This window comes from Alcaligenes sp. SDU_A2 (assembly GCF_038237375.1).
Classification (GTDB): Bacteria; Pseudomonadota; Gammaproteobacteria; order Burkholderiales; family Burkholderiaceae_B; genus Alcaligenes.
Genome location: NZ_CP151273.1, coordinates 171,535 through 632,907 on the forward strand (window position 1 = coordinate 171,535; position 461,373 = coordinate 632,907).

The window sequence follows — 461,373 nt, forward strand, 5'->3', positions numbered from 1 at the left end:
GCAACTCGTGCTCTTGCACCTCGCCCGACCACAACGCGACCTGCCATTGCAGTGCCTGTGTCTCGATCCGGCTGTCCTGTGGAGTGGCCGCCCAGGCACGGCTCACAGCGGCAACTCCACATCGCCAAGCCCATCGGCCATCACCGCAAAGCAGGCCTGTGCCCCTTGCAACATGTACTTGCGCACCGTCGCCACGGCAATACCCTGACGCTGTGCAATGACCGAATAGGTCAGGCCATCAAAACGGGACAGCAAAAACACCTCCCGGACACGGGACGGCAAACCATCGAGCGCAGCACAAATGCGCAGCAACAGCTCCAGCGTGATGGCCTGTTCTTCGGGAGAGGCCACACATGGCTCGGGCAACTGCGCCAGAGCGTGCAGATACGCCTGTTCAACCTGCTGACGACGATACCGGTCAATGACCAGCCCCTTGGCGATTTGCATCAAATGCGGACGCGCCCGCTCGGGCATGGGAATCCGCCCCGACACAATGACGCGCACATACGCATCCTGCACCAGATCGGCGGCATGATGCGAACAGCCCAGCCGGCGGCGCAGCCAATCGTGCAGCCAGGCACGATGATCGCAATACAGAACATGCAGCTTTTGCTGCATGTCGGACGCCGACAGCACGTCCCCGGAAGAATGGTCGTTCACGGAAGGCTGGCCATAGAGACTTAAATAATAATGAGTCTCATTATATATCAAGCCGCTTTCTGACCTCGCAAAAGATAGACATGAATAGGGATGAATTCGTCCAGACGGGCCACCAGGCAGACCCCGCGCTACGACGAATAGGCAGGACTCAAAACAGGCTGTCCAGCGTCAATTGACGCGGCTGCTGGGCGGGTAATTCGTCGATAGGCAGCAGGGCGCTGGCCTTGACCCCCAATAAACGCAAACGCCGATCCAGCACCGCGCGCTTCAGGTTCTGACGCGCGGCGGCCAAAATCGCGTCGGCCTGCAACACCGGCACCGGCAAGGACACATCGCGGGTCACGATCTGGAAATCCTCGAACTTGAGCTTGATGCCTATGGTCTGCGCGCACATGCCACACTTGCGCAGATCCTGCTCCAACTGTTCGCACAAGGACTGCAATACCGCCGACAGACGGGCACGATCCTGACGCACATGCAGGTCGCGCTCAAACGTCGTTTCGCGGCTGGTGGATTTGGGCGTGCGCTCGGTAGACAGGGGCCTGTCGTCCTGTCCACGGGAAACCGCCATCAACCATTGGGCATAGCGCAGCCCGAAATGCTCCTGCAGCAATTCGGCCGGAGCCGCCGCCAGTTCGCCAATCAAATGGATGCCCAGACCCGCCAGCTTCTGGAAGGACTTGGGGCCTATACCGTTGATCTTGCCCACCGATAAAGGCCAGATGCGCGCTGGCACATCGTCCATGGTCAGCACGCAGGCACCATTGGGCTTGTTCAGCTCCGAGGCGATCTTGGATAACAATTTGTTAGGGGTAATGCCGACCGAACAGCTCAAGCCAGTGGCCTGCCTGACGGCGCTGCGTATCTGCTCGGCCAGCATCAGGCTGTCTTGGGTACAGTGGCTAAGATCAACATAGATCTCATCGATGCCACGGTCTTCGATATGCTCGGACACCGTGGCCACGGCCTGCTTGAACAAGCGCGAATAATGCCGATAGGCCTGGAAATCGGCGGGCAGCAAAATGGCCTGGGGCGCCAGCTGGGCGGCTTTCATCAGGCCCATCGCCGAAAACACCCCCAATTGACGCGCCTCGTAGGTGGATGTGGTCGCCACCCCGCGCCCCACATAGTCGGCCAGCCGCGCCAGTTGCCAGCTGCCATCCGGCAATTGGCGTGGTGCCTGCGTGCTGCGCCCACCGATCACCACCGGCAGGCCGCGCAAGTGCGGATAGCGCAGCAGTTCCACGGACGCGTAGAACGCGTCCATATCCACATGCGCAATGCGTCGCTCTGTCCCGTGCTGCACGGCTGTTGTCGCCCCGTTACTGTATATATAAACACTATTGTAGCGCTGCCGCCGTCTTGCTTGGGCACTTGCATGCGGCGCACATCAAACCCGGGGATGATATACATCACTCAAATGCCAATCACTGACGAGAGGCTGAAAGTACTTATTGAGGCCGCTTACAGCGCTCATGTACTATGCAGCCACCCATCAGCGATACCAAACATCCCAACAGGAGGTTTTCATGAAAAAAACGTTGTTGGCCGCCACCCTGGCGGCCCTGGTCGCCGTGCCATTGGCCGGCCATGCCAAAACGCTGAAATGGTCCAGTCAAGGCGACTTCATGACCATGGACCCGCACGCACAGAACGAAAACCTCATCATTACCGCCAGTTCATACGTCTATGAACCTCTGGTGGATTACGACAAAGACTTCAAGATCGTGCCTTCGCTGGCCACCGCCTGGGAGCAACGCGAACCCACCGTCTGGCGCTTTACCCTGCGTGACGGCGTGAAATTCCACAATGGCGAACCCTTTACCGCCGACGACGTGGTGTTCTCCATCCAACGTGCCCTGGCCCCGACCTCCAACTTCAAAGCCTATGTCAATGGCGTAGAAAAAGCCGTGAAGGTGGACGAGAAAACGGTGGACATCATCACCAGCGCCCCCAACCCTGTGCTGCTGCGCCAGCTGACCAATGTGTTCATCATGAACAAAGACTGGTCGGAAAAAAACAAGGCCACCCAGCCGCAGGACTTCAACAAAAACGAAGAAACCTACTCCTCGCGCAATACCAACGGCACCGGCCCCTACAAGCTGAAGTCTCGTGAGGTGGACGTGCGCACCGTGTTCGTGGAAAACGAGCAGTGGTGGAACAAGGACAAGAAAATCGGCAACGTCACCGAAGTGATCTACACCCCCATCAAGCAAAACGCCACCCGCACGGCGGCCCTGCTGTCGGGCGAAGTCGATCTGGTGCTGGACCCGCCCGCCCAGGATCTACAGCGCCTGCGCCAGCAAGCCAAGATCGTGGAAGGCAACGAATACCGCACCATCTTCCTGGGCCTGGACCAGAAAAGCCCCGAACTGAAATACAGCAGCATCAAGGGCAAAAACCCCTTTGCCGATCAGCGCGTGCGCGAAGCCCTGTACCTGGCCATCGACACCGAAGCCATCAAAAAAGCCGTGATGCGCGGGTCGTCCGCCCCCACCGGCACCATGATTGCCCCTCAGGTACACGGCTGGACCCAGGCACTGGCCCAACGCGTCCCTTACGATCTGAACAAGTCCAAGCAATTGCTGAAAGACGCGGGCTACGAAAACTCCCTGTCCTTTACGCTGGATTGCCCGAACAACCGCTACATCAACGATGAGGCCATCTGCCAGGCCATCGTGGGCATGTGGGCCAAGGCCGGCGTCAAGGCGACGTTAAACGCCATGCCGCGCGCCACGTACTTTCCGAAAGTGCAGAACTACGATACCAGCGCCTATATGTTCGGCTGGGGCGTGCCCACCTTCGATGCGCTGTACACACTGCAAAGCCTGATGCACAGCAAGGGCCAGGGTGCCGACGGCTCCTTTAACTTCGGCAACTACAACAATGCCGAAGTGGATACGCTGATCGACCAGATCAAGACCGAGACCGACACCGCCAAGCGCGATGCCGCCATCCACAAGGTTCTGGAAATCCATGCCAAGGAATTTGGCCACATTCCCCTGCATGACCAGATCATTCCCTGGGCCATGGCCAAGAATGTCGACGTGATCCATCGCGCCGACAACCGCATGGCCGCCCAGTGGGTGACTGTCAAGTAAGCCCGCTGGCACGCCGCCCCGGACATGTCCGGGGCGGCGTGCCTGTCTTTTCAATACAGAAAATCATGGTCCAGCCAACTGGTCATGGACAAACCCAAACAATAAGGACGACACTGGTCGCGAGTGATCCTCGCGCTTAACCAGGAGCATTCCTATGCTTGTATTCATTATCCGCCGCCTGATCCAGGCGGTGCTTGTCATGCTGACGGTCAGCCTGCTGGCTTTCGTACTGTTTCGCTACATAGGCGATCCGGTCACCATCATGCTGGGCCAGGACGCCACCGAGCAAGATCGCGTCCAACTGCGCGCCAGTCTTGGCCTGGACCAACCCGCACCCGTCCAATTTACGCGCTTTGTCGGCCAGGCCGTGCAGGGCGAATTCGGCCTGTCGCTGCGCCAGGCCCAACCTGTATCCACGCTGCTCAAGGAACGCCTGCCGGCCACGGTAGAGCTATCGGTGGTGGCGGCCTGTCTGGCGCTGCTTGTCGGCCTGCCGCTGGGCGTCTACACCGCACTGAAACGCAATGGCTTCCTGGCCCAGAGCGTGCTGGCTTTTTCCCTGCTCGGCATTTCGCTGCCCACCTTCCTGATCGGTATCCTGCTGATCCTGATCTTCTCGGTGCAATTGGGCTGGCTGCCCAGCTACGGGCGCGGCGAAGTCGTGCGTCTGGGCTGGTGGAGCACGGGCCTGCTGACCTGGGACGGCATCAAGCACCTGATCCTGCCCGCCATCACCCTTTGCCTGTTCCAGCTCACCCTGATCCTGCGTCTGGTGCGCTCGGAAATGCTGGAAGTGCTGCGCGCCGACTACATCAAATTTGCCCGTGCCCGCGGCCTGTCGCGGCGCGCCATCCACTTTGGCCACGCCTTGAAAAACACCATGGTGCCGGTCATCACCATCACCGGCCTGCAACTGGGCGGCATCATTGCCTTTGCCATCGTGACCGAAACCGTGTTCCAGTGGCCGGGCATGGGCCTGCTGTTCATCCAGGCCGTGCAATTTGCCGACATTCCTGTCATGGCAGCCTATCTGTGCCTGATCGCCCTGGTATTTGTCGTCATCAACTTGCTGGTCGACCTGCTGTACTTCCTGGTCGATCCACGTCTGCGCTCCCAATTGTCGGGCGCCAAGGGGCACTGACATGAGCGCAAGCCTGAAACGCGCCTGGAACAGCGACCTGGTCTGGTCGTGGCGTCATTCCCCCGTGGCCATCATCGCCACTGTTCTTGCACTGCTGCTGTTCATCGGTGCCTTGGGTGCTCGTTGGGTAGCCCCATTCGACCCCTTCGACCTGGCCTCCATCGACCTGCTGGACGCCTTGAAGCCACCCGCCTGGTCTGCCGACGGCGATGCCCGCTACCTGCTGGGCACCGACAGCCAGGGCCGCGATCTGTACTCGGCCCTGCTGTACGGCACGCGCACGTCTTTGCTGATCGGTCTGGCTTCCGTTGTGCTGTCCATGGTGGTCGGTATCGTACTGGGCCTGATGGCCGGTTATGCCGGCGGACGTGTGGATGCCTTCATCATGCGTGTGGCCGATGTGCAACTGTCCTTTCCCGCCATCCTGATCGCCCTGCTGATCGACGGCGTGGCACGCGCGGTTTTCCCGCTGGACATGCACGACACCGTCGCCTTTCCGGTGCTGATCGGTGCCATCGCCTTGGCAGGCTGGCCGCAATACGCACGCACCGTGCGCGGCTCCACGCTAGTGGAAAAAAACCGCGAATACGTGCAGGCCGCCCGCGTGATCGGCGTGTCGGCACCGCGCATCATGTTCAGCCACGTGTTGCCCAACGTGATGGGTCCGGTCCTGGTGCTGGCTACCGTACACCTGGCCACCGCCATCATCACCGAAGCCACCCTGTCCTTTCTGGGCGTGGGCGTGCCGGCCACCTCGCCGTCTCTTGGCACGCTGATCCGCATCGGCAACGACTTCCTGTTCTCGGGCGAATGGTGGATCACCATCTTCCCCGGTGCCATGCTGGTGCTGCTGGTGCTGTCGGTCAACCTGCTGGGCGACTGGCTGCGCGATGCCCTGAACCCCAAACTGAACTGAACCATGACTGCCTTATTAACTGTCCAAGACCTGTGTGTCGAGTTTCCGACCCGGCATGGCGTGCTGCATGCGCTCGATCATGTGTCGTTCTCCATTGCCGCCGGCGAAGTGCTGGGCGTGGTGGGGGAATCGGGTGCCGGCAAATCCCTGACCGGTTCGTCCATCATCGGCCTGCTCGATGCGCCCGGGCGCATCAGCGGCGGGCAAATCCTGCTCGATGGCCAGCGCATCGACAATCTGGACGAAGACCAGATGCGCAAAGTGCGCGGCCGTCAGATCGGTGCCATCTTTCAGGACCCGCTGACCTCGCTCAACCCGCTGTACACCGTCGGCCAGCAACTGGCCGAAACCATCGTGACGCACCTGTCGCTGTCCTGGAAACAGGCGCGCGAACGCGCCATCGAACTGCTGGAGGCCACCGGCATTCCGGCCGCGCGCGAACGCATCGACCATTACCCGCATCAGTTCTCCGGCGGCATGCGCCAACGGGTGGTCATCGCCCTGGCCTTGGCGGCCGAGCCCAAGCTGATCGTGGCCGACGAGCCCACCACCGCGCTGGATGTCTCCATCCAGGCGCAGATCATCGACCTGCTCAAAACGCTGTGCCGCTCGCAAGGCACGGCCGTCATGCTGATCACCCACGATATGGGCGTGATTGCGGAAACAGCGGATCGCGTGGCCGTCATGTATGCCGGACGCATCATCGAGATCGGCCCGGTGCAGGACGTCATCCAGCATCCCAGCCACCCTTACACAACCGGTCTGATGCGCTCCATCCCCAGTCTGCACGCCGGGTTGGAACGCCTGGAACAAATCCCCGGCAGCATGCCGCGCCTGAACGCCATCCCGCCGGGCTGTGCCTTTAACCCGCGTTGCAGCCAGCGCATGGACCGCTGCCTGAGCCAGCGTCCCGAACTGATGCCCGTTCCCCCCAAGACGCTGGCAGCCTGTTGGCTGCATGAACAGGAGGCCGTATGAGCTCCGCCACCACTACACCCCTGGTTCAGGTCCAGGACGCTGCCTGTTGGTTCGATGTTTCGCCGCCGCTGCTCGAACGGTTGGTCTATCGCAAGCCCAAGGTCAATCTGCGCGCCGTGGACGGTGTCAGCTTCACCCTGAACAAAGGCGAAACCCTGGCTCTGGTGGGCGAGTCCGGCTGCGGCAAATCCACCGTCGCCCGCCTGCTGACCGGACTGTATTCGCTGACACGCGGCGACATCGTATTTGATGGTCAATCCATCCAATCCATGAGCAAGGCCGAACAACAGGCCATGCGCAAGCGCCGTCAAATGATTTTCCAGGACCCCTACGCCAGCCTGAACCCGCGCTGGCGCGTAGGACGCATCATTGCCGAACCGCTGGTTACGCACACCAGTCTGAGCGCCGCCGAACAGACTCAAAAAGTAGGCGAACTGCTGACCCAGGTCGGCCTGAATCCGACTGACGCCCAGCGCTACCCGCATCAGTTCTCGGGCGGCCAGCGCCAGCGCATCTCGATTGCGCGCGCCCTGGCCATGCAACCCGAGTTCATCGTCTGCGACGAACCGACCTCGGCATTGGATGTGTCCGTGCAGGCCCAGGTTCTGAACCTGATGAAAGACCTGCAGCGCGAACTGGGTCTGACCTATCTGTTCATCTCGCACAATCTGGCCGTCGTCCACCATGTGGCTGACCGCGTGGGCGTCATGTACCTGGGTCGCATCGTCGAAATCGCGGGCCGCGACCCGCTGTTCGCGCAGCCCCGCCACCCCTACACGCGCATGCTGCTGGGGGCCATTCCCGATATGAGCGGAGCCGGCAAAAGCCGCACTCCCGTCGCCGGCGAAGTACCCAACCCGCTCAATCCGCCATCGGGCTGCACCTTCCACCCCCGCTGCCCTCTGGCTAACGAGCGTTGCCGCAACGAAGCTCCGGCACTGCTGGAGACGGCAGGCCATCAGGTCGCCTGCCACGCGGTGCAGGAAGGCCGCGACCAGGCCTAAGTCCTTCTGCACCTGCCCGGCTCCCAAAAAGCCGGGCAGGCCCGCTTTGAAACACGCTACGCCTGCCTGATAAACACTATAAGCGGCACGCTGCGCCAAATCCCGCGATCCCCCCTACAATCTGTCCCGCTTCAATCCCGCAAGGGCCGGCATCACGGCGTCTTGCGCCTCTCTCCGTCTATTCGACTTTCAGGAAGTTCATCATGTTGGTTATCGCTTTTCTAGCGTTCGCAGGCCTGTGCCTGTTCGTCAACGGTGTCCGGCTGTATTACTCGCAAGGCCATGCGCCTACCCGCATCGTGGACGCCAAAGACGCCGCGATCGTGAACCTGTTCACGGCGGCGCTGGGGCTGATCTGCATGGCGCATATCCTGAATCCGGCCAACAGCGCCACGTACTCGCCCCTGTCGGCGATTTACCTGGGTTTGTTCGCCTTAACCTACTTCTGGGTCGGCATCAGCGCCTTCACGGGCAGCGATGGCCGCGCCCTGGGCTGGTACTCGCTGCTCGTGGCCTGCATTGCCGTGCCTGCCGCCATCACCAGCCTGCTGACCGCCCGCACGGTCTTTGACTATTGGCAAGTAGTCAGCTGGCTGTCCTGGGCTGTCCTGTGGTTTATGTTTTTTCTGCTGCTGGTGCTGGACAAGCCCATTGCGCGGGTAACGGGCCTGGTATCCGCCGTCCAGGGTGTGCTGACGGCACTGCTGCCCGCGCTACTGTATTTCTGGGGCCTGATTTAAACCCTGCCTGCACTGCCAAAAAAAATGGCCGGCATCAAACGTGATGCCAGCCATTTTCCATGCGGATCGCAATCAGTCCTGACGAGCAGGCGCAAAATCGGCCAGATGGCACGACAAAATATCGGCAATGGCTCTGTCGTCCAGCCCACGCTGACGCAGATCGGCCGACAGGGCGGCCACGTCCACACGGGCCAGTTCGCGTTCGTCGCCGCGCGGGCGAGCATCGCGCACCACGCGAAAATCAAAATCGCGCTGCGCGGTCTTGCGCACTTCGTAGTGCATGACCTCGTCGATCTCGTTCTCGGGCGTAAAGGTCAGCACGGTCGGGCGCATGTTGTACAGATCCGCCGTCTGTACGTATTCGGATGCGCAAATAATGACCGTATCGCCTTTCTGACAGGTACGGGCGGCCGCGCCGTTCAGCACCACGCAACGCGAACCAGGCTCGCCAAAAATCACATAGGTGGAAATGCGGGCACCGCTGTCCTTGTTCCAGATCTCGACGAACTCCATCGGCAAAATGCCGGCCTGTTCGCAGATTTCCGGGTCCAACGTAATGGACCCATGGTAGTTCAAGTCGGCACCGGTGACCTTGATGCCATGCAGCTTCGCACGGACCACTTTTTTCATGACAACACTCTCTAGAATCGGTTCCGCAAAAGCGGACATATGCACAGGCGCAAGCACTGGTGGCGCAAGCCCGGCAGCCCCGTCAGGGTTGGGAGGGAGACTGCATCATAAACCCAGAAGCCCCGCAAAATACGTATATATCCACAAATGTTTACGGGAAAACCACAACCCCGATGATTTTCCTGGGGCGCACTCTGTGATGTAATCCCCACTGCCGCACATCGCGTGCAACCGCTTTTTTCATTTTCGACAAATTACACTCTCCATGCCCAACCTGCTCATCGAAAACATTCACAAACGCTACGGTTCCCTGGAAGTGCTCAAGGGAGTCTCGCTGAGCGCCGAGCCTGGAGACGTCATCAGCCTGATCGGCTCCAGCGGTTCAGGCAAAAGCACCTTTCTGCGCTGCATCAACTTTCTGGAAACACCCAGCTCGGGACGCATCATCATCAAAGGTGAAGAGCTCAAGACCCGACTGGACCCCAAAACCGGCGAACTGGCCGTGCAAGACAAACAACAGCTGATGCGCCTGCGCACCAGTCTGGCAATGGTGTTCCAACACTTCAATCTGTGGTCGCACATGACCGTGCTGGAAAACATCATTGCCACGCCCGTCTATGTACAAGGCGTAAACAAAGCCCAAGCCATCGCCAAGGCCGAACATTATCTGGACAAAGTAGGCCTGTCGCGCGATCTGGCCAAGCAGTACCCCGCCTTTCTGTCCGGCGGTCAACAACAACGCGTAGCGATTGCCCGCGCCCTGGCGCTGGAGCCGGAAGTCATGCTGTTTGACGAACCCACCTCCGCCCTGGACCCGGAACGGGTGGGCGAAGTGCTGCGAGTCATGCAGGATCTGGCCGAAGAAGGGCGCACCATGGTGGTGGTCACCCACGAGATGAGCTTTGCGCGCAATGTATCGACCAAAGTCGTCTATCTGCACGAAGGCATCGTCGAGGAAGAGGGCGCGCCCGAGCAGGTGCTGGTCGCGCCGCGCAGCCCCCGCCTGGCCCAATTTCTGGCGGCCGGCGGACACTCGCGCTAAAACAGGCTTATTTAGGCCGACGCATATCGAACAGTGTCGTGTCCGAAACCTCGAAGTAATCGCCGGGGCCGCCACCGCGCAGGATAGGACGCGGCAGGGCGGTCTGGTAGATGCCGTCCACAATGCACTCGGGCGACACATGCACGCCCACCACCTCGCCCAAAACCATCCAGGTATCCAGGTCCTGACCCTGGGCATCCTGCAGGCGGAAATGATGCGTGACTTTGCATTCCAGCGAGGCCGGGCTCTCGCCCACGCGCGGAGCATTTACAAAACGGGATTCCACCGGCGTCAGGCCCGCAAGTTCGAACTCGCGCACATCCTGCTCCAGGCTGGTCTGATTCATGCGTTCGGCCAAATCGCGCGTAGCCAGATTCCAGGTAAACACCCCGGTCTCGATGGCATTGCGCACGCTGTCCTTATAGCCCACGCTGGAAAACGCAATAACAGGCGGACGATAGTTGAACACATTGCAGAAACTGTAAGGGGCCAGGTTCAGTACCCCTTGCTCGCTTTTGGTGCCTATCCAGCCTATGACGCGCGGACCGACGATGGAGCTGATGGGATCATGACGCAATCCATGGCCTTGCGTTGGCTCGTAGAAATGATAATTTTCCTGCACGGTTCTCTCTGCTGTTCAACAAGAAACACACCTCGGGAAATCCCGATAGCCCACGATATACTTTACAACTAAAATATAGCTGCTGCAAACTGTTGAAACTCAAGGCTTTGCCCGTTTAGTCCGGCCTTTCAGAAGCATTCAGGTGCACGAACCATGCAAAACACTGTCACGCAATGGGCCCGTTTCGCATCCGGCAATCTGGAGCAAGTGCGCAACTCGGTCAGCGACAAGATCAAATCGCATCAGCTCAGCCAACTGCGCGCCGACCAGACGCTGCAGACCCGGCTACGCCACGTACAGTTCGGTCAGGTCGCGCTGAGCCGCCTGGGCTACGGCGCGGACGTGCATATCCAGCCCGAGCACCTGGCCGGATTCTATCTGATCCAGATGCCCCAATACGGCACTGCCCGCGTACGCTGTGGCGGGCAGACCGTCGAGTCGTGCCCCGATACCGCCACCATCCTCAACCCCAACGAGGACGTGGATATGGTTTGGCACGCCAACAATGAACAACTGATGCTCAAGGTCGACCGCAGCCTGGTCGAGCAGGCCGCGCGCGGCATGGGCATGACGGTCAACCCTCAAGGCCTGGTCTTTCCCGTGCGCCTGCGGGCGCATACCCAACCATCCTGGCAGATTATGCTGCGCTACGTGCTGGACTGCGCCCGCAATTCGCAAGATATTCTGCGTTCGCCGCTGCTCATCAGCCAACTGGAACAGTTAACGGTCACCACCCTGTTAGGCCTGCACCCGCCCGCCCAGGCACAACACCTGACACCCGGACATGTGCTGCCCCGCCATCTGAAAAAAGTGGCAAGCTATGTGCAGGACCATGCCCACCAGCCCGTTACCGTGGACGAACTGGGTGCAGTGGCCGGTGTCAGCACGCGCACCTTGCAGCAGGCTTTTCGCGATCACTATGGCCTGACACCCATGCAGTACCTGCGCCAGGTGCGCCTGGACCGACTGCGCCACGAACTGATCCATTCGGACACACACAACCTGTCGCTGGCCGATCTGGCCATACGCTGGGGATTTGCCCATCAAGGCCGCTTCAGCGCCGAATACCGCAACCGCTTTGGCGAAACCCCCAGCGCGACGCTGCTGCGCGTGCGCGGCCAGCAGCACTAGCCTTTCAAAATGCGCTGCGCCGCCAGATAACCCGACTGCCCGCCCAGACCAGGGCCAGGATGGACCGACGCGCCGATATGGTGCAGATTGCGCCAGGGCGTCACGCCGCTGCGTGCGTTCTTGTGGCCGGCAAAAGGCCGCATGAAAAAGAACTGATCCGGCGAACACACACCGCTATAGGGATCGCCCCCGACCAGATTCATATTCAGCGCTTCCAGATCGGCAGGGCAGAAACTGCGCCGCCCCAAAATCTTGCGCGACAGCCCGGGCATCACCGTTTCCAGGCGAGCCTGCACGCGGTCGGCCATTGCTTCGCGCACCTGTTCATTCCAGCGCCCATCGTCAGGTACCGCAATCTGGCCCGCCTCGTCGCCTTTGATGCGTGTGGGCAGCTCCTGCATCTGCACCCACAAAATCCAATGGCCATCGGGCGCGCGGGTCACATCCACCGCCACCGGCTGGCCAACGGCCAGAGTAGGGCGGGCGGGCAGCCAACCGTTATTGGCCGCCACTACCGATGCGCAGACCTGCTCCATGCTTTCGGTCACATGCACCATCGGCACCCGGGTCAGTTCAGGATCAATCCAGTCGGGCGGCGAACTCAAGGCAAAATGGATCTGCATGCCTCCCCGTCCATAGTGATAGTCGCGTGCCGACTGCTGCAAGGCCGGCTCGACCTCGGGCAGTAAATCGCCATACAACTGACCGGGCGTTACATTGCAGACGACAGCGCGACGCGCTGAGTAGACCTGCGTGCCCACCGCCACGCCCGTCGCCTTATTCCCTTGCACCAGCACCCGATCCACATGGCTATTGGTCAACACGGCCCCACCGGCCTGTTCGATGATGCGGGTAAAAGCCTGCACGATGCGGGCGCTACCACCCTTGACCATAGGCATGCCGCCGCTGACCACGGCGCTGAAAGTCAGCTTTCCGATCAGAGCGGAGCTGGCCTCGTCCGGCCCCAGACCGCTGTGCAATACCCAGGGTGCAATCATGGCGCGCGCCAGGTCCGTGCGCAGATCGCGCATGGCCCAGCGCCGGAAGCTTTCCAGCGCCTGCGAGCCAAATGCCATCAAACCATCCATCCCGCGTTCGCGCCAGGCTCCGAACAGCAGCTTGGCCATGGGCCAGCGGTACGGTTCGCCACCCAACAAGCCAAACACCAGCCCGGCATCGGGACCGAACATGCGCGCCGCCATCGCGCCAAGGGCATCGCCTTCGCCCGGAGCCACGCTGTTGAAACGGCGCACCGTATCGTCCATATTTTGGCGCAACGCCAAAGAAGGGCCCCCCGGCACGGCCAGGCCGGTGCTGTATTCCCCTTGCACAAACTCCAGTCCGGCCGCCGCCAGCGGGCCGGACAACGCGGCATACGATGCGCCTCCCATGAACAGCGGGTACCAACTGGACAGCACATCGTGCGTAAAGCCGGGAAACAACTCTTCGGTGCGAATACAGCCTCCGGCCACGGCGTTGCGCTCCAGCACCGTCACCGTCAACCCCTGCACGGCCAACAAAGCCGCGCAGGTCAGGGAGTTCATGCCGCTGCCGACAATGACCACATCGGCGCTGTGCGCATCGCTCATGTCAGCGGTCTCCTTGGGGGGTAATCAGGTTAGCAAAGCGCCCCCGGTGAAACACCGCCGGTTCGTGCTCGGTCAAGGTGCTATGGCGCACCACACGGCCGATAAACAAAGTGTGATCCCCGCCTTCGTGCTGACGGTAGTTTTCGCACACAAATGTTGCCACACAATCATCGATCAACGGCACGCCTTCCTCGCCATCCACATGCGAAACCAACGCAAATTTGTCCTTGACCTGCGAGTTCGCAAACCCCATTGCCATGGGGATCTGCTCCTGACTGATCACATTGATGGCAAAGTGCGTGCAATGTTGAAAGATATCCAGGCTGGGCGAATGATTCACCAGGCTCCACATCACCAGTGGCGGCTCCAGCGACAAAGACGTAAACGAGTTAATGGTCAGACCCACTGCCCGGCCATCCGGACAGCGGGTGGTGACAATGGCCACGCCGGTCGGAAAGTGACCCAGTGCCTGGCGGAACGCGCGGCTGTCGATCACATTCACGCTGTGGGCAGGCGTATTGCCCGCCGCGCAGGACGCGGCAGCCACAGGCATGGGGGTGGATTCAACCGAAGAACCTTGCAAGGTAGCGGTAGCGGTCATGATGCATCTCCTCGTTAATCAGGCGGCCACACTCTGGCTGGCGCTCTGATCGATCAATTTCTGCGCAGCGGCCATATCGTCCCAGGCCGGGAACAGCACGGGCGGGTGGTTAAAGGCATTGGCCAGGAAATGCGCCAGACGCGGATGCTGCTGCGCGCCGGTCAGCAAAGCAAAGGACTGCTCGGTAGGCGGCACCAGCATGGAATTGGTCCAGCGCACCACCAGATTGGCATAATCCCAGTAGCGTTCGAAAGTAGCCTGCATCCAGTCACGGTCAAAAGCACCTTCACCACGTTCCAGAATGCTGTCCAGATAGACCTGGGCTGCCTTGGCGGCATTGTTGGAACCCTGGCCGGTAATCGGATCGTTGACCACTACGGCGTCGCCCAGGCCCAACACCATGCGCCCCGAAGGCAGCGTCAGCACAGGCTTGCGCACAGTGGGGGGGAAAGCACCGGACAGATAGCCCTGCTCGTCGGTCAGCTCCACATTGCGGGCGCGGTCCGCTTCCCACGGCAGGAAATCACGCAAGAAGGACAAGCTCTGTTCCAGGTGCGCCTCGGGCGTCTTGGCATCGCGAAAACGATCCAACGGGCCACCGGGCACGCCCTCGAACACCATGATGTCGCAAGGACCAGACAAGGTCAGGGACGGGAATACAAAGTATTCGCCCACGCCGGGGATGAAATTAAAGGACACGCGCGAGTATTCGGGCGTAGGCTCCAGGCCATGCACATAGGTCAGGGCCAGGGCGCGCTGGGGCTTGTCGTAGGGGGAACGATCCGCATCGCGCTCGAACAGCTTGACCACTTCGCCTTTGCCGGCGGCCAGCATGGTCAGGTCGTACTCCTGGGTGATGCGTTCCAGCTCGGCCACGCCCACATCTTCCATGATCAGCTTGCCGCCACGCTGCTCGAACAACTCCAGCCAATGCGGCATCTTGACGCGCTGGTCGGTCGCCTGCGCCTCGCGGTCCAGACGGCCGCTCCAGTCCACCGCCTTGGTGTCGGGCTGATCGGGATTGGGCAGGGCAAAGCCGATACCCTGCACAGGCGGGCACTCTTCGTCCCAGAAGTTCAGACCCAGGCGACGCTCCACATCCAGGGCTTCCGCAAACATGCATTGGCTGGACATCACGCGGCCACGACGCACATCGTCCGGGCTGCGGTTGGTGAACACGGCCACATCATAGCCTTTGGCCAGCAGGCCGAACGCCACGGGCATGCCGGCCTGACCGGCACCTACGATAGCAACTTTACGCATCATGATTTTCCTTCTAGAAAGTTGGGTAGACGCCCCGCGCCTGCGCCCTGTATTTCACCGCCATCGAACGTGGGGGGCATTTTTTTGCCGCCGGACCACGCACAGGCGCAGCGTGGGGGCATTTCCTATTCAGCCAGCTTGGGAATCGCCGGCACGCATTGTTCTGGCCCCATCGCCGAATAGCCGCCGTCCACCGCATAATCGGCACCCGTCACAAAGCTGGCGGCATCGGACAGCAGAAAAGCCACGACCTCGCCCACTTCCTGCGGGTCACCCACGCGACCGAGCAAGTGAAAGGCGGCGGCCACGCGGTCGGTCTTGGCACGATCGCCACCCGTCAGCTCATCCATGACGCGCGACCAGATCCAGCCGGGCGAGACGGAGTTGACACGAATGCCATCGGGCGCAAAGTCCATGGCCATGCTGCGCGTCAACTGCAAAAGCGCCGCCTTGGACACGGGATACAGCCAACGCCCCGTCTGGGCAATAGACGAAGAAATAGACGTGAAATTGACGATGGCGCTGCCGCGCGGCAACAAGGGGCGCACTGCCTTGGCGGCCTGCACGGCGCTGACAAGATTGATATCCAGGGCCTTGAGCCAATCGGCGCGGCTGGATGCCGCACCTTCATCCAGATACGAACAGGCCAGGTTTACCAGACCATCGACACGGCCAAAATAGGTTTTCACCTGCTGCACAGCGGCATCCAGGCGGGCATCATCGGTAATGTCCACTTCCCAGAATTTGGCCCGCGCCGCATCCGTACCCACCGCAGCCTGACCGCCTGCCACATCAATATCGAACACCGCCACGCGCGCGCCGTACCCCAGCAACACCTCGACCACGCCGGCACCGATACGAGTTGCCCCACCGGTCACCACAATTACTTTGTCCTTGAGTCCTTTCATGTCACTCTCCTGCCGCAGGCCGTCAGAACGGCACCGCCACTTTCACAAAAAACTGTTTACCTTCGGGACGGCCGCGTACACCCAGGTCCTGCTGATACTTGGCCGTAATCAGCAAACCCTTGTCATTGGCATAACGCAGGCTGGGGCCAATGGCAAAAGCACGGGCGCGGCTATCGCCAGCCATAGGGCCACGATCGCTTTGCACTTGTTGGTAGGCATAACCGCCCACGCCCAGCACAAAACCATTACCCAGCCCCCAACCGACCGCATAGTCGGCATGGATGGCATGGCCGGTACGGGTATCCGTGTCGCGATTGCGCATATTGAAGTCAACCATCACCTTCAAATCCACGTTCAGGCCACTGGGCTGGATATAGCTCAGCGCAGCAGCAGGCTGAATGGCCCAATAATTGCGGCCTAGATTGGCGCTGTCCTTCACATCGTATCGACCCGTCGGAGCCACAAAATCCACACCCAGGATGTAGTGCAGTTTCTCGCTGGGGTGAAAGCCCAGGGCCGGGCCAAACACCACATCGCCCAGGCCACTGCGGCGCTGCGACTGACCGGCGGCCTGCGCCTTGACGGTCAGCAGCGGAGCCAAGGCATGAAACGCCAATTGCCCACCCAGCACCTGCTGCCCCGTTACCCACACCAGACGCGGCGCAATCACGCCCACATCCACCTTGAAATCCGGTATCGGCAACTTGTCGCCATGGCGATCGCGCACCGAGTCATAACGCATGGCCCCGCCATAGATCAGGGCATGTACCCCTGGCGGCGGCAACGCACCGCTCATGTAGTTCTCCAGGCCATCCGGGTAGATCGGCAGACCATTGCCCTCAATCGCCCAGGCCGAACCCGCACCCAATGTGCCGGCTGCCAGGGCCGCCGCCACCACTGTTTTTTTTATGTCCCCCATGTCTTCGCTCCATTTATTTTTCGGTTTGACTACGAAGCTCATGGTAGGAGCGCGCCCCATACCGGTATATCCACTTTGCGCAGCGCCTGGCCAAAAAACGCAGCAAGCCGCAAAAGCAGGGAAAACCCCGATTTGGTTTAAACCTAAATAAACATGTGCTTGCACGCATCTGGACTGCCTGATGCTTAAACGCTCGTAGGCGACACTCTGCGGCTTTACGCCCTGGACTTAAGCGGTATTTCACGAAAAAACGACGACACCAGGCGGAAGATTCAAACCCACAAAGCCTGGCACAACAGGCCTCCTTGAACATGGACCCCTCATGACAAGCGCCGCCTCCCCTTCCACCCTGACCGGCCCACCGCGACGCATCGGTGTGGCCATCCCAGTGATCTTGTCCGTATGGATACTGGTCAGCATCTGGCTGCTGAACTGGCTCACCCCCATGACCTCGGATGACTTCAGCTACGCCAGCAAAGGCGTATCCTGGGAGGCCATCTGGCGGCATTACAGCAGTTGGAGCGGTCGCCTGGTCTCGGACACGCTCGCGAGCTGGTTGCTGAACCTGCAAGCGCCCTGGATAGCCAGCACACTCAATACACTGGCCTTGCTCGGCCTGGTCACCATCCTGGCCGCACTGGGTGCGCGCCTGGCCGGACAGGCATTCAAGCCATCTGTCGCACTGCTGATTTTTCTTCTGTATTGGCTGTGCAATCCCGACTTGGGACAAACCACGTTCTGGACCGTGGGCGCGGCCAATTACCTGTGGCCCAACGTCTTTAATTTCGGCTTTGCGCTGGCCTATTTGTGGCGTCTGGAAACAAGCCGCGCGCCAGCCTGGAGCACAGCGGCTTTGATCGCGCTGGCCTTGCTGGCTGGCTGTTCCAATGAAAATACCGGTATCGTCACCGCAGGCCTGTTGGCCTGGGTCACCTATCGACACCGCCGACAACATGCCCTGGGCGTCTGGCCCCTGGTCTGGCTGGCGTGCATGGCTGCCGGCATTGCCATCCTGATCCTGGCCCCAGGCAACCAACTACGCGCCGAGGCCTTCGCCCATTGGTACGAACAACCCGCCCTATGGCGCTTATGGGACCACTTCAGCCGCCGCTTTCCCGATGCCATGCTGCGCTACGCCGGTATTTTCCTGGTCCTGCTTGCATGGCGTCTATATGCCGGTCCGCCCGCCCCACGCGCACGGCGCGCCATACTGGTGCTGATGGCTGCCGCCTGCCTGGCCAACGCCATTCTGGCATTGGCACCCAACATTCCGAAACGCGCCCTGAACGGCGGCATGATGTACCTGTTATTGGCCGTATCGCTCTACAGCCACGATTTGTTCAGCCGCACACGGACAAACAAACACTGGCCCGGCTGCCTGACACGCACATTGAGCATCGCCATCCTACTCTGGCTACTATCAAGCACACTGATGCTGCGTGCCTATCACGGCACCTGGCAGCAGGATCACGTCCGTCGATCCATCCTGGCCGATGGGATGCAACGCGGACTGAGCCGCATCGAGATCCCCCAATACCACTTTCTGCGCACGTTACGTTCGCGCGATCGCTTCGACACTTTCTTCGACGCCCAGGCCTTATCTAACTACTACAACAATCCGGCCACCATCGTCGAATATCCGGTGCAAGGGCATTACGACCTGCGCACACAGCCCCAACGTCGCGCGCCTTAAACGCACACACCCCGCGCCCTTACGGGAAACGGGGTGTGTGCATGTCCGGATAAACGCTGTTTTATTGCTTGGCGGCGCTCAGCTCTTTGATCTGCTCACGAAAATAAGCCAGGGCGGCAGGGCCGTCGACCTTCTTCTTTTCGGCGGCCTTCAACCAGTCCTGCTCCACAAAGGCCAGACGCTGCTTGAGCTGCTCTAAGGCTTCGCCTTCGATACGCACCGTCTTCAGGCCGGCAGCGGTCTGCTTTTCAATCGCTTTCTGTTCGGCCGCCTGCCACTTGGACCCGAAGTCCTTGGCAATCCACTCGCCCGACACTTTCTCGATGGCCGCGCGGTCCTGCTCGGACAGGCTCTTCCACTTGCGCTCATTCATGAACAGGTACTGGCTGGATTTACCAAAACCGCCGGGCACAGACACCGTGGTCTTGATCAGCTTGTCCAGCTTCCAATTTTCGAGCTGGTCGTACTGAAAGTACATGCCATCGATCACACCGCGCGACAGCATTTCGTAGCTGTCCGAGGCCGGGGCATTGACCGTAACGATACCCAGGGCCTTGCCAATGGCATCGAACAGCGGACTGGGCGAACGCAGCTTCAAGCCCTTCAGATCGTCGATGGAATTCACCTCTTCGCGGCTGGTGAAGATCACCGTGGCCGGGCTGGTCCACATGCCCATGAGCTTGACACCTTTATGCTCGCCGGCATCCATCATGAACTTTTCGTAGGTGCGCCAGTAGGCCACCGAGTTCACGCCACCGTCATCCGTCGTAAAAGGCAGTTCGGCAAATTCGATCAAAGGAAAACGGTTGGCGGTATAGCTGTGCACCGACATGCCCAGATCGGCCACACCGTTGCGTACCAGATCCAAATGCGCCTGGGGCTTGCCCAGGGCATTGATGAACTCCACCTTCACACGGCCTTCAGTGACCTTTTCTACTTCTTTGGCCCAAGGCTCGAACATCTCGGTCACGATGTAGTGGCCCGGCGGCAACCACTGGGAAAAACGCAAGGTAGTGACCTCGGCCGCCACCGACGGCAGCGTGGGCGCCAGAGCGGCAGCCGCCAAGCCCAGACTCAAACCCAGTTTCTTGAAAATACGCATAATGACTCCTCGTTAGTTATGTCTTGCCACTTCGGGCATTCAACAGGCGACTGCCTGGCAGCGTGGGGGCTGTTTTACCGCCGGGCCGCCCCAAGGTAAAATGCACCCCCTCGGGGGCACAGCAAGCAGGCGACAGCCTGTGCAGCGTGGGGGCTTTATTCACATGCTGTTGGGAATGACCAGAACAATCCAGGGCACAAAAATCAACAACAGCAAACGCACAATGTCGGTGATCACAAAAGGCGTCACGCCGCGGATGATGGTGCCCAGGGACACATCCGGCATCACATTCTTGATCATGAAAATGTTCAGGCCCAACGGCGGGGTAATCAGACTGATTTCGGCCGCCACCACCACGATGATGCCGAACCACACCAAGTCAAAACCCAAGGACGCCACGATGGGATAAAAGATGGGCACGGTCAGCATGACCATGGACATGGTTTCCAGAAAGCACCCCAGCACCAGATAGATGGCACAGATGATCAGGATCACCACAATGGGCGACACATCGATGCCTTCTATAAAACCCAGCAACTGATTAGGCAGACCCGCCACGGACAGGAAATTGGTGAACACCAGTGCGCCGATCACCAGCGCAAACATGATGGCTGTGGTCTGCGCCGCCTCGATCAGCACCGTCAGGTACAGACGCGGCTTCCAGCCGCGACGCTTGAGCGTCATCACGAACGTCGCAGCCGCGCCGATGCCAGCCGCTTCCGTAGGGGTGAACACCCCCCCATAAATACCGCCCATGATGACCACGAACAAAATCGTAATGGCCAGCACGCCCTTGGTGGCATGCAGACGCTCGCGCCAACTGGCGCGTTCGCCAGGACGGCCCAGGCCGGGATTGATCGCGGTGATCACCGTTACGGTCAACAAATACATCAGCATGGCCACCATGCCGGGCAAAAAACCCGCTGCAAACAGCTTGCCGATGTCGGTTTCAGTCAAAATGCCGTACACCACCATCATCACACTGGGCGGAATCAGAATGCCCAGCGTGCCACCAGCGGCGATACTGCCGGTCGCCAGCCTGTCGTCGTAGTTGTACTTGCGCATATTGGGCATGGCCACCCGGCCCATGGCGGCCGTGGTCGCCATGCTGGAGCCGCACAAGGCACTGAACGCGCCACAGGCTACGATGGTCGCCATCGCCAGACCGCCGCGCAAATGCCCGATGAAGGCATTAGCGGCCTTGTACAAATCCTTGGACAGTCCTGACGCATTGACCAGATTGCCCATCAGAATAAACAAAGGCAGCACGGTAAAGCTGTAGCTCATGGCCGTGTCAAAACTGGTCTGGGCCGCCATCGTCAAGGCCGCTTCCATGCCCGTAAAGTACGCAAAACCCACCGTGCCCACCAGCAGCATGCCCCAGGCAATGGGCAAGCCCATGAAAAGGCTGGCCAACAGGACGACCAGTCCGATAATAGAAATCAACATGGAAATACTCCGTCTTTATCGGCGGTGCGAACTAAAGACCAGGATCAAGGCGGCCAGCATGGCGATCCCGGTCATGATGGCGATGGCATAGGCAAACGGCGCGATAGGCACTTGCAAGGCATTGCTCATGTCCCCGTACTCGGCCAATTGATTGGCATGCCCCCACAGATACACAGTCAAGACCGCCAGCATAAGGGCGGAGACGGCATGGATCAGGCATTGCTGCACGCGGCGCGCGAACGGCCCGAGCCAGGCATCGATCAGACTGACCGCCAGGTGCTGGCGATGCCAGGTCACGCGCGGCAAGGCGGCAAAAATCAATACGCCCAGCAATAATTCGCTGGCTTCATAAGCGCCCGCAAGAGGGGAATGAAACAGATACCGACCCACCACATCCACCGTGGTGATGCCGGTCATGAGGATCAGGATAACCACACAGACGGCATCCAGAATTGCTTCTACAACTCCAGCCACTCCACCTGAACGTACCAGTTCCATCCCTGGCAGATCGTCGTTCATTACAGCTCCACTTATCTTGGCCCAGGTCTGGGCTGGTTGCTTCAACGAGCACACGGCAGATGCACGCCGCTCTTATATTTCTGTTCTAAATATTTTATAGATCAACAAATCCACGTACATAGAAAAAAACCCTTATTTCCATCCGAAGTCATAGATTCACATGCACCTTTTCATACACAGGAGTGAAGGGCATAAAAAACCCCCTGGAAAACCAGGGGGATTCGGTAGCAAGTGCGTGCCTACGATCAGATCGTCAAGGTTCCCACACTGGCACCGCCGCAGACATACAGCGTCTGGCCGGTGATGAAGCTGTTTTCCGGGTCCGCGAAGAACAGGGTGGCGCGGCTGATGTCATCCGCACGGCCCAGGCGTTTCACAGGGATCGCGGCAGCCAGCTTGGCTTCGCGTTCGCTACCGGCCTGAACCACGTCGTAAAACATATTGGTGGTAATGGGACCGGGAGCAATCACGTTAACGGTAATGCCTTGGTCGGCCAACTCCAGCGCCCAGGTGCGGGCCATGCCCAGCATGCCAGCCTTGGTAGCGGCGTAGGCAGTACGGGTTTGCAAACCCAACGCGCCGCGCGAGGACATCAGCACGATGCGGCCAAAGTGGCGTTCGCGCATGCCGGGCACCACGGCCTGGGTAATCTGCAAAGCAGCGCCCAGATGAATCTGGGTCAGGCCCTGCAAGTCCTCTAACTTAACGTCGTCCAGCAAGGCCGGCCAGATCACGCCTGCGTTGTGAATGAAGTGAGTCACCTCAAAGCGTTCGGCAATGTCTTTAGCCGCTTTCTCGGTTGCCTTGGCATCCAGCAAATCCACCTGCACGCAGTGCAGGCGCTCGTGCGTCCAAGGCAACACATTGCGCGCCATGCTGATCACCGTATAACCCTGATCCAGCATCTTGCGGCAAATGTCCTCACCAATGCCGGTACTACCACCCGTCACAATGGCGGTGTATTGAGCTTGTGTCATGTCTTGTTCTCCAGGCAAATTCAGGGCGCGGGACGGGCCACGAGCACGGCCACCCCGCCGTCATCCAGTTCCAGGCTCAATCGCACCGCCTCGTCCGCCTGTCCGCCTTCGGGCAGGTGAACAATGGCAAAAGGGCCGCAATCGAGCTGCACCGTGCCGATGCGCCAGGGCAAGCGAGCGCGGAAGTACGCCTCGTTACTATGATGCAAGGTGGTGGTGGCGCGCAGCACGCCGGTATCGGCGACAGGCCGCCAGTTCAGAGTGGTATGCAGGCAATGACCGCAGACATCGCGCACCGGGTACTGGACCGTGCCGCAGGACGGACACACCTGCAGGGCGAATTCACCACGCTGCGCCGCGTCGGTCAGGCCGGCGGCCGAGGCGCTGCGCGCGCCGGGCGGCAGCACACCATTCAAAGCTTCGGAAATTGTCATGGCTGGCCTCGTTCAAGCAATGCCGCCGCCGTGCAAATGCCACGGTCGTAATTGATCATGCCAAAACCGGACACCAGCCCGATGCGCGCATCGCGCACCTGGGTATCCCCGGCTGTGTCCGTCAGTTGGCGCAAAGCCTGCACCAGCCCCAGATAGCCGCCTGCTGCGCCCGCCTGGCCCACCGACAACTGGCCGCCGCTGGTATTGAAGGGGAAACTGCCGTCAACCGTAAAGCTATGCTCGCGGATGAAAGCCGGCCCCTGTCCCTTGGCGCAAAAACCCAGGTCCTCGAATTGCAGCACATTGATGACCGGATAATCGTCGTAGGTTTCCAGAAAATCCACGTCGGCCGGGCTCACGCCTGCATGTTCGTAAAACGCATCCTTATCCATCGCCCAGCCGCCGCGAAACTGCACCGGGTCTTGGGGAAACGCATTGTGACGCTCGATGGTGGAACGGATGCGCACATACGGCAAACCCAAGGCTTGGGCCTGTTCGCGGCGCATCACCAAAAAGCCTTCGGCACCCGCGCAAGGCATGACGCAATCGAACAGATGAATAGGGTCGGCAATGACACGCGCGTCCAGATACTGCTCCAGCGTCAGCGGCTTTTTCATCAAGGCGTGCGGATTGCGCAGCGCATTATCACGCTGGGCCACGCACAGCTTGCCGAAGTCCTCGCGGGTCGCGCCAAAGTGGCGCATGTAATAGTCCGTCAACAAGGCAAAGCTGGCATTAGGGCCGCCCGCCCCATAGGGGTAGACGGCATCCTGCGAAAAGCGCGAAAAGCCCGCCACCGTGTTCTTGAAGGACTCCAACTGATTCGTATCACCCGCAATGCACGCAACGATAGAAGCATCGCCGCACTGCACGGCCCGCGCCGCGCGGCGCAAGGCCACGACCCCGCTGGCCCCGCCCATAGGGATATGGTCCAACCATCGCGGGCTCATCTGAAAATGCTGCATCAGGCCCACAGCCGTGTCCGTGCCCAAGGTAAAGCTGGACACGCACACGCCATCCACATCGTTCTTGTGCAGGCCAGCCTCGCGTATGGTCTGGCCCAGGGCGGCTCCCAGCCACCAGTGCGCCGTCTGTTCAGAATGGCGTTGGTAGGGAATGGTGACCGGCGTGGTCAGCACCACATCGTCGTAAGCCAGCCGGGCTTTAGGCGTCAGGGCCATGCTCAGGCCTCCTGGCGCTTTTTCAGGTGATTGGTGTTGATGCAGTCCGGATTGGCAACCGCCGCCAGCGCCACCGTTTTCAATTCGCCCCGCTGGATCTTGTTGGTGGATGTCAACGGCAAGGCATCCACGAACAGCACATAGCCGGGCACCTTGAAATAGGCCAACTGCGTCAGGCCCCATTTGACCAGCTCCACCGCCGCCTTTTCCTTGTCCTCGCGGCTAGCCAGCGGTGTGTGCGGAACTACCAACGCCATCACCTCGTCGCCCCGGATATCGTCGGGCACAGCAGCGACGGCAATGGCGCGCACCAGCGGATTCTGCTGCAAGATGTTTTCCACTTCCACGGCGGCAATGTTCTCGCCGCTACGCCGGATCACGTTCTTCTTGCGGTCCACAAAGTGCAGATAGCCGTCCTGGTCGCGGCGCACAATATCGCCCGTGTGGAACCAGCCATCTTTCCAGGCCTCGTCCGTGGCGGCGGGGTCTTTCCAATAACCGGAAAAAAAACCGTAACGTGGGTTCTCGCCTGCTGCGCGCACCAGCAGCTCGCCATTTTCGTTGGCGGCGGCAGGCTTGCCTTCGTCGGTCATCAACAACACTTCTACCACCGGCATCTCCTTGCCAAAGCACGACGTGCCGATATGACGCGGCTCGTGGTTGGCAATAATGCTGGCACCTGCACCGGTCTCGGTCATGGCCCAGGCTTCCAACAAGGGAAAACCGAACTGTTCTTCAAATAAGGGATGCAGGCCGCGGTCCACGCCGGCGCCAAAGCCAAAGCGCACCTGGTGGTTGCGGTCCTGCTCGGACGGCTCGGCCTTCATCAGAATAGCCGGCATCACGCCCAGGTAATGCACCACGGTCGCGCCGGACTCGCGCACCGATTGCCACCAACTGCGGGGGTGGAAACGGTCCAAGGAAATCAGGCAGCCACCGGTCTTGACCATCGCCATCGTCGAACAAGCCATGGCGTTCATGTGAAACAGCGGCAAAGGTGTCAGCATGCGCTCCTGGCCGGGCTGCAATTGCGCCAGGCCGCCGATATCCCGATACCACTCGCCTGCGTAGTGGAAATACTGATTGGACAGCATGCAACCCTTGGGGCGGCCGGTCGTGCCAGAGGTATAGAGCAGGGCGCACTCGCTATGCTCGCCGGGAATATCGCAGGAACGGGCGGCCGCGCGCGTCACGCCAGGCGGCATGCCGCCGTCAGCCATCACGGCAAAAGGTTGACCGGCACGCTGCGCCGCTTCCATCAAATCTTGATGGCGATTGGGCAAGGCAATGGCCATAATCATCTCGGAATGACCGATCAGGTATTCCAGTTCGGCAGCGCGCAGATCCGGGTTGATGGGCACAATGGACACGCCCAGACTGTTCAGCGCGAACCAGTGCAGAAAGAAGGCAGGGCGGTTTTCCAGCAAAATGCCTACGCGATGACCATGGCCATAACCGGCCGCCGCATAGTCGGCGCGCAGCGCATCGATGCGCTCCAGGGCCTGGCCATAGCTTAGCTCGCCGGCGGCAATGCCATAGATCTCGGCAGTTTCGGGCAGGGTGCATACAAACGGCTTGTCGCCCCAACGCTCGGCGGTGTCGCGAAAAGCCTGATAGACCGTTGTATTGGCCATTGATGTGTTCTCCTGTCCTGTCACATGAATAACTGAATATTGCCGAAAGGGGCGTCGCAATTGAGCAAGTCCACCCGTTTCAGGCGCATCTTCAGCGCGCCATCCTGGCGCACCAGGGTGTACGTGCTCCAGCCCACATAGATTTCCTGCCGATCGCCGCGCGTCTCGGTGTAGTGGAAAGCACAACGCACGCTGTATTCGCCCTTGTCGTGATCCATGCTTTCCACAGTCGGCTGCTGCAGCAAATGATGGCTGCGGCTCTTGGGCTGCTGGGAAAACGTGCGCCGACCTGCCAGACGCTCCACACGGATACGCAGCAGCAGCTTGTCCTCGTGCATCAACGACGCATGCAGGCGGGCGTCCTGCTGGTCATGCACCAGCGGCATCCAGTAATAGCCGTCCTCGGTAAACAGGTCTAGCCATTGCTCGAAACGCTGTTCGTCGAGCATGCGGGCTTCTGCATAGACAAAATCGATAAGTGCCTCGCGGCTGATCTCGCTCATGATCGTTCCTTTCCTTTCTTAGGCCTGCTGCTCGGGCAGCATGTACTTGAGCCAGGCGCGGAACTGCGCGCGCATCTGCATCTCGCTGGTGCCGTTGATCACCACGTTCTTTTGCTGGGCCTCGTCCTTCTCGACCAGACGCGCCAGATTCATCCAGTCGCGGCCACGCGATTGCAGGCCCTGCTGAGCGCGTTCGTACATTTCCAGATCGTCGTGACCCACCATCGAGGTCGGCGCGTTGATCAGGCGGTTGTACATCAGGGTACGCTCCAGAAGCGTGTCGGGCGCACCCACCAGGCTGAAAGTCCAGGACTCCACCAGGGTTTTATCCGCGGCAATGGGCTTGAACAAACGCAAGGTCTGGATCGGGCCCTTGACCATGATGTTGGGGAAGTAACACGTATTGTGGCGCGTATCGCCCAAAATGGCTTTGGCGCGTTCTTCGCCATACGCCTGGACCATCTGATCCCAGTAGCCGGGGATTTCGGAGTAGTCGGCATGGATGGAGTTGCTCACGCCGGTATGGCCGTGGCCGTTCTCCCATACGCGTATGCCCATGCCTTCGTAAAACTCGTACGGCGACATGAAAGGGGCGAACAGCTCCACCGCCATCGGCTTGGGCGTGCCTTCGGGCGCTTCTTGCCAGGCTTTGACCGCCGTGCCGGCCGAGGACTCGTGCGCCACCATGGGGTGGCAGGTGTCCGTCTGGTTGTCGACCAGCATCTTCCAGTTGCAGTTGTGCATGTAGCGCATGACGCCGCCGGCCACTTCCAGACGGCCTTCAGGCGAACGGTCCACCATATTGTCGATCGTGCTGAGCGACTGGCCAAAGAAGTCCTCGAAACTTTCGCCTTGCTCGCTCAGGCGACAGAAAACAAAGTCGCGGTAGACCTGCACGTTCTTGACGGCGGCCATCCCATGGCTGCCTTCCGTGCATTCAAAGCCCGTATTTTCGTAGCCTTTCTTGAGCGGAATGGACAGCAGCGAGCCGTCGGTCTTGAAGGTCCAGGCATGGTAGGGACAACGGAAGAACTTGCCCGTATTGCCACAGGGTTCGCCAGCCACCTGCACGCCTTTGTGCGGGCAGCGGTTGTAGAGCACACGGATGCTGTCATCGGTATGACGCACCATGATCACCGACTCGTTGCCCACCGTCGTCGTCACGAAGTCGCCCTTGTTAGGCACCTGGCTGGCATGCCCCACATACACCCAGGTGTTGGCGAACAAGCGCTCCATCTCCAGCTCGAACAGCTCCTGGCTGATGTACAAATCCTTGTGCACCTCGGCCTCGCGCACCAGTTCGCGGATGGCCTGGGGGTTATCGCGGTATTTTTCCATGTCGTTCTCCGTCGCCCTTGGGCGTTACAGATCCAGCACCAGACGCGGGGTCTTGGCACGGGAAATACAGATCTGGATGACTTTATTGCTGGCTTTTTCCGCGTCGCTCAGGAAATAGTCGCGGTGGTCAACCTCGCCTTCGATCACATCGCAGGTACAGACGCCGCACTCGCCGCGCTTGCAGTCGATCATGGGGTCCAGACCCTGCTCTTCCATCACATCCACAATGGTCTTGTCAGCCGGAATTTGCAGGGTCACGCCGCTTTGGCGCAGCTCCACTTCAAAGGGCTGGTCACCCGCCTGAGGGGCGGCCGTCACAAACAGCTCGAAATGCACATGGTCGCCAGGCCAGCCACGCTGCTTGCAGCCTTCAATGACCGCGTCGATCAGCCCCTTGGGACCACAGACATAGACATGCTGATCCTTGGACAAGCCGTCCAGCAACGTATCCAACGAAAAGCGCGTGTCCGTGTCATCCGCATAGTGGCGCACAGCCGTGCCGGCCAGTTGCTGCAGCTCGTCCAGGTATGCCAATTGCTGCAGGGTGCGGCCTGCGTAATGCAGCTGGTAAGGGCGTCCCTGATGGTGCAGAGCGGCGGCCATGCTGGCGATAGGCGTAATGCCGATACCGCCGGCAATCAGCACCGTCTCGGTCTCTGCGGGGGTGGCCGCATGCAGCGGAAAATCGTTTTTAGGACCGGATACCGTCAACGTATCGCCCACTTTCAGATCGTGCATATAGCGCGACCCGCCGGCGCTGTTCTCTTCCAGGCGCACGCCCAGCCGATAGCGATCCGGACACTGACCATTGGCGCAATGAGGCTCCAGCGAAATCAGCGAATAACAACGATGATCGTTCAGTGCGGGAATATGCACTTTCAGGTGCGAGCCCGGCGCAAACGCGGGCAGAGTGCCGGCCTGGACAGGCTCCAGCGTGAAACTGCGGATCAGCGGGGATGCATTCTGGATATCCCGGATGACGAGTTCAAAAGTTTCCATTGTGTGCCTACCATTGAGCGTGACAACAACTATTACCCAGCCAGGGCGGGGCCTGTGTCATGATGCACCGGTCAGCGGCGGTCCGATGGTGCCTGCCCCGCAGGGGTGGCGGTATCCTCGTCTACTGTCTCCGCCCAGACCGTGTGCAGAGCATCAAGGCAGGCTGCACGGCTGGATCACTATTCATTATTCTGAATTTTATTTTATTGATGAATAGTTTACGGATCAATATATTCCGGCGAATATAATGGAAAACCACTATGTGAGAATCCAGCACGGAAGGCGTGACACCCTATCCGTGCCGGACCGTTCAAACGCAGCTTACTGAGCGACCAGGGCCACGACACGCAGCGGACTGCCCGAACCGCCTTCGATCTTCAGCGGAGCGGACATGATCAGCGCGCCCTGAGGAGGCAACTGATCCAGATTGCACAGGCACTGCAGGCCATAGCGGTTGGCACCGTGCATCAGCGTGTGGCACGGGTAGGCCACGGGCCAGGAATACGACTGGCCGGCGTCGGTATTAATGGTTTCCACGCCAAAGCCGTGCACCTTGCGCTCGTGAATCATCCATTCCACCGCGGCCTGGGACGGACCGGGCGTGTGGGCACCATCTTCACGCATGTTCAAGAAGGCGTCGGCATCGTTGACGCGTTTAGACCAGTCGGTGCGAAACAGCACCCAGGCCCCTTCGGGAATGCGGCCATGCTGGCTTTCCCAGGCCTGCAGAAACTCGGGCGTCAACACAAAGTCTTCGTTCTGGGCCACGTCGGCGCTGGCATCCACCACCACGGCAGGGCGCAGGAAGTTGTCCACGGGGATCGTATCCACGCTGTTGTTAGGGTGATCCTTGCCCGTAATCCAATGCACCGGCGCATCAAAGTGCGTGCCCGTGTGTTCGCCACAGGTAAAATTATTCCAGTACCAGCCCGGACCAGCCTCGTCGTACTGGCTGATGCGCTGCACGGAAAAACCGACCGTCTGACCGAACTGCGGCGGCAGCTGCAGGGCAGGAAAGCTGGAATTAAGGGTTTGAGTCAGGTCCACGAAGCGGACCTTCTTGCTGTCCAGCGCCTGGGTCAGGGCAGCCAATGGGTGCATCTCGGTCATGTCATCTCCTATCGATCTTCTTGAATCGTTATCAGTGTCAGTCTGCATGGCGGTCTGTGCGCCGCATGGCAGCGTCGGACAGGCGGGCGTTGCCACGCCCGACCGGCTCCGACAGGCCGGTAGCGGCCTACCGCTCAGGAGATCGGCAGGCCGCCGGTTGTTTTCCACCGCGCCTCTTGCGGCGGAAAACGCACTCAAGGGGCGGCTAACTGAAACGCCGCCCTGAACGTGTTGCCCCGGCCAGTTGCCCGTCCGGGGCAAGGACTTTACAAAGAAGCGTCCTTGTCTTCGATGGCGGAAAACTCGGCCGGATTCAGATCCGGTTGAGGCTGGTCGCCTTCGTAAAAACGCGCTGGCGTCATGGCCTTGCGGTTCACGCGCAGGTCAAACACGTCAAAGCGGTTGTAGTGCCCCGTGATGTCGTGCATCTGGCGTGGCTGGATGCACTTGGACAGATCGATATCCGCATAGGCAATGCCTTCGCGGTCGATCAGCGGTTCGCCAATCACGCGGCCATCGGGGCCGATGATGCCGGAGAAGGCGCTGTTCGGACGGGCCAGCAGCTCGCGGGCTTCTGGATGCGAGGCCGACATGGCCTCGACGATTTCGTCCGACACGGTCGAGCAGGCCACCACTGTGAACACCTTGCCCTCGAAGCAGTGGGCAGCGGCACGCAGACGGATGGCTTCAGCCATGTCGTAGTCCTTAGGCGCGACCGGCAGCGAGATGTAACTGGCCACATGCACCAGTTCGCCTTGCGACAACAGGCTGAAGCGGGCGAGCGTGTTGGTGTTTTCACCGCAGGCCAGGGCCCCCAATGGGCCGATGGTCGTGTCGTGCACGCGCAGCGAAGACGCATCGCCATTGGCCCAGGTCAGCTTCTCGGCCCAGGTCGGCACCAGCTTGCGGTGTCGGCCCAGAATGCGGCCGTCCGAACCAATGGTCACCAAGGTGTTGTAGATGGTGGCCACGCCGGTGGGACTGCGCTCGTTCACGCCCAGCACCACATTGACTTTGCGCTGGCGCGCCACCTGCGCCACCTTCTGCACTTCGGGACCGGGCACTTCGATGGCCGACTTGCACAGGCGCTCGAACCAGGGGCTGCCCTCGATCGGGTTCATCACCCAGCTCCAGTACGGATAGCCGGAGACAAAGACTTCGGGGAAGGCAATCAGCTCGGCCCCGTTATCCGCCGCTTCGTGAATCAGGCGGCACACCTTGTCGATGGTCGCATTCGTGTCCAGGAACACGGGAGCCGCCTGGACTGCCGCGGCCTTGAACTGGCGCAATTCCAACATCACGCTCTCCTTTGCTTAGTTTTGGGGGGTCACGTCCACGATGGGGTGACGCAGCTCGCCGATGCCTTCAACCACGGCGTGAACCACATCGCCTGGCCACATCCATTCTTGCGGAGTGCGGCCAGCACCCACGCCTTCCGGGGTGCCGGTGGCGATGATGTCGCCCGGCTCCAGCGTAATGCCGGCGCTGATGTCGGCGATCAGATCGTTGACGTTGAACAGCATGTGCTTGGTGTTCGAGCTCTGCTTGGTCACGCCATTCAGGGTCAGGCTCAGGTTCAGGTTGTGCGGATCGGTCAGCTCGTCGGCGGTCACGATAACGGGGCCGAAAGGCGCGTAGGTGTCCTGACCTTTGGAGTAGATCCACTGGCCGGCGCGGCGGCAGTCACGGGCGCTGACGTCGATCATCACGGAGTAGCCGAACACGTAGTTCAGTGCGTCTTCCTTGGCCACGCGCTGGGCGCGGGTGCCCATGATCACGGCCAGTTCTACTTCCCAGTCCATCTGCTGCGTGATGTTCTTGTTGTGCTCGATGGCATCGCCAGGGCCCACGACGGTGGTTGGCGGCTTGGAGAAAATCACAGGCTGCTTGGGCAGCTCTTTGGAGGTGTCCAAGGTGCGGCTGGATTCGGCCACGTGTTCAACGTAGTTCAGGCCGATACCGAAGATGTTCTTGCGTGGGCGCGGGATAGGAGCCAGCAGCTTGACGTTGGCCAGGGGCAGGGCCACGCCGAACGGCATGTCGTCGGCGTAGGTTTCCAGCAGGCGGGCCGTGGATTTGACGGCGGCTGGACCCAGATCGATGAAATCGAGCATGTTGTCGGGCAACATGTGGCCGGTGGCGTCACCCAGATAACCCAGGTCGACAACCAGATCGCCGACGATGGCACCCAGGCGGCCGGCAGCAGCAACTTCACTACGGTACGTTACAAGACGCATTTCTATCTCCAGATTAGGCCATCTATGCAGATGGCTTGAATAACAAGGCAGGAGGCCCGCCACGGCAGGCCGTCCGATTAAACATAAAAGATCAGTCTTCCAGGATGCGCTGGTAGCCGCCGTTTTCGGCCAAAGCCTGTTCACGGTACAGATTCAGGGCGCGCATCACGGGCAGATCATGGAAAGAGAACAAGCACGCATCGTCCGAGGACGAGGCGTTGACGTGTTCGTGGAACATCCAGGACGGTACGCAAAAAATATCGCGCTCGCGCCAGTCAAAGCGCTTGCCGTTGATGATGGAATAGCCTTCGCCCTTGGCGCATTGATAAATAATGCTGCCGGTGTGACGGTGGGCCTTGGTATGTTCGCCAGGGCGCAGCATCTGCATGCTGGCACCGATGGTCGACATGACCGGACCGCCGGTCAGCGGGTTGATGTAGTCCATGATCACGCCGTCGAACGGGCTGCCATCGGTCACTTTTGCATAATTCGACAGGGCTTCGTACGTCGGTGCCCACTCGTACTTGAGCAGGGGCGAATACGGCTTTTGCCAATCGTGCAGCGTCGGCTTCAGACCGCGGCCGCCCCAGATACCCACTGCATCATTGACCGGATGAGTCACTGCCTGGGACAGATCAGGATGCACTTGGTAAAAACCCGCTTCCAGCGCATTGACCAGCGGAATGTCCAGGCCGTCCTGCCAGATGCAGGGCGTGCCGTCGGCTTCCACGCCGTGCTCGTGCCAGCAGCCGTTAGGCGTCAGCACGAAATCGTTGGCACCCAGCGTCATCTTATGGCCGTCCACGATGGTGTAGGCACCGCGCCCTTCCATAATGAAACGCAGGGCCGAGGACGAATGGGCATGGGCCGAGGCGGCTTCGCCCGGATTCATGACCTGCAGGCCCGAATACAGCCAGCCCACAGCGGCCGATACGTCCTGACGACCAGGGTTGTTCAGGTAAATCACGCGACGGCCGGCCTTTTCAGGCGTGACCAGATCCACCGAGCGCAACACATAGTCGCGCAGATCCCGGTAGCGCCAGACCACGGGCACGGAATCGGACTTGGGTTCCCAAGGCTCGATCTTGTTGGCCACGGTCCACAGGGCACCCGCCTCGAACTGAGTCAGGTCCTGGTAGTACTTCACCAGTTCGGGCGTGTCTTGTACATCTGCACGACCGAGTACGCTTTCGCGATAGGTGTCAAAACGTTCTTCCGACATGATGCAGTCTCCTTCTGTTCTTTAGTGGATGGCGGGGCCTTCCGAAGCGGACGAAGCACGCTTGGTCAGGCGATGCAGCCAATCCTTGCCCAATTCGTACTGAACCGGCCATTGCACACCGTCATACCCCAACAAGGCGGCTTCGCGCTGTGGCCAATTGGCATCGGCCATGAAACCGCGCGACAAGGCGCACAGATCAGCACGGCCAGCGGCAATAATGCTGTTGGCGTGATCCGCTTCCATGATAGAACCGACCGCCATCGTCGCGATACCGGCCTCGTTGCGAATGCGGTCCGCAAACGGCGTCTGGTACATGCGGCCATAGACAGGTTTCTGATCCGGCACCACTTCGCCCGAGGACACATCGATAAGATCCGCACCGGCCTGCTTGAACAAACGGGCGATTTCCACACCGTCGTCCGCCGTGGTGCCGCCTTCGGCCCAGTCGGTGGCAGAAATACGCACCAGTATGGGCTTGCCTTGCGGCCAGACAGCACGCACCGCCTTGAACACTTCCAGCGGGTAGGCCATGCGGTTTTCCAGACTGCCGCCAAACTCGTCGCTACGCTGATTGGTCAGCGGCGAAATGAAACTGGACAGCAAATAGCCATGACCGGCCTGCAGCTCGATGCAGTCAAAACCAGCCTGATCGGCACGACGCGCGGCGGCAACGAAGGCGTCGCGGATCTCGTCCATCTGGGCGCGGGTAATTTCCGCAGGCACGGCGGACACGCCGGGCTGGTAAGCCAAGGCCGATGCCGAGACCAGCGGCCAGTTGCCATCGGTTAGCGGCTGGTTGGGCGTTTCCCAACCTAGTTGCGTGGACCCGCGGCGGCCCGCATGACCCAGTTGCACACCGATCTTGGCACCCTGTTCATGGGCGAACTGCACCACGGGAGCCCAGGCAGCGGCCTGTTCATCGTTCCACAGGCCCGTGCAGGCAGGGGTCACGCGGCCTTCCGGCGTCACGGCCGTCATTTCGGCCATAATCAGACCGGCACCGCCCATGGCGCGACTGCCATAGTGAACCTGGTGCGTAGCACCCGGCACGCCATTGACGGCGCTGTACAGCAGCGTAGGCGACAGGACAATACGGTTCTTGAGCTGCATGTCGCGCAGCGTAAACGGAGTAAACATCGGCGGCGGCGCTTTTTCGCCCTGAGCCAGCTTCAGGCCCGATTCAGTCGCCAGCCAGTGCTCGTACTGGTCGATCCAGGCGGCATCGCGCAGACGCAGATTCTCGTGCGAGATGCGCTGCGAGCGGGTCAGCATGGAGTAGGTGAACTGCTCGGGCTTCATATTGGCGTAGCGGGCCACGTTCTCGAACCACTCGGTCGAGTTGCGGGCGGCGTTCTGAATACGCAGCACATCCACGCTGCGGGCCGCTTCGTAGTCTTTCAAGGCCTCTTCCAGCGACTCGTGGTCCATGTGCTGAGCCAGAGTGATCGCATCTTCCAGCGCCAGCTTGGTGCCCGAGCCAATGGAGAAGTGAGCTGTGTGGGCGGCATCGCCCATCAACACCACTGGAACCTTCTTGCCCGTGCCGTAATCTTGCCAGTGTACCCACTTGTTACAAATAACACGCGGGAAGCGAATCCAGATGGCCGAACCACGCAGATGGGTCGCATTGCTGATCAACTTATTGCCATCCAGATGATCGGCAAACAGCTTTTCGCAGTACGCAATGGCCTCTTCCTGCGACATCTCGCCGATGCCGGCCTTCTGCCAGGTTTCTTCGGGCGTTTCCACAATGAATGTGGACAGACCGTCCTGGAAACGATAGGCGTGTGCCTGGAACCAGCCGTGCTCGGTTTCGACAAAGATAAAGTTAAAAGCGTCGAACACTTTTTCCGTGCCCAGCCACACGAAGCGGCAGTTGCGCGTATCAATGTCGGGTTGGTACGTATCTTGGTAGCGGGTACGGATGGCGCTGTTGATGCCGTCCGAGGCAATCAGCAGGTCAGCGTTGTACTTGCGGGCAATCTCGGCCTCGTCGGCAACGACGGTCTCGAACACCAGATGTACGCCAACTTCTTCGCAGCGCGCCTGCAGGATGTTGAGCAGTTTCTTGCGGCCGATGCCGATGAAGCCGTGGCCGCTGGAGCGCACCGCGCTGCCCTTGAAATGGGTCTCGATGTCGTCCCAGTGGTTGAACGCGTCACCGATGGTCTGCGCGGACACAGGGTCGGCCTCGCGCAGATTCTCCATGGTGGCGTCCGAGAACACCACGCCCCATCCAAAGGTGTCGTACGGTCGGTTGCGCTCGACCACATAGACCTCGTTCTGAGGGTTCTGCAGCTTCATCAGCAAACCAAAATACAACCCGGCTGGGCCTCCGCCAATACATACGATATTCATAATATGTCCGTATGGTCTAAATACCGCTCATGTGCCTGAGCATAGTATATTTATTAATAAATATTATACAAGTCAACTATTCAGGTCAAAAAAAACAGGATAGTCCAACCCGCACAATACCTGCCGCTTCATCAAAAAAATCTTCAGGCGCTGGCCTGTTCCTGCGTCGCAATGACATAGTCCTGCATGGGCATGCGCAAAAAATCCGGAATCGGAATGCCCAGATGGGTTTCCAGCGATGTGGTCACCACCGTCTGACGCACCTGCATGCGCAGCACGCCGTCCTTACCCGTGCAGCGCAGCAGCAGCTTGAGCGAACTGTTACCGATGCGCTCGATGCCCAGGCTCATCACCACATCATCACCCATACGGCTGATGGCTTTGAAATCGGCCTCCAGATGCACCGAAGGCATGCCCACGCGCTTGCTGGCGATCATGTTGTGAAACCCCTCGGGCAGCATGGAGTCGATCCACGCTTCCAGCAGGTCGTTGAACAGCACAAAATATTGCGGGTAAAAAACGATGCCCGCCGGATCGCATTCCGAAAAACGGATGCGATGCTCTTGTTCGTACAGCTTGGAACCCATGTTGTAGACACCTTTTTAGCAAGTGTTTTATACGCGCCTTGTGGGGCGCTCCCAGCGTCCTGTCCAGATTTTCCGCCTGGCAGGACAGATCCAGTGCTAGCCGGCCGCGCTTTGCAAATGAACGCGCAGAAAACCCAGATGCTGATGAATCTGCACGACCTGGTCCGTGCCCAGGCCCTCGAACATTTCCGCAATCCAGTCGCTGTGCGCTTTGGCCATGGCCTCGAAACTACTTTTCCCTTTAGGCGTCAGACGCAACACCCAGGCTCGTCTATCGGTCGGACTGCTCTCGCGCGACACCATGCCTTCGCGGGCCAGTTCGTCGGTCAATCCGGTGATATTGCCGCCGGTTACCATCAGATAGCGGGACAGTTCCCCCATCTTGAGCCCCTGCGGATAACGATAGAGCTGGGCCATGTAGTCGAACCGGGCCAACGAAATATCAAAATTCTGACGCAGGCGACGACGAATTTCGTCCTCGATCTGCTTGGTGCATGTGAGCATGCGCAACCACAATTTCAGGCTGGCAGGGTCCTTGGGGCCTACCCGACCTTCGTAGCCGGCTTCGGCCGGCTCCGGTACAAATTGAAGTGCTGCTTCGCTCTGGTTCATATGTTCTGTTCCCCCAAACTTCGACTATTTCAGGTTGGCCCGCAGGCTGCCTATTCTTGCTGGACTTCCTGCCGCGCAAACCGGCCTGAAGCCAGTCGGGACGCGGTCGCCCGCACGGATCACCTTAATTTATATTCTACTATGAATATTTTAGAAATAAAGTATTTATGGGGACTACTGCCGCCATTCCAGGGTTTTCACCAAGGCCGCCCAAGGGCGGCCTTGGAACGCCTTAGACCAAGGCGTGCTGACGCAGAGCCGCTTCCAGCTTCTGGCCGTGTTCATCGGCCAGCGCGGCATCGCGCAGCGTGCCCAGCAAAGCGGGCGACATGGTGGCCTGATTACGACTCAAGGCATCCATGACCGTCTGAAAATTGCGCAAGCCACGCGCATGCGTGTCGCCATAACCTTTGACCAGGCGCTGACACTGCGCAATTTCCAACGCCAACGCAGGGTGCGCATCGGCCGTATCCTGAATGCGCTTGAGCCAGGCCTCGATACGTTGCTGTTCGGCCTGATAGCGCAAGGTGCGACGACGCCAACGCTTGAAACCGGACAGCACATACAAAGGAATAAAACCACGCACCGAACTGGTCTGAATGACGCGACCCGACTTGGTCTGTGACTTAACCAGCTTGTTGCCCCAGGTCGGACGCATCAGCCAGCGGCCCACGCCCGCAAAGGGCAGTATCTCGCTGATTTCTTCCACCCGCGGGTGCATGTATTCGTTGATAGCCACGATCTGGCCGTCGGCAGCGCGCACTTCCTTGCGAACGCGATCAAACCGCGTGGCGCGGGTCTTGAGCTCGGCCACGCGGATGGCGTCCTCGTAGGACATCCACAGCGCCAGATAACGACCGGTTTCGCGGATCAGCGCCACATCGTCGGGACGGGCGTACTGGCGGATCTGCTTCAGGCGATCCAGGTACAGATTGGCGTAGGCCACGTCCTGATAGTCCAGCGTGCGGCGCACGCCTTCCACCACGATCTGCTGGGCACCTTCAGGGATCTCGGCGCTGACGCGCTGAACCAGCTTGGCCACGGCGGCATCGCGAGGCTTTAACTGGGACACAGGCACGGCAGGTTCGGCCTGCTCGTCCTTGCCGGCATCGCCTTCGGCCACGCGGGCATAAGCGGCGGCAAATGCCTTCAGGCTAGGCTTGACGCCCACGCCGCCGCGCTCGATCGTCTGCTCGAACTGCGAGCGGCTGAACGGCAGCACGCCAGTGGAAGCCAGGGCACCGAACATGACCGCGCTGATCACGCTGCCCGAATCCTCGGCAGCTTTTTCCATATTGAAATGCACAAACCGCTTGGCAGCCTGGGTCGCATGCGCAATCAAGGCGTCATTGTCCACGCGGCCATCGCCCATCGCCGATTTTTCGGCAATCGAGTACACCCGGTGCGTGGAGGAGATCAGCGTCGTGCGCTCGTCAGTCACCAGACCGCGCTGCACCGCGCGACCGGCTTCCATCAATTCGGAGGCCAGCACCACGTCCACATCGCCGGGCATAGGCATCAGAGCCAACACTGGCGTCTTGCCGGCCGGGGCCAAGGACTGCGGGAACAGTTCCACGTAGTAAATGGTCGCGCCGGTACGCTGGGCCACGCCAGGCACCGACGTCGTCTGCGCAAAATAGCCGTTATGCTCGCCCAGATTGACGATCCAGTCGGCCAGCACGCCGCCGCCTTCGCCACCCATGGCGAGAATTGCAATTTTGATTGGTTTGATCTGCATGATAGTGCTCGCTTGGGGTGATCAGAATGCCAGACGGTCACGACGGGCAGCGTCGCGACGCTGCAGCCAGCCGATAAAGCCACGACGGGTCTTTTCACGGAACTTGTCCCAGCCCGTAGGGTTGCTGACCACCTGGGCGCGATAAAAGGACGGGCACAGAATGGCGGCGTGCGAAACTTCACCGCACAGACCACAGCCCACACAGCTATTCATGACATTAGCCACCGGATCGGTGCGCAAGGTGTCGGGATTGGGCCGAATCGACAAGGACGGGCAGCCAGACAGACGGATGCAGGAGTGATCGCCCGTGCAGGTGTCCGGGTCCACGCCAAAGCGCTCGCGCACAACGCGCTCGCCAGCCGCCACGGCCTTGCGAACCTGACCTTTTTCACGGCGCTGGCGATTCAACATACATTCGCTTTGCGCCACCAACACCTTGGGACCCTTTTCCTTCGTGGTCAGCGCCTCGCGCAGCGTGGCCGTCATGGTCTTCAAGTCATAAGTGCGGCGAATGGTGCGCAACCATTCCACCCCCACGCCACGCGCGGCCTTTTCAATGATATGGCCGGTGCTGCGCGTTGCATTCTTGGCCCGCGACGACAGAATGTCCTGACCGCCGGTCGCTGCCGTATAGTTATTGTCGATAACAATGGTCAGGTTATCGCTACGGTTAAACACCGCATTGGCAATGCCGCTGGTCAGGCCGTTGTGCCAGAAACCACCATCGCCCATGACCGAGATGGCGCGCTTGTCGGATTCGACATTCAGCGCAGACGAACCGGCACCGCCCAGGCCATAGCCCATGGTGGTATTGCCCAGGTTGAACGGCGGCAGAATAGAGAACAGATGACAACCGATGTCGGCGGACACGTGGTGCTCGCCCAGTTCGCGCTCGACCAGCTTCAGCGCCGTAAAGATCGGACGCTCCGGACAGCCCGTGCAAAATCCCGGCGGACGCGCATGCACGTTCTCGTCCAGACTACCCAACGGCTTGACCTCGGCGGCCAGCACGTCGCCCTGTGCGTCGGCCTTGGGACGCGCGGCCGTTTCCACTTTCATGGGGATCACGCGCGGCTTGGGCGCAGGCAGCGGCTCGACGCGGCCGTATTTTTCCATGAAGGCGCGCATGCCCTTGAGCATCGTGGCCGTGTTGTATTCGCCGGCCATCGGCAACAGGTCCTTGCCATGCAAGGTCACGTCGCACTCGTGGCGACGCACAATGTCCGAAATGTTCTGCTCGACAAAGTTGGGCTGGCCTTCTTCCAGCACCAGCACCGCACGCTTGCCTTGGCAGAAACGCACGATTTCGGTTTCGATCAGCGGGTAGGCCACGTTCATGACATACATGGGCACCTTGGACTCACCGAACACATCGGCCAAACCCAAATGCTCCAAAGCACGGATGGCAGTGTTATAACCGCCGCCCTGCACGATCAGACCGATATCGTCGGTACCATCAGCGAAAAACTCATTGAGCTGACGCTCCTCAATGAACTTGACCGCATTGGGCCAGCGCTGCTCGATCTTTTCTTTTTCATGCAGGAAGCTGGCGGGCGGCAGCACGATGCGATTGATATCGCGCGTAGGCTGCTCCATAGCCTCTTTGATGGTGAACTTGGCGCGGCGGTTGTCCGAAGCCACGAACTGGCCATGCACGTGACAGGCACGGATGCGCAATTGCAGCATCACCGGCGTATTGGACGCTTCGGACAGATCAAAGCCGTCCTTGACCGCCTGCACGATACAGGGCAGGTTGGGGCGCGGGTCCAGCATCCACATCTGCGACTTCATGGCAAAGGCGTGACTGCGCTCCTGCATGATCGACGAGCCTTCACCGTAATCCTCGCCCACGATGATCAGCGCGCCGCCTTTCACGCCACCCGAAGCCAGATTGGCCAGCGCGTCGGAGGCCACGTTGGTGCCCACCGTGGCTTTAAAGGTAATAGCCCCGCGCAGCGGATAGTTAACGGATGCCGCCAACGTCGCAGCAGCCGTGGCTTCGCTGGCGCTGTTTTCAAAACGGATGCCGTTTTCCTGCAAAATGTCCTGGGCATCGGCCAGCACGTCCATCAGGTGCGAAATAGGCGCACCCTGGTAACCGGCCACGTACGACACGCCGGACTCCAGCAGCGCCTTGGTCACGGCCAGGATACCCTCGCCGCTGAATACGTCTCCATCGCCCAATCGCAGCTTCTTGACTTCTTCGACAAAAGATCGCTCAGCCATATTCTTTCCTCAGTAACCGCTTATTGTGATCATGGTATTTATTTTCATCGGAATATGTTTATATCTCAACATATCCATTCTCATGGTTTTCCCTAGTAAAGGGATTCCAGTCATTTGCGACACGCGCAGGTCGGGGTTCGGTATAGTGAGCGCTGCCGCCCCAAGAGGCATGGCAACTGCGGCCACAGCGGACCACAACTGCAACCCGCAATCCTGCTGTTCTTATAGCCTGTAACGATCACAACGCATCATGAGTCCCACCGAACACGATACGGCCTTCGTCGAAAATTACCTGCCAGCCCTGCTGGCCCAGGCCAGCCAGCTGATTTCCGCCGAATTCCACCAAGTTGTCCTGAGCAACGGCTTGTCCATCTCCGAATGGCGCGTGCTCTCGACCCTGTCCGGAGCCGGCGAAGTCAGCATCGGCCATCTGGCGCGCATCGCGACCACCAAACAGCCCACCGTCACGCGCCTGCTGGACCGGCTGGAAAATCAGGGCCTGCTGCGCCGCGTCGCCCACGACATAGACCGGCGCATCACACTGGTACAAATTACCGACGAAGGCCAGACCCTGATCTCGGGCCTGATCGCCAAAGCCCGCCTGCACGAAGAAGAAGTCGTGCGCCGCCTACAGCCGCTGGACGTCGGTGCCCTAAAGACCACCTTGCGCAGACTCATCTCCGAACAGCACGACTACAACGAGCAGTAAACCCCAGGTCGCAAGCTGACTATCCCGCCGAAATCAAGCCCTGCGCCACGGCGCAAAACCTACCGCTGCACAAAAAAAACCGCGCCCTTTTCAGGCACGGTTTTTCACTCATATAAGACCACCACCTTATTCTGGCTGTATCCCCAAGGTCGGGATCAGCTCGGAATAGGTCTTGGAATCGTTTTGCACGCGCTCCAATGTCTGGGCGGGCGTGGTGTAGAACTGAGCCAAGCCGCGGCTCTTGAACGCGGCCTGCATCTCTGGCGTGCGCAGGGCAGCATCTACCTTTTCCTGGATTTCCTTGACGGTCTCGTCCGGCGTCGTGCCGGGCGCAAACAGGGCAAATGTCGTGGTCGGGATGCTGTTGGCATGACCGCCAGCCTCCTGCACCGTGGGCACATCAGGCAGCAGTGCCGTGCGCTTGTCGGCACCCACGGCCAACACCCGTATCTTGCCGCCCTGAGCATGTTGGGAGGCCAAGATGCCGCCGACCAGCATGGCGTCCGTCTCGCCCCCCAAAATGGCATTGGTGGCCGGGGCCATGCCCTTGTAAGGAACATAGGTAAACTTCAAACCTTCTTCACGGGCCAGCAAGCCCATACCCAGATGGGTAACGTGACCACGTCCGCCCGTCCCTACGTTGGTGTCGCCATCAGCTTTCTTGGCCGCCGCCACAAATTCCTTGTAATCCTTGGCCGGGTAATCGTTGCGCACCAGCAAATATAGATTGACGCCCGCAACCGTGGTCACAGGTTTAAGGTCTTTTTCCCATTTGTAGGGCAGATTCTTGTACAGCAAGGGATTGGTAGACACCGCCAGGCTGTCCACCATCAGCAAGGCAGAGCCATCACCCTTGGCTTTGGCAATATTGTCGGTGCCTATGATGGAGTTGGCCCCTGGACGGTTCTCGATCACAAAGACCTTGCCCGTGGCCTTGTTCAAATGCACGCCCAGATCGCGGGCCAGGATATCAGGCTCGGTGCCGGGCGGGTAAGGCACCACAATCCGGACTTGCTCGGTCGTAGGCCAAGCGGCCTGCGCCATCATAGGGGCCAGCGCCCCCACGCCTGCCAGCAACAAAGCCAATGTCGTGTTCTTTAGCTGCTTCATTGTCATCCACTCCTTGTGTTTTTATGGATATGCCGCGTCCCCACGGCGATTCAACAAGCCATTACCACCGGCCAATCAGAATATTCATCATGCGCTCATGCGCATTGGTTCGGTCTTCCACATCCGGCCAGCTTTCGCTGGCACGCCCCTTGAGCCCGTCCTTCCAGTCAAACAGTGCGTCCTTCATGCGACGGCGTACCGTCTCCAGACCCGGATCGGCACCCAGATCATGCAGTTCGTCCGGGTCCTGGCGCAGGTCAAACAATTGCGGCCTGTAGCCTTGCCAATGAATGTATTTGTAGTCTGCATCGCGCAGCATCAGGCCATGACACTCGTTCACACCCCGGCCCAGAAACTGCCGGGCCTCGCGATAGGCGTAATCCAGACTAGCCACAGTAAAGTCGCGCACCCAGTCGCTATCGCCATGCAGCAGCGGCAACAGCGAGCACCCCTCGATGCGATGCGGGCGAGCCGGCAGGCCTAATGCATCCAGTATGGTCGGGGTGACGTCCACGCAGTCCACAAAGGCTGCGCTGGACTGCCCCCGCGTGGTATTGGCCTGCGCGCGCGGGTCCACCACAATCAAGGGGACACGCACGGCGTTTTCGAAGAAGTATTCTTTTTCACCCAGCCAATGGTCGCCCTGCAAGTCGCCATGATCGGAGCTGAAGACAATCAGTGTGTCATCCAGCCGCCCCTGTTGCTCCAGCATTTCCAGCAAGCGGCCGATCTCATCATCGATCTGCTTGACCAGCCCCATATAGACCGGCTTGACGGTGCGCCAGACCTCGTCCTGGGCAAACGACAAGGACTCTTCGTGCTGCTGATAAGCCGCATGCACAGGATGCGTGCGCTCGCGCTCGTGCTGGGCGCGCAGCGGGGCCGTTGCGTCTTCCGGGCCAAACATATCGTTATAGGGCGCAGGTGCCTTGTACGGCCAATGCGGCTTGATGAACGACAAATGCAAAACCCAAGGCTCATCGCCTTTGTCGGCAATAAAATCCATGGCCCGCTGCGTAAAGTAGGCCGTCTCCGAATCCTGCGCCAGGACACGCGCGGCCAGCGGCGCATTACGCATATACCAACCCGAAGCTGGCTGACCCTGCGCATCCAGACTGCCGATCACGTAATCTTCCCAGGGCCGGTCGCTGTCGTAACCGCGCGCCTGCAAATACTCCCGATACTCGCTCTCTTTGCCCATCTCGAAATGGCCGTCATAGCGCTCGATGGGCGTAAACCCGCCTTGCCAGAAACGGTCCGCACCTTCGGTCTGAATCTGGAAACGGCGCGCATTGGCCCCGGCCGGGTCCGGCACATGGTGTGTCTTTCCCAGCAGCCAGCACCCCAAACCGGCCTGGGCCAGATAGTCGCCTAAATACTGCTCATCAATAGGGTGCGGCACGCGATTCCAGGTAACGCGGTGCGACAGGGGATAGCGTCCTGTGTAGTAGGACGCCCGCGAAGGGCCGCAGACAGCGGAATTGACATAGGCACGGTCAAAGCGCACCCCCATGCGCGCCAGCCTGTCGATATGCGGCGTGCGCAACACACTGCCGGGCGCATAACAGGACAGGTGATCGGCGCGCAGCTGATCACACATGATGAAAAGCACATTTCTGACGGCTTTAGGTGCCGTGTTCCATCCTGCCTCGTCCATATCCACCTCGGCGGCGGCCTGCCTGGCAGCAAGCTCGCCTGACTGCATTGTGATGATTGTCGGATGCTGCGCGCACGCTCTTAGGGCGGCGTTATGATGCTAATTATTACCGCAGTCTGAGAATTACTGCTTAATAAGTTTAATGTTTAGGTGTAAACCATTAGAGCAATAGGGTCTCTTCACCGCCACGCCTCAACAAGCCAAGCCGTGGTTAGAATAGGGCGACCATTACCCTGTTGCCCCGAGGGATCATGAACAGTCTCAGACGCATGCTGCAGATTCTCGACCTGTATGGACCGGACACGCCCGTGCTGGATGTGGACACCATAGGTCAGCGCCTGGATTACCCGCCCGCTACCATCTACCGCTATCTGAAGGAGTTATGCGCCTGCGGGCTGCTGATCCGTTCACCCGGCGGTTATGCGCCGGGGCCACGCTTTATCGAAATGGATCTGCTGATCCGCGAGTTCGATCCATTGATCACGCGCTGTCGGCCCTTGCTGCGTTCGCTGGTGGAACAGACCGGCCTGGATGTGCTGATCGGCCAGTTATACGGCGATCGCATCCTGAGCACGCACCAGGAAACCGGGCCGGACCGTTTTGACCTGATGTTCGGACGGGGCCGCACTATGGATATGTTTCGTAGCGCTACGGCTCGCGTCGTTACCGCACACCTGCCTACCCGACAATTACGCCGGCTATACGACACCCATCAGCATCTGGACTACGTGCAGCGCCTGGGCGCGCAATGGCCGCAATTTTCGGCCCATATGCAGGACATCCGGCGCGCCGGATACTGCGTCTCGCAAGAGCAGATCAACCCAGGCATTGCGGGCATTTCAGCGCCAATCTTTGACGATGCCAAACGTATTTTCGGCAGTCTGACGCTGCTAGGCAGCCTGGAGCGCTTTCATGCCCTGAACCAGACAGCATTGGCAACCCTGATCCAGCCGGCAGCGCGTGCCGTCAGCCAAGCCTTGCTGTGGGAACCGCGTCACCCAGACGTATCGTTAACGACACCAAATGGAATGTGAACCGAAGGCAAAGACTGCGCGGTAGGAATCAAGTGCGTAGTCTGGTCATCAAAGAAAATATGCGGCTGCAAGACTTCCAGCACACGTCGCTTTTCGATGCCGCCCAAAAAAAATGCCTCGTTGACCTCGATACCCCAATTGCGCATGGTGTAGATGACGCGCTCGTGCGCAGGCGCATTGCGCGCCGTGACGATAGAAATCTTCAGGCGCGGCACATAGGAAGCGTCGTCCCGGTGCCGCGCCTGTTCCAAAGATTGGATATGGGCCAGTTTCAATAAAAAGGCCTGCAAAAGACCTGGCTTGTGCGGCGTCTGCACCAGGCGGGTTTCATGCTCGAAAAAGGCCGGCAAGCCACCTTCCTGCTGGTAGACGCGCTCGGACTCATCGTCGGCGATGACTCCATCGAAATCAAACGCGACCCGGATCGGCTGATCGTCAAAGGCATCCTCGTACGCGCTGTTCAGCACGCGACCGGCCGGGTAGCCCTGCTGCACCGCCCGATGCACATCGTCTTCGTTGGCCGACAGAAACAGGCTGATGGACAAAGGCTGTATATAGCGGCTCGGATCGCCCCCCTGCAAAAACACGGCACGGCTGATGTCCAACGCATGATGACGAATGGAATTCATCACCCGCAAACCCGTATTGGGATCGTTGCGCGATAGCAGCACCACCTCTACCAATGGGTCCTGCGGCGACAAATCGTTCAACGCCAGCAAACGCTTGATAAACGAAAAAGCCACGCCCGGGCGCAAGGGCTGCTGCTCTCGCGCCAGTTGGTGCTCCCGGTACGCTGCCTCGCCCTGGTCCATAAACACCTGATGCGATTCGCTCAGATCAAACAAGGCGCTGGCGGCCAGGCCAATCACCAAACGCGTGTCCAGATCGTACGCCATTGACTTTCTCCATCATGATGCAGGACAACAGCATACCAACGGCACAGGAACTCTGACACTACCCAATCCGCGCAAAGCCCACTAAAGTGACACAGATTCCTTCTACTCTGAACCCGGACCCCTCCATGAACGCCGCAGCCGGCTATACCCTTATCCTGGCCAATCCGCATTATTCATCCTGGTCGCTGCGCCCCTGGCTACTGATGACCCAGCAAGGCATCGACTTCCAGGCGCAGTGGTTCAATTTCGGCCCTCCGTTCAGCAGTCTGGCGTTTCATACGGCAGCTCCAGCCGGCATGGTGCCCGTCCTGCATCACGATGGCGACATCATCTGGGACAGCCTGGGCATCGTAGAGTACCTGGCCGAACGTCACCCCGGCATCTGGCCCATCCAGCCCCGTGCCCGCGCCTGGGCACGCTGCGCCAGCGCAGAAATGCATTCCAACTTCTGCGCGCTGCGCACCCTGTGCCCATTCGGTGTCGCGATACGCGCACAGCCACGCCAACAAGATACGCGCCTGCAAGGCGAACTGGAGCGTCTGCAAGCGATCTGGCAGGAAGGGCTGGAACGCTTCGGGGGGCCCTTCCTGGCGGGCCCCCATTTCAGCGCGGTGGATGCCTTCTACGCCCCCATTGCCTTCCGTGTTCAGACCTACGGCCTGACCCTGAATGCGGATTCCCAAGCTTATGTGCAACGAATGCTGGCCTTACCGGCCATGCAGCAATGGCACGACATGGCCTGCCGCGACCCCTGGCGCGATCCCGACCACGATGCCGAAGTCCTGCGCGTCGCCGACATCAATCAGGATCTTCGGCCAGCATCCTAAGCCCCGGGGTGTAGAGTCAGAAACGAAAGAGTATCCTTGATGGTCTGCTTGCTTATCATCATCAAGGAATCCTTCGCATGGGCGATACGCCTGCTCGAAAACCCAATCAATGGCAGCCCTATCTATGGGTCTGTCTGGCCATGTGCGTGGGTGTCATGGGTACTGCCCTGGCCAGTCCGCTGTATCCCCTGTACCAAGCGCACTGGGATCTGAACGACAGCCACATCACCCAGTTATATGTGGCCTACATGAGCGCAGCCTTGCTGGGCTTGCTGTTTCTGGGCCGTTTAAGCGACCGCAAAGGTTTCATGCCCGTACTGCGCGCGGGCCTGATCGTCGTCACCGGCGGGGTGGCATTGTCCGCCTTTGCCTGGGACGTCTACAGCTTTCTGTTCAGCCGGATCATGATAGGTCTAGCATCGAGCATGATCGTCACCTCGGCCTCCATCGGACTGACCCAACTGAACCGCGGCGGCGACCTGCAACGCGCCGCTGCCACGACATCGCTGATGCTGGCCTTCGGCTTTGGCCTGGGGCCGGTTGTCGGTGGCCTGATCGCGCAATGGGCACCCACACCACTGCTAACAAGCTACATTCCCTCGATTTTGCTGGGCATCCTGGCCATCTACGCCCTGTTCCAGATCACGCCACCCGTCGGCAGTCAACCACTGCCCGGCAAACATACCAACTGGCGTGCCTGGCTGCCACGCATCATGATGCCGGCTAAACAGCTTCGACGCCCGTATCTGCTGGGCTGCCTATCGGCCTGCTGCGCCTTTGCCATGTTCAGCCTGTTCGCCTCGCTGGCTCCCAGCTTCATGGCGCAAATGGTGCCTTGGCACGGCCCGGCCACCAGTGGCCTGTCCATCGGTATCATTCTGTTCTTATCGTCGGGCTTTCAACTGGTGGTGCGCCGCTGGCCGGCCAGACGCAGCGTCCTGATAGGCCTGATCGCATTCGCGCTCGCCAATCTGGCCTTGCTGGCTAATCTATGGACCGCCTCGTCGCTACTGTTCGTGCTCTGCGTACTGATCACCGCATTCGGCCACGGTCTGTGCATGGTGGGCGGCATGTCCGTCGTCAACAAGGTCTCGCCCCCGCATCAACGGGCCGCCATGACCTCCACCTACCTGGTCATTGCCTACCTGGGAGCCATTTTGCCCATATTGGGTCTGGGTGCCCTGGCCGACCTTCTAGGACTGACGCAAGGACTGATGATTTACTGCGGCACCATGATGATGGCCACCCTGACATTGGCTGCCACCGTATGGCGAACCCGCCCCATTACCTGATGCACTGGCGGGCAGATCGCACTATTCACGCATATTCGAGCATGCAGAGGGTTTAATCGAACAGCACTCTCCAGCCTGTGCCTGGAGATACGGCACCATCACGGCGATCAAACCACTACGAGGTCTCCTTTTCCTGCCATTTCCTGACCATCCGAATTTTCAATGACCATCGATCTGCACGAAGCCAACCGCTTGTCCTGGAACGCCGCCACCATTGCGCACAACAGCCACAAAGGCGACCAAGCCGCTTTTTTCCGCAGCGGCGGCACCACACTGTTTCCGGAAGAACTGGATCTGCTAGGCGACATTGCAGGCAAAGAACTGCTACATCTGCAATGCAATGCAGGCCAGGACAGTCTTAGCCTGGCGCAGCGGGGAGCACGGGTCACGGGGGTCGATATCTCCGACGAAGCCATCGACTTTGCCAAACGCCTGTCGGCTGAGGCCCTTATTCCAGCGCAATTCGAGCGCGCCGACCTGTTCACCTGGTTCGAGCAGGCCCGGCAGCAGCACAGAACTTTTGATCGGGTCTTTGCCTCCTACGGCACCATTTGCTGGCTCTCCGACATCGATACCTGGGCACGAGGCATCGCCTCGGTGCTCAAACCCGGTGGCCAATTTTCCTTTATCGAATTTCATCCCTTCGCCCTGGTGTTTGACGAAGAGTGGAAGCCCCGCTACGGATACTTCAAAGACGGCCCCATCATAGAATCCGGAGTCGGCGATTATGTTGCCCAGTCCGGCGACACTCTGGCCGTCGATACCTACCACACCGGCACCGAAAACTTCACCAACCCGCACCCCTCGTATGAGTTCAGCTGGGGGATCGGAGAAGTCGTATCGGCTTTAGTACGCGCAGGTCTGACCCTGGACCGGCTGGTCGAATACCCATACATGAATGGGTGGCGTGCGTTCGAGCCTATGCGCGAACTTGATGGCGACCGGCTGGCCCCCCCTGAAACCATGCCGAACCTGCCACTGATGTACGGAATTGCCGCCCACAAATAACACGACGGCCCTTGCCCGGGCATATCCCTACGCAGTCACTGCTGCGCTTGCCGCTCCCGCTGCAGTGCCAGCAAGGCCTGGAACGACGCATCCCCCTGCAACGTCTGCAAGGCCCAGAATTCATCCAGCCACTGGGCCTGGCCCTCCCAGCCGCCGTCGATCAGCAGCCCGATGTTACGCAGGGCCCCCTCTCTGTCGCCGATCAAGGCCCGTGCGCCCGCCGCATAAAAATAGCACCACGGGATATGCCCGCCAGCCTGCTCGAAATGGTGCGCCAATTCCAGGCAACGGGCAGGCTCCAGATCACCGGCATTCTCTGCAGGCAAACGGCAGCTATATGCCGTGTACTGCTGCTGCTCAACCAGACCAATCGAACGCGCAATCGCCCGCGATCCTTTATTCGAGGTATGGCAATGCCATTCAATTTCCTGCAGACCACGACGCATACATTGTTCAACGGTTGCCCAAGCCAGGTACCGTCCAAGCCCCAAACCTCTAAATGCCGGGTCGGTAGACACGCCCACCTCGCAACGCTGCCCAACGACGCTGTCTGTTAGGCAATGGCTGACGATCTGTCCGCCGCGCACGGCGCAAAAACCAATCGCCGCGTCAAAAAACGTCTCCTCTGAGCGCCAGCTCTCGATGGATTCGTGCAAAACATCCAGATTGTCCAACGGCCGGGCCAACAGGGCGCGATCAATAGGCGCTATCTCGACCCCTGCAGGCAGCGCCGGGGGAACTGACAACGCTGCCACCGACGGCAGCCCAAAACGAACCCGCGGATGCGGTATCGCAAAAGGGTTGGACCAGATCTGCGGCAAACGCTGCCCCCAGGGTTCCTGAACGTACACATAAGCCCAGTCCGGGATCAGATCCCGGACTGCCTGCGCCGCATCGCCATCCACATGGCAGGCCACATAAAAGGTATCACCACTGGAAACAACAGCGAACTGTGGCCTGTCCTGACGGTCAACCCAAACATCTCCATCAATCGTTCCATCCAAAATCCCAGCAAGCTCAATATGGTCGGCGGCAAGTTCCGCCAAAACAGGCTGGGCCGACCCGTATTCCGGGTACTCGATATTCAGCATGCAAAGACTCCTGTACCAAGGTCGATACACCTTATCGGCCCCATCGAAAAATCGGCGTGAGGCCTGCAAACAGGTGTATTCCCCTACGCCATTTAGCCTCCGTCCTAGGGTTAGACCTGAAAAGAAACAGGCGGTAACACTGTAAAATACCGTACACACGACACAGCTTGGCAACACCCGGCCACCGGGAATACCGCCCCTGGCCACATCACCAAAAAGCAATCCTTATCAAGGAGACATCATGACTGTTGCAGTCAAGAAGCTGGTACTGGGCCTGACCACGGCTCTAGCGAGCATGGGCGTCGCGCAGGCGGCCACCTTCCCCGAGCATTCCATCAATATGGTCGTACCTTTTGCGGCCGGCGGCCCTACCGACAACGTGGCCCGCGCACTGGGTGAAGCCATGCGTCCAGCGCTTGGGCAGCCTATCGTCATCGAGAACAAAGGCGGCGCGGGCGGGTCCATCGGCACGGCACAAGTGGCGCGCGCCAAGCCGGACGGCTACAACATCCTATTGATGCACATCGGCTTTTCGACTGCTCCTTCGCTGTACAAAAAACCGGGCTATGACGCCATCAATGGCATGGCCCCTATCGGTCTGGTCGTCGATGTCCCCATGACCATCATCGCCCGCGAAGACTTCCCGCCCAACAATATCCAGGAATTGGTTCAGTACCTGAAAGAACATAAAGATTCAGTCTCGCTGGCCAATGCCGGGATCGGAGCCGCCAGCCATCTGTGCGGCACAATGCTGACCCAAGCTCTGGGCGTGGATTTGCTGACTGTGCCCTACAAAGGCACAGCACCCGCGATTGCCGATCTGATGGGCAAACAGGTTGATGTCATGTGCGACCAAACCACCAATACCACCCAGCAAATCAAATCCGGCAAGGTCAAGGTATACGCCGTCACCAGCAAGCAGCGCGTACCCACGCTGCCCGATGTGCCCACCATGCAGGAATCGGGTTTCAAAGACTTTGAAGTCGGTATCTGGCACGGTATGTGGGCCCCCAAAGGCACACCCCAGCCCGTGGTCGACACGCTGGTCAAAGCCCTGCAGGCCGGCCTGGCCAATGACGAGTTTCAGAAACGCATGGCCACGCTGGGGGCGACCGTCTTGACCCAGGATGCCAACCCCGCTGCTTTGCAAGCAAAAGTCGAACAACAAGTGCCGCAATGGGGGGCATTGTTCAAGAAAGTGGGCGTAGAGCCCCAATAACCATCCTGCCGTAAGGCCTTGGACAGGGACGCTGCGGCGTCCCTTTTTTTATCCAGCAGACCGCACAGCGGGGTCCAGCTCACCCAAGCGGTCCCAGATGCTCTGGCGGGGCAAGCCACGCGTAATCACCACCAAACGGCCTTGCCGGTCTGCCCAAGGCCATTGCGGCAAAACCTGCCACGGATAAACACGATGCTGCACAGCATGCACCACCTGCGGTTGAACACAGCCCTGCACATTCACGACCCCTTTCAGGCGCAACAATCGTTCCCCTGCCCAGTCGCCAAATGCCGCCAGCCACGACCGCAATTGCTGCTCGGACAGCGGACTGGGCAAAACCACACTTAGCGCCTGTATGTCGCGACCATGACGGCTCACGTCCAGCTCATGGTCGTGGTCGTGGTCGTGGTCGTGGTCGTGGTCGTGGTCGTGGTCGTGGTCGTGGTCGTGGTCGCCATCATGATGCTGGCCGTCAAGAGCCTGCTCAAGCCAGGCACGCCACTGCCCCTGCTGCCCACCCAAACCCAGCAGCCACGGTGCCAGCGCCTGACCCGCAGACAACACATGGCGCTGCGCCCAAGGGTTCATCTGGTCCAGACGCGCACGCACGGCCCGTTCCTGCTCGGCCGATACACAATCACGCTTACTCAGCAGCAACAGGTCCGCCACCGCCACCTGCCGACGCGCTTCATCATGCTTGTCCAACGTGCTCAAGGCATGTTCCAGATCCACTACCGTGACCAAACCGTCCAATTGATACTTGCCGGCCAACTGCGGCTCGCCCAGCAAGGTATGGATAATAGGGGCAGGGTTCGCCAAGCCAGTCGTCTCGATCAGGACGCGCTTGAACTGACGCTGACCCTGACGCGAAAACCGCCAGGTAATATCGCGCAGCGTCTGCGTCAGATCGCGCCGCATCGTGCAACACAGGCAACCATTACCCATTTCCTGAACAATGTTTTCCTGACTGTGCGCCACCAAAAAATGGTCCAGCGCCGTCTGGCCAAATTCATTAATAATGACCAGCGTATCGGCCATCGCCGCTTCCTGCAGGCAGCGATTGAGCAGCGTCGTCTTGCCACTGCCCAGAAAGCCGGTCAATACCGTGACCGGAATGGATAAAGTCGAAACAACGGAAGGCATTGAGCAATCGTCCATAAAGCACGGCCCAGCCATTATACGAAGGGCGCGGTCAACGCTGACGCGTCAACCATTGATGCAACCAGCCGTAGGTACTGACCAAGGTGATGCCGCATAAAACCAGAATCGCCCCCATCACAAAGCGGGGCTCTATGGCTTCCTGCAACAGAAATGCCCCTAACAACACGCCAAACAGCGGTGTGGCGAAAGAAAACACCCCCAGGCGTGACGCCTGATAGTGGCGCAACAACCAAAACCAGACCAAAAAACTCAGAAAAGCCACGATCACCGACTGAAACAACAAGCTGGCAGCCAGCGCCCCCGTCCAGCGCACCTGCGCCTGACCCATCAAAAAGGCAGCAGATACCAACAGCACAAAAGCACTCAGCAATTGGTACAGCAAGGCCTCGGAAGGGGGAGTCACGGACAATCGGGTGCAACGGATCACCACAGTGGTCAGGCCCCATAAGGCCCCCGCGCCCAGAGCCATCATATCGCCCAACAACATACGGCTCACGTCGTCCCCGGCCGATTCGCCAGGCCGCAGAAAGGCCACGGCAATGCCGGCGGCCGCCAAGCCTATGCCCAGCCACTGCCCCCATGCCAGCCGTTCGGCAGGCAATAACAGGTGCAAGCCCAAAGCGGCAAAAACCGGAGCGGTATACAGAAATACCACCACGTGGGCCGCCGAAGTCAGGCGCAAGCTCTCACCAACCAGCAAGTATTCGGCAGCAAACAACAGTCCGGCCAGCAAACCGGGTTTCCAGGCACCCGCAGAGATCGCCAAACGACGCGAACGCAGCAACACCATCAGGGTCACCAAAACTGCCGCCGCACCAGAACGCAACCCGATCTGCAGAACAGGGGCCATATCACCGCTTGTCGCCTTGAGCACAATCTGCTGCAGACTCCAGATCAAGCACAAGATCAACATGGCCCCCACGGCCAGCGCGTCCAAAGGCTTACGTTCGTCGTTCATGATTACCCAATAAAAAGAGGCCCGCGCAAGCAGGCAAGCTCAGTGCATTATCCGCGAAATCCAACCCATGCCACAGCATACAGGCACTGCCAGAACACCCCAGGGAAGCATCAATTGATATATCAATAACCCCTACCTAAAATATTTTCATACTTGAAAACATGGCGCGTCGCAGGAGACAGGCATGGCACTGAGCAATACCGACCGGGTCCGGGTTGAACTGGAACACCGCATCGCCAACGGCGATCTGCCCCCGGGCAGCGCCATTGACGAAGCATTGCTGTGCACCTTCTTTCGCGTCTCGCGCACGCCGGTACGGGAAGCCTTGCTGCAATTGGCGGCGACCGGCCAGGTACGCATCGCGCCGCGCGCCGGCATCTTCGTCACCCAGCACACCATTGCCGAACTGGAAGAAATGCTGGAGACATTGGCCCTGCTGGAAGGGGCATGCACGCAATTGGCGGCCTATCGCATCAGCAATGCCCAGATACGCGAACTGGGCCGACTGCAAAAACGCGGCGCGGCTGCTCTGCACAAGCAGGATCTGCCCGACTACGCCACTTACAACGCCGAGCTGCATGCCTTGGTGCATAGCATCGCCGGCAACAGCTTCATGGTGCAGCAGATCGAACACCTGCGCCGCCTGACCAACCCCTACCGGCACCGCCACCTGGATCAGGAAAACCGCATGGAACAGTCCTGGCACGAACATCAGGCGCTGACCCAGGCCTTGGCCGAACGCGATGGCCAGGCCGCCATGCAAGCGGCAGCCGGACACGTACTCTCGGGTGCCGAGTCCCTGCGCCGGGTCGCCCAGGCGCATCCCGAAAAATGGGAATTCGACAAACGCGAACGCTACAGCTGGCTGAACGCGCATCTCAACCCGCTATCGGCCTTATTCATGCGGCACTAAACACCACAACAAACCACAACAAGGAGACTTTTATGACAACACGCCGTTTCACACGGCGGGTGCTGGCTGCGCTCGCCCTGACCATTGCCCCTCTGACTCTACAGGCAGCCGAACCCTTGCGCCTGGTCGTCGGCTTTGCGCCCGGTGGCGGGGTAGATACGCTGGCACGAGTCACCGCGCAAGCGCTGGGCAAGGAGCTGAACCGCACGGTCATCGTCGAGAACAAATCCGGCGCGGGCGGCACCATTGCCGCCGACTATGTCGCCAAGGCTCAACCCGATGGCAATACCGTGCTGTTTGCCGACACCTCGCTCCTGGTCGCGCCCTACATCTATCCGGCGCTGCGCTACGATCTGCAGCGCGATTTCACCACGGCAGGCATGGTAGGGCAGTCCGACCTAGCCCTGGCCGTACCCGGCAACAGCCCGGTCAAAACAGTGGCCGAACTGGTCCAGGCCATACGCAAGGCTCCCCCACAAACCGAAACATTTGCGTCCGTGGGCGTGGGTTCATTGCACCACCTGGGCGGCGAGCTGTTCGCCCTTAAAACCCAGACCGAGCTGGTACACGTACCCTATCGCGGCGGCGCACCCGCCAGCCAGGCCCTGGCCGCCGGCGAAGTCTCCATGTCATTTGCCAGCCTGGCCTCGTCCATTGGTCTGGCCAACTCGGGGCGCATCCGCCTGTTGGCCACCTTGTCCGAACGCCGCTTTCCCGGCATGCCTGATCTGCCCGCCGTCTCCGAAACCATCCCCGGCTACAGCGTCACCCCTTCGCTGTTCTTGCTGGCCCCCAAAAACGTAGACCCGGCATTCATCCAGACTTTAAGTGCAGCACTGGAAAAAAGCATGGCCGCCAAAGACGTACAAGACGCCTTTTTGGCGCAGGGCTCGGTCGCTGGCTACCAAAGTCCACAAGCCACGCAACAATGGCTGGGCGAGGAAGCCGCCCGCTGGGCCAACGTCATCAAAGACGCCAAGCTGACTTTCAAACAATGAACCACGATCACGGAATCATGAACACACGCAACACGCCAAACGAACGCCCTCTGCTGGGCTTGATCGTCCCCCCGGCCGCCGGACTGGTGCCCCCCGAGGGCCCACAGATGTACCCACAGGTGGACTTCATCGCCCAGGGCCTGGCCCTGGCCTCGGTCGACAAAGAAGGCTATGACGGGGTCATCGACCAGGTCGTGGAAGCCGCCCGCAAACTGGCAGGGCGGGGCGCGCAAGCGATCTCGCTGATGGGCACCTCGCTCAGCTTTTATCGCGGCTCGGCCTTTAACGACAGTCTGGTCGAGCATCTGCGCCAGGCGACCGGGCTGCCTTGCACCACCATGAGTCACGCCATCTTGCGCGGCCTGCGCACCAGCGGCATTACCCGCGTGGCAGTGGCCTCGTCCTACATTGCCGATGTCAACCAGCGGCTGGTGCGTTTTCTGGCCGAAAACCAGATCGACGCCGTCTGCGACCATGGCCTGGGCGTCACCGAGGTCAGCGCCATGGCGCAGATCAGCACCCAGGAATTGGTGGACCTGTGCCTGAAAACCTGGGACATGGCACAAGGACAGGCACAAGGTCTGCTGCTATCTTGCGGCGGCCTGGTGTCGTTGGATGCCGTGCGTCGTGTCGAAGACAAGCTGGGCGTTACCGTCGTCTCCAGCTCGCCCGCCGGGTTCTGGGATCTGGTGGCCACTGCCGGCCTGGACCTGCATCCCCAGGAAGCAGGGCGTCTGGCACGCGAACGGCAGACGGTCTAAAGTCGCGTCACAATCGCTGCCCGACACTCCAGCACTCGCGCAGCAATGCCCATGCATTAAGAACAGCATGGGCATTGCTGCGTTTACAGTAGGCATAGGCAAGGAGAATCATGTTGATTCCGACACAAACAAGCCACTGCGCACTCGCCTGAATCGCACAGGCCCAAGCAATACCCAATCACACAACAAATCTTGCTGTGTAGCGCTTGCCAGTCGATCAACGTGGTTGCACTTTACAGTATCTAGTTTGTAAACTATAAATACAGCTTGTACACAGTAAAATACATACTGTATTGCGTATTTCAGATTTACAAACTAGACTATGTAAATCAAGAATACAGTCTGGAATTTGTATGGCCGATTTCACTGTGCGCACCGCGGAGCAACTTCCGCTACTGCTCCAAGCGTTTCGCAAACAAGCAGGTCTAACCCAGGCCGCTGTGGCACTACGCCTGGGTATTACCCAACAGACGCTCTCTGCCTTAGAGCGCAACGCCGACAAAGTCAGTGCTGACCGCCTCTTGGCCCTGTTAAGCATCTTGGGCGTAGAGCTGGTACTGCGTCAGACCAGCGACTCCCCCGCAGCACCACCGTCCACGGGTCCGAACTGGTAAGCCACCGCCACGAGGCCAAAGCAGCGAAACGGTACGTACAACATCGCGGCGCAACCGCTGCCCGCAATATTCTGCCCAGCAGCTATTACATACAAACAGACAACAGGACAAACATCCGAGCCATCGAATCAGGGGCCATCGGCAAGATCGGGTAGCGCGTTAACTTTGCGCCGCCAACTCTTGCACTTCAGCCGGGGTCAAATAACGTGACTCGCCTGGCTCCAGGCTATCGTCCAGAACCAGAGAACCAATGCGTTCGCGATGCAAGGTCAGAACCCGATTCCCTAAATAGGCAAACATGCGTTTGACCTGATGGTATTTCCCTTCCTGAATGGTTAACCGCGCCGTGCGCTCATCCACCCGCTCCAGCATCGCCGGCAAGGTCGGTTTGTCTTCGCCATGCAACAAGATGCCTGCTTGAAAGACGGCTTCTGCATTCGCGGGCAGGGGCTCTGCCAAGGTCGCCACATAGACCTTATCGCACTGATGGCGGGGAGAAATAATGCGATGCGTCCATTGGCCGTCATCGGTAATCAAGATCAAGCCCGTGGTATCCACATCCAGTCGACCAACAGTATGCAGACGCTCGCGCTTATCGACATCAAGCAGCATCATGACCGACGGATAAGCGCTGTTTTTAAGGCTGCATTCGTAACCGGCCGGCTTATTCAGCATGATGTAGCGCAAGCCGATCAGAGCCAAAGGCTCATCGTCCCAGCGCACGACATCACCTTCTTGCACGACGTAGGTGCCCTTATCAACAACCTCTCCATTGACCGTGATTTCGCCACTCTTAAGCACTTTACGTGCCTCGGTACGACTCAGGTCAGTGCTTTCACCAAGAAACTTGTCCAGACGCATTCTATTTCCACACAAAGAATTGTTTAAGTAATTTTCTACTTTTTTCAGCCGTATCTATTTTTCCAATACATGAACCCAAGCCAGGACAAAAAGAAAAAGTAGTGAACTGCCCACGCCGCAATAAGCACATCCCCCACCCACGTCCCAACGCGTTCAAACGCCCCAGGACGACGATCGATCAAACACTGGATCTGTGCAGACGCCCAACTGCAATGGCACAGAAATGGTGATACAAAAAAATCGGCATTTAGAACCGGGGGATAAATAAAAATCCCAGACCGCCCAAATTAAAAAACCAACAAACCAAACATTCTTTTTGTTCAAAAACCATGATTTAATGCCAAACAAACAAAAAGAAACAAAAACAATTATTCAAGAAAAATCACTACTGGCCGCTGCATCTACTTATTCTGTCTTTCCATCAACATCACTATTTAAACGCTTATTATGGGAATTATTGGCCTTCTCGGGGGCATCATCGTGCTGGGCTGCTTCAGCATCATGTCCAAAACAAGCCGTATCGTTCTTGGCCTGCTGCTCGCAGGCAGTCTTTACTACTGGTATTCAATCTCAGCCGTTTTTCAAGGTGGCAATGGTCCCAGTATGAGCGAACTGCAGATCGCCATGATGCTATTAAGCGCCAATATCGGAGGCCTTATACTGGCTGCCATTCTTGGCGCATTTCAAAGAAGCAGTACCAGCGAACTTCATTATGCCCAACGCAGAAAAGCACTTTTTCTGGTGTTAGCAAAATGGGGAGGCATTTATGTGCTCTACAATTTCATCGGCAGCAAACTGATTGATCTGGTGATGGGCGAGGAGGACGTCGGTTGGATTTCCATGCGCATCTGGGGACAGTACGGATTCATTCTTTTAGTAGCCCTATGGTTCTTCCATAAGAAGAAAAAGAAAGTGTAAAAATCAAAAAGGGTGGCATATTGCCACCCTTTAATCTGGATTGACGAACGCAAAATCTCGTGTTGGTTTCCACATAACTTGGCTAAGGGACTCATTGACCCACAAGCATTTTACCCAGTGTGTGCGAAAAATAGTTGGACAGTATGTACGGATAACTTGGCCACCCCTTTCCCAGAACTCGAGCAAAGACACCGTGCCTGGCATCCACAGATGCATGGGACATAAAAAAGCCCTCGCCTAGAGCGAGGGCCTTATGTGCCAAGAGCAGCGTTTACGCAAAAGCCTAGTCCGGAGATAACTCTCGTCCTACTGAAGGCATTTCCTCCCAGCCCTCAACACGAGGTACTTCATCCGGCATCTCAGCGAGTAGTGAGCCGCCCCGGGTTTCGTAGAGGCTCCTACATCTGAGAAAATGGAGCTATGAAGAAACAGAACAAGTTTTCACCCGAGGTACGTGAGCGTGCTGTGCGCATGGTGCAGGAGCACCGTGGTGAGTATCCGTCGTTGTGGGCAACCATCGAATCGATTGCCCCCAAGATTGGCTGTGTGCCACAAACCTTGAACGAATGGGTGCGCAAGCACGAGATTGATTCCGGTGTGCGTGATGGGGTGACCGGTGCCGAGCGGGAACGTCTCAAGGAACTCGAACGCGAGAACAAGGAGCTGCGCAAGGCCAATGAGATTCTGAAGCTGGCGAGCGCTTTTTTCGCCCAGGCGGAGCTCGACCGCCGATTGAGGTAATCCGGCGGTTTATTGACGAGCATCGGGAAACGTACGGGGTCGAGCCGCTTTGCAAGGTCTTGCAGATTGCCCCGTCGGGTTATCGACGTTATGCCGCACAACAACGGAATCCGCAACTGCTGTGTGCTCGCGCCAAGCGAGACGCATTGCTGACGCCCCAGATTTACCGCGTCTGGGAGCAGAACATGAAGGTCTACGGTGCTGACAAGGTCTGGCGTCAGCTTCACCGCGAGCAGCAAGAGGGGGCACGTTGTACGGTCGAACGACTGATGCGACGCCTTGGTATCCAGGGTGCCCGTCGCGGCAAATCGGTACGCACCACCGTACCCGACACGTCAGCGCCATGCCCACTGGACCACGTGAATCGGCAGTTCAAGGCCGACCGGCCCAATCAGTTGTGGGTGTCGGACTTCACGTACGTGTCGACCTGGCAAGGCTGGTTGTATGTGGCCTTCGTAATTGACGTATTTGCCCGTCGTATCGTGGGCTGGCGCGTCAGCAGTTCCATGCAGACCGACTTCGTGCTCGATGCCTTGGAGCAGGCGCTGTATGAGCGTCAGCCAGAGCAAACCGACGGCTTGGTCCACCACAGCGACCGGGGAGCTCAATACGTCTCTATCCGCTACACAGAGCGCCTCGCCGAAGCCGGCATTGAGCCCTCTGTGGGCAGTCGTGGAGACAGCTATGACAATGCCTTAGCGGAAACCCTCAACGGGCTATACAAGGCCGAGGTCATTCACCGTCGAGATCCCTGGAAAACCAAGGCATCGGTGGAACTGGCCACGCTGGAATGGGTATCCTGGTTTAATCATCACCGCCTGTTGGCACCCATCGGGTATATTCCCCCTGCGGAAGCCGAAGAAAATTAGTATCGGCAACTGACTGAAAAGGTCGTCATCGAGGTCTAACTTAAACCAACCAGCCTCCACGGAACCCGGGGCGGTTCAAACCAAGACTTTATCCAAGATTTAAGCAGTCGAAAGATTACTACTAAATAAACTCTGCTCAAATATCTATCAGGTCGTCCGGCCCAATGTACTCCAAGTGAATGCTGCCCGGCTCCGCCGTTGAAACAGCGATAGTCAATCCAACAGCGTTCTTGTTGAAAGAATAGGTTGCTTCACCTACTTTCTCATAATCCTCTGTGTACAACAAACTTTCCTTCCCTGGACCTCCTCCGATAAGCAACGGCAGGCCGGGAGGAACAGGCTCAGCATCCCACTTTACAGGAGCTGAGTACGTCTTATGCGACCAAGTTTGAACTTGGTTGTCGTCTATATGGGGCTGTATAAACTCAAGCCATAACTCGTGTGACTCAGAGGTAGGCCAGTTAGGGTTCCGCTGCAACACCTGTACAGCATCCAAACTAAGCCAGGACATCATGCCTCTCAACGAACCGAACGAAGCATTTGTGTCGTTCACAGCCTTAATAGCACCAAGACGTGACGAAAACCCAGCTTTAATGAGAGTTGCGGCAGCAACAGACATTGTCCCTGTTTCTACCGCTCCAACTGCACGACCTCCCTCGTAACTTGCTAATGTTATGTCTGTAGATAAGATATCTTGATGCGCTTCGGCACGTACTCGTACAGCCTCCATAGCCCATGGAAGGTTATACACAAACGCATGCTCGATAACAGAAAGTACTTCATTAGGGTCATCTGCTTCAATATTAGGAACAGGGTCTCCAAGTAACCATTGCTGAAGAATAACTCTCCAATTATTTGGCAGGCTTCTGGGTATAAATGGTGAAATTTTGAACACAATTTCTGCAAAACCAACAATTGCAATTATCGCTTCAGATGGCTCATTACAATCTATTGCTACATCGGCACGAAGCAATAACTCCTCCAGAAGCTCCGCCTTTTCATCGAGCTCCCTGCCAGCCGTCAACCCCACGCCAGCAAGAAAGTAGCCACGTCGCTGAGCAGGTGATGAGTTCGACCAAATGAAATTTGCACGAGCCTTCAACCCACCAACAAGAACTTTACGAACCCCATCTTGGCGATGCATAAGCCTACGCAAGAATAGGGAAGATGCCAGGACTTCATCCAGTTTTGACTCAACATCATTGTCTGCCACTGCAGTGTCGCTAAGCAAACTAAAGATTGCTGTGTCCAAGTACACTAAATGATTGGCCCAATCGTTTATCGCAGCTTCGGCCAAACTTGCTTTTTCTCCCTCTATAACAGGGAAATCCCACGCTCCTTGCCCCGCTACATATTCTAGAATTTCGGCGACACTCTCAGTTTGTAACTTCTTAGCTATCCGCTGCATCAGCGCTAACATGAGTCGGAGCAGTCCACTCTCCATTTCTCGACCAGCAGCGTTCGTAATTAAACCACTCCATGCCTTACGTCGTATCTGATGTTCATCAAACATGGGATAGAGTACGAGGCCCTCGATGTCCACGAACGCGCGGCCAGCACGGCCAACGACATTTCGGAACTCAGAGACATCTATCGTTTTTCCGCTTCGAAAATGGCCATGAAATACGAGACTGGTCGCTGACAGATTAAGACCTTGAGCTAGGGTAGGAGAAGAAATTGTCAGTCGCAAAACACCATCGCGAAGCAGCTTTTCAATTTCTTTTCTAAAAGGGGTTGGTAACTCTCCGTGATGTACAGCGACGCCAAGCCGCAGACATTTCAAAATCACATGGTCAGGGCCAAACCACTCAGCCCCAACAGATAGAGCAGTCGATATGGCCGACAGAGGCTGCTCAAGTACGGCGCCAATGAGCCCATCTTTGTTCAACTCAACAATCCGCCTGGCAAACGGAATGACCGACGCACGAAGTGGACAAAACACCAAAACCGACTGCCCCTCGTCCATTAATCGCCATGCGGTAAAAATGCATAGTTCAGTTTGAGTGGATGGATAAACTTTTGCGTTTTTTCGTTCAGTTAACGTTTTGCCGACCACAAATTTCTGAACGAAGGGGCGTTCATCCCCAACAATAATGTCCAGCCGAGCCGCCTTAGCTTCTTTGCTCCAATTAACTTCTCCATATCTAAGACGTGTCGGGCGCCAGTCGTTCTTAATGAGGCCCTCTGCAGCATCTGAAGTTAGCCAGGCCGTAAAATCTTCCAACTGACTACCATCTGGCAGAATGGCAGAAAGACAGACAATTCGACGTGAGGCAGCATCAGTCCGTCGCAATAATCGCTGAATTTGCGCCTCATAGCGAACCTCACGCTCGCCAAGGCCAATCATATGTCCCTCGTCAAGCACAACCAACCCAATATCGTCCAGAAGGTCTGGGTCACTGCGAAGCGCAAAATCCAGCTTCTCAGGCGTTGACACCACTATATGCTGCGTTCGCAGCACATCGACGTCTGCTCCGCTAGCTCCTATGCTGCCATATAGGCTGGATACGGTCTTACCGAGCGGAGCAAAAGTGCGACGAAGGGTTACTTCTGTCTGCGCCGAAAGAGCTCGTAGTGGCGTAACAAATATGACACGCTTCCCACGTGCAAGACAGGCTAGTATGCAAAGCTCAGCGATACGAGTCTTACCTGCACTGGTGGGCAGCGATACTACAAAACTCATATCGAAATTGAGTACGCGTCGCGCTGCATCAAGCTGAGAGGGCCATAACTCGACCTCCGCTCGTCGACGTCGGACTAATGAAGCAATGAAAAATTTTCTTAATTCGTTCCAATTACCAATCTCCGCATCAGGTGGCCCAACCGTCGGCAAAAGAACGTGAAAGCTTGTCTTCCATAGACCATCAATGATGTGAACTGCCAACCGATACACCCACCACTGATTAACTAAATTAAGCTCTCCAGCAACCCCAAGCCCTTTCCTCAGCCGTACTTTCGACCTTTGTACCAAAGCATCGTCCCCACGCTCAAGCGCAAGCAGTATTTGGGACATAGCGGCCATAAAGCTGCCATCCAGCGCAAGGGCCATCACCTCAACAACACTATCATCATTTGCATCCTCCTCTGCATCAGAGTTTGGATGGCTTAGCAACTCGAAAAGTGCCTCGTCTGTCCCCACACCTGTTCCGTGCCATTCAACAACCTCATACAAAACTCCATCGAGGTCCCGAAGCATCAACTTGGCAAGACAGCGCTCTATGGTCGAAAAATTCGAGTCCTCTAGGCCTGAATGCAAAAGTGAATATGCACGAGCAGAGTATCGGCCTAGATGATAAGATGCGGCCGCGACTAACCTATGAAAATCACGCTCCACGGTCATCTCTCCACGTGCGACTACAGCTTCAATCGCTTCAGCGGCAACCTCGAAGGCACGTCGCGCTACGCTCTCGTCTCCACCTAGGTCTAGATAACGAAGACCATGCAATAACAACGAGTATCCGAAAGATAACAGTTGGTCCGATAACCCCACACTAAATTTGGGACAATCCTCTGGCAGTACCCCCTCCCGCCAAATCATGCCTCGAGCTTGTCCCTTAACTAATAATTGGTCTCTAAAGTCCGCGGTAGTCGCCTCATCAATATTCGCTCTAAGCTCCTCCAGTGTTGCAGCCATCAGACCTCCACCGCATCAAAGACTTCATTGATAAAAGCCTTATGGTCTGACACCTGAATGCCAACATAATGCTGCTGCACTTTTCCCGTATACCCCTCTAAATTACGACTTAGCATATTTGAAGGATTAGTACCCGAAAAAGTAAACAACATATGGGTAACCTGAGATTTTTTAAATCCTCTCTTTAACTGAACATCATCTAAAGCGTCCTGCAGAGACTGATTACCTGTTTCACCTAAACGGTCTGCCACAAAACTAATCGCATGTGCAGACGGCAGCTCGCGAAAACCTGATAGGGCTTCACGAGCTTCATTAACTACTGAAGTCTTCAAAGATGCTCGGCTTTTCACTTCCGCCTTGAGAACTTTTAGGCTCTTGCCATTTTCCCCAAGGCTAAAGCCGAGTAAGTCTTCGCCTCGCATCGACATATTGCGATGGTCTTTCCAGCGTAGACGCTTAATCCCAAGAGTAAACTCCGTTGTTTCGGAAACGAAAGATGAACAGAGAATCTCACCTAAGTCGCCAGACTTTATAGGAAGTGAAATTGGGAGTTTTTCTGCTAAATACTTTGCCGCACTTTCTCGTCCGAGACGCCGCAACAAATCTGCGATTCGACTATAAGACGCATAGTGCTCAGGCACAGAACCAGCGACAAGCCCTACCGCGTGAGCTCTTTTCAAGGGCTCAGCAGTCAAAATCTCTAATTTATGCTTCGACAAAGGTAGTTTTTTACAGTCACACCATTCTGAAAATCGCGTCATCAGTCACCTCTCCGCTTAAACTCCGTCAACTCTTGTAACATACAAACAATTACTAATACTACTTTGCCTAAAAAACCAAACGTTTGATAACTCATTCAAAGCTGCTTCGGCTACACAAATAGCCTAGTATGAGACTCTTAAATAGCAGAACAGGTTGTTTAAGCTCTAAAAAAAACGGCTACCTTAGGTAGCCGTTTCTTCAATTTAGCGCGAGTGGCCAACTTATCTCACGACAATTGGCCAACTATTCTCAAAACCAACACTCGATCAAATATCCAGATTCCCCGCCTGCAAGGCATGGGTCTCGATAAAGGCGCGGCGCGGTTCGACGTTGTCACCCATCAGGGTAGTAAAGACTTCGTCGGCATGCATGGCGTCGGCAATCTGTACGCGCAGCAGGCGGCGCACGGTGGGGTCCATCGTCGTTTCCCATAACTGCGACGGATTCATTTCGCCCAGGCCTTTGTAGCGCTGTTTGCTCAGGCCACGTTCGGCTTCGGACAGCAGCCACTGCATGACTTCGCGGAAATCATCCACTTGCGATTCGCGTCGCTTGTCGCCTTCGCCACGGGCAATGGTCGCTCCGTCGCCGATCAGGCCGGCGAAGGTTTCGCCGGCGCGCGCCAGAATATGGTGGTCGCCACCGCGTACAAAATTGCGGTCAAAAACCGTCACGCGAATATTGCCATGATGCAGGCGCTGCACGATAACGCGCCAAGCCTCGCTGGTCTCGTCAAACGCCGCAAACACCTTGACCACATGCGGGGCCGCCTCGTCAAACAGAGCCTGTTGCAGATCCTGCGCGCTTTGCTCGGCCTGCTCCTGGCTGTCCAGGTTCAGCTTTACGCCCTCGGCCAAGGCCGACAAGGCGTCGCCGTCCATGTGCCGGGACAGGCGCTCCATGACACCCTTGGCCTTGACGTAGCGGTGCGCATATTCGGACAACGGTTCGCCGCTGATCGGTTGCGCACCCGCAGACGGCGTCAGCACGGCATCGCGCAGGGCCAGTTTCAACATGAACTCCGATTCCTCGGCATCGTCCTTCAGATACATTTCCTCGCGGCCGACCTTGACCTTGTACAACGGCGGCTGAGCAATATAGACATAGCCGCGTTCGATCAGCTCGGGCATCTGGCGATACAGCAAGGTCAGCAACAAAGTACGAATGTGCGCGCCGTCCACGTCCGCATCGGTCATGATGATGATGCGGTGATAACGCAACTTCTCGATGTCGAAATCCGGACCGATACTGGTGCCCAGTGCCGTGATCAGAGTGGTGATCTGTTCGCTGGAGATCAAACGGTCGAAACGCGCTTTTTCTACGTTCAGCACCTTACCGCGCAGCGGCAAAATAGCCTGGAACTTACGGTCCCGGCCTTGCTTGGCCGAGCCACCGGCGGAGTCACCCTCCACAATGTACAGTTCGCACAGCGCCGGATCTTTTTCCTGGCAGTCGGCCAATTTGCCGGGCAGGCCGGCACCTTCCAACACGCTCTTGCGACGCGTCATCTCGCGGGCTTTACGGGCCGCTTCGCGGGCACGGGCCGCTTCGATGATCTTGCCGCACAAAGCCTTGGCATCGTTTGGATTTTCCAGCAACCAGGTTTCCAGGGTGCGGGCCACCGCCTCTTCGACGGCCGGACGCACTTCGCTGGACACCAGCTTGTCTTTGGTCTGGCTGCTGAACTTGGGTTCAGGCACTTTGACCGACAGCACGCAAACCAGACCCTCGCGCATATCGTCGCCCGATGTATCCACCTTGGCCTTCTTGGCCAGTTCGTTATCGGCAATGTATTTGTTGATGACCCGCGTCATGGCCGCGCGCAGGCCGGTCAGGTGCGTGCCGCCGTCGCGCTGCGGAATATTGTTGGTAAAGCACAATACAGTTTCCGCGTAACTGTCGTTCCATTGCATGGCCACTTCGACCGTGACCGGCGTGCCGCCTGCATTCGATTCGGTGGTGACATTAAAGACGTTGGGATGCAGCGCGGTCTTGTTGCGGTTGATGTATTCGACAAAACCCTTGACCCCGCCCAGAAAAGCGAAGTCCTCTTCCTTGCCCTGAATTTCATCAACCAGGCGAATCTTGACGCCATTATTCAAGAAAGACAGTTCGCGCAACCGCTTGGCCAGAATGTCGTGGTGATACTCTATCTGCGTAAAAATCTGCTCGTCGGCCAGATAACGCACGCAGGTCCCGGTACGTTCACCGGCCTCGCCGGTCACACCCAGAGGAGCCGTGCGTTCGCCGCGACGGAACTCCAGTTCGTGGACCTTGCCGTTGCGCCAGATGGTCAGACGCAACCATTCGGACAGGGCGTTCACGCAGGATACGCCCACGCCGTGCAAACCGCCGGACACCTTGTAGGAGTTCTGGTCGAACTTGCCGCCGGCGTGCAATTCGGTCATGACGATCTCGGCGGCGCTGCGCTGATGCTCGTCGTCTTTGTGGATGTCGGTCGGGATGCCCCGGCCGTTATCGCACACCGAAATACTGTTGTCCGCGTGAATAGTGACCACGATATCGTCACAATGGCCCGCCAGGGCCTCGTCGATCGCGTTGTCCACCACCTCGAACACCATATGATGCAGACCTGTGCCATCGGACGTATCGCCGATGTACATGCCTGGTCGCTTGCGCACGGCCTCCAGGCCTTTGAGCATTTTGATGGAGTCGGCACCGTAATCGGCCGGCTGGGTGGTCGTGGTTTGATCGGTCATAGCGTAAAACCTTGTAGTTGCCTGTCTGCTTCAAGCCGGCACGGCCCGACGGGCCGCGCCTGTGTGGACGCACGCATCAAATGCGCATCGGCATGACCACGTATTTGAAGGCTTCTTCTTCGGGCAGCATCATCAACACCGAGGCATTGGCGTCGGGCTGCACCGCCCAGCGGACAGTCTCGTCTTTGATATTACTGAGCACATCCAGCAAATAACTGACGTTAAAGCCCACATCCAGACTTTCGTGCTCGTAATCGATATCCAATTCTTCGACGGCTTCTTCCTGCTCGGCATTGGAGGCCGAGATCTTGAGCTGATTCTGGGACAACTGCAGGCGCACGCCGCGCAGCTTGTCGGTGGTCAGAATGGCGGCGCGTTGCAAGCTGCCCTGCAAAAGATCGCGGCTGACATCGAAATGACGTGTGTAATTGGAAGGAATCACACGCGCAAAATCAGGGAATTTGCCCTCGACCAGTTTGGAGATCAGTTCGACATCGCCGAAACGGAAACGGATCTGACCGCTGGCCACATCGATCTGCACAGGGTCATCGGTTTCGGCCAGCAGACGCTGCATCTCCAGCACGGTCTTGCGCGGCACGATGACATCGTGGCGTGCTTCTATACCCTCGATGGCAGTGGCGTTATGGGCCAGGCGGTGGCCGTCGGTGGTAACGGTACGCACAAAACCGGGCTCGAACACAAACAGCATACCGTTCAGGTAATAGCGGATGTCCTGCTGAGCCATCGCAAAATGCACCGTATTGAACAGGTGCTTGAGCGTGCGCTGTGGCAGGCTCAGGGACACGTCCCATTGCTCGGGCTGGTTCAGGGTAGGGAAGTCAGCGGCCTCCAGTGTCTGCAACTGGAAACGGCTCTTGCCGGACTGAATGGTCAGCTTGCCGCTGTCCAGACCCAGCTTGACTTCGCCGAAGTCGGGCAGGGCCTTGAGGATATCCAACAGCTTGCGCGCGGCCACCGTTGTGGCGGCCGTATCCGCGCCCACGCCAAAATCGGCACTGGTGGTAATCTGCACTTCCAGGTCGGTTGCCAGGAAGGAGACGTCCGGGCCGTTCTTGCGCAACAGAATATTGGCCAGAATGGGCAGGGTATGGCGGCGCTCCACAATGCCGACAACAGTGGACAAGGGCTTGATCAATGCGTCACGGGTCGCTTGAACGAGTTGCATGGTCATCCTTTGAGAGTTTGTTCCAGTACGTGTAATGCGTGATTCAGTTCGGCCTGCTTGGTGCGCGCATCAGAAATCTTGCGCACGGCGTGCAGCACCGTTGTGTGGTCCCGACCGCCAAACAAGTCGCCGATCTCGGGCAGGCTCTTTTGGGTCAGTTCCTTGGCCAGATACATCGCTACCTGACGCGGCATGGCGATATTGGCCGGCCGACGCTTGGAATACATATCGGCGACCTTGATCTTGTAGAAGTCGGCCACGGTCTTTTGTATGTTTTCTACCGTGATCTGGCCGTTGGAGACCGACAACAGATCCTTCAGGGCGTCCTTGCAGACCTCGACCGTCAACACTTCGCGGCCATGGAAACGCGCGTAGGCAGACACTTTGCGCAGCGCGCCTTCCAGTTCGCGCACATTGCTGCGCAAGTGCTTGGCGATAAAGAAAGCGACCTCTTCGGGCATGGTAATGCCTTCGGTCTGGGCCTTGCGCAGCAAAATGGCTACCCGCATTTCCAGCTCCGGCGGCTCGATTGCCACCGTCAGGCCGGAATCAAAGCGCGAGATCAGGCGGCTGTCGATATTGGCCAATTCCTTCGGATAGGTATCCGAAGTGATGATGATCTGCTTGCGCTGCGCCACCATCGCCTCGAAGGCATAGAAAAACTCTTCCTGGGTGCGATTCTTGCCGGCGAAAAACTGAATATCGTCGATCAGCAGCAAGTCCAGCGAATGGTAGTAACGCTTGAACTCGTCGAAGGCCTTGCGCTGATAGGCTTTGACCACGTCGGACACATATTGGTCCGCATGGACATACCGCACCCGAACGCCGTTGCCATTGGCCACCAGCGCATTGCCGATGGCATGGATCAAGTGCGTCTTGCCCAGTCCCACGCCGCCATAAAGGAACAGCGGGTTATAAGACACGCCGGGATTTTCGGCGACCTGCAGCGCCGCGGCGCGCGCCAGCTGGTTGGCTTTACCCGTGACGAAATTGTCGAAGGTCAAGTCGGCATTCAGACGAGAGCGGTCCTGCACCGCTTCGGCTGCCGCCGCCAAGGCCGGATGGGCAGAAACCGGGGCCGGTGTCGCTGTCGGGGCCGACTGGCCTGGCTCGGGCACGGGTGCCGTGCGATCGGCCAGGGCACGACGCGGCACCGCGCTGGCCGAGGGCAGCTCGAACTGCACGGTAACGGGACATTCGTAGAAATCCGAGGCCAGCTCTTCGATACGTGTGGCGAAATTCTTGCGGACCCAGTCCAGTTTGAAACGGTTGGGAGCAGAAACGCGCAACACCCCGGCTTCGTGATCGAAGTCGAGCGGGACCAGTGGACGTATCCACGCGCTTATCTGTTGGGGGGGAAGCTCCTGCTCCAGTTTCTGGACGCAGGACTGCCAGAATTCATTCATCGGTCTTCACTTCAGTAAACCTCGATTCTACCCTGTCCGGCCACAAGTTATCCACAGGCCATGCAAATATGTTTGGGGGTACATCGCTAAACAATTGACATGACACAAAAAATTTGCTGAAATGGTGGGCTTAACACGATTTTCTGTTGCCAGATCCCTAAAGATTCTGCTTTGGGGGTGGAAAAATTTCTGCGATTTCTGGCGGCTCTTTTTCTTTGGACACACCATGAAACGCACCTACCAACCCTCTGTTACCCGTCGCAAGCGTACCCACGGTTTTCGCGTTCGCATGAAAACTCGCGGTGGCCGCGCTGTTCTGAACGCACGTCGCGCCAAGGGTCGCAAGCGCCTGGCTGTATAAGCCATATCGGGATGCGTGGCTAGCGTCCCGTTACCGCATTGCACATCATGCGTGCCTCTTTTCCAGCCACGGCTCGCTTACATAGCCCCACCGAATACGCTCAGTCCCTCAAAGGGCAACGCGTAGGTCGCGGGGCTTTGTTCGTGGTTACCCGGTCGCGCAACGATACGCTCGAACATCGTGCCGACGGCGCACGCCTGGGGCTCATCATCCCCAAACGCTTTGCCAATCGCGCCGTTACCCGTAACACCATCAAACGCATCATCCGCGAGACCTTTCGCCACAAGCGCCTGCTTTTGCCCGATGCCGACTACGTCTTTCGGCTGCACGGCAAAGTGCCGCCCGTCTCATTGACAGCCTTAAAGCTGTTGGTAAGGGATGAAGCCGACAAACTGCTTTCCCGAGCACGGCCATGATGCGTAAACTGGTGTCGGCTCCGATCCGGTTCTACCAGTTCTTCCTGAGCCCGTGGATAGGCAGGAACTGCCGCTTCACCCCCAGCTGTTCCAATTACACCTTGCAAGCCATCGACACCCACGGTCCCATAAAAGGGCTCTGGCTGGGCGGGCGACGCATCTGCCGCTGCAATCCCTGGTGCCGGGGCGGCCACGATCCCGTGCCGCCACGCACCCCGGACCCGCGTGACACACCCTGACCCGTCCTGGCCGACGCCTTGTCTTAACGGACAAATCCCCTGTTTGCCGGCCAGCTACGTTAAACTGCTAAGCTTTTGCTCAGCTTTATAAATGTGATACAGGCGCTATGGATATCCGACGCACCATCCTTTGGATGATCTTCTCGTTTTCACTGCTGCTGCTGTGGAACAACTGGCAGGAATACAACGGCAAACCGTCGCTGTTCGCCTCTACGCCGGCCACTTCGCAAACGCAGGCAGCCCCCGAGCCCGCCGCCAATGGCAGCGTTCCTGCCGGACAGCAGCCCAGCGCCCCTGCCGCGCTGCCGACCAGCAGCGGCGTCGTGTCTCCTTCAGCCCAGACGGTGGAAATTACCACGGACGTCTATAAGCTCGGCTTCAGCACCGAAGGCGCGCAACTGGTCAAGGCCGAACTGCTCAAATACGGCTCGCCCGAAGCACCGGACCAGCCCATGTTGTTGCTGGACAATTCCGCCAGCTCCATCTATTTGGCCCAATCAGGCATGGTCGGTATCGCAGGCCAGAACCTGCCCAACCACCTGACGCCTTTTACGTTGGTATCGACCGAACGCGCCCTGACCGGCGACACGCTGAACGTCGTATTCGAAGCCACCTCTGACAACGTCAAGGTCACCAAGACCTATACGCTGCACAAAGGTCGCTACGACATCCAGGTACGCCACGACATCCAGAACCAGAGCGGTGCGGCCATTACGCCCTCGCTCTACCTGCAACTGACTCGCGACGGCAACAACCCGCCGGACTCCTCGCGTCTGTACAGCACGTTCACCGGGCCTGTGGTCTACTCCAGCACCGATAAGTTCCAGAAAATCACCTTCTCGGACATCGACAAGAACAAAGCCACCTATGCCCACAATGTCGACAACGGCTGGATCGGCATGGTGCAGCATTACTTCGCCACCGCCTGGGTGCCCGCCCAGAGCGTCAAACGCAGCAACGAAGTCCTGAAACTGGGCAACAACCTGTACGCTGTGCGCACGCTGGAACCCGTGGGCACGATCGAAGCCGGCCAGAGCAAGGCTGTGGACGCCGCCCTGTGGGTCGGTCCGCAAGACCAGAAAGCCATGGCGCAATTGGCGACCGGCTTGGATCTGGTGGTGGACTACGGTTGGCTGACCATTATTTCCAAGCCTCTGTTCAAGCTGCTGACCTGGTTGCATGCCCTGCTGGGTAACTGGGGTTGGGCCATTGTCGCCCTGACCGTGCTGATCAAACTGGTGTTCTTCCCACTGTCGGCCGCCAGCTACCGCTCCATGGCCAAAATGAAGCACTTTGCGCCGCGCATGCAAGCCCTGCGCGAAAAGTTCGGCGACGACAAGGCCAAGCTGAACGCCGCCATGATGGAAATGTACCGCACGGAAAAGATCAACCCACTGGGCGGCTGCTTGCCCATGCTGGTACAGATTCCGGTGTTCATTGCCCTGTACTGGGTGCTGTTGGGCAGCGTGGAAATGCGTGGAGCCCCGTGGATTCTGTGGATTCACGACTTGGCTGCGCGCGATCCGTGGATGATTCTGCCTGCCATCATGATGGGTACCATGTTCCTGCAAATCAAGCTTAACCCCACCCCACCCGATCCGATGCAGGCCAAGGTCATGATGCTGATGCCTCTGGTCTTTGGCGGCATGATGTTCTTCTTCCCGGCCGGCCTGGTGCTGTACTGGTGCGTGAACAACATCCTGTCCATTGCCCAACAGCGTTACATCATGGTCCAAATCGATAAGCAAAACGCCAAAGCGGCCAATAGCTGATCGCTCGCCCGCCTAGCAAAACCCGCCGCACATCGGCGGGTTTTTTTTGCGCCTGCACCGCTAGCAACCGGACACTGTCCGGCTCGTCGACATCAGCCATGCCCAGGCAGCGCCACGACGCGCCACCACACCAGCCAATGGGCAATCGACCTGGCGCACACAGCAACACCGTCGACCTACACCACGTCTCGGTTTCAAAACCTTTTTTACACATTGGACATTTTGTCTGGCTATGATCAATAGGTAAACCCGCCCTGATAGCAAAAAGCTATTCTTTCGCTAAGATCATTCAATTTAACTATTTAAGGCAAGACGCGTAGACTGGTTCCAACTTCTTAAAAACGACCTGCCCTTAGGGACGGGTCAGCTTCCACGGAGAATCGCCATGAGCAACAAGACACTGACGACCGCAGCCGGACGACCGGTCGAGGAAAACCAGAACTCCATGACGGCCGGGCCACGCGGGCCTGTCCTGATGCAAGACTTCTGGCTGTTGGAGAAACTGGCTCACTTCGACCGCGAACGCATTCCCGAACGGGTGGTACACGCCAAAGGCTCAGGTGCCTTCGGTACTTTTACCGTCACACACGATATCAGCCAATACAGCATGGCCAAGGTGTTCAAGCCTGGTAGCAGCACCCCCGTTTTTGTCCGATTTTCCACCGTAGCCGGTGAAGCAGGAGCCGCAGATGCAGAACGCGACGTACGAGGATTCTCCATCAAGTTCTATACCGAAGAAGGAAACTGGGACCTGGTGGGCAATAACACTCCTATCTTCTTTATACGTGATCCACTGAAATTTCCCGATTTCATCCACACCCAAAAGCGTGATCCGCGTACCCATCTGCGCAGCGCCACAGCCGCCTGGGACTTCTGGTCGCTGTCGCCCGAATCCCTGCACCAGGTCACCATCCTGATGAGCGACCGCGGCCTGCCGCGCAATCTGCGCCAGATGCACGGTTTTGGTTCGCACACCTACAGCCTGATCAATGACAAGGGCGAGCGTCACTGGGTCAAGTTCCACTTTAAATCACAGCAAGGCATTGCCAACTACACCAACGCTGAAGCGGCCCAAGTGGTTGGCCAGGACCGCGAAAGCTCGCAGCGCGACCTGTACGAAAACATCGAACAGGGCAACTTTCCGCGTTGGGCGCTGCGCATCCAGGTCATGACCGAAGAGCAGGCCCGCAACTATCACATCAATCCTTTCGATCTGACCAAGGTCTGGCCACATGGCGACTTCCCTCTGATCGACGTGGGCATGCTGGAGTTGAACGAAAACCCCAGCAACTACTTCGCGCAAGTGGAACAGGCTGCTTTTACGCCCGCCAACCTGGTGCCGGGCATCGGCCACTCGCCCGACCGCATGCTGCAAGGGCGTATCTTCTCCTACGGCGATACCCAGCGTTACCGCCTGGGCGTCAACCACGGCCTGCTGCCCGTAAATGCACCACGATGTCCGTTCCACAACAGCTACCATCGTGACGGCGCAATGCGAGCCGACGACAACCAGGGCGGCACGATCAACTACGAGCCCAACAGCCAAGGCCAATGGCAGCAAGCACCACGCACCGAACCACCGCTGGCGCTGGACGGACAGGCCGCCGACCACTGGGACCATCGGGTAGACGACGATTACTACACGCAGCCCGGCAACTTGTTTCGCCTATTCAACGATCAGGAAAAGCAACGCCTGTTCAGCAATATCGCCGATGCGATGGACGGGGTGCCCAACGAGATCATCGAACGTCAACTCGGACACTTCCGCAAAGCCGATCCCGCCTATGCAGACGGCGTCTATGCGGAGCTAAAAAAGCGTGGTAAGTTTTAAAAACAGTTTTAGCGAATAGATTCGCAAAGGTGCTCCCCTCAGCCGCAAGGCTGGGGGGTTCTATTTTTTTAAAGCCGGCAATACCGTCGACCGACCCGCCTCTTCCCGGAGCAGATCCGCATGAAATTCGGCTACACCATCATCTACGTTCCCGACGTCGGCCAGACACTGGACTACTTCAATCGTGCCTTTGGTCTACCCATCAAAATGCGGCACGAATCCGGCCTGTACGGCGAACTCGATACCGGCCAGACAACACTGGCGTTTGCCGCCGAAATGTTGGCCTACATGAACTACCCCAAAGGCCATCTGTCCACGCATGCCAGCGACGTTCCGTTGGGTATAGAAGTAGCCTTGGTGTGCGACGACGTCGCCGCCGCCCATGCCCAGGCCCTGGCTGCCGGCGGCACAGAACTGGCTCCTCCCCAGGACAAGCCCTGGGGACAGATCGTCTCTTACGTACAAAGCCCCGAACGCATTGTGGTGGAACTGTGTACGCCAATCGCCGGCTGACACACTGAACGCATCCGGTCTAAATGAACTGCCCCCCGACGATTGGATCAATGTCCAACTTTTGGGGGCAGTTCATGTTGGTGTCGGGATTTTTATGTCTTACTCAAGCACTGCGCATCACTGCTGCAGATAGCCCGATTCCTTGATGATAGGACCCCAGGTATCCAGGTCTGCCTGGACTGTACGCGCCAACTCCTGGCCATCACCCGAAGAAGGGCGGAAACCGATAGGCACAATAGCCTTTTCAATCTTGGGGTTCTTAGCCACTTCGTTAAATGCGTCCTGGAACTGCTTGACCATGGCCGGGTCCATGCCTACAGGCGCGAAGATACCCATCCAGCCCGAGGCCTCCAGATTGCCATAGCCCATTTCCACGAACGTAGGCACATCCTTCAGAATATCCAGCCGTTTGGGACCCGTAATACCCAACACACGCACGGTTCCGGCAGCCACATGCTCGGTAATCAGACCGACCGCATCCACCCCAGCGGGAATATGGTCGCCCAACAAATCGTTGATCAGCGGCGCGCCCCCCTTGTAGGGCACAGGCGTCATCTGAATATCGTTTTTCTTGGCAATGCTGTAACCCAGAAACTGCGGTGCACTGCCAGGGGCAGGAATGCCGTAATGGCCGTACTTTTCTGGCTCCTTGCGCACCAATTCTACATATTCGGCCAAGGTATTGGCCGGCGTGGTCTTGCCCACGACGAAGATGTGTTCAAACTTGGCAATAACGGCCACAGGCTGGAAGTCTTTGACCGGGTCATAGGTCACGGTCTTTACCGTCAAGGGCAGGGTGGTCATCATGTGGTTGTTGGCAACCAGCAGCACCGAGCCATCCACCGGAGAGCGCAAGAAACCTTGCGCCGCAACCTGACCACCGGCACCAGCGCGATTGTCCACCACAACATTCACACCCAGCTTTTCGCGCAACTCTTCCGCATAGACGCGCGCCACCGCATCCGCCGTGCCGCCAGCCGGATACCCCACCACCAGACGCACCGTATCAGGCAACTTGGCCGCACCGGCCATGCCCGCCGCCAGGGCCAAGGCAGCCCCCACCGCAACCTGTGTCCACTTCCTCTTCATCGCTCAGCTCCCCGGCGTCTTTCCGACGCTTTTAAAGTTCAACCAAACGTCCATGTCCTTCCCGAACATGGCGATTCAACAAAGCGGCGGCCGTCAGAACATCCTCGAAGGCCAGCCCCAACGACTTGAAGATCGTAATTTCTTCACTATCCAGACGCCCGGGGGACTGCCCCAGCACCACAGCACCCAATTCCGTCAACTCGGCGTCCGTGGAAAGCCAGCCTTCCCGGCACGCATCCAGAAACTCTCCGGACTCCGAACGGGTAGACTGCGCTCGATCCACAAACAAACGCCCAACAGCCATCGTTGGCCCATCCAGCTCTCGGCTGGCCGGCGTGCTGGAGCCCATCGCGGTTACATGGGTACCCGGGCGCAGCCAATCGTGCTGCAATACCGGTGTGGCCGAGCTGGTGGCGGTCACGATCAGATCCGATTGTGCCACGGCCTGGGCGGCCGTTACATCCACGTGCAGCGCACAATTCAAATAAGGTTGCGCTTCATACACAAACTGACGAGCCGACTCCGGGGAGCGCGTCACGACAAAGACTTTGCTCAAGGGCCGTACCTGCGCCACGGCGCGTAGCTGCCACAAAGCCTGATGACCGCCGCCAAATAAGGTCAGCACACTGGCATCAGGCCGGGCCAAGAGATCGGTCGCCAGCCCAGTCACGGCCGCCGTGCGCAGAGCCGTCACGCTGCTGGCGTCCAGAATGGCACGGGTCTCGCCCGTATGGGCGCTCATCAACAGAACGCAACCCTGATGGGGGTCTTTGCCAAGACGTACATTGCCCGGAAACAACGTCCCCATCTTGGCCCCGTACAACGGCTCGGGATAGATCTCGGGCAAGTCGATGCAGGCCGGCATCATCCCCAGAAAGCCGCTGGCCAACGGGCTGCGCACGATAGTGCGCAATGGTTGATCGATGCGGCCCTGCTGCAAAGCCGCAAAGCCCTGACGCATTAATTCAATCGCCGCGCCCAGCTCCAATCCGCCAAACACCTCGTCGGCGTTGGCTACATACACGGAATGCTCCATACCTTACCCCTGTGCCAGAGGCGTAGTGATATGGCGCACGTAGGTATCCGTATCGGTGTTAGAGCCGCAAAACAACACGCCCACGCGCTGGCCGGCCAACCTGTCGCGTAAGGGATACATCAAGGCGGCAGTCGCTACGGCACATGCCGGTTCGGTCGCCATCTTGAATTCCTCGAACAAGAAATGCATGGCGGACCGGATCTGATCCTCGGTCACCGTTTCCAGAGCATCGATATTGTCCTGGCAAATTCGGAAACTGAACTCGTCCGTATGCGGTGCCATCAGGCTGTCGGCAATAGACTGCATGGCACCAATCTTCTGTGGCTGTCCGGCCGCGCGGCTCAGCGCCATCACATTGGCACCTTTCGGTTCAATACCATAGACCACGCAGTCCGGCTGCCACAGCTTGACCGCCGCCGATACCCCGGCCGCCAGGCCGCCACCGCCGATAGGCACGATGACGGCGTCCAGCTTGCCGGCCTGTTGCAGCCATTCGTAGCCCAAGGTAGCCGTGCCCATTACCGTCGGGTAGGAGCTGAATGGGTGAATAAACGTCATCTGCTCGTCGCGTTCAATCTGTCGCACCCGCTCGAAGGCTTGTTCGCCATTGTCGGCAAAGATGATGTCGGCACCGAACTGTCGACACAAGGCCACACGCGCAGGGCTGGCCGTGCTGATCATGACGGTCTTAGCCTTGACGCCCATTTCATGGGCCGCATAGGCCACGGCCACGGCATGGTTGCCGGCCGACACGCAAGTCACGCCCTGGCGACGCTGCTCGTCGGACAGACTCAGCAGGTTATTGAAGGCACCGCGCACCTTGAAAGTGCCCGAACGCTGCAGATGCTCGAACTTGAAATTGACGGAACTATCCAGACGCCGGCTATCGTAATCAAACACCGGCGTCTGGCGCACATACGTGCGCAGGCGTTCATGCGCCTGCGCTACATTTTCCTGGGTAACTTTTTCTTGTGTCATCTCTGTCTCTGAAACCAGCCTCTGCGGACTGTCAGGCCTGGATAGCCTGGGTGCGGATCAAGGCCCGCAGGAACTGCTCACACTGCTCAATCTGGGCCAGTTCTACATATTCGTCCGGGCGATGCGCCTGTTCGATATTGCCCGGACCACAAATAATGGACGGCACACCGGCACGCTGGAACAACCCGGCTTCGGTGCCATAAGCCACTTTGCGCACGGTCTCATCCCGTGTCAGTTCGCGCACCAGCTTGGTAATGGCGGCCTGTTCATCGGGATTCAGCCCGGGGGCGCTGGCCAACTTTTCCAGCTCTACCGCCGCATTGGGGTGCTCGCGACGCATGGCTGGCAAAACCTGGCTTTCGATGAACTCGCGGATTTCATCCAGAATGGGTTCCGGGTCCACACCGGGCAGGTTGCGATACTCGAATTCAAACTCGCACAGATCAGGCACCGTATTCAAAGCGATGCCGCCACGTATCATGCTGGTCTGCAAGGTAGTGAATGGCACATCAAAGTCCTGGTCGTAAGGCCCCAGACTCTTGTAGTCGTCCGCCAATTCGCGGATGGCGGTAATGATACGAGCCGCATATTCAATAGCATTGAGCCCCTTGGGCGTCAGCGAAGAATGCGCCGCATGACCATGTACCCGGCAGCGATAGGCATTGATCCCTTTATGCGCCACGATGGTGCGCATACTGGTCGGTTCCCCAACCACGCAGCCATCGGGATTGACGCCGCGTCGTACCAGCTCGTCGATCATGACGGGCGCGCCCACGCAGCCGACTTCCTCGTCATAGGAGTACGCCAGGTGAATGGGATGCGCCAGGGGAGTGGACAATATCTCAGGCACCAGTTGCAGGGTCACCCCCACAAACCCTTTCATGTCGCAGGCACCGCGCCCATACAGACGGCCATCACGCACTTCGGGCTTGAACGGATCACTGGTCCAGTTCTGACCATCGACCGGCACCACATCGGTATGGCCCGACAGCACAATTCCCCCCGTACGGCGACCGTCGGCGGCTGGAATAGTGGCAAAAAGATTGGCCTTGCGCCCACTTTCATCGTGCGTCAGCACGGTTTCCAGACCCTGCAAATGCAAATAGGTCTGCACGTCATGAATCAGCCCGAGATTAGATTCCCGGCTTGTCGTATCATAAGCAATCAGCTTTTTGATCCAATCGACCGAGTTAGAGGGATAAACAGTAGGATCAAACAACGCAGTCATGCCAAATATCTCCAGACGTTAAGCGCATATCTTACATACGATAGGACAGAGTTTTCGTATAAGAAAATTAATAATATCTATAAAACAACAACTCTTTATTCTTTTAGGTTATGACAAAAGATCCGGCAAACATCGCAAGCAACTTGTTGAGCAAATCCGCGATGGGCGCGCGCATCCGCGATGAACGCAAACGACAGGGATTGACCCTGCTGATGCTGGCCCGCCTATCCAATGTCTCCTTGTCTACCTTGTCGAAAGCTGAACGCGGGCTGATCGGACTGAGTTACGAGAAATTCCTGGCCGTCAGCCGCGCCTTGAAAATGGATCTGTCCGATCTGTTCAAAACGCCGCGCGACCCCAAAGAGTCCGGTATGGATATCCTGGTGGGGCGCGCTTCACGCACCATCACCTATCAAGCCCATCGGTACGAGTATGGCATGCTGGCGTCCGAGTGGATCAACAAGAAAATGACCCCCATGCATGGTCGGGTATTGGCTGGCCAACCCCGTGACGCCGCCGATTTCAGCCGGCATCAGGGCGAAGAATTTATCTTCGTACTAACCGGACAATTGACCATGCAGTTCCAGGACGGTCGCCGCCACGTGCTGCATGCGCGCGACAGCATTTATTTCAACAGCAATCTGGGCCATATCTATCTGTGTGAACACGGGGAAAGCGTGGAAATCCTGGTGGTCTGCGTCAACGATAATTGACGGCCGGTCTGTCTGTAAGGTTCTGACTACGGACATCCTTTCCGCGGGTCCTTCGTGCTGACAGCCGTGCGCCGGCCAGCACAACGGCACCCATTCATGACGAGCGAGACCGTGCCGCATGGCGACCGTCGGACTTGCGCTTGTCCGCCTCTATTACAATAGATGCATCCTGCCATTTTCGTTTTCACCCCATGTCCAGCTCATCTCCCATCGTGGCTATAGCCACCGCCCCCGGCCGCGGCGGCATCGGTGTCGTACGTGTCTCCGGCAAAGAACTTGCCCCCGTGATGCAAGCCCTGTTCGGCCGCGAACTGCAGCCACGCCATGCCCACTTTCTGCCGTTCAAGGATGACCAAGGCGAGATCATCGACGAAGGTATCGCCCTGTTTTTCAAAGGTCCACACTCCTATACGGGCGAAGACGTGCTGGAACTGCAAGGCCACGGCGGCCCGGCCGTACTGCGCCGAGTATTGGACCGCTGCCTGCAAGCCGGTAGAAATCAGGGGCTACGCTTGGCCGAACCCGGCGAGTTCACCCAACGCGCCTTTCTGAACGATCGCATGGACCTGGCCCAGGCCGAAGCCGTTGCCGACCTGATCGACGCGTCCTCGGAAGCCGCCGCACGCAGCGCCGTAGCGTCATTGTCGGGCGTGTTTTCCGACAATATCAATGCGCTGGCTGATCGCATCATCCACCTGCGCATGCTGGTGGAAGCTACCTTGGACTTCCCGGAAGAAGAAATCGACTTCCTGGAAAAATACCAGGCCGCCCAGACCCTGGCAGGCATACAGGACGAGCTGGATCACATTCTGCAGCAATCGCGCCAAGGTGCCATTTTGCGCGAAGGCCTGCACGTGGTGCTGGCCGGCCAGCCCAACGTGGGCAAATCCAGCCTGCTCAACGCCCTGGCCGGCGAAGACGTCGCCATCGTTACCGACATTGCCGGCACCACGCGCGACCGTGTGATGCAACTGATCCATATCGAAGGCATCCCGCTGCACATCGTGGACACGGCGGGCCTGCGCGACACCGACGACACCGTGGAGCGCATCGGCATCGCCCGCACCTGGGACGAAATCGCCAAGGCCAATGTCATCGTGCATCTGCTGGACGCCCGCCAGCCCCAGGACAGCCTGGACAGCGCCATTACCGAGCGTCTGCCCGCGCACGTGCCCGTGCTGCGCGTCTACAACAAGATCGACTTGCTCAGCCCCGAACAGCAAGCCGCGCTGCCGGCCCAGGAAAGCGGTGCCACTATGCTGCCCATCTCCGCCCGGCGCAAACAGGGCCTGGACGAACTGCGCCGCACACTGCTGGACATCGCGGGCTGGAACCCCGGCAGCGAATCCCCTTGGCTGGCGCGCGAGCGCCACCTGCGCGCCCTGGAGCGCGCCGACCACCACCTGACCCTGGCCGCCGAACACGCCACCCACAGCGACCAGGTCCTGGACCTGTTCGCCGAAGAACTGCGCCTGGCTCATCTGGACCTGTGCTCCATCACCGGGGAGTTCAGCAGCGACGATTTGCTGGGAGAGATCTTTTCGAGTTTTTGTATTGGGAAGTAGAACGCCTACACCACATGATCCATCTCTACGCCACACGTAAGTTATTGGCGCACTTGCCACTTGACGAGCAACATCAGCTTGCGCCAACCCCGCGCACGCAATGGTTGTTCGAGCGAGCGCCTCTGGAGAACAATCCGCTCAGCGGCTGGCATGGGCATGTGTTGACTTTGCAACGGCGCAACACCTTGCTACTGATCCACAATGCCACCCGTTTTCCCTTGGTCGTGCCTGGACTGAAAAAGTCAGACTGGGCCCAATTAAACGATTATTTTGCCGATGCATTGCTCAATACCTTGCTTAAATGCGGTGCGCACGACAAACAGATGGATATCGCTCAGCAGTATTTACGGCCATTGCAGGCGAACGCCCCATACGATCGTTCTGTCTTGGGCACGCTCAATCACGCCAAAGCAGACCTTGAGCATTTGCTTTGGTATGACTCGGTCCAGATTGCCGATTTAAATAGATATCGTTTGGGAGCCTGGTTGGCAGACCGGCCGTGCAGCAGCAAAGGTCATAAAGTGTTGTGGCCACAACAGGCCATGCTGGAACTGCTCGACTCCTTGTCTTAGCCAAAAAAGAAACAGCCCATTAAAGATCATATTTATTTCTACACGGACGCCGAATTTCTTTCCGCCAGGAGCGCTAATAGTATTTAAACGCATTCAGCGCTATGCTGAAGCCTCCATGCCCTCTCAGCGGAGAACGCCATGTTGCGATTACGTGAAGGGATTATGTTGGCAGTTTTGTCCATAGCAGCGATACCGATCGCCGCGCAAGACGCGCAAACCATTCGGCAGCCGATTGAACAGCGTTCGTTTTCAGCTTTATCGGTTGCCCAGTGCCTGGATGCGGTGCAACGCACCGCCAGCCGCCAAGGGTATATCCAGCACACCGACCAACACGACCCTGGACAGTGGGGTCTGTACATCGGAGGGGCCCCTTTGATCGGTGGTTCGCTGGTGGTGTATTGCATCGGCATGGAGCAATCCACGGCCTATATCATCCAGGCACACGCCACTCACCCATCTATTCTGGCAACACCCGAAGGCTTAAGCCAGGAAATCACTCAGGCATTGCATACTGCAACACTGCCGTAGCGTCACAAAACCGATCTGAAGCAGGGCGGCCCACTATCCGACCAGCGGCTTACGTGCTGCGCCCTCGCAAATCGGCCACCCAAGCACCCGTATCGCTTGCACGAACCGGCCTTAGTCGTTCTTATTTAATCAACAATTCGCTGACCTGCATACGCGCATCGCTATCGAGCCGCGCATCCTCCATTGCTTTCAACAACATGGCGCTGGCCTTGGTCAACGCCCCATTCAAGATGGAAAGTTCGCTTTGCGCCCGTTCTAAAGCGTATTTGCGCCGTGGCTCGGATAACTGCATGTCAGCCTGGATGCGCTGCAATTCAGCCATTTTCTTCTGGATCTGTGCTTTCAGATCGCGGATGCGTTTCAGCAGCTCTTTGATGCCGTCCGGCAAAGAACTGTTATCAATATCGGCATCACGATAGTTTTCGTCAGCCTGCTTACTGGTCAAAAACAGCCCTTTGCCAGCCGATGAAAGAGTCACGGGATCGTTCCCATTACCTGGCTGGCCCACCACATTCTCAGGCACTACACCCGGCTTGGACTCCTGGGGCCGGGCAACACCCGCAGACACAGACACGCTGGTATTAAACGCGTTATCAATACTATCCAGAGACATGGCTGTGCTCCACAAAGAAAACATGGTTACGTCCTCTTAGCGTGTTTTCTTTAATGCATATTTAAAACACTGATTTGTTGCGTCTTGCCCTCAAGTTTTCAATTCAGAAAAAAATACCTGGCAAAAAAAGATACTTTTCATTACTTTTGCAAAGCAAGACCTTTAGCCAATCGTCAATTAACGGACTGCCCCCTATGGTTTTCAAACACAAAGCTCTGCTCAGTTGGATTCTTCTCGCCCTCTCCCCCACTGCTGCGCATGCTATTGATATCGAGACCATTTACAACAAACGGGGCGAAGCCGCATTTACCGTGCGCCTGTTCAACCCGGGTGATGGCATTTACGATGTGACCGGCCCGGACTATCGTCAGTCCACCTTTAGGCTGGATGACAATGGCCGAAAAAAAATACGGGCAGCGGTGGAGCGATGGGCAGAAATCCTGAGTCTACCCGACGGGTATTCCCCAGCCATCATCAATGTGGGGACGATGAATGACTTCAATGCCAATGCCGGCAGCCCTATCCTGACCAACCCGGACGATCCGGGTGGTATCGGCCTCAGCGCTTTCCAGGGCATGCTCATGAATGTCCTGCCGGACACACTGCGCTCTGAAGCACATGCGGTCATCGGCATCGGCACGCTGCCCCTGGACACCGGCCCGATTACCCCCAGCCAATTACCGCTGACCCCCGATATTGACTACAACGCGGTGGTATTTCACGAACTGGGACATGCGTTGGGGATCACCAACCTGGCCTTTGACAAAAACGGCCCCAACACGCGCACGCCGGTTTTTTCATCGGTGCTGTCTACCTGGGGCGATGGCTTGCGTGACGACAATGGCAATCCGGCACGTCCGAATCAAGCTATTCTGTGCATCCCTTGCCAGAACCCCTACGATGCCAACGCCTTCGATTTGCGCAAAGACAATGGCTACTTTACGGGCGAAGAGGTCACTGAAGTGCTCAACGGTGCCATGCCTGGCATTCCGGTCAGCTTGCTACGCAATCATGACAACCCCTACGAAGGCGTCGATACAGACTACCTAAGCCATTCAGAGTTGCGCAACAGCCTGATGAGCCATCAGTCCTACCGGAACTACACCAACCTGATGGAAGTCGAATTGGCCGCGCTGCAAGATATGGGGCTGACCATAGATCGACGCAATTTCTTTGGCTACTCCGTCTACGGCGACGATGTCACGCAAACCAATACCAACGGTTTTTTTGCGCGCAATGCCGACGGCACAGCCTACTTACCCGGTCAATACAATTTGGCTACCCAGGGCCTGGGCCTGCATATTTATGGGGAACGCAACACCATTACCCAGGCGGCCGACCTGCTCAGCGCCGGCCCAGGCGGGGTAGGGGTGCGTGTGGACGGCAGCGAAAACACCGTGATCGTCCCGCAGGGCACCCGCATCCATGCTCAAGGCTGGTATGGCCGCGGGCTGCAGTTCAGCTATGGCCGCCATCACACTATCGTGCAACAAGGCGAAGTGCGTGCCGATGGTGCTGAAGGGGTAGGAGCGCTATTTGACTTCGGCAATAACGCCATGGGCAATACCGGCGTATGGGGCGATTACCGGGGTTCCTGGTTGCATGTCGTCAAAGGAAACACCTATCTGACACCGCCAGAAATCCTGCAAGGCGCGCTGATCAGCAACTACAACCTGTCCGGCCCGCTGTCGGGCAAAAAAGCCGCTATTCAAATAGCCGACAATGCCTGGGTGCAGAACATCAACATCATGCAAGGTGCGCGCATCCAGGGCGACATCCTGTCCAACTACTCCAGGCTCGATCCTAATGGCGAACAACTGCTGACCCGCATCAGCTTTGGCCAGAAGGCCGATGTGCAAGGACACGCCACCCCGCATGCCGATCCGGATTTTCGCCTGCGCTACGATGGCAATATTCAGGGTGCAGACAATCTGGCCGTCGTCATTGCGGGCGGTATTACGTCATTGAACGGCCAGCATAATTTGTACGGCCTGCGGGTCGACGCCGGTGCCACTTTGGGCGGCAACAGCACCTACACCATCAACCCACAAGACCGCTTCAGCAATTACGGTACTCTCAGCCCTGGCAACTCTGTGGGCCGGATGACCATCAAAGGCGATTTTGTCCAAGGCCCGCAAGGCCGCATCCTGATCGAGGCCAATGCGACACAACACGACCGGATCGACATCCAAGGCGCGGCCCAACTGGCCGGCGAACTGAATGTACAGCTATTACCGGACTGGTATGCCGATGGTTGGTCTTTGAGCCAAGACAGTGTGTTCCACGCGTCCCAGACACAAGGCAAATTCGAGGTGCTGAGCGCCAGTTTGAGCTCCCCCACACTGGGTATCCAAACCGGCAATGGCCTGTGGACCGTCAAGCGCAACACTGCAGCTTATTCGCAGTATGCTGCCAATCCCAACGCCGCTGCTGTCGGCCGTAGCCTGGAACAAGCGTCCAGTACCGGACAGCGCCCCCTGGCCGCCGTGTACCAGGCCATGGACTTTTCCAATGCCAATGGCAGCGACATTACTGATGCCTTAAACCAACTTAGCGCCGGTGCTTATGGCGCGCAATTGGCAGCCAGCCTGCGTCGCGAACAACTGGTCTCGGAACAACTGCGACAACGCCACGGCCAGGGCAAGGACGGTTGGCAAACCTTCATCCAGGCCTTTGGCGGTAGCTATCGCTGGCAATTGGGAAGCAATGATGTGGACCATCGCAGTCATACCTATGGTGTCCTGTTTGGTGCCGAACACCGCAACCCAGGCAGCGACTGGAGCCTGGGCCTGCACGCTACAGCCAACGAGCAACGTCTTAACATCGACGCCCCGTACCAAGGCAAAAGCAAGCTGACCGGCCTAGGAGCAGGTGTCCACGCACTGTACCGTGCCGATGCGCGCCAAGGCTGGAGCGGGGTAGCCCAGATTCGCGCAGGACTGGAGCAGGGCAAACTGAATCGCCGAATTGGCTTTGCCGGGTACCAAGCCAATCCCAAATCCGATTGGACAGGCCACACTATGGCGGCTGGCATCCAGGCGGCCTACAACTGGCCGCTAGGCCAGGCCGGCAGCATCGGCCCTGTAGTGGCGTTGGATTATCTACACTACAGCCGCCCAGGCGTAAACGAAGAAGGGGACGCAGGCAGCCGTTTGCGCCTGGATTCAACACGCGCGCATGCTCTGCAAGCCTCTTTAGGCCTGGCTGTTCGCCAAAACTGGGAATTGGCTCAGGGCCGCAACGTACAGGCGGAACTGACCGCAGCGTGGGAACAGTCCCTGTTGGGACGCCATCAGACACAGCACGCGCGCTTTGATGCGTCGCCCCAGGTCGGTTTTGACGGCCGCTATGCGCGAGTCGATACGCATGCCTTGGCCGTGCGCGCCGGCCTGACGGTACAAGCGTCCGAACGGCTGCGCCTAGGAGTCTCGGCGGGTACCCGGTTGCTTGCCAACAGTCGTGCCGATATCAATGGCAATCTATCGCTGAACTGGGCTTTCTAAATCCAAAAAAGGAGGCCGACAATCAGTCGGCCTCGGGCGGGGGCGCGGGGGCGGGTTGAACCCGCCTCATGCCGGCCCAACGGTCTACATCCACATGCTGACCGGGCATCAAGACACGAACCTGGCGACGCCACCAGGAACCACCCGCAACTTCTACCGAACCTTCTTGCACTTGCACGCGCGTCGTTTTATCGGACACATTTACACGAAACTGTGCCTTGTGCGTATGGGCTTGCGCAAAGCCCGTATCGACTTCAACACTTTGCTTATCTTGGTGATCCACGCTAAGCGCAACGGCACCCCGCATCAAAATCACCTCTAAAGACTCGGCGTAGCGTTTGACCCGAACCTCCGAATCAGGCTCCAACAACACGATCGTTCCATCTGGAAAATGGCGCTCCAACATGGACGATGTAGCCTGTATGTATTCTTCCTGGAGTATCGGCTCTGGCCAAAACCATGCCCCAACCGCTACCGTTACCAACACCAACACGCCGACCCAAAGTCGACGGGGGCGCACAACGATTGCATCGTCTGTAGATGTGCCCAAACGCGGCAAGAGGCGCTTTAGCTCTTGCTCGGATGCATCCAGGCTGGCATCACAAAAATAACAGATATAGCGGTAACAACGCTCGTGCTCTGGATTGGCACGACGCCAATCCTCGAACTCACGCAGCTCGGCCGCGGTGGCCTCGCCCGAGTTCAGGCGAGTGAACCAGTACGCAGCCTGTGCTTGCGTCTGATCCAGGAACTCCCCTTGATGTGTACCCATGACAGCAACCAACCTCGTTCAATGAGGTCCTGCAGTTGAAGAATCTTGATAGAGAGTGCGCATACGCAAGTCGCATTGTAACCAAACGATACTTACTATGCGATGCTCACGCCCGTATATGGCTCATCATTTTTTACTGCGTATAACACGCTTATGCAGCTGCTTCAAACAATCACATTAACTCAAATTCGGAACGACCAGAACCAATCTGACCCATTTATTTACACCAAATCCATAATGAAACGACAATAAACGGTGAAAGCGCAACATCGAAAACTAAACGCCACCCTATGGCAAGGTTGGCAACAGTTGACCTGTCAATAAGTCATGTGCTCGTAAAGCATCTACTGCGCTTTGCGGCTCCCGCATCAGCAACGCCAAGGGCCAATCAGGATGCACGCGATAATTGGGAGTGGCCACTTCTGTTCCGGCCCTATATACATGCCCTCCCAGCTCCACCGGACTGGCCAATCGGGCATGGGCCAGATAAAGAATTCGCCGGTCGGCATCAACCGCAAAATACGCGCGTTCAAGCTCCAGCCCCCATGCATGTACTTGTATTCCATCGCCTTCTACGCGCACAGTCCAACGGTCTTGATCATAGGTGCCATCGGTATAGGCCGTCCCTTGCGGAACTGCCATCACGGTGACTCCTTGGGGCAGCTCAATATTCATAGGCGGCGCATGCTGAACATTGACGCCTGTTGCCAAAGGACTCCAGGCAGTCAGCGCCTGTCCTTGGGCCAAATGACATCGATGCAAAGCAAAACCATCGTCCGGATCAAACTGTATTTCCACGGTTTCCCCGGCAGAGCATACCCAGCCATCGATACGGGTATCCGACGCTACACGAGTAAACCAAGAAGCGTCGGATACATCAGGTCGCGGGCGCTCAAAAGAAACAACAGGGGCCTGGCCCAGCCACACCGGTTCGGGAAAGTCTGCCCAGGCAACACTGTCGGGGTCACCCCATGTATTTAATTCCAAACGCGTACCTGCCGGCATGGCTATACCTGCCAAACGACTCGCTTGAAGCAAGGTATGACGTCGGCTGGCTTGTTCCGCCCGCATAGCTTGATCGTATCGATAAGTGGCCAGATAAAAAACACCATACGCGCCCCCCAAGGCCAGCAAAATCGCTAGCCACACACTGCGCCTCCAAGGTTTTTGTTTAAAGCGCAAACGTCGTTGTGGCTGAAAAATCAACAGCAGCAGCCACAACAATAAGCACAACAACGCCAACGGTCCAAGCACAAGGATCAGCAACGTCAACAAGGAAAAAGGGGCTACTGGAATCATGATGCAAGAACAAGCAAAATCGATGTGCTCAGAGTAGCAGACGCAACGACAGGCCCCCAGGCATTAATTCATCTGCTGGACACGAACAGCACATAATACAGATTCGAAATAAAGCCAACTTATAATAAGGATAGTTGACTATCTGCATGCCTACCTTGCGACAGCTTCATTGCCTTAACGCCATCGCTGAACCGAGCTCCCCCTTTTGAATTTCTACCAATTGCATTGGCGCATCGCCATCGGCACCGCTTTGGCGTTCTTGATTTTTACAGGACTGAACCACCTGATCTTTCAGGCTTTTGAACATGTACGCGGCATAGACTGGGTGTACCTGCCTGCCGGAATACGTCTACTGTGTACCTTGCTGTTTGGTTTGACCGGCGCTATCGGTTTGTTCCTGGGATCGTGCGTGGTCACATTCTTTTATTACTTTCCCGATGATCCCGCACGCGCCATGGTCGGCAGTCTAGTATCGGCGCTAGGTCCATATATTGCGTATTTGTTGGCTCAAAAAACCATGCGGCTGCGCCCAACATTAAGCAATCTGACCGCCGCCAAGCTACTGGCCTGTGCCTGGTTATATGCCATGTGCAACGCCACTTTGCATTTAATCAGTTTTCAGTTTTTTGGCAAACCAGGAACCGACCCGTGGCATTCGACCCTCATCATGTTTTTAGGGGACTTATCCGGGACATTGATTATTGTGTATCTATCCAAACACATCCTGTCCGCCTCGCGTCGTTACCGCCGTATCCGCAGACGAGTTCACCATCATCAATCCAGAACCTGGCGATAATTACACCATAATGCTGCCTTCCAGATAAAACACAGCTTGCCCCCGTAACTGGACCCGTTCCCCTAGCAGGTGGCATTCCAACACGCCGCCACGCGCCGACGCCTGATAAGCCAGAAAACGCTCCTTGCCTAAACGATGTGCCCAAAATGGCACCAATGCACAATGCGCCGACCCGGTCACCGGATCTTCATCGACACCATGCCCAGGCGCAAAAAAACGACTGACAAAATCAAAACCATCCGTGCCCGCAGCGGTGACAATACAAGCGTCCCAGCCACTGCATGCCAATGCGCGCAAATCAGGACGTAACTCCCGAACCTGCTGCTCGGTTTCCAAGACTGCCAGACACGCAGCTTCGTTCGCCCATAATTCCAGTGGACGCGCCCCCAGGATTTTTTCCAGTGCAGGATCATCAGCCCGCTGTTGCACGGGACGTGCAGGTAAATCCAGACTGTAATATTGACCGTCGCGCCGGACGGTCAGCGGACCGCTCAAGGTATGAAACACAAGCTGATCAAGCTGTGGGCGAAGACGCTCCATCACCACCGCCGCGCTGGCCAACGTCGCATGACCGCATAAAGGCACCTCCAACAAAGGCGTGAACCAACGTAATTGGTAATCGTCTCCCTGGGGAACCAGATAAGCGGTTTCTGCCAGATTGTTTTCTTGGGCAATAGCCAGCAAGACATCATCTGCCGGATAGTCTTGCATCAGCACCACCGCCGCCGGATTGCCACCAAAAAGCGTATCAGTAAAAGCATCGACTTGGTAAATCGGTAAACGCATGCCGCCCCCTGTGCAGATTAGCCCCCCAAACAAGCAGTATAGAAAAGAAAACCGCCCTCGGAAGGGCGGTTAGGTGCCATCTACGCAGCTTTGATGCAATGCATCAGAACATATCGACCCATTACTTCAATTCGGCTTTAAGCACATCCAACGCAGCAACCGCGCACGCCTCGTCCAGATGGCCACCTGGGGCACCGCCGACACCAATAGCGCCAATGGTATCGTTGCCAACCTTAACCGGGACACCGCCACCCAACAGCAAAAAGCCCTGGATATTGCCCAAGTTGGCTGCACCGGCATTTTTCTGCGAGCCTTCCAGCATGGCGCTGGTCAGATTGCGAGCCGAGGCCGACGTGTATGCTTTATCGATACTGGCATTGACAGTATGAGGGCCTGCCTGGTCAGCACGTTGAAACGCACGCAGCACACCGGCGCGATCCACCACGGCAGCCGACACGTTATATCCTTTGGCTGAACATTGTTTGACCGTCTCGGTCGCCAGACGGCTTGCCAGATCCAAAGAGATGTTTTTCTCGCTCAGCACACCTTGAGCTTGAGCCGCGCCAGCCACAAACAGCAAAGTCATCAGCAGGGAAGAACGCAACATAGCAGAAATCTCCATTTGTCGTTTCCGACACCGTTGTCGGCATGAAGAAACTATACGGCTCACCCTGATATCCCGACTATTCGGGCACCTACCCAAAAACCTCCGTAGTTTTACGGAGCCGTTTCGACAAGACTGGCGTAATGACGGATCAAATGGGCCAACGTATCCACCTGCAGCTTGGCAAATAAATTGGCCCGATGCGTCTCCACCGTACGCGGCGATACCGACAACGCACGGCCAATTTCCTTATTGGTCAAACCTTCTACGATCAATCCCAAGACGTCTCGTTCACGATCAGACAGGCTGGCATAACGCTCTCGTGCCCATTGATCGGCAGCCAGACGTTCCCTTCGTCGCACATGCTGACGCACAGCTTGTTGGACGGTATCCAACAAAATGTCATCACTGACGGGCTTTTCAAGAAACTCCGCCGCCCCCGCTTTGAAAGCTCGTCTGCACATATCCACGGTACCGTGCCCTGTCAACAGGATGATAGGCTGATCCACCCCTTGAGCAATCAACGTATCGAGCAAGGTCAAACCACTGATACCCGGCATACGCACATCCAGAATCAATGCCCCGATTGCTTGTCGATCAAAGGACTCCAGAAACTGCTGCGAATCCGACCAGGTCTGTACACGCAGCCCCACGGTGCTGATCAATAAAGACAAACTTTGCCGTACTGCGGCATCGTCATCCAAAAGATGGATCAAAGGGGATAGTCCGGCTTCGAGCGGATTCATGTAGATTCTTCTTCAACACGTTGTAAGTCCAAAGCAAATACCGCTCCTCCCATCGGGTCGTTGAACGCCGTCAATCCACCGCCCATCGCTTGCGCCAGCGATTCGCTTAAACTTAGCCCTAGCCCCAAGCCATCGGAGCGCGTCGTAAAGAAAGGTTCAAACAAACGGCTAAGGTGGTGAGGATCAATACCTGGCCCATTGTCACGTACCGTCAAGACCACCCGTCCTTGACGAGGCAAGACCTCCAACCAGATGCGCCGATCAGTTTGATCATCGCTGCTCAACGCTGCCAGTGCATTGTTAAGTAAATTATGAATAATTTGCCCCAATGCCACCGGTTCGCCTAACACGTCTACCTCGTGCGGCGGCAATCGTTTCTCCAAGGTAATGCCATGTCGCTCCAGTTCGGGCATCAATAAATGCACAGACTCTTGCACGATTTGCGTTAACGACACAGGATGGCATTGATCCGCCAAGCCGTTTTCCCTAAGACTATGACGCAAACGCGTCAATACACTGGCTGCCCGTTTGATCTGTTCAACCGAATGCGCCATTGCTTCACGAGCCGGCTCCAGATCCGGCGGGTCTTCTTGTAATAAACGCAGACTGGCCTGGGTATTAGCCAATACAGAGGTTAGAGGCTGATTTAGCTCGTGAGCCAAGCCGGCCGCCATCTCTCCCAATGAATTCAGACGCGCTACTTGCCCAATGCGCAACAATTCCTGGGCACGCAAAGTTTGCTCCCGCTGTTTGCGGACATATAGCACCACAAACACCAGCAAAGCACTGAACAACGACCATAACAAAGCCTGCCCCCAGGGCAGATCAGCGTAAGTGACAACGCGTCGGGTATGCAACTGAAAAGGTTGGCTATTCGAGGCCAGGGTTTTGCCGGACTGAAAAACAACCGGCCCGGCCTCATCCAACCCTGGGCTGATCACCCATTGCTGGTCCTGCCATTCCAGCACTACCCGAACTGGACTGCCATTGCGACGAAACGGCCATTCATCCCAGGCTATGGCCGCATTCAAATCCAGCGTTACCGCGAAACTGGCCGGATGAGCCGCTACCAACAACACATATCGTCCTTGCGACAGATGCACATCGGTCAGTACGGCACGTTCCACTTTCAATGATTGTTGCTGTGCCTGTTCCCACAGTGGATTCGCCCAGGGCGTGCCGTTTTCTTCCCGATAAATGGCCATAACCTGCGGAAACATGGCCTCCAGTGTTCCAAGACGCTCAATACGTTGTACAGGCGGCTGAAGCAAAACCAGCATTTGCAAGATCGCATCATGCTGTGCCAATCGTTGTCCCAGCAGACGATACGCAATATTGCTTTGCACCGTAAAAGCATCCTGCTGACGCGCTAGCTCGACGCGCGTCAGCATGGCTGCGCCGGCCATCGAAAGCCCGAGCCAGATCAGAACACCGTACAAGAGGGAACGATGGTGCGATTTCATGACGACATTGTGGGTATGGAAAACAACATGGTAAATAGGCCAACTGGGCAATAAAACCAGCTTTTGCTATATTAATCAACGTCGTCAATACACGATATTCAAAGTCTCGAGGAACGGCCTCGCCAATTGTTGGACATAATGCCCGGGACGGCCCGGCCCTTAACACGGAGGGTCGCCATGGCTTGGCTCCTGCTTGTTCTCGCTGGTTTTTTTGAAATTATCTGGGCATACGCCATGAAGCAATCAGACGGTTTTTCGCGTCTGGTCCCATCCGTGGTCACCATCGTGACCATGATCATCAGCTTTGCCCTATTGTCGGTTTCAATGCGTTCGCTCCCGCTTGGCACTGCCTACACCATCTGGACAGGTATCGGTGCCGTCGGGGCATTTGTAGTCGGTATCTTGGTATTGAACGAGGCCGCTAACCCTATGCGTATTGCAGCGGCAGTTCTGATTGTCAGCGGCATCATCCTGATGAAGCTTTCCAGCTGATAGGATGGATTGACTCTTGGGCACGTGCTTGGCAAACGCATGTGCCCAGTCCCGTAGAAGGGACATACTCACAAAGCCTCTTCCTGCCCAAGGCAGCCTAAGCGTTGGCAGCTTCCAACAAGCAGGCTGACAGACGATCAAAATGCAGCAAAGCCGCCTGGCTAAGATCCACTTGTTTGCGTCGGGTATCTTCGGTATCGCTCAATACAATCCAACCTTTTTCACGCATGGACTTTAATCGCGTATGTATGGTTGCAGGCGACCCAAGCCGTTCCTGTGCCATGACGTCACGCACGGATAAGCGCAATGACTCGCGCGAAGCCTTAGCGACAAGCGTCAATATCCTCTCCTCCAAAGGGTCTAAAGCGGGCAGGGAGGGTAATTTATGCAGCGCATCGGCAAGTTGCAGAAAGCGCATGTAGATATCAGCAGGTCTGGTAGCAAATTTCATAACAAAATCTATATTCCTTTGAAGTCGCTACAACAGAGACATTTCTAGAAATAAGTTCTGATTATTATTGTTTTTATTTCTTACTGCCAAAGCAGAAAACAAGCCCCCTTTTAGGTCAGACGGGCAAGGATTCATTTGGCAAAAACTCAAAAAGAACAATTAAACGCCACGGCCGGAGCAAAATCCCTGTACAGACAAAAGGGCTTGACTCCGGCCGTCTCCTTGCGATTCTATCAGAACCAATCCAAGATGGCCTGGTACGCCAGATACTGGTTCACTTTAAATTGTAAGGGAACTTAATAATTAAGTACGTCACCTTACCATCGTTTATTAAACGCCTGAGACACCACTACACACAGAGAGGACAAGACCCAAAAATTGCTGCAAGGCAGCAATCATCAAACGCGCTGTTCCATACCCCAAGCAAACCGCTTTCCTACGACTTCAACCGACAGTCATCGCCTGTTTACAGCAGATGCCGACACGACATCCGTCAACTGCTTAAAATACAGATCAAGGCACAAAGCAGCGCCTTAGCCCACCTTCAGATCAATATAAAATCTGGAACAATAAAATGATACTCCATCTTGACACACCGCTCCTGTACTCCCATGCACTCAGCGAACAGCTCAATAAGCAGCTCTGGCTGAAAATGGACGCCCTGCAACCGAGCGGCTCATTCAAAATACGAGGCATTGGCTACGCCTGCCAACATTACGCGCAACAAGGAAAAACACGTTTTGTCAGCTCTTCCGGAGGCAACGCCGGCATTGCTGTCGCCTATGCGGGGCGCAGACTGAACATACCTACCTTGGTCGTCGTACCAGAAACCACCAGCGAGCACGCTCGACGCCTAATACAACGCGAAAAAGCCGAGTTACTCGTTGTCGGCCGCAACTGGAACGAAGCAAACGACCATGCCCAGGCTTTATTGCAAGAGAACGACGCTTTTATTCATCCCTTTGATGACCCTTTGCTCTGGAAAGGACATGCCAGCCTGATTGCCGAAGTAGCGGCCCAGGGCATTCGACCCGATGCCATATTGCTGTCAGTGGGTGGGGGAGGCTTATTAAGCGGTATTGCACAAGGCATGCAAGACCATGGCTGGCAGGACACGCCCATCATCGCTGTAGAAACCCACGGAACAGCATCATTGGGCGAATCAGTCCGACAACGCAAGCATGTCACTTTGGACTCCGTGCAAGGCATTGCAACCACGTTGGCCGCACGCCAAGTCTGCACACAAGCCTATTCCTTAAGCCAAACACGGCCCATTCATTGCGCCCAAGTCAGCGACGCACAGGCTGTCAGTGCCTGTCTGCGCTTTTTGACAGATCATCGTGTATTGGTGGAACCCGCTTGCGGGGCCATGTTAGCCACAGCTTACCTGGATCACGAGGTGCTGGCTCCCTACCAAAATATTCTGGCTATTGTCTGCGGCGGCTCAACCAGCACCTTGGCACAACTGGTTCAATGGAAAGGTTAACGCTAAAAAAACAGCCCCTTAGCCTCCGAAACCTAATATTCACGGCAAGTACCATTGCATTCAAAAAAATCTTGAATCAGCCCTCAAAAAAGAGCCACTGCAATTAATTTTCTTTTAAAAAAATTAAAGTTTTTGATATGATTTTTATATCGATCACGTGAAACAGGTGTTTCACGTGAAACATACATAACAACTTACCTGCTTACCACAGGAACATCACGCCGGATCACACGGGAAAAATCCTCTCCCTCGCGCTGGCCCAAGGCACGCTCATTGACATGCCCCAAACGCTGTATCGCTTCCAGCGAATAACCTGGTGCCAACGCCCCCAAGGCATAAACATACTCAGGCAGATAACCCGACGCCAAGACACGCCAATCCCATACCAAACCACCCACAATACGGGAAACCATGTCGTACACAATCGTCGTGCAGTTCGCCGTCAACGTATTGTAAAACCGCGGATGGCCATGCAAATCGTTACCCTGTTGAACGTAAGACAAAAACAAGGCTTGCATGGCAGGCTTAGAAAGAGCAACGCTATACATATAGACATCTTCCCCACGAATATTAGTACGGGTACGGATAATGTCACTCTCTTGTGCAGCAATTAAAGTCATTTCGAACTGCTTAAAAAACCCACCGATGGCAGAAAACGCTTCATTTTCTTCCTTTCGGATTTCCACCGAGAACACTACTTGCTGACCGTCAGAGAACCCAAACGATACCAAAGTGTGGGCAATGGACGGTCCCATCCAATACGACAAGAACATATCCACCGACGATAGTCTCTCCAGGTCGTATTGACGGGTCTGCCACCGCTCATCAAAGTCATTTTCGCTACGCCAAACAAAATCACGTACATTGTGCATAGTCACAATCGTCCCCTGTACTTGTCCGTAGCTGACCCGCTCAACTTCTGGTGCCCAGCGTCTCCCATTACTGGGTTCGATACTATTCCACCACACGCCCAGAACAAGGCTCCCCACCAAGTAGGGAAGGGCAAACCATGCCGTACCCAAGAAAATCGCGTACAAACCAAGCAGTGCCAAGCCTACCCACAGCAACATAAGGGCAAAACGCAGCGCAAGATCTGATACCTGAAACTGCAAAGCAAAAATGCCCCAAACCGTCAATCCGACAAGGACTAAGGCTCCACATAGTTTAAGAAATAAAAAAAGCAGTATCTTCATTGCAGCTTCCTAACAATGCCTAACTCCAGCATAACGACTTACCAACACCCGAAGCAAAAAAAAACCTGTGTCCGTATGGACGCAGGTTTTTCAGACAAATAGATGCACTCAATCAGCGTAAATAGCCCATTGCCTGTCCTTGTCGAATCACGCCTTGTGCTTGCCATCCAGAATCAAAACAATACCCACTATCCTTGGGAAACAGCAAAACCACGGTAGAACCAAGCAGAAAACGCCCCATTTCCTGGCCTTTGGCTAAAGAAATATCTTGGTCCATATAAGTCCACTCTCGGATCTGCCCGTCGCGCGACGCATTGACAACACCGTGCCACACCGTTGCCATGCTGCCGACAACAGTCGCCCCTACCAACACCAGGACGAAAGGACCTTGTTCGGACTCAAACAAACACACCACTCGTTCGTTGCGTGCAAACAGTCCAGGCACTCCTCGAGCCGTGGTTGGATTAACGGAAAATAAATCACCTGGCACATGGATCATGCGGGTCAAACGTCCAGCACAAGGCATATGCACTCGATGGTAATCCTTAGGGCTTAGATACAAGGTAGCGAACAAGCCGTCTTGAAAACGCTCGGCCAACGCCCCATCTCCCCCCAGCAAAGCCGTCGTCGAATAACTATGGCCTTTTGCCTGAAACACCTCTGCACCGCGTATGGCACCCAACTGACTGATCGCCCCGTCCACAGGACTGACCAACGCACTTTGGGCAATCGGCCTGACGCCGCTGCGCAAAGCACGTCCAAAGAACTCGTTAAAGGTTGCATAGCTGGCCGGATCAGGGTTCTCGGCTTCACTCATATCGACCTGGTAGCGCTGAATAAAACGCTTAATAAACCAAGTAGTCTTGCCCCCAAGAGGCTTGGACGCAAAACCACCCAGAAACTCGGTCAATGCCTGTTTGGGCAGAAGATACTGTGGAAGTACAGCAAAACGGGATTGCATAGGATCAGCTCACTGGCAAAAGGACAGCTTCAGAAACACGTCTGAAACCAAGTCGCCAAGGATTTAGAGATATCTGCGGCGATGAAGCATAGCGCTCAATCCACCGTTGTTACGCAGAAAAAGCGTGCGCAAAGATACGCACAAAGAATACGCTCTTTTAGCATAGGTTGCCGCCATACGACACAGAAGCCCACAAAATGCTGAGCAATGCCGCTAGACAAACACAACGCGGTCGCGTCCTTCTTCCTTGGCCTGATACAAGGCACGGTCGACACGCCGCAACGTGCGTTCGTAATCGGGGTGGCCATCGTACAAAGCGATGCCGACACTGGCGGTAATTCCCAGTGTTTGACCATCGGAAACCCTGAATGTTTCAGCATGAATACGCAAACGCAAATTACGTGCGGCGCGCATTGCCCCTTCAGCGTCAACATCGACCAGCAACAACAAGAACTCTTCGCCCCCCAACCTAAAGACATAATCGCCGGCGCGCGCGCTATTGCTTAGCAATTCAGCAAACTGCTGTAAAACCCGGTCTCCGGCATCGTGCCCATAGGTATCGTTGACACGTTTGAAGTAATCGATATCCACGCCCAGCAAAGCAAATCGTGATCCCCGCTGTTGGGCATAAGCGACTTCGCGGCTTAACACCACCGGCAAATACTTACGGCTCAGCAAACGCGTCAACACATCACGTCCGGACTCAAGCTCGTTCTGCTGCTCAAACAAGCGTTCCAGATGCAAACCTATCGCACGGGTCTTGGCACGCAACTCATGCAGCTGACGAACTTGTCCTTGTGGATCAAGCGGATCGAACTCGGGCATCAACTCCGTGTCGATCAAGCGCATCAAGGCAAGAATTTCTCGGCTCTCGACTGTCCCTTGAAAAGCATGTGCCCCCTTATGCTTGAACCAGACCCCAAAGTCCGAATCTCCGATCCGCGGCAAAGGAGACTGATTACCGTTGACGGCCATGGCAAACATCAGTTGATTTTCCCAATCCAACAAAGCAGCCCGCTGCCGCCCTCGTTCGGCCGCCGCGTTTTGCACAATGGCAAACAAGCGATAAGACTCTTCGGCACGAGATTTGCGCTCTCGGGAATTTGCATACGCGTGGCTCATGATTTCCATGGCCAGATCAATAAAATCCTGAACGTAGTTATAGCAATCCCAAGCCTGGTCAGCACCGATCTCCGGTGATTCAAACAAGTAGCGGGCATAGCGCCCCTTGAGCAATCGTGCGCCACGCAATACCAGGTAAACCGGCAACCCAACCCGGGCATGCACTTCACCCACCTGATTCTGCAACTTCACCTGTTCTTGCATATCGCTGTCGATATCGACCGAAAACAACTGCACAAGCCAATTACGCAACGAACGATGCAACCGGGTCTGAACCTGTTCATGCGACAGGTACACCTGGGCAGCCGGATGGGTCAGCATATGGGTATAAAAGTGCGTAGCCAATTCATCCTGGTGATCCAGGGTGATAGCCAACACCTGGGCGCGAACGGCCAGCGGCACCTGCTGCAGCAAGGCATGCCAATCCTGGGCAGATTCTTCGATATTCGGTTGTGGCATGAAATACAGGGGGAAGGATAGTCGCTAAGGCGTCAACAATGAATACAGCATATCCCAGGCACATGACATTCAGAACCCAGACTCAAGCCTCTGAAGCAATCTGCAAGAATAAGTGCCTTCATGCCGAACCTTCGCAGTTTATCTCAAAAAACACAGTGAACTGAATGGTACAGGCCTGGCACCACCTAGGACAGCAACACGGCTAGCCGCCTGTCCATTGGCTTGCCATATATCAGACAATGTACCAATTTCATTTTATATGCCAGCTAATTATTAATATATCAAGTACAAACTTCTCTCTATGGCGGCCTTGATACATCCCAGTAGACTGAATCCCTGCCTCCATTTTCAGCCTGAAAACAGCCGTCCACCGCCACTATGTTCCCCAGAAAATACATGCATGACAGGGTGTCGAAGCACGCCAACACGCGCTACCATCACCAAAAAGGCTGCCCTGTGCCCGCACAAGACACCCAATACTCGGGCATATACAGGGGCACCTTTGCCAGTTTCTACTTGGCTGTCCCACCCCACATCCTGCGCCAAGAAACATCACATCGGCCTATAACCCGATTGCCCAGCGCTTATTTTTCAGTACAAGGCCGTCTCTGTATCTGGAGAACATCATGAAACACCACTATCTACAACTAGCCCTCGACCAAGCCCGACTTTCTGTTGCCCAGGGCGGCATGCCATTTGGTGCTGTACTGGTGGTGGATGGAGTCATTGCATCCCAAGCGCATAACCGGCAGCTACAAGACCAGAATTATTTTGCCCATGCAGAAATCAATTGCTTGCAGCAATACATGCAGCAGCCATTTCGTCCAGAACAAGACGTACTCTTGGTCAGCACGGAAGCCCCTTGTCCCATGTGCGCCGGCGCGCTCCAAATAGCGGGCATACGCCGCTTACTAGTAGGCGAAACTCACCATTATCAAGGAGCCCTGGACTGGTTGCAAAAAGCTGGTATGCACATTGAAATCATGAATGATCAAGGCTGTATCGATCTGGTCACCAAATTTCGTCATCAATACCCGGAGCGTTGGAACACATTTAGTGCGGGTTAATTATTATTTATTAAAAAAGCCATTGCAAATTAGCAGTGGCTTTTTTTTATTCATTAAAAAAAACCCTTAAGTAATAAAAATTTATATTTTTTTCTAAAAATAATTATTAATTAAAAAATAGAGATTAAATAATATTTTGATGATTTAAAGTATGTGAAACAGAATATCTATTGAATTTTTGGATAAACATAGAGAATAAAATCTGTTCAAACTAAAATTCATGAAAAACAAACCATGCGCAATGAATGACAAAACCCAGGGTTTGTTAACGAAGAAAATATCACATACGCAATAAAACTAAAAAGAAAACTTATCCACAATAAATAAGAAAACAGTAATCCACAAACTTATTAACAGATTAGTTTATTCCAGATATGGAAATATGCGTTTTTTGAAAAAAAAGATTGTATAAAAAAGTGGATAATTTGTGGAAAGTATAGCAGCAAAATACTAATAAACCAGTGCCATATTTTCCATATAAAGAAAACACGTATCTGGCGCTGATGGCACTGGCTGTGCAACTAGAAATCCGCGCTGATCTTGCCGCTCAAACCCCTTTTGAGCTTAGCGATGCTCTGTGGACAAGCCCTAGAAGACGGGCTTGTGCACCACATGTGGATAGAACGGGGATAAGTGCGCTATCTTGTCATCAGGCTGATTTTGTCCAGTTTTGATCCACTGCTAAATTTGCCGTCATGCACATCAGTCAATCAGGCTTAAGTTCATGATAAACAAGGTATAAATAGAATTGCTCTACTTATCCACAGACACCCATTATCCATTATTAGTTTTATATATAGTTATTGTTAAACAAAGAGTACAGTCATGGCTACCCATCTTGTACAGACCCTGCCTTCAGCACCTTTAGACATTATTGGAGACGTACACGGAGAACTGCAGGCATTGCATCGATTACTAAAAAATCTTGGTTATCAAGAAGATGGAAGCCATAAAGACTCCCGCATTCTTGTCTTTGTCGGTGATTATTGTGATCGAGGACCTGATAGCCCTGGCACAATAGAATATGTTAAGTACTTGATAAATAACAATAAAGCGTTTGGAATACTCGGAAATCACGAGATCAATCTGCTGATTAATGATGCTAAAGACGGTTCCGGATGGTTTTTTGACCAACGTTTTGAGACAGATCTACCGTTTTACGCACCTTTTCAACGTATAGATCCAGACAAAAAAGAAAATATACGCCTATTTTTATCAACATTACCTTTGGTTTTAGAAAACAGAGAACTTCGTATCGTGCATGCAGCGTGGAATACAGAAGCTATCAATAGAATAAGAAAGGTAGAAACAAAAAATATGCTGGACTTTTTCTTTGATTGCGATAAAAAAGCAAATATATTCGCAAAAGAAACCGGAATATTGAGCAAATATCTGGAAGAAAAACAAATATGGAAAGAAAAAATAGAAGACCCAAATGCAGATGTTCCTTTATTACAGGCATATGCGAACTACGATTTAGTTCAAAGTCAGTTTAATCCGATTCGTTTATTAACATCAGGAACGGAAGAAACAGCGAAAGAGCCATTTTTTGCAGGAAACCGTTGGCGATTTTCAGATAGAACCGCTTGGTGGAATCATTATCAAGAATCTATTCCCGTTATTTTTGGGCATTATTGGCGACAGCTAAACACTTATGGAACGCAGAATCTATCTAAATATTCCTTATTATTCAAAGAGATAGATCCATTCGAGTGGCATGGTGCCGGCCGGAATGTATTTTGTGTCGATTTTTCGGTTGGTGCTCGATGGCGAGAAAGGCGACAAGATCTGATGCTAGATTCCACTCGTTTTCATCTCGCAGCGTTCCGATGGCCAGAGCAGATACTGTTCACGGACACAGGGTTGCAGCAAAAAATTCGCTGATATTCATCCTTCTGCATGCTGTTACAATTTTTTTATCTGTGGATAAGCTCTAGGACGAGGATTGTGAACAGTGTGTGGATTGAATAGGCACAAGTCAGTACTACAGAGAAGTCCCTAAAAGTTGTACCTGCTTCATCCACGTACAATCCGCTAAGCTATCCCCTTACATTTTCAACGCTAACAGATTGTTTTATATAGAAAAATAAGGGTTATTCCACTTATCAACAAGCCTCCATCCACTAATTCTAATAAAAGATTTAAGTGCTTGTTATAAAAGATAAGTTAGCTCCAAGCGCAGAGTAGATCCCACCCTTTGCATGCCAAATGTTCTGGACTAAGATGCTCAACATTGCTCGAACAGGTCTTGATCTGCCCAAGCTGTTTTATGCGGTTTTTGCATGAGGCATTTAACGCTCACAGTGGCTGAAAATATTTTTTCACCAGTGCCTGCCGCTCAAGACGGGGTTAAGCAGGGAAGTTGGCTTTGATGCTGACGCACTGATGCAGCCATTTTATTTTTTACGGACCAAGCATGAGTAAATCTCAAGTTATGGATTGAGAAGTGTTAGCTGATGGCCTGCCTATGTTCCGGCAGTAAAAACCTGGTGCTTCTTGATAAAGCACATCGCTCGAATTGAAGAAGCTGTCCCCCGGCTTTTGATATTGATCTGTCGACTTGTCCACAAACAGAAGCGGTCTGTTGTTTCCAGGCACTTGTCAAGCTTCTCTTGCGCGCTGGTAGCTTGATCACTGTGTTTTACAACAGATCTGGTTGATTGATTACTTTGCTATTTTTTTTGTAAGTTGCTGTTTTTACTTTGTTTTTTATTTTTCTTTGAGTGTATGAATACGCCTTAAAGGCCTGTTTTATGGCCAGCAAAAGCATGAGATTGTTGTACACGTAAGTGGATGCTTTTCTATGGAAAGAGCGGCCTACTGGTAAAAAAATCAGGGTTGCCCCCAAAGTTATCAACAGGGAAGGAATGCGATAGGGGGAATCGCAGCTCGACACAGGGCCTGTTTTGTTTGCTGGTTGCTGTGGTTTGTGGTGCAAAGGGCAGGGTTTGTGGTGCGCAGAAAGGAGAGTGTCGTGTTGTTGTGTCCTTGCTGTTTGACTCGAGAGTGCTCGTCAGAGCCTGCCTGGTCGATTTATCCACAATTTTTGAGCCACTACCTCAGGTCGAAAAAAAACCGCCCTAAGGCGGTTTGCTAAGCGCTACAGCGGATCAAACATTGGCTAGACGTTGTAAAGCTTCATCCAACGTGTTTTTTTGCTTGGCAAAGCAGAGTCGAATCAATTTGTGATTGGATGCGGGATGCTCGGGGTTCTGATAGAAGGCGGAAACAGGAATCGTGCCAACACCGTGAGCACGCGTCAGCCATTTAGAAAACTCCAGTTCTGACTCGTTGGAAATGCCGTCATAACTGGCGAGAAGGAAAAAAGTGCCTTCGCTGGGCAAAGGCGTAAAACGTGTGTGTTTCAAGCCTTGCAGCAGGTAGTCGCGTTTTTCCTGATAAAAGGCAGGCAGCGTCTCCCAGGTAGAGGGATCTTGCATGTAGGTGGCTAGACCTGCTTGCAAAGGGGTGGGAACGGTAAACACCATGTATTGATGGATTTTTCGGATTTCAGTCATCAATACAGCGGGTGCGCAACAGTAGCCAACTTTCCATCCTGTGGCATGGAATGTTTTGCCAAACGAAGACACGATAATGGCCCGTTCTACCAGGGAAGGACGGGTTGCCAGGCTCAAGTGCGCTTGTTGATCGAATGTCAGATGTTCGTAGACTTCATCGGACAAAATCAAAAGAGGGTATTTGGCGATCAGCTGTTCCAAAGCATCCAAGTCTTGAGGGCGTAAGTTGGAGCAGGTTGGATTGTGAGGAAAATTGATAACCAGCATGCGGGTTCGGGACGTAATACTTGCCTCTACCAGGTCCCAATCTACTCGATAGTATGGATGGTTTTGGGTTGGTGGCGTCATTGGAACCGGAACAGCTTTTCCTCCGGCCAGCTCAATAGCTGGAACATAAAGATCGTAGAACGGCTCGATCACAATGACTTCATCGCCTGCATGGACAAAGGCGAGAAAGCTGGCCATCAAGGCTTCGCTGGCACCACTGCTGACGGTAATTTCGGTATCGCAATTGTAGTGATGGCCATAGCGTTGCAGAGTCTTGCTTGCAATGCGCTCTCGTAACGCGGCATGGCCTGGCATGGGGGGGTATTGATTCAAGCCTTGCAGCATCGCTTGATGTACAGCCTCTATCAGCTTTGGGTCTGGATTAAAGTCGGGAAAACCTTGTCCTAGATTGATGGCATTGTGCTCTGATGCCAGTTTGCTCATTACCGTAAATATCGTAGTGCCGACAGCGGGTAGCTTGGATTGGATCTGCATGAATATTAACGCTTGAATAAAATAAAATTGGCACCGGCCCTTTTAGGTCAGTAGGGCTGGAGGCGATGATTGCAACGTGTTTTTCTGATGGAAAAAGTACCATACAACTCAGAACTTTAAGTTGTTAAGGCCATGCCTTTCTGATGTGTGTTCATCAGGCGCAGTAAATAGCTGGTATACCTCTAGCTGGCTGTTTTTCGCTACGTTCACTGACTACTTTGTATATTCATCGTGGTTATGACCAGGTTCTTTGTGTATTTTTTGTTTTTTCAGGATTCAGTCAAACTATGGTTCAAACAGGTAAAGTCAAATGGTTCAATGCCGAGAAAGGTTTTGGTTTTATTGTTCCTGACTCCGGTTCAAGCGATATATTTGTGCATTTTTCTGCGATAGAAGGACGTGGCTTCCGGTCCTTGAACGAAGGACAGCTTGTCGAGTTTGAGCTTAAGGAAGGCCCCAAAGGGATGCAGGCAGCCAATATTCGACCTGTGTAATATCGTATAGTTATTCGTAAATTGCGTTTTTAAGCCGGCTGTGCCGGCTTTTTTGTTGCTGTCTTTCTGTCCGACTACGCGTTAAGGAAAGTGTCGTCGGGGTCTAAAAAAAGATCGTCAGCTTGTCGTCGTTCCTTGTCGGCAAGGCCTAGGAGCTAAAGAGGCAATCATTCCCCAGTGCGCTGTTATCCACAATTTTTCGTCCTCTAGGATTCAGCGCTTTAATGTTGTGGACTGATACGGTACAGAACACCGAAGTACGTTGGTTTTAGTGTCTCTGCCGCTATTTTTCTGGTTCATGCGGTCTTGCCTGATGTCAGACCCGAAGTCAGTCTTGAGTGCCTCCCCCAGAAACTTCGGCCTGATTGCAGGCCATCGAGCCTGTATTCTCCACAAAGTTATCCACAGATATTTTTTGGGTGGATGTTTTGTTCCACGTGGAACAAATCGAGATTCAATTTTGTTTCACGTGGAACATGCCGGTTTCGTGGTCGTATAATTGACGGTATGCAGCTTGTGCAGAGCATTGTGCTGCAAAGAATACGGCTCACCCGGTCAGAATCCCTTTACTTTATCGCTGGTTAGACATGAATTATCCCGAGAAATTTGACGTTATCGTCATAGGCGGCGGACATGCTGGTACCGAAGCAGCGCTAGCGGCTGCTCGAACCGGGGTGTCAACCTTGTTGCTCACACATAATATGGACACACTGGGCCAGATGTCCTGCAATCCGTCTATAGGAGGGATTGGAAAAGGGCACTTGGTTAAAGAGGTAGACGCTTTGGGTGGAGCCATGGCATTGGCGACGGATGAGGCGGGGATTCAGTTCCGAACTTTAAACAGTTCCAAAGGGCCGGCCGTGCGAGCGACTCGAGCACAGGCTGATCGCTCTTTATATCGCAAAGCCATACGCCACCGTTTACAACATCAGAAGAATTTGATGGTTTTCCAGCAATCCGTGGAAGATTTGATTCTGGATGGGGATCAGGTCGTTGGTGCCGTGACAAAAATAGGATTGGAGTTTCGGGCTAAAGCGGTGGTGTTGACGGCAGGAACTTTTTTAAATGGTCTGGTTCATGTCGGGCTGAATAACTATTCGGCCGGTAGGGCAGGGGACCCCCCTTCAATCAGTCTGGCCCATCGGCTCCGGGAGCTAAAGCTTCCCCAAGGCCGTTTGAAAACAGGTACACCACCCCGTATCGATGCCAATACGATTGATTTTTCGCGCTTAGAGGTTCAGCCTGGAGATACAGATCCTATTCCCGTGTTTTCCTATATGGGAAATGCAGGCATGCATCCAGCGCAACTGCCATGTTGGATTACCCATACCAACGAGCGCACGCATGAAATTATTCGATCCGGTTTGGATCGTTCGCCCATGTATAGCGATCAGGGCACAATCGAGGGTATAGGTCCGCGTTATTGTCCTTCTATCGAAGACAAGATCCATCGTTTTGCGGATAAGGCCAGCCACCAAGTGTTTCTGGAACCGGAAGGTTTAAGCACGACGGAAATTTATCCGAATGGAGTCTCTACCAGTTTGCCATTCGATATTCAGCTGGCCATGGTTCGCAGTTTGCCTGGTTTGGAGAACGCCCGCATCATGCGGCCAGGCTATGCGATTGAGTACGATTATTTTGATCCACGAGCGCTGCATCCTACGTTAGAAACTAAGCAGATCCGAGGCTTGTTTTTTGCCGGTCAAATTAATGGCACTACCGGCTATGAAGAGGCTGCTGCACAAGGGCTTCTGGCCGGTGCGAATGCTGCTTTGCAGGCCCAAGGCAAAGAGCAATGGTATCCCCGTCGTAATGAGGCTTATCTTGGCGTGCTGGTTGACGATTTGATTACACGCGGGGTTACTGAGCCTTATCGCATGTTTACGTCGCGGGCAGAGTATCGCTTGAGTTTGCGAGAAGACAATGCAGATCGGCGTCTAACAGAAGTTGGTCGTGAACTTGGCTTGGTGGACGATGCGCGATGGGATCACTTCAATCGAAAACGCGACGCAGTTGCGCGTGAGATTGAACGATTGAAAAGTACATGGGTCAATCCACGGATTTTTTCGGCTGAACAGTCCTACGCATTGCTTGGTAAAGCAATCGAGCGAGAGTATTCCTTTTATGATTTGCTGAAGCGTCCAGAGGTCCATTATGGAAACCTGATGCAAGTGCAGAACGATAAAGGGGATCTGATTGCCGGTCCAGGCTTAGAAGACCCTGTATATGTGGAACAAGTCGAAATTCAAGTGAAGTATGCGGGCTATGTCGCTCGACAACAAGACGAAGTCGAACGCCAGGCTGCGTTGGAAGAGCAGAGCATTCCGGTGGATTTAGACTACGACGATATCAAAGGACTGTCTATCGAAGTTCGTCAACGATTGAAGGCGTCACGGCCGGCAACGATAGGACAGGCAGGGCGAGTGCAGGGCGTTACTCCAGCAGCTGTTTCTTTATTACTGGTTTATCTTAAACGTAAGAACAAAAATCGAAATACGGCATGAGTACAGATTTTTCTTTGCGGCTGAGTCAAGCCATGCAAGAACAAGGCTTAATTGCAGAGCCCGAAACCATACGCAAGTTGTTGACCTATATTCAGCAATTGCAACGATGGAATCGAACCTATAACCTAACGGCCCTGCGTGACCCCGATCAAATGCTGGTGCAGCACGTGTTTGATAGCTTATCGGTTGTACGACCGTTTCAAGATTTTCTAGGCAAAGAAAGGATGGATGCGGAAACGATCCGCATTGTCGATGTGGGTTCAGGGGCGGGTCTTCCTGGAGTGGTGTTGGCCACGGCATGTTCCACGTGGAACATTACTTGCATCGATGCCGTAGAAAAAAAAATGGCATTTGTACGACAAATGACGGGCGTATTGGATTTACCCAATTTGCGCGCCATGCATGTGCGGGTAGAGAGTGAACCTCCTTTACAAGCAGATATTGTGGTTTCTCGCGCCTTTTCTTCTTTGCTTGATTTTGTTAACTTGGCGGGCAGACATGTTGGTGAAGGTGGTCGCATCGCTGCCATGAAGGGAAAAGTGCCCGACGAAGAAATTGCGATGTTGCATACTCAGAGTGATTGGAAGGTCGAGCGAATTGAATCATTAACCGTACCGGAGCTAGAGGCGCAGCGTTGCCTAGTGTGGTTGGTGCAGCAAGGAAAATCATGAGTAAAACAAACGAAAAGTCGTCCGGTGCTTACATTTTTTGTATCGCTAACCAAAAAGGTGGAGTCGGAAAAACAACCACCGCTATCAACTTGGCGGCGGCTTTGGCCTTGTTGAAAAAAAAGGTATTACTAATCGACTTGGACCCTCAGGGTAACGCCACTATGGGTAGTGGTATCGATAAAAACAGCCTTTCTGGTAACTTGTATCAAGTACTGATTGGTCAAGAAACTATTTCGAACGTGAAGGTTCGTTCCGAAACAGGATGTTACGATGTATTACCGTCGAATCGGGAGCTGTCCGGTGCTGAAATAGATCTGATTCAGATGGAAGAACGAGAACAACAGCTCAAGCAAGCGCTTAGCCAGGTCGTCGCCGATTACGACTTTGTGCTGATAGACTGCCCGCCCACCTTGTCACTGTTGACGCTCAATGGACTGGCTAGCGCGCACGGGGTCATCATCCCTATGCAGTGCGAGTATTTTGCTTTGGAAGGGCTGTCCGACTTGGTCAATACCGTTAAGCGTGTCTATCGCAATATCAATACTGACCTGCAGCTTATCGGGCTGCTGCGAGTTATGTTTGATAGCCGTGTCACCTTACAGCAGCAAGTATCCGGTCAGATCGAGACCCATTTTGGCGACAAGGTGTTCAAAACCGTCATTCCGCGCAACGTACGTTTGGCCGAAGCGCCGAGCCACGGTATGCCAGGCATCGTGTACGACAAAAATTCGCGTGGAGCCAAAGCCTATTTGGACTTTGGTAAAGAGCTGCTCAAGCGGCTCAAGAAAGACTCCCGTACCGACAAGGCATAACGCATACAAGAATCAATAGGAAGGTAAGCATGGCTACTAGAAAACCCAAAGGTCTAGGTCGTGGACTGGATGCGCTGCTGGGCGCCGATGCCGGAGCGATTGCAACGATTGGGAAAGCAGCAGCGGCAGAAGAAAAAGATAAGTTGCCGTCAACGCTGTCGGTCAAGCAGCTCAAGGCGGGTGTTTACCAGCCGCGTACGCGAATGGATGAAGGCGCATTGAATGAGCTGGCCGAGTCCATCCGCACACAAGGAGTGATGCAGCCCATTTTGGTGCGGCCTTTGAGCGGCAAAGAGAAGGGCAAGTACGAAATCATTGCCGGCGAACGACGTTTTCGGGCTTCGCAGATAGCTGGGCTGACGGAAGTGCCGGTACTGGTGCGTGAAGTCGGTGATGAAAATGCGGCCATTATGGCCTTGATCGAGAATATTCAACGCGAAGATCTCAATCCTTTGGAGGAAGCGCAAGGGGTCAAGCGATTGCTTGACGAGTTCGGTTTGACGCACGAGCAGGCGGCTCAGGCAATTGGACGATCTCGATCGGCCACCAGCAATCTGCTGCGCCTGATCAACCTGGCCGAACCCGTGCAAATCATGTTGTTGGCCGGGGATATAGATATGGGGCATGCTCGCGCTTTGCTGGCGGTTGATGCCGCCCGGCAGATCATGCTGGCCAATGAAGTGATTGCACGACGTCTTTCGGTTCGTGAAACTGAAAAATTGGTTGCCAAGGCCTTGCACGAGGATGATGCTCCCGCTGCCAAACAGGCGACTCGTCCGGCGGCCGCCAGCGGCGATGTACAACGCTTCGAAAAAATCCTGTCGGACCATCTGGGAACCAAAGTAACGCTGAAGGTCGGGGCGAAGGACCGAGGGCAACTGCAAATTGCCTTTCATGGCTGGGAACATTTGAATGCATTGCTGGAAAAGCAGGGTTTGTCGGCTTTGCTAGACCATCCCGATGAGTGATTGGGGTGTTTGGTGAGCGATGGCCGGCTATGTAGCCGGCCTTTTTTATAGAAAAATAGAAATAATGCAGTTTTTTCCCGAAAAGGCTTGACGAAGTTAAAAAATACGTACATAATTCGATTTTCGCTTCGGGTGGGATGTCCGAGTGGTTAAAGGAGGCAGACTGTAAATCTGTTGGCCCTGCGCCTACGCTGGTTCGAATCCAGCTCCCACCACCAGTACTAATCTAAGGCAAGCTGGCACAGCTGCTTTAGGGCAGGGTGAAGAAAGTAATGCTGCGGGTGTAGCTCAATGGTAGAGCAGAAGCCTTCCAAGCTTAAGACGAGGGTTCGATCCCCTTCACCCGCTCCAGTTTTTATGTGTTTGGCGGTTCTCAGTCAAATGCAAATGCCCATGTGGCTCAGTGGTAGAGCACTCCCTTGGTAAGGGAGAGGTCACGCGTTCGATCCGCGTCATGGGCACCACATCTCTTTTATCTCATATCGCTTTATCCCTTCAGGAGTCTGCCATGGCTAAAGGCAAGTTTGAACGGACCAAACCGCACGTCAACGTCGGCACCATCGGTCACGTTGACCACGGTAAAACCACGCTGACCGCTGCAATCTGCACGGTTCTGGCCAAAGCATACGGCGGCGAAGCACGCGATTACTCGCAGATCGACAACGCCCCTGAAGAAAAAGCACGCGGCATCACCATCAGCACCTCGCACGTCGAGTACGAGACGCCTGCTCGCCACTACGCACACGTTGACTGCCCCGGCCACGCCGACTACGTCAAGAACATGATTACTGGTGCTGCTCAGATGGACGGCGCCATTCTGGTATGTTCCGCTGCTGACGGCCCAATGCCCCAGACGCGCGAGCACATCCTGCTGAGCCGTCAGGTTGGCGTTCCTTACATCATCGTGTTCCTGAACAAGGCCGACATGGTGGACGACGAAGAGCTGATCGAACTGGTGGAAATGGAAGTTCGCGAGCTCCTGTCCAAGTACGACTTCCCCGGCGACGATACCCCGATCATCAAGGGTTCGGCCAAGCTGGCACTGGAAGGCGACGAAGGCCCACTGGGCAGCCAAGCTGTTCTGAAGCTGGCCGAAGCGCTGGACACCTACATTCCTACGCAGCGCGCTGTTGACGGCACGTTCCTGATGCCTGTTGAAGACGTGTTCTCGATCTCGGGTCGCGGTACTGTGGTGACCGGTCGTATCGAGCGCGGCATCATCAAGGTCGGCGAAGAAATCGAAATCGTGGGCATCAAAGACACGGTCAAGACCATTTGTACCGGCGTTGAAATGTTCCGCAAGCTGCTGGATCAGGGCGAAGCTGGCGATAACGTCGGTCTGCTGCTGCGCGGCACCAAGCGTGAAGACGTCGAGCGTGGTCAGGTTCTGGCCAAGCCCGGTTCGATCAAGCCACACACCGACTTCGACGCCGAAGTGTACATTCTGTCCAAGGAAGAAGGCGGCCGTCACACTCCTTTCTTCAAGGGCTACCGTCCTCAGTTCTACTTCCGTACGACGGACGTAACCGGTACGATCGAGCTGCCAGAAGACAAGGAAATGGTTCTGCCTGGCGATAACATCTCGATGAAAGTGTCGCTGATCGCTCCTATCGCCATGGAAGAAGGTCTGCGCTTCGCTATCCGCGAAGGCGGCCGTACCGTTGGCGCTGGCGTTGTTGCCAAGATTCTGAAGTAATTGCAGTAAAAAAGTAGTAGTAATTTCAGGCGAAAAGGGTTAACATCCTTTTTTGCCTGAAAGCCAAACATAGCAAGTCTTCAAGCGCTATGCTTGTCACGGTATAGGGGTATAGCTCAATTGGCAGAGCGTCGGTCTCCAAAACCGAAGGTTGAGGGTTCGATTCCTTCTGCCCCTGCCACACACAGTCACTCGCCACCATCACGCGTGGCGTCACTTGCCGGAATATGTCGAATACCAACGTAGAAACCGTCAACCGAGGCTCCGAACGCATCAAGCTGGGCCTTGCGGTATTAGTCGTCGTCGCCGGTATCGTTGGCTACTCCGTGCTGGATGGTCAACCTGTCCTGGCTCGTGCCGGTGTATTTGTGGCCAGCCTTCTGGTGGCCGCGCTCATCGTCTGGTTCAGTGATACCGGTCGTCGACTGGTCGCTTTTGCGCGCGATTCTTACACGGAAGTGCGTCGCGTCCACTGGCCGTCCCGTAAAGAAGCAACCCAAATGACGGGAATCGTCTTTGCGTTCGTTGCTGTTATGGCGATTTTGCTGTGGCTGATCGACAAAGGGCTGGGCTGGATCATTTATGGCCTGTTGCTGGGCTGGAAATAAAGGGCGCACATGAGCAAACGCTGGTATGTGGTTCACGTTTATTCCGGCATGGAAAAAAGCGTGCACAAGGCTCTGGTGGAGCGCATCGAGCGCGCCGAACTTCAAGAAGCGTTTGGTCGCATTCTGGTTCCATCAGAAGAAGTCGTTGAAGTCAAAAACGGCAAAAAATCAATTACTGAACGGCGTATCTACCCCGGTTACGTTCTGGTCGAAATGGCCCTGACGGACGAAACCTGGCATTTGGTAAAAAGTACGCCGCGGGTCACGGGCTTTTTGGGTGGTTCCGGTAACCGTCCGGCTCCCATCTCCGAACGCGAAGTGGAAAAAATCCTGTCGCAGATGGAAGAGGGTGTGGAAAAACCCCGTCCCAAAGTTCTGTTCGAAGTGGGCGAACTGGTGCGTGTCAAAGATGGTCCGTTTGCGGATTTCAATGGCAACGTCGAAGAAGTCAACTACGAAAAAAGCAAAGTTCGCGTTACGGTCACCATTTTTGGTCGTGCCACCCCCGTCGAACTCGATTTCGATCAGGTCGAAAAGACTTGATAAATTCAACCCCCGGGAAGCCTGCTGTGTTGTGCATCAGGCGTTATCACCCGTAAGGAGCTAAGCATGGCGAAGAAAATCGTCGGCTTTATCAAGCTGCAAGTCCCAGCTGGTAAGGCAAATCCATCCCCTCCAATCGGTCCAGCGCTGGGTCAGCGCGGTCTGAACATCATGGAATTCTGCAAGGCCTTCAACGCCCAGACTCAAGGCGTCGAACCCGGTCTGCCAATTCCTGTGGTGATCACCGCCTATGCCGACAAGAGCTTCACGTTCATCATGAAGACTCCTCCGGCAACCATTCTGATCAAGAAGGCTGCTGGCATCAAATCCGGTTCCGCTCGTCCTAACGTCGACAAGGTCGGCACCCTGACACGCGCTCAAGCCGAAGAAATCGCCAAGACCAAGCAACCCGACCTGACCGCCGCTGATCTGGACGCCGCTGTGCGTACCATTGCCGGCAGCGCTCGCAGCATGGGTATCAATGTGGAAGGGGTGGTGTAAGTCATGGCCAAAATAAGCAAACGCGCAGCCGCTATTGCTGCCAAGATCGACCGCAACAAGCTGTACCCTGTGTCCGAAGCTCTGGCTCTGGTCAAGGATACCGCTACTGCCAAGTTCGACGAATCCATCGATATCGCCGTTCAACTGGGCATCGATCCTCGTAAGTCCGACCAACTGGTCCGTGGCTCCGTGGTTCTGCCTGCCGGTACTGGTAAAACGGTCCGTGTGGCTGTGTTCGCTCAAGGCGAAAAGGCCGAGGCCGCTCGTGCCGCTGGTGCTGATATCGTTGGCCTGGATGATCTGGCCGAACAGATCAAAGCCGGTCAAATGGATTTCGACGTTGTGATCGCCTCGCCCGACACCATGCGCGTGGTCGGTACGCTGGGTCAGATCCTGGGTCCTCGCGGCCTGATGCCCAACCCCAAGGTTGGTACCGTGACGCCTGACGTCGTTACTGCAGTCAAGAACGCCAAGGCCGGTCAAGTTCAGTACCGCACCGACAAGGCCGGTATCATCCACAGCACCATTGGCCGTGCTTCGTTCAATGTTGAACAGTTGCAGACCAACTTGCTGGCTCTGGTCGATGCCTTGAACAAGGCCCGTCCTGCTGCTGCCAAGGGCGTGTACCTGCGCAAGGTCGCCATCTCCTCCACCATGGGTGGCGGTGCTCGTGTTGAAATTGCATCCCTGAGCGCTTAATACAAGCGTTCATACAAAAGAACTTTGGGCTGTGATCGTGCTTATGCATGATCGCTGCTGTCAAAGACCGCTGGAGTGGTGATCGATACGTTCACCTGCTTAATACGGACCCTGTTCCGATCCAGCGTAGACGGCGCCCGTGGAAGAATTCGTCATAGAACTCGTCCAGGTGCGCCGCATTCGGTTGATGTCGGGAAGCCTTCCCGACATCGTTTGAAGGAGTGTTCACACCGTGAGTCTCAATCGTGAAGAGAAAGCGGTAGTCATCGAGGAAGTCTCTGTCCAAGTGGCAAAGGCGCAATCGATCATTATCGCCGAGTACCGTGGTCTGGACGTCGCTTCTGCTACCGTATTGCGCAAAAAAGCGCGTGAGTCTGGCGTCTACCTGCGTGTTCTGAAGAACACGTTGGTTCGTCGTTCGCTGGAAGGCTCTTCGTTCGAAGAACTGTCCAGCCAGCTCGTGGGTCCCCTGATGTACGCCATCAGCGACGATCCCGTGACTGCGGCGAAAGTGGTTGCTGATTTCGCAAAGACCAACGATAAGCTGGTCATCAAGGGCGGTTCGCTGCCCAATAGCGTTCTGAACGCCGATGGTGTCAAGGCCCTGGCCACGATGCCTTCCCGCGACGAACTGCTGGCGAAACTGCTCGGCACCATGCAAGCACCAATCGCTACTTTTGTGCGTACGCTTAACGAAGTTCCCACCAAGTTCGTTCGCGGCCTGGCGGCTGTGCGCGATCAGAAGGAAGCTGCGTAAGCAGTTTTCCTTCAGGAATCTTCGTCGTTGCGAACGACATCCAAACCTGGCATTTACCTAATATCTGGAGTTCTTAAAAATGGCTACTAAAGCTGAAATCCTTGACGCCATCGGCGCAATGTCCGTGCTCGAACTGTCCGAGCTGATCAAAGAAATGGAAGAAAAATTCGGCGTGTCGGCTGCTGCCGCTGCTGTTGCCGTGGCTGCTCCTGCCGCTGCCGGCGCTGCTGCTGCTGAAGAGCAGACCGAATTCACCGTTGTTCTGGCCGACGTCGGCGCGAACAAGGTCAGCGTGATCAAGGTCGTGCGCGAAATCACCGGTCTGGGCCTGAAAGAAGCCAAGGATCTGGTTGACGGCGCTCCTAAGCCAGTCAAAGAAGGTCTGTCCAAAGCTGACGCTGAAGACGCCAAGAAAAAGCTGGAAGAAGCTGGCGCCAAGATCGAGCTCAAGTAAGAGTATCGATTTATGCCCGGGAATGCGTTTTAAGCCTTCCCGGGCTTTTGCGTTTCCAGAAAACCCCTGATTTTTGTTGTAAAAAAGCAAGAGTCGGGTTTTTTAGAGTCGTAAACCAGGGTCGTGGTTGACGACCCGTGTAACCCTTGAGTCGGAGTGCTCATGCCTTATTCGTACACCGAAAAAAAGCGCATACGCAAGAGCTTCGCCAAACGTGAAGACGTACAGCAGGTTCCTTACCTGTTGGCTACCCAGCTGCATTCGTTCAGAACATTCTTGCAGAAGGATACGCTTCCTTCCCAACGCAAGGTGGAAGGTCTGCAGGAAGCTTTTAATTCTATTTTTCCAATAGTAAGCCATAACCAAATGGCGCGGCTAGAGTTCGTGAGCTATACGCTCGGCGAACCGGTGTTCGACGTCAAAGAGTGTCAGCTGCGCGGTCTGACCTATGCTTCCCCCCTGCGTGCCAAGGTACGTCTGGTCCTGATGGACCGCGAGGTGAGCAAGCCTACCGTCAAGGAAGTCAAAGAGCAAGAAGTCTACATGGGCGAAATGCCCTTGATGACGGAAAACGGCTCCTTTGTCATCAATGGTACCGAACGTGTCATTGTGTCCCAGCTGCACCGCTCTCCTGGCGTGTTTTTCGAACATGACCGCGGCAAGACACATAGCTCGGGCAAGTTGTTGTTCTCGGCCCGTGTCATTCCCTACCGTGGCTCCTGGCTGGACTTCGAGTTCGATCCTAAGGACGTTCTGTTCTTCCGTATCGACCGTCGTCGTAAAATGCCCGTCACCATCTTGCTCAAGGCCATTGGCCTGACGCCCGAGCAGATTCTGGCCCACTTCTTCGAGTTCGATCACATCGAGCTGCACCAGGAAGGCGGCAAGCTGCAATTCGTGCCCGAGCACTGGAAGGGCGAAGTTGCCCGTTTCGACATCACCGACCGCGACGGTCGTGTGCTGGTCGAAAAAGACAAGCGCATCAATGCCAAGCATTTGCGTGATCTGGGCGCTGCCAAGATCGAGTACATTTCTATTCCGGAAGATTTTCTTCTGGGTCGCGTGCTGGCCAAGAACATCATCAATGCCGAAACCGGCGAGGTGATTGCCAACGCCAACGACGAGATTACCGAGTCCATTCTGGCCGAAATGCGCGCAGCCAATGTGCGTGATTTCGAGACCCTGTACGTCAACGAGCTGGATCAGGGCGGCTTTATTTCCCAGACCCTGCGCGCCGACGAAACAGCGGACTCCAATGCTGCCCGCATCGCGATTTATCGCATGATGCGCCCCGGCGAGCCACCAACCGAAGAAGCCGTCGAAGCGTTGTTCCAGCGCCTGTTCTACAGCGAAGAGTCCTACGACTTGTCGCGTGTAGGCCGCATGAAGGTCAATAGCCGTCTGGGCCGTGGCGACACCATCGAAGGTCCGATGACGTTGACCGACGAAGATATCCTGGACACCATCAAGCTGTTGGTGAACCTGCGTAACGGCATTGGTCAAATCGACGACATCGATCACCTGGGCAACCGTCGCGTGCGTTGCGTGGGCGAACTGGCCGAAAACCAGTTCCGCGCCGGTCTGGTGCGTGTGGAACGTGCTGTCAAGGAACGTCTGGGCCAAGCCGAGACCGAAAACCTGATGCCGCATGATCTGATCAACTCCAAGCCCATCTCTGCGGCTGTTAAAGAGTTTTTCGGTTCTAGCCAGCTGTCGCAGTTTATGGACCAGACCAACCCCTTGTCCGAAATCACGCACAAGCGTCGTGTGTCGGCACTGGGTCCTGGCGGTCTGACTCGTGAACGTGCGGGCTTTGAGGTGCGCGACGTGCACCCCACCCACTACGGTCGCGTGTGCCCGATTGAAACGCCTGAAGGTCCGAACATCGGCCTGATCAACTCCATGGCGCTGTACGCTCGTCTGAACGAGTACGGCTTCCTGGAAACGCCGTACCGCAAGATTGTGGACGGCAAGGTCAGCGAGCAGATCGATTACCTGTCGGCCATCGAAGAAAGCAATTATGTGATCGCCCAGGCCAACGCCGAGCTGACCGAAGACGGTGCCTTTGCCGACGATCTGGTGGCTTGCCGCGAAGCCGGTGAAACCATGATGACGTCGCCCGAGAACGTGCATTACATGGACGTGGCACCTTCGCAGATTGTGTCTGTGGCTGCGTCGCTGATTCCGTTCCTGGAGCACGATGACGCCAACCGAGCATTGATGGGCGCCAACATGCAGCGTCAGGCCGTTCCTTGCCTGCGCCCTGAGAAGCCTTTGGTCGGTACCGGTATTGAACGTACTGTGGCTGTCGACTCGGGTACTACCGTGCAGGCCCGTCGTGGCGGCGTGGTTGTAGACGTTGACGCGCAGCGCGTCGTTATTCGCGTGAATGACGACGAGAACGTGGCTGGCGAGGTCGGTGTAGATATCTACAACATGACCAAGTACACCCGCTCCAACCAGAACACCAATATCAACCAGCGTCCTATCGTCAAGCGCGGCGATATCGTGGCTCGTGGTGATGTTCTGGCTGACGGCGCATCGACCGACCTGGGCGAATTGGCGCTGGGTCAGAACATGCTGATCGCCTTCATGCCCTGGAACGGCTACAACTTCGAGGACTCGATTCTGATCTCCGAGAAGGTCGTGGCTGATGACCGCTATACGTCGATCCACATCGAGGAACTGACGGTCGTCGCCCGCGATACCAAGCTGGGACCCGAGGATATTACCCGCGACATCAGCAATCTGTCCGAAGTGCAGTTGAACCGTCTGGACGATTCCGGCATTGTGTACATCGGTGCCGAAGTGCGTGCCGACGACGTGCTGGTCGGTAAAGTGACGCCTAAGGGCGAGACTCAGCTGACTCCCGAAGAAAAGCTGCTGCGCGCCATTTTTGGTGAAAAAGCCTCTGACGTTAAAGATACGTCCTTGCGCGTGCCTTCGGGCATGGTCGGCACGGTGATCGACGTTCAGGTCTTTACCCGTGAAGGCATCGAGCGTGACAAGCGTGCTCAGTCCATCATCGATGATGAGCTGCGTCGCTACCGCCAGGACCTGAACGACCAGCTGCAAATCGTTGAAGACGATGCCTTTGACCGTGCCTTGAAATTCCTGGTCGGCAAAACCGTTAACGGTGGTCCACGCAAGCTGCCCAAGGGCACCGAGCTGACCGCTGAATACCTGAACGACCTGGATCGTTGGCAGTGGTTTGATATCCGTCTGGCCAACGAACAGCATGCCGTGGTGTTGGAACATACCAAGGAATCCTTGGAGCAGAAGCGCCACCAGTTCGATCTGGCTTTTGAAGAAAAGCGCAAGAAACTCACTCAGGGCGATGAGCTGCCTCCTGGCGTGCTGAAAATGGTCAAGGTTTACCTGGCTGTTAAGCGTCGTCTGCAGCCTGGTGACAAGATGGCCGGTCGTCACGGTAACAAGGGTGTGGTTTCCCGCATCGTTCCTGTGGAAGACATGCCGCACATGGCCGACGGTACTCCCGTGGACATCGTTCTGAACCCGCTGGGCGTGCCTTCGCGCATGAACGTGGGTCAGGTTCTGGAAGTTCACCTGGGCTGGGCTGCCAAGGGCATTGGCCACCGCATCAATGACATGATGCAGGAAGAAAAGAACGTGCAGGTTTCCGAACTGCGCGCGTATCTGGACAAGGTTTACAACTCCGCCGGCAAGCAGACACGCATTGATGCACTGACTGACGATGAAATTGTGAACCTGGCCACCAATTTGCAGAAAGGTCTGCCATTGGCGACGCCTGTGTTCGACGGTGCCACCGAGCAGGAAATCGACCAGATGCTGCGTCTGGCCTATCCCGACGATATCGCCGAACATCTGCAACTGGCACCGCATCGCACGCAGGTTCGCCTGTTTGACGGTCGTACCGGCGAGGCGTTCGAGCGCATGGTCACGGTCGGCTACATGCACTACCTGAAGCTGCATCACCTGGTCGATGACAAGATGCACGCTCGTTCCACCGGCCCGTACTCGCTGGTGACTCAGCAGCCGCTGGGTGGTAAGGCGCAGTTCGGTGGTCAGCGTTTCGGGGAGATGGAAGTTTGGGCGCTGGAAGCGTATGGCGCCGCCTACACCCTGCAGGAAATGCTCACGGTCAAGTCCGACGACATCGCCGGCCGTACCAAGGTCTACGAGAACATTGTCAAGGGTGACCACGTGATCGACGCCGGTATGCCGGAGTCCTTTAACGTTCTGGTCAAGGAAATCCGTTCCTTGTCCCTGGACATGGATTTGGAGCGTAAATAATGAAAGCGCTACTCGATCTCTTTAAACAAGTCACTCAGGACGAGCAGTTCGATGCCATCAAGATCGGCATCGCCTCGCCCGAGAAAATCCGGTCCTGGTCTTTCGGTGAAGTCCGCAAGCCAGAGACCATCAACTATCGCACGTTCAAACCCGAGCGCGATGGTCTGTTTTGCGCCAAGATTTTTGGTCCTATCAAGGACTACGAATGTCTGTGCGGCAAGTACAAGCGCCTGAAGCATCGTGGCGTCATCTGCGAGAAGTGTGGCGTTGAAGTCACCGTCTCCAAGGTGCGTCGCGAGCGCATGGGTCACATCGAACTGGCCTGCCCGGTTGCGCACATCTGGTTCTTGAAGAGCCTGCCATCCCGTCTGGGCATGGTGCTGGACATGACCCTGCGTGACATCGAGCGCGTTCTGTACTTTGAAGCATGGTGCGTGATCGAACCTGGCATGACCCCGCTCAAGCGCGGTCAGATCATGTCCGATGACGATTTCCTGGCCAAGACCGAAGAATACGGCGACGACTTCCACGCCCTGATGGGCGCGGAAGCCGTGCGTGAACTGCTGCGTACGATCGATATCGATCGCGAAGTCGAGCGCCTGCGTGCCGAACTGAAAGCCACTGGCTCGGATGCCAAGATCAAGAAGATCTCCAAGCGTCTGAAAGTGCTGGAAGGCTTCCAGAAATCCGGCATCAAGCCAGACTGGATGATCATGGAAGTGCTGCCCGTGCTGCCACCGGACCTGCGTCCGCTGGTGCCACTGGACGGCGGCCGCTTCGCGACCTCCGATCTGAACGATCTGTACCGCCGCGTTATCAACCGCAACAACCGCCTGAAGCGTCTGTTGGAACTGAAGGCTCCGGACATCATCCTGCGCAACGAAAAGCGCATGCTGCAAGAGTCCGTGGACTCCTTGCTGGATAACGGTCGTCGCGGTAAAGCCATGACCGGTGCCAACAAGCGTCAGCTCAAGTCCTTGGCCGACATGATCAAGGGCAAGAGCGGTCGTTTCCGTCAGAACCTGCTGGGCAAGCGCGTGGACTACTCCGGTCGTTCCGTGATTGTGGTGGGTCCTCAGTTGAAGCTGCACCAGTGCGGTCTGCCCAAGCTGATGGCGCTGGAACTGTTCAAGCCTTTCATCTTCAACCGTCTGGAATTGATGGGTCTGGCTACGACCATCAAGGCAGCCAAGAAGCTGGTGGAAAGCCAGGAACCGGTGGTGTGGGACATCCTCGAAGAGGTGATCCGCGAGCATCCCGTGATGCTGAACCGTGCGCCTACGCTGCACCGTCTGGGTATTCAGGCTTTTGAACCGGTCCTGATCGAAGGTAAGGCGATTCAGCTGCACCCCCTGGTGTGTGCCGCCTTTAACGCTGACTTTGACGGTGACCAGATGGCCGTTCACGTGCCGCTGTCGCTGGAAGCCCAGTTGGAAGCGCGCACCCTGATGCTGGCCTCCAACAACGTGCTGTTCCCCGCCAACGGTGAACCGTCGATTGTTCCTTCCCAGGATATCGTGTTGGGTCTGTATTACGCGACCCGCGAACTGATCAACGGCAAGGGCGAAGGTCTGTTCATGACCGACGTGGCCGAAGTGCAGCGCGCTTACGACAACAAGGAAGTCGAACTGCAGACACGCCTGACCGTCCGTATCGAAGAATTCGAGAAGGGCGAGGACGGTGAGTGGGTCAAGACCATCAAGCGTTACGAAACGACGGCTGGCCGCGCCTTGCTGTCCGAAATTCTGCCCAAGGGCATGCCTTTCACTGCACTGAACCGTGCGCTGAAGAAGAAAGAAATTTCGCGTCTGATCAACCAGTCCTTCCGTCGCTGCGGCCTGCGTGCCACCGTGATTTTTGCCGACAAGTTGATGCAGTCCGGTTTCCGTCTGGCAACCCGTGGCGGTATTTCGATTGCCATGAATGACATGGTCATTCCATTGGTCAAGGAAGATATTCTGTCCCAGGCCAGCAACGAGGTCAAAGAGATCGACAAGCAGTACTCGTCGGGTCTGGTGACGGCTCAGGAACGCTACAACAACGTGGTGGACATCTGGGGCAAGGCCGGCGACCGTGTGGGCAAGGCCATGATGGAGCACCTGGCGACCGAGCCAGTGACCAACCGCTTTGGCGAAGAAGTACGCCAGGAGTCCTTCAACTCCATTTACATGATGGCGGACTCCGGTGCTCGTGGTTCGGCTGCACAGATTCGTCAGCTGGCTGGTATGCGTGGTCTGATGGCCAAGCCGGATGGCTCCATTATCGAAACGCCTATTACCGCGAACTTCCGTGAAGGTCTGAACGTACTTCAGTACTTTATTTCGACTCACGGTGCTCGTAAGGGTCTGGCCGATACGGCCTTGAAGACGGCTAACTCCGGGTACCTGACCCGTCGTCTGGTCGACGTGACGCAAGATCTGGTCATTACCGAAGACGATTGCGGCACCAAGGGTGGCTACACCATGAAAGCCATCCTGGATGGCGGCGAGGTGATCGAGCCCTTGCGCGACCTGATTCTGGGCCGCGTGGCAGCCTCGGACATCGTCAATCCCGACAACCAGGAACTGGTCATTCCCGCCGGCACGCTGCTGAACGAGGATCTGGTCGACCTGATCGACAATCTGGGCATCGACGAAGTCAAGATCCGCACGCCGCTGACTTGCGAAACGCGCCATGGTCTGTGCGCACACTGCTATGGTCGCGACCTGGGTCGTGGCGTGCTGGTCAACCGTGGCGAAGCCGTGGGTGTGATCGCTGCCCAGTCCATCGGTGAACCCGGCACGCAGCTGACTATGCGTACGTTCCACATTGGTGGTGCGGCATCGCGTGCTGCATTGGCCAGCTCGGTGGAAACCAAGACCGCCGGTACGGTGGGCTTTGAAATCGGTCTGCGTTATGTGACCAATGCCAAGGGCGAACGCGTGGCCATTTCCCGCTCTGGCGAAATCGTCATTTTCGACGACAACCGCCGCGAACGCGAACGTCACAAAGTGCCATACGGCGCCACCATTACGGTGGGCGACGGCGAGGTCATCAAGGCCGGTCAGCGTCTGGCCAGCTGGGACCCACTGACTCGTCCTATCGTGTCCGAGTACACCGGTACCGTCCGCTTCGAGAACATTGAAGAAGGCGTGACCGTGGCTCGTCAGGTGGACGAAGTTACTGGCTTGTCCACACTGGTTGTCATTACGCCCAAGACCCGTGGTGGCAAGATCACCATGCGTCCGCAGATCAAGCTGCTGAACGAACAGGGCCAGGAAATCAAGATCGCCGGTACGGATCACTTTGTGAACATTTCCTTCCCGGTCGGTGCTCTGATTACCGTGCGCGACGGTCAGCAAGTGTCCGTGGGTGAGATTCTGGCGCGTATTCCTCAGGAATCGCAAAAGACTCGCGACATTACCGGTGGTCTGCCGCGCGTGGCCGAGCTGTTTGAAGCCCGTTCGCCCAAGGATGCCGGTCTGCTGGCTGAAATCACCGGTACGGTTTCTTTCGGTAAGGACACCAAGGGCAAGCAGCGTCTGGTCATTACCGATCTGGACGGCGTCAGCCACGAGTTCCTGATTCCGAAAGAAAAGCAGGTCCTGGTGCACGACGGCCAAGTGGTGAACAAGGGCGAAATGATTGTGGACGGCCCGGCCGATCCGCACGACATTTTGCGCTTGAAGGGTATCGAGAAGCTGGCCAACTACATTGTTAACGAAGTGCAGGACGTGTACCGTCTGCAGGGCGTGAAGATCAACGACAAGCACATTGAAGTGATTGTTCGTCAGATGCTGCGCCGCGTGAACATTGTGGATGCCGGTGATACCAACTTCATCACGGGTGAACAGGTTGAACGCTCCGAACTGCTGAACGAGAACGATCGCGTTCTGGCCGAAAACGGTATTCCAGCGACGTACGAAAACGTGCTGCTGGGTATTACCAAGGCCTCGCTGTCGACCGACTCCTTCATCTCGGCGGCTTCCTTCCAGGAAACCACTCGCGTGCTGACTGAAGCGGCCATCATGGGTAAAACCGATGATCTGCGTGGTCTGAAAGAAAACGTGATCGTGGGTCGTCTGATTCCTGCTGGTACCGGCATGGCCTTCCATGCCGCCCGCAAGGATAAGGAAGCATTTGAAGTGGCCGAACGCAAGGCTGCCCGCGAACTGGAAAACCCGTTTGCATCGGCACCCGAGCCTTCGGACGATCCTGTGTTCGTGGCTGGTACCCCCGAACCCGAACAGCCCGAATCGCCTGCAAGCGATACGGAATAAGCGGTTCGTGCTTCTATCGCCCTGGAAACAGGGCGGTGGGATCGATCAAATCCCTACGCTGTTTTGCGGCGTAGGGATTTTTTTTGTCCATCACCGATTGACGCAGGCTTGTGACGTATTCTGGCCAAGTGCAGCCCTGCTGCATCACCATGTCCCTGCAAGTGGCTTGTTATGCCTACCCTATGTCTTGGTCGCGCAGGATCGTGTTTTGTTGTTGTCGGTCATTCAGATCGTGCGCGACAGGGCTTATGTTTACAAACTTAGCTGCCTAGTCCGAGCTTGCCGGTCATGACTGCCCAGTGGCCGGGGAAAGAGCAGAAGAATGCGTAGTCTTCACCAGCTTGTAGTTTGGCGACATCGAAGGTGACGGATGTGCTTTCGCCGCCGCCGATGACATCGGTATGTGCAATGACGCGGGAGTCGTTGGGTTTGACATAGTTGTTGTCCAGGCCGGCAGTCATGCCATCGGTAGCCACGGCTTTTTCGTCGGCTTTTTTGGAGATCACGACATTGTGGCCCATCGCGGTCTTGGGAATCTTGCCCGTGTGTTTGAGATGGATCGTGAATTGCTTGCATGTCTTGTCGACAACAATCTGCTTTTGGTTGAACTGCATGGCATCGTTACCTTCGATGGTAACTTCGCATGCGGCAAGAGCTGGCAGGCTGACCAGACCGAGAGTGGCGGTTAACGCAAGTTTGGCAAACATTGGATGTACTCCATGAAAACAGTCTTGAACAAGGCGCAGGATCACACATCCTGCTCCGGATTCTTAGCATAGACCTGGAGACTAGGTCAGGTACCTAAAGACTTGTTCGAGTAATGTTTTGTTCGCGGGAGTATCACCAGTGTGATAAGGTGAATGATTGCTCTTCTTGTTTGCGGGGCCAAACAGATCGTCCGTGCTGGGACAGAGATTCAGTACTGATCGGGCGCTTGTATGGCGGGCAGGGTGACGGTAAAGGTGCTGCCTTCCCCTGGCACGCTATGCAGCGTTATGACTCCGGCATGTTTGTTGACCACTATCTTTACAAAGGCCAGGCCTAAGCCGCTGCCTGCGGGGGTGTTGGTGTGCGCTTCGTGCGCGCGACGATACGGTTCAAACACGTCGGTTTGAAGTTCCTCTGGAATCCCCCAGCCGTGATCACGTACGTTAATGTGTATATTTGCCGCGTGCCGTTTCATCGTAATTTCGATGCGGTTACCGTCAGGACCGTATTTAATGGCATTCTGGATCAAATTGGCAAAGACGCGGCGCAGCATGGCGGCATTACCCAAGACCCAGGCTTGTTCGGTGTCGTCTTGAATGAGTTCGATATTGCGCTTGCTTGCGCTGGCCCAGGCGTCGTCCAGACAATCGGCCAGCAGGTCTGGAAGATTCAGGGGAGACAGCACCATTTCCATGGCTTCCGCACGGGCCAGACTGATGAAATTGTCAACCAGCTCCAGTGTCTGACTGGCATAGCCTTCCATTTTGTACAGCAGCTCGTCGGAAGACAGGCGGTGGTTGGTTTGGCGTTGCAGCGATGCCAGGGCCAGGATGGAGTTTTGGGGCGCGCGCATATCATGCGAAATAAATCGCAGGGTCTCTTCGCGCTTGGTCTGTGCCAGACGCAGTAATTCGATTGAACGGTGTAGCTGAGTCAGCCTGTGGGGTAGGTTGTGGGAATTTAGGCCGGATTGTGGTTGGCTGAGCGCAACGCGGATATCGGGATGATCCAGTTCTAGCGTGCGCAATTCTTGCATGACCTGTCGCAAGGCGGCTTCCTGGCTGCGCCAGTGCCAGAGCGGGTAGGCCAACATGATGGTAATCAAGCTGGCCATTGGAGGAACCCAAAGATCGAAGATGTGCATGGCGACCCAGTTCACCAGCAGAATGCTGATCAGTAGCCCCAACAGGCTGAGCAATGTGGATCGAGGGGATTGAGAGAGCAGTACCCGGCAGGCCAACAGGACGGGCAGACAGCAGGCCAGCGCAATCAGCCAGTTCGGTGGAATCAGTATCCAACGATCTTCGCGGGCGGACTGCAGCGTATTGGCCAGGATTTCCACTCCTGACATGGTCGCCATGTCGGCATTGGACATGGGCGTAGGAAAGACATCGCCCAACCCGCTTCCCCAGGCTCCGATCAAGACGTATTTATTCTGAAAAAAAGTGGGTGCAATCGCACCGCGCAGCACATCAATGTATGGCACGGTGTTGAAATGTCCCGGCCGTCCCGCGTAAGGGATGAAGTGAGTATTTTGATGCCGGGGCTTCAAGGCATGCATTGCCTGGGATACATCGCCGCCGGCCAGCAGCATGGCCACGGAAAAATGCGGCAGGACACGGCCCGACTGTGTGGTCTGCTGCAAAGAAACCTGTCGCACAACGCCGTCCGGGTCTGGCTCTATATTGATGTAGCCGGTCGCCTTGGCCGCGTCGTTCAGAATCGGCAGCGGCGTGTTGATTGCATCCCGACCGGCGTCGTAGACCAGCGGCAGTACGACGCGTCCGTGTTTGTGCATGGCGCGTGCAAAGTGCTCGTCGTCTTGGGGGTAGGCCGGATTGGGCTCCTGGAAAACGATGTCTATGCCCACCGCCCGCGCTTGGACGAGCTGTTCTAGGATCTGTGCGTGAACCTTGCGCCGCCAGGGCCAGTAGCCCAGGGCAGCGATGCTGTCGTCATCAATTGCAATGATGACAACGTCCGGTGCGGGCGTCCGGGGCAGGGCCGCAGACATGGTGAAGTCGTAGATCAAGTTGTTCAGCCGCCCTAGGGCAAAATCATCGCGCAGGGAGCTGAACAGCAAGGTCAGCAGCAACAGTAATATGGAGACCAGACGCCATTCTTTTCGTATCCGGTCGGACAGCAGATTGCTGTTCGATGTGCTTAGGGCGGACATGAGGCGTCGGGTCTTTGCTGATTAGAACTGGCTTAGCAGGATCGGATCACCGAAGCTGCTGACTACGGGTGTGCCATCGGAACTGGAGAGCGCGGCCGCGCCCTCGAAGCTGTGCAGCGTGTCGGGCCCCATCAGTCCGTGGCTGTCGATTGCGCGCACCATGACATAGTATGTCCCTGGACGTGGAGCACTGAATTGGATAGTGGTGTCGGTGACCAGTCGGCGGGATAACAGCATGGCACCGCGCGGGTCCAACGCGGTCTGCACCAGATAGGCCTGGGCTCCCGGAACCGGGTCTATGTTGCTGCTCCAGCGTCCGCCTTGGCGTTGTGGAACAGATACTTGTGGTGCGGGCAACAGCGGGGCAACGGCGACGATACGGCCGTCTGTGGTCACGGCAGCACCTTGGTTTTGTCTCAGCGCGGTGGGGGCTGTCTGTTGTTGGGTGCCCAGTGCGGCCTGTCCTGCCAGCACTTCGCTATGGGCGTGGCCGTCGCGCGTGCGCACGCGCAGTTCGGTGCCACGCACCCCGGTAATGCTGACAGGAGTGCGTACCTCGAAGCGTCCTACTCCTTGTTGATCGGGAGCGACCCGGGATTCGATATCACCGTCTTCGAGGGCGACGATTGAATCGATCAGGCCTGTGCCTTCAAAGGCGCGCATGCGCGCAACACGCAGGGACGCCGATGCCGGCACGCTGAGCTGGCTGCCATCGAGCAATTCCAGGGTCAGGTAGCCGTCCTGGCCGGTACGCACCTGGTCGCCTTCTTTCAGATGTGTGTGTCCCTCCGACAGGGTCTGGCCATTGACCTGAATCTGCCCGGCCTGGTGAACGATACGCGCCGGTGCCTCTACTTCGGGAATCATCTTAAAGGGAATGCGCAGCTCTTTGCCGATGGGCAGACGCGCTGGATCGGCAACGGTATTGAGTCGCTGGATGTGAGCCCAGTTGCGATCCTGGCGAGTGTAGGTGCCCGAAATGCCCAGCAGCGTATCGCCAGCCCTGACTTTGTAGATGAAGTCGTCGCCCTGTGCGCCAGAAGGCTGGGCCAGGGCGGTGCTGCCCCACAACAGGCCGCAGACAAGGGGGGCGGCATAGTGCAGTTTGATCATAGAGTTCAGGTATTGTCGGACAGAAGCTCCAGGCGATAGCCTAAAGCATAGGAGGCGGTCAGGCGCACGCCGTTCTCGGGACGCAATTGCAATTTGCGCCGGATATTGGACAGGTGGGTGTCCAGGGTGCGCGAGGTCGCCGGAATTTCCCGGTTCCAGACCGCAGAACTGAGTACGTCCCGGGAGAAGAGCCGGCCGGGGTTGCGAAACAAGAGTAAGGCCAGTTCGAACTCTTTCGGGGCCAGCGTGATGGCGGTACCGTCCAAGGAGATCTGTCCTTGTTCGGGGTGAATATCGTATCCGCCGAACGTGAAACGGCTGTCCTGCACGGGGGCGGTCAGGCTCAAGCGTCGGCTGATGGCGTTGACCCGTGCAATCAGTTCGCCTGTGCGCAAAGGTTTCTGGATATAGTCGTCTGCGCCGGCTTGCAAGCCGGTGACCAGGTCTTCTTCCTGGGTGCGGCTGGTCAGGAAAATAACGGGCAGGGCATAGCCCAGGTTGGCGCGTACCCAGCGCAACACGTCCAGTCCGCTGACATCGGGCAGCTCCCAGTCCAGGAGCAGCAGGTCGAAATGGTGAGGTTTGGCCAATGCGGCCAGTAGGCTTTTGCCCTGATTGTAGGACTGGCACTCGTGACCGGCTTCGGTTAGTGTCCTGGCAATCAGTTCAGCCTGGATGAGGTCGTCTTCCAGGGAAGCGATGATCATGGGGCATTGTCCTTGTCGCAGAGGTGCAATAGTCCAGAAGTATAACTACTGGGGCAGGGTTATTGACCAAGTGCGCCGCTTCGTGCGGCTCCACAACGGGAATGGCAGCAGAGTACACCCAAATCGTTGACCTATAAGGGTTTACCGTGGTAAATTTCAGAGCTTACTTAAGGATCCTTTGCCGGTACTCCTTGTAGTAATTTGTTCGCAGCTGCCGGGTTTGCAGCAGCAAGCGCCCCTAAGGGGCGCATTCAGTCAAGCCCAAGCCAGTGCAAGACCGCTCTTTTTCGTGTTTTATGGGGAGCGGCATTGCGCAATGCCGCTCCGGTAGCAGGAAGTCTATCCTGCCATTGGAATGGCGTTTTTCCAAAAACAATACGTCAACCAGTACGTAAAATACGTTATAGGATACGTAAAGGTCATGCCAACCATTAGCCAACTCGTGCGCAAGCCGCGCGAAGTCAGTCGCGAAAGCAGCAAGAGCCCCGCGCTCGAGAACTGCCCACAGCGTCGCGGTGTCTGCACGCGTGTCTACACCACGACCCCCAAGAAGCCTAACTCCGCTCTGCGTAAAGTCGCCAAAGTGCGTCTGACCAACGGCTTCGAAGTCATTTCTTACATCGGCGGCGAAGGCCACAACCTGCAAGAGCACTCGGTCGTTCTGGTCCGTGGTGGTCGTGTCAAGGACTTGCCCGGTGTTCGTTACCACATCGTCCGCGGTGCCCTGGATCTGCAAGGCGTCAAAGACCGTAAGCAAGCTCGCTCCAAGTACGGCGCCAAGCGTCCCAAGTAATCCATGTGTCCATCGATCAGTATCACTGATCCGGACCCGTGCAACCGTGGCCTTGCGCCATGGTAGGTAAGTGGTCATTTGTCATGAATGACCGAGACCGCGAAAAGCGGTTCAACTGAATAGTCACAAGGAAATTAAAATGCCTCGCCGTCGCGAAGTACCCAAACGTGAAATCCTACCTGACCCGAAATTCGGCAGCGTCGAGCTGGCCAAATTCATGAACGTGGTCATGCTGTCCGGCAAGAAAGCTGTTGCCGAACGTATTGTTTATGGCGCGCTGGAACAAATTGCGCAGAAGACCGGCAAAGATCCGCTCGAAGTGTTTAACGCTGCCATCAACAATGTCAAACCAGTTGTTGAAGTGAAAAGCCGCCGTGTTGGTGGCGCGAACTACCAGGTTCCTGTCGAAGTGCGTCCCGTCCGCCGTTTGGCTTTGGCCATGCGCTGGATGCGTGAAGCCGCCAAGAAGCGTGGCGAAAAGTCGATGGATCTGCGCCTGGCCGGCGAATTGACCGATGCGGCTGAAGGTCGTGGCGGCGCAATGAAAAAGCGCGAAGACACGCACAAGATGGCCGATGCCAACAAGGCATTCAGCCATTTCCGTTGGTAATCTGAGGACATATAATCATGGCCCGCAAAACCCCTATCCAGCGCTACCGCAATATCGGTATCTCGGCCCACATCGACGCCGGGAAAACGACGACTACCGAGCGCATCCTGTTCTACACCGGTGTGAATCACAAACTGGGCGAAACCCACGAGGGTTCGGCCACGATGGACTGGATGGAGCAAGAGCAAGAGCGCGGGATCACCATTACCTCGGCTGCTACGACCGCTTTCTGGCGTGGTATGGCGGGCAATTACCCCGAGCACCGTATCAACATCATTGATACCCCCGGCCACGTTGACTTCACCATCGAAGTCGAGCGCTCCATGCGCGTGCTGGACGGTGCCTGCATGGTGTACTGCGCTGTGGGTGGTGTTCAGCCCCAGTCCGAAACCGTGTGGCGTCAGGCCAACAAGTACGGCGTACCTCGTCTGGCCTTCATCAACAAGATGGACCGTACCGGTGCCAACTTCTTCAAGGTCTACGACCAGCTCAAGCTGCGTCTGAAAGCCCATCCTGTGCCTGTCGTTATCCCGATCGGCGCTGAAGAAGATTTCCAAGGCGTGGTTGACCTGATCAAGATGAAAGCCATCATCTGGGATCAAGCCAGCAACGGCGTGAAGTTCGACTACACCGACATTCCTGCCGAGCTGCAAGCTTCGGCCGAAGAATGGCGCGAAAAGATGGTCGAATCGGCCGCTGAAGCCAGCGAAGAGCTGATGAACAAGTACCTGGAAAACGGTGACCTCTCCGAAGAGGACATCAATCTGGGTCTGCGTACACGCACCATTGCTTGCGAAATTCAGCCCATGCTGTGCGGCACCGCCTTCAAGAACAAGGGCGTGCAGCGCATGCTGGACGCGGTCATCGACTACCTGCCATCGCCTGTGGACATTCCACCGGTCGAAGGTTCGGACGATGACGGCAATGTCATTCATCGTAAAGCCAGCGACGAAGAGCCTATGTCGGCTCTGGCGTTCAAGCTGATGACCGACCCTTTTGTTGGTCAGCTGACTTTCGTGCGCGTTTACTCGGGTGTTCTGCGTTCGGGCGATACCGTCTATAACCCTATCAAGGGCAAGAAAGAGCGTATCGGCCGTATTTTGCAGATGCACGCCAACAACCGTGCCGAACTGAAAGAGCTGGTCGCCGGCGACATCGCTTCGGTGGTGGGCCTGAAAGACGTGACCACGGGCGAAACCCTGTGCGATGCTTCCGCTCACATCGTTCTGGAGCGCATGGAGTTCCCCGAGCCCGTGATTTCGCAGGCCGTCGAACCCAAGACCAAGTCCGACCAGGAAAAGATGGGCGTGGCTCTGTCGCGTCTGGCTCAGGAAGATCCTTCTTTCCGTGTCAGCAGCGACGAAGAATCCGGCCAGACCATCATCTCCGGTATGGGCGAGCTGCACCTGGAAGTGCTGGTCGATCGCATGCGCCGTGAGTTCGGCGTGGAAGCCAACGTGGGCAAACCTCAGGTTGCTTACCGCGAAACCATCCGCAAGACCTGCGAAGAAGTCGAAGGCAAGTTCGTCAAGCAATCCGGCGGTCGTGGTCAGTACGGTCACGTGGTGCTCAAGCTCGAGCCCCTGGAAGCCGGCGGCGGTTACGAATTCGTCGACGCCATCAAGGGCGGTGTGGTTCCTCGCGAATACATCCCTGCGGTGGACAAGGGCATCCAGGAAACCCTGCACGCGGGTGTCGTGGCCGGTTACCCTGTGGTCGACGTCAAGGCAACGCTGTTCTTCGGTTCCTACCACGATGTGGACTCGAACGAAAACGCGTTCCGCATGGCTGCTTCCATGGCCTTCAAGGAAGGTATGCGCAAAGCATCCCCAGTGCTGCTTGAGCCTACCATGGCTGTTGAAGTCGAAACGCCTGAAGAATACGCTGGTACGGTGATGGGTGACTTGTCTTCCCGTCGCGGTATGGTTCAGGGTATGGACGATATGGTCGGTGGCGGCAAAGTCATCAAGGCCGAAGTTCCTCTGGCCGAGATGTTCGGTTACTCGACCAGCCTGCGTTCGCAAACGCAAGGTCGCGCTACGTACACGATGGAATTCAAGCAATATGCTGAAGCTCCAAAGAACGTGGCCGACGAAGTCATCAGCGCTCGCGGCAAGTAATAGCAACAACAGCCCGCTTTAAGCGGGCTGCTCAACATTTTTTTGTTTTCCTGTAAAACATAGATTGGGATAAATCATGGCAAAAGGTAAGTTTGAACGGACCAAACCGCACGTCAACGTCGGCACCATCGGTCACGTTGACCACGGTAAAACCACGCTGACCGCTGCAATCTGCACGGTTCTGGCCAAAGCATACGGCGGCGAAGCACGCGATTACTCGCAGATCGACAACGCCCCTGAAGAAAAAGCACGCGGCATCACCATCAGCACCTCGCACGTCGAGTACGAGACGCCTGCTCGCCACTACGCACACGTTGACTGCCCCGGCCACGCCGACTACGTCAAGAACATGATTACTGGTGCTGCTCAGATGGACGGCGCCATTCTGGTATGTTCCGCTGCTGACGGCCCAATGCCCCAGACGCGCGAGCACATCCTGCTGAGCCGTCAGGTTGGCGTTCCTTACATCATCGTGTTCCTGAACAAGGCCGACATGGTGGACGACGAAGAGCTGATCGAACTGGTGGAAATGGAAGTTCGCGAGCTCCTGTCCAAGTACGACTTCCCCGGCGACGATACCCCGATCATCAAGGGTTCGGCCAAGCTGGCACTGGAAGGCGACGAAGGCCCACTGGGCAGCCAAGCTGTTCTGAAGCTGGCCGAAGCGCTGGACACCTACATTCCTACGCCAGAGCGCGCTGTTGACGGCACGTTCCTGATGCCTGTTGAAGACGTGTTCTCGATCTCGGGTCGCGGTACTGTGGTGACCGGTCGTATCGAGCGCGGCATCATCAAGGTCGGCGAAGAAATCGAAATCGTGGGCATCAAAGACACGGTCAAGACCATTTGTACCGGCGTTGAAATGTTCCGCAAGCTGCTGGATCAGGGCGAAGCTGGCGATAACGTCGGTCTGCTGCTGCGCGGCACCAAGCGTGAAGACGTCGAGCGTGGTCAGGTTCTGGCCAAGCCCGGTTCGATCAAGCCACACACCGACTTCGACGCCGAAGTGTACATTCTGTCCAAGGAAGAAGGCGGCCGTCACACTCCTTTCTTCAAGGGCTACCGTCCTCAGTTCTACTTCCGTACGACGGACGTAACCGGTACGATCGAGCTGCCAGAAGACAAGGAAATGGTTCTGCCTGGCGATAACATCTCGATGAAAGTGTCGCTGATCGCTCCTATCGCCATGGAAGAAGGTCTGCGCTTCGCTATCCGCGAAGGCGGCCGTACCGTTGGCGCTGGCGTTGTTGCCAAGATCATCAAGTAATAGGCCACGGCCTGGGCGGGAGCGTCATGCTCCCGCTTATTTCGTTCTTTAGGACTACACATGAAAAACCAGAAAATCCGCATCCGTCTGAAGGCCTATGATTACAAGCTGATCGATCAATCGGCAGCCGAAATCGTAGAAACCGCCAAGCGCACCGGTGCTGTTGTTCGTGGCCCCGTGCCACTGCCAACCCGCATCCGTCGTTACGACATCCTGCGTTCGCCTCACGTGAACAAGACGTCGCGCGATCAGTTCGAAATGCGCACTCACCAGCGTCTGATGGACATTGTCGATCCTACCGACAAGACCGTCGATGCGCTGATGCGTCTGGATTTGCCAGCAGGTGTAGACGTCGAAATCGCTCTGCAGTAATTCTGCCGACGAATTCGTCATACATCGAAGAACGCCATGCTTTATGCATGGCGTTTTTTTTTTGGTTCTTTGAAGAATTTCAGGAGCCAATCTACCCAGCCGATGACAAATTGGTTTTTAAAGACGCCATTCAAGACGCAGTACGCTCGGACAGGGCTGATGGTTTGCCGGCGCTGCGCGCCGGTGCCCTGGTCGGGGCGCATGGCCGGGCGCATCGTTAACTCCGGCGGGTTGCTTGTCCGCCGGACAAGCAACAAGCGCCGCCGTCAAACAGAACGACGCTTGCCCCCCGTCCCCACGCCCCGCCTGCGGCAAGCCATCCGATCCGCCCCGTCCGAGCGTACTGCGCCGTGAATGGCTCAAAACACCGATGACATCGCTCCGGCTATACATAGCCATACCCAACAGGCCATTGAGCGTATAGCTGAAATCTTGTGCGGCGTACGTGGACGTCCTGCCATGTGGGCCAAACACATCGGTGCTGTTCTCGCCAGGCCGACCCTAGCGGGCCGGTGGGCGAGTCAGGGCCTTCGCCGCAGGCGGGATACTGGGGCGGGAGGCAAGGGGCGTGCTGTTCGAGCAGGACGCTTGTGATTCGTCCGGTGGACGAATCACCCTGCGAGTTCATGCTCCGCCCGCCCCTGTATCCTGACCAGGGAACCTGCGCGCAGCGCGGGCGAAGGACCCAGCCACGCCGGCTTGCTAGGGTCGGCCTGGCGAGAACCCAAGGTTCTCTGCGCTTAACCTAAACGGCCCACCCAATACGAAAAAATCCCCGGTATTTAACGAAGAACTTTTTTGGTTTCGCGCCTTGCTTTCAAAGGGGCAGATGCCGCATCTCTGGCCCGATCAGATTGCGTGCTAGTTGAAGCGGCGATATTAGTGCAAGTGTGCCGAACCCGGCATCGGCCATCAGTCTTGAGACCTTATAGACACGCCGAGCCGGCGCAAGGCGAGCCAACACACACAAGCCAAGATCGCTGACGAGTTGCGGATCTTGTTGCCATCAAGCGCAGTACACACGATCGTTGCTGTTTCGTACCGGCGCGGGCATCGCAGTTCAACGAGCGTGCTGCTGGAAAAAAATATCCGTGTTGTTGTGGAAATTATGGATATGCATAAGCCCGTGTTTTTATAAGCCAATTTGCATCGGAGTTTTGGTTTGTTAATTTAATATGTAATCGTTTTGTGGCTAATTTATTGAATGGGTTTTAGTGTATTTTTTGGATCTTGAGCAAGTTGATTTTTATAATCTTATTTGTTTCAGTTTTTAAAATTAAATTTTGTGCACGGTAATATATAATTAATTTATCGTTTAATTTTAAGTGTTTTTTAGGCTTAAAATTAATGCGTGATTTTACAATCCGATCGGTTCAAAGAGCCCATTAAATTTAGTGGTAAATTGTTTGCTTCGTTTATTTTTTGGGTGCCTTGCAAGTCCTTTTTTGAGTCACAGAAAAAACTCCAGGTGTGGCGCAGCTCCGGAGTAAGCTGTGCTGTGTCTGGCGAAAGTTGCAAAACCGAACGAATGCTACGGAGGGTCGGGGGCTTTACGAGTCTTCCGGTCCCGACCTGCTGGGTGGGCGGCATGGTAGTTGCGGTCGACAGGGATTTGTAAAACATGCTCAGGTTTCTATTCCTATTCATCGCTACGTCAAACAGCGTGTGAGGCCTAGCCTAAACCAAAATTTTTTCAAGCCAATCCATGACCACATCGCAGTTTCATTACCTTAATGGCGTGCTTCACGCTGAAGCGATCCCTGTTACGGACTTGATCGCCGAGTATGGGAGTCCGTTGTATGTTTATTCCGCCACTCAGCTGCTGCAAAACTACCGCGCAATTCGCGCCGCATTTGCACCTATCGACCCTCTGATCTGTTATTCGGTAAAGAGTTGCGGGAACGTCGGCGTGCTCAAAGTGCTTGCCAACGAAGGTGCAGGTATGGACATCGTGAGCGCAGGTGAATTGCAACGTGCTCTGGCTGCCGGTGTCTCTCCTGACCGCATCGTGTTTGCTGGTGTAGGGAAGTCTCGCGAAGAGATGAAACAGGCGCTGGCTGCAGGCATCTTCATGTTTAATGTAGAGTCCACACAGGAGCTCGATAGGCTTCAGGCCGTCGCTGCCGCCGCCGGCAAGAAAGCGCGCGTAGCCTTGCGCGTCAACATCGACGTCTCCGACCCAGGCACACACGCAAAAACGGCAACTGGCGGGCGTCACACCAAGTTCGGTATTCCTCTTCAGCAAGCTCAAGAGTTGTACCTTAGTACAGACCGTTCTGCGCTCGAGATTACCGGTCTGCACATTCATCTTGGTTCACCAATCCCTTCGCCACAGACCTACACCGCCGCATTGGATAAGGTCATCGAGGTGATAGCGCAACTGCGAGAGAGCGGCCATGACATTACGATGGTAAACATCGGGGGAGGATATCCCGTCTCCTACCGAGACCCGAACGGCACTGACGTGCCATCGATTGGCGAAATCGGCGCGCGTATTTGTGAAAAGCTACATGCTTTGTACGATCAGGGTGTTAAGTTCGCGATCGAGCCAGGCCGAGTTATTTCTGCTAATGCCGGCCTGCTTCTCGGTTCAGTCGAATACGTCAAGCAGGGCTGGGACAGGAAGATTGTGATCCTCGACACGGGCATGAACTCGCTGATTCGTCCGACGCTCTATGGTGCCCATCACCCGATATGGCCGGTGCGCTACGAGGACTATTCAGGCTCATGGGGTGTCTATTCGACAGCAACCGCTGGAACTGAAGAAATGGACGTTGTCGGCCCGATTTGTGAAACCGGCGACTTCTTCGCATTGCAGCGGCACCTGCCGCCTTTGGCGCAAGGCGATGTCATGGCGGTTTTCTGCGCAGGGGCGTACGGGATGAGTCAAGCCAGCCAGTACAACTCGCGCCCGAGGCCGGCGGAAATTCTCGTAGAAGGAGCGCGCGCGAGCGTCGTACGTCGTCGCGAAAGCTATAAAGACCTTCTGGAGCATGAGGTCGATAGTCTTTGATGTCGCGCTAAGCCGTCGAGCCTGCGCTCAAGCGGCGTGAGGCCACCGCTGGCATGGCTCTGGGCAATGCCAGCGGGCGCGGTCATCGTTCCAGTTGTGCCGCCTCTACTTCAACTTGCAAGCCTTTCTGCCGAACCCCTTTCCCGGACAGGCCGGGTGGACGGTGCGCTGCCGATTGCAGTACCCTGAATCACGACAATCCACGACCGAGTATCTTGCTGTTAGGGCAAGGAGGACGAGCATGGACAGAAGGGGGATGGCGTCGCTTGCGGCGTGGAGCTGGCTGTTGTTGGTGATCTGCCTGGTGTGGCCCGCAGTGCGCGCCCATGCCTGTACGGTTAGCGCGCCTGTGCGGCTGGCTGATTTAAGCTGGGAAAGCGCGGCCTTCAGCACACAGTTGTATCAGGAAATTCTGGAAAAGGCCTACGATTGCCGCACTGAGCGTGTGCCCGGTTCTTCGGCTGCGTTGGAGACGGCTCTGGCACAAAACGATATCCAGCTGATTGGCGAGATATGGTCAGGTCGTACCGAGATCATAGAAAAAGCCATTGCGGCCGGGCAGGTACAGATCATAGGCAATACTTTGGCCGGCGGAGCAGAGCAAGGTTGGTATGTGCCGGATTATGTGGTGGACGGTGATCCACAGCGAAACGTGAAGGCCGTGGCTCCCGAGTTGCGACGCATTCAGGATTTGGGGCAGTACGCACAGGTCTTCAGTGACCCGGAGCAACCGGGGCGTGGTCGTTTTTACAACTGCCCGTCCGGTTGGGTGTGCGAGACCTTTAATAGCCGTTTGTTCGAGCTGTACGGTTTGGATAAGGCTTATCAGAATTTCCGGCCCGGCACAGGAGCGGCGCTCGATGCGGCTATTAGTGCCGCGTATGATCGACGGCAGCCGATTTTGTTTTATTACTGGCAGCCGGCCGGCCTGATGGCCAAGTATTCGTTCCGCAAACTGACCAGCGCCCCTTTTGATAAGGCATGCTGGGACGCCGCGGTGTCGGGTAAAGGGCATACATGCCCGACGGATTTTATTGTGGCCAGGATAGCGGTGGCGGCCTCTACGCCGTTTGTGCAAGCGCATCCTGAGCTGGTGGATGTGTTCGAGAAGATCCAACTGCGTCCCGAGCAGATGAATGCCATTATCCTGGGCATGACCGAGGGCGGCCAGAATGCCGCTACACAGGTGCAGCGTTTCCTGAAAGAAAATCCCGAGCAGTGGCGCACCTGGATGCCCGTGGCTCAGGCCGATCGTTTGCAAGCGGCACTCGCGGCGGACAGGGTCGATGCCGGGCAGGATGCGCAGGGCGGCTTTTTTCCTAGCTGGTCGGCGGCAGATTGGATCAACCGCCAACTGCTGTCGGCTGTGCGCGAATGGGGCACGGGGTTTCGCAGTGTGAGTGCCTGGATTTTGCAGGGCGTCATTTTGCCTGTGGAGCGCGTTCTGCAATCCGTGCCGGCTTGGGTGGTGCTGGCCCTGACCGGGGCGCTGGCCGCATGGAGCCAGCGTCGCTATCTGCCACCTTTGCTCTACGTGGCGGGCCTGTACCTGATCGGTGCTATGGGGCTGTGGGACAAGCTGATGCAGACCTTTGCCTTGGTTCTGGTCGCGACGTTCTTTTCTGTGTTGATCGGCATTCCGGTGGGTGTGTTGGCGGCGCGCAGTCGCGTGTTGCGGCGTGTCCTGACGCCTGTGCTCGATGTCATGCAGACTATGCCCAGTTTTGTCTATCTGATTCCGGTGTTGATGCTGTTTGGCCTGGGCAAAGTGCCGGCGGTGCTGGCGACGGTGGTTTATGCGCTTCCTCCTTTGATCCGCTTGACCAGTCTTGGGTTGCGTCAGGTAGACCCTAATGTCATGGAAGCAGCACAGGCGTATGGCGTTACCCGCTGGCAGATGTTGACCAAGGTAACACTGCCGTTGGCTCGTCCCAGCATCATGGCCGGTATCAATCAGACCACGATGATGGCCTTGTCCATGGTGGTGGTGGCTTCCATGATCGGTGCACAGGGACTGGGCGAAGATGTGCTGGCCGGCATTCAGACCTTGGACATAGGTCGGGGCTTGCAGGCCGGCATTGCCATTGTGATTCTGGCGATTGTGATGGACAGGATTTCCCAGTCGTATGGGCGATCGCAGCGTCGCCGCAGCAAGGACAGGAAGCAGCTATGAGTAACAACACGCACGTGGATCAGGATTGCAAAGTCGAGCTGCGCGATGTCTACAAGGTGTTTGGCGCGCGTGCGCAACAGGCGGTAGGCTTGTTAAGGCAGGGCCAGGATAAGTTGAGCGTGCAGCAACAGACTGGCTGTATTGTGGGCTTGGCTGGCGTCAATGCCTGTTTTCCGGCGCGGCAGATTTCTTGCGTGATGGGTTTGTCGGGGTCCGGGAAATCCACTTTGGTGCGTCACATCAACCGGCTGATCGATCCGACGGCCGGTCAGATACTGGTAGATGGGCAGGATATCCTGGCGCTGGATATGGGGCGGCTGCGGCAGTTGCGACGTCACGGCATCAGCATGGTGTTTCAGGCTTTTGGTCTGTTGCCGCACCTGATGGTGCTGGATAATGTTGCGTTTGGGCTGGAAGTGCGCGGCGACGGTCGTCGTCAGGCGCGTTCGCAAGCCATGCATTGGCTGGAGCGAGTCGGCTTGCAGGACTACGCGCGTAACTACCCCGATGAACTGTCGGGGGGTATGCAGCAGCGTGTGGGGCTGGCACGCGCCTTGGCCGTGGATGCCGACATTTTGTTGATGGACGAGGCGTTTTCAGCCTTGGACCCGCTGATTCGCTACGAGATGCAGGATGAGTTGTTGCGGCTTCAGCAGAGCCTGCAAAAGACCATTATCTTCATTACGCACGATATCGATGAGGCTTTGCGCCTTGGTCAGCATATCGTCGTGCTGCGCGAGGGGCGGGTCGAGCAGAGCGGTACGCCCCAGCAGATCCGTACCGAGCCTGCCAATGACTATGTCGCGCGGTTTGTACATAAGCCGGGGGGGGCTAAGTCCTGACTTTGCCGTGCTGCAGATACTGACGCCTGGCCGGCCTGTGCCGGGGTTTTAAAAAACTGTTGTGTATCAAGCAGTTTGAGGAAATATTTTGCTTGGGTAATTGCTCCACTTTACACGCGCGTGGTATATTGTCCAGCTTAGCCAAAAAGTTTTGGTTAAAAACGCTAGCGCAAAGATTTTTTTGCGTGCACTCTCAGTTAGCCCCGACCAATCGTAGTCGGGAATGGAGAAAACGATGTCGAACTCGACACCTACGCCTGCCGCGTGGCGGCTGGGCCTTGTTGGGCGTAAAGTCGGCATGACCCGTGTGTTCACAGAGGAAGGCGAGTCCATCCCTGTGACCGTACTGGACGTGTCCAACAACCGCATCACCCAGGTCAAGACGCCCGCAGTTGACGGTTACGCCGCTGTACAGGTTGCCTACGGCACCCGTCGTGCATCGCGCGTTGCCAAGCCCCAGGCAGGGCATTACGCAAAAGCCGGCGTTGAAGCCGGCAGCATCCTGAAAGAATTCCGTCTCGATCCCGCCGCTATCGCCGACCTGACGGCCGGTTCCGTCGTGGCCGTGGAAAGCATTTTCGAAGCGGGTCAGAAGGTTGACGTCACAGGCACCACGATCGGTAAAGGCTTTGCCGGTACCATCAAGCGCCACCACTTCGGTGCTCAGCGCAACAGCCACGGTAACTCGCGTTCTCACCGCGTGCCCGGTTCCATTGGTCAAGCCCAGGACCCAGGCCGAGTCTTCAAAGGTAAGAAAATGTCGGGTCACATGGGTGACGTTACCCGTACGGTTCAAAATCTTGACGTGATCCGCGTCGACGCCGAACGTGGCTTGTTGCTGGTCAAGGGCGCTGTCCCCGGCCACAAGAACGCCAATATCGTTGTGCGTCCCGCTGTGAAAGGAGCCTAATCCATGGAACTGAAGCTCCTGAACGAACAAGGTCAAGCCGCTTCCACCGTGGAAGCCAAAGACACCGTTTTTGGCCGCGAATTCAACGAAGCCCTGGTTCACCAGATCGTTGTTGCTTACCAAGCCAATGCTCGCAGCGGCAACAGCAAGCAAAAGACCCGCGCCGAAGTCAACCACAGCACCAAGAAGCCATGGCGCCAGAAAGGCACCGGCCGCGCTCGTGCTGGTATGACGTCCTCGCCCGTGTGGCGTGGAGGCGGTCGTGCATTCCCCAACACCGGTGAAGAGAACTACTCGCACAAGGTCAACAAGAAGATGTACCGCGCCGGTATCAGCGCGATTCTGTCTCAGTTGGTCCGTGACGAGCGTCTGCTGGTCGTTGATTCCTTCGCACTGGAAGCTCCCAAGACCCGTCTGGCAGCTAACAAGCTGAAAGACCTGGGCCTGGAATCCGTGCTGATCATCACCGACGTGTTGGACGAAAACGTGTACCTGGCTACGCGTAACCTGCCTCACGTTGCCGTGATTGAACCACGCTACGCCGACCCGCTGTCCTTGATCCACTACAAGAAAGTGCTGATCACCAAGGCAGCTGTCGCTCAGCTCGAGGAGATGTTGGGATGAACGCCGAACGTCTGTTGCAAGTCATTCTGGCTCCCATCGTGACCGAAAAGGCCACGTTCGTAGCCGAGAAAAATCAGCAAATCGCTTTCCGCGTTGCCGCTGACGCCACCAAGCCCGAAATCAAAGCCGCCGTCGAACTGCTGTTCAAGGTGGAAGTGGAATCGGTGCAGGTGCTGAATCAGTACGGCAAGGAAAAGCGTTTTGGCCGTTTCATGGGTCGCCGCCGCAATGTGCGCAAGGCATATGTCTCGCTCAAGCCCGGCCAGGAACTCGACTTTTCAGAGGTGAACTAATATGGCACTCGTAAAAGTCAAGCCTACGTCGCCTGGTCGCCGTGGCATGATCAAAGTGGTTCACAGCGAACTGCATAAAGGCGCTCCTCACGCGGCTCTGCTGGAAAAGAAATCCCGTACCGCCGGCCGTAACAACAACGGTCACATCACGGTTCGTCACCGTGGGGGTGGTCACAAGCAGCATTACCGTATTGTCGACTTCCGTCGCAACAAGGACGGTATTCCTGCGAAAGTAGAACGTCTGGAATACGACCCCAACCGCAGCGCGCACATCGCTTTGTTGTGCTACGCCGACGGCGAGCGTCGTTACATCATCGCCCCTCGTGGTCTGGAAGTGGGTGCAACGGTGTTCTCTGGCGCGGAAGCTCCTATCCGCGCCGGCAACACGCTGCCTATCCGCAACATTCCTGTGGGTCAGACTATTCACTGCATCGAGATGCTGCCTGGCAAGGGCGCTCAGATCGCACGTTCGGCTGGTGGTTCGGCTGTGTTGCTGGCTCGCGAAGGCACGTACGCTCAAGTGCGTCTGCGTTCGGGCGAAGTCCGTCGCATTCACATCGACTGCCGCGCCACGATCGGCGAAGTGGGCAACCAGGATCACAGCCTGCGTCAGATCGGTAAAGCTGGTGCTGTGCGCTGGCGTGGTGTTCGTCCAACCGTTCGCGGTGTGGCGATGAACCCAGTCGATCACCCACACGGTGGTGGTGAAGGTCGTACGGGTGAAGGCCGTGAGCCAGTCAGCCCATGGGGTACGCCTGCCAAGGGCTACCGCACCCGTCGTAACAAGCGCACAGACAATATGATTGTCTCGCGCCGTAAGCGCAAGTAAGGGGCGAACACTATGTCACGTTCGATCAAAAAAGGCCCATTTGTCGACGCTCACCTGATCAAAAAGGTGGATGCAGCCGTCACGGGTAACGATAAGAAGCCGATCAAAACTTGGTCGCGCCGTTCTACCATTCTGCCCGAGTTCATTGGGCTGACGATTGCCGTTCACAATGGCCGTCAACATATTCCCGTTTACATCAACGAGAACATGGTTGGCCACAAGCTCGGTGAGTTCGCCTTGACCCGTACGTTCAAGGGTCACGCTGCGGACAAAAAGGCCCGGAGATAAGTGATGCAAACTACAGCAACTATTCGTGGAGTCCGTATTTCGGCTCAGAAAGCACGTCTGGTCGCGGACCTGATCCGCGGCAAGTCCGTTGCTCACGCCCTGAATACGCTGACTTTCACTCCCAAGAAAGCCGCTGGCATCATCAAGAAAGCTCTGGAATCGGCCATTGCCAATGCTGAGCACAATGACGGCGCCGACATCGACGAACTGAAAGTCACGACCATTTACGTGGACAAGGCCCAGTCGTTGAAGCGTTTTTCTGCACGAGCCAAAGGCCGCGGTAACCGTATTGAGAAGCAGACTTGCCACATTGTGGTCAAAGTCGGCGCTTAAGGAGTCACAATGGGACAGAAAATCCACCCAATTGGGTTCCGCCTGGCTGTCAACCGTAACTGGAGTTCCCGTTGGTACGCCGACGGTGCCGAGTTCGGTACGATGTTGGCTGACGACATCCGTGTGCGTGAATACCTGAAACGCAAGCTGAAAAGCGCGTCCGTTGGCCGTGTGGTCATCGAGCGTCCCGCCAAAAATGCACGCATCACCATTTACTCGGCTCGTCCCGGTGTGGTGATCGGCAAGCGCGGCGAAGACATCGAAAGCCTGAAGGCCGACCTGCAGCGTCTGCTGGGCGTGCCTGTGCACGTCAATATCGAAGAAATCCGCAAGCCTGAAACCGACGCTCAACTGATCGCCGACTCCATTGCTCAGCAACTGGAAAAGCGCATCATGTTCCGTCGCGCCATGAAGCGTTCCATGCAGAACGCCATGCGTCTGGGTGCCCAGGGCATCAAGATCATGAGCTCGGGTCGTCTGAACGGCATCGAAATCGCTCGTACCGAATGGTACCGCGAAGGCCGTGTGCCTCTGCACACCCTGCGCGCCAACATCGATTACGGTACGTCCGAAGCACACACGACGTACGGGATCATCGGTATCAAGGTCTGGGTCTACAAGGGCGACATGTTGCCTAACGGCGAAATGCCTGTTGACACCGTAGCCCCTGAAGAGCGCCGTCCACGTCGTCCACGTGGCGATCGTCCTGAAGGTCGTCGCCCAGGCCGTGGTCGCGGTCCTCGTAAAGACGCTGCTCCTGCTGCGTCCGAAGGAGAATAAAACATGCTGCAACCTTCTCGCAGAAAGTATCGCAAAGAGCACAAAGGCCGTAACACCGGCCTGGCTACTCGCGGTGCTCAAGTTTCGTTCGGCGAATTTGGCCTGAAAGCCACGGATCGTGGTCGTCTGACCGCTCGCCAGATCGAAGCTGCGCGTCGTGCGATCAACCGTCACATCAAACGTGGTGGCCGTATCTGGATTCGTATCTTCCCCGACAAGCCGATTTCGCAGAAACCTGCTGAAGTCCGTATGGGTAACGGTAAAGGTAATCCAGAGTTCTGGGTCGCTGAGATTCAACCAGGTAAGGTCCTGTACGAAATGGAAGGTGTCAGCGAAGAGCTGGCACGCGAAGCATTCCGTCTGGCCGCCGCCAAGCTGCCAATTTCGACGACGTTCGTAACGCGTCATATTGGTGCTTAAGGAGACGTCATGAAAGCCAGCGAACTCCGCACCAAAGATGCCGCCGAGCTGCAGAAAGAGCTCGAGAGCCTGTTGAAAGCACAATTTAACCTGCGCATGCAGCGTGCTACGCAACAGCTTTCCAACACCAGCCAACTGGGCAAAGTACGTCGCGATATCGCTCGCGTTCGTACCGTCATGGCTGAGACCGCAGGAAAGTAAGATGAGCGAAACTCAAACTCCAGCAAAACGCCAACGCACCCTGATTGGTCAAGTTGTCAGCAACAAGATGGACAAGACTGTCGTCGTTCTGGTTGAACGCCGCGTCAAGCACCCTCTGTACGGCAAGATCATCATCCGCTCCAATAAGTACAAGGCGCACGATGAGAACAATCAGTACAACGAAGGCGATACCGTTGAGATCTCCGAAGGCCGTCCTATCAGCCGCAGCAAGTCCTGGACTGTTGTGCGTCTGATCGAAGCAGCCCGCGTGATCTAAACGCTTGCTATGGCGTTCGGCTTCGGCCCGGCGCTACGCAGTATAAAAAACCCCGACCTGTTTACAGGCCGGGGTTTTTTTTGCGTCTTTGCTAAATACCGGAGATTCCTTCGTATTGCTTGGGCCGTCTAGGCCAAGCGCAGAGAACCTCGGGTTCTCGCCAGGCCGACCCTAGCGGACCGGCTGTGTCCTTCGCCCGCGCTGCTCGCGGGTTCCCTGGTCGGGATGCCGGGGCGGGCGGAGCGTGAACTCGCAGTGTGATTCGTCCACTGGACGAATCACACGCGTCCTGCTCGAACAGCACGCTCCTTGCCTCCCGTCCCAGCATTCCGCCTGCGGTGAAGGCCCTGACTCGCCCGCCGTCCCGCGCCTTGCATGGCGTCTTCAAACAAGCTGTTTGTCATCGACTGAGTAAATTGGCGCTTGGGATTCTTTGACGAACCATTTTTTTGGCAAAGTCATTGGGAGCCGGATACATACATGCAGGCATGCTTGCGGTGCACGACGCGATTCAACGTCCTTCCTGTTTGCGCCATTGTGCCGGGCTGACTCCGGTACTGCGGCGAAACGCCGTGCTGAATGCAGCCGCCGAACCATAGCCTATCTGCTCGGCCACTTGTTCCATAGACAGTCCTTGCGCCAGGTAGCGTCGGGCCAGTTGCATGCGCAATTGCAGCAGCACCTGGGCGGGGGCCAGACCACACAGCAGCGTGAAGCGCCGATGAAAGGCTGCACGTGACATGTTCAGAAGGGCGGCCATATCGTCTACCGTCCAATCCCGGGCAGGTGCTTGCACCAGTTGCTCCAGCAGTTTGCCGAAGGCAGGTTCTCGGGCCAGATTGATCAAACCGTGTGGCAGCGTGTCGTGTCCTGGAGCCTGACGTGCGTAGCTGCGCAGCGTATAGAACAACAGCATTTCCACCAGTTTTTCCAGCAGACGCGGATTAGGCCGCGACTGGGTATGCACTTCGGCCAGAATCAGTTCGTACAAGGGACGATTGGTCTGTTTGTTGTCTGCGTCGTTGCGAAGCAGCAGCATATCGGGCAGGTTGGCCAGCAACAGTTCGCCCAGGCCCGAACCCAGATCCAGAAAGCCGCACAGTAGCCCGGTGCTGTTGGCGGCGCTGGGTGCAAGCACTTGCATGGCTTGGCGTTGCACAGGCGCATCGAATGCCGGGCACGCTTGGAATGCACTAAGCCGGTGCGCAATGTCGCGCAGGAAGAATACCGCATCGCCCGGATGTAACTGCACGGACGGTTTGTCCTGTATGTGCAGCCAGCACGGCCCGTGCAGCACAAGATGGAATCCGGCCCGTCGTTGTCCGCTCAGGCTGCTTTCCCAGTAGTCGCAGTACTGGCCCAGATGAAACAGGCTGGCGCTGATTTCCAGTCCCGACAACAGCAGGTCATCAACGGGGTGTTGCACATCCTCAGAACGCGCGGGCAGCGGCTTGTGGACGTGCGGGGCATGTGGGCTCATGGAATATGTTTATTTCTTTCCGTGGATACTTTCGATATGAATACAGCCAGGCTGGCATATGGAAGCGCAGCGCAACAGGATCGACAATGAAGTCCTGCTAACAAGAACGTCAAGGACCAACGCTACCATGTCTCGCCTTACTTTACATACTTTGGATTCCGCTCCCGAAGCCGTCAAGCCAGCATTGGAAAAAGCGGTGCGCGGCAGCGGTTTTCTGTCTAATTTGCTGGCTGTTCTGGCCAGTTCACCCGTGGCTTTGCAGGCGTACCAGGATATGTCGGCCTTGAATGCCCAAGCTAGTTTGTCCTTGATCGAACGCGAAGTGGTGCAACTGGTGGCCGGTACGACGCATGGTTGTCGGTTTTGCGTGGCTGGGCATACGGCCATCGCTACCAATAAGGCCAAGCTGGACCCCGCCATTTTGGCGGCGTTGCGTGCACGTGGGTTTGAGCAGATCCAGGACGAGCGCCTGCAGGCGCTGGCCTTGTTTACCAAGGCCGTTATCGATGCACGCGGTCAGGTTGCCGACCAGACGCTGCAGGATTTCCGCGCGGCCGGTTATGACGACCAACAAGCGCTGGAGGTGATTGCGGGCGTGGGTCTTGCCACCATTTGCAATTTTGCCAATAACCTGGCCCGCACGCCGTTGAACACGCAGCTGGAGGCGTACGCATGGGAAGCGTCTTGACAATGGTGTCCGGGGAGCAGGGCGATGCAGCGGCGCTGCGCCTGTCGGACGGTCTGGCTCTGTGGTTGCAGGAGAACGCCCTGGCGTTGGATACCACCGCAGCCTTGGCCCAAGACGTCTTGCCGCGTCTGGCCGCAGAAGGCGTGCTGCGCCTGGGCCTGAAGGAAGATGGGTCGGACTTCGGCGATGCCGTGCGATCGGTTGTGGCTGTTGCCGAGCACTCGTTGACGGCTGCTTTTGTGCTGTGGGGACAGCGTACCTTTATTGAGTATTTGCGCCATGTGCAGGACCCCGCGTTGCGGGAACGCTATTTGCCTGGCCTGCTCGATGGCCGGGTGGCCGGTGCCACAGGTTTGTCCAATGCCATCAAGTTCCTGGGCGGAATCGAAGGTTTGCAGTTGCAGGCCCAGCCTGTAGGCGATCAATGGCAGATCCAAGGACGCCTGCCCTGGGTGACCAATTTGCGACGTGACAGCTTCGTGGTAGCGGTAGTCGCCGGCATGCCGGACGGGCAAGTGGGTGTCTGGGCGTTCGAGCATGGCGATGCCGGGCTGGCGCGCTCGGAGGATCTGGCTCTGGTGGGTTTACGCTCCAGCAGTACGGCGGCGTTGACGTTTGCGGATGTTCGCGTCGGTCAGGAGCGCTTGCTGCATGCTGACGCCGCGCAGTTTGTCGCGGCGGTGCGGCCGCGCTTTCTGGCCTTGCAGTGCGGCATGACCATTGGCTTGGCGCGTCGTTCCTTGCATCTGGTCTTGCAGGCACCGCGCCGTCAATGGGTGCAGGAGCAGCCGGCCCGCCAGTTGCTGGCCCGGGTGGAGCAATTGACCCGGACCCTGATCGGTGCCGCCTGTCAGCCTGGCACGGTGCCGCCCCCGGATCTATTCCGTCTGCGGATCGAATTAAGTGCATTGGCGGCTCAAGCCGTGGCACTGGAAAGTTCGGTGACTGGCGGGGCCGCATATCTGGAGGGGCAACATCCGCATTTGCTGCGTCGTTATCGCGAGGCGCTATTTGTGCCTTTGATTTCGCCTACGGTGGCTCAGTTGCGGGCCGAGCTGGGGCCACAGGCGTGATGAGCGCCGCCGCTATGTCTATAGGCCCGTCGCAAAAGGTGCTGCTGTCGGGTTCAGGGTTGACGCTGGCCTACGAGGGTCAGACGGTCTTGCAAGGTCTGGATGTGTCTGTGCGGGCCGGCGAGATCGTCGCTTTGCTGGGTCCCAGCGGTGTTGGTAAATCGTCCCTGTTGCGCGTGCTGGCTGGTTTGCATGCGCCCACGCAGGGTGAGGTGCGTTTTTTGGGGCAGACGGTGCGTGGCGTGCATCCGGCGCTGGCAATGGCGTTTCAGGAGGCCATTTTGCTGCCTTGGCTGACTGTTCAAGCCAATACGGGCTTTGGCCTGGGGTTTGCGCGTCAGCCGCGTGTGACGGCGTCTGAGCGTCGTGGCCGCGTGGCTCAGGCGCTGCGGCAAGTGGGTTTATATGACAGCCGCCATCTGCGTCCATCGGCCTTGTCCGGCGGCATGGCGCAGCGGGTGGCGATTGCGCGCTGTCTGGCGCGTCGTCCGCAGGTATTGTTGATGGACGAGCCGTTCGGTGCCCTGGATGAGGTCACGCGCCGTCAGATGCAGCAACTGATTTTGTCTATCCGCGAACAGACCGGCTGCGCCATTGTGCTGGTTACCCACGATATCGACGAGGCCTTGTTGCTGGCCGATCGCGTGTTGTTGCTGGGTGGGCGGCCTGCTGGTTTGCAGCGCGAATGGTCCTGCCCGGCCCACCCCCGTTTTCATTTGGATGCCTGGCTTCAGGCGATACGTCTGGAGATTGTGGCCTGCCTGGAGCAGAGTCTGACCCAGGCGGTTCATTCTTCCTTTTCTCAAGGTATGCCGTCATGACTGATTCCCCTACCTTCCGTACCCGGCGCGATCTGCTCAAGCTGGCTTCGTTGTTTACGGCGGCCGGTGCCGCTCCGCTGTTGGCCCAGCGTGCCGCGCGGGCGCAGGCCGAGCCGGTTGCGCCGCTGCGTATCGGCTACTTGCCCATTACCGATGCCACCGCTATGTTGGTGGCGCATAACAACGGCTATTTTGAAGAGGCCGGCATTGCGGTGGAAAAACCGGTCATGGTGCGCAGTTGGGCACAGTTGATCGAGGCCTTTATTGCCGGGCAGGTCAATCTGGTCCACTTGCTCACGCCCATGACCGTATGGGGTCGCTATGGCAGCAAGGTTCCGGCTAAGGTGGTGGCCTGGAACCACATGAGCGGTTCGGCCATCACGGTCGATAAAAACATCTCTTCTGTCGAGCAGTTGGGTGGCCGCACGGTGGCGATTCCTTTTTGGTATTCCATCCACAATGCGGTCTTGCAGCATGTGCTCAAGGCGCATGGTTTGACGCCGGTCTCGCGTGGGTCGCAACCGGTGACGGCCCAGGAAGTGAACTTGGTGGTGATGGCTCCGGCCGATATGCCGCCTGCTCTGGCATCTGGCCGTATTGCCGGTTTTACGGTGGCCGAGCCTTTTAATGTCATGGCCGAAACGCAAGGGGCGGGCCGCATTTTGCGCTTTACCGGCGATGTCTGGCGCGACCATGCCTGTTGTGTGGCGTTCATGCACGAGCATGATTTGCAGACTCGTCCGCAATGGGCGCAGGGCGTGGTCGATGCCTTGGTCAAAGCGCAGATATGGATACGGGATCATCGTGCCGAGACGGCGCAGATTTTGTCGCGTGACGGCGCGGGCCGCTATACCCCGCATACTCAGGCGAATTTGCTGAAAGTGCTGGCTCCTGATCCGGCCGATCGTAAGCAGTATGTGGACTCGGGAGTGATCCGCCACCCGGACTGGGATGACAAGCGCATTGATTTTCAACCGTACCCGTTCCCCAGCTATACCGAGGCATTGGTGCGCATGTTGCAGGGCACCTTGATTCAAGGGGACCGTGGGTTTCTGGATGGTTTGTCGCCTGAGCGTGTGGCGGCCGACTTGGTGGATGATCGTTTTGTGCGCGAGGCTGTGCGCAAGCAAGGCGGGCTGGCGCGATTCGGTCTGCCTGAGCGGTACACGCGTACGGAGACCATCGTCGCATGAGTACGTCTGTGTCCGTATCGGTTCAGGCGCGCGGGGCGGTGGTCAGCGAGCACGCCAGGCGTCGCCGCGTGCTGTCGTCCACCTTGCGCTCCTTGGCTTGGGGAGTAGGGGGGCTGACGGCCGGCGTGTTGTTGTGGTGGCTGGCGATTGCCGCCAGCGACAGTACTTTGATGCAGCAGTTCGGGCCTGGCCCGGCGTTGGCCAGCCTGATCGATATGCTGGGCTGGTCGGATACCTGGCTGCACGTGGGGGCCAGTTTGCAGCGTATTGCGGTGGGTTTGGCGATTTCGCTGGGGGTGGGCGTGCCAGCGGGATTGCTGCTGGGTCTGTCGTCGCGCGCGCATGCGGCGTTGACTCCCTTGTTCCAGTTTCTGCGCATGATCTCGCCCTTGTCCTGGATGCCGATTGCCGTCATGGCCTTTGGTATCGGCGATGCGCCTATCTATTTTCTGTTGGGTGTGGCGGGGGTATGGCCGGTGCTGCTCAATACCGCATCAGGCGTGCGTCATCTGAATCCACGCTGGCTGATGTTGGGCCGCAGCCTGGCGGCGACGCGGCTGGAAACACTGCTTTATCTGGTTCTACCCGGTATTGTGGGTTCGGTGTTGACCGGCAGCCGCTTGGCAATCGGCGTGCTGTGGATTGTGCTGGTACCGTGCGAGATGCTGGGCGTATCGGCCGGTCTGGGCTATCTGGTGCTGGACACGCGCGATCGTATGGCGTATTCGGAGCTGATGGCCGTCATTGTCTTGATCGGCTTGATCGGCTATGTATTAGACAGCCTGTTGCGGTCTTTGTTTGCGGTGGCAGGGCAAAAGTAGCACAAGCCAAAGGCAGACGAAGGGCCTATGGCACGTTCTGCTGTCGATATATAAACGTCAAAGACATCAGGGGGCGTGTCGTTCTGGTCCCCTGTGTTGGCGACGGGGTGTTGCCGCGTCAGGCCAGTTCCAGGATCTGGTCTTTGTGTACCTGGTGCTCGTATGGGCTGAACTGATCGATCAGTTCGCCATACCAGGAGAGCGATGCGCCCAAGGCCGCGACCTGGCCGATGATAAGAATGGCCGGGCTTTTAAAGTCGTGCTGCCGGGCATCGCGGGCGATACGCTGCAACGTGGAGAGCAAGGTGCGCTGTTCGGGGCGTGAGCCGTTTTCCACCAGGGCGCAGGGGGTATCGGCATCGCGACCGCGCAGCAGCAAGTCGTCGCAAAACAGCAGGATTTGCTGCAGGCCCATATACACGGCCACGGTTTGTGTGGGGTCCAGTAACGGGTTCCAGTCCTGAATGGAATGGCCGCTTTGCCGGTGTGCGGTTACCAGCTGCACCGACTGGGCGTGATCGCGGTGGGTCAGCGGGATGCCGCTATAGGCGGCGCAGGCCACGGCGGCCGTAATGCCCGGCACGACCTCGAAGGCCACCTTCTGTTCGGCCAGATATTCCAGTTCTTCGCCGCCTCGTCCAAAAATAAAGCCATCGCCACCTTTCAGGCGTACGACGGTGTGGCCCGCACGGGCATGTTCGACCATCAGGCCGTGGATGCGGGCCTGCGTCTGGTGGTGGTCTTCCCCCAGTTGCTTACCCACAAAAATACGTGTTGCATCGCGGCGGGCCAGTTCCATGACCTGGTCGGAGACCAGCCGGTCGTACAGGATGACATCGGCGCGATTCAGGGCGCGCAGCGCATTCAGGGTCAGCAAGCCGGGGTCGCCTGGACCGGCACCGACCAGAATGACGCGACCTTGCTTGTCTTGCGCGGATTCGGGGGTGTGCAAACCTTGTTCCAGTGCCTGACGGGCTTGTTCGCCTTGTTGGCTGCGCAAGGCAGCGCCGACGGGGCCGTCCATCAGCCAATCATAAAAACGTCGCCGCGGGCCTAGTTCGGGACGGGCGCGGCGTATGGCACTGCGGTAGTCGTGAGCCAGACGGGCCAAGGCACCGACGGAATGGTCGATCATGGTCTCCAGTTGTTCGCGTACGCGGCGTGCCAGCATGGGGGCCGAACCGGTGGACGAAATAGCGATGATCAGAGGGGAGCGGTCCACGATGGCCGGCACCTGGAAGCTGGACAGTTCGGGGTCATCCACCACATTGACCAGGATGCGGGCGTCCTGGGCATCCTGGGCGATGCGCTGGTTGACGGTGCGCTGATCAGTGGCGGCAATGATCAGCCAGGCACCGTTCAGATGGCTGGTTTGATAGCTGGCCGCGATGAGCGTGATGCGTTCCAGTCGGGCCAATTCCTGCAAGGTATCAACGACATGGGGGGCCACGACGGTGACGCGCGCGCCGCAGGCCAGCATCAGCCGGACTTTGCGTTCAGCGATCTCGCCGCCGCCGATAACCAGTACGGCGCGATGTTTCAGGTTGGCGAACAAAGGGAACAGAGTCATGGTCAGGCGGGTTGCAATACCAAAGGAATCAAGCGTGGGGTGGGTTCGGCCACGACGCCGACGCGCACCAGGAAGTCGCCGAAATGTTCGTTGGCTACGCGTTCGGCGGCGAAACGACCAAACAGTTCGCCCAGAATGTCCAGGATCTCGGTTTCGGGGATGTTCTGGCGGTAGACCACGTTCAGGCGTTCGCCGCTGAAGTTGGCCCCCAGGCGCAGGTCGTAGCGGCCCAATGCGCGGCCGACCAGGGCAATTTCGCCCAGGTAGGGGCGGGAACAGCCGTTCGGACAGCCGGAGATGCGCAGCACGATCCGCTCGTCGCGCAAGCCATGCTGATCCAGCAAGGCTTCCAGCTTGGGCAGCAGTATCGGGGCATAGCGTTCGCTTTCGGCCATGGCCAGCGCGCAGGTGGGCAAGGCGACGCAGGCAATGGTGCTGCTGCGTATGCCGCTTTGTGTTTTGTAGACGTCCAGCTTGTGTTCGGTCACCAGGGCGTCGATTTTGGCTTTGTCGCGCGTGGCAACATCGGCCACAATCAGGTTCTGATTGCAGGTCAGACGGAAATGGCCTTTATGGATCTGGGCGATGGCCCGCAGACCGGACAGCCAAGGGCCGTTTTCGGTATCCATGAGACGGCCCGAGTCCACGCGCAGCCCCAGGTGCCAGCGGCCATTGGCCCCTTTGACCCAACCGAAGCGGTCGCCGTTGTGATCGAAGTGGTAGGGACGCGACGGTTCCAGCGTCTGGCCGCTGCGGCGTTGGATTTCTTCCAGAAACCAGTCCGCGCCCAGGCGGTCCACCGTGTATTTAAGACGCGCATGGCGGCGTTCGTCCCGGTTGCCGTGGTCGCGTTGCGTGGTGATGATGGCTTCGCACACAGCCAGTATTTGTTCGGGGCGCGCGAAACCGATGACACTGCCTAGACGTGGATAGGTGCTGTCGTCCCCGTGGGTCGAACCCATGCCCCCGCCTATGGCTACGTTAAAGCCCAGCAACTGGTCGTTTTCGATAATGGCGATCAGGCCAATGTCCTGAGCGAACACATCCACATCGTTGAGCGGCGGCACCGCGATGCCGATCTTGAATTTGCGCGGCAGATAGAGCTGTCCGTAGACCGGTTCGCTATCTTGGCCGGTCGTGGCTTCCTCGATTTTCTTGCCGTCCAGCCAGATTTCCGCGTAAGCCGTGGTTTTGGGCAGGAAGGTATCGGAAATCTTGTCGGCCCACTCTTGCACCAGGGCGTGCTGTTCGGACAGCAGCGGATTGGTGGCGCTGACCACCTGACGGTTGACGTCGCCACAGGTGGCCAGGGTGGTGGACAGGGCGTCGTGGATAGCGCGCAGGGTGGGCTTTAGAAAAGGTTTGCGCACGCCGTGCCACTGAAAGGTCTGGCGTGTGGTGATGCGCAGGCCGAACTGGGCCCAGTCGCGCGCGATCTGGTCAAATGCCAGCCATTGGGCGGGCGTGACGATGCCGCCGGCCAGACGGGCGCGGATCATGAAGCTGAAGGCCGGTTCCAGTTTTTGCTTGCGGCGCTCGTCGCGTTGGTCCCGGTCATCTTGTTGGTAGCTGCCGTGGAATTTGAGCAGCTTGTTGTCGTCTTCGCTGATGGCACCGGTAATCGGATCGGCCAAGCCTTGGGTCAGCGTGCCGCGCAGGTAGTTGCTGTCCAGCTTGAGCTGTTCGATGGGGGCGAGTTTCTTGTCGGTCATGTTCTTGATTCAGTAGACGTCACGGGCGTAGCGGCCCTGGGCGGACAGATCTTCGAGCCAGGCACGGGCCTGCTCGGCATCCAGGCCGCCTTGCCGGCGGGCGATTTCTTGCAGGGCCTGATGCACATCTTTGGCCATGCGGCTGGCATCGCCGCATACATAGATATGCGCACCGCCCTGTATCCAGGCGTAGATGTCGGCGGCTTTTTCCAGCAGCCGGTGCTGCACGTAGATTTTTTCCTGTTGGTCGCGCGAAAAAGCCAGATCCAGCTGGTGCAGCTGGCCGTCTTGCAAGGCGCGCTGCCATTCGGTCTGGTAAAGAAAGTCGGAATGGAAATGAGGGTTACCGAAGAACAGCCAGTTACGACCATCGCCGCCCTGGGCGCTGCGCTCCTGCACAAAGGCGCGAAACGGAGCCACGCCGGTGCCCGGGCCTATCATGATGACGTCGCGGCTGGTGTCTTCCGGCAGGCGAAAACGCGTGTTCGGGTCGACAAAGACAGGGACGGTATCGCCTTCGGCCAGTCGGGCCAGATAGTCCGAGGCCACGCCCCAGCGGTCTTGTTCGTTGAATTGATACTGCACATTAGCCACGGTCAGGTGGACTTCTTCATCCACTTCGGACTGGCTCGACGCAATCGAATACATGCGTGGTGCCAGGGGGCGCAGTGCGGCGACCAGTTCGCCCGCCGTCCAGGCGGCCGGAAAGCGCTTGAGTACATCCAGGACTTGATGCGTGCCCAACAGTTCCTGTAAAGCCGGCAGGCCATCGGGGCTGACGGCGGCCTGCAGGGCGGGATCGTTGTTGCGCTTGGCCAATTCGAGTAGAAATGGCTTGGTCAGCTGGGTCAGTTCGCGGTAGTGGCGCAGCCATTCCTGCAGACTGCGGCTGTGCTCTTGCACGGTAACGGGCTCTTGTGGGTCCAGTTGCAGTGTTTGGATGACGGCCTGGACCAAGGTCTCGTTCTGGGTGGGCCAAACACCCAGGGCATCGCCGGGCTGGTAGCTAAGACCGCTGCCTTCCAAAGAGAGCTCGTAGTGGCGGATGTCGCGTGTGCTGTCCCGTGCGGTAATGCTTTGGTTTTGCAGGACGGTGGCCTGGAATGGCTTTTCGCGGCTGTATGTACTGCCACGCGCATGCGTGTCCAGCACAGTGATATTGCTGGTGGCTGTGGGGGCGGCGGCCTGGCGGTCCTTGTCCAGCAGCGCGAAAGCCTGATCCTGCCAGGGACCGGCAACGGTGTCTATGTCCAGGTCGGCCAGTCCGGTGTCTTGGAGACGTTGGGCACCCAATGTTTGCAGCCGTTGGTCGATCTTTTCGGCGATGCCGCAAAATAGAGGGTAACTGGAGTCGCCCAGGCCCAGTACGCCATATTTCAGTGCGGGCAGTTTGGGGGCGCGGGCACCCGAGAGGAATTCAAAGAATGCGATGGAGTCATCCGGCGGATCACCTTCGCCCTGGGTGCTGATGACGATGTACAGCAGGCGTTCGTCTTTCAGTTCGCGGGTCGGGTAACGGTCGGCGCGCAGCAAGCGCACGGCAATGCCGGCCGCTTCGCAGCGCTGCGCAAAAGCTTGGGCGACACGCTGGGCGTTGCCGGTCTGGCTGCCGAATATGATGGTGGCTGGTTTTTGTGCCGGAGTGGGCACCAAGGATAGTTCCGGTGCGCTTGTGGGCTGTGTTAGTGCGCCGCCGTTGCGTACTTGCGCAACGCCGGCCAGATAGCCGGACAGCCAGTTCAGGGAGAAGGGATCGAGTTCCTCGGCGATCTGCTGGATCAGGCCGCGGTTTGACTCCGAAAGACGGGACAGGGCGTGCATACTGACACTCAGTTATAAGAATGGTTTATTCCATTCTAAAGAGCGCTCCGAATGCAGCGAACGATCTGATTCTTATTTGTTTATAAGCACTTCAGTTATTAAGCGCGCCCCTGCGCACGCCAGGGTGCTACGACCGTAACAGAGTCGGGGGCCTTGCTCGGGCTGCGTTTTTTCAGGCTATGTCCTAGTTACGTGTTGCGAAGGCTGCTTGCTGCAACGCGCAGTCATCAAAGCGACACGCCAGCGTTCCAGACCTTGGTTTCATTTACAAGGCGACAAGTGATCGGCGTTGGTTTGGCAGTCTGGAAAGGCCCGATCAATCTGGCAATACGTATCTAATTCGTCCAATTTTATTTGGCTTGATTCTTTCGGCTGTGTTTCTGAATCGGTAATTTTTCAAAAATAAATAATCAGGTGCCGTTTCATATTTTTTTTCATGTAATTTTAATGGTTTTTCCATGTGATTCATGGAATGGCTTTGTAGTCACATTATTTTTAATTCAAAAAATTTGACGGCTATAAAATTCGTGGTTATAGCTCTTTGTTTTTCAATCTTGTTGCTGGTTTTTTTTAAAACCACGCTTTTAGTTATTGCTGTTATTGTTTTTCGGTTTGCTTCGATCTCTATTGAGCATTACTATCCATTTTATTCCAACCCGCTGCTGGGAATTTGAATCTAATCATTTCTATTAAATTGAAATGACAGGGTTTTGTATTAACTGCCGTGTCTTCGCGGTCGCCATCACCTTGGACGGAGCCGACATTCCTGCAGTGCATACGCGCTATCGGATTTCCAACCGTAAAGGCGAACTGATCCTGGACGGTCGCAGCAATGATGCCGGCGAAGCCGGCCTGTCCATTAACGAGATGCCTGACGATTCGACTATCCAACCGCTGAGAGATTAACGGCTATGACGACAAAGGAAATTATCCTGGGCGAAGCACAGGCCTCTTATTTGCCCGCATCAGACCCAACTCCAGCGCGGGTCAGCGCGACTTTGTGTGACAAGAGAGTCACTCCCGCGGCGGACTCAATCCTAGGCAACTGCGAGTTCTACTATCGGCCGCTGCATGAGGAATACGTCGCCAAATCGGGCGTTTCCACGAGGGAGGCCTTCAAGGCATGGTCCAGCGAATGGAATCCCTGGGACGATCTGGTCGTAGCGCGAAAACTGCTCTTAAACCGAGACCAACTCATCGTCGCCAGCAGCAGCGATGACAATTGGTCGCGTCATGCCAACTTCATGGTACGCCACATCGGCTGCGGTCATCGACCACCGGATTATTACGTCAGCTACGGCTATTACTACTGCTCAAATTATGGGGCAAAGTTGAATTCGAGGTTATCCGTAGGCGGGCAAGAATGGCTTAGAGATGCGCGTAAGAATTTGCAAGAAAATATGGAAGATGGCCTTAAGGGCAACATGAAAGGAAATAGCATCACTATTGTTTGCCGCCGCTACCCGAACCGTACGGTCAATCTGCTGGTTCAACAATATGAACTGGAAGTTATGCCCAGCACGTTCAAAACCTTCGCCTTCCAGACTCATGTTCCAGCCTACCTGGATGCTGGACTAGCCGATCTGCCGATGAGCGATCTGGTCAATATTGGGGGCCAGCCCAATATTGAAGAGTGGCTGGACGGGGAAACCTGGTCACAAGCCATTGATTCCACCATTGAAGTTGCTAAAGACTGGGGTGGCAGCGCGCTGCACGCCATGGGTGATATGTATGAATCGGCCAAAGACACTGTCGGCAATGCTCTTGACGACGCGCTGACGTCATTGACCCGCCATTTGCGCTTCTAACTACCGATGCCCAAACTCAGAAAGAAACACATCATCTATCTTCTGGCCGCCTTGGCAGTGCTGGTCGGCATGATGCATGGAGGCCCTATGTGGACCAAAGTTAGCTCTACATTTATGAAGCAAGATAAGCCGTACGGTCCGGGTGATTTCCGCATTCGGGGCGATCAAGTCGTATCCATGAAGCTTTCAAAGCCAGAAACCAAAACTAAACCGATGACCAAGGAGCAGTTGGCTGATCCAAATTCACGTTCGGAGTACACTGAACAATGGATGTATAGCGTCAACGAACGCGCTAATCGTCGCTCCGTTCGTATCCTAGCCGGCGAGCTCAACAGCCTAGAACGAACATTTGAAGAACGCGCCCAGAAAGCCGACTGGTGGCTAGCACCGGATTGGAGCACCATCTACCTGGCCACAGGTTGGATGGACTACTATGACGAACCCAAACCAGGTGAACGCTATACTCCTCAGATCACCAAACTCTTTAAGTTTGTTAATCATGGCCATGACTGGCAGCGACTGGAGTGGCCGGAGAACCAGGATATTACATATCTGCGTTTTCTTGACCCACAACGCGGCTACCTGATTGGTTGGGGACCGCGTATCTGGCGCACTACTGATGGCGGTAGTAGCTGGACAGAAATTTCCATACCTGAACAAGCTCGTGATCCCGAGGACGAACGAGCCGAGTTCGATCTCGTTGCCCTGGGCAAGGACGGCGTGCTGCGCTTTGCCTTCCTGGTCCGTGATACTGGCGGCAACCACAGTCAGGTTCATACGCTGCGCTGGAACGACACCGAGCCTAAACTTGCCTTCACCTTGCCCGAGCAAACCGTCATGGATATCGCCGATGATGGTGAGGGTCGCCTTTATATCCTTAGCCAGACTGGACTGCCGCCATACTGGGCCGCTCCCGACGCCGCGCCTCGGCAAAGTCAGGTATTGATACGACGCCTTGGCGGCGTCGATGTGGTGCACACGTTCGACGTTGGCTTTACTGGCTATGCCCTGTACCTGACGCCCAGCAAGGCCCTTTTGGTTGACGGTGTGGACGAGTCGGGTTTGCTGCCGAAAGACGTCATCGCGTTGAGTCGTGACGGCGGCCGGACATGGAAAGTAGAGAGCGAGGGCCTCTCGGCTCAAGGCGGCTACTACGATACGCAAACCGGCACACGCTGGCGCGTCAGCGGCTACTCGCTGTACCGGCGCGAGATTCCTTAGGGAATCGTGGAACAACCGACAATTCGGACGATTACATCTATGTAATCTGGCGCATTTTTCATCATGCGGTAGTTTTACGAAATCACCGCGTTTTTTCGGCGTTCAGCGGCCGCACACAGCCGCATTTTTGGCCCATCGGTCCATATTAGAGCCTCGGCTATCACATGTGGGACAACGGTGGCTTAGATATGCACGATGGAATTTGCAAAACAATATGGAAGATGGCCTTAATGGCAACATGAAAGGAAATAGCATCACTATTGTTTGCCGCCGCTACCCGAACCGTATGGTCAATCTGCTGGTTCAACAATATGAACTGGAAGTTATGCCCAGCACGTTCAAAAGTCATTGACCCGCTATTTGTGCTTCTAACTACCGATGCCCAAACTCAGAAAGAAACACATCATTTATCTTCTGGTCGCCTTGGCAGTGCTGGTCGGCATGATGCATGGAGGCCCTATGTGGACCAAAGTTAGCTCTACATTTATGAAGCAAGATAAGCCGTACGGACCGGGTGATTTCCGCATTCGGGGCGATCAAGTCGTATCCATGAAGCTTTCAAAGCCAGAAACCAAAACTAAACCGATGACTAAGGAGCAGTTGGCTGATCCAAATTCACGTTTGGAGTACACAGAGCAATGGATGTATAGCGTCAACGAACGCCGAAATCGCCGCTCCGTCCATATTTTTTCCGGAACACTCGAAAACCCTCAACGGACATTCGAAGAACGTGCCCAAAAGGCAGACTGGTGGTTGGCCCCAGACTGGAGTACTGCTTATCTTACGACCGGCTGGACGAATAGTTATGACATAAAAAAAGGGGTACGCTATGCCCCTCAAATTACTAAGCTGTTCAAATCTACCAATCAGGGCTTGAGTTGGGAACAACTGGAATGGCCTGAAAACCAAAACATCACGTATCTGCGTTTTCTTGACCCACAACGCGGCTACCTGATTGGTTGGGGACCGCGCATCTGGCGCACTACTGATGGCGGTAGTAGCTGGACAGAAATTTCCATACCTGAACAAGCTCGCGATCCCGAGGACGAACGAGCCGAATTCGATCTCGTTGCCCTGGGCAAGGACGGCGTGCTGCGCTTTGCCTTCTTGGTCCGTGATACCGGTGGCAACCACAGTCAGGTTCATACGCTGCGCTGGAACGACACCGAGCCTAAACTTGCGTTCACCTTGCCCGAGCAAACCGTCATGGATATCGCCGATGATGGTGAGGGTCGCCTTTATATCCTTAGCCAGACTGGACTGCCGCCATACTGGGCCGCTCCCGACGCCGCGCCTCGACAAAGCCAGGTATTGATACGACGCCTTGGCGGCGTCGATGTGATGCACACGTTCGACGCTGGCTTTACTGGCTATGCCCTGTACCTGACGCCCAGCAAGGCCCTTTTGGTTGACGGTGTGGACGAGTCGGGTTTGCTGCCGAAAGACGTCATCGCGTTGAGTCGTGACGGCGGCCGGACATGGAAAGTAGAGAGCGAAGGCCTCTCGGCTCAAGGCGGCTACTACGATACGCAAACCGGCACACGCTGGCGCGTCAGTGGGTACTCGCTGTACCGGCGCGAGATTCCTTAGAGAATCGTGGAACAACCAACAGTTCGGACGATTACCCCTCCTCAAACTGCAGCGCGCGTGCGCAGCTCCCGGCGCAGGATTTTTCCCACATTGGTGCGTGGCAGCTCGTCGCGGAACTCCACCTGGCGCGGCACTTTATAGCCGGTCAGGCTCTCGCGGCAGTGAGCGATGACCTGGGCCTCGGTCAGTTCCGGGTTGCGACGAATCACGAACAGTTTGACCGCTTCGCCCGAGTGTTCGTCCGGTATGCCGATGGCGGCGGATTCCACAATGTCAGGGTGCTGAGCGGCCACGGCTTCGACTTCGTTGGGGTACACATTGAAGCCGGACACCAGAATCATGTCTTTCTTGCGGTCCAGGATATAGACGTAGCCTTGTTCGTCCATATAGCCCAGGTCGCCGGTGCGCAGAAAGCCGTCCCGATCGAACACCTTGGCGGTTTCGTCGGGACGTTGCCAGTAGCCGGGCGTAACTTGTGGACCTCGAATGCAAAGTTCGCCGGTTTGTCCGATGGGCATGTCGTTTTGCTGCTCGTCGCGTATGCTCAGCGCAGTCGAGGGTACCGGCAGGCCGATGGAACCGGTGAATTCGAGTTTGTCCAGAGGATTGATGGTGGCGGCTGGCGAGGTTTCGGTCAGACCATAAGCCTGGGCCAAAGGCTTGCCGGTCGCTTGCAGCCAGCGTTGCGCCACGACTTCTTGCACGGCCATGCCTCCGCCCAGGGTAAAGCGCAGGGATGAAAAATCCAGTTTTTTGAAATTCGGATTATTGAGCAGGGCATTGAACAGGGTGTTGACGCCGGTGATGGCGGTAAAGCGCACCGTACCCATGTCTTTGACCAGGGCGGGGATATCACGCGCATTGACGATCAACAGATTCTGGGCACCCAGGCGCAGAAAGACCAGACAATTCGCCGTGAAGGCGAAGATATGGTAGAGCGGCAGGGCGGTGACGACGCAGTCGGTCTTATCAGACTGTAGATAGGGCTGTATCCAGGCCAGTGCCTGGCACAGATTGGACACCAGATTGCCATGCGTCAGGATGGCACCTTTGGCAACGCCAGTGGTGCCGCCTGTGTATTGCAGGCAGGCGATGTCCTCGTGGTTCAGCGTAACTGGTGCTGGCGGATGGGCGCGTCCTTGGGACAAGACGGTATTGAAGGGCACTGCCTGCGGCAGGGACCAGGGCGGCACGCCTTTTTTGATGTGTTTGACCACCTGATTGACCAACCAGCCTTTGAAGGCACCCAGACGATCGCCCACGCGGGTGACGATAATGCGTTTGATGGGGGTGTCGGGCAGGATCTCCTGCAGGACATGAGCGAAGTTTTCGGCAATGATAATAGTTTGTGCGCCGCTGTCCTGTAACTGGTGGCGCAGTTCCCGCGCTGTGTACAAGGGGTTGGTGTTGACGACGATGGCCCCGCTGCGCAGCACTCCGTACAGGCAGATGGGGTATTGCAACAGATTGGGCATCATCAGCGCGACGCGATCTCCCTTGCGCACGCCTGCATGCTGCAGCCACCCGGCCAGGGCCAGGGCGTGCTGTTCCAGTTCTTGGTAGCTTAGGTGTTGGCCCATGCTGATGTAGGCTGTACGCTGGGCGAATTGGGCGCAGCTTTGTTCGAACACGGACAGCAGCGATGGGTACTGCAGGGCCTGGTCCTCGATGCTGGCAGGAATGCCAGCTGGGTAGTGTTGCAGCCAGATCGGTTTCATGGCGCGCTCCGTAAGGTCAGGACAGACCCAGCAGGGCTTGCTTGAGGGACGACTGGACTGGCTTGTGGCCCAGCCATATTTTGAGCAGGGCGGGGGCCAGGTCCTGGTGGTCTACGCGTCCGAGCACAGTCTGGTTAAAGAGAATTTGCAAGCCTTGCGCGTCCATGTCCAGTTGCACCAGATCGCCTGTCTTGGCCTGGCCTACCGAGCGCATGTGTTGCTCGAACTGCTCCAGCGCGGGACCGATTTCTTGCCGTTCAGGCTCGGTCAGGTTGGCATGCACGCCCTCTTTCAGGGCATCGATCAGAGTCTGGGCATCCAGGTTGCGCATCAAGGTCAGACGCATCTGGCGTGGTTGGCGATCGTAGATGATGGCGCGCGCATCCTGGGTGCGTGCTTTCGTGTATAAGGCGGCGACGTAAATATCGAAAAATACTTTTGTGCGTACTCCGGCACCGTTCAGTGTCAGGGCCTGATGCTGGACAGTGGCGCTATCGGGGACGGTGACGCCGGCAATGGTGGCGGCATGTGTAGTGGACAGGCCCAGAAAAAGGGAAAGGGTTAAAGCGGCACAGCGATGGGTAAACATGTGGCGGTCCTCCTGGGGAGTCAGCGTGATGTTGATTTTTGCCGGTAGAAGTCGGCGTCCGCGATGTATAGCGTGCGTTCCACAATGGTGTATATCTGGCCTTGCGGGTCCTGGATCTGGACTGTGAAGGTGGCGTCTGTCTCGTGATGCTGGTCCAGTCGATGGCGTATATCGTCCAGTTCCTGGGGGCTGATGTGAAAATTGGCATACAGCGTCTGGTAGCCCGGGCGGCGGTAACGAATTTGTGCCGCCTTGTCCCAGACCACCACCGGGCGGTTCAGGCCTGCCATCAGCATGGCGGCATGCACGCCGTCGGTAATAGCGAATAGAAAGCCGCCGTATAGCGAGCCTACGATATTGCGGGTGCGCCGGCGCAGCGGCAGGCGCACCACGATATGCAGCAGGTCGTGTGATACGGTGTGGACACGTCCGCCAGTGGCGCGAAAGGCGGGGTGCCAGTTAAAGCCGAGCTGCAGCAGACGCGAGCGCCAGCGAGGCGGCAGGCGTCGGAGCAGTTCCATACGGCGGCTGCGTGCCATAGCCGGTCTTTAGAAACGATAGCTGAACTGCACGCCCAGGATGTCGCCGCTGTTCTTGTAGGTGCCGCGCACCAGGCCGCGTTTGGCCAGATCCGAATCGTTGTTGATGTCGGTCTTTTTCAGGAACAGGTGGGTATAGCCGAAATCCCAGGTGGCGTTTTTGCTGTGCCGGTATTGTGCCCCCAGGGATAGCCAGTATCGGTCGGTGTCGGGCAGCGAGGTGGGGCGGTAGTTGTCGTCACGCACGGGGGATTGGTCCCAGGCCAGTCCGCCTTTCAGGGTCCATTGCTCGTTGTAGTGGTAATTGGCTCCCAGGGCGATGCGCCAGGCATCTTTGAATTTCAGCTCCAGATCGGCATTCTGGGCACCGGGGCCGCTGTTCTCGATGGTCAGGCGCGGGATGCTGCTCCAACCTGTCCAGGAAATATCGGCCAGCAGTTGCCAGCGCGTGTTCAGGTCATGCACCACGCTGAAGATGGCGGTATCGGGCAGTTTGATGGTGGCTTGGGCATCCCAGTTGGCGTTGGGGGCAGGAATGCCGGCGGGAATGTTGCGGTTGCGCAGCTTGGTGGTGCCGTCTGCGGTGATCTTGACTTGCGAGCGGTAGGACAGTCCCAGACGTGTGCTGGGCGTGGCCTGGTACAGAATGCCGGCATTCCAGCCCCAGGCATCGCCTTTCATTTTGACGCGGGTGCCCAGATCCAGCGGGCCGAGCACGGGGTGAAAGCCGGCGGGCGTGGCCAGCCGGTAGTCGGCATCGATGTGCATCCAGTTCACGCCCAGTCCCAGGGACAATTGATCGTTGACCTTGTAGGCCACCGATGGGTTGACGTTGATGGTTTCGATGGCGAATTTTTCGGAATGGTAACGGCCCATCCAACCTTCTTCGTAGTCGGTGGTCAGGCCAAAGGGTGCGCCTATGCCCAGGCCGACCCACCAGCGTGGTGTTAATTGATGGGACAGGTAGATATTGGGCACGGCGGCCCATTTGCCGGCGTCTCCGCCTTCGTTGCCGGTGGCGGGACGGGATGCTCCGCGTGTTATGCCCAGCGGCAGGGTGCTGCCGTCGTCGGAAAATTTGAAGGTGGGTTTGATGGCGTTCAGGCCGGTCGAGAAGTTGCCGCCTGGCAGCAGGGCCATGCCGGCTGGATTGAAGTAGATGGTGCTGGCGTTATCGGCAATGGCCGCCGAGCCGGCGTAGGCATTGCCCAGGCCGCTGGCATTCTGTTCGAGCAGGTTAAAGCCTGCCGCGTGGGCCTGGCCGGCACCCAGTGCCATGAGCAGGGCGGGAATTGTTCGTAAAGCAACAACCGTCTTTTTCATGTGTCTTCTCCAGTCTTGGTGGCAGGGCACGTGGGGCATTTTTAAAACGCCCGTTTGTTTTTCTATGGTGCATGACCTAGGCCATTCGGCGTATAGGTACTTATGCCAATCCGTGCTAGGAGTGTTGTTTCTGCGCCGCTTTGTAATGCAGGGGGCCTCCTAGAAAAGGAGCGAAACCTGTGCCGAAGATCACGCCTGCGTCGGCCAGGTCCTCGTCGCTGACGACGCCGATATGAACTTGTTCGCGGGTTTTGGCGATAAGCGGACGGATCAGTCGCTCGGCCAGCTCGGGCGGCACGGTGGCGGCGTCGGGTTTGCGAGCCTTGCCGTCTTTCCAGGTGTAAAAGCCTTGCCCGCTCTTGCGCCCCAGTTCTTGGTGGTCCAGGTGCTGTTTCAGGCAGGTGGGCAAGGGGGTATCGGCGCTCAGTTGCATGCCGGCATCGCGGGCGATGTCCAGCCCGACGGTATCGGCCAGTTCCAATGGTCCCATTGGCATGCCGAATTGCTCCATGGCTTTGTCGACGGTGGCGGGGGACAGGCCTTCGTCCACGCAGCGCATCGCCTCCAGCATGTAAGGAGCCAGAACGGCGTTGACCAAGAAGCCGGGGCTGTCTTTGACCGGCAGCGGCAATTTTCCGATCTGGTGTACAAAAGCGTAGGCGGCGCTGCGCACATCGGGTGCCAACCGCGTGCTTTCCACCACTTCGACCAATGGCATGCGCGCAACCGGATTAAAAAAATGGATGCCCACCAGCCGGTCCGGCTGCAACAGGCTGCGACCCAGCTCGGTCAGCGACAGGCTGGATGTATTGGTGGCCAGGATCGCACCTGGTTTGAGCCGGGGTTCCAGGGCGGCGTACAGGGCTTGTTTGGCGTCGATATTCTCGAAGATGGCCTCCAGTACGAGGTCGGCGTGCGGCACGCCGTGGCCTTCGGGGTCTGGGATCAGCCGGTCCAGCGCGGCTTGTATCAGCCTGCGGTCTTTCAGGCGGCGTTGAAACAGGACGGCGGCGCGCCCTTGCGCCTGGGCGATGCGGTCGCGGTCCTGGTCTTGCAGGGTGACGGTCATGCCTTTCAGGGCGCACAGGGCCGCAATATCTCCGCCCATGACTCCCGCCCCCACTACGTGCAGTCTGGCAATGTCCGCCGCTGTGGTGCGTTTGCCTATGCTTTTCAGCCGTTCTTGCAGATGAAAGACACGCAGCAGATTTTGTGCCGTATCGGATTGGGTCAGGCGTTCGATCAGTTCGGGGGCCTTCAGGGCATTGCCATTGTGCTTTGCCCAGACGTCCAGAATGGCGCGCGGCGCGAGGTAATGGTGATAGGGGTCGCGCCGGTCTATTTGTTTGCTTACTTGGCGGGCCACCAGGGGGCGTAGCCAGGTCTGGTTGAGCAGGGCGGGAATACCGCGTGCCTTGCGTGCCGGTTTGCCGCTGAGGACGTGTTGGGCAGCGGCCTGCATGGCCAGCCGTGTCGGCACGCGCGCATCGGCCAGGCCAAGGCTGACGGCTTTGCGGGCGTCCACCGCTTTGCCGCTGAGCATCAGGTCTATGGCGGCAGCGGGACCGATCAGGCGGGGCAGACGCATCATCCCGCCCCAGCCGGGGAAGATGCCCAGTATGACCTCGGGCAGCGCCAGGCGTGTGTCGGGCACATCCACGACCAGACGGTAGCGGCAGGCCAGCGCCAGTTCCAGGCCGCCACCCAGGCAATGCCCCTGGATCAAGGCCAGCGTGGGATAGGGCAGCTTGGCTAGTTTGTTGAACAGCCGCCAGCCGCGTGTGACCAGGGCCTGTCCTTTTTGTGCGTTATCCAGTTCGGCAAATTCGTCAATGTCGGCACCGGCAATAAAGCCGGCTGGCTTGCCGGAGTAGATCACCAGTCCGTTAGGCACCTGGCTGTTCAGATAATCCAAGACGCGCGCCAGCTCCTGGAGCACGTCGGCCGACAAGCGGTTCACCGCGCTGCCGGCGCAGTCAATTTTTAACCAGGCAATATGCTGTTCGTCGGTGGACAGGGCGAAATTCTGCAGTTCGAGCGAGGCGACGGGGATCATGATTGGGCTCCTTGCAGCGATTCGATGAGCATGGCACCGCCTTGGCCGCCGCCGATGCAGATGGCGGCCAGTCCCAGACGCAGATTGCGCCGGCGCAGTGCCTGAAGGCAGTGCAATACGATGCGGGCACCGGATGCGCCCACCGGATGGCCGATGGCGATGGCTCCGCCATCCACATTCAGTTTGTCCATATCCAGCAGGCCCAGCGCATCGCGCCCCAGATGCTGGCGGCACCAGGTGTCGTCGTTCCAGGCGGCGCGGCAGGCCAGAACCTGGGCGGCAAAGGCTTCGTTGATTTCCCATAGATCGGGGGCGTTCAGGCCTAGCCGGTTGCGCTCCAGAATGGGTGTGGCGGCAAACACCGGGCCCAGGCCCATGGTGGCCGGGTCCAGTCCGGCCCATTGCGTATCCAGAATACGGCCTATGGGTTCGAGTTTGTGTTCGTGTATGGCGGCTTCGCTGGCCAGGATCAGCAGCGCGGCACCGTCGGTGACCTGGGAACTGTTGCCGGCGGTGACATTGCCCCAGGGCGGATCGAACACGGGGCGCAGTTTGGCCAGTTTGTTGGGGGTGGAGTCGGCGCGTATGCCATCGTCCTGCGGGTAGTGCGTGCCGCGCGCGTCGGTCAGCGGCACGATTTCGTCGAAGGCCTTGTCGTGTCGGGCCTGCAAGGCCAGTTGATGGCTGCGGGCGGCGTAGGTATCCATGTCCTGGCGGGTGATGCCGAACTGGTGTGCCAGGTTCTCTGCCGTCTGTCCCATGGACAGGCCCACGATGGGGTCGGTCAGCCCCTTGAGCAGGCCGATGACCGGCTTGAACATATGGGGGCGCAGGCATCCCAGCGACCGCAGACGATCGGGCAGGCCGCGCGCTTTCCCCCAGCCGGCCAGCCAGCGCACCATTTCATCACTGACCAGGACCGGCGCGCGCGACAGGGCATCCACGCCGCCGGCCAAGACCAGATCGGAGCGGCCTGTCTGGATGGACATGATGGCCGAGTCCAGCGCCTGCATGCCCGAGGCACAGTTGCGCATGACAGTCCAGCCAGGCACGCGATGTCCCGCGCCTAGACGCAGGGCCACAACGCGGCCGATATTGGTTTCGTCGGCGCTAGGGGCGGCGCAGCCCAGGATCACTTCGCTTAGGTCGGGAGCGGCAAAGCGTTGGCGCAGGAGTAGTTCGCGCCCTGTCTGTACGGCCAGATCGCCTGCCGAAAACGGGCCGGGTGCATTGCGTGCTTTCAGAAAGGGGCTGCGTGCGCCATCGATGATGTAGACAGGTTCAACGCTCATGGTCGGGTTCCTTGTTCATCGTCTGGGGAGGGGCGGAGTCGGGATGCAGATCGAACGGGAAGTCGTCCACGGCGATCACTCGGTCCCGCAGGGTGTTGCGTACCTTGACCATATCGTATTCCTGGGCAGTGATGCCACCGGCCTGAAACACCGCCTCGGCCAGATCGCGCACATTGGCTTTGGGGTTGGTGGCCAACTGACCACTTTTCTCGAACTGGCGGATTTTGGCGTCGATCTCGCGGGTGTTCAGGGTTGCCTGCAAGGCGGCTTCGATGGCTCCGACGGGTTCGTGTTCGTTGGGCGGCAGATAGGTGTCGTGGGTCAGGCGGTCGCGTGCGGCACCGGGCTGGGTCAGCAGCGTGGCTACGGCATGGTCTAGCTTGTCGCTCGGTCCCAGGCGGCGCGTGCCCAGCGGAAAGACCAGCAAGCGCAGCGCCCAGGCCAGTGGGCGGTTGGGCAAGTTGCGCAGCACACCATCTAGTGCCTGTTGAGTACGTTGCAAGGCATCTTGGGCAGCCCAATGGGCCAGCGGGGTGTCCTCGGTTTGCTGGCCTTCGTCGTGATAGCGCTTGAGCACGGCGCTGAGTATATACAGTTGCGATAGGGCATCGCCCAGGCGCGAGGACAAGCGTTCGCGCATTTTCAGTGAACCGCCCAGCACCAGCATGGACGCATCAGCTAATAGGGCGAAGGCGGCGCTGTAGCGACTGGCTTGTGCGTAGTAAGGCCGCATGGCGCGGGCTGTGTCGCCGGGCCCACGCAGCAAACGCCAGCCGCCCAGGCCCAGACCCAAGGCACGAACCGTATTGGCCAGGGTATAGCGCACATGGGCCCAGAAGACGGTATCGAAGCGATGCAAACCTGCTTCGCGGTCGGTACTTAGCGCCGCTTTCATTTCGTCCAGAATGTAGGGGTGGCAGCGAATGGCTCCCTGGCCAAAGATGATCAGGCTGCGCGTCAGGATATTGGCCCCTTCCACGGTGATGCCTACGGGCAATTGTTGATAAGCCCGGCCCAGGAAATTGGACGGGCCCAGGCAGATGCCCTTGCCGCCGATGACATCCATGCCGTCGTTGACCACGATGCGGCCGCGTTCGGTAATGTGATATTTGACGATGGCCGAGACGACCGACGGTTTTTCGCCCAGGTCCACAGCGGCAGCGGTCATGGTCCGGGCCGCGTCCATGGCATAGGTGTGGCCGGCAATGCGCGCCAAGGCTTCTTCTACGCCTTCGAATTTGCTGATAGGGCTGCGAAACTGGGTGCGCACGGCGGCATAGCCGCCTACGGCGCGGCTGGTCAGCTTGGCCATGCCGGTAAAGGAGGCCGGCAGCGAGATGGAGCGGCCTGCCGCCAGGCATTCCATCAGCATGCGCCAGCCCTGGCCGGCCATCGCGGGGCCGCCGATAATGAACTCCAGCGGCATGAAAACATCGTTGCCGCGTGTCGGGCCGTTCATGAACATGGCGTTCAGCGGAAAGTGACGCCGGCCTGTCTGTACGCCCGGGTGGTCGCTGGGCACCAGGGCGCAGGTAATGCCGATGTCTTTTTCGTCGCCCAGCAGGCCATCGGGGTCGTACAGGCGAAAGGCCAGGCCCAGCAATGTGCAGACCGGAGCCAGGGTAATGTAGCGCTTGTCCCAGGTGACTTTCATGCCCAGCACTTGGCGGCCTTGCCACTGACCCATGCACACAATGCCGGAGTCGGGAATGGCGGCGGCGTCCGAACCGGCCCAGGGGCTGGTCAGTGCAAAAGCAGGTATATCGCGTCCGTCCGCCAGGCGCGGCAGGTAGTGCTGCTTTTGCTCGGGGGTGCCATAGTGCAGCAGCAGTTCGGCCGGACCCAGCGAGTTGGGCACCATCACGGACACGGACAGCGCCGAGTTGCGCGTGGACAGCTTGGCGACCACGGCGGAATGGGCTTGCGCGGAAAAGCCGCGCCCGCCGTACTCCTTTGGGATGATCAGGCTAAAGAATCGATTTTGTTTTAAGTAATCCCAGACCGGCGGCGGCATGTCCAGGTCGTGCTGGCTTAATTGCCAATCGTCGATCATGGCGCAGACGGTGTTGACTTCGTTGTCCAGAAACTGGCGCTCGTCGTGGCTTAACTGAAAAGGCGGGTAGCCATTGAGTGTGTCCCAGTCTGGTTTGCCGCGAAACAGCTCACTTTCCCACCAGACCGTGCCAGCCTCCAAGGCGTCGCGTTCGGTTTGCGACATGGTGGGCAGCACGCGGGAAAACGCCTGGTAGATGGGGCGGCTCAGCCATTTCATGCGCAGCTCCCGGTTTTTCAGAAGGTAGGCGCAGCCAAGCAGGATCAGTATCAACAGCGCAGTCAGAAACATAGGAACTCCGGCTAGCTAAAGTGAAGGAACGCGCCGCCAGCTTCAGGTACAGGACAGCGGGCGTGGCGTAGTTGATGATTCGGGCAGGGGGGCACGCAGACCGCCCAGCAGAAAACTCATCAGGCGCTCTTGCAGTTGTTGGTCGCTGTCTTGGCTGTCGTTCAGGGGCAGATGCAAAGCCCGACGCAGCGATTGCGTGCCCATAAGCGCGTACGAGGTGGCACCCAGCATGAAATGAAAACGCCAGATGATTTCTTCCTCGGGGACACTGGGCAGGGATTCGAGCAGGGCCTGCTTGAAGGGCAGAAAAATGGCGACCTGCTCGTCCCAACAGATGGACTGGATAAAGTCCTGGGGGGCGGGCCTGTCGCCGCCGGGCAGGGGGATAAAGGAGCGGTTCGGGCCTTCGCCGGCCAGGCGGATCAGCGGGCCGAAGAAAGCGTCCACAACCTGCGAGGCTTTCAGTGGTCCTGTGCCCGCCAGTTGACGGTAGTGCGCGAGTTTTTCCAGGCGTTCGCGGTTGATGGCGTTCAGGCGGCGTTGGAATACCGCCTGGGTCAGGCCATCTTTGCTGCCGAAGTGGTAGTTGACGGCGGACAGATTCACGCTTGCCTGCGCCGTAATTTGGCGCATGGACGTGTTTTCGTGGCCGTGCAGCGCGAACAGTTGTTCGGCTGCGTCGAGAATGGCGGCTTGTGTACGATCGGAGCGCTTCACCCTTTTCCCTTTATTCAAACAGTTGTTTGAATATGCTAGCGGGTCTGGGGTGAAAGAGGCAGTAGGGCTTGCCCCTAGCCGTTCGGACGTGGGCGGCTCGGGGGCATCCTATTCGGATGTCCCCGCGTTGCGCTTAGATTTGCGTGACGAATTTGGTGATCAGGTAGCCGTCGAAGGTTTCTGCGCCGCCTTCGCTGCCGATGCCGCTGTCCTTGATGCCGCCAAACGGTGTTTCGGGCAAGGAGCTGCCGAAATGGTTGATGTTGACCATGCCCGCCTCCAGCTCGTTCGCCAATTGGTGCGCGGCTTGCAGGGATTGCGTAAAGGCGTAGGCGGACAGGCCGAAGGGCAGGCTGTTGGCGCGCCGGATGGCATCGTCCAGGTCGGTGTAGCGGGTGAGCGGGGCAATGGGGCCGAAAGGCTCTTCGGTCATCAGCATGGCGTGGTCGGGCAGGTCCGTGACCACGGTGGGCGAAAAGAAAAAGCCTTCGCCTTCGATGCGCTCCCCGCCCAGAATGACTTTGCCGCCCAATTGGCGGGCGTTGTCCACAAACTGCTTCATGACCGGGACACGGCGTTCGTGCGCCAGAGGACCCATTTGGGTGTCGGGGTCCAAGCCGTCGCCTACGCGCACGTTGGCCAGCTCGTCGGTGAAGCGCTGCACGAAAGTGTCGTAGATGTCGTCATGAATATAAAAGCGAGTGGGCGAGATGCATACCTGACCGGCATTGCGGATCTTGAAGCGGGCCAAGTGGCGGGCGGCACGCGCTACGTCGGCATCGGGCAGTACCAGCACGGGCGAATGACCGCCCAGTTCCATCGTGATGCGCTTCATGTGTGCGCCGGCCAGTGCGGCCAACTGTTTGCCCACCGGTACGGAGCCGGTGAACGAGACCTTGCGCACAATGGGCGAGCGGATCAGGTAGTCCGACACCTCTTGCGGCACGCCCCAGACAATATTCAGCACGCCGGGTGGCAGGCCCGCATCGTGGAAGGCCTGGGCAATGGCCATGACGGCGCTGGGCGAATCTTCCGGACCTTTCAGGATGATGGTGCAGCCGGCCCCGATGGCCGCGCAGATTTTGCGTATGGCCTGGTTGTAGGGGAAGTTCCAGGGGGTGAAGGCGGCGCATACGCCTATGGGCTCGCGCAGCACCATCTGGCGCACTTTTGGGTTGCGTGGGCTGATGACACGGCCATAGATGCGGCGGCATTCTTCGGCGTGCCAGTCGGCGTGGTCGGCGCAGGACATGATTTCGCCCACGGCCTCGGCCAGCGGTTTGCCCTGGTCTAGAGTTAGATTGCGGCCGATGTCCTGGGCGCGTTCGCGCGATAGTTCGGCGACTTTGCGCAAAATGGCGCTGCGCTCCAGCGGCGAGCTGTGTCGCCAGCTCTGGAATGCCTTGTGCGCGGCGTCCAGGGCGGCGTCCAGGTCGGCCCGGCTGGCCAGCGGTAACTGTCCCAGGATCTGACCATTAGCCGGGTTAATGACAGGCTGAGTCGTGCGACCCTGGCTGTCCAGAAATTGACCATTGATATACAGGGCCAGGCCTTGGTACATGTGTGCGTCTCCGAAAGTGTCTGCGTCGAGCTAAATAACGTACTAGATGGTATCGACCCTAATGGTCAGGAACAAGCAGGCAGGGCTGGACTGGCCGCCTTGTGCTCATTACTTGCCAGGCTAGGTGCCTGTGCCGATTTTTGTATCGTTCTTGCGACGGTAAAGAAACATAATGTAGCGCCTTTGACGTAGCGCGAGACAGTTATGCACATGCCTAAATTGTCTGTTTAAACTCTTGACGTCTATAGTGTTGGTTAACTTCGCATTGTGTGCGCGTTAACAATGTTTAAATAATTCAGGGTTAACGCGTTGTAATCTAAAGATACAATGCCTTATATGAGACGTACTGTTGCAGGCGGTGTTGTAGCTAGACATGTTTGGATGCTCTACATGCTGAAACTCCCATTTATCACACGTATCTGCTTTACAGTATCGTGTTGATACATCCGCCGAACAGCCTAGAGAGTCATCATGAACAAGCAAACGTCAGTTCTCGCATATCTGTCTGCCAAAAACTGCTCGAATCAATGGGCATTTTTCCTGCAGGCCTTGGGCAAAGAACTTAACGAGGCGATGCCAGCTCAGGACGTGCGTGTGCTGATGCGACAGATCGGTCTGCGGGCCGGGGCCGAAATGCCTTTGTCCGACTGCAACACTGTAAAAGATATCCAGGCAGCGGCCAACCGTTACTGGTCCGAGTTCAACTGGGGTTGGGTAGAGCTCACGGAGCAGTCGTCGTCCTTAGAGCTGCGCCATTTCTGCGCCCCTTTACTACAGGCATTTGGGGCCCAGGCACAATCCTGGAGCCCGGCGTTCCTGGAAGGCGTCTATCAGCAATGGCTATCCAGCCTGGGAGCCGGTCAGGCGTTGCAGGTACGCCAGCAGTCCGAGTTGGACCCCGAGCACAGTTTTATTGATTTCCGCCTGAGCCTCTAAGTCAGGCATGGCCGTCCGATAAAGAAGGAGTAGCGCCTATGAGCAAAATCAACGACATATCCAATCTGTTTGGCGAAATCGGCGCTGATGCTAGCGGCTATCGTGATCTGGCGGCCGACAACCAATTGAGCGCCAGTCTGGACCGCTGGCCTTTATTGGCTACGGTGCATGGTCATCGGCCATCCGATAGCGACACTCCTGCTCCGACATTACCTGCCGGGCAGGTCTCGCCGCTGGCTGCCTTGTCGGGCGCGGCAAGCAAGCAGGCACCGCAGTCGAGCGCCGATGCTCCCGTATCTGGTTTGTTCAAGCGCATGGCTCAGCCCGAGCCTGCCGTGCGTCAGGAACCGGTCTTCAGGCAGGTGCCTCCGGCACCGTCTGTTGCGCCCGTGACGCAGCAGACGGTGGGTCTACAGACATTATTTGCCCGTCTGGAAGGGCCGGCTCAACCCGCGCAGGGTGACGAGGCTGGATTGTCACTCTTTCAGCGTTTACTTAGAAAATGAATGTAATTGCAGTGGCTTCGGCTAAGGGCGGCGTGGGCAAAACCACGGTCAGTGCCAATCTGGGAGTGGCGCTGGCGCGTCTGGGTCGACCGGTGTTGGCGGTCGATCTGGACCCGCAGAATGCGCTGCGTTTTCATTATTTTCACGATCAGGCATTAAGCCGCGAGGACGGCATGGCCAAAGCGACCGTCGATAATCGTGCGCCTGGCAGCCCGGCGGGGGTCACTCCGTCAGGCGTGGTCATGTTGCCTTATGGCCATTGTTCGGAAAGTGAGCGGGAGCAGTTCGAGTCTATTTTGCAGAAAGAGCCCGATTGGCTGCGGCAGCGTCTGTCCGAGATGGGGCTGCCGGCCAATACCCTGGTGGTGCTGGATACACCGCCGGGCCCGTCGGTCTACCTGAAGCAGGCGTTGCGGGCGGCCAATTTCGTGGTGGTGGTCGTGCTGGCCGACGCGGGCTCGTATATTACCTTGTCGCAAATGCACGAATTGGTGGAACAGTACTGTGACCCGGCCCAGGGCTTTGTGGGTTCTGCCGTACTGATTAACCAGGTAGACCGAAGTCGGGCTTTGGCCAGCGATGTGACCCAACTGCTCAATGTGACGCAGGCCGGTCAGGTGTTGGGTCGGATACATGCCGATCCGGCTGTTGCCGAGGCTCTGGCCTGTGGTACGACGGTCTTTGAATACATGGAACACAGTGAAGCCGTGCGCGACTTCCAGGCTAGTGCCCGTGAAGTCTTAGCCAGGCTGCACGTTGCAGGAGCGCGGTCATGAAAATCAAGCCGCCTGTCATGGATGACAAGCCCCGTCTGGACGGAGTGCCGGAATGGCATCTGGGCTCGGTGGCCAGCGGCTTGCTGGCTCTGATAGGGCTGGCCTTGTGCGTGCTGGTCATCACGACGCCCTTTGACCTGGTCACCCAGCTGGTTTTTGCCGCCACTACTTTTGCGGCTGCCTATGCCATCAACCGTCTGACAACAGGTCGTCTGGCCAGTTTGGTGCTGATCGGGATCTCCATTGTGACGTCGCTGCGGTACATGTATTGGCGGGTTACGTCTACGCTGGGGTTCGATAATGCGGTGGATGCCTTTTTTGGCTATGGGCTGTTGGCGGCGGAAGTCTACGCCATGGCTGTTCTGCTGCTTAGTTATTTCCAGTCGGCTTGGCCCCTGAAGCGTAAGCCGGTGCCTTTGCCGGCCGACCCGGCCTTGTGGCCGACGGTGGATATTTTTATTCCAACCTACAACGAGCCCTTGAATGTGGTGCGTCAGACCGCGCTGACGGCGCTGTCACAGGATTGGCCCAGTCATCGTTTCAAGATTTATGTGCTCGATGACGGCAATCGTCCCGAGTTCAAGGATTTCTGCGCCGAAGCGGGCATAGGCTATATCACCCGCACCAATAATAAACATGCCAAGGCCGGCAACATCAACGAAGCATTGAAAGTGACGGACGGCGAGTACGTTGCGATCTTTGACTGCGACCACGTGCCCACGCGTTCCTTTCTGCAAGTGGTAATGGGCTGGTTCCTGCGCGACACCAAGCTGGCCATGCTGCAGACGCCCCACGTATTTTTCTCGCCCGATCCGTTGGAGCAGAACTTGTCCTTGTTCAAGAAGGTGCCGAACGAGGGCAAGTTGTTTTATGGCCTGACGCAAGATGGCAATGACCTGTGGAATGCCACCTTCTTTTGCGGTTCTTGCGCGGTGTTGCGCCGTTCGGCGCTGCTGGATGTGGGCGGGGTGGCGGTAGAAAGCGTCACGGAAGATGCGTTGACCGCCTTGAAGATGAACCGCAAGGGATACAACACGGCCTATCTGGCCATTCCCCAGGCGGCCGGGCTGGCTACCGAGAACTTGTCGCGCCATATCGGCCAGCGTATACGCTGGGCGCGCGGCATGGCGCAGATTTTTCGTTCTCATAACCCCTTGCTGGGCAAGGGCCTGAGCATGCCACAGCGCATTTGCTATGCCAGTGCTGCTTTGCACTTTTTCTATGGCCTGCCGCGTTTGGTCTTTTTGACGGCACCCCTGGCGTATCTGTTTTTCGGCGCGCATGTATTCAAATCGTCGGCGCTGCTGATTGCGGCCTATGCCTTGCCCCATATTCTGCATGCGCAACTGACCAACTCGCGGTTGCAGGGCAAGTTTCGCCATTCGTTCTGGAACGAGGTCTACGAGACGGTGCTGGCCTGGTACATCATGCGTCCGACCTTGGCGACCCTGGTCTTGCCCAACAAGGCGACCTTTAATGTGACCCAGAAGGGCGGCACCAACGAAGAAGATTACTTCGACTGGACCTTGTCGCGCCCATATATTGCCCTGTTGTTATTGAATGTGGCGGGCTTTGTCGTGGGCATCGTCACTATGCTCCATCATTTGGATGATATGGCGATTGTGCTGACATTGTTGATGAATCTGGCCTGGACGACGCATAACATCGTTATTTCCAGTGCCAGTGTGGCCGTGGCTGGCGAGCGCAAGCAAATCCGCAACGTGCCGCGCGTAGCGGCCGAGCTGACGGCCACGCTGCAGACGGGCAGTGGTTATCGCTATGCGTGCCAGACCACGGACTTTTCGCAGGAAGGCCTGGGTATCGAGCTGCCGGCACCGTTGCCACTGGTGGTGGGGGAGTCCTTGCAGGTCAGCGTGTTCCGCAATGACGAAGAAGCGATCTTTCCGGCACGGGTGGCGTTTATGCGGGGCACCAAATTGGGGCTGCGCTTTGAGGATTTAAGCATCGAGCAGCAGGCTGAACTGGCTAAAGTCACCTTTGCCCGCGCCGATACCTGGGCCTTGTCCTGGGCGGATGCGACACCCGACTCGCCATTGATGGCCATGCGGGCCATTGCCAACATTAGTGTGCAGGGATTTCGGGTGCTGAGTCGAGAGACTTGGCGGCTGTTGCGCGACAGTAACCGGTCGGCTTCTTCAGGCTCGGAGCGCGCATGATTGCTTTCTTGCGTATGTGTACCCAGGTCTGCGCCGCACGCTGTGCGGCGTTGCTGTTGATGCTGTTGGTCGGCGCAGCGGCCCAGGCCAGTGCGTACTCGGTCGACTTCAAGGCCTTGGGGCACCAGCAAAGTATGACCTTGCGGGGGGTGGATGGTTGGGGTGGGCTTTGGTTCGGGGTGCGGCAGGACGAAACGGTGCGCTCGCTGCGCCTGCGATTGAAATTGCGCCATTCCGAGGCCATGCTGCCCAAGCTGTCGCACTTGAATGTACGTTTGAACGGTCTGGTCATACAGACTTTGCCATTTAAGGCGGAGCAGGGGGCCAAAGAGCAAGACTACGAGGTAGAGATTCCGGTGGCCCAGTTGCAGCCGCTCAATCAGCTGCAACTGCAACAGATCGGCCATTACACCTTGTCGTGCGAAGACCCTTTGCACGAGTCGCTCTGGACTCGCATCGATGACCAGTCTTTCCTGGATTTCACGGTCGAGCCGCGCCGCCTGCCCGACGATCTGGCCGTGTTGCCGGCACCGTTTTTTGATCACCGGGACAGCCGGCCGCTGCACGTTACATTGGTGATACCGCAGCGTAGCCAGGATGCGGTGCAGGCCGCGGGCGTGGTGGCGTCCTGGTTGGGGGCGTTGGGCAGCTACCGGGGCGTGGATTTTGTGGTTCGGGACGAATTGCCCGAGCAGGGCGCGGCCATTGTTCTGGCTACCGCCGGTCAGGCCGGTGAACTGGCGGCAGGAGCCGTGCGTGGCCCTACGCTACTGATGAAAGAAAATCCCAATGATGGGATCAGTAAGGTTTTGCTGGTCAGTGGCACCAACGATCAGGAATTGCTGACAGCGGCGCGCAGCCTGGTGACGGGCAGCGATGCCTTGAGTGGCCCTGTGGCCTCCGGTCTGGTATTTAACGCGCAGGAGCGCCGGCCTTACGATGCGCCTAATTGGGTGCCCAGTGATCGCCCGGTCAAGTTCGGCGAGTTGGTGGATAGCCCCGCCATGACAGTGTCGGGTTATCGCCCCGAGCCTATTCGTGTGTCTTTGCGCTTGCCGCCTGATTTGTATCCCTGGCTGGATCAGCGGGTGCCGATGGTGTTGCGGTATCGCCCATCCATGCCGGTCAGCGGCCCTTCCGCCTATCTGGCGGTCGATGTGAACTACGAGCCGGTGGCGCGTTTGGATTTCGATCAACACGCCACCAGTTTCCGGAGTCTGGCCGGTATAGACAGCCTACCGTTGACGGAGCGGGCCATTCACTTGCCCTTGGACTTGCTGGCGACGCGCGCCACCTTGGGCTTCTCGTTTCAGTATCCGTTGCCCGCTTTGAAAGATTGCGAGAATTTGATGGTCGACAATGTCCGCAGCTCGTTGGACGCGGACTCCATGCTCGATCTTAGCGGACTGCCGCATTTTCTGGCCATGCCAAATGCGGGTGCTTTCATGGCTGCCGGTTTCCCATTTAGCCGGATGGCCGACTTGTCCGAGACCGCCGTGGTGGTGTCGGATGATATCGTTTCTGCCGATTTGCCGGCCTATTTGGGCATGATGGCCAAGATCGGACAGTCCACGGGTTATCCGGCGACGCGCATGCAATTGTTGGTCAATCCGTCGTCTCCGCAGGGGCTGGCCGATAAAGACATTCTGATCCTGTCGGGCGGCAAGACGGCCGCATTGCTGGAGCAGTGGGCCGATCTGTTGCCGGTGCCGACGGGCAAGCAGGCATCAGGCTATTCGCTGGCCGATAAGGGCGTGTTGGTGACCGGTTTTCGCTCGCCCTTGAATCGGTCGCGCAATGTGGTCGTATTAAGTGCGCCTAGCCAGCTGGGCGAAGATTTGTTGCCGGTGCTGCGCGATCCTTTGCTGGAAGCCAAGGTGCAGGGCAGCATGGTTGCCTTGTCGGCGGGCGATGTCCAGGTGCTGTCCGAGCAGACCCAGTACAACACCGGTAGCCTGGGCTGGTGGCGTGGTTTGCAACATTTCCTGGGCGGCAAGCCCTGGTTGCTGGCCTTGATGTTCATGGGCGGTATTTCCTTGGCCAGTCTTTTGGCTTATATCAGTCTGCGCGCGCGTGCTCGTAGTCGCCTGCGTATCCATGCATCGCAGAATCCGGAATAAGTGTGGTGAGCATGAAACCATTTTTTCAGCGTTTTTCTCTGTCCTTGCTCACAGCGTGCCTGTTGGGCGCAGGGGCGCAATCGATCGCCCAATCCCTGGAGCCCACCGATCTTGCCCAGGCCGATATCGCCCAGGCTGCCGCACCTTTGCAACAGCTTGCGGCTCCTGCCGGCAGCACGTTTACTTTTCGCCAGTTGGGTGCGCGCTTTCCTTTTAATTTGCGTGGCGTGGACAGCAGTGACAGCGTGTTCTTCAATGTGCGTGCCGACGAGGTCGTGACGGGTGCGCGCACCACGCTGCATTACAGCTATTCGCCGTCTTTGCTGGCGGATTTTTCGCACATCAATATCCTGGTCAATGACGAGGTCGTACACACCATACCCGTTACTGAAGCGGATGCAGGCCGGCAACAGACCGTCCAGGTGGAGCTGCCCACCCGTTTGATCGCGGCGTCCAACCAACTGCGCATACAGTTGATCGGCCATTACACGCTGGAGTGCGAGGACCCCTTGCACTCCACGCTGTGGGCCAATGTCAGCAATCAGAGTACCTTGAATCTGAATGTCGAAAAGATCGCCTTGACCGACGACCTGGCCATCCTGCCCTTGCCTTTTTTTGATGCGCGCGATGTGAACCGCTTGGAGCTGCCCATTGTGTTTCTAGGCAATGCGCAGGCAGGAGCCTTGGAGGCAGGCGGGATGATTGCATCCTGGCTGGGGGCGCTGGCGGATCAGCGCGGCGCGCGTTTTCATGCCCGGCAGGGCAGCTTGCCCGAGCATGGACATGGCATTGTCCTGGCGTTGCGCGATGACCTGCAAGGTCTCCTGGAGGTTCCCGATGCCGACGGTGCCAGCATTACCATGCTGGCTAATCCGCAGGACCCGAACGGCAAACTGCTGGTGATCAGCGCCCGCAATGGCGATCAGTTGCGCCAGGCCGCGCAGACTCTGGTGACGGGGGGTTCGATTCTGTCCGGTGCCCATGCTCAGGTCCGTCAGGGGCCACAGTTGCAGCCGCGCGTGCCGTATGACGCACCGCGTTGGCTCAACAGCACCCGACCGGTTAAATTTGGCGAGTTCATGGCTGCCCAGCGCCTGGATGTGCGCGGCTACGACTCCCCGGCTATCCGCATGAATCTGCGTCTACCGCCCGATTTGTTTACCTGGCAGGCGGCACCGGTGGATGTGGACCTCAAGTACCGTTATTCTGCCCAGCCTGGCAGCGTAAATTCGTCCATGTTGATCGGCGTGGGTGATCATTTTCTGAAGTCCATCCCTTTGTATGGTCTGGCGCAGTTGCAGGCGCGCAACAGTCCCTTCGCGGATGCCGCACCGGGAGAGTTGCTGCCCATGCAGCAGTCTGTCCAGGTGCCGTTGTACCAGCTGATGAATCGTTCGGAGCTTAACTTCCGGTATATGTACGATTACATCAAGCAAGGCGAGTGCAAGGATGTGCTGTTGGACAATGTGCGCGGCCAGATCGACCCGGAAAGCACGATCGATATTTCGGGTCGCAGCCATTATCTGGAAATGCCGGATCTGGAAGCGTTCGGCGACGCCGGTTTCCCCTTCACGCGTATGGCCGACCTGTCAAACGGCGGTTGTGCTGTCCGATGCGCCCGATGAAAACGAATTGAGCGCCTATTTGACGACCATGGGCCGCATGGGAGAGTCCACCGGCTATCCCGCAACAGGTGTGGTGGTGCTCAAGGCGGGCGAAAGTCAGAAAGCGGGCGATAAGGATGTGTTGTTGATTGGCGCGGCCGATTCGATCCGACGGGCCTGGGGCGAGTACCTGCCCGAATATGGCGCGGCCGAGAAAAAGCAGTTTGGGACTTCGGATCTGGTGTATCGCACCAGCGATTGGGTCAGTCCTAATCCGCGCGACCGTATCCAGGACCAGCAAAGCGAAATCCAATACAGCAGCGAAGGCCGCAGCGGTCTGATCAGTGGCTTCGAGTCGCCTTTGCATGCGGGGCGCAGCGTGGTGGCCCTGACGGGTACGGACTCGGACGCGTTGAAGGATGTGACTGATGCTTTGTTGGGCATTCATCCGGATCAGGAACGAATCAAGGGTAGCGTAGTCATTGTCAGGGGTGAGAAAATTAACGCCCTGCTGGCAGAAAAGACGTACGCCGTCGGCAGCCTGGATCTGTGGACTCGTATTCAGTGGACACTGGCCAACGGCTGGGAGGCGGCGGGCAAGTGGCGCTCGGCCTGGATTGCAGGCCTGTTCGGCCTGATTCTGCTGGCCTTTTTGATTAGTCGCTTGCTGGCGCGCCGCAAAGCCGCCCGTCAGACCACCTAGGAGTTCATGATGTTGCGCCGCGCCTGCTCTGCCGCCTTGCTTGCCTTGACGCCGTTGTCCGCTGCCGTGGCAGCAGCCTGCGGGCCAGTGGACTGGCCTTTGTGGGCGCAGTTTAAAACGCATTTCATCCAGGATAGCGGGCGTGTGCTCGATGCCAGCACGCCGCAGCAACACACCTCGTCCGAAGGCCAGTCGTACGGCATGTTTTTTGCCTTGCTGGCCAACGATAGGCCGATGTTCGACAAGCTGTGGGCCTGGAGCGTGGACAATTTAGGTGGCGGAGATCTGTCCAAGCGCCTGCCGGCCTGGATATGGGGATCGGACGGCAAAGGGGGCTGGACAGTCTTGGATGCCAATTCGGCCTCCGATGCGGATGTCTGGTTTGTCTACGCTTTGCTGGAAGCCGGACGGTTGTGGGGTGACGATGCCTATATCCAACGTGCGCAGGCCTTGCTGGCTTTGATCGAAGCTCAGGAAGTGGCCGATCTACCCGATCTGGGACCGCTGTTGTTGCCCGGGCGTGAAAGTTTTGTCCGGCCCGGCAATGTCTGGCAGTTCAATGCCAGCTATCTGCCTATTCCGTTGTTGCGCCGCTTGGCGCAGGCGTCCAGCCATCCGGCCTGGAAGGCCATGCCCGAGACGACCTTGCGTTTTCTGCAGGAAGCCTCGCCCAAGGGGTTTGCGGCCGACTGGAATATGTATGCGCCCAGTAAAGGTGCTTATGCCTTTGTCACCGATACGCTGAAAGGTCCGGTGGGCAGCTACGATGCCATTCGCACCTATATGTGGGCCGGCATGATGCCGGCTGGCGACCCGCTGGCCGCCAAGACCTTGCAGGCACTGGGTGGTATGGCCGCCGTCATGGCTGAACAACAACGTGTGGTGCCGCCTGAATCGGTCAATACCGAGACCGCTGCCGTCAAAGGCGAAGGGCCATTTGGTTTTTCGGCGGCGCTGGTGCCTTATTTTTCTGCATTGGGACAGCGCGATCAAACTCAATGGCAAACGGAACGCGTCAATGTGGCATTGCGCGAAGCCTTTCAGCCCTTGCGCACACAACAAAAACAGCCGCCTTATTACGACGTCGTGCTCAGCCTGTTCGGCATGGGTTGGGCGCAAGGGTATTACACATTCAACGAGGCTGGGCAATTACAGACTCAGTGGGAGAAGGCATGTCTGCCGGCACGAAAAAATTAGTCGCATGTATGTTGGCCTTGGCCTTTCCCCTGGTAAGCCAGGCGCAAGGCGATGCGTTGACGGTGCTGCAGGAGCAGGGTCAATATTGGCAGTCGCGGGGTGATTTTCAGCGGGCTGCCGATGTCTGGAACAAGGTTCTGAAGGCGCAACCTAATAATGTCCAGGCGCTCTACAGCCTGGCACAGATCGAATTGCGCAAGAAGAACACGGCCAAGGCGCGCACCTATCTGGAGCAATTGCGCAAAGCCGCGCCGAACAGCAACGAAGTGGTCTTGTTGGAGCAGGATCTGGCCATGAGCGCTCCGGGTAGCGCATCGGCCCTGGAAAAGGCGCGCCGTGTGGCGGCCGAAGGCGACCTGGAAGGCGCACTGCCTTTGTACCGGCAGGCTTTGGGCGGCCGCACGCCCGAAGGTGAAGTAGGCCTGGAGTACTACACCTATCTGGGCTATACCAGCCACGACGGCATGCTCGAAGCCATCAAAGGGCTGGAGCGCTTGCGGGCGGCACAGCCTAACAATCCGCGTATTCAGTTGCCCTTGGCGCGTCATCTGGCCCGCAACGAACCCACGCGTGCCCAGGGCATAGAAATGCTGGAGCGTTTGTCGGCGCGTGCCGATATCGGCAGCGACGCCGCGGAAAGCTGGCGCGATTCGTTGACGTGGCTCGGCACCCCACCCAAAGTAGAGTTCCGCCCTTTGCTGGAAGCCTATCTGGCCAAGCATCCGGACGACGAAACCGTACGGGCCCAGCTTAATGCACAGACTCAGGCGATCAGCCAGGCACGACGCGCAGCGGCCAGCACGCCTGCTCCGGCGGCTGCCGACCCCTACGCTGCTCGTGTGCGTACGGCCATGCAGCATCTGGATAAAGGCGACCTACCCATAGCCGAATCGCAATTGCAGGTCATCCTGGCCGAGCGGCCCACCCAACCCGATGCCTTGGGGGCAATGGGTGTGGTGCGCATGCGCCAGGGACGCATGCAGGAAGCGGCGGATCTGTTGGCCCAGGCCCATCGCGCCCGGCCACGGGACTGGAAGCAGGCTTACGATACAGCCCAATATTGGGTCGCCGTCGAGCAAGCGAATCAGGCCATGCGCGCTGGCAATAATACGCAGGCGGCGACGTTGCTGGAAAAAGCCCGCCGTCTCCAACCGAACGAATCCTCTGCCGTGTTGGCCCAGGCCCGTCTGGCCGTGGCGCGTTCGGATATGCGACGTGCCGAGTCTTTGTATCGCACGGCGTACCAGCGCGACCCCAATAATGCCGAAGCGATCACCGGGCTGGTGCAGGTGTATGCACAGTCCAATCAGGTGGACAAGGCCCGCCAGATGGTCGAGAGTCTGACACCTAAGCAGCAGGAAGCGGCGGGTGGTCGCGCCAAATTGCAAGGACTGTATGCTGCCGGTCTGGCCAAGGCGCAGCGGGCGCGTGGCGATCTGGCTTCGGCCCGCGCCACGCTGGAGCAGGCCATGGCGGCCGATCCGTCCAACGCCTGGGTGCGTCTGGAGCTGGCGCAGATCTATAACGAATCGGGTTACCCCAAAGAGGCCCGTGGTCTGATCGATGGCATGTTGCTGACCGATCCCTACAACGTGGATGCCCTGTATACCTCGGCTATCTTTGCCAGCCAGCAACAGGATTGGGAAGGGGCGCAGCAGGCGCTTAGCCGTATACCGCCTAATCTGGCGACGCCCGAGATCAAGGCTTTGCAGCGTGACGTCACGGTCCAGGTGCGCATCAAGTATGCATCGGCCCTGGGCAAGCAGGGTCGGGGTTTGGAAGCGGCGGCCGTGTTGGATGAGCTGGCACCGGTCGTAGCCAATAATCCGGGCTTGTCCACGGCGGTCGCGGCGGCGTATGCCGACGCGGGCGACAGCGCCCGTGCTTTGGGACTGATTCGCCAGCAATTGGGCAGCAGCAAGACCCCCGACCCTGATGTCATGCTGCAGTACGCCGGTCTGTTGTTCCGTACTCAGCAGGATGTAGAGGCAATGGGCGTGCTGCGCAGCCTGGATGGTCGCCAGCTCAGCCCCGAGCAGCAGAAAACCCTGCGCAATCTGCACGACACGCAGTCGATACGCCAGGCCGAGTCCCTGCGTGAGCAGGGCGACCTGGTGGCAGCTTACGATGTGATTTCGCCGGTATTGGCCCAGAATCCGAATAACGAACAGGCCTTGGCGGCCTTGGCGCGCATGTATGCGTCGGCGGGCGATGCCCGCCAGGCGCTGGGCATATACCAGCATCTGTTGCAGCAGAACTCCAGCAGTCCGGATCTGTTCATCGGCGCGGCCTTGGTGGCCAACCAGCTGCGCGATTTCAAGTACGCCGACCAGGCGGCCGAATCTGCCGTGGCGCTGGCTCCCGACGATATCCAGGTGTTGACCTCGGCGGCGGGTATTTATCGAGTGCAGGGCAAGACAGCCAAGGCACAGAAGCTGCTCAGGCATGCGGTGGCCTTGCAGGAATCGGATTCGCGCAGCTATTCGGCCACGGGCGCTTTTTTGCCTCCGGTCGGAGCAGGCGGTAATCCTTTTGTTGGCATGCCGGGCCAGCGCGCCGCTCGCACAGGGCCGCAGACCTTTGCCGTGCCTGCGGCGGGAGCCGCAGGGGTTGCGGGGGCGGCCGCTGCGGCTGCCGCCTGGCCGGCTCCAGCGGCTGCGGCGGCGCCTGGTTATGGCGCAGCGCCCGCCTGGGGCGCGCCCGCCGGTCGTGCTGCACCGACCAGGGCATCCGGCTTGCCGGCACCCGCCTTGCCTGTCGCCCAGAACCCGTATGGCCGGGCGCAAGCGGCCGCTGCGCCTTTGCCGTTCGCGGCCAATGCGCGTCAGCCTGGATATGGCGCTGCGCCGTTGTCTCCCCTGGAGGCGGAGCTGGCGCTGATCGACGAGGACCGCTCACCGGAGTTAAAGGCTGGCGCTGTGTACCGTTCCCGGACCGGCGACAGCGGCACCAGCCGTCTGGATGATGTGCAAACGCCCATCGAAGCGCGTTTTGCCGTGGGTGACGGCAAGGCTTTTGTGCGTGCCACGCCGGTGTTTGTAGATAGCGGCAGTTTTAGCCAACCCCGGTTTTTGGAGAGTACGTTTTCAGGCAAAGTGGCCTATACGCTGGGTACGGATAACAGTCGCGCTTTGGATCAGGAAATGGGTACCAGCCAGACCGGCGTGGGCCTGGCCGTGGGATACGAGCTACAGGGCTTAAAACTGGATCTGGGCGTGACGCCGCTGGGCTTTAACAAAACCTCGTTTACCGGCGGGATCGGCTACGAAGGCGCTGTCAATAGCGACGGTTCGGTGCGCATGGGCGTCAATGTGTCCACGCGTCCGGTGACCGACAGCGTGATGTCGTTTGCGGGCACCAAGATCAATGGCGAAGTGCAGGGCGGGGTCATGGCCACCGGCGCGCGCGTGGATATCAGCAAGGATCTGGGTGATTCTGGTTTTTATGGTTCGGTCGGTGCTCATGCCTTGAATGGCAAGAATGTGGAATCGAACCGGCGTATCGAGGTCAATACGGGCATGTATGTGCATTTGATCAACGAGCCCGATCATTTGTTTACGACGGGTCTGAATCTGAACTACACCTCGTATTCCAAGAATCTGCGTTATTTCACCCCTGGTCATGGCGGTTACTTCAGTCCCCAGACTTCGTTCACCGTGGGCGTGCCGTTCAACTGGTCGCGCACGGTAGAGGATCTGACATTCAAGGTGTCCGGCTCGCTGTCCTTGCAACATTTCAAGGAAGATCCGGCCGATCTGGTGGCGGGGCGTTCCGTGCAGGACGAACTGGGACGCTTGAAAGCCTTATCTGGCTTTACCGATCAGCAGATTATGGATGAGCTGGCCGCCAAGAATCCCGGCTTTTACGCCGGTCAGTCCAAGACAGGCTTGGCCTACAATCTGAATTTTGGTGCCGAATATAACTTCACTCCCGGCATGATTTTGGGCGGACACCTAGGAATCGACAAATCAGGTGATTATCGTCAATGGATTGGCGGCGTTTATCTGAAATACTATTTTGACCAGCAAACGCGCCGGGCTGCCGATCTGCCCTTGGTGCCGTATGCATCTCCGTATGGCGAGTCCTACGGAGGCAAATTTCAATAGTCATTAGAGTAGACATACCATGTTAGCTTCCGTTTTGACCGGTCTTACCATTCTGGTGATTGGCGACAGCCATCTGACTAACCGCAACTATCTGATCGACACACTGCACAACGAGTTGCAGGCGCAAGGTGCCAGTGTCCATACTTTCGGGGTGTGCGGCACCAATGCCGGGGACTGGCTCAAGCCAACCCCCGGTACGTGCGGAGCGGCAGAGCGCATCGAAAACAACAGGCTAAGCATTCTGCCCAACAATACTCAGACTCGTCCCATCAAGGACTTGATCGGTCAGGTCAAGCCAGACATGGTCATTGTGGTCATGGGCGATGCGATGGCGGGGTACGACAAGGGTGTTTTTCCCAAAGCCTGGGCCTGGAAGAGTGTGACTGCGCTGACTAAGGAAATCGCTTCGACCCAGACCAAGTGCGTGTGGGTGGGTCCGGCCTGGGGAACGGAAGGCGGCCGTTACAAAAAGACCTTTGCCCGCGTTCAGGAAGTGTCGGACTTCTTGCAGCAGAACGTGGCCCCGTGCCACTACATTAATTCGCTGGACATGTCCAAACCCGGCCAGTGGGCCACAACCGATGGACAGCACTTTACCGCCAGCGGCTATGCCAAGTGGGGCAAAGCGATTGCCCAGCAGTTGACGGCGGATGTGGCGGAGAAAAAATGATTCTGTCCTTGCGTGTTTTATTCCTCAGCCTGCTGGGCCTGGGCGGTGTGCAAGCGGCACCCAGCCTGTACAGCACCGGACCTGACGAACCGACGGCTTACGTGCGTTTTGTCAACACCGCAGAGCATTCGGCGCAACTGGGCAAAGATAGCGTGGTGCTGGCAGGGCAGAGCGCAACCGCGTTTCAGCCTGTGCGGGCGGGCCACCCGCTTGACGGCGTGATCATGATGGGGGCACAGCGCCTTACCCTGCAGGACCAACCTGCCGAAGGCCAGTTTTTGACTATTGTGTTGCCCGCAAAGCAGGCGGCTGATAGTCAGGTGTCTCGTTTTCTGGACCCGGTCGACGATTTCAATGCGGCCAAAGCGTCCGTTACTTTGTATAACGCCGCCACGACCTGCTCCCAGGCCAGCCTGAGCGTACAGGGTCGGGATCTGCGTTTGGTCCAGGGTGTGGTACCCGGCAAACTGGCGCGTCGTCAGATCAATCCGGCTCAATTGGCCCTGGCTGTCGCTTGCGAAGATGGTCGTGCCCCCATAGCTTTACCAGCATCTGGTTTGCTGCAAGCGGGCGAACGCTATAGCGTCATTGTCTACGAATCCGCCCAGAGCGCAGTCCAGGCGCTCTGGCTGCAGGACGGCATGCAGGACTGACCGCGCCGCTTGTATGGTATTTACCTCCGTTGAATTCCTGTTCCTGTTTTTTCCGCTGTTTCTGGCGTGCTATGCACTCAGTCCGGTCCGATTCAGGAACGGGACGCTGCTGGGGTTTAGCTATTTGTTTTATGCCTGGTGGAGTCCGGCCTTCACCCTGCTGATGCTAGGTTTGACTGTTCTGGCGTGGCTGGGCGGTCTGTTGCTTGAAACACGCCGTCGCGGCCCTTGGCTGCTGGGGGCATTGATTGCTGTCAATGCGTCCATTCTGTTTTGGTTCAAGTACGCAAATTTGCTGGCTCATGCCTATGGGCAGTGGCAACTGTGGCAAGGGCATTTGCCGCCGCAGTGGCATCGCGTGGCCTTGCCGATCGGCCTGTCTTTTATTATTTTGCAGGTCATCTCGTATCTGGTCGATGTCTATCGTGGGCAGGTGCGCGCGCAGCGCAGCTTGCTGCTGTTTGCCACCTACATCGCCATGTTCGGCCAGTTGATTGCCGGGCCTATCCTGCGATACGACTGGGTGCAGACCGCGCTGCTGCAGCGCCCGTTCACGCTGTCCGGTCTGCAGCAAGGGGCGCGTCGCTTCATGATCGGCCTGAGCATGAAGGTGTTGATCGCCGATACGCTCTCGCCCCTGGTCGATGCTTTGTTCGCCTTGCCGGCCCCCAGCTTTGTCGATGCCTGGCTGGCCTGTCTGGCTTATTCTGTTCAACTGTTTTTTGATTTTGCCGGCTACAGTGCCATGGCCATCGGCATAGGGCTGATGCTGGGCTTTCACTTCCCGGAAAACTTTCGCCAACCCTACAGTGCCCGTTCCATCCAGGAGTTTTGGCGACGTTGGCACATCTCCCTGTCTACCTGGATACGCGATTATCTTTATATCCCATTGGGCGGCAGTCGCGTTGCGCCCTGGCGGGGCTATGTGAATCTGTTGCTGGTCATGGCGATCGGCGGCTTATGGCATGGCAGTGACAGCGTGAATTTTCTGTTGTGGGGCATTGCGCATGGGGTGGCGCAGGCGATGGCCAAAGCGTGGGGCCACAGCCCCTGGCGGCTGCCGGCATGGCTGGGGCAAGGCCTGACCTTGCTGTTTGTCTTTATGGCTTGGACCGTGTTTCGCAGTCCGGATCTGCACACGGCTGCGGTGTTTTATCGCGCCCAGTTGGGACTGGCGGGATGGCAGATCAGCGATGTCACGATGACTACGTGGCGCTACTGGCATGCGCTGGCGCTGGGCCTTGGCTTATGGTTGGCTTTGCGACCGGAGCGCAGCCTGTCGGGTGACTGGAGCAGAACGCGGGTGTTTGCGCTTGTCCGGCAGGCGTGGCCCGTCGTGTTGTTTGGCTTGTCACTGGGCTTTGTGCTTAGCCGGCAAAGCGTGCCTTTCCTTTATTTTCAGTTTTGACGGATATGGCCATTTCCGAGCCCTCATCAACGACCCGTACCCGGCCTTGGGACCTGGGCTTGTTTTTGCTGATCTTGTTTCTGGGGCTGGCCCTGATCGTGGCCGGCGCATTGCAAGGGCGGTTTGACGCATTGTGGCAAGCAGGCTGGCCGGAGCGTTTGCGCAGCGGCGCATTGGCTAGCCAGTTGAATCATTCTTTGCCTAAGCTCGCTGCACTGGAATCCTGGGCGCGCTGGCATCGCCAAGGCGCGTACTTGCTGGCTGGCAGTTATGGCGTGCAGGTCCGTCAGGGTTGCGAGGGGTGGCTGTTTTTGCAGGAAGAAATACAGGCGGCGGCTCGGCCCGAGGTCAATATGCGTCAACGCGTTGAGATGGTCGGCAACGTGGCCCGCGCATTGAGCCAGCACCAGGTGTCATTGATTGTATTAATGGTGCCTGATAAAAGCCGTATCGTTGCGCAGGCCGGGTGCGGGTTGCCCAGACCGGCCAGCTATCGTCAACGACTGTCGGTCTGGAACGCGGCGCTGGGCAGCCAGGGTGTCCGGGTGGTGGATGCCACACAGCCGTTGGCGCAGTTGGCCGGGCAGGGCAAGGACGTGTATTGGCGACTGGATTCGCACTGGACCCAGGCGGGGGCCGCGGCAGCCGCCCAACACGTGGCGCATGCCTTGCGAACAGCCGGCGTGCTGCCTGCGCCAGAGCTTCAGAGCCAGGCCTTGGCTGATCCGCCTCGGGAACGGGCGGGCGATCTGATCCGGCTGGCAGGATTGGACAGTTTGGCGGTTCGCTGGCTGCCGGCTCCCGATGTGGAAACCCCGGTGCGTTTTCGCCATGCCAGCATCGTGTCCACGGAAAAAACGGACCAGGACCTGGCCGCCGAGCTGTTCGGAGACAGTGTTCGACCGCCGGTTGTCCTGGTGGGTACCTCTTTTTCGCATGCGGCTGATTTTGAAGGGTTTCTAAGCCAAAGTCTGGCCTTGCCCATCATTAATCTGGCTCGCGACGGCGGCGGCATGTCGCAAGCGATGCAGGCTTATCTGGAGCCGGGCCAAGAGCAGCGCATTTGGCCCTCGGTCTTGATCTGGGAAATTCCCGAGCGATATATTCAGACGCCGCTGAGCGAATCGGAAACGGCTTGGCTGAAAAGTTTGGGTTAGTTGCCGAGCACGACTGTGCCGCATGCGCCACAGATGGGGATAAGTGTACTAAGCCCTTGCCAGACTAAGACTTTTGCCGTAAAATCGTACGCTTACTTGGCTATTTGTCTTTGCCGCTGGTTGTAGGTTCAAGCCTAAAATCTGCGTAAAGAAGCGAAAAAGCGGGTAATACACGTTTTGTCTCTCGCAAGATTTCAACCTAGGGTTCGGCTTGCCGGACCAGATCGAGATCGGGTTTACGGTATCGAACTGGCTGGACCGAATCTGACGGGACCAAAACTGGTTGTGTGGCCCGGTCATTTTGGCTGGATCGCTGCAATTAAGTTGGAACAGGAAAAATCATGATTCAAATGCAGACCACGCTGGACGTGGCCGACAACACAGGTGCGCGTTCCGTAATGTGCATCAAGGTGCTGGGCGGCTCGAAGCGCCGTTATGCCGCTATCGGTGACGTCATCAAAGTTACCGTTAAAGAAGCGGCCCCGCGCGGACGCGTCAAAAAAGGCGAAATCTACAACGCTGTAGTGGTTCGTACCGCTAAGGGCGTGCGCCGTAAAGACGGTTCGCTGATTCGTTTCGGTGGCAATGCCGCCGTTTTGCTCAACGCCAAGCTGGAACCCATTGGCACCCGTATCTTCGGACCCGTGACGCGTGAACTGCGTACCGAGAAGTTCATGAAGATCGTGTCTCTGGCTCCCGAAGTGCTGTAAGGAGCGCGAAAAAATGCAAAAAATTCGTAAAGGCGACGAAGTCGTCGTGCTGACCGGCCGCGATAAAAAACGCCGTGGCACCGTATTGCAACGCGTCGATGCAGACCACGTCATCGTGGAAGGCATCAACGTAGTCAAAAAACACGTTAAAGCCAATCCTATGGCTGGCACGCAAGGCGGTATCGTCGACAAGACCATGCCCATCCACATCTCGAACGTTGCTCTGTTCAACCCCGAGACCGGCAAGGGCGACCGCGTTGGCATCCAGGTGATCGACGGTCAGAAGACGCGTGTTTATCGTTCCAACGGCAAAGCTGTTGGCGCCAAGGCATAAGGGGCGCATAACATGGCACGTTTACAAGATTTCTACCGCGAAAAAGTGGTTGCCGATCTGCAAAAGCAGTTCGAGTACAAAAGCAGCATGGAAGTACCCCGCATCACCAAGATCACCCTGAACATGGGCGTCTCGGAAGCGGTTGCTGACAAGAAGATCATCGAGAATGCGGTGTCCGACATGACCAAGATTGCTGGTCAGAAGCCTGTCGTCACCAAAACCCGCAAAGCTATTGCCGGTTTCAAGATTCGCGAAGATTACCCGATCGGTTGTATGGTGACCCTGCGCGGTCAACGCATGTACGAATTCCTGGATCGCCTGATCGCTGTGGCCCTGCCACGCGTGCGCGACTTCCGTGGTGTGTCGGGCCGTGCGTTTGACGGTCAAGGCAACTACAACATGGGGGTAAAAGAGCAAATCATTTTCCCCGAAATCGAGTACGACAAAATCGACGCAGTGCGTGGTCTGAACATCAGCATCACTACTTCTGCCAAGACGGACGAAGAGGCCAAGGCGCTCCTGAGCGCGTTCAGCTTCCCGTTCCGCAACTAAGGGGCGCAACGTGGCTAAACTTTCCCTCATCAATCGCGACATCAAGCGCGTCAAGCTGGCCGAGAAATTCGCCGCCAAGCGCACCGCACTGAAAGCGATCATTGACGACCAGTCCAAGTCTGACGAAGAACGCTACCAGGCTCGCCTGCAGCTGCAGCAACTGCCGCGCAACGCGAATCCAACCCGTCAACGCAACCGTTGCGTTATCACCGGGCGCCCACGTGGTGTTTTCAAGAAATTCGGTTTGACTCGCCATAAAGTGCGCGAAATGGCAATGCGCGGCGAGATCCCCGGTATGACCAAGGCCAGCTGGTAGGAGAAATACACATGAGCATGAGCGATCCAATCGCCGATATGTTGACCCGCGTGCGTAACGCGCAGATGGTCAACAAAACGTCGGTCAGCATGCCCTCCTCGAAGCTGAAGGCAGCCATTGCTGCTGTGCTGAAAGACGAAGGCTACATCGAAGATTTCCGCATCGCTGGCGAGCAAGCCAAGCCCGAGCTGGAAATCACCCTGAAATACTATGCCGGCCAGCCAGTCATCGAGCGCATCGACCGCGTGTCGCGCCCCGGACTGCGTATCTACAAAGGCAGCACCAGCATTCCTCAAGTCATGAACGGCTTGGGCGTTGCCATCGTGTCCACCTCGCGTGGCGTGATGACCGACCGCAAAGCACGTGCAGCCGGCGTCGGTGGCGAAGTGCTGTGCTACGTGGCATAAGGAGAACATCATATGTCACGCGTTGCTAAGTATCCCGTTTCGCTGCCCAAGGGCGTAGAAACGACCATTGCCGCCGATCAGATCACGGTCAAGGGCCCACTGGGCACCCTGGCTCAGGCTCTGACTGGCGATGTCACCATCGAGCTTCAAGACGGTCAGCTGTCTTTTGCGCCTGCGAACGAAACCCGTCACGCAAACGCAATGTCCGGCACCGTGCGCCAACTGGTCAACAACATGGTTGTTGGCGTCAGCGCCGGTTTCGAACGCAAGCTGAGCCTGGTTGGCGTGGGCTTTCGTGCCCAGGTCCAGGGTAATGCCTTGAAGCTGCAGCTTGGTTTCTCGCACGATATCGTGCACGAACTGCCTGAAGGCGTTAAAGCCGAGTGCCCCACTCCGACCGAAATCGTGATCAAGGGCTCGAACAAGCAGGTCGTTGGTCAGGTTGCCGCAGAAGTTCGTGGCTATCGTCCACCCGAGCCCTACAAGGGCAAAGGTGTGCGTTACGTCGGCGAGCGCGTCATCCTCAAGGAAACCAAGAAGAAATAAGCCTGCAGGCAAGGACGAATCATGGACAAGAAACAATCCCGTATGCGTCGTGCAGTGGCTACTCGCCGCAAGATCGCCGAGCTGCGTGTACACCGCCTGGCGGTGCACCGCACGAACACGCATATTTACGCGAGCATCATCTCGCCCGAAGGCGACCGCGTTCTGGTCAGTGCTTCCACTGTCGAGGCCGAGGTTCGCAAAGAATTGGCCGTTGGAAGCAACGTTGCGGCCGCCAGCCTCATTGGCAAGCGCGTCGCCGAAAAGGCGAAGGCCGCGGGTATCGAGTCGGTTGCTTTTGACCGCTCGGGCTTCCGTTACCATGGCCGCGTGAAAGCGCTGGCCGAGGCCGCGCGTGAAGCCGGCTTGAAATTCTAAAGGAATTATCAAATGGCTAAAGCACAAGGCAGACAGGCTCCAGAGCAAGAGCGCGATGATGGCCTGAAAGAAAAAATGATTGCGGTCAACCGCGTCAGCAAAGTCGTCAAGGGCGGTCGTACCATGAGCTTTGCTTCGCTGGCCGTGGTTGGTGATGGCGATGGTCGCATCGGCATGGGCAAGGGCAAGGCCCGCGAAGTGCCCGTGGCCGTTCAGAAAGCCATGGAACAGGCCCGTCGTGGTCTGATCAAGGTGCCTCTGAAGAACGGTACGCTGCACCACACCGTCGTTGGTAAGCACGGTGCCTCCACCGTTCTGATTTCGCCTGCGGCCGAAGGTACTGGCGTTATCGCCGGTGGCCCAATGCGCGCTATCTTCGAAGTGATGGGCGTACGCAACGTCGTAGCCAAGAGCCTGGGTTCCAGCAACCCATACAACATGGTTCGCGCTACATTGAACGGTCTGCGTGCCTGCTCGACACCGGCTGACATTGCTGCCAAGCGCGGCAAGACGGTCGAAGAAATTCTGGGGTAAGTCATGGCACAGAAACAAATCAAAGTAACGCTGGTGCGTTCGGTCATCGGCACCAAGCAAAGCCACCGCGACACCGTTCGCGGCCTGGGTCTGCGCCGAGTCAACACCAGCCGTGTATTGGTTGATACTCCTGAGGTTCGTGGGATGATCCGCAAGGTGGATTATCTGGTTACGGTCTCGGAAGCCTGAAAGGAATCGGGATGTCTGAATTGCAATTGAACAATCTCAAGCCCGCCGCCGGCGCCAAGCACGCAGCACGTCGTGTTGGTCGCGGTGTGGGTTCCGGCTTGGGCAAAACCGGCGGTCGTGGCCACAAAGGCCAGAAGTCCCGCTCCGGTGGTTTCCACAAAGTCGGCTTTGAAGGCGGTCAGATGCCTTTGCAGCGTCGTCTGCCCAAGCGTGGTTTTTCCACGCTGGACGGTCACCTGTATGCCGAAGTGCGCCTGTCCGAACTGCAGAAGCTGGATGCCGAAGTCATCGACGTCCAGGCCCTGAAGCAGGCCGGCGTGGTTGGCCAAATGGTGCGTTACGCCAAAGTCATCAAGTCTGGTGAACTTTCCCGTAAAGTTGCGCTGAAAGGCATCAATGCTACGGCCGGCGCTCGCGCCGCGATCGAAGCAGCCGGCGGCTCGCTGGAATAAAAAGGGGTCACGGTGGCAAAAGCTCAGGCACAGAGTAAATCGGGTCCGCGCTACGGCGATTTAAAACGTCGTCTCGTTTTCCTGTTGCTCGCCCTGATTGTCTACCGCTTGGGTACGCACATTCCGGTACCAGGCATCAATCCTGATGCCTTGTCCGAACTGTTCACTCAAAACCAGAGTGGTATTCTGGGTTTGTTTAACATGTTCTCCGGTGGTGCTCTGGAGCGATTCTCGGTGTTCGCACTGGGAATCATGCCCTACATCTCGGCGTCCATCATCATGCAATTGATGACCGCTGTGGTGCCCTCGCTGGAAGCAATCAAAAAAGAGGGTGAGTCTGGTCGTCGCAAGATCACGCAATACACCCGTTATGGAACCGTGTTTCTGGCACTGTTCCAAGGGGTCGGGATCTCCATCGCTCTGGAATCGCAACCCGGATTGGTTATCGATCCAGGTATGTTGTTCCGCTTCACTACAGTGGTTACGCTGGTAACCGGCACCATGTTCGTCATGTGGCTGGGCGAGCAGATCACTGAGCGGGGCCTGGGCAATGGCATCTCTATTCTGATCTTCGCCGGTATCGTAGCAGGCTTGCCTAATGCACTGGGCGGCATGCTGGATCTGGTGCGTACGGATTCCATGTCGATTCTGTCGGCACTGTTTATCCTCGTTTTAGTAGCCGCCGTCACGTACTTCGTCGTCTTTGTCGAGCGTGGTCAGCGTCGTATTACGGTCAACTACGCCAAGCGTCAGGTAGGTAACCGTATTTATGGTGGTCAAAGCTCGCATTTGCCGCTCAAGCTGAATATGGCTGGCGTGATCCCTCCGATCTTCGCCTCGTCCATCATTTTGCTGCCCGCGACAATTGCCAATTGGTTTTCCAGCACGCCCGGTCTGGGCTGGCTGCGTGAAATCGAAGCAGCTTTGTCTCCTCGTCAGCCGCTTTACATCACTCTGTTCTCCGCGCTGATCATTTTGTTCTGCTTTTTCTACACGGCTCTGGTGTTCAACAGCCGCGAAACAGCAGACAACCTGAAAAAGAGCGGGGCTTTTGTCCCAGGTATTCGTCCCGGTGACCAGACAGCGCGTTATATCGATAAGATCTTGATGCGTCTGACCCTGGCCGGTGCGATCTACATCACCTTGGTGTGCCTGGTTCCAGAGTTCTTGCAAATGCGCTGGAATGTACCGTTCTATTTTGGCGGCACATCCTTGCTGATTATTGTTGTAGTAACCATGGACTTCATGGCACAGGCCCAAGCCTATGTCATGTCACAACAATACGACTCGCTGCTCAAGAAGGCTAACTTCAAAGGCTCGAGCCTGCCTATGCGGTAACGTAAAAAATGGCAAAGGACGACGTCATTCAAATGCAGGGGCAGGTCCTCGAAAATCTGCCCAACGCAACTTTTCGCGTCAAGCTGGAAAATGGTCACGTAGTGCTCGGATACATTTCAGGCAAGATGCGTATGCACTATATCCGGATTCTGCCGGGCGACAAGGTCACTGTGGAGCTCACGCCCTATGATCTATCCCGCGCACGAATTGTGTTCCGCTCCAAATAAGCGGCCGGTTACAGGAAACCTAGGAGTCAAACCATGAAGGTAATGGCATCGGTAAAGCGGATCTGCCGCAACTGCAAAATCATTAAACGTCATGGCGTGGTGCGTGTCATCTGCACCGATCCACGTCATAAGCAGCGTCAAGGCTAATTTGCCGAAACGCAACCGATTTAACAAGGAATAACCATGGCCCGTATTGCCGGCATTAACATCCCGCCGCATCAACACGCCGAAATCGGTCTTACCGCGATTTTCGGCATCGGTCGCACCCGCGCGCGCAAAATTTGCGAAGCGTCGGGCATTGAATACTCCAAGAAAGTCAAAGATCTGACCGACGCGGAACTCGAGCGCATTCGCGAACAGATCGGCCTGTTCACCGTAGAAGGTGACCTGCGTCGTGAAGTCCAGCTCTCGATCAAGCGTTTGGCTGACTTGGGAACTTACCGTGGCATGCGTCATCGCCGCGGTCTGCCAGTGCGCGGCCAACGTACACGCACTAACGCTCGCACCCGTAAAGGTCCGCGTCGCGCCGCCGCGTCCCTGAAGAAATAATCGAGGAATAGAAGATGGCCAAAGCTTCTAGCAGCGCTTCACGCGCACGCAAGAAAGTCAAAAAAAGCGTGTCGGACGGGATTGCTCACGTCCACGCTTCTTTTAACAACACGATCATCACCATTACTGACCGTCAGGGCAATGCGTTGTCCTGGGCGACGTCGGGTGGCGCGGGCTTTAAAGGCTCTCGTAAATCCACGCCGTTTGCCGCGCAGGTTGCCGCTGAAACAGCTGGCCGCACTGCCATGGAATACGGCATTAAAAATCTTGAAGTTCGCATTAAGGGCCCCGGCCCAGGCCGTGAATCGTCGGTGCGCGCTCTGAATGCTCTGGGTATCAAGATCACCAGCATTTCAGACATCACGCCGATTCCACATAACGGCTGCCGTCCGCCCAAGCGTCGTCGCATCTAAGGGGAAGCTACGTGGCTCGTTATATTGGACCAAAATGCAAACTCTCGCGCCGCGAGGGTACCGATCTGTTTCTGAAGAGCGCCCGCCGCTCGCTCGATTCCAAGTGCAAGCTGGAATCGCGTCCTGGTCAGCACGGCCGCACCTCCGGTGCCCGTACCTCTGACTTCGGTCTGCAGCTGCGCGAAAAGCAAAAGCTCAAGCGTATGTACGGCGTGCTGGAAAAACAGTTCCGCAAATACTACGTCGAAGCCGACCGCCGCCGTGGCAACACCGGTGAAACGCTGATTCAGCTGCTGGAATCCCGCCTGGATAACGTCGTCTACCGCATGGGCTTCGGCTCCACGCGTGCAGAGGCCCGCCAGTTGGTGAACCACCGTGCCATCGAAGTCAACGGTCACACCGCTGACATCGCTTCCATGCTGATCAAGGCCGGCGACGTCGTCTCCGTCCGCGAAAAAGCCAAATCCCAGGGCCGTATCAAGGAATCCCTGGATCTGGCTACCGGCAATGGTCTGCCACAGTGGGTCGAAGTGGACGTCGCCAAGCTGTCCGGCGTGTTCAAACAGGCTCCAGACCGCGCTGATGTCGCTCACGACGTCAACGAATCGCTGGTTGTCGAGCTGTACTCGCGTTAATCTTTTCGCGAACAGCTTCAACAGTTCAGCAAAGCAAGCCCACTTCCCGATTTTTTTCGGCAAGTGGGCTTTGCGATGCATCTCGCTGGCTCAGGCCAGTTTCCGTCAGCCTTATCGGTGTAACGAGCCGAGGGTATTGAAAAGGAAATCGAATGTCTCAAGGTTTTTTGAAACCCCGTTCCATCGAAGTTGAACCGATCAGCAAGAATCACGCCAAGGTGATCATGGAGCCTTTCGAGCGCGGCTACGGCCACACTCTGGGCAACGCACTGCGCCGTATTCTGCTGTCCTCCATGACCGGCTATGCACCCACCGAAGTGCAGATCACCGGCGTGGTGCACGAGTACTCCACCCTGCCAGGCGTGGGCGAAGACGTGGTGGACATTTTGCTCAACCTCAAGGGCGTGGTCTTCAAGCTGCACAGCCGCGAAGAAGTCACCCTGATCCTGCGCAAGGAAGGTGCCGGCCAGGTTCTGGCCAGCGATATCGAGCTGCCGCACGATGTCGAGATCATCAACCCCAATCATGTCATCGCCACGCTGACCGACGACGGCAAGCTGGAAATGCAGATCAAGGTTGAACAAGGTCGTGGTTATGTGCCCGGCAACGTGCGCGCCCTGGCCGACGATCGTACCCACACCATTGGTCGTATCGTTCTGGATGCTTCCTACAGCCCTGTGCGTCGTGTCAGCTACGCGGTCGAAAACGCCCGTGTGGAACAGCGTACCGACCTGGACAAGCTGGTTCTGGACATCGAAACCAACGGCGTGATTTCGCCCGAGGAAGCCGTGCGCCAGTCCGCTCGCATCCTGATGGACCAGATCTCCGTGTTTGCTGCCCTGGAAGGCGTGGGCGATGCCTACGAAGCCCCAGTGCGTGGTGCTCCACAGATCGATCCTGTGTTGCTGCGTCCTGTCGACGATCTGGAACTGACGGTTCGTTCCGCAAACTGCCTGAAAGCCGAAAATATCTACTACATCGGCGATCTGATCCAGCGTACCGAAAACGAACTGCTCAAGACTCCGAACCTGGGTCGCAAGTCCCTGAACGAAATCAAGGAAGTCTTGGCCGCACGTGGCTTGACTCTGGGCATGAAGCTCGAGAACTGGCCACCACTGGGTCTGGAACGTCCTTAAGCAGTAGCCGTTAAGCAGGACGAGCACGTTTGAATCCGTTCGTGCTCTTTTCAAGACAGATCTGCCGGCTTACCCCGACAGGCGTTGCGAAAAGAATGCGAACGGACGATTAAAATGTGCTATTGTTTTGTGTTGTCCATCCGGTCCGCAGCCTGGCTGATAGAAGAACCGGATTATCGCGCGCTGCGTGTGCGGCGCGCTAATTAGATTCATACATTAGGAAAAATCATCATGCGTCACCGTCACGGTCTTCGTAAACTGAATCGTACCAGCAGCCACCGTCTGGCCATGTTCCGCAACATGTCCGTTTCCCTGCTGACCCACGAAGCCATCAAAACCACGCTGCCCAAGGCCAAAGAGCTGCGCCGCGTGGTCGAGCCCCTGATCACTCTGGCTAAAAACCCAACTGTTGCCAATCGCCGTCTGGCTTTTGCCCGTCTGCGCGACCGCGACGCCGTCACCAAGCTGTTCGACGTCATCGGCCCCCGCGTTCAGGAGCGTAACGGTGGTTACACCCGTATTCTGAAAATGGGTTTCCGTCAGGGCGACAACGCTCCCATGGCATTCATGGAGCTGGTCGACCGCACAGAAGAACAGGAAGAAGCCGCCGCTGAATAAGCGCAGCTTGTTTCTATAGTGGTATTAAAACGGACTCTCAAGAGTCCGTTTTTTTATGCCTATGGCATTTGCAATAGCAGGCAGTAGGCTCTTTGCGGGAATGGCTTCAAGCTGGGCTATTGCCTCTGTCCCTGCCTCTGCGTCCGCTTTTCTTATGACACCTGGCTGAGTCGCTGACTTTATTCCGTCTGTCGCGGCGTTGCCGTCTCGCATTCTATCTTGTCACCAGTTCAGGTTCTTCGCGTTAATACTCGATCCCTGAGTCTTAAAGCCAGCGCCAATACAAAATTTAATTGCATGTCACCCCATGGGGTCAGGCGACAAGCTAAGTCCCGGCCTGAGTCCCTAGCCCAGCTTGAGGAGCGAAGGCATGGCCTGTTTTTGCAAAAATCCATTTTAAATATTCTGGTAATGCTTTGTTGTATAAGGGTTTTGTTCGGGTTTTATAGGTTGCGTCACTTTAATGTTCAAATAATTGCAGATAAGTGATAAAACCGGCAGTTTTCCGATAGTGGCCGCCCGGACCGCTCTCTAAAATTTGCGTTAACCGGACTCGTTATGGTGACGGGCCGCAAGAACGATAATTTCAGGAGACGGGCGATGGCACAGAATACATTGCTGACACACGACAAGTTTCTGCTGGGCACGTTTGCCACCAACTGTGGTGGCGGCATGACGGTATCCACCTTGTCGGATCGCTGGCAGGCTACATGGGAAAACAATCTGAAGCTGGGTAAATTGCTCGATGATGCAGGCATCGATTTCATGCTGCCTATCGCCCGCTGGATTGGTTACGGCGGCGAAACCGACTTTCACGGCTACGTGCTGGAAACGGTCACCTGGGCGACGGCCTTGCTGGCCAATACCCGCAATATCAGCGTGTTTGCGACAGTGCATACGGTTGCTAACCATCCTGTCGTGCTGGCCAAGCAGATTGCCACCATGGCGCAAATCAGCGGTAACCGGGTAGGTCTGAATATCGTGGCCGGTTGGAACAAGCCTGAATACGATGCCTTGGGTGTCACACTGCCCGACGATCACGAGACCCGGTACGGCTATGCCCAGGAATGGTTCGATTTGATCAAGAAGATCTGGCACCATGATGGCCGTTTTGACTGGGATGGCACGTATTTCCAGGCCAAAGGCGTGTACGGCAATCCGCGACCAGAATATGATCCGCCTATCTTTAATGCGGCCGGTTCCGGACAGGGCCGTGAGTTTGCCAGCCGCAATGCCAATTTCTTGTTCACGCCGGCGATGGAGCTGGATCGTTCCAAGAAAGAAGTGGCCGACCTCAAGGCACAAGGTCAAGCGCAGGGTCGCAAGGTGGATGTGATGACCTTCTCGCACGTGGTGTGCCGTCCTACCGAAGCCCAAGCCAAGGCCGAGTGGGCGCGCATCATGGGCCATATCGACAATGGCGCTGTGGACAATCTGATGCGTCTGCAATTTGCGCATGCGCATTCGTTCCCGCACGAATTGTTGGCGCAGATCCGCGAGCGCATGGCTGCCGGTCATGGCGGCTTTCCGTTGGTCGGCACGCCTGAACAAGTGGCCGATGGTCTGTGCGCCTTGCATGCAGCGGGCTTTAGGGGAACAACCTTGTCCTTTGTCGACTATGTTCAGGAGTTCCCGTATTTCCGTGATACTGTGCTGCCCTTGCTGCAGCAGCGCGGTATTCGCTGAGCGCGCGATTGTGTCCATGTCTGTCGACATGGTTTTGCCGAACCGGATTGCGGGTATCCAAGCGTGTCTGTCTTGCGGCTGATCTGCGCCTGGTTCGGGGCGCAGGCGCGCTCATGCACAACAGATAAGGTGAAATATGTCGGTTGAATTGGCCCCATCTTTGCAGGTTCCGGCCTTGTCGGACCTTCCTGCCGTATCCTCGGCGCAATTCAAGCAGGCCATGCGCCATCTGGGCGGCACGGCCAATGTCATTACCGTCGAGCACCAAGGACAGCGCAGTGGCCTGACCGCCACATCGGTGACATCGGTGGCGGCGGACCCGGCCGAAGTGCTGGTGTGCGTTAATCAGGGTTCCTCGTCCTGGCCCTTGATGCGCGACAGTGGCTTGTTCGGCGTCAATATATTGGGCGTGCAGCAGGCCGGTCTGGCGCAACAGTTTGCCGGTTTCAAAGGCGAACAGGGCGAGGACCGTTATGTTGGCCACGATTGGTTGCGTACCGAGCACGGTATTTGGCTGGCCCGCCAGGCACCGGCGGCGCTGGCCTGCCGTATCGTGCATATTGTGGAACGCCACAGCCATGCGCTGGTGCTGGGCAGGGTGCTGCAGGTACATCATGCTGAGCAGGCGCAGGACTCTCCGTTGCTGTACTGGCAAGGGCGTTTCGGCCGATTTCAGGATCAGTAGGCAGATCGATGGCGGGTGTCTGCCTTGTCGGCGGCCTAGGGATAGTATCGATGTTGCGCTGTGCAAGGCTGTGCCAAGATGCGGCACGGCCTTTTTTCCGCCCGCGTTTCCCTCATGACCACTTTACTGCACCGCTATGCCCAGCTGCATTCGCAGGATGTGGGATGCGTTCAGCGACATATCTCTCAACTATTTTGCCCCCATACGCTGACATTGGCTGACGGTCGGCAAGGTCTGGATGCACGCTTGTTTCTGCGCCTTGGCAAGGATGTGGCGTATGGCCGCTTGCGCTATGGCGCGCAGGTGCGGATCGATCCACAGCCGTTGGATGACTTTTATCTGTTGCAGATTCCCGTGCGTGGCCACGAGCAGATACAGACCTCACATGGTCGCTTTGCATCCACATCGCGTCTGGCCTCCATCATCAGTCCGACCCAGGTGTTTTCCATGGAGCACAGTCTGGAGGCCGATAAGTTATTCGTGCGTTTTAGCCGCCAAGGCCTGGAGCGTCATTATCGGGAGTATTTCGAGCAGGCCCCGCGCGGCACGCTGGAGTTTCAGCCGTCCATTGCCTTGGATGAGCCTGCCGGTGCCAGTCTGCGGCGCTTGCTGGACTGGCAGTTTGCCGAAGTGTCCGAAGGGGCCTTGTTCGATCAGCCGCGGCAGGTCCGGCAGTTCGAGCAGACGCTGGCCTATGCTTTATTCGAGCTGCATGTGCATAATCAGCCCAGGCAGCGGGTTCAGGCGGCCTTGCCGCATGTGCTGCGGCGTGCCTTGGAATTTATGGAAAACAATGTGGGCCAGGCCATCGGCATTGGCGAGATTGCGCAGGCCGCTGGCGTCAGTGCGCGCAGCTTGTATGCCGGTTTTCGGGAACGTCTGGGCGTCTCCCCGATGGCGCGGTTCAAGCAGATGCGCCTGGAGGCCGCCCGCGACCAGTTGCTGCGGGGCGGCGCATCGGTGACCGATGTGGCACTGGCCTGTGGTTTTACGCATCTGGGGCAGTTTTCGGCCGATTACCGGCGTTGTTTTGGTGAGCGTCCTTCTGACACTCTGACTGGTCGTGGCGGGGCCGTTCCGCACGGTTGAGATGTGCCGCAGCGGCTACACTAGGGGTTCTTGTTCAGGAGCGTTCATGTCCGATATCCCCGCTCCGGCTCCTAAGCCGGCTTTATCTCTCGATCTTCCCGGGCTGGAGCCCCAGCATGTGGTGCTGGCGCAAACGACCGTGCCGGATCTGATGCTGGCCAAGTACCTGGCCCATCAACTGGTCGAAGACGGAATTGTCGCTTGCGCGAACCTTGCGCCGCTTGGTCTGTCTATGTACATGTGGCAAGGAGAGCTGCAGGGTGACGAAGAAATCACCCTGACCTTCAAGACCACTGTCGCCCGGCTTCCGGAATTGGCCGATCGTCTGCGTGCTCAGCATCCTTACGATTTGCCGGAGTTGATTGTTCTTCCGGTAGTTGGTGGTTTCACTGCATATCTGGATTGGGTGCGTGCGCAGACTTGCGCCGGCTGATCCAGGTTTTCATGCACTCAAGATCCGGGATCGATTCGTGTCGTTGTTGCTGAACCAGAACCGTCGTCATTCCCCCGCGCCGCGCTTTGGCGTTTTGCTTTCCATATTGCTGTTCGTGCTGGCTGGCTGGCTGGCGGTCTGGTCTACCCAGGCAAGGGCCGAAGAAGAGTTTTTGGACCCCGAACAGGCGTTTGTGCTGAGCGCCGCCATGAGCGCACCGGATCAACTGGATGTGCATTTCCAGATAGCGCCGGACTACTACATGTACCGCAAGCGCTTCGAGTTTTCCAGCGCAGATCCTGCCCATCTGGGCACGCCTCAATTGCCGGACGGCGAGAAGATCTACGACCCCAATTTCGACGAAGTCATGGAGGTCTATCGCCAGTCTGTCACGGTGCGCGTGCCTGTGCTGGCCGACAGCGCCACCCTTAACGAGCTGAAGATCGATGTCATCAGTCAGGGCTGTGCGGATGCCGGTCTGTGCTATTCGCCGTCGACCCAGACCCTGACCTTGATTCCCACCGCCCAAGGGTACGAGGTAGCAGGTCCATATGGGGTGCTCAGCGTGCCGGCGCCGGGTCAGCCATCCGATTCGACTGCCGCCGCGTCATCCGCCGCAAACGCGCAGCCGTCGGCCAGTGGCGTGGCGTCTGCGCTTAGCCTGAATGATGTCGGGCTGGCCGACTACTTGAAGCAGGCCGGTTGGGGGCAGGTGGTGCTGCTCAGCTTTGTGTTCGGGCTGCTCTTGTCCTTTACGCCCTGCGTATTGCCCATGGTGCCCATTCTCTTGTCCATCATTGCCGGACGCGGCGACACGACGCCGTCGCGCTGGCATGGCTTGGCAATGGCGCTGGCCTTTGTGCTGGGCTTGTCGCTGGTCTATACGCTGCTGGGCGTGGCGGCTGGTTTGGTCGGCGCGGGTCTGGCGGCCTGGTTGCAAACCCCCTGGGTGTTGGGGGTGTTTGCGGTCATTCTGGTGCTGTTGGCCCTGTCCATGATGGATGTCTTTACATTCCAGGCTCCATCCGGTCTGCAAAGCCGCTTGAACGAGGCTGTCAACCGATTGCCGGGCGGACGTTTTGGCGGCGTGTTCGTGATGGGCATGGTGTCCGCCCTGATCGTCGGCCCTTGCGTGGCCGCTCCTTTGGCCGGCGTGCTTTTGTTTATCTCCCAGACGGGCGATGTGGTGTTGGGTGGTTCGGCTTTGTTTGCCTTGGCTTGGGGGTCGGGCGTGCTGCTGCTGGTAGTGGGAGCCGGGTCGGGACGTTTGCTGCCCAAGGCTGGCGCGTGGATGAATAGCGTCAAGACGGCTTTTGGCGTGCTGCTGTTTGCCACGGCGTGGTGGATGGTGTCGCCCCTGATGCCGTCGGCCATCGCAGTGCTGGGCTGGATTGTGCTGGCGCTGTGGTCGGCGGCTTTGTTGGGGGCATTTGGGCGGGGCGCAGCGCCGGCCACGCCCTGGTCGGCACTGCGGCAGGGCCTGGGCGTCTTGCTGGCCGGCTGGGCGGCCTTGATGCTGGTCAGCGTGGCGTTGGATCGCCCCAGCGTGATCCGTCCCTTGCACGGTCTGCAATCCGTCGGTGCAGGGACTCCTGTTGCTGCCAAGGTGCAGTTCCAGCGCGTCAAGACCTTGGCCGAGCTGGAGCAGCGTCTGGCGCAGACGACCCGGCCTGTCATGTTGGATTTCTATGCCGACTGGTGCGTGTCGTGCATCGAGATGGAAAATTTCACGTTCAGCGATCCGGCGGTGGCACAGCGCATGGCGCAGTTCGAGCTGTTGCAGGCCGATGTCACGGCCAATAATGCCGACGACCGGGAATTGCTCAAGCATTTCCGTCTGTTTGGGCCTCCGGGCATTTTGTTTTTTGATGCCAAAGGGCAGTATCTGGATGCGCACCGGGTCATCGGTTTTCAGGATGCGCAGCGTTTTGGGCAGGAACTGGACCAGGTGCTGGCCGGCGGTTAGGCGGCAAGTAGCGTGCAAGCAACAAAAAACGCAGCCCTGGAGCTGCGTTTTTTGTTGTCCGTTTGATATGAATCAGGCGTTTTGTTCGCGCAGCAGCGTGGCCGCTTCAATGGCGAAATAGGTCAGAATGCCATCGCCGCCGGCACGTTTGAAGGCCAGCAGGGATTCCATCATCACTTTGTCGTGGTCGAGCCAGCCATTCTGGGCGGCCGCCTTGATCATCGCGTACTCGCCGCTGACCTGGTAGGCGTAGGTAGGCATGCCAAAGGCGTCTTTGACATCGCGCAGGATGTCCAGATACGGCAGACCTGGCTTGACCATGACCATGTCTGCGCCTTCGCGTATGTCGGCCGCTACTTCGCGCAGGGCTTCGTTGCGATTGGCCGGGTCCATCTGGTAGGTGTTCTTGTTGGAGCGCCCCAGATTGGCGGCTGAGCCGACGGCGTCGCGGAACGGGCCGTAGAAGGCGCTGGCGTACTTGGCCGAATAGGCCATGATGCGGGTATGGATGTGTTGATCCAGGTCCAGGGCGGCGCGTATGGAACCGATACGCCCGTCCATCATGTCGCTGGGAGCTACGATGTCCACGCCGCATTGAGCCTGTGACAGTGCCTGGCGGATCAGCATGGCAACCGTCGCTTCGTTCAGGATATGGCCGTGTTCGTCCAGAATGCCGTCCTGGCCGTGGCTGGTATAAGGGTCCAGGGCCACATCGGTCAGCACGCCCAGTTCGGGGAACTGCTGCTTGAGCATGCCCACCACGCGCGGAATCAGGCCGTCCGGGTTGGCGGCCTCTGCGCCGTCGGGGGTTTTCAGGGATGGATCGATGGAGGGGAACAAGGACAGCACGGGAATGCCCAGTTCCAGGCAGCGTTCGGCCACGCGCATGAGCTCGTCCGGGGAATAGCGCATGACGCCGGGCATGGAGCCGACTTGTTCCTGCACTTTCTGGCCTTCGCGCACGAAAACCGGATAGATCAGGTCGTCTGTGGACAGGCGGTTTTCGCGTACCAGACGGCGCGAAAATTCGTCGCGCCGGTTACGGCGCAGGCGGGTGTTGGGAAAGTCGGCAGGGGGGAGAAAACGGGTCATGGAACAACCTTTGGAGAAATCCAGTTTTCGATGTGTTCGGTCGCTTCAAGCAGGCCGATCCGATCGGTGGACGAAAAGGGCAGGGCCTGCAGCGCGCCGATTTCCTTGAGCTGGCGGCGTACTTCAGCCACGGCCTTGATGCGCCGACCATAGGGGAGCTTGTCGGCCTTGGTCAGCAAAGCAAGCACGGGTTTACCGGTTGGGGCGATCCATTGTGCCAGGCGATGGTCCAGTTCGGTGACGCCACGCCGGATATCGATTAACAGCACAATGCCGGCAATCGAAGGTCGCGTTGCCAGGTAGTCGCCCAGGATCTCGGCCCAGTCCTGCTTTTCGTGACGAGCCACGGCGGCATAGCCGTACCCGGGCAAGTCCACCAGATGGCCCAGATAGTCGCCCGGCGAGAGCGGATCGGGGATGCCGAACATATTGATCAGGCGTGTCCGTCCGGGCGTTTTACTGGAAAAAGCCAGTTTTCGTTGGTTGGCCAACACATTGATCGCGGATGATTTGCCCGCATTGGAGCGCCCCACGAAACAGACCTCGGGTGGGCCGGCAGGCGGCAGCTGTTCGATCTGAGCAGCTGAAATCGTGAATTGGGCGCGGTGCAGTATCGACATGGTTGCAGCGTATTTCCATATTGGTTCAGCGCCTATTGTATAATCTGTCGATTTGAAACAGTAACGTCGTGTTCCCCCGGTCAGTTACCAACGGTTTACGGCGGGTTTTGCGGGGCGCATGCGGCACCCCGATTGAATCGCGATTGTCGAGGTCCTAATGAAGCGTACGCTTTCCCGAATCGTTGTCGCAAGCAGCCTGACCATGGCTTGCTCTGTGGTTTTTACCGCTAACGTAGCGAATGCAGCTGGTCTGCCTAAACCCGATGCCGCCAAGGGCGAGCAACTCTACCTCAATGGTGAGATGTCGCGCGGCGTGCTGGCCTGTGTGGCCTGTCACGGGGATGCGGGCAACAGCACTATTCCGGCGAATCCATCGCTGGCGCACCAGCCTTACGAGTATCTCGTCAAGCAGCTGCACGATTTTCGCGCCAAGGATGAAAAATCCACGCCTATCCGTCGTGGTCCGGACGGTGCCAACACCCTGATGACCGCCATTGCTGCGGGCATGACCGAAGATGAAATGCGCGATGTCGCTTTCTACCTGTCCACGCAGTCTGTGGATTGGGACAAGGCAGCTACCGCCAGCAAGGAAGACACCATGGAACGCGGTCAGAAAATCTGGCGCGGCGGCCTGCCCGAGCGTGGTGTTGCAGCCTGTGCCGCTTGCCACTCGCCTGACGGTGCCGGCATGCCTGGCCAGTTTCCGCGTCTGGCCGGTCAGCACGCTTCCTACATTGCCGACCAGCTCAAGCTGTTCCGCAGTGGCGATCGCGCCAACGGCCCCATGATGCACGACATTGCCGACCGCATGTCCGACTCGGATATCTCGGCGGTGGCTGATTTCGCAGCGGGCCTGCGCTAATCACTCCAAGGGGGACCGACGGTCCCCCTCTTTTTGTGGCCTTTTTGCGGCTTGCTACCGTTTTCCGGAGCAAGCCGTTGCCACATGGCCGGGGCGGCACGCCCGTCTCCCGGTTCTGCACTGGGCGCGTGCGTTTCTCTTTTGTCATGTGGGGAACTTTTTCCCTAAGCGTGCATCCAACGTCAGGATGTCCCAGGTCAATCAGCCCACTTCTTAAGATAGACGTTTGTGAAAAAAGTATCTCCCGTGCGCCGTTTTGCTGCCGATTTTTTCGAATTGCTGGGCTCGATGCGTTTTGCCATCAGCCTGCTCATGTTCATCTGCGTCGCCAGCCTGATCGGTACGGTACTGGCCCAGAATCAGCCGGCTAACACGTATATCGATCAATTCGGTCCTTACTGGTTCGAGCTGTTCGATCACTTTTCCATCTGGTCGGTCTACAACAGTCCCTGGTTCCTGGTCATCATGGCTTTTTTGGTGGTTTCGACCACCTTGTGTGTTTTGCGCAACGCGCCCAAAATGATCCGCGACATGCGGGCCTTCAAAGAGCATGTGCGCGGCGGCAGCCTGAAGGCGTTTCCGCATCGCGTGGAATTGAACAGCGCCGGTTCGCCCGAACATAGTCGCGAACAAGCGCAAGGCTGGTTGCAGTCGCAAGGGTATGCGGTCAAAGTGCGCCGCGATGACGACGGCAGCATGATGCTGGCGGCCAAAAAGGGCAGCGCAAACAAGCTGGGGTATATTTTTGCCCACCTGGCGATTGTGGTCATCTGTGTGGGCGGCCTGCTGGACAGCGAACTGCCGGTGCGCTTGCAGGTCTGGCTGGGCGGCAAGGAACCCATTACCGAAAACATGCTGATTTCCCAGGTCCCCGATTCGGGTCGTATGGCCTTGGGCAACCCCAGCTTCCGAGCCAATATGCTGGTCCCCGAAGGGGCGCGTACCGCATCGGCCGTCATCAATTCCGGCGAAGGCGTGCTGGTTCAGCCTTTGCCTTTTGCGTTGGAGCTCAAGCGTTTTCTGGTTGAATACTATTCCACCGGCATGCCCAGCAGCTTCAAAAGCGAAGTCGAAGTCACCGACCCGGCAACCGGCGAAAGTTTCGAGCGCACCATCGAAGTCAACGAACCCTTGCGTTACAAAGGCGTGACGGTCTATCAGTCCGGTTTTGACGATGGCGGCAGCCGCCTCACCTTGGAAGGCTACCCCCTGGTCGGTGCCAGCAGCAAGACGTTTCAGCTCAAGGGCACGGTGGGCGAAAGCGCGGTCATTACAGCCCAGGAAAACCCCGCCGCCCAGCCCATGACGGTGCAGCTAACCGAATTGCGCCCGATCAACGTCGAAAACCTGACCGAAGGCGACCCCCAGCCCAAGGCCATGATCGAGCACGTGGCGGCCGTTACCGGCAGCGCGGCCAACAACAAGAACGAACATCTGAAAAACGTCGGTCCCAGCGTCAACTATCGCATTATCGACGAACAGGGTCAGGCGCGCGAATTCGTCAATTACATGATGCCTGTGGAGCTGGATGGCACATTGGTGTTTCTGGCCGGCATGCGCAATTCTACGGCCGAGCCCTTTCGCTATGTGCGTCTGCCCGCCGACGAAAACCGCTCGCTCAAAGAGTTCATGGATGTACGCGCCGCCACCCAGGACCCCGCCCTGGTCGAGCAGGCCGCCGAGCGTTTTGCGCAGCGAAATTCCAGTTCCCCCGAGCAAAAAGACCTGATGCTGGCGGCGTCCCGCACCTCGTTGCAGGCCTTTACGCGTGCGGGTTTTGACGGCATTATTGGTCGTGTGCCCGAGGCCGAGCGCGAACGCATTCTTAGCTTTGCCGTGCCCATGATTCAGCTGACGCTGACCGAATTGCGCGATCTGGTCCGTCAGAAGCAGGGCCTGCCACCGCTGGATTACAGCCAGGAAAACAACGAAGCCAACCGCTGGATTCAATCCGCTGTGCTGGCGTTTGCTAATCTTCCCGATTATCCCGCGCCGGTCATGCTGACGCTGGATAGTTTTGAACAAGTGCAGGCCAGTGTCTTCCAGGTGGCGCGCAGCCCCGGCATGTACACCGTGTACCTGGGTTGTCTGTTTCTTATCATCGGCGTGTTTTCGATGTTTTACATACGGGACCGTCGAGTGTGGGTTTGGATACGTCCACACGAGCAGGGCAGCAGCCTGATGGCTGCAATGACGTCGCAACGTCGCAACTTGGACTTCAACCTCGAATTTGACCGCCTTCAGGAGGCGTTCAAACGGCTCTCTGTCTGACAAGGTGTAGCTATGGCGCAGACTCTATCCTCGTCCACTCCAACCATGTGGCACGACAATATTGCCTCCAGCGGTGATCGTCGCGGTATTCGCGGCCGCCCCGATTGGACCGATTTACTGTATCTGGCTCTGTTGGTGGCGGGCGCGGCGTATGCGCTCAATACGTACAGCACCAGTATGGATTATTACGAGAAACTCATTCTCGTGGGCTTTGTGCCTTTCGTAGCGTGGCTGGGTTGGCTCTGGCGACCGTTGCGCACCCTGACCCTGGTCTGTGGCGCGGCCGCTGTGCTGGCCATCTGGCTCTACAGCACGGGCGGCGGATTGATCAACGGCGATATCCAGAAGGCGGATACTGTTTTCTTGCTCAAGTATCTGTTGTCCTCGCAGTCGGCCATCTTGTGGATGTGCTCATTGTTCATCCTGGCGACGGTGTTGTACTGGGCGGGCTTTTTCAGCGATACCGCTGCCTGGATGGCGTCGGGCCTGACCTGGGCCGCTGTCTATGCCGGTACGACGGGTCTGTTGGTGCGCTGGCGTGAAGGGCACCTTCTGGGGCCGGACATCGGCCATATTCCGGTCAGCAATCTGTACGAAGTGTTTGTTCTGCTGGCGCTGATCACCGCCTTGTTCTACCTGTATTACGAGCGTCGGTACAACACGCGCGCGCTGGGCGGTTTCGTGCTTCTGGCCATCAGTTCCCTGGTTGTTTTCCTGTTGTGGTATTCCTTTACCCGCGACGCCCACCAGATCCAACCGCTGGTGCCGGCCCTGAAAAGCTGGTGGATGAAGCTGCATGTGCCAGCTAACTTTATTGGTTACGGCACGTTCTCGCTGGCCGCTATGGTGGGCTTTGCCTATCTGGTCAAGGAAAATGGCGAAACCCGTTCGCGTGGCAAGCTGATCCCGCTGTTCCTGATGGGTGCCATTCTGTGTGCCGAGCCCATGATCTTCGGTTCACGCGAATTGTCGCCGACCTGGATGCTGTACTTCGGTTTGGGTAGTGTCATGGTGGGTACCATTTTGTATTTCCGTGGCCCGATCGCGCGCAAGCTGCCTTCGCTGGAGGTGCTGGACGACATCATGTATCGCGCCATTGCCGTGGGCTTTGCGTTTTTCACTGTGGCCACTGTGTTGGGCGCTTTGTGGGCGGCCGATGCCTGGGGTACGTACTGGCAGTGGGACCCCAAGGAAACCTGGGCCTTGATCGTCTGGCTAAATTACGCTGCCTGGTTGCACATGCGCTTGCTCAAGGGCCTGCGCGGCACGATGGCCGCTTACTGGGCTCTGGCAGGTCTGCTCATCACCAGCTTTGCCTTCCTGGGCGTCAATATGTTCTTGTCGGGCCTGCACTCCTACGGGGAACTGTAAGCCGATAATGCCGCGTCAGGCAAAAGCCCGCCATTCGCATGGCGGGCTTTTTTGTTTCTGTGTGGATGGCAGGTCACTATCTATTGTGGGTTGATCAAGTCGTGGCACTTCGTGGGGTATCTGTGCCTCTGTGTAGGGCCGACTTAACCGCAAGGGACGTTCAGGCGTGTTCTGACAGACGGGCGGGGGCATCCTGTCAGATCGTAGGCAAGTGCTTTTGTTGCGACTCCAGCAGAAACTGGCGGGCGGGTTCGTCTTTGACCAGATCCGTGATGGCTGTGGCATTGAGCAAATCGGCCGGGGTGCAGGCGGCCGATATAATGAAACCTTGTACGTAGTCGACACCAATTTCCTGCAAGGCCAGCAAGGTGGGTACGTCCTCCACCCATTCGGCAATGCTGATCATGCCCAGATTGCGCGCCAGCTCCACAATGGTGCGCACAATGGCCACATTGGTTTCTTTGTTGAGCATGTCGCAAATAAGCGCGCCATCGATCTTGATGGCATCGGCGGGCAGTTCGCGCAGATAGGAAAAAGAGGTGTAGCCGGCACCGAAGTCGTCCAGCGCGATACGGACCCCGGTTTGCTGCAGGCGGCGCATAAAGTGACGAGTGTGCTCCAGATCGTCCAGGGCCACGCCTTCGGTGATTTCCACGCATAGTTTGCGCGCCAGATGTTCGTAGCGGGCCAGGATGTCGAAAAACCACTGGATGAATTTATCGTCGTTCAGGGATACGCCGCTGAGATTGATGTTCACCAACTGTGTGCGCGCCAGCTGTTTTTCGTGTTTGGACATCCACTCCAGCGTAGCGGCAAATACCCATTTATCGATGATGGTGATCGTGCCGCTTTCTTCGGCCGCAGAAATAATGCGACCGGTCGGGATCAACTGGCCGGAAGAGTCGCGCACCCGCAGCAAGACTTCGAAATTCAGGCTGTCTATGGGGCGGCGCAAAGAGACGATAGGCTGCATTTCCAGATACAGACCACGCGATGAACCACCTTCCAACTGCTCGAACAGGCGCAGTTCCTCGGCATGCTCTTGCAAGGCGTTGGAGCCTTGGTCGTAGACCACCATGCTCTGGTGCTGGCGCCGGGCTTCGCGTGCGGCACGGCTGGCTGCCGAGATCGCATCCTGCGGACTCATGTTGGGCGCAACCTCTACCAGGCCCATCGTGCTGCGCAGATTGAAGCTGCGATTGCCCGCCAGCAGCGGGCTTTTATTCAAGGTATCGATGACTTCATTGGCCAGGGCGCGGGCTTGCTCGGGCTCGCAGTCCTCGAAAATGATCACAAATTCGTCGCTGCCGATGCGGCCAACTTTTTCCCCGGCTTGCAGCACCGCTTCTAGTTGCTCGCAGACTTTCAGCAGCAAAGCGTCGCCCGACGAATGGCCAAATGTGCCATTGACGTATTTTATGTGGTTCAGATCCAGATACGCCAGCAGGCAGGGCTTGTCCTGGGCGCTGCGGCTCATGGCCTGATTCAGGGCTTTTTCGATGCCGCGTTGATTCAGGACGTTGGTAACCGGGTCGTTGTCGGCCATCAGGCGCAGTTTGCGCAGAGTTTCGGCACGGGCCGTAATGTCCTGCAACGAGCCTTCTATTTGCTGGTTGACGATGGCTGCGCGTAGCGTGAACTGATATTGTCCCAGATGGGTGTCGGACCGCTCTATATTGATGTCGTTGCCTGCCAAGGTGTTTTGGGCAACAGTTTGCCAGTTCTGTTCGGGAAAGAAGTCTGTCCAGTGTATGGTGGGCCCGGCAGGGTCGAAGTCGACGCCCAGTGCAGTAGCCAGTACTGGATTCATGCGTATGAATACCCCCGCTTCATTGAGCGTGAACATGCCGATTGGGGTCAGGATGTAGTGGGCCATCAGCTCGTTGCGCGCGCGCAAGGCTTCGCTGCGTTCGTCGCGCAAACGCTCGCCCACGGCCAGCGCGACCAGCAGATTAGACAACAGTAGGGTGATGACCCCGTTAAAGTTCTCCACGAAGCTGGAACGCCCGAAGGCAGCCAGGAAAATGGCGGAGATCAGCACGCACAGGGCCATGCTGAGTAACACGAGCTGCCAGAGCATGACGCGCGAACGCGCTTGCAGCAAAATGGACAGCAGCACCCAACCGGCACAGCATAGCGCGTAGATGGCGCTGAACCACATCAAGGGCTGGAATAGGGCGGCCGGTGCCAGCAAGGAAGCCGGCAGCAGGGTCAGGCTGAGCAGGCCTACCGAATGTAGCCAGCGCTGCTGCAAGCGGGAATGGATGGAGGAGCGCAGCAGCAAGGTAAACAGCGAATAGCTCAGTACAAAATAGCAGGCAATGGTCAGCCGGCGCAGAACCGGCATGATTTCCGCAGGCAAGGTATGGCCCAGCCACTGCATGTCCCAGCCCATCGCCATAGAACCCAGCCGCAGATTGCCGATCAGCCAGACGGCCAGTAGCAGGTAAGTCCATTCCCGGTTGGTGGCAGCCAGGATCAGCATGAACAAGGCAATGGTCAGCAGACCGCCTTCCAGCAAGCCGACGCCGCGCGTGTAACGGATCGAGGAGTGCTTGATGTCGTCCGCGGCCCACCGTTCTATGTGTAGTTGGCTGGAGCCGGCCGGATCAATGCGGCATACGATGGCAGAGGCGTTGCCGGGCTCTAAGGTGTAGCCCTGGATAGGGGAGCGCAGCGCCTGCGTGGACAAGCTATGGTCGCGTACGGTCAGGGGGTGTTCAGTGTCGGCTTGCAGGCAGTGTAAGGTGTTGAAATGCGCAGCCGGAAAATACAGAACCTGGTCAGGTGGTGTCTGTTGTTCGCCCAGTGCCAGCAACAGCCAGTGCGGTTTGTCGACTTGCAGTTGGCGTTGTGCTGGGCTGGCGGTCAGTCGTTCTATCAGGGCGGCATCAGGTTCGCTTTGCGTGCTGGCCAAAGCATGAAAACTTAAAACCTGCCCGGATGGCGCGGGGTAACGGTTAGGTAAGAAAAAAAGTGCCCAAAGAGTGAGCAGAATCAGGAACAGGGGAATGACATAAAAGCTCAAGCCGCGAATCAGGCGTTCGCTGGTTGAGGAGACAGGTTCGAGGCTGTCTATCTGTATTCCTGAAACGGTCATGATGGCGGTACAGTCTCCAGCGCTTACCATCGAACTGCCCGGCCGCCGACAGTGGAGTTTGGGCGTACCTGTTCAGGGTACGTCGGGCCTGGGCCGGAAGGTATGGTTGTACCATCCCGGCCCGCAAGATCACCCGTTTAACGGTTCGTGCGCTGACTTCTTTAAGGCTGAATAGTCGGAATATTCAGGCCCTTTATCATTCAGGGCAGTAATCGTTCGGAGGCAAACAAACTGTCCAGCGTTTCACGGGGGCGGATGACGTGGACCTGGTCGCCGTCGACCAGGACTTCGGCGGCCCTGGGCCGCGTGTTGTATTGGCTGGCCATGGTGAAGGCGTAGGCACCGGCCGACATAATGGCCAGCAGATCGCCTTGTTCCAGAGCCAGTTGGCGGTCGCGCGCCAGCCAGTCGCCGCTCTCGCAAATGGGGCCGACCAGATCGTACTTAGGGGTGTCGGCGGTGACGGCGCGTGGCTGTACCGCTTCAACGCTATGCCAGGCGTCGTATAGGGTTGGCCGGATCAGGTCGTTCATGGCCGCATCGATAATGGCGAAATTTTTGGTTTCGCCGTGCTTGAGGTATTCCACGCGGGTCAGCAGCACGCCGGCGTTGCCCACCATAGAGCGGCCCGGTTCCAGCACGATTTCCAGATGACCCAGGCCATGCGCGTCCAGAGCGACGAAAACCTTGCTGAGCAGGTCGGTGGGGGTGATCAGGGTTTCGTCGGTATAGCGGATGCCCAGGCCACCGCCCAGGTCCAGGTGGTGCAGATCAACGCCCTGATCTTTCAGTGTCAGGATGAGTTTAATCAGCTTGTCCAGCGCATCCAGGTAGGGACTGACCTCGGTGATCTGGGAGCCGATATGGCAGTCCACGCCGACGATGTTCAGGCTGGGCAGTTGTTGGGCGCGGGCATAAATGCGTGGTGCGTCTTCGATAGGCACGCCGAATTTATTGTCTTTCAGGCCGGTGGAGATATAGGGATGGGTGCGGGCATCGACATCGGGATTGACGCGCAGGGAAATGGGCGCAATCCGGTTCAGGCGTGCCGCCACCTGGGCGACCCGTTCCAGTTCGGCTTCGGACTCGATATTGAAGCATTTGACGCCGGCTTGCAGCGCCGCTTCGATTTCCCAGACTTGTTTGCCCACGCCCGAGAACACGACTTTGCCGGGATCGCCGCCGGCCGCGATGACGCGGGCCAGTTCGCCGCCGGAGACGATATCGAAGCCGGTGCCCAGGCGGGCGAACTCTTGCAGCACGGCCAGATTGGAATTGGCTTTCATGCCGTAGCACACCAGCAGCTTGCGGCCTTCGCCGGCGACCCGGTAGGACTCCCATGCATCACGCAGCGCCTGTCGGGAGTACACATACAGCGGCGTGCCGAACTCATCGGCCAGGCGATTCAGGGCAAGCTGTTCGGCGTGCAGAGTGTCGTTCTGGAATTGGAAGTGGGGTGCAACAGTCATGGTGTCGTCAAAGGGCAGAAAAGAGGGTGGGGAAGGCCAAAAAGCTATCGGGGCGCAGTGTCGGCGTCCTGGGTTTGTTCGGCGGGCGGATGGTAGAGCGGGCCTTTGTAGCCGCAGGCACCGAGTACGGCAGTCAGCGTCAACAGGGCCAGCAGGCGAAAGGGACGGGCCTTTTTCATGGCGTATTCCAATGGGGCGGGCAAAGAAGATCATTATGCCATCGGCCAGGCCAAAGCAAAAAAAACGCCGGCATAAGCCGGCGTTATAAAGAAGATTCAGACTAAAACGGCACGAACTGATTCGGGCTGCCGCCCGTGTTCTGTTCGGGGGCAATCTGGCGGAGCAGATCGCCGATGCCGTCGTTGCCGCTGTCTGCTGATAGATCGCTGTCGCCGGGAGCGGGTAGCCCGACACGCGCAATGGCTTGCCCGGGCGGGAACTCGTTAAAGTAGAAGTCGCCGTTGGTCTTGGTCAGGCCGCTGGGAATGGGGCCAAGCGGCACGTTGGGCTTGCCTTGCAGGGCGGTGCGCATGTAGTTGATCCAGATAGGCATGGATGCGCCACCGCCTGTTTCGCCCGAACCCAGGCTGCGAGGCTGGTCAAAGCCCATCCAGGCAATGCCCACCAGATCGGGGGTGTAGCCGGCGAACCAGGCGTCCTGGGAATCGTTGGTGGTGCCGGTCTTGCCGCCGATGTCGGTGCGCTTGAGCTCGCGCGATGCACGTGCGCCGGTGCCGGAGGTGGCTACGCCGCGCAGCAGGTCATTCATGACATAGGCCGTGCGCGGGTCAATCGCACGGGCGGCGGCATCGCCGGCCACCAGTGGCTTGGCGCGCATGATGACTTTGCCGGTGCTGTCGGTGACGTGATCGATCAGGTAAGGCACCGTGCGGTAGCCACCATTGGCGAATACCGAGTAGGCTCCGGCCATCTGCAGCGGGGTCACGCTGCCGGCACCCAGGGCCAGTGGCAGCACGGCAGGCTGGCGTGCCTTGTCAAAGCCGAATCGGGTGATGTATTCCTGTACGTATTTGGGTCCGACCGCCTGCATGATACGGATGGACACCATATTCTTGGATTTATACAGGCCTTGGCGCATGGTTAGCATGGGCTCATAGGTGCGGCCGTAGTTTTTTGGGGTCCAGGGCTTGGAGCCGGTTTGGGCCGCCGTCAAGACGAACGGCTCGTCCGAGATCTGGGTGGCCGGGGTCAGGCCGCGTTCCAGCGAGGAGGCGTAAATAAATGGCTTGAAGGCCGAACCCGGTTGACGCCAGGCCTGTGTGACACGGTTGAATTTGCCGTCCGAAAAGTGGAAACCGCCCACCATGGCCTGAATGGCTCCATCCTGTGGACGCACCGACACAAATGCCGCTTGCACGGCAGGCATGTTGATGACTTCCCAGTAATCGTCGTTCTTGAACAGATAGACCACGGAACCGCGCTGGATGCGCACATCGGCCTTGGCGTTCTTGACCAGGCCGCGAGCGACGATCTTCAGGGCGCGCTTGTCGGTGACATCGATGATTTCCTGGGCGGTGCGGGCCACGCGGATGCGGTCTGGCGCTGCTTCCAGGACGACGCCGGTCAGCAGGTCGCCCGTGTCGGGGTATTTATCCTGCATTTCGTCCAGAATGGCATCCAGGCGGGCATGGTCGCTTTCGATGCCGGCCGGCAGATCCACCTGGCCCTGTGGTCCGGTGTAGGGAGCGCGACGGGTGTAATTCAGGACACCGTTGCGCACGGCCAGATAGGCGGCTTCCTGGTCGGTGGAGTTAATGGTGGTGTAAATATTGAAGCCGCGCGAATAGACGTTGTCCTGGTAGACGCCATAGAGCAGTTGGCGGGCCAGTTCGGCGGCGTATTCGCCATGAATGGCGTAGCCGCCTGCGGGCGTGCCAAGCGCCGACTTGATCTCGATTTCCTGGGCCATCGCATCCTGGTATTCCTGCTCGGTGATGTAACCCAGGGAGCGCATGCGGCCCAGCACATAGGCTTGGCGTGTCTTGGCGCGTTCAAAATTGGCAATGGGGTTAAAGCGCGACGGGGCCTTGGGGATACCGGCCAGCATGGCTGCTTCGGCCGCCGTGATCTCGGCCAGGGGCTTGCCCAGATAGGTGCGCGAGGCAGCGGCAAAGCCATAGGCGCGATGGCCCAGATAGATCTGGTTCATGTATAGATCCAGAATCTGGTTTTTGCTGAGCGTGGCTTCGATCTTGAAGGTCAGCAGCAGCTCATAGAACTTGCGGGTATAGGTTTTTTCCGACGACAGGTAGAAATTACGCGCCACCTGCATGGTGATGGTGCTGGCACCCTGTGTCTTGGACATGTGGGTCAGGTTGGCCAATGCCGCGCGGCCCACGCCCATCCAGTCTATGCCGCCATGCTGATAGAAGCGGTCGTCTTCCGCCGCCAGAATGGCCGATTTCATGACATCGGGGATTTCGTCAAAGCGCAGCACATTGCGGCGTTCTTCGCCGAATTCGCCGATCAGCACTTTGTCCGCCGTATAGATGCGCAGCGGCACCCGGGGGCGGTAGTCGATCATGGCGCTCAGGTCGGGCAGGTTGGGCCAGGCCAGCGCCAGGGCGAGCGAGCCGAGCAAGGCTGCGCACAGGCCTAGCCCGGCTATGAAGACCGCTGTCTTGGCGACAAAGCGGGCGAGCCAGGAGCCGGACGAATGCTGGGACTTGGAATTGGGGGAGTGGGCAGAAGAACTCATTAGGGCTGATTTTAAAGTCCAAACGGGGCTGGACTTTGCCTTGCGCCTGGCATCAATGTAACAAAATAATTCTAAGCAGCGGACTGTGCTTCGGGTGGGCTAATGGGATAATACACAAATGATCCACTCTTTACCCGCAGACCTGATGCCTGTAGAACATCCTAGCCCCTTATCAGAGTCCGAGCTGCTCGAATTACAACAGGCCGGTTCCCGGCCCATTATCCTGGTAGGTATGATGGGTGCAGGCAAAACCACCATAGGCCGTCAGTTGGCGCGGGAACTGAAGCGCGAATTTCTGGACCTGGATCACGAACTGGAAGCACGCAGCGGTGTGCGCGTGGCCACTATCTTTGAGTTTGAAGGTGAAGAAGGGTTCCGCAAACGGGAGTCCGCCGTGCTGGATATCTGTTCGCGGCTGCCGGGCATCGTCTTGGCGACCGGTGGTGGGGCGGTATTGTCCGAGGCCAACCGCCAGCTTATAAAGGATCGCGGTATCGTCGTGTATTTGCGCGCCAGCGTGGACGAACTGTATCGCCGTGTGGCGCGCGACCGCAACCGGCCGCTGCTGCAAACGGCGGACCCGCGTGCGCGTCTCCAGGAATTGCTGCAAGGGCGCGAACCCTTGTACGAAGAAGTGGCCGACGTACACTTTGAAACCGGCTCTGCGCCCGTGCACCATGCCGTGCGCCAACTGTTGTCTCTCCTGAAAGAACGAGGTTGCTGAATGACTGTAGTGCATGTGGCCGTCGAAGGCGGTGCCTATCCCATCCATATTGCTGCCGACCGCCTGGAGCGGTTGGCCGACAGTGTTCCGTCCGATGTCACGGCCGTGGCAATTGTTACAAATCCGACCGTGGCCGCTTTGTATCTGGAGCCGGTTCGGCATGCGCTGCAGGCGGCCGGCAAGCCTGTGCATGTGGTCGAACTGCCCGATGGCGAAGCCTACAAGAATTGGGAATCCCTGAATCTGATCTTTGACGCGTTGCTGGGCCGTCACCTGGATCGCAAGACACTGATCGTCGCGTTGGGCGGTGGCGTCATCGGCGACATGGCCGGGTTTGCGGCCGCCTGCTTTTTGCGCGGGGTACGGTTTTTGCAGGTGCCGACGACGTTGCTGGCGCAAGTGGATTCGTCGGTCGGCGGTAAAACAGCCATCAATCACCCGCTGGGCAAGAATATGGTGGGCGCGTTCTATCAGCCTATCGCCGTGGAAGTGGACACGCGCGTGCTGCGTACTTTGCCGGCCCGCGAAATTTCCGCCGGGCTGGCCGAAGTCATCAAATACGGCATGATTGACGACCGCGACTTTTTCGACTGGTGCGAAGCACACATCGACGGCATGCGTGCTCTGAACGAAGCGGATATCGTGCACGCCATCCGGCGCTCCTGCGAGGTTAAGGCCAAGGTTGTTTCCCAGGACGAACGGGAGTCGGGTCTGCGTGCCATTCTTAATTTCGGTCACACTTTTGCGCATGCAATCGAGTCGGGCATGGGATACGGCCAGTGGCTGCATGGCGAAGCCGTGGGCTGCGGCATGATCATGGCGGCAGAATTGTCCGCTCTGGTCTGCGGTTTACCGGCTCACGATGTGGCCCGCATTCGCGCACTGGTTCAGGCTAGCGGCTGCCCCGTCGATCCGCCGCAGTGGCCGGCACAGCGCTGGCTGGATCTGATGCAGGGTGACAAGAAAAACGAAGGCGGCCAGCTGCGCTTTGTGTTGCTGGATGAGTTGGGCCATGCCGTGGTTCAGGCTGTCGAGCCGGATGTGGTGCGCCGGGCGCTGGCGCGTTTTGATTCCGCCGTGCAGGAGTAAATGCCATGCTGACGCTTGCCGCTTACGCCTGTCACCCCGAACAGTCCCGCGGCCGGCGTTATCCGGAAGCGCCGCCGCAGGGTCGTACCGCTTTTCAGCGAGACCGGGATCGCATCATCCATTGCAACGCATTTCGTTTGTTGGAGTATAAAACCCAGGTTTTCATTAACCACGAAGGCGATTTGTTCCGCACGCGTCTGACGCATAGCCTGGAAGTGGCGCAACTGGCGCGTGCCATTGCCCGTAACCTGGGCTTGCACGAAGACCTGATCGAAGCCATTTCCCTGGCGCACGACTTGGGGCATACGCCCTTCGGGCATGCCGGGCAGGACGAGCTGAATGCCTGCATGCAGGAATTGGCTCCCGAGGCCGGTGGCTTCGAGCACAATTTGCAAAGCCTGCGTGTAGTCGATGAGCTGGAAGAGCGCTACGCCGCGTTTAATGGCCTGAATCTGTGTTTCGAAACACGGGAAGGCATCTTGAAACACTGTTCGGTCAAGCATGCCCGTGAACTGGGCGATGTGGGTCAGCGCTTTCTGGAGCGCAGCCAGCCCTCGCTGGAGGCGCAGCTGGCCAATCTGGCCGATGAAATCGCCTATAACAACCACGATATCGACGATGGCTTGCGCTCGGGCTTGATCAGCGTGGAGCAACTGCTGGAATTGCGTCTGTTTCGCGAACACCACGATCAGGTGCTGACCCGCTATCCGGGGCTGGCCGGACAGCGGCTGGTGGCCGAGATCATTCGCGGCATGATCAATACCCTGGTTGTGGATCTGACCCAGACCACCCAGGCCAGATTGGACGAACACAAGCCCGATAGCGTGGACGCCTTGCGCGCCTTGCCGCGTCTGGCCGGTTTTTCTGCGGAACTGCGCACTCAAGCCGATGAGCTCAAGCGTTTCTTGCATGCCAACCTGTACCGTCACTACCGTGTAGTGCGCATGATGAGCAAGGCGCGACGTATTGTGCGCGAATTGTTCCAGGCCTTTCTGGACGATCCGCGTCTGCTGGCGGCCGAGTACCGTCGGGATCACCCGGTGGCGCAGGCTCGTGCCATCGCCGACTATATTGCCGGCATGACAGACCGTCACGCGATACGCGAACACAACGCCTTGTTCCGTATGTAGTGCGTGGGGGCCTGGCTGGGTGCGCAGGTCGTGCGCTTTGCTTTTCAGGTATGTCGTTGCAGCAGTGTTTTCAGGTAGCGGCCTGTGTGGCTTTGGTCGCAGGCCGCCACGGTCTCGGGCGTGCCCTGGGCAACGATCTGCCCGCCGCCGCTGCCGCCTTCGGGCCCCATGTCCACAATCCAGTCGGCAGTTTTGATGACATCCAGATTGTGTTCGATGACCACAACGGTATTGCCGGCTTCCACCAGCCGCTCCAGTACGCCCAGCAGCACGGCGATATCATGAAAGTGCAGGCCGGTTGTCGGTTCGTCCAATATATATAAGGTGCGTCCTGTGCTGCGCTTGGACAATTCCAGCGACAGTTTGACGCGCTGGGCCTCGCCGCCGGACAAGGTTGTGGCGCTTTGGCCCAGACGTATGTACGACAGGCCCACGTCCATCAGGGTGGACAGCTTGCGCGCCACCAGCGGCACGGCCTCGAAATACTCCATCGCCTGCTCGACGGTCATATCCAGCACTTCGCTGATGTTGCGGCCGCGATAGCGTATGTCCAGCGTTTCGCGGCTGTAGCGTCGACCCTGACAGACATCGCAAGGTACGTAGACATCGGGCAGAAAGTGCATTTCCACCTTGACCACGCCGTCACCCTGGCAGGCTTCGCAGCGTCCGCCTTTGACGTTGAACGAAAAACGCCCCGGATCGTAGCCGCGCAGGCGGGCTTCGGGCACGCCGGCAAACAGTTCGCGTATGGCCGTGAACATGCCGGTGTAGGTGGCCGGATTGCTGCGCGGGGTGCGGCCTATGGGCGTCTGGTCCACATTGATGATTTTGTCGAAATGTTCCAGGCCTTCCAGGCGATCGTAGGGGGCGGGTTCGGCGTGGGCGCGATGCAGAATGCGGGAGATGGCAGTGGCCAGGGTGTCGTTGATCAGGGTGGACTTGCCCGAGCCGGACACGCCGGTAATGCACACCAGACGGCCCGCAGGAATGGCTAGATCCACGCACTTCAGGTTGTTGCCTGTGGCACCGTACAGATTCAGCCAATCCAGCGAGTCGTCTACCGGGCGGCGCTTGGGCACAGCGATCTGACGTATACCCGACAGGTACTGGCCGGTCAGCGAGGCCGGATTGGCGGCCAGTTCTTGCGGCGAACCTTGGGCGGTAATCTGACCGCCGTGTTCGCCGGCTCCCGGTCCCATGTCCAGAACGTAATCGGCCGTGCGTATCATGTCCTCGTCGTGTTCCACGACAATGACGCTGTTGCCCAGATCGCGCAGATGTTGCAGGGTCTGGATCAGTTTGTCGTTGTCGCGCTGATGCAGGCCGATGGAAGGCTCGTCCAGTACATACATGACGCCGGTCAGTCCCGAACCGATCTGGCTGGCCAGACGGATGCGCTGGGCCTCGCCGCCGGAAATCGTGTCGGCGCTGCGATCCAGCGACAGGTAATTAAGACCCACATTATTCAGAAATTGCAGGCGGGCGCGAATTTCGCGCACGATACGGTCGGCAATCTCTTTTTTGGCTCCGCTCAGCTCCAGGTGCTCGAACCAGTGCAGGCAATCGGACAGGGCCAGGGCCTCGACCTCGAAAATGGCGCGTCCTTTGGCGGGGCTGCCGTCTACCGCTTCGTCGCCGATGCGCACATTGCGCGCTTCCAGGCGCAGGCGTGCGCCGTGGCAGGATGGGCAGGTCTGTGTACGGCGCAGCTTGCTGAGTTCTTCGCGCACGGCGCTGGAGTCGGTTTCTGTCCAGCGCCGCTGCAGATTGGGTATGACCCCTTCAAAGGCATGGGTCTTGACGGTGGTGCGGCCTTTTTCGTTCAGGTACAGAAAAGAGATTTCCTCGTCGCCCGAGCCATACAGGACTTTGTGGCGTACCTCTTGGGGCAGGGACTCGAAGGGCGCGTCCATGTCGAAGTGATAATGCGCGGCCAGGCTGGTCAGCAAGGTATAAGTAAAGGCATTGCGCCTGTCCCAACCCGCAATGGCACCGCCGGCCAGACTCAGTTCGGGGAAGGCAACCACGCGGTCAGGGTCGAACACATCCACCTGCCCCAGTCCGCTGCAGTCCGGACAGGCTCCGGCCGGATTGTTGAAGCTGAACAGGCGCGGCTCCAGTTCGGGCAGGGCGTAATCGCAGACCGGACAGGCGTAGCGGCTGGAGAAAGGCTGTTCGTGGTCATTGTCCAGATTGACGACCAGGCAGCGTCCGTCCGTAATGGACAAGGCCGTCTCCAGGCTTTCGGCCAGACGTTGCTGACTATCGGGGCGTATCCGCAATCGGTCGATCACCACGTCCAGATCGTGGGTCTGTGCCGGGTCCAGCACAGGTAGCTCGTCCATGCCGCAGGTCTGGCCATTGATGCGCACGCGCACAAAGCCTTGGGCTTGCAGGCCGGCCAGTTCAGCGCGCAGATCGCTTTTGATGCCTCGGTGCAGAGGGGCGAGCACGGCAATGCGGCATTCGGGTTCCCACTGCAGGATCTGGTCGACCATCTGACTGACGCTGTGTGCTTGCAGCGGCAGGCCATGCTCGGGGCAGTAAGGCGTGCCGACGCGGGCGTACAATAGGCGCAGATAATCGTGGATTTCCGTGGTGGTGCCCACGGTGGAGCGCGGATTGTGGCCGGCAGCCTTCTGTTCGATAGCAATGGCGGGCGACAGGCCTTCGATCAGGTCCACGTCTGGCTTGTCCATCAGTTGCAGGAACTGGCGCGCGTAGGCCGACAGACTTTCTACGTAGCGTCGTTGCCCTTCGGCGTACAGTGTGTCAAAAGCCAGTGACGATTTTCCGGAACCCGACAGGCCCGTCAGGACCACCAGCTGACGGCGCGGCAGGTCCACGGAGACATTTTTCAGGTTGTGCGTGCGGGCACCGCGGATTCGTATGGCTTCCATCAGGTTTATTTGGGTCAGTCAAAAGGCAACTTGCTACTATAGCGCGTTGCGTCAGGTTTTATATGATCGGGCGGCGGGCGCATCCGCCAGCCCAGTTGTGACAGAGTATTGAATGAGTACACACCAAACTATGGATACGGCAGGCGCGCGTCCGGCGCGCCTGAGCCTGACTCAGGGCGAGCGCAAGGCCAGCATGCTGCTCGCCCTCTTGTTTGCCTGCCGGATGCTGGGCCTGTTTTTATTGACGCCTGTGTTCGCGGTGGCTGCCCAGGCGTTGCCCGGTGGCAACGATGCGGCCCGCGTGGGGTTGGCCTTGGGCGCGTATGGCCTGACCCAAGCCGTGCTGCAGATTCCGTTGGGCATGGCTTCGGACCGTTTTGGGCGACGCCCGGTCATTGTCCTGGGCATGGTGCTGTTTGTGATTGGCGGCGTGGTCTGTGCGCTGGCCAGCAGTGTCGATTGGGTCACGGTCGGCCGCTGTATTCAAGGGCTGGGGGCGGTGTCAGCGGCGATTTCCGCCTGGGTGGCCGACTCCACCCGTCCCGAAGTGCGCACACGCGCCATGGCGATGGTGGGTGGCTCCATCGGCATCTCGTTTGCCGTGTCACTGGTGCTCTCGCCCGTGCTGGTGGGGCAGTTCGGTTTGTCTGGCCTGTTCTGGGCCATCAGTCTGCTGGGCTTTGTGTGCCTGCTGATTGCCGCATTTGTCGTGCCCTCCGCGCCCAAGGCCCCTGTATCGGCTATCAAGGTGACCGCTGCCCAGGTGCTGCGCCATGCGGATCTGCTGCGCCTGAATTTTGGCGTGTTCTGTCTGCACTTTATCCTGATGTCGCTGTTCATCGTGGTGCCGGGTGTGCTGGCGACCTTGGGCGCTTACGGGACACAGGATCTGTGGAAGGTCTACCTGCCCGTCATTCTGGCGTCTTTTGTGTTGATGGTGCCGGCCGTGTTCTATACGGAAACCCGCAAGCGCCACAAGCAGGCACTGGAGCTGGCCGTGTTGCTGCTGATCGTGGTGTTGGCGTCGATGCCCTGGGCGCGTGTCTCGCTGGCACCGATGGTGGCGGCGCTGGTGCTGTTCTTTATTGGTTTCAATATTCTGGAAGCCTTGCAGCCTTCGCTGGTGTCGCGCGTGGCTCCACCCGAATATAAAGGCTTGGCGCTTGGCTTTTACAATACGTCCCAGTCGCTGGGCGTGTTTGGCGGCGGTTTGGTCGGCGGCCTGCTGGCATCGCACGGGCAGGTGCAGTGGGTGCTGTGGACGGGGGCCGGATTGGCGGCGCTGTGGCTGCTGACGGCGCGCGGATTCAAAGACAAGTACTAGGTTTTGTCTGCTGTGTTGCCGTCGGTTCAACGCATAATGTTCCTTACGGCAGCGACTGGTACGAGCGTTTGCTGATGGTCTGGGTGGTCAGCGCCACCTGGAGCATCTTGTCCCAATCGGGTGGTAAGGGGTGTATTCATCATGCCCCGAATCCACGATAATAAGACTTACTTTGCGCCTTTGAGCCGGCCTTGCCCTTATCGTCGGGGCCCGGTCATGCCAGACGGATGCGCGCTTTATCGCGTCCCTGCATCTGGGCGCGGAAGCTCCCGTTTCAAAATGCGGGCTTCTTTATATCGAAATTTTGACTACAGGATTTTTTCATGGCATCGGTAAATAAAGTCATTCTGGTCGGCAATCTCGGCCGCGACCCAGAAGTACGCTACAGCGCGGAAGGTTCGGCCATCTGCAATATTTCCATTGCCACGACCTCTCAGTGGAAGGACCGTAACTCCGGCGAGCGCCGCGAGGAAACCGAGTGGCACCGTGTGGTGTTCTACAATCGCCTGGCGGAAATCGCCGGCGAATACCTGAAAAAAGGCCGCTCCGTTTACGTCGAAGGCCGCCTGCGCACCCGCAAGTGGACCGGTCAGGACAACCAGGAACGCTATACCACCGAAATCATCGCCGAACAGATGCAAATGCTGGGTGGACGCGACGGCGGCGATATGGGCGGCGGTGCCAGCATGGGTGGTGGCGACTACGGCAACAGCGCGCCGGCCCCCCAGCGCGCTCCGCGTCAGGCTCCGCAACAGCAGCAACAGGCCCCGCGCAATAACCCGCCCATGTCGGATAATCTGGCGGACATGGATGACGATATCCCGTTCTAAGGTATACAACCTTAACAACGTTGGGTGTATACAAGAGGAAGCCTGTTTCTATGCAGGCTTCCTTTTTTCTTGCCTAAGAAAATGTTGCTACTAGAGCCCTTCCTCTCTAGCAATGGTGGGGGCTTGGGTTGACGTGCCCATCAGTCTGTGTGCTTTCTTGGCATGTAGCGATGGATCGACAGGCACAGAGGCACGAGCACCAAAAAATAGATTTTCTGGTTAATAGCAGTCTTAAAAGAACGCTTTCCAGTTACAAAGTAGAAAATCCTAAGCTTCCTATGAACCTTGGCTACGAACACCTGATTCAGGCTTTAGGCGGGCTACGCGTAGCCGGACCAATCACGCCTTGCAAGATCGACCGGCGTGTCCAGGCGATTGTTGCGCCGACTAACGTGTAAAAGTTAGGCATGGTGTGTTGATCTGATGCAGTCGCGCTTTGGGGTGAGCGATCAACTCGGTAGAGCACTGATGTAGCTGATTCTGTTGGGGCTGGGGACTGTAGAGCTTGCGAAGTGATTTAAACGTTTTTACTTGACTGATGCTATTCTTAAATGAAATTTCATGGATTTAATCATTTTTGAACATCAGGGCTGGTTATTATGGCTGAGTGGATTGGTTGCAAGAGGCTCGCTGAACAGTACAGCATCGAGACAGTACAACCGTTGCTCGTGGAGAGTGAAATTGGCTCGTCCAGGAAAACGATACGTCGTAGTGACGACGTGACGAGCGAAGTCTACACAGCGAGCATGCGCCCAGACGATACCCTATCTGCTGACCTTACCTTTGCGATCAAGCACGAAGGTGTGCATCTGGAGTTTCTTGCCCGTTTGTTTGAGCGTGTACCAGAACAGGATATAGCCGATTGGATGAACAGGGAGCGTACAGGTCAGTACGCACGCCGAATAGGGTTTTTATGGGAGTGGCTGAGTGGGCGGCAGTTAGCAGGGGTTCAGGCTGTAACAGGCGGGAATTATGTTAATGCGATCGACTCGGAAAAATATTTGACGGCTTTTTGCCCCCGCAATAATCAACGTTGGCGAGTGCGGGATAACTTACCGGGTGATAGAGATTTTTGCCCTATCGTACGTCGGACGGAAAAAGTGATAGCGGCTGAGCAGTACGATTGTACGCAGCAGCTTAATATCCTTCAGGCGGAGTATGGGACGGATATTTTGATGCGCAGTGCGGTATGGCTAACCGTTAAAGAGAGCCGCGCTAGTTTTTTGATTGAACGGGAAGAAGATAAGGCTGACCGTATTCAACGTTTTGCTGCTGTTATGGAGCGGCTTTGCGGTCAGTATCAAAATCCTCTTGATCGGGAAGCGTTGACGCAGTTGCAACGCGAGGTGATTGGTGAAAAATCTACGTTTAACCATTTTGGCTTGAGAAGATCTCCGGTTTTTGTGGGTGAAACCTCTGGATTCCAAGAGGTCGTGCACTATATTGCTCCGCATTGGGATCAACTGGATGCCATGCTTAGCGGCATGGAACAGTTTGTCGAGCGCACGCAGGCAAGAGCGTCGATAGTAAGGGCCGCAGTGGTGGCGTTTGGTTTTGTGTACATTCATCCCCTGTCAGATGGAAATGGGCGAATCCATCGATTTTTAATCAACGATATCTTGCGACGTGACGGAGCGGTGCCTAAGCCATATATTTTGCCGGTGTCGGCATCCATCACACATAAACCTCAAGATCGTGCACGATACGATACGATTTTGGAGTCTTTTTCTAAGCCTCTGATGAGCCGTTGTAATGGGTTGTATAGTTTTGACAGGGTGCCGACCGAGTATGAGGATCAAATTCTGTCGAATTTTGATTTTCCAGCCTACGAAGATACAGCACCTGCATGGCGCTATATCGATTTGACTCAACATGTCGAGTATCTGGCCGAATTGATAGACAACACGATTCGCTTTGAAATGCGCGAAGAGGCTCATCTACTTCGGTGCTGGGATACAGCACGGATGGCTATCAAGGATGTGGTTGAAGGCCCTAATCAGCATATAGATCGAATAATTCGTGCTATTAAAGGCAATGGGGGCCACATCTCTAATAAGCTTATTGGGGAGTTTCCTGTACTAGCGGATGTTGACGTCGCTACGCGAGTCAAAGAGGCTGTAGAAAAAGCTTTTGAGGTACCGGTCGGGCCACTCGCCGAATCTTAGCCGTCTTGCCGCCCACCTTAGCTTAGGGTGCCGCTGCGCAGGGCCTGGGCCCAGTCGTGGCGTTGGCGCTGTTCGGCCAGTTGCGCGGCACTGTGGTGGTCGTAGGGTACGCAGCGCAGTTGGGCGGACCAGTGTTTGTCTGTCTGTTCGATAATGGCGTAGCGGGCGTGTGGCGAACCGGTTTGTACGATGTGGGGTTGGGGTTGGTCGCTGTGGTAGGCCTGCAGGCCGACGCTGCCGGGATTGACCAGCAGGCGGCCGTCGGGCAGCGACACAATTCGGGGAATATGCGTGTGGCCGCACAGGACGACTGGGTGACGCGTTTTTCCCAGACGGGCGATGATTTCTTCGTGCGTGGCGGCTCGGACTTTTCCGTTCTCGAGGGTTTCCAGCAGATATTGCAGATCGTCTCCGGGCGCGCCATGCGTCAGCAGGATATCGTCGCCCAGTTCTATGTCGGTAGGCAGGCTGTCCAGCCAGTCCAGGTGGGCGGTCGTTAGTTGTTCATGCGCGAACCGGTCGGATGCGCCCATGTCGGGGCGGGCCTGGGTCAGCAATTGGCGTTCGTGGTTGCCGCGCAGGGTCGGCAAGGTCAGCGGCATGAGCAGATCGGCTGTTTCGGCCGGCTGTAGCGGCCCCGACAGGATATCGCCTAGGTTGACTGTCAGATCGACGCGCTGCGTGTCGATATCCTGAAGGACAGCTTGCAGGGCAGGCAGGTTGCCGTGAATGTCGGAGATGGCTGCGATTTTCATGGTTTTGACCCTTAGTGGGCAGAATAATGCGTGGTGCGGGTTTTAAAATTCCGCCTTGTGTGTCCGTCGCAGAATCAGCAAACTGATGGCGGTCAGTCCTGCAAAGCAGGCTCCGGCGGCAAAGGTGCCTTGAAAACCGATGGCATCCCATAGTGCACCGGCGATGATGCTGGCCAGCAGCAGGGCGACGCCGGTCAGCAGGTGGAACATGCCAAACGCCGTGCCGCGCAGGTCGGCCGGGGCGCTGTCGGCAATCAGCACATTGAATAAACCTTGAGTAAAACCCATGTGCAGGCCCCACAAGGCCACACCCAGCCCCAGACCTGCCAAACCCGGCACGAAGGCCAGCACCAGGTCGGCGGCGATCAGCAGTACGACGCCGATCAGCAGCAGGTCCATTTTACGCATGCGGTCGGATAGTACACCGGCCGGATAGGCCGACAGGGAATAGGCCAGCCCCATGACGACCAGCACGGCCGGGGCCCACATGGGTTCCAGTCCGGTGGCTTGGGCACGCAGAATCAGAAAGGCTTCGCTAAAGCGCGCCAGGGTAAAAGCCAGACCGATGCCGATGATCCACCAGTAGCGCGTCCCCAGCCGGGTCAGTTCGGCCTTGTTCAGGGGCAGCTTGCGGGGGCGCGATGCGGCCGGCAGTTTGGGTTCGCGCACGAACAACACCAGTATGGCGACCGAGACAAAGGCCGGCAGGACGGCGAACCAAAAGACAAGTTGGTAATTGTTGGCGGTCCACCACATCAGGCTCATGGCCAGCAGTGGCCCGGTGAACGCGCCTATGGTGTCCAGGGTCTGGCGCAGGCCGTAGGCGGCCCCGCGCAGTTCGGGCGGAGTGACGTCGGCTACCAGGGCATCGCGCGGCGCGCCGCGTATGCCTTTGCCGATACGGTCCACAAAGCGCGCTCCGACCAGCCAGCCCAGCGTGCCGGCCAGCGGAAAGACCGGCTTGGTCAGCGCGCCCAGGCCGTAGCCGATGACGGCCAGCAACTTGCGCTTGCCGAAGCGATCGCTGATCGCACCGGAAAAGACCTTCATGATGGACGCGGTGGCTTCGGCGATGCCTTCGATCAGGCCCACGGCCAGTACGGACGTACCCAGCACCGCCACCATATAGATGGGCAGCAGGGCATGGATCATTTCCGATGAAATATCCATGAACATGGACACAAAACCCAGCGCCCAGACGCTGCGAGGGATGCCGCCGGGCTGCCGACCTGAAGGTTTGGCGGTGGTGTCAGCGGTTTTCGTCATGGGCGTCGTAGACCATCTGGGCATAGTGATCGAGTCTGGCCTTGCAATCTTGCAGGCGCTCTTGGGCCGTGACGGCCAGGGGGGCATCGTAGAAGTCCAGCTTGCGGATCTTCTCGTACCAGAGCTCCAGTTTTTTCAGATCGGTTTCTTCTTCGTCCAGTTCGGCGTAGGTGAACTTCTGGATGGCGATTTCTTTGGCGATCTCGGCCTCGAAGTCCTGACAGCGTCGCAGCAGTTCCTGATACTGATCGTTGCGATCGGCCTTGAAACGGGCAATGACCTTGTCCTCTTGGGTCGGGTCCAGGGCAACGGTTTCGAGCAACACGCAGTCGCCCTGCATCGTGGCGATGTCGTGCTCCAGCACTTTAAGCCTGCGTACATGTTCGTCCGTCTTGGGCAACAGGCAGACGCCGTTTTGCAGGTAGACGGCCCCCAGGCTTTTAAGACGCCGCCAGAGCGCCAGGCGTTTAGCGCTGGGTTCGGCCGGGACCTTGTAGGTCAGTAACAGCCAGGTAATCGGATGCATGATCGTGTTCTAAAGTAACGACCGTTTCATTCTAGTGGATACGATAAGGGCCTGGCTAGAGAAATCAGCGTTCAGGGTGTCGTGCCGCTTTGTGCTTCCTGGTAAGCCTGGGCGGCATTATGCACGTGCTGGGTCGCCAGCAGATTGGCCAGTTCGCTGTTGCCGGCAATGACGGCGTTCAGGATCAGGGCGTGGTCTTCCCAGTTCTGGCGTATGCGTTGCAGATTGCTGGGGGCGAACAGCAGGGCGGTGCGGTCACGCAGCGACCGCATCAGTTCGGTCAGCACGATATTGCCGGACATGGTGCCCAGCGTTTCGTGGAACTGGCGGTTCAGGGATTTGAGCAGATCCAGATTGCCGGTATCCACGGCCTGGCGGCCTTGCGCCAGGATGGTCTGCAGCTTTTCGATGCTGGCCGGGTCGCGGTGTTGGGCGGCCAGCTTGGCGTTCAGTCCTTCCAGGGTGGCACGTACTTCGGCCATGTTGTAGGCGATATCGGCCGAGAGTACGGCGACCGATGCGCCACGGCGCGGTTCGATCGTCACCAGTCCTTCGGACGCCAGTTCGCGCAGGGCCTCGCGTACGGGAATGCGCGAGACGCCCAGCTCTGTCGCCAATTTGCCTTCCACCAGTCGGTCGCCGGGGTGAAATTCACCGCTTAGGATGCGTTCGCGCAACTGGTCGCGAATGACGGCGAACAGAGAAGCGTGTTGGTCGCCCAGGCGGCGGTTGTCGCTACTGGCGTTGGAATGGGGGAGGCTGAAGCTGGGGATATTCATGGTGTGACCTGTACGATCGGGCAAGCAAGTTCCTGATTATACGGGTTTCGGCGTTTTTTCTGAATATGGTATACAGTTTGGGGACTAAGCGTGTCAATGCCATAGTGTGCGGGCGATCAGGGCAAGGGCGCTGAATGTACAGATGCCCAGCAATAGACGGCGCATCAGTGGCAGGCTGACCGTATGCCGCAGGCGTCCCGACAAGGCAAAGCCCACTAACATGAAGGGATACAGCACGATGCTAAGCATGGCTTGCTGCACAGTGAACAAGTCGGCCAGAATCAGCAGCAGCACGGACAGGCTGGCACCCAAAAATAAAATCAGTCCCAGCGAGGCGCGCAACTGTGCCGGTGCCAGATTCTGCATGGCAATGGCCAGCGCGGGGGCACCGACCGATGTCAGTGTGCCCATAATCCCCGAGGCGATACCGGCCAGACTCATGTTGCGCAGGCTGGGCAGGATGCGCAGGCCACGGGCGCTAAGGGCGACGGCAGCCAGGATGGCGACGGCAAAACCCAGGTTGATGGCGTCCAGCGGCAATTGCGTCATGGCCAGCACGGCCACGATGGAGCCTGCGGCCCGCCCACCCAGCGCGCAGGCCACCACGCGCGGCACGATGTGGCGGCGTTCACGCAGCGCGGCCAGCAGGGACACGCTGCCGCCCAGTGCGAGCAACGGGCCGGGCACTAAGGCGGGAAAGACCAAAGCGGCAATCGGCGCGACCAGCATGGCAAAGCCCACACCCCCCACGCCTTGCAGAAAGGCGGCTAGTACGACCAATGCGGCCATCAGCAGCCAGGAGAGCGGATCGACCAGATCGAGCAGAGCGGTCATAGCGTATTTCCCTTTTTTCTATGTATAAGGTATGCCAAGCAAATAGTTCAGGCTTGAATGTCTTAGCGTTTTCCCCAGTTTCAGCCATATTTTTCTGATTTGAAAACAATATTGAAGATAGTATACCGTTTATGGTTTCAGACCATATCCAGAAAAATGATAATGGAGGGGGATACATGCAAAGCGACGTGGTGCTCAGTGCGGCGCACTGGGCGTACTTGATCAGCGTCCTGGTCATCATCGTCACGATGATGTTCCGGGCCAATGTGGTGGTGCCGTCCGTGATCGGCACGCTGGCTGTGGTCACGGCCATGACGGGTAGCCCAATTCAGGGTTTGATCAGTATTTTTTCGGCCAGTTTCGTGGCTGCCAAGGAGCTGTTCAACATTTTCCTGGTGATCACATTCATGACGGCGCTGCTCAATTCTTTAAAGCGGCTGGAAGCGGATGTGAAAATGGTGGCGCCGTTTCGCAAGGTCATGGTCAATAGCGCGTCGTCTTTCCTGATGATTGCGGCGGCCACGTACTTTATTTCCTTGTTCTTCTGGCCCACGCCCGCTGTGCCGCTGGTGTCGGCGATCTTGCTGCCGGCGGCCATCGCGGCAGGGCTACCGCCCTTGGCCGGTGCCATGGTCATTGCCATTTGCGGGCAGGGCATGGCGCTGTCCTCGGACTACATTATCGGGGTGGCCCCAGGCATCAGCGCCAAGGCCGCTGGGGTAGGGGCGGATGTGGCGGTGCTGGCCGACCGTGCGCTGGTCCTGTCCTGGATTACCGGGGGCGTGGCATTGGTGCTGGCTTTTGTGACCATGCGTCGTTACTTCAAACCGGCCAGTAGCCGCCTGCTGGATGAGTGGATGCGGCGCGCACCCGACAGTACGCTGGACGAGGTCGAATCCCAAGGCACGTATGACAAGGCAGAAATCGCCCGTGGCACGGCCGGCAACGAGCATACCCAGCATGCGGGGCTGACGCCCAAGGAAGAGCGTTATTCGCGCATTCTGGCCGTGATTACGCCTTTGGCGTTTCTGACGGTTATCGGCATCATGTTGTTGCCGCGCTTTATTCCATCGCTGCCTGTGCTGCGCGGCGGCGATGCGGCCGGATTGGTCGGCGGCGTGGCGTTTATTTTGATGATGATCGCCACCTGTATGGCCGAGGGGCCGCGTCGCATGCTCGATACCTGTCCGGATCACATGACCGATGGGTTTGTCTTTGCCTTTCGCGCGATGGGGTCGGTCTTGCCGATTGCAGGCTTCTTTTTTCTGGGGGCCAGCGAAGCGACATCGGCTATCTTGGGCACGCCGCTGGACCAAACGCCCAGCCTGTTGTTCGAGCTGATCTCGGCCGGTCAGCATCTGATTCCCGACAATCATTTCCTGGTGGCCTTTGGTGTGTTGTTGGTGGGGGTTATCTCCGGCATTGACGGCTCGGGCTTCTCGGGTCTGCCGTTGACCGGCACCTTGGCGTCGGCGTTAAGTCCCGTATCCGGCCTGGATGTGGAAACCTTGGCGGCCGTGGGACAGATCGGTGCCATCTGGACGGGCGGGGGCACGTTGATTGCTTGGTCGTCCCTGATTGCAGTGGCCGGTTTTGCGCGTGTACACATTCTGGATCTGGTGCGTGCGCTGACTGTGCCGGTGCTGGCCGGGATGGGGACAGCCACAGTTTGCGCCGTATTGGTGTTTGGGTAGGCGCTATGGCAACGACAGCGTATACGGCGGGCGAAAAGCAGGGGCAAGGCGCACAATGGGCGGTAGCGACCGGGCATCCGCTGGCTGCCCGTGCGGCAAGTCGCATGCTGGAGCAAGGGGGGAGCGCCGTGGACGCGGCGATTGCCGCCGATGCCGTCATGGGGGTGGTCGAACCGATGGCCACGGGCATAGGCGGCGATCTGCTCGCCATGATCGCCCCACCCGGTTTGGAGCCGGTGGCCTATAACGGCAGCGGTGCCGCGCCGCAGTTGCTGTGCGCGGAGCACGTACAGGCGCTGCCTGGAGCGCGCATCCCTGAACGCCATGTCTTGTCAATTACAACTCCGGGATTGGTGCGCGGCTGGTGGGACGTGCATCAGCGTTACGGTCGTCTGGAGTGGGCCATGCTGCTTGAGCCCGCCATCCAGGCGGCCCGCGACGGCTTTGCGGTGGCGGCGGTGGCGGCGCGCGAATGGCGGATTTTTGATGCGGTGCTGCATGCCGATCCAGCATGCGCCACTTTGTACCGGGCAGGTCATCCGCCGGTGGCAGGCGAACACTATGCCAATCCGGAACTGGCGAACATCTTGCAGGAGATTGCGCAGGATGGGCCTGATGCGTTTTATGTAGGCCGTCCGGCGCAGCAGGCCGACCGGGCCATGCGGCGGGCGCAGGGCCTGCTGCGTGCCCAGGACTTCCATGCGCATCGTGGGTTTTTCTGCCAATCGATCCATGTGCAACTGGATGATTGTGCATTGTACGAATGCCCGCCCAACACGCATGGCATGGCCGTGTTGCAGGCTGTGCAGGCAGCGTGGGAGCGTCCGTCCGATCCGCGTCAGGCCGAGCTGGCGTTGGTGCAGGCGACTCAGCAGGCGATGGCTCATGCGGCCCGGGTCGTGTGTGATCCGGCCGGTAATACAGTCTGTACGGTGGTGGTGGATCGCGACGGTCTGGCCGTTACCTTTATGTCCAGTATTTTCAAGCGTTTTGGTTCGGGCTATGTGGTGCCGGGATGTGGGTTCGTGCTGCAGAACCGGGGCTTTGGTTTTTCCACGCCGGGTCATGTGAATGGGCCGGGGCCGGGTAAGCGGCCTTATCACACTGTGGTGCCCTCGTTGGCTCTGAAAGGCGGACGCTTTTATATGGGGCTGGGCGTGGTGGGTGGATTGATGCAGCCGCAGGGACAGATACAGATCTGGACGCGAGTGCTGCGCGATGGCTGGCCGCTGGAGCAAGCCTTGTACGCGCCGCGCTGGCGTTTGGAGACGGCAGACCGGCTGGCTTTGGAAGATGGTTTCGATGCCGAGTGCGCGGATTTTTTGCGTGCACAAGGCTACGCGTCGCCCGAAAAAGGAGTGGGGGAACTGGCCGGCCGTAGCGACTTCGGAGGGGCGCAGGCTGTGGAACGCTTGGTAGACGGGCGCTTAAAAGCCGTGTCCGACCCGCGCAAGGACGGCTGCGTGGCTGTGCAGTAGGGCGATACGCAGGGTTATTCCCTACAGATCAAAAAAGCAGACGGTATACAATATACCTAAATAGTCCAATCTTCATCTTTTGTCGGCTCCCGCAGAGGCGACACTTTCAACAAGGAAACAGCCATGGAAAAACTGCTGAACCGCGACGAATTTCGTACCGCACTGGAAACCGCCATCAAGGGCAAAAGCGCCAATACCTCTCCCTTTAGCATTGCCTGGGCCACCGGCAAGCTAAGCCGCGAACATCTGGCGCGCTGGGCCGAAAACCACTACCACTATGTCGGCCCGTTTGCCGATTACCTGGGGTATCTGTATGCCCGTACGCCGGCCGAGTACGTGGAAGCCAAGGATTTTTTGCTGGCCAATATGTACGAAGAAGAAATCGGCGGCGATCGCCACACTGATCTGCTGATTCGCTTTGGGCAAGCCTGCGGCACCACGCGCGAACGCATCGAGAATCCCGACAATATGAACGCGACGACCCGCGCCTTGCAGGCGTGGTGTTATTCCATTGCCATGCGCGAAGACCCGGTCGTGGCCGTTGCCGGACTGGTGGTGGGGCTGGAGTCGCAAGTGCCGTCCATCTACCGCAAGCAGACACCCACGCTGCGCGAAAAATATGGCTTTACGGACGAAGAAGTGGAGTTCTTCGATCTGCACATCGTGTCCGACGAGATACACGGCGAACGCGGCTACCAGATCGTGCTGGAGCACGCCAATACGGTCGAGCTGCAGCAGCGCTGCCTGCGTATCTGCGAAATTGGCGCAGAAATGCGTCTACTGTATACCACTTCTTTGTACAACGACTACGTCAAAGACCAGATCAGCCTGCAGGAACTGCAACTCGAAGCGGCCTGAGTGCCTTATGAGCCGGGCGGGCGGATGGGCCGCCCGACGACACAGAATCAAGGAAGCGCAGCGGTGGATATTCTCAAGGACGTGGTGTTTGACAACTACATTGGCGGGCAATGGCAGCCTGGCCAGGGCGGGCGTACGCAGCCCAATCTGAATCCGGCCGATCTGGACGATGTCGTGGGGCATTTCCCGCTGTCGACGGCGCAGGATGCGCAAGCGGCGGTCGACGCCGCCCAGGCCGCGTTTGCCGGCTGGCGGGCCACGCCGATTTCGACCCGGGCCCGTTTTTTGAATGCGGCGGCCGATTGGCTGGATGCCAATGTGGCGCGCATTGCCCAGGGGCTGACGCGCGAAGAAGGCAAGACGCTGGCGCAAAGCAAGATGGAGGTGACGCGTTCGGCCCAGACACTGCGGTTTTATGCGGTAGAAGGCCAGACCTATACGGGCGAAACCTTTCCCCAGGACGATGCGCAGCAACTGGTCTATACCCAGCGCGAGCCTTTGGGCGTGGTGTCGGTGATCGCGCCCTGGAATTTTCCCATTTCCATTCCTGCCCGCAAGATTGCGCCCGCGCTGATTACCGGCAATACCGTGGTATTCAAGCCCTCGTCGGACACCCCGTTGACCGGCTACTACCTGTGCGAAGCCTTTGCTCAGGCCGGTATTCCCGCCGGCGTGCTCAATCTAGTGCAGGGTCGGGCCGGCGATGTGGCACCAGTGTTGGTGCAAGCGCCCCAGGTGCGGGCCATTTCTTTTACCGGCTCTACCCAGGCGGGCGAGGACATCTGCAAGAAAGCCCGCATGAGCACCCGTACCCAGATGGAGCTGGGCGGCAAGAACCCTTTGATCGTCATGGAAGATGCCGATCTGGATCTGGCCGTGAAGCTGGTGGTGCAGGGTGGCTTTTCACTGAGCGGGCAAGCATGTACCGGCACCAGCCGCGTTTTGGTGCACCGTCAGGTCAAAGCAGAATTTACCCGGCGTCTGGTGGAAAAAGTGCGTGCGCTGACCGTGGGCAATGGCCTGAGCGGCAATCCAGACTTGGGGCCTATCGCTACCCGCAGGCAGTTGGACAGCATTTTGGAATACGTGGCCATCGGCAAGCAGGAAGCCACCCATTTGCTGGGCGGCGAGCGTCTGATGGATGGTGACTATGCCCGTGGTTTGTTCATGAGCCCGGCCTTGTTTACGGACGTGACCCAGCAGATGCGTATTGCCCGGGAAGAAATCTTCGGCCCCGTGATCGCGCTGCTGGAGATCGACTCGTACGAGCAGGCGCTGGCGATGGCCAACGATACCGAATATGGCTTGTCGGCCGCGATTGTGACGCGCAGCGCCGAGTATGCACACCGTTTTGCCACGGATATCGAGGCTGGCACGGTCAAGATCAACCGCACGACCACGGGCAACCTGATTAATGCGCCCTTCGGGGGCCTGAAGCAGTCCAGTACGTCTACGTTTCGCGAGTCGGGCCGGGCGGGCCTGGAGTTCTATACCCAGATCAAGACCGTCTATCGCGGCATCTGAATTTTGTTAACCAGGAAGATCGAGAAAGCATATGAAAAAAATCCTACGTCTTGAACAGCGCGAAGCGCGACTGATGGTGGATGCGGCTATCGCCAAGTCTAAAGAGATCGGCGTGCTGGAGACGGTGTGCGTCGTCGATGAAGGCGGCTATCCGATTGTGCTGGAACGCATGGACGGGGCCCGCATCACCGGGGCGCAGATTGCCTGGAACAAGGCGTTTACGGCGGCCGGTCACAAGCGTTCGACGCATTTGTTTACTACCCCGCCCAACGGCCCGGCCTTGCCCGGTAATGAAGCCTTTGGCATTCAGTTGAGCTTTGAGGGGCGTTTTGCGGCTTTTGTAGGCGGCTACCCCATCGTGGTCAACGGCGAGGTCATCGGCGGCATCGGTCTGAGCGGGGGCAACGGTGAGCAGGATACCGCCGCCGGCGTGGCCGGTTTGCAAGCCTTGGCCCACGCCTTGAAGGGCGAAGGGTTGGACGTGCTGGTTCAGGCCGATATCAAGAAATAAGTCGTATCAGGAGGACGGGTCATGGCCCATCGTGTCGATATCAAGGAAACCGGCGAGCAGTTCTGGGTAGAGCCGCAGGAAAGCATTCTGCAAGCGGCCCAGCGGCAAGGCGTGCGTATTCACAGCGATTGCGAGTTCGGCGGATGCGGCACGTGCCGCATCCAGGTCACGCGCGGGCAGGTGAGTTACGAGGACGACTGCCTGCCTATGAGCATTAGCGACCAGGAGCACGAGCAGGGCCATGCCGCCGCCTGTCAGGCACGGCTGCAGGCGGATATCGAAATCAGCCTGGCCAATCATATCGATGTGTTGCCTGATACGCAGCAGGTCACGGCGCGGGTGCATAGCGTGGCTCGGGCTTGCCAGGGCATCTGGCACCTGGTGTTGCAATTGCCGGATGAGGCGGTGGTGCCATTTCGTCCAGGCCAGTATCTGAACATTTTGTTTGACGATGGCCGCGCCCGTAGTTTTTCCATGGCCAATGCGGATGCCCGCAGCGGGCGGATCGAGCTGTATGTGCGGGAAGTGGAGGGCGGGCGTTTTACTCAGGCTTGTCTGCCGGGTCTGAAGGCGGGCGACGCGCTGCAAGTGCAATTGCCGCTGGGGGTTTTTTATTGGCGCGAGCGCGACTGGCGGCCGATGGTAATGGTGGCGACCGGCACAGGCATTGCCCCGATCCGGGCGATTTTGGAGTCTTTGCTGGATAACGCGGACTGTCCGCCTGTCAGCCTGTACTGGGGCATGAACCGGCCCGAAGACCTGTATCTGGCGCAGGAGTTTGCTTCCTGGGCCGATCGTCTGTGCGAATTCCAGTTTGTGCCTGTGCTGTCGCATGCGGATCAGGACTGGAGCGGCGCGCGCGGCTACGTGCAGCAGCAGGTCTGCCGGGACATTCCGGATTTGTCCGAGCATGCGGTGTATCTGTGCGGCTCGCCGGTCATGATCGAACAGGCGCAGGCGCTATTCGCAGAGCATGGGGCAGACGCACGTTTTATGTACGCGGACGCCTTCAACTTTCAGACGGATGCTTGCAAGGCCGAAACTTCTGCTGCTTAGGCGCGGTGTGGCAGGTGATCCTGGGCGTGTTCCTGATCGTTTTTTTTGCGGCCAGGAAACAGGTCGGCCAGTCTGGGTAGATTGATCAGCGGGATACGGCGGCGCAGATGCTTGCGTTGGGCCAGGTGGGGCAGCAATTGCTCGCCGACTGGGCGCTGCAGGTAGCGACGTTCGACGGGGGTTTTCATGATGATCTCGAGTAGACGGTTTAATTGAATTAAGTATACCGCAATAGGGGTTTCCACTCAATCGAACGTAAAGATAAGGTCAGAACGAAGCAGCATCCGTGCTTTTTTAATGTGTTTATTTTGTCGGTATACCGTTTTGTTTTTCGAGCGTTCAGGGCTGGCAATCCGGTCGCAATATTGGCAGCAAGCAGGAGGCCTTATGCCGAGCATTACGTTTCACAAAAATGGCCAGGTCCATGTCGGCCAGGTGCAGGAAAACACCAATTTGGTGGTGCGAGCGGGGATCAAGCAGTTTCCTTTTCCCCATTTGACCTATGGCTGCGGCATGGGCAAATGCGCCAAGTGTGCGTGCCGAGTGTTGGAAGGGGCCGAGCATTTGCCGGACGCCAACTGGAAGGAAAAGAAACAATTGGGCGAACGTCTGGAGCAAGGCTGGCGGCTGGCATGTCAGCTTTGGATCAGCCAGGACATCGTTCTGGAGCAAGCCGATGCGCAGGAGGTGCAGTGATGTATGTGGTGTTGACCAGCAAGCCGGGCGAATACCGCACGGAGCCGGGCGCAGGAGTCCAGATCGTGGCGGCGTACGAATACGTCTTTCATGGTCGTCTGAAAGCGATCTTTGCCATAGCCCGCATTCAGGAGGGAGCGCGCGTGCGCATCGTGGAAGAAATGCCCGGGGGAACGATTAACGATATTCCTACCCGGCAGATGGAGAAATTCGAAACGCGGGAGCGGGCCTACCAGGAGCTGGAGGGTTTGACCCGTTTTGGCACGATTCAGGCCGAATTGCGTGAATGTGATATGGCTTTGTGCAAGTCGCCCGCCGTGAACGGCGAGGCAGGCGCGCGGGGCGCAGCAGCAAATTAGAGGTGGCAGATTATGGTTCAGATTACATTTGCATCGAACAACGACCTGGTGGTGTCGGCGGCGGAAAACAGCAATCTGTTGCGCGTATCTATCCGCGAGCGCGGCGGCATCCCCTTCAAGTGTGGGGGGGGGATCTGCGGCACTTGCAAATGCCGCATTACCGAAGGGTTGGATAATACCGATGCGGTCAAGGCCAAGGAACACAAGCATTTGTCGGCGGACGATCTGGCGCAGGGCTTTCGCATGGCTTGTCAGACGTTTGTGCGCGGTGACGTCACCGTGGCCTGGTAAAGGAGAGCACGCCCATGTTGCATCTGAGCGATCAGCAATTACACAGTTTGCTGGATGCGCCTGCCGTCCAGGCGGTGCTGGAGGACGCATTTAGCCAATTCGGTCGTGAGCAGGCCGCGCAGCAGCGCCGTATGCGTACCGAGGCGGCAGGCATACGATTGTCTACCCTGGGTGCGGTCATTCCCGGTCAGCAGGTGGCAGGCGCGAAGATCTACACCACGGTGCAGGGCGTGTTTAACTTTGTGATCGTGCTGTTTGATACGGTGAGCGGCGCGGCCCTGGCCACGTTCGATGCCGGGGCGATTACGCAGTGGCGCACCGCCGCCTGTTCGGTACTGGCGGCGCGGCGTGGTGCTAACCCTCTGTCGCAGACACTGGGGGTGCTGGGTCTGGGGGCGCAAGGCCTGGCGCATGCGCGCCAGTTCTGCCGGGCGTTTGATGTGCGCCGCGTGCTGGTCTGGAGTCCTACGCTGGATCGGGCCCGTTGTCATCAGCTGGAGTGGGAGTGCGGTGTGCCGGTGCAGGCGGCCCGACCCGACGAGATTGCCGCCCAGGCCGATATATTGGTGACGGCCAGCCGCAGCCGCGAACCGTTGTTCGATGGCCGCCTGCTGAAACCGGGCTGTTTTGTCGCGGCGGTGGGCTCCAGCCTGCCCACGGCCCGCGAATTGGATGATGCCTGCCTGCGCCGCGCCCGCAAAATCGTGGTGGAGTGGGCACCTCAGACGCTGGCCGAAGCTGGGGATCTGCGTCTGGCTGCGTCCGATTGCGGCATTCAGGAAAAATTATGCGAAATGAGCGACTGGTTAAAACTGGCACCCGGTCAGGGCTACGATTTACAGGGTATTTGCGTATATAAATCAGTGGGCGTGGCGATAGAAGATATTGCCGTGGCCGGTCTGGCGTATCGCTGCTATCAGCGTATGCAACTGGAACAGACACAGGAAACTGAACAGCAACAATAATTCAAGCATGTTGGGGGTAGGCAATGGGAATGGCAGGCTTTTCTTCTTCTGGCGAATTTAAGCAGGCACTGACCCGGGACTACAACCGCATCAACAGCGGCATCTTCGCCTGCGGCGTGGTGACGCTGAAGATCGATGTGTACGACGATCGCATCAGCATGTTGGCTGTCCACAAGCGTCAGCCGGCTTTGCAGACGTTGAGCCGCGAGAATGCACACATCGCCGATCTGGCCGATCTGTATTTGATCAAGGCCTTTAAAAAGGAGATGAGACAGACCTTGGTGGAACAGTATGGTTTGGATGTGCTGGCGATTTTCAAGGATTACGATGCCAGCGCGCAGCTGTCCTCCACGGTGGTGATGTTGAAAAACAGGATATGAATGCAGCCGCGCCGGCGCAAACCGGTGTGCTGAATTCTTTGTCCATAACAAAAAGCTGACTGGTAGACAGTCTTGTTGTCCTTTCGCGGGGGCGGGCGCGTTGCGCGTCTCCCGATCCTGAATCGTGCCCCGGTTGTGGGGGGGGATTGCGAAAGGTGCCGACAGGAAGCGCTCAATACCGCCGGCCTCGGGCACTGGGTAAACCCAGGGCCGGAGGCCGGCTTTTTTTTGGAGACAAGAAAATGGCCCATGTAGCCGATTTGCTGGATGCATTGAATGTAATCACAGGGGGACGGATGGTGTCCTGTATGGACGAGGTCAAGCACGGCCACCATCCATTCGTGATCTGGAAGTCCTCGGGAATTTATGGCAAGCAGGTGCTGGAGATACCGGGCCTGATCCATGGCGATCCCAATAAAGCAGTGCGCAAGGTGGCGGTGTGCATGACCATGTCCGAGCTGAGCATTGAGCTGGCCGGCGCAACCGGGGTAGACGCCATCGTGGCGCACCACCCGATTGCGGATGCGGCCAGTTGCGGTGGCGTCACGCTTAAAGACTATCTGGATCTGTACGGCATTGCGGCGTTGGAATGCCATGAAGCCTTTCATGGCCTGCATCCGGGCATTGCCTACCTGCATGGCCATAAGGTGTGCAAAAGTGATATTTCCTATGGCGGCATTCATGGCAATGTGATGTTCGTGGGAGAGCCGTTGGATGGGGTGCGCACGCTGGGCGATATGTTGGATCGTCTGGATGGCTTTATGGGCCTGGATCTGGAAGCGCAGGTACTGCAGGCCGAACGTCGCATTAAGGGCAATGACGATATTCAGGAAACCAGCATGCTGACGCGCGGCGCGATCCGTCTGGGCGAACGCAGCAGTCCGGTGGGCCGCATTCTGCATATCTTTCCCCATACCGGCTTTAACCCGGACCATTTGCGTCAGGCACTGGCAGAAAACCCGGATGTGGACACGGTGTTGGCTTCCATTAGCCGCGTGTACGACGGGCATGCCCTGATCGAGTGCGCGCGCGAACTGGGTTTGAATTTTCTGGTCGGCAACAGCCATGTGCTGGAGATTCTGGAAAATGGCCTGCCGTTGGCGTATGCCTTGAGCGCCTTGCTCGACGACGTGGAAGTGGTCGTGTTCCGCGATCGGGTCACCTCCACGCCCGTGCATCAGGTAGGCGGCACGCGTCTGCGCGAGTATGCCCGGCATTTCTCCACGGCTCATCTGATGGGCAAAAACGTGTTGAGCTTTCAGTAGCATCCATCCCCCCTAGACGGAGAGAGACATGGATAACAAAGCAATAGAAATCGACAAGGTAGTGCACACCCCGCCGGCGGGACGCCGTTCGCTGGAGCGGATCGAAGTCGTGGGCCTGGCCTTGCTGGGCCTGGCGCTACTGACGCTGTTCTTTTTTCCCGGCACCTTGTCGGGTGCGTTCGACACGGTTCTGAAGAAGGTCAAGCCCGTGGTGGTGGATGTGTTCCTGACCGGGCAGGTCGGGGTGGCGGTCATCATCAGCGTGATTATCGGGCGGTTGCTGGAGCGCCTGGGGTTCACGGACGCCATGATGCGGGTTTTCATGCCGGCGATGCGGGCGATCGGCATCAACCCGGCGGTCATCATTCCCAGCGTCTACAACATATTCGGCGATATCAATGCGGCTGGTCGTATTTCCGGTCCGCTGCTGCGCCAGGCCGGTGCCACCAAGGACGAGCAGAAAATCGCCGTGGCCACCATGGTGCAGTCCCAGCAATCTTTTTCCACCTTCATGCTGGGCATGATGGCGCTGACTTTTGCGGGGGTTAACGTATTTGCCGTAGTGTTGATTGCGGTATTCGGCCCCCTGCTGCTATCGCCGTTGATCCTGTCCCGGCTGGTGTACCGCGACATACGCTCGGTGGATTTGCTGGCGGCCCCACGCTTTACGCCCACCATCGACTTTGCGCCCATGCTGTTCAAAGCGGCCCGAGAAGGGGTGGAGCTGTTGTTCCTGATTCTGATCCCTGCTGTGGCCCTGGTGTTCTGTGTGATCGGGCTGCTGGATCATGTCGGTATCTGGCAGCCGGTCAGCACCGTCCTGGAGCGGGGGCTGTTGGCCTTGAACATTCATCCTGAAACCGGCTTGCTGGCCGTGCTGGTCAGCCCCACCCTGGCGATGGGCAAGCTGCAGGCGATGGCGGCGACGCTGGACCCGTCGCTGGTGGTCGGCTCGTTTGTATTGGCTTCGTCGGGCTTGCCCTTGTCGGCGGTGTTCGGTCAGATTCCGGTGGTTTGGGCGGAATGTTCTGATCTGACGGAGAAAGAGGCCATGAAGGCGGCGGTGCTGGGCATTGTGATGCGTCTGCTGACGGCGGCCGCTCTGGCCTTGCTGCTGACGCCACTGATTACCTGACGCGGTTTGCAGTCCCCTTTGGAGCGCCCGTTGTGGCGCTCTTTTTTTGGGGCCGTGCAATATGGCGTCGGTGCCGTGTGGCGGCAGCCGGCGGCTTTGCCATCGTACTGACATAAATCTTTAACAGGACTGAAAGAACTCTTGTTTAACCTGATCCTGTCCTGGTTTTCTTCTCGGAGTTGCGCAGGCGCTCCGGTTCTTTAAATTTATGTCCTTTCCTGCTTGCCGGGCTGTTGTGGAGCCTGCTCCTGCTGTTTTTTCTTGCGTGCGCTGGCGCATGAGCGGTTTTGCGTCCGTGGTCGGCAGGGCTGGTCTGCGGGCAGGGGAATGCCGCGTCGATAGAGCGGGAGGCAGCGCATGAAGCGCGTCACCGTGAGTGTGCTGAGCGGGCAGGGTGGTAAGTCGCCCGCCGCTGTGTTGGTGCAGGCCTGTGGCCTGCGTCTGCTGCTCGATGCCGGCGGCCCTTTGTACCCGGGGCAATCGTGTGCCTGGGCGCAGGGACTGGAGGTGGACGCGGTCTTGCTGACGCATGATCATCATGATCATATGGGAGCCGTGCATATGCTGCCCGATCATGTGCCTATTTATGCCACCGCGGCCACGGCGCGGGCCTTGCCGGCTGGCCGCATCTGGCGGGAATTGCCCATGCGGGGCACGACTTATATCGATGGGATCGCGGTGCGGACGGGTTTGTCGGGGCATGCGTTGGGTGGTGTCTGGTTGCATCTGGATGTGGGTGGCGGCGTGTTCTACAGTGGCGATTTTTCCTGCGAGTCGCTGCTTTTCCCCTTTGATCTGCCACCGCCTGCGCACTTGGCCTTGCTTGATGCGTCGTATGGTTTGTACGACCAGTCGCGCCAAGTGGCGGCGGAGGCCCTGGATCAATTGTTGCAAGGGCAGCCGGCGTTGTTGCCCGTGCCACCCAGTGGACGGGCCATCGAGATTGCCTTGTGGCGGCATCAGCATGGTCATGCGGATTGGAGCATGGATGCCGACTGCTACGAAAACCTGACCCGTATGATTTGCCAGAGCGCCGAATTGTTGCTGCCGGGCGTGCAGCAGCAATTGCGCGACCTGATGCCGCGCGCGGCTGTTTTTGATCCGGAAGCCCATCTGGTACTGGCTGGCGATGCCGATGGCCTGACTGGCACAGCCGGCGAGTTAATACGCAACGGCGGGCCGGCCGCGTTTGCCGGCCCGGACAGCCAGCTCGGGCGCCTGTTGGTGCATACCGGGTATCTGGCGCCCCACGCACCGCGCGGCACGCATATGTTGTGCTGGAACGTGCATCCGCGCCTGACCGACCTGCGCTGGCTGGCGGATATGTTGCAGCCGCGGTATTGCATGCCTTTGTTTACGCCTATGCACGATCTGGCAACCTGGCGCAACGTGCTGGGGCGCTCCCTGAGCCTGGACGGGCATTGGGAGCTGGAGACGGTGGACCTTGCGCCTTAATCGGCCCGGACGGCAGTGCGAACCTTACGCCGTGTAGCGTTCCAGCAAGGCGTCGCGTCGTTCTTTGTCCAGCTTCAGGGCGTGCTGCGCATAGCGATCGAAGCTGCCGTAGTGGCTATCGATGGTCTGGAAGGCGGTTTCCAGAAACTGCGGCTCCACTCCCCACAAAATATTGAGCACTTCCTCGCTTAAGCCCCGATTGTCGGGCAGGTCGGGGCGGCGAAACAGTTGGCGCGTCAGCAGGTAGTCGTGCATGAGGTCGTCCGCCTGCACGCCGACGCTGCGGTGCAGCAGCGCGACGGCAAAGCCGGTGCGGTCTTTGCCGGCGGTACAGTGCATGACGACGGGAGCGTCGCTGGCCAGTAGTTGGTCAAACACCTGCGCGAAGGTGGCCGAATGCTGCGTTACGAACTCGGTATAGGTTTTGTTCATGACGGCGCGCGCCATGTCGGCATCGGGCCGGCCTTGGCGGGTCATGGCCATCAGATCGGGCAAAATAGTGGGTTCCACGGTCAGGGCGTGGCTGACCAGGAAATCGTACTGGTAGGGTGAGCGCTGGCGTTCGTGCGCGCCGCGAAAGTCCAGAGAACGGGCAATGCCCAGGGCTTGCAGGTGCTGCACATCCTGCGCGCTCAGGCTGGCCAGATGGTCGGATCGATACACCCGCCCTTTGCGAACGTGCCCTGTGCCCGCGGCATAGCCGCCGACGTCGCGAAAGTTGCTGGCACCTTGCAGCGGGCAGGCAAAAGAGGGGGTGGGCGGCGATACGGACACGGCGGGCTCCTCATGGGTTTGGGGAAAACCCCATGTTAACGGTCTTGCGCCGGCTGTGCATGCCCGCCAATATCGTGAACGATGACAAAGTGCCGCCGCACAAGGTGGTCTGCAGCAGTTTGGGCCGCTGGTGCGCTCAGCGTCTGCGCAAGCGCCTATTATGTCGTGTGGCACGTATCGAATGCATTCTATGCCAGAGCCGCAAGGGCGGCCTGCATGCCGAATTTTTCAAGGAAAAACCATGTTTGAGCATCTGAAGGCTTACGGCGGCGATCCGATTTTCCGCTTGAGCGAAGCATTTCACGCCGATCCGCGCGAGCGCAAGGTCAACCTGACCGTGGGTTTGTATTACGACGACCAGGGTCGTCTGCCCGTACTGGATGTCGCCCGGCGGGCCGAAGATCAGTGGGCCGCCAAAGGCCTGCCGCGCGGCTATCTGCCCATCGAGGGCCTGGCTTCGTATCGCGATGCCGTCCAGGCGCTGGTATTTGGCGCAGACCGCAAGGCCCGGGTCGAAGGCCGCATCGTCACCATTCAGACGTTGGGCGGCACCGGCGCGCTGAAAGTGGGTGGAGACTTTCTGCACGATGCGTATCCGGACAGCGAAATGTGGATCAGCGATCCGGCCTGGGATAACCACCATGCCATTTTTCAGGGCGCGGGCATTCCTACGCATTCCTATCGTTATTACGATCCGGCCACGCGCGGTCTGGACTTTGCCGGCATGAAGCAGGACATCGCGGCTTTGCCCGAGCGCAGCATTGTGCTGCTGCACCCGTGCTGCCACAATCCCACCGGCGCAGACCCAAGCGATGCGCAGTGGCTGGAACTGATCGAGGTCCTTAAAGAGCGCAAGCTGATTCCGTTCCTGGATATGGCTTATCAGGGCTTTGGCCGCGGTTTGGACCAAGACGCATTTGCCGTGCGCGCCATGGCCGATGCCGGCCTGAGTTTTCTGGTCGCCAACTCCTTTTCCAAGAACTTCTCGTATTACTCCGAGCGCTGCGGCGGCTTATCCGTAGTGTGCCAGAGCGCCGAAGAAGCTGGCCGGGTACTGGGCCAGCTCAAAGCGGTAGCGCGCCGCATTTACTCCAATCCGCCCTCGCATGGCGGACAGGCGGTGGCCACCGTGCTGGCCGATCCGGTCTTGTTCGAGGAGTGGAAAGCCGAAGTGCAGACCATGCGCGAGCGCATCGCCCAGGTTCGCCAATTGGTGCACGAACGCCTGAAGGAAATCGCTCCGCAGTACGACAGCAGCTATTTCGTCAAACAGCACGGCATGTTCTGCTATACCGGCCTGAGCCTGCCGCAGCTGGAGGCGCTGCGTCGCGACTACGGCATCTACATCATCGACTCGGGCCGCATCAGCGTACCCGGCCTGAACGAGTCCAATATCGAGTACTTCGCCCAGTCCCTGGCCGCTGTCGTGGCCTCGGAAACCGCCCACGTTTAAGCGGGCTGGGTGACGGCACCCGGATGCGCGGAAAACAGTGCGCCGCAGGCGCGTGCAGACAGTTCATGCTGTTTTCCGCGTAGCAGGAACAAAGCGCTTAAACCGTGTTGTGCCGCCAGTGCCATGCCCGTGTCGGGGCCAGCAACCATCAGGGCGGTGGCCCAGGCGTCGGCTTGGGCGCAGGTGGGGGCGATCACCGTCACGGAGGCGGGCGGGTGCGGCAGCGGAGCGCCCCGTCGTGGGTCCATCGTGTGGGATAGTCGGCGATCCTGAACCTGGACCCAGTGCCGATAATCGCCTGATGTGGCGACAGCGGCATCGTGCAGCACGAGCATGGAATGGGGCGCACGCTGGTCCGGATCGGGAGCCTCAACGGCGACCGCCCAGCCCTGGCGGTCGGGGCGCAGGCCAAGGGCCCGCAGCTCGCCGTCTATGCCCACCAGCGCGGCGGTAATACCGAAGCGACGCAGAGTCAGGGCCAGTTGGTCCACCCCGTAGCCTTTGGCAATGCCGTTCAGATCCAGGCAGATCGGCGCTTGTTTGCGCACTCGTTTGCCATCCAGTTCCAGCAGATCGTGGGCGGCATGTCGCTGTGCCGTCAGGGCGGCGCGTATGGCCGCTTCCTGGGCGGTTTGTGCGCCAAAGCCCCAGGCGCGTACCGCATCCCCCATGCCTATGTCGAATGCCCCGGCGCTGGCTCGGCCGATGTCCAGGCCCAGCGCCAGCACGCGGGCCAGATCGGCGGGAATGGTGACCCATTGGCCTATTGGAGCGCTGTTCAGGCGCATCAGGTCGCTGTCGGGATTCCAGGTGGACATTTGGGCATCGACGCGCTGAACGGCCTGCTGGAGCGCGGCCTGGATGGGCATGATGTCCAATCCCGGCGCTGCATAGAACAGAGCCGACCAGCGTGTACCCATCGTGGGACCATGCAGGGCGTGCCGTACGGTTTCAGTAGATGTCTTCGACATAGCGTGCTCCTGCCTTGAGCATGGCCGGCGTCAAGCCGGTCGGTTGCAATATTTCGGCCAGCGCCTGGGCGACGCCGCGTGCCATGTCGCGACCGCCGCAGACCATGATTTTGGCCCCTTGAGCAATTGCCTGCGCGATCTGCGGGCCTTCTTGGCGCAGTGCGTCTTGTACGTAGCGGGCTTGATCGGCGCGGGAGATGGCGGTGGACAAGTTGGCCAGGCGGCCTTGGGCCTGCCAGGCCGATAGTTCTTTGCGATACAGAAAGTCGCTGTCAGGATTACGCAAGCCAAAGAACAGGTGAATAGGGCGCTGCTGCGTATTGGCGCGTATGAAACCGGCCAGCGGGCCTAGGCCTGTGCCTGCTCCTATCAAGATCAGAGGGGCGCGGTCATGGCCGACATGAAAGTCGGGATTGCGCCGCACAAAGCCGCGGACGGTCTGGCCGGGTTGCAGGGCAGTCAGTTGGCCGGAGGCCAGACCGCCTTCATGTTTGCGCACGACGATTTCGATGAACCCGTCTGTAGAGCCGGATGCCAGGGAATACAGGCGCGGCACGCAGGACCCTTCGGGTACGATGCCCAGCCAGTCGCCAGCCTCGAATCGGGCAAAGCCTTGGCCCATCACGCGTTGCACTGGTGTGCTCGCCGGAATCGCAAAGCGCAGGATAGCCATGGGTGCGTGAACGGCCTGTCCGTAATCGCGGCGCTCGATCAGCGTCAGGGTTGTGGTTGCAGGCGATGCGGGCTGGTGGCTCAAGGTCAACGGCGTACCGATTGCTTGCCCCAGGGCCTGGCCCCAGCGTGCAAAACCTTGTGCGGATTGACGGTCGATGGTCTCCAGCGGCAAGAGTGTCGCCCAGCCTTTGGCCCGCGCAGCCTGCTCTACGGCGGTGGCAAAGGCGCAGTAGGCCGGGAAGCTGCGATCGCCAAACCCCAGGACGGCCAGGGGGGCAGCAGGGGCGCTGTCCATTGTGTCCAATTGCTCCAGAAAGCCTTTGGCTGATGCAGGGGCGTCGCCATCGCCATAGGTGGCGGTCAGAATCAGTAGGCGTTGCGCGTGGCGGTAGCGTGTCGGCTTGAACGAGGACATGGCCGCAATATGAACGGTGTGTCCGGCCAGGCGCAGCGCGTTAGCCAGTGTTGCCGCAAAGCCCCAGGTACTGCCCCCTTCGGAGCCGACCAAGACCACGGTGTCGGCTTGTGCAGCGGGTGCGTTGCCGTGCAATGCGGGCCGTTTGTTTCTTGCGGCCAACCAAATCAGCACGCCCGTTACAGCCAGGATCGATGCACCCAGCGCAGCGATACCTAGAAGCAGCCCCAGCATGGCGGCACCTTGGCCGGTATGCAGCATGTAAATGGTTTCAGAGAGCGATTGCAACAGGCTGGGTTGTTGCCAGCTCAGTACCGTTCCGGTGCCCTGGTCTACATACCCGGTTCCATGGTCGGTTTTCAGGGTGAAAACATCGGTGCTGTCGCGTGGATCGGGAAAACTCAGCTCGCGTAGCGTGGCTACTGGGATGGCTTGCAGCGCAGGCATGTCTGCTGGTTTCAGACTGGCCCGCGGGCTGATTTGGGCGGGTACTTCCAGGCGTGGTTCATCAATCGTAATGACATCAAAGGTTTCTGCCGCCATCCACAGGGCCGTGGCGCTGGATAGAATCAGGCCCGGCAAGACGATGCGCGCGATCTCTGTGTGCAACCGCGCGGCCAGGGGGCCGCGCAGGCGGTTGAACCAGCGTCGCCAGCCGCCGGTGCGTCGGGCGATCAGTATGCTGCCCGACAAAGACAGAAAAAGCAGGGTCAGCGCACCGGCCGCCGTCGCCAGCCGTCCGCCGTCGCCCAGAAACAAGGCGCGGTGTAACTGGGTCAGCCAGCGTTGCAGTGGGTTCGGTTCGGCAGGGGCGATTGCTTGGCCGGTAGAGGGATCGACAATGGCCGAGCCGGGCTGGCCGGCCTCGAACCACCAGGCGCTGATTTGTCCCGAGGGCGCGCGCTTGATCTGTTCAATGCCAGGATGGGCCGCCTGCACCCGTGTGGCCAGATCGGCCAGGCTCAATGTCGTCTCGGGCTGGGGGGTACGCAGTGTTTCCAGGGCAGGGAACACCGACAGCGCGGCTCCGCTCAGCGCGGTCACAATCAATAAAGCGGCCACGATCAGACCCGGCCATCGGTGCAGTGAGCGCAGGTTCACGGTGCTCTCCGGTAAGGGTTAAAAGCCATAGCTGAACGTGGACACATAACGCCGTCCGCTGGTGGTTTGACCCGCCCCGGCTGTGGTCAGCGGCACGCTCAGATCGCGCGGGCTATCGCGCATGTCCTCAACGGCGGCATCGATATTCAAGGTGTACCCTGCATCAAACAAGGCATCCTCCAGATCGGCCGAGATCGTCAAGGTCTGGCCTGCACCTACGCTGGCCCCGGTGATTCCATTGATTGCTGCGGCGGCACCGCCAGTGGCGCGGTGCCAGTCCGTCAGGTGCTTGTAGTATTTGGATTTTTCGCCCGCTACCCAGAGCGTACGGGCATAGGCTCCCGACGCATCGGTCAGGTAGACGGCCAAGTAGGCACCGTCGCCGCCATAGTCCTTCAGGTTTGTCGTCAGGGTGACGGGGCGGGCAGCGGCCAGGGTAGGCAGGCTTGCGGCAGCCGCCAAGGTCAGGCAGGAAATCAGTGTTTTCATGATGGTGATCCTGTGGGATTACTGCTGGGGAGCAGGCTGTACGCGTGGCAGGTAGCGGGAGGTATCTGCGCCAGGCTCAAAACGCACTTCCAGCCCAAGCGGTTCCAGGGTGGCTGGGTCCAGTTTTAATTCGATGCGGTTGCCGGCTTGATCCCGACCACGGATTTCGTAGCAGCCGTCGTCGATGCGCAATCGCTCGGTGGTGATGCCCAACGCCGTGGCTTGGGCGCTGACCTGATCGCGTGATTGCCAGTCCGCCATAGGGCGATGACAATCTTCGCTGGCCAGTGCGCCAGTGGAATAGGTCAGGGCGATGACCAGGGCCAGGGGATAAAATGACTTCATGACAGGGCTCCTTTATGCTTGATGTGCTCAGAATGCCCGGCCAATGTGATGCCAGGCTGAAGCGGGCGGCGTGTAGGCTTCAGGTTCGCATCAGCTGGATCTGCCACGCTGGCCGCTTCACAAGGAAGAGTCGATGCGTATTCTGTTGATTGAAGACGATGCGGTGCTGGGGCTGGCCGTGCGCGATCAGATTGCCGGCGACGGGCACGGCGTGGATTGGGTGCAGCGTCTGGATGCGGCGCAGGCGGCCGTGGCCGGGGTGGCGTACGATTTGGTGTTGCTCGATTTGATGCTGCCCGATGGCCGAGGCTTGGTGTTTTTGCGCCATCTGCGGGCGTGCGGCGATGCGACGCCCGTCATTATTCTGACGGCGCTGGATCAGGTCTCGGATCGGATCGAGGGCCTGAACGCCGGGGCGGATGATTATCTGGTCAAGCCGTTTGATCTGGCCGAATTGTCGGCGCGGATCGGCTCGGTCGCGCGCCGCTACAGCGGCAATCCCAACCCTGTCGTGACGCATGGACAGTTGCAGATCGATCTGGCCGCCCATCGCGTCCTGCGCGCAGGGCATGCCGTGTCCTTGACGGCCCGCGAATGGGCCTTGTTCGAGGCCTTCCTGGCCCGACCGGGCCAATTGCTCTCCAAAGCTCAACTGGAGGACAAGCTGTACGCCTTTGACGCCGAAGTCGGCAGCAATACCATCGAGGTGCATATCAGCCACCTGCGCAAAAAGCTGGGCAGCGACATTATCGAAACTGAACGCGGTCTGGGTTACCGCCTGAGACAGGCCTGACATGGCCCGCATGCGCAGCCTGCAACGACGCTTGGGCTGGTCGATCGGCGTATTGCTGACGATCATCTGGATCGGCGCGGCGTCGGTAACCACCGTGCTATTGCGCCATGCGGTGGATGATGTGTTCGATTCCGCCTTGCAAGAGACGGCGCAGCGCATTCTGCCCCTGGCGGTCGCTGATATTCTGGAGCGCGAGGAAGCGGGCGTTACCCAGCGTTTGGCGGAAATCCGCGAACACACCGAGCTGCTGACCTATATCGTGCGCGATGGACAGGGCCGTGTGCTGTTGCAGTCGCATGATGCCCAGCCTGGGGATTTTCCGGCCTGGAGCGGCGTCGGCCTGGGGCAGTCGGCGACACACAGGCTGTATAGCGAAGAGGCCTTGCAGGGGACGATACGGCTGACGGTCGCAGAGCCGCTGGCGCATCGTGCCTTGGTGGCGCGCGAGATCTTGCTGGGCCTGGGGCTGCCATTGCTGGTGTTTCTGCCGGTGGCTTTGCTGGCGATAGTGGTGGTGGTGAAGGCCAGTCTGGCACCGCTGCGCCGTTTTCGTGAACGCCTGGCGGGACGCAGTGCGCGCGATCTGTCGCCGGTGCCGGCCAGTGATCTTCCCGCTGAAGCCGCGCCAGTGGCTGATGCCCTGAATGTAGTGCTGGGGCGTCTGGCGGCTGCTTTCGAGGCCGAGCGCAGCTTTGCCGCCAATGCGGCGCACGAATTGCGCACACCGCTGGCCGGGGCGATTGCCCAGGCGCAACGTCTACAGGTAGAGACGCCTGATCCGGCAGCCAGAGCGCGTGCGGCCGATATCGAGGCGACCCTTAAACGCCTGACGCGGCTGGCCGAGCGCTTGATGCAGTTGGCGCGAGCCGAAGGGGGGCGTTTGCGCCTGGATCAGGTCGCGGACCTGCGGCCTGTGGCGCGTATTCTGGTGCAGGATCTGACCCGGGCTTTGGGCGCGGGCCGTATCGTGTTGTCTTTGCCGCCGGAGCCTTTGTTGTCCGATCTGGACCCGGATATGTTTGCGATCCTGTTTCGTAATCTGGTGGAAAATGCGCTGCGTCATGGCGCGCAGGGGGCGCAGGTCGACGTAGTGTTGAGCAGTGATGGCCGGCTGACCGTGATCAACGATGGGCCTGTCGTGCCACCGGAGGCTCTTGAACGGTTGACACAGCGGTTTGAGCGCGCCGGCGGTCATGCCCAGGGTAGCGGGCTGGGTTTGGCGTTGGTCAGCACAGTGGCCCAGCGCACAGGCGGGGAACTGGTGCTTAGTTCCCCGGTGCCGGGTCGCGCATCGGGTTTTCAGGCCTCGCTGACCTTGCCCGTATTTACTGCTAGTCCTGGCCGGTAGCGGGGGCCGGCCAGGGTGTGCCATTGTGCGCCAGCAGGTCCTGGTTGCGGTTTTCCTGCTGGCGGCCCCGGTTCAGCAGCCAGCGGTGAAAATCGCGCAAGTCGGAGGATTCGACAATACCGGCGCGCCAGCTCAGCACGTAAGGCCAGGGCAGTGGCAGCGACAGCGAGAACGGGATCGTCAACTGGCTCGTGCGCACTTCGCGCTCGATCATGGAACACTGGGCCAGTACAAAGCCTTGTCCAGCCACGGCCGCATCGATGGCCATGTGGGATAGGGAAAAGATCCGAAAACGGTCCAGCGGGGAGGTTCCACTGTCCACGCCGGCGGCGCGAAACCATTCCTGCCAGGATGGGGGCGACGTAAAACGCGGTTGCCAATCCGAGGATAGCAGCGGGTAGGCCAGCAGATCGCGTGGATGGCGCAGATCGGGTTTGCCTTGCAACAAGTCGGGACTGCAGGCCGGGACCACGCGGTCCGTGTATAAGAGCGCCGAACTGCCCGGTGTCGCGCCTGCCTGCCCATAGGTGATGCGAAAGTCGATGCGCTCGGCTTCCAGATCGGGCTCGGCATGGCTGCCTTTCAGTTGCAGAGTCAGTTCGGGAGCGTAATGCTCCTGCCATTGGCAGGCCAACGGAGCCAACCAGGTCTTGAGCATGGAGGGCAGGGCGCTGAGGGAAAGCAGGCGGTGGGTGCGCGAACGTTCGATTTCCTGCTGTCCGTCGCGCAGCAGCTCGAAGGCCTGCGAGCACAGCGTATGAAAGCGCAGACCGGCGGCGGTCAGGCGCAGCCGCTTGCCTTCTTTGTGGGTCAGGCTGCAGCCCAGGCTGTCTTCGAGCAGCCGTAACTGCTGGCTGACTGCGCCGGGGGTGATCTGCAGGCGACGGGCGGCGTCGTGCAGGCTTTGGCTGTGGCCTAGTGTCTCAAAGATCTGCAGGGCGCGTAGCGGGGGCAGTTTATGCATAGGTTGGCAAGAGTCTTTTTTGTTTAGAAATTCTAAACAAAAATCAAATTGGGCTGTGTTTGATTGAGGCTATCATGAGATTCATAGACGCGTGCGGTGCCTTGCGCCGCAACGCGCGATGGTCTTGTTTAGGGGAAATCATGTTTGTACGTAATGCCTGGTATGTGGGTGCCTTGGACAAAGAGGTGGGCCGCAGCTTGTTGCCGGTGCGCATGCTGGGGGAAAACCTGGTCTTGTACCGCCGCCAGGACGGGCAGGTCGTTGCCTTGGAGGATTCCTGTCCGCATCGCCGTTTGCCGCTGTCCAAAGGACGCTTGATCGGTGATCAGGTCGAGTGCGGTTATCACGGTTTGACCTTCGATTGCAGCGGTGCCTGTACCAAAGCGCCCGGTACGGCGCAGATCCCCAAAAGCGCACTGGTGCGCAGTTATCCCTGTGTGCAGCGCTACGGCATGGTCTGGGTCTGGATGGGCGATGCCGCCCTGGCCGACGAGTCTTTGCTGATCGATATCGCGCAATGGAATGATCCCCAGTGGGGCGTGAACAGCGGCGACGCGATGGAACTGGACTGCAACTATCTGTATGTCACGGACAATTTGCTGGACCCCTCGCACGTATCCTGGGTGCATCAGACCTCGTTCGGCAGTCCCGATATCATTGGTTTGCCTTTGCAGGTTCAGGTGCAGGACAGCGGCGTGACCGTATCGCGCTGGTCGAAAAATGTAGAAGTAGCTCCGTTTTACAAGAAATTCGTTAAATTTGACGGAAATTGCGACCGCAAGCAGCAGTACGAGGTACGCTTTCCATCGCAGGCGGTCATTCGCGCCATTTTTCTGCCGGCCGGCACCGCCACGGACGATCCGGCGCAGTTCCATGATGATGTGTTTTTGATGGATTCCTATAATTTCCTGACGCCGGTGGATCAGGAGCGCACGCGTTATTTCTGGTTCCAGCTGCGCAATTTCAGCCCGAACGACGAGGCGGTGTCCAAGGTATTCAACGACGATGTGCGCCACGCCTTTCTGGAAGACAAAGTCGTGCTGGAAGCGGTGCATCAAGGCCTGAAAGCGCGTCCTGCCGCGTTGGATTTGCCCATTGACTCCGGCCCTATGCGCTTTCGCCGCAAGATCAGTCAGTTGATCGATGCCGAGTGGGGCGCATCTGCGCAGGCATGAGCGGAGCAGTCATGACGGATACGGCCCCGAGCGAGCGACGTTTTCGTGATTACCGTGTGCTGGAGCGTCGGGACGAAAGCGCAACGATTGTTTCTTTTGTGCTGTCACCGGCCGATGGCGGCCCTGCGCCGGCTTTCCGGCCTGGGCAACATTTGGCGTTTCGTCTGCCTGTCGATGGGCAGACGGTGCTGCGCAATTACAGCCTGTCGGGCGATGCGGCGCAGCCGCTGCGCATTTCGGTCAAGCGCGAGTCGGCCCCGGCGGGTCTGGATGTGCCGCCGGGCCAAGGCTCGTTCTATTTGCATCAGCACGTACAACCGGGCGCGGTGCTCAGCGCAGCCGGGCCGCTGGGCGAGTTCGTGCTGGACGAGGACAGCCAGCGGCCTGTGGTGCTGCTCAGCGGGGGAGTGGGCCTGACTCCCATGCTGGCCATGTTGCACCGATTGGTGGGTAGCACGGAGCGGCCGGTGTATTTTATTCATGCCTGCGACAATGGCGCGGCCCATGCCTTCAGGCAGGAAGTGCTGGAATTGGCGGCGCGCCGAACGCAGGTACAGGTGCGCTTCGTGTACCGGCATCCCGATGCCGAGGATGAACGCAATGCCCATCACTGCGCCAGCGGTCTGATCACGCGTGCGCAGTTGCAGTCCTGGCTGCCTTTGGATGACTACGATGTTTACCTATGCGGCCCCAGTGGGTTTATGCAGATGAACTACGGCTTGTTGCGCAGTCTGGGCATTGCGCGCGAACGTATTCATTACGAGTTTTTCGGGCCTGCTACGGTGCTGGACGACGAGGCGGCGCAGACGCTTGTCCGTGCAGACCAGCCGGCCGCTGCCGGGCATGTTCAGACTTTGTCGGTTCCGGCAGAGACGGCGGATCAAACGGAGTCGCAGATGGTGACGTTTTTGCCCGATGGACGTCAGGCCCGTTGGCATGAGGGCTGCGAGTCCTTGCTGGCTCTGGCCGAAGAAGCGGGATTGAGTCCTGATTTTAATTGTCGGTCTGGTCTATGTAACACCTGTATGTGTACCTTGGTGTCCGGTCAGGTCGACTACCTGGAAGAGCCATTGGACGCGGTGCCGGAAGGCAAGGTGCTGTTGTGCTGTTCTCGTCCCCAAGGTCCGGTGGTGGTGGATCTGGGGTAATGCCGAATTGTTTGCTTGTTGAGGTTTGCCCGTCCGCTTGGACGGGTTTTTTTTCTTTTTCGCTAAATACCGGGGATTCCTTCGTATTGGGTTGGCCGTTTGGGCCAAGCAGAGAAAACCTCGGGTTCTCGCCAGACCGGCCCTAGCAGGCCGGCTTGGCGGGGTCCTTCGCCCGCGCTGTGCGCGGGTTCTGCGCCTGGCTACATTCGCCCGGCAAATTTGTATCTATCGCCCGGGTGCCAGAGTCGGGCGTGCGTGGTGAACTGTCCGCTGGACGAGGTGATGCGTTCCATGACTAGACAGGGCTGGCGTTCGTTCATGTGCAGGGCCTGGGCGATGGTTGCAGGCGGTACTTGGACTTCGATGGTAAAAAAACCGCTGGGCAGGGGGGCGACCCGCATCAGGTACTCGTTGGGGGTCTGTCGGCTCCAATCCTGCTCCAGGTAGTCGGGGGCGATGCGCGCGTCCACGATGCGGTCCTCGTACTGGATGGGTTGGCCGTTTTCCGCATGCACAATTATCGAATGAAAAAGCGGCGTATCCACGGGGATGCCGTATTGGCGCGCCTGTGCCTGCGTCGCTTGCAGACGCTCTATGCTTAGCACCTGGCTGCTGTGCTCGTGACCGCGTTCGCGGATATCCTGGGCGATATTGCGGATTTCGATCAGGGTGGATTGGAACTTGGGTTGCGCGACGTAGGTGCCCGAGCCTTTGATGCGCACCAGCAGCCCATCGTTGGTCAGTTCCCGCAAGGCCCGGTTTACGGTCATGCGCGAGACATCAAACTGTTCGCACAAAGCCAATTCGGTGGGGACCAGATCGCCTTCGCGCCATTCGCCGCTCTGAATCTTGTCCAGGACGAAGGTTTTGATTTGCAGGTAGACGGGCGCAGCCGCCTGCGGGGAGGGAGTCGGAGCGGTCATGGCGATTTCCTTGTTTGGCAAGCGGAGCCGTCAGGGCTTTCCAGTATATGTATAGACAACAAAAAAGAATGCCTATACATTGAATCAGCTTACAAGAAAAGCCGTGTTTTGTCGGCGTCCAGGGGCGTGTTTGTGCCCGGTTTGCGGCGAAGCGGCGATTGACAGCAGCGACATCCAAATGGAGACACGCACCATGCCGAATGACACTGCCTCGGCCCTGGGCCGGGACCCTCGCTTTGACCCCGGCCGGGTCATTCATGCGCCTACCGGCGCACAACGCAGCTGCAAAAATTGGGAAGCGGAAGCTGCCTATCGCATGATCCAGAACAATCTGGACCCGGCGGTAGCGGAAAATCCCCAGCATCTGGTGGTATACGGCGGCATAGGTCGCGCTGCGCGCAATTGGGCCTGCTTTGACCAGATTCTGGCCAGTCTGCGCGAACTGGGCGACGATGAAACCTTGCTGATTCAGTCGGGCAAGCCCGTAGGCGTGTTCCGTACCCATAGCGACGCGCCCCGCGTGCTGTTGGCCAATTCCAATCTGGTACCTAAATGGGCGACCTGGGAAAAATTCAACGAACTGGATAGGGCGGGGCTGTTCATGTACGGGCAGATGACAGCCGGCAGCTGGATTTACATAGGCAGTCAGGGCATTGTGCAGGGCACTTACGAAACCTTTGCCGAAGCGGGGCGTCAGCACTATGGCGGTTCGTGGGCCGGGCGCTGGATTCTAAGCGCCGGGTTGGGCGGCATGGGTGCGGCTCAACCGCTGGCGGCCTCGTTTGCAGGGGCCGTGTCGCTGACGGTCGAATGCAAGCAGAGCAGCATCGACTTTCGTCTCAAGACCCGGTACCTGGATATGCAGGCGCGCGACTTGGATCATGCCTTGGCGTTGATCGGGCAGCACACGCAGGCCAAGACCGTGGTGTCCATCGGTTTGCTGGGCAATGCGGCCGATGTGTTGCCGGAGCTGGTGCGTCGCGCTCAGGCCGGTGGCTTGCGTCCTGACCTGGTTACCGACCAGACCTCGGCCCACGATTTGGTGCATGGTTATCTGCCTTCAGGCTGGACGGTGGAGCAATGGCTGGCGGCCAAGGCCGATACGGCTCAGCACGCGCATTTGCAGCGCGAGGCGGCGCGCTCCTGCGCCGTGCATGTCAAAGCCATGCTGGCGTTCCAGCAGATGGGTGTGCCGGTGGTGGACTATGGCAACAATATCCGTCAGGTCGCCAAGGACGAGGGGGTGGACAACGCGTTTGATTTTCCCGGCTTTGTGCCCGCCTATATACGGCCGTTGTTCTGCGAAGGCAAAGGGCCGTTCCGCTGGGTGGCCCTGTCCGGCGATCCGCAGGATATTTACCGGACGGACCGCAAGATCAAAGAACTTTTCCCCGATAATGCGCATGTCCATCGCTGGCTGGACATGGCTCAGTCGCGTATTGCTTTCCAAGGTTTGCCGGCGCGTATTTGCTGGCTGGGCCTGGGCGAGCGTCACCGCGCCGGTCTGGCATTCAACGAGATGGTGCGCACGGGCGAGCTCAAAGCGCCGGTAGTGATCGGTCGCGATCACCTGGACACCGGTTCGGTGGCCAGCCCCAACCGGGAAACCGAAGGCATGCTGGATGGCTCGGACGCGGTTTCCGATTGGCCGCTGCTCAATGCCTTGCTGAACACGGCAGGCGGGGCCAGTTGGGTGTCGCTGCATCATGGCGGCGGGGTCGGTATGGGCTACAGCCAGCATGCAGGTATGGTGATTGTGGCCGATGGCAGCGAACAGGCCGCCGCCCGCCTGAAGCGCGTATTGATCAACGACTGCGCCAGCGGCGTGATGCGTCATGCCGATGCCGGTTACGATCTGGCCATCAAGACGGCCCGGGATTTTGGGCTGAATCTGCCTATGATTACCTAAGCATTCAGGACAGAATGGACCATGAGCCACACCATTGAGATTTCTCCCGGCGCGTTGACGCTTGAGCAATTGCGCCGCATCTGGCAGGAGCCGGTAACGCTGAGCCTGCCGCCCGGCGCGATTGAGGCGATGGCGGCGTCCTCGGCCATCGTGCACAAGATCATACGCGCAGGCCTGCCTGCCTATGGCATCAATACCGGTTTTGGCAAACTGGCGCAGCACCGCATTGCGGACCAGGATCTGGAGCAATTGCAGAAAAACCTGATCCTGTCGCATTCGGTGGGGGTGGGGCAGCCGCTGGCCGACCCGGTCGTGCGTTTGCTGATGGCCATGAAGGTGGCCAGCCTGGCGCGTGGCTTTTCCGGCATACGTCCCGAGGTGGTCACCACCTTGCTGGCCATTTTGAACGCAGGCATTGTGCCGTTCATCCCGGTCAAGGGATCGGTCGGTGCCTCGGGTGATCTGGCCCCTTTGTCGCACATGACCCTGACCTTGATCGGGCAGGGGCAGGCGCGCTACCAGGGGCAATGGATGGACGCTGCCCAGGCGCTGCGCGAAGCGGGCATATCGCCCATTGTGCTGGCGGCCAAGGAAGGTCTGGCGCTGATCAACGGCACTCAGGTGTCCACCGCCCTGACCTTACATGGTCTGTTTCGCGCCCAGACCGTGTTTCGTAATGCCATTCTGGCCGGTGCCTTGAGCGTGGACGCGGCCAAGGGCAGCGATGCGCCATTTGATCCGCGCATCCATCAGGTGCGCGGCCAGCCGGGGCAGATCTATGCGGCCCGTTTGTATCGGGCTTTGCTGGAAGGCAGCCAGATACGGCAATCACATGTGGATAACGACACAAAGGTGCAGGACCCGTACAGTTTGCGCTGTCAGCCGCAGGTCATGGGGGCTGTGCAGGATTTGATCGAGCAGGCCGGCCGCACCTTGCTGATCGAAGCCAATGCCGTCACCGACAACCCTCTGGTGTTTCCGGGGCAGGACGGTCAGCCGGATCAGGTCTTGTCCGGGGGCAATTTTCACGCCGAACCAGTAGCCTTTGCGGCTGATACCCTGGCGCTGGCAATTGCCGAGATCGGCGCGCTGGCCGAACGGCGCGTTGCCTTGCTGATCGATGCCAGTATTTCCGGTCTGCCGCCTTTTCTGGTGCCGTCGGCCGGCTTGAATTCCGGTTTCATGATTGCGCATGTCACGGCGGCGGCCCTGGCTTCGGAAAACAAATCGCTGGCGCATCCGGCCAGTGTGGACAGCCTGCCCACGTCCGCCAATCAGGAGGACCATGTCAGCATGGCGACCTTTGCCGGCCGTCGCCTGGAGGATATGGCGCAGAATACGGCGGCCATTGTGGCGATTGAACTGTTGTGCGCGGCGCAAGGCATCGATTTCCATGCGCCGCTGCGCACGTCCAGCCGTTTGCAGAAAGTGCAGGAAGCGATTCGTGCCGCCGTGCCTTTTTACGAGCAGGACCGCTATCTGGCTCCGGACATCGAGGCGCTGCGGGTGCGGGTGCTCGATGAAAGCCTGATCCAGACAGCGGCCGACCTGTTCTAGGGTAGCGTTTGCATCCAGAACCGGTTTGACGACAGGAATTAAGCGCGGCGCTGCAGGCTTGCCAGAGCCTGCCGGTAGGCCGCAAAGGCCTGTTCTTCCAGGGGGTGCCGTCCGTCTTGCACGCAGGCCGTTCCGCTGACGAACACATCGCGGATCGGGTTGGCATGGGCGCGTTCGGTAAAGACCAGCGCCGACAGCCAGTGTCGGCTGTCCAGTCCGGCCAGAATCGGGTGTTCCAGATCCAGTACCATCAGGTCGGCCTGCCGGCCGGGAGCCAGTTCGCCGCAGCGGCGGCCCGAGGCTTGCGCGCCCCCGTGGGCGGCGGTATCGAACAGATGATCCGCCACAGAAGGCTGTGCGGCGTTGGCCAACACGTTGCGCTGGCGGCGTAGCAAACGCTGGCCGTACTCCAGCAGGCGCAGCTCGGAGCGCCAGTCTACGCAGATATGGCTGTCCGAGCCTATGCCCAGGCGGCCGCCTTCGTCCAGAAATGCGGCAGCGGGGAACAGGCCGTCACCCAGATTGGCTTCCGTGCTGGGGCACAGGCCGGCTACGGCACCGCTGCGCACGATACGCTGACGCTCCTGGTCGCTGATGTGCGTGGCATGTACCAGGCACCAGCGTTCGTTGACGTCGAAATGGTCATGCAGAAAATCGACCGGCCCGCAGCCGTGTTCTTGTCGGCAGGCATCGACCTCGCCGGTTTGTTCGGCAATATGGATATGAATGGAGCGGCAGTGGGGCAGGTGACGCAGCCCGCGCAGCAGCGTATCCAGCGATGACACGGTGACCGCGCGCAGCGAATGCGGAGCCACGCCGTAGTGCCGGTCCTGGTCGGCGGGGTGGCTGGCTTGCAGGGATTCCAGCAGATGCAGCAATTGTGTGGGACTGTTCAGAAAGCGTTTTTGATCATCGCGCGCAGCGACCGCGCCGAAGTTGCTGTACTGATACAGCACGGGCAGCAGCGTGATGGCCAGGCCGGTGCTGCGTGCGGCTTCCAGCACGCCTTGCGCCAGCGCCGTGGCGGGGCGGTAAGGGCGTCCGTCGCGCTGGTGGTGCAGATAGTGAAATTCGCACACGCTGGTATAGCCCGATTTCAGCATCTGGATGTACAGCCATTGGGCAATGGCGTGTGATTGTTCGGGCTCCAGGCGGGCGGCAAAGCGGTACATCAGTTCGCGCCAGCTCCAGAAGCTGTCCTGTCCCTGGCTGCGCCACTCGGCCTGACCGGCCATCGCGCTTTGAAAAGCATGGGAATGCAGGTTGGGCATGCCGCCAAGCACGGCTCCTTGCGCGGCGTACACCCGGCCTGCGGCTTGAATGTCGGTCGTGCCGGCGTGTGGGATCACATGGGTCAGGGTGCCTAGCGCATTCCAGCGCAGCAACACATTGGCCTGCCATTGACCCGCCAGCCGTGCCCAGGGGGCCAGAAGGGCATCGTGATGGCGCAGCAGGCTCATGATCTGTGCTTGCGCAGGTCGCGGCTGATACGGCCATGTTGCACAACCAGAGCGCAGCGCGGCAGGCCCAGCCAATACACCAGTTCGGCCAGGGACTGGACATCCCAGGCCACGAAGTCGGCGCGCGCGCCGGGTGTCAGTGTGCCGGTAATGTCGGGGTCGCCCAGTGCCAGTGCCGCGTGGCGGGTGACGCCGGCCAGTGCTTCGGGCACGGTCAGGCGAAACAAGGTGCACGCCATATTCAGCATCAGCAGCAGCGAGGTACAGGGCGAGGTGCCGGGGTTGCTGTCTGTGGACAGGGCCATAGGCACGCCATAGCGGCGCAGTAGGGCGATGGGTGGGCGCTGCTGTTCGCGCAGAAAGTAAAAGGCTCCGGGCAGCAGCACGGCCACGGTACCGGCCTGTTTCATGGCCCGAACGCCGGACTCGTCCAGAAATTCCAGATGATCGGTGGACAAGGCGTGGTAGCGGGTGGCCAGAATGCTGCCGCCCAGGTTGGAGAGCTGTTCGGCATGCATCTTGACGGGCAGGCCCAGAGCCTGCGCGGTCTGCAGAACCCGCTCGGACTGGCCCAGGTCAAAGCCGATGCGTTCGCAAAACACATCCACGGCGTCGATCAGGCCTTCCTGCGCCAGGGCGGGCATCATGTCCTGGCACACCCGATCCAGATAGTGGTCGGGGCGTCCGGCGTATTCCGGCGGCAGCGCATGGGCCCCCAGAAACGTAGTGCGCACGGTGACCGGACGCAGCTCGCCCAGGCGGCGCGCTACGCGCAACATCTTGCGTTCGCTGTCGGTATCCAGACCGTAGCCGGACTTGATTTCGATGGCGGTAACCCCTTCGTCCAACAGGGCGTCCAGGCGGCGCAGGGACTGCGCCAGCAAGGCGTCGTCGTCCAGTGCGCGGGTGGCCTTTACCGAAGAAACAATCCCCCCTCCCTGGCGGGCGATGTCCTCGTACGACACGCCTGCCAGCCGCTGGGCGAACTCGTGGGCGCGGTCGCCGCCGTAGACCAGATGAGTATGGCAGTCGATAAGGCCGGGCGTGACCCAGCGACCGTCCAGCTCGTGTGTCTGTGCGGGGCGGCTCCAGCGTTCGGGCAGTTGCGCGCGTGGACCCAGCCAGGCAATGCGCCCGTCCTGTTCGACCAGGCAGGCATCATCAATCGTGTTGGCCGGATCAGCATCGGGGGCCAGGCGCAGGCGGGTCCACAGTGTGTAGCTCATGTCGGCTCCATCAGGAGGGGGCATCGATGGCTGCGTGTACCAGAGCGGCTGGCGTCGTGTCGGTCAGGCAGCGCAGTCGTACCGGGGCGCTGCATTCCGCCACCAAGGCCTGGCCGGCGCTCAGACGCCAATCGTGTCCGTCCAACTGTAGCTGATAACGGCCTTGCGCCGCGTACAGCACATGAAAGCCGCTGTTCAGCGTGGCGCTGGATTTGTCCGAGCCATGCCAAGCGTGCAGGCGGCCCTGGGCCCGTCCGCGCCGCAACATCAGGTTCAGATCCAGTACACAACCCTGTGGCTGGGAGCGCATGCTGGCTTCGCCAGCAAAGGTGTATGGCTCCAGGGGAAGGAGCGTGTGGGTGCTGTTTTGCTCGTTGTCGTGCAAGAGCATGCTCTTGCCTTCAATCAGCACGATGTGTCTGTCTACCCCAGGGAAAAGAGAAAACTGTCCCGGGCCGGAAACCAGCGCAAGGCTGATGCGCCAGTCAAAATCGGCGAATCCGGCACCGGGCGGGTGGCAAGCGATTTCGCGCAGTGAACCGCCGCCATTTTTCCAGGGCTGCTCGGGCAGGGTGTTGACCTGTAGCAGTTGAGCCCGGCAGGCGGAAGAAGAATGACGCATGGCGAACAGACTCCACAGAACAGAAATTGTCTAGACAATAAGCTAATCTAATCGCAACCCCGTTTCCGCTCAATCTCCTGCCTGCCGACAGGCGGGGTTTTCAGGGTAAATCCCAGGGTGGCACGCCTGTGGCCCTTGCGCTGCAAGCCGCTTGGTGGCAAGGTAGAGCAAGCCCTCCGGTCCCGGAGACGCATCAAAATGCTCAAGATCAGCGCCGCGTTGCGCCAAACGATGCAAGATGGCGGCTTTATCGCTTATCTTGCGATAATCTACAAACCTAAAGTTTGTCTGTGAAGTTTTAATCGTTCTATTTCAGGACTGTTCCGCACCATGGATTCCCTTTCCCAGCCTTTTACCTTTTCCCAGCGCGCCCAGAAACTGACCGGCTCTGCGATTCGTGAAATTCTCAAAGTCACTGCGCGGCCCGAGATTATTTCCTTTGCGGGCGGCCTGCCTACGCCGGCCGGCTTTCCTGTCGAAGAAATTCATCGCGCGTTCGACAAGGTACTAAGCGAACAGGGGCGGGTGGCGCTGCAGTACGCCACGACCGAAGGCTATCTGCCGCTGCGCCAGTGGCTGGCCGACCAGATGACGGCCGAGGGCGATGTCGTCAGCCCGGACGAAGTCCTTCTGGTCAACGGCTCGCAGCAGGCGCTGGACATGCTGGGCAAGCTGTTCATCGATGAAGGCAGCAAGGTGCTGGTGGAATCTCCCACCTATCTGGGTGCTTTGCAGGCGTTCTCGCTGTACGAGCCGTCCTACACCTCCATTCCTACGGACGAACAAGGCATGTTGCCCGAGTATGTGTCCTCGCCCGAAGCGGCGGGTGCCCGCATGCTGTATGCATTGCCCAATTTCCAGAACCCCACCGGCCTGCGTTTGGCGCTGGAACGCCGTCAGGAACTGGTGGAGCGCTGTGCCGCGGCCCGCATCCCCATTATCGAAGACGACCCGTACGGCGAACTTCGCTACGCGGGCGAACGCCTGCCCAGCCTGCTGTCGCTGGGCCGCAAAGCCGGTGCCACGGTGGTGCGCCTGGGCACGTTCTCGAAAGTGCTGGCTCCTGGCCTGCGCCTGGGCTATATCGTTGCGCCGCGCGCCATTATCGACAAGCTGGTGCAAGTGAAACAGGCGACCGATCTGCATACCTCTACCTTGACGCAGATGGCCGTCTACGAAGTCGTGCGCACCGGCTTTTTGGACAAACACCTGCCGACGGTGCGCGATCTGTACCAGAAGCAGTGCGGCTATATGCTGGACGCCATGCAACAGCATTTCCCCGCCAGCGCCAAGTGGACCCATCCCGAAGGCGGCATGTTCATCTGGGTGACGCTGCCCGAGCACATCGACGCGACCGTTCTGCTGCAAAAAGCCATCGACAAGCTGGTGGCCTTTGTGCCTGGCGAACCTTTCTACGCCGGTGCCGACGTCAAGCGCAACACGCTGCGCCTAAGCTTTGCGACCGTGCCCGAGGAAAAAATTCGCGAGGGCATCGCCATCTTGGGTAAACTCATCTCCGAAGCCTGATTGCCGTGCCATGCATCTGTTTTGGCCATTGCGCGCCAGAACCGATGCGGATTCCAGGTGCATCAGCGCTGTCATTTTCCGGGGGCGGCCATGCCGGCTCCGGTTCGTAGCCCAAATCCACGGCCTACCCTCCCTCTGGAGGGTAGGCCCGTTGTCGGCCTGTAGTTAACGCTGCTGGCTCAGGTTTTGCCGTCATGACACCTCCACCCGCTTCCGATGCCTCGCGGCGTCCCGATCTTTCCGACATGCGCCCGGCCGACGACTGGGTGGCCCGGTATTTGCCTGCATCCTGGGGGCCGTATGCGCGCCTGTGCCGCCTGGATCGCCCGGTCGGCACCTGGCTGACCTTGCTGCCGGCTATTGCCGCGCTGGTGCAGGCGGCCGATGGCCTGCCTACCTTGTGGCGTCTGGTGATTTTTTCATTGGGTGCCTTGTTGATGCGCGGCATAGGCTGCTGTTTCAACGATATGGCCGACCGCAATTTCGATCATCAAGTCGAGCGCACGCGCTTTCGTCCTCTGACCAGCGGCCAGATCACCATGCGTCAGGCCGTGATATTCGTCATTGCGCAGATTGCGGTCTGCGCCTTGTTGCTGCTGGCGATCAACGAGTACAGCCGCTGGCTGGCGCTGGCGCTGTTCCCGATTGTCATGATCTACCCGCTGTGCAAGCGTTTTACCTACTGGCCGCAGGTCGTGCTGGGTATTTGTTTTAACTGGGGCATGTTGATGGCCTGGTCCGACACGCACAACATGGTGCCGTTCGGGGCGGTGTTGATGTGGGTGGGGGCCATTTTGTGGCAGGTGGGGTACGACTCCATCTATGCCTATATCGATGTGGCCGACGATACCAAGCTGGGCCTGCATTCGACGGCGCTGCGCTTTCGCCAGGCGGGCAAGGCCTGGATCAGCGGTTTTTATATTGCCGGCATGGCGTGCTGGCTCGTGGGCGGCTATCTGCTGAACGAGCGCATCCTGTATTACGTCGTCATGGCGATTATTGCTGCGCACCTGATCTGGCAGATGCGCCATTTCGATGTGCGCTACCCCGAGCGCGGACTGCGTTTGTTTCGCGCCAATATCTGGGTGGGCGTGCTGCTGGTTGTGGCGGCCTTGGCCGGCACAGTAAGCCTGGCATGATGCAGGCCCAACCGATTTCAATATTGCTATAAAGGTTTGAGTAATGGCTACTCCACTCGAGATCGTTGCAACGGCGCTGTTTGCCATCGCAATCATCCACACCTTCTCCGTTCCTGTTTTTGCCCGCTTGGCCAATAAAGGCGGCAGCCACGAAGGACTGTGGCACATGCTGGCCGAAGTCGAGGCGGTATTCGGCGTCTGGGCCTGCGTGCTGGTGGCCTATATGGCCGTGTTCCTGGATCTGGATTCGGCCATTCAATACCTGGAAAGCCGCAATTTCACCGAACCTATGTTCGTGTTTGCCATCATGGTGGTCGCCGCCAGTCGACCCATCCTGGAGATGGTCAACAAGATCGTGGCAGTGCTGGCGCGTGCCTTGCCCATGTCGGACAAGATATCCACTTACCTGATCACCATGTCGGTGGTGCCCCTGGCCGGTTCGCTGATTACCGAACCGGCAGCCATGACGCTGGCGGCGTTGTTGCTGCGCAAGGAATACTTCCGACACCAGGGCCATGCCGGTTTCAAGTACCTGACGCTGGGCGTGTTGTTCGTGAATATTTCCATCGGCGGTGTCTTGACGGCCTATGCCGCACCGCCTGTCCTGATGGTAGCCAACACCTTTGGTTGGGACACCGCCTATATGGCCACGCATTTTGGCTGGCGCGCCGTGGTGGCGGTGTTTATCAATGCTGGTCTGGCCACCTTCGTGTGCCGTAAGGCCTTGCTGGAAATGGGGCAGGGCGTAGAAGATACCCGGCAGGCGCAAAAAAATGTGCCGTTGTCGGTCATGCTCATTCATATCCTGTTCCTGGTGGCGATTGTGCTGGGCGCGCACCATCCCATCGTGTTCATGGCCTTGCTGATGCTGTTTATCGGCTATGCCCATGCCTACAAGCACTACCAGAACCCGTTGATGGTGCGCGAAGGCCTGATGGTAGGTTTCTTTCTGGCCGGTCTGGTGGTGTTGGGCGGTTTGCAGAAGTGGTGGCTGCAGGATCTGTTGGGCGGCTTGTCGCCCACGGTGCTGTTCTGGGGCTCCACGGCCTTGACGGCGATTACCGATAATGCCGCCCTGACGTATCTGGGTTCGTTGGTGGAAGGCACCAGTGATGTCTGGCGTTATATGCTGGTGGCCGGTGCCGTGACCGGCGGCGGCCTGACAGTGATTGCCAACGCGCCCAATCCGGCCGGTTTTTCCATTCTGAAAGGCAATTTTCCGGATGGATCTATTTCTCCGGCACGCCTGCTGGCCAGCGCGGCCATTCCTACCCTGGTGGCGGCCACGATGTTCTTGTTGCCTGTCTAGGGGGGCTCTGCTTGGGCCGGGGCCTGTGTCGATGAACAGTGCCACCGGCTTGCAAACGGGCTAAAATCACGGGCGCAGCGCCTGTTCTTTCAAGAACCGGGGAGTTTTGCACAGGCTCCTCAGACCCGCGTTGTTCATCACGAACTTTGTTTCAGATTTTTTTTAGTTAAGGTTGAGTCGTGCCTATTTATTCGTACAAATGCAGCGCGTGCCACTACGAAAAAGATGTGTTGCAGAAAATGTCGGACCCCGTTCTGGAGGTCTGTCCCGAGTGTGGTCAGTCGTCCTTTAGCAAACAGGTGACGGCGGCAGGATTCCAGCTCAAAGGCTCGGGCTGGTATGTAACCGATTTCCGTAATCAGGGCGGCAGCAAGCCGTCCGACAGCAAACCGGCCGATAGCGGTTCTTCCTCTAGCTCCAGTTGATCGTTCCATGCGTCCTTTCAAGCGTTATTTCGTCACGGGCCTGCTGATCTGGGTTCCTCTGGTCATCACTATCTGGGTGTTGACCTTGCTGATTGATACGCTTGAAAGCGTCGTGCCGGAGTTTCTGTCTTCGCAGGCCTTGTTCGGCCTGCGCATTCCGGGATTCCGTATCGTATTTGTCTTGCTGGTGTTGTTCGGCACAGGCTTGTTGGCGGCCAATTATCTGGGCCGCGCGGTGGTGGATCGCTGGGAATTATTGCTGGGACGCATTCCTTTGGTGCGTTCGATTTATAATTCAGTCAAGCAAGTCAGCGACACGGTGCTGGCACCGGATGGCCAGGCGTTTCGCGAAGCCGTGCTGGTGCAGTATCCTCGGGCCGGCTCCTGGACCATCGCTTTTTTAACCGGTGCGCCGGGCGGCGAAGTGGCCCGGATGCTGCAGGGCGATTTTGTCAGTGTCTACGTTCCCACCACGCCTAACCCCACATCGGGCTTTTTTCTGATGATGCCGCGTGGGGACGTGCATAAGCTCGACATGACCGTGGACGCCGCGCTTAAATATATTGTTTCCATGGGCGTGGTGGCCCCTGCCGAACCGGCCGCCCTGCCCGTTGCTTCCGGCAAGCCGGACGGCCCCGATGGTGCGCCGCCGCAGGCCGGAGCCTGAACTTTCCAATTTGCAGTCTTTACTATTTCGGAGTCATCCTAGATGCGTACGTGTTATACCGGCGAGGTTTCCAAAGAATACCTGGGCCAGACGGTCAATTTGTTTGGCTGGGTACATCGTCGCCGCGACCACGGGGGTGTGATTTTCATCGATCTGCGCGACCGTGCCGGCCTGGCCCAGGTGGTGGTCAATCCCGACAACGTGCAGGCTTTTGAAACCGCCGAACGCATCCGTAACGAGTACTGCCTGCGCATCACCGGCCGCGTTCAGGCCCGCCCCGAAGGCACAGTCAACCCCGATCTGCGTTCGGGCGAAATCGAAATCGTCTGCGACGAAATCGAAATCCTGAACGCTTCGGTCACACCCGCCTTCCAGCTGGACGATGACAACCTGTCCGAGACCACGCGCCTGACGCATCGCGTCCTGGATCTGCGCCGCCCGCAGATGCAGAACAATCTGATGCTGCGCTACAAAGTCACCATGGAAACGCGCAAGTTCCTGGACGAGCTGGGTTTTATCGACATCGAAACCCCCATGCTCACCAAGAGCACGCCCGAAGGCGCGCGCGATTATCTGGTTCCCTCGCGTGTCAACGCCGGCGAATTTTTCGCGCTGCCCCAGTCGCCCCAGCTGTTCAAGCAAATGCTGATGGTGTCGGGCTTTGACCGCTACTACCAGATCACCAAATGTTTTCGCGACGAAGATCTGCGCGCCGACCGTCAGCCCGAATTTACCCAGATCGACTGCGAGACGTCCTTTCTGAACGAAGTCCAGATCCGTGAAATCTTCGAGGGCATGGTCACCCATATCTTCAAGACAGTGCAGCAAGTCGAACTGCCGCAGCCATTCCCCACCATGAGCTGGACCGAAGCCATGCAGCGTTTTGGCTCGGACAAGCCCGATCTGCGCGTCAAGCTGGAGTTTGTGGACGTGGCCGATCTGCTGCGCGACGTGGACTTCAAGGTGTTTTCCGCCCCGGCCAACGACCCGGCCTGCCGCGTGGTGGCCTTGCGCGTGCCCGGCGGTGCCAGCATGCCCCGCAGCGAGATCGACGCCTACACCAAGTTCGTGGGCATTTACGGTGCCAAGGGCCTGGCCTACATCAAGGTCAACGATGCCGCTGCCATTCCCGAAGGGTTGCAGTCGCCTATCGTCAAGAACATCCATGTGGATGCGCTCAAGCAGCTTATCGAGCGTACCGGCGCGCAAAGCGGCGACCTGATCTTCTTCGGCGCCGACAAGGCCAAGGTGGTCAACGATGCCATCGGCGCACTGCGCATCAAGATCGGTCACAGCGACTTCGGCAAAGAGAACGGCCTGTTTGACAACGTCTGGAAGCCGTTGTGGGTGGTGGATTTCCCCATGTTCGAGTACGACGAGGACGAGAACCGCTACACCGCCGCGCACCACCCCTTTACCAGCCCCAAGGACGGCCACGAGGATCTGCTCGAAACCGATCCAGGCAAAGCCTTTGCCAAGGCTTACGACATGGTGCTCAACGGTTGGGAAATCGGTGGCGGTTCGGTCCGTATTCACCGTGCCGATGTGCAGAGCAAGGTGTTCCGCGCCCTGAAGATCGATGCCGAGGAAGCGCAATTGAAATTCGGCTTCCTGCTCGACGCCCTGCAGTATGGCGCGCCTCCGCATGGCGGCCTGGCCTTGGGTCTGGACCGTCTGGTCACCATGATGGCCGGTGCCGATTCCATCCGCGACGTCATTGCCTTCCCCAAGACCCAGCGCGCCCAGTGCCTGCTGACCCAGGCACCGTCGGCGGTGGACGAGAAACAGCTGCGCGAGCTGCATATCCGTCTGCGGGCGGTCGAAACCAAGTAAGTCTGTGTAGGGGGACGACGTGTCGGTGATACGGGTAGTCAGCTACAACATTCACAAGGGCCGGTCGGCCTCCGGCAAGCGCGAGTCTTTGTCCGACTTGCGTCTGGGGCTGTACGGCCTGTCCCCCGACTTGCTGTTTTTGCAGGAAGTGCAGGGCCGCAACCAGTTGCAGGGCAGCCTGGATGCCCAGCACGAATCCTTGGCGGCGGCGCTGCACATGCATACGGCCTATGGCTGCAATGTGGTGCGCCAGCACACCGACCACGGCAATGCGCTGTTGTCGCGTTTCCCTATTCTGCAGTACGAAAACCAAGACATCTCGGACCACAGGCTGGAGCAGCGCGGTCTGCTGCACGCTGTAATCGAGGTCGATGGCCGGCCTGTGCATTGCATCGTGGTGCATCTGGGTTTGTTCAACAACGGCCGTGTGCGTCAGGTTCAGGCTTTGCTGGACCGTATCAAGCGTATCGTGCCGGCCGACGAACCCTTGCTGATCGCCGGCGATTTCAACGATTGGAATAACCGTCTGGCCCCGATTTTCGTGCAGCAACTGAATCTGTACGAAGTCTTTTCGTTTTCGCCCAAGGGGCAGGCCGACCATCGTTTCAAGCTGCGGCGTCCCATCAGTTGGTTGCGCACCATGCGTCAGGGCATCATTCAGCCGGCAGGCGGCATTCAGTTGGGCGTCAATGGTGCGGCGCGCATGACCCCGCCGCCACGCACCTTTCCGGCGGTGTTTCCCTGGCTGCGGCTGGACCGTATCTATCAGCGTGGTTTTGCCGTGCGCAATGCGCGTGTGCTGGTGGGCGATCCCTGGAAGCAGTTGTCGGATCATGCGCCCATTCTGACCGAGCTGGAGCTGCCCTGACGGGCAGGCCCGTACCGTGGCGGACGTATCAGGAGCCTACTTCGCATGCCACGCCTGAAACCTGATCCGGTCTGGCACGAGGGCAACCGGATTACGCTGTTGCAGAACGGCCAGGACTTTTTTCCGGCCATCTGTCAGGCGATGGCGCAGGCGCAAAGCAGCATCCATCTGGAAACCTATATCTTCAATCTGGATGACAGCGGCCATCGTGTGCTTGATGCGCTGCGCCAGGCCAGTGACCGGGGCGTGCGCATCCGGGTGGTCATCGATGGTTTTGGCAGTGCCCGCCATGCGCAGCAGATAGGAGCCCAATTGCGCGCCATGCGCGTGCGCTATCGTATTTACCGGCCCAACCCGCGCGGCTGGCGCGAACCGCGCCTGTCGCTGCGGCGGCTGCGCCGCCAGCACCGCAAAATGTTGGTAGTGGACGAGCGCATCGGTTTTGTAGGCGGCATCAATGTCCTGGACGACTTTGACGACGTACCGGTGCTGAATGGACGGACACACCCGCGTTTTGACTTTGCAGTGCGGTGCGAGGGCCCTATTGTCGACGATATGGTGCGTGCCCAGCAGGCGCTGTGGTTGCGCATGGCTTGGCGCCGACGTGGTGACTGGAGCAGCTTTACCCAGCGTTTTGTGCAGTGGCGCGAACGGCGGCAGCGGCGTCGTCAGGGGCTTGCTTTGCAGACGGAGCCGGTTCAAGATGGTCTGCGCGCGACCTTGCTGTTGCGCGACAATGTACGTCATCGTCAGCAAATCGAAAAAGCGTATCTGCGCCTGCTGGAGACGGCCCGCAGCGATGTGATCCTGGCCAATGCCTACTTCTTTCCCGGTCGTACGCTGCGTCATCAGCTGGAAGCCACGGCTGCCCGAGGCATACGGGTGCGCTTGCTGCTCCAAGGCCATGCCGAGTATTTTTTGCAGTATCGGGCTTGCCGTTATATGTATGGGCAATTGCTGGACGATGGCATCGAGCTGTACGAATACAACGCCAGCTACCTGCACGCCAAGGTGGCGGTGGTGGACGACTTTGCGATGGTGGGTTCGTCCAACCTGGACCCGTTCAGCTTGTTGTTGGCGCGCGAGGCCAATGTGTTGATTGACGATGCCGGCTTTGCTGCCGACCTGCGCCAGCGCTTGGAACGGGAGCTGCGAGAATGCTCCACCCAGGTTACGGCGCAGCAGTTTCGCCGCTTAGGGCCGTTTAGCCGTCTGGTCGATTATCTGGCCTATGGCATGTTGCGGCTGGGTGTGCTGCTGACCGGCAAGTCTTCGCTGTATTAGGTCTGTCACGGTGTGCGTCCGGGCACCATGGACCGAATCAGACCGGTTCGGGCCGGGGGAGCGGATTGCCGCGTGTCATCAGACTGCCGCAATCGCTTGGTACGCTGGGTTTGCCTTGTGTGCTGTGTGTTTTTTATGTGACTGGGGTTGTTTTTCTCCATCAGGCGGGAACTTTTTCTTGCTGTAAGGCTCTTAATCCTGTATTGAAAATTCTTAGCACTCCATATCTTAGAGTGCTAAACTCAATTGATTGTCCCTATACGTTTCGTCCGGCTTCAGGTCGAGCTTTTGGTTCCCGCCAGCCGGTTTTAGAAGGATTTTCCATGACACAACAAGCGAACGCTTTGGCCCTGGCGTCTGGTAATGAACTCGTCGCTGCGGTTTCCAATCCAGGTGCATTGGGCACGATCGAAGCGTATATTTCCGCCGTCAACCGTTTGCCTTTGCTCAGCGCCGAACGCGAAACCGAGCTGGGGCAGCGTTTGCGCGACCAGGGCGATCTGGACTCCGCCCGCGAACTGATCATGTCGCACCTGCGTCTGGTGGTGTCTATTTCCCGCCAGTACTTGGGTTATGGTTTGCCGCATGCCGACCTGATCCAGGAAGGCAATGTGGGCTTGATGAAAGCCGTCAAGCGCTTCGATCCGGATCGCGGCGTACGCCTAGTGTCTTTTGCCGTGCATTGGATCAAGGCCGAAATCCACGAATACGTGGTGCGTAATTGGCGCATGGTCAAGGTGGCGACCACCAAGGCGCAGCGCAAGCTGTTCTTTAACCTGCGCCGCATGCGTCCCGATGGCCAGACACTGGATTCCACCCAGGTCGATGCCATTGCCCGCGAATTGGATGTCCGCCCTCAGGATGTCAGCGAAATGGAAGTGCGTCTGTCCGGCCGGGACATGGCGCTGGAAGCTCCTAGCGACGATGACGACAGCTTTGCGCCTATTTCCTACCTGTCCGACGATGGCCACCAGGAACCATCCCGTGTGCTGGAGCGCCGTGCGCAGGATATGTTGGAAGGCAGCGGTCTGGAAGAGGCCATCGCTGCTTTGGACGAACGCTCTCAGCGCATTGTGCGTGCCCGTTGGTTGCAGGACGATGGCGGTGCCACGCTGCACGAGCTGGCTGCCGAGTTCGGTGTGTCGGCCGAGCGTATCCGTCAGATCGAGGCGGCAGCGTTCAAAAAATTGCGTCTGGCTTTGGCCCAGGCGGCTTGAGTCTTAAATCGTTACAACTTTATCGGGAAATCGAAGAACTTACGGGGCGACCAGCGGACTAACTAATACATGTGTTGATTTTTGCCACTTACGCAATGCAATACGTGTCGTCCGCTTCGGCTTCTCCTCTTCCCCTCCCTTTTGAAGCGGATGTTTATGGGACACCAGCAAGGTGTCCCTTTTTTTGTCCTGCAAAAATGCGTTTGGGTGGATCTGTTATTGATCCGAATGCGTGCTTCGTATGCCGCCGCTCAAGCTGGCATGCAAGGTCGTCTGGGCTGACGGTTTGCCGGTGCTGCGCACCGGTGCCCTTGTCAAGCACACGGGCCGGGCGGGTCGTGAACTCGGAGCGCGATTCGTCCCCCGGACGAATCGCAAACGTGCTCCTCTAACAACACGCCCCTTGCTCCCCGGCCCGTGTGTTTGCCGGCGGCAAACCGCCTGACCCGCCCCGCCGACCTTGCATGCCAGCTTGAGCGGCTCTTAATGAGTACAGTGAGAATCAATGGCTCAGAATGCCTTGTGTCTTCATGGTAGACGCTACTGATAGCCCGCTCGCTGTGTCTACGACGAGCCATGTTGAGCCGTTCGGACTTCCTGTGGTTGCGGGAGGGCGAATTGAAGTGCTTGCCGCAGGTGGGGGATCGGGCCGGGAGACAAGCGCCGTTCTGTTTGCGCCCGACGCTTGTGATGCGTCCGGGGGACGCATCACCGGGTAAGTTAACGGCGCGCCCGGGTCGATTCACCGACCAGGGAACCGGTGCGAAGCACCGGCAAGCGCTTAGCCCGAACGGAACCACAGGAAGTCCGAATGGCGGCTCCAGGTTTGTTGTTGAGCAACACGTAGCTTGACACGTCCAGTCTTCCCCCACCGACAGCCCCGTCCAGGCCCGCCGCCGGCAGGGTATGGGTGTCGTCAGAAGGACAGTGCCGCTTTCAGCCAGACCGTGCGGCCCGGGTCGTTGAAACGGGTCGCCGCCCCAAAGCCGAAGCCGCTGTTGCCAGCCAGATTCAGGTGCTCGCTGTAGGCTTTATCGAACACATTGTCCACACCGGCAGTCAGGGACAGATGACGGTTGATCTGATACCCCCCGTACAGCGACAAGGTGCCGAAACCGGCGCTTGGGCCGAAGTCGTAGCCCACTACATTACCTTGGCCACGGGCATACCGGCGCTGGGCGGCCACCAGACGCCAGACACCGCCGGCCGACCAGGCCCCGCGTGCATAGTCGGCGCTCAGGCGCAGATCCAGTGGCGGCATCTGGGGCAGTGGACGGCCGTCGCTGCGGTTGCGACCCCAGGCATAGGCCAGCGTTGCGCCCAGCGTCCAGTCCTGGCTGGCCCGGATGTCCGCGCCTACTTCCGCGCCCATGATGCGGGCCTGGACATTGCGCGCCTGTGCGCCTGCCATGCCGCTTTGCGGGTAGTCGAACAGGATGTAGTCCTGGATATGCCCTGCATAGGCCGATGCCCAGGCCGTCAGCGTATCGCTCTTGTACTGCGCCCCTATGTCCAGTTGGGTGGTTTTCTCGGGTTGTATCCCCAAAAAGGCACTGGCGCTGCCTTGCGGCCCGCGACGTGGCGAGAACAGTTCCCAGTAATCGGGCATGCGTTGCACATGGCCCAGACCAGCATAGAGGCTGAGCGGCACGGAATCCAGATCGTGTTCCCAACGCAGAAAGCCGCTCGGCAGGGTTTCGCGCCGTTGCTGGCCGGCACCCGGGTTAGGCCTGCTCATCATGCCGCTGCCCAAGGAGGTGCGCCAATCTTTGACGCCGGCCTTGTCCAGTCGGGCGCCGCCGATCAGACGCGACCTGTCGCTCAGCTCCCAGCGGGTTTCGGCAAATAGCCCTAAATGATCGAATTCCGCGTCTTTGACGCGGGTCTGGTCCCGATAATCCTGACTGCCCATCGCACTGCGCTTGCGGTGGCGGCTGCGTTGCATATCCAGGCCGGTCGTCAGGGTCAGATCCGCGCGCAGCGCCCAGTCCGCGCTTAGACGCGCACCCCAGGTCAGACGATCCACATTGGAGGCCATGGGCATGGACATGCCGCCGCCCGGCTTGAAGGGGCGTAGTTCATAGTTGTCCATGACGTGATCGGCGTAGTTGTAGTAGAGCTGGGCCTCGATGGCGCGCAGCAGCCCCTGATCCATGTCTTTCTGAAAGCGTAGGCCCAGGGTTTCGCGCTTGAAGCGGGTGCCGTCCATACCGCGTCCGGCATAGCGTGCATAGCCGTCGCCCGTGCCTGCGCTCAGCTCCAGCACGGTATCGGGGTCGGGCGTCAGGCCCACGGCGATATCCGTATTCCATTTTTTCCAGCGGGAAGGCACGCGCTGTCCGTTGCCGTCCTTGTAGTCTTGGGCGCGGTCCTGGTTGGCGGTCAGGCGGGCATAGTAAGCGGCATTGCCGGCGGTAAAGTCCACATTACCGGCGTGTCGGCCCCAGGAGCCGCCCAGCAGGCTGGCTTGCAGTGTCGCGTCCGGTCCCGTAAACCTGGGCGGTTTGCGCTCGAAGCGCACGGTGCCGGCGGACGCGCCCGGCCCCCAGCGCACACTTTGCGGGCCTTTAATTACGTTCAGCTCGTCAAAGGATTGCGGCGAAATATACGAGGTGGGCGCGTCCATGCGGCCTGGGCAGGCACCGGGCATGGCGCTGCCGTTGGCCAGTATGGCCAGGCGCGACCCGAACATGCCGCGCAGCACCGGATCGCCGTTGCTGCCGCCATTGCGTATGGCGGCAAAGCCGGGGATGGTTTTCAGGTAGTCCGTGCCATCGCTGGCCGGCAGCGGTAGGCGCGGCAGTCTGGGGTTGGTGCTGAACTGCAAGGGGGATTCGGGGGCCACGCCGGTGACGACGATGGGGCTTAGTGTCTCGACGGAGGGAGGCTGGGCCTGGACAGGATGCGCTGTCCAGGCCAGGACGCCGGCACTGATCAGGCCGGGTGTGACAAATTTCTTCATGACTCAATTCCAGGGCACGCCACTACGCCTGCGGCAAAGCCGCAAGGGGGAGGGCGTCAAATGAAAATGGGCGCGCGGCCAGGGCCGTGCGCAGACGATCAGGCAGGAAGAAAACGAGGGGGAGCGCGTTGGCCCACAGGCGGGCCGCGAATAAACGCCTGGTCCAGAATGGGCTTGGCGGCCGGCAGCAGCAAGGGCCGGAAGCGGCCGCTGTGCAAAGGAGCAATCGGTGCCAGGGCTGCGGGCATCAGGGACGCCAGCAGCATCGTGGCGAAAGGACAGGTGGCGCTGGTGGTTGCCTGTTCGTGGGATAGATCGGTGTCCTCCCCCATCAGGGCGGCCCATTGGCGCGCCGCTTCGGGCGACAGCGTCTGTCCGGCCGGCAGGCAGAAGGTCAGGGCGTAGCCTTGCTCGGTCTGCCGGGGCATGTAGCCGGCGGGTACGATGCCGCGCAGCAGCACCGCCAGCAGCAACAGGCACAGGCCCAGACGGCGGGGCCAGAATGCAGCGGCGGACAAGGTGCGCGGAAAGCTCATGGCTCGAAAGTATAACGATTTGTGACGCTGCTGAATTTGTCCTGGCGCAGATTTTTCTGACAGAAAAAACGTAAGTTTTGGTAGAAAACGGGCTCTTGCCGACAGTCCGGTCATTAAAAGGCGCTATGCTAAACCCCACGGAAAGTAGGGGAGTTTGCCGTGCCGATCTGGCCTGCTCCAAGGCCATGCCTGGTGGTGATGCATGTGCAGATCGGCTGGTGACCGATCGTTAAGGACGTAGCAATGCAGATTGGGCAGTTTGTGTTCGGATTGGCGGGCTTGCTGGCCTTGGTGGCTTTCATGCCGCCACTGGCGGGGCGTTTGCGCCTGCCGTATTCGGTTCTCCTGGCCCTGATCGGTTTTGCGCTGGGCATTGTCTTGCACTTGCATGCCGGCGCGCCCAAGTTCATGGCAGATTTTTTCGATACGCTGCAGGCGTTTGATATTTCCTCCGAGACCTTCCTCTACGTTTTCCTGCCCATTTTGCTGTTCGAGACCTCGTTGTCCATGAACCTGCGGCGCTTGTTGGACGACATCGGCCCGATTCTGATGATGGCCATTGTTGCCGTGGTGGTCTGCACCGTGGCGGTGGGTTATGCCCTGGATGCGGCGTCGTCTTATGGCCTGGTCGTATGTCTGATGTTGGGTGCCATCGTGGCCACTACCGACCCTGTGGCCGTGGTCGGGGTGTTTCGCGAAGTGGGTGCGCCCAAGCGGCTGTCTACCCTGGTCGAGGGCGAGGCCCTGTTCAACGATGCCGCTTCCATCGCCTTGTATTCGGTGTTGCTGGCCGTGTTGACCGGCGGTGGGGAACTGTCCGGCGGCAAGGTGTTGAACAGCTTTCTGTTCAGCTTTCTGGGCGGCGCTTTGGCAGGTTTTCTGATGGGGCGTTTGTCTAGCAGTCTGTTTGTTTTGCTGCGCGGCTGGCCTTCGGCCGAGGTGACACTGACCATTGCCCTGGCCTATCTGGCCTTTTTTGTGTCAGAACACTATCTGGGTGTCTCCGGCGTGGTGGCGACGGTCATTTCCGGCTTGGTGGTGGGTTCGACTGGACGTACCCGCATGTCGCCTGCCACCTTCGAGCTGATGAGCAGTTCATGGGCGCAGATGGGTTTTCTGGCCAACTCCTTGATCTTCCTGTTTGCCGCCATGCTGATTCCGCGCATGATGGCGGAAATGACCTGGACGCAAGTGGGCCTGATCGGGCTGTTGTTCGTGGTCACCCTGATGGCGCGCGCCGTGATGGTGTTCGGCGTGCTGCCCATGCTGGGACGCACGCGTTTTGGTACGCGGGTCAGTCGGCCTTATCGCAAGGTCATTTTGTGGGGCGGGCTGCGTGGCGCGGTGTCTCTGGCCCTGGCTTTGGCGGTCACGGAACAGCACGCCGTGCCGCACGATGTGCGCCAGTTCATCGGCGTGGCGACCACCGGTTTTGTATTGCTGACCTTGTTTGTCAACGGCATGACCCTGCGGCCCTTGATCCATAGGCTGGGTCTGGACCAGTTGACGCCGCTGGAGCGGCACTTGCGGGATCAGGCCGTCAGTCTGGCGCTGGAGGACTTGCGCGACAAGACCGAGGAGCTGGCACGTCAGGAAAAAATCAAACCGCAGGTCACCCAGCATCTGTGTACTGTGTTCGAGGCCAGTCAGGCCAGCGTGGCCTCCGGGCAGATCCAGAGTTTGACCGAGGCACAGAAGATCAAGATAGGCATGGCGATCCTGTCGGCCCGCGAAGTGGAGTTGTTCTACGATCTGCTGAAGTCGCAGATCGTGGACTGGAAAACGGCCGAATCCTTGTTAAGCCGCGCCGAACGCATGAACGATACCGTACGCCAGGGCGGATTGACTGGCTTTGAATCGGCCATTGCGGCCGATCTGCGTTTTTCCTACGGGTTCCGCTGGGCCCTGCGGCTGCACTATTTGTTGGGCGTGCAGGGGTGGCTGGCACGCGAGTTGGCCAAGCGTTTTTCCAATCTGATTGCCAAACGCTCGGTGGCCGAGCGCCTGATCCGTTTTGCACGCGAAGAACTGCCGCCCTTGCTGGGCCAGCAGGCGACCGAAACCATTGTGCAGGCGCACCAATTGCGCCTGATGCAACTGGAAGACGCCATGCACTCGCTCAATCTGCAATACCCCGTATTTGCGCAATGGTTGCAGGAATCGTATCTGGCGCGCTCCGCCGCTTCGCAGGAACGGACACGCTATCGCGATATGCTGTCGCATTCGCTGATTACCGGCGAGATGTACTCGGATCTGGTCAAGCAGATCAATCAGCGCTGGCAGTATCTGGATAAGCGGCCTGCTCTGGACATTGCCATGAGCGCAGCCGAATTGATCGGCCGTGTGCCTATGTTCGATGGTTTGCCGGAAGAATCCAAGCAGCGCCTGGCCAAACGCCTGCGGCCCCGACTGGCGCTGCCGGATCAGAAAATCCATCTGCGTTTCGGCGGCATGCGCGCCATGTATTTTGTGGCCTCGGGCGCGGTGGAAACCACGCTGCCCGATGGCAGCACGGTGGAGCTGGGCACGGGCGAGATCTTTGGCGAGGTCAATCTGGTCGAGCACACCGACTATGCCGGCGTAGTGCGCTCATTGGGCTACAGTCGCTTGTTGATGCTGACCGAGCGCGATTTCGATGGCCTGCAGGCCAAAGACCCTTTGCTGCGCGAGAAGATAGAAACCGTCGTGCGCCAGCGTCAGCGGGCCTATCAGGTCTGGAAAGAGTTCGAGTCCGGTCAGCGTCAGCACGAGCCTTTGCCGCCGTTGTTTGGGCTGGCGCATACATTGAGCCAGGCCGAAAGTTTTGTGGGGCCGCTGCAGCCGGGTGGTGAAATTCCTATCGTGACCGAAGCTTCTTAGTCCAGCAGCAGGCGCACGTCGTGAGCGATTTCTTCCGGCGTGGCATCGCCGCGCAGCAGCGAACGGGCCTGGCCAGTTTGGTCGATTACATAGAACGACGAGGAATGGTCCATGCTGTAGTGCGCCGATCCGGCTGCGCCCGAGCGCGCATAAAACGCCTTGAACGAGCGCGCCGTGCGCGCAAGCTGGTCGGCGCTGCCGGTCAGGCCCACAAAGTCGGGGCTGAAGGCGTCCAGGTAGGTGCGCAGCAGCGCCGGTGTGTCGCGCTGCGGGTCCACGCTAATCATGATGGCCTGCATCTTCTCGGCGTCCTGGCCCAGTAACTGCTGGGCCGCATGCAATTGGGCCAGCGAGGTCGGGCAGACGTCCGGGCAGTGCGTAAAACCGAAAAAAACCACCAGTACTTTGCCGCGATAGTCGTCGAGCCGGCGGGTCTGGCCGCTGGTATCGACCATTTCCATGTCCTGCCCGAAGTGCGAACCGGCAATATTGCTGCCTTGGAACGCAGGCTGGGCGGGTTCGGGCGTGCAGGCGGACAGCAATAGCCCCAGCGCGGCGACGCAAACAAGGCGTTGCCAGGAAACAGGAAAAGGGTTGGGCATGACAGCGGACGTAAAAAGGTCGGACAGACCTTCAGAGTAACCGAACCCAGTGATCCAGTAAAAGCGCGCCGAACAGCAGGGCCAGGTAAATAATGGAGTAGCGGAACAGCGCGCGCGCCAGCTCGTCGCTGTATTGGCGGTGTAACTGGTGGGCATACTGGATGAAGCGCGCGCCCAGCAGTATGGCGGCGGCCAGATACAGCGGCCCGCTCATGCGGATCACAAACGGCAACAGAGTGCCGGCCAGCAGAATATAGCTGTAGAGCAGCACGTGCAGCGTGGTAAAGGTCTGACCGTGGGTGACGGGCAGCATGGGCAGGCCCGAGCGCTGGTAGTCGTGCTGGCGGTACAGGGCCAGGGCCCAGAAGTGGGGCGGGGTCCAGATAAAAATGATCAGCACCAGCAGCCAGGCTTCGGCGGGCACAGAACCGGCCACGGCCGCCCAACCCAGGGCGGGTGGCATGGCACCAGACAGGCCGCCGATGACGATGTTTTGCGGCGTCAGGGGCTTGAGGATGATGGTGTAGATGACGGCATAGCCGATAAAGGTGGCCAGGGTCAGCCACATGGTCAGGGCATTGACCCAGTAGTACAGCACCAGCATGCCCAGGCCGCCCAGCAGACCGGAAAAAATCAGGACTTGAGTGGGGGTGATGGCACCGCGCGCGGTGGCCCGGCGGGCCGTGCGCAGCATGCGGGCATCGATTTTGCTTTCAATCAGACAGTTCAGGGCAAAGGCGGCAGCGGCCAGCATCCAGATGCCGATTGTGCCGGCAATGACGGTGCCGGGGTCGGGCAGGCCGGGCGAGGCCAGAAACATGCCGATGACGGCGCAGAAAACAGCCAGTTGGGTGACGCGAGGCTTAGTCAGAACCAGATACTGGCGCAGCAGCGAGGCGTGGGCGAGGGTAGCGGTGGTTGTCATACTGTGTTCCTTGAAGGACAGTCGACGGGCGGGACAGCCGTACCAGCAGGGTGACGCCAGTCAGTACCAGACCGGCGGCCCCCCCATTATGCAGGACGGCAATCAGAAGAGGCCACTGGAAAAAGATCGTGGTTAACCCCGTGAAAAGCTGCGCCAGCAGGAGCAGTAGCACCAGCGTGGCCGGACCGCGCAGGGCCGGATCGGCGCGTAATTTCCAGGCTACCGTCCCCAGCAGCAGGAACACGGCAAAGGCCATATTGCGGTGTACCCAGTGGATGGCGGTCAGCGCGGCCTGCGAGATCATTTCGCCCGAGGGCAGCTCGCCCAGGGCGCGGAACAGCGAAAAGCCGCCGTGCAGATCCATGTCGGGAATCCACTGGCCGTGGCATTGTGGAAAGTCCATGCAGGCCAGGGCCGCATAGTTGGTGCTAACCCATCCGCCCAGCCCGATTTGCGCGGTCAACAGCAGCAGGGCGGCAATCAGCCAAGGGCGCAGACGACGCGTGGCGGCAGCAGCGGGCGGGCCGGCGGTTTCGCGTGCAGCCAGCCAGGTCATCAGGGCCAGCACCCCCATGCCGCCCAGCAGGTGCGTGGTGACGATGATAGGCATCAGCTTGTGAGTGACGGTCCAGGCACCGAATGCCCCTTGCAGGCAGACAGCCAGCAAGGTGAAGCTTGCCAGGCGGGCCGAGTGGCCCAGTGCGTGGCGGTGCCGCCAGGCCATCCAGACGATGGCGATAATCAACAGTCCCAGCGCTGCGCCCACATAGCGGTGGATCATTTCGATCCAGGCCTTGCCCCAACTGACCGGGCCGTAGGGCATGGCCTGATAGGCCTGTTCGATATGCGCTCCTGCGCCCAACGGGCTGAATTTGCCGTAGCAGCCGGGCCAGTCCGGGCAGCCCAGGCCCGAATCGGTCAGGCGCACGAACGCGCCGAACATGATCAGGTCCAGGGTCAGGAACCAGGTCAGGTAGACCAGCTTGCGGTAGCGGCGGCGCAGGGCTGTCATGCTTTATCCGATGCGCGAGTTGTTCAGCAGCTTACGGATGTCCGTGCGCACCTTCAGGGGGTCGGCATCGCCGGGGAACACCATCATTAGGTTGCCGTTGGGATCGATGATCCACATGCCGTCTTTCAGGGCTTGCAGGGCATCCGTGCCGTTCGCCCGAGGCGTCAGGAAAGCGGCCAGTTGCTGCGGGTCAGCGCGCAGCATGTGCGTGCCCTGGTAGGCGTGCAGAATTTGTTGGTCGGGCTGACCCCGGTCGGTCAGGAACCAGACGCGGGCCAGACGCTCCACGTTCTTGCCCTGGCTGGCGTGGGAATTGCGCAGGATGAACAGTTTGCGCACGCAGCTTTCGGGGCAGGCGCTGGCGTCCGCGCTGACCAGCACCCAGCGCCCGCGTAGCGATTGCAGATCGAAAGGCCGACCGTCCAGGCTGTTCAGGTGCAAGGCCGTGCTGTCCGGCGCGGGGCGTTGCGGCGTGATCAGTCGGCCATAGGCATTGCTGTCGTCGGGGCGCAACCCCAAGCCGGGGATGTAATAGGCAGCCAGAGCGAACAGAACCGGGGCCAGGCTGACGGCCAACAGCCAATACAAGGGGGTCATGGAGCGCGGGCGGGCGGGGTGTCGGGTCGTCGTATCCACGTCAGGCTTTCCTTGTCGTTGAGGGCGCGCGCCAGGTGCGCCGCAGCCATTTCCACGCTACACCCAACCAAGCGCACAGGGCAATCAGGGCAAAACCGAACCACTGCAGGGCGTAGCCGTTGTTTTTTTCAAAATCGATGTTCGGGTCGGGCCAGTCGGTCAGCAATGCCCCAGAGGGACTGGTCTGTGCCAGAACGACCGCTTGCATTTTTAATCCGCTGCGCGCGCTCAGTTCGTTCACGGTCAGGTTTTGGACCACAGGCAGCGTGCCTGCCGGATCGGGCAGGGTGGCGGGCAAGGGGGATGCGCCCAGCTCGAACAGACGCGGTACGCGTTCGAGCAGTTCGCCTTCGATGTGTTGCGGCCCGCCCGGCACGGCGGGCGGGCGCGGCGGCCGGCCGGGCTGGCGCGCCAGCCAGCCGCGCAGCACCAGGATGGCGCTGCCGGTCAGTGTGCCCTGGTCCAGCACAAAGGGCGTGGCGACCCAGTAACCGGGCTTTCCTTTGAAATTGCGATTGTCCAGGAGTACAGTTAAATCGCCGCGCCATGTTCCTTGCAAGGCGATGGTCTGCCAGAAGCTGCTGTGCTCCAGCCCGACTTGGGAGTCCACGTGTACCGGTGCTTGCTCGCGGCCATGCGCGATCTGCTCGGCCAGTGCCCGGCGTTCTTGGGCACGGTCCAGTTGCCAGCGCCCCAGGCTGACGAACAAAATCATCAGCAGGCCCAGGGCGATCAGGGCAAGCAGGGAACGACGGCTGGAAAAACGTGTGGTGCTGGACATCTCTGAACCCTGAAGCGAGGTGCTTGATGCGTATGCTCGTACTGGTGGTTTTTCTCGGAATTGTCGGGTCGCTGGCCAGTGCGCTGGTCTATCTGATGAAGGACAGGGGCAATTCTAGTCGCATGGCCTATGCGCTGACCTGGCGGGTAGGTTTGTCGGTGGCCTTGTTCTTGTTCGTGTTGCTGGCCCATCATTGGGGGTGGATAGAAAGCACGGGGGTGCCGGTTGGCGGTTAAGGTGGCAGGCCCGGCTGGCCGGGCCCGTTCAGCCGCCATCAGAACCAGTAAACGTACAGATACAGTCCCAGCCATACTACGTCCACAAAGTGCCAGTACCAGGCCGCGCCTTCAAAGCCGAAATGGTGCTCGGCGGTGAAATGGCCGCGCATCAGGCGCAGCAGCATTACGCTGAGCATGGTGGCACCGATAATGACGTGAAAGCCGTGAAAGCCGGTCAGCATGTAGAACAGCGCGCCATAGGCCCCGGAGGTGAACTTCAGGTTCAGTTCGGTGTAGGCGTGGTGGTATTCGTAGGCCTGGCAGGCCACAAATGTAAAGCCCAGGGCCACCGTCAGAAACAGCCAGAAAATGGCGCTGCTGCGCTTGCTGGCGCGCAAGGCGTGGTGGGCGATGGTCAGCGTGACGCCCGAGGACAGCAGCAGTGCGGTATTGATGGTAGGTAGCCAGAACGGACCCACGGTCTGGAATGCGGCAATGGTGCCGGCCGGGCCTTGATTGGGCCAGGTGCCGGAAAAATCGGGCCACAGCAAGGTGCGGTGGTCCAGGTCGCTGAGCAGGGGGGTGGCGATTTCGCGCGTGTACCATAGTGCGCCGAAGAAGGCCGCAAAGAACATGACTTCCGAGAAGATGAACCAAGACATGCTCCAGCGATAGGACACGTCCACCCGCGTGCTGTTCAGGCCCGCCTCGGATTCGCGGATGGCATCGCTGAACCAGAAGTACAGCACCAGCAAAAAGCTCAGGATACCGACCAGAAACAACCAGAAGCCACCCGACCAGTTGTTGATCCAGGTGGCCGCGCCCAGCAAGGTCAGGCACAGGGAAACACTGGCGCGCACCGGGTGTCCGGACAGGCCGGGTACATAATAGTACGGTGCCTTGGAGGCATGGGCCGTGGGTTGGACATGCATATTGTTCTCCCTGTTCGCCCTTGGGGGCGCGATGTCAGCGATGCGGTCAGGCCGCTTGGCCGATGAACCAGCGGGCCACCATGACCAGGCCCACGACGAAAAGAAGGGTGGCGATCAGCGCGGCAATAATCAGGTACACCGGGTTGATGCGGGCAATGTCCTGTTCGTGGTCGCGGCCGCGCCGCACGCCGAAAAACCCCCAGGCAATCGCTTTAAGCGTTTGCAGAAAACTGAGCTTGCGCTGGGTCAGCTTGCGGAAATCGTCATCCATGTCATTACCCCAGGAACTGACTGCCTTTCAGGAAGGTCCAGGCCATGACGGCCACCACGAACACGGCCAACAGCAGGCCCGTGCGGCGGTTACGGCGACGTTGCTCGGGTGTCATGGTGAAGTCCTCCGGATTTACTTGATGACGGGCGGGGTTTCAAACGTATGGTGCGGTGCGGGTGACGGAACCGTCCATTCCAGGCCGTCTGCGCCTTCCCAGGGTTTGGCGGGGGCGGTGTCGCCCTTGCCGCGTGCAGCCTGGATCACGATGTAGATCAGCAGGAACTGGGACAGACCGAACCAGAAGGCACCGATGGTGGCGATCTGGTGAAAGTCCGTGAACTGACCCGCGTAATCCACATAGCGGCGCGGCATGCCGGCCAGACCCAGAAAGTGCATGGGGAAAAAGGTGACGTTAAAGGAAATCATGGTGGACCAGAAATGGATCTTGCCCAGGCGTTCGTTGTACATGCGACCGGTCCATTTGGGCAGCCAGTAATAGGCACCGCCGAACAGGGCGAACAGTGAACCGGCCACCAGCACATAATGGAAGTGGGCCACGACGTAATACGTGTCGTGCACGGCGATATCAATGGGTGCTACAGCCAGGATCAGGCCGGTAAAACCGCCGATGGTGAACACGAAGATAAAGCCGATGGCAAACAGCATGGGCGTCTCGAAGGACAGCGAACCGCGCCACATGGTGGCGACCCAGTTGAAGATCTTTACTCCGGTCGGAATGGAGATCAGCATGGTGGCGTACATGAAGTACAACTGCCCGGTGACTGGCATGCCGGTGGTAAACATGTGGTGCGCCCAGACCAAAAAAGACAGGATGGCGATGGCGGCCGTGGCATACACCATCGAGGCATAGCCGAACAGCGGCTTGCGCGAGAAGGCGGGCACGATGGCGGATACGATGCCAAAGGCCGGCAAAATCATGATGTAGACCTCGGGGTGGCCGAAGAACCAGAAGATGTGCTGATACAGCACGGGGTCCCCGCCGCCGGCGGCATTGAAAAAGTGCGTGCCGAAGTGGCGGTCGGTCAGCAGCATGGTCACGGCGGCGGCCAGCACGGGCATGACCGCAATCAGCAGGTAGGCGGTGATCAGCCAGGTCCAGCAAAACAGCGGCATTTTCATCAGCGTCATGCCGGGGGCGCGCATGTTCAGCACCGTCACCACAATGTTGATGGCCCCCATGATGGAAGAAGCCCCCAGGATGTGGACCGCGAAGATCGTAAAGTCCATGCCTGGTCCCATTTGCAGCGACAGGGGGGCGTACATGGTCCAGCCGCCGGCCGGTGCGCCGCCAGGCACGAAAAACGAGGCCGTAAATAGTAGCGCGCCCACCGGCAGCAGCCAGAAGCTGAAGTTGTTCATGCGCGCAAAGGCCATGTCCGAAGCGCCGATTTGCAGCGGGATCATCCAGTTCGCAAAGCCGACGAAAGCCGGCATGATGGCCCCGAAAATCATGATCAGGCCGTGCATGGTGGTGAACTGGTTGAACAGTTCGGGGCGAAAGAACTGCAGGCCGGGCTGAAACAGTTCGGTGCGCAGCAACAGCGCCAGCACGCCGCCTTCCAGCAACATCACGAACGAGAAAATCAGGTACATCGTCCCGATGTCTTTGTGGTTGGTGGCGAACAGCCAACGACGCCAACCCGTGGGTGTGGCATGGGCATGATGGTCATCATGTCCGCTCGGGTTCGCTACATGGTCGACGGTAACGCTGCTCATGCTTGACTCCTTCCTGCGGCTCCCCGGACTGGGCCGGGGATGAAATGATGGTGGGATGGGGGCTGCGTGTCAGCGCAGCGCCTTCACGTCGGCCGGCATGACCACGGGGTCGGGGCCTTTGCCGGCGTTGCTCCATGCATTGCGGGTGTAGGTAATGACAGAGGCGATCTGCACATCGTTGAGCTGGTTGCGGAACGCCGCCATCGCCGTGCCGGGGTGGCCGTTCAGCACCGTTTCTATCTGCCCCTTCTTGGGGGCCAGGACGAACTTGGTGCTGCCGTCCAGGGCCGGGAAGGTGTTGGCGATCCCCTTGCCGTTGGCCTGGTGGCAGGCGACGCAGTTCTGCGCATATACCTGTTCGCCGCGCTGAATCAATTCCGCCGGCGTCCATGATTTGTTGGGGTCATCGGCCAGCGCGGCCAGTTTCTTTTGCTGATCTTGCGCCCATTTCTCGTAGTCCGGCTGCTCCAGAACCTGCACCACGACCGGCATATAGGCGTGATCCTTGCCGCATAGTTCGGCGCATTGGCCACGATAAATACCGGCCTTTTGGGCGCGGAACCAGGTATCGCGCAGAAAACCGGGAATGGCGTCCTGTTTGACCCCGAACTCGGGCACCATCCAGGAGTGGATCACGTCCTCGGCGGTCAGCACCACGCGGATTTTTTTGTTGACCGGCACCACCAACGGCTCGTCCACTTCCATCAGATAGTTTTCGCCAATGGGCGCGCGGCCTTCGATCTGATCGCGTGGCGTGGCTAGGTTGGACAGGAACTTGACCCCGGAGGCCGGGCCATCCAGGTATTCGTAGCCCCATTTCCACTGGTAGCCGGTGACTTTGACCGTCATGTCGGCGCTGGTGGTGTCTTTCATGGCCACCACGGTCTTGGTGGCGGGCAACGCCATGCCGATCACGATCAGAAAGGGGATGATGGTCCAGGCCACTTCCACGCCCAGGTGCTCGTGAAAGCGTGCCGCGACGGCCCCCTTGGATTTGCGGTGACGGATGATGGAATAGAACATCACCCCGAACACACCGATGAAGATGATCGTACAGATGATCAACATCATCCAGTGCAGCCAGGCGATATCCTGCGCAATGGGCGTAACCCCGGTGTGCAGGTTCAACTGGTTGACGCGCGGCCCCCCTGCCATATCGGCATTTTGCGCTTGACTGGATAGCGCCGTGCAGCTGGCGCTCAAAGCAAACACGCTTCTCCACATCTTCATGGTTGTCCCTCTTTTTGGTGTCGCCGTGCCAAACCGGGGTTCGGTCGCGTCGACGCTCCGAAAAATCCAACGCTGGAAGAAACTGCGGTGCTGCCAGGGGACAGGCTTGTAGTTACTGATTGATTGCCTGTCCGAAGTTTTTATAGCTGAACTATTTTTGCAGATTATATCGAACTCGCTTGCGCCTTCAAGGACAGGGTATGTCCCTACAAAACAAGGTTGGACTAAACGCTACAAAAGCCGTAATGGCGCGGGGCTTGAATTACAATTGCCGCCTATGAATGCGTTCCAGAACCGATCGCTCGCCCAGGCTATACGCCAGCGCATGGCGAGCCTGACCAGCCAGATCCAGCAGTTGCCGCCGCCCGGCAGCCGTCCCGTCACTGTTTCCGGGCGTGTTGCCGGATGGATTACCGCGCGTGCGGCCGCCTGCATAGAAGCGTTGCCCGGTGTGCGCATCGACGAAGATGTGCTGCGCATCAATGCCTGCCCGCAGCAGGGCTTGACGCTGGAGCAGGTGCTGGACCAGATCGCCGTGTGCCTGCAGCAAGGCGGCTGCATCCGCGCTTGGCGCGATGAACTGCTGGCCGTGCAAGGCGAAGGCGTGTGTCTGTCGCGCATTGAGCGCGGCGCGGTGCGTCCGCTGGGCTTTCTGACCCAGGCCGTGCACCTGAATGCGTGGTCCGACGATGGCCGCATCTGGGCGGCGCGCCGTTCGCCCACCAAGTCCACGGACCCCAATATGTGGGACACCCTGGTGGGCGGTCTGGCGGTGGCAGGCGAAACCCTGGAAACGTCGCTGGTACGCGAAAGCTACGAAGAGGCGGGCCTGGCCGAACAGGTGCTGCGCGACTGCACCCCGCTACGGGTGGTCTTGCGCATGCATCGTCGTTTGCCCGAGGGCTATCAGGTGGAAAATGCGCTGGTCAGCGATTGCGTCTTGCCGGATGACGTGCGGCCCTGCAATATGGATGGCGAAGTCAGCGAATTCCGCTTGCTGACTGTGGACGAGGCTTGGCAGATGATGGAAGCGGAACTGTTCACCTTGGAGGCGCAAGTGGCCTTGATGGACAGTTTTCAGCAGCGTCTGGCCCAATCCGCCTGACCCCTGTTTGACCAGGGAGCGGACCAACCCCGATTGGAGCGACCATGAACACGAATCCGTTTGGCATACCCGATTTCAGCGCCCTGGGCGGGGCAGGCACAAACCCCTTGCTGCGCAGCATGGACATGATGGCGCAAGCCTGGAAAAACATGGCCAGCGGCGGCGCAGCCGAACTGAGCCCGGGCATGATGCCCAGCCTATCGGCTGAAGACCTGGAGCGCCGCATCCGCGATCTGCGTGCCGTGGAAAGCTGGCTGCAACTGAACCTGTCCATGCTGGGCACTACGATTCAGGGGCTGGAAATCCAGCGTTCCACTCTGGCCGCGCTCAAGAGTTTTTCCCAGCAAGGCGGGCTGCCAGCAGGGCAAAACCCCTTCGAGGCCATGATGGCCATGAACCCCCTGGCTGCCGGCGCTAAAGCCGCCGCGCAGTCGGGTGCGCCGGCCACAGAGCCACCGGCTAGCCCGGCGGCGGCCGAACCGGCATCTTCCCCCGAGGCGGGTGATCCGTCCGCCGGTCCAGCCGCGCAGGCCTGGTGGTCGATGCTGCAGCAGCAGTTTGATGCGATGGCCACGGCAACCGCCGCATCCTTGCGGCAGGCCGATGCGTTTCGCCAGCAGGCCGGGCAGGCTATGGAGCAAGCCCAGCACAGTGCGGCGCAGGAGCCCGCCGCTCCCGTAAAAACCGCCCGCAAGACGAGCGGCGCGGCCAAGACTGCGTCCAAGAGCGCGGGCAAGAAAACCTGAACGACAACCTTGTAGGTACTTTTTTATGCTGAATATCGTGATTCTGGCAGCAGGTCTGGGCAAGCGCATGCAATCCGACCTGCCCAAGGTTCTGCACCCCATTGCCGGCAAATCCATGCTGGGCCATGTGCTCGACAGCGCGCGCGAACTGGGGCCGGAAAAAGTCGTAGTGGTGGTGGGGCATGGCGCCGAGCGTGTGCGCCAGGCGTATGGCCAGGACGGTTTGGCCTTTGCCTTGCAGCAGCCCCAACAGGGTACAGGCCATGCGGTGCAACAGGCCGTGCCTGAGTTGGCAGGCGGCGATCAGGCCGATGACGCCACCCTGGTGCTGTACGGCGATGTGCCGCTGGTTCAACCCGAAACCCTGCGCCGCCTGTTGCAGGCGCGGGGTCAGGGCGTGGCCGTCTTGACCGAAATCCTGGCCGATCCCAGTGGCTATGGTCGCATCATTCGCGGCGCGGACGGTACGGTTCAAAGCATTGTTGAGCACAAGGACGCCAACGATCAGGAACGTGCCGTGCAGGAAGTCAATACCGGTATTCTGGTGGCTCCCACGGCCAAGCTGAAGGACTGGCTGGGCCGCATTACCAACGACAATGCACAAGGCGAGTATTACCTGACCGACATCGTCGCGCTGGCCGTGGCCGATGGCGTGCCCGTGCAGGCAGCCCAACCGGCCGCGCCCTGGGAAACGCTGGGTGTGAACAGCCGTGTGCAGCAGGCCCAACTGGAGCGTCTGTGGCAGGCCGAACAGGCGCGACGCCTGTTGGAACAAGGGGTGACGCTGGCCGATCCGGCTCGTTTCGACCTGCGCGGCACCTTGGAGTGCGGGCGCGATGTGTTCATCGACGTAGGTTGCGTTTTTGAAGGCCGGGTGGTGTTGCAGGACGGCGTGCGCGTCGGCCCTCATTGTGTCTTGCGCGATGTGACCTTGGCGGCCGGCACTCAGGTGGAAGCCTTCAGTCATTTGCAGCAGGCCATCGTGGGCCAGGAGGCCCGAATCGGCCCGTATGCCCGTCTGCGTCCTGGCGCGGTGCTGGGCGATCAGACTCACGTGGGCAACTTTGTGGAAATCAAAAACACGCAGTTGGGCAAAGGCTCCAAGGCGAATCACCTGAGCTATGTGGGCGATGCCGATGTGGGTGAACGCGTCAACATCGGCGCAGGTACCATTACCTGCAACTACGACGGGGTCAACAAATTCCGTACTGTTATCGGCGATGATGCCTTTATCGGTTCGGACACGCAGCTGGTGGCACCTGTTACCGTCGGCCGTGGCGCGACCATCGGTGCGGGCACGACGTTGACACGCAATGCGCCCGACGAGCAACTGACGCTGTCGCGTCCCGAGCAGCGCAGCGTGCCGGGCTGGAAGCGTCCGGTGCGCAAGTCCTGATGCGCTTTGAGGTCTGCCAGCCAGTGCGGGTCGGATTGTCGCGGCCAGTCGCATGGCGGCTTGGTCCGGGCGGCGTGGTTGGCCAGACTTTGTTTGGCGATCCGACCGGGAGTTCCGCACAGATCGTTGACAGGCCGCGCTTAACGGGCGTTCATCATGCGCATTCTGCAGCTTAATTTCGAGCGTGGCTGGCGCGGCGGCGAACGGCAGACGCTGCTGACCCTGCAGCATTTGCAGGAGGCGGGTCATCAGGTGAGTTTGTTGGCTCGTCGCGGCGAAGAACTGGCCCGCCGTGCGCGCGCGGCAGGGTTGACTGTGATCGATTGCGCATCCGCTCCGGCCGCCTTTGGGTACTTGCTGCGGCATGGACGCGGCTTTGACATTCTTCATGCCCAGACGGCATCGTGCATGAGCTGGCTGGCAATGCTGCATGGCTGGCTGCGTGGCCGCGTGGTATTTACGCGGCGCACTGCCTTTGCCGTGGATAAGCAGCGCCACGAACAGGCAGTGGGCGGCCCTTTGTCGACTAAAGAGCGTCGCACGCGTTGGAAATGGCGTCGGGCCGACCAATTCGCGGCCATCAGTCAGGCGGCGGCGGCCGAGCCGCGCCGTCTGGGGTTGGCTGTGCAGGTCATTCCCAGCGCCATCCAGCCCTTGCCACCCGATCCCGATTATGTGGCTGCTTTGCGTTCACGCTGGAATCCCCAGGGTTTGCGGGTGCTGGGCACCACGGCGGCATTGACCGCGGAAAAAGACCCGCTTACTTTGATCCGTGCTGTGCATGTCTTGGCGCAGCGCCGTCAGGATTTTGTGTTCCTGCATTTCGGGGCGGAGGGTTCCGAAACGTCGGCGGCGCAAGAGCTGGTTGCTCGCCTGGGTCTGGAAAGTTGCTATGTGTTGGCCGGTTTCGAGTCGCGCCCGGAGCAGGTCTTTCGCATGCTGGATGGATTTGTGCTGAGCTCGCGGCACGAGGCTTTGGGCTCCAGTGTCTTGGATGCTTTTGTGTATGGCGTGCCGGTGGTTGCCACTATGGCCGGAGGCCTGCCCGAACTGTTGGGGCAGGGGCGTGGGCAATTGTGCGCGGTGGGTGATGCCCAGGCGCTGGCGCAGGCAATGGAATCATTGCTGGACCAGCCCGATGCGGTGCGGCAGCAAGCCGAGCAGGCGCGGCGCTGGGCCTTGCAAGAACATAGTCCTGCTACGATGGTGCAGCGTTATCTGCGCCTGTATGGGCAGTTGCTGCAGGCGCGGCGTCATAAGCGGGCTTAAGCGCCAGCGTCGTGGGAGTGCCGGGCTACCGTCAACCATGTGTGGGCCGGTGTGAATGCGGACATGGAGTCTGTGGCAGTCGCCGCCCTATGTGCCAGATGCGACAGGCTTGGCGGGCAGGGGTATGCGCGTCTCGAATTTGGCCTGGTGGATGGAAAAAAAGCTGCGCACGTTGCGCACATTGGCCTGGCTGGTGAACAGGGCGTGTGCCAATTGATGGTAGGCCGTCATGTCGCGCACTTGCAGCACCACAATAAAGTCCACCCCGGTCGAGACGCGGTAGCACTGCAACACGGCTTTTTCGGGCACCAGCAGACGCTCGAATTCGCGCAGAAATTCGTCGCCCTGACGATCCAGGGTAATTTCCACGATGGCGGTCAGGCTGGGGGCCAGACGGGCAGGATTGAGCAAGGCGACCTGGCGCATAATCACACCCTGATCGGTCAAACGACGCACGCGCCGCAAACAGGTCGGTGGTGAAGCATGCACACGCGCGGCCAGTTCCTGGTTGCTGATGGCGGCGTCATTCTGGAGCTGTTCCAGGATGCGTAGGTCCAGCTCGTCTAATTCAATCATGGCTTAATTTATCCGTATGTTATGAAATTTAATTTCATTTAAATTTATTAAAAATAATAAAATTACAGATACATTGATTTATGAAATTTTAGTTCATAACTATAAAAAAACAGAAATAAAATTTCTGATATTTAGGCCCAAAATAGCTCCATTCATGACTTGGCCGGCACTGTTGCGGGCCGAAACAGGAGTTTCGTATGTGTGGAATCGTTGGTGCTGTTGCGCAGCGCAATATCGTCCCCGTCCTGCTGGAAGGGCTCAAGCGCCTGGAATACCGGGGCTATGATTCCTGCGGGGTGGCGGTCCATGCCGACGGCCAATTGCGCCGGGCGCGCAGCACGCAGCGCGTTGCCGAATTGCAGGAACAAGTTCTGGCCGAACGCCTGGAAGGCTTTACCGGTATTGCGCATACCCGCTGGGCCACGCACGGCGCGCCGGCCACGCACAATGCCCACCCGCATTTTTCGGGCAAAGGCAAGGCGCGTATTGCTCTGGTTCACAACGGCATCATCGAAAATCACGACGAACTGCGGGTCGAACTGCAAGACATCGGTTATGTGTTCGAGAGCCAGACCGACACCGAAGTGATCGCCCACCTGATCGATCATCTGTACAACGGCGATCTGTTCGAGGCCGTGCAGCAGGTCATCCGTCGCCTGACCGGCGCGTACGCCATTGCGGTGTTCTGCCAGGACGAGCCGCACCGCGTGGTCGGCGCGCGCCACGGTTCGCCGCTGGTCGTGGGTCTGGGTACCAACGAAAATTTTCTGGCTTCGGACGCCTTGGCGCTGGCCGGCACCACCGACCAGATCATCTATCTGGAAGACGGCGATGTCATCGATCTGCAGATCAGCAAGGTCTGGATCGTGGGCAAGGATGGCCGCCCCGTGGAGCGTGCCGTGCATACCGTGCACACGCACACGGCCGCCGCCGAACTGGGGCCATACCGCCACTTTATGCAAAAGGAAATCTTCGAGCAGCCGCGTGCCGTGGGCGATACCTTGCAGGACATCGAAAGCGTGACCCCGGAGCTGTTCGGCGATCAGGCCTACAAGGTATTCCAGGACATCGACAATGTGCTGATTCTGGCCTGCGGCACCAGTTATTATGCGGGTCTGACGGCGCGCTACTGGATCGAGTCCCTGGCCAAGATCCCCGTGAATGTGGAAATCGCCAGCGAATACCGCTATCGCGACAGCGTGCCTAATCCGCGCACATTGGTGGTGACCATTTCACAGTCCGGTGAAACGGCCGATACCCTGGCCGCTCTGAAGCATGCCCGCAGCCTGGGCATGGAACAGACACTGACCATCTGCAACGTATCCACCAGCGCCATGGTGCGCGAATGCAAGCTGGCCTATATCACCCGGGCCGGGGTGGAAATCGGCGTGGCGTCCACCAAGGCCTTCACCACCCAACTGACCGCGCTGTTTCTGCTGACGATGGCGCTGGCTCAGGTCAAGGGCCGCATGAACGATCAGCAGGAAGGCGAGTACCTGAAATCCTTGCGCCACTTGCCGACAGCCATTTCCGCCGTGCTGGCACTGGAACCGCAGATCATGGCCTGGGCGGATCGCTTCGCCAGCAAGGAAAACGCCTTGTTCCTGGGGCGCGGCATGCATTACCCCATTGCCATGGAAGGCGCGCTCAAGCTCAAGGAAATCAGCTATATCCACGCCGAAGGCTATCCGGCCGGCGAACTGAAGCATGGTCCCCTGGCGCTGGTCACCGAAGCCATGCCTGTGGTCACCATCGCCCCGCGCGACGAACTGCTGGAAAAACTCAAGTCCAATATCGAAGAAGTCCAGGCCCGGGGCGGCGAACTGTACGTGTTCGCGGATGCCGACACGCGCATCGTCAGCAACGAACGCGTCCACGTGATCCGCATGCCCGAACACTACGGCAAGCTCTCGCCCATCTTGCATACCGTCACTTTGCAATTGCTGGCCTACCATACGGCTTGTTCGCGCGGCACCGACGTGGACAAACCACGCAACCTGGCCAAGAGCGTCACGGTGGAATAGGAGTACGTAGAAGGCGGCATGAAAGACGGCCACCATGTAGTCGTCTTTCATGTCGTCATTGCGTACGGGTCAAAGCTGTTCAAACAGTTCGCATCACGAACTGCTGTTTGTATGGCATTCAATGTAGCGGGGTGACAGCCTTTCGCGCCGTTTTCACAGCAGTTGCTGTCTTTGAGCCTCGTGCCAAACAAAAGGCGACAACTCTCGCAGCGTTTGAGAGTCTTTGTGTCGAAGGTATTGCGTGTAATGCCGCTGACGCATTTGATTATGTTCAGGGCTATCCAGTTTCAAGCGTTGGATCGTTTTGCGGGCCATCGCGGTCGTCTTTGCATCTAGATTTTGTCCGAGCCTAATTTCTCCACTGACTAGGTTCAACTCAAACGTATTGGGTGTTAAACCGATCGGGTCGAGCACATCGTCAAACTTGTGTTTGTTGCGGTTGGGCCCCAGGCATGACAAACGGTAGTTCGACCATTCGTAGGCTTGTCCGGCATTCTTGGATTTGGCGACGAAATGGTCTGTGGAGCTGGCCCCGCTTACCCATTCAAAATAAATCGCCAGATACGCGCAGACGCCGCCATAGGCCTCCCACAAGGCTTTGTTGGAGTGAGTCCAATAATTTTTGAGCTGGGATGCGACGGGCGGGGGCGCATTCGGATTGATGTTGTTTTGGGTCAACCATGCCAAGCCGGGATTCCTGACCAATGCGTCAAAATCCATCGGTTCAGGCTGACGTGTGACCGGGATCACTTCAGCCATCCCTTAGTCTTGATGACATAACGCCAGTTGAACAGAAAATCGTCGGTTGGGCTGAGTGCTTCGTGCAGTTTCTCATTCATGGCCTGGATTTGCTGGATATCAGGCGTATCAGCTTCCAATAAAGCAGACGCGTCCTTGAGCAGATTTTCATATTCCAAGGGCCGACTGCTACGAAGATCGAAAGCTTCACTGGTCAACCAACGATCGGCGTCGCCGTGTTTCTCGAACTCGCGCTGACGAAGTACCACTTTCCCTTCTTCCAGGTCCAGGTCCCACCAGGCATCTTCTTTAGCGTTAAAACTGGGTTCGGCCGACACCATGACCAGGGGCGAGTGCGTGGCTACGATCAATTGCACCTTTGCTTCTTTTGCCAAGGCCTGCGTCACATTCAATAAGGCCGATACAATCACTCTTTGCCAGCGTGGGTGCAGGTGTGCCTCGATCTCGTCGATCAGAAAGACCACTTGCGGTGTGGTGTCTTCGCCAAGCAGCTCTGCCGCTTTCCTGTGCTCCTGCCAACTCCAGACTAGCAGGTAGGCTAGAGCAATGATGCGCCGTACGCCAGATGACGCATGCAACACCGACACATTTTTGCCATAAGCAGTTTGCAGGGTGGGGATATCGCGAGCGTCGTCAAGGCTGATACGGGTCAGGGGTCCTGGCTTGAGTGGCTGGCTCTCTGTTTCAGACAGCTTTTCCAAGACGGCGCATAACTGCTCGTAAGCTTGGCCGTTTTCTTTTTGCCAACCGGCCCAGTCGTTGATTAAGCCATTGCAAAGTTGGCCGCGCTCTGGGTCTTTCAGCCCATCCCATACATCGCGTGGACTGAATGCATACGCAGGGACACGATCTTGCACATCCTGATTGCCGACTTTTTTCCAGTAGTTGCGTGCCGGGTCCCATACGGCAAAACCGCCATCGGCCATGGCGTATAACACCAGGCCGGGGTTGTGCGGCCGACCAGCCTTGCCTGTCCACGCCTCGTCACGGGTTGAAAATGTACTGGTATAACTGATCTCCTTGCCTGCTTTTCCTTGTACCGTGAAGGCGATGCTGCCTTCCTTCGCAGACTCTGGCCGGGCCACGTAACCGCTTACCAGTGACTTGTTCAGCGTATGTGGCCATCGGCGGGTCATGGCCCACCATGCAATATCTAATAAAAAGCTCTTGCCTAGGCCATTGTCCCCGGTAATTAGGTTTAGACGGGGCTTGAGTTTCAGACGCATTTCATTCGCTGGCCCCACTTGTTGCAGATGTAGTTCCTTGAGCATGTCAGCGTCCTTTACACGTGGTGATTTTTTCGCGCCAATAAATATTAAGTTAGATGAGCCTGCCGTTCCATCCAAGCTGTCTTTCGCAGCTTAGCGATATATGGCTAAACGGATAACAGACATTGGCAAGAGACGTTAAATGCCTATGGAACAACGCTGGCACAAGATCGTCAGTGAACGGAGCGAAGAGCATTATATAGCTTGCCGAATGGGCGAAACGTCAAAGTAGGGGCAGTAGTGTTATGTCTGCCAGTGCCAGTTTAGCGTAAGCAAACATGACTTCCAGCTCCCAGCATATCCACCAGCGTATGCGCTGGTGGCTTGATGGTGTCCTGCGGTACGCGTTTGTCGGGGCGGTGGCCGTGTTGATAAGCCTGCTTTGTCAGTAGTCAGAAGGTAATCAGCGGAAAGTGTTGCTGGATCTTCTTGCTGACGGTTTCGTTCAGGAAGGTCTGGAACATGGCTCGCGTGCTGTCGATCAGGTCTGGCGGCAGGGATGGGTTGCTGATCAGGTGTATGTTCCTGGAGTAACGGCCCTCGAACACATTGCGCACCAGCAGATGCGGGGACAGGGCCGTAATGCCTTGAAGGCTGAAGGCGGAAATCAGGCCCCAGCCTACGCCAGAGGACACCAGCTTGGACAGCGTGTCGAAGGAATCGACATAAATCGTGTTGTTGACCTTGATATCGTGCTGCGTAAAGATGGCCTGTATGCGTTGGCCGATCTGTGAGCGTTTGTCGTAGCCGATATAGCTGAGCTGCTGGACCATATCGGTAAAGGTCAGCCGGGCGTGCTGGCAGGGGGCGATCAGCACATAGGGGTCCTGGACCAGTAAAAACGAGTGGGCGGGCGGTGTGCCGGGATCGACGTTGGTGGTCACCAGCAGATCCAATTCGCCCGCCTTGAAGGCCGAATCCAGACTGCTGATGACGCCCGATTGCACACTCAGAGTATGAGCGCGGTCCGAGAAATTTTCGACAATGAACGGAGCCAGCACCGATGTGATCGAGTCAATGATGCCGATCCGCAGATGCCGGAGCCGCGAAGAATGGCTGAACTGCAGGAAATTCTGCATATGGGCGGCCTGAGATAGCCATGCCTCGCTCAGTTTGACCAGTTTTTTGCCGGCGTCGGTCAGGCAGACCGGCCGACTGTGTCGTTGCACCAGTAACACGCCGTAGTGCTCTTCGAGCTTGGCGATATTCTGGGAAATAGCGGCCTGGCTGACATTCAGTTGCTGGGCGGCGGTAGAAAAACTCCGTGTCTTTCCCACCGCGACCAGCATCTGGATCTGTCGTAGCTCAAATCCAATTTTTTCCATGTTCCTGAGCAAGCAAAGGGTTGGCTCAGGTTGATTTTAGGCGCAAAGCCCGGCCTTTGAGCATGCGGCTGATGATGCCGACCACAACCATATAGCCGATCAAGGCGGCAATGGTTTCAAAGACAAAGCCTTGCAGAATCAGCCCCGGCATGAAGGAAATCAGAATAATGTCGAACACGGCACCGGGCACGTACGCAATGGCATAGTCGTCCAGAATCGTGGTTTTGCGGTCCGGGTCGGCAATGCGCAGCAGCAAGATGGCAATGGCAACGGTGCCGGTCATCCAACCCCACGAAAAAACGCCTTTCTCGAACCATTGTTCGTCCAGCATGCGCGGGGCCACGTAAAACACCATGAACAGGCACAGCAGCAGCCCGATCACCATCAAGGCCAGCAGCGGGACGGCATAGCTGACCAGAACGGTGATCTTGATCGAGGCAATGCCAAAGACGATCAGATAATCGGTTGCCGTGCTGGAGACGTGGTTGAACAGTTTGGTGTCGAAATGCTGGAGCATGCCCAAGCGGTCCAGCAGGGCGCGGCTGATGGTGCCCAGCAGGAACGCGCAGGCAAAGGTGGGTACCGAAATAAAATCATTCAGCCCGGACAGGTACGAACTTAAATAGTAGGCCCCAGTCGTAATCAGCAAGATCAAGGCAAGATGCAAAGACAACGCGTCGATCGACGATGCCGAGACGGTTTCCTTGCCGATGGCCACGCGGTCGGCCGCTTCGATCAGTCCCTTGCGATGGTGAACCTCCATTTTTTCGAACGGCGTCAGCCCGCTGATCAGCCCCTTGCGGGCACCATGACGGATAATCGCCAGGCCCATCAAAATAGCGGCAAAAACGCCTACCGTGGCCGATGTCAGCGCCAGCGTGGTGGCATCGTTCCAGCCCAATTCGGCAAACGAGTTGCCCATCGCAACAGCGGTGCCGTGGCCGCCCATAAAGCCGGCCGGCATGATCAGACCAAAGGCCGGGGACAGGTCAGGCCAGATGTATACAAAGACCAAGGCACCGACCACCAGGCCGACCAGCCACTGCGAGGCGGTGGCGATCTGGTTAAAGGCCCAGAGCTGGCCGGAGCGCGATACCAGTAGCGACGGCGCGGGAAAGCGTGTGGCCAGTCCTACGCCGGCAAAAATAACGGCAATCAGCATGCCGCCATAGGAGCTGAACGCACCGGAAATCGGCAAGGCATCCACGCCTTGTGGTCCCAGGGCCAGGCCCAGCAAACCGGCAATCAGCGCCACCGGCATGAACAGTTTTTGCACCAGAGTCACATTGGACCGGATCAGTTTGCACAGCAGTATCAGACCGCTGGCAATGCCAAAGTCAATCGTCAGATTCCAGATAGTCATTCAAATAGGCTCCTCGTTCTTGTTGGTGGCAGGGCTTATAGTTCGCTGGCGGATTCACGTCTGGCCAGAGCCATGCGTGCCTTGACGCCAACGCTTAGAAAAGGTTCGGGGGGGTTGATGGCCGGCTTTTGGCTGATCTCCAGCATGTCGGACAGGCTTTCGGAGTGCTCGCCCAGCGCCATATGCGCCAGCAGCTTGCCGGTAATGGTGCCGCGCGTGGCTCCCACGCTTTGGTGAATGCCGGAGAAAAACAGGTGCTTGTCGAGCTCGCCAAAAAACGCCTGGTAGTTGCGGGACAGCGCACAGGCTCCTCCCCAGGTGTAGTCCAGTGTCAGGTTCTCGAACTGTGGATAGCGTGCCCGCAAGCCCTGAAGATGGCTGTCGCGAATGGCGCGGCGCGTGCCCAGGTCGTCGTGGTAATTGGGCACGAACTGGTAGCTGTTGCGGATCACGAGCCGGCGGTCCCGGCTCAGGCGCAGGGTCGTGCCGCCGTGGTCGGCAGGCGTTGCGCCCCAGGACGACACCTGTCGAAAGACGCGCATTTCGTCCGTGCTCAGTGGCCGGGTCATGCTGGCGTAAGTCATGGTCGGCAGCATGCGCGCTTGCAGGTAGCCGAATTCCTTGGTGAAGATATTGGTCGCCAAAATGACCTTGGGTGCCGTAAAGACAGCGTCTTGCGTGCTGATGTCGAACTGGCTGTTGTGGCGGGCCAGCTCCAGCACCGGGTGCTCCTCGTACAGTTCCACGTTGGCCGGCAGGGTATCGGCCAAGCCGTTGACCAGCGCCGCCGGTTGCACCAGCACGCATTTGTCCGTATGGATGGCCTGGCTGTAGTAGTTCGATCCCAGCACATCGGCCAGCGGTTGGCTGTCGATGATGGTGTAGGGGTAGCCGAAGTCATCCAGCAGAGTGGCGTAGTTCTTCAGAAAACCGATGCCGCGTTCCCCGACGGCCACTTGATATTTGCCGGTTTCTTCCCAGTCGCACTGGATCTGGTGATGTTGCACATGGTGCCTAAGATCGGCGATGGCTTCCAGATTCAGGCGATAAATCTTCTTTTTCCGCTCCAGGCTACCCAATTCCAGGTCGCGCTTGTGGGGCAGATCGATCAGAAAGCCAGAATTGCGGCCCGAGGCACCCTGGCCGACTTTCAGCGCTTCGAGCAGAATCACGCGATGATCCGGGCGCAGTTGCGCATAGGCGCGCGCCGCCGCCAGGCCCACGAAGCCGCCGCCCACAATGACAACGTCCGCGCGCTGCCGGCCATGCACCTGTCGGCTTGGCCGTGTCTGGGTCAGCAGTTTATACCAGCCGCAGCGGCCGTCATCACGGGGCAGGGTAATAGGCATTATGAAGCTCGGAAAAATAGACAATGGCAGATGTATAACGCCAAACTATTGCGGCTTCATCCAGTATCACTTCCTGCGCCAGCAAGATAAGCAAGACTTATAGTATAGGTATCAAGAAAGAGGTGGCGCAATCCTTGTGGACGCATCAGTCCGACACGATTTGACGGTTCGGCTGTGTGTGAAAAGGTCGGGTTTACGCTATGAAAAGATAGTCAGACGTCGACTTGGCCGATGTTGCTTCGCAAGCAGGTGGTAGCCAGTTTCATCAAGCGGGGACGACACAAAAGCGTATTTTGTGATGATATGGCCTTGTTTTTTTACTTTTCAGAAGTTCACCCCTATTTTGATTCGTTCATAGATTATCGTTTATTGAGTATAATCAGTAATCTATGAACGATATTGAGCGGGATCATGCCTAGGAAATTAGACAAAAATCCGTTTTATTTGCCGGCTGTCGAGGCAAGGGCTATCGCATGGGGACGGTGCGTGCGTACGCAGCGGGTGGCGCAAAAAGTCACGGCCCGGGTTTTTTGTTCCCGTATTCAAGTTTCCGAGAGCACCTTGCGCCGGCTCGAACAAGGCGACCCCTCGATAGCCGTAGGCACATACCTGACCGCGCTCGTGGCCCTGGGCCTGCTCGATCACGTCGTGCCCATGCCCGCATCGCATTGGATCGGCGGCGACCCGGCCGCGCGCGCAAGACCCGTAAAGGACGATGATGACTACTTCTAAGCCTTTGTACGTCTATCTGCAGCGCCCAGACACCGGGGAGTGGGTCACAGTTGGGCGATATAGCCATGATATGGTCGGCGAGACGGGCCGATTTGTGTATGCGCCGAGTTATCTGGAAGCGGGTTATACCTGGTCTATCGATCCGGTTAATTTGCCATTAAATCGTTCTGAGCCGGCTGAGGCCCGACGTTATGGTGGTCTGCATGATGTCTTGCGTGATGCCTGTCCGGATGCGTGGGGGCGATTGTTAATTCAGAGACAGCATGGCTTATCGGATAACGCCCCCCATTATGCGTATTTGCTTAAAGCGGATAACGAAGACAGATGGGGGGCTTTGGCGGTAGGCACTAGCCCTAAACCCTCAGTCGCGAAATTGGCGTCGCCCTCTATTGCCGACCTTGGCAAGTTGACGGAAGAACTGTTGGCGATGCAGTTAAGTCGACCGCCGGTGGATGCGAAATTGCGGCGTCGACTGATGGCGACACCCAGCCTGGGAGGAGCTAGGCCTAAAGCGACAGTACGTGATGGGCCGCAGTTCTGGATTGTTAAACCTCGGTTGCCGTCCGATACCGAGGATATTCCTCGATTGGAGCATGCGACCCAAGAATGGGGCACGGCGGCAGGGATGCGGTTTGCCCAGACGGTGTACACCCCTTCGGATAGCAAGTCGGCATTGAGCGTGTTGCGCTCGTTGAGGTTTGATCGGAACGGTGACCGTAGAGTCATGGCTTTGAGTGCTGCATCGCTGCTGCAAACTGAATATCCGGGACAGGCGAGCTCGTCTGCATGGAGCTACCCCTCTTTGGCGAAAACCCTGGCATTGATCGGTGCGCCGCCCGAAGATTCGATCGAGTTGTATTGTCGGATGATTTTCAATGCCGTGATTGGTAATGATGATGATCACCCGCGTAATCATGCAATTTATTACGTACATGATGAAGGCCGCTGGCGTCTGGCCCCTGCGTTCGATGTCGTGCCGAATCCGGACTTTGCCCCTGGCTACTTGTCGATGGAGTTAAGTGTTGGGGAACGTGCGATTAGCCGATTCAATGCGCTACGTGACGCCAGTGCGTTTGGGCTGGCCTCGCATGACCAGGCAAGTGATCTGCTTGACGCCTTGCTAGAGCGTATCGAAGCATGCTTTGAGGATGTCAAACCCTTATTCGGGGACACGCTGACGGTGCTGATGGAGAGTCGATTGGCGGCCGGGCTTGGGCGCTTGCGGCAGTAAGCGCTCAGGGGCCTGGCACATGCCTGACTAGGCTGATTTGTGAGCGGCGCGCAGAACTGGACCCGATCAAGGAATCGGGCGCAGTTCTGTGCCAGCGGGCCAGAGACGCTGTGCTACTCTAGTTTGGTTCCGGTTGACTGAATCAGCGCCGCCCACCAGCGCGTGTCATTTTGGATTTGAGTTGCAAATTCGGCCGGGGTGCTGCCGATTGGCTCGGCTCCCAGCCCTTGCAGGCGTTCGCTCATGCTCGGGTCGGCCAGTGCCTTGACGACCGAGTCGTGAAGCTGTTCGATAATGGGCTGTGGGGTGCCGGCAGGTGCCATGAGCCCTTTCCAGGCTGTAATCACAAATCCTTCCAGCCCGGCCTCCTTGGCGGTTGGCGTATCGGGCATGGGCTGTGCGCGCTGCTCACCGGCAACGGCCAGGGCGCGCAGTTTGCCCGATTGCACGTAGGGCAGCAGCGGGGGCATATTATCTATGATCATGTCGATATGGCCTGCGATCAGGTCGGTAACGGCCGCGTTTGTTCCTTTATAAGGAACATGCAGCACTTGGACCCCCGCTTGTTGATTGAAGAGCTCGCCGGCCAGGTGCGCCGGAGTGCCTGTGCCCGGTGACCCAAAACTTAGTTTTCCGGGGTTGGACTTTGCGTAGCCAATAAATTCCTGCAGATTTTTTGCCGGAATGGATGCATTGATGGCCATCAGGTTGTAATCCTTGACCAACAACGAAATGGGCGCGAGATCCTTGGATGGCTGGTAAGGCATGTTGGGATACAGGCTTGGATTAATGACGGTTGGGCCAGCGGATGCCAGCAAGAGCGTATAGCCGTCGGGTGCCGCACGTGCCACGAAGTCGCCGCCAATGTTCCCGCTGGCTCCGGCTTTGTTTTCAACAATCACTGGCTTGCCTAGATCGACGGCCATTTTTTCAGCGAGCAGGCGAGCCAGGATATCAGCCGACCCGCCTGGTGAAAATGCCACAATCAGACGGATCGGCTTGTCGGGGTATGCCGCCTGCGCCGGAGCAGTGGGCAATACGGTGGCCAAGCCGAGCGCAACAGCGAGTGAGCGTGAGAATGCTTTCCACATAATGTCTCCTTGTGTTTTAAATGATGGCTGCCATACGGTGTGGCAGCCAGGTTTGCGCGATGCCGATTGATGGCTTATTGCTCTTTGAGTGCAGCCGCATAGGCGGCGCTGCTTTCACTTTCGCTATCTGTTGCTAGACTGACCTTTACGGTTAGACCGGTGCCGTTAAAGCGAAATGGTTTGGTATAGGCAAAGCTGACTGGCGCACCTGCATCTTGACCGCAATTCAATCCAGCGGTGGTGCCATGCGTCGGCCATGTTTTTGGGATGTCGACTTTGCCGATTTCGGCGTCATTGGCTATCAGCGTGATCTGTCCCGCCTGCTTCCCGGTTCGATTGAAATGGAGTTTGACGGTGGATTGGCCAGGAGTGGTCGGGTATGAACCCTCGAGGCGGTAGCTGACCGACTCGGAATACACATACTCGTAGTGGATGCGGTTATTTTTCATATACAACACAAAACCGCCAAAATGACTTCCCCAAGCCAGTAGTACGCCATTGAGCGGCTCCGGGCCGGCGGTAAAAGTGGCGGTGATGGTATAGCTGCGGTCTGTGATGTCAGGCGCTTGCATTCTGTCTACGCGTGCCATATTGCTATGGAATTCGTAGTTGAGCGTCTGGTTCATTTTGAGTCGTTCGGCCGCACGTTCCCAGTCACGATCATCAAGGGGCAGTACACCGTATTGGTTTGCTTGCTCCCACCAGAGGGCCACCAGTTGTTGTAGTTTCTCGGGATGTTGGCTGGCCAGGTCGTGCGCTTCGGAAAAATCTTCAGACAGGTGATAAAGCTCCCATGTATCAAGATCGAAGTCAGCGCCTTTCGGATGCCTTGAGACGGCTTTCCAGCCGTGATGCCATATGGCACGGTCGCCAAGCAGCTCGAAAATCTGGGTGTCCTTTTGGGTTGGCGCATGGCAGTGGCGCAGCGTGTACTGCATGCTCACGCCATGAATGGGCAGTTGGGCGACGCCTTTGTATTGTTCCGGTGCCTGGATATCCATAATCTCGTACAGCGTCGGGGCAATGTCGATGACATGGTGGTATTGCTCTCGCAGGACGCCAGGGTCGGCGATGTGGCCAGGCCAGTGCATGATTAAAGGTGCGCGGACTCCGCCGCCATGCACATTTTTCTTGTACCACTTCAACGGGGTATTCGAGACCTGCGCCCAACCTGTTGGGTAGTGGTTGTACGCCAGTTCGCTGCCGATCTTGTCCAGGTATTGGATGCCCACTTGTGGGGATTCGGGCTCGTATACCATGTGTTTGCGCAAGTTGATCGCACCGGTTGGACCTCCCTCGGGGCTGGCACCGTTGTCCGACAGCAGAACAATTAATGTATTGTCTAGTTGGCCGATGTCCTCAAGGTAAGCGATCAAGCGTCCGATTTGCTCATCGGTGTGCTCCAGAAAGCCCGCATAGGTTTCTTGCAGGCGTGCCAGCAATGCCCGTTCTTCGGCTGGAAAGTCGTTCCAAGGCCGTACACCCGGATTGAGTGGGGCCAACTCAGTTTCAGGCGGCACGATGCCCAGCGTCCGTTGTTTTTGTAGTCGCTGGCCGCGGATGGTGTCCCAGCCGCAGTCATACCGGCCCTTGTAGCGCTCGATATATTCTTTTGGCACGTGGTGTGGCCAGTGGCAGGCACCAAGAGCCAGATACATGAAGAACGGTCGTCCTTGAGCTGAACTGAGATGATCCTTTATGTCGGTCATCGCGTGGTCGACCAGATCCGTGCTGAGGTGATAATCACCCGTTGCGTTCAGTTCGATGGGACGATTGTCTTGGCACAGTTCGGGGTTCCACTGATCAGTAAGAGCGCCATGAAAACCGTACCAGCGATTAAATCCTTTGCCTAAGGGCCAGTTATCGTGCGGGCCGGCAGCGCCGTAATCCGCGATATTGGTTAAGTGCCATTTTCCAACTGCGTAATTGGAGTAGCTGTTCATGCCCAGTACTTCTGCGACAGTGGCGGCGTTATTGCCGACCTGACCGGTATAGCCCGGATACCCGCTGGACCATTCTGCAATAATGCCGACACCCGCGGCGTGCGAATTGCGGCCTGTCAGCAGACAGGCGCGAGTGGGCGAACACATCGAGGTGACATGGAAATTTGAATAATGCGCTCCATGTGCAGCTAGGCGGTCCATGTGTGGGGTGGCAATTTCCGAACCGTAGCATCCTAGGTCGGCAAAACCCACATCGTCCAGCACGACAAACAAGACATTCGGTGCATTGTTCGGTGTTGCAGGCTTGGCTGGCCACCAGGGCGTCGAGTCCCGATATGTGCGGCCTATGGTGCCTTTGAATTGATCGGCAGGTTTAGTCATTGCTGTCTCTATGCTATTGATCTGGTCGGATGCTCTGGGCTATCGCTGTAGCCCAGATGAGCTGTCTCTATAGTGATGCAGCGCAAGCAGCGTCTGGCGCTGCGCGCGTGCATGTTTTTTTGATGTGCTTACCTCGCAACCCCAGCGTAGGGAACATCCTCGTTCCCATATCGGCGCACACGGATATTGGCTTGTTCGCCATGACCGACCATGCCTTCAATATCACACAGTCTTGAGCAGTACCGGCCGACCAAAGAGGAGGCCTCGTCGGTCAGTATTTTCTGGTAAGTGCATGTTTTGATGAATTTTCCGACCCATAGTCCGCCTGTGTACCGGGCGGCTTTGCCGGTGGGTAGGGTATGGTTGGTGCCGATGACTTTGTCCCCGTACGCGACGTTGGTGCGCGCGCCCAGGAAAAGGGCTCCGTAATTTTGCATGTTCTGCAAAAAGTAGTCGGGGTCGCGCGTCATGACTTGTACATGCTCGCTGGCGATCAGGTCTGCTTGCTCGACCATCTCTTCGTAACTATCGCAGACGATGACTTGCCCATAATCCCGCCAGGAAACTCCTGCTGTTGCCGCCGTCGGCAGCACTTGCAGCAAACGGTCGATTTCTTTGATGGTCGCCCGAGCCAGTTCTTCCGAATTCGTGATCAACACAGCAGGGGTGTTGTACCCGTGTTCGGCTTGGCCCAGCAGATCGGTGGCGCACAGTTCGGCATCGACCGAGTCGTCGGCAATAACCAGCGTTTCAGTGGGGCCAGCCAACAAATCAATGCCGATTTTTCCGAATAATTGGCGTTTGGCTTCGGCTACATAGGCGTTGCCCGGCCCGATAACCATTGTTGTCGGTTCAATGCTGGCAGTGCCGATGGCGAATGCGCCAATCGCCTGAACCCCGCCTAAGGTATAAATTTCATCCGCTCCGGCCAGATGCATGGCAGCGACGACCGCAGGCGATGGTTTGCCGTTGACGGCGGGCGACGAGGCGACGACCCGCTTTACGCCAGCAACTTTTGCAGTGACTACGCCCATGTGTGCCGAGGCGACAAGAGGGAATTTTCCGCCTGGGACATAGCAGGCCACGCTTTCAACAGGCAGATTCTTATGGCCCAGTATGACTCCGGGCAGTGTTTCTACTTCAATATCTCGCATAGAGTCTTTCTGCAACTGTGCAAAGTTGCGGATTTGCTCTTGTGCAAAACGAATATCATCAAGTTGGCCTTGGCTCAATTGTGCGATGCAGGCTTGTATTTGTTCATCGGTCAACCTGAATGATTCCGGTGCCCATTGGTCGAATTTCTGGGAGTATTCGCGCAAGGCGTCGTCGCCTCGCTTACTGATGTCGGCAAGAATATTGCTGACGGTACTTTGAACGCGGGCTGCGTCGGATTCGGACTGCTCCTCGGTGCGACCTTCCTTCAGGAACCGGACCATGACTACTCCTTTTTCGAGATGAGATGCCGAGCATCTGGGCTGTGCTGTCAATGCAAATATTGATATATTTACACCAGCTGTTTGCATAAATTATTGTGCAAATAATGGTGCAAATGTAATGCAAATAATGAGTGGAAACCCCTAAATCATGAGTGTGCAATGAAACACAACGACCTATCCTCTCGAAAAAACACATTGAAAGATGTAGCAGAGCTTGCAGGGGTGGCTATCTCTACCGTCTCGCGGGCCTTGTCTGGGCATCCTGCAATCAGCGAAGCAACGCGTGATGCGGTGCAGGCAGCGGCCGGGCAGTTAGGCTATCGCATGCCGATGCAGGGCCGGAAATTACGAAAATCAGCGACCAAAATTATTGGTGTGGTGGTCGGCGCGTTGCACAACCCATTTATCACCTCTTTGATTGCTCATTTGCACGACGCATTCGACGAGGCGGGTTATCACATGATTCTTATCATTGACTCAATGAGTGAATCTAATTGCCTGCAAAAGCTGCGCCCATTGGTAGATGGGTATTTGGATGGCTTGATCCTGGCAACGGCGACCTTGGATTCGCCCGTTGTGGCGGAGTTAAAGCGCCGCGTGATCCCTTTGGTGCTGGTTATTCGTTCGGTCGATGACCCGACAATCGATACAGTCGAGATTGATAATGTGCATGCGGGCGCAGAAGCCGCCCGCCATCTCTTTGAGTTGGGTCATCGACGGATTGGTTTGGTGATGGGGCCGCGCAATACATCGACCAGCCGGGACAGGGCGGAAGGTGCCCTGTCCTGGTTGGAAGGTCAGGGAATCGAGCGGCAGACTGTTCCGTTGATTCATGGGCTCTACACCATGGAAAGCGGCTACTCAAGTGCGGTGACGTTGTTGTCTGCTTCGCATCCTGTGTCTGCGATTATTGCGGGCAATGACACGATGGCCCTGGGGGTGCTGGAAGCGGCCAAGCGTAAGGGAATTGCTGTGCCGCATCAGTTATCGGTCTTGGGGTTTGATGATATGCCCCTGGCGGGTACGCATGTCATGTCACTGACTACGATCAGGCAGCCCGTTGAGACAATGGCCCATACCGCGGCGCGCAGATTGTTGGACCGGATTAATGGGGTGATACCTGGGACAGGATCGCGTGATGTACTGCCTATTCATCTTATTCAGCGTGAAACGACGGCGGCCTGGGACACAGAAAAATCTATAAAGCCCGACAGCCTTTAGGCAGCTCGGCGTTCTTGACATAGGCACGCACTTCTTGAGCCAGTGCTGTCGCGGCTGGAGTGGGCGCATGGTCCTGGTGAAACATCAGGCACAGCGTGCGCACCAGTTTGGGCGCGCGCAGCAGCGCGAACGACAGGCCGGGCACTAGCACGCGGTGGGCGGCCAGGGCGGGCAGCAAGGCGATGGCCAGGCCGCTATGGACCAGAGCCGCCTGAGATGTGGTGCTGGATGCCTCGTAGAAAGGCGCGGCGGCTTCGATGGGTAGATCCGCTCGCGATTGCAGCACGGCCATGATGCCGGTCTCGTCGACCACACCCACCAGCTTGCGGTGTTCCAAGGCTTTCCAGCTGACAGTGCCCCGGGCATCGGGTTTGATCTGATCGTCGTCGCTGCGGTAGAGCACGCCGAACTGGTCTTCCAGCAAGGGTTGACTGTCCAGTCCGTGGACGTCTGCCCACGGGCTGGTCAGGCCGAAATCCACTTCGCCGGCGGCGACCTGCCGCTGGATGCGGCCCGAGTTGTCATCGCGCAGATACAGGCGCACGGCGGGGTGGCGCTGCGAGAAGGTAAAGGCGGCCGGCGCGATCAGATCGGTAATGGCCGATGGGGCCGCCGCCACGCTGACGCGACCGCTTTTCAGTGCGCCGTAGCGCATGACATCGCCGATGGCCCCATCGAAATCGGCCAGCAGACGGGTCATGCGCGGCAGAAACTCCTGGCCTACCGGGGTCAGGGTGACGCGCCGGCTGGTGCGCGAGAACAGGGGAGTGTTCAGTGCCGCCTCTAACTGCTGAATCAGGCCGGTGACAGACGACTGGGTCTGGAACAGGCGGCGTGCCGCGTGGGTAAAACTGGCTTCCTGAGCCACGGCCACAAAGGCGTTCAGATGTTTCAGCGTAATGTGTTTGGGCAGTCTATCCATCTCTATTTGCGATCAATCCATTAACTTAAACAATTTTTAATATTAATCATGCCTTTGGATAATACGCTCAACGCCTGCGTTCGTGGGGGGATTCGTGGAGAGTGGTATGCAGGCAGACGACCGCAGGCTGGACGTCAAGATTTCGGATGGCTGGATCGTGGATGGAACGGCCGCACCGCGTTGGCGTGGCGACCTGGGCATTCGCGACGGGCGCATTGTTGCCCTGGGCGATCTGAGCGCCTGGTCGGCCCAGTACAGCCTGGATGCCGATGGCAAAGTGGTGGCCCCCGGTTTTATTGATACGCACGGTCATGATGACCTGATGTTTATTGAAAAACCCGCTCTGGACTGGAAAACCAGTCAGGGCATTACCTCGGTGGTGGTGGGCAATTGCGGCGTCAGCGGTTTTCCGGCCCCTTTGCCGGGCAATTCGGCGGCGGCCCTGGCCCTGCTGGGCGAATCGCCCTTGTTTGCCGATATGGCCGAGTATGTCCAGGCCGTTCAGGCCTTGCGGCCCATGATCAATGTGGCGGCCTTGGTCGGCCATGCCAATTTACGCATGGCCGTGATGGCGGACCCGATGGCCACGCCTACCGACCAGGAGCAGGCGCAGATGCAAGCGGTGCTGGATCGCGCCCTGGAGCAGGGCGCAGTCGGGTTCAGTACTGGGCTGGCTTACGAGCCGGGCTGCATGGCCCAAGCCGCGGAACTGGAAGGGCTGGCACGGGTGGCGGCCGCACGTGGTTCGCTGCACACCAGCCATATCCGCAACGAAGGCGATACCGTGCAGGAGTCGGTGCAGGAAGTGCTGGATGTGGGTCGCCAGACCGATTGCGCCACCTTGGTGTCGCATCACAAATGTATGCTGCCGGCTAATTGGGGGCGCAGCGAACATACCTTGGCCAATATCGATCAGGCGCGCGCGGCGGGTTTGCAGGCGGCGCTGGACATCTATCCGTATTCGGGCAGCTCTACCATTCTGATCCCGGAGCGCGCCCACACCATAGAGAAAATTCGCATCACCTGGTCCGAGCCACATCCCGAATGCAACGGCCAGTACCTGGCCGACATTGCCCGGCAGTGGGGCTGCGACCGCGAAGCCGCCGCGCGCAAGCTGCTGCCGGCAGGCGCGATTTATTTCGCCATGGACGAGCAGGAAGTGCAGCGTATTTTCAGCCATCCCTGCTGCATGGTGGGCTCTGACGGCCTGCCAGCCGATGCGCATCCGCATCCGCGTCTATGGGGCAGCTTTACCCGCATTCTGGGCCGTTATGTGCGCGAGGATGGCTTGATGCCGCTGGAGCAGGCCGTTGCCAAGATGACCGCGCTGCCTGCGTCCGTGTTCGGTTTGCAGGATCGCGGCGTATTGCGCCCCGGAGCCTGGGCCGATGTGGTGGTGTTCGACCCCGATACCGTACAGGATTGCGCAACCTGGGAGCAGCCTACGCTGCCGTCCGAGGGTGTGCAGGCTGTGTTCGTCAATGGCGTGCAAGTGCATCCGCAGGCGCCACAGCAACGGCCCGGTCAGGTGTTGACCCGGGCTTTCCCCGCCCGGGCGCAAAGCCTGGCGCAGGAGCCGGGCCGGCCATAGGCCGGCGGGCTCTGGACAAGAAAAGAACAGCCATCGCTTGGGTCCAGGACCAGGGCGGGGCGCATTGCATCACAATTGGGCCGGCTCCGTCATGGGTCGGCGTGCGAGGATCGTAAAGGAGACGTCATGACTTTAACTCAGCAACAGGCACCTACCGGCAAGCGCAATGCGGCCATGGTGGTGTATTTGATCGGGCTGGCCATTGCCCTGTATACCCATTTTTATTTGCCCGGCGAGACCTCTTTATGGGGACTGACGCCGGTGGTGGTGTTTGCCGTCATCGCGCTGCTCGGCGTGGACATTGTGCTGGCGACCATCGGTGCGATTGTGCTGGGGGCCATCATGACCAGCACCACACCGATTGCCATGGGCAAGCTGCTGGCCGAATCGCTGGGTTCCTTTATTGCCGTGGTCGGTCTGATCATCGTGCTGGGGGCGGGCGTGGGCGAAGTGGCTGCGCGCACGGGGGCAGCCGAACAACTGGTGCGGGCCATCGTCAAGCGCATCGGTTTGTCCAATCCGGTGCGTGTGCGCCTGGGGATCATGGTGACCTCGACCCTGATCTGTGGCGCGCTGGGCACCTTGGCCGGCGGCAACGCGATTATCGCGGCGGTGGTCATCCCGATCGCGGCGGCCGTGCGCCTGTCTCCGCCTGCCGTGGCCGCTTTGTTCCAGAGCGCGGGTTCTGCCGGTCTGGTTCTGGGACCGTTTACGCCTAACGTGGTCACGGTAACGGGCCTGACGGGTTTGAGCTATATGGAATACCTGACCGTGGCTGGTCTGCCTATGGCTGCCGCCACGCTGCTGACCGGTTGGTTCATGTCTGGTCGTATCCAGAAAATGACCGAAAAGGATTTCCAGTACGAAGAAGCCGCCCTGGGCGCTGCCGCGTTCGATTTGAACGCCAAAGTGTCGCCCAAGGCGGTGCGTGCGGCTTGGGCGTTCTGCGCAACCATCGTCACCCTGGCCGTGGTGGGCATCATGGCCAAGGCCGGCTTTGCCTTTGCGATTATCGTGATGGTGTCGCTGGGCGCGGTCACGGGTCTGGCCGGCGGCCTGAATCCGCGCGAGATCCTGCAGGCCATGTATGCCGGTGCGGGCAAGCTGATCTGGATCTTTTTCCTGTTCTGGCTGTTCAACCCTGTATTGGTGCTGGTCGATCAGCTCAATGCCTACCATGCCTTGCTCGATGCGGTGCAGCCGTATCTGGTGGGTATCAGCGGCGCGGCGCTGTGCATGATTATTGTCGGCTTTAACGTGGTGGGCCATATTCCCGGTGCCGCCGTGGCGCAGATGACCTTTACCGCCAAGATTTTCGGACCGCTGCTGGCCGCTGCCGGCGTGGGCCCGGCCGCCACCACGGCCGTCATTCTGGGTAGTTCGCAAATCGATTGGTTCGGCCCTTTCCCCTCGTCGGATATGTTCGGCCAGATGGGGCTGGCGCGTTCCACCCAGCTTAAATACATGCTGTATAACGGCTGGGCCGTGATGATCATCAACTTGTTGATGTTTGCCGTTCTGTTCACGATTCTGGTCTGATCGATACGGAGAGTGCCTATGTTCGCCCTTGGAAACAAACCGCTGGACGCGCAGACGCTGGGCCGTCGCCTGCAGCACAGTCTGGAACCCTTGCTGCGGCAGGAGTCGGCCCGTATCAGCATGGCGGTGCGCACGCTCGATGGTCAGCCCCTATTCGACTGGCAGGCGCAGCGCGCCATGCCGTCGGCCAGCCTGATCAAAGTGCCCATGCTGCTGTGTCTGCTGGAAGAAGTGGCCCAGGGGCGTCTGAGCCTGGAACAAACGTGCGCCTTACCGGCGTCGGGGCGAGCCGGTGGCACCGGTATTCTGGGGCAGTTGCCCAGCGTGCAGTCCCTGACGTTGCGCGAATTGGCTCAATTGATGATTATGCTCAGCGACAACGTGGCTACCAATGCCTTGATCGATCTGCTGGGCATGGCGCGCATCAATCAATGGAGCCGTCAGGCCGGACTGCAACAGACCGATCTGCAACGTCACATGATGGATGCTCAAGCCCGCGAGCAGGGTAAAGACAACTGGACCAGCGCGGCCGATGCCTGCGCGACTTTGGTGTACCTGCTGGATTCCCCCGCTTTGCCGTCGGCCTTGCGCAGCGAAGGGCTGCAGATGCTGGCCGACCAGCGCGAACGCAGCCATTTTGCCGCGCTTTTGCCGGCGCAGGCGCAGTTGGCGCACAAGACCGGTTCGTTGCCGGGCCTGCGTCACGACGCAGGTATTTTGACTGTGGACGGCCGCAGTGTCGTCTTGGCGGTATTGGCCGATGGTTTTACCGATGGCCGTACCAGCACGACCTTGTACGGCGGCGAAGGCGCGGGCGTGCTGGCGCGGCTGGCTGTGCATGTTGCCCAGACGCTGCAGGACTGATCTGGTGCTGCCCGAATGCTAAGGCCCGGCGTGCCGGGCCTGTAAGAAGGAAATACTATGTCTACGACACGCGTGGCCCTGATCCAACTGGACAGCGGCCGTGACCGAAATGCCAACCTGGAACAGATTGAACAGTGGGTGTTGGCGGCGGCCCGGGACGGGGCGCAACTGATTATTACCCCGGAATACAGCGATGTGCGCGGCGATACTGACTGGCTGCAGCACAATGCGACACCCATTCCGGGCCTGGTCACCGAGCATATGGCCGATCTGGCCCGACGCACCGGGGCCTGGATTCATATGGGGTCCATGCACGAACGCCGGCCCGACGATCATCGTCTGGGCAACACGGGCGTAACCTTTGCCCCCAATGGGTCCATTGTGGCGCAGTACCGCAAGGTTCATTTGTATGACGCCGTGGTGAACGGCCTGGAATACCGCGAATCCGACGACTTCTGTCACGGCGGGCAGGTGCAGACCGTGCAGATGGGCGAGCTGACGCTGGGCCTGAGCATTTGCTACGATCTGCGTTTTGCCGAACTGTTCCGCAGCCTGCGGGCGCGGGGAGCGAATGTGCTGGTGGTGCCGGCTGCCTTCAATGTACACACGGGCCGCGACCATTGGGAAGTCTTGCTGCGTGCCCGCGCCATTGAAAATCAGTGTTATGTCTTGGCGGCGGCGCAGATCGGCGGTCCCGGACCGGCTTTGCCGTGTCTGGGTCGCAGCATGATTATCGACCCCTGGGGCACGGTGCTGGCCTGCATGCCGGATCAGCCCGGTTATATCTGCGCGGATCTGGACCCGGCGCGTGTGGCGCAGCTGCGCACATCTTTGCCGGCCTGGAACCATCGTCGTGGCGACCTGTATCCTATTCCTTCCTGATCTTTCGGAGTCCGGCCATGTCTACGCCTGCTGTGTTTGATTTTTACCCCGGCACGGCCCCGCTGCTGATTTCCATGCCGCATGCCGGCACCTATGTGCCGCCGGATGTAGCGGCGCGGTTTACCGCAACGGCCCGGCAGGTGCCGGATACGGATTGGCATCTGCCGCGTCTGTATGCCTGCGCCCGCGAGCTGGGCGCATCGGTGCTGGTGGCTAATTATTCGCGCTTTGTGGTGGACCAGAACCGTCCGCCCGACAACACCAGCCTGTACCCCGGTCAGAGTGTGACCGGGCTGTGTCCGCTGGATACCTTTGGCGACGAGCCTATTTATCTGCCGGGGCAAGAGCCGCAGGAGCAGGAAGTGGCCGAACGGCGCGACGCGATCTGGCGGCCTTACCATCAGCAATTGGAGCAGGAACTGGCGCGTCTGTCCGCCATGCATGGCCGCGTTGTGCTGTGGGATGCCCACTCCATCCGTTCAGTGGTGCCGCGCTTTTTTCAGGGCACGCTGCCTGACCTTAACTTCGGCACGGCCGATGGGGCCAGTTGCGACCCAGCCCTGAGCGCGCGCCTGATGGCAGCCGCGCAGGCCGACGGGCGTTATACCAGCGTGCTTAATGGCCGTTTCAAGGGCGGCTACATTACGCGCAATTATGGTCGCCCCGCTCATGGTGTGCATGCCGTGCAGCTGGAAATGGCGCAGTGTTGCTATATGCAGGAGCACTGGCCTTTCGACTACCAGGACGAGGTGGCGCGTCGGGTGCAACCCCTGATCGAGACCTTGCTGCGCGAGGCGTTGGCCTTCGCGGCTCAGCCTTGATCCGGTCCCGGCCACCGCGGCCGGGGCGCTACACTATCGCCTTGGCCGTGTGGCCGTAGAGCGATGGAAACGATGGATACTTTTACCGCGCCCTTGTTCGGGCGACTGTGCTGCCCGCTGGACGGCTTGCCTTTGACCGCGCAGGCGCGCAGCTGGCGTTGCCCGTCGGGGCATACTTTTGACACGGCCAGCCAAGGTTATATCAACCTTTTGCCGGTGCAGAACAAGCGTTCGCGCGATCCGGGCGACAGCAAAGAGATGGTGGCGGCGCGTCGCCGCTATCTGGAATCGGGTGTGTATGCGCGTATTGCCACCGGTGTCGCGCGTTTGTTGATGGACGGCCTGGAAGGGCAGGCACCGTATGCCTGTCTGGATGCCGGTTGCGGCGAGGGTTATTACTTGCGTTGCCTGCAGGCGCAGGACACAAAAGGCGAACTGGCCCTGATCGGGCTGGATATTTCCAAATGGGCCGTCATGGCCGGGGCGCGCAGTTCGCCCGCCATGCGCTGGTTGGTCGGCAGCAACGCGCATTTGCCGGTTCCCGATGCCAGCCTGGATGCCTTGATCTGCATGTTCGGCTTTCCGGTACACGAGGAGTTCCGACGCGCTCTTAAACCTGGCGGGCTGCTGATTCAGGTAGAGGCCGGGCCGGAGCACCTGCTGCAATTGCGCCGCATCATCTATCCGACCTTGAAAGACGACAAACCGGCCGATGCGACCGGGCCGCAGGGCTTCAGCCTGGAAGCGGCCGAGCGCCTGTCTTTCGATATTGCCTTGGATTCTCAGGCGCAGATCGCCGATCTGCTGCTGATGACGCCGCATCTGTTTCGCGCCAGCGCGCAGGGGCTGGGACAGGCGCGCGCATTGGCGCGCCTGGAACTGACCGTGGACGTCAAGTTAGCGGCGTATCGACGTCTTTAAGCCTTAGCTGTTTTGCGGTGTCTGTTCCGGCAAGGGGCTGATTTCGACGCGGTTGCGGCCATTGCGCTTGGCGCTATATAGCGCCTGATCGGCCAGCTTGAGGACTTCGGCTTGATCGGGCGCATGGGCAGGCCAGTGCGCTACGCCGATGGAAATCGTGATGCTGGTGCCGGTCGGGCTAAGAGTGTTGCACAGCAGATTGCGCAGGCGCTCGGCGAGCTGCGTGGCTTGCTCTATGCTCTGATCGGGCAGGAACAGGAAGAATTCTTCGCCGCCGGCCCGGCAAATCAGGTCGGTGTCGCGCGTGACCGAACGCATCGTATCGGCCAGAAAACGCAGCACCTGATCGCCGACATCATGCCCCCAGGTATCGTTCACTTTTTTGAAGTGATCGATGTCGGCTGCCAGCACGGCCAGGGGGATGCCGGCGTTTTTCCATTGCTGCAACGCCGAGCCCATGCCCCGCCGGTTCGTCAAACCGGTCAGGGGGTCGGTATTGCGTTCCAGATCCATGACGTCGATCTTGAAGTGCAGCTTGCGCAAGCCGATCAACATGGCTTGTTTGATATGTCTGGCCTCGAAATACCAGGCGCGGATTTTTTCAATCCGGCCCGCGGCATCCGGGGCATCCCAGTTGGGGGCCGTGTGTGCCAGCCGGTGCAGCGGTTTGGCAATGACGATGGCGAATAGCCAGATCAGACCCAGGACTACAAAAAAGAGCGGAATCGTGTTGCGCAGTACCCGGGCCAGCAAAGAATTAAGCCCCTCCAGCACGACCTCGGTGGGGCGCTGCACGACTACACCCCATTGCACATCCTTGACCAGCGCATAGCCGGCCAGCATGCTGACGCCTTTGGAGTTTTCCAGGGCCATGGCATTGGCCTGGCCTTGGGCCACGGCATTGATGGCGGGATTCATTTTGACGGTTTCACCGATGCGGGAGCGGTCCTGGTGATAAATCAGCCGCTTGTCCTGATCGATGACATAGATTTGCGAGCCGTCGCGGTAAAAGTGTTCGCCCAGCAGGGAGTTCAGGCTGTTGCGCTCGTGCAGATAGATAGTGCCGCCTACCAGGCCCATATAGTCGCCCTGGGCATCGACGATCGGATGCGACAAGAAGATCAGCAGGCGGCCCGTCGTGGAAATATAGGGCCGACTGATGACGGGCAGCTTGGTTTGCAGGGCCTGCTTGGCCCCGGAACTGCTCAGGGTGGCTCCCAGCAGACCCAGGTCGGGCGGCGAGTTGGCCAGGACGGTCCCCGTGCTGTCCAAAATGACGACGGAGTTGAAACTGTTGTCCTGCTCCTTCAGCCGGGCCGCCTCGGCCGCCAACTGCCAGGGGGCGTGCATATTCAGGGCCAGCACGCGGGCGCTGTACGACAACTGCTGTTGCAGGCTTTTGATGAATTCGCCGGTACTGCTGGCCAGCTTCAGGGCGTAGGCGCGATTGCTCTCGAGGGTTTGCTCGATCAGTAACGCGCGCTGGGCTTCATACGCGCCGTAGACGGTGTAGGCCAGGGTCAGCAGACTGCTGCATGCCGCCAGAAGCAGGATCAACCGGCGTAAATCCAGAAATTTCATAGAGGACACAAATAGAAACGGCAATGCAGCGAAATAATGGCAATTTGCAACAGCCATTATAGACAGAGAAAGGTAGCTTCATCTGCCTATCCGGGTGCCCGGTCCGGCTTGCGTGGGGTTTCACCCGACAAGTCCGTGTAAGATGGGGTGTGGCGTTCGCCATTGTCCATTCACAACAGACACTTAGACGGCGGTGCTGATCGACGATGCCGCTTTGCTGTCTTTTTCATGGAGATCCCGATATGAAAAGCGTAGATAGTTTTCAGTCATTGGACCATCTGGATGTCGGCGGACAGCGCTACGAATATTACCGGCTGGATGCGGTGCGCGGGCAGGGGCTGGATGTGGCCAGTCTGCCTTATGGCCTGAAGATACTGCTGGAAAATCTGCTGCGCACCGAAGACGGGGGCGACGTGACCGCAGACGACATCCGGGCGCTGGCCGCCTGGGACCCCGCTGCCGAACCGGATCGGGAAATCGCCTTTACGCCGGCGCGCGTCGTTTTGCAGGACTTTACCGGCGTACCTGCCGTGGTGGACCTGGCGGCGATGCGCGAGGCCATGCAGGCCCTGGGCGGGAACCCGCAGAAGATCAATCCGCTGGCTCCCGTGGAACTGGTGATCGACCACTCGGTCATTGTGGACGACTTCGGCAGCCCGGCGTCTTTTCAGCGCAATGTCGACATCGAGTACAGCCGCAATATAGAGCGCTATCAGTTCTTGCGCTGGGGCCAGAGCGCTTTCGATAATTTCAAAGTCGTGCCGCCCGGTACCGGCATTGTGCACCAGGTCAACCTGGAGCACCTGGCGCGCGTAGTGTTTACCCGTCCGGAACAAGACCGCTTGTTGGCCTATCCCGACACCTGTGTGGGCACGGATTCGCACACGCCTATGGTCAACGGCCTGGGCGTGGTGGCCTGGGGCGTGGGCGGCATCGAGGCCGAGGCGGCCATGCTGGGCCAGCCCATCTCCATGCTGATCCCGCGTGTGGTGGGTTTTAAGCTGACCGGGCAGATGCCCGAAGGCACGACGGCCACCGATCTGGTGCTGACTATTACCGACATGCTGCGCAAGCACGGGGTGGTGGGCAAGTTCGTGGAGTTCTACGGACCGGGTGTCAGTGCCGTGCCACTGGCCAATCGCGCCACCATCGGCAATATGAGTCCGGAATATGGCTCGACCATCTCCATGTTTCCCATCGACGAGGAAACGCTGCGTTACATGAAGCTGACCGGTCGCTCGGACGAACAGATCGCTTTGGTGCGGGCCTATGCGCAGGCGCAGGGGCTGTGGCACGACCCCGATCACGAGCCGCGCTATTCCGAACGGCTGGAGCTGGATCTGTCCACCGTGGTGCCGTCCATTGCAGGCCCCAAGCGTCCGCAGGATCGCATCGTGCTGTCCTCGTCCAAGCAGTCCTTCCGGCAGGCGTTGTCCGGCCTGTTGGGCGATAAGGCGGCCAGCTACGACGAAGCCGTGGAAGAGAGCTTCCCCGCTTCCGACGTGCCTTCGCACGAACCGCCGGCGCGGCGCAGCAATGCGATTCAGTTTGCCTTGGCCGATGGCAGCCAGTGCGAGCTGGATAACGGTGCCGTGGTCATTGCGGCCATTACCTCTTGCACCAATACATCCAACCCCAGCGTCATGTTGGCTGCGGCCTTGCTGGCCAAGAAAGCGGTAGAAAAAGGCCTGAATCGCAAACCGTGGGTAAAAACCAGTCTGGCTCCCGGATCGCGCGTGGTTACCGACTACTACGAACACGCCGGCCTGACGCCGTATCTGAATAAATTGGGCTTCGATCTGGTGGGCTACGGCTGCACCACCTGCATCGGCAATTCCGGCCCGCTGATTCCCGAAGTCAGCCAGGCCGTCAACCAGAACGATCTGGCCGTGGTGTCGGTGCTGTCGGGCAATCGCAACTTTGAGGGGCGCATCCACCCCGAAGTCAAGATGAACTACCTGATGTCCCCGCCGCTGGTTGTGGCATATGCGCTGGCCGGCACGATGGATATCGATCTGTACAAAGAGCCGCTGGGCAAGGGCTCGGATGGGCAGGATGTGTACCTGAAGGATATCTGGCCTTCCGAAGCCGAGGTACAGGCCACCATTGCTCAAGCCATTGCCGCCGATATGTACCGCGACGGCTATGCCGATGTCTTTGCGGGCGACCAGCGCTGGCAGTCTTTGCCTACCCCAAAGGGCGATCTGTTCCATTGGCAAGACAGTTCTACTTATGTGCGCAAGCCGCCGTATTTTATTGACCTGCAGCGCGAGCCCAGTCCGGTCCGGGATATCCACGGCGCGCGCGTGCTAGCCAAGCTGGGTGACTCGGTCACAACCGACCACATCAGCCCGGCCGGTTCCATCTCGCGTACATCGCCGGCAGCGACCTACCTGATGGGGCATGGCGTGGAGCAAGCGGACTTCAACTCCTACGGTTCGCGTCGGGGCAATCACGAAGTCATGATTCGCGGCACCTTCGCCAATGTGCGTCTGCGTAATCAATTGGCTCCGGGCACCGAGGGCGGTTATACCCGCGATTTCACCCAGGATGGCGCGCCGGTGGCGACCATTTACGATGCGTCGCGTAACTATCTGGAGAGCGGCACGCCGCTGGTTATTCTGGCGGGCAAGGAATATGGCTCAGGCTCCTCGCGTGACTGGGCGGCCAAGGGCACGGTGCTGCTGGGCGTGCGCGCGGTCATCGCCGAGTCCTACGAGCGCATCCACCGCAGCAATTTGCTGGGCATGGGGGTGTTGCCGCTACAGTTCCCCGAAGGGGAAAATGCCCAGACACTGGGACTGATGGGAGACGAAGTCTTTGACATCGTGGGCATCACGGCGCTCAACCAGGATCAGATTCCCGCCACAGTAACGGTACGCGCCGGCAATACGCAGTTCGAGGCCCGCGTGCGCATCGATACGCCCAGCGAAGCACATTACTATCGCCACGGCGGCATCATGCAGTATGTCTTGCGAGGTTTGCTGAAGTCTTAAGCCGGTTTTTGTACACTGTCGGCACGGCAAGATTTCGCCTGTGTCAGTGGCTCAGCGCCACTGACACACTTGTACGTCCCTCGTTCCGGTGCTCGCGCCGGTTTTTGAGGCGCTTCCAGAGTTTGTCATGCAGCGGCATCAAGGTGACGTTGCAGATGGGTTCGATCACGGCGGCCACACCGCCCGTGGCCAGCGAACCGGTAAAGGCATAGGTCACGGCGAAAGCTACGGACATGTGCAGGGCAACCTGGCTGGTCTTGAAAGCGAGAAGAAGCATGATGAATCCACCGATAGTATTTTCTAAATGATAATTACTATCAATGGCGCGAACCAGTTTGTATTTTTCATCGAGCTTATCAATTTTGTATATCGGCCCGACGCGCAGGCGCTCGGGCCGGTGTTTCTTTATTGATTGCGCACCTTTGCGCAGGTCCGCAGCCGTGGGCCGGGCAGGGGCCAGATCGATGCAGCGTCATTGACGCGTTTATGGAAAGAAAAATGCACGCTGTTCAAGAAGCTTCCTGGTCGGAGCTGTTGTGGGGCCGTAACGGCCTGCGGTCGCTGGCACTGGCTGGTGGGGTGGCGGTCCATGCCATCAATGTATATGTGGCTACGACGATTTTGCCGTCGGTCGTGCAAGACATCGGTGGCCTGGAGTATTACGCCTGGAATACCACCTTGTTTGTGGTCGCCTCCATTTTAGGTTCGGCCTTATCGCCCCAGTTTCTGGAAAAAATGGGTTTGCGACAAGGATTTCTGGTGTCTTTGCTGGTGTTTGCCTTAGGCACGGCCTTGTGCGCGCTGGCCTCTTCCATGACGTTTCTGCTGTTTGCCCGTACGCTGCAAGGCTTGGGAGGCGGCTTGCTGCTGGGCTTGAGCTATTCGTCCATCCGGCTGGTTTTCGAGGAGCGGCTCTGGCCCAGAGCGATGGCGCTGGTCTCCAGCATGTGGGGCGTGGCAACGCTGTCCGGACCGGCCATCGGCGGTATTTTTGCCCAGATGGGCGAATGGCGTCTGGCTTTTTGGAGCGTGTTGCCCTGCGCCGCAGGGCTGGCCGTGCTGGTCTGGACGCAATTGCGCGATGCGCGCCGCCCCGACACACCCCGATCCGGGTCTACGCTGGGCAGGGTACTGCTGCTGACGGCATCCGTGCTGGTGATTTCGGCGGGCAGCTTGTCCAGTTCGTGGCTAATTAACCTGGCGGGCGTATTGGGTGGCGGCGTGCTGATTGTATTGATGGCGCTGTCCGACCGAGCATCGTCCAGTCGCTTGTTTCCACAGGGCACTTATTCGTTGCACACGGCGCTGGGCAGCCTGTATGCGGGTATCGGTCTGGTCAGCGTGGCGGTGGCCACGGAAATCTTCATTCCCTACTTTTTGCAGATCATCCACCATATGAGTCCGCTCAAGGCGGGCTACCTGACCGCCTTGATGTCGGGTGGTTGGACGCTGGGCTCGATTGCCAGTTCCAGTCGCAGCATGAAGACGGCCGATGCCCTGATTATTGCCGGTCCGCTCTTGTCGGGTCTGTCGCTGGCCGCGCTGGGCGTGCTGATACCTTGGCAGGGCCTGAGCAGCGGCCCCGGCTATTCCTGGCTGCTGTATGTGGCCTTGCTGGGGGTGGGGGTAGGCATAGGGCTGGCCTGGCCGCATTTGTTGACGCGGGTGTTTCATTCCGCGCCCAAGGGGCAGGAAAATATTGCCTCGGCGGCGATTACCACGCTGCAGCTTTTCACGATGGCGCTGGGGGCGGCGATGGCCGGCATTATCACTACGGCAACCGGTTTTGTAGAGCCGGGCGGCCTGACCGGCGCACGGCAATCGGCTCAGGCCTTACTGCTGATCTTTGCCCTGGCTCCCGTGCTCGCGGCCCTCTTGTCGGGGCCGGCGCGCCGGGTGCGTCCCTGATAGGGGATCAGGCCGCTTTGGGCAGGCGGAACAGTTCCGGGTCCGGGCCCAGGCGTCCATCGGCTTGATCCAGGGCGGCGATGTCCGCCATGTCCTGGGCGTTCAGTTCAAAACTGAAGATATCGAAGTTTTCGCGCTGGCGCTCGGGCGAGTTCGACTTGGTAATGACCATATTGCCCAACTGGACCTGCCAGCGCAGCACGATCTGCGCAAGGGAGCGGCCATGTTCGGCGGCGATGCGCTGCAGCACCGGATTGTTCCATAACGTACCCAATCCCAACGGGCTCCATGCCTGGGTCTGCATGCCGTGGTCGTGATGGTAGTGGCGCAGTTCGGCTTGCTGAAAGCCCGGGTGCAGTTCGATCTGGTTCAGTACCGGCAGCACGCCGGTCTTGTCCAGCAGGGTCTGCAGGTGGTGCGGCTGGAAATTGCACACGCCGATGGATTTGATCAGGCCTTCGCTGCGCAGATGGGTCAGCATTTCCCACGACTGCACGAATTGTCCGACCTTGGGCACGGGCCAATGAATCAGGTACAGGTCCACATAATCCAATTGCAGCTTGTCCAGGCTTTCCTTGAAGGCCTTCTGGGTGTTGTCGTGGCCATGCATGTCGTTCCACAGCTTGGTGGTCACGAACAGCTCGTCGCGGCGCAGTCCCGATTGCCGGATGCCCTGGCCGACTTCGGCTTCGTTGCCATAGATGGCGGCCGTGTCGATCAGGCGGTAGCCCGTTTCGATGGCGCTGCACACAACGTCGGCCGTACGGTCGGCTGGAACCTGCCAGACGCCCAAGCCAAGCTGCGGAGCGGTATTGCCGTCGTGGAAGGTGATTATCGGGGGTGTAGCGGACATAGGTTTCTCCTAGGTTCTGCGCGGCAGACCGGCTGGTGGGCAGCCGGCGCGAATGCCGGGCGGCAAGGCACTGCGCAATCCGTGCACTGGCGTGCGCAGGTGCATAAAGCGATAAAAGACGAGAATCCCGTAGGGATCGGACACACGGAACTTGTGTGTGGGCAGGAAGTTGGCTTATTGTTTTTTTTCCTGCGTCGATTATATAGGCGCAATCCGGATTTTTTTCGATCGTTTTGCAATTTGCATCATTCATATTCCCATTTTTCGATAAATGGGGCTAAGTTGGAGTAAGTATGAGCGTACACAGCACTCAGGCGCGCTTGAGCGTACCTGCCTTGATGGCCTACAAGGGCAAGCAGAAAATCGCCTCGCTGACTGCCTACATAGCGCCGATCGCGCGCATGCTGGACGAGCATATGGACATGATCCTGGTGGGGGACTCCACGGCGATGGTGGGGTATGCCATGCCCGATACCCTGAGCATCACCGTGGATATGTTGGCTGCCCATGCCGCTGCCGTGGTGCGCGCCACGCACCATGCCTGCATCGTGGTGGATATGCCATTCGGCAGTTACCAGCAGTCGCCCCAACAGGCGTTTGCCAATGCTTCGCGTATGTTGGCGGCCAGTGGTGCCCAGGCAGTCAAGCTCGAAGGCGGGCAGGTCATGGCCGAAACCACGCGCTTTCTGGTCGAGCGCGGCGTGCCGGTGCTGGCCCACGTTGGACTGATGCCCCAGTACGTCAACACGATGGGCGGTTACAAAGCCCAGGGCATGAGCGATGCGGCCGCCCAGCGCGTGCTGGAAGACGCCGTGGCCCACGCGCAGGCCGGTGCCTGGGGCGTGGTGCTGGAAGGGGTGGCCGAAGGCTTGGGCCGCCGCATTACCGAATCCATCGCCATTCCTACCATCGGCATCGGGGCCTCTCCGGACTGCGACGGGCAAGTGCTGGTCACCGAAGATATTTTGGGCCTGACCAGTGGCAAGATCCCCAAATTCGCCAAACCTTATGCCGATGTGGGTGCAGTCATCTCCCAGGCGGCGGCGCAATACGCTGCCGAAGTGCGCGATGGCTCTTTTCCGACACTGGAGCACTGTTTCGGTGTAAAGCGCTAGTGCGCTGATTTATTCCGCATTAGAATATTCCGTGTTAATAAATGCAGTATCAACATACAAAGACATGGAAATTCGACAGCTTGAGGCCTTCGCGGCCGTGATGTCCGCCGGCAGCGTCACCGCTGCTGGCCGTTTGCTGGACCGCTCGCAGCCCGTGGTCAGCCGTCAGATCCAGGAACTGGAGCAGGAACTGGGTTTTCGGCTGTTTACCCGCACAAGGCCCCAGGTGACCCTGACCGAGCAAGGGCGTGAGTTCTATCTGGAAGCGCGCCCGGTTCTGATGAACCTGGAAGTGCTGCACAGCCGCTCCCTGGAAATCGCCCGCGGCGGTCTGCGCCCCTTGCGCATCGTGGCCACGCGCGCCTTGGCGGTCGGTTTGTTGCCGCAGGTGCTGGGCGTCATGGAGCAGCATGATCCGGCTTTCAAGCAAAAGCTCATCATCGATACCGTCAATGCCGAAGAAGTGGTGCAGGCCATCGACGAGGGCCGTGCCGATCTGGGCGTCACCAGCCTGCCGCTGGATATAGACAGTTGTACCTTGCATTGGTCGGGGCAAAGCCCCTGCCTGTTGGGCATCCCCCAAGGGCATCCGCTGGCCAGACTGGAATCGGTGCGTCTGGGCGATATCCGTGGCGTACCGCTGATCGCCGTGCAAAATCGGCATCGTCTGCGTCACACCTTGGCCACGGCGCTATTGCGCGCCAGTCCCGAGGCACCCGAGGACATACGCCATATCGAAGTCACCTCCTCGCTGGAAGGCCTGGCGCTGGTGGGTCAGGGTGTGGGCGTGGCCTTGGTTGATCCCTTTACCGCGCATGGCATGCCCATGAGCAATGTCGTGCTGCGCCCCATTGATATCCACGTACCCTACATGATGGGCGTGGTGTCCCTGAAGTCGCGCGAATTGCGTCCCGACGCCCAGCGTTTGGTCGAGGCTTTGCGCCAGTACGTGCTGCAGAGCATCCCGCGCTTTGTCCTGGGTGACGATACCGGCCTGCCCAGCACGACCGACCCTTTTGATTCTCTTTGAACCGAATTTTTCCGGAAGGCGGCGTGCCGCCAGCAGACACCATGACAGCAGATTTCCCCATTCCCGCCGACCTGAATGCTCTGGAGGCGCGTGTTCGCCAGGACTATGCCTGGCTGGACTTGCCCGCCAAACCCTGGGTGCCTGACACCACGATAGACGGCCAGACCGTATTGGACGTGCTTATCGTCGGCGGCGGCATGGCCGGTCTGGCCTTGGCCAACGCCATGAAGAACCTGGGTTTGCGGGCGCAGATTTACGATCAGGCACCGGCCGGTTTCGAGGGGCCTTGGGCTACCACCGCCCGCATGGAAACCCTGCGTTCGCCCAAACAGCTGACCGGTCCTGCGCTGGGCTTTCCCGCACTGACCTTTCGCGCCTGGTTCGAGGCCCAGTTCGGCGCACAAGCCTGGGAAGAGCTGGACAAGATTCCCCGCCTGCAGTGGATGGACTATTTGCGTTGGTACCGTCAGGTCAACCAGATCGAGATTGCCAACGAGCACGAGGTGCTCGATATTGCGCCAGCTCCCGACCATGTGCGTGTACGCGTGCGAGGCCCTCAGGGCGAAGCGGATGTGTTGGCCCGGCATGTTGTATTGGCGACCGGCCGTGCCGGATTGGGCGGCCCCAGCCTGCCGGGCTGGGCGCAGGCCATTGCGCCAGAAGCACAGGCGCACTCGTCCGATGTCATGGACTATGCCCAACTGCGCGGCAAGCACGTGGCGGTCATCGGCGCGGGCGCGTCGGCGATGGACAGCGCGGCGACCGCTCTGGAAAACGGGGCTGCCGGCGTGGATCTGCTGATTCGCCGTGCCGACATTCCCCGCGTCAATAAGGGCAAGGGCTTGGGCAGCCCCGGTGCCGTGCATGGCACCTTGGCCTTGCCCGACCAATGGAAGTGGAAAATCCGCCATTACATTGAACAACAGCAAGTGCCGCCGCCGCGCGGCAGCGTGCTGCGCGTGTCGCGCCATGCCAATGCGCGCTTTTTTCTGGACGCCGGTGTGCAGGGCGCGACCATGGATGGCGCGCAGGTGGTGCTAGATACCCGACGCGGCGAACGCCGCTACGATTTCGTCATTTTTGCCACCGGCTTCAAGGTGGATTGGCGTTCGCGCCCTGAATACCGCACAATTGCGCCCGCCATCCGGATCTGGGCCGACCGTTTTGCCGAACCGGCGGATCAGAGCAGCCAGGAACTGCGCGAATCGCCTGACCTGGGCGATCTGTTCGAGTTCCAGCCGCGCGAGCCCGGTCAGATGCCCGGCCTGGAGCGTGTGCATTGTTTTTGCTATCCGGCGACCTTGACGCATGGTCAGGTCTCCGGCGACATACCGGCCATCAGCGATGGCGCTTTGCGCCTGTCACAAGGGCTGTGCCGCCAACTGTTCGTGGAAGATGTGGATACCCATTTCGAGCGTTTGCAGGCTTACGACGAACCGGAAGTCTACGGCGACGAATGGGTGCCCGCCCAGGACTGATGCCGCTCTTTCATGCAGACTGGCAGGGTCGGGCTGCGCTCTGGAGCGGCCCGGCAAGATATAAAACCGCGCGGCGCAGGCCGCCACAGGAGAGACCATGACAGAACACGATACGGCGGCCAACGCCGACTTGATCGATCGGTTGCTGGGCGTCGGCCCGGGCGACGATCTGTACGCGTTGCGTCACGCCCGCGCCAAGGCCACCGATGCCATCCAGCGCAGTCAGGACTTGTTCTTCCAGCCGGAACTGGGGCAGGTGTCGCTACAGGATCGCCTGAGCATCGCCGTGTACGCGTGCGCCTTGTCGCGGGCACAGGTACTGGGCGCGTACTACCGCGACCAGTTGGCGGCCCAGCACGGGGTGACGCCACAATGGCTGGCGGCGCTGGAGAACGATGCGCTGGATGCGATTGCGGATGCGCGCCTGCGTGCCATGCTGGCCTTTACGCGCATTCTGATCTTGACGCCGGTGCAGGGCGACAAGGCGGCGCTGCAAGCCTTGCAGGCTGCCGGGCTGGCCACCGCCGATGTGGTGACGGTGGCGCAATTGATCGCCTACCTGTCGTATCAGATCCGCATGCTGGCAGGTTTGCTGGCATTGCAACAGCGCAAGGAGCAGGCATGAGCGAGATCATCCGCAAGAACGGGTTTACCAACGAGAACCTGGACTGGGCCGCTTGGCTGGACGTGGTGGACTTGGAGAGCGCCACTCCCGAACAGATTGCCGTGCTGGAGATGAGCCACCCCAAGGCCAAGGAAATGGATTACTACCGTTTTCTGGCGCATCAGCCCGCGATTTTGCAGCAGCGCTCCGAAGCCTATAACGCGATTATGTATGCGCCCGGCGGCTTGCCGCGCGCCGAGCGCGAACTGGCCGCGCTGACGGTGTCGCGCATCAATGGCTGCGCTTATTGCGCGTCCGTGCATGCGCAGCGTTTTGAACAATTGGCCAAGCGCAACGACACCGTGCATCAAGTGTTCGAGGACCCGCGCAGCGCCGGCACCACGGAACGCGAACGGGCCATTGCCGCTTTTTCGGTCAAACTGACCGAAGCGCCCGACCAACTGGATGCGCAGGACATGGCCGCTTTGCACGCCCAAGGGCTGAGCGATGCGGACATTCTGGACCTGATCAATTCCGCCGCTATTTTTGGCTGGGCCAATCGCTTGATGCACAATCTGGGCGAATCCAAACCGCTTTAAGCGATAGCGGCATGTAGTTTGGAAGCAAGGCATGTCGTCGCTGGCGGCCTTGCCCCAGCTGTGCTGCCCGCGATCAGGGGCTTGGAAAGGCGCTCGAACGAATCCGTTCGAGCGTTTTTCTTTTAGGGCAGGGCAGCCTGGGACAGGCGATCAGGCATATCTTTCCAGCGCCTGAGCCAGACCATCAATTTGCCAGCCCGGCACCTTCGGGTATGGGGCGGGGTCCAGGCTGACGCCGGTTTTCAAGCTCGGCCAGGCCAGGTCCAGCGTAAACATCGCATCCACGCCGGGCAGCGCATGGTTCAGCTCGGGCATGGGCAAGCGCTTGGCGCGCACCAAGCCCAGCAAGCCGTGCAAGGCGGGGTCGGTAAAGCGGGTCAGATCGTCCCAATTGGAATGGGAGGGACGCGCCAGAGCGCGCTTGCGCGTAATCAACTGCATATCGGCGCGTTTGATGAACATGCTGGAGTGACCGGGCTGATCCCGATGGCAGGCAATGCACAGCGGTCGCAGATTGCTGGCCAGATTGTTGCCTTTATTGCTGTCTACATGGTGTACATGCAGCAGATGCCGGTGGTCCGCCAGCGTGATCCGGCATTCATCGCATTGCCAGTCGTGCTGTTGCCGGACGCGTTCCGAGATGTCTTTCCAGTCGTCGGTATAGCTGCCGCGCCCTATGTCCGTCTCCGTCCGGTTGGGCAGGTAGGTAAAGCAGGAGTTATAGGTCTTAAAGAACTCGGCAATATCAAAGCGGTTCCGGATCTGTTCACGGATATGGCGGTTTGATACCGCCGCTTGCTGGAAATTAAGCTTGTTCAGGCACAGTTTGCAGACCAATAAGTGTGCGTTGCCGGTGACTTCTGCCTTGGTAAAGGGGTTGAAACCGGTGATGGGGAAACTGCCGCTGAGGTTTTTGGTGGCAATGTAGCGCTCGAACCGTTTTTCCTTGCGCATGGTCTCTAGCCGCGAACAGTGGGCAATATGGAATTTATTGCCTTCTGCCCGGCCGGCCAGAACTTCGGCGGCATTGCGGTTGTGGTCTGGGATATATAACAGCACCTGCCTGCCCTGGTAGGACAGCAGACCGCCGATGTCCCCCAACTCGTCCAGGGCGACTTCCAGGCCCCGGGTTTCCAGAATCAGGTCGATGGGCTGGATTTTTTGGCTGGCTCCAACGCTAAATGGCTCCCGCGTCGATGTCAGCCGTTCGACCTGCCCCCACAGAGCCGCAAAATTAAAATGAAGGTTCATGGCTAGTCTTGCAGGATTTTCCGGATCTGTGTTTCGGCATTCGTCATTACCCGGAAGCTGACCCGGCGCGAACGCTCCGCATCTTCATGGCCGTGCTCGTCCAGCACCAGGCGGCTGGACGAAAAACCGACCGCCGCCATGTTCTGTCTGATCCACTCTTTTTCGCTTTTGACGGCATCCATATTCTGTATGTACAGCAGTACCGAACGGGTTCGTTCCTGCGACAGGGCCATATTGCGGAAATAGGCTTCTTCGGGCGGTGTCTGCTGGTTCCACTGCGAACTGGTGTGGCCTTCGATGCGGATCTCGTTCAAGGAATGGCGGAACTGGCTCAGCACCTTCAGGTAGCGTGGAAAAAAATCGTCCAGTATGTGCCGGAACGCCGGTTTGATAATGGCCGAGCCGGTCTGGAACAAGACATCGGGGGACTTGAACTCGAACGCCAGCGTCAAGGGATCGATGTCGGCGTTCCAGGCGTCCAGATCGTTCTGGAACTCCTTTTTCAGGTTCTCGTACAGCGCCACCTGGTTGTTCTGGTAGGTAACGGCCACTTCCTTGATCTTGTCGCGTTCGCCCAGGGCGTTGCGCATCAGCAAAATACTGATGAACAGAAACACGATCATCAAGCCCGACATCAGGTCCGACACACTCATCCAGTGGTCCGCATCTTCGGCCGCTTTTTTAGGCCCGCTTTTGCTCTGAAACATGCTTAGTTCTGCCCTGCGTGCGCATCCAGCTCTCGGGTCTGACGGCTGTAGGTGTCAAGCAAGTGCTTGGCAATCGTGGCCAAGGCACTGCCCAACTGATCCAGTGCCGCGTTCAGTTGGGTTTCCAGGGCCTTGTCCACCCCCTTTAACTGCACGTTGACGGCTTCGCCCGTTTGGCTGACGACGTCGGTAATCTGGCGCTCCAGGCCGTTCAGGCCCCGTTCCACGGTCTGGCGCATGGTGTTCACCGTCTGCTCCACCGACTGGTTCAGCGCATTGGCGGACTGGCTGACATTGGCCTCGATATGCCCCATGGCCGTTTGCACGGCCTGGCTGATGCCGTTGCTGATCAGGTCGGTGTTTTGCTCGACCTTGGTCATGGAACTGGTCAGCTCCTGCGAAATGGCTTCGCTCATGCCGGCGATCTCGTGGGCGGTCTTGATCAGGGACTGGTTGGTGCCCGTTACGCTGTCGCCAAACTCCGCTGCGCCTTCCAGAATGATCTTGGTCATGGCATCCGCACCTTCGCGGATCTTGGAGCCGACCTCTTCCAGCTTGCGTTGGATTTCCGGCATGGCTTGTGTGGCCTGCGCACGCATTTCTATAAAGGCGTCCAGATGGCGGGCCAGTTCCTGGATCTGGTGCTGATTCACGCTGAGCACGCCGGACAGCGCCTGCATGTCCTGCGGAATGCGGCCGGTTTCGACCTTGATCGCTTCCACCGCCACGCGGGTTCCGTCTATGGATTTCACACCGAGATCAAACAGCTCGGTCATTTTTTCCATCTGGCCCTTGTATTCAACCTGCCAGTCCACCAGTTTCTTGACCGATTCGTCCAGGCGCTTGAAGTTATCGCCGAACTGCTCCGTCAGATTTTGATTGAACTCCGTAATGACCCGGCTTAATGCTTCGATGACCTGTTCGGTGGCCGATTTGGAGAGTAGATCGCCGAAGGTTTGCAGTTGCGTCCACAGCTTTTCTTCAAAATTACGGTGTTGATTATTCTGGCTGCTCTTAAAGTCGGATAACTCGGTGCGCAGCAGCTTTAACTGGCCGACTAACGAACCTTCTTCTTTGCCGCCAATCGAGCTGACCAACGTAGACAGCAAAATCTGCTGGTTATTCATGACCGCATATATTTCGCGTGGGCCCACGTCGTCCGGAATATCGTCCTGCTTGGATTCGGGCTTTACCTGTTTGGACTCCCACCATTTGAACAACATGGCGCAGAACATGCCGACCACGCTGGTCACAAAAGCGGTTCTCAGGCCACCGAGCAGCCCGCGGATGCTGTCATCGATATTAGCCGGGTCAAAGACAAACAGCCCCCAAACGATGCCGGAAAATGTGCCCAGGATGCCGCAAGAGGTCATCATGGTGGGGGCAATCTCCACCAGCTTCGGGTTCGTGCCGGTTTTGACCGCGTGCCTGGCCTTGACGAATATCCAGCCTGTGATTGCGGCGAAAAAAAGAATGATTGCTATTTCTAGTTGATTTTCTTCTTTTAAAAAATCCATCATGGCAAACGTAATCCGATGCTGTGCAAATGAGCGAGAAGACAGAGAAAAGGGGAGGGCGTAGCTGCCGAATTTTCACTGTGTTAAATGTTAGTGAAAATTACAGTTTTTAGGGAATGCTGGAAATATACCCTAATCCTTATTTGGATTGTTGATTTCATTGGTTTTTTCTGAAATTCCGTCTTTTATTGTGTTGCTTTTTATAGTGGTTTTTTGAATTGGGTTTTTCTTGTAAAGCTGTGCTGTCGTTTGCGTTTGTGTTGGCGATGGTCTTGGCTCTTGTCTGCGGGATATGATCGCGTGCCGGTGCATCTGTTCTTTATGCAGCAAGCAATTCAAAGTTGCGGTGGCTCCGCCGGGGAGGGTTTGCTAGCGGACGGAGCGGCTGTCGGTCCAGTGGCAGGCTGTCCGGGTAGAAAACAGGATTTATCAGCACCGTCGTTTCACTATATGCTTTAGGTTTAAATAATTAGAATGACAGCCTGCAGTGGGCCGTTAAGCATATAAAGAGTGGCGACGACATGATGGTGAATCTTGACGATTTCAGGCAGGCGGCGCAGCGTGTGCTGCCCCGGTTTGTCTATGACTATGTAGCAGGTGGGGCCGACGATGAACTGTGTCTGCAGCGCAATCGTAGCGATCTGGAGTCGATGACCTTGATGCCGCGTAGCTTGCGCGATACCACCGCGGCCAGTACGCACATCCAGGTGTTCGGTCGTACCTGGAGCGCGCCTTTCGGCGTCGCGCCGGTCGGGCTGATCGATGTGGTACGGCCCCAAGGCGATAAGTTGGCGGCCCGCGCGGCAGGCAAGGCCGGATTGCCGTATATCTTGTCCACGGCATCCAATAGTTGTCTGGAAGAGGTGCGTCAGGCTACCGACGGCCCATGTTGGATGCAACTGTATGTCATGCAGGACAGAAGCATGGCGGACACTATTCTGGCGCGGGCGCGAGAAGCCGGTTTCGAGGCCCTGGTGCTGACGGTCGACGTGCCGGTCGGCGGCTATCGGGAAAAAGATCTGCGCCATGGCTTCAAACTGCCTTTCCGGCCTGGACCGCGTGTCCTGCTGGATATGGCGCTGCATCCTAATTGGCTGCGGCGACAAGCCTGGGCGGGGGCACCGCAATTCGTCAACCTGGTGCCGGCTGGCGGCGCGGGCTCGGCCCAGGCGCAGGCGGCCTTACTGTCCCGTACGATGGATCGCGCCCTGGTCTGGGAAGATCTGAACTGGTTGCGCTCGAAGTGGGACGGCCCTGTGCTGATCAAGGGCGTTTTGCACCCGGAGGATGCGCGGCTGGCGCTGCATGCCGGCGTGGATGGGCTGATCGTGTCCAATCATGGCGGGCGTCAGTTGGACGTGGCACCATCCAGTATGGCAGTGCTGCCGTCCATTCTGGACGTGGTGCAAAGCCGCTTGCCGGTGTTTGTGGACAGTGGCTTCAGGCGGGGCAGCGATGTGGCCAAGGCCCTGGCCCTGGGAGCGCAGGGCGTGTTTATGGGTCGGCCCGTGGCCTATGGCTTGGCGCAAGGCGGCGAACAAGGTGTGGCGCAGGTGCTGGATTTGGTTCGCCAGGAGTTGCTGCGCGCCATGATTCTGTTGGGCGCAAATCGGCCCGAAACATTGGCCGATTGCCTGCCCGTGCCGATGAGGGGGTAGGGCGCTTAAAAACATCGATAGCCGTCAGCAGGCCGTGCTATTTCGATTTTTTTATGGTTCTTCGCTAAATACCGGGGATTCCTTCGTATTGGGTGGGCCGTTCAGGCCAAGCAGAGAAAACCTCGGGTTCCCGCCAGACCGACCCTAGCAGGCCGGCTTGGCTGGGTCCTTCGCCCGCGCTATGCGCGGGTTCCCTGGTCAGGATGCCAGGGCGGGCGGGGCGTGAACTTGCAGGGTGATTCGTCAACTGGACGAATCACAAGCGTCCTGCTCGAACAGCACGCCCCTTGCCTCCCGCCCCGGCATCCTGCCTGCAGCGAAGGCCCTGACTCGCCCGCCATTCTGCTATGGTCGGCCTGGCGAGCACAGCACCGCTGTGCTCGACCCAAACGGCAAGGCGTCCGCGTACGCCGTACAAGGTATCAGCCATCCACATAATTTCTTGTTCGGCATGAAGGTGTATAGCCGGGGCTATGTCATCGGTGCTTTGAGCCGTTCACGGCGCAGCAAGATCAAAAGGGGCGGGTCGGATGGCTTGCCGCAGGCGGGGCGCGGGGACGGGGTGTAAGCGTCGTTCTGTGTGACGGCGGCGCTTGTTGCTTGTCCGGCGGACAAGCAACCCGCCGGAGTTAAGGACGCGTCCGGCCATACGCCCCGACCAAGGTACCGGCGCGCCGCGCTGGCAAGCCATCAGCCCCGTCCGAGCGTGCTGCGCCTTGAATGGCGTCTTCAAAAAACCAGTTCCTCATCGACTGGGTAAATTGGCTCCTGGAATTCTTCAAAGAACCTTTTTGAGTTATTGTTTTCTTTTTGTTTATTGCCTGTTTGCTTGGTGCAGGTGATTGCCGGAGTTAATCGGTTTTTATATCCATTCTGTTGTCATGCTGCTTGCAGGGTGACGGGCTGTGTATTTTCCTTGATCGGGGCGTTTTTTGGTGAATCCGAAAAATAGCTGGTAGTAACCCGAACGGGGTAAGCACCAATAGTTATCGAAATAGCGCACTTCTACTATGTGGGCGTCGATCGCTACGTTACGAAAGAGATCTTGCGCTACAGCAAGACGCCGAAGGAGCAACCACCCCGGAAACTCTCAGGCAAAAGAATCCTAACGTCAGGACAATCTGGAGAGAGGCATTCAATTGCCCGCCGAAGGGGACCGTGCAGGGCCTGCCACGCAGCGTCGCTCATGGATAAAGCTCTCAGGTCAAAGGACAGATGGGGTGCCAATGCCGGCCGGCATTGCGCTCCTTTGCCGTGTGCCTTCATTATGAGAACTTCGATAGCGTCACTCTTGCCCCTATTTGTTTCCGATAGCATCTCTCTTGCGCCGCATTCTGACGGCGATACGCAGGTGTAAGCTTTTACCGTCGATACGGCGATGGGCTCATCGCTGATCGCGTCGGGGACGGCATCGATGCGTATTTTTTTCTTCCTGCCTCGCGCCATTCACGGATATTCCTGTTTTTATTAGATTGTTTGTTAATCGTTCATTGGACGGTCCTGTCTCTAAAATGGGGACCTTCCTGGGCGCAGCTTCGCCTTGAAAGAGGCTGTTGATTATTCTGTATGGTTATGAGATATTTCCTGCCCTAATTGGGGGCGACATTCTGGTTCATTGAAAATAAGCATTAAACGCAAGGATAATTTATATGGACAAGCTCATAGAATTCATTGATCAGATTAATGCGGTGGCGTGGGGGCCGCCTATGCTGTTGCTGCTGACGGGTACTGGCCTGTTCCTTAGTCTAGGTCTGCGTTTCATACCACAGCGCAATCTGGTATATGGGTTCAAAATGCTTTGGAAAGGGCGTAAAAGCACCGAAAAAGGCGATATCAGCCCCTTCAATGCCTTGATGACCGCCTTGTCCGCCACCATCGGTACCGGCAATATCGCCGGCGTGGCCACGGCCATCTACTTCGGCGGGCCCGGTGCCATGTTCTGGATGTGGGTCATCGCCCTGGTCGGCATGGCCACCAAGTTCACCGAAGCCGTTTTGGCCGTGCACTTTCGGGAAGTGGATGACAAGGGCCGCTATGTAGGTGGCCCTATGTACTACATCAAAAATGGCCTGGGCAGCAATTGGAAATGGTTGGGTATTGTGTTTGCCACCTTCGGCATGTTTGCCGGATTCGGCATCGGCAATACCATCCAGTCCAATTCGGTGGCCGAAGTCCTTAAAACCACGTTCAGCATTCCCACGCTGGCCACCGGCAGTGTCATTGCCGTGTTGACTGCGCTGATTCTGGTCGGCGGCATCAAGCGTATCGGCGAAGTGGCCGGCAAGCTGGTGCCGTTCATGGCGCTGTTCTATGTGGGCGGCGGTCTGATCGTATTGGTCCTGAACGCCGACAAGATTCCTGATGCGTTCTCGTTGATTTTCTATCACGCCTTCAATCCTACGGCAGCCGGCGGCGGCTTCCTGGGTGCCACGGTGTGGGCTGCCATGCGCTACGGCATTGCGCGCGGCATCTTCTCGAACGAAGCCGGCCTGGGCAGCGCCCCGATTGCGCACGCTACCGCTCAAACCGACAATCCCATCCGTCAGGGCACGGTAGCCATGCTGGGCACCTTCCTGGATACCATTGTGGTGTGCAGCATTACCGGTCTGGTCATTCTGGTGACCGGTGCCTGGCAAAGCGGCGAGAACGGTGCATCCCTGTCGGCCTTCGCCTTTTCCCAGACACTGGGCGTGGCCGGCCAGTACATCGTCAGCATAGGTATCGCCATCTTCGCCTTCACCACCATCATTGGCTGGAGCTTTTACAGCGAAAAGTGCGCTCAGTTCCTGTTTGGCGAACGGTCTAACCTGCCGTTCCGCCTGCTGTGGATTGTTGCCATCCCCATCGGCACCTACCCCGGCATGGACTTGGCCAGCCTCTGGCTGGTCGCCGACACCCTGAACGCCTTGATGGCCATCCCCAACCTGATCGCCCTGCTGTTGCTGAGCCCAGTCGTCTTTAAACTGACGCGCGACTACTTCGGCAATCCGCGCCTGGTGCATCAGGTCGGATAAAGCAAGATCGACTCTGCTGGGGAGGAACACATCCTTCCCGGACCAGATCGCGGATTAGCTGTGACAAACGCCAACCCGAAAGGGTTGGCGTTTGTATTTGAGGCATCCATTGTGAGCCTGTTGATTGGGAGGTAGGCTGCATGGACCGGCTCGGCCTAGCCCAAAGTGCGGACATTGCTCTGTCTGTATTGCCAGCCTTCAGGTCGCTGTTGTGTCAGACCAGACCGCTGTGCAGGTCTTACATGTTGCTGGTTTTCGCCTTATCAGCTCGGGGTACTGTTCAGCTGTCTGGTAATGCCCCCGTCAATCGCAGCAAACCGATAGGTTGATACACCAAAGCGACAGAGGCTCTCAAGGTAGCTTCAAGTGGTCGTTGCAACACCTCAACAAAAGAGGGGTTATACAGAGCGACACGCTCAAACTGGTATCGAGTCTTTTGTAGGCCGTCGCGGAGAGAGTTACGACAACGCCTTACAGAAACCATCCATGCTCTTTATAAGGCAGAAGTGATTCATCGTCGTGGCCCCTGGAAAACCAAGGCATTTGTTGAATTGATGGCGCTCGAATGGGTTTAGCAATGTTGAGAATCACCGTATGCGGGTCTTAGCCCAGTGCGGTCGGAATGGTGTAATCAACCGTGACTATTGAATGCCTATCCCCCGCTTATGGGGTAGAGCCGACTGCTTACGGCATTGACCGAATTTGGTTTTGCTTACACGGAACCCAAAAAGCAAAACGCCACCCGGTTAGGGGTGGCGTAGGTGCTTGATAACTTTGGTGCCGGCTAAAGGAGTTGAACCCTCGACCTTCGCATTACAAGTGCGCTGCTCTACCAACTGAGCTAAGCCGGCGAATTTACGATTATAGCGGTGTTCCGGGCGGTGTGGCAATTATTGTGTTGCAGTCCAGCAGTCCAGCAGTCCAGCAGTCCAACCGGGCAGGGCTTAGTGGCTTGGTGGTTTTGTTCGACGCTTATTTTTTGGGTAATACATTTCTTTTAGTTATAAAAGAATGCCCAAAAGTTCGTTTTAAATGCCTTATCCCCTATCCATAATGAATTCCATCAAGGCTGCGGTTATATGCAGCTGTCGTGTGGGGCGGTGTGTGTCGGCGGTTGCAGGCCCCTGCCAACTTTATCCGGGATGTGACGGGCCTGTTCGGGCCCCAGGGGAAAATCATGAAATTGAAGTCTGTGCTGGGTGCTGCCTTGTTGTTGTCGTCGTTGGTGGGCGGTGCGGCCAGTGCGCAAGTCACGTTGTTGAATGCCTCGTTCGATGTGGCGCGCGAGACCTTTGCGGCCATCAACCCCAAGTTCGTCGAGTACTGGAAGGCTAAGACCGGTCAGGACATCAAGATCGATCAGTCCTTCGCGGGCACATCCCGTCAGGCCCAGGACATTAGCCAGGGCAAGAAAGTGGACACGGTCACTTTCAATCAGGTCACAGATATCGAGTTTTTGGCCGAGCGCGGCGCAGTGGCCAAGGACTGGGCCAGCAAGTTTCCTAACAATAGCTCTCCTTACTACAGCACGATTGCGTTCTTGGTGCGCAAGGGCAATCCCAAGAACATCCAGTCCTGGGATGATCTGGCCCGCGACGACGTAAAGTTGGTGTTCCCTAATCCCAAGACCTCGGGCAATGCGCGTTATACCTATCTGGCTTCCTGGCTGTACGCGAATGATAAGTTCGGCGGTGACGAGGCCAAGACCAAGGAGTTTGTGCGCAAGATCCTGGGCAATGTCGAGAGCTTCCCTACGGGCGGGCGCGGCGCGACGGTGGCGTTTGCGCAGAACGGTCAGGGCGATGTGCTGCTGACGTTCGAGTCTGAAGTGATCAATATTGCCGGCAGCGACGAGTTCAAGGGCAGCGAGTTGCAGATTGTGGTGCCGCCGGTCAGTGTGTTGGCCGAATTCCCGGTGGCCGTGGTAGACAAGGTCGTGGATCAGAAGGGCACCCGCAAGGAAGCGACCGAGTACTTGCAGTTCCAGTACACGCCGGACATCCAGCGCCTGTTGGCCGGGTTTAACTACCGGGTGACGGACCCTGTCGTGGCTAAGGAATTTGCATCCAAGTATGCGCCGGTCAAGCTGATCAACCCGACCGATGTGTTGGGTAGCTGGAAAGACATTCAGGCTCGCCATTTTGTCGCCAACGGCATTCTGGATCAGTTGCTTGCGAAATAAGTCATGAGTCGTTCCATTCAGGATCAGACCGCAGGCATCCAAGCGGTGCCTGCGGTTAAACCCGTTTTTTTTCTGCGCCGTCCTGTTATACCGGGCTTTGGGCTGAGCTTTGGCTTCAGCGTCCTGTACCTGTCCATTATTGTGCTGCTGCCTTTGTCGGCGCTGTTCATGTATGTTGGCGACATGAGTCTGGCCGACTATTGGCGGGCGGTGACGGACAAGCGGGTTGTCAGCAGTTATCAGGTCACCATCAGCGCGGCTTTTTATTCCACGGTGATTGCCAGTGTGGTGGGTTTCATCATTGCCTGGATCATTACGCGTTTTGAGTTTCCGGGACGGCGCTTGATCGATGCGCTGGTGGATCTGCCCTTTGCCTTGCCTACATCGGTGGCCGGGCTGACGCTGGCGACTTTATTCGTGCCGGGCGGCTGGTTTGGCCAGTTTCTGCCCGAAGGCTGGAAGGTGGCGTATCAGTATCCGGGCATTGTGCTGGCCATGACCTTTACCAGTCTGCCGTTTGTGGTGCGCATTGTGCAGCCTGTCATCGAGGAGCTGGGCGAAGAATACGAGGAAGTGGCCCAGACCTTGGGTGCCACAGCCTGGCAGACGTTTTGCAAAGTGGTGTTCCCGCCTTTGATTCCGGCCATTGTCACCGGCGCTGCCCAGGCGTTCATCCGCAGCTTGGGTGAGTTCGGCGCGGTCATCATGATTGCCGGCAATATCCCCTATAAAACCGAAGTGTCGTCCTTGATGATTTTTGTGCGTTTGCAGGAATTTAACTACCCGGCGGCGGCGGCGATTGCGTCTGTAATTCTGCTGGCCTCTTTGTTGCTGCTGTTTACCCTGCAACTGGTGCAGAGCCGTCTGCTGGGCTGGCAACGGAGGGGGGCATGAGAAAAGCGCCTAAAAGTCTGGCGGATCGCTGCATTCTGGCGGCAGGTCTGGCCTTGGTCCTGGCCTTGCTGGTGGCCCCGTTGCTGCTGATTTTTTCCAAAGCCCTGGGCGATGGTTTGCCGGCGCTGTGGTCCAATCTGCAAGAGGACTTCATGCTGCATGCCATTGGGCTGACTTTGTTTATAGCGGTGCTGACGGTGCCGCTGAACATGCTGCTGGGTATCTTGCTGGCCTGGTGCCTGACGCATTATCAGTTCCGTGGTCGGCGCTTGCTCAGCACCTTGATCGATTTGCCCTATGCGGTGTCGCCGGTGGTGGCGGGTTTGTGCTATTTGGTGGTGTATGGGGTAGAGTCGTCCCTGGGGCAGTGGTTCAGTGACCGCAATATTCAGCTGATGTTTGCCTGGCCCGGCATGGTGCTGGTGACACTGTTCGTGACCACGCCGTATGTGGCGCGTATTCTGATCCCGGTCATGCAGGAGCAAGGTTCGGATGCGCAGGCGGCGGCGCTTAGCCTGGGTGCCAGCGGCTGGCAGATTTTCTGGCACGTGACGCTTCCCGATATCAAGTGGGCGCTGATGTATGGCGTGGTGTTGACCAATGCCCGTGCCATCGGCGAATTTGGGGCCGTGTCGGTGGTGTCCGGGACCATCATGAATCAGACCCTGACCTTGTCCTTGCTGGTGGATCAGCTCAATAACGATAACAAGGCGGCCGCCGCGTTTACGGCAGCCGCCTTGCTGGCGACCTTTGCCATTGTGTCGGTCATGCTGAAAAGCATCTTGGAATGGCGGGTGGCCGCCGCCCGGCGGCGTAACCAAGCGGATGCCCTGTCGGGGAGTTAGACGGCGGTATGCCGCCAGGGTGTGACGGGTGTGCGACTTAGGGATGTAGGCAGAATAGGTCTGCTGCTGTGTCTAAAAAAAACAAGGCTCCCGATCGGGAGCCTTGTTTTTGGGCGCTGCTGCGTGTTACTTGACGATCTTCAGATGCGAAACCTTGTCGCTGTCCTTGGTGCTTTCCGCAGTGGCGGGGGGGCTGTCGGGAGCGGCGTCGGCGGTATCGTCGCCCGGGTAGGGTTCGGATTCCACGACGTCAAAGCCCATGCCTGCGCCGGTTTCGCGGGCGTAGATGGCGGACACGGCGGCAACAGGTACGAAAATGTCTTCCGTGACGCCGCCAAAGCGGGTCTGGAATTCAATGTACTCGTTACCCAGGGTCAGGCGGTTGGTGGCCAGGTGCCCGATGTTCAGGGTGATCTGGCCGTCCTGGATGTGTCCGCGCGGCACGACGGTATTGGCATCCACGGTAACGACGATGTGTGGCGTGTAACCGTTATCGGTGCACCATTCGTGCAGGGCGCGCAGCAGGTAGGGCTTGGTCGAGGTTTCTTGCATGATGGGATCAGCGACGCATGACTTTTTCGGACGGCGTCAGCGCTTCGATGTAGGCAGGACGCGAGAACACGCGTTCGGCGTACTTTTGCACGGGCGCGGCGCTCTTGGGCAGTTCGATGCCGTAGTGGTCCAGACGCCAGAGTAGTGGGGCAATGGCCACATCCAGCATGGAGAACTCTTCGCCCAGCATGTATTTGTTCTTGAGCAGGATAGGGGCCAGTTGGGCCAGGTGATTGCGGATCTGCTGGCGGGCCTGTTCCTGGACCTTGGCATCGGTGTTGCGGCGATCTTCCAAGGCGGTCACGTGCACGAACAGTTCCTTTTCGAAGTTGTACAGGAACAGACGGGTACGGGCGCGCATGGTGGGGTCCGCCGGCATCAGTTGCGGGTGCGGAAAGCGCTCGTCGATGTATTCGTTGATGATGTTCGATTCGTACAGGATCAGGTCGCGTTCGACCAGGATGGGTACCTGTCCGTAGGGGTTCATGACGGCGATATCTTCAGGCTTGTTGTACAAGTCGATGTCGCGAATCTCGAAATCCATGCCTTTTTCAAACAACACGAAACGGCAGCGTTGCGAGAAGGGGCAGGTCGTTCCAGAGTAGAGCACCATCATGGTATGGGATTCCAGTCGTAGAAATAAAAACAAGAGCCTCACGGCTCAAGGAGCTAGGCCGCACGGCTGGGCCTGGTCTAAAGGATAACCGGGCAGGCCAGGCGGCCCGCCCGTCTAGCATAGCGTGTTACTTGATGTCTTTCCAGAACACGCTGTTCAGGCGCCAGGCAACGGCGAAGAACAGCAGCAGGAACAGCATGACACCGACGCCGATTTTCTTGCGCACCAGTTGGACGGGTTCAGCCATCCAGTCCATGAAGTTGGCCAGATCGGCAACGTCGCTGTCGTATTTGGCGGACAGCTTGGCGTTGACTGGTTCCAGCTTGACGGAGTCGGTGGCATGGCCGGTGTAGCTGGCCAGCGGCTCTTTGGTGATAGACGAGAAGCCGTACGGGTCGTAGGTGGCCGTGGTCTTGACCCACTGCTTGCTGCCGTCGTCCTTGGCTTCTTCGGCCACGGTCGTGCGGTGCAGCGTCATGCCGCCCTGGCGCTCCCACATGGCGTGGGGCATGCCCACGCTGGGGAAAACGAGGTTATCCCAGCCGGTGGGGCGGGATGCGTCGCGGTAGAAGGTGCGTAGGTAGGTGTAGAGGTAATCGGCACCGCTGGGACCCAGGTTGGTGGATTTGGCGCGGGCGATTACGGACAGATCAGGCGGTGCGGCACCGAACCATTTCTTGCCCATTTCCGGCGTCATGGCGATCTTCATGAGATCGCCCACTTTGTCCGAGGTGAACAGCAGGTTTTTCTTGATTTCCTCGTCGGTCAGGCCGATTTCGGTGAGCTTGTTATAGCGCATGGAATTGGCGCTATGACAGTTCAGACAGTAGTTGACGAACAGCTTTGCGCCATTTTGCAACGCTGCCATATCGTTGATGCGGTCGGGGGCGCGCTCCAGAGCGTATCCGCCTTCGGCGGCCACCGCCACCGTGCAGGTCAGGGACAGGGCCAGAGCGCCAAGCAATTTTTTAATCATGGTCATTCCGTTACGTGTTGTGGGCCTAGTGAGGGCGGAAGGTCACGCGATCAGGTTCGGGCTTGAAAGTGCCCAAACGGCTCCATACCGGCATCAGCAGGAAGAAGGCCAGGTAGATCACGGTGCCGATCTGGCTCAGCAGGTTGAACAGGTCGTTGGGGGCTTGCGTGCCCAGGTAACCCAGGATCAGGAAGTTGACGATGAAAATCGCGTACAGCACTTTGTGCCAGGTAGGACGGTAGCGGATCGACTTGACCGGCGAGGCATCCAGCCAGGGCAGGAAGAACAGGATCACGACTGCGCCGCCCATGGCCACCACGCCCCAGAACTTGGCGTCGATGAGGCGGAACAGGATAGCGACGGCGATCAGGATGGCAGGCACGGCCAGGCGCCAGATGCCGGGCAGCTTGCCTTTGACGAACAGCACGGCGGCAGCGATGACGGAGGCACCAGCCAGAATCCAGGTGAAATCGGCCGTAGTAGCGCGCAGCATGGAGTAGAACGGCGTGAAGTACCAGACCGGGGCGATGTGCGGAGGCGTCTTCAGAGGGTCGGCCGGCGCGAAGTTGTTGAACTCCAGGAAGTAGCCACCCATTTCAGGCGCGAAGAACAGGATCGCTGCAAAAACTAGCAGAAAGCCTGCCACGCCCAGGATGTCGTGTACGGAGTAGTAGGGGTGGAAAGGAATGCCATCCAGGGGACGGCCTTGGGCGTCCTTGGGGCCTTGCTTGATTTCTACGCCGTCGGGGTTGTTGGAGCCGACTTCGTGCAGAGCGATCAGGTGTGCCACGACCAGGCCCAGCAGGACCAGCGGGATGGCGATGACGTGCAAGGCGAAGAAGCGGTTCAGGGTGGCGTCGGACACCACGTAGTCGCCGCGGATGAAGATGGCCAGGTCAGGACCGATGAAGGGGATGGCCGAGAACAGGTTCACAATAACCTGTGCGCCCCAATAGGACATCTGGCCCCAGGGCAGCAGGTAGCCCATGAAGGCTTCGCCCATCAGGCACAGGAAAATGGCCACGCCGAAGATCCAGACCAGTTCGCGGGGCTTGCGGTAGGAACCATAGAACAGGCCGCGCAGCATGTGCAGGTAGACCACCACGAAGAACATGGAGGCACCGGTGGAGTGCATGTAGCGGATCAGCCAGCCGCCCGGCACTTCACGCATGATGTACTCGACCGACTCGAAGGCCAGCTTGGCATCGGGTTTGTAGTTCATGACCAGGAAAATCCCGGTCACGATTTGGATGACCAGCACCAGCAGTGCCAGGGAACCGAAGAAGTACCAGAAGTTGAAGTTCTTCGGAGCGTAGTATTCCGACATGTGCTCCTTGTACATGGATGTCAGGGGAAAGCGCCTGTCAATCCATCCCAAGAGTCCTGTCGTTTCGACGGTTTTCTCGCCAGCCATGAAACGGCTCCTTTATCTTTTAATGAATACGTATGGGGTTACAGCCGCCTTAGGCCTTGTTGTCTTCGTCCACGCCAATCGTTACTTTCGCGCCATCGGCCGAGAACTGATAGGGTGGGATTTCGAGGTTGTCGGGCGCGGGCTTGTTGCTGTAGACGCGGCCGGCCAGGTCGAAGGTCGAACCGTGGCAGGGGCACAGGAAGCCGCCTTCCCAGCCGCTGGGCAGGCCTGGGCCGGCACCGGCAGCCAGGTGGGGGGTGGGCGAGCAACCCAGGTGGGTGCAGATACCGATACAAATAAAGATTTCGGGGCGACGCGAGCGGTATTCGTTCTTGGCGTAGGCAGGGGTGTAGCCGGGGCGATCCGAGTTTGGGTCGGCCAGTTGGCTATCCAGTTTGGGCAGATCGGCCAGTTGTTCCTTGGTGCGGTGCAAAATCCAGACCGGCTTGCCGCGCCATTCCACCGTGCGCATCTCGCCGGGCGCAATGCCGGAGATATCGACTTCCACGGGCGCGCCGGCGGCCTTGGCCTTTTCGGACGGAGCAAAGGAGCTGACGAAAGGAACAGCAGTGGCCACACCAGCGACACCACCTAACGCACAGGCGGTGGCGACCCAGGTGCGGCGCGAAGGATCGGGCGGAAGGTTGGGGTCAACCGCGCCTATGTCATCGGGCTGTGTCGTAATCTGACTCATTCTAGTATCCTTATTCCTGCCCGATTCGGGCATACCACAATTTACGGATTTGGGCCTGGGTATATTATTCAACCGCGTATTATAGCGTTACCCAGCACAGCATGACTTGAACAAAGGTGAACATATGAACAAGGCTCGAGGTTTTCTCCAGGAATTCCGGGAGTTTGCGGTTAAGGGCAACATGATAGACCTCGCGGTCGGGGTCATCATCGGTGCCGCATTCGGCAAAATCATCGATTCGCTGGTGAAGGACATCATCATGCCCGTCATCAGTTTCATTCTGGGCGGCGAAGTCGATTTTACCAATCGTTTCGCGGTCTTGCGTCTGCCCGAAGGCTATACCGGTCCAGAAACATTCGATGCCCTGAGCAAGGCAGGTGCCGTTATTTTGTCGTGGGGTAACTTCCTGACCATTCTGATCAACTTCGTCTTGTTGGCCTTTGTGGTGTTCTGCATGGTCAAGATGGTCAATCGCATGCGTGACTCGGTGGTCAAAAAGGAAGAAGCCGCCCCTGCGCCAACCCCCGAAGACGTGCTGTTGCTGCGCGAAATCCGGGATTCGCTGAAAAAATAAAGACCTTGTCTGTTCAAGGCGTACAACAAGGGTGCCGCATGGCACCCTTTCTTGTTCGTGCATACCAGCCGGCAAGGCCAAGTCAGCCTTGGCCGGATGCCTGATTTTAGCCCTTTCTGGCCAGGGCTTGTCTAGCTGTCGGCCGCATCAAACCTTGTTTAACGTCATGCCGGTGGCGGTTTTCGGGTATTTAGACAGGATTGTCCAGATCGATGAATTCCACCTCGATGCCAAAGTGACGGGCGATGTGCTCGCCCAAGGCCTTGGCACCGTATCGTTCGGTGGCATGGTGGCCGGCCGCCATGAAAGCAATGCCGTTTTCCTGGGCGCTGTGGTAGGTTTGCTCGGAGGCTTCGCCGGTGATGTACAGGTCGGCCCCGGCTTGGATGGCGGCATCGATGAAGCCTTGGGCACCGCCGGTGCACCAGGCGATACGGCGTATGTTTTGTTGTAAATCCCCAACAACAAGTGGCTCGCGTTGTAAATTACTGCAAACTGTCAGGCGAAAGGTTTCGAGGGAAACGGGTTGGGGCAACTCACCCAGCCAGACCAGTCCATCCGGGCCGCAGGTTTGGGGTTGGCCTTGTTCGTTCAGCCACGGGGTGATGCCCAGCAGGCGTCCTAGCTGGGCGTTGTTGCCCAGTTCAGGGTGGGCGTCCAGGGGCAAGTGGTAGCCCAGCAGGTTAATCTGGTGTTGCAGGACGCGTTCCAGGCGTGTTTTCTTGGGGCCGCGCACACAGGGGTTCTCGTTTTTCCAGAACCAGCCGTGGTGCACCAGGATGGCGTCGGCCTGGCGTTCGATGGCGGCATCCACCAAGGCCAGCGAAGCGGTGACGCCGGTGACCAGCTTGCGGATGACAGGTTTGCCTTCGACCTGCAGGCCATTGGGGCAGTAGTCTTTGAAGCGGGCTGCATCCAAGGTGGTGTCCAGCCAGCGGGCCAGATCGGCAGTTGAAACCTGAGTCATGAAAATCCTTATCTGAATGAGTGCTATGCGTCGATTGTGGCTGGTATTTGCTCAAGCGGTGACGGTCTGTTTGGCAGGCTTTTTTATTGTGGCAACTTTGCGGCCGCAGTGGCTGGGAGCGCCCCTGCCGGCCGTTCGCCCGGCTGCGCCAGTAGCAAGGCCGGTGCCGGCCAGCCCGCCGCCGGCGTTGCCAGCCCAGGCTCCGCTGTCATATGCGCAGGCGGTGGCCAGCGCCGCCCCGGCTGTGGTCAATGTGTACACCAGTAAGCATCTGGACGGCAATGTGTCGCCGTTTCAGGACCCCGAGCTTAATCGCCTGTTCCGGGAGTTGCCCGATCTGATCGAGCGCCGCCCCAATACGAATCTGGGTTCGGGGGTGATCGTACACGAGGACGGCTTTGTTCTGACCAATTACCACGTGATTGAAGCGGCGGATGCCATCGAGATTGCCTTGGCGGACGGGCGACAGTCCAGGGCGCGGCTGATCGGTGCCGATCCGGAAAGCGATCTGGCCGTGCTGAAGGTGGATTTACCCGACTTGACGGCCATTGCCGCCAGGAGCAGTGCCGATCTGCGGGTGGGCGATGTGGTGCTGGCCATCGGCAATCCGTTCGGCGTGGGCCAGACTACCACGATGGGCATCGTGTCCGGCCTGGGGCGCAATCGCCTGGGCATTAATATCTACGAAAACTTCATTCAGACGGATGCGGCCATTAATCCGGGCAATTCAGGCGGCGCGCTGGTCGATGCCCTGGGACGTCTGGTGGGCATCAATACCGCCATTTACTCCGAGACAGGTGGATCGCTGGGCATAGGTTTTGCGATTCCAGCCACGACCGCCTTGGCCATTATGGACGAGATCGTGCGGACAGGCGCAGTGACGCGGGGCTGGCTGGGCATGGAGCCGCAAGACATTACGCCCGATCTGCTGCAGGCGTTTGGCTTGAACAGCGAAGAAGGCGTCATTATCGCCAGCCTGCAGCACCAGGGGCCTGGCGATCAGGCTGGGATGCGGGTCGGGGATATCGTGCTGCGTTTTAATGGGCAGACGGTGACCGATTCTATTGGTTTGCTGAACCAGATTGCGCCGATCAAACCTGGTCAGGCGGTTACGCTGTCTGTGCTGCGCGACGGCAAGCCTTTGGAATTGACGGTCCGGGTCGGCGCCAGGCCAGTAGCGCGGCACCGTTAACGCAGCAGCTTACAGTTCCAGTTCGCGGCCTTCGCTTTCCGGCGTTTCGCGCTTTTTGATGAGACTGGCGGCCAGTATGCCTAGTTCGTACAGCAGGCACAGGGGCGCGGCCAGCAGCAGTTGGCTGACCACATCGGGTGGGGTGACGATGGCGGCGATGACAAATGCGCCCACAATGACGTAGCCGCGGATTTCGCGCAGCTTGGCTACGGTGACCACGCCGGTCTTGACCAGCAGAATGACTGCAATGGGGACTTCAAAGGTGATGCCGAAGGCCATGAACATGGTCATGACAAAGCCCAGGTAGGCTTCGATATCCGGTGCCGGTGTGATCGATTGCGGTGCAAAGGTGGCGATGAAGTGAAACACCGTGCGGAACACCACGAAGTAACAAAAAGCCATGCCCGCCATGAACAGCAGTGTGCTGGTAAGGATCAGCGGCAGGGCCAGCTTTTTTTCGTGGTTGTACAGGCCGGGAGCAATGAAGGCCCAGGCCTGGTAGAGCACCACGGGCAGAGCCAGCACGAAAGAGGCCATCAGGGTGACCTTGACGGGCACCATGAAGGGCGTGATGACGCCGGTGGCGATCATGCGGGTGCCTTCGGGCAAGGAGGCCATCATGGGTTGAGCCAGCACATCGTATATGGCCGATGCGCCTGGGTATATGAACAGCACCACGAAAATGCCCACGACAGCGCCAACGGCGCGTAACAGGCGGGTGCGCAGCTCGACCAGGTGGGAGATGAAGGTGTCTTCCTGTGGGGCTTCGGTGCTCATGCCGACGGTCCTTTGGAGATGTGGGCGGGAGCGTGCGCCGGCGTGTCCGAAGCCGCAGGGGCGGCCGATGGCGCGGATGTCGTCTGGGTCGCATCCACCGGGCTGTCTGCGGATGCGGCCTTATCTGTGACGTCGCTTGCCGGCGCGGGCGTTGTCGCGCCGGGCGTTTCCGGCTGTCCGGTGGCTTGGGCCGCCGGCTGAGTCGATAAGGCGCTACGGGCCGAATCGGACGCCTGCTGCAGCGCGTCGCGCGCCTGATCCAGTGGTTCGCTCAGGCTTTTGCCCGTGTCCTGGACGGAGGTGCGCACGGAACGGGCAGCCTCCTCCATCTGGTCCTTGAGCTTGTTGACCTCGTCCAGATTGATTTCGCGCTGAATGTCGGACTTGACCTCGCTGACATAGCGCTGCGCACGGCCGAGCAGGTGCCCCGCTGTGCGAGCCACCTTGGGCAGGCGTTCCGGACCGATGACGATCAGGGCGACCACGCCGATGATGATTAACTCGGTAAAGCTGACATCAAACATTGAAGCTCACACAGAAACGATCAGGCGCGATCGGATTTTTCCTTGGCCTGCACGTCGATGGTCTGAGGGTCGGCAGCGCGTTGGCTGACCGATTCGGGCGTCTTGCCGTCGTCGTTGACGTCTTTCATGCCCTCTTTAAAGCCTTTGACCGCGCCGCCCAGGTCCGAGCCGATATTGCGCAGTTTCTTGGTGCCGAAAACGAGGGCGACGATGACCAGGACGACCAGCCAGTGCCAAATGCTAAAGCTACCCATAATGTATCTCCGTTATGCAGCTACGGCTGCGCGATCTGCCCATGGACGAGGACCGCCCAGAATGTGCATATGTAAATGATTGATTTCCTGCCCGCCGTCCAGGCCGTTGTTGAGCACGACGCGAAAGCCGCCTTCGGGGCCGGGACGACAACCTGCCTGCGCAGCCAAAGCCGGAGCCATGGCCAACATTTTACCTAACCATACACTGTCTTCGGGAGAAATCGTTTGCAGGGACTGCACGTGTTTCTTGGGAATAAGCAGTATATGGACAGGGGCCGCCGGGTTGATGTCGTGAAAGGCCAGGAAATCGTCGTCTTCGAAGAGTTTCTTGGCGGGTATGGCACCTGCGGCGATTTTACAAAAGAGGCAATTTTCGCTCATGGAAACCTCGGTGGCAGAAGGCCCGGCAGGAGGGCCTGTTTCAGGGCGGTATATCCGAACAGTGTAGCGCGATCAGATGACAGGATTACAACTGGTCAGGCGTGCGGGCGGCTTTTTCGACCAGGCCGGACGTGCCTTCGCGGCGTACCAGCTCGGCCAGCACGTCGCGTGGCTCCAGACCATAATAGGTCAGGGCGACCAGGCTGTGAAACCACAGGTCGGCTGTTTCGCTGACAATGCGGTCGCGCTGTTCGTCCTTGGCGGCCATGACCAGTTCCGTGGCTTCTTCGCCGATTTTCTTCAGAAAGGCATCGGGACCCTTGGCGAACAGCTTGGCTGCGTAGGACGAGGCCGGGTCGCCGCCCTGGGCCGGCAGGCGCGATTTAAGGGTACGGCCCAGATGGTCCAGAATGGTGTCGGGATTGAGTGCTTGGCTCATCGGTAGATGTGCTCCGGATCTTTCAGGACCGGGTCGGTGATGACCCACTGCGCCTGTTCGTCCTGGCCTTGTAGCTGGCGGAAAAAGCAACTTTCGCGGCCAGTGTGGCAGGCGATATGGCCCACTTGCTCGACAGTCAGTAAAATGACATCGCCGTCGCAGTCCAGGCGGATGTCCGAGACGTGCTGGACATGGCCGGATTCTTCGCCTTTGCGCCACAGGCGCTGGCGCGAACGCGACCAGTACACGGCGCGGCGCGTGCTGGCGGTTTCGTGCAGCGATTCCTGGTTCATCCAGGCAACCATCAGGATTTTTCCGCTGGCCTTGTCTTGGGCGATGGCGGGGATCAGGCCCTGCTCGTCGAATCGGACCTGGGCCAGCCAGGCGGGTAGGGTAGACATTAGCGGCGTACCTGTATGCCCTGGGCGGCCATGAAGTCTTTGGCCTGGGCGATGGTGTGTTGTCCGTAGTGGAAGATGCTGGCGGCCAGCACGGCGCTGGCACCGCCTTGAAGGACGCCGTCGGCCAGGTCCTGCAGTCCGCCTACACCGCCAGAAGCGATGACGGGCACGGATACGGCATTGGAGACCGCACGGGTCAGTTCCAGGTCGAAGCCGGACTTGGTGCCGTCGCGGTCCATGCTGGTCAGCAGCAGTTCGCCAGCACCGTAGTCGGCCATGCGCACAGCCCATTCCACCACATCCAGCCCGGTGGCGCGGCGTCCGCCGTGGGTAAAGACTTCCCAGCGGGCCGGTTCACCGTCGGCGCTGACCCGGCGTGCGTCGATGGCCACCACAATGCATTGATTGCCGTGGCGGTCGCTGGCGGCACGCACCAGATCGGGATTGCTGATGGCGGCGCTGTTGATGGAGACTTTATCGGCACCGGCGTTGAGCAGACGCTGCACATCGGCCACTTCGCGCACGCCGCCACCCACCGTCAAGGGGATGAATATCTGGCTGGCGACTTCCTCGATGATGGGCAGAATCAGGTCGCGGTTGTCCGAGGTGGCGGTGATGTCCAGAAAGGTCAGTTCGTCCGCGCCTTGTTCGTTGTACTGGCGGGCGATTTCGACGGGGTCGCCGGCATCGACCAGATCCACGAAGTTGACGCCCTTGACTACCCGCCCGGCGGTCACGTCCAGGCAGGGGATGATGCGGCAAGACAGTTCGCTGAGGGTATCCTGGCTCATGCCTGGTACTCGTCGGCGTATTCCTGGGCCTGGGCGAAGTCCAGCGTGCCCTCGTAGATGCTGCGGCCCAGAATGACGCCTTCTACCCCTTCGGACTCGACGGCGCACAAGGCTTCGATGTCTTTCAGGTCGGTGACGCCGCCCGAGGCGATGACGGGAATCTTGACGTGTTGGGACAGACGCACCGTGGCTTCGATATTGACGCCTGAGAGCATGCCGTCGCGGCCGATGTCGGTGTAGATGATGGACTCGCAGCCGTAGTCTTCAAACTTTTTGGCCAGATCCAGCACGTCGTGGCGGGTCAGTTTGCTCCAGCCGTCGGTGGCGATTTTTCCGTCGCGCGCGTCCAGGCCAACGATGATGCTGCCGGGAAAGGCGCTGCAGGCGTCCTGCAGAAAGCCGGGGCTTTTTACAGCGGCGGTGCCGATGATGACGTAGGTCAGGCCGGCGTCCAGATAGCGCTCGATGGTGTCCAGATCGCGGATGCCGCCGCCGATCTGCACGGGAATTTCACCGTCGATGGCTTTCAGGATGGATTTGATGGCTTCTCCGTTCTTGGGTTTGCCGGCGAAGGCTCCGTTCAGGTCCACCAGATGCAGACGGCGGGCCCCTGATTCCAGCCATTGTGTCGCTATTTGGGCCGGATCATCGGAGAAAACAGTTGCATCGTCCAGGTCGCCCTGGCGAAGGCGCACGCAACGCCCGTCTTTGAGGTCGATGGCGGGGATCAAAAGCATGGTCTTTAGCCGTAAAAACGTAAGAGATACAGGGTCTGATGAATGGAAAGACGCCGTGGAACGGTAATTGGTATCAAGGTTTCCAGTGAGCGAAGTTCCGGAACAGTTGCAGGCCATTGTCCGCGCTTTTCTCGGGATGGCACTGCACCGCGAAAATATTAGCGGTTGCTACCGCCGAGGTAAAGCGTTGGCCGTATTGGCTGGTGCCGCATATTTGGTCTGGATCAGAAGGTTGGGCGAAATAGCTATGCACAAAATAGAAATAGGAACCATCGGGAATGCCGGCCCACAGTGGGTGGCTGCGGCTCTGGTGAACGCGATTCCAGCCTATATGGGGCACTTTCAGGGGGCCGGTCATTCGGGCGTTGGCTTGGAGACCGTCCTGCTGGTGGCTGTCGCTGGTCGTCTTGTAGCCTTCGCCTTGGAAATGACGCACGCGTCCGGGCATCAGGCCCAGGCAGGGCACGTTGCCTTCGTCGCTGGCCTCGAACAGCATTTGTTCGCCTACGCAGATGCCCAGCAGCGGCTTGCTGCGGGCCGCTGTTATGAGCGCATCGCGCAGGCCCGATTCGTCCAGGTGGCGCATGCAATCGGGCATGGCTCCCTGGCCGGGCAGCACGACCCGGTCGGCATCCAGGATGGCCTGGGGGGTTTGGGCAAGAATGACGCGATCGTTGGGCGCGGCGGCGCTAAGTGCGCGGGCAACGGAGAAAATGTTGCCCGAGCCGTAATCGACAATGGCGATGGTTGTCACGATGGATGGCCGAAGGAAGGTTACAGAACCCCTTTGGTCGAAGGCACTACGCCTTCGCTGCGTGGATCAAGCTCCAGCGCCATCCGCAATGCTCGGCCAAAGGCTTTGAACACGGTTTCGCACTGGTGATGTGCGTTTTCGCCGCGTAGGTTATCGATGTGCAGAGTCACCAGGGCGTGGTTGACGAATCCCTGGAAAAACTCGCGAGTCAAGTCTACATCGAACTGGCCGATCCGTGCGCGGGTGAAGGGCAGAAAATAAAACAGACCGGGACGGCCGGAAAAGTCCACGACCACGCGCGACAAGGCTTCGTCCAGTGGCACGTAGGAATGACCGTAGCGGCGCAGGCCGGCTTTGCTGCCCACGGCTTTGGCAAAGGCCTGGCCCAGGGCGATGCCGATGTCCTCGACGGTGTGATGGTCGTCGATGTGGGTGTCGCCTTCACAGTGTACGTCCAGGTCGATCAGGCCGTGGCGGGCGATCTGGTCCAGCATGTGGTCCAGAAAAGGCACGCCGCTGTTCAGGCTGTGGCGGCCGGTGCCGTCCAGGTTGATGGCTACGCGGATGCGGGTTTCGTTGGTATTGCGGGTTATTTCGGCGGTACGCATATCAGGCCGGCGGCAAGGCCGGTATCAGGATTGGTTCAGTCGGAATTGCGCGCTGGCGGCGTGGGCATGAAGCCCTTCGCCTTGGGCCAGCGTGGCGGCGATGGGTCCCAGCGTCTGTGCGCCTGCTTCCGAAACCTGGATGATGCTGCTGCGTTTCTGGAAATCGTAGACGCCCAGGGGCGAGGAGAAGCGCGCGGTGCGCGCCGTGGGCAGGACATGGTTCGGGCCCGCACAGTAATCGCCCAGCGATTCAGAGCTGTAAGGACCCAGGAAAATGGCACCGGCATGGCGCAGTTTGCCCAGAAGTTCCTGGGCATTGCGCGTGGACACTTCCAGGTGTTCCGGCGCGATGCGGTTGCTGATCTGACAGGCATGATCCAGATCGCGGACCTGGATCAGGGCACCCCGGCCCGACAGGCTGCGGCGGATGATGTCGGCACGCGGCATGGTGGGCAGCAGGCGTTCGATGGCGGCGTGAACCTGGTCCAGGTAGTCGGCGTGCGGACACAGCAAGATGGCCTGGGCCAGTTCGTCGTGTTCGGCTTGCGAGAACAGGTCCATGGCGACCCAGTCGGCCGGCGCGCTGCCGTCGCTGATGATCAGGATTTCGCTGGGGCCGGCGATCATGTCTATGCCCACCACGCCGAAGACGCGGCGCTTGGCCGAAGCGACATACGCATTGCCCGGGCCGACGATCTTGTCCACGGCGGGAATGGTGTCCGTGCCGTAAGCCAGCGCGCCCACTGCCTGCGCGCCGCCGATGGTGAACACGCGGTCCACGCCGCCCAGGGCAGCGGCGGCCAGCACGATGGGGTTGCGTACGCCGTCGGGCGTGGGCGTGACCATGATCAGCTCGGGAACGCCGGCCACCTTGGCCGGAATGGCGTTCATCAGTACCGACGATGGGTAGGCTGCCTTGCCGCCGGGCACATACAGGCCGACGCGATCCAGGGGGGTGACTTGCTGACCCAGCACCGTGCCGTCCGGCTCGGTATAGGTCCAGGTTTCGGCCCGCTGGTGTTCGTGGTAGCGGCGCACGCGTTCGGCGGCCTGCTCCAGCGCCTGCCGCTGATCGGCGGGCAGCCCGTTCAGCGCGGCCTGCAGTTCGGCTTGCGGGATTTCCAGCGCGGCTGCATGCGTGACGTCCAGACGGTCGAAACGGCGCGTGTAGTCCAGCAGCGCGGCATCGCCTTCGTGCTGGATGCGATGCAGGATATCGGTACAGGCCTGTTCGATGGATTCGTCTTCGGCGGCCTCGTAGGCCAGCAGCGAACGCAGTTCGGCATCGAACTGGGCGGATTCGGCATTCAGGCGATGGATCAGTGGCATGACGCTATAGAGAAAAACAAAGGTTTAACAGGCAGTGTATACCGTTTTGCCGGCGGCAGAGCCGACCTTAGGCGGACTCGTGCTCCACCGAGGCGCGCGAGAAGGCGTCGATCAGGGGTTGCAACTGCGGGCCACGGTTCTTCAGGGCGGCCTGATTGACGATCAGGCGCGAGGAGATCGTGGTGATCTCTTCCACTTCGACCAGCTTGTTGGCACGCAGCGTGCCGCCGCTGGAGACCAGGTCCACGATGGCGTCAGCCAGCCCGACCAGCGGTGCCAGTTCCATCGAGCCATACAGCTTGATCAGGTCGACGTAGACTCCCTTGCTGGCGAAGTGCTCGCGCGCCGCGCGGGTGTATTTGGTAGCAATGCGCAGGCGCGAACCTTGCTTGACGGCAGAGTGGTAGTCAAAGCCTTCGGCCGTGGCCACGCACAGGCGGCAGCGGGCAATGTTCAGGTCCACCGGCTGGTACAGGCCGCCGGGGTGCTGTTCCATGTGCTCGTACAGCACGTCTTTGCCGGCAATGCCGATGTGCGCCGCGCCGTATTGCACATAGGTGGGCACGTCCGAGGCGCGCACGATGATCAGACGCAGGTTTGGATTGTTGGTGGGCAGGATCAGCTTGCGGGAGGTCTCCGGGCTTTCCAGCACTTTGATTCCCGCCTCTTCCAGCAAAGGCAGGGTTTCGTCGAAGATGCGGCCCTTGGACAGGGCCAGCGTCAGGGGGGCGTTAATGCTGGCGGGACTCATGCGGTTTCCTTGCTGCTGATGCGCTCGATCTGCGCGCCCACGGCCTGGAGCTTGGCTTCCATGCGGTCGTAGCCACGGTCCAGGTGGTAGATGCGCTCGACCGTGGTTTCGCCGCGTGCCGCCAGGCCGGCAATGACCAGGCTGGCCGAAGCCCGCAGGTCGGTTGCCATGACGGTGGCACCGGTCAGGTAGGGTACGCCTTTGACCACGGCCATGTGGCCGTCGATGTCGATATGCGCGCCCAGGCGGTTCAGTTCCTGGACGTGCATGTAGCGGTTTTCGAAAATGGTTTCCACGACGGACGATGTGCCATCGGCCATCGTGTTCAGGGCCATCAACTGGGCCTGCATGTCCGTGGGAAAACCGGGGTATTCGCTGGTGCGGAAGTTGACCGGCTGGGGGCGGCCCTGCATGGAACCTTTGATCCAGTCTGGTCCGGTTTCGATGTGCAGGCCGGCTTCGCGCAGCTTGTCCAGTGTGGCACCCATGGCCTGGGCGTCGGTATTGCGCAGGACCAGTTCGCCGCCGGTTGCGCCTACGGCGCACAGAAAGGTGCCGGCTTCGATGCGGTCCGGGCAGATGCGGTGTTCGGCCCCGTGCAGGCGTTCCACGCCGTCGATGACGATGCGGTCGGTGCCGTGGCCTTGAATGCGCGCGCCCATTTTGATGAGCAACTCGGCCAGATCGATGATTTCCGGTTCGCGGGCGGCGTTCTCCAGAATGGTCTGGCCCTCGGCCAGCACCGCCGCCATCATCAGGTTTTCCGTGCCGGTGACGGTGACCATGTCGGTGCGCACGACCGCCCCGCGCAGGCGCTTGGCGCGCGCGTTGACAAAGCCGTGCTCGACGTGGATTTCCGCGCCCATGGCCGCCAGCCCTTTGATGTGCTGGTCGACCGGACGCTGGCCGATGGCGCAGCCTCCGGGCAGACTGACGCGCGCTTCTCCGAAGCGGGCCAGCAGCGGGCCCAGCACCAGAATGGAGGCGCGCATGGTTTTGACCAGTTCGTAGGGCGCTTCCAGGCTGGTGATGTTGGCTGCATTCAAGGCCAGGGTGCCGTTGCGCTCTTTCTTGACGCCCAGTTGGCCCAGCAGCTTCAGGGTGGTGTCGATGTCGCGCAGGCGTGGCACATTGTCCAGCACCACGGTATCGGCGGTCAGCAGGCTGGCGCACAGAATGGGCAGGGCGGCGTTTTTGGCGCCGGAGACGGAGATTTCGCCGTTCAGGCGTTGGCCGCCCAGGATGCGTAGTTTATCCATTCGGATTGGCCTTGTATTCGTCGGGGGTCAGGGTGCGCATGGACAAGGCGTGGATCTCGGCCTTCATGCGATCGCCCAGTGCTTTGTAGACCAGTTGGTGGCGGGCGATCAGGCGCTTGCCTTCAAAGGCGGGGCTGACGATCAGGGCTTCGAAGTGTGAGCCGTCGCCGTCCACGTGCAGGTGTTCACAGGGCAGGTTGTCGGCAATGTATTGGCGTACTTGTTCGGGGGTCGGCAACATGGGGATCAATTCCGTAATTTGTAGCCTGATGCGAGCAGGCGTAGCGAAATCAGGCACAGCACTGCAAAGACGCCGGCGACGACGGCAAAGCTGAACCAGGGGGAGACGTCCGAAGCGGCGAAAAAGCCGTAGCGGAAACCATCGATGGTATAGAAGAGCGGGTTCCAGTGCGAGACAGTCTGCCAGAAAGGCGGCAGGCTGTGGATGGAGTAGAACACGCCGGACAGAAAGGTGGCCGGCATGATCAGAAAGTTCTGGAAGGCGGCCAACTGGTCGAATTTCTCCGACCACAGGCCGGCGATCAGGCCCAGCGTGCCCATGATCCCGCAGGACATCACGGCAAAGACGAGAATCCACAGCGGATTGGCGATGGGTAACTGTACAAAGAACAGCGAAATCGCCCAGACGCACAGCCCCACGCACAGGCCGCGCGCGATGGCGGCCAGCAGATAGGCCGAAAAAATTTCGCGGTGCGAGAGCGGCGGCAGCAGGATGAACACCAGATTGCCGGTGATGCGGCTCTGGATCAGCGAGGAAGAGGGGTTGGCAAAGGCATTTTGCAACATGCTCATCATCATCAGGCCGGGTATCAGGAAGGCCGTATAGGGCACGGAATCGTATACCGTGACGCGGCCTTCGAGCACATGGGCAAAGATCAGCAGGTACATCAGCGCCGTCAGCACCGGCGCGGCAATGGTCTGGAAGGCGACTTTCCAAAAGCGCAGCAGCTCTTTGCGCAGCAATGTGGGAAAGCCCGAGCCCATCGCCGGCTGTGCGGGCGGGGTGATGGTGCCGGGGCGCGGCGCGGCGGCATCGGTGTGTTGGGGCACGCCCCAGTGCTTGGGGGAGGCGGGCTGGTTCATAGGGCCACTCCCATTTTTCCTTCGTTGTGCATGATGCGCACGAATGCGTCCTCCAGGTCGGTGCCGCCGGCACGCTCCATAATGGCCTGGGTGGTGTCCAGGGCAACGATGTGGCCGCTTTTGAGCATGGCCAGACGCCCGCACAGGGCTTCGGCTTCTTCCAGGTAGTGCGTGGTCAGCAAAATGGTGTGGCCTTGCTGATTCAGGCGGATGATGAATTCCCACAGCGTGCGGCGCAGGTCCACGTCCACGCCGGCGGTCGGTTCGTCCAGGATGATGACGGGCGGGCGGTGTACCAACGCCTGGGCAACCAGCACGCGGCGTTTCATGCCACCGGACAGCGCGCGCATATTGGCGTCGGCTTTGTCGGTCAGGGCCAGGTTGGCCAGGATTTCGTCGATCCAGTCGTCGTTTTTTTTCAGGCCGAAGTAGCCCGATTGCAGACGCAATGTCTCGCGCACGGTGAAAAACGGATCGTAGACGATTTCTTGGGGGACCACGCCCAGCGAACGGCGCGCCTGCTGATACTGGGTGCGCACATCGTAGCCACAGACGCTGACCTGGCCGCTGCTCGGTTGGGTCAGACCGGCCAGCATGGAAATCAGGGTGGTCTTGCCGGCACCGTTGGGGCCGAGCAGGCCGAAAAACTCGCCTTGCTCTATCGTCAGGCTGACCTGATCGACGGCCAGAAAGCCGGTGTCGGGATTGGGAGAGGAAAACAGGCTTTTCAAGCCCCGGGGCCGGGACGCAAAGCGTTTGCTGACGTTATCGAGTTTAAGGGCGGACATGGCGTTTACGGTTGGCCTGACGCAAGTATGCAAAGCGCCGCCCAGGTGTTCCTGTGGCAAAAGCCGGGCTGGCGCAGATACGCCTGCCCGGTGGCGGCGGTGGTCAGGCTGTTTATTATAGGGTACGACTCTGGTCTGATTATAGGCTCATGACCAGAGTGTGCCTGTGGCAGCCGCCTGCCGTGCCGTCTGTTACTGGTTTTGCTTGTTCAGCGCCTGGATCAGGCCATCGATGCCGGTCTGCTCGATTTGCTGAGAGAACTGGTTGCGGTAGTTCTGGATCAGCCAGATGCCTTCCACATTCAGGTCGTAGATTTTCCAGCCGTCGGATGTTTTTTCCAGGCGGTAGTCCACGCCGACGGGCGCGCCGTTGGCCTGGGTCAGCGAGGAGCGCACGACCACGTCGTCGGCATTGGCATCGCCACGGAAAGGCAGCATGTTCAGCAGGGTCTTGTCGTCCACGCGGGACAGTGCGCCGCTGTATGTGCGCACTAGCGTGCCCTTGAAGGCGTCGGTCAGTTGCTGGCGCTGTTCTGGGCTTGCCTGGCGCCAGTAGCGGCCGGCAGCCAGGCGCGTGGTTTTTTCCAGATTGACGTAAGGCAGAATGTATTGGTCGACGGCATGCATGATGGCGCTGCGATCGCCGTTGCGAATGGCATTGCTGTCCTTGACGACTTGCAGGGCTTTGTCGCCCACTGCTTGCACAAAGGCGTTGGGAGCGGCTTTGGGGTCCACGGACTGGGCCTGGGCGACGGTATGCAGGCACAGTGCCAGAACGGCGCATACGGCCAGAAGCCAGGTGAACATGCGGGACTGCAAAGCAGTCCCGCCAGCGGCGGGACGTAGGTTCATGCAAAAAACTCCAGATTCAGGAAAAAGGGTCGGACCGTGTGTTATTCGTCGGCATCCGAGTAATCGGGCAGCGTCTGTTCGGCGCTGTCGCCGGCGCGACGCGACTGGACCATGCTGTTGCGACGTTGCAGGTAAGCGTCGCGGATGAAGCTGTAGCGGTCAAGGGCGATGTCGTTAACAAGTTTTTCTGCGTCCAGCAGTCCGGCGCGCGCGTCCACGGCCCACAAGCCCATGAGGCTGTTGCGCACAGGAACGTCGCGGATGGCCATGATGGGGCCGGTGGACGAGAAGCCTTCAAAGAAGCTGGTGCCGCGCGCGGCGGCATCGCGAACCGTGCTGGGGCCAAGGAAAGGCACGACGATGTATGGTCCGGGCTTGATGCCCCATACACCCAGGGTGACGCCGAAATCGTTTTCGATGCGGCGCGAACCGTTCATGGACGCGACGTCGATACAGCCTCCCAGCCCCATGGTGGAGTTGAACAGCACACGGCCCAGCGTGTTGAAGAAGTCGATGTGCTCGCCCTGCAAAAAGCTATTCACTGCGGACCAGGCATCGGCCATATTGTTGAAAATATTGCTGACGCAGGTGCGCACAGGTTTAGGCGTAAGAGCCGTATAGCCTTCGGCGATGGGCTTGATGAGCGCGCCGTCCACATTGTCGTTAAAGGTCTGGATGCCGCGGTTCATGCCTTCCCAAGGATCGTTGGGGTTGGGGTGGGGCACGCTGGCGCAACCCACGGCCAGCACAGCTGTCGTGCTGATCAGGCCCAGGCGGGCAGCGCGGGGCAGCGCGAAGGAGCGGCGATTTGCAGTTGTAGTCATGATGTTAAGTCTTGTATTGAGCGGCGGGCGGCGCTTCAGTTCTTTGAGTCTTGGCCGCCTTCTTTGGCGGCGGAGCTGTAGAGGAACTTGCTGATCAGCTCTTCCAACACCACGGCACTTTGCGTATAGGCAATAGTACCGCCGTTTTGAAGGTCTTTGTCGTCGCCGCCGGCCGTCAGCCCAATGTACTGTTCGCCCAGCAGGCCGGAGGTCAGGATCGAGGCCGATGTGTCGGCCGGGAATTTGTACTGATCGTTCATGTCCAGGGTGACGACGGCTTTGAAGTCCATATTGTCAAAGCTGATGGCACCGACACGTCCCACCACGACGCCGCTGGCCTTGATGGGCGCGCGCGGCTTCAGGCCGCCTATATTGTCGAATTTGGCCGAGACCTGGTAGGTCTGCTGGGTCAGCGAAAACGTGCTGAGGTTGCCGGCGCGCAGGGCCAGGAATGCCAGTGCGGCCAGGCCCAGAAAGACGAACAGGCCAACCCAGAAATCGGTTTTCTCGCGATTCATAACTGAGCGTTTCCTAAATAATTAACTGAACATAAGGGCGGTTAGCAGGAAGTCCGTGCCCAGCACCGCCAGCGCGCCGCTGACGACCGTGCGGGTGGTGGCGCGCGAGACGCCTTCGGGGGTGGGCTTGGCGTTCCAGCCCATATACAGTGCAATCAGGGTCACGATAATGCCAAAGACCACGCTTTTGATGAAGCCGTTGAGCACATCGTCGATGACATCCACGCCGTTTTGCATCTGGGACCAGAACGAGCCGGCATCAATGCCTATCATGAGTACACCGACGACGTAGCCGCCCAGAATGCCCACCATGGAGAAAACGGCGGCCAGAATAGGCATGGCAATAATGCCGCCCCACAGGCGCGGCACCAGTAGGCGGCGCAGCGGGTCCACGGCCATGACTTCCATGGCGGCGATCTGTTCGCCGGCTTTCATCAGGCCGATCTCGGCGGTCAGCGAGGTGCCGGCGCGGCCCGCAAACAGCAAGGCGGTGACCACCGGCCCCAGTTCGCGCACCAGCGACAGGGCCACCAGCAGGCCAAGCGCTTCTTCGGAACCATAGCGGTTCAGGGTGTAGTAGCCCTGCAGGCCCAATACGAAGCCGACGAACAGGCCGGATACGGCGATGATCAGCAGCGAATAGTTGCCAATGAAATGAATTTGTTGCGAAACCAGGCGTGGCCGCTGCCAGAGCAGCGAGGAGCGCGCCAGCAGGTTGACCAGCAAGCGGCTGAAGGCACCCAAGCCGAAGATGCTGTCGCGTATGGCTGCCCCCATGGAGGCGATGGGACGGGTGAGCAGATTCATGAGTGCGTCGTCCGGTTTTTGAGCCAGGCTTCGAAGGCCGGGGTGACGGGGTAGTTGAAGGCGATAGGGCCGTCCGGTTCGCCGTGCAGAAACTGCCGCACATACGGATCGGCGGATTCGCGCAGTTGGGCGGGTGCGCCCTGGGCGATAAGCCGCCCCTGGCCCACGATATAGACCTGGTCGGAGATGGAGAAGGACTCGGGTACATCGTGGGTGATCAGCACCGACGCGCAGTTCAGGCGGTCCGTCAGGTTGCGGATCAACTGCGCGGTAATACCCATGGAAATCGGGTCTAGCCCGGCGAAGGGCTCGTCGTACAGAATCAGTTCGGGTTCCAGCACAATGGCGCGCGCCAGGGCCACGCGGCGCGCCATGCCCCCGGATATTTCGCTGATGCCCAGGTGGGCAGCGGCGCGCAGGCCCACGGCATTTAATTTATCTAGAACGCGTTCTTGTATCTGTGCTTCGGAAATGCGGGTGAGTTCGCGCAAGGGAAAAGCGACGTTCTCGAATACGTTCAGGTCGGTAAATAAGGCACCTTGCTGGAACAGCACGCCCATGCGCTGGCGGGTGCGACGTAATTGTTCGCCGCCCAGTTGGGCCATATCCTGGCCAAATGCCATGACCACGCCTTTCTGGGCTGTGATCTGGCCGGTTGCGGCGCGCAGCAGTGTTGTTTTTCCGGAACCCGAGCCGCCCATCATGGCAACGACCTGCCCTTTGTGCACCGACATGGAGATGTCCGACAGCACAGTAAAGGACCCGTAGCCCAGCGAGGCGCAGTCCAGTTTTAGTACGGCTTGGTCAGTATTTTCGGCCATTGGGCGGGCAAGGTCGGGGAAATGGACCTGCCATTGTACCGTCTGCTGTCTGTTCAGCTCAATGTAAACGCGTTCAATCCATACTGTCAGGCACCCGCCAAGCGCGGCTTTCCAGTACCTTGTTTGAAATATCGGAGAATAAAAAAATAAATAGAAATTAAATAAAAAGCAGAAAAAAATAATTAGAAAAAAAAGATCGGGGCGTGTTTTTCATGGGGGGAGAAGAGTGTAAGGCTGGCTTGTAAAGGTAAACTCAAATGGGTGGAAAACGCTTTTAATTGATTGAAATAAAAGAAATTGAAACTATTGTTTGAATTTTCCGTGGCTTGCGATTAAGTAGGATTTTGAGATGAAAAGGCGCACGGCATGGCCATCGGATGGACAGCATTTGATTTGAATCCAGCTTTGTTTAAAAATTAAAGAAACAAGATGCTTGAAAAGCGGATTCAGCGTGTACGATTATTGGGTTGCTGCGCAGCGCAGAGCGTCCGCTGTCGCGTTCCACGGCGCAGAGTCCTGGTTTTTTGGAGACGAAGCTATGACATCGAGTTCTTCCAGTGCGTTTACGGGCGCGGCCCGCGGCTTGCGCCGGGTGGCCGTTTGCGGTGCCGGCGTCATGGGGGCGCAGATTGCCGCCCATTGCGTGAATGCAGGCATACCGGTGGTACTTTTCGATCTGCCCGCCCGTGAGGGGCCCAAGAACGGCGTGGTCACGCGTGCCATCGCCCATTTGCGCAAGATGAATCCGTCACCTTTGGGCGCGCCGGAGCTGGCTGATCTGATCGAACCGGCCAACTACGAGGACGACCTGGAGCGGCTGGGTGATTGCGACCTGGTCATCGAGGCCATTGCCGAGCGCCTGGACTGGAAACAGGATCTGTACCGCAAGATTGCTCCTGCGCTGCATCCGCAGGCCATCATTGCCAGCAATACGTCCGGGCTGTCCATTACGTCTTTGGCCGATGTGTTGCCCGAAGACTTGAGGCATCGTTTCTGCGGCGTGCACTTTTTCAATCCGCCGCGCTATATGAACCTGGTCGAGCTGATCGCCACCCGCTACACCCGGCCCGAACTGCTGGATACGTTGGAAACCTTTTTGGTGTCGCAACTGGGCAAGGGTGTGGTGCGCGCCAAGGATACGCCTAACTTTATCGGCAACCGCATCGGTGTGTTCGGTATATTGTCTGTGTTTGAACAGGCGCGCCGCTTCGGGCTGAGCTACGAGCAGGTGGACGAGCTGACCGGCACGCGACTGGGTCGCGCCAAGTCCGGCACGTACCGCACGGCCGATGTGGTGGGTCTGGATACCCTGGCCCATGTCATCCGCACCATGCAGGACCAATTGCCCGACGATAGTTTTCATGATTATTTCGGCTTGCCGCCCGAAGTCCAGGGCTTGATCGATGCCGGTGCCTTGGGCCAGAAGTCGGGGGCAGGTTTTTTCCGCAAGAAGGGCCGCGACATTCAGCGTTTCGACGTCCGGCAGCGCGATTATGTGGCGGCCGACCAGGCGATAGATCCTGACGTCGCCGCCATCCTGGCGCAGCGCGATCCGACCGAGCGTCTGCGCCTGCTGCGCGAGTCCTCGCATCCGCAGGCCCAATTTGTCTGGGCGGTGCTGCGTGACACCTTCCATTACAGCGCGGTGCATCTGCAGGACATTGCCGATAATGCCCGCCAGCTGGATCTGGCCCTGAAATGGGGCTTTGGCCACAAACAGGGGCCTTTCGAGATCTGGCAGTCGGCAGGCTGGCGTCAGGTAGCTCAGTGGATTGCCCAGGACATCGAGGATGGCAAGGCCTTGAGCCGTCAGCCCTTGCCCGATTGGGCAACGCGCGGCCCGGTCTGGGAGGCGCAGGGCGTGCATACCGCGGCCGGTTCATGGAATCCGGCGCAAAGCCGTTTTGAAGGCCGCAGCCTGTTGTCGGTGTATGAACGTCAGATCGGCGCGCCGCTCTTGGTGGGCGAAGTGGATACGCTGGAGACACGCACCGTGTTCGAGGACGAGTCCGTGCGTTGCTGGACCTTGCCCGCGCCCCATCCGCAGGATGTGCTGATTGTGTCGTTCAAGACCAAGATGCATACCTTGAGCCCGGGCGTGGTGCGCGGTCTGGTCAAGGCGGTGGAGCTGGCGCAGGCGTCTTTTCAGGCTCTGGTCATTGCCCAGTCCGGCGAGCCTTTTTCGGCCGGCGCGGATTTGAAAGCCATATTGCCGCTGTTCGAGCAGCGCGGTGTGGCGGCGGTTGAACCCATAGAACGCGAGATGCAGGACATGGTGCTGCGCCTGCGCTACGCCCAGGTGCCGGTGGTCGCGGCGCTGGCCGGGCTGGCCTTGGGAGGCGGTTGTGAGCTGGCCGTCCATTGCGCGCACCGCGTGGCGCATTTTGAAAGTTATATCGGGCTGGTGGAAGTGGGCATAGGTCTGGTTCCGGGGGCCGGCGGGCTGGCCTATTGCGCGCGTCGTGCAGCCGAGTTGCAGGCGCAGGGTGCGCCGGATGCGCCTTTGCTGGCTTATCTGAAGCGTTTTGCCTTGGCGGTGGCGGGTGCCCAGGTGTCGCGTTCCGCTCTGGAGGCGCGCCAGATCGGCTATCTGCGCGAATCCGACACCATCGTCATGAATCGCCACGAACTGCTGTATGTGGCGGTGCGCCAGGCGCAGGCGCTGGCCTGCGCCGGATGGCGCGCGCCCCTGCCGTCCCGCTTTCCGGTGGCCGGGCGCGATGGCATTGCCACGCTCAAGGCGCAGTTGCTGAACATGCAGGTGGGCGGATTTATTTCCGATTACGACTTTCGCGTTGCCGAACAGGTTGCCACCGTGATCTGCGGGGGCGATGTCGATCCGGGTTCGCTGGTCGACGAGGCATGGATGCTGGCCCAGGAGCGGCAGGCCTTTCTGGAGCTGCTCAATTCGCCCAAGACGCAGGAACGGATTACCGGCATGTTGACCACCGGCAAGCCGGTGCGCAATTAAGCCCGATCAAGGAGCTGATATGACAGTGCAACAAGCATATATCGTGGCGGCCAAGCGCACGCCCATCGGCAAAGCGCCTCGCGGCGTGTTTTCGTCCTTGCGGCCTGACGAGCTGCTGGCCCATACGGTACAAGGTGTTCTGGCGCAGCAACCCGGGCTGGACCCGGCCGCCATCGAGGATCTGGTAGCCGGCTGCGCCTTGCCCGAAGGGCCGCAGGGTTTCAATGTGGCCCGTATTTCGGCCTTGTTGGCGGGGTTGCCGTATACCGTGCCGGGCATGACGGTGAACCGGTTCTGCGCATCGGGTCTGTCCGCCATTGCCATCGCCGCCGACCGGATTCGTTCCGGGCAGGCCGATGTCATCCTGGCGGCAGGGGTGGAGTCCATGAGTCAGGTGCCGGTCATGGGCGTCAGCACCACGTTCAGCCCGGACATCTTCGCTTCCGAAGAAAATTACGGCATTGCGTATGGCATGGGCCTGACCGCCGAGGAAGTGGCGCGGGAATGGAAGGTGTCGCGCGAAGATCAAGATGCGTTTGCCTTGGCTTCCCATCAGAAGGCCATAAAGGCGTGGGAGTCGGGCGAGTTTTCGGACGAAATCCTGCCGGTCACCGTGACCCGGCGACAGCCCGACCTGGACAGCCTGGAAGTGGCCGAGCAGGTCAAGGTCATCAGCCGTGACGAAGGCCCGCGCTCGGACACCAGTCTGGACGCGCTGTCCCGATTGCGGCCGGTGTTCGCGGCTAAAGGGTCGGTCACGGCGGGGAACAGTTCTCAGACCTCGGATGGGGCGGGGGCTTTGCTGGTGGTGTCCGAGCGCGCACTGCGCACTCATAACCTGACTCCGTTGGCGCGGTTCGTGTCGTTTTCGGTACGTGGCGTGCCGCCGGAAATCATGGGCATAGGACCGAAAGAAGCGGTGCCGCATGCTCTGGCGTTGGCCGGCTTGAAGCAAGACCAAATGGGCTGGATCGAGCTGAACGAAGCCTTTGCCGCCCAGTCGCTGGCTGTGATCCGTGATCTTGGGCTGGACCCGGCGCGCGTCAATCCGCTGGGCGGGGCTATTGCGATGGGGCATCCGCTGGGTGCGACCGGTGCCATGCGTGCCGCTACGGTGGTGCATGCCTTGCAACGCCGAAAACTGCAGTACGGTATGTTGACCATGTGCATAGGCACGGGCATGGGGGCGGCCGGTATTTTTGAACGTGCTTGATCCGGGCCCGGATGCGATCTGCGCGTGCGTGGCACTTGCACGCGCAGATCGCGCCCTGCCCGTCTGTGTGACAAGGGCATCGGAGTGGATATTCGCCCGGACCATGGCCGTATGACCGCGCGCCACGGCTGAGCCGGCCCGATAGTGTAAGTAAATTTGCTTAAAACCCGCTAAATGTCAAAAAAGTAAAGGTTTGTTGTTGTCATAGAGTCGACATAGGCGGCGGCCATAGTCCTTTCCATGTTTTGAACCGCTCTACATGGAGGATGTATGGGATTGCCCGTACGCATGGTATCCGGCTTGCATGTTCCCCCTTTGTTCTGGCAGGCACGGGTGAAGGCCCGCTTGGAGTCGGGGCAATTCGAGGTGGACTGCGGCGAGCGTGCCTGGGTCGTGCCGGTGGCAGTCAGTTGCCTGGTGCAGCCGCAGGCCGGCGACAAAGTTTGGGTGGGCGGTGCAGATGGCGAACAGGCCTATGTGTTTGCCGTGCTCGAACGCCCGCAAGGCGGCGCTTTGCATCTGGTGGCCGAGCAGGGCCTGCACGTCCAGTCCAACCAGGGTGATATCCATATATCGTCGGCGGCGGATCTGTCGCTGCAATCGGCGGGCCATCTGCGGCAGTCGGGTCGGGAGTTGAGCCTGACCACAGGCACATTGCGCATCTTGGCCAAGATGCACGAGACGGTGGCCGACCGGCTCTCGCAGGTGTGCAACCATGTTTTCAGGCTGACCGAAAAAGAAGAATGCTGGCGGGGCGGACGCATGGATGTGCAGGCCCAGCACCAGTTACGCCTGCATGCACGGCACACCTTGATGACCGCGCGCGAACTGGTCAAGGTGGATGCCGACCAGATTCATATGGGATAAGGACAGACCATGCTGACAGAACGTCTTGTTCAAGTGCATAGTCCTTTGGGACCGGGCGCCTTGTTGTTTCACGCCTTGCAGGGCCGGGAAGGGTTGTCCCAGCCGTTTGAGTTGCAGGCCGATGTGCTGTGTACGACGCCCTTGTTGGATCTGCGCGGCCTGCTGGGCGAGTCCTTGAGTCTCGAGATCAAGACCGTCAGCGGATTGCCGCGTTTTCTGGATGGCCGCATCAGTGCATTTCGCTTGCTGGGCAAGACCGGGCGCAGCGACCGCTTCTACACCTATAGGGCAACGCTGCGTCCTTGGCTCTGGTTCTTGAGCCAGAACATGGACAGCCGCATTTTCCAGGAAAAGACAGTACCCGAAGTGCTGCAGGAGGTGCTGGGCCGCTATTCTTTCGCGTGGGAAGTGCGTTTGACGCAGGACTATCCCCGCCAGACGTACTGTGTCCAGTATCAGGAAAGCGATTTTCAGTTTGTCAGCCGCCTGATGGAGCGCGAAGGCATTTACTACTGGTTCGAGCACAGGCAAGGCGCGCATACCTTGGTCATGGCCGACGATGTAGGGCAGCATGCCGCCGCGCCGTGGCTGGCCGAGCTGCCCTTTGTGTCACCGGACCGGGTCGCGCATCCCGATGTGGAGCACATCCATGCCTGGCATCCTTACGAGCAGGTGACGCCGGGCCGATACGCCACCGCCGATTACGATTATTGCAAGCCGGGGGCCAGCCTGGATGCGGCCCGCAGCAATCCAGCCCAGCATGCATTGGGCGATCTGGAGGTCTACGAATGGGCAGGGGGCTATACCGAGCCCGAGCATGGCGAGCATTACTCGCGTCTGCGCCTGGAGGCCTTGCAGGCAGTGCGCAGTCAGGCGCAGGCCCAGACCAATGCCCGTGGCGTGGCCCCGGGCTATCTGCTGGCTGTGCGCAACCACCCGCGTCCCGAGGACAATCGTGACTACTTGGTGACCCAAGCTGATTACGACTTTCTGGATGCGGGACAGGTGGGCGATGCCAGGGTGGCCAGCCATTATTTCGTCGACTTTCTGGTCATGCCGGCCAGTCAGCCCTATCGTCCGGTACGTCGCACTCCCGTGCCGCGCACGTATGGTCCGCAGACGGCCCGCGTGGCGGGTAAAAGTGGCGAACAGTTGTGGACGGATCAGTACGGGCGCATCAAGGTTCAGTTCCTGTGGGATCGGTACGGTCAGGCGAACGAGAACAGTTCGTGCTGGCTGCGCGTGTCCAGTCCGTGGGCGGGGGGCGGCTTTGGGGGGATTCAGTTGCCGCGCGTCGGCGACGAGGTGATTGTGGATTTTCTGGGCGGCGACCCGGACCGCCCGATTGTAGTGGGCCGTGTCTATAACGCCAGCAATATGCCGCCGTGGAACCTGCCGGACAATGCGACGCAAAGCGGCTTTTTGAGTCGTTCCAAGGATGGCGACCCCAGCAATGCCAATGCCTTCATGTTCGAGGACAGAGCCGGTCAGGAGCGTATCTGGCTGCATGCCGAGCGCAATCTGGATACCGAGATCGAAGGCGACGAAACGCATACCGTCGATGGCAATCGGACCACCACGGTCTTGGGGCACGACCAACTGACGGTGATGGCGACCCGTACCACGTCGGTGCAGGCGTTGGAGACGGAGACGTTCCACAGCGGCGTGCTGCGCAGCGTGGCCGGCGCGGTGGATGAAACCATCGAAGGCGAGCAGACGCTGACCCATACAGGGGATGTGACGCGCACCGTTACCGGGAATGTGACCGACACGTTGACGGGTGAGCTGACCGAGACGATTACCGGCGATGTGACCCAGACCGTGACAGGCGAGGTGACCGACTCCATTACCGGTACGTGCCATTCCACGCAGACCGGCGACTATACGCGCACGGTGACCGGCGCGGTCGATTACACCGTAACGGGTGACGTGAAGGAAACGGTGACCGGTAATGTGGACGTGAGCACGACCGGTAACATCATCGATACCTTGACCGGGGATCTGACCAAAAGCATTTCCGGCCCGGTGAATATTACCGCCGCCACCGGCGTCAATATCACCACGCCTAGCTGGAAGGTCAATGTGACCAGTTCGGAGAAGTGGTGGATTCCGCATACAGAAAAAGTTACGGGGTTCCGTCTGAACGGCACGATGTCATCTTTGGATGCCTGGGGCGTGCGGGCGCAGGTGTATGGCATCAATTTCCAGGCGGCGGTGTTCAAAATGGATCATTCCAAGTTCAAGGACGAAGATGCCTACGTGAACCTGAAGAAAAGCGCGGTCTATCTGGGTAAGCAGGCTGTGCGTGTCGGCAGTTCGGCCTTGCGGCTGGCCAAGTCCGGCTTGCATGTTTTTTTCTGAATGCAGGGCCGGCCATGATTGAACAGCTTTTATGGATGGTGTTCTGTGTTGTGATGGCCGCCATCATGATCTGGATCGGCGTGGCGCTGGAGTGGCGCGACTTTTTGCCGTATCTGGTGGTGGTGCCGCTATTGGTTGCGGCGGGTGGGTTTGTGTCCAGTTATCGGGGCTTTTTGCGCTATTGGCGTGCCTGGCCCGAGCAGCGCCTGTATCAGTCTTTGCACGCGCAAGGGGTGCAGTCCCAGCCAGCCGCGATTGTGCATCAAGAGGAACTGCTGCCGGGGGTGTTCAAGTCGGCGTATCCCTTGCTGCGCTTGAGCCTGGATGTGGCTGGGCGACAGACCCATGTTGATGTGCTGGTCCAGCCCGAGCTGTCTGCCCGGTTCCGGCCCGGCCGCGCCGTGGCCGTGCTGTGCGATCCCGATGTGCCGGAACGCTGCGCACTGGATCGCGAACATGTCGTGTTGCAACACAAACCCGCATCGAACTCCTATGGCGACTGATTATGTGTTTGTTGCCCGTAGCGGCAGCAGTATGGACGCACCCTGGAAGGAAATGGTCTTGTCGGCAACGAAGAAGGGCAGGTTCGCATGCGTATTGTGAAGCCGTTGCGTCTGGGCATATTGGCACGCCCCTGGAGTTGGCGCGGGCGGCATGCGTTGGGGCTGTCGGTGCAAGCCTGGTGTTCGATGGATGAGCCCCATTTGCTGGGTACGGATGCGCGGATGTGGCAGGGGGTGTCGGGCCTGATTTTGCCGGACGAAGTACTGGATCTGGGCTTGCCCAAGCCCTGCGCCGAGTTTCTGGTGTCTGGACACGCCTGTGCACCGTATGGTGAGCCGGTGTCTCAATTGGCCGTCAAGGCGCGTGTCGGCCCGATAGAGAAAAAGCTGGCGGTGTTCGGGCAACGGGAATGGCGGCAGGCACAGCCAGGCGTAGCAGACGTGTTTACCCGTGTGCCATTGGATGGCACACGCAGTTGGGGCGGGCCGCAGGACCTTGAAAACCCGGCCGGCATGGGCATGATCGCCGCTGTGCCCGGCCAGCCGCTGTGCTTGCCGCAGGTGGAGGCGTGGGAAGGGCGTTTGCAACGGGCAGGCCAGACGGGTCAGGTGGCAGGTCTAGGGCCGGTGTCGCCCTTGCGGCCGCGTCGCTTTCGTCTGGCAGGTCAGTATGATCCGGCCTGGTTGCAGGGTGATCCGGGCACGATGCTGGACAGCCTTGACCCGCATTTTTTCAATGCGGCGGAGCCGGATCAATGGTGGCGTCAGCACAGCCACTGGCCGGTGGATACCATGTGGGAGCTGCATCATTTGAATGCCCAGCGGCCCGAGTGGCGTGGCACATTGCCGCGCTGGCAGGCAGCCTGCTGGTATCAAGACCGTCGCGTGCCCGGTCTGCAAAAGCAGGATCTGGCGTTGACAACGGTTTGGTTTTTTCCCGACCTGGGTCATATGCTGCTGCTGTATCAGGGCAGCGTGCCGGTTCAGGACGCCCAGGCCCAGGATATACGCCTGTTGATGCCGGCGCTGGAGCCGCTGGGGCAGCCGCGTGCTCAGGCGCATTACGAACGTGTGCTGCGCCAGCGCAGCCAGGGCGATCAGGCTGGTTTGTTTGCGCTGCGCGACCAGGATCTGGTGCCGGGCGAGTCGTGCGCACCTGTGGATCTGTTGCCGTCGACGGGGCCGGACCCCTTGGCCGTGACGATGCGCACGCGCCTGGAACGATGGGCGCAGGACGCGGCGGCAGGGCATCCCGAGTGGCAAGAGGGCTTGTCCAGCTTGGCGCAGGCCGGGCCCCACACGGCCGCCGATCTGGATCAGACCGACTGGGTACAGCAGGTACGCCAGGCCAATCGTCAGCAATGGGATGCGCGCGCCCGGATGGCGGCCGGTTTGGCGCAAGTGGAGCAGGGGCAGGGCGATTCACCTTTTCAGGACGCGGTGACTCGGCGTGTGTCGGTGCGCGAAACAAGCCGTTTGTTGCTGGATATGACGTCTATCGCTCCAGAGCAGGCATCGCTTGCTGCAACGCTGGGCAAGCCGATGGAGCAGGCGCAGCGCGCTTTGCAGGTCTATGCGCCGGCTCCGCCGCCGCCCTCATCCTTGCGCCAGCAGCGCATGCGCAGGCGCGTGGCGCTGATTCTGGCCGGGACGCGCAATCTGTCGGGCTTGGATCTAAGCGGCCTGGACCTGCGGGATTTTGATTTTTCCGGGGTGCGCTGCGTAGGCACCTGTTTCGATGATGCGGTCCTGGTGCGGGGACGGTTTGCGGGCGCGGATTGTTCGGGTGCTAGCTTTGTGCGGGCGCGGTTGGAGCAGGTCCAGTTCGAGGCGATTCAATTGGATGATGCCGATTTCAGTTCGGCGGTGTTGCAGTCGGTGCGCTTTCACGCCGTGCAGGCCGCACGCTGGCAGATGCGCCAGTCCAGTTGGCAGAATGCGAGTTTTACGGACTGTACCTTGCAAGAGCAGGAATGGCTGGACGTGGATGTGCAGCAGTGTGTGTTTCAGGCCTCGCATTTGCGGCAAGTGCAGTATTTGATGCGCTCTCGCCTGTCGGGCCTGTCGTATCACGAGTGCAGGTTGGAGCAGTGCATGTGGCTGGACTGTGACACGCGGAATCTGTCCTTGCGGGGCTCTACGCTGACCGAGTCGTCCTGGCTGTTGGGTGTGCTGGATGGCCGTGTGGATTGCGCGCAGACGGTTTGGCGCACCAGCGTGGTGCATGGGCTGGGCCTGCCGGGTTCGGACTGGAGCGGGGCGCAGTTGGAAGAAAGCAATCTGCGGGACGTGGATTTGTCGCATGCTCTTTTCGAGGGTGCGAGCCTGGTGCGCTGCGACCTGTCCGGTGCGGATCTGCGCGGTTCCCGCTGGCATCAGACGCGCATGAGCGACTGTCTGTTGCTGGACGCGGATTTAAGTCAGGCGATGCTCAGTCATGTGGATATGAGCCAGAGCCTGGCAGGCGGAGCCCGTTTGCAAGGCGCGCAGCTGGATACGGTTAATTTGTTTCGGGCCGACTTGGTGGGCGTTCAGACCGACTCCCGCACGCATAGCCGGCGAGTGTATCTGCGCGCGGCGCGTCGTGAGCCGTCGGGAGGGCAGGCGTGATGGATGCCCATACCCTGCGTTTGCGCATCCGCCAGGGGGAGCCGCTGACTGGCCTGGATCTGGTGCGGTTGCGATTGCCGCCGGGCGATTATTCCGGAGCTGTATTTGTGGCCTGCCGCTTGCCGAGCTTGCAGGCCTACGGAGTCAATCTGGCCGGCAGCCGCTTCCACCAGTGCGATCTGGAAGGGGCCATGCTGGATGGAGCCGCACTGGATGGTGCCGTGTTCATGGACTGTACGCTGTCCGGCGTGTCCTGGCGGCATGTGCGGGCCGATGAGCTGCTTTGGCAGGACTGCGACCTGACAGGCAGCGCCTGGCACGGCAGTGCCTTGCGGGATTCGCACTGGGTGCAGTGCGCGCTGACGCAGGGCTGTTTTGATCGGGCCTTGTTGCAGCGGTGCACCTGGACGGGCTGCCGGGCCGGGGGGCTGTCTTTGCTGGCCAGCCGATTGGAAGATGTCGTGGTGACGGATCTGGATTGGCACGGCAGTGTTCTGGCAGAAAGTCGTTGGGAGCGGGTGACGGCCACTGGCTGCAACTTTCAGGGCATGGACTTGGCGGGTCTGGATCTGAGCGGCAGTATTTTCATGGCGTCCGATTTCAGACAGGCCGATCTGAGCGCGGCTTGTCTGCGTCGCAGCAATTTCAAGTCCGCGTTGTTGGGGGGAGCGATTTTGGATGGCGCGCAGGCGCAGCAGGCGGTGTTTGTGCAGGCCCAGGCCCAGGGGTTGCGGGCGCGGGATGCCGATCTGTCCCAAAGTCTGTGGGCGCAGGCCGACGCGCCCGAGGCGGATTTTCGTCGTGCCTGTCTGCACCAGGCCTATTTTGCTCAGGCTGTGCTGACACAGGCGCGTTTTGAATGTAGCAATGTCTTGTATGCCGATTTTTCCTATGCAGACTGCAGGGGTGCGGTGTGGGATGAGACCCGGTTCGAGCGTACCCAGTTTCACCGGACTCTGCTCGATAAGCCGGGTCAGGAGCATGCGCCTGGCTGCCTGCCCCATGACCGGGCTTTGCATGAGTCCGAAAGCTGGACGGCGCGCTACATGAATCTTGACTAAGGAGAGCCGATGTTCGCCAATTGCCAATTGGGGGGCATGGACATTGCCTTCCCGGATATCTGCAAGACGCCGCCGGCCCTGGTGCCTATTCCCTATCCGAATTTTGCGACCGGCTTCATGGGTATTCCCAATGCCTGGAATATCCTCTTGCAGGGTGGGCCGGCGCATAATCTGTTGACCACTATCCCGTTGAGCAATGGCGACAATCCGGGCCTGGCACTGGGCTTGATCTCCCAGACGGTGATGTCGCGTTCGCGTTCTATTACCTGCGTGCCGAATGTGCTTTGGAAAGGGATTCCGGCCACGCGCCTGACCAGCCTGAGCATGCAGAACTCCGTCAATACGGTCGGTATGCGCGTGGTGCCCAGCCAGTTCAAGGTGGTGTTGTTGGGCGGTGGCGGTGCGGGCGGTGGCGGCGGCAGGGCCGGCAAGGCCGCCGCTGGCAGTGGGCCGGATGCGGCGCGCAAGGCGGCGGCGCGCGAGGCCAAACGGGCCCAGCTCAAGCGCAATAAACGGCGTGGCGCGCAGCGTGAACGCGAGGTCGAGTCCGAGTTAAAGCAGGAAGGCCACGAGGTGATGGGCACCCAGGTGTCCGCAAAAACTCCACTGACCCGCCGTGTCATCGATATACTGATCAAAGACAAGAACACGGGCAACATCCGGGCGGTCGAAGTCAAAAGCGGTGGGGCGCGTCGCTCCGCCACCCAATTGGCCAAGGACAAGGCCATGGCCCGCGACGGCGCGCAACTGATCGGCAAGAATGCGCCCCGGCAACCGCTTCCCAAGGACATACGTATACCTACGGAGGTACGACATTGAATACGCACTCTGATTCCGTTAAGTACGACGCTGTGGACTGGCATGTGGGCGGCGAGTATCCCGCTGATCTGGGACCGCAGGGTGGGCGTACGCACATCGGCATGTATCTGGCCTGGTTGGTGGAGCGTCGTTTGTTGTCGGACGCTTTCGTCGGCCGTTTCCCCAACCAGGTGCGCCAATGCCGCGATCGCATGATGAAAGGTTCGCAATTGCTGCAGGAGTGTTGCGACGATGTGCTGGTCAGCGAGGACATGTCTGACGTGGGCAAGGCGTTCAGCGATTTTTACTACGACGATTTTTATCTGGACGATTATGTGGATACGCTGGACGACGAGGCTTTGCCGTCCATCTACCATGTGCAGGACGACTGGGCTACGTTCAAAATATTGCGCCCCGTGTTGGAAGAGCGCTACGCCCGCTGGCGCGAGGACCAGGGCCTGGATGAGTAATTCGTATTTTGGCTGAATGCGGGTCGAGACGGCGCTGCCACAAGGCAGCGCTTTTTTATTGCGCTCATTTGCTTCAAAAAGAGCGTAATTACATCTATTTTGCAAAATAAGTAACTAAAAACTTTCGTCAAAGAGCTGTCATTTTCTATTTCTAGACTAGGTTTCGTGATTGGTTTTCCGAGACAGGCGACATGCTCGATGCAACGCAGGACCGATGGCAACCGACCTGGTCCTTAGATACCGGCCAATTGGCCTATGGCGAAAATCTGGAGTACGAACCGGATTTTCTGGCGCTGATGCAGGCCTTGCAGGTTCAAGGCGAACAACAGTTTGGTCAGACCATCATTCCGGCGCAGGTGCCGGACTGGGCGCGTATTACCCGGCTGGCGCAAGACTTGCTGGACCGCTCGGCCGATATACGGCTGCTGGTGGTGTTGGCGCAGGCGCGCTTGCAGACCGGCGGTTTGCCCGCGTTGGCGCAGATTGGCGCTTGGCTGGCCTTGGCTTTGGAGCAGGGGTGGGAACAGATCCATCCTCAGTTGCGCGATGATGGGGAATTTGACCCTTTGCCGCGTGTTAATGCCTTGGCGGGTCTGTCGGCGTCCGATGGACTGGGCCGCCTGATGCGCGAAGCGCCTGTCGTTAGCCTGGGCCACAGACAGTTGAACCTGCGCGAAGTGGGGCAGGTGCTCGATGGCAGTCAGCGCGACACCAGCCTGCCGGGTCGGGAGCATTTGGTGGAAGAACTGCGCCGGGCGTTTGCCGCCGGTGCCACGTCAGTGGCGGCGCTGTATCGCTTGCAGCAGATACGCCAGTCTCTGGAATCGGTCGTGCATCAGCACCTGGATGCGGAATGGTCGGTGCGTCTGGACGGAGCCTGGGAGACGGTGCAGGCCGTGTGCGCCGTGTTGGATCAGGCCAGCGGGCAGGCTGGGACGCTAGCCCCGTCTGTTCAGGATGGTGTTGACGGCCAGGCGGCGCTGCCCGGTGGAACGCGTCCTGTGTTGGAGCTGGCCGATTGGCAGAGTCTGCATATCGCCTCTCGCGAACAGGTCATGCTGGTGCTGGACAAAGTGGTTGCCTATTTCGAGCAGCACGAACCCAGCCACCCCGCCCCTTTGCTGCTGCGTCGCGCCCAGCAATTGGTTCCTATGGGCTTTCATGAATTGATCCAGGACCTGGCACCCAGCGCCTGGGATCAGATTCAGGTCTTTATGCCCCGTCCGCCGTCGGCGGATCTTGCCTCTTAATCCAATGAATCAAACGGAGAAGACCTGATGTCTGCGAAATCCAATACTGGCAGCGGCCAGAAGTTTCTGGGCCGCAACCGCGCCCCGCGTGTGCAGATCGAATATGACGTAGAGCTGTATGGTGCCGAGCACCGTGTGCAGCTGCCTTTTGTAATGGGTGTGCTGGCCGATCTGGCTGGACACAACACGGACAGCCAGCCGGAGCTGGGCGAGCGCAAGTTTCTGGAAATCGATGTCGACAATTTTGACGATCGCATGAAATCGATTGCGCCCCGCTTGAACCTGCAAGTTCCCAATAGCCTGAGCGGCCAGGGCGTGCTGGGCGTGGAAGTGGCGTTTGACTCTATGGACAGTTTTTCGCCGGCGCAGTTGGCTCGCCAGATCGAACCGCTGGCCCATTTATTACAAGCACGCACTCAGTTGGCCAATTTGCTGACCTATATGGATGGCAAAAGCGGGGCGGAGGAACTGCTGTCCCGTTTGCTGCAACAACCCGAGCTGCTGCGTGCGTTGGCTGGCCGCCCACCGCAGGCCTTGCCCACGAGCGAACCACAGTCCGGTCAGGACAACGAAGCACAACAATAAGGAATACCGCGATGACATCCACTCAGATATTGACCGCGACCGACGAGGACACCCGGCTGGACCAGCTTTCGGTACTGCTCCAGCAGCAGTTTCGCCCCAAGACCGAGCAGGCCCAGCAGGCGGTGGAATATGCCGTGGCGACCTTGGCCGAACAGGCGCTGGAGCAGTCGGTCACGTTGAGCGACGATGCCTATCAGACGATTCAGGCCGTCATCGCGCAGATCGACCGAAAGATGACCGAGCAGATCAACCACATCCTGCATCACCCGGAGTTTCAGCGCCTGGAAGGAGCCTGGCGGGGCCTGCATCATTTGGTCAGCAATACGGAGACCGACGAATTGTTGCGTATCCGGGTCATGCCGGCGTCCAAGAAGGAGCTGGCGCGTAATCTGAAGCGCTACAAAGGCGTGGCGTGGGATCAAAGTCCTTTGTTCAAGAAAGTGTATGAACAGGAATACGGACAGTTCGGTGGCGAACCTTTCGGCTGCCTGGTGGGCGATTACCACTTTGACCATAGTCCGCCCGATGTGGAAATGCTGGGCGAGCTGGCGCGCATTGGCGCGGCCGCGCACAGCCCTTTTATCGCCGGTGCCGCGCCTTCGGTCATGCAGATGGAGTCTTGGCAGGAGCTGGCCAATCCGCGCGATCTGACCAAGATTTTTTCCAATACTGAATACGCGGCCTGGCAAAGCCTGCGCGAATCGGATGATGCGCGGTATTTGGGGTTGGCCATGCCGCGTTTTCTGGCGCGCTTGCCTTATGGCGCGCGTACCAATCCGGTCGATGAGTTTGACTTCGAGGAAGACACCGACGGGGCCAACCACGACCGTTATACCTGGGCCAACTCAGCCTACGCGATGGCAGTCAATATCAATCGCTCCTTCAAGCACTTTGGCTGGTGCACGGCGATTCGCGGCGTGGAGTCGGGCGGGGCTGTCGAGAACCTGCCTTGCCATACCTTTCCCACCGACGATGGTGGGGTGGATATCAAGTGTCCGACCGAAATCGCCATCAGCGATAGGCGCGAGGCCGAACTGGCCAAGAATGGCTTTATGCCGCTGGTGCATCGGAAAAATTCGGACTTTGCTGCATTTATCGGGGCGCAGTCTTTGCAAAAACCACAGGAATACTACGACGCCGACGCCACGGCCAATGCCCGTTTGGCGGCGCGCCTGCCGTATTTGTTTGCCTGCTGCCGTTTCGCGCACTACCTGAAGTGCATTGTGCGCGACAAGATCGGCTCGTTTCGTGAGCGCGACGATATGGAGCGGTGGCTCAATGGCTGGATCATGAATTATGTGGATGGCGATCCGACCAACTCGTCCCAGGAAACCAAAGCCCGCAAACCGTTGGCGGCGGCCGAAGTGGCCGTGCAGGAGGTGCCGGACAACCCGGGCTATTACGCCGCCAAATTCTTTTTGCGGCCGCATTATCAATTGGAAGGACTGACCGTGTCCTTGCGTCTGGTGTCCCGCCTGCCCTCGCTCAAGGGTGAGCAGAGCTGATTTGTATCCGGGCCAGCGACTGGCCTTATTTGACCTTCAAGGAGAAAAGCGTGGCTGTTGATATGTTCATGAAAATCGAGGGTGCCAGTGGTGAATCCAAGGATTCCAACCATAAGGATTGGACCGATATTCTGTCGTTTTCGTGGGGGGCTTCCCAGCCCGGCAGCATGAGCGCCGGGGGCGGCGGCGGCCAGGGCAAGGCAAATTTTAATGATTTGCATGTGCTGGCCCGCATCGATAAGGCTGCGCCGGCGGTAATGAAACATTGCGCCAGCGGCAAGCACCTGGGCAAGGTGGAGCTGTCGGTGTGCAAGGCCGGGGGCGAACAGGTGGAATATTCCAAAATTACCTTGGAAGATGTGCTGGTGACCTCGGTGCAACTGAATGCCGAGCGCGAGGTGGAAAGCGTGCTGGTCAACTATTCTTTCCAGGCTGCGCGCGTCAAGCAGCAGTACTGGGAGCAATCCGATCGGGGCACCAAGGGCGCGGAAACGCTCGTGGCCTGGGACATCAAGCAGAACAAAGAGGCCTGAGCCGAGCAGGCGACAGGAGCAGGAAGGCCATGAATCGTTTCCGTCCTTCCGGCGGCCGCAACGCCGCGCCTGCGCGCGGCCAGGCGGACCGCCTGCAACCCTGCCTGCTGGACAGGTTGACCGACGAGCGGCCCGGCCATGTGTCGGAGCCGCCGCAACCGATGAGCCAGCGGCAGATGCGTCAGGCGGTCCTGCGCGATCTGGGGTATTTGCTTAATACGCCTAATCAGGGCAGCACGGTGCTGATGCAAGCGCTGACCCATGTGCGCCGGTCGTGTCTGAATTATGGCTTGAGCCCATTGGCCGGCAAGACCATGAGCGAGGTGCAATGGCTGGATGTGGAGCAGGCCTTGCGCACGGCCATCTTGCATTTTGAGCCGCGTATCTTGCCCGATACCTTGCACGTGCATTGTCTGGATCAGGGCGAACAGCGCGATTTGCACAATGTGCTTAGCTTGCGCATTCAGGGCCATATCTGGTGCGAACCGTACCCGCAGGAGTTTTTGCTGCGCACGCGCATCGATCTGGAAAGTGGTCACCTAGACCTGGAAGAGAGTTACGCATCGGCATGAATCCCGAGTTGCTGCAGTATTACAACCGCGAACTGGCTTACCTGCGCGAGCTGGGTGCCGAGTTTGCGCAGGCCTACCCTAAAGTGGCCGCCCGTCTGGGCTTGCAGGATACGGCGGTGGCCGATCCTTATGTGGAGCGATTGTTGGAAGGCTTTAGCTTTCTGACCGCACGCATCCAGATGAAGATGGACGCGGAGTTTCCCCGGCTAAGTCACCAGTTGCTTGATGCCATCCAGCCCTCTTGGCTGATGCCCACGCCCAGCATGGGCCTGGTGCAGTTTCATCCCAGCATGAGCGAGGGGTCGCTGGCCAAGGGTTTTACCCTGGAGCGTCATACGGCGCTGCGCTCGCGTATTCCGGCAGGTGAACAGACGGCCTGTGAGTTTTCCACCTGCCATGCCGTGACGCTGTGGCCCATGCAATTGTCCGATGCGCGCTTGACTGATGTGCCGGGCAACGTGCCGTTGGCGGCCTTGGGCAGCCGGCAGGCATTGTCGGCCCGCTCGACCCTGACGCTGGACTTTCAGGTGCAGGGTGGCTTGACCCTGGAGGAGCTGGCGGTCGATGAGCTGAGTCTGCATCTGGGCGGCCCCGAGTCCGACAGCAGCGTCTTGCTGGACGCCTTGTTGCGGCAGACCCTGGGTGTGTTTGTGCAGATGGGCCAGGAGCCGGCGCAGTTGCTTGGTACGGCCCAATGCCTGACGCATGACGGGCTGCAGGACGAGCAGTCGATCTTGCCGGTGGCGGCTCAGGAGTTTTCGGGACATCGTTTGTTGCGGGAGTATTTTTCCTTGCCGGGCCGTTTTTCTTTTGTGCGACTGCGCGGCGTGCAGGCGGCGATTGCCCGCAGCCGTGCGCTGGGCGGCAAGAGCCGGCGCTGGTCTGTGCATATTGTGTTCGGGCAGGCCTGGCCCGATCTGGCGGCGCGGGTCGGGCCGGGCCATGTGCGTCTGTACTGCACCCCGGCCGTCAATCTGTTTCGTCGGCGCAGCGAACGCATGGCGTTGCGCGCGCAGGCTACCGACCATCATGTGGTTATGGACCGTACCCGGCCTATGGACTTCGAGGTGTGTTTGCTGGAGCAAGTGCGCGGACATGGTCACCAGGGGGTGGATGATGTCGTGTTCCGGCCCTTGTATGCGACCACGGCGCAGGATGCCGGCAATTTTGGGCGCTATTACACGGTGCGTCGCGAGTCGCGCGTGGCGTCGGACAGTCAGAAGCGATGGGGCGGGCGCAGTAGCTATGCGGGCAGCGAGTTGTATCTGTCTCTGGTCGATCAGCGTGAACGACCTGATTGGTTTGGCATGCAACAGATCAGCGTGACGGCTTGGTGCAGCAACCGCGACCTGCCCTTGCTGTTGCCCCGTTCGTCTCAATCGGACTTCAGCCTGCGCGTGTCTGCGCCAGTCGCGGCGGTGACCTTGCTGGATGCGCCGACCCGTCCGCGTTCCATGTCGGCGGGCGGGCGGCAGGCCTGGGAATTGATTTCCCAACTGAGCCTGGCCCAGCTTGGCGTGGCGCAGACCGATCCGCTGGAAGCCGCAGGGCGTTGGCGCGCTTTGCTGGCCGCGCATGTAGACCCGGCCGATGCCGGAGCGTTGCGCCAGATTGCGGCCATTGTCTCCGTTCAGGCCCGTCCGGTGCAACGGGCCATGCCGGGGCCAGGGCCGTTGGTGATGGGCAGGGGCGTGCACTTCGAGGTCACCCTGGATCAAAGCGGTTTTCCGGGTGGGCGCTCGTTCGCGCTGGCTGCCGTGCTGAGCCGTTATCTGACCCGTCATGTCAGCATGAATAGTTTTGTGTCTACGCAGTTCCGCTCGCAGGCGGGCGTGGATCTGGGGGCCTGGGCCCCCAGTGCCGGTACCCGGCCTGTCGTATGAACAGGCCTTCGGAGCCGACCTTAAGGTCGCAGGCATTGTTGCAGGAGCTGGGACGGCTGATCGAGCAGTGGCCTTTTGGGCACGACTTGTTTCGTGTGCTGCGCGCGGTCGATGCCTTGCAGGCGCAATGTGGCCGGCCCAGGCTGGGCACGGCCCCTACGCCACGCCAGGAATACATACGGGTCGGCCAGCCGCCGGCTCTGGCGTTTGCGGCCTCCAGCGTGCAGGGCGCGCAGTGGCAGGACGAGGTATTGCATTTGCAGGTGCAGGGGTTTGGCCTGTGGGGGCCCAATGGCCCTTTGCCGCTGCACATGACCGAGTATTTTTTTCAGCGTAGCCGCAACTTTAATGACCATGCGGGCGTTGCTTTCCTGGACCAGTTTCATCATCGCCTGTTTCTGTTGTTTTTCCGGGCTTGGTCCCAGGCGCAGGCGGTGTGTGATCTGGAGCACGATCAAGATGGTTTTACCCGCTGGCTGGCCAGTCTGGCGGGCACAGGGCCAGTAGGGCAACAGGCCTCCTTGCCTGCGCATGCCGTGTGTTTTCAGGCACCGGTTATGGTTGCGCAGGCGAAAAGCGCACACGCTTTGCAGACTTTGTTGTCCAGTCATTTTCAATTGCCGGTGACTATTCAGGAAAACGTCCCGGTTTGGGTGACGCTGGATGAGCAGGTGCAGGCCAGCCTGGGCGGGGTCTGCGGGCGTCTGGGTCAGGATACGGTGTTAGGGGCGCGGGTATTGGATGTACAGCAGACCATCCGCATCCGTATCGGCCCTCTGGGCCGCGAGGACTATGAGCATTTTTTGCCTGGGCGGACAGGCTGGTGGCAGTTGCGCTCGTGGCTGGCCTTGTATTTGGGCATGGAGTGGTCGGTGCAGTTGCAACTGGTATTACGAGCCTGCGACCAGCCGGGGTTGCAGCTTGGAGCTGGACTGGGTTTAGGTTTGCAGACTTGGGTGGGGGCGGGAGGGCGGCAAGACAAGGCGGATCTGTGCCTGTTTTTGGACAGCCGCCCCTGCCAACCGCCCCTGCCCCCCGATTAACGCAGTCGTGGATCGGCCAGTGGATCGTATTCCGTGTCGCTGCAGGGCAGGGTGCTGGTCCATTCCGGTGTCTGACCGAGTTCGGCCTGCCACGGCGTGCTGGCGCTTGGCAGTACTGGTGTGGAGGCGGTGGACGGACGGTCAAAAGGGTGGTGGTCGGCCGGGGCGGATACGGCCCCTCCCACAGGCACCAGGCCGGGGACATGCAGGTCGGCAAACGGATCGGCTGCGATGTCGGGCGTTGCTTTGTCTTGTGCAGGCTCAGCGGCTGGGCCGATGGCGACGACGTAGTGGGTATGGCCCAGCGCCAGCCGGTCCCCTGTGTGCAGGGTTTGGATTTGACGCAGCGGCAGTTCGGTGCCGTTGACCTGGACATGGCCCGAGGCGCACGCGCGCTCGATCGTCAAGCCGTCATCCTGACGGCGCAGGTAAGCCTGCAACGGTGCGCTTTGCTCACCTGCGGGCAGTGGTAGATCGGCTAGCGGCCAGGACCCGCAGACCAGGCCGGGCGCACGGATGGCAATGGCTGTTCCCGCATCGGCGTGCAGGTGCCAGTCGGGTGCTTGCGGGGTGTTCATGGTTGCTCCTTTTGCAGACCTGCGTAGACCGGTCCCCAGGTGGGATGGCCTTGTTCGGCCTGGGCCAAGGCGAAGTCGGGGTCGACGGCCATCGCTTGTTTGAAGCGGTCTTCGCACAGAAAAACATGGTCGCGCACGCAGAAGCTGAAAGCTTGCAGTTTCAGGGCCTCGCTGTACTGAGACGGCGCGGCGGCGGGCAATGTGCTGGAGCGGGCGACCTGCCGGATGACGGCACCGTAATCGCCGTCGTGAAAGTGCGTGCGGATTTGCTCCAGTTCGGCTTGGGCAGCAGGGCTGAAGACGGCCACGGGCTTGTGCGCGGGCTGGGCGCAGGCGGCCAGCGACAGAAGCAGGGCGGAACGAGTCAGGCAAGCAGTCAAACGCATGGTGAGAATCGGAAAAGTTGAACCTGTCAGCAAGACTAGGAAAGGAAAAAGACAGGCCGATGACACGATGCGATGGCGTCTGTAAGAGTTGTTGCCCAAGGGTAACCGCCGAAACACAGCGTGTCCTTAACAAAGCTGTCGCATTCGTGGTTTTAGATGGGGCGCAGTGTTATTGAAGGAGAACGTGTGATTGCCAGTCGATTTCTGCGCCTGCCTGCCTTGTTGATGTTAGGGCTGCTGGCATCTTGCGCATCGACCTCCAGTCGTGTGGCAGTGCCTTACGACATGGTCTTGACGGCCGATGAGCAACTGAACCCCGACGCCACAGGGCGGCCTTCTCCGATACAGGTGCTGGTGTTCGAGCTGCGCTCGGGCAGCGCATTCGAGGCCACGGACTTTTTTGCTTTGCAGTCGGACCCTCAAGGAGCGTTGCAGGGCGATGTGCTCAATGTGGAGCAGATTGTGTTGCGTCCTGGCCAGACCCATCGTTTGCGTCGCCCCGGCGACTTGCAGGCGGGCGCTGTCGGCGTGGTGGCGGGGTATAGGCAGCTCGATGCCAGTGTCTGGCGCGTGCTCTTGCCGTTGCCCGAATCGCGCACCACCAATATCTACAAGTTCTGGCAGGCCTCGCCTGATGCTGTTCAGGTTCGTCTGCAACTACGCAAGAACGCCATTCATGTCCTTGATTAAGGGCTAAGGCATTGGCAGGGAGCTGGTTATTTCAATGGATAAAGTGATCTGGACCGAAGGGCTGTTTTTGCGTCCGCAGCATTTTCAGCAGTTGGAGCGTTACCTGGAGCAGTATGCGCAGGCCGGACGCAGGGCGACCCAGCCTTTTTTCTGGGGGTTCGAGACGTTGGTCTTGGATGAGCAGGCGCTGGGCATGGGCAGCGTGGCCCTGCGCGAAGCCCGTGGCCTGTTTCCCGACGGCACTCCGTTTGACTGCGGGCCGGGTACCGCGCAGGCTCTGGGCTGGACTGCGCCGCAGGTGGTGCGCCCTGAACGGATCATGCTGGTGTTACCGCGCTGCCTGCCTGGGCGGGTGGATATTCAGTTTGGTGAATCAGGCGCGCGGCGCGCGCGTTATGCCGTGATCGAGCAGGAGCTGCACGATAGCTGCGGCCTGGTGCCAGAGCCGTGTCAGTCCCAGTTGGGGCGGTTGCAGCCGTGTCTGTTGCCCGAGTCCGAGGTGTACGAGGACAGTGTTGCGATTGCGGTGGCCCGTGTTTTGGAGCGGCGGCAGGATCGTTCGCTGGTGCTGGACCCGGATTTCATCGCGCCTGTGCTATCCGTGCAGGCCCATGCGCGTCTGCACGCCTTGAGCGCCGATGTGCAGGCTTTGCTGCAAGCCCGTGGCCAGGCGCTGGCCGAACGCCTGGGGCCGGGCGGGCGGGGCCAGGGCGATGTGGCCGACATGCTGATGCTTGAACTGGTCAATCGTTTTAGAAGCGCGTTGTGGGCGTTGGAGCAGCGCGTGCATGTCCACCCCTGCGAGCTGTATCAACAGTGGATGCAGTTGCATGGCGCGTTGGCGACGTACACCCAGCCCTCGCGCCAGCCGCAGGTCTGGCCGCCGTACCGGCACGATGATCTGGCCGAGTCTTTTCTACCTTTAGTGGTGGAGTTGCGCCGTGCGCTATCGGTCGTGCTGGAGCAGCAGGCCGTGTCAATTGCTCTGGAGGACAAGGGCCAGGGAGTGCGGCTGGCCCAGATCGCCGACCGTGCCTTGTTGCGCCAGGCCGGTTTTGTGCTGGCTGTGCAGGCCGATCTGCCGGCACAGACGGTGCGTCAGCATTTTGCCGCCCAGGCCAAGCTGGGACCGGTGGAGCGCATCCGTGATCTGGTGCATTTGCAACTGCCTGGGATCGGTTTGCAGCCTTTGTCGGTTGCGCCACGCGCGTTGCCGTATCACGCCGGGTTTACGTATTTCGAGCTGGAAAAAGGCGGTGAGCTGTGGCGGCAGATGGAGCAGAACGGCGCATTGGCCTTGCATCTGGCGGGTGACTTTCCCGGTTTGCAGCTTGAGTTCTGGGCGATTCGCCACTGATCCGGAGTACAGGGATGAATCAGACAATGTCCTGGTCGGGCGAACCGAGCAGAAAAGAACGTGCCGATGCGCCGCGTTTCCAGCCCCAAGGCTCCAACCCCTTGCTGCAGGCGGCCAACCCGTTGCTGGTCATGGTGTCCGACATACGGCGCAGCGCACGCCATGCCGATCCGGCCGGTCTGCGCGCCAAGCTGGTGGCCGAGATCCGTCAGTTCGAGCTGCGCGCCCAGGCGGTGCCGGTGGCTAACGAAACCATACTGGCGGCCCGTTACTGCCTGTGCACCACGCTGGATGAGGCGGCGGCCTTGACACCCTGGGGGCAGGCAGGCGTGTGGTCGTCGCATACATTGCTGGTGACTTTTCATAACGAGACATGGGGGGGCGAGAAGTTCTTTCAGTTATTGGACAAACTGATGCAGAACCCGGCTTCACACCTGCCTTTGCTGGAGCTGATGTATTTTTGTCTGGCCCTGGGTTTTCAAGGGCGTTATCGGGTACATGAGCATGGGGCGGGCCAATTGGAAACAGTACGCCAGCGCTTGTACATGACGTTGCGCCAGCATGGGCCGGCCGTGCCGGCCGCCCTGTCGCCCCAATGGCGCGACAACCCGGCCCAGAAGGCGGGCCGCCCTTTGCCGGTGCCGGTCTGGGTGGCGGCGTGCCTGGCTTTGTTCGTGTGTTTGTTGATGTATCTGGGCATCAGCCTGGTGCTGAACCGGCAGTCTGATCGGGTGTTTGACGATGTGGTGGCGCTGCGCTTGCCGGCTTTGCAAACCCAGGGCACGGCGCTCGAACCCAGTGTCGCGCCGCCTGCGCCGCTGGCCTTGGCCGAACTGCTGGCTCCCGAGGTAGCGGAAGGCTTGTTGGCGGTGCGGGACGAGGCGGACCGCAGCATTATTACGTTGCATGGGGACGGCTTGTTCGATTCGGGGGCCGATCAGGTCAGCGCACCCTTGCTGCCAGTGATTGCCCGTATTGCCGATGCGGTGGAGGCTGCATCGGGCTTGGTGCTGGTCGATGGCTATACCGACAATGTGCCCATACGCAGCGTGCGTTTTCCGTCTAATTATCATCTGTCGCAGGCGCGTGCCGATTCGGTCAAGCAGGTATTGCAGCGACGTTTGAGTCAGCCCGAGCGCGTGCGCGCACAAGGTCGGGCCGATGCCGCGCCGGTGGCCGACAATGGCACGGCGCAGGGACGCGCGCAGAATCGACGTGTGGAGATCACCATCGTGCCTTTGGGCAAGGAGGCCGGACGATGATGCGTCTGCTCAATATCGTGTTCAATCGCTCCGTGTGGACTTTTTTGGGTGTCCTTGTTCTGTTGGTATTGATCTGGCTGCTCGGTCCGCTGCTGGCGATCGGTCAGACCCGTCCGCTGGAGTCGGAATGGGCGCGCTGGGCCTTGATGGCGACGGTGCTGGCGTTCTGGCTGCTGCGCCTGCTCTGGCGCAGCTGGCGCGAAGGGCGGCTCAATGCGCAGTTGCTGGGCCAGTTGGGGCGCTCGTCTCAGAAACCGTCCGCTGCGGGCAGCGCCGCCCCGGCGCATCCTTTGCAGAGCCAGTTCGATGAGGCCATCGAACTGCTCAAACGGATTCGTTTTGGTTCGCACATGGGCGGGCGGTTGCGGTCCTTGCTGTCGCGCCAGTATGTGTATCAACTGCCTTGGTATGTATTTATTGGTGCGCCGGGTGCCGGTAAAACGACGGCTTTGATCAATTCCGGCTTGCAGTTTCCCTTGTCTGAGCGCTATGGCAAGACGTCGCTGCGCGGGGTAGGCGGCACACGCAATTGCGACTGGTGGTTTACCGACGAGGCGGTGCTGCTGGATACGGCGGGGCGCTACACCACGCACGAAAGCGATCCGGTGGGCGATGAACAGGAGTGGCGCGGTTTTCTGGGTTTGCTCAAGCGGTACCGCCGCCGGCAGCCCATCAATGGCACTTTGTTGACCATTAGCGTGCCGGACTTATTGGCCAGTTCGCCCGAGCAGCGCCACGATCATGCGCAGGTGCTGCGCCAGCGTCTGGCCGAATTGCGCGAACGTCTGGGCATCCAGTTTCCGATCTATGTGCTGGTGACCAAGATGGACCTGCTGCATGGTTTTCAGGAGTATTTTGAACGCTGTGATCGCCAGGAGCTCGAGCAGGTCTGGGGCTTTACCTTGCCCTACGAGACATCGCGTCAGGCCGGGTTTTCTTTGTCAGAAACATATGGGCGGGAATACGAGGCGCTGCGTCAGCGACTGGAGCAAGGTTTGCCGGCCGTGATGGCCGAGCAGCCGGACGAGGCGTTACGGGCCGAGGCCTATTTGTTGCCCCAGCAGTTTGCCCGGTTGGGGCCTGTGCTGGAGGAGTTTCTGGAACAGGTTTTTAGCCAGTCTCGGTTCGAGGCTCCGCTGCTGCTGCGCGGCGTGTATTTTACCAGCGGGCGTCAGGGCGGGACGCGGCTGGATCAGGTGCGTGATCCGCTGCGCGAGTATCTGGAGGTGGATGGGCAGGCCGATCAGAGCCAGCCGGCGATGGGGCAGGGCAAGAGTTATTTCCTGACGCAATTGCTCAAGGAGCTGATTTTTCAGGAGGCGGGTGTGGCGGGGCGCGACGAGCGCTGGGAGCGCCGCATGCGATTGCGTCATTTTCTGGTGTACGGGCTGGCGGCTGTGGCGGTACTGGCGCTGGGCTTGGCCTGGGGACGTAGTTTCTGGCTGAATCGGGCCTATGTGGAGCAGGTGCAGGCACGCGTGCCGCAGGCCCAGCAACAGGCGGATCAAACGCAGGTCATGGACACCACGCCTGTGGCCGGCTTGCAGCCGTTGCTGGATATGCTGCTGCTCTTGCCGCACAGTCAGCAGTTTGCTTTGGAGGCTCCTGGCCTGGAGCGGCGCATGGGCTTGTATCAGGGCGAAAAACTGAAGGCGGCGGCCGACACGGTGTATCAGCGGGCGCTGGAAAAATTGCTGGCCCCGTTGCTGGCGCGCCGTATCGAGACTGTGCTGCGCAGCGATCAGGCCCAGGATCTGGAGTATGGCTACGAAGCATTGCGCGCTTATTTGATGCTGTACGACACCCGGCGTTATGACGCAGGGCATTTGCAGACCTGGCTGTTGGGCAGCTTGAAGCAGGATCTGCCTGCCGGGTTCAGCCAGGCGCAGTACGACCGCCTGGAAGGACATGTGCGCGCCGTGACCCAGGGTGGCTTGCTGCTTAACCCCTTCCCCCGCAACGAGGCCTTGATCGAGCAAAGCCGTCAGAGGCTGGCCCGTATCAGTCTGGAACAACGCACCTACAGTCGCATGCGCCGTATGCTGGCTGCCACGCCGGGTTTGCGTGCCATGTCGGTGGCAGGGATGGCAGGGCCTTATGCCGCTTCGGTATTTACGCGCCAGAGCGGCAAGCCGCTGACCGATGGGGTGGATGGCCTGTATACCTACGAAGGTTACTGGACGGTCGTGGAACCACGCATCGATAGCGAATTGCAGCAGATGCGCGCCGATGACCGCTGGATATTGGGCCTGGACACCGGAGCGGATCAATCTGAAGCGGCCCGCCGCGCGGCCAGCCAGGAACTGCGTCGACTGTATTTGCTGGATTACGTGCGCAACTGGGACGAGTATCTGGCGGATCTGCGTCTGGTTCAGGGCGCTAGTCTGTTGGAAAACATACAACTGGCCCGTACCTTGTCGATGGCCGATTCGCCGCTCAAGCAGTTGGTGCAGCAAGTGGCCTTGCAGACCCGCTTGCTGCGGGACGATGCCGCGCAGGGGGCCTCTTTGGGTACCCAGGCCAAGCTGCGGCTGGACGATACCCGTCAGGCGCTCGAACAGATGTTCGGCCCGGTCGGACTGGAAGGTGGACGTCGCACTGAGCCCCAGGCCCGGCAGGTGGAGGCCATTGTCGACCAGCACTTTGAGCCGTATCACCGTCTTGCGTCCAGCAGCGGCACGGCCCCGGCACCCATCGATGGCACGTTGGAGCTGCTTGATGAGTTCTATGCCTTTCTGACCTCGTCCGATGCCGCGCTGCGCAGTGCCGGCACGCCGCCTCAATCGAATGTGCTGACCAAGCTACAGGCAGAAGCAGGCCGATTGCCCGACCCATTGCGCGATGCGCTGGATCGTTTTTCGGTGGGGGCGTCGGCTGAAATCGCCTCGCGAACCCAGGAAAGTCTGGGGCAACTGGTCAATGCCACGATCGGTCAGTTCTGCCGTCATGCCATTGCGGGTCGCTATCCCCTTGCCGGACAGTCCAGTCAGGATGTCGCGCCCAATGATTTTGCCCGGTTGTTTGCGCCCGGCGGGCTGATGGATGCGTTCTTTCAGGAACATTTGATGCATCGCGTCGATATGTCGGGTGCGCGCTGGCGTTTCAAGCCTGGCATAGACGGACAGGCGGCCGCCGATTTCCGATATCTGGATGCGTTCCAGCGGGCCGCCGTGATTCGGGATGTGTTTTTTCCGGCCGGTAGCGCCCAGCCGCGTATCGATCTGGCGGTGACGCCGGTGCAGATGGACGCGGGACTGTCCCAGGTGTTGCTGGACGTGGACGGACAGGTGCTGCGCTATGCGCATGGCCCGCAGGTCGCCTCGGGGGTGCAGTGGCCCGGTCCGCGCGGCGGGCGTCAGGTCAGTTTGGAGGCCCAGCCGCAGTCCGAAGGGTCGGGCATGCGGGCCACAGGGGCGTGGGCCTTGTTGCGCTTGCTGGATCAGGCACAGTCTGTGGCCGGTGCATCGGCCGGTGCGCAGCGTTTGTCCTTTTCGTTGGGTGGTCGCCATTTTGTGGTGGACGTGGTGGCCAATAGCTCCAAAAGTCCGTGGCGTCTGGCAGAGCTGCGTGGCTTTTCCTGCCCGGGGAGTCGTTAAGGTGGATAGAGAACAGGATGGACAGAGTCCGGTGTTGATGTGGTACGGAAAAATTCCTTCCATGGGGGATTTTGTGCGGCGACGCATGCCCGAACAGATTCTGCTGCCGTGGGAGCGTTGGTTCAGCAGCGGCATCAGTCAGGCTCGCGTGGCAGGCCGGCAAGGCAGCTTGCCCGGTACGGGCGCGGCGCTACCCCAGGCAGTCTGGGGTTTCGTATTGCCCCAGCCGCAGGGCGGCGCACAGGCGGGAGCGGTGGTGCCCAGTCAGGACCGGGTTGGGCGGGACTATATGGTCTGCGCCTTGGTGACGATAGACCCGGAGCAGTGCCATACATTGCGTTTGCCTGTATTGGCCGGCATGGTCGAGCAATTGGGCCTGTCGCTGGTGCAGGGGCTGCGGTTTTGCTGGGCGGCCACGCAACTGGACCAGACCTTGTGTCGCTGTGTGCCGCCCAGCGGCCTGTTTGAGCCGCATGCGACGGTGGTGCGCCACGATGCTGGTCGCGACATTCTGGATGTGCTGTACGGCACACAGGGCGCTCAGGAGCCTGCGCAGGATATCTGGTCGGTATTGCAGCCATGCCTGGAGCCGGGGTCGCACCGCAGTTATTGGTGGCGTCTGGGCATGAACCATCCGTCCTGGGCCAGCGTGACGCACAGTGCCGACCTGACGCCGGCGTTGTTCCGGCGTCTTTTTGCGTCGGCCTCGGATGTGCGCCCTTTTCAACGATGACGAGAGTTTTCATGACACGCAGTTCTTCTTTGGGCACGACAGATCGGCCATTGAGTCAGGTCTTGGATTCCTTGCTGCACGAGCAGCGGCAGGCTGTGCTGGCCCAGGTGGCGGCTCATCTGCGCTATGTACACGATCAGCAGCAGTGGTACGGGGCGCTGGGCCTGGATACGGTGGTGCTGACCGATGCGGGGCAGGTCAGGCTTTTGCCGCCCGAGCAGTGCGAGCACAAACGCAGTCTGGCGCAATCGTTGCAGCAGGGCAGACCGTTTGACGAGCCATGTGCCGCGCCCGAGCAATATGTGCAAGACCCCTTGCGTCCGCCCGGTCCGTGGAGCGATGTCTATGCCTATGCGGCGCTGAGCTGGCATTTATTGACGGGCAGGCCTGTGCCGGCCGCGCCGTGGCGGCAGTTGTCCGACCCCATCGCTTGGGATGAGGAGGCGGACGGGAGTATGCAAGCCATGTTGCGGGGATTGTCTTTGGACCCGACGCAGCGGCCTCAGTCTATGTCTGCTTATGCCAAGTTGCAGGCTTTGGGAGAGCGGCGCGAACAGGCATTTGCCGATACGAAAGATGAGCCTTTGCCGGTATTGGCGGCCGCGCGTCGTCCTGCACCACTTTGGTTGGCTGGAGTAATGGTGTTGGTGGTGGCCGGCTTGGGAGCGGCTTATCTATTTGGAACGGGCGGTACGTCTGCGTCGCCACCGTCTGTTCCGGTGCAATCAAGTCGGTCGGGGGCGACCGAACCGGCCGCCGTGGGGGTGTCCGGGCCGCAAAGCGGTGCGCCAGCACGACCCGAGGTCGCTGCGCCTACGTTACCAGAACCGGTGCGGAAGGCGGAAGCGGACGTCGTGCCTGGCCAGAGCTCGCCTGTTGATGCGGGCAAGGTCCTTGCTGCGCAACCGCCTGTAGCCCGGCCGTCGCCGGCGCTTGAGTCAGTCGGCGGTGCTGCGCCTGAACAGGGGGGTGTTGTGAACGTGTCGCCGCCCTTGCCGCTGCGCGAGCAGGCAGCTTCGCCTGCCGGGCAGGTAGAACAGTTGGAGCCGGTGGCGGCCAAGCCTGCGCCGCCGCCCGCCAAAGGGACGGTGGTCTTGGATGTGCGCCCTTGGGGCGAAGTCTATGTCAATGGACGCAAGCACGGTGTCAGCCCCCCGCTGAAGTCCTTGTCTTTGGCTCCGGGTTCGCACCGTATCGTCATCAAGAACGCCGAACTGCCCGAATACAGTACGACGGTACAAGTACGCTCGGGCCGCACGGCGAGCGTCAGTTACCAGTTTCGTTAAGGCAGCATGGCGTGGCTGCCAGAAGCGGCTGTGTTACGCGGCTCTGCGCTGTCCGATGACACCGGTGGCCAGCAAGGTGCCTAGCAGCACCGTGGCCATGCCGGCCAGCATTTGCACGGTCAGAGTCTCGTCCAGCAGCAGCGTGCCCCACAGCACGCCGAAAGGCGGCACCAGAAAGGTAACGGTAATGGTCTTGGATGGCCCGACATTAGCCAGCAGACGATAGAAAATCAGGTAGGCGACGGCGGTACACAGCAAGGAAAGGGACAAGGCAGCGCCCCATGCGCCCAGGGATGGAGCCTGCTGCGGCCACCAGATCAGGGCCAGGGGAAGCAGTGCCAGGGCGGCAAAAGCCAGGCTACCCGCCGCGACGGCCTGGGGTTGGACGCCGCGCAGAAAACGGGCTGTGTAATTGGTGGCGATGCCGTAGAAAACGGTGGCAGCGACCGACGCCAGCACGGCCCAGCCTTGCGCGCCTTGGGTAAAAGACAGTTTGTCGTATACCAGGATCAGAATGCCCAGAAAGCCGACGCACAAACCCAGGATGCGGGTGGAGGACAGGCGCTCTTTTAGCCACATGCGCGCCACCAGCGCCCCGAACAGCGGTGCCATTGCATTGAGCACAGCCAGCAGGCCCGATTCGAGCCGCAGGGCGGCATAGGCGTACAGGGAAAAAGGAATGGCGGCGTTCAGGATGCCCAGCCCGCAAATGGGTTTCCAGTGTTGCACGACGATGTGCAGGCGGCCAGTCAGAAACAGGTATGTCATCAAGGCCAGGGCACTGGCCCCCACGCGCACGACCGTCAGTGGAAACGGGCCGAAGGCAGGTACCGCCTTGAGCGTGAACAAGAACGAACTGCCCCAGATGGCAGCCAGCAGGAATAGGTCGCGTAGGTCTTTGGGGGACATGACGGAAGCAGGTGGGCTGCGGTCCCCATGGGCCGCACGCCAGGCGATTGTAATCCTTGCTTGGTTTAGAAGGGAGCAGTCTGTTCGGTGCTGAAGGGGCAAAAAAAACCGGCACCCATGCTGGGTGCCGGCAGACTGACCCGGCGGGGAGCCGGGTGCAGGTGTCATCAGTCCACGCGTGCGCCGGATTTTTTCACGACTTCGCCCAGACGGGTGTATTCCTCTTTGACGAAAGCGGCCAGCTCCTCGCGGCTGGTAGGGGCGGTGTCGGCACCACGGGCTTTCAGGATTTCCACGGTCTTGGGATCGCTCATGGCTTTACGCACGGCTTCGTTCAGACGGTCCAGGGCCTGGGGCGGCGTGCCCTTGGGTGCCCAGATGGCATCCCAGGCAAAGAAGTCATAACCTGGCACGCCGGCCTCTTGCATGGTGGGGATGTCGGGGTGCGAGTCCAGGCGCTTGTTCATGGTGACGGCCAGCGGACGCAGCTTGCCGGCGGCGATCTGTCCGGACAGATTGGGCAGGACATCGATCAGCAGGTCCACGCGTCCGCCCAGCAGGTCCGTCATGGCGGCAGCACCGCCCTTGTAGGGAATGTGCAGGATCTTGACGCCCGTCATTTGCTTGAACAGTTCACAGGCCAGGTGCGAGGTCGTGCCGTTGCCGGCCGAGCCACAGGTCAGGCTGTCGGGGTTGGCCTTGCCGAAGGCGATCAGCTCCTGCACGGTTTTGTACTGGCTGTCGGGATTGACCACCATGGCGGCGGCAATCGTGGTCAGGCGGGAAATGGGTTCCAGATCGTCGTTCGAGTAGCCGGGATTGGAGTACAGCCAGTGGTTGATGGCACCGGTGCCGTTGGTGCCGTAGCCCAGCGTGTAGCCGTCGGGCTTGGCGCGGGCCACTTGGGATGTGCCGATGTTGCCGCCCGCGCCGGGACGATTTTCCACAATCATGGTCTGGCCCAACTGGCGGCCAATGGCATCGGTGGCGATGCGGGCGAGAGTATCGCCGCCGCCGCCGGCCGGGAAGGGCACGATGACGGTAATGGCGCGCTCCGGGTAGTCGGCGGCGTGTGCCGCACCGCTTGCGGCCAGGCCTGTCCCCAATACGGCGGTCAACGCCAGGCTGATGCTGGTCTTGATCATTTTATGTGTGAGCATGTCTGCTGCTCCCCCCTTTTTTGGATGATAAAAGTACTGCGTTAGAGATGCTTTTGACTGCGCTTGGCCAGCAGTGACCATTGGCCGTTCACGCGGTGGAAATGGTCTTGGCTGCGCAAAATGGTCTTGAGCTGCAGGGTGCCGTCCGGCCCCTGGTTGTCGTAGACTGTTACGTAGTAATGCGCCACGGCTTCGTCGTCCGTTTCGGCATGCAGATCAAAATTGCTGATCTGGTGACTGGTGATGCGCTCGGCCTTGCGGCCGGCCAGTGCCTGTGCAATGGCGTGCGGGCCTTGCAGGGCCTGCCCCTGACGATGCCAGACGGTGGCTTCGGTTACGCAGGCCAGCAGGCCCGGCGTGTCCGCGCTGTCCAGGCTCAGGTAAAAGCGGCTGGCCAGTTGCAGACAGGCGGTGTAGGCGGCGTGATGGTTCATGGCCATATTCCTTGTCAGGCCAGTGCCTGGGGCAGTTTGTTCAGGGCGATGGCGGGGTCGGCCAGCGCGCGTGGGTCGGCTTTTTCACGACGTTCCACCAATGCGCGGGCAGCGCGCCAGTCCCGGCCTGCATTGATGCCGACCACCCCTTGCAAGGCACCTTGCGCGTCCAGATAAAAGCGCAGGCGCCCGCCTTGCTTAACAGAACGCAGTACGGTGTCCTGGGCTTGATCGACATGGCCACAGATCTGGATGAAGCGGTCGTATTGCTGCGACCACACCAGCGGCGTGGGCAGGTAATGTACTTGCTGACCCAGGATGGCTTGCGCCACGGCCATGCCTTGATCCTGAGCGTTCTGCCAGGACTCCAGGCGCAAGGCGGGGCGCACTCCGTCAGCCGGACGCAAGGCCACATCGCCGGCGGCGTAGATGTGTGGGTCGGCACTGCGGCACTGTTCGTCTACGATCACGCCTTGTCGGCAGGGCAAGCCGGCCTGCTCGGCCAATTCGTCGTTGGCCAGCAGTCCGGCGGCCATGACGATGTGGGTGCAGGTCAGCGTGGAGCCGTCGGACAAGGTCGCCACGAAACCTGCTGCCTCGGGCTGCACCTGAGCGGCCGTCGTTTCCAGGCGTAGATTCACGCCTTGTTCTGTGTGTACGCTGGCCAGCTCGTCCGACATGGCGGCGCAGACGCTGCGTTGGCACAGGCGCGGGGCCGCTTCCAGTACGGTCACTTCATGCCCCAGTTGGCGAGCCGTCGCGGCCACTTCCAGTCCGATCCAGCCGCCGCCGATAATCAGCAGATGGCTGGGCTGGGACAGGGACTCTTTCAGACGTAGGGCGTCGTCCAGCGTGCGTAAGGTGAACATGCGCGGGTGCTGCGCCAGTTCGGGCAGCAATTGGCGGGCACGCCCGCCGGTGGCCAGAACCAGATGGTCGTAGGCCAGTTCGCTGCCGTCGTCCAGTGTTACGGTTTTGCGTTCGCGGTCTATGCGCAGGGCGCAGCGGCCCAGCAGAGCTTCGATATTGAGCGCCTGCATGGTCGCCGCGTCCAGCAAGGTCAGTTCGGCCACGCTCGTGCCCTGGCCCAGCAAAATGTCCTTGGACAGCGGCGGGCGCTCGTAAGGCGCGTGGCTTTCCTGACCCACCAGCACGATGCGGCCTGCAAAACCCTGGTCGCGCAGGGTGCGGGCGGCCCAGCCGCCTGCCTGACCCGCGCCCAGGATCAGCACCGTGCTCATGCGGCGTCTCCGGCGATGTAGATGGCCTCGCCGTCGATGCGGATGGCATAGGTTTTCAGATCCACGGTGCAGGGCGCGGTGCGCGCCTTGCCGGTGCGGATATCGAAGCAGCCCTGGTGCAGGGGGCATTCGATCAGGCCGTCCTCGATATAACCATCGGCCAGGCTGGCGTTGCCATGCGTGCAGCGGTCCTGCGTGGCGTGGATGGAGCCGTCCTCTAATTGATACAGGCATACCGCTTCGCCGTCCACCACCACACGCAGGGTATTGGTGTCGGGGGAAATGTCGCCGGTCTGGGCGGCCAGGGTCCAGGTCTGTTCGCTTGTCATAGTCCCATTGCCTCGCGGTAGTATTTGTAGAAAGCGCGGATCAGCACTTCGCTGACCATATAGTCGGTCGGCTCGGTATCGCGTCCGCCCATCTCCACCACGCTGACGCTGTCCGGGTAGCCGGAAATACCGGTGTGTACCTGCTTGAGCATTTCGCTGTCGTCCATGGACACGAAACCGGCCGGGCCGAGCAGATTGGCGTGCTTCAGACGCAGGCGGGTCATTTCCTCGTCGTCGTCCTCGTAACCGTAGTAGGTAAAGACCAGTTCGTGCGCATTGGGGCCGCGTGGAATCACGTGACGTGTCTTGAGCGAGTTGGCCTGGATGCCGAACTGCGCGGCCGGAAATACCCAGGCACCGCCCACGCGGCCTTCGTTAAATTCCTTGCGCGGCGTGACGGTTTCCGCGTCCAGAATGCGCAGGTCATCGCGAAAGCGTTCCATTTCCGCCGTGGCTTCGGATTTTTTCTTGCCTTCGTTGTGCGACACCATCACGCTGTGGGCACCGCCGCCGGTGGGGATGCACTCGGACTTGGAGTCCGCGCGCCACAGGCCAAAGGTAATGTAGAAGGTGTGCAGCAGCGTGGCGTGATAGGGGTCTTTCAGGTTTTCCAGGTACATCTTCCAGTTGCTGGGGATCAACTGGCGGCTGTAGCCCAGCAGCGTCAGCTTTTTGCCGGGCAGCATGTGGTCGATTTCGGCCAGCACGTCCGGGCCGCAGTATTCCTCGAAACTAGGCGCACTCTCGGAGAAGGTGGCCCAGATGGAGCCGCCCCGGTTGACCGTGCGCAGGCGCTTGATGCCCCATTTCTTGGGATCGAAGTCCTTGGGCATGCCACCCTTGCCCAATGCGCCGCGACGGAAAGGCACGCCTTGCAGGTTGCCGTTCAGGTCGTAGTTCCACTGGTGGTAGGGGCAGGTAAAGTCGCTGACCTTGCCGGTGTTTTCCCAACAGATCTGCGCGCCTTTGTGGGCGCAGCGGTTTTCGATGACGTTGATCTGGCCGTCCTCGTTGCGCACCATCACGACGGGGCGGTCGCCGATCCACTGGCGCTTGAAGCTGCCCACCTCGGGCACTTCGCATTCCAGGCCGACGTAGTTCCAGGTGTCGCCGGCAAAGAACACATCCATTTCTTTTTTATAGACAGCCGGATCGGTATAGACCCAGGCCGGGATGCGCGTGAAGCCTTCTTCGGGCCAGCGGCGGTTGATGACGATGGGGGCCTCGACCACGCGCGGCGCTTGTTCAGTGTGATTACAGCTCATTGTTTTCTCCTTGCCGGGCGTCAGACGGGGATGATCAGCGAATTGCGGATGCGGTAGTTGTCGTACACGCAGTCGCGGCGGCGCAGCAGAAAGCCGTCTTCGGTCTGCTCCAGGATGTCCTGGTACTGGCCCACCAGATTCACGGTGGGTTCCTGGTCGGACAGCGCTTCGGTGATCATGAAGTTGGCCTGGGCATGGATCAGGCCGTCTTCGATACGGTTGATGCGCACGCCGCTGATGAAGTGGCGCAGCGTGCGTGGCTCGAACATGGTGGTTTCGCGCAGGGCGGTGACGCGGTCGCGCAGCATGTTCTTGTTCATGCAATAGATCAGGCCCAGGGGCAGCCCGGCCTTGACGTTTTCCTGCGAGATCACGCGGTAGTGGCAGTCCTCGGTGAAGTAGTCCACCCAGCCCTCCAGATCGACATCGTCCAGGGTGTTGGCGTAGTCGTCGTAGAAGTCGCGGATCTGCATGCGCAGCGCGATGGAATCCAAAACTGTGGTCATATCGATAATCCTGTGAAGCGTAGGCGGCTTATTTGGCCGCGACAAACTGGGCGCGATTGCTTTCAAAGCCGGCCTGGCGGCCCAGCGTCAGAATCGGTTCCTTGATGCGTTCCTGCCAGATCAGCGATTCCATGGCGATTTGCAATGGGTGATCCTGTATGGTCAAGGCGGAGGTGGTCTGGTCGCCGGAGTGGTGCGAGTGCATGGCCCAGCCGGGGGCGGACAGAATCAGGTCGCCTTCCTTCCATTCCAGGCGTTCGCCGTTGACCTTGCTGTAGCCGTTGCCGCGCAGGTAGTAGTTCATGGCGGCCGAGCTGTGGCGGTGCGGAATGTGGTGATTGTTGGGCGGCGAACTGGAAATGGTCGCAAAAAAACTGTGCGTGGTGCCGATGCGGCGCTCGGTGGCCGGGTTGTACAGCACGAACAGGCGGCGGCCGTTGTAGCCGCGGTCGATGTCCTCTACGCTGGGCAGGTACTGGGACACTTTTTCCCAGGGCCAGTGCAAGGACTTGGATTCGATCACATCAATGTCGATCAGCCATTCGTAGCCCAGCAGCCAGGCACCGTTGTCGGTGATCTGCTCGCGCAGGGCCAGGTCGCGGGCGCGCGGGCCGTCCGAGCTGCCCGCCGTGGCGGCGGCCGTGGTGCCGGCGTCCGCGGGCGGGATGTCGCCCTCGAACTCTTCCACGTAGTGGATTTCCAGCTTTTCCAGCAACGGGGCGTTGGAGTAGGACAGGCGCACCCAGGGGGTCTGGGTGTCGTTGTAATAGCTGTGTACGGCCATGGAAGGCGTGTTCCACACATCGAACTTACCCACGCGGGTCTGCGCGCCGTCACAGACGGCCACGCCGCTGCCCGAGATACAGATCTCGACCATATTGGAGTTTTTGCGCAGGTTGAACGTGCGCTCGCCCGGGTTCAGGACGTTGATGGTCACGTCGATGCCGGGCGACAGGCCCAGGCCGGGTTGCCGGGATTGCGGATGCACGATCATGCTGGCGCGGCGGCCATTGTCGGGGCGGGCGATGTCCTGCAGACGGGCGATCTCCAGGTCAATCGATTCCTTGGGGATCACGATGGATGGCCACATGTTCTGTTCGCGGGGGGTGGCACCGCTGACATCCACGAAGGGGCTAGTTGTTTTTTCCATGGGAGTTCCTCTGGGCCGTGTCGGCCGCACTGTATTTAATCGAGAAGCAGGTTCTGGCGTGTCTGGGCGGGCAGGGCGATGCCCAGTCCGCGCTCGAGCGCGCCTTGATACACGGTGGTGGCCATGGCCAGATCCGACAGGCCCATGCCCATGCCCTTGAACAGCGTCAGACGCGCGTTTTCGGGGCGGCCCAGGTTCTGGGCCAGGCGCTCGCTCAGGGAAGACACCTGATTCCAGCCAGCGGCATCGGTGCCCAGGCGCTCGCGTAGTTCGCGTGATCCGCGCAGAGCGTTGTCCTTGTCATCGACGACGATCAGGTCGGCGGATTGCACCACGGCCTGCTCCAGTTCGGCCTTGGCGGGCAGGATGGCACCCACTGCATTGATGTGCTGGCAGGACTGCATCAGAGCCGGCGTAATGAACGGGTCGGTCGCGCGGGTAATGCTGGTGACGATGCCGGCACCGTCCATCGCCTCTTCCAGGCTGGCGCAGTCGCGCAGCGCAAAGCTGTAGCGGGGGGCCAGCTTGGCGACAAACGCAGCGCGTTTTTCGGCGGTTGGGCTGTAGACGCGTACTTCGTCCAGTTCCTGCACGGCCGCCAGGGCCGCCAGTTGGGTCACGGCCTGGGGGCCGGTGCCGATCAGGGCGGCGATACGGGTGTCGCGGGGGGCCAGGGCGCGGGTCGCCACGCCGCTAATGGCGGCGGTGCGCATCATGCCCAGCGCGCGGGCTTCGATCAGGGCCTGCAGGCGACCGGTGTCGGCATCGAACAGGCTGAACATGGAGCCGCCGCCGCGCGGGGTATGTACCCAGGTCTTGAAGCCGCACTGACCGCCGTCGGTCATGACCGAACCGAGCGCGTGCATGGAGCAGCCGTCGCCCCAGGTGCCCAGCGCCTTGGGTACGTTCTTGACGGCTTGACGGCCTTGGGCGGCCAGCATGTCGGCCAGCGCGTTGATTGCGGCGGGCATATCCAGCACGGACACCACATCGCGCTCGGTCAGGTAGAGAACGCCATCTTGCTGCATGGAGATTCCTTGAATTAAGAGATTGTTTCGTCGGCCACGGTCGAGCGCAGCACGCCCAGGCCGGAGATGTCGATTTCCAGCACGTCGCCCGCTTTCATGAACAGCGGCGGGCTGCGGCGCAGGCCTATGCCTTCGGGCGTGCCGGTGGCGATGATGTCGCCCGCGCGCAGCGTGGTGAAGGTGCTGATGTAGGCGATCAGTGTCGGGATGGAAAAAATCAGGTCGGATACGGGAGCCGATTGCATGACGGCACCGTTCAGGCGCGTCTGCAGCGTCATGGCTTCGGGGGCACCGGCTTGGTCGGCGGTGACGATCCAGGGGCCTAATGATCCGCTGCGGTCGAAATTCTTGCCGGCAGTGACCTGGGCGGTGTGCTTTTGGAAGTCGCGCACGGAGTTCTCGCCCATGCAGGTGTAGCCGGCTACATGACCCATTGCCTTGTCGGCAGGGATGTGGCGGCCGCCCTGGCCGATGACCACGGCCAGCTCGCCTTCAAAGTCAAACTGCGTGGAACAGGCCGGCCGGATGATGTTTTGTTCGTGTCCTACAAAGGAGTCCAGATGACGCAGAAACAGGGACGGGTGGGAGGGCAGGTCGCGCCCGCCTTCCAGTGCGTGACGGCCGTAGTTCAGCCCCACGCACAGAATTTTGCTACAGGGCTCGGCGGGGGGCAGCCATTGCACTTCGTTTGCATGCAATGCGTGCTGACGGTTTTGCTCGGCAGCGGCGCGCAGCTCCGTGGGTGTCTGTGCCAAGCCCTGGGCCAGCGTGGGCCAGAGGGTGTCCAGCGCAATGATGCTGTCCTGGTTGACCAAGCCCCAGCGAATGGTTTCCCGATGCGAGAAGCGGGCTAGCTTCATAGTGTCTCCTGCAGTGTCTTGCATGCAAAAACAGATCAAAACCCTGTTTTTGATCAAATAATTAGTATTTAAATTTATTATTGCATGCAATTTTGATCTTTATCAAGTTTTTTGCATGCAATCTGTTGGGGGTGGGTCTGAGTTAAACTGTCGGCTCTGCAACCATTTTTGACCTGTTATGGCCGTTCAGACAGACCGTGTTATTTCCGCGCTTCGGGAAATCATCCTTTCCGGCGAGGTGCGTCCGGGTGAGCGCCTGACCGAGCTGCATTACGCAGCCCGTCTGGGCGTGTCGCGCACGCCGCTGCGTTTGGCCTTTGCAGAATTGGAAAAAGAAGGCCTGCTGGAACAGCTCCCTTCGCGGGGATTCCGGGTGCGCGTGTTCTCCATGGACAATATCGGCGAAGCCGTGGAGGTGCGCGGGGTGCTGGAAGGCATGGCGGCCCGTCTGCTTGCCGAAGCGGGCCTGACGGCTCAGACGCGGGCCGAGCTGGAAGCGGCGGTGCGGGCCGGGCGCAAGCTGGTGGACCAGGCATTGCATGCAGAAAGCCAGGCGGTGGATGCGCAGGCCTGGCGCAAGGTGAATCAGCATTTTCATGATGTGTTGGCCCAGGCGTGCGGCAATAGCGCCTTGTTGTCGGCTTTGGAACACAACAATAAAACGCCCTTTGTAGGGCCAGGCTCGATGGCGTTGGCAACGGTGCCTACGCGGTTGGCGACGTCGTTTGTGACCCGTGCCCAGGCTGACCACGAAGATGTGTTGCAGGCCCTGGTGCGTGGCGAAGCCAGCCGTGCCGAAGCCTTGATGCGCGAACACGCCTATCGCAGCCGCGACAACAAACGTCTGTTGATCCAGGAAATGCGTGATGCGCGCGAACACAAAGGCGATTCGCCCACTCTGGGACCGGCGGATCTGCTGGTCAACAGCATGAGTGCCTAAGGCGGGGCTGTTTATTTGCGCGCGGGTGTGCAGGCTTTGTGGCGATTGGACCTATGGCGGTGCGGACGGCACGCCAAGGACTAGGCGGTCACCAGTTCCAGGGCGCGCAGGGTGGCCTGGGTCAGCATCTGGCCGTGGCCTGCCTGCGGCAGAATGTGCAAGCGTGCGTCAAGGCCGCGATCGTGCAGTGTGCGCTGCAGGTGCTGCATGGCCGGCAGGGTGGGGATGCCGTTGCGTCGTCCTTCCGGGCCGGCGGCTTGTGCGCTGACCGGATACCAGAATTCGCCGGCACCGGCCAAAATGTCGATCGGGGCAGGGGATGCAATGCCGTCCAGCAAAGACCAGATTAACGGATCATGCCACCATAGCGAAGGGCTGGCACACAGATAGCGGTCCAGCGGCAGCGTGCCCTGGCTGAGTGCATACAGCACGAACAGCCCGGCGTAGGAGTGGCCGTAGAGACTTGTCGGGGACTGTACCAGACGAGGTTCCGCCTGCCTGCACAGGTTCAACGCCAGGCGTAGCTGCTCAAGCATGGCGGCTGCGCCGCCCGCTTGCCAGTGCGGTACGCGGGGATCGTGCCAGGGCTGGCCGTCGGGGGCAGGCGGGGTGTAGTCCAGCGCGCGGCAGCGTCTGATGTGCTCCGGATCGCCGTCATAGCCCAGCGCCAGCACGGCGCAGCGCTCCAGCGCCGGGTGGCCGCTTTGTTCCAGCAGCGGCAATGTCCACTGCCCATCCAGCAGACACAGCAGGGGCGGCTGCCCGCCCGATTCTGTGGGCAGCCGCAGTTGCACACGATGTTCGTGGCCACCCGCAGGGGGCAGTGTCAGCGTAATGACACGGCTCATGGCGTCGTGGCAGTGTCTTGCAGGTCGATCATGTAGGTGCCTTGCATGGGCACGGTCAGAAAGCGCTGGTTCACTTCTTGCAGTGTCTGCGCGGCCGATACACCCTGGAAGCGTTCTGGGTGAATCCAGCCTGCCAGTGCCTGAATAAAAATCATGTGCAACGGAGAGTCGTTGAACGCATGCCAGATGCCGTGGCTGTTGCCGCTGCGCACGGCCGGCAAGGCCTGCAGGCGGTTGCCGTCTATGATGGCCTGCAGGCTGGCGCGGGCCTGGGGGGCGTCTACACCGGTGCCGATGCGCAGGCCCGTGCTGGTGCGCTTGCCCGAACCGGTGCCGGTCGCCACGTAGACCACGGGCGCGCGCGCATTGATGTATTCGAAGTTCAGTTTGCCGGTGGAGCTTTTAAGAACGTCGGCACCGATATTGTGGCCGCCTGCGTACGAAATCATGTCATTGAAGGTGCCTGCGCCGGGCGAGTTGCAGCAGTCCGTGCTGCCGGCGTGGGCATGCACAAAGACGGGCGGACGCTGGTCTGCGGGCAGATCGGCCAGGCGCTGGGCGATGCCTTGCATGCGTTCCTGGTAAAAGGCGATGAACTGGTCCGTGCGTTCTGGCTGGCCGATGGCATAGCCCAGGGCGCGCAGGCTGGGTACGGTGTTCTCGAGTGGATTGACGAAAAAGTCGATGACCACCACCGGCACGTGGGCCGCGGTCAGGCGCTGGATCAAGGGCGAGTCGTTGGCGTCCTGGCCGGGTTTCAGGCCTGCGAAAGCGGCGGTCAGCACCACCAGATCGGGGCGCAGCGCCAACGTCTGTTCGACCGAGAAGGTGTCGGCGGTATGGCGTCCCACCACGGGTACCGAAGCCAGTTGCGGAAAGCGTGCCAGGTAGTTCTGGTATTCGTTGGCAAACGAGGTCTTGAATTCGTCGGACCAGCCCGCCACGATGCCGGCCGGGTCCGGATGCACCAGGGCCAGCACCGGAAAGTGGCGGGCCTGGGCCAGCACCACGCGCTTGGCCGGGCCGGGCAGTTGGACCTGGCGGCCCATGGCGTCGGTGACCTGAATGGCCTGGGCATGGACGGTCCAGGGGAGCAACAGAGACAGCGAAACAAGCAGCAGTCGCAGGATAGTCATGGGGACTCCGGGGTTACAGCACGGGCTCTTGCAGCCCGTCGATGATGATTTGCGGGGTGCCCAGCGAACAGCTTTCCACGCGGGCGCGCACGCCATAGGCCTGCGCCAGGGAATCGGGGGTGATGACTTCGCGCGGCACGCCTTGGCCCAGCAGCCCGCCGCCTTCTATCATCAGGGCGTAGTCGCTGTGGCGCAGGGCCACGTTCAGGTCGTGCAGCACGATCAGGGTTACCAGTTTGTTGTCGTGCGTTTCCTGGGCCAACAGGTCCATGACGTGGAATTGGTAGTTCAGGTCTAGCGCCGACAGCGGTTCGTCCAGCAGCAGCAATTTGGGTTTGCGGATCAGCGCCTGGGCCAGTCCGACCAGTTGCTTTTGGCCGCCCGAGAGTTGGTCCAGATAGTGCATGGACAAATGGGCAATGCCCAGGCGTTGCAGAATGCGCAGTATGTGTTCCTGGTCCACGTTGCGCGCCTGGCCGCCGGGGGCCGAGGCGTTGGCGGCCACCAGCACGGACTCGAACACGCGCAGATGGACCGAGGCCGGCAGGGACTGGGGCAGGTAAACCACTTTCTGGGCGCGTTGCTCGAAGCTGATGCCGTTCAGCTCCTGACCATCGAGCAGAATCCGGCCGGTCGTGGGCTTGAGCAGCCCGGCCAGGGATTTGAGCAGCGTGGATTTGCCGCTGCCGTTGGGGCCCAGCAGGGCCACCAGTTGGCCCGCTTGCAGGGGCTGAACGGTCAGGTCGGACAGAATGCAGCGTTTGCCGTAGGACAGGCTGAGATCGTGGACTTCGAGCATGGCTTACTTCATTTGGCGACGCAGCACGACGCCCAGGAAAAAGGGCACCCCGACCAGCGAGGTGACGATGCCGACCGGAATGATGATGCCCGGCACGATATTCTTGGAGGCGATCGAGGCCAGCGACAGGATGACCCCGCCTACCAATGCGCTGCCGGGCAGGTAGAAGCGGTGATCTTCGCCGAACAGCCGGCGGGCGATGTGCGGGGCGATCAGGCCGATAAAGCCGATGGTGCCCACAAAGGACACAGCTAGGGCGGCCAGCAGACTGATGCGGATGAGCGAGGTCAGGCGCAGACGCGAGACGTTGATCCCGAAGCTGGTTGCGCGGTCTTCGCCCAGGCGCAGGGCGGTCAGCTTCCAGGTGTCGCGCAGCGACAGGGGCAAAATGATGGCGAACAGTCCCAACATAATGCCGACCTTGGCCCAGGAGGAGCGCGACAGACTGCCCATGGTCCAGAACACCAGGCCTTGCAGCGCTTCGGCGCTGGCCACGAACTGCACCAGCGAGACCAATGCGTTGAAGGAAAATACCAGGGCGATGCCGAACAGCACCAGATTGGCCGTGCTCATGGCTCCCCAGCGGGCGACGGCATCGAGCAGCATGGCCGAAAGCAAGGCAAAGACGAAAGCGTTGGCGGCGATGGTCCAGGCTTGCGGCACGCCGGGCAGGGACAGGTCCAGCACAATCGCCAGTGAAGCACCAAAGGCCGCCGCCGAAGAAATGCCCAATGTGAAGGGGCTGGCCAGCGGATTGTTCAGGATGGTCTGCATTTCCGCGCCTGCCAGGCCCAGCGCCAGGCCGATGGCCATGGCCATCAGGGCATAGGGCAGGCGGATTTCCCAGACGATGACGCGCGTGGTGGGGTCGGACTGCTGGGGATTGAACAGGGCGTGGCTCAGTTCGGACAGGCTCAGGCCGGATGGGCCCAGCATGAAGTCGGCCACGATGGAGGCCATAATGATCAGGACCAGTGCGCCCACCAGCAGCCAGCGCCGCTTGAGGATGAGGTTATAGTCGGCCAGCGCCGTGGCCGAAACAGCAGATGTGGACATTCAGTGTCTAAATGAGAACCGTTTACGCAGAAAGAAAGTATAGTTCATCGGCCCCGCTTTGGCGTCATCACCGCGATTCTTTTATGCAGCTTGAACATCTGGACTACTGTTCCCCATTGGGACGACATTACCGTCTGACCCTGGCCGTACCCACTGGCGTGCCGCCGCAGGACGGCTGGCCGCTGGCCTGTGTGTTGGATCACGAGCCGTTTCAGGCGGTTTTGACGGCCTTGCAGCCATCGTTGCCGTGCGCCGTGCTGGGTGTGGCTTATGCCCGGCAAAACTGGCGCGATCTGGATTACACGCCCGGCGAGCCTGGCGAGGCGGGGCGCGCACAAGACTTTATGCTGTTGTTGCGCGATGTTTTCTTGCCCTGGGCACAGGCCCAGGCACCGCTGGATGCGGGACGGCGTCTGTTGTGCGGCCATTCACTGGGCGGCCTGCTGGCATTGACTTTGCTGTATCGCATGCCCGGCGTGTTCCAGAGCCTGGCGGTATCAAGTCCCTCGGTCTGGTGGGGCCAGGGTTATCTGGCGCGTCTGCTGGAACAGCCTTTGCCGCCGTTGGCGCTGGCCGTACCGGTCCGCATTACGGTGGGCGAGTATGAGCAGTGTCTGGGTCCGGCTGAACAGGCGTTGCCGCCCGAGCAGCAGGCGCAGCGGCTGGCGCGTCTGCGCGAGCGCCGCATGATCGATGGCGCACGCGAACTGGCGCAGGCTCTGGCTTGCCGACAGCGTGCGCCGTTGCGGTTTGGCCTGATTGCGCAGTGTACGCATAGCATGGCCGGACTGCGTGCTTTGCCGCAGGCGTGTCTGGACTGGGTACACGCCCCGCAGGGCGGTTTGTAGCTGACTGGGCGAGTGTGTTCAGAAGCCGCTTTCGCGTATGGCCAGCGCGCCCAGGTAGCGCAGCCAGTGGCCCGCGATGGAATGCGGCTCGCCCTGGATCACAACCTGGACCAACTGGCTGCGCGCCTGTGCGGGGGGCGTGTCCAGCGCCAGCGTGACCCGGTACAGTGCTTGTTGCACTTCCTGGCTCTGGTTGATGGTGCTGACCCGGATGCTGCCGCCGTGGGCGGCGTCCAGCATAGGGTCGGGCAAGGTGTGTGTGCGGGTCGAGTCTATGCTGAGTACGCGTGCGGCCAATGGCGCGCTGTGGGACGAGGTATAGACGCGTGCCGTATCACCTACTTGCAGGCGGCTCAGGTTTTCCTGGCGGGTATAGGCTTCGGCGATCCAGGCCGTCGGCTGGTAGACGATGCCCAGAGCCTGGTCTGGCTTGACCCAGACGCCGGGCTTCAGTTGCGGGTCCAGGTCGCTGATGACACCATCAAAGGGGGCCTTCAGTTCCAGGCGCTGCAGTTCCTCGTCCGTACCCAGGCTTTGGGCCTGTCCTTGCCGCAGGCGGCTGCTGAGTGCGGCGCGCCGCACCTGCTCTTCTTCTATCATGCCGCTGCGCTGCAGCTCGGCCCAAAGCGTGGCGTTGGAGGCGATGGCTTGCTGGCGCTGGGCCTGCATGTCGGGCGATACAAAGGTCGCCAGCACCTGGCCGCGTCGTACCAGACCGGCAGGCTGAATATGGCTTAACTGGGCTGGGAAGGGGGCATACAGGATCTGGCTGCTTTCGGCGCGTATCCAGCCGGGAGCGTCAATGGCGCGTTTCCAGGGCAGGCACAGAAACAGCACCAGCGCCGTCAGGATCAGCAGGCCACCGATGCGGCGTTGGCGTGGGATTTCTTGGCGGCGGGCGATCCAGACTTTGATTTCAGACCAGGCGGGCATCACAATAAACCAGGCGATTTCGACCAGGAACAGAAAGATTCCCAGTGCTTTGAAAAAATACAGATAGACGCTGACGGCGATACCCAGGAATACGGTAAAACGCACGAACCAGACGATGTAGGCGAATACGGTCAGAAAGCGCTGCATGGATGGTGACAGCGGCTCAGGTGCGGGTTCTTGCCAACCCAGCAAGGCATTGCGCAGACGCTGGCGGCCAAAGGCAAAGCTGCGTTGGTGCAGGTTGGGAAAGTCCAGCAGGTCCGACAGCAGAAAGTAGCCATCAAAACGCATGAAGGGGCTGGCGTTGATCGCTACGGTCAGAATCCAGGATGTGGTGGCCAGAAAGAAAAAGGCCGAGCGCACCGCGCCGTCGCTCGACAGGCTCCAGCCCAGCGTGGCCAGGCCGGCAATGGCCAGTTCCGTGGTGACGCCGGCCGCGACAATAGCCAGGCGCTGGCGGCGGTCGGTCAGTTTCCAGGATTCGGACGTATCCGTATACAGCATGGGAAAGAGCACCACGAAGGACACGCCCATGTGCGCGACGCGCACGCCGTAGCGGGTAGCGGTCAGGGCATGGCCCAGCTCATGCATGACCTTGGCAAAGGCCAGGGCGGTCATATAGGCCAGAATGCCTGCCGGCGTGAAGCTGTCCTGGAAGCTGACCAGAAAGACGTCCCATTGGCGCGATGCCAGCACAATGCCCCACAGAGACAGTCCCAGCACCAGCGCGGCGAACCAGCGCGTGTAGATAAAGCCTAGGTAGTGCAGCATGCGCTGCAGCAGCCGGTTCGGGCGTACCAGTGGCACGCGCACGAACAGGTAGTTGTGCAGCAGCCAGCGCAGGTCGCGCTTGCGCTGGCGGGCGGCGATGGTGCCCAGACGGGCGCTGGCCTCGGGCGAATCGGCGCGCAGCAGGCTGTTGTGTTCCAGAAACTTGACCAGGTCGTCCAGTGTCTCGGCGTCGGCATCCAGCGGTGTTTCCTGCTCCAGCTGTTCCAGCAGTGCCTGCGGATCGTGCTGCCAGCGGCGCAACAGCTCGAATTCCAGCCAGCCTATGCGAAAGAAGCGATTAGTGACCGGGTCCTGGATCATCCAGGCCGGGGAGCCGTCCGTGTTGCGGGCGGCGGCATGCAACTGCAAGTCCTGGCGCAGGGGCGGCAAGGTCTGGGCCCGCTCGGTCTGCGTGGGCGGCGGTGCATGCAGCGCGGGTTCAAGCAGCATCTACAGCCCGCTCCACTGGCGCATGGCGGCGACAGGGCGACGCAGCAGATAATAGATCAGGGGGACTTTGTCGCCGTAGACCTTGGCCGTGCCTTTCAGGCCGATACGGGCCTGCTCGCTGTCTTGCAGGCTGCCGCGCAGACTGTAGGATGCAATGCCGTCCGTGGAAAGCACGGATTGATAGCTGGTTTGTTCCAAGGTGGCGGCCAATGGCGAGAGCGGGGCCACGTCCAGGAAAACGCGTATATCCGCGCCGGGTTCCAGGGCGATGGCGTCGGCCACGGGCAGAAACAGACGCACACTGACGTCACGGGGGTCGGCCAATTGCATGACGCGCTCGCCGGTCACGACCGGTTTGCCTTGCCAATCGCTGGCATCGGTAAAGACGGCGACGCCGTCGCGTGGTGCCGTGACCTCGATGCGCTTCAATTGTTCTTGCACGGCCTGCAGTTCGGCGCGGCGTTCGGCGATACGGCCTTGCAGCACGGCGATCTCGCTGCTGGCTTTGGGGTCGGTAAAGGCGCGTTGCTGGGCCGACAACAGTTCGGCGGCGGCCACCTCCAGCGCACGGGCGGTAATCTCGCGCCGGTTGCGCAAGGTGGTGTCATCCAGCGAGTACAGCGGATCGCCGGCCTTGACCATCTGGTTGGGGGCCACATGAAAGGTCTGGATCACGCCATCGAGCGGCGAGGCAATGGCCGTGCCGTCCGAGGGGACGATTTCGGCTGGTGCCAGCGCGGACTGGCGAATGGGAATGGCCAGGATCAGCAGAACCAAGGCAAGGGCCAGCCAGCGCTTGCGACCCGTGGGTAGTCGCAGCCACGGTTTTCGATGGGTAGCTGGAGCCAGGGCCCATAAACAGTGGGACCAACTCAATTGCATGCGGGCAAATACTTGCAGCGCCGTCATCGGGGGCGGTTCATCCAACAGGAACAGAACGACGCCCAAGGAGCGGCCCTGATGAAACAGCGGCACCAGCACCAGATGGGGCGGCCACCATTCTTCCCAGCCGGCGATCAGTTCGGGCGTCAGCATGGGCAGTTCGGCCGGCGCGCCTTGGGCGGCGATCTGGTCAAAGTGCAGCACATGCAGGCGCTGGCCCAGGCCGGGGGCCAGGGCGCGCATCAGGCGGCGCGACCACACGGTAAAGGGACTGTCTTCCGGCAATGTGGCCAGGCCCGAGATGGCGCTGCACTGCGGCCCCAGCGGGCCGAATTGCCAAAGCTGGGCCTGGCGATACGGCCAGATCTGCCAGGTTTCGTTGACGATGGTGAAGGCCAGCTCGTGTACATCGGCGGTCTGGCGGCAGCGCTGTTCGCCGCCCAGCAGGGCGGCTTCAATCGAAACAGCAGAACTCATTGGGCGTCGGGGAAGTGGATCGTGCCGCTCATGCCGGCCAGCAGTTCGGGAAATTCGCCGTCCAGCAGGCCTTCGATTTCAATGGCTTGGGCGGCAGCGTCGATGCGCGCGCCCACCGCCGATACTTTGGCAGGATAGCGCTTGCCGGTCTCATCCACGGCAATCTCGAAGGAATTGCCCACGCGCAGTTGCGACAGCCATTTGGACGGAGCATTGACGCGGATTTTCAGCGGACCGTCGCTGATCAGGTCCACCAGCGGCGCGCCGGGGCTGACACCCTGAAACTGTTTGATGTGCAGACGAGCCACACGGCCGTCGAAAGGAGCCTTGATGGCGCAGAAGTCTGTCTGCACACGCGCCAGTTCGACCTGCCCGGCGTTCTTTTCCACATCGGCGGCAGCCAGATTGACCTCGACATCGCCTGCCGCGTCCAACGAGCGCAGGCGTGTCTTGGCCTGATGGTTTTCGCGGGCGGCGCGCAGTTCGGCGCGGGCAATGCGCGCTTTGGCCTGGCCTTCGGCGCAGTCAAAGCCCATCAGCAATTCGCCCTGTTTGAAGGCGCTGCCCAGGCTGACGGGCAAGGTCTTGATATTGCCGGCCATAGGGGCGACCAGCGTGGTTTCCTGGGCGGGCGAGATCAGCACGCGGACAGCATCGGCATTGTGGGTGTCCGCGGACTGGGCCAGGACGGCGGGAGCCAGGGCCAGGCCCAGGGCCGCGCCCAGCAGGCGCGCTCCCTGAGTCCATGCCATTCCCGTAGAGAAGGTGCGGGTCATGATGTCTTACTTGGAAACCGTGTTGGCGGAAACCGTGATGGCGTCGGTTTTGACGGTGGGAATGGGGGCTGGCGTGCCATTGGCAAAGACGCTGTCTTCCCACTGACCGGTGGTCTTGCCGATGGCCTGGGCCAGAGTGGCCACATCCAGGCTGGCGATCTCGTCCGGCAGGACATCCAGGCCAACGGAGTTGTACAGCCGGCCCCAGGCCGATTGCGCATTGGCGTAGCTGGAGTACTGCTGGTATTCGCTCAGCAACTGGCGTGCTTCGGCGCGGATCACTTCCAGTTCGGAGTCTACACGCGAGCTTTTAGCGGCACGCGCGTAGTTCAACAGGCGGTTATCCACGCGGGCGGATTCTTCGGCCAGTTTCAGGTCGGAGCGGGCCAGCGCGTAGCGCTGCGCGCCGATGCGCACCTGAGTCAGCACGGCCATGCCCAGCGCCATGCGGCGGAAGTCGTCCGTGCGGTTCTGCGCTTCATGGGCGCGTTTGAGGGTGGGCAGGCTGGCCAGTCGGAACAGGTTCCAGGACAGGCGCACGCCCGATTCGGTCCAGGAGTTGTTGTGCAGGTAGCGGTTGCTGTCGTACTGCACGTTCAGGAAATCCAACTGGATGCCGGGCAGGGCCAGCACCATAGCGGCTTTGATGTCATTGGCGGTCACGCGCTTGCGGTACCACTCTTCCATCAGCTCGGGGCGACGCTCCAGGGCGATGGTTTCCAGTTTTTCCAGGTCGTTCGGTACGGGCGGCAACTGGGGGATATGGCTTTCTGCCAGGGTGTACTGGGTGCCGGGCGGCAGGCTCAGCAGAGCCGACAGCTCGGCGCGCGCCAGTTCCAGTTCCTGACGGCGCAGCGACAGCAGGCCCACTGCATCGAGCAGGGCGCGTTGGTAGCCCAGGGCCACCGGCTGGGGCAGCAGTCCTTGTTTTTCTACGCGGCGGGATTGTTCCAGCGCCTCTTCCACGCGCAGGATCAGGGCATCGACGCGGGTAATCAGTTTCTGGGCACCCAGCGCGCGCCAGTAGGCGTTGCGGGTGTCCTGCAAGACGTTCTGGATGACCTTGCGCTCGCGCTCCTTGGCCATCAGGTACTGGTCGGCCTTTTGCTGTGCGCGGTAGTACGAAACGCCAAAGTCCAGCAGATTCCAGGAAATCTCCATGTTTGCCATGGTATGGCTGCGTTCCTGGGAGGTGGAGGGGGCCAGCGATTCTTCGCGGGTTTCGATATTGATGGAGCGACCGCCCGAGTCGTTATTACGGGTGGAGTAGCCGGCACCGACCAGCATGCGCGGCATCATGTCCCAGCGCGATACGTCCAGCAGGCCCTTGGCCAGGGCGTTTTCCATCAGCTTCAGACGATAGTCCAGGTTGTACTTCAGGGCGCGCGCGGCGGCTTCGTTAAAGCTCAAGGGGCCGGTAATGGGCTCTTGGTCGGCGTACATCTGTACCCGGTCGGCGGCGACACGTTCTTTGATTTCGTCCTCGGTAAATGGTGTGGGCGTAACCGTGGAACAACCCGCCAAAGCCAGTGTCAGCGTAGTCAGTGCGCCAATTTTTTTCAGTTTGCTCTGCATGAGTCTGTGTCGTCAGTGATTAGTTAGATTGATTAGGGGATGTCGCGTCCGTGGCCAGTGCGGCCAGGTTCTGCTCGACGGGATTCGAAATGGCATGTTCTTGCAACTGGCGCGCGAACGAGCTTGCGCCGGCGGCCGTGCCCGGCCGTGGTGTGGATGTCTGCCAGGGTGTGGCCGGTGCGTTGGCATCGCCCTGCACCGGCACGTTGTTTGCCAGTGTCGCGTCGTAGACGTTGTCCAGCACCGGCGGATGGCCGTGCAGGCCGGTTTGTACGGGCTGGTTACGGACCATCAGCTCGTGGACATGGCGCTCGGCTTGAGACTGAGCCACTGGATGGCGTACGTAGATCGTGGGGTCCATGCCCAAGCCGGCATGGTTGTCCGACAGTTGGGAGTCGCCCAGGTCGTTGAGCGTACGAGCACCGATGCGGGCCAGGGCGTCCTGTGTTTCGCGTTCCAGTTGCCCGGCCTCGACGGCCGTTTCCACATACACGATGGGGTGCAATGGGATGCCCAGATTGACCACAGGGTGGCCGATATCGTCCGGGAACCATACGCTGGGCGGGTCGGTCAGCATGCGTTGATCGCGCAGGATGCTGTCCAAAGGACGGTTGAAGTCCGTAGCCGGTTGCACATCCCGCGTTGCAGGCGGAACCGGCAGTGGCGGCAGCGGTTCGGCGCGCGAGATGCCGGTGACCTCGATGGTCAGCGTGGCATAGGCAGTGCCGCCGTTGCCGTCGCTGATGGCGTAGGTAAAGACATCGCGGACGGTTTCACCGGCGCGCAGCGTCTTGGAGGCTTGCTGGTCGGCCACGTAGGTGTAGGAGCCATCGGGGTTCAGCACCAGTGTGCCGTAGGTGCCAGTCAGGGCCGAACCCACATTGCCGGTGCCTACCGCGTCGGTCGAGCCAGCCTGGCCGGTGACCACGCCAATGACTTTCAGAGGGTCGCCGTCGGGATCGGAGTCGTTGCTTTGGATCACGCCCTGGCTCGAACCCACCGTCAGGGTGGCGTCGGCCTGGACCGAACCACGATCCGGCTGGGCGACGGGGGGCGGGTTGGCGATGGTGATCTGGACGGTCTGGCTGGTCGTGCCGCCCTTGCCGTCGTTGACGGTCACCGTGACGGTGTAGACGCCATCGGGGTTACCTGGGGTCTTGCCCTGGCTGGCGTCCTTGTCCGGTGTACCGGAGATGATGCCGGTGTTCGGGTCCATGACCAGGCCGGGAGGCAGGTCGGTGGCCGTGTAGGTCAGAGTGTCGTTTGTATTGACGTCCGTAAAGCCGGTGGATGTATCGATCGGCGTAATGGGCGAATTGTCCACGCCCTCGCGGGGAGGCAGTGGGGCGACCACGATCGGGGCATCGTTGGGGCGGGAGACGGTGATGGTCAGCGTGGTGTAGGCGGTGCCGCCTTCGCCGTCGCTGATGGCATAGGTAAAGGTTTCCGTGCCGCTCTGGCCTTCCAGCAAGGCTTTGGCCGCAGCCTGATCGGCAATGTAGGTATAGGTGCCGTCGGGGTTCAGGGTCAGGGTGCCGTAAGTGCCGGTCAGGGCCGAACCCACATTGCCGGTTACTGCATTGATATCGGTGCCGGTGATCACGCCGGTCACGGTCAGCGCATCGCCGTCCGGATCGGTGTCGATGCCTGCGCCGCCCTTGCCGGTAATGACGTTGGCACCCACGGAACTGCCTGCCGTGACAGCATTGGTATCGGCAGTGGCCACGGGTGGCGGGTTGGTGATGGTGATCGTGATGGTCTGGCTGACCTGTTCGCCTTCCTGGTCGGTCACGGTGACGGTGACGGTATAGGTGCCGTCCGGATTGCCTGGGGTCTTGCCCTGGCTGGCGTCCTTGTCCGGCGTGCCGGAGATGATGCCGGTGTTCGGGTCAATGGTCAGGCCCGGTGGCAGGTCGGTGGCGGTGTAGGTCAGTGTGTCGCCGGTATCCACATCCGTAAAGCCTGGGGCGGTGGGGATGGGGGTAATAGGCGTGTTATCCACGCCGCTGGACGGTGGCAGTGGCTGGCTGACTACAGGCGCTTCGTTCTGACCGTTGATGGTAATGGTCAGGGTGGTGTAGGCGGTGCCGCCTTCGCCATCGCCAATGGCGTAGGTAAAGATATCGGTGCCGGTCTGGCCTTTACCCAGGGCCGTGGCGGCCTGCTGGTCGGCCACGTAGGTATAGGTGCCGTCGGGGTTCAGAGTCAGGGTGCCGTAGGTGCCGGTCAGGGCCGAACCCACATTGCCAGAGCCTACAGTGCCGGTTACTGCGTTGATATCGGTGCCGGTGATCACGCCGGTCACGGTCAGCGCATCGCCGTCCGGATCGGTGTCGATGCCTGCGCCGCCCTTGCCGGTAATGACGTTTTCGATGCCTGTGGATTGGCCGGCATTGACGGTGTTGGTGTCCGCCACCGCCCCTGGCCCGGGGTTGGTGATGGTGATCTTGAACGTTTGATCGACGGTGCCGCCTTTACCATCGTTCGCAGTAACGGTAATGGTGTATACGCCGTCGGTCCCGCCCTGGCTGGCGTCCTTGTCCGGCGTGCCGGAGATGATGCCGGTTGCCGTATCGATAGTCAGGCCGGATGGCAGGCCGGTAGCACTATAAGTCAGCGTGTCGCCGGGGTCGACGTCTTTGAAACCACCCGCCGTGGGAATGTCCACAATCGCGGAGGCGTCCACACCGGTTTTGTCGGGCAGGGTACCGACTGTGTCGGGCGCATCGTTCTGGCCGTTGATGGTAATGGTCAGGGTGGTGTAGTCCACGCCGCCATTGCCGTCGGAAATAGCGTAGGAAAATACGTCCTCCACTTTTTCACCGGCTTTCAACGCACGTAGTGTGTCGTCGTTGTTGGCGGTGTACGTATAGGTGCCGTCGGGGTTCAGGGTCAGGGTGCCGTAGGTGCCGGTCAGGGGTGTGCCTACATTGCCTGTAACCGTGTCGATATCAGTGGCCTCGCCGATGACCACGCCGGTCACGGTCAGTGTATCGCCGTCCACGTCGGAGTCGATGCCCTGGCCGTTTTTGCCGGTCAGTACATTGGCAGTGTCGGTCGTCGCGCCCGGCAGTACCGTGTTGGTGTCGGGTTGCGCGACGGGTGCGTCGTTGACGCTGGTAACCGTAATGCCGATTTTATGTGTTTCGTTGGACCATGACGTGGTCGGTCCGAGCCCTAACTGGTGCCTGGCGTTGGCACTGTTGCTAGTGTCCATGGTAGAGCTGCCGTCGCCGGCACGGATGATCAGCTTGCCGGGTTCGCCATGGAAATTGGCGGCGGGTACGAAACGGATCTGCGCCGAGCTGTTAAAGATCAGGGCCGTGTTGTTGCCCAGGCCGGCAGTAGGAATGGTGATCCAACTGCCGCCGTCCTGGATCTGCCATTGTCCCTGGCTTGCATCGTAGCCGTCCGAGCCGACGATGGCGATGTAGCTGAAGTCCGTGCTTGTGTTGCCGCCATTGGCCGCGCTCTGGTCGTCGCGCGCATCCGAGTAGCCGAAATCCAGATCCTTGATAGTCTTAGGGGTGGACGTCGTATCTTCAGCCACGGAGTCCAGGCTGACATCTTTGCTGATGGTGGGCCGGTCGTTCTGGGACGAGACGCGCACCTCGAAGCTTTGCTGCTCGACCCCTGCGGTGCCGCTGCCGGGCAGGGCAGTATCGGTCACCTTCATGCTGATCGACGCGCCCAGGCCGTTCGGCTTGGCAGGATCGGTGTGCAGATCGGCATTGGCCTGGAATTGCAGGTTTTTCAACAAGGCATTGATATTGGTCTTGTTGCCGACCAGTTTGTAGGTGTCGCCGACCTTGGCGATCTGGACGCCGTCCTTGGTCTGGGGCAGGCTGCCGGTGACATTGGCAAAGCTCAGCGTGCCTTGGGTGGCGCTCAGCTCGACCGTAAACTGGCTGCCGAAATCGTCTGTGTCGGCAATCTGCAAGAACTGGCCGTTCGTGTCTTTGACCAGCGTTGCCGTGTCTTCGGTCACCGTGATCGGGCCATTTCCCACGATGGTGGGTTTGTCGTTGGTGCCCGAGACGTTGATGTCTTTGGTGGCCTGATGGATGTTGAACAGGCCGGGCAGTGTGCTGTCTGTGGCTTGCCAGGTGCGGCTGCTGTCCACAGTGCTGACGCCGTTGGGCGAATTGCTGTCTGGGTTGACCAGGCCGCCGTTGGCTCCGCCGGTCAGCGTGCCGGTATTGGTGCCGGGATCGACCTGGTGGTTGCGGTCATCCACGATGACCTGCAACTTATAGGTCGCGTTGGCATCGCCGGAGAACTTGGCCTGCAAGGAGGCCAGTTTGGCATTGATTTGCTCAATCGTGCCGAACAGCTCCACGAAGCCGTTCTCGACCGTGCTGTCGTCTGTGCCCAGACGGAACTGGATGTCCTGGCCGTCGTGGGAGGTGACGACTGTGCCGTGCGCATCCGTAAAGCGGACGACGACGCGGACCTGCAGATTGGTATTGTTGGCCGTTCCCTGGATGTCGCTCGTGTCCGCAATGCCGCCGATGTTCAGACCCACGAAACCGTTGCCGCCCAGATCGACCTTGCCGCCGATCGTGATGCCGGGTTTGTCGTTGACGGGGATAACCGTAAAGGCGATGGATTCGCTGACGACATTGGCGCTGGCCGAGTCCGCCAACTGTGTATTGTCCTCCTGGACGCTGACGGTAAGGCTGGCCGGGCCGTGGTAGTTGGCCTGGCCCTTGAAGGTAACACCGGCATCCAGCATGGCTTGCAACTGTGCGTGGGAACCCTGGAACACATACTTGCCGTTGCTGTCCGAAATCAGCCTTGCGCCGCTGGTGTTCTTGAAGCTGAGGGTGCCATTGCCTGCTTCCAGAGTCAGGCGCATTTCGCTGCCGAAGGTCGTGGACTCGACATCGGTAATGACAATGCGGTCCTTCTCGGCGCTGAACTCGTAGCCCACATCCTCGTATACCTCGGTCGGAGCCGGCGGCAGGGTGATGGTGGAGGGGTTGTTGTGCCGGCTGGCCCACAAGTCCACGGTGCGGGAGCTGATGTTCTCCGACCCGGTTGGAACTGTGGCGGAAGCCCAGTCGTACTTTTGGTCGTCGATGGGCTTGGGCGGCAGGGTAGGCGTGCCGGGTTGATTTCTGTCGCCGCCGTTGGCCTTGCCGGTCAATTGGCCCTGCTCGTTGCGCAGGCGGTCATCGGCGATGATTTCCAGCTTGTACGCCTTGTTCTGGTCGCCGTCGAATTTGACGCTCAGGGTCGACAGGGCATTGTTGACATCGGCCAGCTTGCCTTGCAGCACCAGATAGGTGCCATTGCCGTCCCTGCCTGCTACGATCAGCGACGAGCCCGCGCGCAGCGCAAGGGTCACGCCTGTGTAGTCGGTAATGGGTGTGCCGTTGCTGTCTTGCAGACGTACCACGACCTGCACGAAGTCTTCCACCAACTGGCCGCCGTCGTTCAGATCTTTGTCGCCGACGGATATGCCGGGCACAGGCGTTGGGTTGTTGGCGTCGGTGACGCGGATGGGGCCGCCCGGCAGGGAGACGGTCGGGGCATCGTTGGTCGGGCGGGAATAGATGTGAAATTCCGTGCCCGGCAGCTCTTTAGCACCGTCGGCCAGGGTAAAGACGAAACGGTCTATCGGTCCGCTTTGGTTGGCCGGTACTTCACGGCCCATGTGTGCGTAGTGAATGCGACCATTGTTCACGTCGTCCTGGGTAAACGACGAACCTACGTCCAGGTAGGTGATCGAACCATCGGCACCTTTGTAATACAGGCGGCCCTGGGCGGGTTTTTCGGTAATGGTGTATTGCACCTGGCGGGCCGACGAGTCCGGGTCGTAGGCGTGCAGATTGCCTGATCCGATCTGGATGGAGCCGCCCTCGTCCACGGTCACAGGCTTGTTGCGCCCCTGGTTGTCGCCGGCGGGAGTGCTGGCCTGATTGTTGCCGTCGTTGTAGTCGGTTGTGCCACCGGAGCCGAGCTGGCCGGGGCCGGGAATGCGGGGGCCGTCATTGGTGCCCACGATTTCGATGTTGACCCTGGCCAGGCCGCTTTCGGCACCACGATTGTCGATGGTCTTGATATCGAAAGAATCGGCGGTGTTTTCTTTGCCGTCATGGCTGTACTTCAGGCCGCTGCTGCCATCGGCATGGACTTTGAAAACGGTCTTGTTATCGATGTCTTGCTGGGTTACCTGACGGGTGACGTTGTGCTCATCGGTATAGGTCAGGAAGCCGTTTACCGGCAGGCGCGTAATGATGTAATGCAGTGGCCGCTTTGCGTCGTGGTTCACCGCCATGTTCTTGTTGGGGTCGTTCGGGTCCAGCGCGCCGTCAAAGGTTTGGCCTTCGAACTTGGAGCCGCTGTTGGCGTCGTCCGCATCGGAAAAGCCGACGATGCCCAGATCAATCACTTTATCCTGCGTGCCTTCCTTGATCACCACGTGCTTGCTGCCGCCGATTTCAGGGGCGTCATTGACCGGGGTGATGTAGATGTCGTAAGTAAAGGGTGCATCGGTCACCAGACCCGTGCCGTAGCCGGGGGCCGAGACTTGCAGATTCAGGCGTGCCAAGAAGTTCTCGGAACCGTCGTGCTTGAAGGTGATCCGACCCTGGTTGATGTCGTCCTGGGTGAAGGTGTCGTATTGATCCAGGGGAACGCCGTCGCGCATCAGCATTCCGTTCCAGCCATTGCCCCACTGTTCGCGCAAGGCGGCGTCTGCGCCAAAGCCCAGGCCCAGAATCGTGTAGATGATGTCCTTGGGGGGAATGTCAAAGGTCTTTCCGCCGGGCAGCGTGACCGTAGCGGTATGCAATAGGGTGTCGTTGCGGATCTCGACCGTTCCGCCTTCGGGTACGGTAGAGCTGCCTACGTTAGCCAGGTCTTTGCCGCTATGGCCGATGTTCTTGTCAATGTCGGGGGTCACGCCGTCAATGGCATCCGTCGTCCCCTTGCCCATATCGGTGTTCAGTCCGATATGAAAGCGGTGTTCCGTCAGGGTGGCATTGGCACCGGGACCGTCATAGCTGCCGCCGGGACGGGTATAAGGCTGGCCGTTTTCATCCCAAAAAACCGAGACGGTGTTGTCCACCACATTGAAGCGGAAGGAGTCGGTCCAGTCGGGTGGCGTGTTTGCGGCGGCGGCGGAGGTCTGGACGAACTGCACGCGTCCGGCATTGATGTCGTCCTGGGTGAAGGTTGCGCCTACGCCCAGACGGATACGCGACCCGTCCACGGTCAGCACCAGTGCGCCGTGCTCGGGCAGTTGGGTGACGACATAGGTAATCAGGCCAGGGGCTGTGTCGCTGTCGGCAAAGGCCAGCAGGTTCTGGTCCAGGGTCAGGGTGTAATTGCCATCGGTCTGGCCTGCCTGGTCCACGACCGAGGGGGCACCCACAGGCTGGGAGCCGGCATTGACCGTCAGGCTAGGGTCGTCGTTGATGGGACGCACGGCGATGTTGACATCGCTGGTGGCCCTGCTGATCGCGGCTTCGCCGGCCCCGCCGCCCGAGTCTTCGATGGTGATCGAGAACGTCACGTTCTGGCTGCCTGGCTCGCCCGCGTCGGCCTGGTAGGTCAGCAGAGCGCGGTCCGCATAGTTGATGCGCTGGCCGGCAACGACCTTTTGGCCATTGAAATACAGTTCGCCCCTGGCCGGCAAGGAGTTGATCGTGATGAACATCGGGTCATTCGGGTCGCCGCCGTGGGTGGCTGTGATGCTGCTGCCGACCGACGCAATATCCTGGGCATTCCAGGGCTGGCCTTCCCGGGCTACTGCATCCCGGCCCGTGATCACGACAGGCTGGTTGACTGGAATGATGTTCAGATTGACCGTCAACGAGGCCGAATCGGCCTGCGGCGTGGCGCCGTCGTTGGCGCTCAGCTTGAAGGTGTCGGACAGGTTCTGCGCATCGCCCTTGGCGGTGTGGACATATTTGATCTTGCCGTCCAGCACGTCCTGGTGCGTGAAGATGGAGCCTTCGCCCAGGCGCTTGCCGGTCAGGGAGGCGGCGTCGCCGGTCAGGATCAGATAGCCGTGCTGGCTTTCGGCCTGGATGCGGTAAATGATTTGCTCGGGCGACTGCGCCCCTGCGTTGACTTCGCGGTCAACGGCATTGAGCAAGGTGGCATTCAGCGTGGTGATACTGCCTTCGACCACGTTGCTGGTGACGGTGTCGGTGGGCTGGCCTTGGCCGTCTTGGAACTGCACCGGCGCGTTGGTCGGGTTGATGTTGACCTGAAGCGTGGCGGTGTCCGACTTGCCGCCGGCGTCCACGCGCACGGTAATCATGGCAGAGACCGCATCGGTGCCGATCTCATGGTTTTGTGCGGACTGGAAGCGCAAGTTTTGCAGCCAGGCGTTGGCGTCGGCTTGCGTGCCGGTAAAGCTGACCGATGCGCTGTCTCCATTGAGCGTGCCCAAGGCGGGCTTGTCGATGCTGACCGTGACGGTTACCGGGTCTGTTGCCCCCACACCGGAAACGGACAGCCAATCGAGGCGAACCGTGTCCGCATCGGGTTTATTCAGCGGGCTGTGCTCGGCAACCTCCAGCAGTGGCGGTGCTTGATTGTTAATGACAGGGTTGGACTGCGGCGCGCCAAAGGCCCGCAGCGCTGGAGTCTGCTCGTTAGGGGCCGGATTTTCATTGGGCTGCGCGGCTGCGGCCTGGCGGTTCTGATCCGGCTCGGCCTGGTGATCGGCGGTGGCGACCATTGCGCCGTCAAACAGCGTCCGGGTTTCCAAAGCCAGCAATGAGCTGCGAGCTGAAAATAGTTGTTTCTTTTTATTTTTGAATGCAACTTGGCTGGGGCGACGACGTTGAGTCATAACGGAAATAGGTCCACGGTAAGAGTGCGTGCGACCGCAGCGTCTGAGCGGGGACTTAGCCCGGACAGAGGCGCGGATGGGCCGCGTAGCGAGGGGACAAAGTAGTCATATGCTTCGACCGGGGGCCTATTCCTTAATTACAAATTGAATAAGTCCCCGTCAGATGGGAAGCAATTATTGCATTTACGAAGCCGTAACTTACAGGAAGATGAACGACATTCCTGTGTCATTCATTTCAAATTGAAACATAAATAATTGCAAATTTACGATATTTTCGTCTATTTTTATCTATCTTTCAATAATTGCTTGTTATATTCGCTTAATTTCTATTATTTGTAATTAAACGCGAAGACGGAAAGCGGGTTTTTCTTTGCTTTAATTGACGTTTCAAATCGCCATTTGTGGCTTTTTGTTTCGTCGTTTAGTGGGTGGATGTATCGTCAGCGTCAGGCAGGTATTCCAGCAGATCGCCAGGCTGGCATTCCAGAACCCGGCATAGTTTTTCTAGTGTTTCAAAGCGTATGCCCTTGACCTTGCCGGACTTGAGCAAGGATAGATTCTGTTCGGAAATGCCGATTTCCTGGGCCAGTTGGCGGGCTTTCATTTTGCGCAGAGCAAGAACGACGTCCAGGCGGATTACGATGGTCATAGTGTCAGACAAAACGGCTGTTTTCTTCGCCGACCCGGGCCGCTTCCACCATGACCCAGGACAGCACCCACATAAACATACCCAGGCTCAGGAGCATGATGTCGCTCAGGTTCAGGATGATGATATGGATTTGGCGCTCGGGTGGGTTGGTGGCAGTCAGGGCAAGGGCGGTCAAGGTTTTGGAAAGGGGAAAGGTAATGCCAAAGCCGGTGACCAGACTGGCAATGCTGCGCAGGCGCATGGCATTGAGCAGCGTCAGCACATGACCGTGCCGGAAGCTGTCGAGCATGTGCCTGGCGTGGTTGATGCTGCGGATCAGCAGCAGGGCGGGCACCAGTGTGATGACAAAACCCACCAATCTGTACAGGGGAGAGGTATTTAGCCAGTGGGCCTGTTCTGCGGGCAAGTCCAGATAGGTTGTCAGATCTGGCAGAAACTCGCTGCTTGGCAGCCACAAGCCAATGCTGCCCATGCCCAGAAGGATGCTGATCAGCAGGAAAAACCAGCGCGCCCAGGTCGCAACGTGTGTAATGGTTTGCTGTGAGCTGCCTGTCAGGCAGGCAGTGGGGGGCCACTCGGGAGGGGGTGAGGGGCAGGGCATATGCAGGTTCCAGAAAGCCATGGTGCGAATACCTTCTTGCTTCTTGGTCAGCCCAGGGCAGGAGGGGATCGTTATCGCGCCCTTGCGAACCGGGTGTATTGTTAGATAAAGCTATTGTTTTCTTCGATGACTCGCGCCGCTTCCACCATTGCCCAGGAAAGCAGCCAAAGGAACAGGCCCAGACCCAACAGCATGACATCCGGAATAGCCAGGTAAAGGGAGTGGATTTGTTGTTCAGGAGGGTTGTTGATGGTTAGGGCGAAGGCAATGACCGCAGAGGACATGGGGAACGCGACGCCGAACGCAGCCACCAGTCCGGCGATGCTGCGCAGGCGCATGGCATTGAGCAAAGTCAGCACATAGCCGTGTGTAAAGCTGGCCAGAATGTGGCGCGCATGGCTCAAGCTGCGCAGTAACAGCAAGAAAGGTACCAGGGTAAAAACAAAACCGACCAGGCGATACACCATAGACGTATCCAGCCAGCTGACTTGTTCGGGGGTGAGCGCCAGAAAGGCGACCATAGCGAGCATGAAGTCTTCCTGGGAGAGGGTAAAGGTTGACTCCAAGGCAAGATATATAGGCGATGTGCTCAGGCTTTGGATGAACTCTGGAGAGAACTGCAAAGAGGTCATCAGAGAGAGAAAAAAATCTTTCTGAGGAATCCAAAGGCCAATGACGCCCAGCCACAGCAGGGCGCTGATCAGGTATAGCAACCAACGGCCCAGGGTTGCGGCGCGTGCGATGCGCTGCTGCGGCCGGCCGGTCAGTTGTATGCCTAATTGAGTTTCAGCGGTGGGAAGGAACGAGGGCATGGGTGTTCTGTCTGGAGAATGTCGAGATAGAGCCGCGTAGCGATTGTATGCGTAAACTTATTGCATCACAATAAATTTTTAACGCATGATGTGATTGCAAATCGGTGCTCTGTCTTTGTTCTTTTCGGCTTGCAATTGCAGCGCCTGGGACGCTGGCGGCGTTGGGCTTACGTATAATAAAGAGCCTTCCTAAGCCTGGTTGCTTGCCGGGCTTTTTTCTTTTCAGCTCTCTGTTTCCTGGTCTCGCCTTATGGCTGTGCAGCGCACTTTGTCTGGTTCCGATTCTTCCGATGTTGTGGCCGTATCGCCGGGTTTGCTGCTGCAGCCGCAGTGGCTCGATTACCCGCGTCTGGAAGGAGTGGCGCGCCAGCTTGCAAAAAAAGCCCGTTTCGAGGACCGTCAGGCCATCCGTCGTCTCTGGCTTAAAGCCTGGCGCTTGCCCCAGGATGCGGCGTTTCTGAATCAAGTCATCGCCGGCGAACTGGCCTTGCCACAAGCAGATGTGCATTTGCAGGCCCGGGGTGTGCCGGTGATTGTTGTGCAGTGTCTGCGTCTGCTGTTCCAGATGAGCGAAGCCGGCTTGGATGCGACCCGATTTGCGGCCTTGCGCGCCGATCTGGTCGAACGGCGTGCCGAGCTGGCCGGTGCGATTGCTTCCCAGGCGCTGGTACCCAGCGAGCCTTGGCCCGAACAGGAGCGCGCTGAACGGCTAGAGACCTTGCTAAGCGCTTGGCGCAGTTTGCCGCACGCGCAGGACTATCTGTGGCGTTTGCAGGCCGAGCGCCGGGATCAGGCCCAGCGGCACCAGCGTTGGGAGCAGGCCAGGCAGGAGCGCGAACAGGCGCGCCAGCGCGAGCAGCAACAGCAGCAAAGCAAGCTGGAGCAGGCCAGGGATCGCTTGGCGCAGTGGTTGCAGGAGCAAGGATTTACGCCGGGGAGTGTGTCGGTACGGGCATTCGAGGCCTTGCAGTCGGGTGAGCCGGCTCATTGGTTCATGACAGTGCATGGCCGCAACGCCAGTGCCGCCGTGCTGGCGCAGGTCTTTGATCTGCCCCAGGAACAGAAAGACATCTTGCTGCAGGCTCAGGCCCAGCGGGAAGAGCGGCTGCGCGAGCAACGTCGCCAGCGCTGGGCCTGGGAGCAGGAGTGCGTCGGGCCTGAACAGGTGATGGCCTTGCTGGGCATTACGCGTCAGGAGTACGAGCACTGGCTGGCAGATCGGCGTCTGCCCAGCGTGCGGCTGGAGGAGCGCGGCGCGGCCCGCAGTGGGCGCGCGCGCGTGGCACATCATCCCGATTTATTGGCCGCCATCGATCAAGAGCAGATCGAGCAATGGCGCACGCAGTTGCAGGCAGGTCTGAATGCGCGAGATCGGGCGCAGTACGAGCGCGCGGCCGACCGGGCGCGCACGCAGTGGCGCCAGCAGCAGGTGCTGGGCCGCATCGACCTTCAGGAGCAGTGTCGGCACGAGTCCGATCCGGATGACGCACAGCGCCTGTGGTGGCGTAAAGATGTGTGGCTGCCTGTGGCCGTGCCGGTCGCCGGCCAGGTACAGCACTGGCGCGCCAATGTGGGCATGCAGGCTGTTTTGCCCTTGCCACGCACGGGCGCAGAGCTGGATCGCCTGCCGGCACGGGTGGCGGTGCTGTTCAATCAGGCTGCGCAGAATCGCTTGGCGCAACGTCTGACCGATGCCCTGGATGCGTTCTTGCAGGCGCAGCGCCCCTTGATCGATGGACAGTCTTTTCTGGAGCTGGCGCGTGCTTTGCGCCAAGCCTTGGAAGAGGGGATAGCGCAACCCGACATCGAGGCAGGCGATTTTGAAAAGCGTCTGGTAGGCGGGCCGGTGCGACGCATCCTGGAATCGGTAGAGCGCCAGCGCGCCCAGGATCTGTTGCGTCTAGGCGATTTTCCGCAGATGTTCAGCCTGGCCCGGGGCATACGCCGACATTTGGTGTTTCGCCTGGGGCCGACCAATTCGGGCAAGACGCACGAGGCGCTGGAGGCCTTGATGGAGGCGCGCTCCGGGGTGTATCTGGCACCGCTGCGTCTGCTGGCGATGGAAGTACGGGATCGCTTGATGGCGGCGGGCATTGCCTGCAATCTGGTCACCGGCGAGGAACGTGTCATGGTGCCGGGGGCTCAGCATACGGCTTGCACCGTGGAGATGATGGACCCGACCCACGAAGTGCGGGTGGCGGTGCTGGACGAGATCCAGATGCTGCAGGATGAGCAGCGCGGCTGGGCCTGGACGGCGGCGCTGGTGGGCATGCCGGCGCGCACCTTGTTTGTGTGCGGCGATCCGTCCGTTCTGCGCCCATGCGAACGACTGGTGCGGGCGATGGAAGAAAGCATGGAGCTGGCCTTTACCGAGCGCAAGACCCCGCTGGAGGTCATGGCCCATCCGGTCGATGCGCCGCGCGCCACGCGCGGTGCCGATCGTGCTCGTCAGGCCCCGCCCTGGCGCGGGCGCAAGGACCGTCAGCGCCAGACCCAAGGCGTGGCCAAGGGCGATGCGGTCGTGGCCTTTACCCGCAAAGATGTGTTGACGCTCAGCGCCCGCTATCGCGCCCAGGGCCTGAAAGTGGCCACGATTTATGGGGCTCTTGCTCCCGAGGTGCGGCGTACCGAATCCGAGCGTTTTTCGCAGGGACATGCCGATGTATTGGTGGCGACCGACGCCATAGGCATGGGACTGAATCTGCCCATACGACGTGTCATTTTCTCGACGGTGCATAAATTCGATGGCCGCTCCATGCGGGCGCTCAATGCGACCGAAGTGCGTCAGATTGCTGGCCGGGCGGGTCGTTATGGTCTGTATCCCAAGGGCTATGTGGGGGCAATGGACCCACACGATCTGCAGCATGTACGCGCTCAGTTGCAGGCCGACACGCCCGCAGTGGATTTGCGTCTGCCGATTGCGCCCGGTCCCGACCATGTGCAAGCCTTGGCCGAGCTGCTGGACAATCAGAATATTGGTGCCGTATTGCAGTATTTTGCGCAGAAAGTCGCTTCGGACAGCCCGTTGTTCCAGACGGCCGGCCTGAAGGATGCCATTGAACTGGGGTTTTGCGTGGACCGTCTGGCTCCACGGCTGGATCTGCGCGAGAAGTTCATTTTTGCCTGCGCGCCGGTATCAGTCGACAAGGATGCGGAACTGGACTACTTCAAGCGTTGCCTGGCCGCCTATGTCGCCCAGCGCCCTCTGGCTCTGCCGCCCGCGCCGTCCTGGCTTAAATCGGCCAGCCCGTCGCGGCTGGAGGATGCGGAACTGCTCAGCAAGCAGATCAGCCTGTATGCCTGGTTCAGCATGAAGTTTCCGCAGGTGTTCGATCAGGGGCCGTGGTTGCCGGCCCAGCGCGCCGAAGTCAGCCGCTTCATCGAACGCAGCCTGCTGCACCAAAGCGGTTTTGGCCAGACCAGCCGGGAGGCATACGGTACGCCGGGTATGCAGCGCCGCGCTTGACGATACCGGCATGCGTTCCGGACAATTTAGCCTGAGCCGTCACGTGCTTGCCGGCATTGCGCCCTAAAGCCGGACGGATTGCCGTCAACTGCGTGAGTCGGCATTTTGTATGTATTACGCCCTGTTTTTGCTGAGCCGATTGTTCGATGACTCTTGTTTCCCCCTCCACCCTTGATCTGGATAACGATGCCTTGCAACAGGAGGCGCAGGCTTGGGTGATCCGCATGAAAACCTCGTCGCTGACCGCGCGGCAGGCACGCGAGTTTCGTCGCTGGTGCGCGCGCAGCCAGGCACATGCCACGGCGTTTGCGCAGGCCCGCGAAGTCTGGGACACCTTGCCCCAGATGCGAGAGCAGTGGACGCAAGAGTTTCAATCACGTCAGGGGCACAGTGGACACAGCCCGACGCGGCGTGCCTTTCTGGGTGGCGCGGTCGCTTTGGGCACACTTTATCTGCTGGCCCGTCCGCCCATGCAGTTATGGCCCAGCCTGGCGGATTTGCGGGCCGACTATCACACGGGTGCGGGCGAACAGCGCCGCGTAGAAGTGGCCGAGCATACCTGGCTGGACATGAATACGCGCACGCGTCTGAATCTGCGCGATACGCCGCATCAAGGCCGCTCTGTGCAATTGCTCGATGGCGAGATCGAGGTGCGGCAGGCCGAGATGTCGGCCGGCGCTTTGACGGTTTTTGCGGGGGCGGGGTCTATTCAGGCGTTCAATGGCCGCACCAATATCCGTTACCTGAGCGGCGAGGTCTGTGTTACCTGCCTGTCGGGCGGGGCGTTGGTCGATTATGCGGGTCAGCGGCAGACACTGCAGGCCGGGCAGCAGCTTGTGTATGGCCGTCGTCCCCTGAGTGCGCCCCAGGCCTTTTCGCCGCAGCAGGAACCCGTATGGCGCCAGGGCCGCCTGGTGTTCGACAATGCGCCGTTGGCGGCCGTGGTGCGCGAATTGAATCGCTACTGGTCGGGCCGTCTGATCCTGACCGACGAATCCCTGGGGGATCGCCGTGTGACCGCTGCTTTCACACTGGACCGCCTGGACCAGGCCCCGGAGTGGATAGCTAAGACCTACGGAGTCGACTTGACCCGTCTGCCCGGTGGCATCCTGCTACTGGGGCGCGCCTAGGTTTGTCTGCCGCCACCAGGAATGTTGTTTCCTCGAAATCCGCCCAGATCTTTCCCAGCAATGCTTGATGAGGTAAAAAAAGCCACTCCCGCAGGAGTGGCTTTTGTGCCGCGTTCAGGTGTCCGGAGTTTTACTCGGCAGATGCCAGTTCATCCTGCTGGCGGCTGACATGCACCATGGCGATGCGGCGCTGGCTGACGTCAGTAATCTCGAAGCGCAGGCCATCGGTTTCCACCACCGCGCCCACTTCGGGCAGAGAGTCCAGACGCTCCAGCAAGAAGCCGGCCACGGAGCTGAAGTTACTGTCTTTCTGGAACAATTCTTCGGCGTCCATGGTCTGGGCCAGCAGCAGCAGATCCGTGCTGCCTTCCACTTGCCATAAATTGGGACCGATTTTCTGGATGGCGGGCTGTTCGTCCTCGTCCGGAAATTCGCCGGCAATGGCTTCCAGGATATCGATAGGGGTCAACAGACCTTCGATGGCCCCATATTCGTCCGTGACCAGCACGAACTGGCCGTTGGACTGTTTCAGAATGGCAATCGCGCTGAGCACATCGGTGTGCTCATGCACGATGATGGGTTCGCGCAGGTCCGGCCATTGTTTGATCTGCGCGTAATTGTCCAGATCGGCCAGCAGATCCTTGGCGCGCGCCACGCCCACCACCTGATCCAGTTGGCCTTGGCAGACGGGCAGAAAACTGTGCGGGGTGGAACGTAGCTGTTGGCGCAAGGTGTCGGGTTCGTCCTCGATGTCCAGCCAGGTAATTTCCTGGCGCGGCGTCATCAGCGAACGGATGGGACGCTCGGCCAGGGTCAAGACGCCGCTGACCATATTGCGCTCTTCGGCGCGAAAGGCTTGCTCCTCGGATTCGACCAGTTGTTCGTCCTGGCCATCTTCTTTGCGCATTTCGCGCTTTTGCGTGCTGAGCATGCGCAGCACGGCCTGGGCGGTGCGGTCACGCAAAGGGCGGCGTGATTGCGAACGCAGGTCGCTGCGGCGTGCGATCTGGTTGAAGAACTCGATCAGGATGGAAAAACCGATGGCGGCATACAGATAGCCCTTGGGGATCTTGAAGCCCAGGCCTTCGGCGGTCAGGGTCAGGCCTATCATCAGCAAAAAGCTCAGGCACAGCACCACGACCGTGGGATGATTGTTGACGAAGGTGGTCAGCGGCTTGGAGGCCCAGATCATCAGGGCAATGGAGATGATGACGGCGGTCATCATGACCGGTAGTTCGTCCACCATGCCCACGGCGGTAATGACCGCATCGAGCGAGAACACGGCATCGAGCACCACGATCTGCGCGACCACGACCCCAAAGCTGGCATAGGCCTTGTTGCTGCTGGCGTGATGGCCGCTGCCCTCCAGGCGTTCGTGCAGTTCGCTGGTGGCCTTAAAGAGCAGGAACAGGCCGCCCAGCAGCAGGATCAGGTCGCGGCCGGAGAAACTGAGCGGGCCGATGGAGAACAGCGGCGTGGTCAGGGTGACCAGCCAGGAGACGATGGTCAGCAGTCCCAGGCGCATGATCAGCGCCAGCGACAGACCGATCAGGCGGGCGCGGTCGCGTTGCTCGGGCGGCAGCTTGTCGGCCAGGATAGCAATGAAGATAAGGTTGTCGATGCCGAGAACGATCTCAAGCACCACCAGGGTCAATAAACCGACCCAGATACTGGGGTCGAGTAGCCATTCCATAAGGGTGTCCTGTTAGACAGAAGAGGGATATTGCGAAGTAATCGTGCGGGATGCGCAGCAGGCGCGCCAGGTTCAGGCGCGTGGCGGGCGGCGCTCGGGCGTGAATTCGCAGGAAATGGCGGGTAGGGAAAGGAGGATGAATGCTGGCGGCCAGGCGTGCCGCCAAGGAGCGCGCCCCAGACTGGGCAGCGGTGTGTCGGCGTGGTCCACGTAGTCCTGCATGGCGGTTTCAGCCATTAAAGAGGACAGATTCTGTAAGGAGGCTAACCACTGCACGCTGCTGCGGTCGGCGGGCGCAACCTGACTGACCTCGTGGCGGACCAAGGCAGAAAGGCCGTCCTGGACGGTGGCCTGGTAGTGGGCGCTGTAGGCCTGGAAGGGAAGAATGAGCAGTAAGACGACGACGAACCAGCGTCTCATAGTGTCAGGGCTAAGTCAGAAGTGCCCCAGTATATCGTAAGCCTGCCCGATGCAGGCAAGCAGCACGGCCAGATACTGGCCGTGCTGCTTGGCTTTAGGACATCTGGCCAAAACGGCCGGCATTGAAATCGTTGATGGCCTGGACGATTTCCTGTTGGCTGTTCATGACAAAAGGACCGTAGCCCACCACGGGCTCGTCGATCGGCTCACCGCTGAGCAGCAGTAGCTGTACATCGCCGTTGGCTTCCAATCGCACTTGCGTGCCTTGTTGTTCCAGCAGCACCATCTGGCCTTCGCGGGCAATGGTCTGATCATTGATCTGAACCGTGCCGCCCAGTACCACCAGGCCCGTGTTCCAGCCTTCGGGCACAGTGAAGGTCACATCGCGTCCGGCGGTCAGTTTGACATCCCAGACCTGCATGGGCGTGTGTGTGCTGGCCGGTCCTGTGTGACCCTGGTAGTCGCCGGCGATTACGCGCACCTGACCGGCCTGGCCGTCCAGGGGGACGACGGGGATCTGCGCATCCAGAATGGCCTGATAGCGGGGCGGCGTCATTTTGGCGCTGGCGGGCAGGTTGACCCATAACTGCACCATATGCAAAGTGCCGCCGTCGCGCGCGAAAGCCTCCGAGTGGTATTCCTCGTGCAAAATGCCGGCACCGGCGGTCATCCACTGCACGTCGCCCTTGGCGATGGTGCCGCCCTGGCCCGTGGAGTCGCGGTGCGAGACTTCGCCGTCGTACACAATGGTGACGGTCTCGAAGCCGCGATGCGGATGCTGGCCTACGCCGCGCCGAGGCGAGTTGGCCGGAAACTGCGCCGGACCGGCATAGTCCAGCAGCAGGAAGGGGCTGTGCTGGGTGGCATCGTCGTGATAGCTGAACAGGGAACGGACGGGAAAGCCATCGCCGACCCAGTGGGGTTGGGGGGCGTTCAGAACGCTGCTTACGTTTTTCATCGCATATTCCTGTCAAAAAAAATTCTATATATCAAAGGATAAGCCTGAAAAAGGCACTTGATTAGCCCCCCTTGGCGCAAAACTGTATTGCTCTTTTGCATGCCTGTCCGGCCTGCAATTTGTAACCAATATTGCAGGCGCATGCTGCAGGCTCGGGCTACGATGTGCGAAATTTTTAAAACAGGGAGCGGCATGGGCCAGGCTTTTCAGGCGTTGACCATCTGGCAGGTAATGGGCGTGGGGCTGTTGTTTTTCGGCGGCATCTACCTGCTATTCGCACTGGGCACCTTGGCGCTGACAAAGTGGCTGTTGCCGGCCCTGGGTTGGGGGCGGCCGCTGGACACCCGGCCGTTGCGTCCCGGTCAATTGCGTCGCGAACTCAAGCAGTCGGGGTCAGCGATTTTGATCTTTGGCCTGGGGATGATTTTCCCCTGGGGCCTGCTGCAACTGGGGTGGGCGCAGTTCACGCCCAATGCCGGCGCAGGCCGCATCGCTCTGGAAATCCTGGTGTTGTTGATCTGGAACGATGTGCATTTCTGGGTCAACCATCGCCTTTTGCATACGTCGTGGCTGCGGCGCTTTCATGGCCCGCATCATTCGTCGGTCGTGGTGACGCCATTTTCGACCTACAGTTTTCACCCCATCGAGTCGCTGATGCTGGGCAATGTGATTCTGTTGCCTATGGTGGTACACGATTTCAGTTTCTGGTCTTTATTGTCGGTGCCGCTGTTCAGCCTGTTCTTTAACAGTATCGGCCATTCCAACTACGACTTCTTCCCGACTGTCTCGGGTGGCAACTGGCTGGCGGCCAGCCGCCGACACCAGCTGCACCATGCCCGCTACAACGGCAATTACGGCTTTCAGTTCACTTTTATGGACAGGCTGTTTCGCACGCGCCTGCCGGAGCGCCCGCCACAGGCTGGGGAGCCGCAAGCATGATGGCCTGGCGGCTGCGCAACCGGCGCGACGTGCAGAGTCTGGCGTATCTGCTGGCCTATCCAGTGTTGGTCGTCGCTTTGTGGCGTGGCGGTTTTTCCTGGCCGCTGTACGGACTGCTGCTGTTTTTGACGCTAGGCGTGGGTGTCATCAACCATAACCACCATCATCTGCGCATGTGGAGCGCCCGCCTGCCTAATCGGCTGACCGATTTCTGGCTGACAGCCCTGCAGGGGCATCCGGCCTGTGTGTTCTGGCCCGCGCATGGCCGCAACCACCACCGCTACAAGCATGGTGAACAGGATGCGGCCCGCACCTATCGATTCCGTCGTGGCGACACCAATGACACATTGGGGTGGCTGATGCATCCTTTCGAGGCCGTGCCGGCCCTCTATCCCATGATTTTTGCCTGGCTGGGCCGTTTGCGCCGCTACCGGCCCGGCGTCTGGCGCTACTGCATGGCGCAGTACGGTGTGTGGCTGGGCTGTTGGGCCTTGGCTTTGGCGCTCGATCCGGTCAAGGGGTTTTTGTATGTGATCCTGCCGCAACTGCATGGTTTGCATTGGTTGCTGACCACTAATTATCTGCAGCATGCCCATGCGGATGGGCGTCCCCAGGCCCGTCAGGGGGCAGTCCTGGCCTATGCGCGCAACTTTGAAGGCCTGGTCAATCCTTTGCTGTTTAATATCGGCCTGCATGTGGCGCATCACGAGCATTCGCGCGCCCACTGGTCGGCCTTGACGCGGCTGCACGCGAATGAATACCGCGCCCGCACGCCGGCCGCCCTGAATGAAGGCGGCCTGATTTCCTATATGTTGCGCGTATTCGTGGCAGGACTGTTTGTACCGGCCTGTCGCAGTCAATCTTTCATGTCCGCCGGCAGTTCCGAGCGTCGGCGCGACTCTGTCTAGTCAGGAGTTTTTTTCATGCCCGTGGCCTTTGAGCAGGTCGTTATCCATCAGGCGCAGTTCTTCATGCCGGGCGAACCCGTGGACAACGAGTCCATGGATCGCTTCATCGCGCCCTTGAACCGCCTGTCCGGGCGCATCAAGCAGCGCATCCTGGCCGAAAATGGCATACGTCAGCGTTACTACGCCATCGACGAGGACGGCACGACACGCTGGAGCAATACCGTCATGGCCGCCAATGCCGTGCGCGCCTGCCTGCAGGAAGCAGGGCTGCCGCTGGGGGAGCTGGGCTTGCTGGCCAGCGGTTCATCGGGGGGCGACTTGTTGATGCCAGGTCTGGCCAATACCGTGCAGGGCGAGCTGGGCGCGCCGCCGCTGGAAGTGCATTCGGTGCATGGCATCTGCGCGGCCGGCGTGACGGCGCTGCAGGCGGTGGCGCAGGGGATAGAGCTGGGCGCTCACCGGCACGGCATGGCCGTGGCCAGCGAAATGCCCTCGCGTCTGTTTCGCCGCTCGCGCTTTGCCTCGCAGGATTATCAGGCAGATTTCGACTCTCATTTCCTACGCTGGATGCTGTCGGACGGGGCGGGGGCGGCTTTGCTGAGCCACCGGGACGAGGTCCTGCCCACCGCGCAGCCTGGCGTGCGCTTGCGTTTGCGCTGGATTCACCAGAAGTCGTTTTCTGGGGATTACCCGGTTTGCATGCAGTTGGGCGCAGGGCGCGAATCCACGCGCAGCCACCTGGATTACGACTCCTGGGCACAGGCCGAGCAGGCGGGGGCCTTGTCCCTGCGTCAAGACATACGCCTGTTGCCGCATCTGTTCGACATCGGTATTCACGAATATGTGAAGCTGGTGCGCGAAGGCTGGGTGGACCCGGCCCGCATCAGCCACTTCCTGTGCCATTACTCGTCCGAGAAGTTCATGCCTGTGGTGGCGGACCTGCTGGAGCAGGCCGGATTGGGCATTGCGCCCGAGCGTTGGTACAGCAATCTGCGCTGGCGCGGCAATACCGGGGCGGCGTCCATTTTGATCATGTTGGCCGAGTTCCTGCGCGAACGGACGTTGCAACCGGGCGAGCAGATCCTGTGCTACATCCCCGAATCGGGCCGCTTCATGACGGCGTACATCCTGCTGGAAGTAGAAGCCTGCGATGCGCCGGCTGCCGCCCTGGCCCGTCCTGCCGCTGCGGCGCATGCCCAGGGCGGCGATGCCCAGGTGGACATCGCCCCGCCGCACGATCCCGCTGATGCCCCCGAGGGGCTGCGCGATCTGCTGACGCGCCTGGCACCGATCTGGCACGATTACCGCTCGCGTGTCTGGCGCACGCCGTTGCTGCGCAGTCTGCACGATGGCTCTATTGCGTTGGCGGACTACCAGAAATGGATGGCGGACTGGATTCCCCAGGTTCGCGAGGGGGCCAAGTGGATGCGCGAAGCGTGCGATTCCTTGTCGCCAGCCTATGCGCCACTGGCCGAACTGATCCGTCTGCACGCGGGCGAGGAACAGGACGACTTCAAGATTCTGTTCGACGATTACCGGCAGGCTGGCGGTGCGCAGAGCGACATGGCGCAACTGGCCCGCAACCCAGGCGGCGAGGCGCTCAATGCCTATCTGCACGCTTTGGCTGCCAGCCGTGACCCAATTGGTTTGCTGGGCGCGATTTACATTATCGAAGGCACGGGTCAGCGCATTGTGCCGGCGTTACTGCCGCTGCTCAAATCGGCGCTGGACTTGGAGCCGTCCATGTATCGCTTCCTGCATTATCATGGGCAAAATGACGAGCACCATCTGGCGCGCTGGCTGATGGCCGTGGAGCTGGCGCTGGATTGCGATGATACGGGCCGTGCCGAGCAGGTCATCGTCGAGACGGCGCGCCGCACTGCCGCTCTGTACCTGATGCAGTTTCAATACGTGAAAGAGTCATAAGTCATGGACCGTCGCCCCGAATTTCTGAGCCAAACCCACGACCCCCAAGACCCCAATCCCTGGCTGGCTCTGTATCTGGATCGCAGCACGCCCTTGCCCGATCCGGTCAAGCAGGCGTGGTTGGCCGATTCCAGTTCGTCCTCGCGCCAGTACTTGTTGCCGTTTTTGCGCCCCTTGGCACGGCTGATGATTATTCTGATTCAGGTGGTCAAGACCGTTTTGCCGCGTTCATGGTCGCATTCGGGCCTGTTGCATCGCATTCTGGTGTGGGGCCTGAAGCGTTTTGTCTCGCCCGAGGCCAATTGGCTGATTCTGCGCCATTTTCACCTGGGCTCCCAGGTGCTGGCCTTTATCTCGGCCAACTCGCCCACGCCGGTAGCCACCTCGCCGCTGACGCCGATGAACCTGGATGAACTGCGCGACCACACCTTCGTCAAGCACGATCTGAACCTGTTCAATTTCGTGATCCGGTTGAACGAGGCGCTGCGGGCCGAAGGCAAGGAAATCGGGCCACCCGCCAAGGTGGATTTTTCCATGATCCAGCCCGTGCCGCTGGAGCTGGCCGACATGCCGCAGGGGGCGCTGAACAAGATGGACCTGCAAAGCGCCATCGAGCTGTTCACGCCTCTTTACCAGCTATTGCTGACGGATAACGACTTCTGGCGGGCAGCCAATTCCCTGCAACTGGACGAGACAGTGGGCATTTACACCGCCCGCATTTTGCAGGCTCCCGAACACCTGATACTGGTAAATAATGGCCACCCCCTGGTGCCCATGTCCACCTTGCGGGCAGGATACCGCCTGGTGTTGCATGGGCTGTCCACCGAAATGCTGCACAGTCTGCTCAGCCGCATGAAGCACGAACAGCAGCAGCCGGGCGCATCGGTGTCTGATACCGCTGCGTAGCCGCAGTATTATTGTTGTTCATTCTTGTGTTCAGGTGGCAGCCATGTTTGCCTATGTCGGACTGCGTACGGCTCGTTTCGAGACTCCCTTGGGGGCGATGCGTCTGGTGGCGGACCCACAAGGCGCGTTGCTGCGCCTGGACTTTGAAGAGCAGTCCGTTCATGGGCTGGCGGCGCAGCAAGTGGCCGGTCTGGTTCAGGACCCATCGCTGCTAGCGCCGGTGCAACTGCAATTGCAGGATTATTTCGAGGGGCACCGTCGGCAGTTCGATCTGCCTATAAACCCCCAGGGTACCGAGTTTCAGCGGCAGGTCTGGCAGGCCCTGCGCACCATTCCTTATGGGCAGACCTGGACGTATGGCCAGATGGCCGAGCACCTGGGCCGCCCCAAGGCGATGCGGGCGGTCGGGCAGGCATGCGGCCTGAACCCCTTGTGCGTCTTGGTGCCGTGCCATCGTGTGCAGGGAGCCGATGGCGGCCTGACGGGGTTCAGCTCCGGTTTGCATCGCAAAGCGACACTGCTGGATTTCGAGCGCCGTGTACGCGCTACCGGGCAAGGGCATATTCACGACAGCCTGCCCAGCCAACTGGATTTGTTCTAGCACAGCTCGGGCGGTATTCCGTACCCAAATCGACAAGCCGCCGTGCACAGAATCGCAAGTCCGGCGGCGATCTCCTTCCTATACTGGCCCCATCAGAATCACAACCATTCCGTGTGGAGACAGATCATGGGCCAGGACGAGCGTCCCGAGCGGACCGCTATTCGCGAACATATGATTATTGACGGCCAGGCCGTCAGCCAATCCCAGGGCGATCCCATCCCCGTATACGACCCGGCGACGGCGCAGATCATCGCGCATCAGCCCGAAGCGGGCGTGCCGGGCGTGGACCGGGCCGTGCGGGCTGCCAGGCAGGCGCTGGAGCAGGGCGAATGGGCCCAGATGCTGCCTGCCCAGCGAGAGCGCCTTTTGTTGCGACTGGCCGATCTGGTCGAGCAGCACGGTGATGAGCTGGCCCGTCTGGAAACACTGAACAATGGCAAGCTTTTGTACTTTTCCTATGGCCTGGAAGTCGGTGCCAGCGCCCAGTGGCTGCGCTATATGGCCGGCTGGGCCACCAAGATCAGCGGCGAGCTGCTCTCGCCGTCCATCGCTTTTCCGCCTGGCGTGCGCTATCACGCCTATACGCGGCCCGAGCCGGTCGGCGTGGTGGCCGCCATCGTACCGTGGAACTTTCCGCTGTTGATGGCCGTCTGGAAAATCGCGCCTGCTATGGCGGCCGGTTGCACCGTCGTGCTCAAGCCCGCCGAAGAAACGCCGCTGACGGCCCTACGCTTGGCGGAACTGGCACTGGAGGCGGGCTTTCCGCCCGGCGTCATCAACGTCATTACCGGCCGGGGCGAGAGCACGGGCGCGGCCCTTGTGGCCCATCCTGGCGTGGACAAGGTGTCGTTCACGGGTTCGACCGAAGTGGGCAAGCTGATCGGCCATCAGGCCGTGGACGGCATGAAGCGCATGTCGCTGGAGCTGGGCGGCAAGTCCCCGGTCGTCATCATGGATGATTGCGATGTGGATACCGCCATCGAAGGCGCGGCCAATGCGATCTTCTTCAATCAGGGCCAGGTCTGCACGGCCGGGTCGCGCCTGTATGTGCAGAAAAGTATTTACGAGCGTGTGGTGCAGGGAGTGGCAGATCTGGCTGCGTCTATGACGCTGGGCTCGGGCTTTGAACAGTCCACGCAGATCGCGCCTTTGATTTCCGCCCGCCACCAGCAGCGTGTGCAGTCGTATATCGAGCTGGGCCGTCAGCAGGGCGGGCGCATGCTGGCCGGCGAGGGCGCGCGCCCCGAACAGGGGTATTTCGTGCGTCCTACCGTGTTTGCCGATGTGGCCCCGGATGCGCGTATCCTGCGCGAAGAGATTTTCGGGCCTGTGGTGGTGGCCACGCCCTTCGAGACCGAAGCGCAGGCGCTGGCATTGGCCAATGACACGGATTTCGGCTTGGGGGCCAGCGTGTGGAGCCGGGATGTGGCCCGCGTACAACGCCTGGTGTCGGGCATCAAGGCTGGCACGGTCTGGGTCAATACCCACAATATGTTGGACCCCAGCATGCCGTTCGGTGGTTACAAGCAGTCGGGGCTGGGCCGTGAGCATGGCCGTGCCGCCGTAGAGGCCTATCTAGAAACCAAATCGGTCTGCATGGCGTATCCGGCGACCTAGCGGCCCCCCCGCAAACCCAAAAAGAGGGATACAGGCGCGGACACTATAACGATACCGCCCGCGCCTTTTATACGAGGAGACAAAAAATGCACGCAACCTTACGGCGCGTGGGCGTCGCGCTTTCCCTGTCCGGGCTGTGCGCCGGTACGGCTGTGGCTGGTGACCCCAGCGCCCGCGACTGGATTCCGGCACCGGTAGGCACCAATTTGCTGGCGGTGTACATGGCCGGCCTGAAATCCAGCGGTTTTTATCAGAATGGCTCGCGTCTGGACGATAGCCCCAAGCTGGGCGTTCAGGGGCTGGTCTATCGCCAGATGCACTTTCGCGAACTGGCCGGCAAAACCGTGCAGTACGAACTGATCGTGCCGGGCTTCAGAACCACGCTGGATCTGCCCGGCGAACCGCGCGATCGTCTGAGCGGCATCGGCGATGTCATTGCAGGGGCTGCCGTTTGGCTGCATAACGACCCCGAAAATCGCTTCTGGTTTGCCTGGGAACCCTTTATTACTGCGCCTACGGGCCGCTATCACGGTTCGCGCGCCGACATCTCGCCGGGTAAGAACCGCTGGAGCACCATTCAGGATTTTGCCGTGGTCAAAGGCTTTGGCGAATCGTCCTATTTGGAAGGCGTGCTGGAATTCGAGTTCTACGGCAAAAACAATAATTACTACGGCCAGACACTGAAAAAAGACACGGCTATTCGTCTGATGGCGCTGGCTTCGACCAATCTGACCGAAAAAACCTATGTCGGCTTGCGTTATCGCTACGAGACCGGCGGGCGCGAAAAAATTGCCGGTGAAACCGTCGTCAGCCGGGCGCGCAACCATCAGTTGGCAGCCGAAATCACCCATCAGCTGACCGATGCGCATCAGGTGCAACTGCAGTACATCCATGATTTGAAAGTTGAGAACGGCCCACGCATGCGCGGGCTGCAGTTCCGTTATGTCTACGCGTTCTGAGCGCGTGGCTGCGAAAGAGGAGACACGTCCAATGAAGTCTATGTACAGAAAAACTGCCGCTGCGTCGCTGCTAGGGCTGACCCTGGCCGCAGCCGCGCACGCGCAAGACAAGCCGCGTGAAGTCCTGACGGGTGGCCACAGCGTCGCGGCACCACAAGAAAACCGGATCTATGTCATGGATTCGGTGTTCAACCACCTGACCGAGAGCCGCGTGCACGTTTTTGACGTCACCAACGGCAAGTTTCTGGGCATGGTGCCTACGTCCTTCAACGGTCATGTGCAGTTGTCCAACGACGGCAAGAAGATCTACACCATGACCACCTATCACGAGCGGGTTACGCGCGGCAAACGCACCGATGTGGTGGAAGTCTGGGATGCCGACAAACTGACCTTCGACAAGGAAATCATTATCCCGCCCAAGCGCGTGCAGGGCCTGAATTACGACGGCATGTTCCGTCAGACGACCGATGGGCGTTTCATCATCTTGCAAAATGCCTCGCCGGCGACCTCGCTGGGGGTGGTGGATGTGGCTAAAGGCGATTATGTGCAGGACATCACGGCGGCGGCCGGTTGCTGGAGCGTGATTCCCCAGCCCAACCGGCCACGTAGTTTCATGACGATCTGCGGCGACGGGGCCTTGTTGACCCTTAATCTGGACGAGAGCGGCAAGGTCGCCAGTCAGTCGCGCAGCAAACCCATGTTCTCGACCAAAGACGATCCAATCTTCATTGCCCCGGCTTTGCAGAAGGACAAGGTCAGCTTTGTGTCTTTCTACGGCAATGTCTATACAGCGGACTTCAGCGGCGAAGAGATCAAGCTTGAAGAGCCCTGGTCGCTGCTGAACGACCAGGACAGGGCCAAGAACTGGGTGCCCGGCGGCTACAACCTGGTCGGCCTGCACCAGGCCAGCGGGCGCTTGTATGTCCTGATGCACCCGGACGGCAAAGAAGGCACGCATAAATTCCCGGCCGCTGAAATCTGGGTCATGGATACCAAAACCAAGCAGCGGGTGGCACGCATTCCGGGGCGCGATGCCTTGGCCATGAGCATCAATCAGAAGGCCGATCGCTTGCTGACGCTGGATGGCGGCAACGTCCATGTCTATGACATCAGTCAGCCCGAACCTGTGTATCTGCGCACCATCGAAGGCGCTGCCGAGGCATCTTTGCAGGTGCAGTCCCATCCGAGCGGAGGTTGATATGGACCCGATCCTGGCCTATGCCAGCGTGGCTTGTCTGGCGGTATTGATGGGCTTGGGGGCCCTGGACAAGTTGCGCCATTTCAGCCTGTTCGAGGCGGCCGTAGGGGGCTATCGGCTGCTGCCAGAAGTACTGTTGCGTCCTTTTTCCCTTGTGTTCGTGGCAGGCGAGGCCTTGGCGGCACCTTTGCTGTTGTGGCCGGGCAGTCGTCAGGCCGGTGCGGCGCTGGCGCTGGCGGTACTGGCGGTGGCGACCTTGGGCATTGTGCTCAATCTGCTGCAAGGGCGTCGGGATGTGGATTGCGGTTGCTCGGGCCTGGGCGAATCCTCGGCCGGTCTGTCCTGGTGGCTGGTGGGGCGCAATACCTTGCTGGCCATGCTGGCGGTGGCCGGCAGCGGCTGGCTGGCGCAGAGCGCGCGCGAACTGACCTGGATGGACGGTTTGACCTTTTTTGGCGCGACCCTGGCGCTGCTGGGTTTGTATCACGCGGCCAATCAACTGATCGAATCGCATTTGAAATTTCAGAAGATACAGAACTCTTAGGAGACAGACATGACTGCTTTAATGATTTCCAACGTAATTTTATGGGTGGTCGTACTGGCGCTGGTGCTGGTCGTGCTGGCCCTGTCGCGCCAGATCGGTGTGCTGTACGAGCGCGTGGCTCCGATGGGCGCATTGACGATGGACAAGGGGCCGCAAGTGGGCGATGCCGCGCCGGTGCTGGAGCTGCAGGACCTGCGTGGCCGCGCCGTGACAGTGGGTGTGGCGCGTCCGCGCAGCCAACTGATCTTTTTCATGTCGCCTACCTGCCCGGTCTGCAAGAAGCTGCTGCCTATTCTGAAGTCCATTCAGGGCTCGGAAGGCCAGTGGGTCGATATCGTGCTGGCCAGCGACGGCGAAATGCCCGAGCACCTGGCCTTTTATCAGAAGGCCCAACTGGATGCCTTTCCGTATGTGTTGTCTACCCAATTGGGCATGGGGTTCCAGATCAGCAAACTGCCTTATGCCGTGTTGATCGATGAATCCGGCGTGGTGCGGGCCAAGGGCTTGGTCAATTCGCGCGAACAGCTCGAAAGTTTGTTCAACGCCAAGGAATTGGGAGTGGCGTCGGCTCAGGAGTATCTGGCGGGCGCAGCGGGCATGAAGCAAGTGCAGGTATCACGTAAGGAGAACGTCAATGCGTTGGCTGGATAAACTCGGGGAGACTTTCTCCCGCTCGGTGGCCCATAAGACATCGCGGCGCAGCATGCTGCGTACCGTGGGCAAGGTCATGGTGGGCTCGGCATTCGTGCTGCCTGTGCTGCCGGTGGCGCGGGCCGCGGGGGGCGGGGGGCATCCCAGCCTGGATCTGGATAAGGTCAGCGACGAGGAGCTGAACTCGTGCGACTACTGGCGTCATTGCGCGGTGGATGGTTTCTTGTGTTCCTGCTGCGGCGGCACCACGACCACTTGCCCGCCCGGCTCCACGCCATCGCCCATTTCGTGGATCGGCACCTGCCACAACCCGCATGACGGCAAGGATTACCTGATCAGCTATCACGACTGCTGCGGCAAGACCGCCTGCGGACGTTGCCAGTGCAATACGCAGACGCGTGAGCGGCCCGGCTACGAGTTTTTCCTGCACAACGATGTCAACTGGTGCATGGCCAACGAGAACAGCACGTTCCATTGCACGACATCGGTATTGGTGGGCCTGGCAAAAAATTGATGGGCCCACGGGCCGGATAAGAGTCGGGACGCCTTGCAGGGTGTCCCGGCGACAAAGGAGGCATTGACTGTGTTCACACGTTTGCGCCTGGCCGGTTGGAGCGCTTTGCTGCTGTTGTTGACGCCGGTGGCGGTTGCCCAAGAGGAAATGGCCGCAACTGGCGATTATTTGCAAAGCTCACAGGCTTTCAAGGATTACATGCTGCAATGCGCAGGCTGCCATCGTTACGATGGGCGCGGCTTGTCGCATCGCGGCATTCCGGATTTCAATCAGTCCATAGGACTGTTTACGCGCTTGCCGGCCGGACGCCAGTACATGATACGGGTGCCGGGCGCAGCCCAGTCGCAACTGGACAATGCGGAATTGGCACGGGTGCTGAATTGGATTGTGGCCAAGTACAGCCCCGAGGACATCGCCCCGGACTATCGGCCTTTTACCTCGGCCGAAGTGGGCGCATCGCGCCGCCAGCGCTTTGACGATGTGCTGCCCGCCCGCCTGGCGCTGACTCGGCAACTGCAGGCGATGGGGCTGGAGCCGGCACCGTACACCTATGGCTCCACCGACCGCTGAAGGGCGGGTTAATAACCGTAGACGCATCAATGTTTTAAGGCTATAAGAAATCAGCGGAATGCGGTGCCGCATTCCGATTCCGATCAACGATGGCGGCCGCGTCCGGCCTTCAGGCAATGTCCATGCTATTGCGTACACCTTCGTCCTCGTTCAAGAGCCTGGCGGCCTGGCAGGAAGTGGTGTGCGATTATTTCGTGCCTCTGGAGATCCAGCCGGCTTCGCGGCGTGGTTTTTGCAATCTGGCGGCCAACGATCGTCTGGGCGCGGTGGACGTGACCGAGCTGCGCACCAGCGCCCAGCGCGTGCGGCGCACGCAGGCATTGGCCAGCCAGTCCGAACAGACCTTGTACAAGGTTACCTTGCAACTGAGCGGCAGCAGCCAGATCGAGCAGGACAAGCGTTGCAGCGTGCTGCAGGCCGGGCAGTGGGGTATTTACGATACGACCCGCCCCTACGAAGTGTCCGTTGCGGATCAATCCCATTTTTTGGTATTGCAGTTCCCGGAGGAGCGACTGCTGTCCTGGCAGCCTTGGTTGCGCGGCGCGGTGGCGCGCTCTTTTTCCGCCGCCAGCGGCCCGGCGCGCATTGCCGTGGACATGCTGCGGTTGGGACTGGAAGAACGCGGTCATCTGTCGCCCTCCGCTCTGGCGGAGCTGTCCGAGACGGTGATCCGCATGATGGGCCTGAGCCTGGCCGAGGGGCGTCCCGTCGCCACCGAGTCGGCGTTGGACGAAGTGCGGCGCGGGCAATTGCTGCAGATTCAGCAGTATGTGCAGGGGCACTTGGGCGACCCGGGTCTGACCGCCCAGGCGTTGGCGGCGCAGTTCCGTATTTCGCGCCGCTACCTGTATAAATTGTTCGAACGCCAGGGCCAGGCTCCGGCGGATTACATTCTGGCGGCTCGTCTGGAGCGGGCCTGTCAGATGCTGGCTGACGGTAATCCAGGTCGCCAGATCGGCGAGCTGGCCTGGCAGACCGGCTTTTCGGATGCCGCCGTGTTCAGTCATGCTTTTCGGCGTCGCTTTGGTGTATCGCCGACGCAGTGGCGGCGTGCCCAGGGGCAAACAGATTAAGTACAGATACGTAGACGCAATTCCGACTGTCTGGCACTGGTAAGCCTTTCTATCCTAGAGGCAAGAATCGGGCGGCCGATGTGGGCTTCCCGCCGCTTCAAGGAATGCCTTATGCGTCATCATCTGGATTGTGCCTTGCTTCATACTTATCCCGATTGGGCCACGAACCTGCTTGCCATTACGCCTGCATGCGAACGTCTCCAACTGCATGCGTTAACCGCGCCGCCTGCGTCTCATCCTGATCAGGATTACCTGTTTTTACGCCGCGCTTCCGCCTTGTTGCTGCGCTTTGACGCTTGCCTGATTCCCATCGAAGAGGCCACGCTGGTCAGCACCCGGCGGGCCCTGTCGGCTGTTCTGGGCAGCTTGCCTGTGCCGGTTTTTGGCCTGGTGCGTGCCATCAAGGCGGCGGCCATCACCGACTTGCTTCAGTTGGGCATGGCCGACTATGTGCGTGAACCCTTGTGCCTGGACGATCTGCGCGCCCGCATTAATCGACATCGCCTGTGCGCCGGTTTTCAGGGCGGGGCTGAATCCGAGCAGTCGGGTCGGATACACTATAGGGTGCAGGAGGGTCAGGATCTGGTTCTGCACCCCGGCCCGACGGAGCGGCGCCTGTCGCAGACTATTCTGCAGCAGGAAGGCACTACCCTGGACGCCTACGCGGCGGCTGTGGCGTCGCGCTATGCGTGCAGCCAGGAGTCCTTCAAGGAAGCCAAGGGGCGTATTGTCGCCCGCTTCGAGCAGGCCTATATCCACGCCGCCCTGGACCGCCATAGTGGCAATATCGCCATGGCGGCCCGCTCCGCGCAAAAGCACCGGCGTGCTTTCTGGGCCCTGATGCGCAAGCACCACATCGATGCCGCACGCTTTCGATCCGCGTCAAACCCAAACGAAGAACACGATGGTTAAAATCAACAGGCATTTTTGAATAGGGATTGCCGTGTCTTTACCTCAATTGAAAAACGATGTCTTGCTGCGTTCGCTGCTGCGCGAACCTGTTCCTTACACGCCCATCTGGCTGATGCGCCAGGCGGGCCGCTACCTGCCCGAATACAATGCCACGCGTGCGCAGGCCGGATCGTTCATGGGGTTGGCCCAGAATCCCGAATTTGCCTGCGAAGTCACCTTACAGCCTTTGCGCCGCTTCGATCTGGACGCCGCCATTCTGTTCTCCGATATCCTGACCATTCCCGATGCGATGGGCCTGGGCCTGGATTTCGTGGCCGGCGAAGGTCCGCGTTTTGCCCGTCCCGTGCGCACCGAAGCCGATGTGCAGGCGTTGGCCGTGCCCGACATGGCCAAGCTGCAATACGTGTTCGATGCCGTATCCCTGATCCGCAAGGAACTGGATGGCAAGGTGCCGCTGATCGGTTTTGCCGGCAGCCCCTGGACCATTGCTTGCTATATGGTCGAAGGCCAGGGTTCGGACGATTACCGTCTGGTCAAGAGCATGCTGTATCAGCGTCCTGATCTTATGCACCGCATGCTGGAGATCAATGCACGCACTACCCAGCAATACCTGAACGCCCAGATCCGCGCCGGCGCGCAGGCCGTCATGCTGTTCGACAGCTGGGGCGGCGTGCTGTCGGACTCTTTGTTCCAGCAGTTTTCCCTGCAGTACACCCGTCAGGTGGTCGATGGCCTGATCCGCGAACACGATGGCCGCCGCGTGCCGGTCATCGTGTTTACCAAAGGTGGCGGTCAGTGGCTGGAAGACATCGTTACCTGCGGTGCGGACGCCGTCGGCGTGGATTGGACGGTTAATCTGGCTCGTGCCCGCACCCGTCTCCAGGATCAGGTTGCCTTCCAGGGCAATCTGGACCCCATGACCATGTTCGGTGGCGAAGCGGCCATTCGCGCCGAAGCCCGCCGTGTGCTGGACGACTTTGGCCAGGTGGGGCAGGGCGGCCATGTATTTAATTTTGGTCACGGTATTTCGCGTTTTACCGACCCCGAGGCTGTCGGCATTCTGGTCGACGAAGTCCACGCCTACAGTCGCCAGTTCCATAGCGTCTGATGGTTTCTGCGCGCCGCATCGTCATGGCGGCGCGCAGGTTATGCACATTTACGTGTGTAGATATTCTTAGTGCGTATTTCAGATATGGTTTTAATATCAGGCCTTAATCCATTGATTTTTATTCATTTATTTTAAAAGTCAGTTGGCGTTTGATTAAATTGTATCTGTGCTTGCATCTTTTCCCATTTTATCCAAGTCATTTTCCCCAAAGTTATCCACAGATCCGTAAGGTCTTGAGTTATCAGGCTTTCGGTGTTTCTCCCTATCTTTCAGGGCTTTTTCATGACCGTCGATTCCACCGTTACACAGGCTCCGGCGCAAGAAGCGGCCCAAGGGCCGTACTGGATGCATGTGGCGCTGGATGTCCCCCTGGAGGGTGTGTTCGACTACCAGCACACCAGCCCGGTGCAGATCGGGCAACGGGTAATCGTCAGCTTTGGCCGGCGACAAATGGTGGGGGTCGTGGTGGCATTGCCCCAACAGCCTTCTTATCCGCCTGCGCAGGTCAAAGCGGTGGAACAGGTGTTGGACGACTTGCCGCCTTTTCCGGCAGATTGGTTGCGCATGGCGCGTTTCGCCGCCGCGTATTACCACCGCCCGCTGGGCGAAGTCATGATGCCGGCCTTGCCTGGGCCACTGCGCAAGCCCTCGGCCTATCTGGGCAAGCGTTCGGCCGGCGGGCCAGTACTGCGCATGGCCAAGCGCAAGCCGCGTCAGGTCGAACCCGTAGATCCTGACCTTTTGCCTGTGCTCAACCCCGAGCAGCAGGTCGCGGTGGATGGCATTCTGGCCGCTCGCGGCGGTGGCTGCGTGCTGCTGCATGGGGTTACCGGCAGCGGCAAGACCGAAGTCTATATGCGGGTGCTGGAGCAGGTGCTGGCCGCAGGCCGGCAGGTGCTGTTCATGGTGCCCGAGATCAATCTGACCCCGCAGTTCGAGCAGGTGCTGCGCGCTCGTCTGGCGCGGGTGCTGCCGGGCGATGTATTGGCGGTTCTGCACAGCGGCCTGTCCGAAGGCGAACGCTTACGCGCCTGGCTGCGCGTGGCAGGGGGGCAGGCGCGCATTTTGCTGGGTACACGCCTGTCTATTTTCACGCCTATGCCCGAGCTGGGCTTGATCATCGTGGACGAAGAGCACGATACGTCCTACAAGCAGCAGGACGGTCTGCGGTATTCGGCGCGAGACCTGGCAGTGTGGCGGGGCCATGACCTGAAAGTGCCCGTGGTGCTGGGCTCGGCGACGCCGTCGCTGGAAAGTTGGAACCATGCCCGTCAGGGGCGTTACGCCTTGCTGAGTTTGCCTAATCGGGCCAGGGCCGTGTCTTTGCCTCGGGTGCGATTGGTGGATACGCGTCACCTGCGTCTGGAGTCCGGTTTTTCGCCACAATTGCTTGATGCATTGGAAGCGTGTCTGGACCGGGGCGAACAATCGCTGGTGTTCATCAATCGGCGTGGCTATGCGCCTGTGTTGCATTGCGCATCCTGTGGGTGGCTGTCGCAGTGTCCGCGCTGTACGGTATATACCGTTTTGCACAGGCAGTCTGGGTTTCGTCATAATTTGCAATGTCACCACTGTGGGTATCAAGCGCCTGTGCCACGCGCCTGCCCGGATTGCGGCGACCAGGATCTGCAGCCTATGGGTCGGGGTACGCAGCGTATCGAGGAGTTCCTGGGCGAACATTTCCCCGCAGCGCGGATTGCCCGCATCGATGCCGACAGCACGCGACGCAAGGGCAGTGCCCAGCATTTGTTCAGTCAGGTGCATGCCGGCGAGGTGGACATCATGGTGGGCACCCAGATGGTGGCCAAGGGGCACGATTTCACCCGGCTTAGTGTCGTAGGCGTGCTCAATGCCGATGCCACCTTGTTTGCCCACGATTTCCGTGCGCCGGAGCGCTTGTTCGCTCAATTGATGCAGGTGGCGGGGCGGGCGGGCCGTCATACTGAAGGGGCCGATGTCATCATCCAGACGGCCTACCCGGAGCAGGCGGTCTACCAAAGCCTGGTGCGCCACGATTACCTGGGCTTTGCTCAGTCGGCCTTGGCCGAACGCGAATCGGTTGGTTTGCCGCCGTATGCCTATCAGGTCCTGTTGTCGGCCGAAGCCGCTCAACTGGCCGATGCCATTCGTCTGCTGACGCAGGCACGGCGGTTGCCCGAAGACAATCCCCAGGACTACCCCGGCTCCGATCAGGTATTCCTGTATGATCCTGTGCCGCTGCGCGTGGTGCGCGTGGCCCGGGTTGAACGTGCTCAACTGCTGCTGGAAAGCGCGCACAGACCCGCCTTGCAGGCTTTTGTGCGATCCTGGGGCCCACAGGTCGCAGAGCTGGCCCGCCAGCAGAAAATTCGTATTACCCTCGAAGTTGACCCCCTGGAAATCTAGCGCAGCAATACCTTGTGCGCCGCTTACGCGATCGTCCTGAACCGTACCTTCAAACTTTTGGCTATGTCCTCCCCTTTGCCTACGCCCGGACACACTGTACCTACCGATCTGAACGCCATGCAGCGCCAGGCGGTGCTGTATATGGATGGGCCTTGCCTCGTGTTGGCGGGCGCAGGCAGCGGAAAGACACGGGTCATCACCCAGAAAATCGCTTATCTTTTACGCGAATGTGGTTACAGCGGCCGGCAGGTCGTCGCACTGACCTTTACCAACAAGGCGGCGCGCGAAATGAACGAACGCATCCGCGCACTGGTTGATCCCAAGCTGCTGCGTGGCCTGACGGTCAGCACCTTCCATTCCCTGGGCCTGCGCATGCTGCGCGAGGAAGCCCAGCATGTGGGCCTGAAACCCCGTTTTTCTATTCTGGACGCTAACGATGCCCTGGCCATCATCCAGGAGTTGCTGGCCACGACCGACAAGGGCCGTCTGAAGTCTGTGCAGCAGGAAATATCGTTGTGGAAAAATGCCTTGATGGGACCGGATCAGGCCGAGCAGGCGGCCAATTCGCCCAGCCAGATCGAGGCTGCGCGTATCTATCGAAGCTATGCCGCCACCTTGATCGCTTATCAGTCGGTGGACTTCGACGACCTGATTCGTCTGCCCGCCCAGTTAATGGAAGAAAACCCAGAGGTGCGCGAACGCTGGCAGCATCGGGTGCAGTACCTGTTGGTGGACGAGTATCAGGACACCAATTTGTGCCAGTACCGGTTGGTGCGCAGCCTGACCGGTCAGCGTTCCATGTTTACGGTCGTGGGCGACGATGACCAGGCCATCTATGCCTGGCGCGGTGCAACCGTCGAAAATCTGGCGCAGTTGCCGGTGGATTATCCGGCGCTGCGCGTCATCAAGTTGGAACAGAACTACCGCTCCGTGCAGCGCATCTTGCAGGCCGCCAATAATGTCATTGGCAATAACCCCGTGGTGTTCGGCAAGAAACTCTGGTCGGACCTGGGCTATGGCGAACCCATACAGGTCAGCGCCGCCGACGACGAACAGGGCGAGGCTGAATCGGTGGCCATACGCTTGTCGGCCGAGCGTTTCGAGCGGCAGGCACAATGGCGCGACTTTGCCATTCTGTATCGCGGCAATCATCAGGCGCGTGTGTTCGAGCAGGCACTGCGCAATCTGCGCATCCCGTATACGATTTCGGGGGGGCAAAGCTTTTTCGACAAGGCCGAGGTGCGCGATATCCTGTCTTACTTGCGCCTGATCGCCAACGAGGACGATGACCCGGCTTTTATCCGTGCAGCCACGACGCCTCGGCGGGGCATAGGTCAGGCCACCTTGCAGGTTCTGGGGCAGTTTGCTGCCGAACAGAAACTGTCCTTGTTCGCAGCGGTGCCCCAGATTGCCTTGACCGATCGTTTGCCCGAACGCCAGCTCGAACCTTTGCAAGTTTTTGTTCAGTTCATTGGGCGTATTCAGCAGCGGGCCGATCGGGTAGACAGCGACCTGGACGGGCACGATACCGCCGTCAGCGAACTGTTGGGCGAGCTCTTGCGTGCGATTGATTACGAGCGCTATCTGTACGATATGTTTGACGAGCGTCCCGCCCAGAATCGCTGGGAGAACGTGCTGGAGCTGATTACCTGGCTCAAGTCCAAAGCGTTGGACGATCAGCTCAGCCTGAATGATCTGGTACAGCGCGTGGCTTTGATCACTATGCTCGAGCGTGGCGATGACGAGGAACCGGATGCGGTCAAGCTATCCACCTTGCATGCGTCCAAGGGGTTGGAATACCCCCATGTGTTTTTGGTCGGTGTCGAGGAAGGGCTGTTGCCGCATATCGGGCGTGACGACGAGGACATCGCGCCCGAGCGTGAAGCGGAAGTTCTGGCACAGCGCATTCAGGAAGAACGCCGCCTGATGTATGTCGGTATTACGCGGGCGCAGCGCAGTTTGCGTCTGACCTGGTGCAAGAAACGTCGCCGCGCACGCGAAAACCTGGTGCGCGAACGCTCCCGCTTTGTGGATGAAATGAAGATCGAGGACCCCGCTGCCCAGGAAGACCCTGCGCAGGCGGCGCTCAGTCCAAAACAGCGTCTGGATATGCTCAAGAACCTGCTGAACAAGGCCTGATTTTCTTGTGTCGGAGGGAAAAAAGGTTCTTCGTTAAAGACAGGGGACTCTTTTGTATTGCTTGGTTCGTTTGGGCCAAGCGCGGAGAACCTCGGGTTCTCGCCAGGCCGATGTCATTGGCGTTTTGAACGGCGTCTTCAAAAAACCAGTTCGTCATCGACTGGGTAAGTTGGTTCCCGGAGTTCTTCGAAGAACCAAAACAAAAGCCTGCTGAATTCAGCAGGCTTTTCAACGTCAAGCGATGTTTTGCTTGTGTTTACAGCGGTGTGGCGTGGATTACCAGTAGCAAGCCGACATGCGGGCGTCGCGGATACGGGCTTCGTCCAATGCGCGGGTGACGCTGACGATAAAGTTGAACATACTGCGCACGGCGCGGGAAACCAGCGACGAGCCTTCTTTGGTCAGCGCAACGAGAGACACGGACTCACCGTTTTCCAGGGCATGCTGCATAACCCCACGCTCAACAGCGTCACTCCAGTGAATGTAGTGCGAGTAAGTGGTCATGGTAGACATTTGTTTGCCTTTAAGGTGAAAGTCTGACTGCGAGAACCTTCATTATAGGGTTTTCCCTAGGGTATAACAAGGGTAAACCCTAGTCTGTCCTTAGGGTGTGGTTTTTAGGGTAAACCCTTATTTGTTTGGCGAGGCAATAAAAAGCATGGGTGTGTGGGAGCTGGCGGCTGACACTCCGCAGTCATTTGCTTTTTCAAGGTCAACAAGCCCGCTGTTTGCGTAGGGCTGGCGTGTGCCAGCGTCGGCGCGGATCAGTGTCGCAGCCAAAGAATCGGCCCCGGAAGTTGGATGTCATTCCATCTTCGGGGGCCGTATGCCGGGTGTGGCGCATTGGGCCGGCGGCGTGGAGCCGGCAGCAGGATCAGCGCGGCAGGGTGGAGCTGCCCATCAGGAACTGGTCTACGGAGCGGGCGCACTGACGTCCTTCGCGTATAGCCCAGACGATCAGGGATTGGCCGCGCCGCATATCGCCGGCGGCAAAGACTTTGTTGCGACCGGTCTGGTAGTCCTCGGTATTGGCCGCCACGTTGCCGCGTCCGTCGGCCTGTAGCTCGAAGGCGTCCAGTACCTGGCGAACGGGGGCGACAAAGCCCATGGCCAGCAACACCAGATCAGCGGGGAAGGTGGCTTGCGAACCTTCGATCGGTGTCATGCTCATGCGGCCGGTGGCAGGGTCTGTTTGCCATTGCACACGGACGGCGTGCAATTGCTGGACTTGCCCGTTTTTGCCCTCCAGCCCCACTGTGCTGATGGCCCAGTCGCGCTCACAGCCTTCCTCGTGCGAGGAGGATGTGCGCAGCTTGACCGGCCAGTAGGGCCAGATCAGCGCGGTGTCTTCCTGTTCGGGTGGGCGGGGCATCAGCTCGAACTGAGTGACCGATTTGGCTCCCTGGCGGTTGCTGGTGCCCACGCAGTCCGAACCAGTGTCGCCGCCGCCGATCACAATCACGTGTTTGTCCTTGGCGCTGATGGCGGGTTTGCCGCGGTCGCCTGCCACTTGCTTGTTCTGGATGCGCAAAAAGTCCATTGCCGGATGTACGCCGCCCAGTTCGCTGCCGGGCGCATCGAGCAGGCGAGGGGTTTCGGCACCGCCAGCCAGGACGATGGCGTCAAATTGCTGGTCCAGCTCGGCAGCAGACAGCACCGTCAAGCCGGGTTCGCGGGCGGCGGCATCGTCGGCGCGGCCAATATAAGTGGATGGACGAAATTCCACGCCTTCGGCTTCCATCTGTGCGATGCGACGATCCAGCAGGTGCTTGTCCAGCTTGAAGTCGGGAATGCCGTAGCGCATCAGGCCGCCGATACGGTCGCTTTTATCAAAGACGGTTACCTGATGGCCGACGCGCGCCAGTTGCTGGGCGCAGGCCAGCCCTGCCGGCCCCGAACCGACGATGGCTACGCGCTTGCCGGTTTTCTGGCTGGGCGGCTGGGGTACGACCCAGCCGTTTTCCCAGCCTTTGTCGATGATGGCGTGTTCGATGGACTTGATGCCTACAGGCGCACGGTCGATATTGAGCGTACAGGCGGCCTCGCAGGGGGCGGGGCAGATGCGGCCGGTAATTTCGGGGAAATTGTTGGTCGAATGCAGCACATCCAAGGCTTGCTTCCATTGCTGCCGGTAGACCAGATCGTTCCAGTCCGGAATGATGTTGTTGACCGGGCAGCCGTTGTGGCAGAAGGGGATGCCGCAGTCCATGCAGCGTGCCGCCTGCACGCCGGCCTGCTGGTCGTCCAGAACCTGGACGAACTCCTTCCAGTGCTTGACCCGCGTCAGAGGCGCTTCGACCGCTTCCTGCAAGCGTTGGTATTCAAGAAATCCAGTGGTCTTTCCCATGATGTTTCTATTTCCTGATAGTGATGGGAAGGGTTCAGGCCGAAGCCGAACTGCGGGTTTTGCTGCTTTTGCGAGCGGGTTTGTCCTGCACGGCGGCGGGCTCCTGGGGCGGCTGCCACAGCTGGGCCAGCGCACGGCGGTATTCGCGCGGGATGACCTTGACGAACTGTTGGCGGGCGCTGCTCCAGTCGTTAAGCAGTTCACGTGCCCGGAAGCTGCCGGTCGCGCGGAAATGGTCCTCGACCAGGCCGCGCAAAATGGCCTCGTCGGTTTGCCGTTCCGCCTGGGCGCTGCGGCTGTGCCAGCTTGAAATATCGCTTTGCATTTCCTGATCGGCTTTGCTCAGCACGGGTTCCAGATCGACCATGCCGGGGTTACAGCGCAGTTGCAGGCGGCGTTCCGGGTCCCAGACATAGGCGACCCCGCCCGACATGCCGGCGGCAAAGTTGCGGCCTACCTGGCCCAGAACGACGACGGTGCCGCCGGTCATGTATTCGCAGCCATGATCGCCCAGGCCTTCGACGACGGCGCTGGCTCCGGAATTGCGCACCGCAAAGCGTTCGCCTGCCACGCCGTTGAAGTAGGCAGAACCGGCCAGGGCACCGTATAGAACGGTGTTGCCCACGATGATGTGTTCGGGGCCGTAGCCGCGAAAATCGTTGGGCGAACGCACGATGATGCGGCCGCCCGATAGTCCTTTGCCCACATAGTCGTTGGCTTCGCCCACCAGATCCAGGGTAATGCCACGGGCCAGGAAGGCACCGAAGCTCTGGCCTGCGGTGCCGTTGCACTGGATATGCAGGGTGTCGTCCGGCAGGCCCTGATGGCCGTACTTTTTGGTGAATACGCCCGAGAGCATGGCCCCAACGCTGCGGTTGCGATTGCGCACCGGGGTAATAAAGGACAGCGGCGTGCCTTTGCTCAGTGTCGTGGCGCTGCGCTCGATCAGTTGCAGATCCAGGGCCTGCTCCAGGCCATGATCCTGTACGCCGATCTGGCGTGGCGACTCGTCCGTCTCGACGCGGTGCAGCAGGCGCGAGAAGTCCAGGCCACGGGCTTTCCAGTGATCGATGCCGGCGCGCATGTCCAGCCAGTCGCTACGCCCGACCAGTTCGTCAAAACGACGCACGCCCAGTTGGGCCATCAGTTCGCGCACTTCTTCGGCCACGAAGAAGAAATAATTGACCACGTGTTCCGGTTTGCCCTGGAATTTGCGGCGCAGCACGGGGTCTTGTGTCGCCACGCCTACCGGACAGGTGTTCAGGTGGCATTTGCGCATCATGATGCAGCCTTCGACGACCAATGGGGCGGTAGCAAAACCGAACTCGTCCGCGCCCAGCAGAGCGCCGATGACGACATCGCGACCGGTTTTCATCTGACCGTCGGCTTGCACCCGGATGCGGCTGCGCAGGCGGTTCAGCAGCAAGGTCTGTTGGGTTTCGGCCAGGCCCAGTTCCCAAGGCGTGCCGGCGTGCTTGATGGACGAAATCGGCGAGGCACCTGTGCCGCCGTCATGGCCGGCGATCACGACGTGGTCGGCCTTGGCCTTGGCCACGCCGGCCGCCACCGTGCCTACGCCCACTTTGGATACCAGTTTGACCGAGATGTCGGCGCTGGCATTGACGTTTTTCAGGTCGTGGATCAGTTGCGCCAGGTCTTCGATGGAATAGATGTCGTGGTGCGGCGGGGGAGAAATCAGGCCCACGCCGGGTACGGAGTAACGCAGCTTGGCGATGTACTCGGACACCTTGTGGCCCGGCAGTTGGCCGCCTTCGCCGGGTTTGGCGCCTTGGGCCATCTTGATCTGGATCTGGTCCGCGCTACACAGATATTCGGCTGACACCCCGAAGCGGCCGGAGGCCACCTGTTTGATGCGCGAGCGCAGCGAATCATTTTTTTGCAGCTCTACATGGGCGACCACGCGGTCTTCGCCCAGAATGCCGGCCAGGGTATCGCCCTGACGTATGCCACTGGCACCGTGCTTCATTTCGTGCTCGTAGCGGCGTTCGTCCTCGCCGCCTTCGCCGGTGTTGGATTTGCCGCCGATACGGTTCATGGCCACGGCCAGTACGGCATGGGCTTCGGTGGAGATCGACCCCAGCGACATGGCCCCGGTCGCGAAGCGTTTGACGATTTCGCTGGCTGATTCGACTTCGTCCAAGGGGATGGCGCGGGCCGGATCAAGGCGGAACTCGAACAAGCCGCGCAGCGTCATGTGGCGGCGGCTCTGGTCGTTGATCAGGCGGGCATACTCTTTGTAGGTGCCGTAGTTGTTGGCGCGGGTGGAGTGCTGCAGCTTGGCGATGGAGTCGGGAGTCCACATGTGCTCTTCGCCGCGTACGCGAAGGGCGTACTCGCCGCCTGCATCAAGCTGGTTCTGCAAAACGGGATCATTGCCGTATGCGGCCTGATGCTGGCGCAGCGCTTCCTCGGCCACAGTAAAGATGTCTATGCCTTCTATCGGACAGGCGGTGCCCACGAAGTATTTGTCGATCAGCGAACGAGACAGGCCGACGGCCTCGAAAATCTGCGCGCCGGTATAAGACATATAGGTCGAGATGCCCATCTTGGACATGACCTTGTACAGCCCTTTATTGATGGCTTTGATGTAATAGCTTTCGGCATGCGCGGGGTCGATGTCGTTGGCCGGGTCCTGGGCCAGTTGCTCCAGCGTCTCGAAAGCCAGCCAGGGGTGCATGGCTTCGGCACCGTAACCACCCAGCAGTGCGAAGTGGTGTACTTCGCGGGCCGAGCCGGTTTCCACGACCAGGCCGGTGCGGGTGCGCAGGCCGGCGCGGATCAGGTGCTGATGGATGGCCGAGGTGGCCAGCAGCGCAGGAATGGCGACATGGTCGGCATCGATGCGACGGTCAGTCACGATCAGGATGTTGTAGCCGCTGCGCACGGCGTCGGCGGCGCGGGCGCACAGGGCGGCGACGCTGGCTTCGATGCCTTCAGGACCCCAGGCGCGCGGGTAGGTGATATCCAGTTCCAGGCTGCGGAATTTGCCGTTGCTGGCTTGTTCCACGCGGCGGATCTGATTCATTTCGGCCGGGCTCAGAATGGGCTGTGACACCTCCAGGCGCAGCGGCGGGTTGACGTTGTTGATGTCCAGCAGATTCGGCTTGGGGCCAATAAAGGACACCAGCGACATCACCATTTGTTCGCGGATCGGATCGATGGGCGGATTGGTGACCTGGGCAAACTGCTGGCGAAAGTAGTTATAGAAGGTCTTAGGCTTGTTGGACAACACCGCCAGCGGGGCGTCGTTGCCCATGGAGCCGGTGGCTTCTTCACCCTTGCCGGCCATCGGTTGCAGCACGACCTTCAGATCTTCCTGCGTCCAGCCGAAGGCTTGCTGCTGGTCGAGCAGGTCGCGGGCAGGCAATTGGGCGCGCACGCCGGGTACGCCGGGCAGCGAGTCCAGACGCAGACGCAGACGGTCGATCCATTGTTTGTAGGGGTGGGCGTTGGCCAGTTGGGACTTGATCTCGTCATCGGCGATGATGCGACCCTGCTCCAGATCGATCAACAGCATTTTGCCCGGTTGCAGGCGCCATTTCTTGACGATGCGGTGTTCGGGGATGGGCAGCGTGCCGGCTTCCGAGGCCAGCACGATCATGTCGTCATCGGTAATGGCATAGCGGGCCGGGCGCAGGCCGTTGCGATCGAGCAGCGCACCGATTTGCAGGCCGTCGGTAAAGGCCATGGCGGCCGGACCGTCCCAGGGCTCCATCTGCGCTGCATAGTATTCGTAGAAAGCGCGTCGGCTCTCGTCCATCTCGGCGTGCTGCTCCCAGGCTTCGGGCATCATCACCATCATGGCGTGCGGCAGGGAATAGCCGGACATGACCAGCAGTTCCAGACAGTTGTC

At 59.1% G+C, this 461,373-nt stretch carries 409 protein-coding genes, 5 tRNA genes, 2 pseudogenes, 2 riboswitches and 1 other annotated feature (2 of these 419 cut by a window edge); of the genes and pseudogenes, 233 read left to right on the forward strand and 183 right to left on the reverse strand.

What is annotated here, in order from left to right; translation table 11 throughout:
* From AADW57_RS00785 to dinB, 3 genes are all read right to left on the reverse strand, one after another.
* Positions 1–106 carry the 5' end (the start) of a FecR domain-containing protein gene (locus tag AADW57_RS00785; RefSeq protein ID WP_341668166.1) on the reverse strand. Its footprint begins 890 nt before the window's first position, so only the first 106 of its 996 coding nucleotides appear in the window; it begins with the start codon at positions 104–106; its stop codon lies off the left edge, out of view.
* Positions 103–660, reverse strand: coding sequence for a sigma-70 family RNA polymerase sigma factor (locus AADW57_RS00790; RefSeq protein WP_341668167.1), 558 nt, complete (start codon positions 658–660; stop codon positions 103–105). Before AADW57_RS00790 ends, AADW57_RS00785 begins: the two co-directional genes overlap by 4 nt.
* 148 nt (positions 661–808) lie before the next feature.
* The gene (gene dinB / locus AADW57_RS00795; protein ID WP_341668168.1) at positions 809–1,966 is read right to left on the reverse strand and encodes a DNA polymerase IV; all 1,158 of its coding nucleotides are present in this window, start codon (positions 1,964–1,966) and stop codon (positions 809–811) included.
* Positions 1,967–2,189: 223 nt separating this feature from the next.
* On the opposite strand from dinB, the gene AADW57_RS00800 reads away from it, so the two are divergent.
* The 6 genes from AADW57_RS00800 (at position 2,190) to AADW57_RS00825 (ending at position 8,540) form a co-directional block, all read left to right on the forward strand.
* Positions 2,190–3,761, forward strand: coding sequence for an ABC transporter substrate-binding protein (locus AADW57_RS00800; protein WP_341668169.1), 1,572 nt, complete (start codon positions 2,190–2,192; stop codon positions 3,759–3,761).
* A 154-nt stretch (positions 3,762–3,915) separates the two neighbouring features.
* Complete coding sequence (locus AADW57_RS00805) at positions 3,916–4,902, forward strand: ABC transporter permease (RefSeq protein WP_341668170.1); 987 nt, start codon at positions 3,916–3,918, stop codon at positions 4,900–4,902.
* A gap of 1 nt (position 4,903) precedes the next feature.
* Positions 4,904–5,818, forward strand: a complete 915-nt coding sequence (locus AADW57_RS00810; RefSeq protein ID WP_341668171.1) for an ABC transporter permease — start codon at positions 4,904–4,906, stop codon at positions 5,816–5,818.
* A 3-nt stretch (positions 5,819–5,821) separates the two neighbouring features.
* On the forward strand, positions 5,822–6,796 hold the full coding sequence (locus AADW57_RS00815) for an ABC transporter ATP-binding protein (RefSeq protein ID WP_341668172.1): 975 nt from the start codon (positions 5,822–5,824) through the stop codon (positions 6,794–6,796).
* On the forward strand, positions 6,793–7,800 hold the full coding sequence (locus tag AADW57_RS00820) for an ABC transporter ATP-binding protein (protein WP_341668173.1): 1,008 nt from the start codon (positions 6,793–6,795) through the stop codon (positions 7,798–7,800). Before AADW57_RS00815 ends, AADW57_RS00820 begins: the two co-directional genes overlap by 4 nt.
* 203 nt (positions 7,801–8,003) lie before the next feature.
* Positions 8,004–8,540: an AmiS/UreI family transporter gene (locus AADW57_RS00825; protein ID WP_341668174.1), complete on the forward strand. Its 537-nt coding sequence runs from the start codon at positions 8,004–8,006 to the stop codon at positions 8,538–8,540.
* A gap of 72 nt (positions 8,541–8,612) precedes the next feature.
* On the opposite strand, the gene panD is transcribed toward AADW57_RS00825, so the two are convergent.
* Positions 8,613–9,170, reverse strand: coding sequence for an aspartate 1-decarboxylase (gene panD, locus AADW57_RS00830; protein ID WP_341668175.1), 558 nt, complete (start codon positions 9,168–9,170; stop codon positions 8,613–8,615).
* 265 nt (positions 9,171–9,435) lie between these two features.
* Here panD and AADW57_RS00835 point away from each other — a divergent pair, with 265 nt between their 5' ends.
* On the forward strand, positions 9,436–10,212 hold the full coding sequence (locus tag AADW57_RS00835) for an ABC transporter ATP-binding protein (RefSeq protein WP_341668176.1): 777 nt from the start codon (positions 9,436–9,438) through the stop codon (positions 10,210–10,212).
* 7 nt (positions 10,213–10,219) lie between these two features.
* On the opposite strand, the gene AADW57_RS00840 is transcribed toward AADW57_RS00835, so the two are convergent.
* Positions 10,220–10,834 carry a flavin reductase family protein gene (locus tag AADW57_RS00840; RefSeq protein ID WP_341668177.1) on the reverse strand — a complete coding sequence of 205 codons (615 nt, stop codon included), beginning with the start codon at positions 10,832–10,834 and terminating at the stop codon, positions 10,220–10,222.
* A 153-nt stretch (positions 10,835–10,987) separates the two neighbouring features.
* Here AADW57_RS00840 and AADW57_RS00845 point away from each other — a divergent pair, with 153 nt between their 5' ends.
* A complete protein-coding gene (locus tag AADW57_RS00845) occupies positions 10,988–11,965 on the forward strand; it encodes an AraC family transcriptional regulator (RefSeq protein ID WP_341668178.1) in 978 nt (325 codons plus the stop codon).
* On the opposite strand, the gene AADW57_RS00850 is transcribed toward AADW57_RS00845, so the two are convergent.
* The 5 genes from AADW57_RS00850 to AADW57_RS00870 all read right to left on the reverse strand — a co-directional run bounded on the left by AADW57_RS00850 (position 11,962) and on the right by AADW57_RS00870 (position 17,245).
* Entirely contained in the window at positions 11,962–13,554 is a 1,593-nt protein-coding gene (locus AADW57_RS00850; RefSeq protein ID WP_341668179.1) for a phytoene desaturase family protein, read from the reverse strand. The two genes, AADW57_RS00845 and AADW57_RS00850, sit on opposite strands and share 4 nt — an antisense overlap.
* Before the next feature lies 1 nt (position 13,555).
* Positions 13,556–14,107 (reverse strand): flavin reductase family protein, encoded by a 552-nt coding sequence (locus AADW57_RS00855; protein WP_445819191.1) that lies wholly within the window; start codon positions 14,105–14,107, stop codon positions 13,556–13,558.
* Between the two features lie 66 nt (positions 14,108–14,173).
* Positions 14,174–15,418: a styrene monooxygenase/indole monooxygenase family protein gene (locus AADW57_RS00860; RefSeq protein WP_341669633.1), complete on the reverse strand. Its 1,245-nt coding sequence runs from the start codon at positions 15,416–15,418 to the stop codon at positions 14,174–14,176.
* A gap of 125 nt (positions 15,419–15,543) precedes the next feature.
* A complete protein-coding gene (locus AADW57_RS00865; RefSeq protein WP_341668181.1) occupies positions 15,544–16,326 on the reverse strand; it encodes an SDR family oxidoreductase in 783 nt (260 codons plus the stop codon).
* A 22-nt stretch (positions 16,327–16,348) separates the two neighbouring features.
* Positions 16,349–17,245, reverse strand: a complete 897-nt coding sequence (locus AADW57_RS00870) for a SphA family protein (RefSeq protein ID WP_341668182.1) — start codon at positions 17,243–17,245, stop codon at positions 16,349–16,351.
* Between the two features lie 322 nt (positions 17,246–17,567).
* Between AADW57_RS00870 and AADW57_RS00875 the strand changes: the two genes are divergently transcribed.
* Positions 17,568–18,938: a DUF6056 family protein gene (locus tag AADW57_RS00875; protein WP_341668183.1), complete on the forward strand. Its 1,371-nt coding sequence runs from the start codon at positions 17,568–17,570 to the stop codon at positions 18,936–18,938.
* Between the two features lie 61 nt (positions 18,939–18,999).
* Here the strand turns inward: AADW57_RS00875 and AADW57_RS00880 are convergent, their stop codons facing one another.
* The 19 genes from AADW57_RS00880 to AADW57_RS00970 all read right to left on the reverse strand — a co-directional run bounded on the left by AADW57_RS00880 (position 19,000) and on the right by AADW57_RS00970 (position 41,164).
* Positions 19,000–20,040 carry a TRAP transporter substrate-binding protein gene (locus tag AADW57_RS00880; protein ID WP_341668184.1) on the reverse strand — a complete coding sequence of 347 codons (1,041 nt, stop codon included), beginning with the start codon at positions 20,038–20,040 and terminating at the stop codon, positions 19,000–19,002.
* Positions 20,041–20,199: 159 nt separating this feature from the next.
* Positions 20,200–21,489, reverse strand: a complete 1,290-nt coding sequence (locus AADW57_RS00885) for a TRAP transporter large permease (protein WP_341668185.1) — start codon at positions 21,487–21,489, stop codon at positions 20,200–20,202.
* A gap of 15 nt (positions 21,490–21,504) precedes the next feature.
* Positions 21,505–22,008: a TRAP transporter small permease gene (locus AADW57_RS00890; protein ID WP_341668186.1), complete on the reverse strand. Its 504-nt coding sequence runs from the start codon at positions 22,006–22,008 to the stop codon at positions 21,505–21,507.
* A 245-nt stretch (positions 22,009–22,253) separates the two neighbouring features.
* Complete coding sequence (locus AADW57_RS00895; RefSeq protein WP_341668187.1) at positions 22,254–22,985, reverse strand: SDR family NAD(P)-dependent oxidoreductase; 732 nt, start codon at positions 22,983–22,985, stop codon at positions 22,254–22,256.
* 20 nt (positions 22,986–23,005) lie between these two features.
* Entirely contained in the window at positions 23,006–23,419 is a 414-nt protein-coding gene (locus AADW57_RS00900; protein WP_341668188.1) for a Zn-ribbon domain-containing OB-fold protein, read from the reverse strand.
* Positions 23,416–24,600, reverse strand: coding sequence for a thiolase family protein (locus tag AADW57_RS00905; protein ID WP_341668189.1), 1,185 nt, complete (start codon positions 24,598–24,600; stop codon positions 23,416–23,418). The genes AADW57_RS00900 and AADW57_RS00905 overlap by 4 nt, the downstream gene beginning before the upstream one ends.
* A 2-nt stretch (positions 24,601–24,602) precedes the next feature.
* Positions 24,603–26,234 (reverse strand): AMP-binding protein, encoded by a 1,632-nt coding sequence (locus AADW57_RS00910; RefSeq protein WP_341668190.1) that lies wholly within the window; start codon positions 26,232–26,234, stop codon positions 24,603–24,605.
* Between the two features lie 20 nt (positions 26,235–26,254).
* Positions 26,255–26,737, reverse strand: coding sequence for an aromatic-ring-hydroxylating dioxygenase subunit beta (locus tag AADW57_RS00915; RefSeq protein WP_341668191.1), 483 nt, complete (start codon positions 26,735–26,737; stop codon positions 26,255–26,257).
* 18 nt (positions 26,738–26,755) lie between these two features.
* Complete coding sequence (locus AADW57_RS00920) at positions 26,756–28,075, reverse strand: aromatic ring-hydroxylating dioxygenase subunit alpha (protein ID WP_341668192.1); 1,320 nt, start codon at positions 28,073–28,075, stop codon at positions 26,756–26,758.
* A 24-nt stretch (positions 28,076–28,099) separates the two neighbouring features.
* Positions 28,100–29,074: a PDR/VanB family oxidoreductase gene (locus AADW57_RS00925; protein ID WP_341668193.1), complete on the reverse strand. Its 975-nt coding sequence runs from the start codon at positions 29,072–29,074 to the stop codon at positions 28,100–28,102.
* A 321-nt stretch (positions 29,075–29,395) separates the two neighbouring features.
* The gene (locus AADW57_RS00930; protein WP_341668194.1) at positions 29,396–30,184 is read right to left on the reverse strand and encodes a cyclase family protein; all 789 of its coding nucleotides are present in this window, start codon (positions 30,182–30,184) and stop codon (positions 29,396–29,398) included.
* A gap of 266 nt (positions 30,185–30,450) precedes the next feature.
* On the reverse strand, positions 30,451–31,482 hold the full coding sequence (locus tag AADW57_RS00935) for a carbon-nitrogen hydrolase family protein (RefSeq protein ID WP_341668195.1): 1,032 nt from the start codon (positions 31,480–31,482) through the stop codon (positions 30,451–30,453).
* Positions 31,483–31,497: 15 nt separating this feature from the next.
* Entirely contained in the window at positions 31,498–32,421 is a 924-nt protein-coding gene (locus tag AADW57_RS00940; RefSeq protein WP_341668196.1) for a fumarylacetoacetate hydrolase family protein, read from the reverse strand.
* 91 nt (positions 32,422–32,512) lie between these two features.
* Positions 32,513–33,643: a cupin domain-containing protein gene (locus AADW57_RS00945; protein ID WP_341668197.1), complete on the reverse strand. Its 1,131-nt coding sequence runs from the start codon at positions 33,641–33,643 to the stop codon at positions 32,513–32,515.
* A gap of 21 nt (positions 33,644–33,664) precedes the next feature.
* Positions 33,665–36,001, reverse strand: a complete 2,337-nt coding sequence (locus AADW57_RS00950; protein WP_341668198.1) for a bifunctional salicylyl-CoA 5-hydroxylase/oxidoreductase — start codon at positions 35,999–36,001, stop codon at positions 33,665–33,667.
* A gap of 143 nt (positions 36,002–36,144) precedes the next feature.
* Positions 36,145–36,588 (reverse strand): acyl-CoA thioesterase, encoded by a 444-nt coding sequence (locus AADW57_RS00955; RefSeq protein WP_341668199.1) that lies wholly within the window; start codon positions 36,586–36,588, stop codon positions 36,145–36,147.
* Between the two features lie 96 nt (positions 36,589–36,684).
* Positions 36,685–37,200, reverse strand: a complete 516-nt coding sequence (locus AADW57_RS00960) for a MarR family winged helix-turn-helix transcriptional regulator (RefSeq protein WP_341668200.1) — start codon at positions 37,198–37,200, stop codon at positions 36,685–36,687.
* Positions 37,201–37,432: 232 nt separating this feature from the next.
* Entirely contained in the window at positions 37,433–38,938 is a 1,506-nt protein-coding gene (locus tag AADW57_RS00965) for an indolepyruvate oxidoreductase subunit beta family protein (protein ID WP_341668201.1), read from the reverse strand.
* Between the two features lie 21 nt (positions 38,939–38,959).
* Positions 38,960–41,164 carry an indolepyruvate ferredoxin oxidoreductase subunit alpha gene (locus AADW57_RS00970; RefSeq protein WP_341668202.1) on the reverse strand — a complete coding sequence of 735 codons (2,205 nt, stop codon included), beginning with the start codon at positions 41,162–41,164 and terminating at the stop codon, positions 38,960–38,962.
* A gap of 250 nt (positions 41,165–41,414) precedes the next feature.
* Here AADW57_RS00970 and AADW57_RS00975 point away from each other — a divergent pair, with 250 nt between their 5' ends.
* Positions 41,415–41,873 carry a MarR family winged helix-turn-helix transcriptional regulator gene (locus AADW57_RS00975; RefSeq protein ID WP_341668203.1) on the forward strand — a complete coding sequence of 153 codons (459 nt, stop codon included), beginning with the start codon at positions 41,415–41,417 and terminating at the stop codon, positions 41,871–41,873.
* Between the two features lie 126 nt (positions 41,874–41,999).
* Here AADW57_RS00975 and AADW57_RS00980 read toward each other — a convergent pair whose 3' ends face one another.
* Positions 42,000–42,983, reverse strand: coding sequence for a Bug family tripartite tricarboxylate transporter substrate binding protein (locus AADW57_RS00980; protein ID WP_341668204.1), 984 nt, complete (start codon positions 42,981–42,983; stop codon positions 42,000–42,002).
* A 61-nt stretch (positions 42,984–43,044) separates the two neighbouring features.
* Positions 43,045–44,640: a sulfatase-like hydrolase/transferase gene (locus AADW57_RS00985; protein WP_341669634.1), complete on the reverse strand. Its 1,596-nt coding sequence runs from the start codon at positions 44,638–44,640 to the stop codon at positions 43,045–43,047.
* A gap of 251 nt (positions 44,641–44,891) precedes the next feature.
* On the opposite strand from AADW57_RS00985, the gene AADW57_RS00990 reads away from it, so the two are divergent.
* A complete protein-coding gene (locus AADW57_RS00990) occupies positions 44,892–45,674 on the forward strand; it encodes an IclR family transcriptional regulator (RefSeq protein ID WP_341668205.1) in 783 nt (260 codons plus the stop codon).
* On the opposite strand, the gene AADW57_RS00995 is transcribed toward AADW57_RS00990, so the two are convergent.
* Positions 45,635–46,570: a 5'-nucleotidase gene (locus AADW57_RS00995; protein WP_341668206.1), complete on the reverse strand. Its 936-nt coding sequence runs from the start codon at positions 46,568–46,570 to the stop codon at positions 45,635–45,637. The genes AADW57_RS00990 and AADW57_RS00995 overlap by 40 nt on opposite strands.
* A 125-nt stretch (positions 46,571–46,695) precedes the next feature.
* Between AADW57_RS00995 and AADW57_RS01000 the strand changes: the two genes are divergently transcribed.
* From AADW57_RS01000 to AADW57_RS01010, 3 genes are all read left to right on the forward strand, one after another.
* Positions 46,696–47,397: a glutathione S-transferase gene (locus AADW57_RS01000; protein ID WP_341668207.1), complete on the forward strand. Its 702-nt coding sequence runs from the start codon at positions 46,696–46,698 to the stop codon at positions 47,395–47,397.
* 77 nt (positions 47,398–47,474) lie between these two features.
* Positions 47,475–48,689, forward strand: coding sequence for an MFS transporter (locus AADW57_RS01005; protein WP_341668208.1), 1,215 nt, complete (start codon positions 47,475–47,477; stop codon positions 48,687–48,689).
* A 162-nt stretch (positions 48,690–48,851) separates the two neighbouring features.
* Positions 48,852–49,697, forward strand: coding sequence for a class I SAM-dependent methyltransferase (locus AADW57_RS01010; protein WP_341668209.1), 846 nt, complete (start codon positions 48,852–48,854; stop codon positions 49,695–49,697).
* Between the two features lie 35 nt (positions 49,698–49,732).
* Here AADW57_RS01010 and AADW57_RS01015 read toward each other — a convergent pair whose 3' ends face one another.
* On the reverse strand, positions 49,733–50,788 hold the full coding sequence (locus tag AADW57_RS01015) for a GNAT family N-acetyltransferase (protein WP_341668210.1): 1,056 nt from the start codon (positions 50,786–50,788) through the stop codon (positions 49,733–49,735).
* Positions 50,789–51,029: 241 nt separating this feature from the next.
* Here AADW57_RS01015 and AADW57_RS01020 point away from each other — a divergent pair, with 241 nt between their 5' ends.
* Entirely contained in the window at positions 51,030–52,007 is a 978-nt protein-coding gene (locus tag AADW57_RS01020; protein ID WP_445819161.1) for a tripartite tricarboxylate transporter substrate binding protein BugD, read from the forward strand.
* A gap of 48 nt (positions 52,008–52,055) precedes the next feature.
* Here the strand turns inward: AADW57_RS01020 and AADW57_RS01025 are convergent, their stop codons facing one another.
* Positions 52,056–53,150 carry a CobW family GTP-binding protein gene (locus AADW57_RS01025; RefSeq protein ID WP_341668211.1) on the reverse strand — a complete coding sequence of 365 codons (1,095 nt, stop codon included), beginning with the start codon at positions 53,148–53,150 and terminating at the stop codon, positions 52,056–52,058.
* Between the two features lie 49 nt (positions 53,151–53,199).
* On the reverse strand, positions 53,200–54,126 hold the full coding sequence (locus AADW57_RS01030) for a DMT family transporter (RefSeq protein WP_341668212.1): 927 nt from the start codon (positions 54,124–54,126) through the stop codon (positions 53,200–53,202).
* 184 nt (positions 54,127–54,310) lie between these two features.
* Here AADW57_RS01030 and AADW57_RS01035 point away from each other — a divergent pair, with 184 nt between their 5' ends.
* The 4 genes from AADW57_RS01035 to AADW57_RS01050 all read left to right on the forward strand — a co-directional run bounded on the left by AADW57_RS01035 (position 54,311) and on the right by AADW57_RS01050 (position 57,412).
* Positions 54,311–55,039 (forward strand): GntR family transcriptional regulator, encoded by a 729-nt coding sequence (locus AADW57_RS01035; protein ID WP_341668213.1) that lies wholly within the window; start codon positions 54,311–54,313, stop codon positions 55,037–55,039.
* A gap of 32 nt (positions 55,040–55,071) precedes the next feature.
* Positions 55,072–56,037: a Bug family tripartite tricarboxylate transporter substrate binding protein gene (locus AADW57_RS01040; RefSeq protein ID WP_341668214.1), complete on the forward strand. Its 966-nt coding sequence runs from the start codon at positions 55,072–55,074 to the stop codon at positions 56,035–56,037.
* 17 nt (positions 56,038–56,054) lie between these two features.
* Positions 56,055–56,798 (forward strand): arylmalonate decarboxylase, encoded by a 744-nt coding sequence (locus AADW57_RS01045; protein ID WP_341668215.1) that lies wholly within the window; start codon positions 56,055–56,057, stop codon positions 56,796–56,798.
* Between the two features lie 353 nt (positions 56,799–57,151).
* Positions 57,152–57,412: a helix-turn-helix domain-containing protein gene (locus AADW57_RS01050; protein ID WP_341668216.1), complete on the forward strand. Its 261-nt coding sequence runs from the start codon at positions 57,152–57,154 to the stop codon at positions 57,410–57,412.
* Between the two features lie 159 nt (positions 57,413–57,571).
* On the opposite strand, the gene rsuA is transcribed toward AADW57_RS01050, so the two are convergent.
* Complete coding sequence (rsuA, locus tag AADW57_RS01055; protein ID WP_341668217.1) at positions 57,572–58,273, reverse strand: 16S rRNA pseudouridine(516) synthase RsuA; 702 nt, start codon at positions 58,271–58,273, stop codon at positions 57,572–57,574.
* A 447-nt stretch (positions 58,274–58,720) separates the two neighbouring features.
* Between rsuA and AADW57_RS01060 the strand changes: the two genes are divergently transcribed.
* Positions 58,721–59,191: a hypothetical protein gene (locus tag AADW57_RS01060; RefSeq protein ID WP_341668218.1), complete on the forward strand. Its 471-nt coding sequence runs from the start codon at positions 58,721–58,723 to the stop codon at positions 59,189–59,191.
* Between the two features lie 420 nt (positions 59,192–59,611).
* Positions 59,612–60,801, forward strand: a protein-coding gene (locus tag AADW57_RS01065; protein WP_341668219.1) for an IS3 family transposase whose coding sequence is annotated in 2 segments (ribosomal slippage) — positions 59,612–59,891 and positions 59,891–60,801 — 1,191 coding nt in all. Because the reading frame shifts where the segments join, the coding sequence is not laid out codon by codon here.
* Positions 59,890–60,006, forward strand: a sequence feature (AL1L pseudoknot). It overlaps the preceding gene by 117 nt.
* A 136-nt stretch (positions 60,802–60,937) precedes the next feature.
* Here AADW57_RS01065 and AADW57_RS01070 read toward each other — a convergent pair.
* From AADW57_RS01070 to dnaA, 5 genes are all read right to left on the reverse strand, one after another.
* Complete coding sequence (locus AADW57_RS01070; protein ID WP_341668220.1) at positions 60,938–64,435, reverse strand: DEAD/DEAH box helicase; 3,498 nt, start codon at positions 64,433–64,435, stop codon at positions 60,938–60,940.
* Positions 64,435–65,196 (reverse strand): Hachiman antiphage defense system protein HamA, encoded by a 762-nt coding sequence (locus AADW57_RS01075; protein WP_341668221.1) that lies wholly within the window; start codon positions 65,194–65,196, stop codon positions 64,435–64,437. Before AADW57_RS01075 ends, AADW57_RS01070 begins: the two co-directional genes overlap by 1 nt.
* Positions 65,197–65,463: 267 nt before the next feature.
* The gene (gene gyrB, locus AADW57_RS01080) at positions 65,464–67,917 is read right to left on the reverse strand and encodes a DNA topoisomerase (ATP-hydrolyzing) subunit B (RefSeq protein WP_341668222.1); all 2,454 of its coding nucleotides are present in this window, start codon (positions 67,915–67,917) and stop codon (positions 65,464–65,466) included.
* Positions 67,918–67,993: 76 nt separating this feature from the next.
* Positions 67,994–69,103, reverse strand: a complete 1,110-nt coding sequence (gene dnaN / locus AADW57_RS01085; RefSeq protein WP_341668223.1) for a DNA polymerase III subunit beta — start codon at positions 69,101–69,103, stop codon at positions 67,994–67,996.
* Positions 69,104–69,105: 2 nt separating this feature from the next.
* Positions 69,106–70,509, reverse strand: a complete 1,404-nt coding sequence (gene dnaA, locus AADW57_RS01090) for a chromosomal replication initiator protein DnaA (protein WP_341668224.1) — start codon at positions 70,507–70,509, stop codon at positions 69,106–69,108.
* A gap of 226 nt (positions 70,510–70,735) precedes the next feature.
* On the opposite strand from dnaA, the gene rpmH reads away from it, so the two are divergent.
* The 6 genes from rpmH (at position 70,736) to AADW57_RS01120 (ending at position 75,641) form a co-directional block, all read left to right on the forward strand.
* Positions 70,736–70,870, forward strand: a complete 135-nt coding sequence (gene rpmH / locus AADW57_RS01095) for a 50S ribosomal protein L34 (RefSeq protein ID WP_003800771.1) — start codon at positions 70,736–70,738, stop codon at positions 70,868–70,870.
* 47 nt (positions 70,871–70,917) lie between these two features.
* On the forward strand, positions 70,918–71,286 hold the full coding sequence (locus tag AADW57_RS01100; protein ID WP_445819162.1) for a ribonuclease P protein component: 369 nt from the start codon (positions 70,918–70,920) through the stop codon (positions 71,284–71,286).
* Entirely contained in the window at positions 71,283–71,525 is a 243-nt protein-coding gene (yidD, locus tag AADW57_RS01105) for a membrane protein insertion efficiency factor YidD (RefSeq protein ID WP_341668225.1), read from the forward strand. The genes AADW57_RS01100 and yidD overlap by 4 nt, the downstream gene beginning before the upstream one ends.
* 107 nt (positions 71,526–71,632) lie before the next feature.
* Entirely contained in the window at positions 71,633–73,297 is a 1,665-nt protein-coding gene (yidC, locus tag AADW57_RS01110) for a membrane protein insertase YidC (RefSeq protein ID WP_341668226.1), read from the forward strand.
* 385 nt (positions 73,298–73,682) lie between these two features.
* Positions 73,683–75,128, forward strand: a complete 1,446-nt coding sequence (locus tag AADW57_RS01115) for a catalase (RefSeq protein WP_341668227.1) — start codon at positions 73,683–73,685, stop codon at positions 75,126–75,128.
* Between the two features lie 120 nt (positions 75,129–75,248).
* The gene (locus AADW57_RS01120) at positions 75,249–75,641 is read left to right on the forward strand and encodes a VOC family protein (protein ID WP_341668228.1); all 393 of its coding nucleotides are present in this window, start codon (positions 75,249–75,251) and stop codon (positions 75,639–75,641) included.
* A 117-nt stretch (positions 75,642–75,758) separates the two neighbouring features.
* Here the strand turns inward: AADW57_RS01120 and AADW57_RS01125 are convergent, their stop codons facing one another.
* From AADW57_RS01125 to argE, 4 genes are read right to left on the reverse strand one after another with little or no spacing between them, the layout of a single operon-like run.
* Positions 75,759–76,730, reverse strand: a complete 972-nt coding sequence (locus AADW57_RS01125; protein ID WP_341668229.1) for a Bug family tripartite tricarboxylate transporter substrate binding protein — start codon at positions 76,728–76,730, stop codon at positions 75,759–75,761.
* Positions 76,731–76,761: 31 nt separating this feature from the next.
* Entirely contained in the window at positions 76,762–77,766 is a 1,005-nt protein-coding gene (locus tag AADW57_RS01130) for an ornithine cyclodeaminase family protein (RefSeq protein WP_341668230.1), read from the reverse strand.
* Positions 77,767–77,769: 3 nt separating this feature from the next.
* Positions 77,770–78,744, reverse strand: coding sequence for a threonine ammonia-lyase (locus AADW57_RS01135; protein ID WP_341668231.1), 975 nt, complete (start codon positions 78,742–78,744; stop codon positions 77,770–77,772).
* 31 nt (positions 78,745–78,775) lie between these two features.
* Positions 78,776–79,972, reverse strand: a complete 1,197-nt coding sequence (argE, locus tag AADW57_RS01140) for an acetylornithine deacetylase (protein ID WP_341668232.1) — start codon at positions 79,970–79,972, stop codon at positions 78,776–78,778.
* Between the two features lie 143 nt (positions 79,973–80,115).
* On the opposite strand from argE, the gene AADW57_RS01145 reads away from it, so the two are divergent.
* From AADW57_RS01145 to AADW57_RS01160, 4 genes are all read left to right on the forward strand, one after another.
* Positions 80,116–80,685 carry a helix-turn-helix domain-containing protein gene (locus AADW57_RS01145; RefSeq protein ID WP_341668233.1) on the forward strand — a complete coding sequence of 190 codons (570 nt, stop codon included), beginning with the start codon at positions 80,116–80,118 and terminating at the stop codon, positions 80,683–80,685.
* 191 nt (positions 80,686–80,876) lie between these two features.
* The gene (mnmE, locus tag AADW57_RS01150) at positions 80,877–82,250 is read left to right on the forward strand and encodes a tRNA uridine-5-carboxymethylaminomethyl(34) synthesis GTPase MnmE (RefSeq protein WP_341668234.1); all 1,374 of its coding nucleotides are present in this window, start codon (positions 80,877–80,879) and stop codon (positions 82,248–82,250) included.
* A gap of 14 nt (positions 82,251–82,264) precedes the next feature.
* Positions 82,265–82,822, forward strand: coding sequence for a DUF6933 domain-containing protein (locus tag AADW57_RS01155; RefSeq protein ID WP_341668235.1), 558 nt, complete (start codon positions 82,265–82,267; stop codon positions 82,820–82,822).
* A gap of 138 nt (positions 82,823–82,960) precedes the next feature.
* Positions 82,961–83,350 (forward strand): DUF6180 family protein, encoded by a 390-nt coding sequence (locus tag AADW57_RS01160; RefSeq protein WP_341668236.1) that lies wholly within the window; start codon positions 82,961–82,963, stop codon positions 83,348–83,350.
* Positions 83,351–83,471: 121 nt separating this feature from the next.
* On the opposite strand, the gene AADW57_RS01165 is transcribed toward AADW57_RS01160, so the two are convergent.
* Positions 83,472–83,963 (reverse strand): hypothetical protein, encoded by a 492-nt coding sequence (locus AADW57_RS01165; protein WP_341668237.1) that lies wholly within the window; start codon positions 83,961–83,963, stop codon positions 83,472–83,474.
* Between the two features lie 194 nt (positions 83,964–84,157).
* On the opposite strand from AADW57_RS01165, the gene AADW57_RS01170 reads away from it, so the two are divergent.
* Positions 84,158–87,466 carry an autotransporter outer membrane beta-barrel domain-containing protein gene (locus AADW57_RS01170; RefSeq protein WP_341668238.1) on the forward strand — a complete coding sequence of 1,103 codons (3,309 nt, stop codon included), beginning with the start codon at positions 84,158–84,160 and terminating at the stop codon, positions 87,464–87,466.
* Between the two features lie 22 nt (positions 87,467–87,488).
* On the opposite strand, the gene AADW57_RS01175 is transcribed toward AADW57_RS01170, so the two are convergent.
* Positions 87,489–88,238 carry a FecR family protein gene (locus tag AADW57_RS01175; protein WP_341668239.1) on the reverse strand — a complete coding sequence of 250 codons (750 nt, stop codon included), beginning with the start codon at positions 88,236–88,238 and terminating at the stop codon, positions 87,489–87,491.
* A gap of 288 nt (positions 88,239–88,526) precedes the next feature.
* The gene (locus AADW57_RS01180) at positions 88,527–89,513 is read right to left on the reverse strand and encodes a hypothetical protein (protein ID WP_341668240.1); all 987 of its coding nucleotides are present in this window, start codon (positions 89,511–89,513) and stop codon (positions 88,527–88,529) included.
* A gap of 229 nt (positions 89,514–89,742) precedes the next feature.
* Between AADW57_RS01180 and AADW57_RS01185 the strand changes: the two genes are divergently transcribed.
* Entirely contained in the window at positions 89,743–90,333 is a 591-nt protein-coding gene (locus AADW57_RS01185) for an MASE1 domain-containing protein (protein ID WP_341668241.1), read from the forward strand.
* Here the strand turns inward: AADW57_RS01185 and AADW57_RS01190 are convergent, their stop codons facing one another.
* The 4 genes from AADW57_RS01190 to AADW57_RS01205 all read right to left on the reverse strand — a co-directional run bounded on the left by AADW57_RS01190 (position 90,334) and on the right by AADW57_RS01205 (position 93,932).
* Complete coding sequence (locus tag AADW57_RS01190) at positions 90,334–91,119, reverse strand: PhzF family phenazine biosynthesis protein (RefSeq protein ID WP_341668242.1); 786 nt, start codon at positions 91,117–91,119, stop codon at positions 90,334–90,336.
* Between the two features lie 121 nt (positions 91,120–91,240).
* Entirely contained in the window at positions 91,241–91,726 is a 486-nt protein-coding gene (locus AADW57_RS01195; RefSeq protein ID WP_341668243.1) for a GlcG/HbpS family heme-binding protein, read from the reverse strand.
* A gap of 110 nt (positions 91,727–91,836) precedes the next feature.
* Positions 91,837–92,469, reverse strand: a complete 633-nt coding sequence (locus tag AADW57_RS01200) for a response regulator transcription factor (RefSeq protein ID WP_341668244.1) — start codon at positions 92,467–92,469, stop codon at positions 91,837–91,839.
* On the reverse strand, positions 92,466–93,932 hold the full coding sequence (locus AADW57_RS01205; RefSeq protein WP_341668245.1) for a sensor histidine kinase: 1,467 nt from the start codon (positions 93,930–93,932) through the stop codon (positions 92,466–92,468). The genes AADW57_RS01200 and AADW57_RS01205 overlap by 4 nt, the downstream gene beginning before the upstream one ends.
* A gap of 177 nt (positions 93,933–94,109) precedes the next feature.
* On the opposite strand from AADW57_RS01205, the gene sugE reads away from it, so the two are divergent.
* Positions 94,110–94,424: a quaternary ammonium compound efflux SMR transporter SugE gene (gene sugE / locus AADW57_RS01210; RefSeq protein WP_341668246.1), complete on the forward strand. Its 315-nt coding sequence runs from the start codon at positions 94,110–94,112 to the stop codon at positions 94,422–94,424.
* Between the two features lie 97 nt (positions 94,425–94,521).
* Here the strand turns inward: sugE and AADW57_RS01215 are convergent, their stop codons facing one another.
* On the reverse strand, positions 94,522–94,875 hold the full coding sequence (locus tag AADW57_RS01215) for a winged helix-turn-helix domain-containing protein (RefSeq protein ID WP_341668247.1): 354 nt from the start codon (positions 94,873–94,875) through the stop codon (positions 94,522–94,524).
* Positions 94,876–95,449: 574 nt separating this feature from the next.
* Between AADW57_RS01215 and AADW57_RS01220 the strand changes: the two genes are divergently transcribed.
* Positions 95,450–96,361 (forward strand): pyridoxal-phosphate dependent enzyme, encoded by a 912-nt coding sequence (locus AADW57_RS01220; protein WP_341668248.1) that lies wholly within the window; start codon positions 95,450–95,452, stop codon positions 96,359–96,361.
* Between the two features lie 194 nt (positions 96,362–96,555).
* On the opposite strand, the gene AADW57_RS01225 is transcribed toward AADW57_RS01220, so the two are convergent.
* The 3 genes from AADW57_RS01225 to AADW57_RS01235 all read right to left on the reverse strand — a co-directional run bounded on the left by AADW57_RS01225 (position 96,556) and on the right by AADW57_RS01235 (position 100,096).
* Positions 96,556–97,554, reverse strand: coding sequence for an Lnb N-terminal periplasmic domain-containing protein (locus AADW57_RS01225; protein WP_341668249.1), 999 nt, complete (start codon positions 97,552–97,554; stop codon positions 96,556–96,558).
* A 112-nt stretch (positions 97,555–97,666) separates the two neighbouring features.
* Positions 97,667–98,515, reverse strand: a complete 849-nt coding sequence (gene asd / locus AADW57_RS01230; protein ID WP_341668250.1) for an archaetidylserine decarboxylase — start codon at positions 98,513–98,515, stop codon at positions 97,667–97,669.
* A gap of 213 nt (positions 98,516–98,728) precedes the next feature.
* A complete protein-coding gene (locus AADW57_RS01235; RefSeq protein ID WP_341668251.1) occupies positions 98,729–100,096 on the reverse strand; it encodes a diguanylate cyclase in 1,368 nt (455 codons plus the stop codon).
* A gap of 626 nt (positions 100,097–100,722) precedes the next feature.
* On the opposite strand from AADW57_RS01235, the gene AADW57_RS01240 reads away from it, so the two are divergent.
* Together AADW57_RS01240 and AADW57_RS01245 are read left to right on the forward strand one after the other, a co-directional pair.
* A complete protein-coding gene (locus tag AADW57_RS01240) occupies positions 100,723–101,163 on the forward strand; it encodes a nucleoside deaminase (protein ID WP_341668252.1) in 441 nt (146 codons plus the stop codon).
* Positions 101,164–101,988: 825 nt separating this feature from the next.
* A complete protein-coding gene (locus AADW57_RS01245; RefSeq protein ID WP_341668253.1) occupies positions 101,989–103,047 on the forward strand; it encodes a metallophosphoesterase in 1,059 nt (352 codons plus the stop codon).
* 1,226 nt (positions 103,048–104,273) lie between these two features.
* On the opposite strand, the gene AADW57_RS01250 is transcribed toward AADW57_RS01245, so the two are convergent.
* Entirely contained in the window at positions 104,274–105,443 is a 1,170-nt protein-coding gene (locus tag AADW57_RS01250) for a methionine aminotransferase (protein WP_341668254.1), read from the reverse strand.
* Positions 105,444–105,730: 287 nt separating this feature from the next.
* Here AADW57_RS01250 and AADW57_RS01255 point away from each other — a divergent pair, with 287 nt between their 5' ends.
* From AADW57_RS01255 to rpoC, 18 genes are all read left to right on the forward strand, one after another.
* Positions 105,731–105,937 carry a cold-shock protein gene (locus AADW57_RS01255; RefSeq protein ID WP_341668255.1) on the forward strand — a complete coding sequence of 69 codons (207 nt, stop codon included), beginning with the start codon at positions 105,731–105,733 and terminating at the stop codon, positions 105,935–105,937.
* Positions 105,938–106,524: 587 nt separating this feature from the next.
* Entirely contained in the window at positions 106,525–108,441 is a 1,917-nt protein-coding gene (gene mnmG / locus AADW57_RS01260; RefSeq protein WP_341668256.1) for a tRNA uridine-5-carboxymethylaminomethyl(34) synthesis enzyme MnmG, read from the forward strand.
* Positions 108,438–109,112: a 16S rRNA (guanine(527)-N(7))-methyltransferase RsmG gene (gene rsmG / locus AADW57_RS01265; protein WP_445819163.1), complete on the forward strand. Its 675-nt coding sequence runs from the start codon at positions 108,438–108,440 to the stop codon at positions 109,110–109,112. The genes mnmG and rsmG overlap by 4 nt, the downstream gene beginning before the upstream one ends.
* Entirely contained in the window at positions 109,109–109,924 is an 816-nt protein-coding gene (locus AADW57_RS01270; RefSeq protein WP_341668257.1) for a ParA family protein, read from the forward strand. The genes rsmG and AADW57_RS01270 overlap by 4 nt, the downstream gene beginning before the upstream one ends.
* A 29-nt stretch (positions 109,925–109,953) precedes the next feature.
* Complete coding sequence (locus tag AADW57_RS01275; RefSeq protein WP_341668258.1) at positions 109,954–110,892, forward strand: ParB/RepB/Spo0J family partition protein; 939 nt, start codon at positions 109,954–109,956, stop codon at positions 110,890–110,892.
* 131 nt (positions 110,893–111,023) lie between these two features.
* A tRNA-Tyr gene (locus AADW57_RS01280) sits at positions 111,024–111,110 on the forward strand.
* 59 nt (positions 111,111–111,169) lie between these two features.
* A tRNA-Gly gene (locus tag AADW57_RS01285) sits at positions 111,170–111,243 on the forward strand.
* Between the two features lie 38 nt (positions 111,244–111,281).
* A tRNA-Thr gene (locus tag AADW57_RS01290) sits at positions 111,282–111,356 on the forward strand.
* A gap of 44 nt (positions 111,357–111,400) precedes the next feature.
* Positions 111,401–112,588, forward strand: a complete 1,188-nt coding sequence (gene tuf, locus AADW57_RS01295) for an elongation factor Tu (RefSeq protein ID WP_341668259.1) — start codon at positions 111,401–111,403, stop codon at positions 112,586–112,588.
* A 105-nt stretch (positions 112,589–112,693) separates the two neighbouring features.
* Positions 112,694–112,769: transfer RNA gene (locus tag AADW57_RS01300), tRNA-Trp, on the forward strand.
* 46 nt (positions 112,770–112,815) lie between these two features.
* The gene (gene secE / locus AADW57_RS01305; RefSeq protein ID WP_341668260.1) at positions 112,816–113,196 is read left to right on the forward strand and encodes a preprotein translocase subunit SecE; all 381 of its coding nucleotides are present in this window, start codon (positions 112,816–112,818) and stop codon (positions 113,194–113,196) included.
* Between the two features lie 9 nt (positions 113,197–113,205).
* The gene (nusG, locus tag AADW57_RS01310; protein WP_341668261.1) at positions 113,206–113,739 is read left to right on the forward strand and encodes a transcription termination/antitermination protein NusG; all 534 of its coding nucleotides are present in this window, start codon (positions 113,206–113,208) and stop codon (positions 113,737–113,739) included.
* A 66-nt stretch (positions 113,740–113,805) separates the two neighbouring features.
* Positions 113,806–114,240, forward strand: a complete 435-nt coding sequence (gene rplK / locus AADW57_RS01315) for a 50S ribosomal protein L11 (RefSeq protein WP_341668262.1) — start codon at positions 113,806–113,808, stop codon at positions 114,238–114,240.
* A gap of 3 nt (positions 114,241–114,243) precedes the next feature.
* Positions 114,244–114,939, forward strand: a complete 696-nt coding sequence (gene rplA, locus AADW57_RS01320; protein WP_341668263.1) for a 50S ribosomal protein L1 — start codon at positions 114,244–114,246, stop codon at positions 114,937–114,939.
* A 232-nt stretch (positions 114,940–115,171) separates the two neighbouring features.
* Positions 115,172–115,696 carry a 50S ribosomal protein L10 gene (rplJ, locus tag AADW57_RS01325; RefSeq protein ID WP_341668264.1) on the forward strand — a complete coding sequence of 175 codons (525 nt, stop codon included), beginning with the start codon at positions 115,172–115,174 and terminating at the stop codon, positions 115,694–115,696.
* A 79-nt stretch (positions 115,697–115,775) separates the two neighbouring features.
* Positions 115,776–116,150 (forward strand): 50S ribosomal protein L7/L12, encoded by a 375-nt coding sequence (rplL, locus tag AADW57_RS01330; RefSeq protein WP_341668265.1) that lies wholly within the window; start codon positions 115,776–115,778, stop codon positions 116,148–116,150.
* A 162-nt stretch (positions 116,151–116,312) separates the two neighbouring features.
* Positions 116,313–120,425 (forward strand): DNA-directed RNA polymerase subunit beta, encoded by a 4,113-nt coding sequence (rpoB, locus tag AADW57_RS01335; RefSeq protein WP_341668266.1) that lies wholly within the window; start codon positions 116,313–116,315, stop codon positions 120,423–120,425.
* Positions 120,425–124,684: a DNA-directed RNA polymerase subunit beta' gene (rpoC, locus tag AADW57_RS01340; RefSeq protein ID WP_341668267.1), complete on the forward strand. Its 4,260-nt coding sequence runs from the start codon at positions 120,425–120,427 to the stop codon at positions 124,682–124,684. Before rpoB ends, rpoC begins: the two co-directional genes overlap by 1 nt.
* Positions 124,685–124,944: 260 nt before the next feature.
* Here rpoC and azu read toward each other — a convergent pair whose 3' ends face one another.
* The 4 genes from azu to AADW57_RS01360 form a co-directional block, all read right to left on the reverse strand.
* Entirely contained in the window at positions 124,945–125,391 is a 447-nt protein-coding gene (gene azu / locus AADW57_RS01345) for an azurin (protein ID WP_341668268.1), read from the reverse strand.
* A 209-nt stretch (positions 125,392–125,600) separates the two neighbouring features.
* Entirely contained in the window at positions 125,601–127,568 is a 1,968-nt protein-coding gene (locus AADW57_RS01350; protein ID WP_341668269.1) for a CHASE2 domain-containing protein, read from the reverse strand.
* A 21-nt stretch (positions 127,569–127,589) separates the two neighbouring features.
* Positions 127,590–128,681 carry a FecR family protein gene (locus tag AADW57_RS01355; protein ID WP_341668270.1) on the reverse strand — a complete coding sequence of 364 codons (1,092 nt, stop codon included), beginning with the start codon at positions 128,679–128,681 and terminating at the stop codon, positions 127,590–127,592.
* Between the two features lie 5 nt (positions 128,682–128,686).
* Positions 128,687–129,388: a response regulator transcription factor gene (locus AADW57_RS01360; protein ID WP_341668271.1), complete on the reverse strand. Its 702-nt coding sequence runs from the start codon at positions 129,386–129,388 to the stop codon at positions 128,687–128,689.
* Positions 129,389–129,809: 421 nt separating this feature from the next.
* Here AADW57_RS01360 and rpsL point away from each other — a divergent pair, with 421 nt between their 5' ends.
* The 19 genes from rpsL to rpsQ all read left to right on the forward strand — a co-directional run bounded on the left by rpsL (position 129,810) and on the right by rpsQ (position 145,533).
* Positions 129,810–130,181: a 30S ribosomal protein S12 gene (rpsL, locus tag AADW57_RS01365; protein WP_341668272.1), complete on the forward strand. Its 372-nt coding sequence runs from the start codon at positions 129,810–129,812 to the stop codon at positions 130,179–130,181.
* A 139-nt stretch (positions 130,182–130,320) separates the two neighbouring features.
* The gene (rpsG, locus tag AADW57_RS01370; RefSeq protein ID WP_270117937.1) at positions 130,321–130,791 is read left to right on the forward strand and encodes a 30S ribosomal protein S7; all 471 of its coding nucleotides are present in this window, start codon (positions 130,321–130,323) and stop codon (positions 130,789–130,791) included.
* A 17-nt stretch (positions 130,792–130,808) separates the two neighbouring features.
* Positions 130,809–132,911, forward strand: coding sequence for an elongation factor G (gene fusA, locus AADW57_RS01375; protein ID WP_341668273.1), 2,103 nt, complete (start codon positions 130,809–130,811; stop codon positions 132,909–132,911).
* Between the two features lie 76 nt (positions 132,912–132,987).
* On the forward strand, positions 132,988–134,178 hold the full coding sequence (tuf, locus tag AADW57_RS01380; protein WP_341668274.1) for an elongation factor Tu: 1,191 nt from the start codon (positions 132,988–132,990) through the stop codon (positions 134,176–134,178).
* A 60-nt stretch (positions 134,179–134,238) separates the two neighbouring features.
* Positions 134,239–134,550 (forward strand): 30S ribosomal protein S10, encoded by a 312-nt coding sequence (rpsJ, locus tag AADW57_RS01385; RefSeq protein WP_003803053.1) that lies wholly within the window; start codon positions 134,239–134,241, stop codon positions 134,548–134,550.
* Between the two features lie 47 nt (positions 134,551–134,597).
* Complete coding sequence (locus AADW57_RS01390; protein WP_341668275.1) at positions 134,598–134,771, forward strand: hypothetical protein; 174 nt, start codon at positions 134,598–134,600, stop codon at positions 134,769–134,771.
* Positions 134,772–136,255: 1,484 nt separating this feature from the next.
* Positions 136,256–137,563, forward strand: coding sequence for a diaminopimelate decarboxylase (lysA, locus tag AADW57_RS01395; RefSeq protein ID WP_341668276.1), 1,308 nt, complete (start codon positions 136,256–136,258; stop codon positions 137,561–137,563).
* A 256-nt stretch (positions 137,564–137,819) separates the two neighbouring features.
* Positions 137,820–139,736 (forward strand): glycine betaine ABC transporter substrate-binding protein, encoded by a 1,917-nt coding sequence (locus AADW57_RS16740; RefSeq protein ID WP_445819164.1) that lies wholly within the window; start codon positions 137,820–137,822, stop codon positions 139,734–139,736.
* Positions 139,733–140,578 carry an ATP-binding cassette domain-containing protein gene (locus AADW57_RS01410; RefSeq protein WP_341668277.1) on the forward strand — a complete coding sequence of 282 codons (846 nt, stop codon included), beginning with the start codon at positions 139,733–139,735 and terminating at the stop codon, positions 140,576–140,578. The genes AADW57_RS16740 and AADW57_RS01410 overlap by 4 nt, the downstream gene beginning before the upstream one ends.
* Positions 140,579–140,813: 235 nt before the next feature.
* Positions 140,814–141,488: a 50S ribosomal protein L3 gene (rplC, locus tag AADW57_RS01415; protein ID WP_341668278.1), complete on the forward strand. Its 675-nt coding sequence runs from the start codon at positions 140,814–140,816 to the stop codon at positions 141,486–141,488.
* A 3-nt stretch (positions 141,489–141,491) separates the two neighbouring features.
* Positions 141,492–142,112 carry a 50S ribosomal protein L4 gene (gene rplD, locus AADW57_RS01420; protein ID WP_341668279.1) on the forward strand — a complete coding sequence of 207 codons (621 nt, stop codon included), beginning with the start codon at positions 141,492–141,494 and terminating at the stop codon, positions 142,110–142,112.
* A complete protein-coding gene (gene rplW, locus AADW57_RS01425) occupies positions 142,109–142,405 on the forward strand; it encodes a 50S ribosomal protein L23 (protein ID WP_341668280.1) in 297 nt (98 codons plus the stop codon). Before rplD ends, rplW begins: the two co-directional genes overlap by 4 nt.
* A gap of 1 nt (position 142,406) precedes the next feature.
* Complete coding sequence (rplB, locus tag AADW57_RS01430; protein WP_341668281.1) at positions 142,407–143,234, forward strand: 50S ribosomal protein L2; 828 nt, start codon at positions 142,407–142,409, stop codon at positions 143,232–143,234.
* 12 nt (positions 143,235–143,246) lie between these two features.
* Positions 143,247–143,522 carry a 30S ribosomal protein S19 gene (gene rpsS, locus AADW57_RS01435; RefSeq protein WP_341668282.1) on the forward strand — a complete coding sequence of 92 codons (276 nt, stop codon included), beginning with the start codon at positions 143,247–143,249 and terminating at the stop codon, positions 143,520–143,522.
* Positions 143,523–143,855, forward strand: a complete 333-nt coding sequence (rplV, locus tag AADW57_RS01440) for a 50S ribosomal protein L22 (RefSeq protein ID WP_341668283.1) — start codon at positions 143,523–143,525, stop codon at positions 143,853–143,855.
* A 9-nt stretch (positions 143,856–143,864) separates the two neighbouring features.
* The gene (rpsC, locus tag AADW57_RS01445; RefSeq protein WP_341668284.1) at positions 143,865–144,635 is read left to right on the forward strand and encodes a 30S ribosomal protein S3; all 771 of its coding nucleotides are present in this window, start codon (positions 143,865–143,867) and stop codon (positions 144,633–144,635) included.
* Between the two features lie 3 nt (positions 144,636–144,638).
* Positions 144,639–145,055, forward strand: coding sequence for a 50S ribosomal protein L16 (gene rplP, locus AADW57_RS01450; protein ID WP_341668285.1), 417 nt, complete (start codon positions 144,639–144,641; stop codon positions 145,053–145,055).
* Positions 145,056–145,064: 9 nt separating this feature from the next.
* On the forward strand, positions 145,065–145,256 hold the full coding sequence (gene rpmC, locus AADW57_RS01455) for a 50S ribosomal protein L29 (RefSeq protein ID WP_003803032.1): 192 nt from the start codon (positions 145,065–145,067) through the stop codon (positions 145,254–145,256).
* Between the two features lies 1 nt (position 145,257).
* The gene (gene rpsQ / locus AADW57_RS01460) at positions 145,258–145,533 is read left to right on the forward strand and encodes a 30S ribosomal protein S17 (protein ID WP_341668286.1); all 276 of its coding nucleotides are present in this window, start codon (positions 145,258–145,260) and stop codon (positions 145,531–145,533) included.
* Positions 145,534–146,044: 511 nt separating this feature from the next.
* Here the strand turns inward: rpsQ and AADW57_RS01465 are convergent.
* Complete coding sequence (locus tag AADW57_RS01465; RefSeq protein WP_341668287.1) at positions 146,045–147,013, reverse strand: AraC family transcriptional regulator; 969 nt, start codon at positions 147,011–147,013, stop codon at positions 146,045–146,047.
* A gap of 127 nt (positions 147,014–147,140) precedes the next feature.
* On the opposite strand from AADW57_RS01465, the gene AADW57_RS01470 reads away from it, so the two are divergent.
* The 5 genes from AADW57_RS01470 to AADW57_RS01490 are packed head-to-tail and all read left to right on the forward strand — an operon-like array spanning position 147,141 to position 151,609.
* The gene (locus AADW57_RS01470) at positions 147,141–147,701 is read left to right on the forward strand and encodes a carboxymuconolactone decarboxylase family protein (RefSeq protein WP_341668288.1); all 561 of its coding nucleotides are present in this window, start codon (positions 147,141–147,143) and stop codon (positions 147,699–147,701) included.
* Positions 147,686–148,774, forward strand: coding sequence for an acyl-CoA dehydrogenase family protein (locus AADW57_RS01475; RefSeq protein WP_341668289.1), 1,089 nt, complete (start codon positions 147,686–147,688; stop codon positions 148,772–148,774). Before AADW57_RS01470 ends, AADW57_RS01475 begins: the two co-directional genes overlap by 16 nt.
* A 14-nt stretch (positions 148,775–148,788) precedes the next feature.
* Positions 148,789–149,595, forward strand: coding sequence for an ABC transporter ATP-binding protein (locus tag AADW57_RS01480; RefSeq protein WP_341668290.1), 807 nt, complete (start codon positions 148,789–148,791; stop codon positions 149,593–149,595).
* On the forward strand, positions 149,592–150,788 hold the full coding sequence (locus AADW57_RS01485) for an ABC transporter substrate-binding protein (protein ID WP_341668291.1): 1,197 nt from the start codon (positions 149,592–149,594) through the stop codon (positions 150,786–150,788). The genes AADW57_RS01480 and AADW57_RS01485 overlap by 4 nt, the downstream gene beginning before the upstream one ends.
* Positions 150,785–151,609, forward strand: a complete 825-nt coding sequence (locus AADW57_RS01490; RefSeq protein ID WP_445819165.1) for an ABC transporter permease — start codon at positions 150,785–150,787, stop codon at positions 151,607–151,609. Before AADW57_RS01485 ends, AADW57_RS01490 begins: the two co-directional genes overlap by 4 nt.
* Positions 151,610–151,727: 118 nt before the next feature.
* Here the strand turns inward: AADW57_RS01490 and cysG are convergent, their stop codons facing one another.
* The 3 genes from cysG to AADW57_RS01505 are packed head-to-tail and all read right to left on the reverse strand — an operon-like array spanning position 151,728 to position 156,712.
* Positions 151,728–153,179: a siroheme synthase CysG gene (cysG, locus tag AADW57_RS01495; protein ID WP_341668292.1), complete on the reverse strand. Its 1,452-nt coding sequence runs from the start codon at positions 153,177–153,179 to the stop codon at positions 151,728–151,730.
* Positions 153,180–153,181: 2 nt separating this feature from the next.
* The gene (gene cysI, locus AADW57_RS01500; RefSeq protein ID WP_341668293.1) at positions 153,182–154,891 is read right to left on the reverse strand and encodes an assimilatory sulfite reductase (NADPH) hemoprotein subunit; all 1,710 of its coding nucleotides are present in this window, start codon (positions 154,889–154,891) and stop codon (positions 153,182–153,184) included.
* Between the two features lie 9 nt (positions 154,892–154,900).
* Complete coding sequence (locus tag AADW57_RS01505; RefSeq protein ID WP_341668294.1) at positions 154,901–156,712, reverse strand: assimilatory sulfite reductase (NADPH) flavoprotein subunit; 1,812 nt, start codon at positions 156,710–156,712, stop codon at positions 154,901–154,903.
* 699 nt (positions 156,713–157,411) lie between these two features.
* On the opposite strand from AADW57_RS01505, the gene AADW57_RS01510 reads away from it, so the two are divergent.
* The 4 genes from AADW57_RS01510 (at position 157,412) to AADW57_RS01525 (ending at position 161,331) form a co-directional block, all read left to right on the forward strand.
* Positions 157,412–157,618, forward strand: coding sequence for a hypothetical protein (locus tag AADW57_RS01510; protein WP_341668295.1), 207 nt, complete (start codon positions 157,412–157,414; stop codon positions 157,616–157,618).
* A gap of 5 nt (positions 157,619–157,623) precedes the next feature.
* Positions 157,624–158,520 (forward strand): hypothetical protein, encoded by an 897-nt coding sequence (locus tag AADW57_RS01515; RefSeq protein ID WP_341668296.1) that lies wholly within the window; start codon positions 157,624–157,626, stop codon positions 158,518–158,520.
* Positions 158,521–158,526: 6 nt separating this feature from the next.
* Positions 158,527–159,741, forward strand: coding sequence for a glycosyl hydrolase (locus AADW57_RS01520; protein WP_341668297.1), 1,215 nt, complete (start codon positions 158,527–158,529; stop codon positions 159,739–159,741).
* Between the two features lie 378 nt (positions 159,742–160,119).
* On the forward strand, positions 160,120–161,331 hold the full coding sequence (locus AADW57_RS01525; protein ID WP_341668298.1) for a WD40/YVTN/BNR-like repeat-containing protein: 1,212 nt from the start codon (positions 160,120–160,122) through the stop codon (positions 161,329–161,331).
* Between the two features lie 41 nt (positions 161,332–161,372).
* On the opposite strand, the gene AADW57_RS01530 is transcribed toward AADW57_RS01525, so the two are convergent.
* From AADW57_RS01530 to AADW57_RS01570, 9 genes are all read right to left on the reverse strand, one after another.
* Positions 161,373–163,049: an AMP-binding protein gene (locus tag AADW57_RS01530; protein WP_341668299.1), complete on the reverse strand. Its 1,677-nt coding sequence runs from the start codon at positions 163,047–163,049 to the stop codon at positions 161,373–161,375.
* A 16-nt stretch (positions 163,050–163,065) separates the two neighbouring features.
* Positions 163,066–163,638 (reverse strand): chalcone isomerase family protein, encoded by a 573-nt coding sequence (locus AADW57_RS01535; RefSeq protein ID WP_341668300.1) that lies wholly within the window; start codon positions 163,636–163,638, stop codon positions 163,066–163,068.
* A 20-nt stretch (positions 163,639–163,658) separates the two neighbouring features.
* Positions 163,659–164,177, reverse strand: coding sequence for a DUF4442 domain-containing protein (locus AADW57_RS01540; RefSeq protein ID WP_445819166.1), 519 nt, complete (start codon positions 164,175–164,177; stop codon positions 163,659–163,661).
* 9 nt (positions 164,178–164,186) lie between these two features.
* On the reverse strand, positions 164,187–165,500 hold the full coding sequence (locus AADW57_RS01545; RefSeq protein WP_341668302.1) for an OmpP1/FadL family transporter: 1,314 nt from the start codon (positions 165,498–165,500) through the stop codon (positions 164,187–164,189).
* Positions 165,501–165,615: 115 nt separating this feature from the next.
* Entirely contained in the window at positions 165,616–167,556 is a 1,941-nt protein-coding gene (locus AADW57_RS01550; protein ID WP_341668303.1) for a 3-hydroxyacyl-CoA dehydrogenase NAD-binding domain-containing protein, read from the reverse strand.
* The gene (locus tag AADW57_RS01555) at positions 167,553–168,848 is read right to left on the reverse strand and encodes an acetyl-CoA C-acetyltransferase (RefSeq protein WP_341668304.1); all 1,296 of its coding nucleotides are present in this window, start codon (positions 168,846–168,848) and stop codon (positions 167,553–167,555) included. The genes AADW57_RS01550 and AADW57_RS01555 overlap by 4 nt, the downstream gene beginning before the upstream one ends.
* On the reverse strand, positions 168,838–171,192 hold the full coding sequence (locus tag AADW57_RS01560; protein WP_341668305.1) for an acyl-CoA dehydrogenase: 2,355 nt from the start codon (positions 171,190–171,192) through the stop codon (positions 168,838–168,840). Before AADW57_RS01560 ends, AADW57_RS01555 begins: the two co-directional genes overlap by 11 nt.
* A 42-nt stretch (positions 171,193–171,234) precedes the next feature.
* The gene (locus AADW57_RS01565) at positions 171,235–171,909 is read right to left on the reverse strand and encodes a TetR/AcrR family transcriptional regulator (protein ID WP_341668306.1); all 675 of its coding nucleotides are present in this window, start codon (positions 171,907–171,909) and stop codon (positions 171,235–171,237) included.
* A gap of 133 nt (positions 171,910–172,042) precedes the next feature.
* Complete coding sequence (locus tag AADW57_RS01570) at positions 172,043–173,470, reverse strand: NAD-dependent succinate-semialdehyde dehydrogenase (protein WP_341668307.1); 1,428 nt, start codon at positions 173,468–173,470, stop codon at positions 172,043–172,045.
* Between the two features lie 471 nt (positions 173,471–173,941).
* Between AADW57_RS01570 and bcsD the strand changes: the two genes are divergently transcribed.
* The 35 genes and pseudogenes from bcsD to dsbD all read left to right on the forward strand — a co-directional run bounded on the left by bcsD (position 173,942) and on the right by dsbD (position 206,673).
* Positions 173,942–174,406 carry a cellulose biosynthesis protein BcsD gene (gene bcsD, locus AADW57_RS01575; RefSeq protein WP_341668308.1) on the forward strand — a complete coding sequence of 155 codons (465 nt, stop codon included), beginning with the start codon at positions 173,942–173,944 and terminating at the stop codon, positions 174,404–174,406.
* A 38-nt stretch (positions 174,407–174,444) separates the two neighbouring features.
* Positions 174,445–174,912 carry a BcsR/BcsP family cellulose biosynthesis protein gene (gene bcsR / locus AADW57_RS01580; RefSeq protein ID WP_341668309.1) on the forward strand — a complete coding sequence of 156 codons (468 nt, stop codon included), beginning with the start codon at positions 174,445–174,447 and terminating at the stop codon, positions 174,910–174,912.
* Positions 174,909–175,688, forward strand: coding sequence for a cellulose biosynthesis protein BcsQ (gene bcsQ / locus AADW57_RS01585; RefSeq protein ID WP_341668310.1), 780 nt, complete (start codon positions 174,909–174,911; stop codon positions 175,686–175,688). Before bcsR ends, bcsQ begins: the two co-directional genes overlap by 4 nt.
* The gene (bcsA, locus tag AADW57_RS01590; RefSeq protein WP_341668311.1) at positions 175,685–177,865 is read left to right on the forward strand and encodes a UDP-forming cellulose synthase catalytic subunit; all 2,181 of its coding nucleotides are present in this window, start codon (positions 175,685–175,687) and stop codon (positions 177,863–177,865) included. The genes bcsQ and bcsA overlap by 4 nt, the downstream gene beginning before the upstream one ends.
* Complete coding sequence (locus tag AADW57_RS01595) at positions 177,862–179,985, forward strand: cellulose biosynthesis cyclic di-GMP-binding regulatory protein BcsB (protein ID WP_341668312.1); 2,124 nt, start codon at positions 177,862–177,864, stop codon at positions 179,983–179,985. Before bcsA ends, AADW57_RS01595 begins: the two co-directional genes overlap by 4 nt.
* An 11-nt stretch (positions 179,986–179,996) precedes the next feature.
* Positions 179,997–182,292, forward strand: a pseudogene (gene bcsB / locus AADW57_RS01600) (cellulose biosynthesis cyclic di-GMP-binding regulatory protein BcsB).
* 6 nt (positions 182,293–182,298) lie between these two features.
* The gene (gene bcsZ, locus AADW57_RS01605) at positions 182,299–183,489 is read left to right on the forward strand and encodes a cellulose synthase complex periplasmic endoglucanase BcsZ (RefSeq protein WP_341668313.1); all 1,191 of its coding nucleotides are present in this window, start codon (positions 182,299–182,301) and stop codon (positions 183,487–183,489) included.
* Positions 183,465–187,595: a cellulose biosynthesis protein BcsC gene (locus AADW57_RS01610; protein WP_341668314.1), complete on the forward strand. Its 4,131-nt coding sequence runs from the start codon at positions 183,465–183,467 to the stop codon at positions 187,593–187,595. Before bcsZ ends, AADW57_RS01610 begins: the two co-directional genes overlap by 25 nt.
* Before the next feature lie 19 nt (positions 187,596–187,614).
* On the forward strand, positions 187,615–188,265 hold the full coding sequence (locus tag AADW57_RS01615) for an SGNH/GDSL hydrolase family protein (protein WP_341668315.1): 651 nt from the start codon (positions 187,615–187,617) through the stop codon (positions 188,263–188,265).
* Positions 188,262–188,918 (forward strand): hypothetical protein, encoded by a 657-nt coding sequence (locus AADW57_RS01620; RefSeq protein ID WP_341668316.1) that lies wholly within the window; start codon positions 188,262–188,264, stop codon positions 188,916–188,918. Before AADW57_RS01615 ends, AADW57_RS01620 begins: the two co-directional genes overlap by 4 nt.
* Before the next feature lie 13 nt (positions 188,919–188,931).
* Positions 188,932–190,326, forward strand: a complete 1,395-nt coding sequence (locus tag AADW57_RS01625; RefSeq protein ID WP_341668317.1) for an MBOAT family O-acyltransferase — start codon at positions 188,932–188,934, stop codon at positions 190,324–190,326.
* Between the two features lie 5 nt (positions 190,327–190,331).
* The gene (locus AADW57_RS01630; protein ID WP_341668318.1) at positions 190,332–191,483 is read left to right on the forward strand and encodes an alginate O-acetyltransferase AlgX-related protein; all 1,152 of its coding nucleotides are present in this window, start codon (positions 190,332–190,334) and stop codon (positions 191,481–191,483) included.
* Between the two features lie 341 nt (positions 191,484–191,824).
* Positions 191,825–192,193, forward strand: coding sequence for a 50S ribosomal protein L14 (gene rplN, locus AADW57_RS01635; RefSeq protein ID WP_153231433.1), 369 nt, complete (start codon positions 191,825–191,827; stop codon positions 192,191–192,193).
* 13 nt (positions 192,194–192,206) lie between these two features.
* On the forward strand, positions 192,207–192,527 hold the full coding sequence (rplX, locus tag AADW57_RS01640; RefSeq protein WP_341668319.1) for a 50S ribosomal protein L24: 321 nt from the start codon (positions 192,207–192,209) through the stop codon (positions 192,525–192,527).
* A gap of 12 nt (positions 192,528–192,539) precedes the next feature.
* Positions 192,540–193,079, forward strand: coding sequence for a 50S ribosomal protein L5 (gene rplE, locus AADW57_RS01645; RefSeq protein WP_341668320.1), 540 nt, complete (start codon positions 192,540–192,542; stop codon positions 193,077–193,079).
* Positions 193,080–193,089: 10 nt separating this feature from the next.
* Complete coding sequence (rpsN, locus tag AADW57_RS01650) at positions 193,090–193,395, forward strand: 30S ribosomal protein S14 (RefSeq protein WP_341668321.1); 306 nt, start codon at positions 193,090–193,092, stop codon at positions 193,393–193,395.
* A gap of 11 nt (positions 193,396–193,406) precedes the next feature.
* Positions 193,407–193,802, forward strand: a complete 396-nt coding sequence (gene rpsH / locus AADW57_RS01655; protein ID WP_341668322.1) for a 30S ribosomal protein S8 — start codon at positions 193,407–193,409, stop codon at positions 193,800–193,802.
* A gap of 12 nt (positions 193,803–193,814) precedes the next feature.
* A complete protein-coding gene (gene rplF / locus AADW57_RS01660; RefSeq protein ID WP_341668323.1) occupies positions 193,815–194,348 on the forward strand; it encodes a 50S ribosomal protein L6 in 534 nt (177 codons plus the stop codon).
* 21 nt (positions 194,349–194,369) lie between these two features.
* Positions 194,370–194,723: a 50S ribosomal protein L18 gene (gene rplR, locus AADW57_RS01665; RefSeq protein WP_341668324.1), complete on the forward strand. Its 354-nt coding sequence runs from the start codon at positions 194,370–194,372 to the stop codon at positions 194,721–194,723.
* Between the two features lie 12 nt (positions 194,724–194,735).
* A complete protein-coding gene (gene rpsE, locus AADW57_RS01670; RefSeq protein WP_316990896.1) occupies positions 194,736–195,257 on the forward strand; it encodes a 30S ribosomal protein S5 in 522 nt (173 codons plus the stop codon).
* A 3-nt stretch (positions 195,258–195,260) separates the two neighbouring features.
* The gene (gene rpmD, locus AADW57_RS01675) at positions 195,261–195,446 is read left to right on the forward strand and encodes a 50S ribosomal protein L30 (RefSeq protein ID WP_003805366.1); all 186 of its coding nucleotides are present in this window, start codon (positions 195,261–195,263) and stop codon (positions 195,444–195,446) included.
* An 11-nt stretch (positions 195,447–195,457) separates the two neighbouring features.
* The gene (gene rplO / locus AADW57_RS01680; RefSeq protein WP_341668325.1) at positions 195,458–195,898 is read left to right on the forward strand and encodes a 50S ribosomal protein L15; all 441 of its coding nucleotides are present in this window, start codon (positions 195,458–195,460) and stop codon (positions 195,896–195,898) included.
* 12 nt (positions 195,899–195,910) lie between these two features.
* Positions 195,911–197,236, forward strand: coding sequence for a preprotein translocase subunit SecY (gene secY, locus AADW57_RS01685; RefSeq protein WP_341668326.1), 1,326 nt, complete (start codon positions 195,911–195,913; stop codon positions 197,234–197,236).
* A gap of 8 nt (positions 197,237–197,244) precedes the next feature.
* On the forward strand, positions 197,245–197,463 hold the full coding sequence (infA, locus tag AADW57_RS01690; RefSeq protein WP_003805361.1) for a translation initiation factor IF-1: 219 nt from the start codon (positions 197,245–197,247) through the stop codon (positions 197,461–197,463).
* 33 nt (positions 197,464–197,496) lie between these two features.
* Positions 197,497–197,610: a 50S ribosomal protein L36 gene (gene rpmJ, locus AADW57_RS01695; protein WP_003805360.1), complete on the forward strand. Its 114-nt coding sequence runs from the start codon at positions 197,497–197,499 to the stop codon at positions 197,608–197,610.
* Between the two features lie 36 nt (positions 197,611–197,646).
* Positions 197,647–198,012, forward strand: a complete 366-nt coding sequence (gene rpsM / locus AADW57_RS01700; RefSeq protein ID WP_003805346.1) for a 30S ribosomal protein S13 — start codon at positions 197,647–197,649, stop codon at positions 198,010–198,012.
* Between the two features lie 14 nt (positions 198,013–198,026).
* Positions 198,027–198,425, forward strand: coding sequence for a 30S ribosomal protein S11 (rpsK, locus tag AADW57_RS01705; protein WP_341668327.1), 399 nt, complete (start codon positions 198,027–198,029; stop codon positions 198,423–198,425).
* 11 nt (positions 198,426–198,436) lie between these two features.
* Complete coding sequence (gene rpsD, locus AADW57_RS01710) at positions 198,437–199,060, forward strand: 30S ribosomal protein S4 (protein ID WP_341668328.1); 624 nt, start codon at positions 198,437–198,439, stop codon at positions 199,058–199,060.
* A 152-nt stretch (positions 199,061–199,212) separates the two neighbouring features.
* Entirely contained in the window at positions 199,213–200,196 is a 984-nt protein-coding gene (locus AADW57_RS01715; protein WP_341668329.1) for a DNA-directed RNA polymerase subunit alpha, read from the forward strand.
* Between the two features lie 231 nt (positions 200,197–200,427).
* Positions 200,428–200,814 (forward strand): 50S ribosomal protein L17, encoded by a 387-nt coding sequence (gene rplQ / locus AADW57_RS01720; RefSeq protein ID WP_341668330.1) that lies wholly within the window; start codon positions 200,428–200,430, stop codon positions 200,812–200,814.
* A gap of 600 nt (positions 200,815–201,414) precedes the next feature.
* Positions 201,415–202,500 (forward strand): LLM class flavin-dependent oxidoreductase, encoded by a 1,086-nt coding sequence (locus tag AADW57_RS01725; RefSeq protein ID WP_341668331.1) that lies wholly within the window; start codon positions 201,415–201,417, stop codon positions 202,498–202,500.
* A 136-nt stretch (positions 202,501–202,636) separates the two neighbouring features.
* Positions 202,637–203,185 carry a flavin reductase family protein gene (locus AADW57_RS01730; protein ID WP_341668332.1) on the forward strand — a complete coding sequence of 183 codons (549 nt, stop codon included), beginning with the start codon at positions 202,637–202,639 and terminating at the stop codon, positions 203,183–203,185.
* 114 nt (positions 203,186–203,299) lie between these two features.
* Positions 203,300–204,274, forward strand: coding sequence for an AraC family transcriptional regulator (locus tag AADW57_RS01735; protein WP_341668333.1), 975 nt, complete (start codon positions 203,300–203,302; stop codon positions 204,272–204,274).
* A 46-nt stretch (positions 204,275–204,320) separates the two neighbouring features.
* The gene (cutA, locus tag AADW57_RS01740) at positions 204,321–204,707 is read left to right on the forward strand and encodes a divalent-cation tolerance protein CutA (RefSeq protein ID WP_341668334.1); all 387 of its coding nucleotides are present in this window, start codon (positions 204,321–204,323) and stop codon (positions 204,705–204,707) included.
* Positions 204,708–204,801: 94 nt separating this feature from the next.
* Positions 204,802–206,673: a protein-disulfide reductase DsbD gene (gene dsbD, locus AADW57_RS01745; RefSeq protein ID WP_445819192.1), complete on the forward strand. Its 1,872-nt coding sequence runs from the start codon at positions 204,802–204,804 to the stop codon at positions 206,671–206,673.
* Between the two features lie 72 nt (positions 206,674–206,745).
* On the opposite strand, the gene hemB is transcribed toward dsbD, so the two are convergent.
* Together hemB and yihA are read right to left on the reverse strand one after the other, a co-directional pair.
* Complete coding sequence (gene hemB / locus AADW57_RS01750) at positions 206,746–207,765, reverse strand: porphobilinogen synthase (protein ID WP_341668336.1); 1,020 nt, start codon at positions 207,763–207,765, stop codon at positions 206,746–206,748.
* Positions 207,762–208,385, reverse strand: a complete 624-nt coding sequence (gene yihA, locus AADW57_RS01755; protein ID WP_341668337.1) for a ribosome biogenesis GTP-binding protein YihA/YsxC — start codon at positions 208,383–208,385, stop codon at positions 207,762–207,764. Before yihA ends, hemB begins: the two co-directional genes overlap by 4 nt.
* A gap of 157 nt (positions 208,386–208,542) precedes the next feature.
* Here yihA and AADW57_RS01760 point away from each other — a divergent pair, with 157 nt between their 5' ends.
* The 3 genes from AADW57_RS01760 to ccsB all read left to right on the forward strand — a co-directional run bounded on the left by AADW57_RS01760 (position 208,543) and on the right by ccsB (position 212,889).
* Positions 208,543–209,247, forward strand: coding sequence for a c-type cytochrome (locus AADW57_RS01760; RefSeq protein ID WP_341668338.1), 705 nt, complete (start codon positions 208,543–208,545; stop codon positions 209,245–209,247).
* 288 nt (positions 209,248–209,535) lie between these two features.
* Complete coding sequence (locus AADW57_RS01765) at positions 209,536–211,518, forward strand: cytochrome c biogenesis protein ResB (protein WP_445819193.1); 1,983 nt, start codon at positions 209,536–209,538, stop codon at positions 211,516–211,518.
* 12 nt (positions 211,519–211,530) lie between these two features.
* A complete protein-coding gene (gene ccsB / locus AADW57_RS01770) occupies positions 211,531–212,889 on the forward strand; it encodes a c-type cytochrome biogenesis protein CcsB (protein WP_341668340.1) in 1,359 nt (452 codons plus the stop codon).
* A 196-nt stretch (positions 212,890–213,085) separates the two neighbouring features.
* On the opposite strand, the gene AADW57_RS01775 is transcribed toward ccsB, so the two are convergent.
* The 4 genes from AADW57_RS01775 to AADW57_RS01790 all read right to left on the reverse strand — a co-directional run bounded on the left by AADW57_RS01775 (position 213,086) and on the right by AADW57_RS01790 (position 220,177).
* Complete coding sequence (locus tag AADW57_RS01775; protein ID WP_341668341.1) at positions 213,086–215,989, reverse strand: putative bifunctional diguanylate cyclase/phosphodiesterase; 2,904 nt, start codon at positions 215,987–215,989, stop codon at positions 213,086–213,088.
* A 200-nt stretch (positions 215,990–216,189) separates the two neighbouring features.
* On the reverse strand, positions 216,190–217,458 hold the full coding sequence (lysA, locus tag AADW57_RS01780) for a diaminopimelate decarboxylase (RefSeq protein ID WP_341668342.1): 1,269 nt from the start codon (positions 217,456–217,458) through the stop codon (positions 216,190–216,192).
* A 44-nt stretch (positions 217,459–217,502) separates the two neighbouring features.
* Complete coding sequence (lptM, locus tag AADW57_RS01785) at positions 217,503–217,637, reverse strand: LPS translocon maturation chaperone LptM (protein WP_341668343.1); 135 nt, start codon at positions 217,635–217,637, stop codon at positions 217,503–217,505.
* 101 nt (positions 217,638–217,738) lie between these two features.
* The gene (locus tag AADW57_RS01790) at positions 217,739–220,177 is read right to left on the reverse strand and encodes a penicillin-binding protein 1A (RefSeq protein ID WP_341668344.1); all 2,439 of its coding nucleotides are present in this window, start codon (positions 220,175–220,177) and stop codon (positions 217,739–217,741) included.
* 118 nt (positions 220,178–220,295) lie between these two features.
* Here AADW57_RS01790 and AADW57_RS01795 point away from each other — a divergent pair, with 118 nt between their 5' ends.
* From AADW57_RS01795 to AADW57_RS01805, 3 genes are read left to right on the forward strand one after another with little or no spacing between them, the layout of a single operon-like run.
* Positions 220,296–220,901 (forward strand): shikimate kinase, encoded by a 606-nt coding sequence (locus AADW57_RS01795; protein ID WP_341668345.1) that lies wholly within the window; start codon positions 220,296–220,298, stop codon positions 220,899–220,901.
* The gene (gene aroB, locus AADW57_RS01800; protein ID WP_341668346.1) at positions 220,902–221,990 is read left to right on the forward strand and encodes a 3-dehydroquinate synthase; all 1,089 of its coding nucleotides are present in this window, start codon (positions 220,902–220,904) and stop codon (positions 221,988–221,990) included.
* Between the two features lie 5 nt (positions 221,991–221,995).
* The gene (locus AADW57_RS01805) at positions 221,996–223,120 is read left to right on the forward strand and encodes a deoxyguanosinetriphosphate triphosphohydrolase (RefSeq protein ID WP_341668347.1); all 1,125 of its coding nucleotides are present in this window, start codon (positions 221,996–221,998) and stop codon (positions 223,118–223,120) included.
* A 44-nt stretch (positions 223,121–223,164) separates the two neighbouring features.
* Here the strand turns inward: AADW57_RS01805 and uvrA are convergent, their stop codons facing one another.
* Positions 223,165–226,020 (reverse strand): excinuclease ABC subunit UvrA, encoded by a 2,856-nt coding sequence (gene uvrA / locus AADW57_RS01810; protein WP_341668348.1) that lies wholly within the window; start codon positions 226,018–226,020, stop codon positions 223,165–223,167.
* 112 nt (positions 226,021–226,132) lie between these two features.
* Between uvrA and AADW57_RS01815 the strand changes: the two genes are divergently transcribed.
* The 3 genes from AADW57_RS01815 to AADW57_RS01825 all read left to right on the forward strand — a co-directional run bounded on the left by AADW57_RS01815 (position 226,133) and on the right by AADW57_RS01825 (position 230,339).
* Positions 226,133–227,344, forward strand: a complete 1,212-nt coding sequence (locus AADW57_RS01815) for an MFS transporter (RefSeq protein WP_341668349.1) — start codon at positions 226,133–226,135, stop codon at positions 227,342–227,344.
* Between the two features lie 323 nt (positions 227,345–227,667).
* Positions 227,668–228,174 carry a single-stranded DNA-binding protein gene (ssb, locus tag AADW57_RS01820; RefSeq protein WP_341668350.1) on the forward strand — a complete coding sequence of 169 codons (507 nt, stop codon included), beginning with the start codon at positions 227,668–227,670 and terminating at the stop codon, positions 228,172–228,174.
* Positions 228,175–228,773: 599 nt separating this feature from the next.
* The gene (locus tag AADW57_RS01825) at positions 228,774–230,339 is read left to right on the forward strand and encodes a Fic family protein (protein ID WP_341668351.1); all 1,566 of its coding nucleotides are present in this window, start codon (positions 228,774–228,776) and stop codon (positions 230,337–230,339) included.
* Positions 230,340–230,356: 17 nt separating this feature from the next.
* On the opposite strand, the gene AADW57_RS01830 is transcribed toward AADW57_RS01825, so the two are convergent.
* The 5 genes from AADW57_RS01830 to AADW57_RS01850 form a co-directional block, all read right to left on the reverse strand.
* On the reverse strand, positions 230,357–231,094 hold the full coding sequence (locus tag AADW57_RS01830) for a metallophosphoesterase family protein (protein ID WP_341668352.1): 738 nt from the start codon (positions 231,092–231,094) through the stop codon (positions 230,357–230,359).
* A gap of 42 nt (positions 231,095–231,136) precedes the next feature.
* Positions 231,137–232,360, reverse strand: coding sequence for an MFS transporter (locus tag AADW57_RS01835; RefSeq protein ID WP_341668353.1), 1,224 nt, complete (start codon positions 232,358–232,360; stop codon positions 231,137–231,139).
* Positions 232,344–232,886, reverse strand: a complete 543-nt coding sequence (locus AADW57_RS01840; protein WP_341668354.1) for a Chromate resistance protein ChrB — start codon at positions 232,884–232,886, stop codon at positions 232,344–232,346. Before AADW57_RS01840 ends, AADW57_RS01835 begins: the two co-directional genes overlap by 17 nt.
* A 71-nt stretch (positions 232,887–232,957) precedes the next feature.
* On the reverse strand, positions 232,958–233,665 hold the full coding sequence (locus tag AADW57_RS01845) for a GntR family transcriptional regulator (RefSeq protein ID WP_341668355.1): 708 nt from the start codon (positions 233,663–233,665) through the stop codon (positions 232,958–232,960).
* A 93-nt stretch (positions 233,666–233,758) separates the two neighbouring features.
* Positions 233,759–234,499, reverse strand: coding sequence for a sulfite exporter TauE/SafE family protein (locus tag AADW57_RS01850; protein ID WP_341668356.1), 741 nt, complete (start codon positions 234,497–234,499; stop codon positions 233,759–233,761).
* 176 nt (positions 234,500–234,675) lie between these two features.
* Between AADW57_RS01850 and AADW57_RS01855 the strand changes: the two genes are divergently transcribed.
* From AADW57_RS01855 to AADW57_RS01880, 6 genes are all read left to right on the forward strand, one after another.
* A complete protein-coding gene (locus AADW57_RS01855) occupies positions 234,676–236,193 on the forward strand; it encodes a hypothetical protein (RefSeq protein ID WP_341668357.1) in 1,518 nt (505 codons plus the stop codon).
* A 5-nt stretch (positions 236,194–236,198) separates the two neighbouring features.
* A complete protein-coding gene (locus tag AADW57_RS01860; protein ID WP_341668358.1) occupies positions 236,199–237,671 on the forward strand; it encodes a gamma-glutamyltransferase family protein in 1,473 nt (490 codons plus the stop codon).
* A gap of 123 nt (positions 237,672–237,794) precedes the next feature.
* Entirely contained in the window at positions 237,795–238,529 is a 735-nt protein-coding gene (locus tag AADW57_RS01865) for a TenA family transcriptional regulator (protein WP_341668359.1), read from the forward strand.
* A gap of 24 nt (positions 238,530–238,553) precedes the next feature.
* Positions 238,554–240,053: an aldehyde dehydrogenase family protein gene (locus tag AADW57_RS01870; RefSeq protein WP_445819167.1), complete on the forward strand. Its 1,500-nt coding sequence runs from the start codon at positions 238,554–238,556 to the stop codon at positions 240,051–240,053.
* Between the two features lie 31 nt (positions 240,054–240,084).
* Entirely contained in the window at positions 240,085–240,564 is a 480-nt protein-coding gene (locus AADW57_RS01875) for a GlcG/HbpS family heme-binding protein (RefSeq protein WP_341668361.1), read from the forward strand.
* Positions 240,565–240,585: 21 nt separating this feature from the next.
* Complete coding sequence (locus tag AADW57_RS01880) at positions 240,586–241,620, forward strand: 2Fe-2S iron-sulfur cluster-binding protein (RefSeq protein ID WP_341668362.1); 1,035 nt, start codon at positions 240,586–240,588, stop codon at positions 241,618–241,620.
* On the opposite strand, the gene AADW57_RS01885 is transcribed toward AADW57_RS01880, so the two are convergent.
* A complete protein-coding gene (locus tag AADW57_RS01885; protein ID WP_341668363.1) occupies positions 241,617–241,808 on the reverse strand; it encodes a hypothetical protein in 192 nt (63 codons plus the stop codon). The genes AADW57_RS01880 and AADW57_RS01885 overlap by 4 nt on opposite strands.
* A gap of 199 nt (positions 241,809–242,007) precedes the next feature.
* On the opposite strand from AADW57_RS01885, the gene AADW57_RS01890 reads away from it, so the two are divergent.
* From AADW57_RS01890 to AADW57_RS01925, 8 genes are all read left to right on the forward strand, one after another.
* On the forward strand, positions 242,008–242,316 hold the full coding sequence (locus AADW57_RS01890) for a 2Fe-2S iron-sulfur cluster-binding protein (protein ID WP_341668364.1): 309 nt from the start codon (positions 242,008–242,010) through the stop codon (positions 242,314–242,316).
* The gene (locus AADW57_RS01895; protein ID WP_341668365.1) at positions 242,316–242,675 is read left to right on the forward strand and encodes a ferredoxin; all 360 of its coding nucleotides are present in this window, start codon (positions 242,316–242,318) and stop codon (positions 242,673–242,675) included. Before AADW57_RS01890 ends, AADW57_RS01895 begins: the two co-directional genes overlap by 1 nt.
* A 12-nt stretch (positions 242,676–242,687) precedes the next feature.
* A complete protein-coding gene (locus AADW57_RS01900) occupies positions 242,688–242,966 on the forward strand; it encodes a 2Fe-2S iron-sulfur cluster-binding protein (RefSeq protein WP_341668366.1) in 279 nt (92 codons plus the stop codon).
* Between the two features lie 14 nt (positions 242,967–242,980).
* The gene (locus AADW57_RS01905) at positions 242,981–243,931 is read left to right on the forward strand and encodes an ornithine cyclodeaminase family protein (RefSeq protein WP_341668367.1); all 951 of its coding nucleotides are present in this window, start codon (positions 242,981–242,983) and stop codon (positions 243,929–243,931) included.
* A 29-nt stretch (positions 243,932–243,960) separates the two neighbouring features.
* Entirely contained in the window at positions 243,961–244,311 is a 351-nt protein-coding gene (locus AADW57_RS01910; protein ID WP_341668368.1) for a DUF2294 domain-containing protein, read from the forward strand.
* A gap of 242 nt (positions 244,312–244,553) precedes the next feature.
* Positions 244,554–245,576, forward strand: a complete 1,023-nt coding sequence (locus AADW57_RS01915; protein WP_341668369.1) for a Nif3-like dinuclear metal center hexameric protein — start codon at positions 244,554–244,556, stop codon at positions 245,574–245,576.
* Positions 245,577–245,604: 28 nt separating this feature from the next.
* The gene (locus tag AADW57_RS01920; RefSeq protein ID WP_341668370.1) at positions 245,605–246,711 is read left to right on the forward strand and encodes a hypothetical protein; all 1,107 of its coding nucleotides are present in this window, start codon (positions 245,605–245,607) and stop codon (positions 246,709–246,711) included.
* A 357-nt stretch (positions 246,712–247,068) separates the two neighbouring features.
* Positions 247,069–248,166, forward strand: a complete 1,098-nt coding sequence (locus AADW57_RS01925) for an MBL fold metallo-hydrolase (protein ID WP_341668371.1) — start codon at positions 247,069–247,071, stop codon at positions 248,164–248,166.
* A 24-nt stretch (positions 248,167–248,190) separates the two neighbouring features.
* Here AADW57_RS01925 and AADW57_RS01930 read toward each other — a convergent pair whose 3' ends face one another.
* Entirely contained in the window at positions 248,191–248,940 is a 750-nt protein-coding gene (locus AADW57_RS01930; protein ID WP_341668372.1) for a tyrosine-protein phosphatase, read from the reverse strand.
* A 32-nt stretch (positions 248,941–248,972) separates the two neighbouring features.
* Here AADW57_RS01930 and AADW57_RS01935 point away from each other — a divergent pair, with 32 nt between their 5' ends.
* Positions 248,973–249,197: a hypothetical protein gene (locus tag AADW57_RS01935; protein ID WP_341668373.1), complete on the forward strand. Its 225-nt coding sequence runs from the start codon at positions 248,973–248,975 to the stop codon at positions 249,195–249,197.
* Positions 249,182–250,393 (forward strand): amino acid aminotransferase, encoded by a 1,212-nt coding sequence (locus AADW57_RS01940; RefSeq protein ID WP_341668374.1) that lies wholly within the window; start codon positions 249,182–249,184, stop codon positions 250,391–250,393. Before AADW57_RS01935 ends, AADW57_RS01940 begins: the two co-directional genes overlap by 16 nt.
* Here AADW57_RS01940 and AADW57_RS01945 read toward each other — a convergent pair.
* The 4 genes from AADW57_RS01945 to AADW57_RS01960 are packed head-to-tail and all read right to left on the reverse strand — an operon-like array spanning position 250,390 to position 254,389.
* The gene (locus tag AADW57_RS01945; RefSeq protein WP_341668375.1) at positions 250,390–251,364 is read right to left on the reverse strand and encodes an FAD:protein FMN transferase; all 975 of its coding nucleotides are present in this window, start codon (positions 251,362–251,364) and stop codon (positions 250,390–250,392) included. The two genes, AADW57_RS01940 and AADW57_RS01945, sit on opposite strands and share 4 nt — an antisense overlap.
* Entirely contained in the window at positions 251,345–253,555 is a 2,211-nt protein-coding gene (locus AADW57_RS01950) for a PepSY domain-containing protein (protein ID WP_341668376.1), read from the reverse strand. The genes AADW57_RS01945 and AADW57_RS01950 overlap by 20 nt, the downstream gene beginning before the upstream one ends.
* Positions 253,556–253,573: 18 nt before the next feature.
* Positions 253,574–254,044: a DUF2271 domain-containing protein gene (locus AADW57_RS01955; RefSeq protein WP_341668377.1), complete on the reverse strand. Its 471-nt coding sequence runs from the start codon at positions 254,042–254,044 to the stop codon at positions 253,574–253,576.
* Positions 254,045–254,062: 18 nt separating this feature from the next.
* Positions 254,063–254,389 (reverse strand): PepSY domain-containing protein, encoded by a 327-nt coding sequence (locus tag AADW57_RS01960; protein WP_341668378.1) that lies wholly within the window; start codon positions 254,387–254,389, stop codon positions 254,063–254,065.
* Between the two features lie 133 nt (positions 254,390–254,522).
* Here AADW57_RS01960 and AADW57_RS01965 point away from each other — a divergent pair, with 133 nt between their 5' ends.
* Together AADW57_RS01965 and AADW57_RS01970 are read left to right on the forward strand one after the other, a co-directional pair.
* A complete protein-coding gene (locus AADW57_RS01965) occupies positions 254,523–255,182 on the forward strand; it encodes a response regulator transcription factor (protein WP_341668379.1) in 660 nt (219 codons plus the stop codon).
* Between the two features lies 1 nt (position 255,183).
* Complete coding sequence (locus tag AADW57_RS01970; protein WP_341668380.1) at positions 255,184–256,530, forward strand: sensor histidine kinase; 1,347 nt, start codon at positions 255,184–255,186, stop codon at positions 256,528–256,530.
* Here AADW57_RS01970 and AADW57_RS01975 read toward each other — a convergent pair.
* Positions 256,514–257,494, reverse strand: a complete 981-nt coding sequence (locus AADW57_RS01975; protein ID WP_341668381.1) for a LysR substrate-binding domain-containing protein — start codon at positions 257,492–257,494, stop codon at positions 256,514–256,516. The two genes, AADW57_RS01970 and AADW57_RS01975, sit on opposite strands and share 17 nt — an antisense overlap.
* A 140-nt stretch (positions 257,495–257,634) precedes the next feature.
* Here AADW57_RS01975 and AADW57_RS01980 point away from each other — a divergent pair, with 140 nt between their 5' ends.
* Both AADW57_RS01980 and AADW57_RS01985 read left to right on the forward strand, forming a co-directional pair.
* Entirely contained in the window at positions 257,635–258,669 is a 1,035-nt protein-coding gene (locus AADW57_RS01980; protein ID WP_341668382.1) for an aromatic ring-hydroxylating dioxygenase subunit alpha, read from the forward strand.
* Between the two features lie 11 nt (positions 258,670–258,680).
* Positions 258,681–259,817 carry a 2Fe-2S iron-sulfur cluster-binding protein gene (locus AADW57_RS01985; RefSeq protein WP_341668383.1) on the forward strand — a complete coding sequence of 379 codons (1,137 nt, stop codon included), beginning with the start codon at positions 258,681–258,683 and terminating at the stop codon, positions 259,815–259,817.
* Positions 259,818–260,017: 200 nt separating this feature from the next.
* On the opposite strand, the gene hutC is transcribed toward AADW57_RS01985, so the two are convergent.
* Positions 260,018–260,740, reverse strand: a complete 723-nt coding sequence (hutC, locus tag AADW57_RS01990) for a histidine utilization repressor (protein WP_341668384.1) — start codon at positions 260,738–260,740, stop codon at positions 260,018–260,020.
* Between the two features lie 178 nt (positions 260,741–260,918).
* Here hutC and hutU point away from each other — a divergent pair, with 178 nt between their 5' ends.
* Positions 260,919–262,649, forward strand: coding sequence for a urocanate hydratase (hutU, locus tag AADW57_RS01995; RefSeq protein WP_445819168.1), 1,731 nt, complete (start codon positions 260,919–260,921; stop codon positions 262,647–262,649).
* Positions 262,650–262,670: 21 nt separating this feature from the next.
* Positions 262,671–264,206: a histidine ammonia-lyase gene (gene hutH / locus AADW57_RS02000; protein WP_341668386.1), complete on the forward strand. Its 1,536-nt coding sequence runs from the start codon at positions 262,671–262,673 to the stop codon at positions 264,204–264,206.
* Positions 264,207–264,244: 38 nt separating this feature from the next.
* On the opposite strand, the gene AADW57_RS02005 is transcribed toward hutH, so the two are convergent.
* From AADW57_RS02005 to AADW57_RS02015, 3 genes are read right to left on the reverse strand one after another with little or no spacing between them, the layout of a single operon-like run.
* Positions 264,245–265,666, reverse strand: a complete 1,422-nt coding sequence (locus AADW57_RS02005) for a formimidoylglutamate deiminase (protein WP_341668387.1) — start codon at positions 265,664–265,666, stop codon at positions 264,245–264,247.
* Positions 265,663–266,892, reverse strand: coding sequence for an imidazolonepropionase (gene hutI, locus AADW57_RS02010; protein WP_341668388.1), 1,230 nt, complete (start codon positions 266,890–266,892; stop codon positions 265,663–265,665). The genes AADW57_RS02005 and hutI overlap by 4 nt, the downstream gene beginning before the upstream one ends.
* A gap of 10 nt (positions 266,893–266,902) precedes the next feature.
* Positions 266,903–267,514, reverse strand: coding sequence for a HutD/Ves family protein (locus AADW57_RS02015; RefSeq protein WP_341668389.1), 612 nt, complete (start codon positions 267,512–267,514; stop codon positions 266,903–266,905).
* Positions 267,515–267,844: 330 nt separating this feature from the next.
* On the opposite strand from AADW57_RS02015, the gene AADW57_RS02020 reads away from it, so the two are divergent.
* The 9 genes from AADW57_RS02020 to rpoH all read left to right on the forward strand — a co-directional run bounded on the left by AADW57_RS02020 (position 267,845) and on the right by rpoH (position 277,783).
* The gene (locus AADW57_RS02020; RefSeq protein ID WP_341668390.1) at positions 267,845–269,041 is read left to right on the forward strand and encodes an aminotransferase-like domain-containing protein; all 1,197 of its coding nucleotides are present in this window, start codon (positions 267,845–267,847) and stop codon (positions 269,039–269,041) included.
* 194 nt (positions 269,042–269,235) lie between these two features.
* Positions 269,236–270,180 (forward strand): 4-hydroxybenzoate octaprenyltransferase, encoded by a 945-nt coding sequence (gene ubiA, locus AADW57_RS02025; protein ID WP_341668391.1) that lies wholly within the window; start codon positions 269,236–269,238, stop codon positions 270,178–270,180.
* Between the two features lie 43 nt (positions 270,181–270,223).
* Positions 270,224–271,489: a putative Na+/H+ antiporter gene (locus AADW57_RS02030; RefSeq protein WP_341668392.1), complete on the forward strand. Its 1,266-nt coding sequence runs from the start codon at positions 270,224–270,226 to the stop codon at positions 271,487–271,489.
* Positions 271,490–271,668: 179 nt separating this feature from the next.
* Positions 271,669–271,914, forward strand: coding sequence for an FmdB family zinc ribbon protein (locus AADW57_RS02035; protein WP_341668393.1), 246 nt, complete (start codon positions 271,669–271,671; stop codon positions 271,912–271,914).
* Between the two features lie 7 nt (positions 271,915–271,921).
* Positions 271,922–272,581, forward strand: coding sequence for a DUF502 domain-containing protein (locus AADW57_RS02040; protein WP_341668394.1), 660 nt, complete (start codon positions 271,922–271,924; stop codon positions 272,579–272,581).
* Positions 272,582–272,623: 42 nt separating this feature from the next.
* Positions 272,624–274,414 carry an aspartate--tRNA ligase gene (gene aspS, locus AADW57_RS02045; protein WP_341668395.1) on the forward strand — a complete coding sequence of 597 codons (1,791 nt, stop codon included), beginning with the start codon at positions 272,624–272,626 and terminating at the stop codon, positions 274,412–274,414.
* A 19-nt stretch (positions 274,415–274,433) separates the two neighbouring features.
* Positions 274,434–275,282 (forward strand): endonuclease/exonuclease/phosphatase family protein, encoded by an 849-nt coding sequence (locus tag AADW57_RS02050; RefSeq protein ID WP_341668396.1) that lies wholly within the window; start codon positions 274,434–274,436, stop codon positions 275,280–275,282.
* 45 nt (positions 275,283–275,327) lie between these two features.
* Positions 275,328–276,566 (forward strand): cardiolipin synthase ClsB, encoded by a 1,239-nt coding sequence (gene clsB, locus AADW57_RS02055; protein ID WP_341668397.1) that lies wholly within the window; start codon positions 275,328–275,330, stop codon positions 276,564–276,566.
* Between the two features lie 233 nt (positions 276,567–276,799).
* Positions 276,800–277,783 (forward strand): RNA polymerase sigma factor RpoH, encoded by a 984-nt coding sequence (gene rpoH, locus AADW57_RS02060; RefSeq protein ID WP_445819169.1) that lies wholly within the window; start codon positions 276,800–276,802, stop codon positions 277,781–277,783.
* A 916-nt stretch (positions 277,784–278,699) separates the two neighbouring features.
* Here rpoH and AADW57_RS02065 read toward each other — a convergent pair.
* Positions 278,700–280,745, reverse strand: a complete 2,046-nt coding sequence (locus AADW57_RS02065; protein WP_341668399.1) for a TonB-dependent copper receptor — start codon at positions 280,743–280,745, stop codon at positions 278,700–278,702.
* A 98-nt stretch (positions 280,746–280,843) separates the two neighbouring features.
* Positions 280,844–281,281 (reverse strand): DUF2946 family protein, encoded by a 438-nt coding sequence (locus AADW57_RS02070; protein ID WP_341668400.1) that lies wholly within the window; start codon positions 281,279–281,281, stop codon positions 280,844–280,846.
* A gap of 243 nt (positions 281,282–281,524) precedes the next feature.
* Here AADW57_RS02070 and AADW57_RS02075 point away from each other — a divergent pair, with 243 nt between their 5' ends.
* Positions 281,525–284,140 carry a cation:proton antiporter gene (locus tag AADW57_RS02075; RefSeq protein ID WP_341668401.1) on the forward strand — a complete coding sequence of 872 codons (2,616 nt, stop codon included), beginning with the start codon at positions 281,525–281,527 and terminating at the stop codon, positions 284,138–284,140.
* Here AADW57_RS02075 and AADW57_RS02080 read toward each other — a convergent pair.
* From AADW57_RS02080 to AADW57_RS02100, 5 genes are read right to left on the reverse strand one after another with little or no spacing between them, the layout of a single operon-like run.
* Positions 284,137–284,742: an SCO family protein gene (locus AADW57_RS02080; RefSeq protein ID WP_341668402.1), complete on the reverse strand. Its 606-nt coding sequence runs from the start codon at positions 284,740–284,742 to the stop codon at positions 284,137–284,139. The two genes, AADW57_RS02075 and AADW57_RS02080, sit on opposite strands and share 4 nt — an antisense overlap.
* A gap of 31 nt (positions 284,743–284,773) precedes the next feature.
* Entirely contained in the window at positions 284,774–285,667 is an 894-nt protein-coding gene (gene cyoE / locus AADW57_RS02085; protein WP_341668403.1) for a heme o synthase, read from the reverse strand.
* Complete coding sequence (locus tag AADW57_RS02090; RefSeq protein WP_341668404.1) at positions 285,606–286,679, reverse strand: COX15/CtaA family protein; 1,074 nt, start codon at positions 286,677–286,679, stop codon at positions 285,606–285,608. The genes cyoE and AADW57_RS02090 overlap by 62 nt, the downstream gene beginning before the upstream one ends.
* Positions 286,680–286,682: 3 nt before the next feature.
* Positions 286,683–287,276: an SCO family protein gene (locus AADW57_RS02095; RefSeq protein ID WP_341669640.1), complete on the reverse strand. Its 594-nt coding sequence runs from the start codon at positions 287,274–287,276 to the stop codon at positions 286,683–286,685.
* A 40-nt stretch (positions 287,277–287,316) separates the two neighbouring features.
* Positions 287,317–288,096, reverse strand: coding sequence for an SURF1 family protein (locus AADW57_RS02100; protein WP_341668405.1), 780 nt, complete (start codon positions 288,094–288,096; stop codon positions 287,317–287,319).
* Between the two features lie 26 nt (positions 288,097–288,122).
* Here AADW57_RS02100 and AADW57_RS02105 point away from each other — a divergent pair, with 26 nt between their 5' ends.
* Positions 288,123–288,332 (forward strand): twin transmembrane helix small protein, encoded by a 210-nt coding sequence (locus AADW57_RS02105; RefSeq protein ID WP_341668406.1) that lies wholly within the window; start codon positions 288,123–288,125, stop codon positions 288,330–288,332.
* A 38-nt stretch (positions 288,333–288,370) separates the two neighbouring features.
* On the opposite strand, the gene AADW57_RS02110 is transcribed toward AADW57_RS02105, so the two are convergent.
* The 5 genes from AADW57_RS02110 to coxB form a co-directional block, all read right to left on the reverse strand.
* On the reverse strand, positions 288,371–289,246 hold the full coding sequence (locus tag AADW57_RS02110) for a cytochrome c oxidase subunit 3 (protein WP_341668407.1): 876 nt from the start codon (positions 289,244–289,246) through the stop codon (positions 288,371–288,373).
* A 46-nt stretch (positions 289,247–289,292) separates the two neighbouring features.
* Complete coding sequence (locus AADW57_RS02115) at positions 289,293–289,517, reverse strand: DUF2970 domain-containing protein (protein WP_341668408.1); 225 nt, start codon at positions 289,515–289,517, stop codon at positions 289,293–289,295.
* Between the two features lie 4 nt (positions 289,518–289,521).
* Entirely contained in the window at positions 289,522–289,632 is a 111-nt protein-coding gene (locus AADW57_RS02120) for a cytochrome oxidase small assembly protein (RefSeq protein WP_341668409.1), read from the reverse strand.
* Between the two features lie 17 nt (positions 289,633–289,649).
* On the reverse strand, positions 289,650–291,254 hold the full coding sequence (gene ctaD, locus AADW57_RS02125) for a cytochrome c oxidase subunit I (protein WP_341668410.1): 1,605 nt from the start codon (positions 291,252–291,254) through the stop codon (positions 289,650–289,652).
* A gap of 69 nt (positions 291,255–291,323) precedes the next feature.
* A complete protein-coding gene (coxB, locus tag AADW57_RS02130; protein ID WP_341668411.1) occupies positions 291,324–292,484 on the reverse strand; it encodes a cytochrome c oxidase subunit II in 1,161 nt (386 codons plus the stop codon).
* Between the two features lie 277 nt (positions 292,485–292,761).
* Here coxB and AADW57_RS02135 point away from each other — a divergent pair, with 277 nt between their 5' ends.
* The 4 genes from AADW57_RS02135 (at position 292,762) to AADW57_RS02150 (ending at position 297,000) form a co-directional block, all read left to right on the forward strand.
* Positions 292,762–293,589: an NUDIX hydrolase gene (locus AADW57_RS02135; protein WP_445819170.1), complete on the forward strand. Its 828-nt coding sequence runs from the start codon at positions 292,762–292,764 to the stop codon at positions 293,587–293,589.
* A gap of 44 nt (positions 293,590–293,633) precedes the next feature.
* Positions 293,634–294,335 carry a PhaM family polyhydroxyalkanoate granule multifunctional regulatory protein gene (locus AADW57_RS02140; RefSeq protein ID WP_341668413.1) on the forward strand — a complete coding sequence of 234 codons (702 nt, stop codon included), beginning with the start codon at positions 293,634–293,636 and terminating at the stop codon, positions 294,333–294,335.
* Positions 294,336–294,360: 25 nt separating this feature from the next.
* Positions 294,361–295,731 carry a bifunctional UDP-N-acetylglucosamine diphosphorylase/glucosamine-1-phosphate N-acetyltransferase GlmU gene (glmU, locus tag AADW57_RS02145; RefSeq protein ID WP_341668414.1) on the forward strand — a complete coding sequence of 457 codons (1,371 nt, stop codon included), beginning with the start codon at positions 294,361–294,363 and terminating at the stop codon, positions 295,729–295,731.
* 156 nt (positions 295,732–295,887) lie between these two features.
* Positions 295,888–297,000 carry a glycosyltransferase family 4 protein gene (locus tag AADW57_RS02150; RefSeq protein ID WP_341668415.1) on the forward strand — a complete coding sequence of 371 codons (1,113 nt, stop codon included), beginning with the start codon at positions 295,888–295,890 and terminating at the stop codon, positions 296,998–297,000.
* An 87-nt stretch (positions 297,001–297,087) separates the two neighbouring features.
* Here AADW57_RS02150 and AADW57_RS02155 read toward each other — a convergent pair whose 3' ends face one another.
* Positions 297,088–297,576 (reverse strand): Lrp/AsnC family transcriptional regulator, encoded by a 489-nt coding sequence (locus AADW57_RS02155; protein ID WP_341668416.1) that lies wholly within the window; start codon positions 297,574–297,576, stop codon positions 297,088–297,090.
* Positions 297,577–297,773: 197 nt separating this feature from the next.
* Between AADW57_RS02155 and glmS the strand changes: the two genes are divergently transcribed.
* Positions 297,774–299,600, forward strand: a complete 1,827-nt coding sequence (gene glmS / locus AADW57_RS02160) for a glutamine--fructose-6-phosphate transaminase (isomerizing) (RefSeq protein ID WP_341668417.1) — start codon at positions 297,774–297,776, stop codon at positions 299,598–299,600.
* Positions 299,601–299,753: 153 nt separating this feature from the next.
* Here the strand turns inward: glmS and AADW57_RS02165 are convergent, their stop codons facing one another.
* The 5 genes from AADW57_RS02165 to AADW57_RS02185 form a co-directional block, all read right to left on the reverse strand.
* Positions 299,754–300,359, reverse strand: a complete 606-nt coding sequence (locus AADW57_RS02165; protein ID WP_341668418.1) for a hypothetical protein — start codon at positions 300,357–300,359, stop codon at positions 299,754–299,756.
* Positions 300,347–301,630 carry an AAA family ATPase gene (locus AADW57_RS02170; RefSeq protein WP_341668419.1) on the reverse strand — a complete coding sequence of 428 codons (1,284 nt, stop codon included), beginning with the start codon at positions 301,628–301,630 and terminating at the stop codon, positions 300,347–300,349. The genes AADW57_RS02165 and AADW57_RS02170 overlap by 13 nt, the downstream gene beginning before the upstream one ends.
* Before the next feature lie 389 nt (positions 301,631–302,019).
* The gene (locus tag AADW57_RS02175) at positions 302,020–302,952 is read right to left on the reverse strand and encodes a LysR family transcriptional regulator (protein WP_341668420.1); all 933 of its coding nucleotides are present in this window, start codon (positions 302,950–302,952) and stop codon (positions 302,020–302,022) included.
* A 25-nt stretch (positions 302,953–302,977) separates the two neighbouring features.
* Positions 302,978–304,315: a sodium/glutamate symporter gene (locus AADW57_RS02180; protein WP_341668421.1), complete on the reverse strand. Its 1,338-nt coding sequence runs from the start codon at positions 304,313–304,315 to the stop codon at positions 302,978–302,980.
* 35 nt (positions 304,316–304,350) lie between these two features.
* Positions 304,351–305,664 carry an NAD(P)/FAD-dependent oxidoreductase gene (locus AADW57_RS02185; RefSeq protein WP_341668422.1) on the reverse strand — a complete coding sequence of 438 codons (1,314 nt, stop codon included), beginning with the start codon at positions 305,662–305,664 and terminating at the stop codon, positions 304,351–304,353.
* Positions 305,665–306,075: 411 nt separating this feature from the next.
* On the opposite strand from AADW57_RS02185, the gene AADW57_RS02190 reads away from it, so the two are divergent.
* Positions 306,076–306,396: a helix-turn-helix domain-containing protein gene (locus AADW57_RS02190; protein ID WP_341668423.1), complete on the forward strand. Its 321-nt coding sequence runs from the start codon at positions 306,076–306,078 to the stop codon at positions 306,394–306,396.
* Positions 306,380–307,627, forward strand: a complete 1,248-nt coding sequence (locus AADW57_RS02195; RefSeq protein WP_341668424.1) for a type II toxin-antitoxin system HipA family toxin — start codon at positions 306,380–306,382, stop codon at positions 307,625–307,627. Before AADW57_RS02190 ends, AADW57_RS02195 begins: the two co-directional genes overlap by 17 nt.
* Positions 307,628–307,740: 113 nt before the next feature.
* Here the strand turns inward: AADW57_RS02195 and AADW57_RS02200 are convergent, their stop codons facing one another.
* The 3 genes from AADW57_RS02200 to hisD (AADW57_RS02210) all read right to left on the reverse strand — a co-directional run bounded on the left by AADW57_RS02200 (position 307,741) and on the right by hisD (AADW57_RS02210) (position 312,478).
* Entirely contained in the window at positions 307,741–308,718 is a 978-nt protein-coding gene (locus AADW57_RS02200) for a Bug family tripartite tricarboxylate transporter substrate binding protein (protein WP_341668425.1), read from the reverse strand.
* A gap of 74 nt (positions 308,719–308,792) precedes the next feature.
* Positions 308,793–311,042, reverse strand: coding sequence for an arylsulfatase (locus AADW57_RS02205; RefSeq protein ID WP_341668426.1), 2,250 nt, complete (start codon positions 311,040–311,042; stop codon positions 308,793–308,795).
* A 128-nt stretch (positions 311,043–311,170) separates the two neighbouring features.
* The gene (gene hisD / locus AADW57_RS02210) at positions 311,171–312,478 is read right to left on the reverse strand and encodes a histidinol dehydrogenase (protein ID WP_341669641.1); all 1,308 of its coding nucleotides are present in this window, start codon (positions 312,476–312,478) and stop codon (positions 311,171–311,173) included.
* A gap of 159 nt (positions 312,479–312,637) precedes the next feature.
* On the opposite strand from hisD (AADW57_RS02210), the gene AADW57_RS02215 reads away from it, so the two are divergent.
* A complete protein-coding gene (locus tag AADW57_RS02215) occupies positions 312,638–313,699 on the forward strand; it encodes a LacI family DNA-binding transcriptional regulator (RefSeq protein WP_341668427.1) in 1,062 nt (353 codons plus the stop codon).
* On the opposite strand, the gene AADW57_RS02220 is transcribed toward AADW57_RS02215, so the two are convergent.
* The gene (locus AADW57_RS02220) at positions 313,677–314,621 is read right to left on the reverse strand and encodes a LysR family transcriptional regulator (RefSeq protein WP_341668428.1); all 945 of its coding nucleotides are present in this window, start codon (positions 314,619–314,621) and stop codon (positions 313,677–313,679) included. The two genes, AADW57_RS02215 and AADW57_RS02220, sit on opposite strands and share 23 nt — an antisense overlap.
* A gap of 106 nt (positions 314,622–314,727) precedes the next feature.
* On the opposite strand from AADW57_RS02220, the gene AADW57_RS02225 reads away from it, so the two are divergent.
* From AADW57_RS02225 to AADW57_RS02250, 6 genes are all read left to right on the forward strand, one after another.
* Entirely contained in the window at positions 314,728–316,212 is a 1,485-nt protein-coding gene (locus AADW57_RS02225) for an N-acyl-D-amino-acid deacylase family protein (RefSeq protein WP_341668429.1), read from the forward strand.
* Between the two features lie 126 nt (positions 316,213–316,338).
* Complete coding sequence (locus tag AADW57_RS02230; RefSeq protein ID WP_341668430.1) at positions 316,339–317,751, forward strand: gluconate:proton symporter; 1,413 nt, start codon at positions 316,339–316,341, stop codon at positions 317,749–317,751.
* An 18-nt stretch (positions 317,752–317,769) separates the two neighbouring features.
* A complete protein-coding gene (locus AADW57_RS02235) occupies positions 317,770–318,615 on the forward strand; it encodes a serine hydrolase (RefSeq protein ID WP_341668431.1) in 846 nt (281 codons plus the stop codon).
* A gap of 57 nt (positions 318,616–318,672) precedes the next feature.
* Positions 318,673–319,497 carry a carbon-nitrogen hydrolase family protein gene (locus AADW57_RS02240; protein ID WP_341668432.1) on the forward strand — a complete coding sequence of 275 codons (825 nt, stop codon included), beginning with the start codon at positions 318,673–318,675 and terminating at the stop codon, positions 319,495–319,497.
* Positions 319,498–319,514: 17 nt separating this feature from the next.
* Positions 319,515–320,318, forward strand: a complete 804-nt coding sequence (hutG, locus tag AADW57_RS02245; protein WP_341668433.1) for an N-formylglutamate deformylase — start codon at positions 319,515–319,517, stop codon at positions 320,316–320,318.
* Between the two features lie 72 nt (positions 320,319–320,390).
* Entirely contained in the window at positions 320,391–321,239 is an 849-nt protein-coding gene (locus tag AADW57_RS02250) for a putative RNA methyltransferase (RefSeq protein ID WP_341668434.1), read from the forward strand.
* 3 nt (positions 321,240–321,242) lie between these two features.
* Here the strand turns inward: AADW57_RS02250 and AADW57_RS02255 are convergent, their stop codons facing one another.
* Positions 321,243–322,820, reverse strand: a complete 1,578-nt coding sequence (locus AADW57_RS02255; RefSeq protein ID WP_341668435.1) for a sensor domain-containing diguanylate cyclase — start codon at positions 322,818–322,820, stop codon at positions 321,243–321,245.
* 242 nt (positions 322,821–323,062) lie between these two features.
* Here AADW57_RS02255 and acnA point away from each other — a divergent pair, with 242 nt between their 5' ends.
* Complete coding sequence (gene acnA / locus AADW57_RS02260; protein WP_341668436.1) at positions 323,063–325,816, forward strand: aconitate hydratase AcnA; 2,754 nt, start codon at positions 323,063–323,065, stop codon at positions 325,814–325,816.
* Between the two features lie 43 nt (positions 325,817–325,859).
* Here the strand turns inward: acnA and AADW57_RS02265 are convergent, their stop codons facing one another.
* On the reverse strand, positions 325,860–326,093 hold the full coding sequence (locus AADW57_RS02265; RefSeq protein WP_341668437.1) for a DUF2061 domain-containing protein: 234 nt from the start codon (positions 326,091–326,093) through the stop codon (positions 325,860–325,862).
* 221 nt (positions 326,094–326,314) lie between these two features.
* Here AADW57_RS02265 and AADW57_RS02270 point away from each other — a divergent pair, with 221 nt between their 5' ends.
* Positions 326,315–327,724: an MFS transporter gene (locus AADW57_RS02270; protein WP_341668438.1), complete on the forward strand. Its 1,410-nt coding sequence runs from the start codon at positions 326,315–326,317 to the stop codon at positions 327,722–327,724.
* Positions 327,725–327,731: 7 nt separating this feature from the next.
* Here the strand turns inward: AADW57_RS02270 and AADW57_RS02275 are convergent, their stop codons facing one another.
* A complete protein-coding gene (locus tag AADW57_RS02275; protein WP_341668439.1) occupies positions 327,732–328,577 on the reverse strand; it encodes an aldo/keto reductase in 846 nt (281 codons plus the stop codon).
* 293 nt (positions 328,578–328,870) lie between these two features.
* Between AADW57_RS02275 and panB the strand changes: the two genes are divergently transcribed.
* The 5 genes from panB to AADW57_RS02300 all read left to right on the forward strand — a co-directional run bounded on the left by panB (position 328,871) and on the right by AADW57_RS02300 (position 333,403).
* Positions 328,871–329,692, forward strand: coding sequence for a 3-methyl-2-oxobutanoate hydroxymethyltransferase (panB, locus tag AADW57_RS02280; protein WP_341668440.1), 822 nt, complete (start codon positions 328,871–328,873; stop codon positions 329,690–329,692).
* A gap of 64 nt (positions 329,693–329,756) precedes the next feature.
* Entirely contained in the window at positions 329,757–330,722 is a 966-nt protein-coding gene (locus AADW57_RS02285; RefSeq protein WP_341668441.1) for a LysR family transcriptional regulator, read from the forward strand.
* Positions 330,723–330,763: 41 nt separating this feature from the next.
* Positions 330,764–332,200: an NAD(P)/FAD-dependent oxidoreductase gene (locus AADW57_RS02290; RefSeq protein ID WP_341668442.1), complete on the forward strand. Its 1,437-nt coding sequence runs from the start codon at positions 330,764–330,766 to the stop codon at positions 332,198–332,200.
* Between the two features lie 97 nt (positions 332,201–332,297).
* The gene (locus AADW57_RS02295) at positions 332,298–332,825 is read left to right on the forward strand and encodes a CMD domain-containing protein (RefSeq protein WP_341668443.1); all 528 of its coding nucleotides are present in this window, start codon (positions 332,298–332,300) and stop codon (positions 332,823–332,825) included.
* Complete coding sequence (locus tag AADW57_RS02300; RefSeq protein WP_341668444.1) at positions 332,822–333,403, forward strand: peroxidase-related enzyme; 582 nt, start codon at positions 332,822–332,824, stop codon at positions 333,401–333,403. The genes AADW57_RS02295 and AADW57_RS02300 overlap by 4 nt, the downstream gene beginning before the upstream one ends.
* Positions 333,404–333,553: 150 nt before the next feature.
* Here the strand turns inward: AADW57_RS02300 and AADW57_RS02305 are convergent, their stop codons facing one another.
* The 3 genes from AADW57_RS02305 to AADW57_RS02315 are packed head-to-tail and all read right to left on the reverse strand — an operon-like array spanning position 333,554 to position 336,881.
* Complete coding sequence (locus AADW57_RS02305; RefSeq protein ID WP_341668445.1) at positions 333,554–334,654, reverse strand: hypothetical protein; 1,101 nt, start codon at positions 334,652–334,654, stop codon at positions 333,554–333,556.
* 2 nt (positions 334,655–334,656) lie between these two features.
* Positions 334,657–335,361, reverse strand: a complete 705-nt coding sequence (locus AADW57_RS02310) for an OmpA/MotB family protein (RefSeq protein ID WP_341668446.1) — start codon at positions 335,359–335,361, stop codon at positions 334,657–334,659.
* 2 nt (positions 335,362–335,363) lie between these two features.
* On the reverse strand, positions 335,364–336,881 hold the full coding sequence (locus tag AADW57_RS02315) for a hypothetical protein (RefSeq protein ID WP_341668447.1): 1,518 nt from the start codon (positions 336,879–336,881) through the stop codon (positions 335,364–335,366).
* A 518-nt stretch (positions 336,882–337,399) separates the two neighbouring features.
* Here AADW57_RS02315 and AADW57_RS02320 point away from each other — a divergent pair.
* The 4 genes and pseudogenes from AADW57_RS02320 to AADW57_RS02335 all read left to right on the forward strand — a co-directional run.
* Positions 337,400–338,536, forward strand: a complete 1,137-nt coding sequence (locus AADW57_RS02320; protein ID WP_341668448.1) for an alpha-hydroxy acid oxidase — start codon at positions 337,400–337,402, stop codon at positions 338,534–338,536.
* 235 nt (positions 338,537–338,771) lie between these two features.
* Positions 338,772–339,104 (forward strand): hypothetical protein, encoded by a 333-nt coding sequence (locus AADW57_RS02325; RefSeq protein WP_341668449.1) that lies wholly within the window; start codon positions 338,772–338,774, stop codon positions 339,102–339,104.
* Positions 339,105–339,560: 456 nt separating this feature from the next.
* Positions 339,561–339,652, forward strand: a riboswitch (glycine riboswitch).
* Position 339,653: 1 nt separating this feature from the next.
* Positions 339,654–339,755: riboswitch (glycine riboswitch) on the forward strand.
* A 430-nt stretch (positions 339,756–340,185) separates the two neighbouring features.
* Positions 340,186–341,550: an alanine/glycine:cation symporter family protein gene (locus tag AADW57_RS02330; RefSeq protein WP_341668450.1), complete on the forward strand. Its 1,365-nt coding sequence runs from the start codon at positions 340,186–340,188 to the stop codon at positions 341,548–341,550.
* A gap of 301 nt (positions 341,551–341,851) precedes the next feature.
* Positions 341,852–342,122 (forward strand): annotated as a pseudogene (locus tag AADW57_RS02335) (IS3 family transposase); the annotation flags it as partial.
* 203 nt (positions 342,123–342,325) lie between these two features.
* Here the strand turns inward: AADW57_RS02335 and AADW57_RS02340 are convergent.
* Positions 342,326–342,401 (reverse strand) — tRNA-Thr (locus tag AADW57_RS02340).
* Positions 342,402–342,727: 326 nt separating this feature from the next.
* Between AADW57_RS02340 and cysP the strand changes: the two genes are divergently transcribed.
* The 3 genes from cysP to cysW are packed head-to-tail and all read left to right on the forward strand — an operon-like array spanning position 342,728 to position 345,471.
* On the forward strand, positions 342,728–343,732 hold the full coding sequence (gene cysP, locus AADW57_RS02345) for a thiosulfate ABC transporter substrate-binding protein CysP (protein ID WP_341668451.1): 1,005 nt from the start codon (positions 342,728–342,730) through the stop codon (positions 343,730–343,732).
* 3 nt (positions 343,733–343,735) lie between these two features.
* On the forward strand, positions 343,736–344,626 hold the full coding sequence (cysT, locus tag AADW57_RS02350; RefSeq protein WP_341668452.1) for a sulfate ABC transporter permease subunit CysT: 891 nt from the start codon (positions 343,736–343,738) through the stop codon (positions 344,624–344,626).
* Entirely contained in the window at positions 344,623–345,471 is an 849-nt protein-coding gene (gene cysW / locus AADW57_RS02355; RefSeq protein WP_341668453.1) for a sulfate ABC transporter permease subunit CysW, read from the forward strand. Before cysT ends, cysW begins: the two co-directional genes overlap by 4 nt.
* 126 nt (positions 345,472–345,597) lie before the next feature.
* Here cysW and AADW57_RS02360 read toward each other — a convergent pair whose 3' ends face one another.
* The 5 genes from AADW57_RS02360 to petA all read right to left on the reverse strand — a co-directional run bounded on the left by AADW57_RS02360 (position 345,598) and on the right by petA (position 349,723).
* On the reverse strand, positions 345,598–346,023 hold the full coding sequence (locus tag AADW57_RS02360; RefSeq protein ID WP_341668454.1) for a ClpXP protease specificity-enhancing factor: 426 nt from the start codon (positions 346,021–346,023) through the stop codon (positions 345,598–345,600).
* A gap of 7 nt (positions 346,024–346,030) precedes the next feature.
* Positions 346,031–346,639, reverse strand: coding sequence for a glutathione S-transferase N-terminal domain-containing protein (locus tag AADW57_RS02365; protein WP_341668455.1), 609 nt, complete (start codon positions 346,637–346,639; stop codon positions 346,031–346,033).
* Between the two features lie 127 nt (positions 346,640–346,766).
* Entirely contained in the window at positions 346,767–347,621 is an 855-nt protein-coding gene (locus AADW57_RS02370) for a cytochrome c1 (RefSeq protein WP_341668456.1), read from the reverse strand.
* Positions 347,622–347,640: 19 nt separating this feature from the next.
* Positions 347,641–349,029 (reverse strand): cytochrome b, encoded by a 1,389-nt coding sequence (locus AADW57_RS02375; RefSeq protein WP_341668457.1) that lies wholly within the window; start codon positions 349,027–349,029, stop codon positions 347,641–347,643.
* Between the two features lie 49 nt (positions 349,030–349,078).
* Positions 349,079–349,723 carry a ubiquinol-cytochrome c reductase iron-sulfur subunit gene (petA, locus tag AADW57_RS02380; RefSeq protein WP_341668458.1) on the reverse strand — a complete coding sequence of 215 codons (645 nt, stop codon included), beginning with the start codon at positions 349,721–349,723 and terminating at the stop codon, positions 349,079–349,081.
* A 124-nt stretch (positions 349,724–349,847) separates the two neighbouring features.
* Here petA and mscL point away from each other — a divergent pair, with 124 nt between their 5' ends.
* A complete protein-coding gene (gene mscL, locus AADW57_RS02385) occupies positions 349,848–350,297 on the forward strand; it encodes a large conductance mechanosensitive channel protein MscL (protein ID WP_341668459.1) in 450 nt (149 codons plus the stop codon).
* Between the two features lie 190 nt (positions 350,298–350,487).
* Here mscL and AADW57_RS02390 read toward each other — a convergent pair whose 3' ends face one another.
* On the reverse strand, positions 350,488–351,264 hold the full coding sequence (locus tag AADW57_RS02390; RefSeq protein WP_341668460.1) for a Nif3-like dinuclear metal center hexameric protein: 777 nt from the start codon (positions 351,262–351,264) through the stop codon (positions 350,488–350,490).
* Positions 351,265–351,289: 25 nt separating this feature from the next.
* Here AADW57_RS02390 and AADW57_RS02395 point away from each other — a divergent pair, with 25 nt between their 5' ends.
* Positions 351,290–352,456 (forward strand): S1C family serine protease, encoded by a 1,167-nt coding sequence (locus tag AADW57_RS02395; RefSeq protein ID WP_341668461.1) that lies wholly within the window; start codon positions 351,290–351,292, stop codon positions 352,454–352,456.
* A gap of 9 nt (positions 352,457–352,465) precedes the next feature.
* Here the strand turns inward: AADW57_RS02395 and tatC are convergent, their stop codons facing one another.
* From tatC to AADW57_RS02500, 21 genes are all read right to left on the reverse strand, one after another.
* On the reverse strand, positions 352,466–353,233 hold the full coding sequence (gene tatC, locus AADW57_RS02400) for a twin-arginine translocase subunit TatC (protein ID WP_341668462.1): 768 nt from the start codon (positions 353,231–353,233) through the stop codon (positions 352,466–352,468).
* The gene (gene tatB, locus AADW57_RS02405; protein ID WP_341668463.1) at positions 353,230–353,757 is read right to left on the reverse strand and encodes a Sec-independent protein translocase protein TatB; all 528 of its coding nucleotides are present in this window, start codon (positions 353,755–353,757) and stop codon (positions 353,230–353,232) included. Before tatB ends, tatC begins: the two co-directional genes overlap by 4 nt.
* A gap of 20 nt (positions 353,758–353,777) precedes the next feature.
* On the reverse strand, positions 353,778–354,011 hold the full coding sequence (gene tatA / locus AADW57_RS02410; RefSeq protein ID WP_341668464.1) for a Sec-independent protein translocase subunit TatA: 234 nt from the start codon (positions 354,009–354,011) through the stop codon (positions 353,778–353,780).
* 12 nt (positions 354,012–354,023) lie between these two features.
* Complete coding sequence (locus tag AADW57_RS02415; protein WP_341668465.1) at positions 354,024–354,392, reverse strand: histidine triad nucleotide-binding protein; 369 nt, start codon at positions 354,390–354,392, stop codon at positions 354,024–354,026.
* 85 nt (positions 354,393–354,477) lie between these two features.
* Positions 354,478–354,831 (reverse strand): phosphoribosyl-ATP diphosphatase, encoded by a 354-nt coding sequence (locus tag AADW57_RS02420; protein WP_341668466.1) that lies wholly within the window; start codon positions 354,829–354,831, stop codon positions 354,478–354,480.
* Complete coding sequence (hisI, locus tag AADW57_RS02425) at positions 354,828–355,232, reverse strand: phosphoribosyl-AMP cyclohydrolase (protein WP_341668467.1); 405 nt, start codon at positions 355,230–355,232, stop codon at positions 354,828–354,830. Before hisI ends, AADW57_RS02420 begins: the two co-directional genes overlap by 4 nt.
* Positions 355,232–356,023, reverse strand: a complete 792-nt coding sequence (gene hisF, locus AADW57_RS02430; RefSeq protein WP_341668468.1) for an imidazole glycerol phosphate synthase subunit HisF — start codon at positions 356,021–356,023, stop codon at positions 355,232–355,234. Before hisF ends, hisI begins: the two co-directional genes overlap by 1 nt.
* Positions 356,020–356,760 carry a 1-(5-phosphoribosyl)-5-[(5-phosphoribosylamino)methylideneamino]imidazole-4-carboxamide isomerase gene (gene hisA / locus AADW57_RS02435; RefSeq protein WP_341668469.1) on the reverse strand — a complete coding sequence of 247 codons (741 nt, stop codon included), beginning with the start codon at positions 356,758–356,760 and terminating at the stop codon, positions 356,020–356,022. Before hisA ends, hisF begins: the two co-directional genes overlap by 4 nt.
* A 73-nt stretch (positions 356,761–356,833) precedes the next feature.
* Positions 356,834–357,514 (reverse strand): imidazole glycerol phosphate synthase subunit HisH, encoded by a 681-nt coding sequence (hisH, locus tag AADW57_RS02440; protein ID WP_341668470.1) that lies wholly within the window; start codon positions 357,512–357,514, stop codon positions 356,834–356,836.
* A 20-nt stretch (positions 357,515–357,534) separates the two neighbouring features.
* On the reverse strand, positions 357,535–358,122 hold the full coding sequence (hisB, locus tag AADW57_RS02445; protein ID WP_341668471.1) for an imidazoleglycerol-phosphate dehydratase HisB: 588 nt from the start codon (positions 358,120–358,122) through the stop codon (positions 357,535–357,537).
* Positions 358,123–358,146: 24 nt separating this feature from the next.
* A complete protein-coding gene (gene hisD / locus AADW57_RS02450) occupies positions 358,147–359,451 on the reverse strand; it encodes a histidinol dehydrogenase (protein WP_341668472.1) in 1,305 nt (434 codons plus the stop codon).
* A gap of 67 nt (positions 359,452–359,518) precedes the next feature.
* On the reverse strand, positions 359,519–360,202 hold the full coding sequence (gene hisG / locus AADW57_RS02455; RefSeq protein WP_341668473.1) for an ATP phosphoribosyltransferase: 684 nt from the start codon (positions 360,200–360,202) through the stop codon (positions 359,519–359,521).
* Entirely contained in the window at positions 360,199–361,461 is a 1,263-nt protein-coding gene (gene murA, locus AADW57_RS02460) for a UDP-N-acetylglucosamine 1-carboxyvinyltransferase (protein WP_341668474.1), read from the reverse strand. Before murA ends, hisG begins: the two co-directional genes overlap by 4 nt.
* Positions 361,454–361,702 (reverse strand): BolA family protein, encoded by a 249-nt coding sequence (locus tag AADW57_RS02465; protein WP_341668475.1) that lies wholly within the window; start codon positions 361,700–361,702, stop codon positions 361,454–361,456. The genes murA and AADW57_RS02465 overlap by 8 nt, the downstream gene beginning before the upstream one ends.
* Before the next feature lie 5 nt (positions 361,703–361,707).
* Positions 361,708–362,466 carry an ABC transporter permease gene (locus AADW57_RS02470; protein ID WP_341669642.1) on the reverse strand — a complete coding sequence of 253 codons (759 nt, stop codon included), beginning with the start codon at positions 362,464–362,466 and terminating at the stop codon, positions 361,708–361,710.
* 95 nt (positions 362,467–362,561) lie between these two features.
* Positions 362,562–363,353 (reverse strand): ABC transporter ATP-binding protein, encoded by a 792-nt coding sequence (locus AADW57_RS02475; protein ID WP_341668476.1) that lies wholly within the window; start codon positions 363,351–363,353, stop codon positions 362,562–362,564.
* Positions 363,354–363,545: 192 nt separating this feature from the next.
* Entirely contained in the window at positions 363,546–364,205 is a 660-nt protein-coding gene (locus AADW57_RS02480) for an MlaC/ttg2D family ABC transporter substrate-binding protein (protein WP_341668477.1), read from the reverse strand.
* Positions 364,206–364,246: 41 nt separating this feature from the next.
* Entirely contained in the window at positions 364,247–365,029 is a 783-nt protein-coding gene (locus AADW57_RS02485) for an MlaA family lipoprotein (RefSeq protein ID WP_341668478.1), read from the reverse strand.
* Between the two features lie 35 nt (positions 365,030–365,064).
* Entirely contained in the window at positions 365,065–365,547 is a 483-nt protein-coding gene (gene mlaD, locus AADW57_RS02490; protein WP_341668479.1) for an outer membrane lipid asymmetry maintenance protein MlaD, read from the reverse strand.
* A 21-nt stretch (positions 365,548–365,568) separates the two neighbouring features.
* Positions 365,569–366,354 (reverse strand): lipid asymmetry maintenance ABC transporter permease subunit MlaE, encoded by a 786-nt coding sequence (mlaE, locus tag AADW57_RS02495; RefSeq protein ID WP_341668480.1) that lies wholly within the window; start codon positions 366,352–366,354, stop codon positions 365,569–365,571.
* On the reverse strand, positions 366,351–367,175 hold the full coding sequence (locus AADW57_RS02500) for an ABC transporter ATP-binding protein (RefSeq protein ID WP_341668481.1): 825 nt from the start codon (positions 367,173–367,175) through the stop codon (positions 366,351–366,353). Before AADW57_RS02500 ends, mlaE begins: the two co-directional genes overlap by 4 nt.
* 538 nt (positions 367,176–367,713) lie before the next feature.
* Between AADW57_RS02500 and AADW57_RS02505 the strand changes: the two genes are divergently transcribed.
* From AADW57_RS02505 to tssG, 16 genes are all read left to right on the forward strand, one after another.
* A complete protein-coding gene (locus AADW57_RS02505; RefSeq protein WP_445819171.1) occupies positions 367,714–370,146 on the forward strand; it encodes a 3-hydroxyacyl-CoA dehydrogenase/enoyl-CoA hydratase family protein in 2,433 nt (810 codons plus the stop codon).
* 19 nt (positions 370,147–370,165) lie between these two features.
* Positions 370,166–371,359: an acetyl-CoA C-acyltransferase gene (locus AADW57_RS02510; protein ID WP_341668482.1), complete on the forward strand. Its 1,194-nt coding sequence runs from the start codon at positions 370,166–370,168 to the stop codon at positions 371,357–371,359.
* Between the two features lie 270 nt (positions 371,360–371,629).
* Positions 371,630–372,226 (forward strand): DUF3540 domain-containing protein, encoded by a 597-nt coding sequence (locus AADW57_RS02515; protein WP_341668483.1) that lies wholly within the window; start codon positions 371,630–371,632, stop codon positions 372,224–372,226.
* A gap of 9 nt (positions 372,227–372,235) precedes the next feature.
* A complete protein-coding gene (locus AADW57_RS02520; RefSeq protein WP_341668484.1) occupies positions 372,236–374,587 on the forward strand; it encodes a type VI secretion system Vgr family protein in 2,352 nt (783 codons plus the stop codon).
* Between the two features lie 14 nt (positions 374,588–374,601).
* Entirely contained in the window at positions 374,602–375,090 is a 489-nt protein-coding gene (locus AADW57_RS02525; RefSeq protein WP_341668485.1) for a hypothetical protein, read from the forward strand.
* A gap of 87 nt (positions 375,091–375,177) precedes the next feature.
* A complete protein-coding gene (locus AADW57_RS02530; protein WP_341668486.1) occupies positions 375,178–377,700 on the forward strand; it encodes a DUF2169 family type VI secretion system accessory protein in 2,523 nt (840 codons plus the stop codon).
* Complete coding sequence (locus AADW57_RS02535) at positions 377,700–378,761, forward strand: pentapeptide repeat-containing protein (protein ID WP_341668487.1); 1,062 nt, start codon at positions 377,700–377,702, stop codon at positions 378,759–378,761. The genes AADW57_RS02530 and AADW57_RS02535 overlap by 1 nt, the downstream gene beginning before the upstream one ends.
* A 9-nt stretch (positions 378,762–378,770) precedes the next feature.
* Positions 378,771–379,580 carry a PAAR-like domain-containing protein gene (locus tag AADW57_RS02540; RefSeq protein WP_341668488.1) on the forward strand — a complete coding sequence of 270 codons (810 nt, stop codon included), beginning with the start codon at positions 378,771–378,773 and terminating at the stop codon, positions 379,578–379,580.
* Positions 379,577–380,029: a DUF7832 domain-containing protein gene (locus tag AADW57_RS02545; RefSeq protein WP_341668489.1), complete on the forward strand. Its 453-nt coding sequence runs from the start codon at positions 379,577–379,579 to the stop codon at positions 380,027–380,029. The genes AADW57_RS02540 and AADW57_RS02545 overlap by 4 nt, the downstream gene beginning before the upstream one ends.
* Before the next feature lie 191 nt (positions 380,030–380,220).
* The gene (tssA, locus tag AADW57_RS02550; protein WP_341668490.1) at positions 380,221–381,279 is read left to right on the forward strand and encodes a type VI secretion system protein TssA; all 1,059 of its coding nucleotides are present in this window, start codon (positions 380,221–380,223) and stop codon (positions 381,277–381,279) included.
* 27 nt (positions 381,280–381,306) lie between these two features.
* Positions 381,307–381,864 (forward strand): type VI secretion system contractile sheath small subunit, encoded by a 558-nt coding sequence (gene tssB / locus AADW57_RS02555; RefSeq protein WP_341668491.1) that lies wholly within the window; start codon positions 381,307–381,309, stop codon positions 381,862–381,864.
* A gap of 11 nt (positions 381,865–381,875) precedes the next feature.
* Entirely contained in the window at positions 381,876–383,369 is a 1,494-nt protein-coding gene (tssC, locus tag AADW57_RS02560; protein WP_341668492.1) for a type VI secretion system contractile sheath large subunit, read from the forward strand.
* 50 nt (positions 383,370–383,419) lie between these two features.
* Positions 383,420–383,902, forward strand: coding sequence for an Hcp family type VI secretion system effector (locus tag AADW57_RS02565; RefSeq protein ID WP_341668493.1), 483 nt, complete (start codon positions 383,420–383,422; stop codon positions 383,900–383,902).
* 29 nt (positions 383,903–383,931) lie between these two features.
* A complete protein-coding gene (gene tssE / locus AADW57_RS02570) occupies positions 383,932–384,474 on the forward strand; it encodes a type VI secretion system baseplate subunit TssE (protein WP_341668494.1) in 543 nt (180 codons plus the stop codon).
* Complete coding sequence (gene tssF, locus AADW57_RS02575) at positions 384,471–386,357, forward strand: type VI secretion system baseplate subunit TssF (RefSeq protein ID WP_341668495.1); 1,887 nt, start codon at positions 384,471–384,473, stop codon at positions 386,355–386,357. Before tssE ends, tssF begins: the two co-directional genes overlap by 4 nt.
* Positions 386,354–387,400, forward strand: a complete 1,047-nt coding sequence (gene tssG / locus AADW57_RS02580) for a type VI secretion system baseplate subunit TssG (RefSeq protein ID WP_341668496.1) — start codon at positions 386,354–386,356, stop codon at positions 387,398–387,400. The genes tssF and tssG overlap by 4 nt, the downstream gene beginning before the upstream one ends.
* Here the strand turns inward: tssG and AADW57_RS02585 are convergent.
* Both AADW57_RS02585 and AADW57_RS02590 read right to left on the reverse strand, forming a co-directional pair.
* Positions 387,397–387,978, reverse strand: coding sequence for an FHA domain-containing protein (locus AADW57_RS02585; protein WP_341668497.1), 582 nt, complete (start codon positions 387,976–387,978; stop codon positions 387,397–387,399). The genes tssG and AADW57_RS02585 overlap by 4 nt on opposite strands.
* A complete protein-coding gene (locus AADW57_RS02590; RefSeq protein ID WP_341668498.1) occupies positions 387,975–388,364 on the reverse strand; it encodes a TssQ family T6SS-associated lipoprotein in 390 nt (129 codons plus the stop codon). Before AADW57_RS02590 ends, AADW57_RS02585 begins: the two co-directional genes overlap by 4 nt.
* A gap of 186 nt (positions 388,365–388,550) precedes the next feature.
* Here AADW57_RS02590 and tssJ point away from each other — a divergent pair, with 186 nt between their 5' ends.
* From tssJ to AADW57_RS02620, 6 genes are read left to right on the forward strand one after another with little or no spacing between them, the layout of a single operon-like run.
* Complete coding sequence (gene tssJ, locus AADW57_RS02595) at positions 388,551–389,054, forward strand: type VI secretion system lipoprotein TssJ (protein WP_341668499.1); 504 nt, start codon at positions 388,551–388,553, stop codon at positions 389,052–389,054.
* 34 nt (positions 389,055–389,088) lie between these two features.
* A complete protein-coding gene (gene tssK, locus AADW57_RS02600; protein ID WP_341668500.1) occupies positions 389,089–390,411 on the forward strand; it encodes a type VI secretion system baseplate subunit TssK in 1,323 nt (440 codons plus the stop codon).
* A gap of 14 nt (positions 390,412–390,425) precedes the next feature.
* Positions 390,426–391,673 (forward strand): DotU family type VI secretion system protein, encoded by a 1,248-nt coding sequence (locus AADW57_RS02605; protein ID WP_341668501.1) that lies wholly within the window; start codon positions 390,426–390,428, stop codon positions 391,671–391,673.
* The gene (tssM, locus tag AADW57_RS02610; RefSeq protein WP_341668502.1) at positions 391,670–395,269 is read left to right on the forward strand and encodes a type VI secretion system membrane subunit TssM; all 3,600 of its coding nucleotides are present in this window, start codon (positions 391,670–391,672) and stop codon (positions 395,267–395,269) included. The genes AADW57_RS02605 and tssM overlap by 4 nt, the downstream gene beginning before the upstream one ends.
* A 1-nt stretch (position 395,270) precedes the next feature.
* Positions 395,271–396,002, forward strand: coding sequence for a type VI secretion system-associated protein TagF (gene tagF, locus AADW57_RS02615; RefSeq protein WP_341668503.1), 732 nt, complete (start codon positions 395,271–395,273; stop codon positions 396,000–396,002).
* An 11-nt stretch (positions 396,003–396,013) separates the two neighbouring features.
* A complete protein-coding gene (locus AADW57_RS02620; protein ID WP_341668504.1) occupies positions 396,014–397,288 on the forward strand; it encodes a PEGA domain-containing protein in 1,275 nt (424 codons plus the stop codon).
* A gap of 33 nt (positions 397,289–397,321) precedes the next feature.
* Here the strand turns inward: AADW57_RS02620 and AADW57_RS02625 are convergent, their stop codons facing one another.
* From AADW57_RS02625 to AADW57_RS02670, 10 genes are all read right to left on the reverse strand, one after another.
* Positions 397,322–398,197 carry a DMT family transporter gene (locus tag AADW57_RS02625; protein ID WP_341668506.1) on the reverse strand — a complete coding sequence of 292 codons (876 nt, stop codon included), beginning with the start codon at positions 398,195–398,197 and terminating at the stop codon, positions 397,322–397,324.
* 167 nt (positions 398,198–398,364) lie between these two features.
* Positions 398,365–399,357 carry a Bug family tripartite tricarboxylate transporter substrate binding protein gene (locus AADW57_RS02630; protein WP_341668507.1) on the reverse strand — a complete coding sequence of 331 codons (993 nt, stop codon included), beginning with the start codon at positions 399,355–399,357 and terminating at the stop codon, positions 398,365–398,367.
* 41 nt (positions 399,358–399,398) lie between these two features.
* Positions 399,399–399,791 carry a nuclear transport factor 2 family protein gene (locus AADW57_RS02635; RefSeq protein WP_341668508.1) on the reverse strand — a complete coding sequence of 131 codons (393 nt, stop codon included), beginning with the start codon at positions 399,789–399,791 and terminating at the stop codon, positions 399,399–399,401.
* Positions 399,792–399,805: 14 nt separating this feature from the next.
* Positions 399,806–401,032, reverse strand: a complete 1,227-nt coding sequence (locus tag AADW57_RS02640) for an NAD(P)/FAD-dependent oxidoreductase (protein ID WP_341668509.1) — start codon at positions 401,030–401,032, stop codon at positions 399,806–399,808.
* Positions 401,029–401,361, reverse strand: coding sequence for a non-heme iron oxygenase ferredoxin subunit (locus AADW57_RS02645; RefSeq protein ID WP_341668510.1), 333 nt, complete (start codon positions 401,359–401,361; stop codon positions 401,029–401,031). Before AADW57_RS02645 ends, AADW57_RS02640 begins: the two co-directional genes overlap by 4 nt.
* Complete coding sequence (locus AADW57_RS02650; protein WP_341668511.1) at positions 401,358–402,626, reverse strand: aromatic ring-hydroxylating dioxygenase subunit alpha; 1,269 nt, start codon at positions 402,624–402,626, stop codon at positions 401,358–401,360. Before AADW57_RS02650 ends, AADW57_RS02645 begins: the two co-directional genes overlap by 4 nt.
* Positions 402,627–402,646: 20 nt before the next feature.
* Entirely contained in the window at positions 402,647–403,132 is a 486-nt protein-coding gene (locus tag AADW57_RS02655) for an aromatic-ring-hydroxylating dioxygenase subunit beta (protein ID WP_341668512.1), read from the reverse strand.
* Between the two features lie 28 nt (positions 403,133–403,160).
* Positions 403,161–404,282, reverse strand: a complete 1,122-nt coding sequence (locus tag AADW57_RS02660) for a cupin domain-containing protein (protein WP_341668513.1) — start codon at positions 404,280–404,282, stop codon at positions 403,161–403,163.
* Positions 404,283–404,317: 35 nt separating this feature from the next.
* On the reverse strand, positions 404,318–405,310 hold the full coding sequence (locus AADW57_RS02665; RefSeq protein WP_341668514.1) for an ornithine cyclodeaminase family protein: 993 nt from the start codon (positions 405,308–405,310) through the stop codon (positions 404,318–404,320).
* A gap of 14 nt (positions 405,311–405,324) precedes the next feature.
* Positions 405,325–406,170 (reverse strand): fumarylacetoacetate hydrolase family protein, encoded by an 846-nt coding sequence (locus AADW57_RS02670; protein ID WP_341668515.1) that lies wholly within the window; start codon positions 406,168–406,170, stop codon positions 405,325–405,327.
* A 178-nt stretch (positions 406,171–406,348) separates the two neighbouring features.
* Between AADW57_RS02670 and AADW57_RS02675 the strand changes: the two genes are divergently transcribed.
* A complete protein-coding gene (locus tag AADW57_RS02675; RefSeq protein WP_341668516.1) occupies positions 406,349–407,110 on the forward strand; it encodes a GntR family transcriptional regulator in 762 nt (253 codons plus the stop codon).
* Positions 407,111–407,190: 80 nt separating this feature from the next.
* Here the strand turns inward: AADW57_RS02675 and AADW57_RS02680 are convergent, their stop codons facing one another.
* Genes AADW57_RS02680 through AADW57_RS02695 form a run of 4 tightly spaced genes read right to left on the reverse strand, consistent with a single transcriptional unit; the run spans position 407,191 to position 410,949 of the window.
* A complete protein-coding gene (locus AADW57_RS02680; protein WP_341668517.1) occupies positions 407,191–407,958 on the reverse strand; it encodes an alpha/beta hydrolase in 768 nt (255 codons plus the stop codon).
* Positions 407,955–409,094, reverse strand: coding sequence for an ABC transporter substrate-binding protein (locus tag AADW57_RS02685; RefSeq protein ID WP_341668518.1), 1,140 nt, complete (start codon positions 409,092–409,094; stop codon positions 407,955–407,957). The genes AADW57_RS02680 and AADW57_RS02685 overlap by 4 nt, the downstream gene beginning before the upstream one ends.
* Before the next feature lie 13 nt (positions 409,095–409,107).
* Positions 409,108–409,893 (reverse strand): ABC transporter ATP-binding protein, encoded by a 786-nt coding sequence (locus AADW57_RS02690; RefSeq protein WP_341668519.1) that lies wholly within the window; start codon positions 409,891–409,893, stop codon positions 409,108–409,110.
* A 3-nt stretch (positions 409,894–409,896) separates the two neighbouring features.
* A complete protein-coding gene (locus AADW57_RS02695) occupies positions 409,897–410,949 on the reverse strand; it encodes a FecCD family ABC transporter permease (RefSeq protein WP_341668520.1) in 1,053 nt (350 codons plus the stop codon).
* A gap of 83 nt (positions 410,950–411,032) precedes the next feature.
* On the opposite strand from AADW57_RS02695, the gene AADW57_RS02700 reads away from it, so the two are divergent.
* Entirely contained in the window at positions 411,033–411,797 is a 765-nt protein-coding gene (locus AADW57_RS02700) for an alpha/beta hydrolase (RefSeq protein ID WP_341668521.1), read from the forward strand.
* Between the two features lie 18 nt (positions 411,798–411,815).
* Here AADW57_RS02700 and AADW57_RS02705 read toward each other — a convergent pair whose 3' ends face one another.
* From AADW57_RS02705 to AADW57_RS02740, 8 genes are all read right to left on the reverse strand, one after another.
* Positions 411,816–413,951: an HlyD family efflux transporter periplasmic adaptor subunit gene (locus AADW57_RS02705; protein ID WP_341668522.1), complete on the reverse strand. Its 2,136-nt coding sequence runs from the start codon at positions 413,949–413,951 to the stop codon at positions 411,816–411,818.
* On the reverse strand, positions 413,952–415,310 hold the full coding sequence (locus AADW57_RS02710) for an efflux RND transporter periplasmic adaptor subunit (RefSeq protein WP_341668523.1): 1,359 nt from the start codon (positions 415,308–415,310) through the stop codon (positions 413,952–413,954).
* The gene (locus AADW57_RS02715; RefSeq protein WP_341668524.1) at positions 415,307–416,086 is read right to left on the reverse strand and encodes an efflux RND transporter periplasmic adaptor subunit; all 780 of its coding nucleotides are present in this window, start codon (positions 416,084–416,086) and stop codon (positions 415,307–415,309) included. Before AADW57_RS02715 ends, AADW57_RS02710 begins: the two co-directional genes overlap by 4 nt.
* Before the next feature lie 6 nt (positions 416,087–416,092).
* Positions 416,093–417,661, reverse strand: a complete 1,569-nt coding sequence (locus AADW57_RS02720) for a TolC family protein (protein ID WP_341668525.1) — start codon at positions 417,659–417,661, stop codon at positions 416,093–416,095.
* Positions 417,662–417,680: 19 nt separating this feature from the next.
* Complete coding sequence (locus tag AADW57_RS02725; RefSeq protein WP_341668526.1) at positions 417,681–426,359, reverse strand: Ig-like domain-containing protein; 8,679 nt, start codon at positions 426,357–426,359, stop codon at positions 417,681–417,683.
* Between the two features lie 535 nt (positions 426,360–426,894).
* Entirely contained in the window at positions 426,895–427,122 is a 228-nt protein-coding gene (locus AADW57_RS02730; RefSeq protein WP_341668527.1) for a helix-turn-helix domain-containing protein, read from the reverse strand.
* 4 nt (positions 427,123–427,126) lie between these two features.
* Entirely contained in the window at positions 427,127–427,744 is a 618-nt protein-coding gene (locus tag AADW57_RS02735) for a DUF2975 domain-containing protein (RefSeq protein ID WP_341668528.1), read from the reverse strand.
* Positions 427,745–427,824: 80 nt separating this feature from the next.
* Positions 427,825–428,535 (reverse strand): hypothetical protein, encoded by a 711-nt coding sequence (locus AADW57_RS02740; RefSeq protein ID WP_341668529.1) that lies wholly within the window; start codon positions 428,533–428,535, stop codon positions 427,825–427,827.
* 250 nt (positions 428,536–428,785) lie between these two features.
* Between AADW57_RS02740 and AADW57_RS02745 the strand changes: the two genes are divergently transcribed.
* Both AADW57_RS02745 and AADW57_RS02750 read left to right on the forward strand, forming a co-directional pair.
* Positions 428,786–432,001, forward strand: coding sequence for a helicase-related protein (locus tag AADW57_RS02745; protein ID WP_341668530.1), 3,216 nt, complete (start codon positions 428,786–428,788; stop codon positions 431,999–432,001).
* 146 nt (positions 432,002–432,147) lie between these two features.
* On the forward strand, positions 432,148–433,131 hold the full coding sequence (locus AADW57_RS02750; protein ID WP_341668531.1) for a FecR family protein: 984 nt from the start codon (positions 432,148–432,150) through the stop codon (positions 433,129–433,131).
* 130 nt (positions 433,132–433,261) lie between these two features.
* Here the strand turns inward: AADW57_RS02750 and AADW57_RS02755 are convergent, their stop codons facing one another.
* The 3 genes from AADW57_RS02755 to AADW57_RS02765 form a co-directional block, all read right to left on the reverse strand.
* A complete protein-coding gene (locus AADW57_RS02755) occupies positions 433,262–434,824 on the reverse strand; it encodes a TerC family protein (RefSeq protein WP_341668532.1) in 1,563 nt (520 codons plus the stop codon).
* 72 nt (positions 434,825–434,896) lie between these two features.
* Positions 434,897–435,244, reverse strand: coding sequence for a hypothetical protein (locus AADW57_RS02760; RefSeq protein ID WP_341668533.1), 348 nt, complete (start codon positions 435,242–435,244; stop codon positions 434,897–434,899).
* Positions 435,245–435,338: 94 nt separating this feature from the next.
* The gene (locus AADW57_RS02765) at positions 435,339–436,202 is read right to left on the reverse strand and encodes a pirin family protein (protein ID WP_341668534.1); all 864 of its coding nucleotides are present in this window, start codon (positions 436,200–436,202) and stop codon (positions 435,339–435,341) included.
* Between the two features lie 192 nt (positions 436,203–436,394).
* Here AADW57_RS02765 and AADW57_RS02770 point away from each other — a divergent pair, with 192 nt between their 5' ends.
* The 17 genes from AADW57_RS02770 to AADW57_RS02850 all read left to right on the forward strand — a co-directional run bounded on the left by AADW57_RS02770 (position 436,395) and on the right by AADW57_RS02850 (position 455,152).
* Positions 436,395–437,141, forward strand: coding sequence for a sterol desaturase family protein (locus tag AADW57_RS02770; RefSeq protein ID WP_341668535.1), 747 nt, complete (start codon positions 436,395–436,397; stop codon positions 437,139–437,141).
* Positions 437,138–438,049, forward strand: a complete 912-nt coding sequence (locus AADW57_RS02775) for a fatty acid desaturase (RefSeq protein WP_341668536.1) — start codon at positions 437,138–437,140, stop codon at positions 438,047–438,049. The genes AADW57_RS02770 and AADW57_RS02775 overlap by 4 nt, the downstream gene beginning before the upstream one ends.
* A 15-nt stretch (positions 438,050–438,064) precedes the next feature.
* A complete protein-coding gene (locus tag AADW57_RS02780; RefSeq protein ID WP_341668537.1) occupies positions 438,065–439,975 on the forward strand; it encodes an iron-containing redox enzyme family protein in 1,911 nt (636 codons plus the stop codon).
* 3 nt (positions 439,976–439,978) lie between these two features.
* Positions 439,979–440,881 (forward strand): DUF6999 family protein, encoded by a 903-nt coding sequence (locus tag AADW57_RS02785; RefSeq protein WP_341668538.1) that lies wholly within the window; start codon positions 439,979–439,981, stop codon positions 440,879–440,881.
* A 43-nt stretch (positions 440,882–440,924) separates the two neighbouring features.
* The gene (locus tag AADW57_RS02790) at positions 440,925–441,482 is read left to right on the forward strand and encodes a methylated-DNA--[protein]-cysteine S-methyltransferase (protein WP_341668539.1); all 558 of its coding nucleotides are present in this window, start codon (positions 440,925–440,927) and stop codon (positions 441,480–441,482) included.
* A 126-nt stretch (positions 441,483–441,608) separates the two neighbouring features.
* On the forward strand, positions 441,609–443,099 hold the full coding sequence (locus AADW57_RS02795) for an aldehyde dehydrogenase family protein (protein WP_341668540.1): 1,491 nt from the start codon (positions 441,609–441,611) through the stop codon (positions 443,097–443,099).
* A gap of 86 nt (positions 443,100–443,185) precedes the next feature.
* Positions 443,186–444,058, forward strand: a complete 873-nt coding sequence (locus tag AADW57_RS02800) for a transporter (protein ID WP_341668541.1) — start codon at positions 443,186–443,188, stop codon at positions 444,056–444,058.
* Between the two features lie 31 nt (positions 444,059–444,089).
* Entirely contained in the window at positions 444,090–445,256 is a 1,167-nt protein-coding gene (locus AADW57_RS02805; RefSeq protein WP_341668542.1) for an amine dehydrogenase large subunit, read from the forward strand.
* A gap of 1 nt (position 445,257) precedes the next feature.
* A complete protein-coding gene (locus AADW57_RS02810; RefSeq protein ID WP_341668543.1) occupies positions 445,258–445,800 on the forward strand; it encodes a MauE/DoxX family redox-associated membrane protein in 543 nt (180 codons plus the stop codon).
* Positions 445,801–445,809: 9 nt separating this feature from the next.
* Positions 445,810–446,451: a methylamine dehydrogenase accessory protein MauD gene (gene mauD / locus AADW57_RS02815; RefSeq protein WP_341668544.1), complete on the forward strand. Its 642-nt coding sequence runs from the start codon at positions 445,810–445,812 to the stop codon at positions 446,449–446,451.
* Positions 446,435–446,965, forward strand: coding sequence for a methylamine dehydrogenase light chain (locus AADW57_RS02820; RefSeq protein ID WP_341668545.1), 531 nt, complete (start codon positions 446,435–446,437; stop codon positions 446,963–446,965). Before mauD ends, AADW57_RS02820 begins: the two co-directional genes overlap by 17 nt.
* A 69-nt stretch (positions 446,966–447,034) precedes the next feature.
* Positions 447,035–447,535: a cytochrome C gene (locus AADW57_RS02825; RefSeq protein ID WP_341668546.1), complete on the forward strand. Its 501-nt coding sequence runs from the start codon at positions 447,035–447,037 to the stop codon at positions 447,533–447,535.
* A gap of 122 nt (positions 447,536–447,657) precedes the next feature.
* Positions 447,658–448,608 (forward strand): AraC-like ligand-binding domain-containing protein, encoded by a 951-nt coding sequence (locus tag AADW57_RS02830; protein ID WP_341668547.1) that lies wholly within the window; start codon positions 447,658–447,660, stop codon positions 448,606–448,608.
* 111 nt (positions 448,609–448,719) lie between these two features.
* Positions 448,720–449,520, forward strand: a complete 801-nt coding sequence (locus tag AADW57_RS02835) for a hypothetical protein (RefSeq protein WP_341668548.1) — start codon at positions 448,720–448,722, stop codon at positions 449,518–449,520.
* 31 nt (positions 449,521–449,551) lie between these two features.
* Positions 449,552–450,628 (forward strand): uroporphyrinogen decarboxylase, encoded by a 1,077-nt coding sequence (gene hemE, locus AADW57_RS02840; protein WP_341668549.1) that lies wholly within the window; start codon positions 449,552–449,554, stop codon positions 450,626–450,628.
* Between the two features lie 345 nt (positions 450,629–450,973).
* Entirely contained in the window at positions 450,974–453,013 is a 2,040-nt protein-coding gene (locus AADW57_RS02845; RefSeq protein ID WP_445819194.1) for a primosomal protein N', read from the forward strand.
* Positions 453,014–453,076: 63 nt separating this feature from the next.
* Positions 453,077–455,152, forward strand: coding sequence for a UvrD-helicase domain-containing protein (locus AADW57_RS02850; protein WP_341668551.1), 2,076 nt, complete (start codon positions 453,077–453,079; stop codon positions 455,150–455,152).
* A gap of 276 nt (positions 455,153–455,428) precedes the next feature.
* Here the strand turns inward: AADW57_RS02850 and AADW57_RS02855 are convergent, their stop codons facing one another.
* The 3 genes from AADW57_RS02855 to AADW57_RS02865 all read right to left on the reverse strand — a co-directional run.
* Positions 455,429–455,665 (reverse strand): hypothetical protein, encoded by a 237-nt coding sequence (locus tag AADW57_RS02855; protein WP_341668552.1) that lies wholly within the window; start codon positions 455,663–455,665, stop codon positions 455,429–455,431.
* A gap of 361 nt (positions 455,666–456,026) precedes the next feature.
* Complete coding sequence (locus tag AADW57_RS02860; protein ID WP_341668553.1) at positions 456,027–457,499, reverse strand: glutamate synthase subunit beta; 1,473 nt, start codon at positions 457,497–457,499, stop codon at positions 456,027–456,029.
* Between the two features lie 34 nt (positions 457,500–457,533).
* Positions 457,534–461,373 carry the 3' portion of a glutamate synthase-related protein gene (locus AADW57_RS02865; protein ID WP_445819172.1) on the reverse strand. It continues 909 nt past the right edge of the window, so the window shows 3,840 of its 4,749 coding nt (coding positions 910–4,749); its start codon lies off the right edge, out of view — the gene reads right to left on this strand; the stop codon is at positions 457,534–457,536.

Bases quoted from the DNA above. Each gene is read 5' to 3' on its own strand.
- AADW57_RS00915 (WP_341668191.1), bottom strand. From the start codon at position 26,737: ATGAGCGAGATCAGCCGCGAGGCACTTATCGATTTTGTCTATGCAGAA.
- rplP (WP_341668285.1), top strand. From the start codon at position 144,639: ATGCTGCAACCTTCTCGCAGAAAGTATCGCAAAGAGCACAAAGGCCGT.
- AADW57_RS01275 (WP_341668258.1), top strand. From the start codon at position 109,954: ATGGCTACTAGAAAACCCAAAGGTCTAGGTCGTGGACTGGATGCGCTG.
- AADW57_RS01805 (WP_341668347.1), top strand. From the start codon at position 221,996: ATGCTGACGCTTGCCGCTTACGCCTGTCACCCCGAACAGTCCCGCGGC.
- AADW57_RS01620 (WP_341668316.1), top strand. From the start codon at position 188,262: ATGATTCTGTCCTTGCGTGTTTTATTCCTCAGCCTGCTGGGCCTGGGC.
- rpsL (WP_341668272.1), top strand. From the start codon at position 129,810: ATGCCAACCATTAGCCAACTCGTGCGCAAGCCGCGCGAAGTCAGTCGC.
- tssM (WP_341668502.1), top strand. From the start codon at position 391,670: ATGATGCGTCTGCTCAATATCGTGTTCAATCGCTCCGTGTGGACTTTT.
- AADW57_RS00860 (WP_341669633.1), bottom strand. From the start codon at position 15,418: ATGCGTAAAGTTGCTATCGTAGGTGCCGGTCAGGCCGGCATGCCCGTG.
- dnaN (WP_341668223.1), bottom strand. From the start codon at position 69,103: ATGCAACTCGTTCAAGCGACCCGTGACGCATTGATCAAGCCCTTGTCC.
- azu (WP_341668268.1), bottom strand. From the start codon at position 125,391: ATGTTTGCCAAACTTGCGTTAACCGCCACTCTCGGTCTGGTCAGCCTG.
- AADW57_RS01980 (WP_341668382.1), top strand. From the start codon at position 257,635: ATGTTTGTACGTAATGCCTGGTATGTGGGTGCCTTGGACAAAGAGGTG.
- rplO (WP_341668325.1), top strand. From the start codon at position 195,458: ATGTCTGAATTGCAATTGAACAATCTCAAGCCCGCCGCCGGCGCCAAG.
- AADW57_RS02080 (WP_341668402.1), bottom strand. From the start codon at position 284,742: ATGCCCAACCCTTTTCCTGTTTCCTGGCAACGCCTTGTTTGCGTCGCC.
- AADW57_RS02180 (WP_341668421.1), bottom strand. From the start codon at position 304,315: ATGACTATCTGGAATCTGACGATTGACTTTGGCATTGCCAGCGGTCTG.
- AADW57_RS01855 (WP_341668357.1), top strand. From the start codon at position 234,676: ATGCAAAGCGACGTGGTGCTCAGTGCGGCGCACTGGGCGTACTTGATC.
- hisD (WP_341669641.1), bottom strand. From the start codon at position 312,478: ATGGTCCGGTTCCTGAAGGAAGGTCGCACCGAGGAGCAGTCCGAATCC.
- AADW57_RS01410 (WP_341668277.1), top strand. From the start codon at position 139,733: ATGAGTAACAACACGCACGTGGATCAGGATTGCAAAGTCGAGCTGCGC.
- lysA (WP_341668342.1), bottom strand. From the start codon at position 217,458: ATGACTGTTGCACCCCACTTCCAATTCCAGAACGACACTCTGCACGCC.
- AADW57_RS01555 (WP_341668304.1), bottom strand. From the start codon at position 168,848: ATGAGCGTTGAACCTGTCTACATCATCGATGGCGCACGCAGCCCCTTT.
- AADW57_RS02725 (WP_341668526.1), bottom strand. From the start codon at position 426,359: ATGGTCGCCACCGCCGATCACCAGGCCGAGCCGGATCAGAACCGCCAG.
- AADW57_RS02165 (WP_341668418.1), bottom strand. From the start codon at position 300,359: ATGGCTGAAGTGATCCCGGTCACACGTCAGCCTGAACCGATGGATTTT.
- AADW57_RS02090 (WP_341668404.1), bottom strand. From the start codon at position 286,679: ATGACAGCCCTGCGCCGCCGCTACCGCAAGCTGGTCTACCTGACCTGG.
- hutH (WP_341668386.1), top strand. From the start codon at position 262,671: ATGAGCCACACCATTGAGATTTCTCCCGGCGCGTTGACGCTTGAGCAA.
- AADW57_RS01250 (WP_341668254.1), bottom strand. From the start codon at position 105,443: ATGCAGATCCAATCCAAGCTACCCGCTGTCGGCACTACGATATTTACG.
- AADW57_RS02660 (WP_341668513.1), bottom strand. From the start codon at position 404,282: ATGGAAAAAACAACTAGCCCCTTCGTGGATGTCAGCGGTGCCACCCCC.
- AADW57_RS02330 (WP_341668450.1), top strand. From the start codon at position 340,186: ATGGACAAGCTCATAGAATTCATTGATCAGATTAATGCGGTGGCGTGG.
- AADW57_RS02040 (WP_341668394.1), top strand. From the start codon at position 271,922: ATGCGTCCTTTCAAGCGTTATTTCGTCACGGGCCTGCTGATCTGGGTT.
- AADW57_RS01540 (WP_445819166.1), bottom strand. From the start codon at position 164,177: ATGGCACGCAGCCGCCGTATGGAACTGCTCCGACGCCTGCCGCCTCGC.
- AADW57_RS01775 (WP_341668341.1), bottom strand. From the start codon at position 215,989: ATGACCGTTTCAGGAATACAGATAGACAGCCTCGAACCTGTCTCCTCA.
- AADW57_RS01195 (WP_341668243.1), bottom strand. From the start codon at position 91,726: ATGTTGCGTTCTTCCCTGCTGATGACTTTGCTGTTTGTGGCTGGCGCG.
- AADW57_RS01520 (WP_341668297.1), top strand. From the start codon at position 158,527: ATGCCCAAACTCAGAAAGAAACACATCATCTATCTTCTGGCCGCCTTG.
- AADW57_RS02695 (WP_341668520.1), bottom strand. From the start codon at position 410,949: ATGTCCACATCTGCTGTTTCGGCCACGGCGCTGGCCGACTATAACCTC.
- AADW57_RS02685 (WP_341668518.1), bottom strand. From the start codon at position 409,094: ATGACTATCCTGCGACTGCTGCTTGTTTCGCTGTCTCTGTTGCTCCCC.
- AADW57_RS01530 (WP_341668299.1), bottom strand. From the start codon at position 163,049: ATGAAACCGATCTGGCTGCAACACTACCCAGCTGGCATTCCTGCCAGC.
- AADW57_RS02715 (WP_341668524.1), bottom strand. From the start codon at position 416,086: ATGACCCGCACCTTCTCTACGGGAATGGCATGGACTCAGGGAGCGCGC.
- AADW57_RS02030 (WP_341668392.1), top strand. From the start codon at position 270,224: ATGGCTACTCCACTCGAGATCGTTGCAACGGCGCTGTTTGCCATCGCA.
- secE (WP_341668260.1), top strand. From the start codon at position 112,816: ATGTCGAATACCAACGTAGAAACCGTCAACCGAGGCTCCGAACGCATC.
- AADW57_RS02370 (WP_341668456.1), bottom strand. From the start codon at position 347,621: ATGACCATGATTAAAAAATTGCTTGGCGCTCTGGCCCTGTCCCTGACC.
- AADW57_RS01170 (WP_341668238.1), top strand. From the start codon at position 84,158: ATGGTTTTCAAACACAAAGCTCTGCTCAGTTGGATTCTTCTCGCCCTC.
- AADW57_RS01390 (WP_341668275.1), top strand. From the start codon at position 134,598: ATGGCGTTTTTTTTTTGGTTCTTTGAAGAATTTCAGGAGCCAATCTAC.
- AADW57_RS02115 (WP_341668408.1), bottom strand. From the start codon at position 289,517: ATGGATGACGATTTCCGCAAGCTGACCCAGCGCAAGCTCAGTTTTCTG.
- mnmE (WP_341668234.1), top strand. From the start codon at position 80,877: ATGTCCAGCTCATCTCCCATCGTGGCTATAGCCACCGCCCCCGGCCGC.
- AADW57_RS02620 (WP_341668504.1), top strand. From the start codon at position 396,014: ATGACACGCAGTTCTTCTTTGGGCACGACAGATCGGCCATTGAGTCAG.
- tssB (WP_341668491.1), top strand. From the start codon at position 381,307: ATGTCTGCGAAATCCAATACTGGCAGCGGCCAGAAGTTTCTGGGCCGC.
- AADW57_RS00925 (WP_341668193.1), bottom strand. From the start codon at position 29,074: ATGGAAACTTTTGAACTCGTCATCCGGGATATCCAGAATGCATCCCCG.
- AADW57_RS02810 (WP_341668543.1), top strand. From the start codon at position 445,258: ATGGACCCGATCCTGGCCTATGCCAGCGTGGCTTGTCTGGCGGTATTG.
- AADW57_RS00965 (WP_341668201.1), bottom strand. From the start codon at position 38,938: ATGCAGATCAAACCAATCAAAATTGCAATTCTCGCCATGGGTGGCGAA.
- AADW57_RS02590 (WP_341668498.1), bottom strand. From the start codon at position 388,364: ATGCGTTTGACTGCTTGCCTGACTCGTTCCGCCCTGCTTCTGTCGCTG.
- AADW57_RS01100 (WP_445819162.1), top strand. From the start codon at position 70,918: ATGCGTGCCTCTTTTCCAGCCACGGCTCGCTTACATAGCCCCACCGAA.
- rplR (WP_341668324.1), top strand. From the start codon at position 194,370: ATGGACAAGAAACAATCCCGTATGCGTCGTGCAGTGGCTACTCGCCGC.
- AADW57_RS02110 (WP_341668407.1), bottom strand. From the start codon at position 289,246: ATGCATGTCCAACCCACGGCCCATGCCTCCAAGGCACCGTACTATTAT.
- rpsS (WP_341668282.1), top strand. From the start codon at position 143,247: ATGTCACGTTCGATCAAAAAAGGCCCATTTGTCGACGCTCACCTGATC.
- nusG (WP_341668261.1), top strand. From the start codon at position 113,206: ATGAGCAAACGCTGGTATGTGGTTCACGTTTATTCCGGCATGGAAAAA.
- cysI (WP_341668293.1), bottom strand. From the start codon at position 154,891: ATGACCGACAAGAAACTCGCCCCCATCGAACAGCTCAAGCTGGACAGC.
- AADW57_RS00815 (WP_341668172.1), top strand. From the start codon at position 5,822: ATGACTGCCTTATTAACTGTCCAAGACCTGTGTGTCGAGTTTCCGACC.
- lysA (WP_341668276.1), top strand. From the start codon at position 136,256: ATGACCACATCGCAGTTTCATTACCTTAATGGCGTGCTTCACGCTGAA.
- AADW57_RS02505 (WP_445819171.1), top strand. From the start codon at position 367,714: ATGACATCGAGTTCTTCCAGTGCGTTTACGGGCGCGGCCCGCGGCTTG.
- AADW57_RS00895 (WP_341668187.1), bottom strand. From the start codon at position 22,985: ATGACACAAGCTCAATACACCGCCATTGTGACGGGTGGTAGTACCGGC.
- AADW57_RS02720 (WP_341668525.1), bottom strand. From the start codon at position 417,661: ATGCAGAGCAAACTGAAAAAAATTGGCGCACTGACTACGCTGACACTG.
- rpsK (WP_341668327.1), top strand. From the start codon at position 198,027: ATGGCCAAAGCTTCTAGCAGCGCTTCACGCGCACGCAAGAAAGTCAAA.
- yihA (WP_341668337.1), bottom strand. From the start codon at position 208,385: ATGTCGATACTGCACCGCGCCCAATTCACGATTTCAGCTGCTCAGATC.
- AADW57_RS01715 (WP_341668329.1), top strand. From the start codon at position 199,213: ATGTCTCAAGGTTTTTTGAAACCCCGTTCCATCGAAGTTGAACCGATC.
- AADW57_RS01925 (WP_341668371.1), top strand. From the start codon at position 247,069: ATGAAGCGCGTCACCGTGAGTGTGCTGAGCGGGCAGGGTGGTAAGTCG.
- AADW57_RS01470 (WP_341668288.1), top strand. From the start codon at position 147,141: ATGTCTCGCCTTACTTTACATACTTTGGATTCCGCTCCCGAAGCCGTC.
- rpsG (WP_270117937.1), top strand. From the start codon at position 130,321: ATGCCTCGCCGTCGCGAAGTACCCAAACGTGAAATCCTACCTGACCCG.
- AADW57_RS01560 (WP_341668305.1), bottom strand. From the start codon at position 171,192: ATGTTTCTGACTGCGCTGTTGATACTGATCCTGCTTGGCTGCGCCTAC.
- bcsD (WP_341668308.1), top strand. From the start codon at position 173,942: ATGAACAAGCAAACGTCAGTTCTCGCATATCTGTCTGCCAAAAACTGC.
- AADW57_RS02100 (WP_341668405.1), bottom strand. From the start codon at position 288,096: ATGTCCAGCACCACACGTTTTTCCAGCCGTCGTTCCCTGCTTGCCCTG.
- AADW57_RS01935 (WP_341668373.1), top strand. From the start codon at position 248,973: ATGTTAACGGTCTTGCGCCGGCTGTGCATGCCCGCCAATATCGTGAAC.
- AADW57_RS01615 (WP_341668315.1), top strand. From the start codon at position 187,615: ATGTTAGCTTCCGTTTTGACCGGTCTTACCATTCTGGTGATTGGCGAC.
- cysG (WP_341668292.1), bottom strand. From the start codon at position 153,179: ATGACTCTGTTCCCTTTGTTCGCCAACCTGAAACATCGCGCCGTACTG.
- rplE (WP_341668320.1), top strand. From the start codon at position 192,540: ATGGCACGTTTACAAGATTTCTACCGCGAAAAAGTGGTTGCCGATCTG.
- tatB (WP_341668463.1), bottom strand. From the start codon at position 353,757: ATGTTTGATGTCAGCTTTACCGAGTTAATCATCATCGGCGTGGTCGCC.
- infA (WP_003805361.1), top strand. From the start codon at position 197,245: ATGGCAAAGGACGACGTCATTCAAATGCAGGGGCAGGTCCTCGAAAAT.
- AADW57_RS01125 (WP_341668229.1), bottom strand. From the start codon at position 76,730: ATGAAGAGGAAGTGGACACAGGTTGCGGTGGGGGCTGCCTTGGCCCTG.
- AADW57_RS01975 (WP_341668381.1), bottom strand. From the start codon at position 257,494: ATGCATAAACTGCCCCCGCTACGCGCCCTGCAGATCTTTGAGACACTA.
- AADW57_RS02140 (WP_341668413.1), top strand. From the start codon at position 293,634: ATGAACACGAATCCGTTTGGCATACCCGATTTCAGCGCCCTGGGCGGG.
- AADW57_RS01545 (WP_341668302.1), bottom strand. From the start codon at position 165,500: ATGAAAAAGACGGTTGTTGCTTTACGAACAATTCCCGCCCTGCTCATG.
- AADW57_RS02250 (WP_341668434.1), top strand. From the start codon at position 320,391: ATGGATACTTTTACCGCGCCCTTGTTCGGGCGACTGTGCTGCCCGCTG.
- AADW57_RS01045 (WP_341668215.1), top strand. From the start codon at position 56,055: ATGAACACACGCAACACGCCAAACGAACGCCCTCTGCTGGGCTTGATC.
- yidD (WP_341668225.1), top strand. From the start codon at position 71,283: ATGATGCGTAAACTGGTGTCGGCTCCGATCCGGTTCTACCAGTTCTTC.
- coxB (WP_341668411.1), bottom strand. From the start codon at position 292,484: ATGAAGATGTGGAGAAGCGTGTTTGCTTTGAGCGCCAGCTGCACGGCG.
- AADW57_RS01845 (WP_341668355.1), bottom strand. From the start codon at position 233,665: ATGAATATCCCCAGCTTCAGCCTCCCCCATTCCAACGCCAGTAGCGAC.
- hisB (WP_341668471.1), bottom strand. From the start codon at position 358,122: ATGCGTACCGCCGAAATAACCCGCAATACCAACGAAACCCGCATCCGC.
- AADW57_RS02020 (WP_341668390.1), top strand. From the start codon at position 267,845: ATGGATTCCCTTTCCCAGCCTTTTACCTTTTCCCAGCGCGCCCAGAAA.
- AADW57_RS02270 (WP_341668438.1), top strand. From the start codon at position 326,315: ATGCACGCTGTTCAAGAAGCTTCCTGGTCGGAGCTGTTGTGGGGCCGT.
- panD (WP_341668175.1), bottom strand. From the start codon at position 9,170: ATGAAAAAAGTGGTCCGTGCGAAGCTGCATGGCATCAAGGTCACCGGT.
- AADW57_RS01875 (WP_341668361.1), top strand. From the start codon at position 240,085: ATGAAAAAAATCCTACGTCTTGAACAGCGCGAAGCGCGACTGATGGTG.
- mlaD (WP_341668479.1), bottom strand. From the start codon at position 365,547: ATGAATCGCGAGAAAACCGATTTCTGGGTTGGCCTGTTCGTCTTTCTG.
- AADW57_RS02135 (WP_445819170.1), top strand. From the start codon at position 292,762: ATGAATGCGTTCCAGAACCGATCGCTCGCCCAGGCTATACGCCAGCGC.
- AADW57_RS01940 (WP_341668374.1), top strand. From the start codon at position 249,182: ATGTTTGAGCATCTGAAGGCTTACGGCGGCGATCCGATTTTCCGCTTG.
- AADW57_RS01900 (WP_341668366.1), top strand. From the start codon at position 242,688: ATGGTTCAGATTACATTTGCATCGAACAACGACCTGGTGGTGTCGGCG.
- AADW57_RS02195 (WP_341668424.1), top strand. From the start codon at position 306,380: ATGATGACTACTTCTAAGCCTTTGTACGTCTATCTGCAGCGCCCAGAC.
- AADW57_RS02315 (WP_341668447.1), bottom strand. From the start codon at position 336,881: ATGATGGATTTTTTAAAAGAAGAAAATCAACTAGAAATAGCAATCATT.
- AADW57_RS01625 (WP_341668317.1), top strand. From the start codon at position 188,932: ATGGTATTTACCTCCGTTGAATTCCTGTTCCTGTTTTTTCCGCTGTTT.
- acnA (WP_341668436.1), top strand. From the start codon at position 323,063: ATGAAAAGCGTAGATAGTTTTCAGTCATTGGACCATCTGGATGTCGGC.
- cutA (WP_341668334.1), top strand. From the start codon at position 204,321: ATGTCCGATATCCCCGCTCCGGCTCCTAAGCCGGCTTTATCTCTCGAT.
- AADW57_RS01505 (WP_341668294.1), bottom strand. From the start codon at position 156,712: ATGCACGCCCTGTCCCGTCTTTCGGAGTCAAACCGCGGCCTGATCCAG.
- AADW57_RS00945 (WP_341668197.1), bottom strand. From the start codon at position 33,643: ATGTCGGAAGAACGTTTTGACACCTATCGCGAAAGCGTACTCGGTCGT.
- AADW57_RS01350 (WP_341668269.1), bottom strand. From the start codon at position 127,568: ATGTCCGCCCTAAGCACATCGAACAGCAATCTGCTGTCCGACCGGATA.
- AADW57_RS02005 (WP_341668387.1), bottom strand. From the start codon at position 265,666: ATGAGCCTGCTGCGCCATCACGATGCCCTTCTGGCCCCCTGGGCACGG.
- rpoC (WP_341668267.1), top strand. From the start codon at position 120,425: ATGAAAGCGCTACTCGATCTCTTTAAACAAGTCACTCAGGACGAGCAG.
- AADW57_RS01970 (WP_341668380.1), top strand. From the start codon at position 255,184: ATGGCCCGCATGCGCAGCCTGCAACGACGCTTGGGCTGGTCGATCGGC.
- AADW57_RS01920 (WP_341668370.1), top strand. From the start codon at position 245,605: ATGGATAACAAAGCAATAGAAATCGACAAGGTAGTGCACACCCCGCCG.
- AADW57_RS02780 (WP_341668537.1), top strand. From the start codon at position 438,065: ATGCCCGTGGCCTTTGAGCAGGTCGTTATCCATCAGGCGCAGTTCTTC.
- rplL (WP_341668265.1), top strand. From the start codon at position 115,776: ATGGCTACTAAAGCTGAAATCCTTGACGCCATCGGCGCAATGTCCGTG.
- AADW57_RS01945 (WP_341668375.1), bottom strand. From the start codon at position 251,364: ATGTCGAAGACATCTACTGAAACCGTACGGCACGCCCTGCATGGTCCC.
- AADW57_RS02735 (WP_341668528.1), bottom strand. From the start codon at position 427,744: ATGGCTTTCTGGAACCTGCATATGCCCTGCCCCTCACCCCCTCCCGAG.
- AADW57_RS02485 (WP_341668478.1), bottom strand. From the start codon at position 365,029: ATGACTACAACTGCAAATCGCCGCTCCTTCGCGCTGCCCCGCGCTGCC.
- AADW57_RS01040 (WP_341668214.1), top strand. From the start codon at position 55,072: ATGACAACACGCCGTTTCACACGGCGGGTGCTGGCTGCGCTCGCCCTG.
- glmU (WP_341668414.1), top strand. From the start codon at position 294,361: ATGCTGAATATCGTGATTCTGGCAGCAGGTCTGGGCAAGCGCATGCAA.
- tssA (WP_341668490.1), top strand. From the start codon at position 380,221: ATGCTCGATGCAACGCAGGACCGATGGCAACCGACCTGGTCCTTAGAT.
- AADW57_RS00940 (WP_341668196.1), bottom strand. From the start codon at position 32,421: ATGCGTCTTGTAACGTACCGTAGTGAAGTTGCTGCTGCCGGCCGCCTG.
- AADW57_RS01730 (WP_341668332.1), top strand. From the start codon at position 202,637: ATGTCGGTTGAATTGGCCCCATCTTTGCAGGTTCCGGCCTTGTCGGAC.
- AADW57_RS00825 (WP_341668174.1), top strand. From the start codon at position 8,004: ATGTTGGTTATCGCTTTTCTAGCGTTCGCAGGCCTGTGCCTGTTCGTC.
- AADW57_RS02775 (WP_341668536.1), top strand. From the start codon at position 437,138: ATGATGGCCTGGCGGCTGCGCAACCGGCGCGACGTGCAGAGTCTGGCG.
- rplA (WP_341668263.1), top strand. From the start codon at position 114,244: ATGGCCAAAATAAGCAAACGCGCAGCCGCTATTGCTGCCAAGATCGAC.
- AADW57_RS01815 (WP_341668349.1), top strand. From the start codon at position 226,133: ATGAGTACACACCAAACTATGGATACGGCAGGCGCGCGTCCGGCGCGC.
- hisI (WP_341668467.1), bottom strand. From the start codon at position 355,232: ATGTCTACCCTACCCGCCTGGCTGGCCCAGGTCCGATTCGACGAGCAG.
- rplN (WP_153231433.1), top strand. From the start codon at position 191,825: ATGATTCAAATGCAGACCACGCTGGACGTGGCCGACAACACAGGTGCG.
- AADW57_RS00875 (WP_341668183.1), top strand. From the start codon at position 17,568: ATGACAAGCGCCGCCTCCCCTTCCACCCTGACCGGCCCACCGCGACGC.
- rplD (WP_341668279.1), top strand. From the start codon at position 141,492: ATGGAACTGAAGCTCCTGAACGAACAAGGTCAAGCCGCTTCCACCGTG.
- AADW57_RS02170 (WP_341668419.1), bottom strand. From the start codon at position 301,630: ATGCTCAAGGAACTACATCTGCAACAAGTGGGGCCAGCGAATGAAATG.
- AADW57_RS01490 (WP_445819165.1), top strand. From the start codon at position 150,785: ATGAGTACGTCTGTGTCCGTATCGGTTCAGGCGCGCGGGGCGGTGGTC.
- rsuA (WP_341668217.1), bottom strand. From the start codon at position 58,273: ATGCGTCTGGACAAGTTTCTTGGTGAAAGCACTGACCTGAGTCGTACC.
- AADW57_RS01225 (WP_341668249.1), bottom strand. From the start codon at position 97,554: ATGAAGATACTGCTTTTTTTATTTCTTAAACTATGTGGAGCCTTAGTC.
- AADW57_RS02650 (WP_341668511.1), bottom strand. From the start codon at position 402,626: ATGAGCTGTAATCACACTGAACAAGCGCCGCGCGTGGTCGAGGCCCCC.
- AADW57_RS02750 (WP_341668531.1), top strand. From the start codon at position 432,148: ATGACTCTTGTTTCCCCCTCCACCCTTGATCTGGATAACGATGCCTTG.
- ssb (WP_341668350.1), top strand. From the start codon at position 227,668: ATGGCATCGGTAAATAAAGTCATTCTGGTCGGCAATCTCGGCCGCGAC.
- asd (WP_341668250.1), bottom strand. From the start codon at position 98,515: ATGCAATCCCGTTTTGCTGTACTTCCACAGTATCTTCTGCCCAAACAG.
- ctaD (WP_341668410.1), bottom strand. From the start codon at position 291,254: ATGAGCAGCGTTACCGTCGACCATGTAGCGAACCCGAGCGGACATGAT.
- rplB (WP_341668281.1), top strand. From the start codon at position 142,407: ATGGCACTCGTAAAAGTCAAGCCTACGTCGCCTGGTCGCCGTGGCATG.
- rplW (WP_341668280.1), top strand. From the start codon at position 142,109: ATGAACGCCGAACGTCTGTTGCAAGTCATTCTGGCTCCCATCGTGACC.
- AADW57_RS01190 (WP_341668242.1), bottom strand. From the start codon at position 91,119: ATGCGTTTACCGATTTACCAAGTCGATGCTTTTACTGATACGCTTTTT.
- tatC (WP_341668462.1), bottom strand. From the start codon at position 353,233: ATGAGCACCGAAGCCCCACAGGAAGACACCTTCATCTCCCACCTGGTC.
- AADW57_RS01760 (WP_341668338.1), top strand. From the start codon at position 208,543: ATGAAGCGTACGCTTTCCCGAATCGTTGTCGCAAGCAGCCTGACCATG.
- AADW57_RS02175 (WP_341668420.1), bottom strand. From the start codon at position 302,952: ATGGAAAAAATTGGATTTGAGCTACGACAGATCCAGATGCTGGTCGCG.
- AADW57_RS01850 (WP_341668356.1), bottom strand. From the start codon at position 234,499: ATGACCGCTCTGCTCGATCTGGTCGATCCGCTCTCCTGGCTGCTGATG.
- AADW57_RS00800 (WP_341668169.1), top strand. From the start codon at position 2,190: ATGAAAAAAACGTTGTTGGCCGCCACCCTGGCGGCCCTGGTCGCCGTG.
- tssC (WP_341668492.1), top strand. From the start codon at position 381,876: ATGACATCCACTCAGATATTGACCGCGACCGACGAGGACACCCGGCTG.
- AADW57_RS01020 (WP_445819161.1), top strand. From the start codon at position 51,030: ATGACTGTTGCAGTCAAGAAGCTGGTACTGGGCCTGACCACGGCTCTA.
- AADW57_RS01870 (WP_445819167.1), top strand. From the start codon at position 238,554: ATGGGCCGCCCGACGACACAGAATCAAGGAAGCGCAGCGGTGGATATT.
- AADW57_RS02205 (WP_341668426.1), bottom strand. From the start codon at position 311,042: ATGACTAAACCTGCCGATCAATTCAAAGGCACCATAGGCCGCACATAT.
- AADW57_RS02605 (WP_341668501.1), top strand. From the start codon at position 390,426: ATGAATCAGACAATGTCCTGGTCGGGCGAACCGAGCAGAAAAGAACGT.
- AADW57_RS01735 (WP_341668333.1), top strand. From the start codon at position 203,300: ATGACCACTTTACTGCACCGCTATGCCCAGCTGCATTCGCAGGATGTG.
- AADW57_RS01160 (WP_341668236.1), top strand. From the start codon at position 82,961: ATGTTGCGATTACGTGAAGGGATTATGTTGGCAGTTTTGTCCATAGCA.
- AADW57_RS02770 (WP_341668535.1), top strand. From the start codon at position 436,395: ATGGGCCAGGCTTTTCAGGCGTTGACCATCTGGCAGGTAATGGGCGTG.
- AADW57_RS02240 (WP_341668432.1), top strand. From the start codon at position 318,673: ATGTCTACGACACGCGTGGCCCTGATCCAACTGGACAGCGGCCGTGAC.
- AADW57_RS01060 (WP_341668218.1), top strand. From the start codon at position 58,721: ATGGGAATTATTGGCCTTCTCGGGGGCATCATCGTGCTGGGCTGCTTC.
- AADW57_RS02310 (WP_341668446.1), bottom strand. From the start codon at position 335,361: ATGTTTCAGAGCAAAAGCGGGCCTAAAAAAGCGGCCGAAGATGCGGAC.
- AADW57_RS02800 (WP_341668541.1), top strand. From the start codon at position 443,186: ATGCACGCAACCTTACGGCGCGTGGGCGTCGCGCTTTCCCTGTCCGGG.
- AADW57_RS01865 (WP_341668359.1), top strand. From the start codon at position 237,795: ATGGAAAAACTGCTGAACCGCGACGAATTTCGTACCGCACTGGAAACC.
- AADW57_RS00935 (WP_341668195.1), bottom strand. From the start codon at position 31,482: ATGTTGGAATTGCGCCAGTTCAAGGCCGCGGCAGTCCAGGCGGCTCCC.
- AADW57_RS01165 (WP_341668237.1), bottom strand. From the start codon at position 83,963: ATGTCTCTGGATAGTATTGATAACGCGTTTAATACCAGCGTGTCTGTG.
- AADW57_RS00910 (WP_341668190.1), bottom strand. From the start codon at position 26,234: ATGGCCAATACAACGGTCTATCAGGCTTTTCGCGACACCGCCGAGCGT.
- AADW57_RS02480 (WP_341668477.1), bottom strand. From the start codon at position 364,205: ATGAACCTACGTCCCGCCGCTGGCGGGACTGCTTTGCAGTCCCGCATG.
- AADW57_RS01955 (WP_341668377.1), bottom strand. From the start codon at position 254,044: ATGAAAACACTGATTTCCTGCCTGACCTTGGCGGCTGCCGCAAGCCTG.
- AADW57_RS02075 (WP_341668401.1), top strand. From the start codon at position 281,525: ATGCAGATTGGGCAGTTTGTGTTCGGATTGGCGGGCTTGCTGGCCTTG.
- AADW57_RS01200 (WP_341668244.1), bottom strand. From the start codon at position 92,469: ATGAATCCGCTCGAAGCCGGACTATCCCCTTTGATCCATCTTTTGGAT.
- AADW57_RS02795 (WP_341668540.1), top strand. From the start codon at position 441,609: ATGGGCCAGGACGAGCGTCCCGAGCGGACCGCTATTCGCGAACATATG.
- yidC (WP_341668226.1), top strand. From the start codon at position 71,633: ATGGATATCCGACGCACCATCCTTTGGATGATCTTCTCGTTTTCACTG.
- AADW57_RS02185 (WP_341668422.1), bottom strand. From the start codon at position 305,664: ATGCCTATTACCCTGCCCCGTGATGACGGCCGCTGCGGCTGGTATAAA.
- AADW57_RS02525 (WP_341668485.1), top strand. From the start codon at position 374,602: ATGATTGAACAGCTTTTATGGATGGTGTTCTGTGTTGTGATGGCCGCC.
- clsB (WP_341668397.1), top strand. From the start codon at position 275,328: ATGCCACGCCTGAAACCTGATCCGGTCTGGCACGAGGGCAACCGGATT.
- AADW57_RS01030 (WP_341668212.1), bottom strand. From the start codon at position 54,126: ATGAACGACGAACGTAAGCCTTTGGACGCGCTGGCCGTGGGGGCCATG.
- AADW57_RS00855 (WP_445819191.1), bottom strand. From the start codon at position 14,107: ATGCCTGTGGCTGCCGCGTCCTGCGCGGCGGGCAATACGCCTGCCCAC.
- AADW57_RS00920 (WP_341668192.1), bottom strand. From the start codon at position 28,075: ATGGAAAAATACCGCGATAACCCCCAGGCCATCCGCGAACTGGTGCGC.
- panB (WP_341668440.1), top strand. From the start codon at position 328,871: ATGAGCGTACACAGCACTCAGGCGCGCTTGAGCGTACCTGCCTTGATG.
- AADW57_RS02155 (WP_341668416.1), bottom strand. From the start codon at position 297,576: ATGATTGAATTAGACGAGCTGGACCTACGCATCCTGGAACAGCTCCAG.
- AADW57_RS01355 (WP_341668270.1), bottom strand. From the start codon at position 128,681: ATGATCAAACTGCACTATGCCGCCCCCCTTGTCTGCGGCCTGTTGTGG.
- AADW57_RS01550 (WP_341668303.1), bottom strand. From the start codon at position 167,556: ATGATCCCCGTCGCCTCGCTCGAACTGCAGAATTTCGCCCTGTCCACC.
- AADW57_RS01475 (WP_341668289.1), top strand. From the start codon at position 147,686: ATGGGAAGCGTCTTGACAATGGTGTCCGGGGAGCAGGGCGATGCAGCG.
- gyrB (WP_341668222.1), bottom strand. From the start codon at position 67,917: ATGACCGATCAAACCACGACCACCCAGCCGGCCGATTACGGTGCCGAC.
- AADW57_RS01570 (WP_341668307.1), bottom strand. From the start codon at position 173,470: ATGTACCAAGGCCTGGCCCTGTATATCAATGGTCAATTTCTGGACAGC.
- AADW57_RS02785 (WP_341668538.1), top strand. From the start codon at position 439,979: ATGGACCGTCGCCCCGAATTTCTGAGCCAAACCCACGACCCCCAAGAC.
- AADW57_RS01610 (WP_341668314.1), top strand. From the start codon at position 183,465: ATGTCTGCCGGCACGAAAAAATTAGTCGCATGTATGTTGGCCTTGGCC.
- AADW57_RS00960 (WP_341668200.1), bottom strand. From the start codon at position 37,200: ATGAACCAGAGCGAAGCAGCACTTCAATTTGTACCGGAGCCGGCCGAA.
- AADW57_RS01050 (WP_341668216.1), top strand. From the start codon at position 57,152: ATGGCCGATTTCACTGTGCGCACCGCGGAGCAACTTCCGCTACTGCTC.
- AADW57_RS02530 (WP_341668486.1), top strand. From the start codon at position 375,178: ATGCGTATTGTGAAGCCGTTGCGTCTGGGCATATTGGCACGCCCCTGG.
- AADW57_RS01115 (WP_341668227.1), top strand. From the start codon at position 73,683: ATGAGCAACAAGACACTGACGACCGCAGCCGGACGACCGGTCGAGGAA.
- AADW57_RS00955 (WP_341668199.1), bottom strand. From the start codon at position 36,588: ATGGGTTCCAAGCTGTACGAACAAGAGCATCGCATCCGTTTTTCGGAA.
- AADW57_RS02255 (WP_341668435.1), bottom strand. From the start codon at position 322,820: ATGAAATTTCTGGATTTACGCCGGTTGATCCTGCTTCTGGCGGCATGC.
- AADW57_RS02535 (WP_341668487.1), top strand. From the start codon at position 377,700: ATGGATGCCCATACCCTGCGTTTGCGCATCCGCCAGGGGGAGCCGCTG.
- rplF (WP_341668323.1), top strand. From the start codon at position 193,815: ATGTCACGCGTTGCTAAGTATCCCGTTTCGCTGCCCAAGGGCGTAGAA.
- AADW57_RS02710 (WP_341668523.1), bottom strand. From the start codon at position 415,310: ATGAGTTCTGCTGTTTCGATTGAAGCCGCCCTGCTGGGCGGCGAACAG.
- AADW57_RS01010 (WP_341668209.1), top strand. From the start codon at position 48,852: ATGACCATCGATCTGCACGAAGCCAACCGCTTGTCCTGGAACGCCGCC.
- hutC (WP_341668384.1), bottom strand. From the start codon at position 260,740: ATGACCGCTCCGACTCCCTCCCCGCAGGCGGCTGCGCCCGTCTACCTG.
- AADW57_RS02765 (WP_341668534.1), bottom strand. From the start codon at position 436,202: ATGAAAAACGTAAGCAGCGTTCTGAACGCCCCCCAACCCCACTGGGTC.
- petA (WP_341668458.1), bottom strand. From the start codon at position 349,723: ATGAGTCAGATTACGACACAGCCCGATGACATAGGCGCGGTTGACCCC.
- AADW57_RS01595 (WP_341668312.1), top strand. From the start codon at position 177,862: ATGATTGCTTTCTTGCGTATGTGTACCCAGGTCTGCGCCGCACGCTGT.
- AADW57_RS02515 (WP_341668483.1), top strand. From the start codon at position 371,630: ATGGGATTGCCCGTACGCATGGTATCCGGCTTGCATGTTCCCCCTTTG.
- AADW57_RS01005 (WP_341668208.1), top strand. From the start codon at position 47,475: ATGGGCGATACGCCTGCTCGAAAACCCAATCAATGGCAGCCCTATCTA.
- cysW (WP_341668453.1), top strand. From the start codon at position 344,623: ATGAGAAAAGCGCCTAAAAGTCTGGCGGATCGCTGCATTCTGGCGGCA.
- rpmJ (WP_003805360.1), top strand. From the start codon at position 197,497: ATGAAGGTAATGGCATCGGTAAAGCGGATCTGCCGCAACTGCAAAATC.
- AADW57_RS02655 (WP_341668512.1), bottom strand. From the start codon at position 403,132: ATGACCACAGTTTTGGATTCCATCGCGCTGCGCATGCAGATCCGCGAC.
- AADW57_RS01910 (WP_341668368.1), top strand. From the start codon at position 243,961: ATGGCAGGCTTTTCTTCTTCTGGCGAATTTAAGCAGGCACTGACCCGG.
- AADW57_RS02745 (WP_341668530.1), top strand. From the start codon at position 428,786: ATGGCTGTGCAGCGCACTTTGTCTGGTTCCGATTCTTCCGATGTTGTG.
- AADW57_RS02670 (WP_341668515.1), bottom strand. From the start codon at position 406,170: ATGAAGCTAGCCCGCTTCTCGCATCGGGAAACCATTCGCTGGGGCTTG.
- AADW57_RS02095 (WP_341669640.1), bottom strand. From the start codon at position 287,276: ATGACCCCCTTGTATTGGCTGTTGGCCGTCAGCCTGGCCCCGGTTCTG.
- AADW57_RS01835 (WP_341668353.1), bottom strand. From the start codon at position 232,360: ATGACGAAAACCGCTGACACCACCGCCAAACCTTCAGGTCGGCAGCCC.
- murA (WP_341668474.1), bottom strand. From the start codon at position 361,461: ATGGATAAACTACGCATCCTGGGCGGCCAACGCCTGAACGGCGAAATC.
- AADW57_RS01070 (WP_341668220.1), bottom strand. From the start codon at position 64,435: ATGGCTGCAACACTGGAGGAGCTTAGAGCGAATATTGATGAGGCGACT.
- AADW57_RS02700 (WP_341668521.1), top strand. From the start codon at position 411,033: ATGCAGCTTGAACATCTGGACTACTGTTCCCCATTGGGACGACATTAC.
- AADW57_RS01255 (WP_341668255.1), top strand. From the start codon at position 105,731: ATGGTTCAAACAGGTAAAGTCAAATGGTTCAATGCCGAGAAAGGTTTT.
- AADW57_RS00990 (WP_341668205.1), top strand. From the start codon at position 44,892: ATGAACAGTCTCAGACGCATGCTGCAGATTCTCGACCTGTATGGACCG.
- bcsQ (WP_341668310.1), top strand. From the start codon at position 174,909: ATGAATGTAATTGCAGTGGCTTCGGCTAAGGGCGGCGTGGGCAAAACC.
- AADW57_RS02845 (WP_445819194.1), top strand. From the start codon at position 450,974: ATGCATGTGGCGCTGGATGTCCCCCTGGAGGGTGTGTTCGACTACCAG.
- AADW57_RS02070 (WP_341668400.1), bottom strand. From the start codon at position 281,281: ATGAGCTTTCCGCGCACCTTGTCCGCCGCTGCATTCTGGCCCCGCCGT.
- AADW57_RS00905 (WP_341668189.1), bottom strand. From the start codon at position 24,600: ATGGCCCTGACGCCTAAAGCCCGGCTGGCTTACGACGATGTGGTGCTG.
- AADW57_RS02820 (WP_341668545.1), top strand. From the start codon at position 446,435: ATGCGTTGGCTGGATAAACTCGGGGAGACTTTCTCCCGCTCGGTGGCC.
- AADW57_RS02225 (WP_341668429.1), top strand. From the start codon at position 314,728: ATGCAGGCAGACGACCGCAGGCTGGACGTCAAGATTTCGGATGGCTGG.
- AADW57_RS01830 (WP_341668352.1), bottom strand. From the start codon at position 231,094: ATGAAAATCGCAGCCATCTCCGACATTCACGGCAACCTGCCTGCCCTG.
- AADW57_RS01360 (WP_341668271.1), bottom strand. From the start codon at position 129,388: ATGATCATCGCTTCCCTGGAAGACGACCTCATCCAGGCTGAACTGATT.
- hisA (WP_341668469.1), bottom strand. From the start codon at position 356,760: ATGCTTTTGATCCCCGCCATCGACCTCAAAGACGGGCGTTGCGTGCGC.
- AADW57_RS02850 (WP_341668551.1), top strand. From the start codon at position 453,077: ATGTCCTCCCCTTTGCCTACGCCCGGACACACTGTACCTACCGATCTG.
- AADW57_RS01915 (WP_341668369.1), top strand. From the start codon at position 244,554: ATGGCCCATGTAGCCGATTTGCTGGATGCATTGAATGTAATCACAGGG.
- AADW57_RS02730 (WP_341668527.1), bottom strand. From the start codon at position 427,122: ATGACCATCGTAATCCGCCTGGACGTCGTTCTTGCTCTGCGCAAAATG.
- AADW57_RS02365 (WP_341668455.1), bottom strand. From the start codon at position 346,639: ATGATGGTGCTCTACTCTGGAACGACCTGCCCCTTCTCGCAACGCTGC.
- tatA (WP_341668464.1), bottom strand. From the start codon at position 354,011: ATGGGTAGCTTTAGCATTTGGCACTGGCTGGTCGTCCTGGTCATCGTC.
- AADW57_RS01075 (WP_341668221.1), bottom strand. From the start codon at position 65,196: ATGACGCGATTTTCAGAATGGTGTGACTGTAAAAAACTACCTTTGTCG.
- rplK (WP_341668262.1), top strand. From the start codon at position 113,806: ATGGCGAAGAAAATCGTCGGCTTTATCAAGCTGCAAGTCCCAGCTGGT.
- sugE (WP_341668246.1), top strand. From the start codon at position 94,110: ATGGCTTGGCTCCTGCTTGTTCTCGCTGGTTTTTTTGAAATTATCTGG.
- mlaE (WP_341668480.1), bottom strand. From the start codon at position 366,354: ATGAATCTGCTCACCCGTCCCATCGCCTCCATGGGGGCAGCCATACGC.
- AADW57_RS01000 (WP_341668207.1), top strand. From the start codon at position 46,696: ATGAACGCCGCAGCCGGCTATACCCTTATCCTGGCCAATCCGCATTAT.
- AADW57_RS00835 (WP_341668176.1), top strand. From the start codon at position 9,436: ATGCCCAACCTGCTCATCGAAAACATTCACAAACGCTACGGTTCCCTG.
- ccsB (WP_341668340.1), top strand. From the start codon at position 211,531: ATGGCGCAGACTCTATCCTCGTCCACTCCAACCATGTGGCACGACAAT.
- hutI (WP_341668388.1), bottom strand. From the start codon at position 266,892: ATGAGCTACACACTGTGGACCCGCCTGCGCCTGGCCCCCGATGCTGAT.
- AADW57_RS02015 (WP_341668389.1), bottom strand. From the start codon at position 267,514: ATGCGTCATTCTTCTTCCGCCTGCCGGGCTCAACTGCTACAGGTCAAC.
- AADW57_RS02150 (WP_341668415.1), top strand. From the start codon at position 295,888: ATGCGCATTCTGCAGCTTAATTTCGAGCGTGGCTGGCGCGGCGGCGAA.
- lptM (WP_341668343.1), bottom strand. From the start codon at position 217,637: ATGAAAAAGGCCCGTCCCTTTCGCCTGCTGGCCCTGTTGACGCTGACT.
- AADW57_RS01215 (WP_341668247.1), bottom strand. From the start codon at position 94,875: ATGAAATTTGCTACCAGACCTGCTGATATCTACATGCGCTTTCTGCAA.
- AADW57_RS00805 (WP_341668170.1), top strand. From the start codon at position 3,916: ATGCTTGTATTCATTATCCGCCGCCTGATCCAGGCGGTGCTTGTCATG.
- AADW57_RS02415 (WP_341668465.1), bottom strand. From the start codon at position 354,392: ATGAGCGAAAATTGCCTCTTTTGTAAAATCGCCGCAGGTGCCATACCC.
- AADW57_RS02305 (WP_341668445.1), bottom strand. From the start codon at position 334,654: ATGAACCTTCATTTTAATTTTGCGGCTCTGTGGGGGCAGGTCGAACGG.
- AADW57_RS00850 (WP_341668179.1), bottom strand. From the start codon at position 13,554: ATGAGCGATGCGCACAGCGCCGATGTGGTCATTGTCGGCAGCGGCATG.
- AADW57_RS02755 (WP_341668532.1), bottom strand. From the start codon at position 434,824: ATGGAATGGCTACTCGACCCCAGTATCTGGGTCGGTTTATTGACCCTG.
- AADW57_RS00930 (WP_341668194.1), bottom strand. From the start codon at position 30,184: ATGACCGAGATGCACCCATTGGCTGCCCTGACCCAGGCGCTGGACAGC.
- hisF (WP_341668468.1), bottom strand. From the start codon at position 356,023: ATGAGCCAGGATACCCTCAGCGAACTGTCTTGCCGCATCATCCCCTGC.
- AADW57_RS01465 (WP_341668287.1), bottom strand. From the start codon at position 147,013: ATGAGCCCACATGCCCCGCACGTCCACAAGCCGCTGCCCGCGCGTTCT.
- AADW57_RS02760 (WP_341668533.1), bottom strand. From the start codon at position 435,244: ATGAGACGCTGGTTCGTCGTCGTCTTACTGCTCATTCTTCCCTTCCAG.
- AADW57_RS02120 (WP_341668409.1), bottom strand. From the start codon at position 289,632: ATGACACCCGAGCAACGTCGCCGTAACCGCCGCACGGGCCTGCTGTTG.
- AADW57_RS01175 (WP_341668239.1), bottom strand. From the start codon at position 88,238: ATGGGTACACATCAAGGGGAGTTCCTGGATCAGACGCAAGCACAGGCT.
- AADW57_RS01895 (WP_341668365.1), top strand. From the start codon at position 242,316: ATGTATGTGGTGTTGACCAGCAAGCCGGGCGAATACCGCACGGAGCCG.
- AADW57_RS02705 (WP_341668522.1), bottom strand. From the start codon at position 413,951: ATGCTGCTTGAACCCGCGCTGCATGCACCGCCGCCCACGCAGACCGAG.
- AADW57_RS02790 (WP_341668539.1), top strand. From the start codon at position 440,925: ATGTTTGCCTATGTCGGACTGCGTACGGCTCGTTTCGAGACTCCCTTG.
- AADW57_RS01890 (WP_341668364.1), top strand. From the start codon at position 242,008: ATGCCGAGCATTACGTTTCACAAAAATGGCCAGGTCCATGTCGGCCAG.
- hutU (WP_445819168.1), top strand. From the start codon at position 260,919: ATGGAGACACGCACCATGCCGAATGACACTGCCTCGGCCCTGGGCCGG.
- AADW57_RS01525 (WP_341668298.1), top strand. From the start codon at position 160,120: ATGCCCAAACTCAGAAAGAAACACATCATTTATCTTCTGGTCGCCTTG.
- cysP (WP_341668451.1), top strand. From the start codon at position 342,728: ATGAAATTGAAGTCTGTGCTGGGTGCTGCCTTGTTGTTGTCGTCGTTG.
- AADW57_RS02500 (WP_341668481.1), bottom strand. From the start codon at position 367,175: ATGGCCGAAAATACTGACCAAGCCGTACTAAAACTGGACTGCGCCTCG.
- mauD (WP_341668544.1), top strand. From the start codon at position 445,810: ATGACTGCTTTAATGATTTCCAACGTAATTTTATGGGTGGTCGTACTG.
- AADW57_RS00980 (WP_341668204.1), bottom strand. From the start codon at position 42,983: ATGAAGCAGCTAAAGAACACGACATTGGCTTTGTTGCTGGCAGGCGTG.
- rpmD (WP_003805366.1), top strand. From the start codon at position 195,261: ATGGCACAGAAACAAATCAAAGTAACGCTGGTGCGTTCGGTCATCGGC.
- AADW57_RS01270 (WP_341668257.1), top strand. From the start codon at position 109,109: ATGAGTAAAACAAACGAAAAGTCGTCCGGTGCTTACATTTTTTGTATC.
- rpsE (WP_316990896.1), top strand. From the start codon at position 194,736: ATGGCTAAAGCACAAGGCAGACAGGCTCCAGAGCAAGAGCGCGATGAT.
- AADW57_RS02630 (WP_341668507.1), bottom strand. From the start codon at position 399,357: ATGCTCACACATAAAATGATCAAGACCAGCATCAGCCTGGCGTTGACC.
- AADW57_RS01120 (WP_341668228.1), top strand. From the start codon at position 75,249: ATGAAATTCGGCTACACCATCATCTACGTTCCCGACGTCGGCCAGACA.
- AADW57_RS02830 (WP_341668547.1), top strand. From the start codon at position 447,658: ATGCTATTGCGTACACCTTCGTCCTCGTTCAAGAGCCTGGCGGCCTGG.
- AADW57_RS02375 (WP_341668457.1), bottom strand. From the start codon at position 349,029: ATGGCTGGCGAGAAAACCGTCGAAACGACAGGACTCTTGGGATGGATT.
- AADW57_RS02190 (WP_341668423.1), top strand. From the start codon at position 306,076: ATGCCTAGGAAATTAGACAAAAATCCGTTTTATTTGCCGGCTGTCGAG.
- AADW57_RS02470 (WP_341669642.1), bottom strand. From the start codon at position 362,466: ATGGGCTCGGGCTTTCCCACATTGCTGCGCAAAGAGCTGCTGCGCTTT.
- tssK (WP_341668500.1), top strand. From the start codon at position 389,089: ATGGATAAAGTGATCTGGACCGAAGGGCTGTTTTTGCGTCCGCAGCAT.
- AADW57_RS00865 (WP_341668181.1), bottom strand. From the start codon at position 16,326: ATGAAAGGACTCAAGGACAAAGTAATTGTGGTGACCGGTGGGGCAACT.
- AADW57_RS02635 (WP_341668508.1), bottom strand. From the start codon at position 399,791: ATGAACCATCACGCCGCCTACACCGCCTGTCTGCAACTGGCCAGCCGC.
- AADW57_RS00950 (WP_341668198.1), bottom strand. From the start codon at position 36,001: ATGAATATCGTATGTATTGGCGGAGGCCCAGCCGGGTTGTATTTTGGT.
- mscL (WP_341668459.1), top strand. From the start codon at position 349,848: ATGAACAAGGCTCGAGGTTTTCTCCAGGAATTCCGGGAGTTTGCGGTT.
- AADW57_RS02275 (WP_341668439.1), bottom strand. From the start codon at position 328,577: ATGTCCGCTACACCCCCGATAATCACCTTCCACGACGGCAATACCGCT.
- fusA (WP_341668273.1), top strand. From the start codon at position 130,809: ATGGCCCGCAAAACCCCTATCCAGCGCTACCGCAATATCGGTATCTCG.
- AADW57_RS01205 (WP_341668245.1), bottom strand. From the start codon at position 93,932: ATGAAATCGCACCATCGTTCCCTCTTGTACGGTGTTCTGATCTGGCTC.
- AADW57_RS02510 (WP_341668482.1), top strand. From the start codon at position 370,166: ATGACAGTGCAACAAGCATATATCGTGGCGGCCAAGCGCACGCCCATC.
- AADW57_RS01825 (WP_341668351.1), top strand. From the start codon at position 228,774: ATGGCTGAGTGGATTGGTTGCAAGAGGCTCGCTGAACAGTACAGCATC.
- AADW57_RS02360 (WP_341668454.1), bottom strand. From the start codon at position 346,023: ATGCAAGAAACCTCGACCAAGCCCTACCTGCTGCGCGCCCTGCACGAA.
- AADW57_RS02290 (WP_341668442.1), top strand. From the start codon at position 330,764: ATGACAGCAGATTTCCCCATTCCCGCCGACCTGAATGCTCTGGAGGCG.
- hutG (WP_341668433.1), top strand. From the start codon at position 319,515: ATGTCTACGCCTGCTGTGTTTGATTTTTACCCCGGCACGGCCCCGCTG.
- bcsA (WP_341668311.1), top strand. From the start codon at position 175,685: ATGAAAATCAAGCCGCCTGTCATGGATGACAAGCCCCGTCTGGACGGA.
- AADW57_RS02065 (WP_341668399.1), bottom strand. From the start codon at position 280,745: ATGAAGAAATTTGTCACACCCGGCCTGATCAGTGCCGGCGTCCTGGCC.
- AADW57_RS00870 (WP_341668182.1), bottom strand. From the start codon at position 17,245: ATGGGGGACATAAAAAAAACAGTGGTGGCGGCGGCCCTGGCAGCCGGC.
- rpsH (WP_341668322.1), top strand. From the start codon at position 193,407: ATGAGCATGAGCGATCCAATCGCCGATATGTTGACCCGCGTGCGTAAC.
- AADW57_RS02200 (WP_341668425.1), bottom strand. From the start codon at position 308,718: ATGTGGAAAGCATTCTCACGCTCACTCGCTGTTGCGCTCGGCTTGGCC.
- AADW57_RS01015 (WP_341668210.1), bottom strand. From the start codon at position 50,788: ATGCTGAATATCGAGTACCCGGAATACGGGTCGGCCCAGCCTGTTTTG.
- AADW57_RS01135 (WP_341668231.1), bottom strand. From the start codon at position 78,744: ATGACACAAGAAAAAGTTACCCAGGAAAATGTAGCGCAGGCGCATGAA.
- tuf (WP_341668274.1), top strand. From the start codon at position 132,988: ATGGCAAAAGGTAAGTTTGAACGGACCAAACCGCACGTCAACGTCGGC.
- ubiA (WP_341668391.1), top strand. From the start codon at position 269,236: ATGACACCTCCACCCGCTTCCGATGCCTCGCGGCGTCCCGATCTTTCC.
- AADW57_RS02645 (WP_341668510.1), bottom strand. From the start codon at position 401,361: ATGACAAGCGAACAGACCTGGACCCTGGCCGCCCAGACCGGCGACATT.
- hisD (WP_341668472.1), bottom strand. From the start codon at position 359,451: ATGCCACTGATCCATCGCCTGAATGCCGAATCCGCCCAGTTCGATGCC.
- rpmC (WP_003803032.1), top strand. From the start codon at position 145,065: ATGAAAGCCAGCGAACTCCGCACCAAAGATGCCGCCGAGCTGCAGAAA.
- AADW57_RS00975 (WP_341668203.1), top strand. From the start codon at position 41,415: ATGAGTCCCACCGAACACGATACGGCCTTCGTCGAAAATTACCTGCCA.
- AADW57_RS02395 (WP_341668461.1), top strand. From the start codon at position 351,290: ATGCGTCGATTGTGGCTGGTATTTGCTCAAGCGGTGACGGTCTGTTTG.
- AADW57_RS01765 (WP_445819193.1), top strand. From the start codon at position 209,536: ATGCGTTTTGCCATCAGCCTGCTCATGTTCATCTGCGTCGCCAGCCTG.
- uvrA (WP_341668348.1), bottom strand. From the start codon at position 226,020: ATGGAAGCCATACGAATCCGCGGTGCCCGCACGCACAACCTGAAAAAT.
- rplQ (WP_341668330.1), top strand. From the start codon at position 200,428: ATGCGTCACCGTCACGGTCTTCGTAAACTGAATCGTACCAGCAGCCAC.
- AADW57_RS00995 (WP_341668206.1), bottom strand. From the start codon at position 46,570: ATGGCGTACGATCTGGACACGCGTTTGGTGATTGGCCTGGCCGCCAGC.
- AADW57_RS02390 (WP_341668460.1), bottom strand. From the start codon at position 351,264: ATGACTCAGGTTTCAACTGCCGATCTGGCCCGCTGGCTGGACACCACC.
- AADW57_RS02320 (WP_341668448.1), top strand. From the start codon at position 337,400: ATGATGGTGAATCTTGACGATTTCAGGCAGGCGGCGCAGCGTGTGCTG.
- mnmG (WP_341668256.1), top strand. From the start codon at position 106,525: ATGAATTATCCCGAGAAATTTGACGTTATCGTCATAGGCGGCGGACAT.
- AADW57_RS02300 (WP_341668444.1), top strand. From the start codon at position 332,822: ATGAGCGAGATCATCCGCAAGAACGGGTTTACCAACGAGAACCTGGAC.
- tuf (WP_341668259.1), top strand. From the start codon at position 111,401: ATGGCTAAAGGCAAGTTTGAACGGACCAAACCGCACGTCAACGTCGGC.
- rpmH (WP_003800771.1), top strand. From the start codon at position 70,736: ATGAAACGCACCTACCAACCCTCTGTTACCCGTCGCAAGCGTACCCAC.
- AADW57_RS01790 (WP_341668344.1), bottom strand. From the start codon at position 220,177: ATGAGTTCTTCTGCCCACTCCCCCAATTCCAAGTCCCAGCATTCGTCC.
- AADW57_RS00845 (WP_341668178.1), top strand. From the start codon at position 10,988: ATGCAAAACACTGTCACGCAATGGGCCCGTTTCGCATCCGGCAATCTG.
- rpsQ (WP_341668286.1), top strand. From the start codon at position 145,258: ATGAGCGAAACTCAAACTCCAGCAAAACGCCAACGCACCCTGATTGGT.
- AADW57_RS01840 (WP_341668354.1), bottom strand. From the start codon at position 232,886: ATGCATCCGATTACCTGGCTGTTACTGACCTACAAGGTCCCGGCCGAA.
- AADW57_RS00900 (WP_341668188.1), bottom strand. From the start codon at position 23,419: ATGACAATTTCCGAAGCTTTGAATGGTGTGCTGCCGCCCGGCGCGCGC.
- AADW57_RS01985 (WP_341668383.1), top strand. From the start codon at position 258,681: ATGACGGATACGGCCCCGAGCGAGCGACGTTTTCGTGATTACCGTGTG.
- AADW57_RS01155 (WP_341668235.1), top strand. From the start codon at position 82,265: ATGATCCATCTCTACGCCACACGTAAGTTATTGGCGCACTTGCCACTT.
- AADW57_RS02520 (WP_341668484.1), top strand. From the start codon at position 372,236: ATGCTGACAGAACGTCTTGTTCAAGTGCATAGTCCTTTGGGACCGGGC.
- AADW57_RS02680 (WP_341668517.1), bottom strand. From the start codon at position 407,958: ATGAGCCGTGTCATTACGCTGACACTGCCCCCTGCGGGTGGCCACGAA.
- rplX (WP_341668319.1), top strand. From the start codon at position 192,207: ATGCAAAAAATTCGTAAAGGCGACGAAGTCGTCGTGCTGACCGGCCGC.
- AADW57_RS01880 (WP_341668362.1), top strand. From the start codon at position 240,586: ATGGCCCATCGTGTCGATATCAAGGAAACCGGCGAGCAGTTCTGGGTA.
- AADW57_RS01965 (WP_341668379.1), top strand. From the start codon at position 254,523: ATGCGTATTCTGTTGATTGAAGACGATGCGGTGCTGGGGCTGGCCGTG.
- cysT (WP_341668452.1), top strand. From the start codon at position 343,736: ATGAGTCGTTCCATTCAGGATCAGACCGCAGGCATCCAAGCGGTGCCT.
- glmS (WP_341668417.1), top strand. From the start codon at position 297,774: ATGTGTGGAATCGTTGGTGCTGTTGCGCAGCGCAATATCGTCCCCGTC.
- tssE (WP_341668494.1), top strand. From the start codon at position 383,932: ATGAATCGTTTCCGTCCTTCCGGCGGCCGCAACGCCGCGCCTGCGCGC.
- AADW57_RS02475 (WP_341668476.1), bottom strand. From the start codon at position 363,353: ATGTCCGCCCTTAAACTCGATAACGTCAGCAAACGCTTTGCGTCCCGG.
- AADW57_RS01535 (WP_341668300.1), bottom strand. From the start codon at position 163,638: ATGTTTACCCATCGCTGTGCCGCTTTAACCCTTTCCCTTTTTCTGGGC.
- AADW57_RS00885 (WP_341668185.1), bottom strand. From the start codon at position 21,489: ATGTTGATTTCTATTATCGGACTGGTCGTCCTGTTGGCCAGCCTTTTC.
- AADW57_RS02295 (WP_341668443.1), top strand. From the start codon at position 332,298: ATGACAGAACACGATACGGCGGCCAACGCCGACTTGATCGATCGGTTG.
- AADW57_RS02235 (WP_341668431.1), top strand. From the start codon at position 317,770: ATGTTCGCCCTTGGAAACAAACCGCTGGACGCGCAGACGCTGGGCCGT.
- AADW57_RS00820 (WP_341668173.1), top strand. From the start codon at position 6,793: ATGAGCTCCGCCACCACTACACCCCTGGTTCAGGTCCAGGACGCTGCC.
- rpsC (WP_341668284.1), top strand. From the start codon at position 143,865: ATGGGACAGAAAATCCACCCAATTGGGTTCCGCCTGGCTGTCAACCGT.
- AADW57_RS01035 (WP_341668213.1), top strand. From the start codon at position 54,311: ATGGCACTGAGCAATACCGACCGGGTCCGGGTTGAACTGGAACACCGC.
- AADW57_RS01905 (WP_341668367.1), top strand. From the start codon at position 242,981: ATGTTGCATCTGAGCGATCAGCAATTACACAGTTTGCTGGATGCGCCT.
- AADW57_RS02220 (WP_341668428.1), bottom strand. From the start codon at position 314,621: ATGGATAGACTGCCCAAACACATTACGCTGAAACATCTGAACGCCTTT.
- aroB (WP_341668346.1), top strand. From the start codon at position 220,902: ATGACTGTAGTGCATGTGGCCGTCGAAGGCGGTGCCTATCCCATCCAT.
- AADW57_RS02690 (WP_341668519.1), bottom strand. From the start codon at position 409,893: ATGCTCGAAGTCCACGATCTCAGCCTGTCCTACGGCAAACGCTGCATT.
- AADW57_RS16740 (WP_445819164.1), top strand. From the start codon at position 137,820: ATGGCGTCGCTTGCGGCGTGGAGCTGGCTGTTGTTGGTGATCTGCCTG.
- AADW57_RS02105 (WP_341668406.1), top strand. From the start codon at position 288,123: ATGCGTATGCTCGTACTGGTGGTTTTTCTCGGAATTGTCGGGTCGCTG.
- AADW57_RS02625 (WP_341668506.1), bottom strand. From the start codon at position 398,197: ATGTCCCCCAAAGACCTACGCGACCTATTCCTGCTGGCTGCCATCTGG.
- tssG (WP_341668496.1), top strand. From the start codon at position 386,354: ATGAACAGGCCTTCGGAGCCGACCTTAAGGTCGCAGGCATTGTTGCAG.
- aspS (WP_341668395.1), top strand. From the start codon at position 272,624: ATGCGTACGTGTTATACCGGCGAGGTTTCCAAAGAATACCTGGGCCAG.
- AADW57_RS02835 (WP_341668548.1), top strand. From the start codon at position 448,720: ATGCGTCATCATCTGGATTGTGCCTTGCTTCATACTTATCCCGATTGG.
- rplC (WP_341668278.1), top strand. From the start codon at position 140,814: ATGTCGAACTCGACACCTACGCCTGCCGCGTGGCGGCTGGGCCTTGTT.
- AADW57_RS00810 (WP_341668171.1), top strand. From the start codon at position 4,904: ATGAGCGCAAGCCTGAAACGCGCCTGGAACAGCGACCTGGTCTGGTCG.
- AADW57_RS02420 (WP_341668466.1), bottom strand. From the start codon at position 354,831: ATGAGCCAAGCACTCAATCCCGACACCATTCTGGACCATCTGGGCCGT.
- AADW57_RS01025 (WP_341668211.1), bottom strand. From the start codon at position 53,150: ATGCCTTCCGTTGTTTCGACTTTATCCATTCCGGTCACGGTATTGACC.
- argE (WP_341668232.1), bottom strand. From the start codon at position 79,972: ATGACTGCGTTGTTTGATCCTACTGTTTATCCCTCTAACTCGGTCGAT.
- AADW57_RS01235 (WP_341668251.1), bottom strand. From the start codon at position 100,096: ATGCCACAACCGAATATCGAAGAATCTGCCCAGGATTGGCATGCCTTG.
- AADW57_RS01960 (WP_341668378.1), bottom strand. From the start codon at position 254,389: ATGAAGTCATTTTATCCCCTGGCCCTGGTCATCGCCCTGACCTATTCC.
- AADW57_RS00880 (WP_341668184.1), bottom strand. From the start codon at position 20,040: ATGCGTATTTTCAAGAAACTGGGTTTGAGTCTGGGCTTGGCGGCTGCC.
- AADW57_RS01480 (WP_341668290.1), top strand. From the start codon at position 148,789: ATGTCTATAGGCCCGTCGCAAAAGGTGCTGCTGTCGGGTTCAGGGTTG.
- AADW57_RS01885 (WP_341668363.1), bottom strand. From the start codon at position 241,808: ATGAAAACCCCCGTCGAACGTCGCTACCTGCAGCGCCCAGTCGGCGAG.
- AADW57_RS01860 (WP_341668358.1), top strand. From the start codon at position 236,199: ATGGCAACGACAGCGTATACGGCGGGCGAAAAGCAGGGGCAAGGCGCA.
- cyoE (WP_341668403.1), bottom strand. From the start codon at position 285,667: ATGACAACCACCGCTACCCTCGCCCACGCCTCGCTGCTGCGCCAGTAT.
- rpsJ (WP_003803053.1), top strand. From the start codon at position 134,239: ATGAAAAACCAGAAAATCCGCATCCGTCTGAAGGCCTATGATTACAAG.
- AADW57_RS02640 (WP_341668509.1), bottom strand. From the start codon at position 401,032: ATGAGCACGGTGCTGATCCTGGGCGCGGGTCAGGCAGGCGGCTGGGCC.
- rsmG (WP_445819163.1), top strand. From the start codon at position 108,438: ATGAGTACAGATTTTTCTTTGCGGCTGAGTCAAGCCATGCAAGAACAA.
- AADW57_RS02465 (WP_341668475.1), bottom strand. From the start codon at position 361,702: ATGTTGCCGACCCCCGAACAAGTACGCCAATACATTGCCGACAACCTG.
- AADW57_RS02585 (WP_341668497.1), bottom strand. From the start codon at position 387,978: ATGAACACCCCGCAAGCACCCGACTGGCACCTGCACGCCGATGCGGGA.
- tssF (WP_341668495.1), top strand. From the start codon at position 384,471: ATGAATCCCGAGTTGCTGCAGTATTACAACCGCGAACTGGCTTACCTG.
- AADW57_RS02805 (WP_341668542.1), top strand. From the start codon at position 444,090: ATGAAGTCTATGTACAGAAAAACTGCCGCTGCGTCGCTGCTAGGGCTG.
- dnaA (WP_341668224.1), bottom strand. From the start codon at position 70,509: ATGAATGAATTCTGGCAGTCCTGCGTCCAGAAACTGGAGCAGGAGCTT.
- bcsZ (WP_341668313.1), top strand. From the start codon at position 182,299: ATGATGTTGCGCCGCGCCTGCTCTGCCGCCTTGCTTGCCTTGACGCCG.
- hemB (WP_341668336.1), bottom strand. From the start codon at position 207,765: ATGACCCGTTTTCTCCCCCCTGCCGACTTTCCCAACACCCGCCTGCGC.
- AADW57_RS02540 (WP_341668488.1), top strand. From the start codon at position 378,771: ATGTTCGCCAATTGCCAATTGGGGGGCATGGACATTGCCTTCCCGGAT.
- AADW57_RS02675 (WP_341668516.1), top strand. From the start codon at position 406,349: ATGGCCGTTCAGACAGACCGTGTTATTTCCGCGCTTCGGGAAATCATC.
- bcsR (WP_341668309.1), top strand. From the start codon at position 174,445: ATGAGCAAAATCAACGACATATCCAATCTGTTTGGCGAAATCGGCGCT.
- AADW57_RS00985 (WP_341669634.1), bottom strand. From the start codon at position 44,640: ATGGACGAGGCAGGATGGAACACGGCACCTAAAGCCGTCAGAAATGTG.
- AADW57_RS02855 (WP_341668552.1), bottom strand. From the start codon at position 455,665: ATGTCTACCATGACCACTTACTCGCACTACATTCACTGGAGTGACGCT.
- hisG (WP_341668473.1), bottom strand. From the start codon at position 360,202: ATGAGTCCCGCCAGCATTAACGCCCCCCTGACGCTGGCCCTGTCCAAG.
- AADW57_RS01240 (WP_341668252.1), top strand. From the start codon at position 100,723: ATGAAACACCACTATCTACAACTAGCCCTCGACCAAGCCCGACTTTCT.
- AADW57_RS02215 (WP_341668427.1), top strand. From the start codon at position 312,638: ATGAAACACAACGACCTATCCTCTCGAAAAAACACATTGAAAGATGTA.
- AADW57_RS02265 (WP_341668437.1), bottom strand. From the start codon at position 326,093: ATGCTTCTTCTCGCTTTCAAGACCAGCCAGGTTGCCCTGCACATGTCC.
- AADW57_RS02230 (WP_341668430.1), top strand. From the start codon at position 316,339: ATGACTTTAACTCAGCAACAGGCACCTACCGGCAAGCGCAATGCGGCC.
- AADW57_RS02285 (WP_341668441.1), top strand. From the start codon at position 329,757: ATGGAAATTCGACAGCTTGAGGCCTTCGCGGCCGTGATGTCCGCCGGC.
- AADW57_RS00970 (WP_341668202.1), bottom strand. From the start codon at position 41,164: ATGGCTGAGCGATCTTTTGTCGAAGAAGTCAAGAAGCTGCGATTGGGC.
- AADW57_RS01220 (WP_341668248.1), top strand. From the start codon at position 95,450: ATGATACTCCATCTTGACACACCGCTCCTGTACTCCCATGCACTCAGC.
- rpoB (WP_341668266.1), top strand. From the start codon at position 116,313: ATGCCTTATTCGTACACCGAAAAAAAGCGCATACGCAAGAGCTTCGCC.
- rpsM (WP_003805346.1), top strand. From the start codon at position 197,647: ATGGCCCGTATTGCCGGCATTAACATCCCGCCGCATCAACACGCCGAA.
- AADW57_RS01245 (WP_341668253.1), top strand. From the start codon at position 101,989: ATGGCTACCCATCTTGTACAGACCCTGCCTTCAGCACCTTTAGACATT.
- AADW57_RS02860 (WP_341668553.1), bottom strand. From the start codon at position 457,499: ATGGGAAAGACCACTGGATTTCTTGAATACCAACGCTTGCAGGAAGCG.
- AADW57_RS01725 (WP_341668331.1), top strand. From the start codon at position 201,415: ATGGCACAGAATACATTGCTGACACACGACAAGTTTCTGCTGGGCACG.
- AADW57_RS01510 (WP_341668295.1), top strand. From the start codon at position 157,412: ATGACAGGGTTTTGTATTAACTGCCGTGTCTTCGCGGTCGCCATCACC.
- AADW57_RS01485 (WP_341668291.1), top strand. From the start codon at position 149,592: ATGACTGATTCCCCTACCTTCCGTACCCGGCGCGATCTGCTCAAGCTG.
- AADW57_RS01130 (WP_341668230.1), bottom strand. From the start codon at position 77,766: ATGGAGCATTCCGTGTATGTAGCCAACGCCGACGAGGTGTTTGGCGGA.
- AADW57_RS02665 (WP_341668514.1), bottom strand. From the start codon at position 405,310: ATGCAGCAAGATGGCGTTCTCTACCTGACCGAGCGCGATGTGGTGTCC.
- AADW57_RS02740 (WP_341668529.1), bottom strand. From the start codon at position 428,535: ATGCCCTCGTTCCTTCCCACCGCTGAAACTCAATTAGGCATACAACTG.
- AADW57_RS01515 (WP_341668296.1), top strand. From the start codon at position 157,624: ATGACGACAAAGGAAATTATCCTGGGCGAAGCACAGGCCTCTTATTTG.
- AADW57_RS00890 (WP_341668186.1), bottom strand. From the start codon at position 22,008: ATGAACGACGATCTGCCAGGGATGGAACTGGTACGTTCAGGTGGAGTG.
- AADW57_RS01630 (WP_341668318.1), top strand. From the start codon at position 190,332: ATGGCCATTTCCGAGCCCTCATCAACGACCCGTACCCGGCCTTGGGAC.
- AADW57_RS01795 (WP_341668345.1), top strand. From the start codon at position 220,296: ATGATCCACTCTTTACCCGCAGACCTGATGCCTGTAGAACATCCTAGC.